This is a genomic window from Hydrogenophaga sp. T66, assembly GCF_057219855.1.
This window is the reverse complement of the sequence record NZ_JBXVVX010000001.1, coordinates 378,764-827,684: the sequence shown is the minus strand read 5'-3', so window position 1 is coordinate 827,684 and position 448,921 is coordinate 378,764. Positions and strand designations below refer to the sequence as shown.

The window sequence follows — 448,921 nt, the reverse complement described above, 5'->3', positions numbered from 1 at the left end:
GTCGCCGCGCAGCCAGGCCGCGGTGCTGCGGTCGATCGCCCCGCGCGCGGTGAGCGCCCAGTCGGCCGGCGGTGGGCCGCTGGCGCAACCGGACAGCGCCATGGACAAAGCCAGGGCCACCCAAGCCGCACCGCCCACCGGGGTCACAGGACAGCGGCTCATGGCAACCTTACCTCGGTGTCGCGCGCGAACGGCCATTTGCGATTGACCTCCTGAATCAGTCCGTCCACCTGCCGCAGGCTGCTCTCCACCTGGGCGCGCAGGGCGGTGAGGTCGTTGCTGGCCTCGCGCGTGTTCGCCGCCACGCCCTCGGCCTGCACCAGCACCGCGTCCACCCGCAGCAGGCTCTGGCGCGCCTGACCCAGCAGGCCGTGGAGTTCGCGCACCGTGCCGCGCACCTCGCTCACCAGCCCATCGCGGCCCTCGGGGCCGTCCGGGCCTTCGCGGGCGCCCAGCAGCTGGCGGTCGGCGCGCGCGATCACGCCGTCGAGCCGGCGCGTCAGGGCGTCGGCGCGCGCCAGCAGCTGCCGGCTGCGCTCCACCGTCTCCAGCAGGCGGGCGGCGTCGGCCTCGTTGCCGGTGATGAGCGCGGCCGCGCCCTGCGGTCCGGCCAGCCGGCCGGTGGCCACCTCCACGTGGGCCAGGCTGCGCGCCAGCGGCGCGTCGGCGCGGGTGAGCGCGTTGAGTTGCTCCAGCAGCTCGCGCACCGCGGCGGTCAGCTTGGGGATCTCGGCGGCCGCGTCACCGCGCAGCACGGTGCGCTCCGCGCCGTCGGGCAGGGGCGGGTCGTCGAGCAGGCCGCTGTAGGCCCGCAGGCGCGTGCCGCCCACGAGGCTGCGCTCCAGGGTGAACACGCTGGACGTGCGCAGCCAGTGCGCGTTGCGGCGCGGCACGTCGATCAGCAGCCGGGCGTTGCCGTCGCGGCCCAGCTCCACGCGCGCCACGCGGCCGATGGCAAAGCCGGCGAAGGTGATGTCCTGCCCCACCGCCACGCCCTCGGCGTCGTCGGCGATCAACACGACCCGCTGCACCGGCTCAAACACGCCCCGCGCGTACAACACATACACCACCGATCCCACGACCAGCACCACCGCCAGCGCCAGCAGCGCCAGCGCCTTGAGCGCCAGGCGCGAGACGGGAACGTCCTCGTCGGCGAGGTGCAGCGGGTCGGTGGGCGTGGGGGTGGGGTCGGTCATGCGCGGATCGGAGGGCGGCGAAGGTTCAGGCGTAGTTGCCCAGCAGCGAGGCGATCTCCACCGCCAGCAACACCGAGAACAGGCGGGCGAAGGCGCCCAGGTCGCCGCGCGGGCCAAGGTGGCCGTCGGCGTCGGGCTGGGCCGCGGCCGCCAGCGGCACCACGGCCACCGCCAGCGCAAACCCGAGGGTCTTGAGGGCGAAGATCAGGCCGGTGCCCGGGCTGAATACCGCGCCCACCGCGTGGGTGTAGGCCGGCCAGCCCCAGGGCGAGAGGCCGTAGACGGTGAGGTAGGTCAGCAGCAGCGCCACCACGCCGCTGAGCGCGGCCAGCAGCACCACCGCGAACTGCGCCGCCAGCGCCGGCGCGAACAGCGCGTGCGCCAGCCGCGGCCGCGAGGGCAGCGGGCCGCCGCGGGCCTGCAGCGCCGACAGCCGCTGCCCCACGCGCTGCGCCTGCGGCAGCGCCAGCCGCAAGGCCACGAACAGCGCCGCAAACAGCGGGATGAGTTCGAGCACCAGGGTGCGCACCAGCACCTCCAGCGCGTACTGCGACAGGCCGTAGCTGGTCGCGGTGGCCACAACGATGCGGATCACCACCAGACTCACCAGCGAGGACAGCACCGTGAACCACGGCAGCAGCGGCGCCGCCCCACGCACCAGCGCCAGCAGCGCGGCGCGGCGCGTGGCGGTGTGGAAAAAGGTGGCCGGCGAGAGGGTGAGCGCCAGGATCTGCGCGCCCAGCTCCACCGTGTGCCACGCGGCGTGGGCGCGCGCACTCAAGGCGCGCGCCCAGCGCGCCAGCAGCGGATGCACGGAGACCACGGAATCCATGTAACCAATCATAGGCGCGGCACCGCACCACCGCGTGACGCCGGCGCCTGCGGCGGTGACCGGATGTGACCGCGCGCGCCCGGCCGGGGCTGGTGAAAACGCCCATGGGAAAAACCGCCCGCGCCCGGTTCAATCGGGCCATCGTGAACCCACCGCCCGGAGCCCCTTTCGCATGAGCCACCCGCTGCCGCCCGCCGTGCGCCGCCAGACCATCGCCGACGCCCTGCACCGCACCGCCCGCCGCCTGCCCGACAAGACCGCCATCGTCTGCGGCGACACCGTCTGGAGCTACGCCGATTTCGACGCGCTGGTCACCCGCCTGGCCGCCGGGCTCGTGCACATCGGCGTGGCCGAAGGCGACAAGGTAGCCGTGCTCGCCCGCAACTCCCACGCCTTCGCCGCGCTGCGCTTTGCCGTCGCCCGGCGTGGCGCGGTGCTGGTGCCGATCAACTTCATGCTCAAGGCCGACGAGGTGGCCTACATCCTGCGCCACGCCGGCGCGCGCACGCTGGCCACCGACAGTGGCCTGGCCGCCCTCGCCCGCGACGCCGCCGCGCGCGAGACCGCGGTCGAGCAATTCATCTGGCTGCCCGGCGAAGACCCGAGCGAGCCCGACGCGGCCATGCACCGCTTCGACCACCTCGCCGCCTGCGCCGACCCGCTGCCGCCGGTGGCGCTGCGCAGCACCGATCTGGCCCAGATCGTCTACACCAGCGGCACCGAGTCGATGCCCAAAGGCGCGATGCTCACGCACGACGCCGTGCTCTGGCAGTACGTGAGCTGCGTGATCAACGCCGAGATCGCCGAGGCCGACGTGGCGCTGCACGCGCTGCCGCTCTACCACTGCGCGCAGCTCGACGTGTTCTTCGGTCCGGCCGTCTACATCGGCAGCAGCAACGTGATCACCGGCAAGCCCGTGCCCGACCACCTGCTCAACCTGCTGGAGCGCCACCGCATCACCAGCTTCTTCGCGCCGCCCACGGTGTGGATCGCGCTGCTGCGCTCGCCGGTCTTTGATCCGGCCCGCCTGGCCACGCTGGCCAAGGGCTACTACGGCGCGTCCATCATGCCGGTGGAGGTGTTGAAGGAGCTGGCGTCGCGGCTGCCGGCGGTGCGGCTGTGGAACCTGTACGGCCAGACCGAGATCGCGCCGCTGGCGACCATGCTGTCGCCCGAGGACCAGCTGCGCAAGCCCGGCTCCTGCGGCAAGGCGGTGCTCAACGTGGAGACCCGCGTGGTGAATGACGCGATGGAGGACGTGGCCGTCGGTGAGGTCGGCGAGATCGTCCACCGCTCGCCGCACCTGATGCTGGGCTACTTCAACGACCCGGAGAAAACCGCCGCCGCCTTCGAGGGCGGCTGGTTTCACAGCGGCGATCTCGCCACGGTGGACGACGAGGGCTACATCACCGTCGTCGACCGCAAGAAAGACATGATCAAGACGGGCGGCGAAAACGTGGCCAGCCGCGAGGTGGAGGAAATGATCTACCGGCTGCCCGCGGTGAGCGAGGTGGCGGTGATCGGGCTGGCCGACCCGAAGTGGGTGGAGGCGGTGACCGCGGTGATCGTGGTCAAGGCCGGCCACGCGCTCACCGAGGCCGAGGTCGTGGCGCACTGCCAGACCCACATGGCCGGCTTCAAGGTGCCCAAGCGCGTGCACTTCACCGACACGCTGCCCAAGAACCCGAGCGGCAAGCTGCTCAAGCGCGAGCTGCGCCTGCGCTACGCCTGACTCAGCCAGCCGAGGGCCGCTGCGCCAGCGCCCAGGCCACGTGCTCGCGCACCAGCGGGCTCGGGTGGCCGGCGCGGGTGCGCAGCGCCTCGGCCAGCGCCGGGTCGCCGCGCTCGCGCCAGGCGTTGCCCAGCGCCACGGCGAGGTTGCGCAGCCAGCGCTCGTGGCCGATGCGGCGGATGGCGCTGCCTTCGGTGCGGCGCAGGAACTCGGCCTCGTCCCAGCCGAACAGCGCCACGAGCGTGGCACCGTCGAGCCCGTGGCGCGGGTCGAAGTCGGGCAGCGCGGAGCGGCGCGCGTACTTGTTCCACGGGCAGACCAGCTGGCAATCGTCGCAGCCGTAGATGCGGTTGCCCAGCGCCGGGCGCAGCGCCTCGGGGATCGGGCCGGCGTGTTCGATGGTGAGGTAGCTGATGCAGCGCCGCGCATCGAGCCGGTGGGGCGCCACGATCGCGCCGGTGGGGCAGGCGTCGAGGCAGGCGCTGCACTGGCCGCAGTGGTCGGTGGTGGGCTCGGTGGGCGGCAGGGCGAGGTCGGTGCAGATCTCGCCCAGGAAAAACATCGAGCCGCCTTCGCGCGAGAGCAGCAGCGTGTGTTTGCCCCGCCAGCCCAGCCCGCTGCGCTGGGCGAGTTCCACCTCCAGCAGCGGCGCCGAGTCGGTGAATACCCGGTGGCCGAACGGGCCCACCGCGGCCGCGAGGCGGTCGGCCAGCGCCTGCAGCCGCTGGCGCGCCACCTTGTGGTAATCCCGCCCGCGGGCATAGACCGACACGACCGCCTCGCCCGGGTCGGCCAGCCGCGCGGTCTCGCGGGCCACCCAGTCGTCGGGCGCGTGCCGCGGCAGGTAATCGAGCCGCGCGGTGATGACACTCACCGTGCCCGGCACCAGCTCGGCCGGGCGCGCGCGGGTGAGGCCATGGCGGGCCATGTAGGCCATCTCGCCGTGAAAGCCGGCGTCGAGCCAGGCCCGCAGGCCCGGCTCGGCGGTGGACAGGTCGACACCGGCCACCCCGATTTGGGAGAATCCCAGCTCCCGGCCCCAGGCCTGCACCTGCGAGACGAGTTGAGCAGCATCAATTCCGGCGTTCATGCGCCGCCGATTGTAGGAACGCCCTCCCCGAGCGAGGCCGCGTGGCGCGGCCGCTGGGACGACGAGGCCGACACCGAGGCCTTCGCGCGGCGCCTGGCCCAGCAGCCCGCGCTGGCCCACGCCACCCTCGCCCTGCACGGCGACCTCGGCGCGGGCAAGACCACCTTCGTGCGCCACCTGCTGCGCGCGCTGGGCGTGCGCGGGCGCATCAAGAGCCCGACCTACGCGGTCGTGGAGCCGCACAGCGCCATCGACTGCCCGCTCATGCCCGCCGGCGAGCCGCTGTCGATCTGGCACTTCGACTTCTACCGCTTCAACGACCCGCGCGAGTGGGAAGACGCGGGCTTTCGGGAACTGTTTGCCAGCCCCGGCCTCAAGCTGGTGGAGTGGCCCGAGCGGGCGGCCGGCTGGCTGCCCGCCATCGACCTGAGTCTGCACATCGAACCCGACGCCATGGACGCCGACTGCGAACACGACCACGCGCGCCGCGTGAGCGCCATCGCCCACACGCCCACCGGCCGGCTGCTGCTGGCCAGCCTGGCCGCATGATCGCCGGGCGCCGTTCGCTGCTGCGCGCGGGCACGCTGGTGCTGCTGCTCGGCCGCGCCCACATCGCGCGCGGCGCGAGCGTGCTGGCGGTGCGCCTGTGGCCCGCGGCCGACTACACGCGCGTGACCATCGAATCGGATGCCGCGCTCGTGGCGCGCCACACCTTCGTGCCCCAGCCGCCGCGGCTGGCGGTGGACATCGAAGGTCTGGACCTGTTGCCCAGCCTGCGCGAGCTGGTGGGCAAGCTCAAGGCCGACGACCCCAACATCGCCGGCATCCGCGTGGCGCAATACAGCGCCAACGTCGTGCGGCTGGTCATCGACCTCAAACAGCCGATCCAGCCGCAGGTGTTCCAGCTCGAACCCGTGGCCGCCTACCAGCACCGCCTCGTCTTCGACCTCTACCCCACCTCGCCGCCCGACCCGCTGGAGCAGCTGATCGCCGCGCGCATGAAGGAGCTCGACGAAGCCAGCGCCCGCGCCGCGCGGCTGCTCGGGCTGGAGACCGGGCCGCTGGCGGGCGTGACGCCCGAGCGCGCGGAGCCGGCCGACCCGCTGGGCGACCTGATCGCCCGGCAGGACAAGCCGCCCCGGCCCGCGTCGCCGTCGGCCCCCCCGGCCCCCGGGCCCCACCCGGGGCCGGACGCGGCCCCGCGCACCGCCCGGGCCCCCTCGCCCAGCGCCCGCGAGCGCGCCCGCACCGAGCGCCTCATCGTGGTCGCCCTCGACCCCGGCCACGGCGGCGAAGACCCCGGCGCCATCGGCCCCAACGGCACCCACGAGAAAGCCGTCGTGCTGCAGATCGCCAAAAAGCTGCGCGACCGCATCAACGGCAGCAGCGTCAACGGCAACCCCATGCGCGCCTTCATGACGCGCGACGCCGACTTCTTCGTGCCCCTGGGCACCCGCGTGGCCAAGGCCCAGCGCGTGCAGGCCGACCTGTTCATCAGCATCCACGCCGACGCCTTCTACTCGCCGCGCCCGCAAGGCGCCAGCATCTACGCCCTCAGCACCCGCGGCGCCAGCAGCGCCGCCGCCCGCTGGATGGCCGACAAGGAAAACAGCGCCGACCTCGTGGGCGGCATCAACGTCCGCACCAAAGACGCCACCCTGCAGCGCGCCCTGCTCGACATGAGCACCACCGCCCAGATCAACGACAGCCTCAAGCTCGGCGCCTCCATGCTCGGCGAGGTCGGCCGCGTCGGCCGCCTGCACAAGCCCCGCGTCGAACAGGCCAACTTCGCCGTGCTGCGCGCGCCCGACATCCCCAGCGTGCTCGTCGAGACCGCCTTCATCAGCAACCCCGACGAAGAACGCCGCCTCAACGACCCCGCCTACCAGGACGCGCTGGCCGACGCCCTGCTGCGCGGCATCAAACGCTACTTCGCGCAAAACCCGCCGCTCGCCCGCAACCGCCAGATCTGAGCGCGCGACGCCCCGCCCTCCCCACCCCCTCACCCGGCCCAACCATCCGGCCCCACCCAACCGGCACCCCCGGCCCCACCCCATGCCCCACCAATACACCGCCCGCCTCGTGTGGGAACGCGGCGACCAGCCCTTCACCGACAACAAATACAGCCGCCGCCACCGCCTCCGCTTCGACGGCGGCCTCGAGGTGCCCGCGTCCTCGTCACCACTGGTCGTGCCCCTGCCCTACTCCGACCCGCAGGCCATGGACCCCGAAGAAGCCTTCGTCGCCTCGCTCGCCAGCTGCCACATGCTATGGTTCCTGTCGATCGCCGTGCGCAGCGGCTTCACCGTCGACCGCTACGAAGACGACGCGGTCGGCGTCATGAGCGCCAACGAACGCCGCAAGTTCTTTGTGTCCCGCGTCACCCTGCGCCCCACCGTCACCTTCGCCGGCAACCGCCAACCCACCCCCGCCGAACTCCGCGAGATGCACCACGAAGCGCACGAAGAATGCTTTATTGCGAACTCGGTGAAGACGGAGGTGGTGGTGGAGGTGGGGTGAGGGTGTGAGAGGCAGTTGGTGCGTAATGCGCCGAAAGCCAGCCGAATAGTGGTGACTGCTATAGGCTGTGACCTGCTCGGCTTATTCGGACCATTCATTCCTGTAAGACGGCCCGGTTCGGAATGGGTGGATCGTGCAGTTGGTGATGCTTGAACTCGTGAGGGGTCATGTAGTCCAGGCTGCTGTGGGGGCGCACGGTGTTGTAGTGCTTGCGCCAGGCCTCGATGACGACGGCAGCCTCGCGGCGTGATCGGAACCACTCCAGTGATAGGCAGCCCCTCCTGTCCTTGCATGCCTAGAGTGCAATTGAGCAGAATGGCGCAGGCAGGCGGCACAGCCTGCGCATTCGTAGGGAGCCTCGTTTGTATTCTGAAGCCAACACACCTCCTCCTTCGCAAGCGCAGAACTTCTATCTGATTGCGGGCTTTCTGCTCATCGTGCTGGGGTTCGTGGTGCCCCAGGCAGTCAACTTCCCCTTGCCGCTGTCGTTGGCGGTCTCTGAGGTTGCCCGGGGGTTTGGGCAGCTGCTGCTTCCCTCAGTGGTGGCTTATCTCATCGTGCGCAACAGAGGACCCTTGGCGAAGGCCAAGGCGGTCTTTGTGGTGGGCGTCATCATGCTTTTGGTGTCGTTGAGCGTGTGGAACACGCAGCGCCAGATTCAGAACGAAGAGAAGGCTGCTGTGCGGGCTTACCTGCAGCAGATGGCGCAGCTCGACGCTCGATTCGAGAAGCAACTCGACGAGTCCATCGTTCGACTGTCAGAGATTGACCTTTCAGGAATCGGCAGGCCTGAGACCTTTGGTGATGAAGACGCCATTGCCCAGACTCTGCAGAACGCCAGGGCGTACAAAGCCGAGCTCAACAAGCGCATGGCTTTAGTTCAGGAGCACGAGAGAGAGCTCACTGCGTTGGTGCAATCGCAGACACATGCGCAAGTCCGGCGTGGCGCGCTAGAGTCCCTGCCCGCAGCTCTGAAGGAGACTCAGGACCTGCTTGGCCCGCTTGACCAGGTTCAGTCGGCTTATGCCGACGGCGCCATCAAGCTGATGGAGAAGGTCTGGGAGAACAGAAAAAGCATCGAATACACGAACGGGATGGTGGTAGCAAGCACACCGAAGCTGCGTCGCGAAGTTTTTGCGCTCGCTCAGGAACTGGACCGCGCGTACGAGGAAATGACAAAGGTGGGTGAGGACACTACCGTTCGGGCAAAAGCAGCAGTGGAAAAACGTAAAAAAGCGCAGCAGGAGCTAGAACAGCTGCTGCGCTGATCCACGCAAAAAATCAAACGACTTTTAGGAGAGGATGTATATGTCTGACGAGGTGCAAAGGCCCACGCCAAGCCCGGCGAAAAAACTGGGGTGGTGGTTGTTGGCGCTCGCGCTGGGCTCGCCGTTTGCTTTAGCCGGGCTTGAAATCATCAGTGTCGCGCAAGCGGGAGAGTTTCTTGTTTACGCAGGATTTGCCTGGCTGGTGGCGGCGGTCGTGATTGACCTGGTGACGAGAAAGAGGGACGCTGAGACAAAGGCAGTTGGTCGCATCGTCGCAGCGTTGTTGTCGCTCAGCGTAGTGCTGTTCTACAGCTTCAACGAATACCGCGACAGTCGAAAAGTCGACGCTGCTCAAAAAGAGTTGTTTGAGCAGTTGCTGGCGTCGTCTGCAGAAGCGGACAAGGCATTGCCGAAAGCCCCCTTGGCGCCTGCGGCACCGGTAGCGCCTTCAGCACCTGCGACCGCAGTGGTGGCCTCGGCAACGACCCCTCCGATGTCCTTGCCTGCGCCGCCAGTGGCGCAGCAACCCGCGAAGAAGCCGATGAGCGAGGCTGACCAGCGCGTCGCTCTGATGAACGCCTTCAAAGAGCGAGCCAAGGCATTTGCAGCGGATTCAGCTGCGCTTGACCGTAAATTCAACAGTGTGGACCTGATTTCGGTCCTGGCCCCTCAAAACGTCACAACGAAGGGAGGAATTGAGGCGTCTCGAAGAAAGCTCAATGCATTCAGAGCACTCATCGACGAACGAGACTTGATGGTTGCGCGGCATTTCGTCGTCTCGGAGGAAATCATCAAAGAAGCGGGCTTGTCTGAGACCGCTTATCTTGAAGTCATGAAAGGCTTCAACGCCGGCAAGGCGGAGGCTTATCGTGCGTATGGAAGTTTGACTAACGGACAAATAACGAGCATCAAAGCGTCTGAAAATATTCTCAGTTTTGCGGAGGCAAACTTGGGAAGCATCAGCGTTGCAAATAACCAGCTCTTGTTTGAGACGCAGGCGCAGCTGGATGAATATCAGCGACTCCTCAGCGTTTTGGAAGCGGCGGCGGATGAGGAAGACAAAGCCCGTGAGCGCGCGGCTGCGCTGATGCAAAAGAATCGGCAATCGTTGGCTCAGCAGATTCGATAGCGGCTGGTGGGGCGTGGTCAGGGGCCTGGCAGGACGAGGTGGCGGGGGGAGTGTTGCTCCTTGCGCTGGGGCTGGGGCTGCTGGTGTCGGGGGTGAAATGAAATCCGACGCCAAGCTCTTCACAGCAGCGTTTGCGCTCTACCTGGTTGGCGGTTTGCCGGGTATGACGGTGGTGGGGCTGGCCAGCACCGGCTTTGCCTTTGCGGTGGGCCGCGCTGCGAGTACTCATGTGTTTTCCTGACTCGGTCCGTCTGCAAGTAGCTCCCAACGGCCAGGCGCCCTGGTGTGTCGAGGAATGACGGCTATGCCCAATCCTGGGGTGGCGGCCGGCTCAGAATCCCCGGGCTCACCGGCGGCCCATGCAGCCCGTCGTCGTTGCAGCTGGGTGCTGATCAGGTGAGTGAGCTTCTCTGCGAGAAAGTGGTTGTCCTGCGGGGCCCGGCAATGCAGGCAGAGGTTGCAATACGGGAAGCGCGAGGGCTTTCCTCGATAGGTGGCCTGCTTCCCCAGGGGATTGAGCCCCTGGGCCATCAGCTCATCGTTGCTGATGCTCTCGTGCACGGCTTCCAACAGGTTGGAGAGCCTGGGTGGGGTGTAGACCGCCCGGTAGGTTCGCCCTTCGTAGAAGTCTTCAGGGGTTAGGGCGGTGCCCTCCGGTGCGGTGTCGCCGTGCTGGTGCTCCAGAACCTGTCGCACGGGTTTCTTGCAGGCCCAGCAGGCGTCCTCCAGGTACTCGACCAAGTGGGGCTTGCTCAGCAGCGGGGTGCTCCAGCGAACGCGCCGTTGCAGGAGCGCTCTCACGAATTGGGAGAGCTCCAGCGGATGGCTGGCCATGCCTGGGGGTTGCCCCACGGTGATGGGCAGGAGTTCAAACAGAGGTGTCTGCTCATCCAACAGGTAGCAGTCGCGCCGTGCCTTGTGGCCCATGAACCAGGCGCCGCGCACGCCCGAGGACTGATAGCGGCGTTGACGACGCGCTGTTTCTGCATCTGTCTGAGGCGACAGCTGCACTTCCAGCGCCAGCTTGGCCGTGCCCTTTTCGCAAAAAACATCGGCCACCCACACCTCTCCGTCTGGGGAGTGTCCTGGTCGCTCGGTGGTGACTTTCCAGCCCGCCTCCTGTGCGGCTTGAGCAATCAGCGTCTTGCAGTAGAGGTGCTCTGCGCTCTCCTGTGCCAGCGCGCACTGGCTGTTGCGCGCGTGGGCGAAAAACTGCGTGCCGCGGGAGCTGGTTTTTGGGATGGCGGGCACTCCACAGCACGCCATGAAGAGTCCGCGCTCGCGGTAACTCTGCTTGAGCTCAGCCCAGGCCTGCTCGTCCATGGAAAAAGCGTGCAGGTCTCCGGTGGGGCTGGCGGCGCGAAGCGGCATGGTCTGAGGCAGGCGTGGCCTGCGTTTTTTCAGGGGGCGAGGATGCCACGCGATTCGGCGTGCTCCTGCTCGAACGCCCTGATGTTGGCCCGCGCGCTTTCCTCCACGTCGTCAAAGCCGGATGGGAAGATGCGGGGTTGGCGCGCCAAACCCTGCAGAAACTCCAGGCGGCGCCGGTTGAAGGCTGAGCGTCGAAAGCCCTCATCAACCTCGATATCTTCTTCGAAGAAGTGTCGGTTTTCAAACCACACGAGCTCGTTGGCGGTCTCGAACTCCGTTCGGGTTGAGGCGAGGCTGCACAGGTCCAGCCCCTGGACCATTTCGCTCTCCGAGCAGCTGCCTTGGTGTGTGGCAGTCTCCTGGATGTATCGAGCCACGGTTGGGATGTGCACATCTGGGTGGATGGCGTAAGCAAAGCTCTTGAGCACAAGAACGGACTGCGCTTCGTTTTGCCCGCTCGGTGCCCCGGGAGCGTAGACCGCGTCGTGAAAAAGCAGCGCCAGGGCCTGCTCGGGGCTCAGGCGCAGGCCTCGGTCTGCGGCGCAGGCGAAGAGCTCGAACAGGTGCTCGCTGTTGTGAAAGTGCCGCCAGGGCTGGTCGTACAGGTTCAGCACCTGGGTGAGCGCTGGTGCGGAGAGCGTGGATGAGGGCAGGTAGTGCAGCAACGCGCCGATTTCCCAGGTGCGTACGGCTTGGAACTCGCGGGAAAACTTCTCCCGTGCCTGGGCACGCAGGGGCTTGGCCTGGCGAGGGTCTGCGCTGCGAAACAGCACAGCGGGCTCCGCGCTGGGCTCAAGCACGCAGTCGCTTTGAACTCGAACGAGCCAGCCGCCGGTGCGGTGCCGAAAGAGCGGGTCGAGGGTTGGGCGGGGCATAGAAGGCCTTCTACCGAAGCATCAAGACAAACAAAGGTACGGGGCCAGACCAAACGGGGACATTGTGACCAGCAAATGGCGCCGGCTCGCTAGGTGGCGGTTTTCGAGCGTCTGGTCAGCGCGGTCCTGTGCGATGTGCTGCCGGGGGAAGGTAGCATTCGGCTGAAGCTGGACTTGCGCGGTGCGGCGACCTGCTTGGACATCTTGCGTCACAAGGACGGTTTTGGCACGGATGTGCTGGATGCTGATGGCGGAGCGCTCACCAATGTTGTCAGCACGGGTCCGCGATGAGTCGCACCTCTCTGATTGTCTGGAGCAGGCGCTGTGAGAAGAGGGGTTCGGTACGGACGAGACGGACCCGCACTGCCCCGTGCTTGAGGTGCTGCAAGAGTCGTTTGCCTGAGGCCCTCTTGCCTCAGTCGGCTGGAACGCGGGACACTCTGACGAGCTGACGAGACAGTCAGCGTCGACGGAGAGAAGATTTGCCGACAAAAACCATTTTGGACTACAGCGGAGTGCTGGTCCGGGTGATGACCACCATCCAGGGCTACTACGAGACCCATGAGGAGTGGCCGGCCGTGCTTGCCGTGTACCCCGAAGCCGCGGCGGCGTTGATGACCAAGCACCTCACCCCGGACGGCTTGTTGCGGCTGCAGCGTCGCCTGCGCATTGAGGTCGGCAATGACGCAGAGATTGCCGTCAGCAGCACCTCGGGCGTGCGTTATCGCTATGGCGACAGCGACCTGCGCGGCGGGGTCGAGCCTGTCGTGGCATGGCTGGGGCTTGAGCTGCCGCCCGACGACTGGACCTAGGCCTCGCCCTCCTCCAGACGCAACTGCGCCACGCGCTCTTTCAGATACGCTGCCTGAGCCGCGGACTCAACGCCGCCGGCTTGGGCGAATACGCGCGCCCACAGGCCCGCTTTGCGCGCACCACCATGCAGCTCCTCCCAGGCGGTCTGCCACAGGCGGTCCTCATCGAGGGGCTTGGCAGCCATCGGGTTTGGCGCGACGCGGGGAGCGGGGACCGGGGGCGCCTCTGTCGGCGCAGGCACGCTTATCGGATGGGCCGCGGAAGCGTTGAGTGGGCCAGGCGCGGGAGCCGTCACGGGGCCGGGCTTGGGGATATCGCGCGGAGCTGGGGCATCGAACGGATTGACGCGCTTGACTTCGTCCTGGGCATCCGAGGCCTTGACACTGTGCTCGAAGGTCACCCGCACCCGCCGGGACATGTTCAGGTAGGCGGTCCAGGCCAGTCCTAGGACGATGGATGGAATCAGCGCCACCCCCAGTGCCTCGCCCGCTCCCGGCGAATCTGTGAGGATGCCAAAGAGGAAGGTGATGGGATAGAGGGTGAGCACCCCGATGGTGGCAGCGGGGCGAAACAGAAAACTTTTGGTGAACTGCAGGTACAGGAGCAGCACGGACAAGCCCAGCTTGTGGCTCAGGGACAGCACCACAAACGCCTTGGTGGCATTGTTTTGTCCCAGCAGCTCACCCAGCGTGAGATTCGCCGCGCTCGCAACGCTGTTGAGTGAACCGAGCTCTTGGATGGGCATCAACAAGACGCCCAGCGCAAACACCGCCAACAAGTTTTTGTTGCCATACAGGCGGTGCTGGCGGGCCTTCTCCGGCCCTAGATAAATCCACTTCGACATAGGGATCCTTCCTAGCTGGACAGTCTATCCAGCCGTGCTGGGAGGTGTCGAGCCTCTCAACTGAAACAAGCCCTGTTCGCGTCGGGCCTGCGGACTCACCATTTTTTTGCGTTGATCTCCTTGAGAACCTCGATGTCCAGATCGCGCTCGGTCAGCAGCTTCTTCAACCGCGCGTTCTCGACCTCCAGTGTCTTCAGGCGTTTGACGTCAGCAACGTCCATCTGTCCAAAGTGCTTGCGCAAGGCGTAGATGCTGGGTTCACTGACCTTGTGCTTCTTGGCGGCCTTGGCCACGCTGGTGCGCTCTGCTTCTCGCAGGATCGCGACCATCTGTTCTTCGCTGAATCGGCTCTTCCTCATGGGCTCCTCGCAGGTTGGGAGCCAACTTCCTAGAAACTATTGGACCGAAGAAACCGGGCAGGTCAGCTGGTAGCGGACTTCCAGCGTCACTGCTTCATCAGCAAGTAGTGGCTTTAAGAGTCCTGCAAATAGCATCAATCTAAGTTGTGTGAGTAGGGCCAGATCCCGAACAGCAGACATTCAACCCCTGCTTCCAAGGGTAGCAAGATACGGTGATCCCATGGACCGCCTCTTGATCGCGTGCGCGGATGTCGGCTCGGTGTCCAACGGAAATTTTGGCTGGGCTGACAGCGACGGTTTCGGAGGTATAAAGCCTTCCGGGCTCGTTAGCCGTGCCACTGCCGCGTTAGCCGCGGGACGGCCCGTTGCCCTAGGCTTTGAGTGCCCCCTCTTTGTTCCACTGCCCGAGGCTGAAGACCAACTTGGGAAGGGCCGTATTGGCGAAGGCAGTCGGGCCTGGTCAGCGGGGGCAGGATGCGGAGCTTTGGCCACCGGGCTTGTCCAAGCTGTTTGGACCCTTGCTGAGATCCGAAAGCAGTGTCCCCCCTCCCGCCGAGCCCACCTCGACTGGGACGGATTTGAAGCCGCTGGTTGCGACTTGCTGGTGTGGGAAGCGTTCGTCTCAGGTGCGAACAAAGGATCGAGCCATGTTGCCGATGCTAGGCTCGCGGTCGAAGCTTTTGCTGCAAGATTGCCTCGGCCAGAAACCGAGATCCAAGCGATAAATCCAATTTCGCTAGCAGGTTTCGCGTTGCTGCGAGCAGGATGGCCAGTTGAGATCGACGTCCTGAACCTTCCATGTCTAGTCATCAAGGCTTGACCAAAAGCGAGGGCCACCGCAACTTGCACACTTGGTTTCCCCTGAGGCTGGTGACTGCTGTGTGGTGATGACCGCGCCTCCCGGTAGCATCGCCCAGCGACCGCAATCGCTGCAAACCAGCCCTCCGCCCCCTCACACCGGATAAATCAACGAGTTCAACACCATCTCGCTGTCGTACACGCAGCGCCGGTGCAGGAGTTTCCAGCCGGCGTCGGTGATGACGAAGGCGTCGAGGTAGCGGCCGACCTGGTAGACCTCGCTGGTGGCGCCGGGTTTGGTGCGGAAGACGGCGTAGTTGGCCTCGGCGCGCACGGGGTCGTCGGGGGTGCCGGCGCCGTCGTGGGTGATGCGGGCGGGGGCGATGACGTGGCGGGTGTAGTAGGGGGCGTGGTAGATGGTCTGGGTGGCGCCGGTGACGCGGTCGCGCAGCATGGCCTGGCTTTCCAGCGCGAGCAGACACAGCGGCAGGCCGCGCTCGTGGTTTTCGCGGGCCTGCACGCGGTACTGCCCGTCCGCCACGAAGCACTCGGGCCACTCGGCGAAGCGGCGCTGGTCGAGCAGGTCGGCGTAGGCGGCGTTGAAGCGGTCGATGGCGTGGTGGCGCAGGGCGCGCTGGAGATCGGCGTCGAGCGCGGGGGCGGTGTCGGTGGCGGGGTGCATGGGCGGCGCGGGGCTCAGAGGTTCATGGTCTTGCGCCAGTAGGCGTACATCGAGCGGATGAGCGTTTCGGTGACCATGTGTTCGGTGGGCGGCTGGCCCACGCTGTCGGCCTTGCCGCCGAGTTCGACGACGGTGTGGCCGTCTTCGCCCCACTGGCGGAAGCCGTCCTGGCTGAACTCGATCACCTCGCCGTCGTCGGCGCTGACGAAGCCGGCCGGGCCGAACAGGTTGGCCTGGCGCAGGCGGCGGGTGGTCATGGCCTCGTCGTCGTCGGCGAAGCCGATGTGGGTCCACACGAAGTCGAACTCGCCGGGACCGCGCGGCACGATCTGGCGCGTGGAGATGGAGTTGACCTGCTGCTGGATGATCACGCCCGGGAAGAGCGTGATCATGGTGACGGTGGGGGTGATGGTCTGACCGGGGTTCTGCGGGTCGGGGATGGTCCACCACGGCTCGGGCACCACGTCGAGCAGGCGCGGGTCGTTGAGCGTCATGTTGGCCTTGAAGCTGGTCACGCCTTCGGTGACGGCGCGGTTTTCGCCGCCGTCGTTGCGGCGGCTGATCATCACGGCGTGGCGGCCGTGGCTGTCCATGACCATGCGGCTTTTCTGGTCGGCGCGCCACAGGCCGAAGGTGACGAACCAGGTGTGCAGCAGGCCCGGGTGGTACGGGTCCTTGATGTTTTCCATCATCAGCTTCCAGTTGCCCGGAATGCGCTGGCGGTTGTAGCCGAGCAGCGTGGGTTCGCGGCCGGCAAACACGCGGTCGATCCAGGGGCGCAGCTGGGGGCCGATGTAGTCGTCAAAGGACTCGGCCTCGTCGCTGAAGGTGGCGAACACGAGGCCGTGAAGCACGGCCACGCGCAGCTTGGTCAGGCCGTTGCGGCTGAGGTCGAAGTCGGGCGGCATGCCGCCGTTGACGCAGTCGCCGTCTTTCACGCCGTCCTTGAACGGCAGCCCGGCGAGGTCGCCGTTGAGCTTGTAGGTCCACTGGTGGTAGGGGCAGACGAAGCTGCGGGCGTTGCCCACCTGCCCGTCCATGGGCGGCTGGCAGAAGCGCACGCCGCGGTGCGCGCAGCGGTTTTCCACCACGCGGATGCCGTGGTCGGTGGCGCGATCCTTGGGCGCCACGCGGTCTCTCACCATGATCACCTGCCGCTCGCCCACCCAGCCGAGCTTGTAGTCGCCGGTGTGGGGGATCTCGGCGGTGAGGCCGACGTAGCTCCAGTGGGGCCCGTAGAAGAGGCGGTCGAGCTCGCGGCGGTAGAGGTCGGCGTCGGTGTAGGCCCAGAAGGGCACGCGGTGGGTGCCGCGGTCGTGCCAGCGAACGAGTTGCTCGGGTGCGTTCATGTCTCCTCGCACGGTGGTGTCGTGCGAAAAATGATACGCCTACTTATCAATTTCAACCAGCGGGGCTGCGCCGGTCTGCGGCCTGCGACCTGAGATCGGCGGCCGGCGCCGGGGCTCAGGCCGCCGCGTCGGCGCGGCGCGCGCGCCAGGCGCCGGCGATGGCGATCAGGCCCGGGATGATGATCAGCGCCCAGATGATCTTGCTCAGGTTGGCCTGCACCCAGGGCAGGTTGCCAAACCAGTAGCCCGCGCTGGTGAGGCCCACCACCCAGATCAGCGCGCCGATCACGTTGTAGGCGGTGAACTTGCCGCGGCTCATGGCCGCCACGCCGGCCACGAAGGGCGCGAAGGTGCGGATGAAGGGCATGAAGCGGGCGATGATGATGGTGATGCCGCCGTGGCGCTCGTAGAAGGCGTGGGCCTGGTCAAAGGCGCGGCGGTTGAAGAAGCGCGAGTTCTCCCACTGAAACACCTTGGGGCCCACGTAGCGGCCCACCGAGTAGTTCACCTGGTCGCCCAGGATGGCCGCGGCCACCAGCAGGCCCATGGCCAGCGGCAGGCTCATCAGCCCGGCGCCGCACAGCGCGCCCACCACGAACAGCAGCGAGTCGCCGGGCAGAAACGGCATGACCACCACGCCGGTTTCGGTGAAGACGATCAGGAACAGCAGCGCGTACACCCAGGCGCCGTAAGCCAGCACGAAGGCTTGCAGGTGCTTGTCCACGTGCAGGATGAAATCGACGAGGAAGGTCAGCAGTTCCATGCGGCCGGATTATCCGCGGGCGCTGCCTACAATTTCGCGATGACCAGCCCTGCCGCCTCAGCGCGCCGCCCGATTCGTGAACTGCCCGACGAACTGATCAGCCAGATCGCCGCCGGCGAGGTGGTGGAGCGGCCGGCCTCGGTGGTGCGCGAGCTGGTGGACAACGCACTGGACGCGGGCGCCACGCAGGTGACGGTGCGGCTGCTGGCCGGCGGGGTGCGGCTGATCAGCGTGGAAGACGACGGCCACGGCATCCCGCGCGCGGAGCTGCCGCAGGCGCTCAAGCGCCACGCCACCAGCAAGATCGCCAGCCTGGCCGACCTGGAGTCGGTGGGCACCATGGGTTTCCGCGGCGAGGCGCTGGCCGCGATTGCGTCGGTGGCGGAGGTGTCGCTGCTGTCGCGGGTGGACACCGACGACGCGGCGCACGGCTGGCTGATGCAGGCGCGCAGCGGCGAACTCGAACCCACCGCCCGCGCCCGCGGCACCACGGTGGAGGTGCGCGAGCTGTTCTTCGCCACGCCGGCGCGGCGCAAGTTCCTCAAGACCGACGCCACCGAGCTGGCCCACTGCCTGGAGGCCGTGCGCCGCCACGCGCTGGCCCGCCCGGACGTGGGCTTTGCCCTGTGGCACGAAGGCCGGCTGGTGGCGCAGTGGCGCGCCGCGGCCGGCGGCGGGCTGGCCGCGCTGCGGCAGCGCGCGGGCGATGTGCTGGGGGCGGATTTCGTGGCGCAGGCGGTGGCGGTGGACTGGCCGGCCGCCGGCGGGCCGAGCGGGGCGCTGCGGGTGTGGGGCCTGGCCGGGCTGCCTGATGTGGCCCGCGCCCGCAACGACCTGCAGTACGCCTACGTGAACGGCCGCTACGTGCGCGACAAGGTGATCAGCCACGCGGTGCGCGCGGCCTATGAAGACGTGCTCCACGGCCAGCGCCAGCCGGTGTTTGCGCTGTTTGTGTCGCTCGACGCGGCGCGGGTGGACGTGAACGTGCACCCCACCAAGATCGAGGTGCGTTTCCGCGACAGCCGCGAGGTGCACCACGGCGTGCAACTGGCGGTGGAGTCGGCGCTGGCAGCGCCGCGCGCCGGGCGGGCGGCCGACGCCCCCGCCCCCGCCGCGCTCGACGACGCCGCGCCGGCCCCGGCGCCCGCAGCGGCCTGGCGACCCGCGCCGCAGCAGACCGGCCTGCCCCTCCTGGCGCGCGACGGCGGCGCGGTGGGCATCCCGGTGGCCGACCTCGGCGCGCTGTGGGCGCCCCGGTCGCCCGGCGACGCCGCGCTGGCACCGGCGCCCGCGTCGCTGGCGGCCCCCGCTCCCGTGAACGCGGGTCCGGCGCCCGCGCTGCCGCCGGGCGACTGGCCGCTGGGCCGCGCCATCGCGCAGCTGCACGGCGTGTACATCCTCGCGGAGAACGCGCACGGCCTGGTGGTGGTGGACATGCACGCGGCGCACGAGCGCATCGTCTACGAGCGGCTCAAGCGCCAGCTCGACGCGCGCGCCGTGCAGAGCCAGCCGCTGCTGATCCCGGCCAGCTTCGCGGCCACGCCGGAAGAGGTGGCCACGGCCGAGGCCGGCGCCGACACGCTGGCCACGCTGGGGCTGGACGTGAGCCCGCTGTCGGCGCAGTCGCTGGCGGTGCGCGCGGTGCCGGTCACGCTGGCGCAGGGCGACCCGGTGGCGCTGGCGCGCGGCGTGCTGGCCGAACTGGCGCAGCACGACGCCACGCGCGTGTTGCAGCGCGCCGAACACGATCTGCTGGCCACCATGGCCTGCCACGGCGCGGTGCGCGCCAACCGGCGCCTCACGCTCGACGAGATGAACGCGCTGCTGCGCCAGATGGAAACCACCGAGCGCAGCGACCAGTGCAACCACGGCCGACCCACCTGGCGCCAGCTCGACATGAAGGCGCTGGACGCGCTGTTCCTGCGCGGACGCTGAAGGCTGGAGCCGCCCCGCGCGCCCTCAGGGCTCGATCCGCAGCCGCGCCGCCAGCGCCCGCAGCGCCTCCAGGCCCGGTTCCTTGCGCGGCCAGACCAGTTCCACCCCGTCGCCGGCGTGGCGCGGCAAGACATGCACGTGCATGTGGGGCACGGTCTGGAAGCCGGCCGGGCGGTTCGCCTGCAGCAGCGTGATGCCCTCGGGCGCGAACGCGGCCTGCACCGCGCGCGCCACGCGGTGCACCACCGCAAACAGGTGCGCCACCTCGGCCTCGCTGAGGTCCAGCAGCGTCTCGGCCACCCGGTGCGGCGCCACCAGCACATGGCCCGGGTTGACCTGCCCGGCGTCCATGAAGGCGATCACCTGACCGTCGTCGTAGACCACGGCGGCGGGGATTTCGCGCCGTGCGATGCGGGCAAACACGCTGTCGGACATCATCGTTTCCTCATGGTGGGGGGCGCCGGTGGCGCCTCTGGAAACATTCTGACCTGAACTTTCGGCCCGCCCCGGGCCTCCATGCGGAGCATGAAACGCCTGATCACGCTCGTGTTGCTCGCGGTCGCCCTGCTGGCGGGCTGCGCCACGCTCGACGAAAAGCAGCGCGCCTGGATCTTCCAGCCCTCCGACCGCACCTGGTCGGGCAGCGCCAGCGCGGCCGAGGACATGCAGGACGTGTGGATCGACTTCCACTCGGCCGAGGCCGACGAAGCCGTAAGGCTGCACGCGCTGTGGCACCCGCACCCCAGCCTGCGCGAGCGCGCGGACGCGCCGGTGCTGCTCTACCTGCACGGCGCGCGCTGGAACGTCACCGGCTCGGCGCTGCGCATCCGCCGCATGCAGGAGCTGGGTTTTTCGGTGCTGGCGGTGGACTACCGCGGCTTCGGCAAAAGCACCGCGCGCCTGCCCAGCGAGAGCCTCGCCCACGAAGACGCGCTGGCCGCGTGGGACTGGCTCGCCCGCGAGCATCCCGGCCGCCCGCGCTACGTGTTCGGCCATTCGCTCGGTGGCGCCATCGCCATCCGGCTGGCCGAGGCGGTGAACGACGAGGCCGGCACGCTGGTGGAAGGCACCTTCACCTCCATCCCCGATGTGGTGAGCACCTTCAAATGGGGCTGGCTGCCGCTGTCGCCACTGATCACCCAGCGTTTCGACTCGGCCCGCCGCGTCGCGCGCATCGGCTCACCGCTGCTGGTGGTCCACGGCAGCCAGGACAGCCTCATCAAGCCCGAGCTGGGCCGGCGGCTGTTTGACGCCGCCACCGGGCGCAAGGCCTTTGTGCTGGTGGAGGGCGGCTCGCACCACAACACCAACGCCGTCGGCCAGCCGCTCTACCGGCAGGCGATCGCCGAGCTGTTCGGGCTGGACGGCGGGCTGTCCACGGCCGCGCGCTGAAGGCACAGGCCCGCCGGCCGGCAGCCCGCCAGCGGGCCTTCTGATACCCTCCCGAGGATGTCTGCACCCCCCCTTGCCGCCACCGCCAGCCCGGCCATGACGCCGGGCTTTGTCGTGCTGGCGCTGTCGCTGCTGCTGGGTCTGCAGCCCGTGGCCACCGACCTCTACCTGCCCGCGCTGCCAGCCCTGACGCTGGGCTTCGGCGCCCCGATGGCGCAAGCCCAGCTCACCCTGACCGCGCTGCTGCTGGCCTTCGGGCTGTCGCAGCTGGTGTGGGGGCCGCTGTCGGACCGCTTCGGCCGGCGGCCGGTGCTGCTGCTGGGGCTGGCGCTGTTTGTCGTGGCCTCGGTGGGCAGCGCGCTGGCCGGTCACATGGCCGCGCTGGTGGCGTGGCGCGCGGTGCAGGGCGCGGCGCTGGGCGCAAGCGTCATGTGCGCGCGGGCGATCGTGCGCGACCTGTACGCCCCGGCCGACGGCGCGCGGGTGATGTCCAAGGCGCTCAGCGGTCTGGGCGTGATCGCCTGCTGCAGCGCGCCGCTGGGCGGGCTGGCGTCGGACCTGTTCGGCTGGCGCGCGGCGCTGCTGCTGATCGGCGTGTTCGGCGCCGCCACGCTGGCGGTGATCGCGTGGCGCTTCGAGGAAACCGTGCGCCAGCGCAACCCGCAGGCGCTGCGCCCCACGGTCATGGCCAGCACCTGGGCGCGCATCGCCCGCCACCCCACTTTCTGGGCCTACGCCCTGCTGGCCACGGCCACCTACGGCGGGCTGTTCACCTTTCTCGCCGCCTCGTCCTTCGTGCTGATCCACGTCATTGGGCTGAGCAAGACGCAGTACGGCCTGGTGATGTTCACCATGTCGCTGAGCTACATCGGCGGCACCTTCGCCTGCCGCCGCCTGCTCACGCGCTTCGGCGTGCGCCGCACGGTGGCCGTGGCCGGGGCGTTCTCGCTGGCCGGCGGCACGCTGATGGGGCTGCTCGCGCTGGCGGGCGTGCAGACGGTGTGGGCGGTGATCCTGCCCTTCTATTTGTTCATGATGGCGCACGGCGTGCACCAGCCCTGCGGCCAAAGCGGCGCGGTCGGGCCGTTCCCGCAAGCCGCGGGCGCGGCTTCGGCGCTGGCCGGGTTCATCATGATGGTCACCGCCTTTGCCATGGGCGGCTGGCTCGGCCACAGCCTGGCCGGCATCGCGCCCGGCACCGGCAGCACGGCGCCGCTGGCCAACGGCGTGTGGTTCTGGGGCGTGGTCTGCGCCGCCATCGCCTGGACGCTGGTGCAGCGCCACGGCGACGGGGCGCCGGCGAAGGCATGAGCGCGCTGCGCTGCCTGGCGCTGGTGGGGCCCACCGCGAGCGGCAAGACGGCCGCCGCGCTGGCCCTGGCGGCCGACCACCCGCTGGAGATCATCAGCGTCGATTCGGCGCTGGTCTACCGCGGCATGGACATCGGCACGGCCAAGCCCAGCGCGGCCGAGCGCGCGGCCGTGCCGCACCACCTGATCGACACGCTCGACCCCACCGAGCCCTACAGCGCGGCCGGCTTCGTGCGCGACACGCACCGCCTGGTGCGCGAGATCCACGCCCGCGGCCGCCACGCGCTGCTCGTGGGCGGCACCCTGCTCTACCTCAAGGCCCTGCTCACCGGGCTGGACGACCTGCCGCCGGCGGACCCGGCCGTGCGCGCCGCGCTGGAAGCCCGCGCCCGCGCCGAAGGCTGGCCCGCGCTGCACGCCGAGCTGGCGCGCGTGGACCCCGCCACGGCCGCGCGGCTGGCGCCGCTGGACGCGCAGCGCATCCAGCGCGCGCTGGAGGTGCACGCGCTGACCGGCCGGCCGCTCTCGGCGGGACACCGCGGCCGCGACCACGACCCCGACAGCCCCCTGACCGAAGCCGACGTGATCGCGCTGGAGCCCATCGACCGCGCCTGGCTGCACGCGCGCATCGCCGAGCGCTTCGACGCCATGCTGGCCGCCGGCCTGCTCGACGAGGTGCGCCGGCTGCGCGCGCGCGGCGACCTGCACGCCGACCTGCCGTCGATGCGCTGCGTCGGCTACCGCCAGGCCTGGGAAGCGCTCGACGCCGCCGACCCGCCTGACGCCGCAGCCCTGGCCGGGCTGCGCGAGCGCGGCATCGCCGCCACGCGGCAGCTCGCCAAGCGCCAGCTCACCTGGCTGCGCAGCATGCCCGGTCGACAGGTCGTCGCCTGCGACGCGCCCGACGCGCTGGCCCGCGTGCGCGCGCTCGTGGCGCAGCGCCTCACCGCCCCCGGAGCCCCCGCATGACCGCGCCCGCCCGCCTGCACACCGAGCACCTCACCAAGCGCTACGGCGACACGCCCGTCTTTCAGGGCGTGGACCTGCGCGTGGCCGCGGGTGAGTTCGTGGCCATCGTCGGCGAATCGGGCGTGGGCAAATCCAGCCTGCTGAACTGCCTCGCCGGGCTGGACACCTGGAGCGAAGGCCGCGTGGTGCACCACACACCGCAGGGTCCGGTGGACATCGGCGCGCTCGACGAAGCGGCCCGGGCCCGCTGGCGCCGCGCCCACCTCGGTTTCGTGTTTCAGGCCTTCCACGTGTTGCCGCACCTCGACGTGGCGCAGAACGTCGCGCTGCCCCTGATGCTGCTGCAGCGGCCCGACCCGCCCCGCGTGGCGGCGATGCTGGCGGCGGTAGGCCTGGACGGGCTGGGCGGGCGGCTGCCGGCCGAGCTGTCGGGCGGGCAGCTGCAGCGCGTGGCGATCGCGCGCGCGCTGGTGCACCGGCCCGGCCTCGTTCTGGCGGACGAACCCACCGGCAACCTCGACCCGCGCACGGCCGCGCAGGTGATGGACGTGCTGCAGGCGCAAACCCGCGAGAGCGGCGCGGCGCTGGTGCTGGTGACCCACGCCGAGGCCGCGGCCGCGCGGGCCGACCGCGTGCTGCACCTCACGGCCGACGGCCTGCGCGGGTGACACCCGACCCGGCCCGGGACTCCCCGCGGCCGCGCCGCGCGGCTACCATGGCGTGAACCGCCGCCTCGGCACCGCCACCCCACGCGCACCACGCCCTGCCCACCATGACCGACACCCCCCTCGACCCCGACCTGGACCTGGTGATCGTGGGCGGCGTCGGCGACCTGTCGGTGCGCAAGCTGCTGCCGGCGCTGTACATGGCCCACCTGCACGGCCTGCTGCCGGCCGCCACGCGCATCCACGCGCTGGGCCGTCAGGCCCTGGACCGCGGCGGCTTCGAGCGCTTCCTGGACGAGCGGGTGCGCGGCTTCGTGGCCGCCGACGCCTGGCGCGCCGACGCCTGGGCCGGCTTCGTGCAGCGGCTGCACCACCACCGCCTGGACGCCGACACCGCCGCCGACTACGCCGCGCTGGCCGGCGCGCTGCCCGCGGGCTCGCCGCGCGTGTTCTACCTGGCCACCGCGCCCACGCTGTTCGCCGGCATCTGCCAGCGCCTGCGCGACGCCAGCCTGCTCAACGAACGCAGCCGCGTGGTGCTGGAGAAGCCGCTTGGCCACGATCTCGCCTCGGCCCGCGCGATCAACGACGCGGTCGGCCGCTGCGTGCCGGAGGCCCAGACCTTCCGGATCGACCACTACCTCGGCAAGGAAACGGTGCAGAACCTGATGGTGCTGCGCTTTGGCAACAGCATCTTCGAGCCGCTGTGGCGCAGCCCGGCGATCCGCAGCGTGCAGATCACGGTGGCCGAAACCGTGGGCGTGGGCAGCCGCGCCGGCTTCTACGACGGCACCGGGGCGCTGCGCGACATGGTGCAGAACCACCTGCTGCAGCTGCTGTGCATCGTGGCGATGGAGCCGCCGGTGTCGCTCGACCCGGACGCCGTGCGCGACGAGAAGCTCAAGGTGCTGCGCTCGCTGCGCCCGCTGGGCCCGGCCGACGTGGCGCGCGACACGGTGCGCGGCCAGTACACGGGCGGCGTGGTGGACGGCGCGCGCGTGCCGGGCTACCGCGAGGAGGCCAACGTGCCCCCGGACAGCAGCACCGAAACCTTCGTGGCGCTGCGCGCGCAGATTGACAGCTGGCGCTGGGGCCGGGTGCCGCTGTTCCTGCGCACCGGCAAACGCCTGGCCGAGCGGCGCTCGGAGATCGTGATCGAGTTTGCGCCGCTGCCGTTCTCGCTGTTTCCCGAAACCGCGCGCGACCCGGTCAACCGGCTGGTGATCCGCCTGCAACCGGAAGAGAGCGTGCAGCTGCAGATGATGGCCAAGGAGCCCGGCAGCGGCCTGCGGCTGCGGCCGGTGAACCTCAACCTCGACCTCGCCGCCGCGCTCGACGGCCGCCGCGCCGAGGCCTACGAGCGGCTGCTGATCGACGTGATCCGCGGCCGCCTGACGCACTTCATGCGGCGCGACGAACTGGAAGCCGCGTGGCGCTGGGTCGATCCCATCGTCTCGGCGTGGCAGGCCGCCGGTGAACCGCCGCGGCCCTACGCCGCGGGCAGCTGGGGACCGGCCGCCGCGGCCGCGCTGACCGCGCGCGACGGCGTGGCCTGGTCGGAAGCGTGGTGAGCGCGGGGCCGCGATGACGCCGGTCGAGCACCGCTTCGCCGACCCGGCCGCGCAGGCCGCCGCACTGGCCGACCACGCCGCAGCCACCCTGCAGGCCGCCATCGCCGCGCGCGGCAGGGCCACCCTCGCCGTGTCTGGCGGGCGCAGCCCGGTGGCGCTGTTCGAGGCCCTGCGCGAGCGGCCGATCGACTGGGCGCGTGTGACCCTCACGCTGGTGGACGAGCGCTGCGTGCCGCCGGGCCACGCCGACCACAACGGCACCCTCGTCTCCCGCCACCTGCGCCAGGGACCCGCCGCGGCCGCGGCGTGGCTGCCCTGGGTGGCCACCGTGGACGACCTGCGCGACGGCCCGGCCGCGCTGGCGCGCGCGCTGGCCGAACGGGTTGCCGCGCTGGGCCCGATCGACCTCGCGGTGCTCGGGCTGGGCGAAGACGGCCACACCGCGTCGCTGTTTGCCGACGCGCCCACGTACGAAGCCGCGTGTGCGCCGGACGCCCCCGCGGTGGTGGCGCTGCAGCCCGGCCTCGCGCCGCACGCCCGACTCAGCCTGTCGCTGCCGGCGCTCACCGGCTGCCGTGCGCTGGCGGTGTCGTTCGCGGGCGCCGCCAAACAGGCGGCCTGGGACCGGGCCCGCCTCGGTGACGCCCAAGCCCGCGTCGAGACCGCCATGGCCCGCATGCTCGCGCGGCTGCGCGCCGACCCAACGCCGCCCACGCCCCCCTTGACCGCCTGGATCGCCTGACGGAGCCGCCCATGTCCACCGCGTCCGACCTCCCCGGATCCCCACCCATGCAGCCCGCGCCTTTGCATCCCGTGATCGACCGCGTGACCCGGCGCATCGCCGAGCGCAGCGCCGGCCCCCGCGCCGACTGGCTCGCCGAGATGGCCGCGCAGCGCCGCGGCAGCACGCAGCGCGCCGGCCTGGGCTGCGCCAACCTGGCCCACGCGGGCGCCGCGATCGCCCCGCCCGACCGCCTGCGCCTGCACGCCGAGCGCGCGCCGCACCTGGGCATCGTCACCGCCTACAACGACATGCTCTCGGCCCACCAGCCCTACGAGGCCTACCCGGCGCTGATCCGCGACCACGCCCGCGCGCTCGGCGCCAGCGCCCAGGTGGCCGGCGGCGTGCCGGCCATGTGCGACGGCATCACGCAGGGCGAGGCTGGCATGGAGCTCTCGCTGTTCTCGCGCGACGTGATCGCCCTGGGTACCGCCGTGGCGCTGAGCCACGCCGTGTTCGACGCCACAGTGCTGCTCGGCGTGTGCGACAAGATCGTGCCGGGCCTGCTGATCGGCGCGCTGCAGTTCGCCCACCTGCCGGCGGTGTTCGTGCCGGCCGGCCCGATGACCTCCGGCCTGTCCAACGAGGCCAAAGCGCAGGTGCGGCAGCGCCACGCCCAGGGCCTGGCCACGCGCGAGGAGCTGCTGGCCAGCGAGGCCGCCGCCTACCACGGCAGCGGCACCTGCACCTTCTACGGCACGGCCAACAGCAACCAGATGCTGCTCGAACTCATGGGCCTGCAGCTGCCCGGCTCGTCTTTCGTCAACCCCGGCACGGCGCTGCGCGACGCGCTCACCCGCGAAGCCGTGGCCCGCGCGCTGGCCAACACCGGCCGCACCGGCGCGCCGGCCATCACCCTGGCCGACGTGTTCACCGACAAGGCGCTGGTCAACGGCATGGTCGGCCTGCTCGCCACCGGCGGCTCCACCAACCACACGCTGCACCTCGTGGCGATCGCCCGCGCGGCCGGGCTGGTGATCGACTGGGACGATTTCGCCGAGCTGTCCGCCGTGGTGCCCCTGCTGGCCCGCATCTACCCCAACGGCTCGGCCGACGTGAACCATTTCCACGCCGCCGGTGGCTTGGGCTTTCTCATGCGCGAGCTGCGGCAGGCCGGGCTGCTGCACGACGACGTGACCACCCTGCTCGGCCGCGGCCTGAGCGCCTACACGCGCGAGCCCTGGCTGGACGAGGGCCGGCTCGCGTGGCGGCCGGCGCCGTCGCGCAGCGGCGATGACAGCGTGCTGCGGCCGGTGGGCCAACCCTTCAGCGCCGACGGCGGCCTGCGCCTGCTGCAGGGCAACCTCGGGCGGGCGGTGATCAAGGTGTCGGCGGTCAAACCCGAGCACCACGCCGTGCGCGCGCCCGCGCGCGTGTTCGACGACCAGCAGTCGCTGCTCGCCGCCTTCGAGGCCGGTGCGCTCACCGGCGACTTCGTGGCCGTGGTGCGCTTTCAGGGTCCGGCCGCCAACGGCATGCCGGAACTGCACAAGCTCACGCCGGCGCTGGCGGTGCTGCAAGACCGCGGCCAGCGCGTGGCCCTCGTCACCGACGGGCGCATGTCGGGCGCCTCCGGCAAGGTGCCCGCGGCCATCCACGTGACGCCCGAGGCCGTGCACGGCGGGCCGCTGGCGCGCGTGCGCGATGGCGACTGGATCACGCTGGACGCGCAGCGCGGCTTGCTGGCGCTGGAGGTGGATGAGGCCACGCTGGCGGCGCGCCCGCCCGCCGTGGCCGACCTCACCACCGCGTCGCGTGGCACCGGACGCGGCCTGTTCCGCCTGTTCCGCGACCACGTCGGCGGCGCCGAGGCCGGCGCCAGCCCGCTGTTTGCGCCCATCCACGGAGGCCGTCCATGACCCACCCCGACCACACCGCCCTGCCCGCCTTCGCCACACGCGTGCTGCCCGTCATTGCGCTCGACGACGCGCGCCAGGCGGTGCCGCTGGCGCGCGCGCTGCTGGCCGGCGGCATCGATGCGATGGAGATCACGCTGCGCACCGCCGCCGCCATCGGGGCCATCGAGGCGGTGGCCCGCGAGGTGCCGGCCATGGTGGTCGGCGCCGGCACCGTGACGCAGCCCAGCGATGTGCCGCGCATCATCGACGCGGGCGCGCGCTTCGCCCTGTCGCCCGGCTGCACCGACGCCCTGGTCGACGCGGTCCGCGCCACCGGCCTGCCCTTCGTGCCCGGCGTGATGACGCCCTCGGAAGCCATGCGCGCGCGCGACGCCGGCTTTGGGCTGCTCAAGCTGTTCCCGGCGCGCGTGGCCGGCGGGCTGGCGTGGTTGCGCGCCGTGCGCGGCCCGTTGCCCGACCTGCGCTTCTGCCCCACCGGCGGGCTGCGGCCGGACGATCTGCAGACCTACCTGGCCGAACCCAACGTGGCGCTGGTGGGCGGCAGCTGGCTCACGCCGGCCGACGCGCTCGCCCAAGGCGACTGGGCGCGCATCACCGCGCTGGCGCGCGAGGCCACCGGCGGGTTCGCGTCCGACGCCGCGGGCACAATCGCCGCATGACCGCCGCACCGATCCCTCTGCCCCCGACTCAGCTCCCGGCGTGGACCGCGCTGACGCGGCTCGCCGCTGCGCCGCTGCCGCACCTGCGTGACCTGCCGCCCGAGACCGCCGCTGCACGGCGCTGGGAAGGCGCGGGCCTGCGGCTTGACGCCAGCCGGCAACGGCTGACGCCCGCGGTGGAAGCGGCGCTGCTGGCCCTGGCCGCAGAGAGCGACGTCGACGGGCAACGCGCCGCCATGTTCCGCGGCGACGCGATCAACCGCAGCGAGAACCGCCCGGTGCTGCACGTGGCGCTGCGCACCGACGCGAGCGGCGGCCCGTGGGACGCGGCCATCACGCGGGCCGTGCTGGCCGAGCGCGAACGCATGCTCGCCTTCGCCGACGCGCTGCGGGCGGGCGCGGTGCGCGGCCACGACGGGCAAGGCATCACCGACGTGGTCAACCTCGGCATCGGCGGCTCCGACCTCGGGCCGCGCATGGTGGTCGAGGCGCTGGCCGCCCGCGCGGGCGTGCAGCCGCGGGTCCACTTTGTCTCCAATCCCGACGCCTGGGCGTTGTGGAGCGTGTTGCGCGACCTCGATCCGGCGCGCACGCTGTTCATCGTCGCGAGCAAAACCTTCACCACGCCTGAGACCCTGGCCAACGCGGCCAGCGCGCGCGCGTGGCTGCGCGCCGGCGGCGTGCCCGAGGCAGGCCTGGCGGCGCACGAAGTCGCCATCACGGCCTCGCCCGCGGCGGCGGCCGCCCACGGCCACCGCGCCGACCGCACCTTCCTGTTCTGGGACTGGGTGGGCGGTCGCTACTCGCTGTGGTCCGCCCTCGGTCTGCCGATCGCCATCGCGCTCGGGTCGGCGGCTTTCGAGGCACTGCTCGCGGGCGCGCGGGCCATGGACCACCACTTCCTGGAAACGCCAGCCGAGCGCAATCTGCCGCTGCGCCTCGCGCTGCACGGCGTGTGGAACCGCAACTTCCTGGGCATGCCCACGCTGATGCTGGCGCCCTACGCGGTCCGGCTCGCGCGCTTCACGCCCTTCGTGCAGCAACTCGACATGGAGAGCAACGGCAAGCACAGCCACGCCGACGGCAGCCCGGTGGGCGTCGACACCGGCCCGGTTGTGTGGGGCGGCGTGGGCATCGACGGACAGCACGCCTACTTCCAGCTGCTGCACCAAGGGCGCCACGCCGTGCCGGTCGAGTTCATCGGCGTGGAGACCGACGACTGCCCGATGCCGGGCGCCGCCGATCACCAGGCGATGGTGACGCTCAACCTGCGTGCCCAGGCCCGGGCACTCGCAGAGGGACGCACGGTGGAAGAGGCTGAAGCCCTGCTGCGCCGGGGCGGCATGGCGCCGGAAGAGGCCAGGGCCTGCGCCTGGCAGCGGCACTTCCCCGGCAACACGCCCAGCCACCAGCTGTGGCTGCCGGCGCTGGACCCGGCATCGCTGGGTGCGCTGATCGCGCTCTACGAACACAAGGTGTTCGTGCAGGCCGCGGTCTGGCGCATCAACGCCTACGACCAATGGGGCGTGGAGCTGGGCAAGGCGATGGCCCGCGAGATGCAGGGCGGCGCCTGAGCGCCGCCGGCTGCGGCACCGCTGGCCTCAGCGCAGACCGCGCCGGTACTTCTCGGCCTTGAGCGCTTCGAGGTAGGCGGTCTCGTCTTCCACCGACAGCCCGGCGCCCGCGGCCGGGCCCGCCACAGGCGGCGTGGCGGGCGGCGCGCTCACTGTGCGGGGGCCACCGAGCAGCCCCTGCAGGTACTGGGCCTGTTCGCGCAAGCGCTCGTTCTGGCTGGTCATCGCCAGCGCGAGCACGGCCTGGGCGTAGGTCGGGTCGTTGAGCATGTGCTCAACGCGCACGCTGCGGCCAAACTCGCGCCGCATCGGCACCACCAGCTTGATCGCCAGCTCGATGAACTGGCTGGGGGTCACGTCCATCGCACACTCCTCAGGTCGCGCTCTCGCCGTGCTGGGCCAGGTCCAGACCGACGATTTCCTGCTTCTCGGTGACGCGCAGTCCGATGGCGAACTGAATCACCTTGAGCAAGGCAAAGCTCACCGCGGCGGCATAGGCCATGACGGCCAGCGCCCCAATCAGGTTGACGGCAAACAAGCCCGACGTCTTCACGATCGAGGGCAGCGCGAAGACGGGGGTCAGCAGCGTGCCGATCAGACCGCCGACGCCGTGCAGCGCAAACACGTCGAGCGAATCGTCCACCCCGGTGATCGCCTTGAAGCCGGTCACGGCAAAGAAGCAACCCACCGCGCCGGCCGTGCCGATCGCCAGGGCGCCACCGACGCCCACAAATCCCGAGGCGGGCGTGATGGCGATCAGCGCGGCGATGGCGCCAGTGGCCATGCCCAAGACACTCATCTGCTGACGGCGCAGCATCTCACACAGGCCCCAGGCGAGGGCGCCGGTGCCGGCCGCCACCTGCGTCGCCAGCAGCGCACCGGCCGCGCGCTGGCCGGCCTCAAAAGCGGACCCGGCGTTGAAGCCGAACCAGCCCGCCCACAACAGACCCGCGCCCATCACGGTGAGCGCGAGGTTGTGCGGCACCATGGGCTCCCGACCGAACCCACGCCGCGGGCCGGCGGCAATCGCCGCCGCCAGGCCTGAGGCGCCAGCGACGATGTGCACCACCGTGCCACCGGCGAAATCCAGGTGGCCCAAACGCGCCAGCCAGCCTTCCGGATGCCAGATCCAGTGCGCCACCGGCGCGTAGACCAACACCAGCCAGAAAGCCGCAAACACGATGGTGGCGCCGATGCGCATGCGCTCGGCCGTCGCACCCAGCACGACCGCGAACGCGATGATGGCGAAGGACATCTGGAAGAGGAAGAAGACCGCCTCCGGAATGTGGGGCGCGATCGGGTGGCCCGCCGTGGCCTGCCCAATCAGGCCGGCGGCCCAGGCCTTGTCCAGCCCGCCAAACCAGGACGTACCGCTGTCGAAAGCCACGGAGTACCCCACGGCGGCCCACAGGAAGGTGATGACGCCGATGGCGGCCATCGTCTGCGCCATGATCGACAGCGCGTTGCGTTTGCGCAGCATGCCGCTGTAGAACAGCATGATCCCCGGCATGGTCATCAGGAAGACCAGCACCGTGGACACCAGCATCCACGCCGTGTCAGCGCCATTGAAGCCGGCGTCGGCCGCAGGGGCGGCCGTGGCCGCCTGGGCAACGCCGGTCGTCAACAGAATCAAAAGGGCGAGCGCGGTCGCCGGGAAACGGGAGGCCCGCGCGCGGGTGGCGGCAGCGGCAGACAAGTCGGTCATGGGTTCACCTTCGGAATCGGGTGGTGGGGCTAGGGCGATGGACCGAGGTCCAACAAGCCGGCCGGATTCTGAAGAAAGCCCGCCGCTATTGATTACTTAAGTTTCCATACGGTGATGGATAACCGATGGAATGAGTTCCTTGGGCATAAATTGACGCTCCCCCAACCCGCCGGACCGTGTGCGCTGCCGCAGCGTCCACGCAGCGCCGACGGCCGCACCACGGATGAAAAAAACCGGCCATCGGGCCGGTTTTTCAGGGAGGGTGGACGACAGGGCGTCAGGCGCCGCAGATCCGGGCGCGGGCCTCGGCGTATTCGCGCTTGAACCGCGCCACCAGATCGGCCGCCGGCACGACCTCGCGGATCGCGCCAATGCCCTGACCACAGCCCCAGATGTCGCGCCACGCCTTGGCGGCGTTGGCGCCTTCTCCCGTGGAGAAGTTCATCTTGCTCGGATCGCTTTGCGGCAGGTTGTCCGGGTCCATGCCCGCGTTGCGGATGGAGCCCTTGAGGTAGTTGCCGTGCACGCCGGTGTAGAAGTTGCTGTAGACGATGTCGTCGGAGTTGCTCTCCGTGATCATCTGCTTGTAACCGTCCACCGCCCGCGCTTCGTGGGTGGCAATGAAGGCGGAGCCGATGTAGGCGAAGTCGGCGCCCATGGCCTGGGCCGCGAGGATGGCACCGCCAGAGGCGATCGAGCCGGACAGAGCCACCGGGCCGTCAAACCACTCGCGGATCTCCTGGATCATGGCGAAGGGACTCTTCACGCTGGCGTGACCGCCTGCGCCCGCCGCCACCGGAATCAGGCCGTCGGCCCCCTTCTCGATCGCTTTGTGGGCGAACACGTTGTTGATCACGTCGTGCAGCACCACACCGCCCCAGCTGTGCACCGCCTGGTTCACGTCTTCCCGGGCGCCAAGGCTGGTGATGATGATCGGCACCTTGTACTTGGCACACAGCTGCATGTCGTGCTCGAGCCGGTCGTTGCTCTTGTGCACGATCTGGTTGATCGCGAACGGTGCCGCAGGGTTGTCCGGGTTCGCCTTGTCGTGGGCAGCGAGCGCCTCGGTGATTTCGGCGAGCCACTCATCGAGCTGCGAGGCCGGACGTGCGTTGAGCGCCGGCATGGAGCCGACCACGCCCGCCGTGCATTGGGCGATCACAAGCTTGGGGTTGCTGATGATGAACAGCGGCGAGCCGATCACCGGAAAGCGGATCTTTTGCAGGACCGGCGGCAGGCGGCGGGCGGTGGTGGTCATGAGGTCTCCGTGGGTGGTCAGAACGCGTCGACCGGCAGGGCGGTGACGGCTTCGGCGCCTTCGACGATCGCATCGCGGGTGGCCGGCGCGCGGCTGAGGATGTGGTCGGCGTAAAAACGCGCGGTCGTGATCTTGGCCTGCATGAAGCCCACGTCCTGTCCCTTGGCCGACAGCGACTCGGCCACGAGCAAGGCGCGGGCGAGCTGCCAGCCGGCCATGAGGTTGCCGGCCAGCATCAGGTAGGGCACGCTGCCGGCGAAAGCGGCGTTGGGGTTGGCGCGGGTGTTGGCGGCGATGAAGTCGACCACCTCCACAAAGGCCTGGCGGGCGGCGGTGAGGCGGCGGCCGACGGCGCGGGCCTGCTCGCTGCCGGCGGCCAGCTCGGCTTCGGTCTTCTCGATCTGCGCGGCGATCGCCTTGGCCGACGCACCACCATCCCGGGCGGTCTTGCGACCGACCAGGTCGTTGGCCTGGATCGCGGTCGTGCCCTCGTAGATGGTGAGGATCTTGGCGTCGCGGTAGTACTGGGCGGCACCGGTCTCCTCGATGAAGCCCATGCCACCGTGCACCTGCACGCCCAGGCTGGTGACCTCCAGGCTCATCTCGGTGCTGTAGCCCTTGACCAAGGGCACGAGGAATTCATAGAAGGTGGCGTTCTGCTTTCGCACTTCGGCGTCCGCATGGTGGTGCGCGGCGTCGTAGGCGGCCGCGGCAACGCTGGCCATCGCGCGGCATCCCTCGGTCACGGCACGCATGGTCATGAGCATGCGCTTGACGTCCGGGTGGTGGATGATCGGCGCCGCGGTCGTGAAGCTGCCGTCCACCGGGCGGCTCTGCACGCGGTCGCGCGCGTATTGCACGGCCTTCTGGTAGGCCCGCTCGCTGATGGCGATGCCTTGCACGCCCACCGCGTAGCGCGCCGCGTTCATCATGATGAACATGTACTCCAGGCCACGGTTTTCCTGGCCCACCAGGAAGCCAACCGCACCGCCGTGGTCGCCGTACTGGAGCACCGCCGTGGGGCTGGCCTTGATGCCCATCTTGTGTTCCACGCTGACGCAGTGCACGTCGTTGCGCGCGCCCAGCGTGCCGTCGTCCTTGACCATGAACTTGGGCACGACAAACAGGCTGATGCCCTTGACGCCTTCCGGCGCCCCCACCACGCGGGCCAGCACGAGGTGGACGATGTTGTCCGCCATGTCGTGTTCGCCGTAGGTGATGTAGATCTTGGTGCCGAAGATCTTGTAGGTGCCATCGGGCTGCGGCTCGGCGCGGGTGCGCACCGCGGCGAGGTCGGAGCCGGCCTGCGGCTCGGTCAGGTTCATCGTGCCAGTCCACTCACCGCTCACGAGGCGGGGCAGGTACTTGGTCTTCATGTCGTCGCTGCCGGCGGTGAGCAGCGCCTCGATGGCGCCGTCGGTGAGCAGCGGGCAGAGCGCGAAGCTCATGTTGGCGCTGTTGAGGATCTCGCCGCAGGACGCGCCGATCGTCTTGGGCAGACCCTGGCCACCGAAATCAACCGGGTGCTGCAAACCCTGCCAGCCGCCCTCGGCGTACTGGCGGTACGCCTCCTTGAAGCCGGGCGTGGTGGTGACCACGCCGTCTTTCACGAAGGAGGGGTTCTTGTCGCCCTCCCAGTTCAGCGGCGCGATCACGCCCTCGTTGAGCTTGGCGCACTCCTCCAGCACCGCCTGCGCGGTCTCCAGACCGGCGTCCTCGAAGCCCGGCAGAGCCGCCACCTGGTCGATGCGGGCCAGATGCTCGATGTTGAACAACATGTCTTTGAGGGGCGCGGTGTAGCTCATGGTCAGGACGGTGGTTGGAGGAACGGGTGGATCGACAAGAAAACGCCGGCGCGGGCCCTCGAGACCCACGCCGGCGCATGCATCGGGTTCAGAGCGACTTGATCAGCGCAGGCACTGCCTCAAAGAGGTCGGCCTCCAGACCGTAATCGGCCACGCTGAAGATTGGGGCTTCCGGGTCCTTGTTGATGGCGACGATGACCTTGGAGTCCTTCATGCCCGCCAAGTGCTGGATGGCGCCGGAGATACCACAGGCCACGTACAGCTGGGGCGCGACGATCTTGCCGGTCTGGCCAACCTGCCAGTCGTTCGGGGCGTAGCCCGCGTCCACGGCGGCGCGGCTGGCGCCGAGGGCGGCACCGAGCTTGTCGGCCAGCGGCGTCATGACTTCGTTGAACTTCTCCGACGAGCCCAGCGCACGGCCGCCCGACACGATGATTTTGGCGGCGGTGAGCTCAGGGCGGTCGCTCTTGGCGATCTCGCTGCCCAGGAAGGCGCTGCGACCGCTGTCGGCCACGGCAGCCACGGTCTCGACCGAGGCGCTGCCGCTGGTGGCCGCGGCGGGGTCGAAGCCGGTGGTGCGCACGGTGATGACCCGGGTGGCGTCGGTGCTCTGCACGGTGGCGATGGCATTGCCGGCGTAGATCGGGCGCTCAAAGGTGTCGGCGCTCACCACCTTGGTGATGTCGGACACCTGGGCCACATCGAGCAGCGCGGCCACGCGCGGTGCGACGTTCTTGCCGCCGGCGGTGGCGGGGAACAGGATGTGGCTGTAGCCCGCGGCCAGCGCCACCACCTGGGCGGCCACGTTTTCGGCGAGGCCGTGGCCGAAGCCGGCGCCGTCGGCGTGGATCACCTTGCTGACGCCGGCGATCTGGGCAGCGGCGGCGGCCGCGGCAGCGGCGTTGTGGCCGGCCACGAGCACGTGGACGTCGCCACCGCAAGCGGCGGCGGCGGTGACGGTGTTGAGGGTCGCGCCCTTGATGGCGGCGTTGTCGTGTTCGGCAATGACGAGTGCGGTCATGGGTAATCTCCTGTGTGCAGCGCGGGGGTCAGACCACTTTGGCTTCGTTCTTGAGTTTGTCGACCAGCGTGGCCACGTCGGCCACTTTGATGCCGGCGCCGCGCTTGGGCGGCTCGCTCACCTTGAGCGTCTTGATGCGCGGCTTCACGTCCACGCCCAAATCCTCTGGCTTGACCGTGTCCAGCGGCTTCTTCTTCGCCTTCATGATGTTGGGCAGCGTCACGTAACGCGGCTCGTTCAGGCGCAGGTCGGTGGTGACCACGGCCGGCAGGGCGAGCTGCAGCGTCTCCAGACCGCCATCGACTTCGCGGGTGACGGTCGCCTTGCCGTCGGCCACCTCAACCTTGCTGGCGAACGTGGCCTGCGGCAGGCCAGCCAGCGCGGCCAGCATCTGGCCGGTCTGGTTGCAGTCGTCGTCGATCGCCTGTTTGCCCAGGATCACGAGCTGGGGTTGTTCCTTGTCGACCAGTGCCTTGAGCAGCTTGGCCACGGCCAGCGGCTGCAGTTCTTCGGCGGTCTCCACGAGGATGCCGCGGTCGGCACCGATGGCCATGGCGGTGCGCAGCGTCTCCTGGCACTGGGCCACGCCGCAGGACACGGCGATGACTTCGGTCACCACGCCCTTCTCCTTCAGGCGCACGGCTTCTTCCACCGCGATCTCGTCGAACGGGTTCATCGACATCTTCACGTTGGCGATGTCGACGCCCGTGCCGTCGCTCTTGACGCGCACCTTGACGTTGTAATCCACCACGCGCTTGACGGGGACGATGACCTTCATGTTGCTGTGCTCCAGGTTGGTGAGGAATCCGTGCAATTGACGTGCACGTCAACTCGGCATTGTAGGGGGCGGTGCGGGGGTGAACCGTCCGACCAGAAAATCGAACGATCGTGCTTTTTCGGCATTATAGCCAGCCACCCACCAGCAGCGGCAATGCCTGAGTGCCGCCCGGCGGTTGCGTGGAACCGCTCGATTCGCCAACCAATCGGTCGGTTAATTCGGGTAAGTCTGGAGCCTCAGCGACAGGCCCTTCGCCTACAGTGCCGGCACCCACCCTTCCGCACCCCCACAGGAGCCTTCATGAAGTCCCGATCCCTTGCCGCCGCCCTGTTCAGCGCCGGCCTGCTGGCCGCCGGCACCGTTGCCGCCCAGACCACCTTCACCGTCTCCACCTGGCTGCCGCCCACCCACGCCGCCAGCACGGCGCAGAAGAACTGGTGCGATCTGCTGGAGAAGGAAAGCGCAGGCCGCATGAAGTGCAACATCCTGCCGCGCGCGGTGGTGGCTGCCCCGGGCACGTTCGACGCCGTGCGCGACGGACTGGCCGACATTTCCTACACCGTGGACGGCTACACCCCGGGCCGCTTCATCTTCACCCAGGTGGCCGAGTTTCCGTTCCTGGGCGACAGCGCGGTCAGCACGTCGGTGGCCTATCAGCGCATCTACAACAAGTATTTCGCACCGCTGGGCGAGCACCGCGGGGTGAAGGCGCTGGCCGTGTTCACCCATGGCCCGGGCGTGATCTTCAACGCCAAGAAGCCGGTGACCTCGGCGGCCGACGCCGCGTCGCTGAAGTTCCGCATCGGTGGCGGCAACATCAACGAACTGTCCAAGGCGATGGGCTGGAACACCACGCTCAAGCCGGCCACGGAATCGTTTGAACTGCTCTCCACCGGCGTGATGGACGGCACCTTCTTCCCGGACGAGTCGGTGACTTCCTTCAAGCTGAGCATGATCAAGCACGCCACCACCTTCCCCGGTGGCCTGTACAACACCAGCTTCGTGTTCATGATGAACCAGGCCAAGTACAACAGCCTGGCGCCGCAGGACAAGGCGGTGGTCGACAAGATCTCCGGTGAGGTCGCGGCCCGCCTGTTCGGCGAAGGCTGGGACCGCATGGACGCGGCCAGTCGCGAGAACCAGAAGAACCAGGGTGTGGCCCGCATCCAGGCCGACAAGGCCTTCGTCAAGGCGGTCATGGACAAACAGGACTACCTGGAAACCACCTGGGCCGCCCGGGCGCAGGTGCGCGGTCTGAAGAACCCGCGTGACGTGCTCAACGAGTTCCGCGCCGAGATCAAAAAGGTCAAGTAACCCCTCACGCTGATCCGCGGCAGGCCGGCGCCGTCGCCCGCGAGGGTGGCCGCCGGCCTTGCTGCATCGGCCGAACGCCATGCACGCTTTCCTTGACCGCGCCCTGCGCTGGACCTGCGGCCTTGTGGCCGCTCTCGCCCTGTTTGCCATCATGTGGCTCACCGTGGTCGATGTCACCGGCCGCAAGTTCTTCAGCCACTCCGTGCCGGGCGGGCTGGAGATCACCGAGATCCTGATGGTGATCGTGATCTTCGGCGCACTGCCACTGGTGTCGTGGCGCCACGAGCACGTGGTGTTCGACTCGCTGGATGGTGCGCTGCCCGCGGCCGTGCGGCGGCTGCAGGCGCGCCTGGTCCACCTGATCAGCGCCGCGACGTTCGGGCTGCTGGGCTGGCTGCTGACGATGCGCGCCGAGCGTCTGGCCGAGTACGGGGACATGACCGTGGCGCTGGCGCTGCCGATCGCGCCGGTGGCGTGGCTGATGGCGGGGTTGCTGTTTGCCACGGCCGCGGTGCACCTGCTGTTCGTGTTTCACGAGGCCCCGGCCGAACGCGAAGGGGTGCAAGCATGATCGAGGCGCTGCTGGGATTCGTGGCGGTGTTCGTGCTGGCATTCCTGCGGATTCCGCTGGCGTTGGCGATGTCGCTGGTGGGACTGGTCGGGCTGGGCCTGATGCGCGGCTGGGTGCCGGCGTTTGCCAGCACCAGCCAGGTGATCTTCGAGACCGGCTTCCAGTACGTGCTGTCGGTGATCCCGCTGTTCGTGCTGATGGGCAACTTCGTGGCCCGCGCCGGGATGGCACGCGAGCTCTACACCGCCGCCAATGCCTTTGTCGGTCACCGGCGCGGCGGGCTGGCGATGGCCAGCATCATCGCCTCGGGGGGCTTTGGCGCCATCTGCGGCTCCTCGATCGCCACCGCCGCCACCATGACGCGAGTCGCCTACCCGGAGATGAAACGCCACGGCTACCGCGACACGCTGGCCGCCGGCGCCATTGCCTCGGGCGGCACGCTGGGCATCCTGATTCCGCCCTCCACCATCCTGGTCATCTACGGCATCATCACCGAGACAGACATCGGCAAGCTGTTCATCGCCGGCATCCTGCCGGGGCTGGTGGCGATCACCTGTCTGTGTCTGGCGGTGATCGTGATCACCTGGCGCGACCCGTCCGCCGGCCCGCCGGGCGAACGCGCGACCTGGGCCCAGCGCTGGGCGGCGGTGCGCGGCATCTGGGGTGTGGTGGTGCTGTTCGCGCTGGTGATCGGCGGCATCTACGGCGGTGTGTTCACCGCCACCGAGGGCGCCGGCGTGGGAGCAGCCGGCGCTTTCCTGTTCGCACTGCTGCGCGGCACGCTGAGCTGGAGGACGCTCGCCCAGATCCTGCTGGAAAGCACGCGCACCACGGCGATGCTGTTCACCATCCTGATCGGCGCGATGATTTTCAGCAGCTTCGTGAACTTCACCAGCATGCCGGGCGACCTGCGGGACTGGCTGCTGCAGTTCAGCCCCCACCCGATCATGGTGGTGGCCGCGATGATGGCGATCTACGTGGCGCTCGGGCTGGTGATGGAAGAGCTGTCGATGGTGCTGCTGACCATCCCGGTGTTCTTCCCGGTCATCGTGGGCCTGGGCTTCGACCCGGTGTGGTTCGGCATCCTGATCGTCACGGTGGTGGAGATCGGCATGATTTCACCGCCGGTGGGCATGAACCTGTTCGTGATGAACTCGCTGTTGCCCGACGTGAAGCTCACCGACATCTTCCGCGGTGTGTGGCCGTTCGTGCTGGCCGACATCGTGCGACTGTGCATCCTGATCGCCTTCCCGGCGATCGCGCTCTGGTTACCCAGCCTGATGTGAACCGGGGGGCCCGTCGCCCCGGGCCACGTGCACCACACGCTGCGGGTAGGGAATCTGCACACCGTGCTCGCGCAGCGAGCGCAGCACCGCCAGGTTGACCGCCGAGCGCAGGTTGAGCTGACCGTTCTCCGGATCGCTGATCCAGTAGCCCAAGGTGAACTCCAGCCCATCGGCGCCAAAGGCCGACAAGGCCGCGGCCGGACCGGGCTCGGTCAGCACGCGAGGCTGAGCGCGCGCTGCCTCTTCCAGCAGCCGCATGACCAAGGCCACGTCGCTCTCGTAGGCCACCGACACCACGGTGGATTGCCACACCTTGGAGTCGGCCAGCGACAGGTTCTCCACGCGATTGATGATCAGCAGTTCGTTGGGCACGATGGACTCGCGCCCCGTCGCCGAGCGGATCACGGTGTAGCGTGCGTTGATGTCGGTGATGCGGCCCTCGAAGTTGTCGACCCGCACGTTGTCGCCGATGCGCATGCTGCGCTCGGCGAGGATGACGAAACCGCTCACGTAGTTCGACGCGAGCTTCTGCAGGCCAAAGCCCAGGCCCACGCCGATCGCCCCGCCCAGCACGGACAGGGCAGTCAGGTCGATGCCCACCGCGGACAGCGCGACCATCAGGCCGACGAACATCAGCAGCGCGCGGGTCAGGTTGCTCACCGCCTTGCGCAGCGACAAATCGCCACCCACGGCCTGCTTGAGCAGCCGCGCCTCGATGGCGGCCGACACCCACAGGCTCAGGATCAGCACCGCCCCGGCGGTCAGGACGCCTTCGATCAGCGTGCGCAAGCTGATGGTCGAAGCGCCCAGCTTCCAGGTGATCTGGTCCAGTTCGTTGAGCACGACCGGCAGCAGGCCGCTGACCCACAGCACCATGCCCAGCCAGGCCACCCAGGAGATCGTGCGCTCCAGCACACGAACCCACGGGGCGCTGGTGAACGCCGCCTGCAACACCTTCACGCCGACCCGGATCACGACCAGCGACACCAGCACCGGGATCACCACCTGGAAAGCCACCAGCGGCATCGCCTGCGCCAGCGCCGCCCGGGCGACATAGCCCAGCAAGAGCAAAAGCAGCGGGAACAGCACACCGTCCACCAGCCGGCGGCCGAACAACACCGAGCCCGAAGCATCCTGCAACTTCAGCGCGCGTCGCACCGCCCACGCGATGCCAAAGGCCACCAGCACCATCCCGGCCAGCACGGCCAGCTCGGTGAGCACCGTGGGCTGCAGGAAGGCCTGGAACCAGGCGTTGAAGTCGTCGATGGGTTGCGGACGGGTGGTCGTCATGGATGGGGAGAGGAAAACCGGCCGCGGAACGCGGCGAATGCTTCGCGGGGCGGGTCAGCCGCGCCAGGACGGCGGGCGCTTGTCGATGAAAGCCTGCACGCCCTCCTGCGCCACCGGGTGGGCGAGGTTGCAGGCCATGGTCTGTCCTGCCAGCTGATAGGCCGACGCGATGCCGGTCTCCAGCTGGCGGTAGAACAACTGCTTGCCGATGGCGAGCGCTTCGCGCGGCCGCGCCAGCAGCTTGGCGATGAGACGCTCAACCTCGGCTTCAAGTTCCTCGGGCGGCACCACGCGGTTGATCAGGCCGCGGCGCTGGGCCTCGGCGGCGTCGATGAAGTCGCCGGTGAACAGCATTTCCAGCGCCGGCTTGACCGCGATGTTGCGCGACAAGGCCACGGCCGGGGTCGAGCAGAACAGCCCGACGTCGATGCCATTGACACCGAAGGTGGCGCCGTCGGCCGCCACGGCCAGGTCACACTGCGCCACCAGTTGGCACCCCGCGGCCGTGGCCAGGCCCTGCACCCGGGCGATCACCGGCACGTCCAGCGCCCGCAGCGACATCATCAAACGCGTGCAGCGCGCAAACAGATCGCGGTAGTAGGCCTCGTCGGGACGGGCGCGCATTTCCTTGAGGTCGTGGCCGGCGCAGAAGGCTTTGCCCTCGGCGCCGATCACCAGCGCCCGCGCCCCCGGGTCGGCGGCGACCGCGTCGATGCCGCGCTGCAGGGCAGCCAGCATGGCCTCGGACAAGACGTTGAACGCGCGCGGGTGGTTCAACTCCAGGGTATGCACACCGCGAGGATCGTGGTGGTGAAGCAGGATGTCTTGATCCATGCCAATGGCTCCATGAACAACAGGGGTTGAACGATGCCCGGCCAGACGGGGCCGCACACCGCAGCGCGGCCGCTCACACGCCTGCCAGCACGCGCAGGTGGGCTTCGACGCTGCGGCCCAGGGCGCTGAGCGCGTAGCCACCCTCCAGGCAGCTCACGATGCGGCCGTGCGCGTGGCGCTCGGCGACGGCCTTGAGCTGTCCGGTGATCCAGGCGTAGTCCTGCTCGACCAGCCCGAGCTGGGCCATGTCGTCCTCGCGGTGGGCGTCAAAGCCCGCGCTGATGAACAGCATCTCCGGACGGAAGGCGTCGAGGCGGGGCAGCCACAAGCTGTCGACCAGCTCGCGGATGTCCATGCCGCGGGTGTAGGCCGGTACCGGCACGTTCAGCAGGTTGGGCGCGCTGCTGTGGTCCCACGCGGGGTAGAAGGGGTGCTGGTAGAAGCTGCACATCAGGATGCGCTCGTCGCCGGCGACGATGTGCTCGGTGCCGTTGCCGTGGTGCACATCGAAATCGACGATGGCCACCCGCTTCAGGCCGTGGCGCTCCAGCGCGTACTTGGCCGCCACCGCGACGTTGTTGACGAAGCAAAAACCCATGGCGCGGTCGCGCGTGGCATGGTGCCCGGGCGGACGCACGGCGCAGAAGGCGTTGCTCAGCTCGCCGGCGATCACCGCGTCGGTGGCGTCGATGGCGGCGCCAGCGGCCACCAGGATGGCGTCCCAGCTGTGGGCGTTGATCGAGGTGTCGGGGTCGACGGCGGCGTGGCGCGGGCCGCCGGCGGCGATGTCGTCGCGCAGGTTGTCGCTCAGGCCGCGCAGCGCCGCGAGGTGCAACCGGTCGTGGGCGAGTTCGAGGTCGGCGAGCGCGGCCGGGGTGGCGTCGCGGCGCTCCAGGGCGATGTCCAGGCCGCTGGCCAGCAGCCGGTCTTCGATGGCGCTCAGGCGCTCGGGGCACTCGGGGTGACCGGCACCCATTTCGTGGCGCCAGCACAGCGCGTGGGTGAAATAGCCGGTGGCCTGTCTCATGGCGGAAATACGGTTAAGGTTCGCGGCATGCAAGCCGACGCAACGATTCGACAGCTGCTCAGCCAGCTTAACACGGTGATTGTGGGAAAAGCCGCGCAGGTCAGCGACTGCGTGGCCTGCCTGTTGGCGGGAGGGCACCTGCTGATCGAGGACGTGCCCGGCGTGGGCAAAACCACGCTGGCCCACGCGCTGGCCCAGTCCTTCGGGCTGCAGTTCGCGCGGGTGCAGTTCACCGCCGACCTGATGCCGACCGACCTGATCGGCTTGTCGATCTACGAACGCGGCCGCGAGGGGTTCGTGTTTCACCCCGGCCCGGTGTTCGCCCAGGTGTTGCTGGCCGACGAGATCAACCGCGCCAGCCCCAAGACGCAGAGCGCGCTGCTCGAGGCGATGGAAGAAAAACAGGTGACGGTGGAGGGCCAGACGCGGCCGCTGCCGGAGCCGTTTTTTGTGATCGCGACGCAAAACCCGCACGACCAGCTCGGCACCTACGCGCTGCCTGAGTCGCAGCTCGACCGCTTCCACATGCGCCTCTCGCTGGGCTACCCGGACCGGGCCGCCGAGCGCGAGCTGCTGCGCGGCGAAGACCGCCGCGCCATGCTGGATGCGTTGCCGGCCGTGCTGGGACCGGCGGATCTGGCGCGGCTGCAGCGCGCGGTGCTGGCGGTCCACACGGCCGAGCCGGTGCTGGACTACCTGCAGGACATCGTTCACGCCACGCGCTCGGGCCGCTGGTTCGTGCAGGGGCTCTCGCCGCGCGCGGCACTGGCGGTGGTGCGCGCGGCCAAGGCACAGGCGTTCCTGAGCGGGCGCGACTATGTGGCGCCCGACGACATCGCAGCGATCCTGCCGCAGACCACCGCGCACCGGCTGGTGCCCGTGCGGGACGCGGGCCGGGGCGCGGCCGAGCAGGTGCGCGCCATGCTGGACGCGGTGCCCCTCCCCTGACCATGGCCAGCCCGCGCAGCGCGTCCGGCGCCCTGCCCTCCGGTCTGTCGGCCGCGGCACGGCGGGGGTTGCCCGGCTGGGTGAATCCGCTGGGTGCGCTGCGCCGGCGCGCCCAGGTCTGGTTCCACGAGCGCCTGCCGGCCAGCGACACGGTCACGCTGACCCAGCGCAACGTGTACATCCTGCCCAGCCGGGCGGGCTGGATGCTGGCGCTGACGCTGCTGATCCTGCTGGTGGCGAGCATCAACTACCAGCTCAACCTGGGCTACCTGCTGACCTTCCTGCTCGCCGGCGCGGCCGTGGTGGGCATGCATGTGTGCCACGGCAACCTGCGCGGCCTGACGCTGCATCTGGCCCCGCCGGCGGCGGTCCATGCCGATGCGGCGGTGCGGCTGGACGTGCGCCTGAGCCACACCCGGCGCCGCGAGCGGCCGGCGATCGGGCTGGCGGTGTGGCCCCGCGACGGACAGCCACCGGCGCTGGCGTGGACCGATGTGCCGCCCCAGGGGGACGCCACGGTGCAAGTGACGTGGCAGGCGCCGGGGCGCGGGCGCCACGCCGTGCCGGCGCTGATGGCGCAAACGCTCTACCCGCTGGGCACCTTCCGGGTGTGGACCGTGTGGCGCGTGGCCAGCGAGGTGCTGGTCTACCCGGCGGCCGAGGCCACGCCCCCGGCGCTGCCGCCCGGCGAACCGCAACCCGGCACGGGCGGCAGCGCGCGCGCCCAGGCCAGCGGCGAATTCGACGGCGTGCGTCCCTACCGCCGCGGCGATCCGCTCAAGGCGGTGGTGTGGAAAAAGGCCGCGCAGGCCTTCGCCGGCGGCCGCGACGACCTGGTCAGCCGCGACGCGCAGAGCAGCCAGCGCCAACAGCTCTGGCTGGACCACCAGCGCTGCGGCGGCGCGGGCCTGGAAGGCCGGCTCTCGCGCCTGACCGCCTGGGTGCTGATGGCGGACCGGCTGGGCGTGGACTACGGCCTGCGGCTGCCGGGTCGCGAGATCGCACCCGACCAGGGCCCCGCCCACAAGGCCCGCTGCCTGGAGGCGCTGGCGCTGTGCTGACCGCTGTCTGGCCCACCCGGGGCGCGGCGCTGCCGCGCGAGACCCGCGACACCTGGTTCCTGCTGGCGGTGATCGGCTGGATCGTGGCGCTGCAAACGCCCCACCTGCCGTGGTGGTGCACAGCGCTGGCCGCGGGGGTGCTGGCCTGGCGCGCGCGGCTCGCCGGCCAGGGCGCGCCGCTGCCGCGCTGGCCGTGGCGGGCGGGCCTGCTGGTGCTGGCGCTGGGTGCGACCCACCTCAGCCACGGCACCCTGGTCGGCCGGGATGCGGGCGTCACGCTGATCGTGGTGCTGCTGGCCCTCAAGACGCTGGAGCTGCGCGCCCGGCGCGACGCCTTCGTCGTGTTCTTCCTCGGCTTCTTCACGCTCCTCACCCACTTCTTCTATTCGCAGGCGCTGCTCACCGCCGCGGCGATCCTGGTGGCGCTGCTGGGCCTGCTGACGGCGCTGGTCAACGCCCACCGCCCGGTGGGCCGCCCGCCGCTGTGGCAGTCGGCCCGAACCGCCGGTGCGCTGGCGCTGATGGGCGCGCCGATCATGCTCGTGCTGTTTCTGCTGTTCCCGCGCCTGGCGCCGCTGTGGGGCATGCCGAACGACCCGAACACCGCCCGCAGCGGCCTCTCCGGGGAAATGCAGGTGGGGCAGGTGGCCCGGCTGGCGCTGGACGACTCGATCGCGCTGCGCGTGAAGTTCGACGGACCGCCGCCGCCGCAAGGGCAGCTGTATTTCCGCGGCCCGGTGCTCAGTGGCTACGACGGCCAGCGCTGGACCCCCCTGGTCTCCGACTTTCCACGCCAGCTGGCGCTGCCGTCCAACGTGCGTGTGCGCGGCGAGCCGGTGCGCTACGAGGTGACCATGGAGCCCCACGACCGGCCGTGGGTGTTCCTGCTGGAAGCGGCGATCAACCCACCCGAGGTGCCGGCCACCGAGGTGCGCATGAGCACCGAGCTGCAGTGGCTCACGCGGCGGCCGATGGGCGCGCTGGTGCGCTACCGGGCCGAGAGCTACCTCGACTTCCGCCACGGACCGACCGACTACGCCCTCGCGCTGCAAGACCACCTGAACCTGCCGCCCAGCTACAACCCGCGCACCCTGGTGCTCGCCCAGGAGCTGCGTCGGCAGTACGGCCCTGGCCCCGACGCCGCGCCGGCGCTCATTCAGGCGGTGCTGGAGCGCCTGCGCACCGGCGGCTACGTGTACACGCTGGAGCCCGGCGCCTACGGCCGCGACACGGCCGACGAGTTCTGGTTTGACCGCAAGGCCGGCTTCTGCGAACACATCGCCAGCAGCTTCGTGATCCTGATGCGCGCCCTGGACATTCCGGCCCGCGTCGTCACGGGTTACCAGGGCGGGGAAGTCAACAACGTCGACGGCTACTGGACCGTGCGCCAGCGTGACGCCCACGCCTGGGCCGAGGTCTGGCTGCAGGGTGAGGGCTGGGTGCGCGTGGACCCCACCGGCGCGGTGGCGCCAGCCCGGCTGGGCAGCCTGCAGCGCGCCGCGGCACCGCAGGGCGCCCTGGCCGGCATGGTCAGCGTGGCGCTGAGTCCCAGCCTGCAGGCCCAGCTGCGCGCCACCTGGGAGGCCATCAACAACCGCTGGAACCAGTGGGTGCTGAACTACACACAGGGGCAGCAGCTCGACCTGCTGCGCCGGCTGGGCTTCAGCGCACCGAGCTGGACCGACCTGGCCTACGTGCTGGCCGGGGTGGTCGGAGCCGTGAGCCTCGCGGGCGCACTCTGGATGTGGTGGGAGCGCCGCCGGCAGGACCCGTGGCTGCGGCTGCTGGAGCGCGCCCGCGCGCGCCTGCAACGGCTCGGGCTCGACACCACCGGCCTGGCCACGCCGCGCGCGCTGGCACTGGCGGTGCGCGCACGCTGGGGGACCGAGCCCGCCGCCGAGGCGGTGGTCGAATGGCTGCTGGCGCTGGAATCGCAGCGCTACGCGCCCCCGGAGCGGCGCGCGCCGCTGGCTGTGTTGCAATCGGGGTATCGCCAGCTCGCCTGGCCCGCTGTCCTGCCCCGATGACCCGTCTGCTTCCCCGGGCGATGGTCGCCCTGGCCCTCCAGGTCGCCCTCACATCCGTTCTCACCGCGCCCTTCGCAGCCCCGGCCCACGCCCGGCCGGAGAAACCCCCGCGGCCCCGCGCCGAACCCGTCTTCACCTACGACCAGTCGCCCGCGGCCATGGCCTTCGCCGCCGATGTGGCCGAGCGCCGGCAGCTCGACCCGGCGTGGGTGCGGGCGCAGATCGGCGCGGCGCGGCGCGTGCCGGCGATCACCCGGGCCGTCCTGCCGCCCCCGCCGGGGCAGCCCAAGAACTGGGCCGCCTACCGGGCGCGCTTCATCGAACCCGTGCGGCTGGCCGCGGGCGAGCGCTTCTGGCGCGACAACGAAGCCGCCCTCGCGCGCGCCGAAGCCACCTACGGTGTGCCGGCCAGCCTCATCGTCGGCGTCATCGGCGTGGAGAGCCTGTACGGCCGCCACCAGGGTACCCACCGCGTGATCGACGCGCTGGCCACGCTCGCCTTCGATTTCCCGGCCGCCCACCCGCGCGCGACCGCCCGCACCGCTTTCTTCCGCGACGAGCTGGAGCAGTTCCTGAGCCTCATGCAGCGCGCCGGCGACGACCCGCTGGCGGTGCGCGGCAGCTACGCCGGCGCCATGGGCTGGCCTCAGTTCATGCCCAGCAGCTGGGTGCGCCACGCGGTGGACTTCGACGGCGACGGCCGCATCGACCTCTTCAACAGCCCCGCCGACGCGATCGGCTCCGTGGCCCACTATTTCCAGAATTTCGGCTGGCAACCCGGCCTGCCCACCCACCACCCGGTGCGTTTCGACGAGACCCGGCTCGACCTGGAGAGCCTGCTCGCACCCGACATCCTGCCCACCTTTGATGTCGCCGGCTTCACCGCCCGCGGCGCCGTGCTGGACGATGCGGGGCTGCGCCACACCGGCAAGCTCGCCCTCGTGAAGGTAGAGAACGGCGACGCCCCGCCCAGCTTTGTGGCCGGCACCGAAAACTTCTACGTCGTCACCCGCTACAACTGGAGCAGCTACTACGCGCTGGCGGTGATCGAACTGGGCGAAGCCGTGCAGGCGCGGCTGCGCGCCGGGCGCTGAGACCCGGCGCGTGCTCCGCGCCTGGCGGGTTTACTGTTTGTTCCCCTCGCCCAGCCGCCGGCCCAGCGACAAGGCGTAGGGTGCGGCGCGGCCGAGCAGCACCGGGTCGGCCGATGGCTCCACGCCCTTGGGCAGGGCCACGGGGTTGAACGTGATGGCGGCGCAATCGCCGCCGGCGTCGGGCTGGACCTGGCGGATGGTCAGCGTGCCGGCGACCACCTTGGGGCGGTCATCGGGCAGCGGCACGACCGCGCTGTTGACGTTGTCACCCGGCTGGGCGAGTTGCAGCACAAAGCGGAATGCCACCGGCGCGGTGGCGACGCGCTGGCGCAGTTCATCGATCAGGAAATCGGCCGGACGGGCCTTGGCTTCCTCGTCGCTGAGGCCCTTGGCACCCTCCACCGGCTCAAACACCCATTTCGCGAAGCGTTTGTTGCCTTGGGCGTTGACGAAGGCAAACGCGTTGACGCCCCAGTAGTTCTGGTTGGCGTAGCTGGCCGGGATGGGCTGGCTGGCGAGGTATTTGCCCTGGAGCAGCACGTCGGGGTTGGCGTCGTTGAAGGCCTTGACCTTGGCCGGATCGGGCTTGCCGGTGGCGGGGTCGGGCTTGCGCGACTCCAGGGCCGCAAACAGCTGTTCGGGGGACGATGCGCCAAACACGGGTGTGTTGATGTTGGCCATCTGCCAGACCTCGCCGCCGGGCAGGTTGAACTGCAACGAGAGGCCGCGCACACCGCGCGCGTTGTCCGGCGCCTTGGGGTTGCCGCCACCCACCGAGAAGCGCGCAATCACCGGCACGGGCTGACCGCTGAAGGCCGAGGCCGTGGACAGCGCACGGCCCTCGGCGGTGCCGACAAAGTCGCCGGCCGCACACACGCCTTTGGCGCCCGAGCGCCGGAAGCCCGGGTGCTTGCCGTTGACCGCCTCGAAGTTGTCGACCATGGCGTTGGGGTTGGCGGCCTGCGCGTGGGCGCTGGCGACGGGCCAGCCGAGGGCGACGGCCGCGGTCAGCGCGGTGACGGCCGACGCCATGGCAGGCCGGGTGGCGGAGGGGATGCGGACAAGGAGGCTCGAACGGGTCATGGGGTTCTCCGGGTGGGTGGCGGGTGTGTGACAACCGGCGCATCCTCGCGCGCCGGGTACCCCCCACTACGCACCACCGGTCTGCCCGGAGGCAGGGAGAAACCCTAGGGAGCAGGCCAGGCCAGGGGGCGGCTCAGACAGCCTGAATGCGGATCTGCACATCCAGCGACTCTTCGCCGCCGCCGCGACGCAGGCCCTTGACCGGCAGGCAGCCGGCGTAGTCGCGGGCGGACGCCAGGCGCACGTGCCGCCGGTCGGTCGGCGCGCGGTGGGTCACGTCCACGCTCATCCAGTGGTGGCGGGACTCGTCCAGGCACACGTCGACCCAGGCGTGGCTGGCGAGTTCGGGCTCGTCCTGCGCGAAGAAGTAGCCGCTCACGTAGCGCACCGCCCAGCCGAGGCCTCGACCGATGGCGGCCATCACGTGGGCCTGGTCCTGGCAGACGCCCAGCTCCCAATCAAAGGCTTCGAGGGCGGTGGTGTCGACCTGCGTGTTGCCCGGGCGGTAACGCACGCGGTCGGCCACCGCGGTGGCGAGGGCCAGGGCGGCGGCTTCGTCGGGCACGGCCGGCAGGTCAGGCAACCGGGCGCGGGCCCACGCGGTCATGCGCGGGTGGGGTTCGGCCAGGGGCGTGGACGCGCCCCGGAAAAAGGCCGGCGGCAGCGGGCCGGTGTCGTCGAAGCGGTGACCGCCCAGCGGCTCGACCTCGCCCCGCGCGGTGATGGACAGCTCGCGCACACCGGCGCTGGCGGGGGCGGTGAAACTCAGGCCGTGGGTGCGGTTGCCCTGGGTGAGCGGGTGTTCGTGCACCGCCACGGGCGCCACGATCTGCCAGTGGCGCACGGCCTGCAGCGGCCCGGACTCGGGCCACAGGTGCAGGGTCTGCACCGAATGCAGGAGCGGCTCGGTGTAGCGGTAGCGGGTGGTGTGAACGATGGACAGCGGCATGCGGCTCCGGGGAAGGACCCGCATTGTGCGCCCGATGGCCCACCGGGCCTGGTGCGTCAGTGGGTCGGCACCAGAAAATCCTGGCTGATGCGCGCGCCCAGCTCGTTGACACGGTCGAGGAACTGGGTGAGGAAGGCGTGCAGCCCGGTCGCGAGGATCTCGTCGATGCGGCCGTACTGCAGGTCGGCCTTGAGCTTGCCGGCGCGGCGCAGGGTTTCGGCGCTGTGGTCGTTGGCCACCACGCTGAGGTTGTTGACCACCTCGTTGAGGCTGGCGGCCAGGCTGCGCGGCATGTCGGCGCGCAGGATCAGGAGTTCGGCGACGCGCTCGGGCGTGATCACGTCGCGGTAGACCTTGCGGTAGACCTCGAAGCCGGACACCGACCGCAGGATCGCGCTCCAGTGGTAGAAGTCGTACTCCTGATCCAGCTCGCTGGCCGCGCCGAAGAAGTCGCTCTGCACGGCGTGGAACTTCACATCGAGCAGCCGCGCGGTGTTGTCGGCCCGCTCGAGGAACGAGCCCATGCGGTAGAAGTGGAAGGCCTCGTCCTGCAGCATGGTGCCCACCGCCACGCCGCGCGAGAGGTGCGAGCGGTGCTTCACCCATTCGAAGAAGGCGCCCGGGTCGCGCTCGAAGTCGCGGGTCTTGAGGTAGCTGGCCAGCTTGAGCCAGGTGGCGTTCTGCGTTTCCCAAAGCTCGGTGGTGAGCGCACCGCGCACGGCGCGGGCGTTTTCGCGGGCCGCGCGCAGGCACGACACGATGCTCGACGGGTTGGACTCGTCGCGCACCATGAAGTCCATGACATTGCGCGGCGTGATGTCCTGACCGTACTTGGCGGTGTAGCTGGGCAAGAGCTCGCTGATCGACAGCAAGCCCTGCCAGCCCACCTGCGCCACGGCGGCGGACTGCGGCAGCAGCGAGGTCTGGTAGTTCACATCGAGCATGCGCGCGGTGTTCTCGGCCCGCTCGGTGTAGCGGGACATCCAGAAAAGGTGGTCGGCGGTACGCGAAAGCATGCTCAGTTCTCCAGAATCCAGGTGTCCTTGGTGCCGCCGCCCTGTGAGGAGTTGACGACCAGGGAGCCTTCTTTCAGGGCCACACGGGTCAGGCCGCCGGGCACCATCTGCACCTCCTTGCCGCTGAGCACGAAAGGCCGCAGGTCGATGTGGCGCGGCGCGATGCCACTGTCCACGTAAGTCGGGCAGGTCGACAGGCTCAGTGTGGGTTGCGCGATATAGCCGTCGGGCTTGGCCTTCACGACAGCGCGGAACTCGTCCACCTCGGCCTTCGTGGCGGCCGGGCCGACCAGCATGCCGTAGCCACCCGCGCCGTGCACCTCCTTCACGACCAGTTCATGCATGTGATCGAGCATGTATTTCAGGTCGTCCGGGTTGCGGCCCATGAAGGTGGGCACGTTGCTCAGGATCGGTTTCTCGCCCAGGTAGAACTCGATCATCTGGGGCACGTAGGGGTAGATCGACTTGTCGTCGGCGATGCCGGTGCCCACGGCGTTGCAGATGGTCACGTTGCCGCTGCGGTACACGCCGAGCAGGCCGGCGCAGCCCAGGGTCGAGGTGGGGCGGAAGACGAGCGGGTCGAGGAAGTCGTCGTCCACGCGACGGTAGATCACGTCCACGCGCTTGGGGCCTTGGGTGGTGCGCATGTAGACAAAGTTGTCCTTCACGAACAGGTCCTGGCCCTCGACCAGTTCCACCCCCATCTGCTGCGCGAGGAAGGCGTGTTCGAAGTAGGCGCTGTTGTACATGCCGGGCGTGAGCACGACGACGGTGGGCTCGGCGGTGGTGGCCGGACTCACGGCGCGCAGCGTCTCCAGCAGCAGGTCGGGGTAATGCGCCACCGGCGCCACGCGGTTGAGGCTAAACAGCTCGGGGAAGAGCCGCATCATCATCTTGCGGTCTTCGAGCATGTAACTCACGCCGCTGGGCACCCGCAGGTTGTCCTCCAGCACGTAGTACTCGCCCTCGCCCTGCGCGTTGGGCGCGCGCACGATGTCGATGCCGGCGATGTGGGAGTAGATCTGGCTGGGCACGGCCACCCCCATCATCTCGGGGCGGAACTGCGCGTTCTGGAAAATCTGGTCGGCGGGGATGTGGCCGGCGCGGATGATTTCCTGGTCGTGGTAGACGTCGTGGATGAAACGGTTGAGCGCGGTCACGCGCTGCACCAGCCCGGCCTGCATGCGCTTCCACTCGTGCGCCGGGATCACCCGGGGAATGAGGTCGAAGGGAATGAGGCGCTCGGTGCCGGCGCCGTCCTCGTCCTTGTCGCCATACACGGCGAAGGTGATGCCGACCCGGCGGAAGATCATTTCCGCCTCCGCGCGGCGGGCCGCCATCACCTCCGGCGGCTGCTGCGCCAGCCAGCGGGCGTAGGCTTCGTAGTGGGCCCGTACCTCGCCGGGCGAGGCGTGCATTTCATCGAACATTGGTCGGCTCATGGGCGTCGTCTCTCCTGCTTCCCAGCATAGCAAGAGACGGGCCAACCTCACCTGACAGGCGCCTCCGACCGGCCTTCGGCCGCGGTCACGGTGGCGGGATCGGCGCGCCAGCGTCGCGGCTGGTCCGCCCGCGCGCAGTCCACCGTCTCGGGCGCGGCGCTGCGCCAGCGCGCCGCGCCGCAGGCCGGCGACGCCACCCAGCGGATGCCGCGCTCGCGCCAGCGCTGCACCACCGCGGCGGCCGGGTGGCCGTAGGGATTGCGAAAGCCGGACTGCGCGATCACCACCGACGGCCGCCACGCGTCCAGGGACTCTGCGCTGCTGGAGGTGGCGCTGCCGTGGTGGGGCGCCAGCAGCAGGTCGAGCCGGCCCACCGCCCCACTGTCGACCAGCTGGCGCTCGCGGGTGGCGTCAAGGTCGCCGGTCAGCAGCGCGGCGCGGCTGCCGTTGTCCACCCGCAGCACGCAGGACATCGCGTTGGTGGACAGGCGACCGCGGCCCTCGCTGTCGAAATCCGCCGGCAGCGGGCGCACCACGGTGAACCGCACGCCGTCCCAGATCCAGCTCTGGCCCGCCAGACACCGCCCGGCGCCGCGGTCTCCCGGCGCGTCGTAGGAGGACCACCAGGCCGCCGCCGGAAAGGCCGCGCGCACCGCCTCGGCGCCGCCGGCGTGGTCGCTGTCGCGGTGACTCACCATCACTGCGGCGGGGGACTCGCCCAGCGCCCGCAGCAGCGGCACCACGATGCGCTCGCCCGCATCGGCTTCGGCGTTCCAGCGCGGCCCGGTGTCAAACAGCAGGCTGTACCGCGCCGTGCGCACCAGCACCGCGCTGCCCTGGCCGACGTCGATCGCCAACACGTCGAACTGTCCGGGCGCCGGGCGCGGCGGCTGCCACAGCAAGGCGGGCGCCATGAGCAGCGGGCCGGCCAGTCGCCAGCGCGGCGGCAGAGGCGCCACCAGCAGCGCCCCACCCGCCAGTGCCGGCAGCGCCAGCGGCCACGGCGGCACCGCCAAAAAGAGGCTGGCGCCGGGCAACGCCGCCAGCGGCTGCAGCACCGCCACCAGGCCCTGCACCGCCCAGCCGCCCGCTGTCCACAGCGGCGCGACCAGCGCGCCCAGCAACGCCAGCGGCGTCACCACCAGCGTGACCCACGGGATCGCCACCAGGTTCGCGACCAGCCCGATCAGCGACACCTGCCCGAACAGCCACAGCGACACCGGCGCCAGCGCCAGCGTGACCACCGCCTGCTCGCGCAACAGGCGGCGCAGGCGCGGCCCGACGCCGGTGGCGACATCGGGCGAGGCGCTGCCAAACAGCACCGCCACCGCCACAAAACTCATCCAGAAGCCGGGAGACAGCAGCGCGGTCGGGTCGAGCAGCGTGAGCGCCGCGAGCACCGCGGTCCAATGCACCGGCCACGGCCAGTGGCGCGCGCCCTGCCGCAAAGCCACGCTCAACGCCAGCATCGCCACGGTGCGCTGCGCCGGCAAGCCCCCGCCCGCCAGCAGCGCGTAGCAAGCGGCCAGCCCGACGCCCGCCCAGGCCGCCAGCGGCGCCAGCGGCCAGCGCCGCAGGAGACCCGGCCAGCGCCGCCCTGCCCGGCGCCCCAGCGCCCCCACCAGCGCCACCGCCAGCCACGCGAAGGCGGTGACATGCAGGCCGGAAATGCTGCACAGGTGGGCAATGCCGGTGGCGCGGAACAGGTCCCAGTCGTCGCGGGCGATCGCCGACTGCTCACCCACCGACAGCGCCGCCAGCACGCCCGCCGCCCGCGGGTCCGGCACCGCGGTGTGAATCCGCTCCACCAGCGTCTGGCGCAGCCAGGCGACCGGATGGCGTCCGGTCTGTGCCTGCCGCTGGGGCATGGGCGTGGCGCGCACCGTGCCGGTGGCACCGATGCCCTGCTCCCAGAGCCAGCGCTCGCGGTCGAAGCCGTGCGGGTTGACCGGGCCCTGCGGCGCGCGCAGCCGCACCGTGATGCGCCAGCGTTCGCCGGCCTGCGCGGGCGCGGCGTCGCCGCCATGGGGCCAGAACAGCAGCAGCCGCGCCGGCACGGCCGTGGCCGCCGGGTCGTCCACGTCGACCCGCAGCCGCCAGCCGCCCACCGCGCGCTGCGGCGGATCGGCCACGACCACGGTGACCGGCAGGTCTCGCCCCTGCAGCGCGGGATCGAGGGTCCCGCCCCGCCGGTCTTCCAGCCGCCAGGCGCCCAGCCCGGCGGCCAGCACCGCCGCCACCAGCGCCCAGGCCAGCGCCGCGCCCGGGCCGGGCGCCCCCCGGACCAGCGCCGCGACACCCACGAGCCCCACCACCCCCACCGCCAGGCTGGCCGGCGCAGGCATGCCGCCGGGCCACGCGAGCATGCAGGCGGTGCCCGCGACCCACCCCAGCGCGGCCGCCACGCCCCGCGTCATCGCCATGTGGCGCGTCTCTTGCTAGTCTTGTGATACCGCCTCACCGCTCCTCCCGAAAGCCCCCATGGCCATCCACGTCGCCCTCAGCCACACCACCCACTACGCCTACGACCGCCGCGTGCGCCTGGGGCCGCAGGTGGTGCGACTGCGGCCAGCGCCGCACAGCCGCACCCGGGTGCTGTCGTACAGCCAGCGCATCGAGCCCGGGCAGCACTTCATCAACTGGCAGCAGGACCCCTTTGCCAATTACCAGGCCCGGCTGGTGTTCCCCGAACCGACCACAGCCCTCACGATCACGGTGGACCTGGTGGTCGAGATGGCGGTGTTCAACCCATTCGACTTTTTCCTGGAGCCCCACGCCGAGCAGGTGCCTTTCGCGTACGCTGACGCACAGCGCCAGGAACTGGCACCCTACCTCGCGACCGACCCGCTTACCCCCCGGCTGGCGGCCTACCTGGCCGGCATCGACCGCGCCCCGCGCCGCACGATCGACTTCCTCGTTGACCTCAACCAGCGGCTGCAACGCGACATCGCCTACACCATCCGGCTGGAGCCCGGCGTGCAGACGCCGGAGCAGACGCTGGCCCTGGGCAGCGGCTCCTGCCGCGACAGCGGCTGGCTGCTGGTGCAGCTGCTGCGCCACCTGGGACTGGCCGCGCGCTTTGTGTCGGGCTACCTGATCCAGCTCGCGCCCGACGTGAAGTCGATCGACGGCCCCAGCGGCCCCGAGGCCGATTTCACCGACCTGCACGCCTGGTGCGAGGTGTTTCTGCCCGGCGCCGGCTGGATCGGCCTGGACCCCACGTCCGGCCTGCTCGCCGGCGAGGGCCACATCCCGCTGGCCTGCACACCGCAGCCGGCGAGTGCCGCGCCGGTGGAAGGGGCGGTGGACGAGTGCGAAGTCGAGTTCCACCACGAGATGCGCGTCACCCGCATCCACGAATCCCCGCGCGTGACCAAGCCCTACACCGAGGGGCAGTGGGCGTCGGTCATGGCGCTGGGCGACGCGGTGGACAGCGATCTGGTGCGCCACGACGTGCGCCTCACCCAGGGCGGCGAGCCGACCTTCGTGGCCACCGGCGACCGCGACGCCGCCGAGTGGAACACCGACGCGCTCGGCCCCACCAAGCGCGGCTACGCCACCGAGCTGCTTGGCCGCCTGCGGGAGCGCTATGGCGCTGGTGGTTTCGTCCACATGGGCCAGGGCAAGTGGTACCCGGGCGAACAGCTGCCGCGCTGGGCGCTGTCGGCCTACTGGCGGGCCGATGGCGAGCCCTGCTGGCACCGGCCCGCGCTGCTGGCCGATGAACGCGACCCCGCCGACCGCAGCGCGGAGGACGCGCGCCGCTTCGCGCAGGCCCTCGCCCGCCGCCTAGGCATTTCCACGCAATACATCACACCCGGCTACGAAGACGCGTGGTACTACCTCTGGCGCGAGCGCAAGCTGCCGGTGAACGTGGACCCCTTTGACAGCAAGCTCGACGACGAGCTGGAGCGCGCCCGGCTGCGGCGCGTGTTTGGCCAGGGCCTGGACGCGGTGACCGGCTACGTGCTGCCGCTGCAGGCCGCTGGCCACCACGGCCGGCTGTCCAGCCACGGCAAGCGCCCGGGCATCGCCACCGGCACGGTGTGGTCCACCGGGCCCTGGTTCGTGCGGGACGAGCGCCTCTACCTCCTGCCCGGCGACTCGCCCATGGGCTACCGGCTGCCGCTGGACTCGCTACCCTGGGTGTCGGCGGGTGACTACCCGTACCACATCGAACCCGATCCGAGCGCTCCGCGCGATCCGCTGCCGCGCGGCACGGCGTGGCGCGCCCAGCTGGCACCCCACCAGGTGGGCGGCGGCTTTGCCGAAGGCGGCACCGTGTCGCTGCAGGGCGTGGCGCTGCAGCCGGGCGACGACGGCAGCGACCCGGCGCAGCGCGGCTCGCTGGCCGGCGCGGCCCCCGCCCAGCCGCTGGACGCGCGCTACCCGCAACGCGGCGAGTCCGCCGCCTGGCTCACGCGGACCGCGCTGTGCGTGGAAGCGCGCGATCCGCAGCGCGCCAATGGCCCGAAGGCGGAGCGGCGCGAGGGCGGCCGCAGTCGTCACCTCTACGTGTTCATGCCGCCGCTGGCCCGGCTGGAGGACTACCTCGATCTGCTCGCGGCGATCGAGGACACGGCCGCGCGGCTGGAGATGCCCATCGTGCTGGAAGGCTACCCGCCGCCGCGCGACCCGCGGCTCAAGCTGCTGCAGGTCACCCCCGATCCCGGCGTCATCGAGGTCAACATCCACCCCGCCCACAGCTGGCGCGAACTGGTCGACCACACCGAGTTTCTGTACGACGCCGCGCACCACACGCGCCTGTGCGCCGAGAAGTTCATGACCGATGGGCGCCACAGCGGCACCGGGGGTGGCAACCACATCGTGCTCGGCGGCGCCACACCGGCGGACTCGCCCTTCCTGCGCCGTCCCGACCTGTTGGCCAGCCTGCTGGCCTACTGGCACAACCACCCGGTGCTGTCCTACCTGTTCAGTGGCCTGTTCATCGGCCCGACCAGCCAGGCGCCCCGCGTCGACGAAGCCCGCAACGACCAGCTCCACGAACTGGAGATCGCCCTGGCGCAGATCGCCGCGGCGATGCCCGGCTCCGGCGCCAGCGGAGCGGCCGGCCAGCCGCCCGCGCCGTGGTTCATCGACCGCACGCTGCGCAACATCCTCATCGACGTCACCGGCAACACCCACCGCAGCGAGTTCTGCATCGACAAGCTCTACTCGCCCGACGGCCCGACCGGCCGGCTCGGCCTGCTGGAGCTGCGGGCCTTCGAGATGCCGCCCCACGCGCGCATGAGCGCGGTGCAGTCGCTGCTGCTGCGCGCACTGATCGCCCGGTTCTGGCGCACGCCCTACCGCGCGCCGCTGGCCCGCTGGGGCACCGCGCTGCACGACCGCTGGATGCTGCCGGCCTTCCTGCGGCTGGATTTGCAGGACGTGCTGGAGGAGTTGCGGCTGTCGGGCTATGCCTTCGACATGGCCTGGTTCGAGCCCCACCTGGAGTTCCGCTTCCCGCTGATCGGACAGGTCGCCGCGCGCGGCATCGAACTCACGCTGCGCGTGGCGCTGGAGCCCTGGCACGTGATGGGCGAAGAAGGCGCGCCGGGCGGCACGGTCCGCTACGTCGACTCCTCGCTGGAGCGGCTGGAGGTGCGTGTGACCGGCTGGACCGACCGGCGCCATGTCATCACCTGCAATGGCCGCGCCCTGCCCCTGCAACCCACCGGCACGGCCGGCGAATTCGTGGCCGGCGTGCGCTACAAGGCCTGGGCCCCGCCCTCGGCGCTGCACCCGGGCATCGGTGTGCACGCGCCGCTGACCTTCGACATCGTCGATGGGTGGATGCAGCGCTCCCTCGGCGGCTGCCAGTACCACGTCGCCCACCCCGGGGGCCGCAACCACGACACCTTCCCCGTGAACGCCTACGAAGCCGAGAGCCGCCGCCTCGCGCGTTTCTTCCGCCACGGCCACACCCCCGGCACGCTGGCCCCGGCCGCGCCGGCGATCGACCCGGAGTTCCCGCACACGCTGGACCTGCGGCGCGGCTGACGGCCCGCGAGGCATACTGGACCGCGTGACCCCCGAGCCCACCGCCCCGCCCCAGCCCGACGACGAGCGCCTGTTCGCGCCGGGCGAGGACGGCTCGCCGGCCGCGTGGGCCCGCGCCATGTCGCTGCCGGCCGACGCGGGCCACCGCGACGAGCTGCGCGGCGACAGCGCCAGCGGGCCCAGCGGTCTCAGCCCGCACTGGGCTGACTTCTGGGGCCATGTCGGCGCCGACGGACTGGCCGACCTCGACCGCCGCCACGACCACCTGCAGCGCCTGCTGCGCGACAACGGCGTCACGTACAACGTGTATGCCGACCGCGGTGGCCTGCAGCGCCCCTGGGCGCTCGACCTGCTGCCGATGATCGTGCCGCCGGCCGACTGGGCCGACATTGAGGCGGGCGTGCGCCAGCGCGCCGGCCTGCTCAATGCCGTCATGGGCGACCTGTACGGTCCGCAAACCCTGCTGCGCCGGGGCCTGCTGCCGCCGGCCCTCGTGCAGGGGCACCCCGGCTACCTGCGCGCCCTGCAGGGCACGACCCCGCCGGGCGGCACCTGGCTGCACATCGCGGCCTTCGACCTCGCCCACGGGCCCGACGGCCGCTGGTGGGTCGTGGGCCAGCGCACGCAGGCGCCCTCGGGCCTGGGCTACCTGCTGGAAAACCGCATCGCCATCGCGCGGCAGTTCCCCAAGGCCTTCGCCGGCCTGTCGGTGCAGCGCCTGGCGGCCAGCTACCGCGCGCTGATGGACGGCATCAAGGCCGCCGCCCCCGAAGGCGCCAACGCCCGCATCGCCCTGCTCACCCCGGGCCCGTACAACGAAACCTATTTCGAGCACGCCTACCTGGCCCGCTACCTGGGCCTGACGCTGGTGGAAGGCAACGACCTGACGGTGCGTGACCAGCGCCTGTACCTCAAGACGCTGGGCGGCCTGGAGCCGGTGCACGCGCTCATCAAGCGGCTCGACGACGAATGGCTCGATCCGCTGGAGCTGCGCGCCGACTCCACGCTGGGCGTGCCCGGGCTGCTGCAGGTGCTGCGCGCGGGCAACCTGCTGCTGGCCAACGCGCCGGGCTCGGCGCCGCTGGAATCGCCGGCGATGCTGGGCTTCCTGCCCGGCATCGCGCAGGCGCTGCTCGGCGAACCCCTCAGCCTCCCGGCCCTGACCACTTGGTGGTGCGGCGAGGCCGCGGCCCTGCGCGACGCGCTGCCGTTGCTGCGCGAAGGCGTCATCAAACCCACCTACCCCGGCGGCCGCGACCCGGTCATCGGCCGCCGGCTGGACGAACGCGCGCTCGACGAATGGGCTGGCCGCATCGTGCGCCAGCCCGAGGAGCACACCGTGCAGGCCTGGCTGCCGCTGTCCCAGACGCCCACCTGGAGCGGCGGCCGGCTGGTGCCGCGCGCCGCGCTGCTGCGCGTGTTTGCACTCGCCGACGGTCGTGGCGGCTGGCAGGTCTTGCCCGGCGGTCTGGTGCGACTGGCGCCGCGCGGCCAGCTGGTGGCCGCGATGCAGCGCGGCGGCAGCAGCGCCGATTGCTGGGTGCTCACCGACGGGCCGGTGGACACCACCAGCCTGCTGCAAAGCGCGCCCAGCACGCTGGCGCTGGCGCGCGACCGGCGGCCGGTGACCAGCCGCGCCGCGGAGAACCTGTTCTGGCTCGGTCGTTATACGGAGCGCAGCGAAAACACCGTGCGCCTGGCGCAACTGGCGCTGCAGCACCTGGCCGGCGAAGCGGTGGCCTCGCCCTCGCTGCTGGGCTGGATCGACGCGGTCTGCCGCGAAAACAGCCTGGTGCTGCCCGACGTGCCGGCGGCCAGTCAGTCGGCGCGGGTGTTTGCGCGCGCCCTCATGGCGGGCCTCGCGCCCCCGCCCGACAGCCCGCTGGCCGGCGCCTCGTTCAGCGTCGGCTTCAACCTCGGCGCGCTACGGGCCGCGGCCGCGCAGGTGCGCGAACGCCTGTCGCCGGAACACTGGGGCCTGATCGAACGCGTGCAGGCCGATTTTGGCCGCGCCGCCGGCGCGCTGTCGGGCGATGCCGAGTACGCCCACGCCGAGGCGCTGAGCGCGCTGCAGGCCGCCAGCGAGGGCCTGGCGGCCATCACCGGGGCCCAGACCGACCGCATGGTCCGCGACGACGGCTGGCGGCTGCTGTCCATCGGCCGCCACATCGAGCGCCTCGTGACGCTGTCGCGCGCACTGGCGCTGGGGCTGGAGCACCGCTGCGTGCTCGACGCCGATGGCTTTGAAGCCGTGGTCGCGCTGTTCGACAGCACCATCACCTTCCACGCGCGCTACCAGCAACGCCGCGACCTCGTCGCGCTGGTCGACCTGCTGGTGATCGACCGCGACAACCCCCGGTCGCTGGCCTGGGTGAGCCACACCCTGCGCGCGCGCCTGGCCAAGCTGGCGCAGAGCGCCACGCCGCAGGACGCCGAACTTGCCCTCGCCCTGCCCGACCCCGCGGGCTGGGACATCGCCGCGCTCAGCCAGGGGTGGGGAGACGGCCCGCGCGCGCGCTGGCCCGAGCTCGCCGCCGTGCTCGACGGCTGCGAAGCCGCCGCCATGGCCCTGTCCAACGAAATCACGCGACTGCACTTCAGCCACGCCGACCGCGTCAGCCGCAGCCTGGGAGCCTGAGCGTGGACCTGCGCGTTCACCACCGCACCACCTACCGCTACGGCAGCCCGGTCGACCTGGCGCAGCACGTGCTCCACCTCTCGCCGCCCGACACGCCGCACCAGCGGGTGCTGTCGCACGCGCTGCGCATCGACCCACCGCCGGCCAGCCAGTTCGACCACCGCGACGCCTTCGGCAACCGGCGCGTGCACGTGGCCCTGCAGTCGCCCCACGACACCCTGACCGTGGACGCCGACTCCCGCGTGCTCACGGAACCACCCGGGCCGCTCCCGGCCACCGGACCCGTCGCCGACGTTCCCTGGGAGCTTGCGCGCGACCGGCTGTGCTACCAGGCCGGCGCGCCCCACCACGAGGCCGCCGGTTTCGTGTTTGCGTCCCCCTATGTGCCGCGGGACGACGCCCTGGCCGCTTTCGCGCGCGGCGCGATCGCCCCGGGCCAGCCGCTGCTCGCCGCCGCGCAAGCGCTGATGCGCGCGATCCACGACGGCATGACCTTCGACCCATCCAGCACCGGCGTGAACACCCCTGTGCTGGAGGCGCTGCGCCAGCGCCGCGGTGTCTGCCAGGACTTCGCCCACCTCATGATCGGCGCGTGGCGCAGCCTGGGCCTGCCGGCGCGCTACGTCAGCGGCTACCTGCTCACCGAACCGCCACCGGGGCAAGCGCGGCTGGTCGGCGCCGACGCCTCACACGCCTGGGTGGCCGTGGCCGTGCCCGACGGTGAGGGCAGCAACGCGTGGTTCGATTTCGACCCCACCAACGACCGGTGCGGCGCCGGCAGCCCCGGCGAGGACTACATCACCCTGGCCACCGGGCGCGACTTCGGCGACGTGTCGCCGCTGCGCGGTGTGATCCAGGGCGGCGCCCAGCACACCCTCAGCGTGGCCGTCACCGTCGCCCCCACCGACGCCTTCCCGGCGGACGCGGCCTAGAATCGCCGCTCTTCTGGAGAACCCCATGAGCGTTTACGACCGACTGAAAGAACACGGCATCACCCTGCCGCCCGTGGCCGTGCCGGCCGCCGCCTACGTGCCCTATGTCCAGACCGGTTCCCTGGTCTTTCTCAGCGGCCACATCGCCAAGCGCGATGGCGCCCCGTGGGTCGGCCAGCTCGGCCTGAACATGACCACCGACGAAGGCAAGGCCGCTGCCCGCGCCATCGCCATCGACCTGATGGGCACGCTGCACGCCGCCTGCCAGGCGCAGGGCAAAACGCTCGACGATGTGAAGCGCATCGTCAAGGTCATGAGCCTGGTCAACAGCACGCCGACCTTCACCGAACAGCACCTCGTCACCAACGGCTGCAGCGAGCTGCTCGGCCAGGTGTTTGGCGCCGCCGGCGCCCACGCCCGCAGCGCCTTTGGCGTGGCCCAGATTCCCCTGGGCGCGTGTGTGGAGATCGAACTGATCGCCGAGCTGGGCTGATCGATCCGGCCACCGCGCCAACAACAAGGGCCGCATCTGCGGCCCTTGTTGTTGGTGGGTCAGCCAACTCACTCCACCCGCGTCACGCGGCTCGGCTTGAAGCCCAGATCGGCCGCCTTGCCCTTGCGGCCGCGACCGGCCTTGGCGTTGTTGAGGCTGCGGATCTCCAGCGTCTCGTCGCGCTCCTTGCCGCCCCGGCCGATGCCATCGATCCTCACGCTGCGCGTGTAGGCCGCGGCGCCGGCCAGGGTGTCCTTGGGCTCGAGGTCGATCAGCATCAGCCCGCGGCCACCCTTGTCCATCTGCTTGAGCTCGGCCATCTCGAACGTGAGGATGCGCCCGCCGGTGGAGGCGCAGCACACGTGGGTCGCCGGCACGAGGGGACGGCTGCCGGAGGTGAAGGCCGCGTGCGACGGCGCGCACGGTGACTCGCCCTCGCCCAGGCTGATAAACGTCTTGCCGCCCTTCTGCCGCGAGGTCATCGCCTCCACCGTGGCGAGGAAACCGTAGCCGCCGCTGCTCGACAGCAGCAGCGCGGCGTTGGCCGGGCCGGCGAAGTAATGCAGCGGCTGGGTCCCGCTTTCCAGGTCGATCAGCGTGGTGATCGGCTGGCCATCGCCCCGCGCGCCAGGCAGGCTGGCCACCGGCACCGAGTACACGCGCCCATTGCTGCCGATCACGATCAGCGTGTCCACCGTCCGGCACTCGAAGGTGCCGTACAGGCCGTCGCCGGCCTTGAATGCGAACGCGGCGGCGTCGTGCCCATGACCGCTGCGCGCGCGCACCCAGCCTTTGCTGGAGACGACCACCGTCACCGGCTCATCGACCACCTTGATTTCCGCCACGGCCTTTTTCTCGGCCTGGATCAGCGTGCGGCGCGCGTCGGCGAAGGTCTTGGCATCGGACTCGATCTCCTTGACCATGAGGCGCTTGAGACTCGCCGGATTGGCCAGGATGTCCTCGAGCTTGGCCTGCTCGTCGCGCAGCTCCTTCAACTCCTGCTCGATCTTGATCGCCTCCAGCCGCGCGAGCTGGCGCAGGCGGATCTCCAGAATGTCCTCGGCCTGGCGGTCGCTCAGGCGGAAGCGCTCGATCAGCGCCGCCTTGGGCTCGTCGCTTTGCCGGATGATGGCGATCACCTCGTCGATGTTGAGCAGCACGAGCTGCCGGCCTTCGAGGATGTGGATGCGGTCCAGCACCTTGGCCAGGCGGTGCTGTGAGCGCCGCGTGATGGTGGTCTGGCGAAACGCGATCCATTCCAGCAGCATCTGCCGCAACGACTTCTGCACCGGCCGACCGTCGAGACCGATGACCGTGAGGTTGATCGGCGCCGAGGTTTCCAGGCTGGTGTGCGCCAGCAGCTGCGTGATGAGCTCCTGTTGCTCGATGCGGCTGCTCTTGGGCTCGAACACCAGGCGCACCGGCGCGTCCTTGCTCGACTCGTCGCGCACGCCGTCGAGCACCGCCAGGATGCTGGCCTTGAGCTGGTTCTGATCCTGCGTGAGCGCCTTCTTGCCGGCCTTCACCTTGGGGTTGGTGAGCTCCTCGATCTCTTCGAGCACCTTCTGCGCGCTGGTGCCCGGCGGGAGCTCGGTCACCACCAGCTGCCACTGGCCGCGCGCGAGGTCTTCGATCTTCCAGCGCGCGCGCACCTTCAGACTGCCGCGGCCGGTGCGGTAGGCGTCGGCGATGTCGCTGGCCGGGCTGATGATCTGGCCGCCGCCCGGGTAGTCGGGGCCGGGAATGAGTTCCAGCAGTTCCTGGTCGCCCAGCTTGGGGTTCTTCACCAGCGCCACGCAGGCGTCGGCCACCTCGCGCAGGTTGTGGCTCGGCACTTCGGTGGCCAGGCCCACCGCGATGCCACTGGCGCCGTTGAGCAGGTTGAACGGCAGGCGCGCAGGCAGTTGCTTGGGCTCGGTGGTGGAGCCGTCGTAGTTGGGCACGAAGTCGACCGTGCCCTGATCGATCTCGTCGAGCAGGAGCGTGCTGATCTTCGCCAGCCGCGCCTCGGTGTAACGCATGGCCGCGGCGCCGTCGCCGTCGCGCGAGCCGAAGTTGCCCTGGCCGTCGATCAGCGGGTAGCGCTGCGCGAAGTCCTGCGCCATGCGCACCAGCGCGTCGTAGGCGGCCTGGTCGCCGTGCGGATGGAAGCGACCAAGCACGTCGCCCACCACGCGCGCGCTCTTCACCGGCCGCGCCGCCGTGTTGTTGTTGGGCCCGCCAAAGCTCAGGCCCATGCGCTCCATGCTGTACAGGATGCGCCGCTGCACCGGCTTCTGGCCGTCGCACACGTCGGGCAGCGCACGGCCCTTCACGACCGAGAGCGCGTATTCGAGGTAGGCGCGCTGCGCGTAGCCGGCCAGCGAATCGTCGGGCTCGGCCGGCGACAGCGGCAGTTCGGGGTTGTTCAGGTCACTCATCAGATATCCACTTCGACGCTGTCGCCGTGCAGTTCCATCAGGTCGCGCCGGGCGGCGGCTTCGCCTTTGCCCATCAGCTGGGTGATGCGCGCTTCGGTGGTGGCGAAGTCGTGCGCCCCGAGCGTGACGGGCAGCAGCCGCCGGGTGTCGGGGTTGAGGGTGGTGTCCCAGAGCTGCTCGGCGCTCATCTCGCCCAGGCCCTTGAAGCGGCTGACCTGGCATTTGTCGGCGGCCACGCCTTCCTTCGACGCCTTGTCGAGGATGGCATGCAGTTCGCCCTCGTCAAGCGCGTAGACCTTGGCCGCAGGCTTCTTGCCGCGCGCGGGAATGTCCACCCGAAACAGCGGCGGGCGCGCCACGTACACGTGGCCAGCCTCGATGAGTTTCGGGAAGTGGCGGAAGAACAGCGTGAGCAGCAGCACCTGGATGTGCGAGCCGTCGACGTCCGCGTCGCTCAGGATGCAGACCTTGCCGTAGCGCAAACCAGACAGATCCGGACTGTCCTGTGGGCCGTGCGGGTCGACGCCGATGGCGACCGCGATGTCGTGGATCTCGTTGTTGGCGAACAGGCGGTCGCGCTCGACCTCCCAGGTGTTGAGCACCTTGCCGCGCAGCGGCAGGATGGCCTGGCATTCCTTGTCGCGGCCCATCTTGGCGCTGCCGCCGGCCGAGTCGCCCTCCACCAGAAAGATCTCGTTGTGGCTCAGGTCGCGGCTCTCGCAATCGGTCAGCTTGCCCGGCAGCACGGCCACGCCGCTGCCCTTGCGCTTCTCCACCTTCTGGCCGGCGCGCTGGCGCGTCTGCGCGGCCTTGATCGCCAGTTCGGCGAGCTTCTTGCCGTGCTCCACATGCTGATTCAGCCAGAGCTCCAGCGCCGGTCGCACATAGCTCGACACCAGGCGCACCGCGTCGCGGGAGTTCAGGCGCTCCTTGATCTGGCCCTGGAACTGCGGGTCGAGCACCTTGGCCGACAGCACATACGAGGCGCGCGCAAACACATCCTCGGGCAGCAGCTTCACGCCCTTGGGCAAGAGCGCGTGCAGGTCGATGAAGCTCTTGACCGCCTGGAACAGGCCGTCGCGCAGGCCGCTGTCGTGCGTGCCGCCGGCGCTGGTGGGGATGAGGTTGACGTAACTCTCGCGCACCGGCGCACCGTCTTCGGTGAAGGCCACGCACCAGCCCGCGCCCTCGCCTTCGGCAAAGCTGTCGTGGCCGGCCTCGGCATAGCCCTCGCCCTCAAACAGCGGAATCACCGGCTCGCCGCTCAAGGTCTGCTGCAGGTAATCGCGCAGGCCGCCCTTGTATTGCCAAGTCTGCGTCTCCTTGGTCTTCTCCACCACCAGCTGCATGGTGACGCCGGGCATCAGCACCGCTTTGCTGCGCAGCAGATGGACCAGCTCATTCATCGGCAGCGCCGCGGTCTCGAAGTAGCCCGCGTCGGGCCAGGCGCGCACGGTGGTGCCTTGCTTGCGGTCGCCCTCGCCGCGCGGCGCCACCACCAGCGGCTCAATCACGTCACCGCCGGAGAACGCCAGCCGCGCCACCTGCCCGTCTCGGTGGCTGATCACCTCCAGCCGCTTGGACAGCGCGTTGGTCACGCTCACGCCCACGCCGTGCAGGCCGCCCGAGAAGCTGTAGGCGCCGCCCTTGCCCTTGTCGAACTTGCCGCCCGCGTGCAGGCGGGTGAACACCAGTTCGACCACCGGCGCCTTTTCTTCGGGGTGCAGGCCGAAGGGAATGCCGCGGCCCTCGTCTTCCACGCTCACCGAGCCGTCGGTGTGCAGCGTGACGCGGATCTTCTTGCCGTGGCCCGCCAGCGCTTCGTCCGCGGCGTTGTCGAGCACTTCCTGAATGATGTGCAGCGGGTTGTCGGTGCGGGTGTACATGCCCGGCCGCTGCTTGACCGGCTCCAGCCCCTTGAGGACGCGGATGGAGCCTTCCGAATAGGTGGAGGGGGTGCTTGCCATGGGCGCGGATTGTAGGCGTGGCCCGGGAAAGACTGGATAAAAACCCAGATACCCGCCACCGATGCGCGGCGCCCATCAATCGACCGCGCCGATGGCATGGCCCCCGCCCGCTGGCGACACGCGCATCCCCGTCCCCTTGGGCACAATCGCTGCATGACCGCCTCTCTCCCCACCGCTGCCCGACTGTCGCCCACCCAGGTGCTGCTGTGTGGCGCCCTGATCGTCACCCTGTCGATGGGCATCCGCCACGGCTTCGGCCTGTGGCTCCAACCGATCACGCAAGCCCAGGGCTGGACGCGCGAGAGCTTCGCCTTCGCGATGGCCGTGCAAAACCTGTCCTGGGGCGTTTTCGGCATCTTTGCCGGCATGGCCGCCGACCGCTTCGGGGCGTTCCGCGTGCTGCTGGTGGGCAGTGTGCTGTACGCGCTGGGCCTGTGTGGCATGGCACTGACCACCACGCCGCTGACCTTTGCCCTGACGACCGGCGTGCTCATCGGCGCGGCCCAGGCCGGCACCACCTACGCCGTGATCTACGGGGTGATCGGCCGGCAGATTCCCGCCGAGCGTCGTTCGTGGGCCATGGGCGTGGCGGCCGCCGCCGGCTCGTTCGGCCAGTTCCTGATGGTGCCGCTGGAGGGCCAGCTGATCGGGCAGTTCGGCTGGCAGACCGCGCTGCTGGTGCTGGGGGCGGCGGTGCTGCTGATTGCGCCGCTGGCCATCGGCCTGCGCGAGCCGGGCTTTGTGGGCGGCCAGCCGCCGCGGCGCGAACAGACCATCGCCCAGGCGCTGCGCGAGGCCTTCGGCTACCGCAGCTTCCAGCTGCTGATGGCCGGCTACTTCGTCTGCGGGTTCCAGGTGGTGTTCATCGGCGTGCACATGCCCAGTTACCTCAAGGACAACGGCCTGTCGCCGCAGGTGGCCAGCTACGCGCTGGCGCTGATCGGGCTGTTCAACGTCGTGGGCACTTACGCGGCCGGGGCGCTCGGCCAGCGGCTGGCCAAGCGGCACATCCTGGCGTTCATTTACCTGGCGCGGGCGGTGGCGATCGCGCTCTTCCTCTGGGCACCGCTCACGCCCCTGAGCGTGTACGTGTTTTCTGCCGTGATGGGTCTGCTCTGGCTGTCCACCATCCCGCCGACCAACGCGGTGGTGGCCCAGATCTTTGGCGTGGCCCACCTGTCGATGCTGGGCGGATTTGTGTTCTTCAGCCACCAGATCGGCAGTTTCCTCGGCGTGTGGCTGGGGGGTTTGCTCTACGACCGCACCGGCAGCTACGACATCGTCTGGTACATCGCCATCGCGCTGGGCGTGTTCGCCGCGCTGGTGAACCTGCCGGTGCGTGAGACCGCCATCGCGCGCGCGCCGCGCCCGGCCGGAGCCGCCGCATGAACACGCTCCCGATGCGGCACCGCGTGCTGGCCTGGGCCCTGGCGGCACTCGCCCTGGGCGCCACCGCCACGCTCTACCTGCAGCCCGAGTTCATGCTGGAGATGGCGACCCGCGTGTGGAGCTGTTTCTGATGCACGGCACCGAAGCCCCTTCCGCGTGGGTTCAGCGCTTCGGGCCGTTGATCACGCCCGGCGGTGCGGTGCTCGACGTGGCCAGCGGCCACGGCCGCCACAGCCGCTGGCTGGCCGCGCGCGGCCACCCGGTCACGGCGATTGACCGGGATCCCGCCGCGGTGGCGTCGGTGGCGGCCCTCGGCGCCGGGGTGCGCGCCATCGAAGCCGACATCGAAAACGGCGCATGGCCACTGCCCGGTGACACCTTCGCCGGGCTGGTCGTGACCAACTACCTGTGGCGGCCGCTGCTGCCCACGCTGCTGGCCAGCGTGGCGTCCGGCGGTCTGCTGATTTACGAGACCTTTGGCACCGACCACGCGGCCATCGGCCGCCCGTCGCGCCCCGATTTTTTGCTGCAGCCCGGGGAGTTGCTCCGGGTGTGCGCGGGGTGGCGCGTGCTGGCCTACGAGGACGGTTTCCTCGACGGTCCGCCGCGGTTTGTGCAACGCATCGCCGCCCGCCGCGAAGACCCCGCCCAACCCAGCCCGGCCGAGGGCCGCCGCCTGTGAGCGCCGCGCAGGGCGCTGGGTAGAATGCAGCGTTCCGGGCGACACTGGCGCCGCCCGCGCCCCTCGAGATTTCCCGCATGAAACCCATCACCGGCAGCATCGTGGCCCTGGCCACGCCCCTGCAAGCAGACGGCAGCGTGGACTACCCCACCCTGCGTCGACTCATCGACTGGCACATCGCCGAAGGCACCGATTGCATCGGTGTGGTCGGCACCACGGGCGAGTCGCCCACGGTCAGCGTCGAGGAGCACTGCGAAATCATCCGCGTGTCGGTGGAGCAGGCGGCCAAGCGCGTGCCCATCATGGCCGGCTGCGGCGCCAATTCGACGGCCGAGGCCATCGCACTGGCCAAATTCGCGCGCGAAGTCGGTGCCGACTGCCAGCTGCAGGTCGTGCCCTACTACAACAAGCCCACGCAGGAAGGCCAGTACCAGCATTTCAAGGCCATCGCCGAAGCCACCGGCGACCTGCCGATCGTGCTGTACAACGTGCCCGGCCGCACCGTGGCGGACATGCAGGTCGATACCGTGCTGCGCCTGGCCGAGGTGCCGGGCATCGTCGGCATCAAGGAAGCGACCGGGAACATCGAGCGGGCGCAATGGATCATCCGCGACAAGCCGGCCGGCTTCTCGGTGTATTCGGGCGACGATCCGACCGCCGTGGCGCTGATGCTGTGTGGCGGCCAGGGCAACGTGAGCGTCACGGCGAACATTGCGCCGCGGGCGATGCACGAGCTCTGCGTGGCCGCCATGGCCGGCGACGTGAAGCGCGCCATGGAAATCCAGTTCCAGCTGATGCCCCTGCACAAGCACCTTTTCATCGAAGCCAACCCGATCCCGTTGAAGTGGGCAATGGCCCGCTTGGGCCTGTGCGGCGAAACCATGCGCCTGCCGCTCACGCCGATGTCGCGCCAGCACGTTCCCACCGTCGAAGCAGCGCTGCGCAGCAGCGGTCTGCTGCGCTGAGGCCCCGCTTTTTCACCCACGCCGCCGCGTGCCCCTGCCCATGTCCATGCGTCTGAAGATGAATGCCTCCGCCCGCCGCGCCGCCCGCCTGGGCCTGCTGGCCGCTGTCGCCCTCGCGGCCACCGGCTGCTCGGTGCTGCAGGAAGACAAGATCGACTACAAGAGCGCGCAGCGCGGCAGCACGCTCGACGTGCCGCCCGACCTGACGCAGCTCAACCGGGACAGCCGCTACGCGGTGCCCGGCGGCCCGGTCACCGCCAGCGGCTTCCAGGCCGCCCAGCCGACGCAGGCCACCGCCGCTGCCGGCAGCACCGCCACCAACGCCATCGGCGATGTCCGCATCGAGCGCGCCGGGGCGCAGCGCTGGCTGGTGGTGGACCGCCCGCCGGCCCAGCTGTGGTCGCCGCTGCGCGACTTCTGGCAGGAAAACGGCTTCCTGCTGGAGATCGACCAGGAGCAGCTCGGCATCATGGAGACCGACTGGGCGGAAAACCGCGCGAAGATCCCGCAGGACTTCATCCGCTCGACCATCGGCCGCGTGTTTGACAGCCTGTACTCCACCGGCGAGCGGGACAAGTTCCGCACCCGCCTCGAGCGCAACGCGGCCGGCGGCACCGAGATCTACCTGAGCCACCGGGGCATGATCGAGGTCTACACCAACAACAACACCAAAGACCAGACGGTCTGGCAGCCGCGGCCGGCCGACCCGGAGCTCGAGGCCGAGTTCCTGCGCCGCCTGATGGTCAAGCTTGGCGTCGCCGAGACGCAGGCCCGCGCCGTGGCCGCCACCGCGCCCACCCCGGCCAGCACCCGCATCACCACGGTCAACAACGCCCAGGTGCTGCAGTTCAGCGACAACTTCGACCGCGCGTGGCGTCGGGTGGGCCTGTCGCTGGACCGCACGGGCTTCACCGTGGAAGACCGCAACCGCAGCGAAGGCACCTACTTCGTGCGCTACGTCGAACTCGCGCAGCCGACCGAGAAGCCGGGCTTCCTCAGCCGCCTGTTCAGCAGCACGCCCAAAGCCGAGGCAGCAACCAACCGCTACCGTGTCGTGGTGAAGACCACCGGCAGCGACACCACCGTGTCGGTGCTCAACGCCCAGGGTCAGCCCGACACCTCGCCGGCGGCCGAGCGCATCCTCAAGCTGTTGGCCGACGACCTGCGTTGACCGCGCGGTCACGCCCCCCGCAAAAAGCCGCCCTCGGGCGGCTTTTTTGCGGGGGTGTGCCACTCACAAGCCCAGCGTCGACGCGGGAAACGCCGGACTGGCCTGGGCCCACCAGCGCTCAATGCGCTCCTGGAGGGCGACGCGGCGTTCGGCCAGCGTGGTGGCCACCGCCGTGCCGTGGGTGCGGTCCAGGCGCTCAAAGGTCCAGCCCGGTGTCCACAGGGCGCTGGGCAACTCGCCGGGCGCCGCGTGGCGGCAGGCTCGGGCCTCCACCAGATGGCCCCAGGTGGTGCGCCACTGCACGAAGCGCGGATGCAGTTCGCGCAGGCGCGTGTAGTCGAGGGCCAGGATGCGCAGGTGCCGCCCCTGGGTGGCCCAGGCGTTGAGCGAATCGATCACCGAACGCTCGCCGAGCGGCCAGTCGGCAAAATCGTCGTCGCACAACACGAGCGGCGAGAGCTGCAGCGGCCCGGCCACGGACAAGGCCAGCCGCACCGTTTCTTCAAACGCGTACCGTCCCGACAGGCGCCCCTCCGGCAAGCCCGGCGGCACGGTGTCTTCGGGCCACTCCTGCGGATCGCTCATGCCAGACCTTCCTGCGAATCGTTGGGCGGCTCACGCCACACGGTGAAGCCAGCCCGCATCATGCCAGTCGCCGAGCAAGGCCTGGGCCGCGGCGCTGGCCCGCCGCACTGCGCTGTCGGCCAGTGTGCGCCGGTCGGCCAGCTCGCGCATGAGCCGCGCGTCGGCGCCGCCGGCGCGAAAGCCTTCACCGTTGATGAAGATGTGGTCGCTGTCGTAAACCATGCGGGTGCGCCGGTCCAGCCGCACGGCCCCGGGCTCCCACGCCCGCGTCGGCTCCTCGAACCACACCGACGGCTTGGGCTCCGTCAGCACCTCGCCCAGCGCCAGCGCCAGCGCGCGCGGGTCGGCGGCGAGTCGCTGCACGGCTTCGGTGGCAAAGGCGGTGAGGCCCGCCGGGACGGCCGCCGGCGACCCGGTGGCGGCTTGGCCCGGATCGCGGTAGAGCGTGTCGTCGTCCCAGCCGTCGGCCATGCGCTGCACCAGTTCGGCGGCCAGACCACCGCGCGCCGGGGCGCGAAAGCCGATGGAGCAGGTCATGCAGTCGCCCCCCACGGCGTCGCCGTCGTGCGCCCAGCGCGGCGGGAGGTACAGCAGGTCACCGGGCTCGAGCACGTGCTCCTCCTCGGGCTCGAAATGGCGCAGGATCTTCAGCGGCACATCCGGCTGCAGGCTGAGGTCCCGCTGGCGGCCGATGCGCCAGCGACGGCGTCCGGCGACCTGGAGCAAAAACACGTCGTAGCTGTCGAAATGCGGCCCCACGCCGCCGCCATCGCTGGCCCAGGAGATCATGAGGTCGTCAAGGCGGGCGTCGGGGACAAAACGGAAGCGCTGCAGCAGGGCGTGCGCCGCCTCGTCGTGCAGGTCCACGCCTTGCACCAGCAAGGTCCAGCCCGGCCGGCTCAGGGGCGGCAGCCGGCGCCGCGGCCACGGGCCGTGTCGCAAGGTCCAGCCTGCGGCGGAGCGCGCCACCAGCCGCGACTCCACGCCCTCGCGCGCGGCCAAGTCAAACAAGGCCGGTCGGGACAACGGCGGCTGCACACCCGGCATCGCCTGGCGCACCAGCAGCGGCTTCTTCTGCCAGTGGCGCTTCATGAACCGGTCGGGAGACAAGCCGCCCAGCAAGGCCAGGGGCGCGTCGATGGCGGGCGGCGAAATCGGGGCATCGGTCATGGGAGAATTGTCGGATGAAAAGCGCTTCCGACGACGCCCCCGTCATCACGCCGCAGTGCGTGGTCGCCCTCACCTGGACCCTGAAGGACACGCTCGGGGAGACGCTCGACGAACTCGACGAGCCGGTGGAGTTTCTGGTCGGCGGGAACGACCTGCTGGCCAAGATCGAGGAGGCCCTGCAGGGCCACCAGGCCGGCGCCACGCTGGACCTGCACCTCGAACCCACCGACGCGTTTGGCGACTACGACGACCGCCTGCTGTTTCTGGAGCCCCGCGACCGCTTTCCCGCCGAGCTGGAAGAAGGCATGGGATTTGAGGGCCTGCCGCCCGGCTGTAACCCGGCCGCACCGCGCGACCGCCTGTTCTTCGTGAGCGACATCTACCCGGACCACGTGGTCATGGACGGCAACCACCCGCTGGCGGGGATCGCCATCCGCATCCGGCTGAAGGTGCACGCGGTGCGTGAAGCGACTGAAGAAGAGGTGGGCGCCGGCACGCTGGGGACCGGCTTCTTCCGCACGCAGCTCGATGGCGGCAGCGCGGGCGACGAACCCGGCCCGCGACCGACCCTGCACTGAGAGGCGAGCGGCGCTCAGCCGCGGCCGGTGGAGCCGTAGCCGCCGCTGCCGCGCTCGCTGGCGGTGGCGAACTCGTTCACCACTTGGAAGCGCGCCTGCACGACCGGCACGATGACCAGCTGCGCGATGCGCTCCATCGGCTGGATGGTGAACGCCACATCGCTGCGGTTCCAGGCGCTGACCATCAGCTGGCCCTGGTAATCGCTGTCGATCAGGCCCACCAGGTTGCCCAGCACGATGCCGTGTTTGTGACCGAGCCCCGAGCGCGGCAGGATCAGCGCCGCGTACCCCGGGTCGGCGAGGTGCACGGCCAGCCCGGTGGGCACGAGCTGCCACGCGTTGGGACCGAGCGTGAGCGGCTCGTCCAGGCAGGCGCGCAGGTCAAGCCCGGCGCTGCCCGGCGTGGCGTAAGCCGGCAGCTGGTCGGCCATCCGGGCATCGATCACCTTGACGTCCACCAGCATCGCCCGCTCCTTCACTTGCCCGCGTCTTTCTTGAGTGCGTCCATCAGCGCCTTGGCGGGATCGTCTTCCTCGGCCGCCGGCGGTGCCGGCATGCCGGGCGTGGCGCCCTCGCCTTCCTTGGCGCCCTCGCCTTCGGCCGGGGCCTCGCCCTCGGCCGGCTCGTCCATCTCCATGCCCGGCAGGTTGTTGAGCATGTCGCGGACCGCCGCGTCGTCCACCACCACCGGCTTGTCGATGTGACCCGTGACCAGCGTGGGGTTGAAGACCACCACCGCCACCATGATGAGCTGCAGGATGATGAAGGCGATCGATCCCTTGTAGATCTGCGCCGTGGTGACCGCCGGGATGCGCTTCTTGGTGACCGCATCCGTGTAGTCCTCGCGCGCGGCGACGCTGCGCAGGTAGAACAGCGCGAAGCCAAACGGCGGGGTCAGGAACGAGGTCTGCAGGTTCATCGCCAGGATCACGCCGAACCAGATCAGGTCGATGTCCAGGCTCTGCGCCACCGGGGCCAGCAGCGGCACGACGATGAAGGCGATCTCGAAGAAGTCGATGAACATGCCCAGGATGAACACCAGCAGGTTCACCACCAGCAGGAAGCCCATCTGGCCACCGGGCAGCTTGTCGAACAGGTGCTCGACCCAGAAGTGGCCGTCCGCGGCGTTGAAGGTGAAGCTGAACACGGTGGAGCCGACCAGGATGAACATCACGAAGATGGACAGCTTGGTGCTGTTCTCCAGGGCCTGCTTGAGCAGGTTGAAGCTCAGGCTGCGGCGGCCGGCGGCCATCAGCAGCGCACCCAGCGCGCCCATCGCGCCGCCTTCGGTGGGCGTGGCGATGCCCAGGAAGATCGTGCCCAGCACCAGGAAGATCAGCACCAGCGGCGGGATCAGCACGAAGGTGACCTGCTCGGCCAGCTTGGACAGCAGGCCGAGCTTGAACAGCCGGTTCACCAGGGCGAGGCCCAGCGCGAGGAACGAGCCGACCGTGATCGACATGATCAGCACTTCATCGCCCGGGGCGGTGCCTTCGCGGCCGGTCAGCGGGTTGATCACCGACTCGTGCACCTGCGACCAGGCGTAGCTGGCCAGGGCACACACGATGAAGAGCACCAGCAACGAACGGTGCCCGCTGGCGCCGTTGGCCTCGTTGTAGATTCGCGCCTCGGGCGGCAGCGCCGGCACCCAGGAGGGCCGGAGGATTGCCACGGCGGCGATGAAGGCCAGGTACAGACCCACGAGCATCAAGCCCGGGATCAGGGCGCCGGCGTACATGTCGCCAACCGAGCGGCCGAGCTGGTCGGCCAGCACGATCAGCACCAGCGAGGGCGGAATGGCCTGGGCCAGCGTTCCGGAGGCGGTGATGGTGCCGGTGGCGATCGTGCGGTTGTAGCCGTAGCGCAGCATGATCGGCAGCGAGATCAGGCCCATGCTGATCACCGCCGCGGCCACCACGCCGGTCGTGGCCGCCAAGAGCGCACCCACCAGCACCACCGCGACCGCCAGACCGCCGCGCACCGGACCAAACACCTGCGCCACGGTGGACAGCAGATCTTCGGCCATGCGGCTGCGCTCCAGGATGATGCCCATGAGCGTGAAGAAGGGGATCGCCAGCAGGGTGTCGTTCTGCATGATGGCGAACACCCGCTGCGGCAGCACCTGGAACAGCGTCGGCTGGAACAGGCCGACCTCCATGCCGATGAAGCCAAAGAACAAGCCGGTGGCGGCGAGCGCGAAGGCGACCGGGAAGCCGGTGAGCAGGAACACCAGCAGGCCCGCGAACATCAGCGGGACGAATTGGGCAGCGATGAATTCAGCCATGTCACTTCACCCCTTGGGCGGCTTGCTGTTCCTGGCGGATCAGCTCGGCCAGGCGTTCTTCTTCGGTCGGGCCGTCCTGCGGCGCCAGGGCGTCGGGGCCCTGGCCGGTGAGGAAAGCGAACCGCTTGATGAGTTCGGAGATGCCCTGCAGCAGCAGGATGGCGAAGCCCAGCGGCACCATCAGGTAGACCGGCCAGCGGATCAGTCCACCGGCGTTGGAGGACATCTCGCCGGTCTCCCACGCGTTCTGGAAGAGCGGCCAGCCCAGCGTGATCATGAGGTAGCACAGCGGTGCCAGGAACACGACGATGCCCACCACGTCCACCCAGTTGCGGGTGCGCGCACTGAACTTCGAAGACACGAAATCGATGCGCACGTGGGCGTTGCACAAGAAGGCGTACCCGGCGCCAAGCGTGAACACCGCGGCGAACACGTACCACTGGATCTCGAGCCAGGCGTTGGAGCTGGTGCCGAACACCTTGCGAACGATGGCGTTGCCAGCGCTGATGAGGGTGACGATCAGGATCAACCACATCGACAACTGGCCAATGCCGCGGTTGAGGGCGTCGATGAGTCGACTGATCCGGAGCAGGAAGGACATGGAGGTCTCCAGGCGACGGGAACAAAACCCGGCAGTCTAGCCGGGCGGGCGGGCGCCAGCCTGTTCAAACGCTGACGGCGCGCCGTGCACAAAAAACCCCGCCGGGGCGGGGTGTGGAAGTCGTCGGACCGTGGCTGGATTACAGCTTGGCCGACTGCATGTAGCGGTCGTAGGTCGCCTCGGCGAAGCGGAACCACAGGTTCTGGTCGCGGCGGAAGTTGGAATAGTCGGTGTAGATCTTCTTCCAGTTGGCGTTGGTGTTGCCGATCTCGCTGTACAGCGCCATGGCCTGCTTGAAGGCCTCGTCCATCACCGGCTTGGGGAAAGCCAGCACCTTGGCGCCACCGGCGACCAGGCGCTTGAGGGCGGCCGGGTTGCGGGCGTCGTACATGGCCTGCATGGTGGTGTGGGCGTGCGATGCCGCCACTTCCACGATGGCCTTGTTCTCGGCCGACAGCGCGTTGAACGCGGCCTTGTTGATGTAGAAGTCGAGCTGGGCGCCGCCTTCCCAGAAACCGGGGTAGTAGTAGTTCTTGGCGACCTTCTGGAAGCCCAGCTTCTCGTCGTCGTACGGTCCGATCCACTCGGTCGCGTCGATGGTGCCCTTCTCCAGCGCCTGGTAGATCTCGCCACCGGGGATGTTTTGCGGCACGACGCCCATGCGGCTGAGCACCTTGCCGGCGAAGCCACCCATGCGGAACTTCAGGCCCTTGAGGTCGGCCGGGGTCTTGATTTCCTTGCGGAACCAGCCGCCCATCTGCGCGCCGGTGTTGCCGCCGGGGAAGTTCACGATGTTGTACTGGTCGTAGAACTCGCGGAACAGCTTCAGGCCGTTGCCTTCGTAGAACCAGGCGGTCAGCTGGCGGCTGTTCAGGCCGAAGGGAATCGCGGTGCCGAGGGCGAAGGCGTCATCCTTGCCGAAGTAGTAGTACGGGGCGGTGTGACCGGCTTCAACGGTACCGGCCTGCACGGCGTCGACCACGCCGAAGGCGGGCACGAGTTCGCCGGGGGCGTGCACGGTGACGCTGAACTTTCCGCCGGTCATCTCATTGACCTTCTTGGCGAACACGTCGGCCGCGCCGTGGATGGTGTCCAGCGCCTTGGGGAAGCTGGAGGTCAGGCGCCAGCGGATGGCGGCCTGGGCGTGCACGGCGGGTGCGGCGCCAGCGGCCAGCACGCCGGCAATGCCCGCGTGCTTGATGAGGGAACGACGATCCATGTGGTGAGCTCCGTGGTTGTTGAACGCCGGCGCGAGCCGGCGCGTGTCGGGTGAGAACCGGAGTCTAGGAAGCGGGGGTATCCCTCGAATCGGGGGTTACCCGGAAAACGCCATCGCGTTCAGGGAATTGCAAGCTTCGCCGGGCACGCCGGCGCCGCCCGCTCAGGCAACGATTTTCAGGCCGGCGGCGTCGATCACGTCGCCGAAACGCGCCCGCACCGCGCGCTCGATGCCGGCCGCGTCGAGCCCGACACCGGCAAGCAGCTTGGCCGGGTCGCCGTGTTCGATGAACTGGTCGGGCAGCCCGAGGGTGAGCACCGGCCGCTCCAGCCGCTCGGCCTGCAGCGCTTCCAGCACCGCGGCGCCAGCGCCACCGGGCAGGCAGCCTTCTTCGACCGTGACCAGCGCGGCGTGGCGCTGGGCGATGTCGCGCAGCAGCTCAACGTCCAGCGGTTTGGCCCAGCGCATGTTCACCACCGTGGCGCCCAGCGCTTCGGCGGCCGCCAGGGCCGGGTAGAGCAAGGTGCCAAAGGCGAGGATGGCCACGCCGCGGCCGTTGCGCCGCACCTCACCGCGGCCGAAGGGCAGCGGTTGCAGATCGGCGGCCGGCACTGTGCCGACGCCGGCGCCGCGCGGGTAGCGCACCGCGACCGGGTGGTTTTCGTGGAAGGCGGTGGTCAGCAGCTGGCGGCACTCGGCTTCGTCGGCCGGACAGGCCACGGAGACGTTGGGAATGCAGCGCAGGTAGGCGATGTCGTAGTTGCCGGCGTGGGTGGCGCCGTCGGCGCCGACCAGTCCCGCGCGGTCGAGCGCGAACACGACCGGCAGGTTCTGCAGGGCCACGTCGTGGATCAGCTGGTCATAGGCGCGCTGCAGGAAGGTGGAATAGATCGCCACCACCGGCTTGAGACCTTCGCAGGCCATGCCCGCGGCGAAGGTGACGGCGTGTTGCTCGGCGATGCCCACGTCGTGGTAGCGATCGGGGAAGCGCTTGTGGAACTCGACCATGCCGGAGCCTTCGCGCATGGCCGGCGTGATGCCGACCAGACGGGGGTCGGCCTCGGCCATGTCGCACAACCATTTGCCGAACACCTGGGTGAACGTGGTCTTGGGCGGCGTGGCGGGCTTGACGATGCCCACCGCGGGGTCGAAGGTGCCCGGGCCGTGGTAGGCGATCGGGTCGGCCTCGGCGAGCTTGTAGCCCTGTCCCTTTTTGGTGACCACGTGCAGGAACTGCGGACCGGCATCGGTGTCCAGCAGGTGGCGGATGTTCTCCAGCGTGGGGATCAGCGAGTCGAGGTCGTGGCCGTCGATGGGGCCGATGTAATTGAAGCCGAACTTCTCGAACAGCGTGGCCGGCACGACCATGCCCTTGGCGTGTTCCTCCAGCCGCTTGGCCAGCTCGAACAGCGGCGGCGCGCCCTTGAGAACCTGCTTGCCCACGCTCTTGGCCGCGGCGTAGAACTGCCCGCTCATGAGCTGGGCCAGGTAACGGTTGAGCGCGCCCACCGGGGGCGAGATCGACATGTCGTTGTCGTTGAGCACCACGAGCAGCCGGCCGTGGGCAACGCCCGCGTTGTTCAGCGCCTCAAAGGCCATGCCGGCGGTCATGGCGCCGTCGCCGATGATGGCCACCGAGCGGCGGTCGGAGCCTTGCTGGCGGGCGGCCAGGGCCATGCCGAGGGCGGCGGAAATGCTGGTGGACGAATGCGCGGTGCCGAAGGTGTCGTACGGGCTTTCGTCGCGGCGCGGGAAGCCGCTGAGCCCGCCCAGCTGGCGCAGCGTGTGCATGCGATCGCGGCGGCCGGTGAGGATCTTGTGCGGGTAGGTCTGGTGGCCCACGTCCCACACCAGCCGGTCATCCGGCGTGTTGAACACGTAGTGCAAGGCCACGGTGAGCTCGACCGTGCCCAGGTTGGAGCTGAGGTGGCCGCCGGTGCGGGCCACGCTTTCCAGCAAAAACTGGCGAAGTTCCTGGGCCAGCGGCAACAGCTGGTGGCGCGGCAGGCGGCGCAGGTCGGCGGGGGAATCGATGGTGGCCAGCAAGGAGCTCATGGGGGTCTCGTCGGGTGCGGTGGACGGGCTCGCTCGGCGGGTCAGGACGCGCGGCGTCCCACCCAGTCGGCCAGGGCATGCAGGGTATCGGGGCGGGGCACGCCACCGGCGCGCAGGGCCTCGTGGGCGCGCTCGAGGGTGGCGTCGGCATACGACTGTGCGGCGGCCAGGCCCATGAGCGACACGAAGGTGGGTTTGTCGGCGGCGGCGTCCTTGCCGGCGGTTTTGCCCAGGGTGGCGGAGTCGGCCGTGACGTCGAGGATGTCGTCCACCACCTGAAACGCCAGGCCAAGACAGGCGCCGTAGGTGCTGAGCGCGTCCATCCGCGGCGGCGGCGCCGAGGCCGTGGCAGCGCCCATGAGCACGCTGGCTTGCAGCAGGGCGCCCGTCTTGCGGCGGTGCATCGCCTCCAGCGCCGGCTGATCCAGCGCCACGCCCACGCTGGCGAGGTCGACCGCCTGCCCGCCAGCCATGCCATCGGCACCGGACGCCAGCGCCAGGCGCCGACACAGCTCGGCCGACAAGGCCGGGCTCACACTGCCATCGCCTGGCACAAGCAGTTCAAACGCCAGGGCCTGCAGCGCGTCGCCCGCGAGCAGGGCCTGCGCTTCGCCATATTTCACATGCACCGTCGGCTTGCCCCGACGCAGCACGTCGTTGTCCATGCACGGCATGTCATCGTGAACCAGCGAGTACGCGTGGATCAGTTCCACCGCGCACGCCGCCCGCATCGCGGCGTGTGGTTCGCCATCCAGCGCTTCCGCGGTGGCCAACACCAGCAGCGGCCGCAGCCGCTTGCCGCCATCGAGCACCGCGTAGCGCATGGCTTCGCCGAGGCCGGCTGGCGCGTCGGCTGGCACCCACCGCGACAAGGCGGCTTCCACGGCCGACTGCTGGCGCGTGCGCCACGCGCCGAAAGCCACAGCGTCGTACCCACCGGCGTCGTGCAGGCGGGCGTTCATGTCGGCTCCCAGGGTTTGAGGGTGCTGCCTTCGAGCACCTGGATCTGCTGCTCCACGGCCTGCAGCCGGTCGCGGCAAAACGCCAGCAGCGCCGCACCCCGCTGGTACTGACCCAGCAACTCGTCCAGCGGCAACTGGCCACCGTCCAGGCGCGCCACCAGCTGTTCGAGTTCAGCCAGCGCGGCTTCGTAGCTGGGCGCCACAGGTGTCGGCTCGGCAGGGGATCGGGAGGAACGGGAGGTCATGGAGGCCCGGGGGACAGGGATACCCCGGAGGGTGCCACAAAACCGGCGATTTTAGCGAGCCCACCCCGTGCGGTTGCACCACGACGGTGCGCCACCGACGCACCAACGAAGTGCCACACCGCCGCGCGGTGCCGCCCGCCCGACGGCCCCCCGGTCCACCCCCCGGGGGGTACAATCCCGCCTCTTTTTTTCTGACTGACGGGCCTCACCCGCCCGGAGGGACGCACCACTTCACCCATCCCGCGCGAATTCGTCTGACGAGCACAGCGCTTCCCTGCCCCTTCATAGGGGGAGTCTTCAGGTCCAGGACGCCATGTCTGATTTGAGTCTTCAACTGCAGCAGGCCACAAGCCAACTCCCGGTGTCGAGCTACTTCGACCGTGCGCTGTTCCAGCGCGAACTGGAGACGATCTTTCAGCGCGGGCCCCGCTATGTGGGGCACGCTCTCTCGGTGCCGAACGTCGGCGACTACCAGACCCTGCCCCAGGAGGGCGAAGGCCGTGCGCTGCTGCGCACGCCCTCGGGCATCGAACTCGTGTCCAACGTGTGCCGCCACCGCCAGGCGGTGATGCTGCGGGGGCGCGGCAACCTCGCGCAGCAGAAAGCCGGTCATGCCGGCGGCAACATCGTCTGCCCGCTGCACCGCTGGACGTACAGCGGCGCCAACACCCCATCGGGTCAGGGTCCGGCCGGCCAGCTGCTGGGCGCGCCCCACTTCTCGCACGACCCCTGCCTGAACCTGCGCAACTTCGCGCTGCGCGAATGGAATGGCCTGCTGTTTGAAGACAACGGCCGCGACATCGCCGCCGACCTCGCCGGGCTCGGCCCGGCGCAGGCACTGAACTTCGACGGCATGGTGCTCGACCACGTGGAACTGCACGAGTGCCACTACAACTGGAAGACCTTCATCGAGGTCTACCTCGAGGACTACCACGTCGGGCCGTTCCACCCGGGGCTGGGCAACTTCGTGACCTGCGACGACCTGCGCTGGGAATTCAAGCCCGAGTACTCGGTGCAGACCGTGGGCGCGCAGAACCTGCAGGACAAGGCCGGCAGCCCCACCTACCAGCGCTGGCACGAGGTGCTGATGGCCTACCGGCAGGGGCAGCTACCCGAACACGGCGCCATCTGGCTGACGTACTACCCGCACATCATGGTGGAGTGGTACCCGCACGTGCTGACCGTGTCCACCCTGCACCCGATCAGCGTGGACCGCACGCTCAACATGGTGGCCTTCTTCTACCCGGAAGAGATCGCCGCCTTTGAGCGCGAATTCGTCGAGGCACAGCGCGCGGCGTACATGGAAACCTGCGTGGAAGACGACGAGATCGCCGAGCGTATGGACGCGGGTCGCAAGGCGCTGCTGGAGCGGGGCGACAACGAGGTCGGCCCGTACCAGAGCCCGATGGAAGACGGCATGCAGCACTTCCACGAGTGGTACCGGCGCCAGATGGGCGACGCCCTCGCCGGCTGACCACGGAGCGCGTCATCGCCCGCCGCCCCGGTCTGCCCGCCCGTCCCTGCCCCCGGCCACGCCGCGCGCGCGGCCGGCTTCTCGGCGCCTGAACGATGCAAGCCGCGTGGATGCTGCTCGCCTCTCTGCTGTTCGCCAGCATGGGGGTGTGCATCAAGTTCGCCTCGGTGTACTTCAACACGTTTGAAATCACCTGCTACCGGGGGCTGGTGGGCGTCGTGTTTCTGCTGGCGATGACCCGGGCGCAGGGCGTGAGCCTGGCCACGCGCGTGCCAGGCATGCACGTGTGGCGCAGCGTGGTCGGCACGATCTCGCTGACCGCGTGGTTCTACGCGATCGCCCTGCTGCCGCTGGCCACCGCCATGACGCTGAATTACATGAGCAGCGTGTGGATCGCCACCTTCCTGCTGGGTGGCGCCCTGCTGTTCCAGGGCAGCACGGCCATGCGCGTGCAAAGCCCGCTGTTCCTGACCATTCTGGCGGGCTTTGGTGGCGTGGTGCTGCTGCTGCGACCCACCTTCGCCGGCGAGCAGGCGCTGGGTTCGCTGATCGGGCTGATGTCCGGTCTGTTCGCGGCGCTGGCCTACCTGCAGGTGGCGGCGCTGTCGCGCGCGGGGGAACCCGAAGGCCGCACGGTGTTTTATTTTTCGCTGGGCGCGGTGGTCGCCGGCGGCGCGGGGATGGCGCTGCTGGGCACGAGCCCCTGGCCGGGCGCGGCCGCCTGGTGGCTCTTGCCCATCGGGGTGCTGGCGGCGCTCGGACAGCTGTGCATGACGCGCGCCTACGCCAGCGGCGCCACGCTGCTGGTCGCCAACCTGCAATACGCCGGCATCGTGTTCGCCGGTCTGTACGGCGTGTTCATCTTTGGCGACCTGCTGCCCCTGACCGGCTGGCTGGGCATGGGCCTGATCGTGGTCAGCGGCATCGCCGCCACCATCCTGCGCAGCCGGGCCGTGCCCCGCGCGCCGGCGGAAGACCACTGAGCGCGCTCCGGGGAAATCCCGGGGAAAACCGGTGGCGCGGTGGGCCCCTTGCCGCACAATCCGCGCATGCTGTCACCCCTGATCTCGGCCGGCGAACTCCGGCAACGCCTTGACCGCGGCGATCGCCTGCGCGTGATCGACTGCAGCTTCGACCTGACCGACCCGGGCGCCGGCCGGCGGCTCTTTGAGTCCGAGCACCTGCCCGGCGCTGTGCACGCCGACCTGGACCTCGACCTGAGCGACAAATCGCGCGGTCCCACCGAGGGCCGTCATCCCCTGCCCGCCCGCGAGGCGTTCGCGGCGCGCGCGGCGGCGTGGGGCATCGGTGATGACACCGAGGTGGTCGTCATGGACCGTGCGGGCATCGCGTTCGCTGGCCGGCTCTGGTGGATGTTGCGCTGGTGTGGTCACGCCGCGGTGACCATCCTCGACGGCGGGCTGGCCGCTTGGAAGGCGGCGGGCGGCCCGGTGGCGACGGGCCCGGCGCACCCGGCCAAACGCGCACCGGAACCGGCGCGATTCACGCTGCGGCCCGCGCTGGAACAGGCCATCGACACCGCGGGCCTGCTGGCGCGGGTCGGGCAACCCGGCCTGGCGCTCATCGACGCGCGGGCGGCGGCGCGCTTTCGGGGCGAGGTCGAACCGCTGGACCCCGTGGCCGGCCACATCCCTGGCGCGCTCAACCGCCCCTTCGGCGACAACCTGTTGCCCGACGGGCGATTCAAGCCGGCCGAGGTCTTGCGCGCCGAGTTCACCGCCCTGCTCGCCGGGCGCGACCCGGCCACGGTGGTCCACCAGTGCGGCAGCGGCGTGAGCGCCATCCCGAACCTGGTGGCCATGGCGATCGCCGGGCTGGACCGCGGCACCCTCTACCCGGGCAGCTGGAGCGCCTGGTGCCACACCCCGGGGACGCCCCGTGCCCGCGGCTGAACCGAGCCGCCGCCCGGTGCGTGTGCCGGGCCAGGAAGAGGCTGCCCAGCGCGCCACGCTGCGCGCGATCGCGCTGTCCATCGGGGTGGTGTCGCTGGTGGTCATGGCCATCGACATGGTGCTCGCTCCCGCCGGGGAAAGCGAGGCGGGCGTGGCGGCGTTCATGGCGGTAGTCGCGTGGGCGGCGTGGTTCCTGCTGCGCCGCGGCCGCTGGCCGGTGATGCCGGTCGCGGCGGTGATCGTGTTCGGCGTGCTGATCACGGCCATCCTGTCGGTGCTGTCGTTCGGCTCGGTGCGCACCGCGGTCAATTTCCTGTTCGTCGGCGCCGTGGCCGGCGCCGGCGTGTTTCTGGGGCGGCGCGCGCTGGTGGTCACGGTGCTGGGCTGCATCGCGATGCTGGGCATGCTCACCTGGGCCGAGATGGGCGGGTGGCTCGGCAAGGCGCCCGACTTCAGCGTCGGGTTGCGGGTGTGGATCACCCAGGCGGCCTCGCTTGCGGTGATCGGCACGATGGTCTATCACAGCCGACAGGCCACCGGCGATGCCCTGGCCCGCGCGCACGAGGAACTGGAGCACCGGCGGGCGGTGGCGGCCGAACGCGACCGCAGCCTCGACCGCTTCGCGCGCATCTTTCGCACCAGCCCCAGCCCGATGCTGGCGCAGTCGGCACACACCGGGATGATCCTGGACACCAACCCCGCGTTCGAACGGGTGTACGGCTACCGACACGATCAGGTGGTGGGCAACGACGACCGGTTCCTGTGGGCCGATCCGGCCGAGCGCGCCCACTACCGGCAGCGCCTGCTCGACGAGCGCAGCGTGGAGAACTTCCGCTGCCGCGGACGACGGGCCAACGGCACGGTGTTCGAGACCGTGATCTCCAGCGTGATGGGCGAAGACAGCGACGACAAGCTGGTGATCACGACCGTTTCTCCCGTGAGCGAAGAAGCCATGGCGCTGGAGCGCTTGCGCCGCTCCGAGGAGCGTTTCGCCAAGGCCTTCAACTTCAGCCCGCTGAACATGACGATCACGCGCCTGAGCGACGGCGCCTTCATCGAGGTCAACCGCTCGGAGGACCGGGTGCAGGGCTATGCGCCGGAGGAGCTGCGAGGCCACACGTCGGTGAGCATCGGCGCCTGGCTCACCCCGGACGACCGCGCGCGCTTCGTCGAGCAGCTCCAGCGAGATGGCCGGATCGACGGCTACGAGACGCAGATGCGCCACCGCGATGGCTCGCTGGTGGACTGTCGGCTGTACGCCGAACTGATCGAGGTCGAAGGCGAGCCTTGCATCCTGTCGGCCACGATGGACGTGCGCGAGGAAAAGCGCCGCCAGCAACAGCTGCTGCAGGTGGCGCGCGGCGTGGCCAGCGCGACGGGCGAGGCCTTCTTCCACGCGCTGGTCAAACACCTCGCCGAGGCGGTGGGCGCCGATCGGGTGGTGGTGGGCGAAACCGAGGGTGCGCATGTGGTGAACACGCTGTCGGTCTGGGGTGGCGGCGGCCTGGTGGCCAACCACCGCTTCGACAAGCGGCCCACGCCCTGTTTCATCACGCTCCAGCGCGACGGCTTGTTCGTCTGCGAGAGCGGCCTGTCGGCGCGCTTTCCGCGCGCCGCCGATGGGTTCGAAGCCTACGCCGGCCAGGCGCTGCGCGACGCCAGCGGCGCGCCGGTGGGCGTGGTGTTTGCGCTGTGGAAATCGGCCACGCGGGTCAACGACGACCGCCGGGCCCTGCTGTCGATCTTCGCCAGCCGCGCCCAGGCCGAGTTGCTGCGGCTGCAGCGCGACCGCGAAATCCGCCGGCTCAACGAAACCCTGGAGCAGCGCGTGCGCGAACGCACGGCCGAGCTGCAGGCCCTCAACGCCGAGCTCGATGCCTTCGCCTATTCGGTCTCCCACGACCTGAAGTCGCCGCTGCGCACCATCGACGGCTTCACCCGCCTCCTGCAAGAACAGCTCGGGGACCGCCTGACACCGGACGACCAGGCCTTGCTCGACCGGGTGCTGTCTTCCACCCAGCGGATGTCGTCGATCATCGCGGACCTGTTGTCGCTGGCGCGGGTGAGCCAGGGCACGCTGGCCTGCGAGTGGGTCGACATCAGCGCCCTGGCCAGCGAGGTTCTGGCGGTCGTCCAGGAGCGTGAGGGCGCAACCGGGCTGCAAGCGCAGGTGTCACCCGGCCTGCGTGCGTGGTGCGACCCCCGGCTGGCCCGGCTGGTGCTGGAAAACCTGCTGTCCAACGCGGTCAAGTACAGCCGCAAGCGACCCGACCCGCGGGTCGAGGTCGTCGGCGAGCAAACGGGCGCGGTCCACTGGCTGGCGGTGCGCGACAACGGCGTGGGCTTCGACATGCAGTTCGCCGACCAGCTGTTCAAGCCGTTCAAGCGGCTGCACCTGGCCAGCGAGTTTGAAGGCACGGGCATTGGTCTGGCCACGGTGCGTCGGATCGTGGAGCGCCACGGCGGCGCCATCGAGGCCCGCGCCCGCCTCGGCGAAGGCGCCGAGTTCCGCCTGCATTTCGGACCCGACCCCGGCGCCTGATCCCGCGCCCGGCCGGCGGAGATTCAGTGCGCCTGGTCCCAGTTGGCGCCCACCCCCACCTCGGCCAGCAGCGGCACTTTCAGGGACGCGACACCGGCCATCAACCGCGGCACTTCGCGGCGGACCCAGTCCACTTCGGCCTCGGGCACCTCAAACACCAGTTCGTCGTGCACCTGCATGATGATCCGGGTTTCTTTGCGCTGCGCATCGATGGCCTGCTGGACCGCCACCATGCTCAGCTTGATCAGGTCGGCGGCGGTGCCCTGCATGGGGGCATTGATGGCCGCACGCTCGGCACCGCTGCGGCGCGGGCCATTCGGGCTGTTGATCTCGGGCAGGTAGAGACGGCGGCCGAACACCGTCTCCACGTAGCCCCTGCTCTTGGCACTCTGGCGCGTGTCGTCCATGTAGCGCTTGACGCCCTCGAACCGCTCGAAATAGCGCTGGATGTAGTTCTTCGCCGCGGTGTTGTCGATGCCCAGCGCCTTGGCCAGGCCAAAAGCGCTCATGCCGTAAATGAGGCCGAAGTTGATGACCTTGGCATAGCGGCGCTGCTCGCTGCTGACCTGCGCCACTTCCACGCCGAACACCTCGGCCGCGGTCGCGCGGTGCACGTCCTGCCCTTCGTGGAAGGCGCGCAGCAAGGCCGCGTCCTCGCTGAGGTGGGCCATGATGCGCAGCTCGATCTGCGAGTAGTCGGCGCTGGCGATCACGTGGCCCGCGGGCGCCACGAAGGCTTCGCGCACGCGCCGCCCCTCCGGTGTGCGGATGGGGATGTTCTGCAGGTTCGGGTCGTTGCTGGACAGGCGCCCGGTCACGGCCACGGCCTGCGCGTAGTGCGTGTGCACGCGGCCGGTGCGCGGGTGCGCCATCTGCGCCAGCTTGTCGGTGTAGGTGCCCTTGAGCTTCGAGAGGCTGCGGTGCTCGAGGATCTTGGCCGGCAGCGGGTAGTCCTCGGCAAGCTTTTCCAGCACCTCCTCGTCGGTGCTGCGCGCGCCGGTGGCGGTCTTCTTGATGACGGGCAGACCGAGCTTGTCGAAAAAGATCTCTCCCAGCTGCTTGGGGCTGCCCAGGTTGAAGGGCTGGCCCGCAATGGCATAGGCCTCCTGCTCCAGCGCCACGATGCGCTGGCCGAGTTCGTGGCTTTGCGCGGCCAGCGTGGGGCCGTCGATCAGCACGCCGTTGCGCTCGATGCGGTAAAGCGTCTCGCTGCTCTGCATCTCGAGTTCGTAGATGAACTTCAATTTCTCGTCGGCCTGCAGCCGTGGCCACAGCACGCGGTGCACATCCAGCGTCTGGTCGCTGTCCTCGCACGAGTACTCGGCGGCCTTGGCCACATCCACCTGGGCAAACGGAATCTGGTGCGCGCCCTTGCCGCACAGGTCTTCGTAGCTGATGCCCTTGCGCCCGGTGTGGCGCTCGGCCAGGCTCTCCAGGCTGTGCGGCTTGTGCACCTCGAGCACGTAGCTTTGCAGCATGGTGTCGTGCGCGTAGCCCTGCACCTCGATGCCGTGGTTGGCGAACACGTGGCGGTCGTACTTGATGTGCTGGCCGAGCTTGTGCCTGGCCGGGTTCTCCAGCCACGGCCTGAGTTTCGCGAGCACCTCGTCGAAGGGCAGCTGCTCGGGAGCGTCCGGACCGGCGTGGCGCAGCGGGATGTAGGCGGCCTCGCCGGGCTCCACGCTGAACGAAATGCCCACGATGTCGGCCACCATCTCGTCCAGCGAGGTGGTCTCGGTGTCCAGCGCCACCAGTTCGGCCGTCTCGATCCGGGCCAGCCAGCGGTCCAAGGCTTCCCAGGTCAGCACCGTCTCGTAGCGCCGCTCGCGCGCCGGCGCGACCACCGGCGCCGGCTCGTCGAACAGGCCCGGCGCGGCGGTCGGCGCCGGCGCCGCCTTGGCCGCGGCGCGGGCGGCCAGGCCCTTGAATCCGTAGCGCTCATAAAAGGCCTGCAGCGCCTCGTGCTGGGGGTCGCCCGCGCGAATCGCCTCGAGCGCCGGCAGACCCGGGACAAAGCCGTTCAGGTCGCAGTCGGTCTTGATGGTCAGCAGCTGGCGGCCGGTGGGCAGCCAGTCCAGCGCCTTGCGCAGGTTCTCGCCGGCCACGCCCTTGATCTCGTGCGCGCGGGCCACGAGCGCATCGAGCGAGCCGAACTCCTGCAGCCACTTGGCGGCGGTCTTGGGCCCCACTTTTTCCACGCCGGGCACGTTGTCCACCGCGTCGCCCACCAGCGTCTGAAAGTCGATCATGCGCTCGGCCGGCACGCCGAACTCGGCCAGCACGCCGGCGCGATCGCGGCGCTTGCCGCTCATCGTGTCGATGATCACGATGCGGTCGTTGACCAGCTGGGCAAGGTCCTTGTCGCCGCTGCTGATCACCACGTTGAGGCCTTGAGCCGCCGCTGTGACGGCCAGCGTGCCGATCACGTCGTCGGCCTCCACGCCGGGCACGTCGAGCACCGCGAAACCCAGCAGCCGGACCACCTCGTGGATCGGCGGGATCTGGGCGCGCAGGTCGTCGGGCATTGGGGCGCGGTGGCCCTTGTAGTCGGGGTACAGCGCGTCGCGGAAGGTCGGTCCGGAGGCGTCGAACACGCAGGCCACATAGGCCGCCGGCACCTCCTTGCGCAGGCTCTCCATCATGTTGACCATGCCACGGATCGCGCCGGTGGCCGGGCTCGCGGGATCGCCGGGCACGGCCCGCAGGTCCGGCATGGCGTGGAACGCCCGGTAGAGGTAGCTGGAGCCGTCGATCAGCAGCAGGGTCGGGGCGTTGGGGTCGGGGGTGGCGGGGGTCGCGGACATGGCCGCATTGTCGGGGAAAGCGTCCGGGCGACCGGACGCCATCCGGCGCGCGCCGCCCCCGCTGCCTACAATGGCGGGATGCGCCGCTCCACCCCCTCCCTGCTGGCCGCCAGCGCCCTGGCCGCGTGGCTGGCCGGCGCCCCGGCCCACGCCCAGACGCCCTCCGGCAGCCCGACCGCCCCCGCTTCGACCGCGCCCACCGACACGCCGCGTGTCGTACCCGGTCCGGGCGACCGCATTGAGCGGATACGCCACGAAGACGCCCTCACCCGCATCGACGAGTTGCGCGTGGGCGGACAGACCCAGAGCATCGAGGTGCAGCCCAAAAACGGTGCGCCCGCCTACCAGGTGGCACCCGCCGGCGGTGCCAATGCCCCCGGCGAAACCGGCGGCCGGGCCACCGGCAATGCCGGCCGAAGCAGCTGGCGCCTGATGAACTTCTGATCGCGACTCGCATGGCCGTCTACACCGAGGTCCGTTTCGACGAGGCCGCCGCCCTGATCGAACGCCTGCAACTGGGCACCCTCACCGAGCTGCGCGGCATTCAGGGCGGCATCGAAAACACCAACTACTTCGTCACCAGCGAGCGCGACGGCCAGACGCTGGAGCATGTGCTCACCGTGTTCGAGCGGCTGGGCTTCGAGCAGCTGCCGTTTTACCTGCACCTGATGAAGCACCTCGCCGGTCGAGGTATCCCGGTCCCCGGGCCGGCGGCGGACGCGCGCGGCGAGATCCTGCACAGCCTGCAGGGCAAGCCGGCGGCGGTGGTGGACAAGCTGCGCGGGCGCAGCGAGCTGGCGCCGGGCGTCGCCCACTGCGAAGCGGTGGGCGCGATGCTGGCGCGCATGCACCTGGCGGGTCGCGACTATGAGCGCGAGCAGCCCAACCTGCGCGGTCTGGCGTGGTGGAACGAGACCGTGCCGGTGGTGCTGCCGCACCTCACGCCCGCGCAGGCCGCCCTCATCCGCAGCGAACTGGCCTTCCAGAACCACACCGCCGCTGGCAGCGCATACGCCGCCCTGCCCCGCGGGCCGATCCACGCCGACCTGTTCCGCGACAACGTCATGTTCGAAGACGGCCGACTCAGCGGCTTCTTCGATTTCTATTTCGCCGGCACCGACACTTGGCTGTTCGACCTTGCCGTGTGCCTGAACGACTGGTGCGTGGCCATTGCGCCCGACGACGACGCGGTCGACGGCCGGCCCGACCGCGCACGGCACGACGCCTTCCTCGCCGCCTACGAATCGGTGCGGCCGCTCACCGCCGCCGAACGCACGCTCCTGCCCGCGATGCTGCGCGCAGGCGCGCTGCGCTTCTGGCTTTCGCGCTTGTGGGACTGGCACCTGCCCCGCGAGGCCGCGCTGCTCAAGCCCCACGACCCGCGTCATTTCGAGCGTGTGCTGCGGGCCCGGCTGCCGGCCCATGCTCACCTCGAGACCACCGACGCTTCTGCCCTCGCATGAAACTCCGCTACAACCCCGCCTCCACCGGCCTGGCCTGGGTGAAGCTCGGCGTGCGTACGTTCTTCCGCCAGCCCCTCGCGCTGGCGGGCCTGTTCTTCATGTTCATGGCCACGCTGTCGGTGCTGTCGATCATTCCGCTGCTGGGCACCGCGATCGGCGTGGCGCTGGTGCCGGCCGCCACGCTGGGCCTGATGGCCGCCACCCGCGAAGCCGAAGCCGGGCGCTTTCCGATGCCCTCGGTGCTGATCAGCGCCTTCCGCCACGGCGCAGAGCGCCGCCGCGACATGCTCATGCTGGGCGCGCTGTACGCCGGTGCCTTGCTGGTGGTGCTGGCCCTCGGCGCCCTGCTGGCCGGCGCACCGCCAACGGCGGGCGAAGGCGGCGAACTCACCCCGGAGATGGTGCGCGAGGCCTTTGACCGGCCCGGCGTGTGGCTGGCAATGCTGCTGTACGTGCCGGTGCTGATGGTGTTCTGGCACGCGCCGGCGCTGGTGTTCTGGCACCGCGTCGCACCGGTCAAAAGCCTGTTTTTCAGCCTCCTGGCCTGCTGGGCCAACAAGGGAGCGCTGCTCTTCTTCACGTTGGGCTGGGTCGGCGTCTTCATGGTGGCTGGCCTGTTCCTGGGTCTGATCGCCTCGCTGCTGGGCGGGACCGAAGGCATCAGCGTGGCGCTCTACCCGGCGGTGCTTCTCATGGCGGCCATGTTCCACACCTCGATCTGGTTCACGGTGCGCGACAGCTTCGACACGGAAGACGCCACCGCGCCGGCGCCCTCCGACAACCAGGCCGGGTGAACCACCCGGCCTGCCGGCCGGATCGGGATCACAACTTGGCGGTGGAGGGGAGCTGGGCCAATTCTGTCTTCGCGGCCGCCAGCAGCTTGTCGACGCCCTCCACCCATGCCTCGACCACCTTGGCGTGGGCATCCAGCTTCATGCGGTGGAAGGGCACGCCGTCGATGTCATCTTTCTGCATCCCGAGTTGTTCGACCAGGCGCTGGACCGGACGGTTGCCCTCCAGATAGGTCAACACCACATCGGTCGCCCCGCGCTTCATCAGTTCACCGACCAGCCAGCCCGACAGGTCCTTGATGAGTCCCCCCCGCGCGGCAGGCAGCGCGCTGATCGACACTTCAAACACCTTCGAAGTCGGCCCGCCTTCCGGGTTGATAACCACAAACACCAGCAAGGTCTTGTTGGCATCGTCCCAGCCGCCAAAGAATGCACCTTCGCGGTTTTTCATGGCGCGGCGCAGCGTGTAGTCGATGTAGCCCGACACCCAGGCTTCCCCGCGGGCGTCTTTGGGCGAGCCAAAGCGCAGATAGAAGTCATTGGGGTCGAGGGCCAGACAATGGGCCTTGATGGCTTCGAGCTGGGTTGCGTTCAGGGGTGTCATCTTCATGGTCATGCTCCGGGTGATTGACGTGGGGATGGCGCGGGCGTGTGGGAATCACGCCTGCGCCGATCTCACGGTAGAGCCCGCCGCGCCCGGGCGGAAGCCACCCGTCCGCCGGGGCGAGGGTGTCTGGCCCAGGGTGTGCGCCGCACCCGCCAATCCCTGAATCACCCGGACCCGGCGCAAAGCCGGGCCTTACAGCTTGGCCGACGCCGCGAGTTCTTGCCTGGCGGCGGCAAGCAGCTGGTCCGTGCCCTGGATCCACGCTTTCAGTATCTCGACAGCCGGCGCGAGCTTCATGCGGTGGAACGTGATGCCCGAGATCTTTTCCTGAGTCATGTTCAGCTGCTCCACGAGGCGCTGGACAGGGCGGTTGCCCTGCATGTAGGTCAATGCCACGTCGGTGGCCTTGCGCCGCTCCAGTTCGCCCGCCAGCCAGCCCGAGAGATTGGCCATCAGCCCGCCCCGGGCGGCCGGCAGCGCGCTGATCGCCACCTCGACCACCGTGGACCCCTTCCCCCCCACGGGCGCCAGCATCACCACCACTTGCAAGTCCTGGTGAGCGTCATCCCAGGCGCCGTAGAAGGTGGCAAAGGTGTCCTTCATGGCATTGCGCACGGTGAGATCAATCGCCCGCATCAGGCGCTGCTCACCCCTCTCGTCTTTCTCCAACCCAAACCGCAGATAAAAGTCCTCGGGGCTCAAAGCGCTGAAATGCCGCTTCACCGCATCGGTGTCGCTGGCGACCAAAGCTGTCATCTTCATGGTGTGTCTCCAAACATCCCGGGGATATGGACAAACCCGGCGCCCGAAACCGGGATCCTTCGTGCGCTGGCACACACAGTAAGTCCCCGCAGCCCGTCAAAGGCCCCCTTGGGCTGTTGGGGTGGCGGTGAAGGGGGTAGGCCAGGCAGCGCAGGCGGTCCGGGGGCGAGGGCCCGAGCACGCGCCCGCCGCTGGACGCCGCAAAAAAGAGGAGCCACCAACGGTGGCTCCTCTGATTCAACGAATGCCCTCCCTGCGGGCAATCGCAGCCCGGGAATCCGAGCGAAGGCTGTCACTTGAACATTCGTGACACGGTGCGGCCGCGCCCGCCCTTCTGCCATCAATCGACCAACCCACCCAGTCGACTGATGTGGTCGGGCGCCGCAGGGCCCCAAAACCTAGCGTGGGTGACGAACCGGCTTGTCAACGCCAGCGCCCATGCCGAATGCGTCACCCAGGAGGTCAAAGCTTGGCGCCGCCGATCAGCCAGCTCCGCAGTTGGTGATCCAACTCAGGCATCTCTTTGTTCAGTGCGGGAGCTGTCAGCCCAACGCCATGAGCGCTTTCAAATGGGAACTGGATCGTGTTGATCTTGGCCCCGAATTTGTAACCAATCAGGCCGGTTTCATTGATCGCATACTCGGTGAAGATATCGTCATTCGGCGCATAAATGATCATGATCTGAAGAGGCTTGTCACGCTGGACTTTAGCCTCATCCTCCACCATGTCGAGCGCTGCAAATGAATCAATGGTCCGCAATTGCCAGAGCAGGGTATTGTAGTCCGTAGCATTAATGAGTCTGCCGAGCTGACCAGCAAATCCCTGAGCAGCCTTACTGGAATCCGCCAATTTTTTGGCCAAGGCATCTGAAATCAAACCGCTATTGTCAATGGTAGTTATGCCCAGCTCCTTGGACATTGCCTCATAGTATTCATCCAACTGATCCCAGACCAGGTGCTTATTCAGAGGAAACTGGCATCGATACCAGAATTCACCAAGCACTTGCTTCAGGGTATCTGGCTGGAAGGGTACCGGCTTATGCGTTTTCGGATCCATGGAATAGTAATTGCCACCGTTCCAATGAGGATCATTCTCCAGCATGGAGACCCATTTCCGGGCGAGTTGACGGGTCTTCCTCGGCAAGGAGGCCCCACCGGGGACCATCAGAACCATCTTGTCGACGAACTTCAGATCGTCTGTCAGCATGTGCCACGCCTGAAGCGAGCCCATGGATGCCCCTGCGACCACATCCACGTGATGGATGCCCATCGCAGCGAGTGCCTTTTTCTGGATCGTGGCGTAGTGAGTAAAGCCGAAATTAGGAAATGCACTGCCATATGGGGCCTTGGTTGCCGGATTCAGAATATGGGGACCAAATGACCTGCCGATTAACGGCCCAAAACTGACGATATAGTGGGTGTCCGTGTTGAAAGCATTACCAGGGCCAATCAGCGGCTCCCAGTAGCCAGTGCCCGTTGTACCCTTGGGATCATAAAATCCAGCGGCGTGCGCACTGCCGAGAAAGAACGGCAGGATCACAATAACAGGCTTATCAACTTTATGGGCATCCTGCCGTGTTCCGTAGGTTTCATATTCGAGAGTGGCGCTTGGCCATGTGCCACCGTGGCCTTGACAAGGAATATCCTTGACCTCAATTTTTTGAAGGGTCACATGAAAGTTGTAGGGCATGACAATCTCCTGAAATGGACAAACCGACCGAAAACTTATCGGGCGGAAAGTCAATCTACTGGGAAAACATGCCGTTGGGATCAACCTGCGTATTCAGGCCCAGTGAATCAACCCTAGGGTGCATCAATGGTTGACAACCTGCGGTGTTACTCACTTGACCTCGATCCGCGGAGTGATTGACGGGATTTGACCCATGGCGTTGGCGCCAATATCACCCCGGCAATAAAAAGGGGATGGAGATGGCCTGTCTCGCCCCAGAAGCGCGATACGGGCGCCCGAGGTCCTGTTGTCGGCAAGCGGTTGGCGTTGAGGTCGATCAGGCGGAACGGATGGGGCGAGGCGCAGCGAGCGCCCGCAGTCACGAGGCGCCTCCAGGCCGCGGGCTACCAACGACCGTCGCCCTGAAATCGCCCGGTGTGCGGCACCGAGGCGCCCCGATGGAGGCAGCGACAGCGCTCAGAGGCGCGCGCCTGGGTTCGACCGAACTGCCTTGAGCAGGACGTCGAGTTTCGTCAGGTAGGTGGCCACCATGTCGTCGTGCAGCTTTTGCAGATCGAACTCGAAGAAGACCACAGCGCCCTGGCGAAGCTTGGCCGCGCCAACGCTCTTCGTCACCGCCGCCACGGCGGCGTTGTCGATCAGGTACATGCCTTCGGCGACCTTGAATTTCTGAGCCAGCATCAGCTTGACCAGTTCGCCGGACACCTCGGCGGTGGCCCCGCCACGGGCGGACGCCAGCGCACTGATGCCCACCTCGCCGCGCTCAGGCTTGGCGGGGTCGTTCGCCCCGAACGACACGATGAGCTCGAGGTGGCGGTGCGGGCTGCCGTTCCACACGCCGTACCACGCGCCGCGCTTCAACATGCCGGCCGTCCTGGTCTTCACGCGGTCCCGGTCGTTGTTTCCAGCCGAGGCGAAGCGCAGGTAGTAGTCGCCGGGGCTGAGGGCCATGAAGTGATCGACCATGGCGTCGATGTCTTTGTCGGTCAGTTGTTCCAGTTTCACGGTGAACTCCAATGGGTGGGTGTCTGCCGGAAAGCCGCTCTCAAGATCCGCTCTTGAGGCGTTCCGGTGTGGACCAGCTTAGCCACGCGGGCGGGCTTTTCTGACCCTCTCCTGCGCCAGCGCTAGTGCCGCCGAACCACCCGCGGATGGCGTGGCGCTGCCCGGAAAGGCCCGGTCGCATCACGAGGCCCCGGGCTTCCAGAAGGCCGGCGCATCGGGCGGCTGCGCGGTACCGCCGCGGACCGCGGCGTTGAGGCACGACGGCTCCTCGCGTCAAGCGAGCCAGTGGCGGGCCCGCGTTCCCGATCCGAGGCCAGGGCAACCGAGCTCAGAGCTTGGCGCCGGCGGACTTCTGCGAGGCCCGCACCGCCGCCAGCAGTTCATCGAGTTTCTTCAGCCACACCTCCGCCACGGGCGCGTGTGACGTGATGTTCAGCGTGCCGAACATGACGCCACCGCCTTGACGCACGTCGAAGCCGTGGCGGGCGGCGATGGCGGCCACCGCGGCGTTCTTGTTCTCGTACATCAGGGTGAGCTTTTGGTAGCCGCGCTTGAGCAACTCCGGAATCAGCCAGGTCATGACCTGGCTGGTCAAGCCACCGCGCGCCGACGGCAAGGCACTCATCGAAAACTCGGCGACGGTGTGGTCTTGCGGCGAGGGGCTGTGGAAGCTGCCCAGGTACACCAGTGTCTTGTGTGACTCGTCCCAACCGCCGAAGTGCTGCAGCGTGGGATCTTCATGAGCCGCTTGCAGGAACCCGGTGGCGAAGTTGACCAACTGATCGTGGGTGATTGGGCCGGTCATGCCAAAACGCATGGCCCGGTCTTCCTCGGCCAGAGCGGCCATGTGCGCAGCCACGGCGTCCCGGTCGGCCATGGTCAGGAAGGTGATGGCGGCCAGTTTGCCGCCGGACTGGGTGTTGGGATGCATGGTGTTTGCTCCTGCTGTGGGTGTTTGGGGTACGTACCGCTCGGAAGCCCTGGCGGCATCTGCACGGTAGTGCCCAAACCAGCCCACGAACACCGCTGCGGCGCCGGGGGCAGTGGCGCGGGCCGAGCCTGTTCGAGCGATGGACAGGCGCGCCAAAAGACGAACCCCAAGGCCCGGCGGGGCCTTGGGGTTCAGGGAGAGGGCCGTTGGGTTCTGCGCCCGATGCGGCCCTGTCTGCCTCCACCGTGCCTTGGCGCGGCAGAGGCGGACGATCAGACGCCGATCACACCGCCGTCCGTGCGGGTGATGGCAATCGTGGCCGAGCGCGGGCGGTTGCCCGGGCCGTAGGCCGCGGCGCCGGCGTTCGACGGCCACTGGCTGGTGTGCGTGAAGTCGGCATTGGCGCCCAGCGCGGCGGTGTTTTCGCCAGGGTGCTGGATGTTCACGAACAGGGTACGCCCATCGGCGGTTTCGGTGATGCCGGTCACCTCGCAGCCCGGCGGGCCGACGAGGAAGCGGCGCAGCCGCGCTTCGCCGAGCACCGCACCGATGAAGGTCTGCTCGGTGCCGGTGTTGCCACCCAGGCTGTTGTTGACGGTGACGGTGCGGCCATCGCCGACCTCGCCCGGGATGGCCGCCAGCAGCATGCAACCGGTCACATCGGTGTACGCGCCGTCGTCGGTCTGGATCCAGCAGATGCCGGTGGCCGGGCTGAACCAGAGGCCGTCGGGGGAGGAGAAGTCGTTGGCGGCCGTCAGACCGGACAGGTTGATCCCAGCGCCCGCGTCTTCTTCGGCACCGAAGAGGAAGATGTCCCAGGTGAAGGTGAGGGACGAGGACTTGATCGCGCCGTTCTCGCGCAGGCGAATGATGTGGCCATTGGGGTTGCCGCTGCGGGTGCGGCCGTCGTTGTCGGCGTAGGCGCGGGGGTTGGCCGCGTCGGTGTTGGCCACGGTGCGCGAACCGTTGTTGGTCATGGTGAAGTACACGTCGCCGTTGCGCGGGTTGATGGCGCCCCACTCCGGGCGGTCCATGCGCGTGGCGCCCACGGCGGTCGCGGCCCAGCGGGCGTTGACCAGCACGTCGGCCTGGTTGGCGAAGGTGTAGGTGGCAAATCCCGAGATGCGCGGGTCGGTGATCGTCAGTTCGATCCACTCGCCGGTGCCGTTGTCGTCGAAGCGTGCCACGTAGAGACGACCCTCGTTGAGGTACTTGTCGCCCGCGGCCATGCCGCCGCCCACGTCGGCCGCGCTCCAGCTGGCGGTGGACACGTACTTGTAGACGTACTCGTTCTGCGAATCGCAGCCCATGTAGAAGGCCAGAGGCTGGCCGGCCACCGGGATGCTGCACACCGCGGCCTCATGGGCAAAGCGACCCATGGCCACGCGCTTGGCCGGCTGAGCGGTCGGGTTCAGCGGGTCGATTTCCACGTTGTAGCCGAAGGTGTTGGGCTCGTTGCGGAAGTCGTCGGCGGCCGTGGCGCCGGTGGTGGCGATGTCCCAGCGGGTGAAGCGGTTGTCGCCGCCGGTCACGCTGTACCAGCCCTGCGAATTGCGGTTGACCGGCGCGGTCGTGCTGAAGGCCGTGGTGGGCACGCCGTAGCGCTGGCGGCTGGCGATCTGGTTGGCCGTCAGGCCCGTCGGCGCCACCGAGTTGTTGAAATAGAACGCCCAGTTCTCTTCGCAGCCCAGGTAGGTGCCCCACGGGGTCTTGCCATGGCCGCAGTTGTTCAGGGTGCCGCGCGAGGTCGCGCCGGTGGTGTCGTAGGCGGTGACCATGAACTGCTGAATCTGGGCCAGATGGGCCGCGGGGCCGGTGATGCGCATCACGGTCTGCGCGGTCACACGGCGGTTGAGCGGCGCATCCACCACGTACTCCCAGCGGCCGGTGGTGCTGTTGCGGCGCACCTCGGCGATCGACACGCCGTGGTGGTTGATCTCCTTGAGGACTTCGAGCTGCGGACGCGCGCCGCCGTTCCAGCCGCTGCTGCCGCCGAACTGGCTGAATTTCAGGCCGTCGGTGCCGCCGGCGGTCTGGCCGCGCGGGTGGAAGAAGTGCGCGTCAGCCGAGCTTTCGTGGTTGACGGCCAGCACGGCGCGGGCGGTCGCCGTCGGGCTGTAGCGGTTGCTGCCGTCCACATAGAACAGGTCCATGCCGTCGTGGTGATCACCCACCCGCAGCGACCAGTCGTCGGTCTCGGCGCCGGTGTTGGAGTAGGCCGCCACGCTGCTGTTGAGGCGGTCGCCGGTGGCGTGGACCACGGTGTAGGTGTAGCCCGGCGGCAGGGTGACGGCATCGAGCGTGTTCTTGGCGACGGCGGGGAAGCCGAGCGTCGTGCTGCGCGGCGTGGCCGGGGCGGGCGCGGCGTCACCGCCGCCACCGCAGGCGGCGAGCATCGGGATGCTGGAGAGGGCCGCCAGGCCCACGCCGCCGCGGATCAGCTGGCGACGCGAGAGTTCGCTGCGGGCGAGTACGTCCTGAAAGTGCTCGGTGTCGGACGGGTTCTGGTTTTCGACGGGATGGTGCGCCATGGAGAAATGCCTCGCGGGTTACGGACGGGGGTATGTGTACGGCGCGAAGTCTGCAAACACCGTATGACGGCGCCGTGACGCCGTTCATCCCCGATCCGAGCCGTCGGACACGTCCGATCGTCACCGCGCTGTCATCTTCCGGCGATAGCTCCGCCGACTCTCGCAGCTATCAATTCCGCAGCATCGTGCCGCACCAGCCAGCCACCATCCTCACTCGATCGGCGTGAGCTTGGCCACGCTCAAGGCCAGCCACTTGGTGCCGTGGCGGCCGAAGCTCACCTGCGCGCGCGCGTCGTCGCCGGCGCCCTCCACCGCCAGCACCTGCCCCTCGCCAAACTTGTTGTGAAACACCGCCATGCCGGCCTTGATGGGCGTGCCGCGGTCGGGCTCCGGCGCGGGCGCCGATGCGGTCCAACCGGGCGACCACGCCGGCTGCGGGGCCGCCACGCCGAGTGCGCGGTGACCCCCCCAGCCCGCGCTGCCTGCGCCCCCCCAGCCGGAGGGCTGCGGCGGTGAGAGCCATTTCAGGCAGGCCTCGGGCAGCTCATCGAAGAAGCGGCTCTTGAGGTTGTAGCGGGTCTGGCCGTGCAACAAGCGGGTCTGCGCGTGTGTGAGGTACAGGCGGCGCCGCGCGCGCGTGATGGCCACGTACATCAGTCGCCGTTCTTCCTCCAGACCCTCGCGGTCGCTCAGGCTGTTCTCGTGGGGAAACAGGCCTTCCTCCAATCCGGTGATGAACACCGCGTCGAACTCCAGGCCCTTGGCGGCATGCACCGTCATCAGCTGCACCGCGTCCTGACCGGCCTGGGCCTGGTTGTCACCCGATTCCAGCGCTGCGTGAGAGAGGAAGGCCGCCAGCGGGCTGAGGGTCTCGCCGGTGGGTTCGTCACCGGCCAGCGGCTCGTCGAGCACCGGCGCGTCGGGGTCGAGGCCCTGGCTGGCCGGGCTCTGCGTGAGGCCGGCCGCCTCGCGGCCGAAGCCTTCCTGCATGACGAAGCTCTCGGCGGCGTTGACGAGTTCTTCCAGGTTCTCCACCCGCTCCTGGCCTTCGCGCTCCTGGCGGTAGTGCTCGACCAGCCCGCTGTGCTCGAGCACGAGCTGCACGATCTCCTTGAGGTTGCGCCCCACCGCCTGCTCGCGGATCACGTCCAGGCGCGCCACGAATCCCCCAATTGCCGCGCCGGCGCGGCCGGTCACGGCGCTCACCGCGTCGTGCAGCGAGCAACCGGCGGCGCGGGCGGTGTCCTGCAGCTGCTCGATGCTGCGCGCGCCAACGCCGCGCGCGGGGAAATTCACCACGCGCAGGAAGCTGGTGTCGTCGTGGGGGTTCTCGATGAGGCGCAGATAGGCCAGCGCGTGCTTGATTTCGGCGCGTTCAAAGAAACGCAGACCGCCGTACACGCGGTACGGCAGGCCCGCGTTGAACAAAGCGGTCTCCACCACCCGGCTTTGTGCGTTGCTGCGGTAGAGGATGGCGATCTCCGAACGGGGCATCTCGTCGCGCACAAGCGCCTTGATCTCGTCGACGATCCACTGCGCCTCGGCGAAGTCGCTCGGCGCCTCGTACACGCGCACCAGTTCGCCCGCGCCGGCTTCGGTGCGCAGGTTTTTCCCCAGACGCCGCTGGTTGTGGCCGATCAGGTGGTTCGCCGCGTCGAGGATGTTGCTGACACTGCGGTAGTTCTGCTCCAGCTTGATCTGGTGCTTCACCCGGTACTCGCGCACAAAGTCGGCCATGTTGCCCACCCGCGCGCCGCGGAAGGCGTAGATGCTCTGGTCATCGTCACCGACGGCAAACAGCGCGTTGGCGGGCGCTGGCAGACCCTCCACCGGCGGCGGCGCGAACAGCTTGAGCCACGCGTACTGCAGGCGGTTGGTGTCCTGGAACTCATCGATCAGCACGTGGCGGAACCGCCGCTGGTAGTGCGCCCGGATGGCGTCGTTGTCGCGCAGCAGTTCATGGCAGCGCAGCATCAGCTCCCCGAAATCGACCACGCCCTCGCGCTGGCACTGTTCGTCGTACAGCGCGTAGATCTCCACCTTGCGGCGGGTGTCGTCGTCGCGCACCGGCACGTCGCGCGCGCGCAGACCGTCTTCCTTGCAGCCGGCGATGAACCATTGCAACTGCTTGGGCGGAAAGCGCTCGTCGTCCACCTGGTGCTGCTTGCACAGGCGCTTGATCGCCGAGAGCTGGTCCTGCGTGTCGAGGATCTGGAACGTGGCGGGCAGGCCAGCGGCCTGGTGGTGAGCGCGCAGCAGCCGGTTGCACAGGCCGTGGAAGGTGCCGATCCACATCCCGCGCACGTTCACCGGCAGCAGCGCGGACAGCCGCGTGGTCATCTCCCGCGCCGCCTTGTTGGTGAAGGTCACCGCCATCACGCCGCCCGGCCCCACCTGCCCGGTCTGCAGCAGCCAGGCGATGCGGGTGGTGAGCACCCGCGTCTTGCCCGAGCCGGCGCCGGCGAGGATCAGGGCGTGTTCGGCCGGCAGGGTGACGGCGGCGGCCTGCTCGGGGTTGAGGCCCTGCACAAGGGGCGATGGCGAGGCAAAGGGGTCGGAAAACATCGCCGGATTGTAGGAAGCGGGGCGATCTCCGGCCGGGCGCCATACGGTTTCCCGTATGGGCACCATACCCGGGCCGGCAGGCGACGCGCCAGCGCCCGCCGCCTAGAATCGCGCACCGGGCCCAAGTTTCTTGCGCCCGGTTTTTTTTGGCCTGCTCCAGCGCCGATCACCCGGTGGCAGGGCCACCGCGGATCGCCGGTGGGCCCCGCCGCGGATGGCGCCCGGGCCGCACGGGCATGTTTGAAAGCCGTTATGGAAATCTTTGACTACGACAACGTCCTGCTGCTGCCGCGCAAGTGCCGGGTGGAGAGCCGCTCGCAATGCGATGCGGGCGTGGAACTGGGCGGGCGGCGGTTTCGCCTGCCGGTGGTGCCGGCGAACATGAAGACGGTGGTCGACGAAGGCATCTGCACCTGGCTGGCGCAACACGGCTACTTCTACGTGATGCACCGTTTCGATCTGGACAACGTGGCCTTCGTGCGCGACATGCACGCGCGTGGCTGCTTCGCGTCGATCTCGCTGGGCGTGAAGGCCGCCGACCGGGCGACGGTGGACGCCCTGGTGGCCGCGGGCCTGTGCCCGGAGTACATCACCATCGACATCGCGCACGGCCACGCCGACAGCGTGCGCGAGATGATCGGCTACCTCAAGGAACGGCTGCCCGCGGCCTTCGTGATCGCGGGCAACGTGGGCACGCCGGAGGCGGTCATTGACCTGGAGAACTGGGGTGCCGACGCCACCAAGGTCGGCATCGGCCCGGGCAAGGTCTGCATCACACGCCTCAAGACCGGCTTTGGCACCGGCGGCTGGCAGCTCAGCGCGCTCAAGTGGTGCGCGCGCGTGGCCACCAAACCGATCATTGCCGACGGCGGCATCCGCTGCCACGGTGACATCGCCAAGAGCGTGCGCTTTGGCGCGAGCATGGTGATGATCGGCTCGCTGTTTGCCGGCCATGAAGAGTCACCCGGACGCACCGTCGAAGTCGATGGCACGCTCTACAAGGAGTACTACGGCTCAGCGAGCGACTTCAACAAGGGCGAATACAAACACGTCGAAGGCAAGCGCATCCTGGAGCCGGTCAAGGGCAAACTGGCCGACACGCTCACCGAGATGGAGCAGGACGTGCAAAGCTCCATCAGCTACGCCGGCGGCACGCGGCTGCTGGACATCCGCAAGGTGAACTACGTGATCCTGGGCGGCGACAACGCGGGCGAGCACCTGTTGATGTAAGCCGCGGCGCTTTCCGCCGGCGCGTGGCTCACACGCCGAGGAGGCGGCGGGCGATGGTGTGCAGCCGATGCCCGGGCTGCGCCAGCGCATCGACCACGGTGAAGTGGTTCAGCCCCGGCAGTTCCTCGCACACCGGCACCACGTCGCGGCCCCAGGCCTGCTGAATGAGGCGGTTGTGGCGGCGGAACTCGCTGCTCTCCAGCGCCCCGGCCGCGGCCGCCAGCGTGCCGCGGCCTTCGCGCACCGGCGGCGCCGGCAGTCGCGCCGGACTCGCTTGGGCCACATGCGCCGGCGTGATGTTCAGCGATGGCTGCACGAAGGGCGTGCGGCGCACTGGCTCCAGGTCATACAGGCCCGAGATGGACAGGGCGTTGCGGATCAGGTCGGCCGGCAGGTCCGGCGCCACGCGCGGCCACTCGCAGGCCAGCAGCTGCGTGGCCAGATGCCCGCCCGCCGAATGGCCTGCCACCGTGATGCGTGAGGGGTCGCCCCCGTGCGCGCCGATGTGGCGCCAGGTCCAGGCCAGCGCGCGGACGGTCTGCATCACGATCTGCGGAATCGTGACCGCCGGACACAGCGCGTAATTGATCGACACGACGCAGACGCCGCGCGCGGTGAAGGCCGGCGCGATGAAGGCGTGGTCGCTCTTGTCCAGACTGCGCCAGTAGCCGCCGTGGATGAAAAAGAGCACCGGCGCAGGCGCGCCGTGGCGGCCCTGGCGCGCCGGAAAGACATCCAGGGTTTCCAGTTCCCCGTGGCCGTAGCGCACATCGATCAGCGCACCGGGCGCCGCCGCCCTCGCCTGCACCGAAGCCTGGGCCCAGCGCTCGAAGATCGCGCCGTGCTCCGGCACCAGCGCGCGGTTGTTGTACTCGGCGTTGAGCCAGTCATCACTGGCATGGGCGGGCAGGTCAAACAAGGTGGTCATGGGTGGCTTTCAAGGTCCTGGGCATTGTGTCATGGCGCCCCCGGCCGCGCCGTTTCACGCAGGGGACAGCGCAACAGCAAGCCATCAGGTATTCTGTATACAAATCGCACCATGCAGACCGACATCACCCAACTCCCCGCCGCGCCCGACCTCGCCGAACGCGTTTACCGCTCGCTGCTCGACGCGATCAGCGCCGGCACGCTGGCGCCGGGCCAGCGGCTGACGCAGGAAGAGCTGGCCGAGCGGCTGGCGGTGTCCCGTCAGCCGGTGATTCAGGCGCTGAAGTTGCTGCGCAAAGACGGCTTCGTCGAAGAAGCGCCGGCCTGCGGCACCGCCGGCCGCACCCGGGGCCTGCAGGTGGCGCCGCTGGAGCCCACGTTCGTGGCCCACCTGTACGAGGTGCGCGGCGCGCTCGATGCACTGGCCGCCCGGCTGGCCGCCCAGCGCCGCACGGCGCTCGACCCCGCCCTGCTGGAGCGCGGCCGCGCCGCCGCCCGCCGCGGCGACGTGCAGGCGCTGCTCGAGGCCGACCTGGCATTTCACTGCGCCATCTACCGCGCCACCGGCAATCCCCTCATCGAACAAAGCGCCGCGCTGCACTGGGCCCACATCCGCCGCGTGATGGCGGCCGCGCTGCAAAACCGCCCGGCGCACCAGACGGTCTGGGACGAACACGAGGCGATGGCCCGCGCGATCGCACGCGGCGACGCCGACCGCGCAAGCACCCTCATGCTGGAGCACGCCGGCCACGCCAGCCAGCGCCTGGCCGCCGGTCTGGGCAACGCCCAGGTCGCCGCCGGCGGTACCCCCGCACGACTCCGTGGAGCCCGGCCGCTTCGGTAGCCGGGCCACTTGACGCGGGTTCCGGGCCACCCCCGGAACCCGCCGTTTTTTCCAGACTCCTCATAGTGTGCTGTCCTGCTGATACGTGCACCAATAAAACCGATGGATTTCGGGTCAGGGCCAGGCGCAAACCGAAGCGATACCCGCCGGTATCGCGAGGATTTGCAACGCCGCCCTGGCTCGAAAGACGCGGTTTTATGTGCAGGTATCAGCGGGGCAGGACACTAGACAGGCGCTGCCTACAATCCGCGCCGACCTCAGACCCCAGTGCCTCCGGCCCCACTTCCCGCCGCCCCACCGTGAACACCCCCACCGACTCCCCCTCTCCCGTCACCCGCGTTGCCGTGCTGGGCATCGGCATGATGGGCTTCCCCATGGGCCGCCGCCTGTGCGAAGCCGGCTTCGAAGTGCACGCGTGGAACCGCTCACGCGCCAAGGCCGATCGCCTGCAAGCCTGCGGCGCCACGGTGCACGACACACCGGGTGGCGCCGCGAGCGCCGCGCAGGTGGTGGTCACGCTGCTGGAAGATGGCCTGGCGGTGGACGACGTGTTGTTCCGTCAGGGCGCGGCCGAAGCGATGACGCCCGGGACCATCGTGCTTGACATGTCCTCCATCCAGCCCCGTCAGGCGCGAGAACACGCCGCCCGCCTGGGTGAGCGCGGCGTACACCACGTGGATGCGCCGGTCTCCGGTGGCACGCTCGGCGCCGAGCAAGGCACGCTGGCCATCATGGCCGGCGGCAAGCCCGCCGACCTGGAGCGCCTCGCGCCGGTGCTCGCGGTATTCGGCCGCACGACCCACGTCGGCCCGCATGGCACCGGGCAGCTCGCCAAACTCGCCAACCAGATGATCGTCGGCATCACCATCGGCGCGGTCGCCGAGGCGCTGCTGTTGTGCGAGCGCGGGGGGGCTGACATGGCCCGCGTCAAGCAGGCCATCACCGGCGGCTTCGCCGACAGCCGCATCCTGCAGGTGCACGGCCAGCGCATGATCGAGCGCGACTTCGCCAAGCGCGGCGCGATGACTGTGCAGCTCAAGGACATGCGCAACGCGCTGGCCACGGCGCAGGAAGTCGGCTTTGACGCACCGATCACCGCGCTGTTTGAACGTCTGTACGCCGAGGGCGTGGAGCACGGGTTGAACGACCTCGACCACTCGGCCCTGTTTGTCGAGCTCGCCAGCCGCAACGGCATGGCCTGATGCGCTAAAATCTCGGCCACTGTGGGGACGTAGCTCAGCTGGGAGAGCGTCGCGTTCGCAATGCGAAGGTCGGGAGTTCGATCCTCCTCGTCTCCACCACCTCTTCCCTATGTTCTTGATTTCCAAGAACTACTAGGAAAAACAACGGCTTATTGAGGCTCAGTGGTGCACAAAGGTGTTGCACATTGGAGTCTCAATCGATGCAGTTGTTCATGGCTTCCCACCTCACGCAGCGCGCGGGAATCTTCTACTTTCGCGCCCGCATTCCCACCCACCTGATTGCGGCCTACGGTCGCGCGATGGTTTCCATCAGCTTGGGCACCCGCGACCCCAAGGAAGCCAAGGTGCGAGCCCGCAAGCGCCGCGAAGAGCTCGACCGCGCCCTTGAATCCTTGGAACACAGCGGGCCCAAGCCCGATGCAGAGTACCGCGGTACCGTACTGCATCTGAGCGACACCGACATCGACAACATCTGCGAGCGCTACCGCGTCATGCGCCTGGCCAACGATGAGCTTCAGCGCATCCAAGGCATGAGCGTTACATCACACGAGCTCGACATCGACGTGCTGGAAACGGTGCTTCCCGACATGAAGCGGGCCTATGCCAGGGGTGACCTGAGTGAGGTGTACGGCCAGGTTTCGTCCTATCTGAAAGAGCTTGGCCTCAACTTGGCACGCTCAAGCCCTTCCTTCGAACGTTTGGCGCGGCGCTTTCAACAAGCGGACATCGAGGTCTGGGACGCCATCCTGCAGCGACGCGGTGGCGCTACCGTTGCGCTTCCACTGGCCGCTACTGACACATTGACTCTGGATGAGGTGTTCAAGGGATGGAAACGTCAGAACGGCAGCAACCCGAAGACGGTACGGTCGTTCGAACAGGCCTTTGAAGAGTTCAAGAAACACACGCTTGCACCGACCGCCACCATGGTCCGCAAGGCAGACGTAGTGGCCTACCGCAACGCCGTGCTCGACCGGGGCGACACCAGCCCGGCCACGCTCAAGAAACGGTTGGGTTTCCTGCGAGCGGCCTTTCAAACGGCAGTGAACGACGACAAACTGCCCAGCAACCCCTTCGCCGGCGTCAAGGTCGTGGTCAACAAGTTGGCCGGCACCGAAAAGCCACGGCTGCCCTTTTCGATGGACGAGCTCACGAAGATATTCTCGGGTCCGGTGTACCAGGAAGGCTTTAAACCACGGGACAGCTTGGGCAAGGCCTGCTACTGGTTACCACTACTAGGCTTGTACAGCGGCGCACGCTTGGAGGAGATGGGTCAGCTTGAAGTCTCGGATATCGAGTTTCACCCCGAACACGGGCCCTACATCTGCATTCGCCGTGCGGTCGACCGTTCCAAGAGAACGAAGAACCTGAACTCGGTGCGGAACTTCCCGGTTCATCCAAAGCTTGTCGAACTGGGTTTTCTCGACTTCGTCGCCTCGGCAAAAAGGGGGCGCCTCTTCCCTGCCCTACGTGCCGACAAGTACGGAGTCTTGACGACGTCCTTCAGCACGTGGTTTGGTCGCTACCTCGACCGCCTCGACATAAAGGATTCGACAAGGGTGTTTCACTCTTTCCGCCATACGTTCATCGAGCGCGGAAAAGAAAAGAGCACGGTTGTTCCAACAGAGGTCCGGGAAGCCATCGTCGGACACCTGTCCGCCGAAAAAATCGAAAAGGTATACGGTAGCAAGCTATTCCCGCTTGAGCCGCAAGTCGATGCAATGAAGCACATCGACTGGCCAGAGCTTGACCTCACAGCGTTGAAGCAACGAAAGGGAAACGGTGCTTGAAGCACGGCGTCCGGAGCACGCATCTACGATTAAGCGGGCACGTATGGTTCGATGCGTGGCACGAACCCGAACCGCTGTTGCAGTCCGCAGGTTCACTTGATTTGCGCTCAAGAACCTGTTCGAAATGCCGATAGCCCCTCGAGATGGGTACATCCATCCAACATTGAGGACGCAAATGAAAGTAAGCAAGGCAGAGAACGCAGCCGTATCGGCTGCAGAAGAGCTGGCAAAGAAGGCGCAGGCGGAACTCAAGCGCCTCGAGGCAAAAATTCGCAAACTCGAGCGCCGTCTTGAGTCCTCTACGGATGTGTGGCATCAAGCCACCAAGATATTGGTTCCGGCATGGTTCGGTCAGAACTCCGTAGAAAAGGGATTCAAGCTTGGCGAGACCTTCTCGGCTGCTGGGGTCTTGGCCCTTGTTGCCATCGGGAAAACATGTCGAGAAAGCGAAGATTCTTCGAACAGAAGGGAGTGTGAAGTTGGGATGCAGATGAGACTGAGGCCTTCAGGTTTCGACCGAGAAGAAGCACGGGACCTGGCGCAACGTGGCTTCAGTGAGCTGAGGCTGCACAAGCTCATCAGGCCGCACAAGAGAACGAGGAACCTCGCGCAAGAGATTGAGGTCATGAGCAAGCCCCAGCTTGAATACTTCGTGTTAAGTGCAAAGGGGCAGAAGTGGTTCGACCTCATCGAACGCTCGGCCGGATGTGCCGATATGGACAAGTAGCCAAGGGCGAAAGCTCGCAACTGCGAAGAGCGAGCAAGTGCCGCTGAAGTCCTTTCTGACTATAGGAGCCCGGCATACCACCCGGGCACTCTTTCTCAGGCTCAATCAGCCAGCGCCTTCAAAAGCGCGTCTCGTCCGTCCTGATAGAACTCGATATCGAGCTTGGTAGCCATCTCGTCTGAGAGGTCGAACAACTGGCGCCGGCAAGACACCGGGAGCAACAAGGCCTTGGCACCCTTCTCGACTGCAATTTCGGCCAACGTCACTGCGTTGTGAACCGGTTCGATGGTGCCGCCGAGCGTCACCTCTCCGACCACCACCAAGCCACCGCGTACTGACTTCTTCAGCAGCGCGCTGGACAACGCGATGAGCGCCCCGACGCCGGTCTTGGCACCGGCCTTGGCGGCGTCGAAGCCGCGAAGCTGCACCGAGAACTCATGGGACCGCGGGTCCCGGTCTCCGACCAACTGCTGAGCACGGGCATAAAGGTTCTGCTCCGCACAGCGGATGGACTCCTTGAAGGCGGCCGGCACCGGGTTGTTTAGCACCCGCACGCCGCTTCCAGGCCCCTCGTTTATCTCGAGCCTGAAGAGGCCCGGGTGCTCCTCGTCACCACCGGGGCTCAGCACCCAGACCTGGCCGCACTCCAGCGGCTCGTCGCCGATGCCACCCTGGCTCTGCAGCTCAGGCGTGCTGACGAACTTTTCGACGCCCTCGGCGCCCAGGGTGTAGCTGAAGTGGGTGTTGCGGAACTCGGCCGCGCCGATGCGCTTCTGCTGCTCCTTGACCCGACGGCGCACTTCGAGCGCCAGGCGCACGGCCCACTCGAGGTCTTCCTCGCTGACCGCCATATCCGAGCCGGGGTACATCAGCTTCAGTAGTCCGCTCACGGTCTTGTTGATGCCGTTGAGGTCTCGGCCCGACAGCGCACCGCCCCAGCGCACACGCCCTTGCAACGTCGAGACCCGGCTCTGGTTGCGCAGTTGGGTGAAGCACTCCGACAGGAAGTCGCTCACCAAGCCGAAGTGGGTGGTGAACAGCGTGGGGTTCAGCTTCGGCACATCCCAGCCAGGAAGGAAGCAGTGGATGCGGTCCATGAACGCCGTGTCATCCCGCATCTCGGGCGGCAGCGGCCCGAAGAGATGACCGATACGCTGCTGGTGCTCCACGTCGACGTCAAAGTTACCCACCAGCACGATGGAGCCGTCCGCCCGGATGCTTTCCTTGCCCCGGGAGAACTCGCCGCTCTCCATGTAGCCCTTCATGATGTTGACGCCATCCTTCTGGTCGAAGGACACGCCAGACACCTCGTCGAAGCACACCACGTCGTACTGGCACACCAAACCGCGTTGGCCGCTGGCGTTGTTAACGAACATGCGGGCTACGGTCGCCTTGCCACCGGAGATGAGGTGGGCGTAGGGTGAAACCTGCTGGAACAGGTGCGACTTGCCTGTTCCCCGGGGGCCGAGCTCAACCAGGTTGTAGTTGCGCTCGACGAAAGGCACCATGCGCAGCAGCAGCGCGTCCTTGGCTCGTTCCGACAGGGTCTCGGGTTCGAAGCCGACGCTGCGCAGCAGCAGGTCGCGCCACTCAGCAGTGGAGAACTGCTCCCGCCCCTTGGCCAGAACGTCCAGCGTCTCGCGCTTTGAGAGCTGGATGGCCCTCAGCGCTTCGACACCGAAGGGCCGCCCGCCCTTCTCTTGTGCGATGGATGCGTCGTAGCCCAGGGTCACCTCGGCGTAGAAGCCGCCGGTGAGCATGCGCTCGTTCTCCTTGACCATCTCGGGCGTGAGCCGCACGTCCGTGAGGCGCAGGCTGGGCAAAGTGGCGATGTATGAATCGGTCTTGGAGTCCAGACGCGCCGTGACGATATCGATAATCTTCACGGAGCCGGCCTCGCGTGCGCGGGCCTTGAAGAGCTCCTCTTCCCCGGCTTTCACCGTCCGCGACACCAGCTGCCGCTGGACGATATCCAGGCCCTCCTGGATTTCTGCCTCGTCGGTGGTGGCGCAGTAGCGGCCCAGCAGGAACTCGACCACATATGTTGGCACGGGGAACTGGCGGCTGAACGTCCGCACCAAGTCCTTGCGTACCACGTAGCCTTCGAAGGCAGCGGTCGCCTTCCTGTCCAAATCGTCGAGTTGCATCATCAATCACCCATCTGCGACCTGTCTGGAGCCGGTCGCCCGCCTTGCTTTTCTCTATCTCTGTGCCAGGTAACGAAGTAACAGCCCCGTCCCTGGCTTGGCTTCATTCAGCCACCCACTGTCGTCGCCTGCTTCTGCAGCACCTGGCCATCAGCTCCCAGGATAACGACCACGGCCGCTGCACCCAGGTTGTCGTCGTCGGCCACCGCCACGCTGGCCTTGTCGACCTCCAGGGGCTTCACGCTGGCCACCAGGCTCGACGTTGCCAGCGCGGGCTTCGTCCGCACGTCCACCTTCAGACCGGCCGATGTGCCGTCCACCTCGACCACGCAGCGCAGGCCCTTCCAGGTCACCGACTTGATGGTGACCTGTGCGGCTGCCGCAGGCGCAGCGAGCACCAGGTCCAGCACCGGCACCAGGCACTCTTGCAGGCTCAGGCCACCGTGCGCGTAGTCGGCTCCAGCGATGAAGGACGACACGCCTGGCGCATACGCCACCTGGACATCTCTACACCAATCCCAGCCGAAGGTGAGCGGTGTGCCGTGCGCTGTGTCCTTGAGGACAGCGCAGCGTCCCCAGCGGGTCTCAGCCTGGTGTTTGGGCAGCTCCGTCTTCGGCAAGCCCCCTGGTACCAGCAGCCAGCCGTGGTCGGTGACGATGCGAACCCGGCGCCACCCCGCATCGCGCAGTTCCTGAACCCGCTCAACCACCGCTGCCAGCTGGGCATCGACGTCACGCGCGAGACGAACGCCGTGTTCGTGGCCGTAGTGGTCCAGGTCACCCGACTCCGTCCAAGCGCGTCCGCTCGGGTCACCTGTCTCATGCTTATCTAGTGGCTGCACGCCGTTGTCGGACAGCAGCTTCCTGAAGTTGTGGCCAGAGAGCGGTTTGCCGTCTGCAGCTACGCGGGGCTCGAACTCCACGTCTTCTGCCGTGCCGGACACCAGCCCCGCTACTGGCGAGCACCAGGCCTTGCCGGATGCCGTGACCGACGGCATGCTGGTCCAACGGGCTGCCAACGTCGTGGTGCCCAGCCCATCCAGCTTGGCACGCAACCGCTGGGCGACGTCGTATCGCAGGCCGTCCACGAACACCGTGCAGGTTTCCGAATCACCTGCTGCGTCCGATGCCGCCTGCAGCGCTGGCATGCCTCCCACCTTCTTCACGGCGTCCTGCAGTCGCTTGGCTGCTTCTTCCAGCCAGGGCAGGTAGATTGCGCGCACAGCGGCGCCCACGGCGTCGGTGTCTGCCTTGGTTTGCACGGCGCCCATGGCCTGCGTGGCCGCCTCGTCCACACGCCACCCGGACTGCTGGTAGCTCGCAGCCAGCTCCGAAGGCGTAGCCCCGATGGGCGCCGCTGCGCTGAGCTCAGCCAAGCGGGCCAGGTGCTCCAGCGCTTGAGCCAAGGGCGACTGCCCCATGCGGGACCACAACCACCCCCGGCGCGCGCCGTGCACCTTCTCAGCGGTGGCAATCGCGATGCGCGCCTGGGCAGCATCCATGGCTGCACAGTCAGACAGCGCGTTGCGCAGACTGGCCTCGCCTTGCTCATTGGCCTGCGGGTAGCCGGCCAAAGGTCCGTGGGGGTTCATGTCCGGGAATAGCCCCAACTGCGGTGGCTGCACGGTGCGGAGCAGCGTTAGCACCTCTGGAAAGCTCGTGTACGAGTCCCCATAGAGTTCAGCCACGGCCGCCCACTTACCCTCGCGCCGAGCCAGCTTCTCAGCAGCCACCAGTGGTCCATCGCTGACTGGGTCGAAGCCAAAGTCAGACTTGGCCCGCTTGCAAAAGACATTCCACCGCACGTCGGCCAACTCCTCCTGCGCACTTTGGGGGGCATTCATCCACACGAGCAGGTCTCGAGTGGGGTTAGGTGCTAACAGGCTGAGTAACCATTCGGCGTTGATTTGGCGATTCGTCAGTTCGTCCAACGGCCGCTCGAGCAACACACCGGAAGACACCACCTGGGCCAGCGCCTCTTGCGTTGCCTTGTCCTGAGAAACATTTAGCCCAAGGCCGCCGTTCTTCGAGGACAGGAAAGCGCTCACGGTCCAGTCCTTGGCGTTGGCCTGACTCCAAAAACTTCCTCGATATTGCAGCTCCGCCAATGGCTGCAGGTCTCTGGGACAAGACTCAATCGCTCTTAGGTCTGCCTTGCTGACCCCTGGCAAGTACACAACGGGTACTACGCCAGGTTTCAACAGCTGAATGCCGCTTCCAATCACGGTCTTCAGCCATATGCTCGGACCTTGACGCAACTCTGGCTGGTATTGCCCTAGCGTCAGGAGACCTGGCAAAACATCGGAAAGAGACGGGACCACATGCTGCCACTGACGCTCCGGGTCCGGCCAGAGCACCGCCGCGGGAGCGGTCATCAGTGAGCGGTTGACCTTCGCAGCAGATAGGAGCGCTTCCGCAAGCTTCGACTTGATGTTCATGATGTCGCTGTCATACGGGGGGCCGCGGCTGGATATCTGAGTACGCGAGGAAGGAGCACGCCTCGAAAAGCGACTGCGGCCGACTCGGTCCCGCCTCCTTGTTGGGTGACCACCGACCACAGTAACGGCTGCCATTGGCTGAGTCCAACATCAACTGGTGGGCCAATCGCAAGTGCTTGGGCTGCGTAGAGACAAACCCAAACGGGATTCGTGCTCCTGGCACAGCTGGCAATGGAGCATGAAACAGAACGGCCGCAAATCGCCCTGGGTAGAGCAGAATCTCCAGAGAGGAGTGCCAGCGAGTGTTCGCCAACTCGGAAGGCCTGAACAAATGCAGTTCAACCAAACCGGTATTCGAATACTTGCCCCTCACAGACGGCTCTTGACGCTCTTCGGCCCTATCAAGCACGTACAAATCGTCTCCCTTGCTCGTGGTCCTTAGCGCCTTCCGGAACGCTTCCACAGCCTGCCTGAAATCCTCTCCTCGTCCCCAGAAAGCGTAGTCGGGCGCGAGCCAGCCCAAGGAACCTTGATGCAACGGCTGCCCCTTGTAACCGGAACGGGCTTCATGAATGAGAGCCAGCAGGCTGTCACGATTACTCTTGAGGTATGTGGAACCAAACAAAGGCAGAACACCTTTGGGACCTTCCAAGCCGTGTTCGACATCCAAGGCTAACTTGTGAGCGTTGAAGTCAGGCCCAACAACGTACGGCCTGAGAAAGTCCAGTTCAAAGAACTCTATGAACTCGTCCGAGTGATTGCCCTCGACCTGCGCATTCGCCTCCAACGAAGCGGCAACACGCTCGCGAAATTCGGTCAACAACTGCATACTGGCACCAGCTTCAAACTCGTTGGGGAGCTTGGCACTGACGACGTTCTTTGCATCAATCTCCAAGCTGACCGTCAACGGAACAAAGCCCGGCTTGCGAGCCTCCACACTTTCAATCGAATGAACGCCGTAGGACCTTTCGCGCTCCTCGCCGCGCGAACGCGCCGTCTCTCGTTCGATGCGGGCGAAGCTCTCTCTGTAAGCACGACGCGCCATCTCCAAGCTGTTTCCCACAAGTTCCGTCGGCGGATTCAGCTTCACCCAATTCGCAGTGGCGAACGCAAATTCGGCCCGCCCCAGCATTGAGAAAGTCAACAAGTCAAACGGCACGACATCTGTGCGTCGCTTGAGCTTTGTCACCCAAGGGTAGTCGTCCGGGGATGACTCGAAACGTTGACGCATCTCTTCGCTGAGGGTCAGCTCGTCCTCCGACAAGCTGACGTAGCCCTGGCGATTCAACGACTCTATAACAGATAGAGCTTCAGCCTCGGAGAATCCGAAGTAATCCCTGAAGCCTCCCAGCGACACACGTCCACAGGTGTGAAGAAGTCGAAGCACGAACTCTGTCACCGCAGGCAATCTCTCCTGGGTTGAAATAAAGGCGGTCACCTTGAAAGGCTGAACCGGCAAAGCAAAGGTGATTCGGTTGAACGGTGCGTGGTCGACACTCATGAACGGAACTCCTGTGCCTTCACAATGGTGGCTCGGTTTGCCTCGCTCAACGACTCGATTTTCTTGAGAACCTGCCCCAGTGGTAAACCGGCGTTCTTGCCGCGCCACATAGGTGCAGCCCCCACCACCACCAAACGTTCCATAGCACGCGACATCGCCACGTTGATACGATTTGGAAGTCTCAGGAACCCTGGATTTTGTTGTGGGTTGTTGCGAACCGTTGACAGAATGACGATGCGGTTTTCCTTGCCCTGATAGCTGTCGACAGTGTCAATTTTGACTAACCGTCGAAGGTCCGAAGGAATCCATCGAGCCTCGCTTTTCAAGCGATTCAGCACTTCGCGTTGTTTGGAGTACATGCAGATGATGCCAATGAGGGGCTCACCATGCTGCAAGCCTTCCTTCAGTGCCCGGACCAAGCCAGGACTCAGAATCAATGACTTGAGAACATTCATCACCACACCGGCTTCTGTGTCGTTCCAGCAGTCGATTCGGTCAGGCGAGTTACTCTCCATTGCGCTCCTGCCGAGACTCGACGTGTCAACCCAACACACTTCATGACGAAGCTGCACAGGTAGCAGGCTAGTGTCCAACCAGGATGGGGCCCTACCCGTCGCAAGATTGCTCCCGTAAAAGACCTCAGACACCAACTCACCAATGGCCGGAGCCATTCGGTACTGCTCTTTGAAGGAAGCCCCGACTGTTCGCCCATAGGGAGAGTCGAAAACCCGCTCAAAGTCGCTGGAAAAGGCCAACGAGTCAACGGCGTAGCCGAGCTTCTTGGAAACGGCATGTCGCACTTCTTGGTCGAAGGTAGGGGGCAGTTGCTTGTGGTCCCCAACCAGTAAAACGCGACGGCCCGTCTGCATTGCAACGGCTAGCTCGCTGGGTGCTGCACGCCCCGCCTCGTCAATGACCACCCAGTCGTACATGTTCTGGATGACGCCAGCTGCTCGTCGACCAATGCCCACCAAAGTCCCAGCGACCACTGTTCGCGACTTGGCCAGGAATTCGACGAAGTTTGCGGCAGGCTCGCCCAGCGTCTTCAGCCAGTCATCAGACATCTTCAGCAGCCGGCGAAGGCGCTCAACAGCCTGTGGCGACTGAACTTCATATTGGGTTACCAGTTGCTCAAAAAGGTCGTCCATCACCTCCCCGAGCTGAACCTCTCCCACGCTGTACTGGTAGTCCCGCTTGCAAACCTCCTCAAGCGCATCCGATAGCTGACGACCTCGTTGGAGGCTCACGTCCTCATCCGGTGACTCCTGCGTATTTGCCCTCTTTCGACCAGAAGACGGTTCTGGCACATCCATAGCCAAAGCCGAAATCTGCTCGACCAAGCGGCCAACATTGACGTGAAGCCTCACCGCCGCCGCAGCAAAGTCCGAAGGGAGCCCCATCTCGGTAGCGAGGCGGACGACACGTTCCTTGTACTCGGCTTTGAATCGCTCCCTGTACGACTGCTCAATCGACGACGAATGCAAGTGCCGAATCGTCTCGGAAACCACCGACTCGTGACCCAGTCGAACCGCATCAAAAGCGATGCCTTTCGAATCAAACAACTCCAGCGCCTTCTCCAAGGCGTTATTGACCGCTTCATGTGCCTGACTGACCACTAGCACCCGACGTGCCCCCTCCTTCGTCACCAGGTAGTGCAGCAGCGCAGCAATGAACCAAGTCTTTCCGGTACCGGGCGGCCCTTGCAGAAGACTCAAGGGCCCAAACTGCAATGCCTTCCGAAATGCCTCTCTTTGACTCTCGTTAAGGCTTTTGTTACCTTGACTGTAGGCGTTGAGCGCCTCCTCGGAGGGACACTGGAACTGCATGGGCGCTGGCTGCGTACCAGCGGACTGGAAGTACCCCATTAAGTCTGGCACCACTGAGCGACCCTGAAGAATGCGCTCCACGGCCGCTGCGCGACGCGTCAACGAGGCGCTCTCCATGTTGCTGCGCAATCTCAGCTTGTCGCCTGGCTTCGGCGGCTTCCCACTCCAGCGCTCAATGGCAAGCTCGGCATTGGTACCCAAAAAGGTGTCCCGAAGCTCCAGGTCGCCACACCGTCGCCATTGCCCTTCTGCGTTTGACTTCTCAACCCAGGTCAAGTCATCAATGTCGGGGTCGAAGCCAGCACCATCGAGTGAACATGGAACCAACATCTGATGCTCACGCTGCGGATTGCGTCGAGGCTCCCCTACCACCGTGGCAATGGGCAAGGAGTCTTCCTCGGCTGCGAGCAGCGCCTGCCAAAGCTCCTCAACATCAATTTCGGGCTGCTGCTCAGCAGCTGACCCTGAACGGTCGGTATCAACCTCCGGGTCCAAGACTGGCAAGGCCGGGGAGGGAACGCCTCCCTCTTGCAGACTATCCTCCGCAGCCTGAGCAGACTGGTCCCCGAACTTTTCGCACCACTCCTCCAACGAAGGCTCCAGGTCAGACACCTCGTGCCTGGAACCATCGGCCAGCGAAAGTCGCGCGCGAAAGCGCCCGAGACACTTGTCCTGCGTCCAAATGAACTGCGTTAGGTCAATCGGGCGAACTATCACCCGCGAAGCTCGCCGCTCCGTCGGGTTCCATTCCACCGTAAGTCTTGCGCCAGCCCCCGTCAATTGGACAATTTTTGAGCCAGGGTTCTTTCGTGAGTCTTCCATCGTGAGATAGAAGTACCCGTTGTCCCCCTGCATTTCACCCGCGGGCACACCCGTTGCTGAAAGGCCGCGAATCGTCACGGAATACGGGACCACATCGGGAAGGTCAGTGGACTGCCCCTTACCGTCTAGCGCACCTTGAAGCGGCTCCAGCGCGGAAACCTGACGCTCAGTGAGCAATCGCTGAACCTCTTCACGCACCTGCTCCAAACCAAACAGGTTGTCTGCTGGCTGCCCCTTGAACAACAGTTCGTCGAGCACAACGGCCAAGGCATAACGGTCCCTGGCCAGCGGCGACAACGTTTTGTAGTCAGGCGGAAGGTAGGCGGTGGAATACACATCGCTGGACGACCGACGGAAATCCAACATGTCAACCAACACGGGACTACCTTCGCCGTTGATGACGATGTTGTCAGGCTTGATGTCGCCATGCGGCCACTCAAAGGCATGCATCTGCGCCACAGTGGCTGTCAGCCTCCGAGCGACGCCCAGTCTGGCCTCACGCGGCTGTGGCTGCTCCATCCACTGCTCCAGCGTTTCGCCTTCCACCCATCGCTGGACAACCAACAAACTGCGCCGGCTCAGGCCGCTGTCAAGCACTGTAGCCACACCCGGCAATGCCGCTGCCCGGAGGTTTCGCGCCCGTTCAAGAAATGAGAGAAGGCGAATGGCTTGGTCGGGTCGCTTCAGGTCTGGCTCTACCCCGTGCCACTCCTTGACCAGAACCGCTTGACCCTCAAAGGTGCTTCGAAACGCCAAGAGGTCGTCGTCATCGGTCAGGGGCTCCCCTTCCTCGGGGTAGTCGCGTACACGGCTCTTTGCACGGTGAACGTCGAACGCGGCAAGGTCGATGACCTGCTCATTCTCATTCTTGGACGCCTCATTCAAGGCCTCCAGCATGTCGCGGGCCGTTTCGTATCGAACCTTGGGCTCTGCGCTCAGCGCCTTGCGGATGACAACATCAAAAGCGCCGCCGTAGGCGTCCGATGCTCTCGGCTCCCATACGAAGTGCCCCCCCACGCGTGGCGGTCGTTCTCCGTGCAGCATCAGGTGCACCAACACACCAAGCATGTACACGTCGCGACGGAACGGGGTAGCGCCTTCTGTCGGTCCTGAGTCCTCAGGCAAGTTGGAACGCTCCACCTGGACGCGCTCACGAAAGGTCCCGATGGTCGCCATAGTGGGGTAATACGCTGCGGGGAAGCCCGACAGAACCACCTTGGCTGGACGCTCAACCCACAGGCAATGCGCCCCAACATCTCGGTGCGCAACGTTGAGGTCGTGCAAGTCTGCGAATCGCTGCAGCATTGCCTTCACCAGCACCACACGCTCAGCGGGTGTCAGCTTTGCAAGCCCAGAATTGACAAACTCGCTCAGACGAGTGACTTTGGGAGAAAGCGCGTAGAGCTCAGCGAAGTCGCGCGTGACGTCAGCCTCGGACATCCGAGCAATGGGTCGCAGAAGGCTGCGCGCAAGCTCCTCGTTTCGTGGCTCAACGTACTCATATACGCGTTGTTCTCGAAGACCAATGAAGCCGCGCTCCCCCTCTCCAATGAGGTCGCTTCCCAGTGCACCAAAATCCCACTGCCGGAGCAACGCAAGCTTGTCTGGGTCTTGCTTCTCCTTGGCGCGAAACTCCGCGTAGAGCTTCTTCGGATGCTCCCACAACGGCTGAGCCTCTGGCCGATACCCATGAATGTTAAAGCCCGCCGGGCGTCCCCTCTGCCCTTCAAAAAAGAGGTCATAAACGTTCAGGAAACCTAGCGGATTCATTCGACTTGGACGACTGACGAACGCCCTGTACTTTGACTCCTCCGTCCACTCCAGTAGTTCGCTCAAAAAGAGTACGGAGTCAGCTTCTCCGGGGTCCGCAGATAGGTCAATCTCCCGGATGCTTCCGGTCAGCACGACAAATGAAAGAACCCATGGGCGCTTAGCTGCGCCCACCCGCGTCTCAAGCGTCGTGCCAAGCCTCTTTGCTTTCAAATTGACCAACGGCACCGGCGACCGCCCACGCGGCTGACCGTCGACATACCAGTTACCTCCCCGGGCGATGAGCTTTTCACCTCTCCAGTTCTTCAACTCAATAACGACGATATGGGTGTGTGTGACCAACACCAGGTCGAAGTCGTCGTCGCCAGCACCAGGGCCTCCGCGCGGGAGCTTGAACGATGCGTATCCACGCCATCCTTTGGTGAACGCAGCCGCGTCGAACGCCTTTTGTATCTGCTGATGTGCGTCGATTTCCGAAGCCGGTACTCCAGCCTTCTCAATGAGTCGAACTTCCATGTACTCCCTACCCCCATTTCACTGCTATTGAATCTTCAGACCTTGAGTCTCCACTGCTTGCTCAAGACATCAATCGAGTCGTTCTTCTGAGACTGAACATCAGCAGATGTCCAGGTCGACTTCTGCAACAGGCGTCCTGCGTAGCTGTCAGCGCAGCCAACTGTCTTTTTCATGGAAAGCCTTCGTCGATTCTTAGAAGTGGTACTTCTCGCTGCGCTGTTTGAAGGCCTGCTCCGAACCCTCCATGATGTCGAGCACAGCCTTGGTCACGTCAGTACGGTCAAGTCCACCTTGGGTCCGCTGCTTGCCTCTTCCATCCCGAGCTTCGAATGCGTAGATGAGCTCCGCATCAGCGTTCACAGGCAAGTTGGCGTTGTGCGTCGCCAGAATGAGTTGACGGGTGTTCTTCGTGAGTCGGAGCAAAGGAACCAGGTCGCTGAACAGGTAGTTCGAGTCAAGCTCGTCTTCCGGCTGGTCGATAACGATAGGGCCCGAGCCTTCCGCCAAGATGAGGCTTAGCAGTGCGGTGTTCCTCTGCCCCTCGGAGAGCACCTTTCCACCTTCGCCGCTCATTCTTCCTGCGCTGGTGCCGTCTGGTCGCTTCAGCTCAACGTCGATGAGGTCGTCAACTCGACTCAATCGAACCTTCTCCCAAACCGCTCGCACGTCGGGCGTGTCAATGTGCTTCGAAAGCTCTGACAGCAGCGGAGCGGCTGGGCTTCCCTCCGGGACAGTCTCAGGTGCCTTTAGCCATCCATGCACCACCTCCCATGGAGAGGCAAATCCTGGGGACTGCGCGAAAGTCGCAAATACAGACTTCCCAATGTCCTCCCAGCTTCTGCCCAGGCGAGTTCTGCTGTCCCTGGGCGCAAGGCGGCCCCAAGAGTCTTCGAAGGCGTTGCCATCAAGCATGAAGCTGGCAGTCACGACAGTCGTTGGGCCTTGAAGGGCCTCGCACGCCGCCTTCCGCGCCTCGTACTGCTCGCGCCAAACGGCATGAAGCTTCGCCAGAGCCCGCTCCAACTCAGCAGACTGCTGGTGCAAAGAAGAAAGTTGCTTCTGTTTGCCGTCGAGCTCGCTTTGCTTAGCGCCTCGAAGACGGTCGACCTCTTGCAACTTGCTGACGTCGCTTGGCTGGACACCCTTTTCTTCACAAGCGGCAAGAAATCGTTGCTCTGCCTCATTCAGACGCGCGCTCACCTCAGCCCACTGAGGATGGTTCTCAAGGCTTTCGCGGGACTCTTCAGCGAACCGGGTAACTGCCGCCTCTACTTCAGCAACCAGCGCGTCGCGGGCCTTCTGCAGCTTGTCACGCAGCTCCTCAAACCAGTCGTGGTGAGGCCACTCTGCTGCGGTTTCAGGGAGCTGGGGGATAGGGTCTAGGGCAGTGAGTGCAGTGCGCAGCCCCTCGGCATAACCATCGGACAACGAGGAAGCGCCGGCAATGAAACGCTTGGCATCTTGGGCCTGTCGATGCACGTTGGCTTCGGCCTGGATGTCCTTCCGTGCTTGCCATTGGCGATTGAGCTCATCAAGCTCCTGCATGGTCCGTTGAACATCCTTATCCAAGGACTCAGCTTGGCGACTCGCAGCGAAGAGCTGCTCCAATTCCCCACGGATGGCTGACTCTCGGCTGGCCAACTCGGCCAATCGTTCACCACAGGATGCGTCAATGAGGCGCAACACCTGGTTCTTCTGGCCTGGGCTGCTGAGGCGGCTCAACTCACCCTGGCTGAAAAACTGGATGCGAAGTTGGTCCAGAACCGTCCGGAGGTCGTGCACCTCGCGCTGGAGAAGTCGGTGCTCCTTCGCACCGGGCTTCAGCAGCACGGTGTCGACGACACCAGGCGCCACCTCAAACGTCACCTGCAGTTCGGCATCGTTGTTGTCCACTGTCCGGAGAATCCCTTTTAGCTTCTCCTGAAGGTCCGAGTGGACGGTTGAGGCGTAATCGGGCTGAAAGCTGAATCGCAGGTACTCGAGAAGGGAAGACTTGCCACTGCCCCGGCCGCCAATGACGCAGTTCAGGTTGGGTGAGAAGTGAACCGTCTGGTCGTCCAGGAAAGCCGCGCCCTTCACGGAAATGCTGACGAGTCGCGGATGCCGCTCCCCGTCGCTGGGACGCTCCTTCTGAAGACGGATGCGAGATTCGTGGTCTAGAAACGCCTGACGCAACGCCTCCACAGAGGGCTCAGACATCTTGACCCACGTGTAACGCATGCCAATGTAGTTATCGGCGTTCTCTTCAGGGGTCAACGCCTTGTTGTCCGAGGACATGATGCAAGCGATGGGCCTCGCACGCTTCCAGGCCGTATCGCAGTCGTCGCCCGCGCCAAAAAGCCGACGCCATCCTGCGCTCATCTCTCCGACAGGCTTTGGTACCTCGACCGCCAAGAGCTCAGGGTTCAAATACTCAGTTTGCTGAAGCCACTCGCTGAGCTTCCCGTTGTCGAACAGGCCATCATCCTTGAGTGCGTGAGGCATCACCACGATGCCCCGTTGCTTGCCGTTCGCTCCTATCTGCTGGATGCACTGCAGAACCTCCGGGAGCCGTCGTGTCGACTTCGCAAGTACCCCGCCTTGAACGCGCGGATAGGGAACACCGCACTCGGTCAGCAAGTGGTCCAACTCGTCAAGCTTTGAGTCTGGCTCGAAGATGCCGAGTACGTGAACGCCCTTTCCGACGTCGGCCTCGAACTCGAAGCCGGGGAACAGCACCATGCGATACCCGAACTCACCAGTCAGCTCATGAATCACCTCCTGCAAGAGGGGGATGAACGACTTGGACAGGAAGTTGTGGTCTGTGATGGCTATCGCCTCAAGCCCAACCTCGTAGCATCGACGGATATAGGCGATGGCAGATGCCTTTTGCTCCTCCTGCGTGGCCCCCAGAGCAGCGCCCCGCCAATGCGACGCATCTGCGGGGGTCTGCATTTGCAGGTCGCACTTGAACCATCGCATCCCTTGGTACTTAGACATTGCGGCTCTCCTTCGCAGCCAACTTCTCAGCTAGCGATAGGTGATGGTCATTGATTCGGTCGCCCTTGAAGACCTTGAACCAAGGTGCGCTCTCGACGTCCTTGCCTCGGTCCTTGTCCCAAGTGATGTTGAGCTTGGGCTTCTTGTTGTGGCGCAGCACCTCGGCGGTCATGAAGGGGCGGATGTTGAGCCGCACGCCGTCGTTGAGGTCGGGGTTCCAGCCGATGGGCTGTTCGGAGAGCTTCTTCCAGCGGACAAATATGTCGTAGGGCGGCTCGCCTTCCAGGATGAGTTCCAGCCGGCGCTTCAGGTCCTGCGCTGCGGCCAAGCGGGTGGGGGCACCATCGACGCCCGAGCGAACGCCGGCCTCCTGCTGGCGAATCCAGTCGCCCAGGTAGGTGTGGATGAGGCGCTCCAGCTTCTTGTGGTCGAGCTGGTGGTAGTTCACCAGCGCAGCGAAGCCATCCTTCAGGCCATCCCACACATGCCAGATGAAGGGGCGATGGTGGAAGCGCTTGGCGTGCTGCTCGAAGAACTTCTCGCGCAGCCAGACGTCCAGACCCTTGCCGGCGCATTCAGCATCGGCCAGAAGTTTGTCGAGCACTGCCGGCTTCCAGCTGCCGGGCTGCACGGTCTCCCAGGCGGCAATCAGCAGCTTCAGCAGCCGGTCATGCGCGGGCGCCTCGCCGCGCACCGAAGGCAGGCAGACGATGCCATCATCGTCAGTATGCTCGGCCAGCTTGTCGCCGTGGGCAATCCAGGTGCGGGCTTCGTCGGCCAGTTCCATCGCCGTGTCGGTCTCGGCCGGCCAGCGGTAGCCGGCCAAGCGGGCGACAGCGACTTGCAGCGGGTCAGTAGCCGGCTGGGGGTGGCCATGGAAAAGCCACTGCGTGAGGTCGTCGGAATGCGGTTTGGGCAAGCCGTTGGGGTAGCGCTCGGCGGCGACTTGTTGCCAGTGGGCTATGTCGAACGGCGTATTCTCGAAGTACCGCACGTCCACACTAAGCTTTTGGTTAACTCCTCGTACCGATGGCGCGAACTCACTTGATGAGCAGAAAGCCCACAACGCCGCGTGGTCCTCCGCTCGCTTGGGAAGCATCACGCAGATTATGTTTTCGTACAGCTCCCCCTTGTACAGGGTAGCAAAGAGGCCTCCCGTATAAGAAAGTGCAGTTCCACTCTTGCCCCAGGCATCCCTGCCCGCAATCGTTGCACCACCCCCACCAGTCAAACCTGCCAGAGCTCCTTTCCCCTGCTCCCAAAACAGAACAAGCTCTCTGCCGCCGTACTCAATCGCCGCACCGGTCGTAGACTGCTGATACGACCAAGCACTTGAAAGAGAAACCTCCCAAAAACACTTGCGGAATCTATGTGAATCACTCGTAGTAATCCCGCCTCTAACGACTGCATAGTCGCCGATTCGTCTTCTACCGGACAGGTCTTCCAAGCCAATTGCGTGAGCGGGATTGGCCAACTGCACCGACTGGGCTACCGCTATAACGTCCAACTTTCGCAGCGAGTCGCTCTTTTCGTTAGCCGATGCGCAGTCTGCGACGTCAATCCCTGTAATTCTGTGTCCATGTGCCGGCTTTGACGAAACCAAAGTCAATAGCTGCACATTAAAGTCCCACATGGGCGTCTGAAAACCCTTGGCGCCGAGCAAGGCCAGCATTCCAAAAGTGCGCTCTTCAAGTAGTGACTTTCTCTGGTGCTTATAGCCAGCCAGAAAGAGCCAGTTCTGCGGCATCACGATTTGCACCACGCCCGAACCCTGGTCACGGCTCAACTCTAAGCAGCGCTCTAGGAAGACATTGGCTAGGTCATTCTTCGCTGCGGGGTAATGGGCTTCGCAGTAGTCCTTCAACGCATCCAGCTGCTTGCCGCGCGCCAAATAGGGCACGTTGGTCACCACCAGGTGGTAACGCCTATCTAGCAGTCGGGCGGCATCCAGCAGGCCCTTGGCCGTGAGCGCTAGGTCCCAACTGTCGTCTTGCAACTCGCTCCCCTGCCCCCACAGCGTCGCCGGGCGCTCAGTGGCCAGCGCACGCCCCAGCAAGTCGCGCAGCGTGTCGAAGCTCGACGTGGCAAGGTCGTTCTTCAGGCTGCGCGCCGGGTCCAGCAAGCTGCCCAGCAGCGGCGCCTGCGCGAAGCTGGCGTGCAGCAGGCGCAGTTCCTGTCGCAGGTAGGCGGCGTTGGCGGCATCGTCCGGCACCAGGGCCATCCAATCCTCGGGCTTAGCCGCCACCTTCAGGCCACAGCAGGCCACCTGCGGTGCGGGCATGTCGGCGCGCACGCCCAGCGGGTCGCCGTTCTCGTCTGGGAAGCGCCAGGCCGCCAGGGCCAGCGCGAAGACGGCGATTTCCACGCAGCGGGCGTCCAGTTCCAGGCCGTGCAAGTTGTCGGCGAGCACGGCGTCCACCGCGTCCATCGCACTCAGGCCCTCGGCCGCCATGCGCATGGGCACCAGCAGCAGGAAGGCCGCCACCAGGAAGTGGCCCGAGCCGCAGCAGGGGTCCAGCAGCTTGAACTCGTCCAGCCGGTTGGGCCAGCCCTCGAAGTTGCCGGCCGCCGGCGTGCCGTCTTCCAGCGTGCGCAGGTAGGCCAGTGGCACGGGGCAAGGCTTGCCCGGGTGGCGCGTCACCCACCACGCGCCCAACGAGTTGTGGAGCAGGAAATCCACCATGTAGGGCTCGGTGAAGAGCTGGGTGACGGCGGGCAGCTCGTCGGCGCCAATCTTCACCTCCGAGGCGTTGACCTCGTCCTTGCGTTTGGCCTGCCAGAACTGGTAGACCCAGCCGAGGCTGTCGCTGGCCTTGAACACCTCAGTCGGCAGCCCCGCCAGCAGCCGCTCCATCTCACGCTGGTGCTCCGGCGCAAAGGCCAGCTCGAACACCGGGCTCTGCGGTTTGAACACCTGGGGCAGCATGCGAGCGGCCAGCTTGCCGGCCAGTTCCCACTGGGTCTTGGAGGCGAGCTTCTCGCCCTCCAACATGGCCTGTTCGTGGTCGACCAGGTTCTGGCAGTCTTCCAGCGACACCGGGGCGCCCAGCTCCCACATCAACAGCCCGTTCTCGGCCAGGAAGCGGGCGAACAGCATGCGGTGCCAGTGCTCGTAGGCCACCTCCCACACTAGGTGCTGCAGTCCCTGGGTGTCGTCCTTGGACTTCACGTCGCCCAGCGCGCGGCCGTGGGCGCGCAGGCGGCGGCGCAGGGCTTTGAGGTCGTCGCTCAGGTAGTCCGGAGCTTTCGCCTCGCTCACGGCCAGCTGCCGAAGCGCGGCCAGCGCAGCCTTCTCGGCCACATCGCGGGCGGACTTGACGGTGTTCTCGAGCTGGCTGCGCAGGGGCTTGGCCAGGGGCTGGTTGCTGATGCTTGCGGTCGGCATGGTGTTCTTTGTCTTCCCTGAATGGGGTAACGCAGGTAACGGCTGTAGTTCCCCGGTCTCCCCTTTGGACGTCTTGGGTCGTTACAGCGCCACGGGCCCCTTCTGGAGCTTGGCGCTGAGCAGGGCCTCCACCTCGGCCAACCAGGCCTTCAGTTCGGCTTCGTCGTTCAGCGTGCGCTTGGGCAACGAGACATGCACTACGTTGGGCTTGAGCAGCTGTACTGCAGCGTGCCGCGCGGCCTCGAACCGGCTCGGCAAGGCCTGGGTCTTGGAGACCCAGTGGTCCAGGTCGCAGTCGTCCAAGGCGTCCTGCAGCTGCTCAGGCGTGCCGGTGGCCACGGCGGGTGGCGGCGTCAGGTGGTGCTTGGCCGTCAGTTCATCGCGCTGGGTGTTGCCGAGCTTGTTCCAGTCGGCGTCTTGCTGCAGCAGGGCCTGCTGCTGGGCAAAACCTTGCTCGAAGGCGTCCAGCTTGGCCTTCAAGGCCTGGCGCAGCAGGTCGACCGTCTCGTCCAACAAGGGGCGAACAGGGTCTGGGTCCGCCAGCAGGCTGCGCTGGGCCTCGATGGCATCGGCCTCGGCCTTCAGCTTGGCGTAGGGGCCGAGGGCCTTCGCGTGGCGGAGCAGGTCACCCAGCTTATGCCAGGCGGGCATGCGCTTCGCAATCTCGACCGCGGTCTTGGTCCAGCCTTGCGACAGGGACAGCACCTCGTCGTGCCGGGTGAACAGTTCCAGCAGCTGTGCGTTGCCGCTCTGCGCCTCGATGGCTTCGATGACGGTGAGCTTCGGCGTCTCGGGCGCAGGGGCCGGGCCGCCGGCCTTGGACGCTTGCTCGCGCAGCTTGGCCAGCAGGGCTGGCATCCGGTTGAGCTCTTCCTTGGGCTGGCAGGGCACGCCAACGGCGTCGAACAGCTTGCGAATCTTGATGAGCTGAATCGGCGTGATGTTGATGCTCTCGCGCCGGAAGCTGGTCTGCGTGAGCTTGGCGCGGTCCAGGCTCTTGGCGTCGACAGGCTTGGACGCTGCATCGGTGGCGTTGACATGACCGGACGCCAGCAGTGCGTAGAGCGCGCCGTCGATGGCGTCACGCGGCCAGCCGTACGGCGGTGCCTCGAAGTTTTCGCGAATCTCCGAGCCCTTCTTGCCTGGGCCAATGAAGCCCAGCAACTTCTGGCAGACCGGGTGCTTGTCGGCTTCCTGCGCGTGGCCAACGGCCTTGAGGGCCTCCAGGTTGCCCTTGCGGGCTTCGTCCAGGACCTTGCCCCACTGTTCGTGGTCGGCCGCATCGAACTGGCTGTAGAGGCGGATGGCCGAAGACTTGGCCGCGCGGTTGATGCGGTCGGCCAGGTCGTTGCCGTCGGTGGCCTCCTGACCGCCGGCCTGAAACACGCGGACGCCAGCCATGAGCTTGTCCACCAGCTCTGCCAGCTCCTTCTCGGCGTTGCGCTGGCGGCTCTCCATCGAGCGCTGCGCGTCGCGGCCCTCTTCGGTGGACGGGTTGCCCTTCTTCTGCAGCGTGGTGCGTGCGGCCTCCAGCGCGACGATGGCGTTCGTCAGCTCCGTCTTGTGCTGGGCCGGCAGGAAGGCGAAGAGCGTGGGGTTGTCAGAGCTCTTGGCCTTGGACTCGGCAATGACTGACTTCTCTTCGGTCTGCCAGCCGTCCTGAATCCACAGGTACAGGCTCTTGTCGTTGTCCTTGGGCAGGGTGTCGTCATAGGTCGGACTGAGCGTGCGCACCTCGTTGCCCTTGCCCTGGGTGACGCGCACTTTCTTCAGCACCTCGGCAAAGCGGGTCTTGAGTAGGTCGGCACGCTTCTGCTCCACGCGCTGTGGCGCGGCCTTGAGCTCGGCCTCCTGGGCACGGAACTCGTCGTACCAGGCGCTGGACTCGCGGGTCTGCAGCCGGTACTCGGTGCCGTTGCCACCGGCCAGGGCCATGACCAAACGGTCTTTGTTCTGCAGCTCTTCCAGCAGGGCCGGCAGCGACTTGCGCAGCTCCGACGAGCCCGCGGACAGGTCGGTGACCAGCAGGTCGGCCAGAGCCTCTTCGGTGGCCTTCAGGCCCAGGTCCATCGCCGCATCGGCCGGCAGCTTGTTGATGAGGTAGATGAGCTTGAGCAGCTTGGCCTTCAGCTGGGCGTTCGCATCCCCAGCAGCGAAGCGCTGGACGTTCTCGAATACCTCTTTGGGCAGCTGCGCGGTGGAGACCAGGTTGGCGGCAATCTGGTCGTAGAGGAAGTCGCCCGAGACCACGTGCCCCAGCGGGGCCTCAGCGGTGGCCAGCACGGCCTCGTGCACCACGCGCAACTGGCTGCGCAGCTGCGAGACCGTGCCGGTGGTGTCGATGGTGCGGAGAACGCGTTCCCAGAAGCGGCGGCGTACCGGCAGCAGCGGGTAGTCGGACGTCATGACGCTCTCGTCGTCGGTGACGTGCTCGAGCTTTGTGCCGCGCAGGTGGCGGGAGATTTCGCCGAGGTTGTTGCGCCAGACCTTCTCGACCTCGGGCTGCACCGAGGGCTTCTTGGCCAGAATGATTTGGCGGGTGACGTTCTCGACGTCCCAGTCACCGAGCATCACTTGGACAGGGAAGCGCCCCATCAGTCGCTGCAGATTGACCATGCTCGACAATGCTGACTGGCCAGTGGCAACGAACAACAATTTTCCATTGAAGTGCTTGCTGAGGGTCTCAGTAACCTCCTGGACTTGAAACGCCTTTTCCACATCGTTGCCGACGAACTGCTGAACCTCGTCCAGCGCCACCAACGTCAACGGGAACTTGCCTTCCACCATCAACGCGTCGCCGATGGCGGTGGTCATTTGCTCGCTGCTGATGTCGGTGACCTGTGGAAACTGCTCCTTGAGCAGCCTTCGGGCGTCTGCTTCGGTGTGCGCCAAGTTAGGGCGCACCTTCAGCAGAGCCTTGGCCAGGTGGCCCGAGACGTACATGTGAGGCAGCTCTTGGGCGAGCGAGCGGCCAACGGCCTTTAGCTCCGCTTCGACGGCGTCTAGGATGCCTTCGCGCTTCATCCACATGACGAGCTGCGCCTGGTTGTACTGCTCGGGCAGGCCCTTGGACTTGAACACGATGCCCACCAGTGCGAGCCGTACTTTGTCGCCGGCGCCGGCACCCAGCTTCCCGGCTGCGGCGTGCAGACCACCGTGACGCTTGCCCTGGGTGGAGAGCTCCTTCAGGTGCTCGAACACCTCCGTGGGAAGCTTGGCGATGCTGCGGGCGGTGGCGCCGTCGGCGAACGGATAGTCGGTCCACAGCGTACGCAACATCTTGGCCAGGTGCGACTTGCCGCTGCCGTAGAAGCCGGAAATCCACACACCCGGCTGCTCGGTCTTGGAGTCGAGGTTGAGCAGGAACTTGTCGAGGATGGTCTCTAGCCCCTTCTCGTACTGACCGTCGCAGACGAAGGTCTCGAGCTCGTAGCGAAGGATGGCCTGCGCAGCTTCGGAGTGGTCTTCGGAGACCTCGGCCACACCGTTGTTGACGAGGCGGTTCTCCTTCGGGGGCTTGTTGTAAATGTCCCTGTTGAGCATGGTGGTCCTTGCTTTGGTTCTTCAGGTGGTGCGATGCGTCATTCCTGGGCGAGCAGTGGCACGGCGAGGTAGTTCCAGCCGTCGCGCGCATCCAGAAGGCGGTAGGTGTGGTTCTCTGGGTGGTGTTCGCCCGGGAAGAAGACCAGGAGCCGGCCTTGGACGCTTTCCTTGATTCCTTCTACGACCGAGGACACGCGCGCGAGACCGAACAACGTGCCTACCCCTAAGAGGGCGACCACCGTGTCAGGTCCGGCCTCCTCGGAGATTCTTGCCCTGAGCTTCGCCGTCAAGTCTGCGACGAACTCAGTGAGTTCTCCAGCCTGGTACCCGGCCATGTCCTCGGGCAACTCGAAGTAGGCATCGCGGTATTCCTGCGCGCCCATCCACTCCGGGAAGGCGCTGGTTATGTCCAGTAGCAGCCACTGCTTGCCGGCTTGCTGGGTGGCGAGTTCGAACTCACCAACGTTGGCTCGCAGACGGAGCTCGTCTGCCTTGTCGTAGACCGCAAAGATGACTCGCTGGATGGCGGCGAGACCAGCTTGCCATGGCACTGACAAGTGCTCTCGGTAAACGGCAACCAGTTTGGCGACCTTAGACGACATGTGCGACCTCCTGACGAATGCGCTCCTCTTCCGGCGAGAGGTACCCTGGAAAGCGGACCTCCTTGACGCCGCCCGCGTTCATGAACACGAGCAGACCCCGATGCGAAGCGGAATCTGCAAGCGCTTCTAGCTCGTCTGGTGAGCAACCCAACAACCTGGTCCACTCTGACGAGAAGAGTCGTTGTCCAGTACGACCTCCGAGGTAGCCAAGAAAGAGCATCAGGGCCACAGATTCGGGGTGTGCCGGTGGAAGGGAGCGGGTCTTATTTCGGTGGCCGGACAGCAGCCCTGCCGCCGTCCAAGTGCCGGCGACGTTCTGCGCAAATGACTTGAGCGACGCAGGGCTGAAACGGTCTGGGTAGGCCTGCACCAGGAATCGCTCGACCGCCTCCCGGGAGACCGCTGCGCCGATGGGCTGGCCGAGAATGAAGTCCTGGGTCGCGCGCAGCAGTGGGTCGCGCGCCAGTGCCGCTGCCAGGGCCAGCATAGGCTGGGCGGCTTCGCTCAGTGGCCAGAGACGGCGCAGTGCCCGAAAAATGGGGTTAGCCGAATCCAGGCTGTAGAGCGCACTCATGTAGCGCAGCGTCAATTCCCGCGCCTTGCGGGTCGGCTTGCCCAGGACGTTGTTATCCACGATGGCCGTCGCGTAGTCAGCACGGCTGCTCTGGGGTTCGGTATGGCCCAGCAGCATGCGCATTTCGTCCAGCATCATCGTACGCGCTGCGTGAGGGCCATTTACGCCGGCTCGAAAGCCCAATTGGGCCAGGAGTGCCTGGGTTTGCTCAGTCACGCGCCGCTTCCCCGTTGAGGGGCGTGTGGAAGAGCTTCATCTGGAACGCCTTCCAAAGGGTATCCCTGAGTACGGCAATAGGCCACCACCATGACCTCCAGCATGTTCGCGAGGCTGCGCATCTCGCGCTCAGCCGCCACCTGCAGCGCCGCCTTTATGTGCGGCTCCACCCGAACGCTGACCACCTCTGACTTGACACTGGCCATTCCTGGCTCCTGTAAGTAAAACGCCACTCAGTCGCTAGCTTAATGCAAGTAGTGGTCGATTTTGTCCGCCCTCCTCTGACATGGCGCCTAAGCCGCACCTCCACTCCTTGAGCTACTCAGCCAGGGAAGAAGCTGTCGCTGGGCAAGTTGGAGAAATGTGTGAGGCCGAACGGACCCAGGAAGTCCTCACCACGAGTCGGCGTCATGCACGTGCCGATGCAGAGGCAGAAAGGGGCCGTGCGCAAGGCCCCGCCCTGCCGTGTAGCGGGGTACCTAGTTAAGAACTTGTACAAGACTCGTCATATCGCAGCGAAAGCTTATCCACTCAGGCGTTCTTCCAAAAGGGCTGCTCGGCATACGACGCGCTCTGAACCTTGAAATGACCTCCCCTCGTCACTTCGCGAGCTGGCTTTACAGGCGAGACTTTTCGCGTGGAAGGCACAGCACGCGTACCGCGTTCAGCCATATGCGCAACCAAAGGCTTGGCGCGGATGCGCACCACATTCGCCACGGAGTTGCCCAGCGAGACGTCCCACTGCGTGAGATTCCCTACCGCGCGCAACGCCGCCTTGACGTCGGCAATGCGCCGACGGTGCGTACTCGCGGGTACGCGAATGCCTTGGCTGGGCCAAAGACGGTCCACGAGCGTCGCGTACCCAATCGACATCGTTTTGCCCTGACCAAGGCAGGTCGAGAGAAACGCATGGACCAGCATCGCGGTCTGCGAGTCGAGTTGCAGGCGCTCGGAGAGCAGAACCTGGGCGTACCCGGGACTCAGCAGTGCCAACGCTAGCCGGTGGTTCAAGGCCACATGAACTTTCTGGTCGTCCCCCACCAACCAGCTAACCAGACGGCCTGAACGGACCGTCCTGGCCGACTCTGACTTCTCCCAAACTGTCACTTCGCACAATCGCGCCAGAGATGCGCGTCGGCTTTCCGTAACAGCGCCCCCAACGCTGGTCGAACCACACCTGCGATGGAGCTCACTCCAACTACAGCTGAGCATGAGGGTCGATGGTGCGTCTGGCGTAGGGGTCGGTGAATCCTCGTGCAACGAAGCCCAAAGCTGCGAACCGATTTCCGTCCTGTCGGTCCGGTCGAGGCGGTGCTCGATGGGCCTTCGCCGATGCTGCTCTTCCGCAAGCTCAAGAAGCACGAGCAGCAGGGTCTGCTCGGGAGCGCCGAGCGCTTCCCGCGCACTGAAGCGAAGGGTGAGGTCCTCACCGTACTGGTACGTCTCGTTGAGAGTCGGGCGTGCTGCACGGCTCTTCGCCAAGGGACGGAAGAGCTGACACAGTCCAACTAGTGGAGAAAGTCGAACCACCCGTGGGTGCGTTGTCTCCGGTGTCACCGCTATTGCCAAGGACTGCCGCTTCATGACCGGCCCTCCGCCAACGTGAGTACGCCGTGCGGACCTCGTCGCGCCAATAGGGTTCCTGGGTTTCCAACGTAGTTCGATTTCGGGACGTCGAGGAGAACGATTTCATGCAGCTCGTCAGCCAGTATTCGGTGCTGCTTCGCTGTTTCGCGGGTAGGGCGGCTCAAGTTCATTTGCCAGCGAACTGCATTTGTGAGCGCAGTGGACCCGCGCCCAGCATCGGCAGAGCCCCCAAATCCGTGCACAGCCGCAGCACGGCTGGAGTGATGCACAAGTAACCATGCGGCTCCGGTCGACACCGCGTAGCTCGCGATATGACGAGCCAGCGCCTTCATAGCGGTCGAGTCGTTTTCGTCCGCGTTGTGAAAGTCGCGTACAGGGTCAAGGATGACGAGCCTGGCCCCCATGCAAGCCTCCCGCAGTTGCTCACCATCTGGCGTCCTATCCAAGTTGTCCCCGAGCAGATTCACCTGGTCTCCACCAGCGAGTGCGTGGATAACGAGGTTGCGCTCGAGAAGCTCCGCGGCGGTATCAGGGTCGATGCCACTAGCTGCGAGCTGAACGCTTGCGATGGCATGCAATCGATGCCAGACGACCTCAGCTGACTCCTCGGCAAGGACCAAAACAACACGCTGCGCCTTTCCACCCTCAGAAACAGACCCACCCACGAGGCCGCCCAGCAGGGGTGTACCGGTGGCCATTGCGATGCCAACTTGTAGGGCGAGCATGGTCTTGCTGACGGCGCCTGGGCCAACCAGCAGCCCGACAGACTTCGCCAACAGGCCTGGAAGAACGTGGTCAAGCGCAGGGGGCGGGTTGCGCAGCATGAATTTAATGTTCAACGGCCTGCTGAAGGGATTCTTCTTCGCTTGCTTAGCCATGTTGAACACCCTCCACGCGTCGTGCCAACCACGCATGTACGTCTTCTGCACGCCACCGGAGAAGGCGGGTGCCGGGAATGACGAGCCGCGGAGGTACAGCAGCTGGGTTGCGATGCAAGTCTTTTCGGATGGTCTCCGGGCTGCGCGCAAGAAGGGTTGCAACGTCCCTGAGCTTGAGCACAGGATTCGTATCGGACATTGAATACTCCACGCCGGTCAACGGAGCACGTGACGACCGGTAGCGCCTGCTCGTGCTCGCTAGCGCCACGAAACGGCACCAGCTGACATGTAAAGCGGACGCTTTTTATCCCTCGCATACGGTCATAATCCCGCTGGTGGTGCTTCGCTGGATGGCGGCACACTCGCACCATGCAGAGAAGCCACCAGCCAAAAAAAGGGCGAGCCGAACGCTCGCCCTTTTCAATCAGGTCTTCTCATCCTCCTCAGACCTCAGTGACTGATATCCCTGTGTCCGATAACAGAGCCCGCCTCCGACTCATTGTGCAGAACTGCAGCGCGCTGCAGCCACCGGACAGCTTCAGGGACCTCTCGCAAAGCGAAGAGGTCTTGGCAGCTGACCTCGGAGTACAGGATGACGAGCGCACGTCGGGCCTCGTAGCTCAGCGAATCCAGGCTCTCGGGGAGAGCCGTCATTACGACCGGGTCCGACCGCAGCCGTTGAAATGCCCTTTCGACAAGTTCTTCTTCTGAAACGTTCGGCCAGGCGAAGTCCGACATGCGAATCAGCCCAGACACCAGCTTCACGACGACGGCGGGAACCATCAGGTAGCTTGCGCACGCTGCTGCAAAATCGTGGCTGATGTGATTCACTTGGCGCAAGCCGTTGCGCAGTTGGTGGAGATATCCCACCGTTACGCCAAGTTGACGGGCCAGTTCCTGTTGATGGTGCCCACGCGCCAACGCCTCATCGAGGAGCCAGCCCATCAGCGGTCCGCCTGGCGCGCTGTAGAGGCGGCGTACTCGCGCTTCACGCGTTTCGACGCTGCCCAAGGTATCGGCAACGGGGTTGATGGCTTTGAGCTGTTTCGAGTTGAGGGTCTGATGCATGGTTGATGTCCTTTGGAACACGAAAGTCGTGCCCTTCGTATAGCAACCACCTTTCCAACACGCCCGGGCTGGTTCAGGCCTTGCGCCTCGACGCGAAACCTGTGTTCTGAAGGGCTCTCAGCAAGCTGTTTTCGCCTCCGTCAACTGCCGCGAGAATGTCAGTCCAGCGCCGGAACACGGGTGTCTTTCGGAATCCGCTCGCCGGAGCGCGGCCGTATCGTCCGCGCTGAACCGCCGCTGTGGCGGCCTGAATCGCTTTCACGGCCTCCTGCAGCGGGTCTGACGCCGAGCCCTGATGAGTCGACGGACCAGGCTCTACGGTTCTGACTTTCTTCAGTGCTGCGAGCACGCGCTCGGTACGTTCAGCAGAAACAGCGGCTGTCTGGCTGTGCACTGCCGCCTCCTCGACGAGACTGAGCGCTTCTGTGAGACGCCACAGGGGGTCTACTTGGTGCTGCATGGCCTGCTGTCTGGCTGCCTCTTTCGACAACGTGGCCGGCACGATGATGCGACGCTCTACCATTGCGCATTCACTCGGCGTCAGCAGCAGGGCGAGCTCATTCGGTAGTGACGTGGCGTCTGCCTCGATGCTGCCGACGAATGTCTGGTGGGTGTAACCGTGCGGGACATCCGGACCCTTGGGGACCCAGTGGCTGCGGTACAGAGAAATGCGGTTGCCGCGGCGTTTGAAATGCATGTGTGCTCCAGAAGAAGTTGATGGAGACACGTATAGGTATCTATTTATCCACAGCGGCGCGACACGGTGGTGCCCGAGCGTAGGCAGCGTGATGCTTGCGCGCTGACCCCTGGAAAACAAGTTCTTGAGGGCACCCTCACCATCGAGGTGAGCGATTTCATGGAGGACCTGCCTGGTGGGCACCAAGCGCCATCCCCTCGATTGGCCAGCGGGCGGACGGGCCGGCGTCCAGCCGTCGCCCTGGATGAGTCATCAGACGCGTGCAAGGGAGGCACCTTTTTCGCGGCGGAACGTTTTTGGGAGACGAGCTGCTCGCGACCGGGACCGGCCAGGCGGTGCGAACCGCCGCCGTCCCAGCGCATGCCGACCTCGGGAGCCCAAGGCGCGAAGCGTCGTCGCCTGCGGCCGGGGTCCCCAGTCACGACCGATGGACATCTGCTTTGTCGTGGCTGGGGCAAGCCGTGGGAGAACGGCAGGCCGAAGAACAGTTGCGCAAGCCGTCCCAGGGTGCACAGCGGCTTCGAGAAAACATTCCGGGACGGCGGCGGTTCGCACCGGCGCAGCCGGTCCGGAAGCACAGCGACCTTGAGGGACGTCGCGACGAAAACGCGACAGACGTGTGCCCCTGGCACACGAGGCCGACAGAGGGGAAAACACAGCTGCCCCATTCCCTCTGGCAGCCGTGCTGGAGAACATCGCCGGTGCCCCGAAAGAGCGCGTTGGCGTGGTGCGCCGGTTACTGACGCTGGGTAGCGCCGCCCTCTAGGAGGTCGCTACACGGGATATGGCGACGCCACCACCTCGAGGGTCGAGGACCGGGTCGAGCGGCCGCTGGTACGTCCCCTGGAGAACTGGTTACATGCCGCAAGAACACAGGATGCCGCGCCGCGCATCACAGCCCCACAAACGCCCGACCACTGCAGTACACGAGCTTGCGCCAAGTAGTGCCGTGAGCCATGCCCCTGTGACGCCTGAGCAGGCATCACCAAGGCACACGAGGGTGCGTCCACCGTCCCGAGGACTTACCTCAGCTGTTCACAGCAGCGCGCTGCAGGAGCACATCCGCGTGGTGGCACTGAGGCTGGCGAATCGCTTCAAGGTCGTTCGAACAATTGATGTTGCTGTGGGGTGCTTTGCCGAGCGCCCGTTCAAGGCCGCGCTGACGGCTGCCCAGCGCGCCATGCGCGGGATGGTCAAGGATGATTTGCTTCGCCGTTACAGGACTGACCGATTTCAGACGGTCTACGGCCTGACCGGTAAGGGCGCGGATTGGCTGGTCAACCGTGGGGTAGACGCCTCGTCATCTGTGCGCCGAGTCTCCGACATGAGCAATCCGGAGCATCGCCTATGGGCCCAGTTCCTGACGCTGTGCTGCGAAGCGCGGGGACTTCGGGCGCATACGGAGCAAGAACTGATGGTCCTGCTTGCGAAGGATGGGGGGGCAAACAATGACACATCGCATGGACTCTTGAACGTTCTCGTCACGATGAATCGAGGTTCAAGACGGACTGAACTGCGCCCCGACGCGGTTGCCATCGAGTCGGACGGTGTGACGTGGCTCGAAGTGGACCGCAGCGCCAGAGGTGCTGACCGCGCAGCCTCGCTCAAAGCTCTTGCGCTCTCGGTGGGCCGAACTACCCGACTCGGCGTGCCGCTGCGCCGAGTCGTGGTGCTAACGCGCACGCCGCGCATCCATAACCGGGTGCGCGCGACGCTTGACGCTCTGGTGCAAGAGTCGGCGGCGTTCTCGCTAACCGAGGGACGGAGGGTTCTTGTTCCAGGCTTCGGCGGCGCTTACACAGTGATTCGAACGCGCGAGGAGGTCATGCCGGATGGCAGGACGCGGCTCGTGGACGAAGCCGCCGGATACGTGCTGGTCCAGGCTCTCCCGGTCTGGCTCCCCAAGGTCAGGCTCGATGGGCGCGATGGGCACGCCTGTGATGGCTGGTTCGACGAGAACTACCTTCCCTACCAGCGCACTCCCCCGATGGAGCCCTGGTGTGCGCCCGAGTCGCCGCTACGGTTACTCGCCGCAAAAAATAGCGGCTAAACAGGGTGTCGCTACACGTTGTGCGCACTGTCGCGCATAAGGACATCCATGAAAGAGAAACACAATGAACAAGAGGTCAGGGACACGAGCGATACGGCGACCAGCTCGGTTGCAGAAGCAGGTTTTCGCTCGCCTCAGGCCCTGACTGAAGCATTCATCCGGCTTGGATTGAGAGTCCCGCCGGAAGTACAGGGACACTGGGTTCTGTGCGGCGAGATGCCTGCGGCGATGTACGACGCGTCCTTCGGTCCCGACGCACCAGCGCCGCTGGTCCATGTCGCGTACTGCAGAACACCGGGCGGTGGAACGTACCTCGTCATCACGCACCAAGCCATGTGTCGGCAGCACCGATTCCTGATTCCTCTCTGGGATGCAGAGGTGCTCAGTGCCGTGAAAGTCATGCGTGAAGGTCGTATGAGGGTCGTGCTGATGAAGTCGCACGGACCTGATGCCGCGGTTTACGCATTGAACTTCGGCCTACAAGCACTGGATGCGGCGGTCGTCAAAACCGCGCCAACCGACCCCGCCGTCCTCGAGAAGCTGCTACTGGAGCTGCCAGAGGTCGTGGCATCGGTCCGCGAACTTGACGCCATTCCCGGCAACGTCGACATGGAGGAAGTCAGCGAGGTTGCGGTGTCCGTTGTCCCACCGATACATGCGACGTTGCGTTTCATCGAATCGGCGCCACAGGGAACGTGGCACTGAATGCCAGGCCGCTGCTATACGAAGTTCCAGGGCATTGTCCCTGCCATCAGTCAAGGAAAGAAGAGATGCAGATTTTTGGAAATGTGGCCACGGAGCCGGAGATGAAAACGTCCAAGACCACGGGGCGCAAGTTCTCTGAATTCAGGGTCGCCGAGAGCATGCGGGGTGTGGACACTCAGCCCACCTGGTACACGGTGCGCCTCATGAAGGAGGAGAAGCCCCACCTCAACAAGGGCGACTTCGTCAAGGTGACAGGCAAGTTGAAGGCGGATTTCTACCTGTCGCGAGACGGTAAGCCGACGGGCACGTTGCTCGTCATCGCCTTCGAGGCAGCAAAGATATCCAAGCCGGTGGCACAACCCGCAGCGGCTGTCGAGTAGCCCGTTCAGCAACGGGATGATGGTTGATTTGCTCCCCCTGTGAACCAGGGGGAGTTTTTCTGCGTGCTCCAGAGTTGGTCACGTGGCGCAGCCGCCGGGCATGTCCCAGCGGTACATCTCCCAAACGAATCCTGAACGGACTCTGCGTTTTCGGCGCCGAAAGTCTCTCCCGTCAGTTGCAGCTTCTTTCTGCCGCTCGCTACGGCACAATCCGGCTCGCGACATACAGGCCACCATGTAGACCACAACTGAACCCCGATTGCAGCCAGACCACACACCACAGGTGCGTCCGTCAATGGCTGAACAATCTGGAGTTCAGCATACATGTTCGTTACCCTCGCGCGGCCGTGACAGCCGAGCCTTCGCCGTCGGTTAGGTCCGTAGCCGACGTCCTCCCCACTCCGAGAGCAAGCACGGCTATACAAAGGCCCCTGGTGCTCTGGGTGTCACCTGCACTGTCTATTCAGGACGGGAGATTGGTCGGCGTCAGACGTGCCGGACCAGTCGTTCAGGTGGCGCTCATCAGGTCCGGTGAGCTAAGGCGCGCGATGCTGTTGTTGTATACAAGCGGCTACACCGTTGCGGGCTGTGCCTGCTCTGTTTGAGGCTCCGACTTTTGCGGTACCGGCTGCACAAGATTCATGCCCAGCCTAACAGCATGCGCAATCCTCACCATGGCTGCGATGTCACCCGAGCCCTTGAGCAACTCTGGCGACATACCCTGCGCCTTGAGGATTCGCTTTTCCTCGCTGAAGCCAGAAAACAAACAGACCAAGTCCCCACTTGGCATCGCGCAAGTTACACAGTACGACCACCCTCGGTCGGTGCGCCGATGATGATTGGATTCGCCTTCGAAGAGCACGTCTCCCGCTTGCAGCCCTTCGTCGCCCCGGTGCAAGTAGCTCCCAGGGATGTCGTTGGCGCCCTCAACATCACAAGGCAACGGGAGCGGGTCGCCCGCTCGAGAAATCTTTGCCCAGTACCTGCAGCGCGAATCATGAGGACGAATTTCAACGGAATGAGATTGCATTTGGTTTCCAGAGGTTCGACTGCAGCACCTCGCTGCGGTCGGCAGGACAGCGCCTGCCTCTGGGTATGCGGACTTGGTTTTATATTTGTCGACACCTTCCCCGAGGATGCAGCATTGAGCCCTTCACATGCAGCCCCTCATCCGGCGACCTGTAGCCGGTGAACTCCGTTACACCAAGTACCTGAACACGATGACTGTTGAGACGCCATGGCAGAAGGCTGCGGCTGCAGGAGGTACTACGAGCTCAGAGCGGCTGCTTGCACTGCTTGCCAAACGAGCGTTTCTTTCCCTGTGGAGCTACCCGAATGTCTACACGGACGAAGGCCGGAAATCAGGAAAGGGGGATGGCAAGGAACTGTGCGACCTTCTTGTGGTGTTCGGGGACTACGTCCTGCTCTTCTCTGACAAGGACTGCCACTTTCAGACTCAGGTCGATGTCAATGTTGCCTGGCCTCGCTGGTATAGAGCGGCGGTCGCAAGGTCAGCAAGACAGCTTTCAGGCGCCGAGAAGTTCCTAAAGGCATACCCTCAGCGGGTATTCACTGACAAACAGTGCGAGCACCCGCTTCCTGTCCCACTTCCACCTCACCAGTCCGCAAAGTACTTCCTCATAGCCGTTACCCGCGGCTCTCACTTTGCCGCTCGCGAGTACTTCGGCAGGCGCAGCTCAGGCACTCTGATGCTCGATACCAGCATTGAAGGTGAATCGCACCTCGACAAGCCGTTTCGTATCGGATTTCCTCTGCCGATGCGCAGGTTCGTGCACGTCATCGACGAGCTCGCCATTGACTTGCTGCTAGACGAGCTCGACACCGTGGCGGACTTTGTCTGTTACCTGGAGCACAAGGAGCGACTTCTTCAACCGCCTGGTGACGTTGTGATGGTGCCTGGGGAAGAGGAGCTGCTAGCTCGATACATGGCCACGCCCCCTGTGGATGGAACACCGTTTCCAAAGCGGCCGAACAATGGCTCATGCATCGCGTTCCCCGAGGGAGACTGGCACACCTACATTGACAGCCCTCAACGGGCTGCCAAGAAGGAGGCTGACCAAGTTAGCTACACATGGGACGCTCTCATCGAACATCAGAGCAACTTCATCCGGTCTGGAGAGGCTATCTCCTATCCGGACACTCAAATGCCCGGCCCTCACCACGAACGCATTGTTCGAGCGCTCGCAGCGCAATCGCGGGTGGAAAGAAGAATGCTTTCGAAGGACCTAATTCACGCGCTGAGAACCAGCGTCCCAGGAGAAGTCTTCGCCCGGGTGAAGGCGACGGGGTCGCCTCCTACCCGAGCGTTTGTTTTCGTGACTGCGGCCAAGCCAGCAGACATCTCGTACGAAGAATACCGAGCAACACGAGCCGAGACACTAGCCGTCTACTGTCACGCGGTCAAAGATGGGCTCCCGACCCTTCAGGAGGCCATCGGGATTGCAAGCGAGCCCTTTAGCGAGGACGCGTCATCACAGGACTTCATCCACGCGGACCTTGCAGGAATGTCGCCCACAGAAATCGCTCACTGGCGCAAGCGCGCAGACGAAATCGGGATTCTCAGGGGCGACTCTCAAGTGAGGCTTAGCAGGAGTTCGGAACGTCAGTTCCCCGCACCGTTCAGCTTCTCAAGTCCAGGACCCATCCATCTCGGCGCCGATGGCATGCCACTCAATCGGGCGGAAAGACGTAAGCAGCAAAGGGCGGCACGACGCGACCTAAAGAAGCGACGTTGAAGCTCGCTTGGCAGGATTGACGAGAGCTTCCTGGACTCTTATTTTTTTGGCCTCCCTCAATTTGATTGAGGCCGACAAGTGAACTCGACGGGACTTCGCTAAGGCAGATTCGCCGGTGGAACAAGCGCACGCCCAGAGCCGGGACCCCGGTCGCTTGTCATAGAAGGCGCGCCTGCTCCCTCACCTGTCAGAGGCCAATAGCAGGTTGTGACCCAGGTACTGCCTTTGGGAGAAATGAAGCCATAGCGCTCTCGGATGTACTTCTGTCCTTCGTGGGACATGGTTCTGTAGGAACGGTAGGCGTGCGCCCCAGTCGTCAGGTAAGCATTCAGGTTGTATAGGTATGCCCTACTGGCATTCTCCGAGTTGTTTTCCGAGTACTCCCGAAAAGCTACGTACGTGGTGTACACGCCCCCTACCATGACCCCCGTCGTTACAGCAAGGCCACCGAATCCCATCACTGCTGGAATAGAGAAAATTGTCCGTGACCCGATGAATCTTTTCACAAGATAGGGAGTGGCCAAATCCTTGGCCATCTGCATAGCAACGTTGTTGTCCGCCCCAACCGCGAGCAGTTGAGCCCCCAAATAGCGATTGTATGCGGCTATCTGCTCATCAGACAGCGGCACCATTTGAACGCCTTCTTTCAACGAGCCATATCCTGCAGAAATGTTATGGCGAGAAACTCTCCAGTATGAGAGCTTCAGGCCTGGAATGCCCTTGAAGAAGTGTTGTGGCATCCAGGTGGATGAACTCAGGTAGTCAATGCAGTTGGGTTGCGTTTTCGTGAAATTAGGGCGAGACGAAAAATTATCCCAATCTGCTTTGGGCAGCATTCCCCACTCGCTAGCCTCAACCTCGAGTAGCGCGGCTCGTTGCGCTTCAGTGATAACCGGCACCACAAGCGCGGCCCATAGCCCCGAGCTACTGAAAGCGGTAATAAGCGTCAACAGGAGCTTGGGCACAGACATATGACCTTGCTTTGCTAAAGCTTCCAGCAATCGAATTTCCCACCCAGTATGTTGCTTCTACATTTTCCCCCTTTTGGTGCAGCAGGCGGGGGGCTGACAATAATCCTTTTGTCAGAGATTTCGATAGTGGAACGGGCAAGAAAGTCTTCTAGAGCGCGGTCAGTAACACATAAGGCGTCGTGCTTGAGGTCTTCGCAGAAGAACCTTTTCCATGGCAGTAAGCGAGTGTTCATCGCAGCATTGATGACTTTTCGTCGGGCCCTCTCTTTTGCAGCAGCAATTACCTCTTTCGTAGCACCATTTGCAACAGTAAAATCGGCTTTGACGAAGTAATCAGATTCAGCCGTTTGGGGCGGTGGGATTTGTGAGAGAAACCAATAAAAGCGTAAAAAGAAGGAAGCCGGCAGCGTATTATGGGTCGAGACGTCGTCAATGGAGTCTCGAACGCGCCGCACGTTCTCCTTAAACGCCTCGAAACTATCTTTTTGTCTCTTCAGCTCTTCCTCCGCCAGTACGAAGACCTCTGCTTGAATAGTCGATAGTGCAGAGGCCTCAGCCTCGAGCCTCTTCTCCGCCTCGGTTAAGTTGGCAGTCGTCGCAGCAGGGCCTTTGGCCTCTCTCGGCCATACCGGAGATTTCTCAATTTGTGCCGCTTTGGCCTTATCCAGCAAAGACTTCGAAAAGTCAATCGAATCAGGCGCATTCGGGACTTGCTCAGTTGCCAGCGCTTTTACTAATGCTTCTCGGAGCGACGTCTTGTCCTTGCCGGCTTTAACAACACTATTGATTTCATCTTCAAATTTCTTAGACGTTTTATCAAGCTCCTCGGGTAGACCAACAAAGGAGTCCATCAGCAAGCAGTCGCTCTTGCGTTGCGCACAACTATCCAGTGCGTGCTCGAGAACTGCCAAGTCGAACTGAATCATGTCCTTGAGTTCGACTAATTTTTCACGTCCACCATATGCCTCCATCATCATGGGGCTGACATAAAATTTTGTCTCGTCGCTGAATACTCGACGGTTATCTTCCACTATGTTGTCAACCAAGCTGTAAATGTCCTTGAGCGCCAAGTAGTAGGTTCCCACTGTCATCAAGCGTAGTGGCGTAGCTAACTTCCCCTTGATAGAGTCGTCTAGGTTTTCGTACGGCATCACCATCACGCGATAGGCAGTCGGATTCGACAGCAAGGTAGTGGCGTCGGGCGCTAGGCTAGCGACGTCCAACGTCTTGTCTGAAATCTTTTTCGGCAAGTGTGGATACCCCCCTTCTTGAAAGGTCCGATAGCCGATACTTGCGTTGCTCACGGCTTTGGTGTTGTTCGTAGTGAGCTTTACGCTTCCACTCGCGCCGTAGCCCGACCCACTAATGGCCGATGCCATAGCCTCCCGCTCTTCGGCCTTTGAGGAGGCCATTGACAGAATGATGTCGATTTTTGAGCCACGATGAATGGACAAAACAAAGCCTTGACCGCACTCGCTTGCAAATTGGCGGTACTTGCGAGCGTTCAATAAACCCTGCGCGTGTGGGGTGAATCGAATCGACTTAGTCAGCTCGACTATTCGGCTAGTGGATTCGGCCGGGAGAGCCGCCGGTGTCCGGGGTTCGGACTCCTTATTCGGCTGAAACTCCTTTGCCACGCGTAACGGCTCCAGCACAACTCTGTCGTACACGCCTGGAGCAACTGCGAATGTGCTCCCATTCTCGGCTTCAAAGGTGAAAGAGTAGTTCAAGGCGTCGACATTCAATGCCCTTGAGGACTGCCGAGAGGTCGACGCCGAGCCACTACCAGCAGCACCGCTGTAAGACGCGCGCACAGCTAGCGAGCGCTCTGCCAACGTGCTCACGCTACTTTGGACGTGCTTGATGTCGGTACGAAATGAGGTGGTCTCCAATGGCACTGCCACGACGTCCACGCAAGTGGCGCTTGTGCCGCCCTCGTTATAGGTGTCCCAACCTTGACCGATGGTGACCCCTGCCTTTGGGTATTGATATGTGGCAGGCGGGAGCAACTGCAAGCCCTCCTTGGCTTTGTCAAGCGCCGCCTGCTGCTCTTTCGTTCGCGTCGTAAGCGAGCGCGTTTCGGTGTTCGGGGTCGCAGTCGTGGGCGGAGCGGTGTCGTTGAGACTCTGACTCTCGTCTCCTTTTCCGCAGGACGCGGTCAAGCAGGACATAACGATGAGAACCAGTGGAAAGCAAACACGATTCATAGCCGCTCCCTTAGCCTCTAAAGCTCGTTCGTAGCCTAAGCAGGCGCAAATCGACAGAACTTAGTAGTTTCCCCAGTACATACCAAAATTAGGTATTCCTTGAGTCGACCCGATGCTGCGGATAAATCAGTCGTTCCTGGCGAGGGGGGTATGCCGCTGCCCAGGCTAAGGACTCGTGGTGCCCGCGCTGGTTTCAGCATGAAGGATGGGGCCGCTGACGAATCTTTGCGTAGTCATACGAGGGCGCGATACACTACTGTGCACCGGCGGTGATGCACACGACTGGTACACAAATCTGCCATTCAGCTTCGTAAGTTGTTGATTTTTAACGTGGTTGATGGAGGCCAAGAGAACCTCCTCGTCTCCACCACCCCTCTCCGAAGCCCCGCCACGCGCGGGGCTTTTTTGTGGCCGGCGCGGCGCCGGTTGACCGCGTTGGCCTGGCGCCCCAACATCGCCGTATGTCCTCAAGCCGCCGCCCTCTTCCCTCTCGACTGGCCGCGATCGCGCTGCTGGCGCTGCTCCTGGCCGGCTGCGCACCGCTGGCATCGGCGCCTCCCGCCCGCGCCGCGGGCGAAGCCACCGGCTTGCGCACCGTGCTTTACCGATGCGACGACGGCGAGCGCATCGAGGTGCGCTTCTTTGCGCTGCAGGGTGTGGCCGTGCTGGTGCGCGACGGGCGCACGCTGGAGCTGCAGCAGGTGCCCGCGGGCAGCGGCTTCGCCTACGAAGGCGCCGCGGTGCGGCTGCAAGGCCAGGGTGAGGCGCTGACGCTCAGCACGCCCGTGATACCGTCACTGGCCTGTCGGGTCCTGCGCTGACAGCGCATGGCTTGCTATCCTGTGGCGTTTCAGTGGCCAATCCGTGGCTGATCAGTGGCTTATCAGTGGCTTATCAGTGGCATTTGCAGGAGCAGTTTCCATGGCATCGAAGAAATCCGCGACCGTGAAGATGGACATCGGCATCAGCGAGAAGGACCGTGCGGCCATCGCGCAGGGCCTCAGCCGGCTGCTGGCCGACACCTACACGCTCTACCTCACGACCCACAACTTCCACTGGAACGTCACCGGGCCGATGTTCAACAGCCTGCACACCATGTTCATGGACCAGTACACCGAGCTGTGGAATGCGGTGGACCCGATCGCCGAACGCATCCGTTCGCTGGGCCACGTGGCTCCGGGCTCGTACGCCGCGTTTGGCAAGCTCAGCTCGCTGCCCGACGCGCCCGCCCAGCCGCCCAAGGCGCTGGAGATGGTGCGCATCCTGGCCCAGGGCCACGAGGCGGTGGCGCGCACGGCGCGCAGTCTCTTGCCGCTGACCGACAAGGCCAGCGATGAGCCGACCACGGATGTGCTGGTGCAGCGCCTGACGGTGCATGAGCAGACCGCGTGGATGCTGCGCTCGCTGCTGGAAGACTGACGCGACCCTGCCAAAGAAAGAGCCCCGCCGCGGCGGGGCTTTTTCATGACACGGCCGCGGGACGGGCCGCTCAGCGGGCCAGCGCAAAGCCGGCGACGGCCTTGTAGTGGTCGGAGATCGCGCGCAGCTCGTCCTGGCTGATGAGATCGTCGATGCGACCGAAGGGCTGACCCCCGCTGAGCTCGTCGGCCTTCATGATGATGAAGTCCGGTGGCAGCGTCCGGTTGGTCTCGACGACGCGCGCGGTGGCCGGTCGGCGTTGGGCGTCGTAGCGCTGCAGGGCGCCCACCGGATCGTGCGGCGTGGCGGCGAGCTCGTCGGCGAGGCAGCGCGCGTCGAGCAGGGCTTGCGCCGAGCCGTTGGAGCCGCGGGGGTACATCGGATGGGCGGCATCGCCCATGAGCGTGACGCGACCGACACTCCAGAAAGGCAGCGGGTCCTTGTCCACCATGGGGTACTCGAAGACTTGTTGCGCACCGCTGATCAGGGCGGGAACATCGAGCCAGTCATAGCGCCAGCCGTCGAACACGGGCAGGAAATCGGCCAGACGGCCCGGGCGGTTCCAGTCGTTCATGCGCGCCTCGGGGTCGCGGATCTCGGCCACCCAGTTGATCAGCTGGTTGCCTTGTCCGTCCACGTTGTCGACGATCGGGTAGATCACCATCTTGCCGGTGTCGATGCTGCCGATGCGCAGGTAGCTGCGTCCGTCCAGGATCGGGCGGTGCACCGTGGTGCCGCGCCAGGTGTTGATGCCGGCGTAGCAGACGCGGTCTTGCGGATGGAAGTGACGCCGCACGGCGGAGTTGACACCATCGCAGGCCACCACGACATCGGCCCGCAGCGGCGCGGGCGCTGTGCCGTTGACCGGCTCGAAGGTGAGGGTGGCACCGTCGTCGTGGGGGTCGATGCGCTGCAGGCGGTGACCGGTGTGCAGGCGCCACGGTCCCAGGCGCTTCTGCGCCGCGCGCCACAACACCCCGTGAAGCTTGCCGCGGTGGATGCCGAGTTCGGGGTGCGGGTAGCCGGCGTGGCGGCCGCGGGTTTCGCGGTACACGAACTGCCCCCAGCGGTTGAAGAACACGCTTTCGCGGTTGGGAATGCCCAGCGCCTCCAGTTCGGGCAGCAGGCCCAGCGCGTCCAGCTCGCGCACCGCGTGGGGCAACAACGTGATGCCCACGCCGAGCTCACGCACCTCGTTCACGCCTTCAAACACCTCACACGCCAGGCCCCGCTGGTGCAGCGCCAGCGCAAACGCGAGTCCGGCGATCCCGCCGCCCACCACCGCAATCCGCATGCTCAGTCCGCCTTGATGTTCTGGGTCTTGATGAGCTGCGCCCAGCGGTCCGCATCCCGCGACACGAGCTGGCCGAACGCCTCGGGCGTGGCGGTGGCCGGGTCCATGCCCTGCCCGCTGAACGCGCGGCGCACGTCCTCGCTGGCGAGGATCTCGTTGATCTCGCGGTTGAGCGCGGCCACCTGCGCGGCCGGCATCGCGCGCGGCGCGAACACGCCGTACCACATGTCCACGTTCACGTTGCCGGCCCGCGCCTCGGCCAGCGTCGGCACCTCGGGCAGCAGCGCGTGGCGCTTGTCCGAGCCGATCGCCAGCGCCACCAGCTTGCCCGCCTTGAGCTGCGGCAGTGCGACGTGGATGGGCAGGAACATGGCGTCCACCTGCCCGCCGAGCAGGTCGGTCACCGCCGGGCCGGTGCCCCGATAGGGAATGTGGGTGAGGAAGACGCCGGCGGTGGTCTTGAACAGCTCCATCGACAGGTGGTGCGGCGTGCCCACCCCGGGCGAGGCGTAGTTGAGCTTGCCGGGGGATTTGCGGGCAGCCGCCACCAGATCGGCCGCGGTGGCCAGGCCGCTGCGCGGGTGGGTCACCAGGATCAGCTGGCCCCAGCTGGTCAGCGCCACCGGCGCCAGATCCTTCACCGGGTCAAACGCCAGCTGCGGATAGAGCGAGCGGTTCATGACCAGGGTGTTCACGCTGACGAGCAGCGTGGTGCCGTCCGGGGCGGCACGCACGACCGCCTCCGTACCGATATTGCCGGACGCGCCCGCGCGGTTTTCCACGATCACCGGCCGCTTGAGCCGTTCGCTCAGTTTCGGGCCCACGGTGCGCGCGATCAGGTCGATGCCGGTGCCCGGTGTGAAGGGCACGATCAGCCGGATTGGCGCCTCCGCCGGGCCCTGCGCCCACGCGCCGGGCAGCCACGCTGCGAGCGGCGCGGCGACCATCAGCCGACGGCGCGTGAGCGCGCCGGTTCCTCGGGTTTGAACGGGTGTCACGGCTTGTCTCCTTTCGTTAGCATGCAAATAATTATCCCGGTCGGTACCCGCGCCGGGCCATCCGTAGAATCCCGGCCCGCCATGCCCATCGACCTGTACCAGCGCCCCGGTTTCCTGCTGCGCCGCGCGCACCAGATTTCGGCCGCCGTGTTCGAGAGCGCCTGCGCCGGGCTGGGGCTGACCCCGGCGCAGTACGGCGTGTTGCGGCTGTTGGCCGAGGAGCCGGGCATCGACCAGACCCGCCTGGCGCGGGCGCTGGCCTTCGACAAGGTCACCGTCATGCGCGTGCTGCGCGGGCTGGAGGACCGGGGCCTCGTCGAACGCCGGGCCTGCGGCCGGCTCAAGACGGTCTGTCTGAGCGACGCCGGCCACGCCACGCTGGCGGCCGCGCGCGCGCCGGCTGAGGCCGCCTACCAGCGCTTGATGTCGCCGCTGTCGGCCGCACAGCGCGAGCAGCTGGTGGTCCTGCTGACCACCCTGACCGACGGCCTGGCCGACGAGGCACGCGCGCCCTTCGTGCCGCTGCCGACCGCCGGCACTACCCCCGCGGCTGACTGAACCGGCGGGCCGGTCCGCGACACACCGCACACCGACGCGCGGGTGGAGCGCCACCGCCGCACGCCGCTGTCACACAGCGGTGGCACCATCGCGGGATGCGAGGCCGTCGCCGTTTTCTGCTCACCGCTGCCCTGGGTCCGGCCGCGCTGGCGAGCGGCTGCGCGGGACTCTCGCTGGACGACGAGGAGCGCGATGACGAGGCGGTCGACCTGACCGCGGTGAACGCCTCCGATTGGGCGATGGCCTGCGACATCGCCCGGGCCATCGATCCCTCGGGCTGGCGCCATCGTCGCTACGGCTCCATGACCCCCACCCGCTACGACGCCGGCCAGCACGATGGCCGCCCCGCGCTGCATGCGCGCGGCGCCGGCGGCAACAGCACCCTGCGACTGCCGTTGGCGCCCGCGCCGGTGGACGCAGACACGCGTCTGGAGTTCGCGTGGTGGGTGGGCGCGCTCAACGAGGCCGCCGACCTGCGCGACCGGGATGCCGACGACGCCGTGGCGCGCGTGGTGCTGAGCTTCGACGGCGAGCGCCGCGACTGGGTGGCACGCGACCATGTGTTGTCGGAGCTGGTGCGCCTCATCACGGGCGAGCCGCTGCCCGACGCAAGCCTGGTCTACGTGTGGGACAACCGCTACCCGGTGGGCACGGTGATCGACAACCCGCACACCCGGCGCGTGCGTCAGCTGGTGGTGCAAAGCGGTCCGGCCGGGCTGGGCCGCTGGGTCGACCACCGGCGGGCCGTCGCCGACGACCTGATGCTGACCTTCGGACCGGCGCGGACCGGCGACGCCGCGCTGCAGCTCAGTGGCCTGGGCGTGATGAGCGACGCCAACAACACCGGCGCCCGGATCGACGCCTGGTTCGGCCCCTTGCGCCTCACGGGCGGGGCGCCTTCGGCCATCCGCTGAGGGCGCACAGGCGCACGCGCGGCGCGTGCGAGGCGTAGCGTCGGGCGTGCGCGGCGAGTTCAGCGCCACACGCCGCCAGGGCCGCACGGGCCTGCGCTCGATCGGTAAACACGGCCACCGTGATCGCCACCGTGATCGCTGACGTCATGGGGTCGGCCACACCCCCGGGCGCGGTTGGCGGCGGGCGCTCCGGGTGCAGGGCCCACAGGGCCAGCAGGCCATGCGGCGCCAGCACACGGCGGGCCAGCGGCAGGTGGTCGGCCACATACGTCGCACGGTCAAAGTGGCCGCCGGCCGGCAGTTCGTAATGAGCGGTGACGGCGACGGGTGCGTCGACCAGATCGGACGGGGCAGGGATGGGTGGATGCATGCGCCCATTCTGGGCGGAGGTCAGCGCCCGATTGAGCGGCGGCGCGTGAACAGTGTCTTCGCACGCCGCGCCTAGCGCGGGCCAGGCGGGGCGCGGAGCATCGCGGCTTCCCTCAACCCCACCGGAGCTGTCCATGCAACGCATTACCCACCGTCCCCTCATCACCGCCCTGCTGGCGGCCGCCCTCAGCGGTGTCACCGCCGTCCACGCGCAGGCACCGGCCGACACCGAGCGCGTCGGCCGCAGCCCCTGGGGGCCGACCGACGAAATCGGCGCCCTCAACAAGATCACGCCGGCCTCGGTGCTCAAGGTGCTCAGCCGCGTGAGCAGCGGCAAGACCTACGACCTCAGTGTGGAGTTCTACGTGGGCATGCCGAGCTACTACTTCCTGGGCCAGCCCCGGTATCAGATCTGGAACGTGCACACGCCGCAGGGCACGATCGTGGACGACCCCAACAGGCTGGGCCGGGAGAAAAACAGCCTCGTGACGTACTCGGGCAGCGCCTTCTCCATGTACGCCCACACCGGCACGCACATCGACGCCCTGTCGCACTTCGGCCTGCAGGGGGAGATCTTCAACGGCTTCAAGACGCAGGATCACCTCGGCGACCGCGGCTGGCGCAAGGCCGGGATCGAGAAATTCCCGCCCATCATCGCGCGCGGCGTGTTGATTGATGTGGCGCGCTACAAGGGCGTGGATGTGCTCCCCGACTCCTACGGCATCACGGTGGCCGATCTGCAAGGCGCGCTGGTGCAGCAGGGCGTGGCGCTGGAGGACGGCGACGTGGTGATGGTGCGCACCGGGCGCATGCGGTGGTTTCAGGACAACGACCGCTACCTGACCAACACCCCCGGGCTGACGCGCGAATCGGCGAATTTCCTCGCCGACCGCGGCGCCATCGTGATCGGTGTGGACAACATCAGCACCGACGTCTGGCCGGCCCAGGAAGATCGCAACTGGATCCCGGTGCACAGCGCCATGCTTTCGCAGCGCGGGGTGCCGATCATGCAGAACGTCAATCTCGAAGGGCTGTCGGCCGACCGGGTGTTCCAGTTCGCCTGGATCGGCGCGCCGCTGAAGTTGCGCGGGGCCGACGGTGCGCCGATGCGGCCGGTGGCCATTCCGATCCGCTGAGACGCCGGGGCCCTACCATCCGCGCAGGAGGCCCCGCATGGACCGATACGCTGCGATGCAATGTTTCTGCCGGATCGTGGAGACCGGCAGTTTCGCGGCCGCCGCGCGCGATCTCGATCTGTCGCGCTCGGTGGTCACCAAGTACGTGCAACAGCTCGAGGAATGGACGGCCAGCCGGCTGTTGTCCCGGACCACCCGGGCCGTGCGCCCTACCCCGGCCGGCCACCGCTTCCACGACTACTGCCGACGGGTGCTGGCCGACACCGAGGCCACGCTGGCCGACTTGCGCGACGACGCCCAGGGCCCCAGCGGCCGCCTCGTCGTGGCGGCGCCGGTCTCACTCACGCTGGCCTACCTCGGGGCGCATTTCTGCCGCTTTCGCAGCGCCTGGCCCGGTATCTCGCTGGACGTGCGGCTGAGCGACCAGCCGGTGGACCTGGTGCGCGAGGGCGTGGACGTGGCGCTGCGCGGGCAAGCCACGCTGCCCGACTCCAGCCACGTCGCCCGACCGTTGATGCGCCTGGAGCGGGTGGTGTGCGCCGCGCCGTCGTACTGGGCGCAGCATGGCCGGCCGGTACACCCGGCCGAGCTGCAGTCTCACGAGCTGCTGCCCTACCTCCTGGGCAGCGACGCCCACGAATGGACGCTCAGCGGAGCCGACGGGCGCCACCGTGTGCCTGTGCGCGGCGGCTGGCGCGCCGACAACAGCCTGCTGCTGGTGCAGGCGCTGGTGGCGGGCCAGGGCGTGGGCCTGCTGCCGCGGGTCATGGTGCGGCACGAGCTGGCCGACGGCCGCCTGCAGGCGGTGCTGCCGGACCACAAGGCCGAGCCCCGCCGCCTGTTCGCCGTGATGCCCACACGCCAGCACCTGCCGGCGCGGGTGCGGGTGTTCATCGATCACCTGCAAGCCGCCATTCGCGCGGACGGCTGGGCCGCAGACGGCCGCTGACGGGGTCCACCGGCGCGGTGTCCACCACCAGCCAGACCGCGACCGAGAGACTGCCCACGCGCAGCGCCGGCGCCTCGTCGAACCACACGACCTCGTCGCCCGCTTCCAGCGCGTGGCTCTGGCCACCGGGACGCTGGGCGTGGCCGCGGCCGCGCACCGCGTGCAGCAGGCGGCCCTGAGCGGCGGGCAGGCTCAGCGGCTGGCCGGGCGCGGACCAGCCCAGGCTCACGCGCACGTCCGCGTCGGGCTCAAACCCCGGACCGGCGGCGTCGTCCAGGGCAGGCCCGTGCAGCGGCTGCCACTGACCCAGGCGCAGCGCCGGCAGCGTGTGCTGCCGCACCACGGGCGCCGCGCCCACCCGCCGCGGCTCAAACCACAACTGCAGGTGGCGGTCCACCGCCGAAGCGCAGGCGTTGGTCTGCGCGTGCGCGATGCCGCTGCCCGCCCGCATCCACTGAATCTGCCCCGGGTGAACCACCGCGTGACCGCCGCGGTCGTCGCGGTGTTCGATGGGCGCGGTCAGCGGAATCATCAGAATGTCCACATCGCGGTGCGGGTGCATGGCAAAGCCCCGGCGGGGCTGCACCCGGTCGTCGTTGAGCACCCTGAGCGGCCCGAATGCCTCGCGACCCGGCGCACGCCAGGCCCCGAAGTTCAGGCTGAAACGCGCTTGCAGCCAGTCGTTGTGGAAGCGGCCACGCTGCCAGCCGGGCCGCTGTTCGGGCGCATCCCGACCAAGCGTGAGGGCGGCTTGCGCGTTCATGCGGCCTCCCGCGCGCGCGGGGCGGTGCGCGTCGCGCCGCGCAGCCCCAGGGCCACCAGCAGCAGCGCGGGCCACACCGTCCAGGGCAGCGGTTCCTGCCAGACCGCCACGCCCAGTGCCAGGCTCATGGCGGTCATCACATAGCCGATGAAACTGAACACCACCGGCTCGGCCGCGCGCTGCAGCCCGAAATAGCACAGGTAGCCCGAGACCAGCGCGGCCACCTGGAGCAGGGCCGCGGTCAGGCCCACGGTCGTGGCGGGCCAAGCGGGCAGCCCATCGCCCAGACCGGACCCCACCAGCAGCCACAGCGCGGAGCCCAGCAGCGTGAGCCCAGCGAGCCACGGCGCGCCGGCGCCCGGCGGCATGCGTTGGCTGCGGTACACGTTGGTGGCCGCAATGAGCACCGGCACCGCCAGCGCCAGCGCCCCGAAGGCCCACGGCAGGCGCTGCGCCAACCCCTGGCCTCCGATCAGCAGCACGCCGCCCGCCAGGCCACTGGCGATCGCCATCGCGCGCCGCCAACCGGCCCGCTCCAGCCCGAGACCGATCAGGATCAGCCAGGTGAACAGCGGCGAGAGGGTGAACGAGAGCGCCGCGAAACCGGCGCCGGCGTGGGCCGCCAGCCAGTACGACAGCCACATCGGCAGCGCGTGCCCGCCCAGTCCCGCCAGGAGGCCAAACGCCAGCCAGCGCGGCGAGAACCCGCACAGGCCCTGCCGGGCCCAGCCCACGCCGGCCAGCACCGCCCCGGCCACCAGCGTGGGCCAGAGGGTGAACGCGACCGCCTCCACCCCGCCTTGCGCGGCCCAGCGCGCCAGCGGAACGCCCGCCCCGAGGAATACCCCGGTTCCTGCCAACAACCACCACACCCGCCACGCCATGACTCGACTCCTGCTGCGAAAACCGCAGCGTAGAAGTCCGTCGATGGTTGAGCTAGGCGGCGATGCGGAATGATGTGTTCACGATCCGTGCGCAATCCACCAGCGCCACAGACCGTCGCACGCGTCATCGAGCCGCGCGAGCAGCGCGTCGAAGCCCACGTCAGCCGGGTCGGGGATCACCGGGTCGTGGTGGCGCCGCTGGAACTCGGCCAGGCCACGCAGGCGCGTGCGGTGCTCCGGCGGGCAGACCGCCTCGGCCAGCGCCAGGCTGTCCCAGTCCATCGCCAACACCAGCCGGGCGCGGGCAAAGTCGTGGGGCTCCAGCGCGCGCGAGCGCAGGTCGGCGATGTCCACACCGCGGCGCGCCGCCTCAAACACCGCCTCGGCCGACGGCGCTTCGCCGCCCGGCCAGGCGTGGGTGCCGGCGGAGTCGGCCAGCGCGTGGGCGCGCGCCGCATCGACACCCGCGCGGCGCAAGCGATGGCGCCACCAGCCCTGCGCCAACGGGCTGCGCACGCGGTTGCCCACGCAGACAAACAACACCGGGCCGGCGGCCCCCGGCTCGCTCATGGCGCGTCGAAATCGAAGCTCGCCTGCCGCGACGCGCTGGCCGCGCGGCGCTGCTGGCGGGGTCCGGCGAGCTGCTCGGCCGCCCGGTGGCGCGAGCCGTGACGGCGGACGATGTCGTCCTGACCGGCCTGCACATCGGCCCGGGCGCGCAGCCCGTGCACCCGCTGCTTGGCCGCCCGCAAGGCGACCTCCAGGTCGACCAGCGGCGCGGGAATATCGTCGCCCACGCGCACGCCGGCGCGCGCCTGCACGTCCGGCGGCATCCGCCACGGCTCAAACAGCCAGGTGTCGGGCACACGCCGCAGCGCCGGCAGCCACTGGCGCACGAAGCGACCCGCCGGGTCGTGGTCGCGGGCTTGCTTGATCGGGTTGTAGACCCGCGTGGTGTTGATGCCGGTGGTGCCGCTCTGCATCTGCAGCTGGCTCCAGTGGATGCCCGGTTCGTAATCGAGGAACTGCCGCGCCAGCCACTCGCCCACCGGCCGCCAGTGCAGCCACAGCGGGTAGGCCGCCACCGACACCAGCATGGCGCGCATGCGGAAGTTCAGCCAGCCGGTCTCGCGCAGCATGGCCACGCAGGCATCCACCATCGGCCAGCCGGTGCGGCCGGCGATCAGCGCATCGAGGTGGGCGGGCTCGACCGACGCTTCGCGCAGGCCGTCGTAGCCGCGGTGCATGTTGTGCCACTCGATGGCGGGCTCGGTTTCGAGCTTCTGGATGAAGTGGCAATGCCAGTGCAGGCGGCTGAGGAACGCCCCGAGGCCGGCGTGCTGTCGCGTGCCAGCCAGCGCGGGATCGTCCATGCGCGCTCGGGTGGCCTGGACCACCTCGCGCAGGCTCAGGGTGCCGAAGGCCAGATGAGCCGACAAGCGCGAGCAGGCGTCGGGCGCGCTCAGCGGCGAAGAAATGCCACCGCGGTAGCGCGCGCTGCGCGTGGTCAGGAAATCGTCGAGCAGCGCCACGCCGAGGGCGCGGCCGCCGCGCTGGCGCATCGGCGGGTCGTGCGGGTCGAGGCCGAGCGCGGCGAGCGTCGGCCAGGCGACCGGCTCCATCGCCACCGCGGCGGGCGTCAGCAACGGGGGGTGCGACTGCGGCGCGGTCACCAGCGCTTCCCACTGACGCAACCACTGCCGTCGCTCGGGCAGGCCGCGCACCACGCCATGTTGACGCGCTTCGTGCCACGCGACGCCGCGCTCGCGGCACCAGCGGGCCACGCGGCGGTCGCGGGCGAAGGTGTGGCCGTTGCCCGTCTCCTGGTGCGACCACAGGCTGTGAAACGGCGCTCGGGCATAGAGTCGGGCGAGCACCTCGTCGGCCTCACCGACGGCCAACGCCAGCCGTCCCCCCAGGGCGCGCAGGTCGGCCGCGAGGTCGCGCAGGCTCTCGGTCAGGAAGCCCAGGTGCTGGGCGGCGGCGTCCGGCTGGCGCCACAGCGAAGGCTCCAGGATGTAGAGACACAACACCGGCCCGGCGCGCGCGGCCTCGGCCAGCGGCGCGTGGTCGCGCGTGCGCAAGTCGCGCTTGAACCAGACCACCGCATACGTCATGCGCGAATTGTGGGCGGGCAAAAAAAAGCCGGACGCGGGGTCCGGCTTGTCCGAGTGCACGGCGGGGTTGGCCCGCCGGCCGGGGTTGGCGGCGATCAGCGGGTGGGTCGGCGGGCACCCGGGCGCGGGGCGCCGCGGTCGTTGCCCCAGCCGCGGTCGGCCGGGCGGTCGCTGAAGCCACGCGGCGCGGGCGCGCCCTTGTCGGCGCGGCCGAAGCCGGCAAAGCCACCGGCGCGCGGGCCGCGGGGGGCCGCCGGGCGGCCGTCGAAGCGCGGGTCGAAACGTTGGTCCTGGCGCTGGTCCTGGCGTTGATCGGGGCGCGGGTCGAAGCGCGCGTCGGGGCGACCGGCGCCGCCGTCGCGACCGGGGGCACGCGACTCAAAGCGTGGCTCAGCGCGGCCTTCAAACCGGTGGTCCGGCCGGGGGCCGCGGCGCTCGGCGCCGCGCGGGTCGAAGCGGGGCTCTGCGCGGGCGTCGGGGCGGGCATCGCCACGGAAATCGCCACGCGGCTCGAAACGGCCTTCCGGCCGCGGGCCACGGCGCTCGTCGTTGAAGCGCGGGGCGCCGCCGAAGCGATCGCCCCCACGCGGGGCACCAAAGCGCTCGCCGCGCGGACCGCCACGACCGCTGCGCTCGGGCATCGGCGGACGCTGACGCGGCTCCAGGCCCGGGATCGTTTCGGCCTGGAAACGCTGCTGCGTGTAGGCCTCGATGTCGCCGATGCGGCGGCGGTCGCGGAACTCGGCGAAGGTCACGGCGACGCCCGTGCGGCCGGCCCGGCCGGTGCGCCCGATGCGGTGGGTGTAGTCCTCGGCCTTCATCGGCAGGCCCACGTTGAACACGTGGGTGATGGTCGGCACGTCGATGCCGCGGGCGGCGACGTCGGTGGCCACCAGGATCTGCACCTCGCCGCGGCGCAGCGCCATCAGGCGGCGGTTGCGCAGGCCCTGGCTGAGGGCGCCGTGCAGCGCCACGGCGGAGAAACCGCCCTGCTGCAGCTCCTCAGCCAGCGCGTCGCACTCGATCTGCGTGCTGACGAACACGATCGCCTGGTCGATGGTCGTGTCGCGCAGCCAGTGGTCGAGCAGCTTGCGCTTGTGTTCGGCGTGGTCGGCCCAGAACAGCACCTGCTTGATGCTGGCGTGCTTTTCCTGCGGCGAATCGATCTGCACCTTCTGCACGTGGGCGCCGTTGTCGTGCATCACGCGCATGGCGAGTTGCTGGATGCGCGGCGCGAAGGTCGCGCTGAACATCATGGTCTGGCGGCGCTGCGCGGTCAGGGCGTTGATCTCGGCGAGGTCATCGGCAAAACCCAGATCCAGCATGCGGTCGGCTTCGTCCACCACCAGAAACTGCACCTGATCGAGCTTGAGCTGCGACGAGCGCTGCAGGTCGAGCAGGCGGCCCGGCGTGGCGACCACGAGGTCGGCGTTCTGCAGACGCGCAATCTGCACGGCGTAGGGCGTGCCGCCGACCACGCTGGCGATGCGCAGGCCGCGGCAGTGGCGCACGAGGTCGATGGCGTCGTGCGCCACCTGCTGGGCCAGTTCACGCGTGGGGCACAGCACCAGCGCACCCGGGGTGGCGGCCTTGAAGTGGCGCGGGTTGGTCGGGTCTTTGCGTTTGGGCGACTTCGGCGGCGCCTCGCCGCGGGCCAGCGCTTCGGCCACCAGGCGTTCGCGCTCGGCGCGTTCGGCGGCGGCGCGGGCGGCCTGCTGGCCCAGCAGCGTGTGCAGCACCGGCAGCAGGAAGGCCGCGGTCTTGCCGCTGCCGGTCTGGCTGCTGACCATCAGGTCGGCGTAGTGCTCGCCCGTCTCGCCCGACAGGGCCAGGGGCATCACGCGGGCCTGCACCGCGGTGGGTTGGGTGAAACCGAGGTCGGCCACCGCAGCCACCAGCTCGGGCGCGAGGCCCAGCGCGGCAAACGCGCTGGCGTCGACCACGGTGGGCTCGGACGCGGTGTCGGGGGTGTCCTGGGTGGACTCGGGGGAAACGTCAGACGGCAGCAGCGTGCCGCGCTCTTCAAAAGCGTCGCTCATGGTTCATTCCGGCGCCGAGGCGCCAATGACCGAATCGCGGGGGTGGGCCGTTGCGGCACCCGCGGGTTCGTTCGTGGTTACAAAACATCAACCACCAACAGAACCGCGGAAGCGGGGGTCGCCGGGATCGCTGGAACAGCGGTCGTGATCGGCGGCCAGTGTGAGAGGCCAATGCACAAAAGCTTCGCCAGTTTCCGGCGAAGCCCGCGATTGTCACACAGCTTTCGGGAAAACCCTAGCGATTTCTCGCGGCGCTCACGACAGCACCGCGCGCACGACGTAGAACAGCAGCGCCGCCAGCACGGCGGTGGCCGGCACGGTCACGATCCACGCCGCCACGATGCGCAAGACGGCCGAGCGCTTGACGATTTCTTTCTTGTAGGCCTTCTTGAAGGCCTTGCGCTCGTTCTTGGCGAACACGGCACCCTCGGCCGCACGCGCCTTCGCCCGGCGCTTCATGTCGGCCAGCATGCGCTTCTTCTCCTGCACCTCGGCCGCCTCGAAGCGCTGCAAGTACGACTCCACCTCCAGCCGGTCGGCGCCCTGGTGCCCGGCGCGCACCACCGCCTCCATCTTGGCGTAGTTCACCTTGAGCAGTTCGCGCAGGAAGCCCACGCCGAACACGGCACCGATCGAGATGTGGGTGGTCGACACCGGCATGCCGAGCTGCGAAGCCACGATCACGGTCAGCGTGGCCGACATCGCGATCGAGTAGGCGCGGATGTTGTCCAGTTCGGTGATCTCCTTGCCCACGGTGCGGATCAGCTTCGCGCCGTACAGGGCCAGCCCCACCGACAGACCCAGCGCACCCAGCACCATGATCCACAGCGGCGTGCCGGCCTTGGTGGCGATGGCGCCGGCCTTGACCGCCTCGTAGATCGCGGCCAGCGGGCCGATCGCGTTGGCCACGTCGTTGGCACCGTGGGCAAAGCTCAGCAGCGCGGCCGAACAGATCAGCGGCCAGGTGAACAGGCGGTTGACACCGTCCTTGCTGTTGTCCTGCGCCAGCGCGCGGCGGGCAATCGGGCCGCGGATCAGCGCCCACACCACCACCGCGATCACCAGCCCGCCCAGCAAAGCCGGCAGGAAACCGACCTTCACCAGCTGACCGAGGCCCTTGAGCATCATGTAGGTCGCGTAGGCCCACACCATCAGCGCGATCAGGATCGGCACCACGCGCGCCGCGGCTTCGGTTTTCTCCAGCTTGTAGGTGACGCTGCGCTTGATCAGGTAGAGAAACAGCGCGGCAACCACCCCGCCCGACAGCGGTGAGACGATCCAGCTGATGACGATGGCGCCGATCGTGCCCCAGTTGACCAGGCCCCAGCCGCCGGCGGCGATCCCCGCGCCCATCACGGCGCCGATGATCGAGTGGGTGGTCGAGACCGGCGCGCCGAGCGCCGTGGCCAGGTTGAGCCACAAGGCGCCGGCCAGCAGCGCGGCGAACATGACCCAGGCAAACAGCGCCGGGTCGGTGATGTCGGCCGGGTCGATGATGCCGCCCTTGATGGTGCCGACCACGTCGCCACCGGCCACGATGGCGCCCACCGCCTCGAACACCGCCGCCACGGCAATCGCCCACCCCATGGTCATGGCGCCCGAGCCCACCGCCGGGCCCATGTTGTTGGCCACGTCGTTGGCGCCGATGTTCATCGCCATGTACGAGCCGACCGCGGCCGCCACGATCAGCAGCCACACGGCCGAGGGGCTCAGACCCGCGCCGGACGCGCCGGTGAGTGCGGCGTACACGCCGGTGAGGAACAGGAACAGGAGCGCGCCGCCGAGCTGAAGCAGCTCCTGGTGGCGCTGGATGAAGCGGTGGTTCTTGGCCATGTGAAATTCTCGTGAACGTCACGATTTTGACATCTCACAGACCGCAGCCCGGCCGCCCGGCCGCCCGGGCGCGACACGCCGACCGCTCAGGCCTTCAGGAAATGCGCGCGGTAGTGCTCCAACTCTTCGATCGACTCGTGCACGTCGGCCAGCGCGGTGTGCAGCTGGCGCTTCTTGAACGCGTCCACCACCGCCGGCTGCCAGCGCTTGGCCAGCTCCTTCAGGGTGCTCACGTCGATGTTGCGGTAGTGGAGGTAGGCCTCCAGCCGCGGCAGGTACTTCACGAGAAAGCGCCGGTCCTGGCCGATGGTGTTGCCGCACAACGGCGAGGCCTGGCGCGGCACATAGCGCCCGATGAAATCCAGCAGCTGCTGCTCCGCCTCGGCTTCGGTCACCGTGCTGGCGCGCACCTTGTCGATCAGGCCGCTTTTGCCGTGGGTGCCTTTGTTCCAGGCGTCCATGGCGTTGAGGACCGCGTCGCTTTGGTGGATCACGATCACCGGCCCTTCCACGCGCGGGGTGAGCTGCGGGCCGGTGATGACCACGGCGATTTCGAGCAGACGCTCTTTTTCAGGGTCCAGACCGCTCATTTCGCAGTCGATCCAGACCAGATTCAGGTCGCTTTTGGCCAGCGTGGCCGGTGGGGTCGGGGTTTCAGCAGACATCGGGGGATTTTCACCGAACGATAGACTCCAGCCCCATGGACCTCGCCGCGCTCGCCTTCACCGCCGTGTTTTGTGCCCTGCTCGTGCTGGGCTTGTTGCTGCGCACCGTGCTGGCCAGCCGCCAGATCCGCCATGTGGCGCGCCACCGGGGCGCCGTGCCGGCGGCCTTTGCCGCCTCGGTCGACCTGGCGGCCCACCAGAAAGCCGCCGACTACACCATCGCCAAGACCCGGCTGAGCCTGTTCAACCTGTCGTTCGAAGCGGCCGTGCTGCTGGGCTGGACGCTGCTGGGCGGCCTGGACCTGCTCAACCAGGCGCTGCTCGGCTGGCTGGGTGGCGGCATGCTGCAGCAGCTCGCGCTGCTGGGTGGCTTCGCGCTCATCGGCGGTCTGATCGGTCTGCCGCTGTCGTGGTACGCGACGTTCCGCCTGGAGGCCCGCTTCGGGTTCAACAAAACGACGCTGGGGCTGTGGATCGCCGACGGCATCAAAGGCGCGCTGGTGGGCGCGCTCGTGGGCCTGCCGATTGCGGCGCTGGTGCTGTGGCTGATGGGCGCGGCCGGGCCCGCGTGGTGGCTCTGGGCCTGGGGCGCCTGGATGGGCTTCAACCTGCTGGCGCTGGTGCTCTATCCCACGCTGATCGCGCCGCTGTTCAACCGGTTCGAGCCGCTCACCGACGAAACCCTCAAAGCCCGTGTGACGGCGCTCATGCAGCGCTGCGGCTTTTCGGCCAGCGGCCTGTTCGTGATGGACGGCAGCCGCCGCAGCGCCCACGCCAACGCTTACTTCACGGGCTTTGGCGCCGCCAAGCGCGTGGTCTTCTTCGACACCCTGCTCGCCCAGCTCAACGCCGACGAGATCGACGCCGTCCTGGCCCACGAACTGGGTCACTACCGACGCCGCCACATCGCCAAGCGCATCGCCGTGATGGCCGCCATCAGCCTCGCCGGCTTTGCGCTGCTGGGCTGGGCCTCGGCGCAGGCCTGGTTTTACGCCGGCCTCGGCGTCCAGCCATCGATGGACACGCCCAACGACGCGCTGGCGCTGATCCTCTTCCTGCTGACCGTGCCGCTGTTGACCGTGTTCCTGTCGCCGCTGCTGGCCCAGCTCTCGCGTGGTCATGAGTTCGAAGCCGACGCTTTCGCCGCCGAACACACCCGCGGCGCCGACCTGGCCAGCGCCTTGCTCAAGCTCTACCGCGACAACGCCAGCACGCTCACGCCCGACCCGGTGTACGCGCGCTTTTACTACTCGCACCCACCGGCCAGCGAGCGGCTCGCCCGCCTGAACGCCCGCCCCGCCGCCGCCTGACCCCTGCCCCGTCATGAACCCGATCCACCGCAACCGCCAGGCCCTCGGCCCCACCGACATCGTCACCCGCCTCACCCAGCTCAACGGCGAACGCGCCGACGGCTGGAAGCTCATCGACGGCGCGCTGGAAAAGACCTTCCGCTTTGGCAACTTCCACGAGACCATGGCCTTCGTGAACGCCCAGGCGTGGATCGCCCACCGCGAAGACCACCACCCCGACGTCAGCTTTGGCTACAACCGCTGCACGTTGCGCTTCAACACGCACGATGTCGACGGTATCTCGGTGAGCGACTTCTTCTGCGCGGCCGCTGTGGACGCGCTGCTGGCTGGCGAATGACGGCCGTCCCGCGCGAGGGACGTGTCGTGGCGGCGCACGGCCGCCACTGCGTGGTGGAAAGCGAGGACGGCGAACGGCGCCTCTGCCACCCGCGCGGCAAGAAAAACAGCGTGGTGGTCGGCGACCGCGTGGCCTGGGCGCCCACGGGCGACGAGGGCAGCGTGGAAGCCGTGCTGCCGCGGCGCAACCTGCTGCACCGGCAAGACGAACTGCGCACCAAGTCGTTCGCCGCCAACATCGACCAGGTGCTGGTGCTGCTGGCAGCCGATCCGGTGTTCAGCGAAAGCCAGCTCGCCCGCGCCCTGATCGCGGCCGACGCCGCCGGGATTGAGGCGCTCATCGTGCTGAACAAGCGCGACCTCACCGCCGCCTTCGAATCCGCCTGGGAACGCCTGACCCCCTACCGCCGCATGGGCACGCCGGTGCTGCCGCTGTGCCTGCAAGCCGGCGCCGACGACGGGCTGGCCACCGTGCAGGCCCGCCTGCAGGGCCGAGCCACGCTGGTGCTGGGGCCGTCCGGCGTCGGCAAAAGCACGCTGGTCAACCGCCTCGTGCCCAGCGCCCAGGCCCAGACCGGCGAAATCTCCCGCGCGCTCAACAGCGGCCGCCACACGACCACGACCACCACCTGGTACTGGATGGACGCGGCGCGCGAATCGGCCCTGATCGATTCACCGGGCTTTCAGGAATTCGGCCTGCACCACCTCGACGCCACTGCACTCGCACAGCACATGCCGGACCTGCGCGCCACGCTGGGCCAGTGCCGCTTCTACAACTGCACCCACCGCCACGAACCGGGATGTGGCGTGCGGGCCCACGTGGGCGCGGACCCGGGCAGCGACCCGCTGGCGATCGCCGACGGACGGCATCGGCTCTACGCCGCGCTGTTCGACGAACTCTCGGCGCCGCCGCGCTACTGAGCGCGCACGGAAACGGACCGGGGAGGTCCGTCAGCCAGTGGGTCAGATGCGAGCGAGCGTGAGCAGCGCCAGCAGCAGCATCCACAACACCACCGAGCGCCAGACCAGCCCGACCACACTGCCCAGGTGGGCCAGCTGCGGATCGGGGCGCGCGCCGGGGTCGGCTTCATCGCCTGCCGCGGCCGGCTCGGTCTGCTCCACCAGCCGCACGTTGAGGGCGCCGGAGGTGGCCGCCAGGACCACGCCGTCGCTGCCCGGGGCAAACCGGGCGGCCTCGCCGCGCCAGCTCGCCACAGCCTCCTCGAAGTTGCCGACGATCGCAAAACCCAGCGCCGTGACGCGGGCCGGCACGTGGTCGAGCCAGCGCCAGGCCGTGGCGGCAGACGCCTGCAGCGCGGCGCTGGGGGTGCCGTCCGGGCGGGCGCGCCAGTGGCGCGACAGGTACTCTGCGAGCCGGTAGATGACCGCACCGGCCGGTCCCAAGCCCACCACCCAACCGGCCACGAAACACACCAGCACCCCGAAGACGTGGCGATGGGCCGCCAGCACCGAATGCTCAATCACCTGGCGCAGCAGTTCGGCGCGCGGCAGGCTGCCCGCGTCCACGCGCAACCACGCCGCCAGCCGCTCGCGCGCGCGCGGCTCGTCGCCCTCGTCCAGCGCGCGGCGGATCTGGCTGAAGTGGTGACTGAACTGGCGAAATCCCAGGGTGACATACAGGATGGCAACCACCCAGGCAAAGGCCAGCACGATGCTGAACGCCCAGAGCGCGTGATAGACCAGCGCCGCCACGACCGAAGGCACGCCCACCGCCAGCAGCCACGCCGCCCAGCCGTGGGCGTGCTGCCCGGCGTCGAGGTTGCGGCGCACCGTGCGGGCCCAGCCGCGCATGGCGCCGTGCACCGGGTTGTCAAAGGCCAGTGGCCGGGCCTGCTCCAGCAGCAAAGCCAGAAGAATCGCGAGGAAACCCATGCACGGATGATAGTGGCGCCGTCGGCCGCCACGACCGGGGGCCCGCCCTCAGGCGCTGAGCAGCCGGTACAGGTTGCGCAACATGCCCGCGGTGGCGCCCCAGATGAACCGCTCGCGGGCCCCGTCGTGCCACGGCATCGAGTACCACTCGCGAACAGTGCCCTCCCAGGTCAGCGCGTGGCGGCGGTGGTGGCGCGGGTCCATGAGAAAGTCCAGCGGGACCTCGAACACATCGGCCACCTCGTCGGGATTGGGTGCCAGCGGGAGGTCCGGCGGCACCAGCGCCACCACCGGCGTCACGTGGAAAGCCGTGCCCGTGACGTACTCCGGCAGCGTGCCAAGCACCTCGACCGCGCTGGGCGGCAGACCGATTTCCTCATGGGCCTCGCGCAGCGCGGCGGCGGTGGCGTCGGCGTCCGCCGCGTCCACCTTGCCGCCCGGCAGGGCGATCTGCCCGGAGTGGGTGGAGAGGTGTTCGGTGCGCTGCGTCAGCACCAGGCTCAGGCGATCGCGGACCACCAGGGGGATGAGCACCGCCGCAGCGGCCGGCGCACGGTCGGCAAACCGCCGCTCGCGCACCAGTTCGGGCGTCCAGACCGGCGGCCGAGCGAACAAGGCGCGCAAGCCGTCGGCGGTGAGCCGTTCGGACGGCGGCAGGGGCAGCGCCGGCACGCCCGGATCCGCGACCACGGGCACGGTGCGTGGATCAAACGGGGGCAATCGCAAGCTCATGGGGCAGGCACACAACCAGAAACAGAACAGGCACAAAAAAGCCGCTCCGGGGAGCGGCTTCTGGGGAAAGGGCCCGGTCAGGCGGCCGACGCCGCGGCGCCCAGCTTTTCCTTGATGCGAGCCGACTTGCCGCTGCGGTCGCGCAGGTAGTACAGCTTGGCGCGGCGAACGTCACCGCGGCGCTTGACCTCGATCTTCGCAATCAGCGGGCTGTACAGCGGGAAGGTGCGCTCCACGCCTTCGCCGTTGGAGATCTTGCGCACGATGAAGCTGGAGTTCAGGCCACGGTTGCGGCGGGCGATCACCACGCCTTCGTAGGCCTGCACGCGCTTGCGGGTGCCTTCAATCACGTTCACGCTGACGATCACGGTGTCGCCGGGGGCGAACGCCGGGATGGTTTTGCCGAGGCGGGCAATTTCTTCCTGCTCGAGGGTCTGAATGAGGTTCATGCTGGTTTCCTGCGATCGTGACCGCGCTGCACTAAAGGCCGCGAATCCGTGGCGGGAGCACTGGGCCCCGCACACCGGTCGCGGCGGCCGGTCAGAGGATCGAAAAGCCGATCATTATAGCCCACCCAGCCGGCGCAGGAAGGCCTCGTCGGCGGCGCTCAGCCGGCCGGCGGCCCGGGCGCGCGCGATCAGGTCCGGGCGCTCGGCCGCCGTCAGGCGCAGGCTCTGCTCGCGGCGGTATCGGGCGATGCGCTCGTGGTGGCCGCCGAGCAACACCGGTGGGACGCCGGCGGCCCCGGCCGGGCCGTCCCAGACCTCAGGGCGCGTGTAGTGCGGGCTGTCCAGCAGCCCGTCAAGGGCCGGGTTGAAGCTGTCCTGCTGGTGGCTGCCCTGGTCCCCCAGCACGCCGGGCTGCAGGCGCGCCACGGCATCGAGCAGGGCCATGGCCGGAATCTCGCCACCGGACAGCACGAAGTCGCCGAGGCTGAGCTGGGCATCCACGCAGGTATCGATGAACCGCTGGTCAATGCCCTCGTAGCGGCCGCACACCAGGATGGCTCCCGCCGGATCATGCGCGCGGGCATCGACGGCGGCGTGGTCCAGGGGCGCACCGATGGGCGAAAACAGCAGCACCGGCGCCGGGGCGTCAGCCGGGTCCGCCCGGTCGCCCCGGATGGCCTGAAGACAGCGCCACAAAGGCTCCGCCATCATGACCATGCCCGGACCACCGCCGAACGGACGGTCGTCCACGCGGCGGTAGTTGCCCTCGGCGTACTCCCGCGGATTCCACAGGCGCACATCGACCTGACGGCTCTCGAACGCGCGTCGGTTGATGCCGTGCGCAAGGAACGGCGCGAACAACTCCGGAAACAGGGTGATGACGTCGAAGCGCATGCGCGGAACGGGCGGCGCCCGGCGGGCCCTCAGTAATCCGGCTGCCAGTCGGCCACGATGCGTCGGGCCGCGCGGTCGACGTCGTCGATGTAGGCGCTGACGAAAGGAATGAGGCGCTCGGCCTCGCGGATTTCTCCGTCCTGCTCGGTCTCAAAGGCCAGCACGAGCACGGAGCTCGGCCCGGTGGGCATCAGGTCGCGCACCACGCCCAGGTTCAAGCCTTCCCGGTTGACGACCGTCAGACCGATCAGGTCCACCCAGTAGTACTCGCCCTCGGGCGTTTCAGGAAACGCGCTGCGCGGCAGGCTGATGCGCACCCCTTTGAGCGACTCGGCCAAAGTCCGGTCGTCCACACCCTCGATGCGGGCCACCACGCCATCGGCGTGGTGCTTGATCTCGGCCACGCCGACCGACACCGCCCCGGCAAACGCCGAAAAGCCGCGCGCGAAGCGGCCTTCGGGCGGCTGGAGAAACCAGTGGGGAGAAGCGAACAGCGCCTCGCTGTCGGCGCTGTAGGGCAGGATGCGGACCCAGCCCTTGATGCCCCAGGCATCCTGGATGCGGCCCAGTTCGACAGCGTCCGCCGGCAAGGCGGCGGCGACCCAGGCCGCGGCGCTCATCGCGCGCTCAGGCTGCCGCTTGCGGGGCCTGCTTGATCAGGCGGGCCACGGTGTCGGACGGGGTGGCGCCCACGCCGATCCAGTGGGTCAGGCGGTCCTGGGCGATGCGCAGGCCTTCTTCGCCGGTCTTGGCCAGCGGGTTGTAGAAGCCGATGCGCTCGATGAAGCGGCCGTCGCGGCGAGCGCGCTTGTCGGCAACGACGATGTTGTAGAACGGGCGCGCCTTGGCGCCGCCGCGGGAGAGTCGAATGACGACCATGATTTATCCTTCGGTGGTGAGTTCGCGTTGAAACTTCGACGCCTCGATTGGGTCTGTGGAACGCTGCCGGCCGACGGACCAGACGATCCCAGACAACCCCAGCGCACAACCCGCTTTCCGGTGGTCTGGGGCGCCAGCGCCCCGAATCCGCTCGACACGTTCCTGCTTCCCGCGTCCTTGCTTCCCCGCTGATCTTCCTGCGTCATCCCAGACACGACTGACCACCCGGCCAGCGAAATGCCGCAAAGCCTGCGATTATAGCCCGTCACCCTTTTTTCGCCACCCCGCCCGGCCTGCTCCTCACGGCTGGGCTGCCACCCTCCTCCGCGACGACATGCCCACCATCCGACCGAGCCTCGACGCCGACCTGCCGGCGATCGCCCGCATCTATGGACACCACGTGCTGCACGGCACCGGCACCTTTGAAACCACCCCGCCCTCCGAGGCCGACATGGCCGCCCGGCGGGCCGACGTGCTGGGCAAGGGCCTGCCATGGCTGGTGGTGGAGGGCGACGACGGCGCGGTGCTGGGGTTTGCCTATGCCAACTGGTTCAAGCCGCGGCCAGCCTACCGGTTTTCGGTGGAAGACTCGATCTACATGGCGCCCGAGTCCGCCGGGCGCGGCCTGGGGCGTCTGCTGATGGCCGAGTTGCTGACGCAGTTGGAGCGTGGCGGCATCCGCAAGGTGATGGCGGTGATCGGCGACTCGGCCAACGCCGGCTCGGTGGGACTGCACACCGCCATGGGTTTTCAACACGCCGGCACCATCGGGGCCTGCGGCTGGAAATTCGGCCGCTGGCTGGACATCGTGCTGATGCAGCGCACGCTGGGCGCAGGCGCCAGCACCCCGCCGGTGGAGGCCTGACATGAGCGCCATCGACGCATCGAAGAAGCTCGCCCCGGCCGTGAACGCCGCGGCCCTGCCGCGGGCGCGCCGGAAAACCGTGGCGGTGGTCCTCGCGTTGCTGCTGGGCAGCCTGGGGGTGCACCGCTTTTACCTGCGCGGTCTGGGTGACTGGGTGGGCTGGCTCTACCCGCTGCCCACGGCGCTGGGCTGGTGGGGCGTGGATCGGGTGCTGACCTACGGGCAGGACGACAAGCTGTCGTGGGTGCTGATCCCCATGCTGGGTTTTGCCATGGCCGCGGCCTGCCTGACCGGCATCGTGTATGCGCTGACCGAGCGCGAGGCCTGGAACCGCCAGTTCAACCCCGAATGGCCCACCGACGCGCGGGCCGGGGCCACGAGCTGGCTGACGATCGGCGCGCTCGTGATGAGTCTGCTGGTGGGCACCGTGTCGTTCATGGGCAGCCTGGCTTTTGGCATCCAGCGCTACTTCGAATACCAGATCGAAGAGGCGCGCAAGATCAGTCAGTGATCGGTCGCGGCGCTCGTCGGGCGGCTCAGCCGCCCACGCCGCCGAACGCCCCGGCCAAACCCATCACCAGGCTGAGCGTGAACAGCGCCAGCGCGGTGGAAATGCCCATGCTGGCGGTGGTGAGTTCCTGGGCCACCTCGTAGCGCTGCGCGAACAGGAACACGTTGGCGCCGATCGGCAGCGCGGCCGCGACCACCAGCACCGTGAACGGCAAGCCGGTGACGCCCCAGGCCCAAGCCGAGAGGGCCACGAGCGCCGGCAGCACCAGATTCTTCGACACCACCAGCCGCAGCGCCGGGCCCCAGTGGCCGCGCAGCGGCGTGCGCGCCAGCGTCACGCCGACCAGCACAAGCGCGATGGGCCCGAAAGCGCTGCCGAGCAACTGCAGCGGCTTGTCGACCACCGCCGGCAGCCCCCAGCCGGTCTGGCCGTAGAGCAGGCCACAGACGATCGGCAGCGGGATCGGGTGGATCAGCGCCCCCTTGATGGCCGATCCCGCGGTCTGCCAGACGTTCGGCGCGCGCTGGCCGCCGTGGCGCGCCTCGCGGGCCACGACCAGCTCCAGGACGATGGAGCCGATGGTCAGCAGGATCAGCGCGTGCACCGACACCAGCGTGAGCAGGGTCACCAACCCCGCCTTGCCGTAAGCGAGTTCGATCAGCGTGATGCCGATCATCACCATGTTGGAGAACGTGCCGGCCAGCGCCATGACCACGCTTTCCCGGGTGAAGCCGCGCCAGGCAATGCTGACCGCCAGCAGGGCCAGCACGGCCGGGAAATACACCAGCACCGGGCGCAGGTCCAGCTGCTCCACGCGCACGGCGCTCATGGTGCGAAACAGCAGCGCCGGGATCAGCAGCAGAAAGACGAGGTTGGAGAGGTCGCGCACCGCCGCTTCGCGGATCCAGTCGCGCCGGCCGGCGAGATAGCCGACGGCAATCAGCAGGAACACGGGCGTGAGGGCGGCAACGACGGGGTGGCTGGCGAGGTTCACGCGGTGATCGTATCGCCGCAGGACCGGGCGCCGGGCTGACCGAAGTCACCCGCGCGGCAACGCGGCCCGGCGCGATCGGCGCGTGCCGGGTGGCGGATCAGGCCGGATCGCCGGCCCCCTCAGCGGCGCCGGGCTCGGCGCCTGGCTCAGCGCAATGGGCGCACGTGCCGTGTACCGCGAGGTCCACCCGGGCCGCCTGGTGGCCGAGTTTTTCCAGGGCGCGCTTGAGGTCGGCAGCCACGGCCCGCGTGGGCTCGCTGGCCTCGGTCAGACGGAACTGGCGGTGGCAGGCGTCGCACTCGAAGCGCGGCACCGGGCCGTCGGCCACGCCGCGCCGGTCGGCGAGGCTGAAGCGCCAGGTCCGGTCGTCGTCGGTGTGGCGCTGCAACACGCCGATGGCGGCGAGCCGGTCCAGCAGGCGGTAGAGCGTCACGCGGTTGACCGCGGCGCCGCGCGCCTGCAAGGCCGCGAGCACCTGCGCGTGGGTCAGGCCCTGCGCCGGGCGGGCAAGGAAAAGACCGATGGCTGCGCGCGTGGCCAGGGTGCGGCGCAGGCCGGCGCGGCTGAGCAGGGCCTGAATGTCCGCGGGGACCTCGGGCGCGGGTCGGACGGCGCGGGACGGGCGTTCGGTGGGGCTGGACACGGGCAGGCTCTTTGACGCAACAGGGTTGCGATATGATCGCACGAAACCGCCCTATCGCAATCGTGTTGCAACATCAGACCCCCGCCGTGAGCGGCCCGCCCCTCCTGTCGCTGCGCGACCTCACGCTCGGTCACGACCGCCACCCGGCGGTGCACCACCTGAGCCTGGACATCGCCGCCGGCCAGCACGTGGCGGTGGTGGGGCCGAACGGCGCGGGCAAATCCACGCTGCTGCTGGCGCTGGCCGGGCGGCTGGCGCCCATGGGTGGCCGCCTGGTGGCGCCGCCGCCCGACACCGTGGGCTGGCTGTCCCAGCACACCGAGGTCGATCCGTCGTTCCCGGTCACGGTGGCCGAATTTGTGATGCTGGGCCGCTGGCACCGGCTCGGTCCGTGGCGCCGCCCGCGCGACACCGACCGCGCGGCCGTGCACGACGCGCTGCACGCCGTGGGTCTCGATGGATTCGCCGCGCGGCCGATCGGCACCCTCTCCGGCGGCCAGTGGCAGCGTGCCCGCTTCGCCCGCCTGATCGCACAAGACGCGCGGCTGATCCTGCTCGACGAGCCCTTCGCAGCGATCGACACCCGCACCACCGACGAGCTGCTGGCCCTGATGCACCGCTGGCACGCCGAGGGCCGCACGGTGATCGCCGTGCTGCACGACCACGAACAGGTGCGTCGCCATTTCGAGACCACGCTGCTGCTGGCGCGGCACCGCGCGGTGTTTGGTCCCACCCGCGAGGTGCTGACCGACGCGCATTGGCGCGACGCGCTGCAGCTGCGCGAAGCCTTCGACGACCACGCCCCCCTGTGCGACGCGGCGCCGGCCGCCTGAGACCCGGGCCTGTGAACAGCATGGACAACTGGCTGGTCGCCCCCTTTGCCGAATTCGCCTTCATGCGCCACGCGCTGCTGGGCTGTGTGGTCCTGTCCCTCGGGGCCGCGCCGGTGGGCGTGTTCCTGCTGCTGCGCCGCCTCAGCCTCACCGGCGACGCCATGGCCCACGCGATCCTGCCCGGCGCGGCGGTCGGCTACCTGATCGGCGGCCTGTCGCTGGGCGCCATGACGATCGGCGGGCTGGCGGCTGGCCTGCTGGTGGCGCTCGGGGCGGGCTGGGTGTCGCGCCACACGGCCTTGCGCGAAGACAGCAGCCTGGCGGCGTTCTATCTGCTGTCGCTGGCCAGCGGCGTGCTGATCGTGTCGGTGCGCGGCGGCCAGGTGGATCTGTTGCACGTGTTGTTTGGCAACGTGCTGGCCCTCGACGGCGCGGCGCTGGCCTTGCTGGGCGGCATCACGGCGGTGTCGCTGCTGGGTCTGCGCCTGCTGTACCGGCCGCTGCTGATCGACAGCCTCGACCCGGAGTTCCTGCGCGGCGTGAGCCGCTGGGGCACCCTGGCCGGCCAGGGCTTTCTGGCGCTGGTGGTGCTCAACCTCGTGGCCGGCTTTCACGCCCTGGGCACGCTGCTGTCGGTGGCGCTGATGGTGCTGCCGGCCGCCGCGGCGCGGCTGTGGGTGCAGCGCGTGGCGCCGCTGATGGTCCTGGCGGTGCTGCTGGCGCTGGGCTGCAGCGTCACCGGCCTGCTGCTGTCGTACCACGCCGAGTGGCCCACCAGCCCGGTGATCGTGCTGTGCCTGGGCGTGGCTTACCTCGTGTCGATGGCGCTGGCGCCCGCTGGGCTGCTGCGCCACCGCCGGCCGGCGCGGCACCACCAGCGGGCCTGACACCATCCCCCGCCCTTTTCCCCCCTTCCCCGCCTTTTCCCGTTTGTTTGTTGTGCCCCGGAGCGTTTCATGATGACTGCCCGCCTCCTTCGCCTCACCCGACCCTCCCGCCGCGCGCTGCTCGCCGCCGCGCTGGCCCTGCCCGGCCTGGCGGTCGCCGCGCCCGCAGCCCCGACCCCGACCCCGACCCCGGTGCGGGCGGTTGCCAGCTTCAGCATCCTGGCCGACTGGGTGCGGGTGGTGGGCGGCGAGCGGGTGGCGGTGGACGTGCTGGTCCCGCCGGGGGCCGACGCCCACGTCTTCCAGCCCACCCCGGCGCACGCTCGGCAGATCGCGCAGGCGCAGGCCGTGTTCTCCATCGGGCTGGGCTTCGAGGGCTGGCTGGGCCGGTTGTTGCAGAGCGCGGCCTACCGCGGCCTGAAGATCGAGGTGAGCCAGGGCATCGAGCCGCTGCGCCTGGCTGGCCACGGCCACGGCCACGGCCACGGCCATGGCCATGGCCACGGCGACGTGGACCCCCACGCGTGGCAGAGCGTGAAACAGGCCATGGTGATGGTCGGTCGCGTGGCCGAAGGGCTGTGCCAGGCCGACCCCGCCGGCTGCGAGACCTACCGCGCCAACGCCGCCGCCTACGCCGGCGAGCTGCGCGGGCTCGATGCCGAGATTCGCACGGCGTGGGCGACAGTCCCGGCGGAACAGCGCCGCGTGATCACCACGCACGACGCCTTCGGCTATTACGCGCGGGACTACGGTGTGCGCTTCCTCGCCGCGCGCGGCGTGAGCACCGAGGCCGAGCCGTCGGCGCAGGGCATCGCGCGGCTGATCCGGCAGGTGCGGCAGGAGAAGGTGCGCGCGTTGTTCGTGGAGAACATCAGCGATCCGCGCCTGATCGAGCAGATCGCCCGCGACACCGGCGCGCGGCCGGCGCCGGAGCCGCTGTTCTCCGACGCCCTGTCGCCCGCCGGCGGGCCGGCGCCGAGCTACGCAGCATTGATGCGCCACAACACGCGCGCCCTGGTGCGCGCGGTGCGCGGCGACTGAATCGCCCCGCCACCGGGCCACGCCGGCGACGGGCTCGCGGTCCGGGGCGGCCTACACTGAGCGCCCCGCCCTCCCCGATCGCGCGCCGTGCCCGTCTCCCACCTGTTGCTCGCCCTGGCCGTCGTCGCGGTCTGGGGCACCAATTTCGTGGTCATCCGCTGGGGGCTCGACGGCCTGCCGCCATTGCTGTTCGCGACGCTGCGCTTTGCGGCCTCGGCCTTGCCCTGGTTGCTGTTCGTGCCGCGCCCGGCCGCGCCGTGGTCGCGGCTGGTGGCCTTCGGCGTGTTGCTGGGCGTGGGCCAGTTCGGGCTGCTGTTCCTGGCGATGGATGGCCACATCTCGCCGGGCCTGGCGTCGCTGGTCGTGCAGACCCAGGTGTTCTTCACCATCGGGCTGTCGCTGTGGTGGCTGCGCGAGCGCGTGCAGCCGCACCAGCTGGCCGGACTGGGCCTGGCCATGGCCGGGCTGGGGGTGATCGCCGGTCACCTGGACGCGACCGTCACGCCGCTGGGGATCGCGCTGGTGCTGGGCGCCGCCCTGAGCTGGGCCGGCGCGAACCTGGTCGTGAAGTCGCTCGGGCCGGTGAACATGCTGCACTTCATGGTGTGGAGCAGCCTGTGCGCGGTGCCGCCGCTGCTGGCGCTGTCGCTGGCGGTGGAGGGGCCGGCGCGCGTGGTGGCGGCGCTGCACTCGACCGGGCCCGGGGTGTGGGCCAGCGTGGCGTGGCAGGCGGTGGGCAACACGCTGTTCGGCTATGGCGCGTGGAACTGGCTGCTCGCGCGGCACCCCGCGGCCACGGTCACGCCAACCGCCCTGCTGGTGCCGGTGTTCGGGCTGGGGGCGTCGGCGCTGGCGCTGGGCGAGGCGCTGCCGGGCTGGAAGCTGGGCGCGGCCGGGCTGGTGATGTCCGGCCTGGCGCTCGGCCTGCTGTGGCCGCGGCTGCGCGCACGGCTCGCGGCGGGGGCCTGAGGCAGCGCCCGTGCGTCAGCGCGCCAGCCGCCGGAAGGTCTGACGGAACTTCGCCACCTTGGGCGCGGCCACGGCCAGGCAATAGCCCTGGTGCGGGTTGCGCTCGAAAAAGTCCTGGTGGTAGTCCTCGGCCGGCCAGTAGTTCGACAGCGGCGCCACCTCGGTCACGATGGGGCGACCGAAGGCGTTGGCCGCGCTGAGTTCGGCGATCAGGGTGCGCGCCTCGGCCTCCTGCTCCGGCGTGGTCACGTAAATCCCGCTGCGGTACTGCGTGCCCACGTCGTTGCCCTGGCGGTTGAGCGTGGTGGGGTCGTGGACGACGAAGAAGATCTCCAGCAGCTCGCGGGTGCTGACCTCGGCCGGGTTGTAGGTCAGGCGCACCACCTCGTTGTGCCCGGTGTCGCCGCCGCAGACCTGCTCGTAGGTCGGCGCCTTCACATGGCCGTTGCTGTAGCCCGACTCCACGTCGGTCACGCCGCGCACGGCCTTGTACACCGCCTCGGTGCACCAGAAACAGCCGCCGCCCAGCACCAGGACAGGGAGGGAATCGGTCGGGTGGGTCATGGCGGCTCCTGGGATGGTGGATGGTGAAGTCGATGGGAGATGCGGTGTGTCGGCGTGGCGGCCGGATTCTTTCAAAGACCCGATGCCCCTGCGGGCGGGGGTGGATGGCCAGGGGCCGCGGGCGGGGGCGCGACCGCACGCACCGCCTGCACAAAGGCCCCCAGCGCCGCCTGCTCGCGCCCGCTCTTCCACAGGCAATGGGTTTCATAAGGCGGCGTGGGCTCGGCCACCGGCCGGAACACCGCCCCGGGCAATCCGGCCTGCGCCAGCGCCGCCGGCACCAGCGCCACGCCCAGGCCCTGCGCGACCACCGACACCACACTCAGCCAATGCCGCAACTCGACGCGCACATCCGGCGCAAAGCCGTGGTCGGCACACAGGGCGAGCAGGCGGTCGTGGTAATCGGGCGACACGGCGCGCGCGATCGCCACGTACGGCTGCCCCGCCAGCCGCGCCACCGGCAGCGTGTCGGCCTCGGCCAGCGGGTGGCCGGCCGGCAGGCAGGCCACGAAGGGCTGGCGCGACACCAACACCTGCGAAAAGCCGGCCGGCACGCGCGTGGTGTGCACAAAGCCGGCGTCCAGACGGCCGTGCTGCAGCTCAATCAGCTGGTCGCTGGAGCTGAGCTCGCGCAGCGTGAGGCGCAGGCGCGGGTGGTCGGCCGCGAAAGCCCGCAGGATCGGGGGCAGCCCGCGGTAGAGCACGGTGCCGGCGAAGCCGACCTGCAGCCGGCCGGCCACGCCCTGCGCCACCTCGCGCGCCTCGCGCGCGGCGGCGGCGGCGCCGTCCAGCAGCGCCCGCGCCGGCGACACCAGCGCCTCACCGGCCGGCGTGAGGCTCACGCCGCGGCTGTTGCGCACGAACAGCGCCACCCCCAGCGAGGCTTCGAGCTGCTGGATGCTCAGCGACAGCGGTGGCTGTGTCATGGAGAGGCGCTGCGCCGCGCGCCCGAAATGCCGCTCCTCGGCCACCGCCAGAAAACAACGCAGGTGTCGCAGCTCCATGAATATCAATCCTGTATTGATGAATACATCATTGATATTAGACAGCTATGCATCGACCGCCGACAATCCGCCCACCGCGCCCGAGCGCCCCCATTCACCGGAGACACCCCATGCTCGCACCGACCAAGGCCAAAGCCAGCTTCCGCTGGGACGATCCCTTTTACCTCGACGGCCAGCTCACCGACGACGAGCGCGCCGTGCGCGACGCGGCCCACGCCTATTGCCAGGAGCGCCTGGCCCCGCGCGTGACCGAGGCCTTCCGCAAGGAAATCACCGACCCGGCCATCTTTCGTGAGATGGGCGAGCTGGGCCTGCTGGGCGTGACGATCCCCGAGGCCTACGGCGGCGCGGGCCTGAACTACGTGAGCTACGGCCTGGTGGCGCGTGAGGTGGAGCGCGTGGACTCGGGCTACCGCTCGATGATGAGCGTGCAGAGCTCGCTGGTGATGGTGCCGATCTTCGAGTTCGGCACCGAGGCCCAGAAGCAGAAGTACCTGCCCAAGCTGGCGCGCGGCGAGTGGATCGGCTGCTTCGGCCTGACCGAACCCAACCACGGCTCCGACCCCGCCAGCATGGTCACGCGCGCCCGGAAGGTGGCCGGCGGCTACAGCCTGAGCGGCAACAAGATGTGGATCAGCAACAGCCCGTTCGCCGACGTGTTCGTCGTGTGGGCCAAGGACGATGAAGGCGCCATCCGCGGCTTCATCCTCGAGAAAGGCATGAAGGGCCTGAGCGCGCCGGCGATCCACAGCAAGGTCGGTCTGCGTGCCTCCATCACCGGCGAAATCGTGATGGACAACGTGTTCTGCCCCGAGGAGAACGCCTTCCCCGAGGTGCGCGGCCTCAAGGGTCCGTTCACCTGCCTCAACAGCGCGCGCTACGGCATCGCCTGGGGTGCGCTGGGCGCGGCCGAGGACTGCTACGCGCGCGCCCGCCAGTACGTGATGGACCGCCAGCAGTTCGGCCGGCCGCTCGCCGCCAACCAGCTGATCCAGAAGAAGCTGGCCGACATGGTCACGGAGATCAGCCTGGGCCTGCAGGGATGCCTGCGCCTGGGCCGACTCAAGGACGAAGGCCTGGCCCCGGTCGAGCTGACGTCCATCCTCAAGCGCAACAGCTGCGGCAAGGCGCTGGACATTGCACGGCTGGCGCGCGACATGATGGGCGGCAACGGCATCAGCGACGAATTCGGCGTCGCCCGCCACCTGGTGAACCTGGAGGTGGTCAACACCTACGAAGGCACCCACGACATCCACGCGCTGATCCTGGGCCGCGCGATCACCGGCATCGCCGCGTTCTCCAACTGACGCGCCACGGCGCGGCTCCAGCCTCCCGCTGAAGCCGCCCCGACCGCCGACCAGGACCGCCGCCCCGGCGGTCTTTTTTTTGGGGCCCGTGCGGCCCGGCCCCACGGCCTCGGGGCTGGCACGCATTCTGTTAGTTTCGGGGTATGTCCCTGTCGCTCGATTTCCTGGCCTTGCCGCTGCTGGGCGCCGCCGCGCTGGTGTTCATCAGCGTGCTCGCCGGCGTGGCTTCGGCGCGCGCCGGCTTCTCGTTCCTGGTGGTGTTTCTGGCGGTCGGCATGCTGGCGGGCGAAGACGGTCCCGGCGGCTTCCGGTTCGACGACTTCCGGCTGAGCTTCTGGGTCGGCAACGTGGCGCTGGCGGTCATCCTGCTCGACGGCGGCCTGCGCACCGCGCTGCCCACCTTCCGCACGGGTCTGAAGCCCGCGCTGGGGCTGGCGACCGTGGGCGTGGTGGTCTGCGCGGCCATCACCGGGGCGGCTGCGCACTGGCTGCTGGACCTGCCGTGGACACTGGCGCTGCTGGTGGGCGCGATCGTGGGCTCCACCGACGCCGCCGCGGTGTTTGCGCTGCTCAAGTCTTCTGGCGTGACGCTCAACGAGCGCGTGGCGGCGACGCTGGAGATCGAGTCGGGCATGAACGACCCGATGGCCATTTACCTCACGCTGACCTGCATCGGCGTGGCGCTGGCCACCGCCGCCGGTCTGGGCACCGGCATCACGCCGATGGGTGTGGTCGGCAGCCTGCTGGAGCAGTTCGGCTGGGGCACGGCGATGGGACTGGCCGGCGGCTGGGGGTTGGCCGAGCTCCTCAAGCGCATGGGGCGCGGGAACGACGGTGGCGGCGGCATCCGCGCGCTGCTGATCGTCTCTGGCGGTCTGGCGGTGTTTGCCGGCACGACCTGGCTGGGCGGCTCCGGCTTTCTGGCGGTCTATGCGATGGGTGTGGTGGCGGGCAACCGCGCGCGACGGCAGGTGCGCACCTCGCTGTCGGCCCTGGACGGCTATGCCTGGCTGGCGCAGGCCGGCATGTTCCTGCTGCTGGGCCTGCTGGTCACGCCCAGCGAACTGCTGCGCACCCTGTTGCCGGCGCTCGGGGTGTCGGCGGTGCTGATGCTGGTGGCACGCCCCTTGTCGGTGTGGCTCTGCCTGGCGCCGATGCGCTTTCCGCGGCACGAAATCGTCTTCATCAGCTGGGTGGGCCTGCGCGGCGCGGTGCCCATCGTGCTGGCGGTGTTTCCGCTGATGGCGGGCGTGCCCGGGGCCACGACCTTCTTCAACGTGGCCTTCGTGGTGGTGCTGAGCTCGCTGCTGCTGCAGGGCTCGACGATCGGCTGGGCCGCCCGGCGCACCGGCGTGGCGCTGCCCGACCTGGACGACACGCAGGAAGCGCGCGAGGTGTTTGGCGACTTCGACCTGGCCGGGACCACGCCGATGGAGGCCTTGTGCGGCTTCTACGGCTTGCCCGTGCCCGCGGCGTCCGACCAGTCGGTGGCCGACTGGCTGCGCACCGAACTCGGGCGCCCGCCCGTTGTGGGCGACAGCGCCACGCTGGGGCACGCCGAGATCAGCGTGCGCACGATGGACGGCGGCGCGATCACCCACGTGGGCATTCGGCTGGGCTAGCCGCGCGGGCGACGCCCCGGCGCCACGAGCGGCCGCAAGCGACCCCGAACGACCGCGGGCGTGACCACGGCGGCCCCAGCCACGTCCGCCGGCCACCCACCGCCGGCCACGTTTACCCGCCGTTCACCCGCGGGACAGGTGGAGGTCAGCCCGGTGGGGTATATTACTAACCGATCGGTCATTAACTGCCATGCCCCGCACACCCACCCCCGACGCCCCGTCCGCCGCCCGGCCCCGCCGCGCGCGGCGCAAGGAAGCGCGCCCGGGCGAGCTGGTGCAGGCGGCGCTGTCGCTGTTTGTGGAGAAAGGCTTCGCGGCCACCCGGGTGGAGGAAGTGGCGGCGCGCGCCGGCGTCTCCAAAGGCACCCTCTTCCTCTACTTCCCCAGCAAGGAAGAACTGTTCAAAGCGGTGGTGCACGAAACCATCGCCGGGCGTTTTGCCGAATGGAACGAGGAGTTCGAGCGCTTCGAAGGCGACAGCGTCGAACTGGTGCGCTATTGCATGCACTCGTGGTGGGAGCGGATCGGCATGACGCAGGCCTCGGGCATCACCAAGCTGGTGATGAGCGAAGCCGGCATGTTTCCCGAGATCGCGGCCTTCTATCAGCAAGCCGTCATCGGACCGGGGCACGATCTGATCCGCCGCATCCTGCAACGCGGGGTGGACCGCGGCGAGTTTCGTCCCCTCAACCTCGATTACGCGGTGTACGGCCTCATCGCTCCCATGATCTTCCTGCTGATGTGGAAACACTCGATGGCGCCTTGTGCCAGCGCCGCGGGCCAGTCCATCGACCCCCTGACCTTCATCGACAACCAGCTCGACCTGCTGCTCGGCGGCATGCTGGTGCGCCGCTGACCACCCCACCCCCTCCCTCCCATGCGTTTGCCCCAGACCCGCGCCGCCCGTGTTCAGCTGGCCCTGTTGTTGTTGCTCGTGGTCGCGGTGGCGTGGGGCGTGGGGCGGGCGCTGCACAAGCGTGAGGCCACCGCCGCCGCGGCCCGCAGCGCGGCCCAGAGCCTCCAGGAGGCGCCGGTGTATCGGCTGGCGCCGGCGGATGTGATCGCGGTGGCCAGCGTCGAGCTGGTGCAGGCGGTGCCGGTGTCGGGCTCACTCAAGGCCCTGCAAACGGCGGCGGTGAAGGCGCGGGCGGCCGGTGAACTGCGGGGTCTGAGCAAGCGAGAAGGCGACCCGGTGCGCGCCGGCGAGGAGCTCGCCCGCATCGACCCGACCGAGGCCCAGGCCCGGGTGCGCCAGGCCGAGCAGCAGGCGGCATCGGCCGAGGCGCAGGTGGCGATCGCCCAGCGCACGCAGCGCAACAACGAAGCGCTGGTCACGCAGGGCTTCATCTCCCCCACCGCGCTGGACACCTCCAGCGCCAACCTCGCGGCCGCGCATGCCAACCACCGCGCCGCGCTGGCCGCGCTGGACATCGCCCGCAAAGGCCTCGCCGACACGGTGCTGCGTTCGCCACTGGACGGCCAGGTGTCGGCCCGGCTTGCGCAAAACGGCGAGCGCGTGGCGCTGGACGCGCGGGTGCTGGAGGTGGTGGACCTCAGCGCGTTCGAGATCGAGGCCGCGGTCTCGCCCGGCGACGCGGCGCCGCTGGCGGTCGGCCAGTCCGCGCGGCTGCGGATCGAAGGGTTGCCCGCGCCGGTGGATGCGGTGATTTCTCGCATCAACCCCAGCGTGCAGGCCGGCAGCCGCAGCGTGCTGGTGTATCTCACGGTCAAGGCCGCGCCGGGCATGCGCCAGGGCCTGTTCGCACAGGGCACGGTGGCCGTGGGCAAGACCACCGCCACCGCCGTGCCGCAATCCGCCGTACGCAACGACCAGCCGCAACCCTACGTGCAGGTGCTGCGCGATGGCGTGGTGGAACACGTCGCCCTGCGCGACGGCCTGAGCGGCCTGCGTGGCGACGAGCCCATGCGGGCGGTGCCACTGCCCGCGGGCACCCCGGTGCTGGCCGCCAGCGCGGGCGCCCTGCGCGCCGGCACGCGGGTGCAGGCGCCCGACGCCCGCTGAGCCTGGGAAGCACGCACCATGTGGTTCACCCAGGTCTCGTTGCGCAACCCGGTGTTCGCCACCATGGTGATGCTCGCCTTCGTGGTGCTGGGGGCGTTTTCGCTGCAGCGCCTGCAGGTGGACCAATTCCCGAACATCGATTTTCCGGTCGTGGTGGTGACCACCGCGTACCCCGGCGCCTCGCCGGAGATCGTGGAGTCGGAGGTCACCAAGAAGGTGGAAGAAGCGGTCAACGCGATCGCCGGGGTGAACACCCTCACCTCGCGCAGCTACGAAGGCAGCTCGGTGGTGATCATCGAGTTCCAGCTCACGGTCGACGGCCGCAAGGCGGCGGAGGACGTGCGCGAGAAGATCGCCATCCTGCGACCGGCCTTCCGCGACGAGGTGGAGGAGCCGCGCGTGTTGCGTTTCGATCCGGCGGCGCGCTCGATCTGGTCGGTGGCGGTGGTGCCCGAGCCGGGCGAAGGCGCGCCCTCGCCGGTGGCCCTGACCACCTGGGCGGACCAGGTGCTGAAGAAGCGGCTGGAAAACGTGCGCGGCGTCGGCTCGGTCACGCTGGTGGGCGCCACCCGCCGCGCCATCAACATCGAACTCGACCCGCGCGCCATGCAGGCGCTGGGCGTGAGCACCGAGCAGGTCAACGCCGCGGTGCGCAGCGAAAACCAGGACCTGCCGGTCGGCACGCTCAAGACCGGCGAGCGCGAGCAGGTGGTGCAGGTGCTGTCGCGGCTGGCCAACCCGCGCGACTTCGAGTCGATCATCGTGGCCCGGCGCAACGGCCAGCCGGTCCGGCTGGGCGATGTCGCCCGCGTCACCGACGGCACGCAGGAAGTCGAGAGCCTGGCGCTCTACAACGGCCAGCGCACACTGCTGCTGCAGGTGCAAAAGGCGCAGGATGAAAACACCATCGCGGTGATCGACGGGCTGAAGGCCGCGCTTGGCAGCCTCGGCGCCGAGGTGCCACCGGGCGTGCGGCTGGAGCCGATCGCCGACGGCTCGCGGCCGATCCGGGTGTCGGTGCAGAACGTGCGCCAGACGCTGATTGAGGGCGCGATCCTCACCGTGCTGATCGTCTTTCTGTTCCTCAACTCCTGGCGCTCGACGGTCATCACCGGCCTGACGCTGCCCATCGCGCTGGTGGGCACCTTCTTCTTCATGAACCTGTTCGGGTTCACGATCAACATGATCACGCTGATGGCGCTCACGCTGTCGGTGGGTCTGCTGATCGACGACGCGATCGTGGTCCGCGAAAACATCGTGCGCCACGTGCAGATGGGCAAGACGCCCTTCAACGCCGCGATGGAAGGCACGCAGGAGATTGGTCTGGCGGTGCTGGCGACCACGCTGTCGATCGTGGCGGTGTTCCTGCCGATCGGCTTCATGGGCGGCATCATCGGCAAGTTCTTCCACGAGTTCGGCATCACCATGGTGGCCGCGGTGCTGATCTCGATGTTCGTGAGCTTCACGCTCGACCCGATGCTTTCGTCGGTGTGGCACGACCCCGCGATCGAGCGCCGCGCCGACGGGCCCCGCTCGTTCTACGACCGCACCATCGGCCGCGTGACCCATGCCTTCGACCGCTTCCAGGACGAGCTGGCCGACACCTACCAGGCCGCGCTGCGCTGGTCGCTGCGCCACAAGCTCGCCACCCTCGCCCTGGCCGCCGCGACCTTTGTGGGCAGCGTGTTCATGGTGCCGCTGCTGGGCACCGAGTTCGTGCCCAAGGCCGACTTCTCGGAAACCTCGCTCAACTTCTACACCCCGGTGGGCTCCTCGTTACAGGCCACCGAAGCCAAGACCCGCGAGGTGGAAGCGATCCTGCGCGAGTTTCCCGAGGTCCGCTACACGCTCTCCACCATCAACACCGGCAACGCACAGGGCCCGATGTACGCGAGCGTCTATGTGCGCCTGGTCGACCGCAAGGACCGCACGCGCAGCGTGGACCAGATGTCGGCGCTGCTGCGCGAGCGGCTGCGCGCGGTGCCGGGCATCACGGTGACCCACGTCGGTCTGCTCGACGCGGTGGGCGGCAACAAGCAGATCGAGTTTTCGCTGCAGGGCGATGACCTCGCCGAGCTGGAGCGGCTCAGCCAGCAGATCCTGGAGCGGGTGCGACCCATCGTGGGCCTGGTCGATCTGGACGCGAGCGTCAAACCGAACAAGCCCACGGTGGACGTGGTGCTCAAGCGCGACGCCGCCTCCGACCTGGGCCTGAACACGCAGGCCGTGGCGTCGAGCCTGCGCACGCTGGTGGCCGGCGTCACCGTGGGCAACTGGCGCGCACAGGACGGCGAGAGCTACGACGTCAACGTGCGCCTGGCACCCGAACAACGACAGCGCGCCGCCGACCTCGCGCAGCTGCCTTTCACCGTCGGCACGGCCAGCGACGGCTCCTCGCGGGTGGTGCCGCTCAACCAGATCGCCGAGGTGCGCGAGGCCACGGGCGCCAACCAGATCAACCGACGCAACCTCAACCGCGAGGTCGCCATCAACGCCAACGTCTATGGCCGCTCGGCCGGCGAGGTCACGGCGGATATCCAGCGCGTGCTCGATGGCATCGCGCTGCCGCCGGGCTACAGGGTGGAGTTTGGCGGCTCCACCAAGAACATGCGCGAGTCCTTCGGCTACGCGCTCTCCGCGCTGGCCCTGGCGATCATCTTCATCTACATGATCCTCGCCAGCCAGTTCAAGAGCTTCCTGCAGCCGCTGGCGCTGATGACCTCGCTGCCGCTGACCCTGATCGGCGTGGTGCTGGCGCTGCTGATGTTTGGCTCGACGCTGAGCATGTTTTCGGTGATCGGCATCGTGCTCCTGATGGGTCTGGTCACGAAGAACGCGATCCTGCTGGTGGACTTCGCCATCCGCGCGCGCGCCGGTGACCACGGCGAGCCGCCGCTGCCGCGCGAGGAAGCGCTGCTGCTGGCGGCCCGCGTCCGGCTGCGCCCGATCCTGATGACCACGCTGGCCATGGTGTTTGGCATGGTGCCGCTGGCCTTCGCCCTGACCGAGGGCTCGGAACAACGGGCGCCGATGGGCCAGGCCGTGATCGGCGGCGTGATCACGTCGTCGGTGCTGACCCTGGTGGTGGTGCCGGTCGTGTACTGCTACCTCGACGACCTCGCGCGCTGGGTGCGCCGGCGCTGGTCGGGCCCCGTGTCGCAGACCCCCGCCTCGTAAAATGCCCGGTTGCCCTGAGCCATCACTCACCCCTCCCCGACACCCCTTTCACACCGCTTCCGAGCCGCTCCCAGGAGTTCCGACATGACCGCCGCACCGTCCCTCGAACAAGCCCGTTTCAACATGATCGAGCAGCAGATCCGCCCCTGGGAGGTGCTGGATGCGCGCGTGCTGGCCCTGATGGGTGAGGTCCCGCGGGAACACTACGTGCCGGCGGCGCACCGGTCGCTCGCCTTCGCCGACCTCGAACTGCCGCTGAACCAGCCCGCGGTCGAGGGCCAGTGCCTGCTGGCGCCCAAGGTCGAAGCCCGGATGCTGCAGGACCTGGCGCTGCAGCCCGGTGACAGCGTGCTGGAGATCGGCACCGGCAGCGGCCACATGGCCGCGCTGCTGGCCCGCCTGGCGCGCCACGTGGTGAGCGTGGAGATCGACCCCGCGCTGGCCGCTCAGGCGCGGGCCAACCTGCAGACCGCGGGCGTGACCAACGCCGAGGTGATCACCGCCGACGCCACCGCGCAGGACTTTGCGGCCTGCCGTGCCGCTGCGCCCTTCAACGCGATCGTGCTCAGCGGCTCGGTCGCCGAAGTGCCGCCGGCGCTGCTCTCGCTGCTGGCACCCGGCGGCCGTCTGGTGGCCGTAGTCGGCGAGGAGCCGGTGATGCGCGCCACCGTGATCACCCGCACCGGCGACGCCGCCTTCCACACCGCCCAGCCGTGGGACACCGTGGCCCCGCGCCTGCGGAACTTCCCGGCACCGTCGCGGTTCCGTTTCTGACCGACCCACCCTGACCCACCGACTCCCGTCATGCAAGCCATCCGCCCCGCCCAACTCGACGACTGGCTGCGCGCCCAACGCGCCGACGATCCCGCCGCGCCCGTGCCGGTGGTGCTGGATGTGCGCGAGCCGTGGGAGCTGCAGACCGCCAGCGTGAAGCCGCAGACCGATTTCGAACTCGTGGCGATGCCCATGCGCACGGTGCCGGCGCGGCTGGACGAACTGGACCGCGACCGCCCGATCGCCTGCCTGTGCCACCACGGCGCGCGCAGCGCCCAGGTCGTTCACTTCCTGATGAACCAGGGCTACACGCAGGTGGTGAACATCCACGGCGGCATCCACGCCTGGTCGCAGGAAAAGGACCCGGCCGTGCCGCTGTACTGAGACCGCTGCGACGTCCCCGCGAAGCCGCTCCTGCCCCACCCGTCGTCACCCGAAGGACCGCCCATGAAACCCACCGCGATGCTCCACGCCCTGCGACCCCTGGCCGCCGCCCTGGCCCTCTCGGCGCTGGGCAGCGCGCAGGCGCAAAGCCTGCTGGAGCTGTACGAGGCCGCGCGCGGTTACGACGCGGCCTACCTCGCCGCCCGCGCGCAATTCGACGCCAGCCAGGCGCAGGCCGATCAGGCGCGCGCCGGCCTGCTGCCGCAGGTGGGTCTGGGCGCCGCGGCCAGCTGGGCTCGCCGCGACAGCAGCAACAACCTGCTCGACGGCACCAGCCGCAGCCAAAGCGCCACGCTCTCGGCGTCGCAACCGCTCTACCGGCCGGCCAACACCATCGCCAACGACCAGGCCGGGCTGTCCCGCGACATTGCGCAGGCCCGGCTGCAGATCGCCGAGCAGGACCTGATCGTGCGCACCGCGCAGGCCTACTTCGACGTGCTCGCCGCCGGCGACACGCTGACCTTTGTGCAGGCGCAGAAAACCGCGGTGGCCGAGCAGCTGGCCGCCGCCAAACGCAACTTCGAGGTCGGCACCGCGACGGTGACCGACGCCCGCGAGGCCCAGGCGCGCTTTGACCTGGTCGTCGCGCAGGAAATCGCTGCCGAGAACGACCTGCGCGTGAAGAAGCTGGCCCTGGACCAGCTGGTTGGCCGTGGCGGCACGGCGCCCAAACCGCTGGCCGCCCCGGTGAACCTGCCCCCGCTGTCGCCGGCCGATCCGAACGTGTGGCTGAGTCGGGTGGGCGAGCAGCACCCCACCGTGCTGAGTGCCCGGCGCGCGCTCGACATCGCCGAGCTTGAAACCCGCAAGGCCGAGGCCGGCCACAAGCCCACGGTTGACCTGGTGGCCTCCTACGGCGTGAGCCGCGCGCCCTCGGGCATCACCACCGTGCCGGGCAACGTGCGCAACAACAACACCAGCGTTGGCGTGCAATTCAACATGCCGCTGTTTGCCGGCTTCGCCACGCAGAACCGCATCAAGGAAACACTGGCGCTCGAGGAAAAGGCCCGCAACGACCTCGATGCCGCCCGCCGCGGCGTGGACCAGGCCACGCGCGCCGCCTTCTTCGGCGTGGTCTCCGGCGAAGGCCAGGTCAAGGCGCTGGAGGCGGCCGAGGCTTCCAGCCAGAGCGCGCTCGACGCCAACCGCCTGGGCTATCAGGTCGGTGTGCGCATCAACATCGACGTGCTCAACGCGCAGAGCCAGCTGTTCCAGACCAAGCGCGACCTGGCGCAGGCACGCTACAACGTGCTGCTCGGCAACCTGCGGCTGCGGCAGGCCAGCGGCGTGCTGGCGCCAGAAGACCTCGCGCCGATCAACGGGCTGCTGGCGAAGTGAGCGAATCCACCGCGAGCCCGCCCGCCCGTGCGGCCTGGCAGTGCGTGCTGATCTGCTGGGGCACCAAATACCCGGTGAGCCTGATCAACCGGCTGGTCCGCGCCATTGCCGACCAGAGCGCGACGGTCGCGCGCTTCACGCTGATCACCGATCGGGACCGCGAGGGACTCGATCCGCGGGTCAACCCGGTGCCCATGCCGGCGTTCTTTGCGCAGCCGGCGCTCATGCGCGCGGGCTGCCAGGCCAAGCTGTGCATGTTCGAACCTGGCGTGCTGCCCACCGACCTGCCGGCCATCTACATTGACCTCGACTCGCTGGTGTTCGGCGACCTGGGTCGCGCGCTGGCACTCATGACCTCGCCGCAGACGGTGGCCATGCTGCCCAGCGCCATCATCCCGTTCGGGCCCCTCGGACGCTTCATCCACCGCCGCACGAACGGCCGCAAGTACGCCCGTGGCAATTCGTCGGTGGTGGTCTTCCACCCGGCGCACAACCATTTCATCGCCGCCCGGTTCCGCGCGTTGCTGGAGGCCCACCCCGACCTCGGCTACCGGCCCATGGCCGCCGACGAACGCTTCATCAGCTGGGCCGCGCAGCCCCACATGCGGGCCATCAGCGACCGTTTCGCCGTCAAGCTGACGCTGGAGTACATGTCGCGGCTGCGCTGGTGGTTGTGGCTCAAGCCCTGGATGCCCTGGATCCGCGCGCGGCGTCGCCATCAGGTGGTCGTCACGCTCAACGGCATCGACATCAAGCCGGAAAACCTGCTGCGCCTGCAGGACGGCGACGTGGTCACCGACAACAAGGGCCGTGCGCTGATCTGGTCGCGCGGCACGCTCGGCCCCATGCAGGAGCGCATCCGCGAGTTCTACCGCGGCGTGGTGTGAGCCGCGTCAGTCCGGCGTGCGAGCCCGGATCTCGGCCAGCAGCGCGTCGCCCGGCGAGGGCAGATCGCCCGCGGCCACCGCGCGCAGGTACTGACGGCGCATCCGCACCTGCAGTTCGCCCGCGTTCTTCTTGAGGAAGGGCACGCCCGCCCAGCGCACGCTGGCGTACACGAAGGTCGACAAGGGATTGCGCCGCGCGGCCGCGGCCTGCAGGTGAGCCCAGGCGCGGTCGCGCCAGGCGGGGGCATCCGGCGGTTCGGCCAGCAGCGCGTCGCGCTCGCGCGCCAGCGGCTCATCGGTGTAGGCAGCGTAATCCAGCACGCGGCGCCACTCGGCGTCCGGCAGCGGCTGCAGCGCCTCCAGCAGGCGGTCGCGCGACCACACGCCCTCGCTGGGCACGCCGGCGGCAAACAGCGCGCGCGAGAAGCCGCGTTCACCGCGCTTGACAGTCAGCACCTTGTTGCTCGAACACACGTAGTCGCGCCAGAAGGCCACGAAGGCGTCGTGGCGCCACAGCGGCGCGCGGAAATGGAAGCAGTAGGACAGAAAAATGCCGGCGTGCTCCGCGTCGTGCCCCGGGGGGTCGACAAAGCGAAAGGCGCCGCCGAACCAGGCGGGCGACGCCTCGAACGCGCCGATCAGGCCCTCAGCCGGGTCGAGCGGAAACCACACGCTGTCGTTGAGCAGCAGCGTGTGCGCGGGCTCGACGCGCCAGCGCTGGAGCAGGCGGATGGCATCCCGGTAACCGCCGAAGTCGTAACCGAAGTTGGGCCGCTCCACACAGCGCCACACCCGCGGCAGCAGGCGCTCGGCATCGGCGGGGCTGACCGGGTGATTGACCACCGCCAGCACGGCGTAACCGCGACCGGTCAGGTGCTCGACCGTGGCCAGCGCGGAAGCGGCCATGCCGCGGGGCTGGTACAGCAACAGGATGGCGACCTTCTCACCCAGAGGCACTGCGCCGTCACGCACCCGGCAATCGGCCGGAAAGCGCGCGTCCAACCGGCGTTGCCGCGCGGGGCCGATCCACCGCTCCGGCAGCGCCTGGAGCTGCTGCTTCAGGCTCTCCCATTCGCGGCGCAGCTTCCAGGCCGGGATCACGGTCGGGCCCCCGCGCGGTGGGCCGCCCAGCCGGCCATCAGCAGCGGCAGCACCGACGCGAACAGGTGCCGCTCGGTCGTCACCCAGAACGGGCCATTGATGAATCCGTCGACCACCAGCACCGCCAGGAAGCCCGCGGCCAGCACCCGCTCGGGCACGGCCCGGCCGCGCCACGCCCAGGCCGCCGCCCACAACAGCCACACGTACAGCGCCAGCCCGACCACGCCGTGGTCCACGAGAAAGAAGAGGTATTGGTTGTGGGGGTGGATGCAGGAAATCGCGCACTGCACCGGGTCGGTGTAGACCTGCGACGCCAGCGCGCGGTAACCGCCGGTGCCGTGGCCCCACACCGGGCTCTGCGCGGCCATGTCCATCGCGTGGCGCCACATGTCCAGCCGCGCGCCGGTGGAGGTGGAGACGACGCCGGCCTGCTCGTACTGCCGCGCCTGATCCAGAACCTCGCCGGTCCGCTCCCGGATCAGGGGCGAGCTGACCACGCTCACCGCCACCACAGCCACCAGCCCCAGCAGCGGCCGCCACCAGCGGCGCACGGGCACCGCCACCGCAATCACCGCCAGCGCCAGCGCGATCAGCACCACCTGCCCCGTGCGACCGGCCAGCAGGTGGGTCACGCTGAACACCGCGAGCGCGGCCACCGCGATCAGGCCGGCGCGCCAGCGGGCGTTCTCCGTGGCCCACGCCTGCGCCGCCAGCCACGCCACAAACACCGCGGTGGCCAGGCCCTGCGCGATGTAGTCGTTGAACACATGGTGGGACTCGCCAAAACCCTGGTTGTGCGAATCGGACCAGGGCACCTGAACCCACACGTTGGCGTAGGTCGACACCAGCGTGATCAGACAGCCCGCCGCAAAGGCCCACCAGGCCCGGGCGCGCCAGCGGGGCTCGTCGAACAACGTGAGCAACACGAGCATCAGCGGCAGCTTGCTGTACACGTAGAAGTGGGCCTTGACCACCGCCGGATCGGCGGGGGTGTAGAGCGCGCCCACCCCGATCCACACCGTCAGCAGGGCCGCGGGCAGGCTGATCGGGTTGGTGCGCACAGCGTCCCACTTTGCGCCCCAGCGTCCGCCCGCCAGCCAACCCAGCAACAGCAACAGCAGCGCGATGTTCACCAGCGCGATCGACGTCGGCACCCCGAGCAGGAGCGCCACCGCGGCGCCGCGGGCCAAGGTGTCGGCGCCACGGGTGACGCGCGGCAGCAGGCCACCGTCGGAGGTCCGGCTCGCCGCCCCGTTACTCACCCGCAAACGCCTTCTGCAAGGGCCGCTGCCAGAACGCCTCGTCGCGCAGCACCGCCACGAACCGCGCCGCGGCATCGCCCGCGCCGAACGTGGTGTCGCCCGGGAAACGCCGGCCCCAGGTCTCGCGCAGGAAGCGGTCGATGGTGTCGGTGTCGAAAGCGCTGGTGGCGGTGATCGAGGGACCGCTGGCCCGCTTGTGCTGGCGGCTGCCCACGTCCAGGCTCGGCAGGCCCAGGAAGGGCGCCTCGCGCACGCCGGCGCTGCTGTTGCCCACCATCGCGCTGGCGTGTTTCATGAGCTCGCTGAAGTAATGGAAGCGCATCGACGGAATCACGCGGAAGCGCTGCGGCGGCAGCTGCTCGATCACCGCGAAGATGCCCTCGGTGCCCGGGTCGTTGTTGGGAGCAATCACCACGAAGTGCCGGCCGCTGGCCTCGAGGCGGCCAAACAGCGACTGGGCCTGCCGCCCCATCGATGCCGCCTCCGACGTGACCGGGTGGAACACCGCGATGCCGAAATCGGCGAAGGGGATGGCATAGCGCTGGCGCACCTCGTCGAGCGAAACGCCGGAGGGACGGGCGTGGGTGTCGAGTTCGGGCGAGCCGATGGTGTAGATGCTGTCGGCGGCTTCGCCCAGGGCGAGGACGCGCTGGCGGGCCGGCTCGGAGCTGACGAAGTGGGTGCTGCAGAGCTTGGTGTTGCAGTGGCGGATGCTCTCGTCGATGGTGCCCGACACCTCGCCGCCCTCGATGTGGGCGGAGGGGATGTAGCGCATCGCGCAGACGATGGAAGCCGCCATCGCTTCCACGCGGTCGCCGTGGATGACCACGAGGTCGGGGCGGTGCTCGTGCACGAAGTCGGAGAACCCCAGGATCGTCTTGGCGAGGATGAAGTCCTGCGCGTCGCCCTCGCGCTGGTTGACGTATTCGAAGCACTCAGCCCCGGCGAAGCGCCGCACCTCCAGGCGCGTCTCGCCGTAGCGGCGCATCATGTGCATGCCGGTGACGAAAAAACTGATCGCAAAACCGGCGTCGCGCGCGGCGATGGCCAGCGGTTCGAGCTTGCCGTAGTCGGCGCGCGTGCCGGTGACGAAGAGCAGGCGGCGGGTCATGTCAGCTGTTGGCCTGCGGGGCCACGCCGTCGAGATCGGACCACACGAGCTGCTGGTTGCGGCGCAGGGCCCGGGTGGTGCGGGCGCCCACCAGGCGATCGAAGTGCTGCACCGAGATCTCGCCCGAGCCCGGGCGTCGGGCCCAGATGTCGGCCGGGGTGATCACATGGCCGGCCGGCAAATCGCGGTCGGCCACGATGGAGCCGCGCGCAAAGCGGTAGACATCCTCCTCCGGGGCGGTGCGCACCTTGGGGTTCATCAGCGCGGTGTGAATCTCGCGCGAGCGGTCGATCAGGAACTTCAGCTCGGCCGGGTCCATCGAGCAGGGAATGTCGGGGCCCTTGCGGTAACGGGTGTCGGTGAAGTGACGCTCCAGGATGCAGGCGCCGAGTGCCACCGACGACAGCGCCATCTCCGGGCCGATGCTGTGGTCGGAAAAACCGATCACCGCGCGCGGGAAGGCCTGGCGCAACTCGCCGATGCCCTGCAGGCTCACGATCTCCGGCGGCGAGGGATACAGGTTGGTGCACTCCAGCAGCGCGTACGGCACGCCGGCCTCGTCCAGCGCCTGCACCGAGCCGCGCAGGCCATCGATGGTCTGCATGCCCGTGCTCATGATGACGGGCTTGCCGAAGCTGGCGATGTGGCGCACCAGCGGCACGTGGTTGCACTCCCCCGAGCCGATCTTGAAGGCCGCGATACCGATCTCGGCCAGGAAATCAGCGGCCGCGCGGGAGAACGGCGTGGAGATGTAGATCATGCCCAGCGACTCGGCGTAGCGCTTGAGAGCGATCTCCTCGTCCTTGGACAGCGCGCACTCGGCCATCACGTCCCAGATTGACTTGTCGGCGTTGGGCGGAAAGATCGCCTTGGCCTCGTCGGTCATCTCGTCCTCGACGAAATGGGTCTGGTGCTTGACCATTTCGCAGCCGGCGCGGTGCGCCGCCAGCACCATGCCCTTGGCCACGTCGAGGCTGCCGCCGTGGTTGATGCCGATCTCGGCCACCACCAGCGGCGGCTGGTCGGCGCCGATCACGCGGTGGGCAATCGTCATGCGGGGGGTGTTCATGCGGAATTCCTTGTCAGCAACGCGCTTGCGCGCTCGAAGTCGTGAAGGGTGTCGATGTCGTGGCTGCGCTCGGGGGGCATCAGCACCATGCCGATGCGTTCACAGGCCAGCGTGCCGCGGGCCAGGAACGCCGCGGCGTCAAACACGTAGACCGCCCCGTTGGGCCGGACCACGGGCGGCAGGCTCTGGCGGTTGGCGAAGCAGTGCGCCGGGTCGGACAGCGGGACGAACCGGTCGCCGTCCACCCGCCCCCACTTGAGCACGCCGCGGTCGGCGTCGGTAACGCTCATCACCAGCTCGTGATCGCCGCGGGCGAACACGGCGAGCGCGGCGCGGATGTCGGCCGGTGCCCGCAGCGGCGACGTCGCCTGCAACAGCACCACCGGCCCGGCCACCGCTCCGGCTTGCAAGGCGTGGACGAGGACCGGGTCCATCGGAACGGCATGGCCGGCCAGCGCGGGCGGTCGTTCCAGACACGCCACGCCGGCGGGCAGCGCAGCCCGCAGCACCTCCGGAATGTCGGTGGTGATGAGCACGCGGGTGGCGCCGGCGGCCAGCGCCTGGTCCACGCTGTGGCGGTAGAGCGGGCGCCCGGCGAGCTCGCGCACGTTTTTGCCCGGCAGCCCCTGGGAGCCGGCGCGCAGCGGAATGACGGCGGTCCAGGCGGAGGTGGGGGCGTGCATGGGAAACGGGGGGAAGGACGGCGCAGCGGCGGCAGACCGGATGGGGCGTGCCGGGGCGCGTCGCAGGGCGTCACTATACTGAAAAGCCTTGGGCGCACGGCCCGCGCCGGTGGGCGCGCGGCGCCCAGGTCACCGCCAGAACCATCAGCCGATCCACCCCACCCCGTACCGCATGCCTGCTGCCGCCGAGCCGTCACGCCCCGCCCCCGCCGCCCGGCCCTTTCCGCCGGACGCCGGCCTGACGCTGTTGATCGCGCTTTACGAACTGGTGTGGCACCTGTTGCTGCCGGCGGTGCTGGTGTTTTTCTGGCGGCGCGGGGCGCGCGAGCCGCTGTACCGGCAGTTCTGGAGCGAACGGTTCGGCGCCGCGCCGCGCGATCTGGAGCAACCACTGTGGGTGCATTCGGCGTCGATGGGCGAGCTGCGTGGCGCCGCCCCCTTGATCCGCGCGCTGCTGGCCCGGGGACTGCCGGTCTTGGTCACCACGCTCACGCCCGCGGGTCGCGGCGCGGCCCACACCTTGTTCGCCGATGACATCGCTGCGGGCCGGCTGCGGGTGGCCTGGGTGCCGCTGGAGCTGTCGTGGGCGGTGCGGCGCTTCATCCGGCGGGCGAAGCCGCGGGCGGCGGTGATGACGGAGATCGACACCTGGCCGGTGCTGCTGGCCACGATCCGTCGCGCCGGTGTGCCGCTGGCGATGGCCAACGCCCAATACCCGAAGAAGAGCATTGAGCGCGACCGCCAGCGCTGGTGGGGCTTTCGGGCGCGCTTGTTCCAGGCCTACGAACTTGTGCTGTGCAAGAGCGAGACCCACGCGGTGCGCTTCCGCGACGTGGGCGTACCGCGCGTGGTGGTGGCGGGCGAGACGCGGTTTGACCTGCCGGTGTCCGCCGCGCAACTCGCGGCGGCCGCCGCGCTGCTGGCGCCGTGGCGCCTGGCCACCGGCGTGCCGGGCGGCCGGCCGGTGGTCTGCTTTGCCAGCGCCATCGTCGGCGAGGACGACACCTTCATCGACACCATCCGCCGGGTGCAGGCGGGTGTGGCCGCGGCCGGACTGCCGCCGCTGCTGGTGGTCTACGTGCCGCGCAGCCCGCAGCGTTTTGACGCGGTGGCTCAACTGCTCGGGGCCGCCGGCCTGCGCGTGGCCCGGCGCAGCACCGCGCTGGATGCGAAACTGGCCCCCCGCCCCGATGCGCCGGTCATGGCCGCGGTGGACGTGCTGCTCGGCGATTCGCTGGGCGAGATGTACGCCTACCTCGCGCTGTCGCAGGTGGTGGTGGTGGGAGCGTCGTTCGTGCCGATGGGCGCCCACAATGTGATCGAACCGCTGGCGCTGAAGAAGCCGGTCATGGTCGGGCCGAGCATCTGGGGCATCGAATACCCGGGCGTGGAAGCGCTGGCAGCGGGCGTGTTGCAGCAACACGCCGATGCGGCATCGCTGGCCGCCGCGCTGATCAGCCTGCTGACCTCGCCCTCGGCCTACGCCCAGGCGATCGCTGGCGCCGAGGCCTTTTTTGCCGAACACGGCGGTGCGGCCGACAAGCACCTCGCCGCCCTGCTCCCCTGGCTGGAGTCGCGATGACGCTGGCGCTGCGCAGCTACCTGGTCGCCACGCGCCTGCTCGCGCCCCTGTGGCGCTGGGGCTTGCAACGGCGTCTGCGCCGGGGTAAGGAAACGCCGCGCAGCGTGCGTCAGAAGCTCGGCAGCGAGTACGCGCAGCGACCCGCCGGACCCCTGGTGTGGGGCCACGCCGTCGGCGTGGGCGAAGCGATGGCGTTGGCGGGACTGTTCGCCCGGCTGGGCGAGCGGCGGCCCGACCTGCATTTCCTGATCACGACCACGGCGCGGACCTCGGGCGACGCGCTGAAACGCACCGGACTGCCCCCGCGCTGCCAGCACCAGTTCGCGCCGGTGGACACGCCGGGTGCGGTCAACCGCTTTCTCGACCACTGGCGGCCGTCGCTGGCGGTGTGGTGCGAGATGGACCTGTGGCCGGCGCTGATCGACGCCACCGACCGGCGCGGCATCGGCCGTGTGCTGGTGAACGCCCGCCTCTCGGCCGAGTCGCTGGCGCGTCGGCGCTGGGGACGCGGCCTGTACCAGGGCCTGTTGCCCGGCTTCGCCGCGCTGTACGCGCAGAACGACACCACGCGCGACGGTCTCGTGACGCTGGGCGCGCCGGCCGAGCGGGTGGTCGTGTGCGGCACGATCAAGTCGCTGGTGCCGCCGCTGGCCTGCGACGCGGAAGACCTCGCCACCTGGCAGGCGGCACTCGGCACGCGCCCGGTCTGGCTGCTGGCGTCCAGCCACCCCGGCGAAGAATCGCTGGCGCTGCAGGCCCACGCGCGCCTGCGCCAGGCCCAGCCCGACGCGCTGTTGATCATCGCGCCCAGGGCGCCCGCGCGCGGTGCCGAGGTGGCCGCGCTCGCCGGGGGCGCCCCGCTGCGCAGCGCCGGCGCCAACACGCCGGGGGACAACACCGCGGTGTACGTGGCCGACACCATTGGCGAGATGGGGCTGTGGTACCGGCTGGCGCCGGTCGCGTTGGTCGGCGGGTCGATCGCCCCGGTCGGCGGGCACAACCCGCACGAGCCGCTGGCTCTGCGCTGCGCCGTGCTCCATGGGCCGCACGTCTCGAACTTCGCCGAGAGCTACAGCCGGCTTGACGCGCTCGGGCTGAGCACGCCGGTGCGCGACGCCAGCGGCGTGGTCACCGCGGTGCAGGCCGTCTGGCGCCATCCCGCGCCGGGTGGCCAGGCCTGGAGCGATCCCCAGGCCGAGGGCGTGATCGACGACCTGGTGCAGCGACTGCCGGCTCAGCCCTAGCGTTCGCCTTCACGTCCGGCCTGGAGTCGGGCCCGCGCGGCGGCTCAGTGCGCCGCGGCGCCCAGCACGGCGTCGGGCTTGGCCTGGCGCAGCAATCCCGTCATCGCGGTTTCGATGCGGTGCAGCGCCTCGGGCGTCTGGCCTTCAAACCGAAGCACCAGCACCGGCGTCGTGTTGGACGCCCGGATCAGGCCGAACCCGTCGGGCCAATCCACCCGCACGCCGTCGATGGTGGACACGCGCGCCGGCGCGTCGAACCGGGCGAGTTCCACCAGACGCTTGACCAGCGCGTGCGGCTCGCCCTCGGCACAGGCCACGTTGATCTCCGGCGTGCTGTGGCTGGTCGGCAGCGCGTTGAGGACCGCGCTGGCGTCGGAGGCGCGGCTGACGATCTCCAGCAGCCGCGCGCCGGCGTAGGTGCCGTCGTCGAAGCCGTACCAGCGCTCCTTGAAAAAGATGTGGCCGCTCATTTCGCCACCCAGCGGGCTGTCGAGCTCGCGCATGCGGGCCTTGATCAGCGAATGGCCGGTCTTGTAGAGGTGCGGCACGCCACCCGCGGCTTCGATGGCGGGCGCCAGTCGCTGCGAGCACTTCACGTCAAACACAATGGCCCCGCCCGGCACGCGCGACAGCACATCGCGCGAAAACAGGATCATCTGCCGGTCGGGAAAGATGTTCTGCCCATCCTTGGTGACGATGCCCAGGCGGTCGCCGTCGCCGTCAAAGGCCAGGCCGAGTTCGGCGTCGGTCGCCTGCAGCGTGCGGATCACGTCGCGCAGGTTTTCGGGCTTGCTGGGATCGGGGTGGTGGTTGGGAAACTCGCCGTCCACCTCGCTGAACAGCTCGATGACCTCGCAGCCCAGCGCGCGGAACAAGGCGGGGGCGGAGGCCCCGGCCACGCCGTTGCCGCAATCGACCACGATCTTCATCGGCCGCGCCAGCCGCACGTCACCGACGATGCGGTCGCGGTACGCCGCGTCCACCGACAGGTGGCGCACCCGGCCGCCGTCCGCGCGCGGCGCGCCGTCGGACTCGATCAGCGCGCGCAGCGCCTGGATGTCGTCGCCATAAATCGCGCGACCGGCCAGCACCATCTTGAACCCGTTGTAGTCCTTCGGGTTGTGGCTGCCGGTGACCTGAATGCCGCTGCGGCAGACCGTGCTCGCCGCGAAATACAGCATCGGGGTGGTCACCATGCCCACGTCGACCACGTCGATCCCGGCCTGCACGAGGCCACGGATCAGGGCCGCCGACAGCGCCGGCCCGGAAAGGCGGCCGTCGCGGCCGACCGCCACGGTGGTTTCGCCGGCTTGCCTGGCCGTGGCGCCAAAGGCCCGTCCGAGCGCCTCGGCGACCTCCTCGTTCAAGGTGGTCGGCACCACACCCCGGATGTCATACGCCTTGAAAATCGACGCGGCCACCTGCATGCCAAGTTCTCCCGTGGGACAAAAGCATTCATTGTAGGAGCCGCCCCCGGACGAACCGGCGTGCAGGCAGACGTCCGGAAATGGCCAGCACCCGAGCGGCAAGCCGCCTACCATCGCCGCATGACAAGCCCGCTTGCCGCCCCCGCCACGCCGAACGCGTCCGACGCCACGGACCGCGACACCGTGCGCTACCGGGCGCTGTGCGCGCGCGATCCCCGCTTCGATGGCCGCTTCTTCACTGGCGTCACCAGCACCGGCATCTATTGCCGGCCGGTGTGCAGCGTGCGCACGCCGCTGCGCCGCCACTGCCGGTTTTTCGACGATGCCGCCCAGGCGGAACAGGCGGGCTTTCGGCCCTGCCTGCGCTGCCGCCCCGAACTCGCCCCGCGCGAGCGACGCTGGACCACGCACGACGCGGGCGATCTGCTGCTGCGTCACGCCACCGATTGGCTCGACGACCCGCAGCGCTGGCCCACCGGCGACCGCCCCGCGGGCGTGGCGGCGCTGGCCCGGCACCTCGGCGTGAGCGACCGGCACCTGCGCCGCGTGTTCGACGAGCGCCTGGGCGTGACCCCGCTGCGCTATTGGCAGACACGCCGCCTGCTGGCCGCCAAACAGCTCCTGACCGACACCGACCTGCCGGTGGCCGAGGTGGCGCGTTCGGCGGGCTTTGGCAGTGTGCGCCGCTTCAACGACGCCTTCCTCGGCCAGTACGGCCTCCATCCCACCGGCCTGCGGCGGCGCGGCGCAGGCGCAGGCGCAGGCGCAGGCGATGCGACCCTGCTGCTGGCCTGGCGCCCGCCGCTGAACGCGCCGGCCCTGTGGCGCTTTTTCGCCGAGCGCGCGCTGCCCGGGGTGGAGCAGGTCGATCCCGTGGCCGGCGAGCTGCGTCGCGTGGTGCGGCTGCAGGCCGGCGGCCGCTCGCACATCGGCTGGGTACACGCCCGGCTGGATGCCGAGCGTCACCGGCTCATCCTGAGCGCCAGCGACGGTTTGCACGGCGGCCTGCCCGCGTTGGCCTGGCAGGCCCGCGCCTGGTTCGATCTCGACGCCGACCCTGCCGCCATCCACGCCTCGCTCGGCACCGAGTTTCCGCAGGCCGAAGGCCTGCGCGTGCCCGGCGGCCCGTGCGGGTTCGAACTCGCGGCGCGCGCTGTGCTGGGTCAGCAGATCTCGGTGGCGGCCGCCCGCACCATCGCCCAGCGTCTGGTCGCCCTGGCCGGCGAGCCCGTGTCCACGCCCTGGCCCGGGCTCACCCACGCGTTTCCCGACGCTGCGGCCGTGGCCCGGCTGCAGGGCGACGCCCTCGGGGGCATGGGCATCGTGCGGCAGCGTCAGGCGGCGCTGCTGGCGCTGGCGCGGGCGGTGGACGACGGCGCGCTCGATCTCAGCCCCCATGCGGACCCGGAGCGCACGCTCGCCACCCTCACGGGGCTGCCCGGCGTGGGCCCTTGGACCGCCCACTACATTGCCCTGCGCGCGCTGCGCTGGCCCGACGCGTGGCCACCGGGCGACGTCGCGCTGCACCGGGCGCTGTCGCTCGATGGATCGCCGCTGGGCCGTGAGCGTCAAGCCGCGGCGATGGCCGAGCGCTGGCGCCCGTGGCGCGGTTACGCCACCCTGGCCCTGTGGGCCGGCCTCTGGAGATCCCCGACATGACACTGCCGCTGTACGCCCGCAAGCGCCGCATCGATTCCCCGCTCGGACCCATGTGGCTCGCCGCCACCGACGCCGGGTTGGCCGGCGCCTGGTTTCACGACCAGCGCGACCCACCCCCGGCCGCCGCGCTCGCCCGGTGGCCCGATGCGCCGGCAGACCCGGTGCTGCGCGACGCCGCCGCGTGGTTCGAGGCGTTCTACCGCGACCCACGCACGCCCTGGGACGGGCCGCTGGACCTGAGCCATGGCACCGCCTTCCAGACCGCCGTGTGGGCAGCGCTGTGCGACATCGGCAGCGGCCAGACCACCAGCTATGGCGACATCGCCCGGCGCATCGATCGCCCCCGCGCCGTCCGGGCGGTCGGCGCGGCGGTGGGCGCAAACCCACTGAGCGTGGTCGTGCCCTGTCACCGGGTGGTCGGGGCCTCGGGCGCGCTCACCGGATACTCGGGCGGCCTTGAACGCAAGATCGCGTTGCTTGAGATGGAATCCGGCGCTCATCGCCTGCTCTGACCCCTCCTCCCGCCCATGACACCCATCCTCGCGCTGGAATTTCTGGTGCTCGCCGCCCTCTGGGGTTCGTCGTTCCTGTTCATGCGGCTCGGTGCGGCCGAGTTCGGTCCGGTGGCCACCGCCGGGCTGCGGGTGGGGCTGGCCGCGCTGTTCCTCCTGCCGGTGTTTGCCTGGCCGGGCGTCTGGGCGAGCTTCAGGGCGCGCTGGCGCGCGATTCTCTTCGTGGGGCTGTTCAATTCCGGCATCCCGTTCCTGCTGTTCGCCTTCGCGGTGCTGCACATCCCGACCGGGCTGACCGCCATCCTCAACGCCACCGTGCCACTCACCGGGGCGGTGGTGGCCTGGCTGTGGCTGCACGAACGACCGGGACCATCGCGCGTGCTCGGTCTGGCGATCGGCTTTGTCGGCGTGGCGCTGCTGGTGATCGGCAAGTCGGGCTGGAGCGGCCTGAGCGCAGGCGGCGCCCTGGGCATTGTGGCCATGCTGGCTTGCCTGCTGGCGACCCTGTGCTACGGGCTTTCGGCCAGCTTCACCAAGCGCCACCTCACCGGCGTCCACCCGCTGGCCACCGCCACCGGCAGCCAGATCGGCGCGGCGATGGGTCTGGGGTTGCCCATGTGGTGGTGGTGGCCCGCGGCGCCGGCCAGTGCGGGCGCGTGGTGGGCCGTCGCGGCGGTGGCCCTGCTGTGCACCTCGGTCGCCTACATCCTGTTCTTCCGCATCATCGCGAAAGCCGGGCCGAGCAAAGCGCTCACCGTCACCTTTCTGGTGCCGGTGTTCGCACTCGCTTACGGCTCGTGGTTTCTGGGGGAATCGATCACGGGGTGGATGGTGGCTTGCGGAATCGTCATCGTCAGCGGCACCGCGCTGTCCACCGGCCTCCTTCGCGTGGGGTGGCTGGAGCGCCGCGCGGCGTAATCCGGCCGCCGCCTGGGGCGCCGATCCCGCCGCTCGGCGTTCGGGATAGCCCGCATCGACACCCGGGCGCACCCGGCGCAAGCTGCGGCCCACGCGCTGGGCGGGGCGGCCGCCCGGCGACGATCGTGGAGCCCGGCATGATCAAGATGGACCCCGACGCCTTTTGTCTGGAGATGCGCTGCCCCGATTGCGGCAACGACATGAGCCGGCCGATGGGCAGCCTGCGCCGCGATCCGCGGCTCGTGTGCACCGCCTGCGGGCATGTGGAACACGTATCGCGCGAGGAAATGGGCTGGCGCCAACAAGACATCGAGCGCAGCCTCGCGCAGATCGACCGCGCGATGAGTCCGCACTGAATCGTTCGAGGTCACCACGTCGGCGGCCTCAGAGATCAGCCACCGACCCGGCCCGACCAGAGCCGAGCGGTGATGGAGAGGCCGGAGGCACCAAGAAAAATGGCTTGTCTGATCGCTCAGACAAGCCATTTCATGTGTTGGCGGAGTGGACGGGGCTCGAACCCGCGACCCCCGGCGTGACAGGCCGGTATTCTAACCAACTGAACTACCACTCCTGGCAGACAGCCACAGGCATTCGTTCTTGCGAACCAAGCGCCTCGCTTGTGCCTACGTGCCTCGCGGCATGTTTGGCGACCCTACGGGGATTCGAACCCCGGTACTCACCGTGAAAGGGTGATGTCCTAGGCCTCTAGACGATAGGGTCATGTCCTTGGACGGAAGCCTCGCATTGTAGCACGCCTTGAAGCCTTTGCTTCGAAGCGGCCGCATTGCGCGACCTCAAATGTGGTGGAGGTAAGCGGGATCGAACCGCTGACCTCTTGCATGCCATGCAAGCGCTCTCCCAGCTGAGCTATACCCCCACAGGGTTTGCTGGTCTGCTCCGGTTGCTTCGCGACGCGCTTGTTTTCAAACCGCTTCGTTCAGCGCCGTTGCTTCCCGGCAAGCCTCAGATTATAGACCAGTTTTCAGGCGTTTCGCAAACGCTCAACCGCGACTTTTTTGTGGTGCAGCGCCAGCACCGCGTCCAGCGACGGTGTCTGGGCCGTGCCCATGACCAACACGCGCACCGGCATCGCCAGCTGCGGCATCTTCAGGCCGTGGTCAGCCAGCACGCCCTTCAGCGCAGCCGCGATGGCGGTCTTGTCCCAGGCCTCAAGCGCTTCGAGCCGCTCGGCCAAGGCGCTGAGGGCGGGCCGGACTGCCTCGGTGATGTGCTGCTGGGCTTCAACGGCGTCGGGCTTCACGTCGGCGTAAAAGGCTCGAGCCCACCCGGCCAGCGCGACGGTGGTGTCGCAACGGTCTTTGAACAATCCGCAAATCGCGGGCAGCCGGTCGTCGTCGGCGAGCCCTTCGCGTCGCAGGTGTACCGCCACCAGCGGCGCCAGGGCGTCATCGGCCAGCGCCTTCAGGTGTTGTGCGTTCACCCAACGGAGCTTGGCCTCGTCGAACTGCGCGGCACTGCGGCCCAGGTGGTCGAGGTCGAACCATTCGAGGAACTGGGCGCGGCTGAAGATTTCGTCGTCGCCATGGCTCCATCCCAGGCGCGCCAGGTAGTTCACCATGGCGTCCGGCAGGTAGCCTTCGTCGCGGTACTGCGTCACGGGTTTGGCGCCGTTGCGCTTGCTCATCTTTTCGCCCTGCTCGTTGAGCACGGTTGGCAGGTGGGCATAGACCGGCGGCTCTTTGCCGAGGGCGCGGAAGATGTTGATCTGGCGCGGCGTGTTGTTCACGTGATCGTCGCCGCGAATCACGTGGGTGATGGCCATGTCGATGTCGTCGACCACCACGCAGAAGTTGTAAGTGGGCGTGCCGTCGGGACGGGCGATCACCAGGTCGTCGAGCTCGTCGTTGGCGATCTCGATGCGGCCCTTGACCTTGTCGTCCCAGGCCACCACGCCGCCTTGCGGATTCTTGAAGCGCAGCACCGGTTTGACGCCATCGGGCACCGGCGGCAGGACCTTGCCGGGCTCAGGACGCCAGGTGCCGTCATAGCGCGGCTTGAGCTTGGCCGCCATCTGGCGTTCGCGCAGCGCGTCCAGTTCGGCCACGCTCATGTAGCACGGGTAGACGAGACCCTGCGCCTGCATGTCGGCCAGCACGGCCTTGTAGCGGTCCATGCGCTGCATTTGGTAGAACGGGCCTTCGTCGTGCTCGAGGCCGAGCCAGGCCATGCCCTCCAGGATCACGTCGACCGCGGCCTGGGACGAACGCTCCAGGTCGGTGTCTTCAATGCGCAGGATGAAGTCACCGCCCTGCGAGCGGGCAAAGGCCCACGGGTACAGGGCGGAGCGGATGTTGCCCAGGTGAATGAAGCCGGTGGGCGACGGCGCAAAACGGGTGCGGACTTTCACGGGGTTCACAGGAGGTCAAGGCCGCGAGACAGGTCGGCCTTCAGGTCGTCGAGGTGTTCCAGGCCCACCGCGACGCGGATGAGGTTCTGGCGAATGCCAGCGGCCAGGCGCTGCGCTTCGGTGAGCCGGCCGTGCGACGTGGTCGGTGGGTGGGTGATGATGGTCTTGACGTCACCGAGGTTGGCGGTGACGGACATCAGCTGCGTGGCGTCGATGACGCGAAAGGCCCGGGCTCGGGCGTCATCCGCATCACCCGCCTTCACGTCAAAAGACAGCACGGCACCGCCCAGACCCGACTGCTGCGCCATGGCCAGTTCGTGCTGGGGATGGCTGCGCAGCCCGGGGTAGTAAACCCGCTCGACCTTCGGGTGCGCTTCCAGCCACTGCGCGAGTTCCAGCGCACGGCGCGACTGCGCTTCCATGCGGATGCCCAGCGTCTCCATGCCCTTGAGCACGACCCACGCGTTGAAGGGCGACAGGCTGATGCCCGCGCTGCGCATCACCGGGATGAAGGTCTGACGCACCAGGGCTTCGCTGGCGCACAGCGCGCCGGCCACCACGCGGCCCTGGCCGTCCAGGTACTTCGTGCCCGAATGGATCACGATGTCGGCACCCAGGCGGGCGGGCTGCTGCAGCGCGGGCGAGCAAAAGCAGTTGTCCACGGCCAGCAGGGCGCCGGCGTTGTGGGCCACGTCCGCCAGGGCGCGGATGTCACACACATCGGTCAGCGGGTTCGTGGGTGTCTCGGCGAAGAGCAGCTTCGTCGAGGGGCGGATGGCGTCGCGCCACTCCGCCACATCGGTCTGCGACACAAAGCTGGTCTGCACGCCGAACTTCGCCATTTCGGTGCCCAGCAGCTTGATCGTGGAGCCGAACACGGACCGCGAGCACACCACGTGGTCGCCGGTCTTCAGCAGGCCCAGGCACAGCAGCAGGATGGCACCCATGCCGCTGGCCGTGCCCACGCAGGCCTCCATGCCTTCCAGCGCGGCCAGGCGTTGTTCCATGCTGGCCACGGTGGGGTTGGAGAAGCGCGAGTAGATGTAGCCATCCTCTTCCCCGGCGAAGCGCCGCGCGGCGGTCTCGCTGTCGGGTTGGGTGAAGCTGCTGGTGAGGAACAAGGCCTCGGCGTTCTCGCCGTACTGGCTCTTGTCCACCGCGGCGCGCACCGCCAGCGTGTCGCGGTGCAGCCCGGGCGGCAGCGACCGGTCCTGGCTCATGCCGCCTCCTGGGCGTTGGGCAGCGCCAGCCGGGAGGTGTCGGTGTCGGCCTCCTCGCGTTGCGGGCGGCCGGCGTTCAGGCGCACGATGTCGTCGGCCGTGATGTCGCCCGTGACGTACACCCCGTCAAAACAAGAGGCATCGAACCCGTCGAGCGCGGGATTGAGCGAGCCAACCGCCTGCTTCATCGCGTCCACATCCTGGTAGATGAGCGCGTCGGCGCCGATCAGGGCACGCACCTCGTCGATCGTGCGCCCGTGGGCCACCAGTTCGCCGGGCGTGGGCATGTCGATGCCGTACACATTGGGGAAACGCACCGGCGGCGCGGCGCTGGCCATGTAGACCTTGCGCGCACCGGCATCGCGCGCCATCTGCACGATTTCGCGGCTGGTGGTGCCCCGCACGATGGAGTCGTCCACCAGCAGCACGTTGCGACCCTTGAACTCGCTGGCAATCACGTTGAGCTTCTGGCGCACGCTCTTCTTGCGCACGGCCTGGCCGGGCATGATGAAGGTGCGGCCGACGTAGCGGTTTTTGACGAAGCCCTCGCGGTACGGCAGGCCCAGCAGACGCGCCAGTTCCATGGCGCTGGGTCGCGACGACTCGGGAATCGGGATCACCACGTCGATCTCATTGGGCGGCACGGTGGAAATCACGCGCTTGGCCAGCGTGGCACCCAGGTTCAGGCGCGCCTGGTACACGGAGATACCGTTGATGAACGAGTCGGGCCGCGCGAGGTAGACGTACTCGAAGATGCAGGGCTTGAGGGCAGCATGATCCGCGCACACAGCGCGCTCGGTGCGGCCGTCCAGCGCCACATAGACCGCCTCCCCGGGCGCGATGTCGCGCTCAAACTCGAAGCCGGTGCCTTCGAGCGTGACCGACTCGCTGGCCACCATGATCTGGTCGCCCGAACGGCCCAGACACAGCGGGCGGATGCCATAGGGATCGCGGAAAGCGAGCAGCCCGTGCCCGGCAATCAGCGCGATCACGGCATACGAACCCTTGACCCGGCGGTGCACACCGCGCACCGCGGTAAACACATCCGCCGGCTTCAGCGGCTCGCCCCGCGTGACCTTCTCCAGCTCGTGCGCCAGCACGTTGAGCAGCACCTCGGAGTCGCTCTCGGTGTTGATGTGGCGGTGGTCGGTGAGAAACAGCTCTTGCTTGAGCGCCTGCGCGTTGGTGAGGTTGCCGTTGTGCACCAGCACCAAGCCGAAGGGCGCGTTGACGTAGAAGGGCTGCGCCTCTTCTTCGCTGTAGGCGTTGCCGGCGGTGGGATAGCGCACCTGACCGAGCCCGCAGTGGCCGGGCAGCGCGCGCATGTTGCGGGTGCGGAAGACGTCGCGCACCATGCCTTTGGCCTTGTGCATGAAGAACTTGCGGCCCTGCTGCGTGACGATGCCGGCGGCGTCCTGGCCGCGGTGCTGCAGCAGCAACAGCGCGTCGTAGATCAGCTGATTGACCGGTGCCTGGCTGACGACACCCACGATTCCACACATGTTGAAGTCCTTCGCAAAATCTCTCAGGGCACGTGCCGCGCCACCGACTCCGGCAGCAGCGGCCGCAGCTCGTGCAGCGTGGCGGTGAGCATCACGCCGCCGGTGGACTCTTGCCACCACGGCCGGGTGTGCCACTGCATCACACCGACCAGCAAGGCGCCGGCCAACAGCAGCACCAGGCCGCGCAACACTCCAAAGGCCCCGCCCAGCACCCGGTCCACCGGCCGCAGGCCGACGGAGGCCACCAATTTCTGCACCAGCCACGCCAGCAGCGCGCCGGCAAACACGACCGCCACAAACACCAGCGCCATGCCGGCAACCAGTCGCACGCCCGCGGCCCAACCCTCCAGCGGCAGCCACCCGCCGACGTCGGCGCCCCACACCTGGGCCGCCACAAACGCCGCCACCCAGCCCGCCACCGAAATCACCTCGTAGGTCAGGCCGCGCCAGACGCCAATCAGCGCCGACAGCAGCAGCACCGCGAGCAAGACCGCGTCGGTGGGTGTGATGGCCATGGCCCTCAGAGCGTGAGCACCGCCGCCGGCAGGCCGAGGCCCTTGACCTTGGCCGCGGCCTTGTCGGCCTCGGCGCGGGAGTCGAAGGGACCGACACGCACCCGGATGCGCTTGCCCTCGGGGGTTTGGGCTTCGTGGACGTAGGTTTTCAGGCCAGCGCGCTCCAGCTTCTGACGCGTTTCGCGGGCGCGGGTGGCGTCGGCGAAAGCACCCACCTGCACCACCAGACGCTGCTGCGCGGCGCCGGCGGGCGCAGCGGGCGCCGGGGTGGGCGCGGGCTTGCCGTTGAGCAGCGCTTCGGCGCGGGCGCCGTCGGTCGGAGGCTTGGGCGGGGACGCGGGTGACGGCGCGGGCGACGGCGCGGCGGCCGACGCGGGTGCTGGTGCTGGTGCTGGTGCTGGTGCTGGTGCTGGTGCNGCCGTTGAGCAGCGCTTCGGCGCGGGCGCCGTCGGTCGGAGGCTTGGGCGGGGACGCGGGTGACGGCGCGGGCGACGGCGCGGCGGCCGACGCGGGTGCTGGTGCTGGTGCTGGTGCTGGTGCTGGTGCTGGTGCTGGTGCGGGAGGCGGTGCCGGCGTCGGCGCCGGGGCGGGCGATGCCGACACCGGCGCGGCGGGCGCCGGGGCCGCGGGTTTGGGCGGCGGTTCGGTCTCGTCGATGACGGGCGGCTTGGGTGCGGCTGCCACCGGCGCCGGGGCGGGGGCCGCCTTGGCAGCGGGACCCGCGGCGCTGCCCGGCGCGGGCCGCGAGGGGATGTCGATGGGCACATCCACCGCGATCGGGCGCGGCTGGGTGTCAAACAGGAGGGGGAAGCCGACCACGCCCACGCCGACCAGCACGGTCGCGCCGATCAGGCGGTGGCGCGCCCGACGGCGCAGGGTCTCGATGCTGGGGGGCGGCGTCGACGCGGTGCCCTGGGAGCCGGAACGGGAACTGGACATGGGCGGTGGGAGGTCGGCGGGGGCCTCGACGGGTTCACGCGGCCAGGTGTTTGGCCGCGAGGCGCGGCACGCCGTGCTGCAGCACGCCGCCCACGGTGTAGAACGATCCGAAGACCACGATTCTATCAGCGGGGTCCGCGGCGGCGACCGCCGCGGCCAGGGCCTCGGCGGGGCTGGCGTGGCACCCCGACACCCGGGCCGCGCCGCCGTCGCGGGCGGTCAACAGCGCGCTCAGGGCCCGCGCGCTGCTGGCCCGTGGCAAAGGCAGGTCGGTGAGGTGCCAGTGATCGATCAGCGGCCAGACGCGGGCGAGCATGGCGTCCAGGTCCTTGTCCGCCATCGCCCCGAACACGGCGTGCGTGCGTGGGTAGTACCCCATGGCGTCCAGGTTGGCGGCCAATGCGGCCACCGAGTGCGGGTTGTGGGCGACGTCGAGCACCAGCGTCGGTGTCCCGGGCACGATCTGGAAACGCCCGGGCAGCTCGACCATCGCCAACCCGGTGCGCACGGCCTGCGCGGTCACCGGCAAGCGGGACCGCAGCGCCTCCACCGCGGCCAGCACGCCCGAGGCGTTGACCAGCTGATTCGCGCCACGCAGGGCCGGGTAAGCCAGGCCGCTATAGCGCCGGCCGCCGCGGTTGGGGTGCGTGGCCCAGCCCCACTGCTGCTTGTCGCCGCCGAAGTGGAAATCCAGCCCGGCGCGCCACAAATCCGCACCGAGCGCGCCAGCCTGATCCAGCACGCTCTGCGGCGGCGCCGGATCGCTCACCACGACCGGCCGGCCAGCGCGCATGACGCCGGCCTTCTCACGGCCGATGCTCTCGCGGTCGGGCCCGAGCAGCGCCATGTGGTCCAGATCGATGCTGGTGATCACGGCGCAGTCGGCGTCGACGATGTTGACCGCGTCCAGCCGCCCACCGAGGCCGATTTCCAGAATCGCCACATCGATGCCGGCCTGCGCCAGCGTGAGCAGGATGGCGAGCGTGGTGAACTCAAAATAGGTCAGCGACACGGCCTCGCCGGGGTGGCTGCCCAGCCGGGCGCGCTCGACCGCGGCCATGGCCGGCACCAGCGCCTCGGCGCTGACGGACTCCCCATGCACCCGGCAGCGCTCCTCAAAGTGGACCAGGTGCGGCGAGGTGTATACGCCGGTGCGGTAACCGGCCTGCAGGTACACGGCCTCCAGCATGGCGCAGGTGCTGCCCTTGCCGTTGGTGCCGGCCACGGTGATCACCGGGCAGGGCATCGTCAGCGCGAGTCGCTGCGCGACTGTGCGCACGCGGTCGAGGCCCATGTCGATGGTGTGGGGGTGCAGGCGTTCGGCGTGGGCCAGCCAGTCGGCCAGCGTGGTGGGCGTGGTGCCGTGGGGAGAAGCGGTCTCGGACATGCCGGAATTGTCCCACCGGGCCCGCATCCGCAGGAGCGTCGCGGACAATCCGGCCATGATCACTGTGCACGGCATCCCCAACTGCGACACCGTCAAAAAGGCGCGCGCCTGGCTGCAGGCCCAGGGCCTGGACCACCACTTCCACGATTTCCGGAAGCAGGGCGTGCCCGACGCGCTGGACCTGTGGCTGGCGGACATCGGCTGGGACGCGCTGCTCAACCGCAAGGGCACCACCTGGCGGGGTCTGGACGACGCCACCCGCGCCGGCGTGACCGATGAGGCCAGCGCCGCGGCCCTGATGCGCGCGCAGCCCAGCGTGATCAAGCGCCCGGTCGTGCGCTGGAGCGACGGCTCGGTGACCGTCGGTTTCTCCCCCGCCGACTGGGCAGGGCGCGGCTGACGGCGGTCGGCCCCGCCGAGGCCCCGGCGATCCCCCAGACGATACCCAGGCGACGGCCCCTGCCCCGCCTAAAATCGCGGTTTCGCCGATTGGCGCCGCCCCTTCCGTCCCACACTCTCCAGCCATGAGCACCACCCACATCAGCGGCGTGACCGTCGCCACCCAGGCCAATGTTTATTTCGAGGGCAAATGCGTCAGCCACAGCATCACGCTGGCCGACGGCACCAAGAAATCGGTGGGCGTGATCCTGCCCGCCACCCTCACCTTCAACACCGGCGCACCGGAGATCATGGAATGCGTGGCCGGGGGCTGCGAGTACCTGCTGGCCGGTGCCAGCGAGTGGGTCAAGAGCGGCCCGGGCGACCGGTTCAGCGTGCCCGGCCACAGCAGCTTCCAGATCCGCGTGAGCGAGGCCTACCACTACATCTGCCACTTCGGCTGAGCCGAAAGCCCAGGACCCCTGACATGGCCACCATCCTGCAACACCTCCCCACGCAACAAAAGGTCGGCATCGCCTTCTCCGGCGGCCTGGACACCAGCGCTGCCCTGCTGTGGATGAAGAAAAAGGGCGCTGTGCCCTACGCCTACACCGCCAACCTCGGCCAGCCCGACGAGAGCGACTACGACGCGATCCCGCGCAAGGCCATGGCCTACGGCGCGGAGAAGGCCCGCCTGATCGACTGCCGCACCCAGCTGGCCCACGAAGGCATTGCCGCCCTGCAGTGCGGTGCCTTTCACATCAGCACCGCCGGCATCACCTACTTCAACACCACGCCGCTGGGCCGCGCGGTGACCGGCACCATGCTGGTGGCCGCCATGAAGGAGGACGACGTCCACATCTGGGGCGACGGCTCTACCTTCAAGGGCAACGACATCGAGCGCTTCTACCGCTACGGCCTGCTGACCAACCCGAGCCTGAAGATCTACAAGCCCTGGCTGGACCAGACCTTCATCGACGAACTCGGCGGCCGCACCGAGATGAGCGAGTTCCTCATCGCCAACGGATTCGACTACAAGATGTCGGTCGAAAAGGCCTACAGCACCGACAGCAACATGCTCGGTGCCACCCACGAGGCCAAAGACCTGGAACACCTCAACAGCGGCATCCGCATCGTCAACCCCATCATGGGTGTGCCTTTCTGGCGCGAGGACTGCGTGGTGAAGGCTGAAGAAGTCACCGTGCGCTTCGAGGAGGGCCAACCGGTCGCTCTCAACGGCCAGACCTTCGCCAGCCCGGTGGACCTCATCATGAAGGCCAACGAGATCGGCGGTCGCCACGGCCTGGGCATGAGCGACCAGATCGAGAACCGCATCATCGAAGCCAAGAGCCGCGGCATCTACGAAGCCCCCGGCCTGGCGCTGCTGTTCATCGCCTACGAGCGCCTGGTCACGGGCATCCACAACGAAGACACCATCGAGCAATACCGCATCAACGGCCTGAAGCTCGGCCGCCTGCTGTACCAGGGCCGCTGGTTCGACCCGCAGGCCATCATGCTGCGCGAGTCGGCCCAGCGCTGGGTGGCGCGCGCCGTGACGGGTGAGGTGACAATCGAACTGCGCCGCGGCAACGACTACTCGATCCTCAACACCGAGAGCCCCAACCTGACCTACGCGCCCGAGCGCCTGAGCATGGAAAAGGTTGAGGACGCGCCGTTCACACCGCTGGACCGCATCGGCCAGCTCACCATGCGCAACCTCGACATCACCGACACCCGCGGCAAGCTCGGCATCTACGCCAAGACCGGTCTCGTGTCGCTCGGCGACGGCGCCGACATGCTCAAGCTCGAAGGCGGGAAGTAAGCCCTCCAAACCGCGCGGATCCCGGCAGGGCACCCACGGATCCGGTTCCGCCGGTCCGCCGGCCCGTCGGGTGCGTCCCCCTCAGGGAGAAGCCGCGCAGCGGCGCAGGGGGTTCAAATGACCACCGGCTCCGGCTCCAGCCGGATGCCGAAACGCTCGTACACGCTGGTCTGGATCGCCCGGGCCAGCGTGACCACCTCGCCGCCGGTGGCGCCGCCGCGGTTCACCAGCACCAGGGCCTGCTTTTCATACACACCGGCGTTGCCCACGCCGCGCCCCTTCCAACCACAGGCGTCGATCAGCCAACCCGCCGCCAGCTTGATCGTGCCGTCGGGCATGGGGTAGTGCACCACGCGCGGCTCGCGGGCAATGATGTCGGCACACTGGTCGGCGGTGACCGTGGGGTTCTTGAAAAAACTGCCCGCGTTCCCGATCACCGCGGGGTCGGGCAGCTTGGCGCGGCGGATGGCGCAGACCCAGTCGAAGATCGTGCGCGCGTCCGGCGCCACGATGCCGGTGTCGGCCATCTTGCGTTCCAGATCGGCGTAGCCCAGCACCGGCTTCCAGGGAGACGGCAGCCACAGGCGGACACGGGTGATGAGTGCGCGGCCGGCCAGGCCAAGGCCGCGCGCGTCGCCCGGCGCGTGCTTGAACACCGAATCGCGGTAGCCGAAGCCGCACTGCGCCGCGTTGAGCGTGAAGGACTCGCCCGTGCGCAGGTCGATGGCATCCAGCGAGTGAAACCGGTCCTGCAGCTCCACGCCGTAAGCACCGATGTTCTGCACCGGGGAGGCGCCGACCGTGCCCGGGATGAGCGCCATGTTCTCCAGCCCCGGCCAGCCCTGGTCCAGGGTCCAGCGCACGGCGTCGTGCCAGTTCTCGCCCGCGCCCAGCTCGACGACCCGGCCCCGGGGCGTCTCCTCCACCAGCCGCCGGCCGGCGATCTCGACCTTGATCACCAGCGGCTTCACATCGCCGGTGATGACGATGTTGCTGCCGCCACCCAGCACAAAAGGCGCCTGCTCTCGGGTGAGCTCGTCCCACGCCGGCAGCGCGCGCAGCGCGGCCACGTCGGCCTCGCTGCGCACGCGCGCCAGGTGGTGGGCGCGGGCCACGATGCCGAAGGTGTTGTGGGGCAGCAAGGCCACCTGCTTCTCGACTATCATCCGCCGATTTTCGCACCCACCCGACACCGCCATGCCTTCGTTTGACACCGTCCTGGAAGCCGACTTCGTGGAAGTCAAGAATGCCGTCGATCAGGTGGCTCGCGAGATCGGCACGCGCTTCGACTTCAAGGGCACGAGCGCCGCCATCGAGCTCAAGGACAAGGAGATCACCCTCTTGGGCGACGCCGAGTTCCAGCTGCAGCAGATCGAGGACGTGCTGCGCAACAAGCTGACCAAGCGCAACGTCGATGTGCGGTTCCTTGATGTCGGCAAGGTCGAGAAGATGGGCGGCGACAAGGTCAAGCAGGTGGTCAAGGTGCGCAACGGCATCGCCACCGAAGACGGCAAAAAGATCCAACAGGCGATCAAGGCCAGCAAGCTGAAGGTGCAGGCGGCGATCCAGGGCGACGCCGTGCGCGTGACCGGCGCCAAGCGCGATGACCTGCAGGCCACCATGGCCCTGATCCGCAGCGAGCTGAAAGACCTGCCGCTGTCCTTCAACAATTTCCGCGACTGACGTCCGCCATGCGCCGCCCTGCCGTCGCGCTCGCGCTTGTGATGTTGGCGGCGCCGGTGTGGAGCCAGCAGGTGGCGCTCGGCGGCCTGTCGGGCAACAAGGCCCTGCTCATCATCGACGGCGCGCCGCCGCGCTTCGTCGCGCCCGGGCAGAGCGTGCAGGGGGTGAAGCTGCTCAGCGCGTCGGCCGATGAAGCGGTGGTGGAGGTCGATGGCCGACGCCAGGTGCTGCGTCTGGGCGCGGCGCCAGCAGCCGGCGCTGCGCCGGCCGGCCCGGCCGAAGGCGGGCGCCGGCTGGTGCTCACCGCCGACAGCCGGGGCCACTTCATGCCGGCCGGCCAGATCAACGGACGCGCGGTGCAGTTCATCGTCGACACCGGCGCCACGCAGGTGTCGTTGGGCGAAAGCGAGGCGCAGCGCCTGGGCATCAGCACCCAGGGGGCGCCCCGGGTCAACCTCGGCACGGCCAACGGTGTCGTGGTCGGGCACCGGGTGAAGCTGGACTCGGTGCGCGTGGGCGAGTTGCTGGTGTACGGGGTGGACGCGGTGGTGCTGCCCCAGCCGCTGCCCTATGTGCTGCTGGGCAACAGTTTCCTCAACCGTTTCCAGATGCAGCGCACCAACGACCAGCTGGTGCTGGAGCGGCGCTTCTGACGGAGCCGCCGCGCGCGGCGGGGAAGGCTCAGGCCGACGGCGCGACGGCCGCGGTGGCCACCACCTCGATGCGCCATTCCGGACGGGCCAGCGCGGCCTGCACCGTGGCGCGGGGAGGCGCCGTGCCGGGCACGACCCACGCATCCCAGACCGCGTTCATGGCGTCGATCTCGCGGATGTCGGTGAGGTAGATCTGCACGCGCAACAGGCGCGATTTGTCCGAGCCGCATTCGGCCAGGCGGTCTTCGATCTGCTGCAGCACGTCGCGCGTCTGGCCGGCGATGTCGGTATCTCCCCGCTCGGGCACCATGCCGGCCAGGTAGACCACGCCCTGGAAGACCGCGGCTTCGCTGTAGCGCGCGGCCACGCCCACGCGGGTGATGTCGGTTTTCATGGCTTCTTGGCTCCGAGCTTGCTTTCGGTGCCCGCGAGCAGGCGATTGATGTTCTCGGCGTGGCGCCACACCAGCAGCACCGCCATCACCCCCAGCGACAACACCACCACGCCCGGCGCCTCCCAGGCAATGCCGCCACCGAACAGGAAATACGCCGGCGCAAACACCGCGGTGACGATGGCCGCGAGCGACGAGTACCGGAAGAAGAACGCGATGATGAGCCAGGTGGCCAGCGAGGCCAGGCCCAACCAGGGGTTGAACGCCAGGATCACGCCAGCGGCGGTGGCCACGCCTTTGCCGCCCTGAAACCGGAAAAACACCGGGTACAGATGGCCGAGAAACGCGGCCAGACCGACCAGCGCCACGCTGCCGTCGCCCAAACCATACGGCGCTCCGTACGCCTTCACCAGCACCACCGGCAGCCAGCCCTTCACCGCATCCAGGAGCAGCGTGAGCACGGCCGCGGCCTTGTTGCCCGAGCGCAGTACGTTGGTCGCTCCGGGGTTTTTGCTGCCGTAGGTGCGGGGGTCGTTCAGGCCCATCACACGGCTCACCAGCACGGCAAACGACAACGAGCCGATGAGGTAGGCGGCCAGCGTGGCCAGGGCGGGGTTCAGCAGGTCTTGCACACCGTCTCCGGGGGGTGTTGGGCGAGGGCGCCTATTCTGCCAGCGCGCATTGCACGGGCCGGGCGCCCAACGGCCCGGTGAGGACGGCCGGCTCGATGCCCACCAGAAAGCCCCGCCGCCCGCCGTTGATCCACAGGCGCGGCAGCGCCAGCACCGTCGATTCCACGTACACCGGCATGGCCCGCTTCAGCCCGAACGGCGACGTGCCGCCGACGAGATAGCCACTGTGGCGGTTGGCCACCTCGGGCTTGCAGGGTTCCACCGATTTGGCGCCGATCTGGCGGGCGAGGTTCTTGGTCGACACGGTGCGGTTGCCGTGCATGAGCACCGCCAGCGGCCGGGCAGCCTCGTCCTGCATGATCAGCGTCTTGACCACCGCGAACGGATCGAGACCGAGCACCTGCGCGCTGTGTTGCGCGCCGCCGTGCTCGAGGTACTCATAGGGATGCTCGGTGAACACCACGCCATGCGCCTTGAGCCAGGCCGTGGCGGGCGTCTCGGAAACATGTCGAGGTTTGGGCATAGCAAAACCTTGTCCAGAGATGCCGCGGAAACGGCTCTGCCGGGCCGCTGGAATCGCCCCCTGGAGGGGGTCGCGCGCTGCGCGGCGGGGGTGACCTCCATCACTGCGCCGGGTCGCGGTTCTCCCAGCGGATCTTGTCCACCTCGGCGAGCAGCTCCGGCGACAGCGTCACGCCCCACGCGTCCAGACACTCATCGAGCTGCGCCAGGCTGGTCACCCCGATGATCGTGCTGGCCACGCGCCAGCTGCGGTAGCAGAAGGCCAGGGCCAGCTGGCTGGGCGTGAGACCGTGGTCGCGGGCCAGGGCGTTGTAGCGCCGGGCGGCGGCCAGCGCCTCGGGCCGCGCCCAGCGCTGCTTGCGCATGCTCTCAAACAGCGCGATGCGGCCATGGTCGCCGACGAAACCAGTCTCGTCGTACTTGCCGGTCAGCAGGCCAAAGGCCAGCGGCGAATAGGCCAGCAGACCCACGCCCAGCCGGTGGCAGGTCTCATCCAGGCCGTTTTCCCAGGACCGGTTCACCAGGCAATAGGGGTTCTGCACCGACACCACCCGCGGCAGACCATGCTGCTCGGCCAGGCGCACGAACTCGTGCACGCCATAGGGGGACTCGTTGCTCAGCCCGATGGCCCGCACCTTGCCGGCGCGCACCAGTTCGCCGAGCGCGTCCAGCTGCTCGTGGATGGACGCGCAGGGCCGGTCCTTGGAGGGGTCGAAGGCCAGTGCGCCGAAAGCGGGCACGTTGCGCGCCGGCCAGTGGATCTGATACAGGTCGATCACGTCGGTCTGCAGGCGGCGCAGGCTGCCGTCGCAGGCCTGCAGGATCTCGGCCCGGGTCAGGCCGGAGACTTCGCCGCGGATCCACGGCATGCCGCGCGACGGGCCGGCGACCTTGGTGGCCAGCACCACCCGCTCGCGCAGGCCGGGGGTCCGGGCGAACCACTGGCCGATGATGGTTTCGGTGGCGCCGCAGGTCTCGGCGCGCGCCGGCACGGCGTACATCTCGGCCGTGTCGAGGAAGTTCACGCCGCGCTCGAGCGCGCGGTCCAGGATGCGGTGGGCGGTGGCGGTGTCGACCTGCTCGCCGAAGGTCATGGTGCCGAGGCAGATGGGCGTGACCGCGGGGCCTGCGGTGCCGAGGGGGTGTGTCTGCATGAAAGCGGTTGTAAAGTGTTTGATGGCCTGTCAGCCCGCGGCTGGCGGGGCCTTATAAGTGTAGGGAAGGCCGGCCCGGGCCCGCGTCGCCCAGGCTACGTCAGTCACCCCTCTGTCACCCCATCAGGAGTCCACCATGAACGCTTCCATCCCCCGTTCCGCCCTGCCCCGCCGCGCCACGCTGTGTGCCGTGGCGCTGGCGTTTGCCGTCACCGGCTGCGCCAACATGTCCGAAACCCAGCAGGACACCGCCAAGGGGGCGGGCATCGGCGCTGCCGCCGGGGCGGTGCTCGGCGCCCTGACCGGCGGCTCCAAAGGCGCGGCCCGCGGTGCCGTCATCGGCGCGGGCGCCGGCGCGCTGGGGGGCTACGTGTGGTCCACCCGCATGCAGGAGCAGAAGAAGGCCATGGAGCAGGCCACGCAGGGCACCGGCATCGGCGTGAGCCAGACCGCCGACAACCGCCTGAAGCTCGATGTGCCGGCCGACGCCGGCTTCGCCGTGGGGCGCTCGGCGGTGAGCCCGCAGCTCGCCGGCGTGCTCAACCAGTTTGCCACCACGCTGCAGCAGAACACGGTGACGCAGGTGACCATCGTCGGCCACACCGACAACACCGGCAGCGACGCGATCAACAACCCGCTGTCGGTGGACCGCGCCAACGCCACCCGCGACTACCTCGTGGGCCGCGGCGTGTCGGCCGCCCGCTTCACGACCGACGGCCGCGGCTCGCGCGAACCGGTGGCCGACAACGCCACGCCGGCCGGCCGCGCCGCCAACCGCCGCGTGGAAATCTACGTGGCCGAACCGGCCCGGGCCAGCTGACGCCCCTCGCGCGCCTCACCAGCCCGCCTCACCCGCCCGGCCGCCGCCGGGCTTTTTTTCGCCCGGGCGCCGGCATCAGCGCGTTCCGTGGAAGCGGTCCGCGCGCCGCGCGGCGGGGGCGGCCCGGCGTCTGGCTCAGAGCTTGGCCATCACGTGGCGGGCGACGGTGTAGTCCTCCAGCGAGTACATCGACATGTCCTTGCCGTAGCCGCTGGACTTCAGGCCGCCGTGCGGCATTTCGTTGACGAGCATGAAGTGGGTGTTGATCCAGGTGCAGCCGTACTGGAGCTTGCGCGAGACCTTCAGGGCCCGGCCGATGTCCTGCGTCCAGACGGAGGACGCGAGGCCGTAGTCGGAGTCGTTGGCCCAGGTGATGGCCTCGTCGGGGTCGGTGAAGCGGGTGACGGAGACGACCGGACCAAACACCTCGCGGCGCACGATCTCGTCGTCCTGCCGCGCGCCGGCGATCACGGTGGGTTCGTAGAAGAAGCCGCTGCCCGCGCGCATCTTGCCGCCGGCGGTGACCTCCATGTGGCCGAGCATTTGCGCCCGCTCGACGAAGCTGGCCACGCGATCGCGCTGGCGGTCGCTGATCAGCGGTCCGAGCTCCACGCCGGCTTCGTCCTGCGTGCCCATCTTGATGGTCTTGACGGCGCTGCTCAGGTCGGCGACCAGCCGGTCGTACACCTTGGCGCCGGCGTACAGGCGGCAGGCGGCGGTGCAGTCCTGGCCGGCGTTGTAGTAGCCGAAGGTGCGGATGCCTTCGACCACCGCGTCGATGTCGGCGTCGTCGAACACGATCACCGGCGCCTTGCCACCGAGTTCCAGGTGGGTGCGCTTGAGCGTGCCCGTGGCGGCCTGCAGGATCTTGCGGCCGGTGGACACGTCGCCGGTGAGCGAGACCATGCGCACCAGCGGATGCTCGACCAACGGCTGCCCGACGCTGCCGCCGCGCCCGCAGACCACGTTGAACACGCCCTTGGGCAGGATGTCGGCCACCACGCGGGCGAACAGCAGCGTGGTCAGCGGCGTCTGCTCGCTGGGCTTGAGCACCACCGTGTTGCCGGCGGCCAGCGCCGGCGCGGCCTTCCAGGCGGCCATCATGAGCGGGTAATTCCATGGCGCGATGGAGCCGACCACGCCGATCGGGTCGCGGCGGATGAGGCTGGTGTGGCCGGCCAGGTACTCGCCGGCCACCGGGCCGTGCATGTTGCGCGCCGCGCCGGCGAAGAAGCGGAAGCAGTCGGCGATGGCGGGAATTTCGTCCTCCAGCGCGCGGGCGAAGGGCTTGCCGCAGTTGAGCGACTCCAGGCGGGCGAAGGCCTCGGCGTTGGCTTCAATCGCGTCGGCGATGCGCAGCAGCAGGCGGGAGCGCTCCTGCGGCGTCGTGTCGCTCCAGGTGTCGAAGGCGCGGTTGGCGCCGAGCACGGCGCGGTGGATCTGCTCGAACGAGGCCTCGCGCACCTCGGCGATCACACCGCCGGTGGCCGGGTTGAGCACCTTCTCGGCCTCGCCCTCGCCGGCGACGAACTGCCCGTCGATGAACAGGTCGGTGAAGATGGTCTGCGGAAGGTCGGGGGTCTTGCCCATGGTGGTCTCCGGTGAGGGGTGAGGGGGCGTCAGCGGCCGGCGGGGGTTTCGTCGGCGCGGGTCAGGTAATAGGCCGCGAGGATGGGCAGGAAGGTCAGCGCGATGATGACCACGGCCACCACGTTGGTCACCGGCCGCTGCCGCGGGCGGATGAGCTCCTGCAGCATCCAGATCGGCAGCGTGGTCTGCTGGCCGGCGGTGAAGGTGGTGACGATCACCTCGTCGAAACTCAGCGCGAAGGCCAGCAGCCCACCGGCGAGCAGGGCCGAGCCGAGCTGGGGCAGGATCACGTAACGGATCGTCTGGAAGGTGTCGGCGCCGAGGTCCATCGACGCCTCGATCAGCGACGGGCTGGTGCGGCGCAGCCGGGCCACCGCGTTGTTGTAGACCACCACCACGCAGAACGTGGCGTGGCCGATGACGATGGTCCAGTAGCTGAAAGGGATCTCCAGCGCGCCGTAGGCGCTGCGCAGCGCGATGCCGGTGATGACGCCGGGCAGCGCGATCGGCAGGATCAGCAAGAGCGAGATTGCGTCGCGCCCGAAAAAGCGCGTGCGGGCCAGACCGGCGGCCGCCAGCGTGCCCAGCACCATGGCCACGGCCGTGGCCACCAGTGCCACGCGGAAGGACAGACCGATGGCGGCCCACACGTCCTCGCGCTCCCAGGCGGCGGCAAACCATTGCGTGGTCAGCGCCGGGGGCGGGAAGACGTAGCTCTTGTCTTCGGCGCTGAAGGCGTAGAGGATGATCAGCGCCAGCGGGATGTGCAGGAACAGCACGGCGCCCCAGGTCGCGGCCTTGAGGCCCCAGCCGGCTTTGGACGGGTCAGAGCGCATCGAAGGCTCCCAGTCGTTTGGCGAACCACAGATACACGCCGATCACCACGATGGGCACCAGCGAAAACGCCGCGGCGAACGGGATGTTGCCGGCCACGCCCTGCTGCCGGTACACGACCTGCCCGATGAACAGCGTGGAGTCGCCGATCACCTGCGGAATGATGTAGTCGCCCAGCGTGAGCGAGAAGGTGAAGATGGAACCGGCGGCGATCCCCGGCATGGCCAGCGGGAAGATGACTTTCCAGAAGGTGGTGCGGCCGCTGGCGCCGAGGTCGCTCGAGGCTTCCAGCAGCGAGCCGGGGATGCGCTCGATGGCCGCCTGGATCGGCAGGATCATGAACGGCAGCCACATGTAGACGAACACGAGGAAGGTGCCCAGGCGCGAGAAGGACAGCGAGTTGCCGCCGATCACCGGCGTGGCCAGCAGCGCGTCCAGCAGCCAAGTCAGGTGCATTTCGGCGAACACCCAGCTGATGGCGCCCTCCTTGGCCAGCAGCAGCTTCCACGCGTACAGCCGCACGAGGTAGCTCGACCACAGCGGCAGCATCACCGCGATGTAGAGCAGGGCCTTTTGCGACCCGCGGGCGTGGCGCGCCATGTAGTAGGCGATCGGGAAGCCGATGGCGGTGCAGGCGACCGTGACGGCCACCGCCATCAGCACGGTGCGCAGCATCACGTCCAGGTTGGCCGGCTGCAGCAGGTCGCGGAAGTTCTGCAGCGTGAAGGTGGAGCGGTCGACCAGGCCGGAGAACTCGTCGAGCGCGAAGAAGCTGTGGGCCAGCAGCGTGAACAGCGAGCCGAGGTAGATCACGCCGAACCACAGCAGCGGCGGAACCAGCAGCGCCGCCAGCGCCAGACCGCGGTGGCGGTACAGCAGGTCGGACAGCGCCCGCAAGGGACCGCCCGGAGCGGGTCGGGCCGCGGACACCGGCAGGCTCGCGCTCACGCCGCGTCCTCCGCGGCCAGCGGGTGGATCGCGTCGGCCGCCCAGCGCAGGCCCACACGCGCGCCGGGTTCGGGCAGGCTGGGGTGCTGCTGCGGGTTGAGGTCCACGGCGAGCGCGGTGCCGGCGAGGTCCACCCGCAGGCGGTGGAACGCGCCGAAATACTGGCTGTCGATGACGGTGGCGCTGACGTGGCCGGCACCATCGCCGACGAGTTCGATCCGCTCGGGGCGCAGCATCACGCTGGCCAACCCGCTGAGTTGCCGCGCGAGTTCGCCGTCGAGCACGTTGGCCGCGCCCACAAACTCCGCCACGAAGCGGGTGGCCGGGCGGTTGTACAGCGCCGCGGGTGTCGCGACCTGCTCCAGCCGACCCTGGTTGAACACGCCGATGCGGTCGCTCATGGAGAGCGCCTCGTGCTGGTCGTGGGTGATGAAGAGGAAGGTGATGCCGAGCTGGCGCTGCAAGGCCTTGAGTTCGGTCTGCATCTGCTCGCGCAGCTTGAGATCCAGGGCGCCCAGCGGTTCGTCGAGCAGCAGCACCTGCGGCCGGTTGATCAGGGCGCGCGCCAGCGCCACGCGCTGGCGCTGGCCGCCGGAGAGCTGCATCGGCCGGCGGTCGCCGACACCGGGCAGCCGCACCAGCGCCAGCATCTCGTCGGCCCGGCGGTGGCGCTCGGCCTTGGGCACCTTCTGCACCATCAGGCCGTAGGCGACGTTGTCGCGGATGCTCATGTGCGGGAACAGCGCGTAGTCCTGGAACACGGTGTTCACCGGGCGGGCGTAGGGCGGGCGGTGCGTCACGTCCTCGCCGCCGATGCGGATGCTGCCGCTGGTGGGCAGCGTGAAGCCGCCGATCATGCGCAGGCAGGTCGTCTTGCCCGAGCCCGACGGGCCGAGCAGTGTGAAGAACTCCCCGCCTTCGATCGTGAGGTCCACGCGATCGACCGCGCGCACGGTCTGTGCGCCCGAGCCAAACACGCAAGACACCCCATCAAGAACAACGGCAACGGTCATGAGACAACACAACGAGTGAAGAGGTACTGAATCCAGAGTTGCCGCGGGTCCGGGTCTCCCGGCCCGCTGGCAACGCCCTCTGGAAGGGGGTGACGCGAAGCGCCGCGGGGGTGAGCCGAGTCAACGGCCCCCGAGGACGGCGATGTAGTCCGTGACCCAGCGGTGGTACGGCACGCACTGGTTGTTCTGCGTGGCGCAGCGGGTGGTCGGCGTCTTCCAGAAAGAGATGCGCTCGAAGCTGTTGAAGCCCTGCCGCGCGCAGCCCTCGTCACCCAGCAGCTTGTTGCCTTTGCAGGCCGCCGGCACCGCCGGCACCGAGCCGAACCAGGCCGCCAGATCGCCCTGCAGCTTGGGGTTGAGCGAGTGCTCCATCCACAGGTAGGCGCAGTTCGGGTTCTTGGCCTCCGAATGCATCATGGTCGTGTCGGCCCAGCCCGTGGCGCCTTCCACCGGGACCACCGTGGCCACCGGGCGGTTCTTGCTCTTGAGGATGTTGGCCATGAACTGCCAGCTGCTCGACGCCACCACGCCTTCGTTGGTGAAGTCGTCGATCTGCACGAAGGCGTCGTGCCAGTACTTGCCCACCAGCTTGCGCTGGCCGCGCAGCAGGTCAAGCGCGGCCTTGTATTGGGTTTCGTTGAGCTCGTACGGGTCTTTGATGCCCAGCGCCGGGTTCTTCTTCATCAGGTAGAGCGCGGCGTCGGCGATGTAGATCGGGCCGTCAAAGGCCTGGATGCGGCCTTTGTTGCTCTTGCCGTCGGGCAGGGTGGTTTCCTCGAACACGACGCTCCAGCTGGTGGGCGGCTTGTCCTTGAACACGGTCGTGTTGTACATGAGCACGTTCCAGCCCCACTGGTACGGCGTGCCGTAGTGGGTGTTGTTCACGTAATGCCACGGCGCCTTCTGCAGGCGGCTGTCCACGTTCTTGAAGCTGGGGATCAGGTCCACGTTGATCGGCTGCACGCGCTTGCCGGCGATCAGGCGCATGGACGCGTCGCCCGAGGCGGTCACGAGGTCGAAGCCACCCTCGTTCATCAGCGCGACCATTTCGTCGGACGTGCCGGCGGTCTTGACGTTGACCTTGCAGCCGGTTTTCTTCTCGAAATCGGTCACCCAGTCGAAGTTCTTGTCGGTCTGGCCGCGCTCGATGTAGCCGGGCCAGGCCACGATGTCGACCTGGCCTTCGGGCTTGCCGATCTTCTTCAGGGCGGTCTGCGCGTGGGCCAGGGGAGCCAGCGTGCCCATCGTGAAGGCACTCAGGACGACACCCGCCACCAGGCGGGTCAAGGGACGTTGCGCGATGTTCATGGGACGGTCACCTCGGGGTTGGGCGGTTGCAGAAACACCCGGCTGGCGCCGCGCGGCGTCCGGGCTGCTGCGCATGCTAGGCAGCCGTGTGCGGCTTTCAAAATGCAATATTCCTGCGGTACGCTATCGAAAATTTCGATAGTAGGTATTAACCCTTTCCCTTTTTGCACCGCAACAGGGCGCACCACCCCCGTGCGCACGCCCCATGAACCGGCACCTCACGCTCAAGCAGTTCCGCTATTTCCTCGCCGTGGCGGAGACCGACTCGGTGGCCGCGGCCTCGCGGATGCTCAACATCGCCCAGTCGGCGATCACCAAAAGCGTGCTGGAGCTTGAAGACGCGCTGGGCCTGACGCTGTTTGAGCGCAGCCCCAAGGGCATGCGCCTCACGCCCGACGGGCACCGCTTTCTGGTGAAAGCGCGGCGGGTGATCGGCGCCGTGGCCGACGCCGCCCGGGGCGTGACGCCCGGCGCCGCGCCGCTGGGCGGCTCGCTGTCGATCGGCGTGACCAGCCTGGTGGCGGGCTACTACCTGTCGGAGGTGTTCGCCCGCTTCCGGCGCACCTGCCCGGGCGTGGACGTGACGGTGGTGGAAGACGCGCCACCGTTTCTGGAACACCTGCTGATCAACGGCGAACTCGACATCGCGATCATGGTGAGCAACGCGCTGAGCGAGCCGCAGGCGCTGGTGGCAGAAACGCTCACCCGCTCGCCCAACCGGGTGTGGATGGCGGCCGACCACCCGCTGGCGGCGCAGGAAGAGGTGGCGCTGGCGGATTGCGCGGCGCACGACCTGGTGGTGCTGCAGGCCGACCGCATCGAGGTGCTGATGCGCAGCGTCTGGGCCCGCCACCAGCTCAAGCCGCGCACCGTGTTGCGCACCTCGTCGCTGGAGGCGGTGCGCTCGCTGGTGGGCGTGGGCGCCGGGCTGGCTGTGCTGCCCGACTTTCTCTACCGCCCGTGGACGCTCGACGCCGAACACGTGGAGGTGCGCACCCTGCGCGACGCCGTGCCCACGGTGGACGTGGGCCTCGTCTGGCGGCGCGGCTCCCAGCCCCGGCCCGAGGTCAGCGAGTTCATCGAGGTGGCGCGCGACCAGTCGCGATCGCGGCGGCTGGTGGGCTGAACGACCGCCGCGTCGGCGCAGCGGCGGCAGCGACCGCCGTGGCGGCCTGATCGCGCTTCAACCGGGCTTCAACCACGCCTCACCCGCGCGTCATCCGCCCGTACAGCGCCCCCGCCATCACCGCGCCCACCGCCATCGACAGCAGCCCCGGCAGGTGGCGCGTGGCGTCGATGAAGCTCGGCATGGGCGCCACCGCGTCCACCGCCCAGACCGCCGCCACCACGCCCACGCCCGCCGCCACGGCCAGCAGCGCCTCCCGCCAGCGCGGCGCGCGCCGCCCCAGCCAGGCCGCCAGCGCCAGCGCCGGCAGCCAGCCCGCGGCCACGATGCCCGCGTACACCGGCGCAAACGCGATCAGGTCCTGCACGGTCGTCTGCGCCCGCAGCCCCGGCGGCACCACCGCACCCACCGCCGCCAGCGCCTGCAGGTTCCACTGCGTCTGGACGACCGAGCCCCACGCCGCCGCTAGCAGCCAAGCCAGCAGCAAGGGAAAGAGATGCGCCGTCCAGCGGCGCTGGGCAGAATCGCCCGCATGCACAAGGTTCATCGACATGGTTCAAGCCCGGCGGGTTCGTCGGCAGGTGGTTCAGCGGCTGGGGTTGCCTGGTTTCGCGGCGCGGTCCGACGCTGGAGCCGGTGGTTGTCGCGCGCGGTGGCGCCCATTGTGGCGGCGCTGCTGGTCGGGGCGCCGGCGCAGGCCGCGGATTACCGCGTGCAGGCCGTGGCCACCGGGCTGGATCACCCCTGGGCGCTCGGGTTCCTGCCCGACGGCCGGCTGCTCGTCACCGAGCGGCCCGGGCGGCTGCGCGTCATCGAGCCCGGGCCCGACGGCCGCCCCACCCTGCGGCCCGAGCCGGTCGCCGGCGTGCCGCCCGTGCTGGCCCGCGGGCAGGCCGGGCTGTTCGACCTGTGGATCGACCCCGACTTCGCCCGCACCGGCCGCGTGCTGCTCTCCTTCGCCCACGGCACCCCGGCCGCCAACCACCTGCGCGTGGTGAGCGCCCGCTTCGACGGCCGCCAGCTGCTCGACGTGACGCCCATCTTCACCTCGCAGCCCGCCAAGACCGACACCCAGCACTTCGGTGGCCGCCTCGCCAGCCTGCCCGACGGCACCCTGCTCATCGCCATGGGCGACGGCAACCTCGACCGCACCGACGCCCAGCGCCTCCACACCCACCTCGGCAAGGTGCTGCGCATCCACCTCGACGGCCGCGTGCCCGCCGACAACCCCTTCGCCCAGCGCCCCGACGCCCGCCCCGAGATCTACACCCTCGGCCACCGCAACCCCCAGGGCCTGCTCGTCATCCAGGGCACACCCTACGCCCACGAACACGGCGCCCGCGGCGGCGACGAACTCAACCGCCTCACCCCCGGCGCCAACTACGGCTGGCCCCTCACCACCGGCGGCATCGACTACACCCACGCCCGCATCACCCCCTTCCAGCGCCTGCCCGGCATCACCGACCCGCTCGTGGAATGGACCCCCTCCATCGCCCCCGCCGGCGCCGCCTGGTACGACGCCCCCGCCTTCCCCGCCTGGCGCGGCAGCCTGCTCGTGGCCGCGCTGAAAGAACGCAGCGTCCGCCGCGTCCCCCTCGCCGGCGGCACCCCCGGCCCGCAAGAACGCCTCTTCACCGAACTCGGCGAACGGCTGCGCGACGTGCGCGTCGGCCCCGACGGCGCGGTCTGGCTGCTGACAGACAGCGCGCAGGGGCGGGTGTTGCGGGTGGTGCCGGGGGGCGGGTGACGGAGGATGAGTCGTTGTTGATGAAGACGCCTTGTTTGGCGGATATGCAGCGTTCTCGGACAGTTGCTGTCTAGGCTTCAACTGCTGCTCTAGCCCAAGAAGCGGTCCATCAAGTCCGGACGCTCCCAAGCTCGCTTATGCCAAATCGCAAAATCGACTGCTTAGGTCGGTGTGAACGAGACTGGCGGCAGCCCACTTGGTACCACCTTTGGCAGAAGCTTGATCTGCCCACTCGACGGCCGACTAACTTATCCGGCTGTGCTTCAGCCCCAAGGTCGTAGCTATGCGGCCAAGACAGTGTTCGTCAATCGACACCACCTGATTGAATATAGCCAAGTAAACATCATCGCGCGACAAGTCCAGCTTGAAGAGTGCTGGGCGTGTTGCGCCCTCTCTTGGCTTTATACCCAGGCGCTCGATGAGCTTGGCCTCTCGCGCCTCGCCGCCATTAGGTCTGTACAGGAGGTAGTCGCGGGCCAGGGAGTAGTGGGCGTGCCCGATGATGTTTCGGAAGTCCACGAGCTGTTGCAGCGACACGATTTCCTTCTCGTGCAACTGGTCCGCAAAGGTCGCCAGGAACTCGTCCACAACGGTTTGAAAGTACTTCTGCCAGCCGGCGACTCGGAGGTCGACAAACTGGGCGGGCATCACTTCTGGATTGTTGAGGAATGGCTCAACTAGAGCGGGATGCCGCCGGAAGATCAACAAATCATTGATCTGGCCCTGTATCCATGACAGAAGAGTGAACAGCTCACCGGCCCGGGCCATTGAAAGAGATGGTCGTTCCATCGAACCTCCGAAACTTCTACAGATGAAATCATTCTGCTCGGCATTCGACGGTTGACATGCAGTTCACGTGCGCTGCCTCAACTCACTCAAGCGGCGAGAGGTGCCGAAGCTCGTTGGGTGTAACTACTGAGTGTTGCGGCAATGACCTGCTTCAGCTCAGGAAGCTGACTTTCGACGCCAATGCTTGAGCGACTGCACCCAGCCATAAGCTGTCACCGGCCTCCTTTCCCGCATAGATCCTGCCAACAGGTCACCGCCCAGAACGGGCAGTCTCACGCCCCACCCACCGCCACACCACCCCAACCACCCCCGCCCACACCCCCGCCGCCATCACCACGACCATCCCATCGGCCCCCGCCGCACCCAGCCCGCCGCCAAAGAGCAGTGAGCCGTTGAGGGCGGTGAACAGCGCGAGGCCGGGGTAGAGCGGCAGGGCCGCGAGGGGGCGCCAGTCGGGGGGCGCGGCGGTGGCGAGCGCGTGGCTGAGGGCGCAGACGGCGAGGCTGGTGGCGAAGGCGATGAGGAAGGGTTTCATCGCGGACGCCGGGCGCTGGTCTGGGCCGGTCTGGTCTGGGCCGGGTGGCGAGAGGCGATGGCGGGCCCGGCCGCGCTCAGGCGCTGCGGGCCCGGGCGCGCTCTTCTTCCTGCAGCCGCAGCACGCGGCGCTGCACCTTGCCGGTGGTGGTCATGGGCAGGGCGTCGATGAATTCGATCTCTTTGGGGTATTCGTAGGGGGCGAGCTGGCCTTTGACGTGGGCTTGCAGCGAGGCGATGAGGGCGTCGTTGCCGGTGTGGCCGGGGGCGAGCACGACGTAGGCCTTGACCACGGCGCCGCGCTCGGGGTCGGGCTTGGGCACGACGGCGGCGTTGGCCACGGCGGGGTGCTTGACGAGGCAGTTTTCGATCTCGCTGGGGCCGATGCGGTAGCCGGCGGCTTTGAACACGTCGTCGGCGCGGCCCTGGTACCAGAGGTAGCCGTCGGCGTCGGCGAGGGCGAGGTCGCCGGTGCGGCACCAGCTGCTGGCGGGCTCGCCGGTGAACTTGGCGCGGGTGGCGCGCTCGTTTTTCCAGTAGCCGAGGAAGAACACGGGGTCGGGCTGGCCGTGGATGTCGAGGCGGTGGACGGCGACTTCGCCGGGCGTGCCGGGCGGGCACTCGCGGCCGTCGTCGTCGATCACGGCCACGCGGTGGCCGGGGTAGGCCTTGCCCATGCTGCCGGGGCGGGCCCCGTACAGGCGCGCACAGTTGCCGACGATGTAGTTGATCTCGGTCTGGCCAAACATCTCATTGACCGTCACGCCGAGCTGCGTGTGGCAGTAGGCGAACACGGCGTCGCCCACGGCCTCGCCGGCGCTCATGATGGCTTGCAGGTCGAAGCGGAAGCGCTCGCGCGGCGCGGGGAAGGCCTTCATCATGGCCTTGAGCGCGGTGGGAAAGAGGAAGGTGTGGGTCACGCCGTGGCGCTCGATCAGCTCGAAGGCGGTCTGCGGCGAGAAGCGGCCGTTGTGGGCGACGATCGGGCGGCCGAAGTACAGGGTGGGCAGCAGGGCGTCCATGAGGCCGCCGGTCCAGGCCCAGTCGGCGGGCGACCAGAACACGGCTTCGCTGGGGCGGGCGGCATCCCAGGGGTCGAAGCCAAACCAGTTCTGGCTGCAGACGAAGCCGGTGAGGTTGCCGATGAGGGCGCGGTGGGGGATGAGTGCGCCCTTGGGGTTGCCGGTGGTGCCGCTGGTGTAGATGAGCACGGCGGGGTCGTCGGCGGCGGTGTCGGCGGCGTCGAAACCGGCGGGGTGGCTGGCGAGGGCGGCGGCCCAGTCGAGGGCGCCGCTGCCGGCCGGGGCGTCGATGGCGATGATCTGGCGCAGCCGCGGGCACTGCGGCGCCACGCCCTGCAGCGCGGCCAGCGTGCTGGCGTCGCCGATGGCGACCACGGCCTCGCTGTCCTGCAGGCGGTATTCGAGCGCTTCGGGCCCAAACAGCTGCGACAGCGGCATGCCGACCGCGCCGAGCTGCAGCACGCCCATGTAGGCCACGGCGGTTTCAAACCGCTGCGGCAGCACGATGGCCACGCGGTCGCCGGCGCGCACGCCCAGCGCCACCAGCGCGCGCGAGAGGCGGTCGGCCTGGGCCTGGAGCTCGGCGTAGGTGTGGGTGCGGTCGGGCTGGCCGGGGGCGGTGTCGATGATGGCGGGGCGGCGCGCGTGGGCCGGGTCGGCGGCCCAGCGGCGGCTGCACACGTCGGCCATGTTGAAGCGCGGCGGCACGTGCCAGCCGAAGCCGCCGTGGAGGGCGTCGTAATGATCGACCGCGGGGCCGGCGGCGGGGCGCGCGGCGGCGCGGGGGGTCGGGGGGGTGTTGTCTCGTGCTTGACGGCGCGTCATCGCGGCTCTCCGGGCTCGTCCCTATGATCGGCCGAATGTACCAAGCCACGCGCCCTTCCCGCAGCCGTTTTGTGCCGCTTCGCGGCTGGAACCACCACGTGCGCGAGTGGGGCTCGCCCGCGGCCGGCCGGCCACCGCTGGTGCTGGTGCACGGCTGGATGGACGTGAGCGCGTCGTGGCAGTTCATGGTGGACGCGCTGCGCGAGGAGCGCCACATCATCGCGCCCGACTGGCGCGGCTTCGGCCTGACCACGCCGCTGGGTCCGGCCCCCGATGCCTACTTTTTCCCGGACTACCTGGGCGACCTCGACGCGCTGCTCGACGCGCTGGTGGGTGAGCAGCCGATCGACCTCGTGGGCCACAGCATGGGCGGCAACGTGGCGGCGATGTACGCCGGCGTGCGGCCGGCGCGCATCCGCCGCGTGGTCAACCTCGAAGGCTTCGGCCTGCCGGCCAGCCGCCCGGCGCAGGCGCCCGGCCGCTACGCGCAGTGGCTCGACGAACTGGCCGCGCAGCGCCGCGGCGACAACGGCCTGAAAACCTACGACGACGCCGACGGCGTGGCGCAGCGGCTGATGAAGACCAACCCGCGCCTGCCCGCCGGCCACGCCGCGTGGCTGGCGCGCGAGTGGGCCGCGCCAGGGCCGGACGGCCGCTGGGCGATCCGCGGCGAGGCCGCCCACAAGGTGACCAGCGCGCACATTTACCGCGTGGAGGAAGCGCTGGCGATCTACGAGCGGATCGAGGCGCCGATGTTGTCGGTCACGGCCAGCGACGACAGCCTGGGCCTGTGGTGGAAGGGCCGCTACACGCTGGCCGAGTACCACGAGCGCATCGCCCACGTGCCGCGGCTGACCGAGCGGGTGATCGACGATGCCGGCCACATGATGCACCACGACCAGCCCGCCGCGCTGGCGGCCATGATCGAAGCGTTCCTGGCCGGCGACTGAACGCGCGCGGCGCCCGCGGCAGCGTCTGGTTGCCCCCAGCGACCGGCGGGACACACAGGCCAGCGATACTTCGCGGATGACCCACCGCCACCCCCGCGCCCTGCTGGCCGCCGCCCTGCTCGCCCTGCCCGTGGCCGCCACGGCCACCAACCTCTGCCCCGGCTGGAACGACCCGCTGCCCGAGGGCGAGGCGCGGTATGAGGTGTTTTTCTCCCCCTACACGCACCACTGGACCTACAGCGAGGAGCACGAGCAGGTCTACGCCATCAGCCTGAGCCGGCGCCTGGCGGGCAACCGCTCGTGCGGCTTCTCGGTGTTCAACAACTCCTTCGGCCAGCCGTCGGCCTACGCCTTTGTCGGCTGGCAGTGGCCCGGGGTGGTGCCGGGCTGGCCCCGGGTGTACGCCGCCGCGACGGCGGGCGTGATCTACGGCTACGTGGGCCGCTACAAGGACAAGGTGCCGCTCAACCTGGGTGGCTTCGCGCCGGTGGTGATCCCGGCCGTGGGCTACCGGCTGAGCGACCGCACGGCGCTGGAGATGCAGCTGCTGGGCACGGCGGCGATCATGTTTGGCGTGACCTCGCGCTTCTGAGCGGGCGGGCGCGGCGCGGCGCGCGCCGACGGGCGGCCGTGGCGCACGCTGCCATGAGAAAATCCCGCCTTTGCCCGAGATTGCAGGACAGACCCCATGGAAGCCGAACGCAGCAACGCCATTCGCAGCCAGCTCGAAGACCTGACCACCCGCGTGGTCGAACTCCGGAGGTATCTTTGACTACGATGCCAAGGCATCGAAGCTGAAGGAAGTCGAGTCCGCGCTGGAAGACCCGACCGTCTGGGACAACCCCAAACGCGCCCAGGAGCTGGGCAAGGAAAAGAAGTCGCTGGAAGACGTGGTGCGCGTGATTGAGCGACTGACCAGCGAGCTCGCCGACAACACCGAACTGTTCGAGATGTCCGCCGCCGACGACGACGAGTCTGGCCTGCTGACGATCGAGGCCGAGGCCGCCGCGCTGCAGGCCGACGTGGAAAAGCTCGAATTCCGCCGGATGTTCAACAACCCGGCCGACCCGCTGAACTGCTTCCTCGACATCCAGGCTGGCGCCGGCGGTACTGAGGCCTGCGACTGGGCCAGCATGCTGCTGCGCCAGTACCTGAAGTACGCCGAACGCAAGGGCTTCAAGGCGACGGTGGAGGACGAAACCGCCGGCGACACGGCCGGCATCAAGAGCGCCACCATCAAGATCGAGGGCGAGTACGCCTTTGGCCTGCTGCGCACCGAAACCGGCGTGCACCGGCTGGTGCGCAAGAGCCCGTTCGACAGCGCCGGCGGCCGCCACACCTCGTTCGCCTCGGTGTTCGTCTACCCCGAGATCGACGACTCGATCGAGATCAACATCAACCCGGCCGACGTGCGCGTGGACACCTTCCGCGCCAGCGGCGCCGGCGGCCAGCACATCAACAAGACCGATTCGGCCGTGCGCCTGACGCACATCCCCACCGGCATCGTGGTGCAGTGCCAGGACGGCCGCAGCCAGCACAGCAACCGCGACGTGGCCTGGCAGCGGCTGCGCTCGCGGCTCTACGACTTCGAAATGCGCAAGCGCATGGAAGAGCAGCAGAAGCTAGAAGAAACCAAGACCGACGTCGGCTGGGGGCACCAGATCCGCAGCTACGTGCTGGACCAGAGCCGCATCAAGGACCTGCGCACCAACGTGGAGATTTCCGCCACGCAAAAGGTGCTCGACGGCGACCTCGATCCGTTCATCGAAGCCTCCCTCAAACAAGGGGTTTGATCCATGAGTTCCCTGCGCGAAGGCCCCACCACCGTGGTGCGCCGTGAAGACTATGCCCCGCCCGCGTTCTGGATCGACACCGTCGACCTGACCTTCGATCTCGATCCGGCCAAGACCCGCGTGCTCAACCGCATGCGGCTGCGCCGCAACCCGGCGGTGCCGGCGCAGCCGCTGCGCCTGGACGGCGAGGAGCTGAACCTCGCGCGCGTGCTGGTCAACGGGGCGGGCTGCTCCTTCCGCATGGACAACGGGCAGCTGGTGCTGGACAACCTGCCCGAGGGCGAGCAGCCCTTCGATCTGGAAATCTTCACCACCTGCGTGCCCGAGAAGAACACCCAGCTCATGGGCCTGTACGTGAGCCAGGGCACCTTCTTCACGCAGTGCGAGGCCGAGGGCTTCCGCCGCATCACCTACTTCCTCGACCGGCCCGACGTGATGGCCAGCTACACCGTCACGCTGCGCGCCGACCCGACGCGCTACCCGGTGCTGCTGTCCAACGGCAACCTGGTGGCGTCGGGCGCGCTGGAGGACGGGCGCCACTTCGCGCGCTGGGTCGATCCGCACAAGAAGCCTTGCTACCTGTTCGCGCTGGTGGCGGGCCAGCTGGTCGCACGGGAGCAGCGCATCGTCTCGCGCGGCGGCAAGGAACACCTGCTGCAGGTCTATGTGCGTCCGGGCGACATGGACAAGACCGAGCACGCCATGAACTCGCTGATCGCCAGCGTCCTGTGGGACGAAGCGCGCTTCGGCCTGCCGCTCGACCTGGAGCGCTTCATGATTGTCGCCACCAGCGACTTCAACATGGGCGCGATGGAGAACAAGGGCCTCAACATCTTCAACACGAAGTACGTGCTGGCCAACAGCGCCACCGCCACCGACACCGATTTCGCGAACATCGAATCCGTGGTGGGCCACGAGTACTTCCACAACTGGTCGGGCAACCGCGTGACCTGCCGCGACTGGTTCCAGCTCTCGCTCAAGGAGGGCCTCACCGTCTTCCGCGACCAGGAGTTCAGCATGGACCTGTGCGCCGAAGCCTCGGCGCGCGCGGTCAAGCGCATCGAAGACGTGCGTGTGCTGCGCACCGCGCAGTTCCCGGAAGACGCCGGCCCGATGGCCCACCCGGTGCGGCCGGACAGCTACGCCGAGATCAACAATTTCTACACCGTCACCGTGTACGAAAAGGGCGCCGAGGTCGTGCGGATGATGCAGACCCTGGTGGCCGATGGCGCCCGCGATCCGCAGGGCCGCGACGGCTTCGCCCGCGGCCTGAAGCTCTACTTTGAGCGCCACGACGGCCAGGCCGTGACCTGCGACGACTTCGCCCAGGCCATCGCCGACGCCAACCCGGGCAGCGCGCTCGCCACCCGCCTGGAAGCCTTCAAGCGCTGGTACAGCCAGGCCGGTACGCCGCGCGTACACGCCAGCCTCAGCCACGACGCCACCACCGGCACCGCCACGCTCACCCTGCGCCAGAGCTGCCCGCCCACGCCCGGCCAGCCGGTGAAGGCGCCCTTTGTGATTCCGGTGGCCCTGGGCCTGCTCGACGCCGAAGGGCGCGAGATCCCGCTGTCGCCGGCGCAGCGCCTGTGCGTGCTGGACGACACCGAAACCACCCTGCGCTTCGACGGCCTGCCCGGCGCGCCCGTGCCCTCGCTGCTGCGCGGGTTTTCGGCGCCGGTGGTGCTGGCGTTTGACTACACCGACGCGCAGCTGCTCACGCTGCTGGCCCACGACACCGACCCGTTCAACCGCTGGGAAGCCGGGCAACGCCTCGTGCTGCGCCGCGCGCTGGCCGCCATCGAACAGGACGGGCCGGTGCCCGAGCGCCCGCTGGACGCCGCGGTCGTGCAGGCGCTGCGCGACGTGCTGCGCCACCCCGCGCTGGACGCCGCCTTCAAGGAACTGGTGCTCACGCTGCCGAGCGAAACCTACATGGCCGAGCAACTGGCCGTGGTCGATCCGCAGCGCATTCATGCCGTGCGCGAGGCCATGCGGGCCCAGCTCGCCACCGACCTGCACGCCGACTGGGCCTGGGCCCATGAAGCGCACCACGACAACGGCGCCTACCGCCCCGATCCGCGCAGCACCGGCCGCCGCGCGCTCGCCGGCATGGCGCTGGCCATGCTGTGCGTGGCCGCGCGCGCCAGCGGCGACGCGGTGTGGCCCGGTAAGACCTACCAGCGGTTCAAGGACGCCGGCAACATGACCGACCGCTTCCACGCGCTGTCGGCCCTGGTGGTCAGTGACCACCCGCTGGCGCGGGAGGCGCTGTCGCGCTTTCACACCCTCTTCCGCCACGAAGCGCTCGTGCTGGACAAATGGTTCGCCCTGCAGGCCGGAGCGCCCGACCGCCAGGGCAACATCCTGCCGGCCGTGCGGCAGCTGATGAACCACCCCGACTTCGCGCTGAAGAACCCGAACCGGGCGCGCAGCGTGATCTTCAGCTACTGCAACGCCAACCCCGGCGCCTTCCACCGCACCGACGCCGCGGGCTATGTGTTCTGGAGCGAGCGCGTCATCGAGATTGACCGCTTCAACCCCCAGGTGGCCGCCCGCCTCGCGCGCGCGCTGGACCGCTGGAAGAAGCTCGCCGAGCCCTACCGCAGCGCCGCACGCGAAGCGATCGCCCGCGTGGCCGCACAAACCGACCTGAGCAACGACGTGCGCGAGGTGGTCTCCCGCGCCCTCGCCGACGACTGATCCCCAGCCCTGGACTCTCCTGGAGCCTTCATGACCCAACGCATCTCCCTCACCCGCTACCTCGTGGAGCAACAGCGGCTCGATGGCCGCATCCCGGCCCAGCTGCGGCTGCTGCTGGAAGTCGTGGCCCGCGCGTGCAAGAGCATCAGCCAGGCCGTCAACAAGGGCGACCTCGGCGGCGTGCTCGGCACGGCGCAGACCGAAAACGTGCAGGGCGAGGTGCAGAAGCAGCTCGACATCATCGCCAACGAGGTGCTGATCGAAGCCAACGAGTGGGGCGGCCACCTCGCCGCGATGGCCAGCGAAGAAATGGACGGCATCTACGTCGTGCCCAACCGCTACCCGCAGGGCGAATACCTGCTGCTGTTCGATCCGCTCGACGGCTCGTCCAACATCGACGTCAACGTCAGCATCGGCACCATCTTCAGCGTGCTGAAGAAACCCGAGGGCAGCGCCGGCGTGAGCGAGCAGGACTTCCTGCAGCCCGGGGCGCAACAGGTGGCCGCGGGCTACTGCGTGTACGGTCCCCAGACGACGCTGGTGCTGACCGTGGGTGACGGTGTCGCCATGTTCACGCTCGACCGCGAGCAGGGCTCCTTCGTGCTGACGCGCGAAAACGTCCAGATTCCCGCCGACACCAAGGAATTCGCCATCAACATGAGCAACATGCGCCACTGGGATGCCCCGGTGAAGCGCTATGTGGATGAATGCCTGGCCGGCAAGGAAGGCCCGCGCGGCAAGGACTTCAACATGCGCTGGATCGCCAGCATGGTGGCCGACGTCCATCGCATCCTCACCCGCGGCGGCATCTTCATGTACCCGTGGGACAAGCGCGAGCCCAACAAGCCGGGCAAGCTGCGCCTGATGTACGAGGCCAACCCGATGGGCTGGCTGGTCGAGCAGGCCGGCGGCGCGGCCACCAACGGCCGCCAGCGCATCCTCGACATCCGCCCGACGCAGCTCCATGAGCGCGTCAGCGTGATTCTCGGCAGCAAGAACGAAGTCGAGCGCGTGACCGCCTACCACCTCGAGAACTGAGCACGACGCCCGGGCGCGCCTCGCTATAATGTGGGGCTTCGCCGGAATAGCTCAGTCGGTAGAGCAGCTCATTCGTAATGAGAAGGTCGGGGGTTCGATTCCTCTTTCCGGCACCAGACACGACCCCACCGCGGCCTGCGCCCCGGTGGGGTTTTTGTTGGGGCGAGCGGCCGTCCACCAGAGGCGCATGCCGATGTCCCCGGGCACCGCGGGGCCTCGCTGGCGCCGCTACGCTGCGCGGTTTGTTCCACCCTGGAGAACCGCCATGGACGATCCCCGCTGCTGCGGCACCGGCACCTGCATCATCAACGCGGAAGGTTATTGCTGGTGCGGCCAGCGCTGGGATGGCACGCGCATGTGCTTCCCCGACCCTGCGCCCGCCTCCGACGCTGAACCGGCGAACACCGCCGCCCCCGACCGGGACGCTCCCGCGGCGAACGGCTGACGCCCGTCTGCGGCCGCAATGCGCTCCGATTTCCGGAGCAAGCATTCATGACAGGCATATGAAAAGAACCACGCAGCATGTGCCTGTTGCAAATTGGGGAAGGCTTGCCCTTTTTCGGTGACTGTCACAAAGAACGCCGCTTGCTTTGCCCACAATGCGGCCCGTCACCTTGCATACCGCAGGGGGCAGGGGTTACCGCCCCGACCTCACTTCCTGGAGAAAACTCAATGAAAAAGAGCCTCATTGCTCTGGCCGTCCTGGCCGCTTCCGGCGCCGCGCTGGCGCAGTCCTCTGTCACCATCTACGGCCGTCTGGATGCCTCCCTGGGTTCCTCCAAGGTGGGCAACGTGGCCGCAGGTGTTGGCCCGGCCAGCGTGACCCAGCTGTTCAACAGCAACCTGACCAGCAGCCGCCTGGGCTTCCGCGGTACCGAAGACCTCGGTGGTGGCCTGAAGGCCATCTTCGCGATCGAGTCCGGCCTGCAGGTGGATGCCCCCGGCGCCACCACGCTGGGCGACCGCGCCTCGTTCATCGGCCTGCAGGGCGGCTTCGGTACCGTCAAGCTCGGCCGTCACGACACGTCGTTCGACGACATCCGTGACCTGAGCGTCGTGAACAACCTGTGGGACTCGACCCACCTGGCGCCCACCGAGACCATCTTCGGTGCCAGCGCCAACGGCGCCGTGCCGGCCTTCGCGGGCGTGGGCGGTGTGGCCGACTATGGCGACCGCGCCAGCAACCAGATCCGCTACGAGTCGCCGAACTTCAGCGGCTTCACCTTCGGCGCGAGCTACGCGTTCGACGAACTGGCGGCCCCGGTCAAGCAGGACATCACCGCCTTCAACCTGCGCTACCGCAGCGGCCCGCTGGACGTGGGCTACGGCTACCAGGAGAACAAGAACAACGGTGCCCTGGCCGCTGACGCCCTGGCCGACCGCGAGTTCAACACCCTGGCTGCCTCCTACAACTTCGGCGTGGCGCGCGTCTCCGGCGGCGTGCAGAACCTGAAGACCCGTTCGGGCATCAAGCAGAACGCCTACTCGCTGGGCGTGGTGGTGCCGGTCGGCACCGCGGTGGAACTGTCCGCCGGCTACGCGTCCGCCAAGGCCAAGCAGGCCGGCGTGACCACCGCCAAGGGCGCCGCCTTCTCGCTGGGCGCCACCTACGCGCTGTCCAAGCGCACCCGCGCCTATGTGGCCATGACCGACGGCGACGTCGAGAACGGCGTGGGCGTGACCCAGCGCGAGCGCAAGATCTACGCCGTGGGCGTGCGTCACGACTTCTGATCCCCGCGGATCAGCAGACCAGTCCTGAACTCTCCAAGGCTGGATTACAAAGCCACCGCCCCCGGGCGGTGGCTTTTTTTTGGCCCGCCGCTGCAGGCCTCGCGCTGATACAGTTCGGCCGTCTGAGACACACACCCGATGGAGAACCGGATGAAACGAACCCGATCCTGGCTGGCAGCGGCGGTGCTGCTGGCGGCGGCGGCCGGCGCACAGGCGCAGGTCAACCAGGTGCGCGTGTGGGCGGCAGCCTGCGCCAACTGCCACGGCACCGACGGCCGCGCCGAGCCAGGCATGGCGTCGCTGGCTGGCCAGAGCAAGGACGACCTGCTGCAGAAGATGCTGGACTTCAAGTCGGGCAAGCGCCCGGCCACGCTGATGCACCAGATTGCCAAGGGCTACACCGACGAGCAGTTGGCCGAGATTGCCGCGTACTTCGCGGCCCAGAAGAAGTGAGGACCGCCATGATGCAACGTCGAGGATTTCTGCAAACCGCGGGCGCCGGGACGGCGCTGGCGGGTCTGGGCCTGCTGACCGGCTGCGCCAGCATCGGCGGCACCGCGCCGAAGGTGGTGGTGGTGGGCGGCGGCTACGGCGGCGCCACCGCGGCCAAGTACCTGCGTCTGTTCTCCGAGGGCCGCGTGGACGTGACCTTGGTCGAGCCGAACGCATCCTTCGTGTCGTGCCCGATCTCCAACCTGGTGGTCGGCGGTCACAAGACCATGGCGGACATCACCGTGCCGTACGACAACCTGCAGCGCCGCCACGGCGTGAAGGTTGTGCGCGACCGGGTGGAACGCGTGGACGCCGAGAAGCGCACCGTCACGCTGGCCAGCGGCGCCACCCTGCCCTACGACCGCCTGATCGTGTCGCCGGGCGTGGACTTCATGTACGAGCGCATCCCGGGCCTGAACACCGCGGCCGCGCAGGAGAAGGTGCTGCACGCCTGGAAGGCGGGTCCGCAGACGATGGCGCTGCGTCGCCAGCTCGAAGCCATGCCCGACGGCGGCACCTACGCCCTGACCATTCCGCAGGCGCCGTACCGCTGCCCGCCCGGGCCGTACGAGCGGGCCTGCATGGTGGCGAGCTACTTCAAGGTGCACAAGCCGCGCAGCAAGGTCGTGATCTTTGATGCGAACGACGACCTGGTGTCCAAGAAGGGCCTGTTCACCAAGGCGTGGGACGAGCACTACAAGGGCATCATCGAGTACCGCCCCAAGCACAAGGTGATCGATGTCGACGCAGCGACCAACACGCTGAAGTTCGAGTTCAACGACGACTTCAAGGCCACGGTGGCCAACGTGCTGCCCGACATGCGCGCTGGCGAGATCGCGGTCAAGACCGGTCTGGCCACGGCGAACAACCGCTGGTGCGAGGTTGATTTCCTGACCTTCGAGTCGAAGGCGGTGAAGAACGTGCACGTGCTGGGTGACGCGATCCAGATCGCGCCGTTGATGCCCAAGTCCGGCCACATGGCCAACCAGCACGCCAAGACCTGCGCGGCCGCCGTGGTGGCGCTGCTCGCCGGCCAGGCGCCGCTGCCGCTGCCGCTGTACGCCAACACCTGCTACAGCTTTGTCACCGCCAAGGACGTCGTCCACGTGGCCAGCGTGCACCGCTACGACGCGGCGCAGAAGACGATGCTGGTGGTGCCGGGCTCCGGCGGTGTGTCGAGCGCGGCCAGCGAGCTCGAGGGCTTCTACGCGATGGGTTGGGCGCGCAACATCTGGGCCGACAGCCTGGGTTGAGCGAATCCCGGACCCACGTCTGCCCCGCAAGCCCCGCCCCGGCGGGGCTTTTTCATGCCGGCGCGAGGGCGCGGCGGCGGCGCTCCATCATCCGCCAGATGAAGGGCGTGAAGATCAGCTGCATGGCGAGTTCCATCTTACCGCCGGGCACGACCACGGTATTGGCGCGGCTCATCCAGGCGCCCTGGATCATGTTGAGCAGGTAGGGGAAATCGATGCCCTTGGGTTGCGCAAAGCGGATCACCACCATGCTCTCGTCGGCGGTCGGCACGTCGCGCGCAATGAAGGGGTTGCTCGTGTCCACCACCGGCACGCGCTGGAAGTTCACGTGGGTGTGCTGGAACTGCGGGCAGATGTAGTTCACGTAGTCCGGCATGCGGCGCAGGATGGTGTCGGTCACCGCCTCGGCGCTGTAGCCGCGCAGGTGTTTGTCGCGCCAGAGCTTCTGGATCCACTCCAGGTTGATGACCGGCACCACACCGATGAGCAGGTCGGGGTAGCGCGCGACGTTGACCGTGGGCGTGACCACCGCGCCGTGCAGGCCTTCGTAGAACAGCATGTCGGTGTCGGCCGGCAGCGGCTCCCAGGCGGTGAAGGTGCCCGGCGGCTGGCCGAACGGTGCGGCCTCGGCCTCGTTGTGCAGGTAGCGCCGTCGCTGGCCGGTGCCACCCTCGGCGTAGCTGCGGAAGAGCGCCTCGATGTCTTCGAAGCGGTTGGCGGCCGGCCCGAAGTGGCTGAAGTGCAGGTCGCCGGCGGCCTCGGCCTCGGCCATGCGCTGCTTCATCTCGGCCCGGTCGAAGCGGTGGAAGCTGTCGCCTTCGACCATCGCGGCCTGCACGCCTTCGCGGCGAAAGATGTTTTCGAAGGTGCGGGTGACGGTGGACGTGCCGGCGCCGCTGGAGCCGGTGATGGCGATGATCGGGTGGCGTTCGGACATGGCGGCAACACGGGGGTGGCGTTCAGGCCGCGTCGCGGAACAGGCTGCGTTCAGCGAACAGCGGCGCGCGGTCGGTCACCAGCGCGGGCTCGCGATGGTAGCGCTCGATGCGCTCGACCTCGTGGCGCGAACCGAACACCAGGCCGGTGCGCTGGTGCAGGTCGCCGGGCGACACCTGCAGCAGCGGGCCGTGGCCCGTGCTGGCGCGGCCGCCGGCCTGCTCCATGATGAAGCCGATCGGGTTGGCCTCGAACAGCAGACGCAGGCGACCGGCGTGGGCCGGGTCGCGGGCGTCGCGGGGATCGAGGAAGACGCCGCCGCGCAGCAGGATGCGGTGCGCCTCGGCCACCAGGCTGTCGATCCAGCGCAGGGTGAAGTCTTTGCCGCGCACACCGGGACGACCCGCCAGGCATTCGTCCACATAGCGCTTGATCGGCGCCTCCCAGCCGCGCGCGTGGGAGGCGTTGATGGCGAATTCGCCGGTGTCGGACGGCACGGTCATCCGCGGGTGGGTGAGCGTGAACTCGCCCAGCGTGGGGTCGAGGGTGAAGCCGTGGACGCCGCTGCCGACCGTGAGCACCAGCATGGTCGACGGGCCGTAGATCGCGTAACCGGCCGCCACCTGCTGCGCGCCGGCCTGCAGGAAGTCGGCCGCCTGCGCAGGCCGCCCGCCCGCACCCACCACCGCGGCCGGGGCCCGCAGCACGCTGAACACGCTGCCCACCGGGAGGTTGACGTCGCTGTTGCCCGACCCGTCGAGCGCGTCGAACACCAGCAGGTACTTGCCCCGGGCGTATTCGGCCGGGATGGCGCAGGGCTCGGCGCGTTCGCGCGAGGCCATGGCCGCGAGGTGGCCGCCCCACTCGTTGGCGCGCAAAAAGGCGTCCTGGGCGGTTTCGTCGAGCGCGGCCGGGGCGCGGTCGCCCTCATGCAGGCCGCCGAGCGCGCCGTGGGCCACGCGGCGCGCCACCGCCTTGCAGGCCAGCGCCACGTCGAGCAGCAGCGCGTTGAACTCGCCGCTGGCCTCGGGGTAGCGGCGGCGTTCCTCGATCAGGTATTGGGTCAGCGTGGAGCGACGGGACAGGGGCATGGCGGTCTCGGAAGGGGCGGGCGGCGGGCGTTTGTTGCAGCGCAAGATCGCCATGGTGGCGGCGGACTGCTATAAGCGCCAGTCAGACTTTCTTGACTTTCGATTCAGGGAAAACTGAACCATGAACCTGAGCTTCCGGCAATTGCGGGTGTTTCTGGAGGTGGCCCAGCGCGGCGGCGTGACCGCGGCCGCCCAGGCGCTGCACCTCACGCCGCCGGCGGTGTCGATGCAGATCAAGGAACTGGAAAGCCAGGTCGGCCTGCAGCTCTTCGACCGCCAGGGCCGCACGATGACGCTGTCCACCGCGGGCGAGTACTTCGCGGTGCATGCCAAGCGCATGCTGGCCGCGCTGCGCGACGCCGACCACGCGATGGCCCGCTTCAAGCGGCTGGAGCACGGGTTGCTCACGGTGGGCATGGTCAGCACGGCGAAGTACTTCGTGCCGCGGCTGCTGGCGGAGTTTCGGCGCGATCACCCCGGCATCGATGTCCGGTTGACCGAAGCCACCAACCGCGAGGCGCTGGTGCGACAGATGGAGGCCGGCGAAGTGGATCTGTCGATCATGGGCCGCGCACCGCCCGAGCTGTCGGCGCGCAGCGAGCCGTTTGCCGCGCACCCGCAGGTGTTTTTCTGCCCGCCCGAGCACCCGCTCACCGCCATCGGCCACCCGCCGCTCAAGGCGCTGGCCCGCTATCCGCTGATCGCACGCGAGACCGGCTCGGGCACGCGGGCGTCGATGAACCGCTTCTACGCCGACCACGGCCAGACGCCCGAGGTGGCGATGGAGTTCACCAGCAACGAGGCGGTGCGGGAGTCGGTGAGGGCCGGGCTGGGGATCGGCTTCCTGTCGCTGCACACGCTGGGCCTGGAGCTGCGGCTGGGCCTGCTGCTGCGGGTGGACGTGGAAGGCACGCCGGTGATGCGCACCTGGCACATCGTGCACCTGCAAAGCAAGGTGCTGTCGCCGGCGGCGGAGGCGTTCCGCTACTTCGTGCTGGAGCGTGGCGAGCCCCTGCTGGTGGAGCACGACACGCCGCTGCTGCGGCCGGCGGGCTGAAGGTCCCCGCCGTCGCGCCCCCCCCCGGCGCGGCGGCCTCAGGCGGCCACGCGCTGCGGCAGCCGCCAGTGGCGCAGGTCGTCCACCGTCACGCCATCCAGGTCGGGCAAGACGCGCAGGGCGCCGTCGAAGCGGTGGTGGGCGGTGAAGGCGGTGGGCGTGATGACCGTGGCCAGACCGGCGGCGCGTGCGGCGAGCAGGCCGTTGCGCGAATCCTCGAAGGCCACGCAGGCGCTGGCCGGCAGCGCCAGGTCGCCCAGCACCTGCTGGTACACCTGCGGATGCGGCTTCTTCACCGGCGAGGACGAGCCGTCGCCGATGGCGTCGAAGCGCAGGCGCCAGTCCGGGCCCATCACCGGGCGCAGCAGCGCAGCGATGTTGACCGGCGAGGTGGTGGTGGCGATGGCCAGGCGCAGGCCTTCGCTGGCGGCCTGTTCGATCAGTTCCAGCACGCCCGGGCGCAGGCTCACCCGACCGTCGAGCACCGCGCTTTCGTAGTAGGCGGTCTTGATGTCGTGCAGGCGGTCGAGCGTCTGCTGCACGGCGCCGGCGTCGAGCTCGCGGGTGTCGGGGCGCTGCTGCATCCACCAGCGCCGCAGCCGCTCCTTGCCGCCCGAGACCTCCAGCAGCCGGATGTAGGTCGGCTCGTCCCAGTGCCAGTCGAGGCCCTCCTCGGCAAACGCGTGGTTGAACGCCTCCCGGTGCACGCGTTCGGTGTCGGCCAGGGTGCCGTCGACGTCGAAGATCAGGGCTTGCAGCATGGAAGGCTCCTCAGTGGTGACATGACCGCCCCACTCTAGGCGCCGCACCGAGCCGCGTGAATTCACGATCCCTGCATGAACCCTTCAGCCCCGGCTGAAGGATGACCCCGCCCACCGGGCGTCATCGGGTGTCCAATCGGGGCATGGAACCCGACCGCGCCCCCTCGCCCGCCCCCGCCCACCCGACCGACGGCGACCGCCTGACCGAGCTGGAGATCAAGCTCAGCTACGCCGAAGACCTGCTCGACGCGCTCAACGCGCTGGTGGCGCGCCAGCAAGACCAGATCGACCGCCTGGCGCGCGAGGTGGGCGAGCTGCAGCGCCGCCGCAGCGACGAGGGCGCACCCGTGTTCCGCAGCCTGCGCGACGAACTGCCGCCGCACTACTGAGTTGAGGCTTCAGACCGGAGGCTTGAGACCTGAGCCCGGGGGCGGCGGTGGTCAGCCGTCCGCCGGCCGCAGCGGCGTTTGCGCGGGCTCATCGGGCGCTCGCACCGGCGTGGCGGCGGCCAGCGCCATCCACAGCGCGAACGGCAGCGCCGGCACCGCGCGGCGTGGCGCCTCGCGCAGCACCTGCGGCGCCCCGCTCTCCCCGACCAGCAACACGCCGCAGGCCGGCGGCACGTCGTCGGCGCCCCCGATCGGCCGGCCGCGCGCGTCGGTGCCCAACACGTACCAGCAGGCGCTGGCCAGCGCGAGGTAGGCCGCGTGCTTGGCCGGCCGGCGCACGTCGGCCAGCAAATCGGCCCGCCGGACCTTGATCTCGTGCACCTGCGGCTCCAACCAGTCGGGGCGGGAGCTGCGGCGGATCGAAAACACGTCCGGACACGCCACCACCCAGTCGGTGGCGCCGTCGCCGTGCGCTTCGGGGTGGCCTTCGGCGGCTGCCTCGCCGGCGCGCGGCAGCGGCGCGCGCAGCGCCAGCCCCGTCCAGGCCAGCCGCCCGTCGAGCACCAGCCGCTCGGCCACGCGCGCCACCAGCGCCTCGTGGGGCGTGCGCGCGGCGCGGTGGCCGCGGTGGGTGGCGGCAAGCGCGGCAATGCCGGCGTCGGTCAGGCGCAGCGTTTCGCGGCCGGCCTCGTCGAAACAGCGCTGCAGCAGCCCGCCGGCCAGCAGGTCCAGCTCCACCGGGTCGTGGCTGGGCCAGCCCGCGCTGCGGTGGATGGCGCGCAGGCGCTGCGCGTGGCGCCGTTCCAGCGGCGCGACAATCGGAGCACTGTTCATTTGTCCAGCATGATGCCGTCCGCGTCCCCGCCCGTCGAGACCCCACCCGCCCCGCGCGTGGCGGTGCGCACGCTGTGCGACTTCGCCGCCCGCCACGGCGACCTGGACCTGCGCCACACGCCGGGCCCCACGGCGGCGCAGGGCGTGGCGGGCCACGCACTCGTCACCGGCCGCCGCGGCCCGGGCTACGCGCGCGAGGTGACGCTGCACGGCGTCTGCGAGGGCCTGTGGCTGCACGGCCGGGCCGACGGCGTGGACACGGCGGCGCGCCGCGTGGAGGAAATCAAGACGCACCGGGGCGATCCGGCGCGCCTGAGCGACCACGCCCGCCAGCGCCACTGGGCGCAGGCGCGGGTGTACGGCTGGCTGCTCGCCGCACAACACGGCTGGGACGCGGTGGTCGTGGCGCTGGTCTACCTGAACATCGACACCGGCACCGAGACCGTGCTGGAAGAAACCCGCCCGGCCGCCGAGCTCGCCGAGACGGCCGCGGTGCTGTGCCGCCGCTACCGCGACTGGGCGGCGCAGGAGACCGCGCACCGCGCCGCGCGCGACGCCGCGTTGCGCACGCTGGCCTTTCCGTTTCCGGCCTTTCGCGACGGCCAGCGCGCGCTCGCCGAGGCGGTGTTTCGCACCCAGCGCGCCGGCCGCCACCTGCTGGCCCAGGCCCCGACCGGCATCGGCAAGACCGCCGCCACCCTGTTCGCCGCGCTGCGCGCGCTGCCCGAAGCTGGCGGTGACCAGCTGCTCTACCTGACCGCGCGCACCACCGGGCGCGCCCCGGCGCTGGCTGCCCTGCGCCGGCTGGACGCGCGGCCGCTGCGGGTGGTGGAGCGCGTGGCGCGCGACAAGGCCTGCGAGCACCCCGACGCCGCCTGCCACGGCGAGTCCTGCCCGCTGGCGCGCGGCTTCTACGACCGCCTCCACGAGGCGCGCGCGGCGGCGGCGCAACGCGGCTGGCTCGACGCCGACTCGCTGCGCGCGGTCGCGCGCGAGCACCGCGTCTGCCCCTACTTTCTGGGTCAGGAGATGCACGCCTGGGCCGACGTGGTGGTGGCCGACGTGAACCACTACTTCGACGCCCACGCGCAGGCGTGGGCGCTGTCCCAGGCGCGCGAATGGCGGTTGCACCTGCTGATCGACGAGGCCCACAACCTGGTGGAGCGCGCCCGGCGCATGCACAGCGCCACGCTGGAGCCCGCGCGCTTTCTGGCGCTGCGCCGCACCGCGCCGGCCGGTCTGCGCCGCGGCATGGACCGGCTGCACCGCGCCTGGGGCGCGCTCGCGCGCGACCTGCGCGCCCCGTGGCAGCCGCTGGACGCACCGCCGCCGGCCCTGCTGCAGGCGCTGCGCGCCCACGTGGGCGAGCTCAGCGATGCGCTCGGTGGCGCGGCGGGTGACACGGTGGGCCACACGGCGGATCAAGCCGCCGGCGCGGCCGGCCCCGGGAGCGCCGCCACGGCCGCGTGGCAGGACTGGCTGTTCGAGGCCCTGGCCTTCCTGCGGGTGGCCGACGACTTCGGTCCGCACGCCGCGGCCGACCTGGAGGCCCGCCCCGGCCGCGGCGGCCGCCCGGCGATCGCGCTGCGCAACCTGCTGCCCGCGCCGCTGCTGGCGCCGCGCTGGACCGGCGCGCACAGCGCCACGCTCTTCTCCGCCACGCTCGCGCCCATGGACCACGCGGCCACCCTGCTCGGCCTGCCGCCCGACGCCGCGCGGACCGACATCGGCTCCCCCTTCTCGGCCGACCAGCTGCGCGTGCGCATCGCGCCGCTGTCCACGCGCTGGGCCGACCGGGCCCGCACCCGGGACGCGCTGGTCGACCTCATCGCCACCGAACTGCGCCGATCCCCCGGTAACTACCTCGCTTTTTTCAGCAGTTTTGACTATCTCCAGCAAGTCGCCGACGCGCTGCAGCGCGCGCACCCGGACATCCCGCTGTGGCAGCAGTCGCGCCACGACGACGAAGCGGCGCGCGCGGCTTTCCTGGCGCGTTTCACCCCCGACGGACACGGCGTGGGGTTCGCGGTGCTGGGTGGCGCCTTCGGCGAGGGCATCGACCTGCCGGGCCGCCGTCTGGTGGGCGCCTTCGTCGCCACGCTGGGGCTGCCGGCGGTGAACCCGATCAACGAACGCTTGCGCGAACGGCTGCACGCGCTGTGCGGCCACGGCTTCGAGCACACCTACCTCTACCCCGGTCTGCACAAAGCCGTGCAGGCCGCCGGCCGCGTGATCCGTACGCCCGAGGACCGCGGCACCGTGTGGCTGATCGACGACCGCTACGCCCGCCCGGCGGTGCGCGCCCTGCTGCCGGCGTGGTGGCGGGTGGAAGGGCCGGGGGAGCATCTGGCCGACGAACCGCCCGCCACACCGCCAGTCAAGCCGCCAGGCCCGGGCGGATAGGGCGAACGCGCGCGGCACGCGAACGTGGCCCAGGAAGGTGACGCGCGGGGGTGACGCGCCGGGATTGGCCGGCGGGTCAGCCCTTGCCGCCGCGCCCCCGGCCGCGTCCCTGGCCGGAACTGCCGCTGCCGCTGTCGCCGCCCGAGGTGCCGGAGCCGCTGCCGGAGCTGTCGCCGCCGGAGCCGCTGCCGCTGCTGCCGCCGTCGTCACCGCCGCTCTCGCCGTCGCCGCCGCGGTTGCGGCCGCGGCGACCACCGCCATCGTCGCCGGCCTCGCCGCTGCTGCGCGCGCCGCGGCCGCCCTCACGGCCCAGCGACAGCTCGGACGCCACCCAGCGCGCCTGCGGGTCGCGGCGGGCGCTCACCTGCACCGGCTGGCCTACGCGCAGGGCCTGCAGCGTGCCGCCGAGTACGCGCACATCGTCCGCCAGGCGCACGGTCTCATAGCCCAGGCGCAGGCTCTGGCCGTCCAGCCCCACCACGTAGCCCTGCAGCACCACCCGCTCCGGGTCGCCCAGCGCGCGGCGCGTCGGCTGCGCCACCACAACCGCCGCGAGCAGGCGGTGGCCGTCCCAGGCGCCGCGCACCAGCGCTTCCTCCCCCGCCGCAGGCAAGGTCTGGCCCGGCGCAAGGCGCAGCGGCGTGCCACCCACGCGCCAGTCCCCGGCCTCGTCGCGCACCACCGGGCCCAGGCTTTGGGCCGGCGGCAGGCCCTCGGGCGCCAAGCGCTGCACGCGGGACGCCCGGACCTCGCCGGCGGCCCCGCGGTGGCCGCTGGCGCGCACCCAGTCGCCCGGTCGCAGGTCCTTCAGATCGGCCCGCGCCAGCACCAGCACGCGCTGCCCCAGCACACGCAACTCGCCGCGCGGCGCATCGATCGCGTCCACCGGGCCGACCACCGCGTCCAGCACCGCGATGCGCCGCGCGCGCACCTCGGCGCCGCCGCCGCTGGCCTGCACCGCCACCAGCTGGCCGACCGCCAGCTCGCGCAGGCTGCTGGCGCCCGCGCCGTCGCGCTGCACCGGCGTGTCGGGCTCGACCTCCACCTCCACGCCATTGACGCAGACGCTGGCAAAACCGGTCACCACCCCGACGATGCCGGTGCCGCCCAGACCGGGCGGTCCGCCCTGGGCCACGCCGGCCGGACGGCCGGTGCCGCCGATCCCGCCGGGGCTGGCCTGCGCGGTTGCGCCGGTGCCGCCCAGGCCGGTGGGGGCGAGCGGAGGCGTCAGGGCCGGGTTGATCGGCGAGGCCACCGCGCAGGCCGGTGCCGGCCGCGCCGCGGGCACGCGCGCGTCGCCGGCGCCGGGCCAGCCCGGCAGGGATGGCCACGACACCGCGCAACCCGCGAGGCTCACCGACAGGCTCCACAACGCCAGCAGCCGGACGCTCCGGCGATGGGCCAGTCTCATGGGTGCTCCTTGGGAGGCGGCTGTTCGGCCGGCTCGCTGTACCAGTAAATGCCCAGCGTGAAGCGCTGGCGTGGGGAGCCGTCCGCACCGACCGCCGACGCGGCGGCGTCGGCCGTCTGCGCGGCCTCATTCACCGCCAGCAGCGTCTGCATGGCGCGCTCGCGGGCCAGCGCCTGCAAGGCCGCCAGGTCGTCGGGACTCAGGCCGTCGGCGTGCACGCTGCGGTCGAAGAACGGCGCGCCGCCGAGCAGGTTGTGGCTGGCCGCGGCGGCGTGGTCGTGGAGTTGGCGCACGAAGTAGGCGAGCTTGTCGTCGTCGCCGCGGGCGGGGGCCAGCGCGCCGGTGTTCAGGCAGACGCGACCCGCCTCGTCGAGCGTGGCCAGGCCGCGGTCGAGCCAGTCGTCGAGCAGCACCCGCGGGCGGATGTCGGTGCTGATGCCGGCGACCAGCGCGTCGAACGAACGCCCGTCGGCCGCGCTGCGGGGCAGCGCCCGCGGCGCCCCGTCGTCAGTGCGCCACGCCGGATCGCCGAGCCAGCGCGCCACCACCTGGGAGGTCAGCGTCACGACGGGCGGCACCGGCGGCACCGCGTCGTCCGGCGCCGCCGCCTGCGCGCGCAGGCGGCTCACGTCCTTGCGGTGCACACCGCTGAGCAGGCTCACGCGGCTGTCGGTGGGCGCCGCGCCGTCGAGGCGGAAATCGCGGTCCGCGACCTCCACGAACAAACCCTTGAGCAAATCGGCCAGATAGGGGTAGGTGATGCCGCGCGCCACCATCAGCCGCACCAGCGGCCGCAGCACACGGCGCAGCCCCGCCACCAGCGCGGGCGGCGGTTCGGGGGACGGCAGGGGCGACGGCATGGTGATACGGATGGTAACGCGAAGTTGTGGGAAAAATGCCCACAACCCATAGACGTGGGATTTTTTCCCACACATAATCGGATCGTGGGATTTTTTCCCACATCCTCAACACCACCGGAGAACACCATGCGCCCCACCCCGTCCCGCCGCCCTGTGCTGGCCACTTTGCTCACCGTGCTCGTCCTGTCGCTGGGAACGGGCATGGCCTTCGCCAAAAACGGCGGTTCCGGCGGCGGTTCCGGCGGCGGTGGGGGTGGCTCCGGCGGGAGCGGCTCCAGCGGTGGTGGTGGCGGCAAAGGCGGCTCGTCCGCCGGCAGTTCGTCGTCGTCGGGCGGCGCGTCCGGCAGCGCCTCCTCGTCGGGCCAGGGCCGTGGCCGGGGCGGCGACAGCGCCGGCGACAGCGGCAGCGATGGCGGTCAAGGCCGCGGGCGCGGCCGGGGCCGCGGCGGTGACGACGGCGGCGTGGCCACCGCCGGCGACGACAGCGGGGCGGGCCGCCCCCGCGGCGCCGATGACAGCGGGGCCAGTCGGACCCGCGGCGCCGATGACAGCCCCGGCGACGCACGCCGCAGCCGTGGCGCTGACGACGGCCCGGGCCACACCCGCCGCAGCCGCGGCGCGGACGATGGCCCGAACCACCAGTGATGGAACCGACGGCGGCGCCACCGGGTCCGGCGGCGAGCCCGGCGGCGGGATGGCTCAGCCGTCGGCAGGCACGGGCTCGTCGGGCAACCGGGTGATCACCACCCGGTCGATGCGCCGGCCCTCCAGCGCCTCCACCTCAAAGCGCCAGCCGGCGCCGTCCACGTGGTCGCCGGCGGCCAACAGGCGGCCGGCGAGCGTTTGCATCAGGCCGGCCACCGTGTTGTAGCGGCCCCGGTCTTCGTCGGGGAGCGCGTCGATGTCGAGCCGGGCCTTGAGCTCGGCCACCGGCATCGCGCCATCGACCAGCCAGGCACCGTCGCCGCGGCGCGTGGCCCATTCGTCCACCGGCGTCTGCGGCTTGAGCTCGCCGGTGATGGCCTCGAGCATGTCCAGCGGCGTGAGCAGCCCCTGCACCACGCCGTACTCGTCCACCACAAACACCATGCGCGTGGCGCGCGCGCGGAACTGCTCCAGCAGCTCCATGCCGCTCAGGGTTTCGGGCACAAACACCGCCGGCTGCGCGTGCAGCGCCACGGCGCCGGTCACGCCGTCGGCCTGCAGCGCCAGCAGCCGCGGCAGGTGCACCACGCCGACCACATCGTCCAAGCCACCGCGACACACCGGGTACCACGAATGGCCCGTAACCGAGGCCTTGCGCACGGCGGTGTGAATCTCATCCTGCGCGTCCAGCCACTCAATGTCGGCGGCCGGGATCATGATGGAGGTGAGCTGCCGGTCGTCCAGCCCGAACACGTTGCGCACCATCTGGTGCTCGTGCGCCTCGATGATGCCGGCGTCCACGCCCTCTTCCAGGCTGGCGTTGATCTCTTCCTCGGTCACGTGCTGCACCGCGTTGGCGTTGATGCGCAGCACCTTGAGCATCGCCTGCGTGGTGTGGGTGAGCAGCCAGACAAAGGGCTTGGCCGCGCGGGCCACCCAGGCCATGGGCCGCGACACCACCCGCGACACGGCCTCGGGATACAGCTGACCGATGCGCTTGGGCACCAGCTCGCCAAACACGATCGTGATGAACGTGATCGTCACCACCACGATGGCGGTGGCCATGACATTGGCCGTGGTTTCGGTCAGGCCAAAGCCTTCCAGCCAGAACCCCAGGTCATCGCTGAACGCGGCCTCGCCGACGATGCCGTTGAGCATGCCGATGGAGGTGATGCCCACCTGAACCGACGACAGGAATTGCGTCGGGTGTTCCATCAGCTCGAGGGCGGTGCGCGCGCCCTTGTCGCCGGCCTCCGACATCGCGGCCAGCCGGGCCTTGCGGCTCGACGCGAGCGCCAGCTCCGACATGGCAAACGCGCCGTTGAGCAACGTCAGCAGGGCAATCAGCAGGATGTCCATAATTTCCGCATGTCAATGTATCTGATCGGTGATGTGCAGGGCTGCCATGAGGCCTTGGACCGGCTGCTCGCCGAGGCGGGCTTCTCGCCCAGCCGCGACCGCGCCTGGCTGCTCGGCGACCTGGTCAACCGCGGCCCCGATTCGCTGGCCACGCTGCGCCGCGTGCGCGACAGCGATGGCGCGCTCGACGGCCTGCTCGGCAACCACGACCTGCACCTGCTCGCGGTGGCGGCGGGCATCCGCCGCCCGCACCGGCTCGACACGCTCGACGCGCTGCTGGACGCGCCCGACCGCGAAAGCCTGCTGGCCTGGCTGCGCGAGCGTCCGCTTGCCCGGCGCGAACGCGGCTGGCTGCTGGTGCACGCGGGCGTGCTGCCGGCGTGGGACGGCGCGACCGCTCTGTCGCTGGCCGGTGAGGTGGAGGCGGTGCTGGCGGGCCCGGACTGGGCCGGTTTCCTTGCCCACATGTACGGCAACGAGCCCGCGCGCTGGGACGACGCCCTGCGCGGTGCCGACCGGCTGCGCGTGATCGTGAACGCACTGACGCGGCTGCGCTTCTGCACGCCCGACGGCACCATGGAATTCGCCACCAAGGACGGCTCGGGAGAGGCGCCGCCGGGCCATGTGGCCTGGTTCGACGCGCCCGGGCGGCGCAGCGCCGGCGAACGCATCGCCTTCGGTCATTGGTCGACGCTGGGCGCGGTCACACGCGACGACCTGCTCGCGCTGGACACGGGTTGCGTGTGGGGCGGCTGCCTCACGGCGGTCGCGCTCGACGAGGACGGCGCGGTGCGTGAGCGGGTGTCGGTGCGCTGCCCGATGGCGCAGCGCCCGGGATAAGCTGGGGTCCACGGCCGCTCAGGCGGCCGGGGTTTCCGGCGTGGGCCGCTTGAACAGCGCCGGGACCTTCTTGCGCGTCTTGATGTTGGGCGACAGGCGCGCCACCGGCTTCTGGCCGGCTTCCCAGGCCGGGGGCGGCGCGTCGTCGGGGCGGCTGGCTTCGTACGGACGGTCAAACAGGGGATCGGCCGGCGCGCGCGGGGGACGGGCCGGCCGCGACGACCAGCGGGTGTCGTCGCGCTCGGCGGGCCGGTCGGGAGCGCGTTCGGCGCCACGGTCGGCGGGCCGATCACCGTCGCGGCTCCAGGCGCGCTGACCGTCGTTGAAGCGGCCCGCCGGACGCCGGTCGGCCTCCAGCTCGAGCGCTTCGATTTCAAGCTTCTTGCCGAGCAGCTTCTCGATGTCGCCCACCAGGCGCGCGTCCTTGCCGCTGACGAAGGACACCGCCAAGCCCGAGGCGCCGGCGCGCCCGGTGCGACCGATCCGGTGCACGTAGTCCTCGGCGTTGAACGGGATGTCGAAGTTGAACACCGCCGGCACATCCTTAATGTCCAGACCGCGGGCGGCCACGTCGGTGCAGACCAGCAGGTCCACGTGGCCCTGCTTGAAGGCGTCCAGCGCCTTGAGCCGCTCGTCCTGGCTCTTGTCGCCATGCAGCGCGGCGGTGTTCAGGCCATCGCGCTCCAGCGAGCGGGCCAGCCGCGCGCAACCGAGCTTGCTGTTGACGAACACGAAGGCCTGCTTGATGCCGCGCTCGCGCAGGATCTGGCGCAGGGTGGCGCGCTTGTCGTCGTCGTCGACGCGGTAGAAATGCTGCTCGACGGTGGATGCCGTGGCGTTGGAGCGCGCCACTTCCACGGTGATCGGGTCTTGCAGGTAGCTTCCCGCCAGGCGCTTGATCTCGGGCGAGAAGGTGGCCGAAAACAGCAGCGTGGTGCGCTGCTTGGGCAGGTAGCTCAGGATGCGCTGCAGGTCCGGCAGAAAGCCGATGTCCAGCATCCGGTCGGCCTCGTCGAGCACGACGTATTCGACCTGGTTGAGCACGCAGTTCTTGGCCTCGATGTGGTCCAGCAGGCGGCCCGGCGTGGCCACCAGCACCTCCACGCCCTTCTTCAGTTCGGCGGTCTGCGGCTTCATGTCCATGCCGCCGAAGACGACCGTGCTGCGCAGCTGGGTGTACTTGGCGTAAAGCTTGATCTGCTCGGCGACCTGGTCGGCGAGTTCGCGCGTAGGCAGCAGCACCAGCGCCCGCACCGGGTGGCGCGCGGGCGAGGTGGAGGCGTTTTCGTGCTTGAGCAGGCGCTGCAGCAGCGGCAGGCTGAACGCGGCGGTTTTGCCGGTACCGGTCTGGGCGGCGCCCATGACGTCACGGCCGGTGAGCACCTGCGGGATCGCCTGGGCCTGGATCGGCGTCATCGTCTGGTAGCCCATTTCGGCCACCGCGCGCGCCAGGGCCGGCGCCAGGTTCAGTTCGGAAAAGGATTGGGTCATTGCGGTCACGGTTAGCCCCGTATTGTCGCACCCGGGCCACCGACGGGGCGCACCGCCGGGCGACCACGGTCGGCGGCGCTGCACCAGCGCTCGAGCGGCCCCGCGGCAGGGCGCACACGCACCGCAGCGCGCGCCCTCACCCTGACGCGGGCACGGCGGCGTGGCCCGGGGCGGTGGCGCGGCCCTGGAAATCGGTCCAGCAGCGGCGGCTGAAGTCATAGAGCTTGCAGCGCCGGGCGGTGTCGAAATACCAGCGCCAGCTGAATCGCTGCACCGTGATGCGGCCCGGCAGCGCGTCTTCCAGCAGCCGCTGCGCGGGCGCGAGCCGGTACAGCGGGATGCTCATGTCCACATGGTGCGCCGTGTGTTCCATGATGTGGTGCAGCCAGGCGCCCCAGCGGCCGGGGAAGGTGAGGTGCACGGTGGTGGACACGAACGGCGCGGCGCGCGACCAGGCGGCCTTGTCGTCGTGCCAGGCCACGGCGGTGTGGGTGTGGTGGACGTAGACCACGAAGCCGATCATGGCGTTCCAGAACACGAAGGGCAGCACGAAGCCGACGCCCACGAGCAGCCATGGCGACTGCCCGGTCACGTCGGCGAGCGCCGCGAGGGCCGCGATCCACAGCACGCCCGTGGCCAGCGCGACCGCGCTGTCGCGCGTGAATTCAGCGCGGCGCGTCGGCATGGCGCTGGCGCGCGGGAAGAACATGCGGCGCCACCATATCTCCAGAAAGTAATACAGCGCCGGCCCCCAGCCGCTGCGGTAGAGGCGCTCCAGCGCGCGCCGGTGCGGCGGCAGCGCCCGGTACTCGTCCAGCGTGAGCGGCGCCCAGACGAAGTCAACGCCCTTGAGGTTGGTGTAACCGTGGTGCACGACGTTGTGACCGACCTCCCACAGGCTGTAAGGCGTGAGCGAGGGCAGGAAGGCCAGGCGACCCAGCCAGCGGTTCAGGCCGCGGTGCGGGGTGTAGCTCTGGTGGCAGGCGTCGTGGCCGATGATGAACAGCCGCCCGATCCAGAAGCCGGCGGCCAGGCCACACAGCAGCTTGGCCGCCAGCGCCTCGAACAGGACGGTGCCGGCGATCAGCGTGAGGAACACGGCGAAGTCGGCCACCAGCAGGGCCACGGCGCGCGCAGTGGCCCGTTCGGCCAGGGGCGTGAGCCAGCCGCGGATGACCTTGCGGTGGGGCAACGGTTCGCCGGCGGGCACCGGCGTGGGCAGGGAGGGCGGGTTGCGTGACATGGGCGCGCATCCTACGGACGCGCGGTCCGGGGCGGCTTGACGTGGGTCAAGCCCGGCGCCGGCAGGTCGGCCCGCCGGGCGGATCAGGCCTTGGGCAGCGTGACCCCGACCTGTCCCTGGTACTTGCCGCCACGGTCCTTGTAGGACACGTCGCAGACCTCGTCGCTCTCGAAAAACAGCACTTGCGCGCATCCCTCGCCGGCGTAGATCTTGGCCGGCAGCGGCGTGGTGTTGCTGAACTCCAGCGTCACGTAGCCTTCCCATTCGGGCTCAAAGGGCGTCACGTTGACGATGATCCCGCAGCGCGCGTAGGTGCTCTTGCCCAGGCAGATCGTCAACACGTTGCGCGGGATGCGGAAGTACTCGACCGTGCGCGCCAGCGCGAAGCTGTTGGGCGGGATGATGCAGACATCACTGTGGATGTCCACAAAGCTCTTCTCGTCGAAGTTCTTCGGGTCCACCACCGTGCTGTGGATGTTGGTGAACACCTTGAATTCCGGGGCGCAGCGGATGTCGTAGCCGTAGCTGCTGGTGCCGAAGCTGATCACGCGGCGGCCATCGACCTCCCGGACCTGTTTCGGCTCGAACGGCTCGATCAGGCCGTGCTGCTCGGCCATGCGGCGGATCCAGTGGTCGCTTTTGATGCTCATGGGCCGGGATTGTAGGCACGGGCTGCCCCGGGCAGCCACGCAGGGTTGTCACTTCGAAGATGCCACGCCAGCGGGTTCCGTGCCGAGCGCTGGCGTGCCCTCTTTCTCCGCGGAGCGGTCGAACACCAGGGTTTTGCCAAACACCAGCTGCATCCAGGTGGGGTAGGTGTAGGCCGTGCCTTTGTTGTGGTCGATGATGGCCCCGATCCCACCGCCCAGGATGATGTTGCCGAACATCCCGCCGTTGGCTCGCGAGATAGCGCGCGCGGACGCGTCGGGGTTGTCGGGGTGGCGGCAGACGATGTCGAGGTCCTTGCTGGACCGCCGAACCAGCGAGGTGTCACCCGATTTCAGCGTGATCGAGCCGTAATCGTTGGTGAGCTTGCACTCCGCACCCGACACGAGCTGGCCGTCGGCCGTCTGGGTGTCGACCTTGACCGGATGGCTGGTGTCGTTCACGACGGAGGCACAGCCCACCGTCCCCAACGTCAGCGCCACGACGGCCGCGGCAGAAAAAACGCGCATAAGAATTCCCTATTAACAATCGGACCGGCAATGTAGCTGGACGTTTCACGGCAACACCCAAGACCCGGGTCGGGCTGGACCGGTGGCCGATTCCGACGCGCGGACGGCGACCGGGACCACGCCCACGGCATGCTCGGGAAAACCCCAGGCCAAGCCTGAATTTTCAGTAATTTCTGAAAATTCAGGCTTTCCGGTACAGTGCGCGCCATGCCGCTGCAAGACCATCTTCCTGCGCTCAACCGCGAATTCGTGGCCCATTTCGGCGAAATGGGCAGCCGGTGGGGCATCAACCGCACGGTGGGGCAGATCTATGCCCTGCTTTATCTGTCCCCCGAGCCGCTGTGCGCGGACCAGATCGCTGAAACGCTGGAGTTTTCGCGCTCCAACGTCAGCATGGGTCTGAAAGAACTGCAGGCCTGGCGGCTGGTGCGGCTGCGCCATTTCGCCGGCGACCGGCGCGAGTTCTTCGAGGCACCGAGCGACGTGTGGGAGATTTTTCGCGTGCTGGCCGAGGAGCGGCGGCGCCGCGAAATCGAGCCCACGCTGTCGATGCTGCGCATCGCGCTGCTGGAAACCCCCAAGACCGACGCCGAGCGTCACGCGCAACAGCGCATGCAGGAAATGCACGACCTGATTGACCGGCTCATGACCTGGTTTGACGATGTGCAGAAGCTCGCGCCGGAGACCGCGATGCAACTCATGGGCATGGGCGCCACGGTGACGCGGGTGCTCGAACTCAAAGACCGCCTGACCGGCCGCAGCAGCGCCAGCCGGAGCGACAAAGCCGCCTGATTCCCTTTCGACGACCGACGCCATGGACCTCGACACCCTGCTGCTCTCGCGCATCCAGTTTGCGGCCAACGTGAGCTTTCACATCCTGTTCCCCACCATCACGATTGCGTTGTGCTGGTTTTTGCTGTTCTTCCGCATCCGCTTTGTGCAGACGCGCGATCCGGCCTGGGAAGAGGCCTACTACTTCTGGACCAAGGTGTTCGCGCTGACCTTCGCGCTGGGCGTGGTCTCGGGCATCGTGATGAGCTTCCAGTTCGGCACCAACTGGCCGGGCTTCATGGAAAAGACCGGCAACATCTCCGGCCCGCTGCTGGGCTACGAGGTGCTCACGGCCTTTTTCCTGGAGGCGAGCTTTCTGGGCATCATGCTGTTTGGCCGCGGCCGGGTGAGCGAGCGGGTGCACCTGATCGCGACCTCGCTGGTGGCGTTCGGCACGACCATGTCGGCCTTCTGGATCCTGAGCCTGAACTCCTGGATGCAGACGCCCGCGGGCTATGAAATCGTCAACGGCGAGTTCATGCCGACCGACTGGCTGGCGATCGTCTTCAACCCCTCCTTCCCCTACCGGCTGTCGCACAAGCTGCTGGCCTCGGCGCTGACCGCCTCGTTCCTGATCGCGGGCCTGTGCGCCTGGCAGCTGATCAAGGGCAGCGCCACGCGGGGCACACACAAGGCGCTGCGCGCCGCTGTGTTCACCGCGGTGGTGGTGATGCCGATGCAGTTTCTGGCCGGCGACCTGCATGGCCTGAACACGCTGGAACACCAGCCCGCCAAGGTGGCCGCCATGGAAGGCATCTGGGAAACCGAGCGCGGCGCGCCGCTGACCCTGTTCGGCATCCCGGACGAGGAAGAAGGCACCACCCACTTCGCGGTCAAGATCCCGAAACTGGCCAGCCTCATCCTGACCCACGAGTGGGACGGCGAGATCAAGGGCATCAACGAGTTCAAGGGCGAGCACCCGCCGGTGGCGCCGGTGTTCTACGCGTTCCGTGTGATGGTCGGCGTGGGCACGATCATGATGCTGGTGGCCGCGTGGGCCGCCTGGCGGCTGTGGCCGCAGCGCCGCGCCAGCGAAACGCGCCTGAGCCGGCCGCTGCTCTGGACGCTCTCGGGCATGGCCTTCTCCGGCTGGGTGGCCACGCTGGCCGGCTGGTACGTCACCGAGATCGGCCGCCAGCCCTTCGTGGTGTACGGCGCACTGCGCACGGCCGACGTGGCCACGCAGATTCCGCCGCCCTATGTGGCCATCACGCTGACCGCCTACCTGATCGTCTATGGCCTGCTGCTGGTGACCTACATCGGTGTGCTGAAGTACATGGCCGAGAACCCGGTGAAGCACGCGCCGGTGCCGGTCAGCGGCGCCGAGCTGGGCAAGGCCGGCGTCTGAGGAGCATGCGATGACCTGGGCTGAATTCCTGCCGCTGCTGTTCCTCGCGGTGATGGGGCTGGCGCTGCTGGCCTATGTGGTGCTCGACGGCTACGACCTCGGCGTGGGCATGCTGCTGCCGCTGGGCACCGACGCGCAGAAAGACACCATGATCAGCAGCATCGGCCCGTTCTGGGACGCCAACGAGACCTGGCTCGTGCTGGGCGTGGGTGTGCTGCTGGTGGCCTTCCCCAAGGCGCATGGGATGGTGCTGCAGGCGCTGTACCTGCCGGTGGCGGTGATGCTGATCGGCTTGATCCTGCGCGGCGTGGCCTTCGACTTTCGGGTGAAGGCGCCACTGGCCTACAAGCCCTTCTGGAACGGCGCGTTCTTCGCCGGCTCGCTGGTGGCCACCATGGCCCAGGGCTGGATGCTGGGCAGCTACATCACCGGCTTTGAGCGCAGCGCGCTGGGCTGGGCCTTCAGCCTGGGCATCGCGCTGACCCTGCCGGCGGCCTACATGCTGCTGGGCGCTGGCTGGTTGATCATGAAAACCGAGGGCGAGCTGCAGCAGCGAGCCGTGTTCTGGGCCCGCCGCGCGCTGTGGCCGATGGCGGTGGCGCTGGTGGGCATCTCGGCCGCCACGCCGCTGGTGAACGAAGCGGTGGTGGCCAAGTGGTTCGGTGTGCCGCAGATCTTTGCGCTGCTGCCGGTGCCGCTGATGTGCGCGGCGGCCTTCGTCGCGGTGCGCTGGGTGGTCACGCGCCCGGCCGTGGTGGCCGCCGGTTACGGCTGGCTGGTGTTTGTCAACACGGTGCTGATCTTTGTGCTGGCGTTTTTCGGGCTGGCGTACAGCATCTTCCCGGACATCGTGATCGGCCAGCTGACCGTGTGGGAAGCCGCGGCCGCCACCGGCTCGCTCACCGTGATCTTCATCGGCACCGCGATCACGCTGCCGGTGATCGTGGCCTACACGATCTTCATGTACCGCGTGTTCTGGGGGAAGGCGCGGGCGTTGACGTATTCGTAGCACCCCCCTGCGCCGCTGGCGCGGCTTCCCCCCTCTCTGGCGCGGCTGCGCCGCTGGGAGGGGGGACGCACCCGGTGGACCGGCGGAGCCGGATCCACGGGTGCCCTGGTGGGAGGACCCTGCGCGCCGGAACCCGGTCCGGCTCTTGTTGCGCGTCCTCGCGGGAGCCACCCGGGCAGACGGGTCGGGAGCGCGGGCGCAGGGACGATTCGCGGTGGCGACGGGGCCTGCATACCAGCCACGCTGTTGACGAAGCGACGCGGGCAGCCCCGGGCAGCCACCGGCGAGCGGGACCGGAGCACGCGCTCCCGACCCGCCTGCGCGGCCAGCAACGCTGGCCCGGAAACGCTCAGTGCCCCGCGATCACCGTCCGCACCACCGCGCGGTCGTCGCCGAGCACGATCAGCGCGAACAGCAGCTCTTCCAGGCTGTTCGCCTGCGACGTGCGTCGTGCCAGCAGCGGCGTGGCGTGCGGGTCGAGCACGACAAAGTCGGCCTCGTGGCCGGGGGTGAGATTACCGACCGTGCCGCCCAGCCCCAGGGCCTGCGCGGCGCCTGCGGTGTGCAGCCACCACAGCCGCGACGGGGCCAGGCTCAGGCCGGGCTTGGTCTGGCCCTCGCGGCCCACGGTGTAGGCCGCCAGCATGGTGGCGAAGGGCGAAAAACTGGTGCCACCGCCGACGTCGCTCGCCAGGCCGTGGGGCACGCCCGTCCGCGCTGCGGCCACGAAGTCGAAGAAGCCGCTGCCCAGAAACAGGTTGCTGGTGGGGCTGACGGCCGCCGCCGTGCCGGTGGCGGCCAGGCGGGCGCGGTCCTCGTCGTCGAGATGGATGCAATGGGCGTAGACCGCGCGCGGGCGCAGCAGGCCAAAGGCCTCGTACACCGCGAGGTAGCTCCGGTGGCCCGGAAACAGCTCGGCCACCCAGCGCACCTCATCGCGGTTTTCGGCCACGTGGGACTGGACCCACACGCCGGGGTGACGCGCCGCGATCTCGCCCGCCCCGCGCAGCTGCGCCTCGGTGCTGGTGGGCGCAAAGCGCGGCGTGATGGCGTAGCCGAGACGGTCCACGCCGTGCCAGCGCGCGATCAGCGCTTCGGTGTCGGCCAGGCTTTGCTCGGTCTGGTCGCGCACGCCGTCGGGACTGTGGCGGTCCTGCAGCACCTTGCCGGTGATGAATCGCAGGCCGCGCGCGTGGGCTTCCTCGAAGGCCGCGTCCACCGAGGCGGGGTGCGAGGTGGCGAAGGCCAGCGCGGTGGTCACGCCGTGGCGCTCGAGCTCGTCAAAGAAAAAGGCCGCGACCGCGCGGGCGTGCGCCGGGTCGGCGAAGCGCGCCTCGTGGGGGAAGGTGTAGGTCTCCAGCCAGGGCAGCAGCCCGTCGGCCGGCGCGCCGATGATGTCGGTCTGCGGGTAGTGCACGTGCAGGTCGACAAAGCCCGGTGCGATCAGGTGACCGCGCCAGTCCTGCACGGCCACGCCCGGGAACCGGTCGATGAGCGCATCGTGCGCTCCGGCTGCCCGCACCAGCGGGCGGCCGTCGTGGCCGGGTCCGGTCACCAGCAGACCATCCGCGTCATACAGCGGACGGCCGTCGTCGTCGAAGCGCAGCAGCGCGGCGCGGTAGGCGTTCATGCCCTCACTGTAGCGGCGCGAGCGCCGCGCGGCATACCGCGCCCGGGATAGCTCCCATGCGTGCCGCCGCTTCAGCGCTCCACCGACCCCTGCACGCCCTCGACCAGCCAGTTCATGGTCTGCAGCGCGGGCTCGGCCAGCGTCTGGCCGGCGGCCAGCACGGTGCGGCCGCGGTTGTCGCGCAGACCGCCGGCCGGCGCCACGAACACCGGCAGACGACCCGCGGCCATGTCGGCCTGGCGGGCCATCACCTCGTCGCGCACGGCCTCCGGCACGCGGCGACCGAAGCCTTCGACGCGGATCATGCCCTCGGCCACGCCACCCCAGGTGCTGCCGCTGCGCCAGGTGCCGTCGAGCACGGCGCGCGTGCGGGCGGTGTAGTAGTCGCCCCAGCGGTGGGTGACGGCGGCCACCTGCGCGTCGGGTGCCACGTTGCGCATGTCGGAGTGGTAGGCCACGGCCAGGCGCCCGCGCTCTTGCGCCGCCACCATCACCGCGGTGCTGCCGGTGTGGAAAGCCAGCACCTCGGCGCCCTGGTTCATCAGCGCCATCGCCGCGTCGCGCTCGCGCGGCGGGTTGAACCACTCGCCCAGCCACACCGCGCGCACCTGCGCGCGCGGGTTGACCGAGCGCATGCCGAGGGTGAAGGCGTTGATGCCCTGGATCACCTCGGGGATGGGGAAGCCGGCGACGTAACCGGCCACCGAGGCCATCCGCCCCGCCGCCACGCCGGCCAGATAGCGGCCCTCGTGGTAGCGCGCGTTGGCCGTGGCCACGTTGGGCGCGGTCTTGTAGCCGGTGATGCTTTCGAAGCGCACATCGGGAAACTCGGCCGCGACCTTCAGCGTGGGCTCCATGTAGCCAAAGCTCGGCGTGAAGATCAGGCGGTGGCCCTGGCGCGCGAGGTCGCGGATCACACGCTCGGCGTCCGGCCCTTCGGCCACGTTCTCCACGTAACGGGTCTCCACCCGCGGGCCCAGCGCGGCCTGCACCGCCTGCCGGCCCAGCTCGTGCTGCCGCACCCAGCCAGCGTCGGTGAGCGGCGCCACGTACACGAAACCCACCTTCAGGGGTTCGCTGGCATGCGCCGTCGGGATCAGGGGCGACAAGCCCAGGGCTCCCGCGGCGCGCAGCCAGGCGCGCCGGGGCATGAGGTTTTTGTCCATGGTTGTCCTCGACATGGCTTCCGGTGAATGAAAAGCGCGCGCCGGGGAAGCACCGGCGCGCGCAGGCCCGATTCTACGCAGCCGCGATCACCGCATCGATCTGCGCGTGGAGTGCCGCGCGGCGGGCGGGGTCAATGAAACTGGCGTCCACGCTGTGGCGGGCCAGCGCGATCACGTGCTCGCGCGAGAGGTCCAGCGCCTGCACCGTCTGCACGAAGTTGGCGTTGAGGTAGCCGCCAAAGTAGGCCGGGTCGTCGCTGTTGACCGTGGCGCACAGGCCGGCGTCGAGCAGGCGCTTGAGCGGGTGCTCACGCAGGTCGTTCACCACGCACAGCTTCAGGTTGGAGAGCGGGCAGACGGTCAGGGGCGTGCGGCGGCGGGCCAGTTCAGCCACCAGCACCGGGTCTTCCAGCGCCCGGACACCGTGGTCGATGCGCTCGGCGCCGAGGTCGTTGAGCGCCTCCCACACGTAGGCCGGCGGCCCCTCCTCGCCCGCGTGGGCGACCACGCGCAGGCCCAGCGCGCGGCACCGCGCAAAGACGCGCGAGAACTTGGACGGCGGGTGCCCGACCTCGCTGGAGTCGAGCCCCACCCCGATGAAATGCGCCCGGTACGGCAGCGCCGCTTCCAGCGTGGCGAAGGCGTCGGCCTCGCTGAGGTGGCGCAAGAAACACAGGATCAGCGCGCTGCTCAGGCCCAGCTCCGTCTGCGCGCGGTCGGCCGCGCGCCGCAGGCCGCGAATCACCACGCCGATGTCCACGCCGCGCGCCGTGTGGGTCTGCGGGTCGAAGAACAGCTCGGCGTGCATCACCCGGTCGGCGTGGGCGCGCTGGAAGTAGGCCCAGGCCATGTCCGCGAAGTCGTCCTCATGGAGGAGCACGCTCGCCCCGGCGTAGTAGATGTCGAGAAAACTCTGCAGGTTGGTGAATGCGTAGGCGGAGCGCAAGGCCTCCACGCTGGCATACGGGAGTGCGACCCCGTTGCGCTCGGCGAGCGCGAAGATGAGTTCGGGCTCCAGCGAGCCTTCGATGTGGATGTGCAACTCCGCCTTGGGCAGGGCGGCGGCGAGGGCGGCGGGGGTCATGGCGGGGCTCCGGGCGGCGATGGGTCGGGCAGGTGCGGGGTTGTGGGGGTGCGGGGGTATTGGGATCGGCGGTCAGCAGGTGCCCAGGGCTATCCCCAAGCGCTGCAGGTAGCGGCGGTAGGCGGCGCTGACGCGGTCCGCCGGCCCGTGCAGCTCGCGCACCGGACCGAGGCGGCCGATGGGCAAGGCGCGCGGCCGCTGCGATTCGACGATGGGCCGGTCCTGCGCGAACACGGCGTCCTGGAAGTCACGCAGCGCCTGATCGCTGGCGGGGTCGTTGTGGGTGGCCATCGCGAACCACGCGGTGCAGGCCTCCTCGCCATCGGGCCGGATGAACAAGGCGATGGCGTTGCTCACCGGATCGTCGGCACCGGCGCGCTTGGTGAGCACCGCGGCGAAGGGATGCGGCACCGCGTAGTCGTAATCGACCGGCACGCCGGTGGAGGCACTGGCGTGGGCCCGCGGCTGCCACGCCTGCGCGCCGGCCACCGTCACCCCGTGCGGCCCTTCGTCCACCCGGCCACCCTGCACCTGCGCGTGGCCGCGGTGACCGAGCCAGCCGTCGTGCACGAACCCGAAGTGGCTGAGGTCGAGGAAGTTTTCGACCAGCCGCGGCGCGCTGGTCGCCACCGCGTAGGGGCCGCACAGCACCGAGCGCCACGCCGGATCGGCCGCGGCATCGAAGGCCGGCGGCTCGTGCAGCAGGGCCGGCACCGCATCGCCCGGTGCAGCCAGCCGCACCCAGACCAGCCCGTGGCGCTCCTGTGCCTCGAACCGGGTCGCCGCGTGGCCGGCCGGGGGCACGAAGTCCGGCGCAGCCGGCACGTGCAGACACCGCCCGGGGGCGCCCTGCCCGCCGAACTGCCAGCCGTGGTACGGGCACTCCAGCCGCGCGCCGTGCACCCCCGTGAGCACCCGGCCCAGCGAGAGCTGGGCCCCACGGTGCGGGCAGCGGTCCGCCCAGGCATGGACCACCGTGTGATCGCGCCACAGCACCAGCGCCCGGTCCAGCAGCGACACGGCCAGCGGCCCGTCGCGCAGCGCGCGCGACGCGACCACGGGGTGCCAGAGTTGTTGCTCGATCATGTCCGCCCAAAAGAAAAGCTGCCCGGAGGCAGCTTGGATGAACGCCAACGGTCGGAGGCGTCGCGAGCGGGTGCCAGGCTAGGCGGACGGCGCGCAGGAACCGGAACGTACTCCCTGTACGTGAGGATTCCGAGCACCGCCCAACGACGCATGGCGCCCGCGCAGCAGCCGATCACTGCGGGACTTTGCCTTCGACGCCCTTGACATAGAACTTCACGCCGCCCAGGAACTTGTCGTCGGCGACCTGGCCTTTGGCCAGCACTTCCTTGCCGCTCTGGTCGACGATCGGGCCGGTCCAGGGGTGGAAGCTGCCGTCCTTCAGGCCAGCCTTGATCTTCTCGACCTTGGCCTTGATGTCGGCCGGCACGTCGTCGGCGATGGAGACCAGGTCGATGGCGCCGTCTTTGTGGCCCCACCACACGCCGCTGTTGCCGGTCCAGGTGCCTTCCAGGGCGTCCTTGGTGGCCTTGATGTAGTACGGCGCCCAGTTGATGATGGCCGAACCGAGGTGGGCCTTCGGGCCGTAGGCGGTCATGTCGGAGTCCCAGCCGAAGGCGCGCTTGCCGGCCTTCTCGGCGGTCTGCAGCACGGCCGACGAGTCGGTGTTCTGGAACAGCACGTCAGCGCCGCCGTTGAGCAGCGAGGTGGCGGCTTCGGTTTCCTTCGGCGGGTCGAACCAGCTGTTGATCCAGACCACCTTGGTCTTGATCTTCGGGTTCACCGACTGCGCGCCCATGGTGAAGCTGTTGATGTTGCGGATCACTTCGGGGATGGGGATCGAGGCCACCACACCCAGCGTGTTGGTCTTCGTCATCGCGCCGGCGATCACGCCCGCCATGTACGCGCCTTCGTAGGTGCGGCTGTCGTAGGTGCGCATGTTCTCGGCGCCCTTGTAGCCGGTGGCGTGCTCGAACTTCACGTCCTTGAAGTCGGCCGCGACCTTGAGCATCGGCTCCATGTAGCCGAAGGTGGTGCCGAAGATCAGCTTGTTGCCCTGGCTGGCCATGTCGCGGATCACACGCTCGGCGTCGGCGCTCTCCGGCACGCTCTCCACGAAGGAGGTGACCACCCGGTCGCCGAACTCCTTCTCGATGGCCTTGCGGCCGTTGTCGTGGGCGAAGGTCCAGCCGCCGTCGCCGACCGGGCCGACGTAGGCAAACGCGATCTTCAGCGGCTCGGGCTTGGCCGGGGCGGGGGCGGCGGCCGGCGCTGGCGCCGGGGCGGGCGCGGCTTCCTCTTTTTTGCCGCAGCCGATCAGGGTGGCGCTGGCCAGCGCGGTCAGCGCGGCCACCTTGATCAGCGAACGTTTGCTCAGATCGGTCATGGGTTCCTCGTATGAATGGGATGGGTGATGGAGAAAGGCGCTCCGCCGACGGTTTTCACCCTGCGGAGCAGGGTACCTGAACCAGCATGCAAATTATGCGCCCGGGTAAAACGGCTTTCCCAGTGAGCCGGGCATGTTGACGCGGATCCAGGTCGGGTTGCGGGAGATCAGCACCAGCACCACGATGGTCGCCAGGTAGGGCAGCATGGTCAGGAACTGGCTGGGCACGTTGACACCGATCCCCTGCAGGTGGAACTGGACCATGGTGACGCCGCCGAACAAATAGGCGCCCAACAGCACGCGGGCCGGCCGCCAGGTGGCGAAGGTGGTGAGCGCCAGGGCGATCCAGCCCTTGCCGGCGATCATGCCTTCGACCCACAGCGGCGTGTAGATGGTGGAGACATACGCGCCCGCCAGACCGCACAGCGCCCCGCCGGCCACCACCGCCAGCCAGCGGATGCGGCGCACGCCGTAGCCCAGCGCGTGGGCCGACTCTGGGCTCTCGCCCACGCTGCGCAGCACCAGCCCCGCGCGGGTGCGGTAGAGGAACCAGATCAGCCCGAGCGCCAGCGCCACGCAGGCGTAGACCATCGGGTGGTGGCGGAACAGGGCGGCGCCCAGAAACGGGACATCGGCCAGCACCGGAATGGAGAACACGGTGTTCTCCGGGAGCTTTTCCTGCACATAACCGGTGCCGGCGAAAGCCGAGAAACCGGCGCCGAAGAGGCTCAGCGCCAGGCCGGTGGCGTACTGGTTGGTGTTGAGCCAGATCACCAGCAGACCGAAGACCCCGGCCATGGTGGCGCCGGCCAGCATGCCGGCGGCAAAGCCGAGGGTGTGACTGCCGGTGTGCACCACGGCGGCGAAACCCGCCAGCGCGGCGCACAGCATCATGCCCTCGGCGCCGAGGTTGACGATGCCGGCCTTTTCGTTGATCAGCAGCCCCAGCGAGGCGATGGCCAGCACGGTGCCCGCGTTCAGCGTGGCAGCGATGAGCAGCGCGTAGGACTCCATCACTTCTTGCTCCGCGTCAGGCGATAGGCGATGAGGGTGTCACAGGCCAGCAGGCAGAACAGCAGCAGCCCCTGGAACACCCCGGTGATTGACTTGGGCAGGCCCAGACGCGATTGCGCGAGCTCGCCGCCGATGTAGAACATGCTCATCAGGATGGCCGAGAACACGATGCCCACGGGGTGCAGACGCCCGACGAAGGCCACGATGATCGCGGCAAAGCCGTAACCCGCCGGCACGTAGGGCGTGAGCTGGCCGATCGGCCCGGCCACTTCCAGCGCGCCGGCCAGCCCGGCCGCCGCGCCCGACACCAGCAAGGCCGTCCACAGCGCGCGGCGCGACGAAAAGCCGGCGTAGCGCGCCGCCGCCGGCGCCAGGCCCCCGACGATCTGGGCGTAGCCGGCGCGGGTGCGGAAGAGGAACAGCCACACGCCCACCACGCCGATCAGCGCCAGCACCAGCCCGATGTTCACCCGCGAGCCGTCGAGCAGGCGGGGCATCTGCGTCACCCGCTCGAAGGTCTTGGTCTGGGGGAAGTTGTAGCCCATCGGGTCTTTCCACGGCCCGTAGACCAGGAAGTTGAGCACCTGCACCGCCACGTAGACCAGCATCAGGCTGACGAGGATCTCGTTCGCGTTGAACCGGTCGCGCAGCAGCGCCGTGATGCCGGCCCACAGCAGCCCGCCGAGCATGCCCGCGGCCAGCACGGCGACCACGATGCCGCGCGAGGTGTCGGGCCCGGCCTGCAGCGCCACCGCGGTGGCGAACACCGCGCCGATGACGTACTGCCCCTCGGCGCCGATGTTCCACACGTTGGAGCGGAAGCACACCGACAGGCCCAGGGCGATGATCAGCAGCGGCGTGGCCTTGACCATCAGCTCAGACAGCGCGTACGGACTCTTGATCGGCTCCCAGAAGAAGACCTGCAAGCCGCGCACCGGGTCCTTGTCGAGTGCGATGAACAGACACACGCCGATCACGACCGTCAGCGCCAGCGCCAGCAGCGGCGAGGCCAGGCTCCAGGCCCGGGAGGGCTGGGCGCGCACTTCAAGCCGCCACATGACCCACCTCCTGCGCGGCCTGCGGCCACAGGCCCGACATCCACTCGCCGATCCGCTCCACCGTGGCCTCGGCCCGGGGCAGCGCCGGCGACAGCCGGCCTTTGGCGATCACGTGCAGCCGGTCGCTCAGGTCGAACAGTTCTTCGAGCTCTTCACTCACCACCAGCACCGCGCAGCCCGCGTCGCGCAGCGCCAGGATCTGGCCGCGGATCTGGGCGGCGGCGCCGACGTCCACGCCCCAGGTCGGCTGGCTGACGATCAGCAAGGCCGGCGCGCGCGTGGACTCGCTGTGGGCGCGCAGGCCCTCGATCTCGCGGCCGACGATGAATTTCTGCAGGTTGCCGCCCGACAGGGATCGCGCCGGGGCCTCCGGCCCGTTGGCCTTGACCTGGTAGCGCGCGATGATCTCGGCCGCCTGCGTGCGCAGCCGGCCCAGGTGGAGCCAGCCCAGCGGCCCGACCGCGTCGCGGCGCGACAGCAGCAGGTTGTGGGCGAGCGACAGCGTGGGCACCGCGCCGCGGCCCAGCCGCTCCTCCGGCACGAAATGCAGCCCGCGCGCGCGCCGCGCGCCAGGGCCCAGGCGCGCCACGTCCTGCCCGCCCAGGCGCACGCTGCCCACCGGCGCCCGCGTGTCCTCGCCGGACAACGCCATCAGCAGCTCGGCCTGACCGTTGCCCGAGACGCCGGCGATCCCGACCACCTCGCCGGCGCGCACCTGCAGCGCCACGTGGGCCAGGTCGGTGCCGAAGGGATCGGCGCTGCGCAGGCTCAGGCCCTGCACCTCCAGCACCGCGGCGCCCGGCTCGCCATGGCGTTCGCCCAGCGCGGGCGGCTCCGCGCCGATCATCAGGCGCGACAGCGACGCGTTGCTCTCCTCGCGCGGGTCGCACACGCCGGTGACGCGGCCGCCGCGCAACACCGTGCAGGCGCTGCACAGCGCGCGGATTTCGTGCAGCTTGTGGCTGATGTAGAGGATGCTGCAGCCCTCGGCCGCGAGCTGGCGCAACACCACGAACAGGCGCTCCACCGCCTGCGGCGTGAGCACCGAGGTCGGCTCGTCCAGGATCAGCAGCTGCGGCTGGGCCAGCAGCGCACGGATGATCTCCACCCGCTGCATCTCGCCGACCGACAGGGTGTGCACCGGGCGCTGCGGGTCGATGTCCAGACCGTACGCGCGGGCCTTCTCGGCGATGCGGGCGGTCACCTCCGGCAGGCTGAGCGCGCGGTCCAGGCCGAGCCACACGTTCTCGGCCACGCTGAGCGTGTCGAACAAGCTGAAATGCTGGAACACCATGCTGATGCCCAGCGCGCGGGCGGCCTGCGGGTTGCGCACCTGCACCGGCTGGCCGTTGAAGACCACGCGGCCCTCGTCGGGGGCCACCGCGCCATAGATGATCTTCATCAGCGTGGACTTGCCGGCGCCGTTTTCGCCGAGCACGGCGTGGATCTCGCCGGGCAGCACGCGCAGGTCAATGCGGTCGTTTGCTACCACGCCGGGGTAGCGTTTGGTGATGCCGGCCAGCTCCAGGCGGGGCGGCGGTGGGGGTGCGGTCATGCGGCCTCTCGGGGGGCTTCGTCGGGTCGGCGCAGCGCGGCGGCCACGTGCTTGATCTGGTCGCGCAGCCAGCGCGCGGCGCTCGCGGCGTGGGTGCGTTCGTGCCAGAGTTGGTAGTACATCATGCGCGGAAAGTTCACCGGGCAGGGCAACACCGCCACCGGCAGGCTGGTGGTGAAGCGCTCGGCGTACTGGCGCCCGGTGGTGAGCACCAGCAGGCTGCCGGCCACCATGGCCGGGATCAGCCCGAAATGCGGGCAACGGGCGACGATCTGGCGGGTCAGCCCCTGGCGGGCGAGGTGCTCGTCGATGAACCCGCGGGCGCCGGGGTGGGTGGGCATGGGTGCGATGTGTTCGGCGCCGAGCCAGGCGGCCACGTCCCAGCCGCGGCGCACCGCCGGGTGCTGCTGCGACACGAGGCAGACCACCTCGTCGCCGAACAGACGCGCCAGGTGCAGCTCGCCGGGCGGCTCGGCCCAGTTGCCGATCACCACGTCCACCGTGCCGTCGGCCAGCAGCTGGCGGTAGTCGGCGTCGCGGGAGAGCGGGTGGATGTCAATGCTGGCCAGCGGAGCCGCGGCCTTGAGGTGGATGACCAGCTGCGGCAGGAACAGCGGGTCCAGGTAGTCGCTGGCGGCCAGGCTGAAGCTGTGGCGGGCGGTGGCCGGGTCGAAGCTGCGGGCGTTGGAAAACAGCACCTCGGCGCTGCGCAGGATTTCCGCCGCCGGCTCGATCATGCGCAGGGCCGCCACGGTGGGCACCATGCCGGCCCCGGAGCGCACCAACAGCGGGTCTCCGGCGAGCTCGCGCAGCCGCTTGAGCGCCGCGCTCACCGCCGGCTGGTGCATGCCCAGGCGCAGCGCCGCGCGCGACACGCTGCGCTCGGTGAGCACCGTGTGCAGCACGCGGATCAGGTGCAGATCGATCTTGTCGAACATGGACATGTATTCAACCCCGGTCACGGTCGGCGGGCATGGGCGCCCGACCATGGGCGGCATACGGGTGGCTGTATGACGGGCTGGGGCACCGGGGGTATTCTGGCGCGCATGAACGCCCCTTGCGACGCCCAACCCCTGACGTTCTGGCACCGCGGCCAGGCCGTGACGGCCGGCAATGTACCACCCGACCGCCCGCTGCTGGCCGTGCTGCGCGAAGACCTCGGCCTGACCGCGGCCAAGGAGGGCTGCGGCGAAGGCGACTGCGGCGCCTGCACGGTGGTGCTGGCCGAGCGCGCGCCGGCGGCCGACGCCGCCGGCGGTCCGCCCCGCCTGAGCCTGCGCGCGGTGAACGCCTGCATCACCCTGGCCCACGCCGCCCACGGCCGGGCCGTGTTCACCGCCGCCGACATCGCCGCCCCGGACGGCCAGGCCCACCCGGTGCAGGCCGCCCTGGTCGACTGCCACGCCAGCCAGTGCGGTTTCTGCACCCCCGGCTTCGCGATGAGCCTGTGGGCCCAGTACGAGGCCGGCGGCGGCGCCGGACTCGACCGGGCGGCCGCGCAGACCGTCCTGTCGGGCAACCTGTGCCGCTGCACCGGCTACCGCCCGCTCATCGACGCCGCGCAGCGCATGGGCGACCTGCCCTGCCCGCCCGGCGCGCGCCTGAACGCCCCGGCGCTGCTGGCCGCGCTGGACGCGCTGCCCCCGCCGGCCGACGGGCCTTACCGCCGGCCGCCCACGCTCGAAGCCCTGCTGCGGGCGCGCGCCGCCGACCCGACGGCGCAGCTGGTGGCCGGCACCACCGACGTGGGCCTGTGGATCACCAAGCAGCACCGGCGCCTGGACCGGGTGATCGACGTGACTGGCGCGGCCGAGATCGGCCGCATCGAAACCTACCCGCACCACCTGGCCATCGGCGCGGCGGTGCGGCTGGAGGCGGCGTTTGCCGCGCTGGTGGGCGAGCGCCCGGCGCTGGCGGCCTGGGCGCGCCGCTTCGCCGGCCTGCCGGTGCGCAACGCCGGCACCCTGGGCGGCAACGTGGCCAACGGCTCGCCGATCGGCGACAGCATGCCGCTGCTGATCGCGCTGGGCGCCAGCGTCGTGCTCATGCGCTGGGACGCCCGGCGCCGCGCCATCGCGCACCGGGAGCTGGCGCTGGAGGACTTCTACCTCGGCTACCGGCGCACCGCGCTGGCGGCCGACGAGGTGCTGGCCTGGATCAAGGTGCCCCGGCCGGTGGACGGCGAATGGGTGCGGGTGGAGAAAGTGAGCAAGCGCTTCGACGACGACATCTCCGCCGTGTGCCTGGCGGTGCGGCTGCGGCTGGCGGACGGCCGCGTGGCCGAGGCGCGGGTGGGCGCGGGCGGCGTGGCCGCGGTGCCGGCGCGGGCGCGGCAGACCGAGGCCGTGTTGCGGGGCCAGCCGTGGTCGGCCGAAGCCGCCGAGGCCGCCGGACGCGCCCTGCGCGCGGAGTTTGACCCGCTGAGTGACCTGCGCGCCAGCGCCAATTACCGGCGCGCGCTGCTGGCCAACCTGTGGCGCCGCTGGTGGCTGGATTCGCAGGGCAGCACCGGCCTGCGTCTGGAGGAAGCCGCATGAAGGCGCACCCGCCGCAGCATCCGCCAGCGCACACGCCCGGGCACCCGGCCCAGGCCACGGACGCCGGCCTCTCCCCGGAGGCCGGCGCGAGCGGCCGCAGCGTGCCGCACGACAGCGCCGCCGCCCAGGTGGCGGGCCTGGCCCCTTATCTCGACGACCTGCCCGAGTGGCGCGGCACGCGCCACGCCGCGCCCGTGTGCTCGCCGGTGGCCCACGGCCGGCTGCGCGGCATCGACCCGTCGGCCGCGCTCGCGCTGCCCGGCGTGCGCGCCTTCATCGGGCCGGACGACATCCCGGGCGACCCCGTGCTGGCCGCCTTCGCCCACGACGAGCCGGTGTTCGCGCAGGGCACGGTGCAGTTCCTTGGCCAGGTCGGCGGGCTGATCGTGGCCGACGACGCCATGACCGCGCGCCGCGCGGCGCGGCTGGTGCGCTGGGACATCGAGCCGCTGCCGGCGGTGCTGGACGTGCACACCGCGCACGCGCAGCGCTCGTACGTGCTGCCGCCGGTGCGGGTGGCGCGCGGGGATGCCGAGGCGGCGCTGGCGCGCGCGCCGCACGTGCTGGAGGACCGCTTTGAGGTCGGTGGCCAGGAGCACTTCTACCTCGAAGGCCAGATCGCCTGCGCCCGGCCGCTGGAGCAGGGCCGCTGGTCGGTGCTCAGCAGCACCCAGCACCCCGGCGAGGTGCAGCACTGGGTGGCCCACGCGCTGGGCATCGCCAGCCACGCGGTCACGGTCGAATGCCGGCGCCTGGGCGGCGGTTTCGGCGGCAAGGAAACGCAGGCCGGTCATCTGGCGGTGTGGGCCGCGGTGGCCGCCCACCGGCTGGGCTGCCCGGTCAAGCTGCGGCTCGACCGTGACGACGACTTCCTGATCACCGGCAAACGCCACCCGTTCGCCTACCACTACCGGGTGGGCTTCGACGACACCGGCCGGCTGTGCGGCCTGTGGCTGCAGATGCTGGTGAACTGCGGCTTCAGCGCCGACCTTTCGGGCCCGGTGGCCGACCGGGCGGTGTTCCACGCCGACAACGCCTATTTCCTGGAAGACGTGGCGATCGAGTCGCTGCGCTGCAAGACCCACCTGCAAAGCCACACCGCCTTTCGCGGTTTCGGCGGGCCGCAGGGCGTGATCGTGATTGAGCGCATCCTGGGCGACGTGGCGCGCCAGCTCGGGCTGGACCCGCTGGCCGTGCGCCGGCGCAACCTGTACGGCGTGGGCGAACGCGACGAGACGCACTACCGCATGCGGGTGGAGGACAACATCCTCGATCCGCTGCTCACCACGCTGGCGCGCACCAGCCGCTACGCCGAGCGGCGCGCCGCGCTGGACGCGATCAACGCCGCCCATCCGGTGATCCGCCGCGGGCTGGCGCTCACGCCGGTCAAGTTCGGCATCAGTTTCACCGCCACGCTGTTCAACCAGGCCGGCGCGCTGGTGCACGTGTACACCGACGGCAGCGTGATGGTGAACCACGGCGGCACCGAAATGGGCCAGGGGCTCAACACCAAGGTGGCGCAGATCGTGGCCGACGAGCTGGGCGTGCCGCTGGCGCGCGTGGCCTGCACCGCGGCCGACACCAGCAAGGTCCCCAACGCCAGCGCCACCGCCGCCTCCAGCGGCACCGACCTCAACGGCCGCGCGGCGCAGTTCGCCGCCCGCCGGGTGCGCGACAACCTCGCCGCCTTCGTCGCCGGGCTGGACGGCTGCGGTGCCGGCGCGGTGGTGTTCCGCGCCGGCCAGGTGATCTCCCCCACCGCCACCCGGCGCTTCGACGACGTGGTGCGCGAGGCCTACGCCAACCGCATCCAGCTCTGGAGCGACGGCTTCTACCGCACGCCCAAGATCCACTACGACAAAACCACCCTCACCGGCCGGCCGTTCTACTACTTCGCCTACGGCGCCGCCTGCACGGAAGTGGCCATCGACACCCTCACCGGCGAGAGCCGCGTGCTGGCGGTGGACATCCTGCACGACGTGGGCCGCAGCCTGAACCCGGCGCTGGACATCGGCCAGATCGAGGGCGGCTTCGTGCAGGGCATGGGCTGGCTCACGACGGAGGAGCTGGTGTGGAACGACCAGGGCCGCCTGCTTACCCACGCGCCGAGCACCTACAAGATCCCCGCCACCGGCGACCTGCCCCCGCGGCTGCGGGTCGACCTCTGGCCCGAGCCGAACCGGGAAGACAACGTGGGCGGCAGCAAGGCCGTGGGTGAGCCGCCGTTCATGCTGGCGATCAGCGTCTACGAGGCCCTGCGCGACGCCGTGGCCCGCGCCGGCGGGAACCCGCGCGCGCTGAACGCCCCGGCCACGCCCGAAGCGGTGCTGCGGGCGCTGGGCGGCGTCTGAGGCCGGGCGGCGCGCAGGCGACAGCGGCGCGCCGCGCCGCGCGGCACGATGTGCGCTCCGCCCTGCGCTCCGAGCCCCACGTCCCATGACCACGCAGCAGTTCCAGGTCCGCCGCGACCACCTCGCCACCACCCGCACCGTCACCCTGCCCGACGAACCGCTCCCGCCCGGGGCGGTGCGCGTGCGGATCGAGCGCGTGGCGTTCACCGCCAACAACATCACCTACGCCGCTTTCGGCGAAGCCATGGGCTACTGGCGCTTCTACCCGGCCGGCGGCGAGGACGCGGGCGCCTGGGGGGTGATCCCGCTGTGGGGCTTCGCCACGGTGGTGCAAAGCGACCACCCGGGCGTGGCCGTGGGCGAGCGCCTGTACGGCTTCTGGCCGGCCGCCACCCACGCGGTGCTGCAGCCCACGCGGCTGTCCGCCACCGGCTTCACCGACGGCGCGCCCCACCGGGCCGAGCTGCACGCGCTCTACAACCAGGTCCTGCGCTGCGCGGCCGACCCGCTACACGACCCAGCCCAGGAAGACATGCTGGCGCTGCTGCGCCCGCTGTTCCTCACCGCCTGGCTGATCGACGATTTCCTGGCCGACAACGCCTTTTTCGGCGCAACGACGGTGTTGCTGTCCTCGGCCAGCAGCAAGACCGCGCTGGCCACGGCCGCCCTGCTCGCCGCGCGGCCGGGCGTCACGGTGGTCGGCCTCACCGCCGCGGAACGGGTCGGCGCCTGCGAGGCGCTGGGCGTCTACCACCGCGTGCTGCCCTACGGCGAGCTCGACGCGCTGCCCGCCGACACACCGCTGGTCTACGTGGACTTCGCCGGCAACGCCGGGCTGCGCCGGGCGCTGCACGAGCGCTTCAGCGCCCTGGCCTACAGCTGTTCAGTGGGCGGCACCCACGTGGAGGACCTGGGTGGCGCGCGCGACCTGCCGGGGCCGCGGCCGGTGCTGTTCTTCGCGCCGGCCCAGGCCAAGAAGCGGGTCGCCGACTGGGGGGCCGAGGGCTTCCTGGACCGCCAGCGCGCGGCCTGGCGCGCGCACGTGGACCGCGTGACCGGCGCCACGCCGCCGTGGCTCGAAGCGCGCCATCACCGCGGCGCCGAGGCCCTGGCCGAGGTCTACGCCGCCGTGCTCGCCGGCCGCGACGACCCGCGCACCGGGCGGATCGTCCTGCCCTGAGCCCCCGCGCGAAGGCGATCGGCGCGCGGCCCTACACTGCGGCGCCATGACCGACGCCGACCTGCCGCCGCTGAACCCCACCCCGCCCGGCCTGTACCGCCATTACAAGGGCGGCTGGTACGAGGTGATCGACACGGTGCGCTGCAGCGAGACCCTGCTCGGCATGACGCTGTACCGCGCGCTGTACGGCGGCTTCGGGCTGTGGGTGCGGCCGGCGGCCATGTTCGGCGAGACGGCCGAGTTCGCCGGCCGGGTGCAGCGCCGCTTCACCCCGCAGCCGGTGGCCACGCTGCCGCTGGCCGATCTCGACACCGCGCGCGCCCTCGTGGCCCACCTGCGCGGCCGCGGCCAGCGCGAGCGCGGCGCCAGCCCCGACACCGCCGTGCGCCCGCCGCCGCCCGAGCCCACCACCTGCTGCGGGCGCGGCTGCAACGGCTGCGTCTGGGAGGGCTACTACGCCGCGCTCGGCTTCTGGCGCGATGACGTGCTGGCGTGGCTCACCGAGCCCCCCGGGGCAGCGCACTAAAACAGGCTGGCCTGCGGCCCCAGCCGGTCGGGCCGGAACGGCTCGGTGGCCAGCGGCTGGCGGCCGCGCGTGTAGCCCAGCCGCGCTGTGGCCCGGTCGAAGCGCTGCCGCAGCAGGTCGGCCCACACGCCCTGCCCCTTCATGCGCAGCCCGAAGCGGCTGTGGTAATCCCGTCCGCCGTGCAGGTCCTGCAGGCGCGCCATCACCCGCGCCGCGCGGTCGGGGCAGTGCACATCGAGCCACCGCCGGAACATGGGCGCCAGCTCCCAGGGCAGGCGCAGCACCTGGTAGAAGGCCCGCGTGGCCCCGGCCTCGCGCGCCGCGGCCAGCACCTGCTCAAGGTCGTCGTTCACAAAAGGTATCTGCGGCGACACGCTCACGCCGACCGGGATGCCGGCCTCGGCCAGCGCGCGCAATGTGCGCAGGCGGCGGTGCGGCGCCGCCGCGCGCGGCTCCAGCGCGCGGGCCAGCGCCGGGTCGAGCGTGGTGAGGGTGACGTAGACGGCGGCTTGCCCGCGCGCGGCCATCGGCGCGAGCAGGTCGATGTCGCGCTCCACGCCGCTGCCTTTGGTGACGATGGCCACCGGGTGCTGCGCCCGCGCCAGCACCTCCAGCACCGCGCGGGTCAGGCGCAGGCCACGCTCCACCGGCTGGTACGCGTCGGTCACGGTGCCCAGGGCCAGCGCGTCGGGCTGGTGCCCCGGCCGCTGCAGTTCGCGGGCCAGCACCGCCGCCAGGCCGCGCCGCGCGATCAGCCGGGTCTCGAAATCCAGCCCCGGCGAGAGGTTGAGGTAGCTGTGGCTGGGCCGGGCGTAGCAATACACGCAGCCGTGCTCGCAACCGCGGTAGGGGTTGAGGCCGTAGCGAAAGCCGATGTCCGGCGAGTCGTTGTCGGTCAGGGCGCTGCGCGCGTCTTCCCAGGTCACCGTCGTGGGCGGGGGCGCGGCGGCACCCTCCTCCGCGTCCGCGGGCCAGCCGTCGTCCACGGCCTCGCGGGTGTCGCGCTCAAAGCGGTGCGGCTGGTGAAACGCCAGCCCGCGGCCCTTGAGGGCGGCGAGGGGTGAGCGGGGGTTGGGGGCGGTGGTCATGACGGTCTTGAATACTGTGTTTACATACAGCATTGGACCGCTGGCCGCCCGCCGGGTCAAGCGGGTCAGGCCCGGAGCCGGCGGCGGCCAGGCCCCGGGGGCCGGTCGTCAGGCCAGGGCGCGCGCCGCGTCGTGGATGGCGGCGCGGATGCGCTGGTAGGTGCCGCAGCGGCAGATGTTGCCGGCCATGGCCGCGTCGATCTGCGCCTCGGTCGGCTGGGGGTGCTGCGTCAGCAGCGCGACCGCGCTCATGACCTGCCCGCTCTGGCAGTAGCCGCACTGGGCCACGTCGTGCTTCACCCAGGCGTCGGTCACGGCCTGGCCCACGCGGGTGGCGGCCTGCGATTCGATGGTGGCGATCTTCTGGGCGCCGACGGCGGCGACCGGGGTGACGCACGAGCGCACGGCCTGGCCATCGAGGTGCACGGTGCAGGCGCCGCACAGCGCCATGCCGCAGCCGAACTTGGTGCCGGTGAGGTTGAGCTCGTCGCGCAGCACCCAGAGCAGCGGGGTGTCGGGCTCGGCCTCGACGCGCGTGGGCTGGCCGTTGATGGTGAGGGACAGGGTCATGGCGGGGGTCGGGCGCGGTGGGGTGGACGGACCACGGGGGCGGTGCGTTCGGCCGCCACCTTACACCGGATCAGAGAACCAGCAAGGCCCGGAAGTCGTTCACGTTGGTGTGGGTGGGCCCGGTGATCACCAGATCGCCCAGCGCGCTGAAAAAACCGTGGGCGTCGTGGCGGGCGAGGTGGTCGTCGAGCCGGCGGCCGGCGGCGCTGGCGCGGGCCAGCGTGTCGGGCGCCACCACGGCCCCCGCGTTGTCTTCCACGCCGTCGATGCCGTCGGTGTCGGCCGCCAGCGCCCACACCCGCGGGTGGCCGGCCAGCGCGCCGGCCAGCCCGAGGCAGAACTCGCCAGCGCGCCCGCCCCGCCCGCGCGGCGCCCCGCCGGGGTGGGGCCGCACGGTGACGGTGGTTTCTCCGCCGCTGAGCAGCACGCAGGGGCCGGTGAGCGTGCTGCGGCCTTCGGCGATCGCGCGGGCCAGCGCGGCGTGCACCTTGCCGACCTCGCGCGATTCGCCCTCGAGGTCGTCGCCCAGGATGTGGGGGGTCAGGCCCAGCGCCCGCGCCGCGTCGGCCGCCGCCCGCAGGCTCTGCAGGGGCGTGGCGATCAGGTGGGTTTCGTGACCGGCCAGGCGCGGGTCGCCGGGCTTGGGGGTTTCCAGCGCGCCGCGGGCCAGCGCGTCGCGCACCGCCGGCGGCACCGCGATGGCGTAACGGTCGAGGATGGCCAGCGCGTCGGCGCAGGTGGTGGCGTCGGCGACGGTCGGGCCGCTGGCGATCACGCTCACGTCGTCACCGGGCACGTCGCTGATCGTCAGCGTGACCACGCGCGCCGGCGCGCAGGCCGCCGCCAGCCGTCCGCCCTTGATGCGCGAGAGGTGCTTGCGCACCGTGTTCATCTCGCCAATGTGGGCGCCGCTGTCAAGCAGCGCGCGGTTGATGGCCTGCTTGTCGGCCAGCGTGAGGCCATCGGCGGGCAGGGTGAGCAGCGCCGAGCCCCCCCCGGAAATCAGGCACAGGACCAGGTCGTCGGCGGTCAAGCCCTGCACCCGTTGCAGGATGCGCTCGGCGGCGGCCAGGCCCGCGGCATCGGGCACCGGGTGGGCGGCTTCGACCACCTCAATGCGCGCCGGCACGCCCGGCGGGCGCGGCGGCGTGTGGCCGTAGCGCGTGACCACCAGGCCGCTGAGTGGCGCGTCGGCCGGCCAGAGGGCTTCGACCGCCTGCGCCATGGCGCCACCGGCCTTGCCGGCACCGATCACCACCGTGCGCCCGCGCGGTGGCGGCGGCAGGTGGGCGGCGGTGTTGTGCCGCGGCAGCGCCCGGCGGACCGCGACGTCGAACAGGTGGCGCAGCACCGCCCGCGGGTCGTCGAGGGAGGGTGGGGAGATGGAAAAAGCGTCGGCGGCGGGCATGCCCCGAGTCTAGGGGCTGCCCGCCGACGACGCCGTCACGGGGTCGGGCGCGTCAGCGGTGTCGACCCGCTCAGCGGTGCTCGTGGCCGAGCTTGAACACCGAGACCGCCTGCACCAGCAGGGCTGCCTGCTGCTTGAGGCTGTCGGCGGCGGCCGCGCTCTGCTCCACCAGCGCCGCGTTCTGCTGCGTGCCCTGGTCCATGCGGGTGATCGCCGCGCCGACCTGCGCCACGCCGTCGCTCTGCTCGGCGCTGGCGGCGCTGATCTCGCCCACGATGTCGCTCACGCGGCGGATCGACGCCACCACCTCTTCCATGGTGGTCCCGGCCTGGTCGACCAGCACCGTGCCCTGCTCCACGCGCTCGACGCTCGCGCCGATCAGGCGCTTGATCTCCTTGGCGGCTTCGGCGCTGCGCTGGGCCAGGTTGCGCACCTCGCCAGCCACCACCGCAAAGCCGCGGCCCTGCTCGCCCGCGCGCGCGGCTTCCACCGCAGCGTTGAGCGCCAGGATGTTGGTCTGGAAGGCAATCCCGTCGATCACGCCGATGATGTCGTTGATCTTGCGGCTGCTGTCGTTGATGCCCTTCATCGTTTCCACGACGCGCCCCACCACCTCGCCACCCTGCACCGCCACCGCCGAGGCGCCCTGCGCCAGCTGGCTGGCCTGACGCGCGTTGTCGGCGTTGTGGCGCACGGTCGTGCCGAGCTGCTCCATCGTTGCGGCGGTTTCCTGAAGCTCGCTGGCCTGTTGCTCGGTGCGACCCGACAGGTCCTGGTTGCCCGCGGCAATCTCCTGGCTGGCGTGCGACACGTGATCGGACGTGCGCCGCACCTCGGTCACGGCCTTGGCCAGGCTTTGCTGCATGGTCTGCAGCCAGGCCATCAGGCTGGTCGTATCGCCCGGGCGCACGGCGATCGGCGTGCCGAGGTCGCCCTCAGCCACCGCCCGCGCCACGCTGACCGCCACCTGCGGCTCGCCGCCGAGTTGACGCTGCAGGTTGCGCGTGATCAGGACCGCCAGCAGCAGACCGCCGAACAGCGCCACGCCCAGCAACGCCAGCACGCCGATGCGCGCGGTGGCGTACACGTCTTTGACGATGGTCGCCGCCGCCTCGCCGCCCGCGTAGTTCAACGCGATCAGCTTGTTGACCGCGGTGACCATCTCATCAAACGCCATGCTCGACAGGCCATCGGCCACGTCGGCCGCGTCCTGCTGCTGCTTGTCGCGGCCGAGCTTGACGACCTTGCCGGTCGCATCGCGGTAGGCCGTCCAGGCCTTGTCGACTTCGGCCTTGAGCGCGGCTTCCTCGTCACCGGCCACCCGCGCCTGATACCCGTCGAGCAGGGCCTGCAGGCTTTTCGCCGCAGCGCCCATCTTGTCCTCGTACTCGGCGTGGTAGCTGGTGTCGTCGGTGCGGCTGTGCTTGACCTCCAGGTCGCGGTGCTCCACCAGGAGCGCGCGCGCGTCCGACAGATCGCCCACGCCCTTGAGCCATTTCTGCGACAGGGCCAGGGCCTCGTGGTCGACGGAGCGCAACCCGACCAGCGCCGAGGCCCCGAGGGCCGCGGTGAATGCCAGCAGGCAGGCAAACGCGCCGAACAGTTGCTGGCGCACGCTGAGGCGGCCCAGCCATCGGCTCAGGGGAGCGAAGGCTTTCATGGCGGGCCTGCCTTACTTCTTGTGGCCAACGTAGCTGGCGCCGATCACCTTGCCGCTGCCATCCTTGATGGGGTTGTAGCAGGCGTCGAAGGCGGTGCCGAGCACGTCGATGGGGCCGCAGAATTGCTGGCCTTTGGACAGGGCTTCGTACGCGGCGTTGCGCGCCAGCGCAGTGCCCACGCCGCGCTTGCCCTCGGGCGTCAGCACGTTGGTGCTCACGCGCACGAATTCGTCACCGGCCTTCACGAACACGGTGGCGGTGGCCTGGTGCGACTTGCGGATGCTGTCGACGACGTCGAAGTTGTTGTTGATCTTGCGCGCGCCGAAGAAGATGGCGGGCACGTCCTTGTCGGCGACCTTGTCGGTGCCTTCCAGCCGCGGCGCACCGATCTTGGTGAGACGGCTGTCAAGCTCGGCAATCGTGGCCTTGGGGTCGGCGGCCTGCGCCAGCGCGGCGGGCGCGGCGAAGGCGGTGGCCAGGGCCAGGCTGATCGAGAGGAATGCGCGGGTGGTGTCCATGTCTGCTCCGGGGTGGTGGTTGGCTGGGCGTGTCGCATCCTCGAGGGATGTGGTGCCTGTATCGGTCGGCCCGGGAGCATCTTGAATCGGGCCCGCCGCCGGCAATCGCGCGAAATGCGCCATGCGGCGGGCCCATTTGTGGCGCGCGGTGCGCGCGCCGGGGGTCAGAACGCGTAGCTCAGACGCAGGTCGAGGCCTTGCACGCGCAGCCCATCGCCAAGCCGGTACACGGTGTAGTACGCGCCCACGCCCAGCCGGTCCGACAGGTCATAGCGCGCGCCCAGCGCGTGGTAAAGGCCGCCGCCCGAGTCTTCGAATCGACCCACCAGGGTGCTGCCGGCACCCACCACGTTGCCGCGCAGGCGCCACGCGTGGGCGCCGATGCGGGCGCCCAGCGTGACCGGGCCGACCGGCAGGTCGTAGGTCAAGCCAACCTGATAGCTGGTGGCGTCGGGCCGCACGGTGTTGATCCCGTCGCTGAACACCCATTCCCCATGCCCCCGCACACCGACCTCCCAGCCCAGCCCGCTGGGATAAGTCGTGCGGCCCATGAGGCCCACGGCGGTGGCTCGGTCGGAGAGGGTGCTGAACTCGTCGGACAGCTTGCTGGAGCCGACGGCGGCCTCCAGGCGGAAGGTGGATTGGGCGTGGGCCAAGGGGGCGGCCAGCACGGCGGCGGCCAGGGCGGCCGCGGACAAGGCAAAACGCATGAAAACTCCCGGTGGAATGGTTACTTTGGAACTACTTGATGTCGTTCCAACCGGGATTATGATGACTTAATGATTCTTTAATACTACTTTTCGACACCGGGAAGGCGCAGGGGCCGTTCCTCGAACTCGGTGTTCAGCACCACGGTGCTGGTGGTGCGCGCCACGCCGGGAATGGCCTTGATCTGGTACAGCACATCCTCCAGCGCGCGGGCGTGGGTCGTGCGCACCTTGGCCAGAAAGTCGTACTCGCCAGCCACGCTGTGCAGCTCCAGCACCTCGGGCAGCTCGCGCAGGCGCGGCGCGATGTCGCGGCAGTGCGCGCCGCCGTCGTTGCGGATGGCCACGAAGGCGGTGAAGCGCAGACCCACGTGCTCGGGATTGACGCGCAGCGCAAAGCGCTCGATCACGCCGCGCTCGATCATCTTCTTCACGCGCTCGTGCACCGCGGCCGTGGACAACCCCACCTCACCGGCCACGTCGGCGTACGAACGTCGGCTGTCAGCGCTCAGCGCCGTCAAAATTCCGGCGTCAATCTCGTCGAGCTGAATATTTGCTTGCATGGCGGCTCAATTCTGATCAAAATACGGCGATCCAGCCAAGCGCCGAACATTTTTCGATCACGAGGATCGTATGCCGACCATTTTCAACGCAAACCCCGCCGCCCGCCAAGGCACCCGGCTCGCGCTGGCCTTGCTGACGGTGTACATCGTCTGGGGCACCACCTACTACGCCCTGGGCGTGGCGATGCAGACACTGCCGCCGGTGTTGATGAACGGTGCGCGTTTCGTGCTGGCGGGCGTGGTGATGCTGGCCATCGCCCGCTGGCAGGGCACGGCCTGGCCCACGCGGGCGCAGTGGGCGGCCAGCGCGCTCATCGGCGGGCTGATGGCCTTCGCCGCGATGGCGCTGGTGGTGCTGGCGCAGCGGCTGGGGATCGGTTCGGGCCTGATGGCGACGGTGGTGACCACGATGCCGATGTGGCTGGCGCTGTGGACGCGCTGGGGCGGTGAACGCGTGCCGGTCACCAGCTGGCTCGGGCTGGTGCTGGGCGCGACCGGCGCGGGCCTGCTGGCGCTGGAGGGCGACTTCTCGACGACGCTGGCCGGCACGCTGTGCGCCTTTGGCGCGCCGCTGGCCTGGAGCCTGGGCTCGTACGCGTCGCGCCGCCTGAGCCTGCCGGCGCCGGCGATGGCGTCGGCCGCGCAGTGGCTGCTGGGCGGGGCGCTGGGCGTGGTGGTGGCGCTGGTGTTTGAGCCGGGCGCGCGTTCGGTGACGCTGGCGCAGGTGTCGGTGGCGTCGGCACTGGCCTGGGTGTATCTCGTGGTGATGGGCACGCTGGTGACCCTCAACGCCTACCTCTGGCTGCTGCAGAACACCAGCGCCGCGCTGGCGGGCAGCTACTCCTTCGTCAACCCGGTGGTGGCGCTGGCGGTGGGCGTGTGGCTGGGTGGCGAACGGCTGACCGGCTGGGTGTTCGCGGCTCTGCCCCTGATTGGCCTGGCGCTGGCCCTGATTCTGTATGGCCGCGACCTGAGTGCGTGGCTGCAGCGCGCGCGGCCGCGGCGCGGCCTGGCGCTGTGAGCGCCCGCGCCACCGTGTCGCTGGGCCGCGGCCTGGCCTGGGGCGCGGCGGGCTTTGTCGTCGCGGCGCTGGGACTCAAGCCGCTGGCGATCGCGGCGTTCGGGCTGCCGGCCGGCGGCTGGGCGTTCGTCGCGGCCGCGGCACTGAGCGTGGCTGTGATCGAAGAAGGCACCCGCGCCGCGGTGCTGGGCCGCAGCGCGGCGGCGGGGCGCGGTCTGGCGGGCGTGGCGCTGGGTTGGGCGCTGGCCGAAGGGCTGATCGTGGGCCTGGGCGGCCTGGTGCAACTGACCGTGTTGGCCGGCGACCCGGCGGCGCTGGCCGCGGCGCGCGCTGGCCTGCCGCCGGGAGCGGGCGAGGCCCTGCAGCGGCAGGTCGATGGGCTGTCACCGCTGACGCTGCTGGCCTGGCCGCTGGAACGCGGGGCCGCCATCGCGCTGCAGATCGGGTTCACCGCCGCGCTGGCCGCCGGGCTGGCCCGCGGCACGGTGGCCGGGCGCGCCGGCGCCGTGACGGCCGTGGCGCTGGCGCATGCCGCCGTGGACGTGCCGGCCGCGGGTTTCCAGGCCGGGCTGTGGCCGCTGGGGCCGGTGCAGGCGCTTTACGCGGTCATTGCGCTGGCGCTGGCGCCGTGGGCACTGCGCTGGTGCCGCGCGCAACTCACGCCGTCAGCACCCGCCGCAACCAGCGGTTGAGGTTGGCCACTTCCTCCGCGCACACGGTGTGGGCCATTGGGTAGCTCTGCCACTCGACGGGGTACCCCAGCGCCAGCAAGGCATCCCGCGTGGCCAGGCCCCGGGCAGGGATCACGATGTCGTCGTCATCGCCATGGGCCAGCCACACCGGCACGTTGCGGTTGGCCCCGCTGGCTTCGGCCGCCAGCGTGGCGGCCAGCGGCAGGTAGCCCGACAGGCCGGCCAGCCCGGCCAGGCGCTGAGGCGCGCGCAGGCCCGCCATCAGCGTGAGCGCACACCCCTGCGAAAAGCCCGCGAGCACGATGCGCGCGGGCGGGATGCCCCGCGCGACTTCCCGATCGATCAGCGCCTGCACCCAGCCCGCCGCCTCGCGCAGACCGGCCTCGTCTTCCCGGCGGGGCTGCGCGGGATCGGCCGGGGGCGCAAACAGGTCGTACCAGGCCCGCATGGCGTAGCCGCTATTGAGCGAGACCGGCCGCACCGGCGCGCTCGGAAATACATAGCGCACCGGCCCGACCTCGGTCAGGTCGAGCTCGCGCGCCAGCGGCACGAAGTCCTGGCCGTCGGCGCCCAGACCGTGCAACACGATCACGCTGGCCACCGGCACGTCACCGGTCTGGCCTTCCATCAAGTCCAAAGGGGTCGGATTCATGGGCCGAGCATAGCGGCCCCGCCAACCCGCCCCTTTTCTGGAGGCCTGCCTCTAAAGCGACGCGACCACGGGGAAAACCCAGTGAGGGAACGCGCTGCCACTGGCTAGATTCGATAGACCTGTATCCCCACCACGGAGTATTTTTTTCATGGCTTCCGTCGCACCCGAGTTGCTCGCCCTTGAACGCCTCTATCACTGGGAGAAAACCGCGCCTCAGCGCGTGGCGATGACCCAGCCCATGGGCGGGGGCCAGGTCAAGGATTTCACCTGGGGCGAAGTGGCCGACCAGGTGCGCCGGATGGCCGCGCACCTCCGGTCCCAGGGCTGGGAGCCCGGCAGCAAGGTCGCCATCCTGTCCAAAAACTGCGCGTGGTGGATGATGAGCGACCTGGCCATCTGGATGGCGGGCTACGTGTCGGTGCCGCTGTACCCCACGCTGGCGCCGGAGACCATCCGCCAGATCCTGCAGCACAGCGAATCCAAGGCCCTGTTCGTCGGCAAGCTCGACGGCTGGGAGGGCATGAAGCCCGGCGTGCCCGCCGACCTGCCCTGCATCAGCTACGCGCTGTCCCCGGCCGATGCCATCCAGTCCTACCCCGGCTGGGACACCCTGTGCCAGCGCACCCAGCCCCTGCAGGGCACGCCGACCCGCGGCGCCGACGAACTGGCCACCCTCATCTACACCTCGGGCACCACCGGCATGCCCAAGGGCGTCATGCACACCTTCGGCAACTTCGCCTGGGCGCTCGACAAAGGCCTGGCGCGCATCCCGATGTCGCAGAACGACCGCATGCTGAGCTACCTGCCGCTGGCCCACGTGGTCGAGCGCATGCTCGTTGAGCACGGCTGGCTGCGCACCGGCATGCACGTGTTCTTTGCCGAGTCGCTCGACACCTTCACCGCCGACCTGCAGCGCGCGCGCCCCACGATCTTCTTCTCCGTGCCGCGCCTGTGGGTCAAGTTCCAGCAGGGCATCCACGCCAAGATGCCGCCGGCCAAGCTCGAGCGCCTGCTCGGCATCCCGCTGATCGGCGGCCTCGTGCGCAAAAAGATCCAGAAAGCGCTCGGGCTGGACGCCTGCCGCTTTGCCGCGGGCGGCGCCGCGCCGATGCCGCCGGCCCTGCTGCAGTGGTACGCCCGGCTCGGCATCCCCATCAACGAGGGTTACGGCATGACCGAAAACCTCGCCCTGTCCCACATCACCGAGTCCGGCAAAAACCAGCAGGGCACCGTCGGCCCGGCCTACCCGGGCGTGGAGCACCGCATCGACCCGCAGACCGGCGAAGTGCAGATGCGCAGCCAGGCCCTGATGCTGGGCTACTACAAGGAGCCCGAGAAGAGCCGCGAAACCATGACCGACGACGGCTGGCTCAAGACCGGCGACAAGGGTGTGATCGACGCCGGCGGCCTGCTGCGCATCACCGGGCGCGTGAAAGACCTGTTCAAGACCGGCAAGGGCAAGTACGTGGCGCCCGCGCCGATCGAGGACAAACTCGTCATGCACAACGGCGTGGAAGCCTGTGTGGTCACCGGCGCCAACCTCGGTCAGCCGCTGGGCATCGTGATGCTGGCACCCGACGCGGCGACCAAGGTGAAGAACCCCGACGAACGCGCCGCCTTTGAACGCTCGCTGGCCGACCACCGCAAGGCCATCAACGCCACGCTCGACCCGCACGAGCAGTTGCAGTGCATCGTGGTCGTCTCCACGCCCTGGACCGTGGACAACGACATGATCACGCCAACCTTCAAGGTCAAGCGCAACCGCATCGAAGACGTGTACGCCAAGAGCTACGAAACCTGGGAAAACACCGGCAAGCCCGTGATCTGGGCCGACTGACCGCCCGCGCCAAGCACGCCGCCCTCGCGGGCGGCGCCCGCGCTCAGGGACGTCGACCGATGCCGGGGCGCCGCCGCCCCGGCGCGTGGGCAGCGAGGCGGTCCAGTACGCCCTCGGCCCCCTGCTCGCACAAACCCAGCACCGCCTCAAACGCCGACGCAGGCTCGTGGTAAGGGTCTGGCACGTCGCCGCCGTCACCGGCGGTGGGGCGTCCCGCGAAATCGAGGAAGCGGGCCAGCTTGTGCTGATGCTCGGGCGGGCAGCGGTTCATCAGCCGGGCCAGATTGAACCAGTCCATCGCCAGGATCAGGTCAAAGGCCGCAAAGTCGGCGTCGGTCACGCCGCGGGCGCGTTCGGTCAGGATGTCGGCATAGCCCCGGGCCGTGGCCAGCGACACCGCGCGCCGGTCGGCCGGCTCTCCCGCGTGCCCGTCGTAAGTGCCGGCCGAATCCACCTGCAACCAGGTCGACCATCCGCGCTGGGCCGCCCGCTGGCGCAGCACGGCACTGGCCATCGGCGATCGGCAGATGTTCCCCAGACAGACAAGCAGCACCCGGACCATGGGCCGCGAGCATAGCGGCCCGACCCCGGCGATCTTTGCGCTGACCAACAAAAAACCCGCCGACGGCGGGTTTCGGGGCGGGGCGCAGCGACGCTCAGATCCGGTAGGCGTCCAGGCTTTCACCCTTGGCCAACACGGCACGCACCCATTCCGGCTTGCGGCCGGGGCCGCCAGCCCACAACTCGCCGTTCGGGCCGCGGAACTTGGCGGGCGCACCCGACTTCGATTTGCCCGCCTTCTTCACCGGCGCGGCACCGCCCAGATCGGCCACCGTGATGCCGTATTGCTTCATGCGGGCCTTGATGTCGGCAATCACCGACGCCAGTTCCGTTTTGCGGGCCTGCTCGGCCTGCGCCATCAGGGATTGGGCCTGGGCCATCAGCTCAGAATACGTTGCCATGCTTGTAACCTTTTCGTTTGATTGACGGAGATCGCTCGGGCGGGCCAACCACATTGTCATCGCTGGCCATTCAACGACGCCGCCGTCATTGTATTGGTTTTTCCAAAGCCGCCAATGCCGATTGCAACTCAGCCGGTAATTCGGCTTCCAATTGCAACGTCTCCGCGGTGACCGGATGCTGCAATCGCAGGCGCCAGGCGTGGAGAAACATGCGGCGCAGCCCGGCGACCTGCAGTCCCCGGTTGAGTTCGAAATCGCCGTATTTGTCGTCGCCGGCGATGGGATGGCCAGCGTGGGCCAGATGCACGCGGATCTGGTGCGTGCGGCCGGTGCGGATGGTGACCTCCAGCAACGTGAATCCGCTCGGCAAGGCGGGCGACGGAGGCACGCGCCGGGCGACCTTGACGAGGGTCAGCGCGTACTGGCCATCGGGGTCATCGGCCGTCGTCACCCTCACCCGCCGTTCACCGTCGGGCAGCAGGTATTTGTGCAGCGGCCATTCAATGCGCCGCCGGGTGACCGGCCAATCGCCCCGCACCAGCGCAAGATAGGTTTTGCCGGTTTCGCGCTCGCGAAACTGGTCCTGCAAAACCTTCAGCGCGCTCTTCTTCTTGGCCACCAGCAGCAATCCGCTGGTTTCCCGGTCGAGCCGGTGCACCAATTCCAGCAGCCGGGCCTGCGGACGCGCCTGCCGGAGCTGCTCGATCACGCCGAAACTCACGCCGCTGCCGCCGTGGACGGCCACGCCCGCGGGTTTGGCGATGGCCAGAAAAGCGTCGTCCTCATGAATCACCGGAAATTCACGGGCGGGCGCGGGATTCGCGGCCTTGTCGTCGGCGCGGGCAGAGAGGCGAATCGGCGGAATCCGCAACACATCGCCTGCCTGCAATCGGTCATCGGCCTGCACGCGGCCCTTGTTGCGGCGCACTTCGCCGGAACGGATGATCCGGTAAAGGTGGGTTTTGGGTACGCCTTTGAGCTCGCGAATCAGAAAATTGTCGAGCCGCTGGCCGCTCGATTCATCGTCCACCACGAGGTGTCGCACGGCGGGCGCGGGGGGGTCGGAAGCCACGGTGAATGCTTTCCCACAAGCGGATACGCCATGTCTATAATGCGCGACGCTCGTTGTGTGCGGTAAGTGTTTGATTTGCCAGCAGTTTACGGCAGGTCTCCCGGATTGTTCCGGCCACGGCGAGCAATGGTGGCCAACCTCGGCACCCGACCCGGGCCCGCGCGCCCACCGGTTCCTGCGAACGAACCGGCCGCGCTCGCCCCCGCCGGCCGACGCCGCGGTGGAATCCGCAAACCTTCGCGAACCGACAACGGAATACCCCCATCGGGCAGGCACCGCCTGCCCGAGGACGACGTGAACACAGAGACTGCCCCGGCCTGATCCCATGTCATTGACAGCCATCAAGCCCCCTTCTTTGTCCAGCCGACTCCGCGCGCCTACGCCCTGACTGGGTGGCCGACGCGGGCGCTGCCGCCCGCCTCACCGGCTCCTGCCCCGCCTGTCAACGGCTCTCCGGCAATTCCTCCCCCCGTTCGTGTGGCCCAGCGGCTTCCCGGCCTGTGTGCCGGTGTCGTGCGTTCCGCGCGGCCCTGGCGTGTGACGCCGCGGTGAAGATCGCCGCAAGGGAAACGCCAAATGAAACGCATGTTGATCAACGCCACGCAGGCCGAAGAGCGCCGCCTGGCGATCGTGGACGGGCAGAAACTGCTCGACTACGAAATCGAAATCGAGGGGCGCGAGCAGCGCAAAGGCAATATTTACAAAGCGGTGGTGACGCGGGTGGAGCCGTCGCTGGAAGCCTGCTTTGTCGATTACGGTGAAGACCGCCACGGCTTCCTGCCGTTCAAGGAAATCTCGCGCCAGTACTTCCAGGGCAACACACCGCCGTCACAGGCTCGCATCCAGGACGTGATCCGCGAGGGCAATGAGCTGCTCGTGCAGGTCGAAAAGGAAGAGCGCGGCAACAAAGGCGCGGCGCTGACCACCTTCATCAGCCTGGCCGGTCGCTACGTGGTGCTGATGCCCAACAACCCGCGCGGCGGCGGTGTGTCCCGGCGCATCGAGGGCGACGAGCGCGCCGAGCTCAAGGCCGCGCTGGACCAGCTGGAGTACCCCAACGGCATGAGCATCATCGCCCGCACCGCTGGCATCGGCCGCGAGGCGGCCGAGCTGCAGTGGGACCTGAACTACCTGCTCAAGCTGTGGCACGCCATCGACGGCGCGGCCCAGGCCGGCAAGGGCGCCTTCCTGATCTACCAGGAATCGAGCCTGGTGATCCGCGCCATCCGCGACTACTTCAACAGCGACATCGGCGAGATCCTCATCGACACCGATGACATCCACGAGCAGGCGCACCAGTTCATGAGCCACGTGATGCCCGAGCACGGGCACCGCGTGAAGCGTTACCGGGACGACGCTCCGCTGTTCAGCCGCTTTCAGATCGAGCACCAGATCGAAACCGCGTACAGCCGCACGGTGCAGCTGCCCAGCGGCGGCGCCATCGTGATCGACCAGACGGAAGCGCTGGTGGCGGTGGATGTGAACTCGGCGCGCGCCATCAAGGGCGGCGACATCGAGGAAACCGCGACCCGCACCAACCTGGAAGCCGCCGACGAGGTGGCCCGCCAGGCGCGCCTGCGCGACCTCGGCGGACTGATCGTGATCGACTTCATCGACATGGAGGAGTCGAAGAACCGCCGCGAGGTGGAAAACCGCCTGCGCGACGCGCTGCGCCAGGACCGCGCCCGCGTGCAGTTCGGCTCGATCAGCAAGTTTGGCCTGCTGGAAATGAGCCGCCAGCGCCTCAAGCCCACGCTCAGCGAAGGTTCGTCCATCCCCTGCCCGCGCTGCGGCGGCTCCGGCCACATCCGCGACACCGAAAGCTCGGCGCTCCAGATCCTGCGCATCATCCAGGAGGAGTCGCTGAAGGACAGCACCGCCGCGGTGCTGGTGCAGGTGCCGGTGGAGGTGGCGAGCTTCCTGCTCAACGAGAAGCGCACCGAGATCACCAAGATCGAACTCAAGCAGCGCATCAGCGTGATGCTGGTGCCCAACAAGTCGCTGGACACGCCGCACTACAAACTCGAGCGCATCAAGCACGACGACCCGCGACTCGACAGCCTCGCGGCGAGTTACAAGCTGGCTGAAGAGGTCGAAGACGTCACCGCCGTCACGCGCCGCAGCCAGGAGCGCACCAACAAACAGGAACCGGTGATCAAGGGTGTGCTGCCCGACGGTCCCGCCCCGGTGGCTGCGCCGAAGGCCGAAGCCACCCCGGCGCCCGCGGTGGCTCCCGCGGCTGCGCCCGTGGCTGCGACGCCCGCCCCCGCGGCCGCACCGGCTGAAAAAGGCTTCTTCGGCTGGCTCAAGGGTCTGTTCGGTGGTGGCGGTCAGCCCGCGCCGGCGCCGGCGCCGGTGGTCCCCGCCCCCGCGGCGCCCGCACCCGCTGCCAAGGATGAGCGCGACGGCGCCGGTCGGCGCGGCGGTCGCGGCGGCCGGGGCGGCCGGGGTGAACGCGGCGGCGAACGCGGCGGTGAGCGCGACAACGCCGCTGGCCGCGACGCCCAGGCGCGTGGCGAAGGCCGCCCGAACGGGCAGCGCGCCCCGCAGCCGGGCGGCGAAGGGTCCCAGCGCCGTGGCGAAGGCCGGGGTGAGGGCCGCGGTGACGGTCGCGGAGAGGGCCGAAGCGAGAACCGGGGTGAAGGTCGCGCCGAAGGTCGCGGGGATGGGCGTCAGGATGGGCGGCCGGAAGGCCGCGGTGGTCGTCGCGGCGAGCAGGGCCGTCGCGATGCCGACGCCGGCAGCCCGGCCAGCGTCGACGAAGTGACCACGACCAGTGCGCTGGCTCCGGACACGCCCGAGACCGGCGAAGGCCAACGTCGTGAGCGGCGCGGCCGCGGCGACCGTCGCCGCGAGCGCGGCGAGCGGCCCGAAGGCATGCCCGAGGCACCCGCCGCGGAAGTGGCGCCGGGCCAGGGCGGCGAGACCGGCGGGCAACCCACCGACGACGCCGGGCAGACGCCGGCTGGCACCGAGGTCGCTGCGGAGGGTCAGGGCAATGACCGCGCGCCGCGCGAGCGACGCAGCCGTGACCGTTATGGCCGCGACCGCCGCGAGCGTGGCCCGCGCGACGCCGCGCCTGCCGCCGACGAGACCGCCTCGGCCGTGGCGAGCGCGGAGGCCGGTGGCGATGACGCACCGGTGCGCAGCAGCTACTTCACGATGCCGGTGCCCGATGCCCCGGCGCCCGTCGGTGACGCTGCCCCCGCCGCCCCGGCGCGCGCGCCGCAGCCCCCGGCCGAACCGGCCGCAGCCCCGGTGACCGCTCGCGCCGCGACCGCTCCGGCCACGGCTTCGCGCGGCATGCCCCGCGTCACGCCGTACCAGGTGTCGGTCGACGAACTCAACGCCGTGGCGCAGGCCAGCGGGCTGGAGTGGGTGAACTCCGATCCGGCCAAGGTGGCGGCGGTGCAGGCGGCCATCGCGGCCGAACCGGCGCCGATCCGCGTGCCACGCGAGCCGCGGCCGGTGGTGGTCATCGACGAAGGTCCGCTCGTGCTGGTGGAAACGCGCAAGGACCTGCGCGACATGACCCTGCCGTTCGAGAATCGCTGAACGGGGCCTCACCCGCCATGAAAAACGCCAGCCCTTGGGCTGGCGTTTTTCATGGGCGGTCCGCTGTCGGCACGTCGCACATCGCTCAGTCGAGTTGTGCCGCGGTCTTCCACGCGGCCCGCGCCGCCGCCTCGTCGCCACGCTCTTCGGCCAATTGCGCCAGGGAACGCCACGTGCGCCGCAACAGCGCCGGGTCGCTCAGGCCGTGGCGGGCCTGTCCCAGCAACTGAGCGGCCTTGCCCCACAGCTGCCGCTGGAAGCAGGCCTGCCCGGTGAGGTATTGCAGGTGGGGATTGCCGGGCCAGCGGCGCTGGCGTTGTTCCAGTTCGGCGAGGCCGGCGGCGTCCAGCCACGGCAGCGCGGGCTCCATGGCCAGCACGAGCGCGCGCTGCTGGCTGTCGTCCAGCGTGTCAAACCGCTCCCAGACCGGCGCGAGCCAGTCGCGCACGCCATCCATCGGCGCCGGATCGCCGGCCTGCGCCGCAGCAGCCAGCAGGCCATGGGCCTGGCGGGCCGCGGCCAAGGCGATTTCCGGTTCACGCCGCTCCGTGGCGTCGAGAGCGCTCCAGAGCCGCTGCAACTGGCCCAGGTCGCGGGCGCTGCGCAGCGTGTCGAGCGCGAGCCCGCGCACGAGGCTGCGGGCGGCGGCGGGCGGGAAGGCGCGGTGTTTGGCCAGCAAGCGGGCGGTGTCGAGGGCTTCGGTCGGCTCGTGGGCGAGCTGGGCCACGCGCAGCTTCAGGCGCAGCGCCTGAATGCGCCGCTGTGTGCCCTGCGGCAGCGCGGCCAGCCGTTCCCGGGCGGCGCCGACTTCGTGGTCCTCGATCGCCCAGCGCACCGCGCGCAGCTGCGCGCCCTCGGCCGCCTCGGGCGCGTGGCGCACCAGCTTGGGGTTCAGGGCGGCCTGCAGGTGTTCGTCCCGCCGCTCGCGGTTTTGCAGCGATTGGGCGCTTTCGGCGAGCAGGAGATGCGCCAGCAGACGCAACTGCGGGCGGCGCGGCCACTCGGCCGCCACGCTGGAGCCAAGCTGGTCCAGGGCCTGCTGCGCGGCGGACTGGGCCCGCACAAACCGCCCCGCGAGCTGGTGCGACAACGCGTCGAGCACCGATCCGACGACCGCACGCTCCAGCTGCTGACTGCGCCAGCGCCGCGCCTGCCGCGGCAGCTCGCGCAGCAGTCCGAGCGCACGCAACGCGGCGTACAGCACGACGAAGGCGGCGATGGACACCGCGACAAAGAAGTTGAACGAAACGTCGTACCGGTAAGGCGGCCAGAACAGGGTGACGGTGGAGTCGTTGTTACCCATCAAGAGGGCCAGCGCCACCGCCGCCGCCGCCAGCGCCAGCAGCCAGAACACGCTGCGCATGGCGCCCCGCTGGACGCGACGGCCCACCATCAACGCCCCCCGGCGGCGGCCGTGAGGGCCTGCAGCGTGTCGTCGGGCCGCGGCAAGGGCGTGTCCACCAGCTCGCGCTGCAGGCGCCCCAGCGCGGTGAGCGCCCCACGCACCGGCGCGGCGCTGGTGTCGAAATAGCGGTTGAGCGCTGCCTGCACCGCCACCACATCGGCCTGCGCCGCGCTCATGTGGCGCGCCAGCAGCGCCAGCCGGGCGTTGAGCAGCTTGAGCTTGAGGTTTTCGCGCAGGAAAAATGCCTGCTCCGGCGCCACCAGACTGGCTTCGGGCCGGTCGATGCGGCTGACGCGAACCAGCTCGCGGCCGCTGGCGGTGACCTCACTGACGAGAGCGGCCCAGCGCTGCGACCACCACGCGCCCGCGCGCGCCCACCAGCCATCACCGGCGGGGAGCACGGCAACCGCGCTGTCGTCGGGCGGCAAGGGCGCCGTGGGCGGCGCCACCGGGCGGGCGCCGGCGCGAGGCCCGACCTGGTTGAGCAGCGGGAAGTTGTCCACCTGACGGGCCAGTTCATCGAGCTGCAGGGCCAGCGCGGGGATGTCGGCCAAGGCGGCGCTCTGCAGCCGCTCGATGTCGCGCGCGATGGCACGCTGCACCGGGTTGAGCCGGGGCTGGGCGGCGCGGGCGATGCGCTGGTCGGCCGCCTTGAGCGCCGAGACGAGCGGCTGTGCGCTGCCGGTGAGCTGGGCCTGTTGCTGGGCCAGTCGCAGGGCCGACTCCAGGTCTTGCACCAGGTTGTCGTCGCGGGACCGGGACAGCGACAGCATCAGTTCTTCGAGCTGGGTGCGCTGCAGGCTCACCTCCGACAAGCGCACCTCGGCCACGCTCAGGCGGGCCTGCAATTCCTCGCTGGTGGCCTCGGCCTGGGCGGCCAGCGTGCGGGCCTCGGTCACGGCCTCGGCCGTGTCCTGCGCGCGACGGGCGAGCTGCTCCTGCGCGTCACCGAGACGCTGCCACAGCACACCGGCCATCACCAAGGCCACCACCGCCACGACCAGCGCGGCCGTGGCCACGCCGCCGCGGGCCGGTGCCGCGGCCGGCGGCGTGGGGGCCGCCGGCGCGGACGCGGGCGGGAGCACCGGGGGAGAGGGCGGGGTCGCGTCGTTCATGGGCGGTATCCGGCCGATTCTAGGGCGCGCACCACCTCGGTCACCGCCGGTCGGCACCCGATCACCTCGCCAAAACCAAGCGCACGCGCGCCCTCGGCGATGCGGGGGTGGGTGGCCAGCGCCGCGGTGCGCGACCAGTCGGCGCCCAGGCCCTCCAGGGGCTTGAAGGCCTCCGAGCTGCTGAACAGCCACACCTGATCGGGTCCGGTGCCGCCCGCGAGCCGGGCGCGGTCAGCGGCGTCGAGCGCGGGCGGGCGGCGCTGGTACGCCGCGCAGGTGTGCACCGCGGCGCCTGCAGCACGGCAACGCTCGATCAGCCAGTCGCGGCCGTTGCCGGCGGCGTCGGCGGGGCTGCTGTCCACGGAGTGGCCGCGCACCACCAGGACACGCGTGCCGTGGTCCACCTGCGGCGCCACGACCGGCCAGAGGTGTTCGGAATCGAACTGGGGCGAGTCCGGCGGCGGGCTGTCAATGCGGTCGGGGCCAAGACCAAGGCCGTCGAGCGCCCGCGCCAGCGATCGGGCGGTGGCCGGCCCGGGCGCCCAGAAGCGCGTGGGCACGGGCTCGCGAGGGCGCTCCACGCGACCGGGCGCGAAGAAGTGCTGCACCGCCGCACCGCTCACGAACAACAGCGCATCGCAGCGCACCCAGTCTCGGCGCCAGCGGGCCAGGGCCGTGGCCTGCACGCCGGCCGCCGGTTCGCCGATCTCAATCAGCGGCCAGGCGTGGGCCGGCCAGCCGAGGCCCCGCAAGGCGTCGGCCCAGGCGCTGGCTTCGGGCTCGGGTCGGGTGACGATGAGGCGGGCGATGGGCCGGAACGGCACCGCTCACCCCGCGACGGTCACGGGGCGGGCGCCACCGGCGCGCAGGGCGTCGGCCACGCGCTGGCCCAGCGCCTCGGCCTCGGCCAGCGAGCGGACGGCCGCGCGCTCGGCCACGCGCACCAGCGTGGGGGCGCCCTCCGGGTCGCCCCAAGCGGCGTCCAGCGCGAGGCGGCCGTCGTCGGCAAACACCGCGTGGGCGGCCAGAGGCATCGAGCAGCTGCCGCCGAGGGCGCGCGAGACGGTGCGCTCCGCCGCCACGCGAAGCCACGTCGGCTCGTCAGCCAGCGGCCGCAGCGCCTCGACGAGGTCGTCGCGGCCGGCGCGGACTTCGATGCCCAGCGCGCCCTGACCGGCCGCCGGCAGCGACAGGTCGGTGTCGAAGATGGCGCGGATGCGCTGTGCCAGCCCCAGCCGCTTCAGCCCGGCAGCGGCCAGCACGATGGCGTGGTACTGGCCGTCGTCCAGCTTGCGCAAACGGGTGTCGAGGTTGCCTCGCAGCGGTTCGATGCGCACATCGTCGCGGCCCAGCGCATGCAGCGCCGCGCGCAGCAGCACGACACGGCGCAAGCTCGATGTGCCCACCACCGCACCGCGCGGCAGGTCGGCCAGACCGGCGCAGTGGGGCGAGACCCAGGCATCGCGCGGGTCTTCGCGGGCCATCACGCAGGCCAGCGCGAACCCGGGCGGCAGGTCCATCGGCACATCCTTGAGCGAATGGACCGCGATGTCCGCGCGACCGTCTTCAAGGGCGAGTTCGAGTTCCTTGACAAACAGGCCCTTGCCGCCGACCTTGGACAGGCTGCGGTCGAGGATCTGGTCGCCCAGCGTCGTCATGCCAAGCAGCGTGACGCGGTGGCCCAGGGCTTCGAGGCGGGCCTTGACGTGTTCGGCCTGCCACAGCGCCAGCCGGCTCTCGCGGGTGGCGATGGTGATGGCCAGGGACTGGGTCATGGGTGGGAGGGGCTGACGCCCGGCTGACGCGGTGGCAAGGGAGGCCCGGCGCAAGGCGGGCCGCGGGGTTCGGCGATGCTAGCATGGGCCGCACCCCCGACCTGAGCCCGCCGCTGCCATGAAACGAGACGACAAGGACCAGCCCCTCATCGACGACATCCGGCTGCTGGGCCGCATCCTCGGCGACGTGATCCGCGAACAGGAAGGCGACGCCCTGTTCGGGCTGATCGAACGCATCCGCCAGCTCTCGGTGGCCTTCCGGCGCCACGACGACCGCGCCGCCGACAAGGCGCTGAAATCGCTGCTCAAAGGGCTGAGCGCCGACGACACGGTCAGCGTCATCCGCGCCTTCACCTACTTCAGCCACCTCGCCAACCTCGCCGAAGACCAGCACCACATCCGACGCCGCGCGGTGCACGAGCGCGCCGGCACGCAGCAGCGCGGCAGCCTCGCGCTCACGCTGGAGCGACTGCGCCACGCGGGCGTGGACGCGGCCGCGGTGGCGGCGGCACTGGCCCAGGCCCACGTCTCGCCGGTGCTGACCGCCCACCCCACCGAGGTGCAGCGCCAGAGCATCCTGGATGCCGAACGCGACATCGCAGCCCTGCTCGCCGAGCGCGAAACGGCCCTGCCCCGAGAGCAGGCGGCGCTCGACGCGCGCATCCGCGCCCGCGTGACGCAGCTCTGGCAGACGCGGCTGCTGCGCTTCACCAAGCTCACCGTGGCCGACGAAATCGAGAACGCGCTGCGCTATTACGAGGGCACCTTCCTGCCGCAGATTCCGCGGCTGTACGCGGAGCTGGAGGCTGGGCTGGGTGCGCCGGTGGCGCCATTCCTGCGCATGGGCCAGTGGATCGGCGGCGACCGGGACGGCAACCCCAACGTCACCGCCGCCACCCTCGAACTCGCGCTGGCGCGGCAAGCCGAACTCGCCCTGCGCCACCACCTCACGGAGGTGCACCGTCTGGGCGGTGAGCTGTCGGTGTCGGCGATGCTCACCGACATCAGCCCCGCCATGCAGGCGCTGGCCGAGCGCTCCCCCGACACCAACGCCCACCGGCAGGACGAGCCCTACCGCCGTGCGCTGACCGGCATCTACGCCCGCCTTGCCGCCACGCTGCAGCAGCTCACCGGCACCGAAGCGGCGCGCCACGCCGTGGCGCCTCAAGACCCCTACCCCGACGCTGCGGCCTTTCTCGCCGACCTGCGCACGATCGATGCCTCGCTGCGCGCCCACCACGGCCAGGCGCTGGCCGAGTCGCGGCTGAAGTCGCTGATCCGCGCGGTCGAGGTATTCGGCTTCCACCTCGCCACGATAGACCTGCGCCAAAGCTCCGATCGGCACGAAGCGGTGGTGGCCGAGCTGCTCGCCGTGGCGCGCCTGGAGCCGTCTTATGCCGCCCTCGATGAGGCGGCCAAGCGCGCGCTGCTGCTGCGGGCGCTCAACGACGCGCGCCCGCTGCGCGTGCCCGATGCGGACTACAGCCCTCTGACGCGCGGCGAGCTGGCGATCTTCGAGGCCGCCCGGCGCGGCCGCGAGCGCTATGGCCGCGCCGCCATTCGCCACGCCATCATCAGCCACACCGAAACGGTCAGCGACCTGCTGGAAGTGCTGCTGCTGCAAAAGGAGTGCGGCCTGCTGCGGGGCGTGCTGGGGGACGGGGACACCCCTGCCGCGCTCGAAGCCGGCGGCCGGCCGGCGGTGGCCGACCTGATCGTCGTGCCGCTGTTCGAAACCATCGGTGACCTGCAGCAAGCCGCGCCGATCATGCGCGAGTACCTCGCACTGCCGGGCGTGGCCGCGCTGATCCGCCGCGGCGCCGCCGACAGCTACGGCGAACAGGACGTGATGCTTGGTTACTCCGACAGCAACAAGGACGGGGGCATCTTCACGAGCAACTGGGAGCTGTACCGCGCCGAAACCGCGTTGGCTGCGGTGTTCGACGAACTCAACACCGCCCAGCCCAGCGCCCCGATCCGCCTGCGCCTGTTCCACGGCCGCGGCGGCACGGTGGGTCGCGGTGGCGGCCCGAGCTTCGACGCCATCCTGGCCCAGCCGCCGGGCACGGTGCGTGGCCAGATCCGCCTGACCGAGCAGGGTGAGGTGATCGGCTCCAAGTACGCCAACCCCGAGATCGGCCGGCGCAACCTGGAAACGCTGATCGCCGCCACGCTGGAGGCGACGCTGCTGCCGCCGCCCGCGGCTGTGCCCCCGGCCTTCCTGCGCGCAGCCGACGCGCTGTCCGCCGCGAGCATGGGCGCCTACCGCAGCCTCGTGTACGACACGCCGCGCTTTGCCGAGTACTTCTTCGCCGCCACACCGATCCGCGAAATCGCCGAGCTCAACATCGGCTCGCGACCGGCGGCCCGTCCAGCGGTGGGCGCCAGCGGCGCGCCGCTGGCCGGGCGCATCGAGGACCTGCGTGCCATTCCGTGGGGATTCAGCTGGGGCCAGTGCCGGCTGACGCTGCCGGGCTGGTACGGCTTTGGCAGCGCGGTGCAGGCCTTCCTGGCCGAGCAGCCGCGCCACGCCGCGCTGCTGCGGCGCATGCACCGCGAGTGGCCGTTCTTCCGCACGCTGCTCTCCAACATGGACATGGTGATCGCCAAGAGCGACCTGGCGCTGGCCTCGCTCTATGCCGAGCTGGTGGACGACCGGGCGCTGCGCCGGCGCGTGTTCCGCCGCATTGAGGACGAGTGGCAGGCCACGCGCGACGCGCTGGCCCTCATCACCGGCCAGCCCGAACGCCTGGCCGCCAACCCGGCGCTGGCGCGGTCCATCCGCCACCGCTTCCCCTACATCGACCCGCTGCACCACCTGCAGGTCGAGCTGATCCGCCGCTGGCGCGCACACCGCAGCCCGGCCGACCGCGACGACAAGGTCAAGCGCGGCATCCACATCGCCATCAACGGCATCGCCGCCGGCCTGCGCAACACCGGCTGACCCCGCGCCGCGCGGGACACGGGGACATACCCCCCCGACCTACAATGGCCGGGTGGACATCCTGACCAACGCCGACCTGCACTGCCACTCTGTGGTGAGCGACGGCACGCTCACGCCGGAGGCCCTCGCCGAGCGGGCCAAGGCCAACGGCGTGGCCCTGTGGGCCCTGACCGACCACGACGAGCTCGGCGGCCAGGCGCGGGCGATGGCCGCGGCGCGCGCGGTGGGGCTGCCCTACCTCACCGGCGCCGAGATTTCGGTGAGCTTCCTCCACGTCACGGTCCACATCGTCGGCCTGGGCATGGACCCGGCCGATCCCGCGCTGGTCAACGGCCTGAAGGCCACGCGCGGCGGTCGCGAGGAGCGCGCCCGCGAGATGGCCGTCGACCTGGCCCGCGTCGGCATCACCGGCGCCTTTGAAGGCGCCCTGCGCTATGTGGGCAACCCCGACCTGATTTCCCGCTCCCATTTCGCGCGGCACCTGGTGGACACCGGCGTGTGCAAGGACATTCCTGAGGTCTTCCGCAAGTACCTCACCGAGGGCAAGCCGGGCTTCGTGCCGCACCGCTGGGCCTCGCTGGGCGATGCCGTGCGCTGGATCACGGGCGCCGGCGGCGTGGCGGTGATCGCGCACCCGGGTCGCTACGACCTCACGCCGACCCAGGAGTACGCGCTGTTCACCGAATTCATCGGCCACGGCGGCCAGGCGGTCGAGGTGGTGACGGGGGCACACGGTGCCGCCGACGTGCAGAAGTACGCCGGTTTCTGCGGCGAGTTCGGCCTGGCGGCCTCGCGCGGCAGCGATTTCCACAGTCCCGACGAGAGCCACACCGACCTCGGGCGCCTGCCGGATCTGCCGGGGCAGCTCACGCCCGTGTGGACGTTGCTGGAATCGCGGATCCACGCCGCATGAGCGCCTCGGTGGCGGCCGCGCCGGCCCGCGCGCTGGCCGGCATTGCCTGTCTCATCACCGCCACCGCCTGCTTCGCGGTGCTCGACACCACGGTCAAGGTGGTCGGCGCGGTGCTGCCGGTCCTGATGGCCGTGTGGTTCCGCTACGCCTTCCACGCGGTGGTCGTCAGCGCCGTGATGCTGCCCTTGCGGGGGCGCAGCCTGTGGCGCACCGCCCACCCGCGCTTTCAGCTGCTGCGCGGCGCCCTGCTGCTGATGGTCAGCGGGCTGTCGTTCCTCAGCGTGCAGTTCATGCCGGTGGGTGAGTTCACCGCCATCGTGATGGTCACGCCGCTGGTGGTGACGATGCTGGCGGCGTTGTTTCTGGGTGAGCGGGTGACGGCGGTGCGCTGGCTGCTCGTGGTCGGCGGCTTTGCCGGCGCCCTGCTGGTGGTGCAGCCGGGCGGGGCGACGATCGGCTGGGCGAGCCTGCTGCCGCTGCTGATGGTGCTGACCTACGCGTTGTTCCAGATCCTCACCAGCCGCCTGGCGCGCACCGAGGACCCGATGACCATGCACTTCTACACGGGCTGGGTGGGTGCGCTGCTGTCCAGCGCGGCACTGCCGCTGGCGTGGCAGGCCATCCCGGATCTCACCACGCTGTGGCAGCTGTGCCTGATCGGGCTGATGGGCACGGTCGGCCACTTTCTGCTGATCCTGGCCTTCGCGCGCGCACCGGCGGCCACGCTGACCCCCTTTCTGTACGCCCAGATCGGCTTCGCCATGCTGTGCGGCTGGTGGGTGTTCGGCCACGTGCCGGGTGCGCTGGAGCTGGCGGGGATTGCGATGATCGTGGTGTGCGGCGCCACGGCCAGCGTGATCGCCGCGCGCGCCTCCCGGGTGCCCCACGACGCGCCCGAACCCTGAGGTCCCCCACGCCATGTCCCAGTTCTTCAGCGTCCATCCCGACAACCCCCAGCCCCGCCTGCTCAAACAGGCCGTGCAGCTGCTCGCCGGCGGCGGCGTGCTCGCGGTGCCGAGCGACTCCAGCTACGCCCTGGTTTGCCACCTCGACGACAAGGCCGCGGCCGACCGGCTGCGCCGCGTGCGCGGCGTGGACGACCGGCACCATCTCACCCTGCTCTGCCGCGACCTCAGCGAACTGGCCAGCTACGCCAAGGTAGACAACCGCCAGTACCGCCTGCTCAAGGCGGCCACGCCCGGCGCCTACACCTTCATCCTGGAAGCCAGCAAGGAAGTGCCCCGGCGCGTGAGCCACCCCTCGCGCAAGACCATCGGCCTGCGCGTGCCCGACCACACCGCGCTGCACGCCCTGCTCGACGCCCACAACGCCCCGCTGCTGGCCACCACCCTCATCCTGCCCGGCGACACCGAGCCCCTCAACGAGCCGCAGGAGATCCGCGAACGCCTCGAACACGACATCGCCGGCGTGATCGACGCTGGCGCCTGCCCGCAGCAACCCACCACGGTGATCGACCTCACGCCCATGGGCACCGGCGGCGAGGCCGCGGTGCTGCGCGAAGGGCGCGGGCCGCTGGCCCCGCTGGGACTCTGAGCCGGTCAGCCGCCCGTCTGGGACAATCCGCCCATGGACCTCGCCCTGATCATCCAGACCGTCACGCTCTACGCGATCCCGGTCCTGTTCGCCATCACGCTGCATGAGGCAGCCCACGGCTATGTCGCGCGGCACTTCGGGGATCCCACCGCCTACCTGCTGGGCCGCATCACGGCCAACCCCCTCAAACACATCGACCCGGTCGGCACGATCGCCATGCCGCTGTTGCTGTACTTCGCCACCGCGGGCAACTTCCTGTTTGGCTACGCCAAGCCCGTGCCGGTGAACTTCAACCGACTGCGCCACCCCAAGCGCGACATGATCTGGGTGGCCCTGGCCGGTCCCGGCGCCAACCTGATCCAGGCCGTGCTGTGGCTGCTCGCGCTGTACCTCCTGCACGCCCTCGGCACCCAGGAACGCTTCTGGCTCGACATGTGCCGCGCCGGCGTGACCGTCAACCTCGTGATGTACGCCTTCAACCTGTTTCCGCTGCCGCCGCTGGACGGCGGACGCATCCTCGTGGGCCTGCTGCCTCACGGGCCGGCGAGCGCCCTCGCCCGCGTCGAGCCCTTCGGCTTCTTCATCGTGCTCGCGCTGGTGATCACCGGTCTGGTCGGCGCTTACTGGCTGCGCCCGCTCATGGACGTGACCTTGAGCGTGCTCGAAACCCTGCTGTCACCCATCCGCCTGCTGCTTCTCTGACCCGCCGTCCGCCCATGACTTCCGCCCCCGTGTCTCCCGTGCGCGTTCTCACCGGCATCACCACCTCCGGCACGCCCCACCTCGGCAACTACGTCGGCGCCATCCGGCCCACCGTGCGCGCCAGCCGCCTGCCGGGCGTGCAAAGCTTCTATTTCCTGGCCGACTACCACGCGCTCATCAAGACCGGCGATCCGGCGCGCGTGCAGCGCTCCACCCGCGAAATCGCCGCCACCTGGCTGGCCTGCGGCCTGGACCCGGAGGCGGTGACCTTCTACCGGCAGTCCGACATCCCTGAAATTCCCGAGCTCACCTGGCTGCTGACCTGCGTGACCGGCAAAGGCTTGCTCAACCGCGCCCACGCCTACAAGGCGGCCGTCGACAAGAACACCGCCGCGGGCACCGAGCCCGACGACGGCGTGACCGCCGGCCTGTTCATGTACCCGGTGCTCATGGCCGCCGACATCCTCATGTTCAACGCCCACCAGGTGCCGGTCGGTCGCGACCAGATCCAGCACATCGAGATGGCGCGCGACATCGCGTCGAGCTTCAACCACCTGTACGGCGAGCACTTCACCCTGCCCGCGGCGGTGATCGAGGAACACGTGGCCACCCTGCCCGGCCTGGACGGCCGCAAGATGAGCAAGAGCTACGACAACACCATCCCGCTGTTCGCGCCCCGGGACCAGCTGCGCAAGCTCATCCTCGGCATCGTGACCGACTCGCGCGCGCCCGGCGAGCCCAAGGACACGGCGGGATCGGCGCTGTTCCAGCTGTTTCAGGCTTTCGCCACCGCCGATGAAACGGCCGAACTGGCCCAGGCCTACGCCGACGGCATCGCCTGGGGCGAGGCCAAGGAGCGCCTGTTTGAGCGGCTCGACCGGGAGATTGCGCCCCTGCGCGCGGTATACGACGAGCTGATCCAGGACCCGGCCCGGCTCGAACGCGTGCTGCGCACCGGCGCCGACAAAGCCCGCTCCATCGCCACCCCGTTCACCGCCCGCCTGCGCCACGCCGTGGGCCTGCGCGCGCTGGATGCGGCCGACGCGGCGCCCGCCGCCCGTGACAAGGCCCGCGCCGCTGCGCCCCAGTTCAAGCAGTACCGCGAAGCCGACGGACGTTTTCGCATCAAGCTGGTCGACGCCCGCGGCGACACCCTGTTGGTCAGCCACGGTTTTGACAACCCGCGCGAAGCAGCCCAGCTCATGGCCCGGCTGCAACGGGAAGGCGCCGCAGCGCTGCCGGCCGTGGCGGCGCACCTGGCCGAATCCGGCGATCCCGGACTCGTGGCCGAGGCCTTGGCGCACTGGTCAACGACCCATCCCTGAATTGAGGGACAATTCGGTTGTGCGCCATTCAATCGACTGCGTCCAACGCGAAACAACGCACGAAAACGGCTGCTTCTGAACGCGATGCGCTATCGCCAAAGACTGACAATGCCGATATGCTCCCCAATCACACCCACCGATGAGTCGCTCACGCCATGAGTATTTTTGTCATTGACGATCACCCGCTGATGCGTGAGGCGGTGGTGATGTTGTTGCGCCGGCTGCGCGCCTCCACCCAGGTGATCGAACTCGAACGTCTGGCCACCGTCAGCAAGGCCATCGCCGAACATGGCGAACCCGAGCTCGTGTGCCTGGACCTCAAGCTGCCCGACACCAACGGCGTGTCCGGGGTGCGCGAGGTGCGGCAAATGCTGCCGGACACCTCCCTGATCGTGCTGTCCGCGTCGCCGGCGTCGGACTACGAAGACCTCGCCCGCGAGGCCGGTGCCGACGCCTACGTGGAGAAGTCCGCCGGCGCGGCGCAGATCGCGAAGGTGCTGCGCGAGTTTCTGGCGGACGAAGGTGAAGACGAAAACGCGCCGACGATCCCGGAAAAGCTGTCCAAGCGCCAAAAGCAGCTGCTGGTCATGCTCGACCGCGGCCTGTCCAACCGCGACATCGCCGAGCAGCTGCAGATCAGCGAACACACGGTGAAGGTTCACCTGTGGCGTCTGTTCCGCCGGCTCAACGTCAAGAGCCGTTCGCAGGCCAGCCACCTGGCCCGCACCGCCGGCCTGCTCGACTACTGAGCCAAACCTGCGCCCGCCGGCCCCTCGCTCACGAGGGTCGGCCGCGGAGGCTCGTGCTGCGCCTGCTGCGTGAACGCCGGCAGCAACACCCGGAACACACTGCCCCGATTGGCTTCGGAATTGAGCGACAGCTGATAGCCCATCAGCGACGTCAGCTTGGAGACGATGGTCAGGCCCAGGCCCAGGCTGTCTTCGGTGCCCTGGTGCTGGGACACGCGGAAGAACTCCTGAAAGATGGCCTGCTGGTGCTCGCGGGCGATGCCCACGCCGGTGTCCCACACTTCAAACACCAGCATGTCATCCCGCCGGCGCAGACCGAGCAACACACCACCATGGTGCGTGTGGCGCAGGGCGTTGGACAACAGATTGCCCAGAATGCGCCGCAAGACCACCGGGTCCGACCACAGCACCGTGGGCCGCGTGTGGGTGCGCAGGCGCAAGGATTTGCCGTGTGCCACCGGCTCGAACTGCAGCCGCAAATCGGCAAACAGCTTCTCCACATCCACATGCTGGAGCTTGACCTTGTAATTGCCGGCATCGATGCGGGTCAGGTCAAACAGGGAATCAAACAATTCATTGATCGCCCGCGTGGATTGCAGAATCCGCGGCGAAATGTCACGCGCCATTTCCGGCTCGCTCGCCAGCCAGTCGGCATAAAGGCTGAGGGCATGGACCGGCTGCCGCAGGTCGTGGGCCGCCGAGGCCAGGAAGCGGTTCTTCGTGGCCACCGCGCGCAGCGACGCGCGCGTCTGCAGCGTGAGCGAATCGATGAGCTCCTGGTTGGAGAACTGCAATTCGAAGCTGGCGCGGTGCACCTGATGCAGGCGCGAACCGGCCACCAGCAGCAACAACCAGAACGCGCCGAGCAAGACGGCAAACACGACGCTGGCCTGCACCACCTGCGGTTCATCCACGTGGCCCGCGGTGGCGGCCACCAGCCCCAGCAACACCGACAGGGTCAGCGCGTGGGCATAGGTTCGATAGACCGGCAGACTGGCGCTGAAGGCGGTCAGGTTGAGCAGGCCCTGACCCAGCACCACCAGCGCGCAAACCACTTGCGTGGTGAGTGAAGCCTGCAGGTAACTCAGCGCCACCGCGCCACCCCACAGAAACCCAGCCGCCGCCCAGGTCCAGAGATAGCGGCGCAGGAAGATCGGCCGCTGCGGTCCATCCACGTTGTCGTATCGCAGCCGGTACACGCCGATCAGGCGGTATCGGAAGACCAGCAAGCCCAGCATGGCCAGCGTCCAGACCACCAGCCCGGCGGTGTGGACCTCGCCGGCCATGAAGAACACGATCAGCGGCAGCGACAGGGCGCCGGCCAGCACCGACGGCCCCAGGTTGTCCATCAGCACCCCGATCAGTTGAGATTCGACCCAGTGGTCGCGCACCTCGGGTGAGGCAGGCACGTGCTGGTAGGTGGCGGGCTGGGTATCGACGAGCATGGCGGCGGCGGCGCGGGCGCCCATTCTCGCACCGCCCACGCCGCCCCGCGCGGTCGGCAAACCCACACCGTCGGCCTGCTAGAATCGCGGGCTTCGACACGGAGAGATGGCAGAGTGGTCGAATGCACCGGATTCGAAATCCGGCATACAGGATCTCCTGTATCGAGGGTTCGAATCCCTCTCTCTCCGCCAGCGAGTCTGAAGCCCCTGCCCTGCAGGGGCTTTTTTGTTGGCTGGGCGAACAGAGGGACGCGGTTCAGAACGGCAAGGGGCTCTCGCCCGCCCCCGATACCCGCTGCGACGCGCGAGCCACCGGGCCGTTGCGACACCACCGGCGCCCATCCATCCCGTCCTTGCGATCCACGCTCCGCGAGGGCGGTCCGCCGGGTTGGGCAAGACCCGTCACGGTCGCGCGGCGGTCCCGGCCGCGGCAATGGCCTCGTGGGCGGCACGGGCGGCAGGTCGGTCGGTCTCTGCAGGCGGGGCTGGGCGAGGTGGCAACGCGGCGCGGAGCGCCAGGCGGTATGCACCGAGGGCCGTGCAGGGCGCCAACACCCACCGGCCGGCAACCCTGACTTTGGTCACAGAAAATCCATACCGAACGCAGACATCTGGTTACAAATAAGCGGGGTCACGGATACTCCCCCCTAAGACCGCTCGCCCATGAAGCGGCCCGCCTCTGACCATGCCCTCGACGAATCCCAGCTCACCGCCCCACCAGGCCGCCGACGCCGAGGTGGCATCGAAACTCCGGCTGTTGGCCACCGCCGTCGAACGGCTAAACGACATCGTGCTCATCACGGAGGCGGAGCCCGTGGGGGCGCCGGGGCCGCGCATTGTGTTCGTGAACGACGCTTTCGAACGCCGAACCGGCTACACCCGTGACGAACCCATTGGCCAGACGCCGCGCATCCTTCAGGGTCCCAACACGCAGCGCGATCAACTCGACCGGATTCGTGCCGCGCTTGAAAAATGGGAGCCTGTCCGGGCCGAGCTGATCAACTACACCAAGGCTGGCGAGGAGTTCTGGCTGGAGCTGGACATCGTCCCGGTGGCCGACGAAAAGGGTTGGTACACCCACTGGATTGCGATCGAACGCGACGTGACCGAGCGCAAGCTCGCCGAGGCCGCGCGCGAGGCGATGGAGCTTCAGCTGCGCGAGCTGCAGAAGATGGAAGCCATCGGAACGCTGGCAGGCGGAATCGCCCACGACTTCAACAACATCATCGCCACGATGCTGGGCAACGCCGAGCTGGCGCGGCGCGATCTCCACAGCCACGAAGCCGCCATGCTGTGCGTGGATGAAATCGTCAAAGCGGGGCGCCGGGCGAGGGACCTCGTGCGTCAGATCCTGACTTTCAGTCGTCGGCAAGCGGTGGAAATGCGTCCCACGCCGGTCGTCCCGATCGTGCGGGATGTGGAGGGCATGCTGCGCGCAAACCTCCCGGCCAAAATTGCGTTGGACGTGCACGTGTCGGGAGCGGACCCGGTGATTCGCGCGGATGCCACGCAGATGATGCAGGTCCTGATGAATCTCGGGACCAACGCCATCCAGGCCATGCGCCCCCACGGCGGCACACTGCACTTCGGGGTCGAGACGGTCCTGTCCAGCGCCCTGGGCGCCGTCGACCCGGTGGGCGGCGCCAGCCAGCCCTGCCCGGCGGCCCGCCTGATCGTTCGAGACACCGGCCCCGGCATGGAGCAGGCGGTTCTGGACCGCATGTTTGAACCCTTCTTCACCACCAAGCCCCCGGGAGAGGGCACGGGCCTGGGCCTGTCGGTGGTGCATGGCATCGTCCAGTCGCACGGTGGCCTGATCAGCGTGTGGAGCAAACCCGGCCGCGGCACGTGCTTCACGGTGGACTTGCCGCTGGCCGACAAGCTGCCGGTCGCGGGAGCCACTGCCCCACCCACGGACATCGCCAGGCCTGCGCCCCGCTCGGCGCTGGGGGCTGGCAAGCGCATCCTCTACCTGGACGACGACGACTCGTTGGTGTTTCTGGTGCGGCGCTTGCTGCAGCGGGACGGGTTCTCGGTCGCGACGTTCAGCATCCAAGCGGAGGCGATCGCTGCCGTGAAGGCCGACCCGACGGCCTACGACCTGATCGTCACGGACTTCAACATGCCGGGCATGAATGGCCTGGAGGTGGTGCAGGAGTTGCTGTCGTTCAATCCCCAGCTCAAGACCGTGATCGCCTCGGGTTATGTCGACGACGATCTCGCGCTGGCCGCAGCGCAGGCGGGCGTCACGCAGCTGATCTACAAAGAGAGCGACATCGAGGAGTTCTGTGCGGTCATCTCCAAACTCCTGGCGATCCCCTCCGGCGGCGCTTGAACGGGCCAGGCACCCCGGTGTCATGGCGCTGACCGCCACACCCCACCGGCGTTAGCTGCGCCGCGCGCTGACGCGGCCGGGCATGGCCGCCGGTCCTTGCCGGCGGCGCTGACAGAGGGCCCCAGCGGCGGCCGGGCCTCGGGCTACGACCGCCTTGGCCACGCCCGCTCCATCAAGCGATCCGATGGAGATCATCGACCGGTCGTGGCTGTCCATCGTGGGGCTGGCGCCGAACAATCCTGGCATCCGATCTGGCCTCGCCAGCGCCCACGGAACTCGCAGCGGGTCCGTCCAGGATCTCCACGGGGCTGGGCTTGCCACGGCGGACAGATCGGTCTTCAAGCCCTGTTCCTCCTTTGTTGAAAGACCTTCATGAAACGCATCGCACACATGGCCTTCACCGTCGCCATCACCACCCTCGCCGTCACCGCAGCCGCCGCTGGCCGCGGACAGCTGGACCCGATCCGGGCCCCCGAAGAGCCGTCAACCCGCACCCGCGCCGAGGTGCAGGCGGAAGCGGCGGAGGCGCTGAAGAACGGCCGCTATGTCCGGGGCCAATACGTCCCCCACGAGGCACCGGCCGGCGCCCCCATGACCCGCGCCCAGGTGATCGCCGAAATGCTCGAACACCGCCGCCTGGGGCTGACCCCGCGCGGCAACCATTACCCCCTGCCGACACCCGCCCAGGCCGAGCAGATCCGCCAGGCCGGCCTGCGGGCACTCCAGAATGACGGCACGGCCCAGTCGGCTCCGGCGCCGGTACACCAACACTGATCCCTGGCCGGCCGGCGCGGCACCGGCCCCTGAAAACCCTCCAAGGAAGGAGCGCGCATGACGCAACTGGTGTTCATCCATTCCACCGGCCTCGGGCCATTCATGTGGAAACCCTTTCTTGGGCGGATCGAGGGCGCGGTGGAATGGACGCCCGCCAACCGCGGCTACGCCCCGGGCGAGCGGATCGAGCGGCCCCAGCCCTCGCGGCTGCAGGACGACGTTGATCACCTGCTTCAGCAGATTCCGTCGGAGGAGCCGGTGCATCTGGTCGCTCACTCGTGGGGCGCCACCCTGGCGCTTGACCTTGCCGTCACCGGTCGCCTGCCGGTGGCCTCGCTGTGGCTGTATGAGCCGGTGCTGTTTGGCTCGCTGGCGCGCGACGCCGACCGCCTGGACGACGCCACCCGATCCGAGCTGGATGATGTGCTGCGCGGGTTTCGAGGGGTCTCCGAGGCCGACGGTGGGCATGAGGCCTGGCTCGAATCCTTCGTGGACTACTGGAATGGCCGCGGTGCGTGGCAGGCGATGGGCGAGCGTGCCCGTGACAGCATGCGCGCGGTCGGCTGGAAAATGTTTCAGGAAGTCCGCGGCGTTTTCGAAGACGTCCGGCCTTTCGCAGACTACCGCACGGCGGTGCCGGTCACGCTGGTGGTCGGCGGGCAATCGCCGCGACCGGCACGCGCCATGGTCCAGCGTCTCGCCGAAGAGATGCCCCATGCCGTGCGCGTCGACGTCGGGCCTCTGGGTCACATGGGCGTGCTGCACGCTGCGCCACTGGTGGTCCCCACGCTGATCGACCACATGGACCGGCTCAGGTCACACCCGGTTCGCGAACCAGCCGCTCCCTGATCCACTGGGCAGCCGGGCCGAGCGCATGGTCTGGCCGGTGGGCCAGGTACATCGGCAGGCGGTCCCCCCCGACGGGGTGGGCTGCCAGCACCAGCGCCTTGAGCGTGCCGTTGCGGATATCGTCCGCGACCAGGTGGGCGGGCATGTTGCCAAACCCCAGCCCCTGACGGATCAGCGCGTGCTTGGCGCCGAGGTCCGCCACGCGCCACGTCAACGGGCTGTACACCGCAAAGTCGCGTCCGCGCGAGATCGCGCTGCGGTCGGTGAGCACGATCTGGCGATGATCGCGCAAGGCGGTGTCGTCGATGCGCCCCGGGATGCGCGCCAGGGGATGATCCGCCGCTGCCACCGGCACGAGAGACACCTGCCCAATCGCCAGGATCGTCACATCGTCGGGGGGCACGGGCAGGCTGCACAAAATGGCCAGGTCGGCGACGCCTTCGTACAGATGCGACGCCACCGCGCCCAGCGCTTCAATCTGGAGCTGCACCTGCACGCCGGGGAAGCGCGCGTCGAATTCCTCGAGCACCTGGGCCAGCCAGTCGACGGGGACCATCACGTCGACCGTGATGGACAGACTGCTTTCCAGTCCCGCGGCGATGGCCCCCGCCTTCGCCAGCAACCCGTCGGCGCGGGTCAACACCGCGCGCGCATCTTCAATCAGCGACGCGCCCGCGGCTGTCAGCACGGGGCGGTAGCCCGTCCGGTCAAACAACTCGATGCCCAACTGCAGCTCCAGCTGCTGCACCGTGTACGTGACCGCCGATTGCACGCGACCGAGCTTGCGGGCCGCGGCCGAAAAGCTGCCCTCGTTGACCGTGGCCACGAGCACGCGCAACTGGTCCAGGGAAATTCGCTCGATGTTCACAACCGATCCTCCGCGCATCCGTGCGGCTGCGCATCTTAGAACCGTGTCCCGGACGGGCTGACTCAAGGCGGGGCATTCCCACACCCGCACACCCGGCTCCTGCGTCCCGCGTGGGCAGCGCCTTCATCGGCGCCAGCCACGCAGCAGCAACGCGTTGCTCACCACGCTCACGCTGCTCAACGCCATGGCCGCGCCGGCCACCACGGGGTTGAGCAGGCCGGCCGCGGCCAGCGGAATGCCGACGACGTTGTAGGCGAAGGCCCAGAACAGGTTCTGGCGGATCTTGCGGTAGGTGCGGCGCGAGATGTCGATGGCATCGGCCACCAGCGCCGGGTCACCGCGCATGAGCGTGATGCCCGCGGCCTGCATGGCCACGTCGGTGCCGGTAGACATGGCGATACCCACGTCGGCCGAGGCCAGGGCCGGGGCGTCGTTGATGCCATCGCCCACCATGGCCACGGTGCGTCCGCCCTCCTTGAGGCGGTTGACGATGGCGGCCTTGTCGGCCGGCAGCACCTCCGCCTCGACATGATCCACGCCCAGCGGGCCGGCCACCGCCAGCGCGCTGCCCAGGTTGTCGCCAGTCACCATCACCGTGCGCACGCCCAGCGTCTGCAAGCGCTCGACCGCGAAGGCCGCGCTCGGCTTGGACCGATCCCCGAAGGCCAGCATGCCCACCAGCACCGGCTGATCCGTCACGTCGGCCAGCCAGGAAACGGTGCGCCCGTCGTCCTGCAAGGCGTTGGCCTGTGCCTGCAGCGCCGCGGTGTCGACACCCAGCTCCTGCATGTAGCGCGGGCTGCCCAGGCGCAGCGCGCGGCCCTGCACCTCGGCCGCCATGCCGCGACCCGCGACAGCGCTGACCTTGGCGGCTGAGAGGATGGCCACGCCAGCCTCCTGCGCTGCCCCCATGACCGCGCGCGCCAGCGGGTGTTCGCTGCCCGCCTGGATGGCCGCGCTCCACGGCAGCAGCCGCGCGTCGAAGCCGGGAGCAGCCACGGCCGCCACCAGCTGCGGCTTGCCTTCGGTGAGTGTGCCGGTCTTGTCGAAGGCGACGGTGTCGATGCGATGCGCGAGTTCCAGCGCCTCGGCGTCCTTGATCAGGATGCCCTGTCGCGCGGCCACTCCGGTGCCGGCCATGATGGCGGTGGGCGTGGCCAGACCGAGCGCGCACGGGCAGGCAATCACCAGCACCGCCACCGCGTTGAGGATGGCCCGCTCCCAGTCGCCCGTGGCCACGCCCCAACCCAGCAGGGTGAGCGCAGCCAGCACCAGCACCACCGGCACGAACACCGCGCTCACGCGGTCCACGATGCGCTGGATGGGCGCCTTGCGCGCCTGCGCCGACTCGACCATGCGCACGATGCGCGAGAGCGTCGATTCGGCGCCCACCGCGGTGGTGCGCACCACCAGCAGCCCCTCGGCGTTGATCGACCCCCCCGTGACCGGGTCGCCCGTGTGGCGGGCCACCGGCAGGCTTTCGCCGGTGATGAGCGACTCGTCGACCTGGCTCGCGCCTTCGATCACCAGGCCGTCCACCGGCACCCGCTCGCCAGGACGAATCACGACCAGATCGCCCACCTTCACACGGGCCAGCGGCAGGTCGAGGTCGCCGTTGGCGGTGCGCACGCGCGCCACCTCGGGCTTGAGCGCGTTGAGCGCGGCGATCGCAGCCGTGGTCTGGCGCTTGGCGCGCGCCTCAAGCCACTTGCCCAGCAGCACCAGCGTGACGATGACCGCGGAGGCCTCGAAGTACAGGTGCGGTGTGCCGTGCTCGGCGTGCTCGAACAGCAGGTACAGGCTCAGGCCATAGCCCGCGCTGGTGCCCAGGGCGACCAGCAGGTCCATGTTGCCGGCGCCCGCGCGCACCGCGCGCCAGCCGGCGCGGTAGAAGCGCGCGCCCAGCCAGAACTGCACCGGCGTGGCCAGCGCAAGCTGCAGCCAGCCATCGAGCATCCAGTCGCTGCCGAACAGCATGCCCACCATCGGCAGCACCAGCGGCAACGACAGCGCCGCCGCCAGCAGCACCGGCCACAGCGGCTCGCCGTGGCGGGCGGTGGCGGCGCGGGCCGCGCCGTCGTCGAACGGGGTGGCGCGGTAGCCGGCCTTCTCCACCGCGGCGATCAGCGCGCCGGGCAGCACGCCCACCGCCTCGACGCGGGCGCGTTCGGTCGCCAGGTTGACCACCGCGTCCTGCACGCCGGGCACGGCCTGCAGGGCCTTCTCGACCCGGCCCACGCAGGAGGCACAGGTCATGCCCTCGATGGCGAATTCGAGCGTCTCGGCGGGCACGCGGTAGCCGGCCTGGTCGACGGCAGCGATCAGCGCGCTGCCTGGGACGGTGCCGCGGGTGCTTACGCTGGCGCGCTCGGTGGCCAGGTTCACGTCGACCCGGGTCACACCGGGCACGGCCTGGAGGGCCTTTTCGACCCGGCTGACGCAGGAGGCGCAGGTCATGCCCTCGATGGGGAACTCGTGCGCCACGGCGGTGGTGGAAGCGTTCATGGATGGTCTCCGGAAGGTGAAGCGTGGGATGCTTGGCCTTGACACGGGGTCCAGGTCAAGCGGAGGGGGTCAGGCCGTGGCGTCAAGGCGCCGGCGCGCCCAGCCGCTCGCCCAGAGCAGCCAGTGGCGCCAGCCCGGCGCGTCGCGCCAGGGCTCGGCCTGCACCGCACGGCGGCTGAGCAGCTTCAGGCGCGGCGCGTCGAAACCGCTCAGGCACAGCGTGGCGGCGCGCGCCACGGTGTGCAGCTCGCCGCGCGCGAGCAGCAGGTCGCGCGGATCGCCGTCGACGGTGATCCAGACCGTGCCCTGCAAGGCCTGCAGCAAGTCGCCCGGCTGCACCGGCAGCAGCAGGCTGTGGTCGGGGGACAAGTCCCATTCGCTGGCCAGAAAGGGGCCGGGGTCGGCATGGGACAGGAGGCAGACGGTGGACATGGCGTGGCTCCGTGGGGTGGGGGAGCCCCGGATGCTGGTCTCTGACACGGTGTCAGGGTCAACCGCCCGCACGCCACGCCCGGGCTTGCGCTTGCCACCGTGACAAGGCCCAGCCTGCGAGGCCTCTCAACTGCCACGGAGCCTTCCATGCACGAATTCCAACTGCCCGCCATGACCTGCGGTCACTGCGCCTCGACCGTGAGCCGGACGCTCAAGCTCGTCGATCCCGCCTGCGAGGTGCAGGTCGACGTGGCCCGCCGCCAGGTGCGCGTCACCAGCAGCGAGGACCGCCCGGCGCTGGCCGAGGCGCTGACCGAGGCGGGCTACCCGCCCGCGGACTGACCGTCCATCGCGGCGCATCGACGCGGGCTTGACCTTCCCACCGGGTCAAGCCTGAGGCTTGGCCCGGTTGTGTTGTTCCGGAGATTTCCATGCCCACCTTCATGAACATCGGCCAGGCAGCGAGCGCCGCCGGCGTCTCGCCAAAGATGATTCGCCACTACGAGAAGATCGGCCTGCTGCCGCAGGCCGAACGCAACGGGGCGGGCTACCGCCTCTACAGCGAGCGCGACGTGTCGGTGCTGCGCTTCATCAGCCGCTCGCGCCACCTCGGTTTCTCGATCGCACAGATCGCCGAACTGATCGGTCTGTGGAGCGACAACGCGCGCTCCAGCCGCGAGGTCAAGCGGGTGGCCGAGCGCCACCTGAGCGACCTGGAGAGCAAGCGCCGGGAGATTGAACAGATGATGCAGGGCCTGGATGAACTGGTGCAGACCTGCCGCGGCGACGAGCATCCCCATTGCGCCATCCTGGAGACCCTGTCGCAGCAGCCGCTGGACCGTGAGCCGCCGCCGCCCAAACCGCAGTGGCGCCCAAGCGCCCGGGACAGCAGCCCCACCGCACCCGGGAGCAGCCACCTGGACCTGATGGCCTGGATGCGCGCGGTGCGCGTGCACCACGGCGCGCACTGAAGGACGGGCCTGAACCGGCGACCTTTCGGGGGAGGCGCCGGTCCGGTTCGCCCGACGCCACCCCGCGCGACCGGCGGGCCTAGCGGGCGGATCACCCGGTCAACGACCTCCGGGTCAGCACACCGTCACGCGGTCGCGCCGACCTTGGCCGCATCGCGGGCGAGCGCTTCGCGCGTGGCATTCCGGCGATACCACACCGTGATGGCGGAACTCGTCAGCACGATGAACAGGCTGTAGAGCACCGGAATCAGCAGCACCTGCTGCTGCATCTCGCCCTTGAAGGTCAGCGTCACGATCAGCACCGCCAAGGGCCCGTTCTGGATGCCGGTCTCCAGACTGACGGTCCGGGCGCGGTTGCTGTCCTGCTTGAGCAAGCGCGCGAGCCAGTAGCCCAGGAACATGCCGAACAAACCGAGGCCAATCGCGGCGAAGAACACGTACCACGGCGTGGAGAGCAGCAACTGGTAGTTGCGCGGCACCCAGGAACCGATCAGGAAGAGGATCACGAACACCCCCAGCAGCGAGCCGATCAGTTCGATCGTGGCACCCACGTTCGGGTTGGTCTTGCGCAGGATCATCCCCAGGATGGTGGGCACGAGCAGCACGATCAGGACCTGAGCCACATTCGAGGCCGGAATCGCGAAGTCGCCCGTGACGCCGGCCAACCGGCTGTAGAAGGCGATCAGCGCGGGCACCGCGGCCACCGCGACCAGGGTCGACACGCTGGTCATCATGATCGACAGCGCGAGCGCGCCCTTGCTGAAGTAGGCAAAGATGTTGGAAGTGGTGCCGCCGGGCATGCAGGCAATGAGGATCAGGCCCACGGCGAGCGCCGGCGGCAGGCCCAGCAGGGTCGCCAGCAGGTAACCCAGGAAAGGCATGATCCCGTACTGGCACAGCATGCCCACCAGGACGCCCTTGGGCTTCTTGAAGGCGATCAGAAAGTCGCGGAAGGTCAGCGACGCGCCCATGCCGAGCATGATCACCATCATCATCGCGCCCAGGAGCTGGGTTTCGAGTTCGGTCAACACCGTGGGTCTCCTTATTTGTTCTGGAACTCGGCCTTGACTTCGGCCTTGAGGTCTTTGCGCAGGATCTTGCCCACCGGCGACTTGGGCAGCTCATCGCGGAAGACGATGGACTTCGGGATCTTGTAGTCGGTGAGGAGCGTGCGGCAGTGCGCCAGGACGTCGTCCTTGCTCAACGGGCCCGCAAAGTCGGGGTTCTTGACCACATAGGCCCGCACGGCCTCGCCCGACTTGGCATCGGGCACGCCGACCACCGCGGCCTCCAGAATCGCGTCCATCTTGGCCAGCGCGTCCTCGATTTCGTTGGGATAGACGTTGAAGCCGGACACCAGCACCAGGTCCTTCTTGCGATCGACTATCTTGAAGTAGCCCTGCTGGTCCATCACCGCGACGTCACCGGTGTACAGCCAACCGTCCTTCAGGATCGCCGCGGTCTCCTCGGGCCGTTGCCAGTAGCCCTTCATGGTCTGGGGGCCGCGCACGATCAGTTCGCCCGGTTCGCCCTGCGGCACGGCCTGGCCTGCCTCGTCCACGATCCGCACCTCGGTGCCCGGCACCGGCACGCCGATGCTGTCCGGCTTGGCCACCCCGCTCAAGGGGTTGAAGCTGACCACGGGCGAGCATTCGGTGAGGCCAAAGCCCTCGGCGATGCGCGTGCCGGTGATCGCCTGCCAGCGCGCCGCCACCGCCTGATGCAGCGCGGTGCCGCCGGCGATGGCCGCGCGCAGGTGCTTGGGCGGAAACGCGGTGAACCATTCTTCGTTCATCAGACCATTGAAGAGTGTGTTCACCCCGGTGATCCAGGTGATCGGGTAGTTCTCGATCGCGCGCTGCAGGTTTTGCACCGGGCGCGGGCTGGGAATCAGGATGTTGTGCCCACCGATGTCCACGAAGCACAGCAGGTTCGCGGTGAAGGCGAAGATGTGATAGAGCGGCAGCGCGGTGAGCACCACCTCGTGATCGCCCATGTGCGACCGGCCCATCGCCAGCACCTGATCGGCATTGACGAGCAGGTTGGCGTGCGTGAGCATGGCCCCCTTGCTGACGCCGGTGGTGCCACCGGTGTACTGGAGCGCGGCGACCTCCGTCGGGGCGATGCCCTGCCAGTAGGACGCGACTTTCTCCCGCCCCCCGGCCGCGCGCCCGGCCGCCAAGGCCGCGCTCATGCGCTCGATCGGTTGAGGCAGCGTCGGGACCGGGGGCAAGACCTTGCTCCACACCTTCTGCACGCCCCTCACCACCAGATTGGGGATGCTGGGGAACATCTCGGACACGCCCGCCAGCACCACCCGCTCGACCTTGACCTTCGGGATCACCTCGGCCAGCTTGTCCGCAAACATGTCCACGATCACCAACACGCGCGCCCCGGCGTCGTTGAACTGGTGAACCATCTCGCTGGGCGTGTAGAGCGGGTTGGTGTTGACCAGCACGCAGCCGGCCTTGAAGGTGCCAAACGCCACCACCGGGTAGGCCAGACCGTTGGGCAACTGGACCGCCACCCGATCGCCCGGCTGCAGGCCGCAGACCTCGCGCAGGTACAGGGCAAAGGCGTCGGAGCGCTCGTCCAGTTCGCTGTAGCTCAGGGTGCCATTCATGCCGTTGGGCACGACCGCGGTGAACGCCGTCTTCTTGGCGTGGCGCTCGCAGGCGCTGTGCACGAGGTGCGCGAGGTTCCGGTATCTCGGGTTGGGCAGCTGGGGGGCGATGGCGGTGCCGTAGGCGGCCAGCCAGGGTTTTTGGTCGTAAATCGATGCGTCGGCCATGTCGAGGTGTCTCCGCCCGGTCGTCGGGGCGCCCGATTGTTAAGGAACGCCAGCCCCAACCCGGTGGGCGGCCGCAGAAGTCGTGTGGCTATTGCCCCGTATCGCTGAGTTCCTTGCCCGTTTGCGCCGGGGGCGCCCTGCCGCAGGTGTAACAGGGCGACAGGTCCAGACCACCTGCCCTTTCGGGCAATGCCGCAGGCACCCGGCCACATCCGGTATTCCCGACAATCGGGTCAGCACCCACCGCCGAGGGAGTCGCCACGGATGAATTTGCTGCTGATCGATGATCACCCGATGTTTGGTGTCGGGCTGGTCCATGCGCTGACCCACGCGCGACCCGGCATCCAGGCCCGCGCGGTGACAACCCTGGACGCCGCGCTGGAGGTGGCTTGGCGCTGGCCGGAACTGGACGTGGTGCTGATCGACTATCGACTGGCGGGAGACGACGGCCTGGAGGGACTGCGCCGGTTCGGCTCCCGCCACCCGCTGGTCGCCCGGGTGTTGATCTCCGGGCTCGACGACGACGGCTTGCCCGCGAAGGCCAAGGCGGCCGGCGCCGCGGGTTTCCTGGGGAAGTCCCTGCGGGTCGAGGAGGTGCTCAGGGCGCTGGATGAGGTGATGCGCGGCGGGGAGTGGTTTGCGCCAGGTGCGACACCGCCCCGCGCTGACTCGGTTCGCGGGCCCACCACGCGCCAGATGGAGGTGCTCAGTCGCATCGCACGGGGACAGCAGAACAAGCAGATCGCCCACGATCTGGGCATCGCCGAACGGACCGTGAAGCTGCATGTCACCGCGCTGCTCGACAGCCTTGGCGCCCGTAACCGCACACACCTGCTGGTGCGGGCGCGCGAGGCCGGCCTTATCTGACCGCGCATGAAGCCCAACAACGACAGACCTTTGTCGCTTCTGGAACAGGAGCAGCTCGAACATCTCGTGCGGACCACCCCGGTGGCCTGGGCGCTGAGCACGATGGGGGCGCTGGTCTGCTATCTGCAGTTCCGCTCGGAGCCCGGCTCAGGCGCGCTGGACCTGTGGTTCTTCACCTTCTGCACGGTCAGCGCCGCGCGGCTCGCTGCGGCACTGTGGTGGCGGTCGGCGGGTCGGGCGCAGCCACCCTCGGCGGCCCACGCGCGGGCCTGGCTGGCCAGCACGGTGATTCATGCGGTGCAGTGGGGCTGGCTGCCGCTGGTGCTGATGCAGCCCGGGTCTGCGCAGGCCGAGTCGATCCTGCACATCACCCTGGTGGCGGTCGCGATGGGGGGTGCGGTGCGGTTGCCCGGGTTCCCACGGGTGCTGATCGCCCATGTGGTGTTGGTCTTGGGGCCGCTGCTGCTGCGCGACCTCGTGCTGGCCGACGGGTACCTGGCATTGATGGTCGTGATGGTTTTCCTGATCGGCGTCTACACCCTGGTCAGCGGACGCAACCAGGCCCGCTCACTGCGGGAGATCGAAGCCCAGCGACGACGCAACGGCGAGCTCATCGCGGCTTTGCAGCGTGAGAACGCGCGCAGTGAAGCGGCGCTGCGGGTGGTGGAGCAAGCCAGCGCAGCGCGCACCCGATTCTTCGCCGCCGCCAACCACGACCTGCGCCAGCCGCTGCACGCCCTGAGCCTCCTGTCGCAAACCCTGCTGGAGCGCCGCCCCGGGCAAGACATCGAGCCGATCGCCCGGCACATCGGCTCCTGCGTGGACGGCATGACGCAGGTGATCGACGACCTGCTGGAGATCACCCGGCTGGATATCGGGGGATCGCGCCCTCAGTGGTCGGTCTTTGCGCTTGACGAACTGGTCGAGGCGTGCTGCCGCCCGCACTCACCGCTCGCCCGCGCCAAGGGGCTGGCGCTGCACATCCAGGTGCCGGGCACCGCGGTGCAGAGCGACCGCAGCCTGGTGGCCCGCGTGATCGGCAACCTGGTCTCCAACGCCATCCGCTACACGCCCTCGGGCGCGGTGACGGTGCGGGCCGAGGTGCACGAAGACGGGGTGCGGCTGGCGGTGGAAGACACCGGGGTGGGCATCGCTGCGGCCCACCTGCCGCGCATCTTTGACGAGTTCTTTCAGGTCGGCAACGCTGAACGGGACCGCCGCCAGGGTCTCGGCCTCGGGTTGTCCACCGTGAAGCGCCTGAGCGACCTGCTGGGCCTGCGGGTGACTGTGCGCTCGACCCCTGGCCAGGGCAGTTGCTTCACCATCACGCTGCCGCTCGCGCCCGCCACCATGGTCCCGGGTACCGCCCCTGGCAGCTCGCCGATCGCGGAGGTGCCGATCCCGAGGCGGCGTGTGCTGGTCGTGGAAGACGACGCGGACGCCCGCACCGCCCTGGCGGGCCTGCTGCGGTCGTGGGACTGCGAAACCGAGACCGCCGCCGACACGGACGGCGGCCTGCGCTGCGTGAACGAGGGCTTCCGACCGGACGTGTTGGTGGTGGATCTGCGTCTGCCCGGCGGCGCCAGTGGCATCGACGCGGTGCGACAGCTGCGCAGCGCGGTGGGCGAGGCTCTGCCGGCCCTGATCGTGACCGGGGACGCCGGCAGCGAGCATGTCGACCGCGCCCGGGAGGCCGGTCTGCCGACCCTCGTCAAGCCGGTGCGCCCGCTGCGATTGCGGGCCTTTCTTACCCAGGCCTTCGCGCAAACGGCCGACGCTCCGGCGCCGCCCTGAAGCGGCTCGGCCGCAGGCTCAACGACCGGTGAGCGGGTTGCGCGCAGGCTGCCCCTTGCGGGTGCACACCGCCTCCGACACGGAGCGCCCCATCACGCTGATCGAGCCGCCGACAAAGCAGTGGTACTCCTGGCCGGCGCGGGTCTTCACGGCATAGCGGGTCGTCGTGCCCTCATCGACGCGGTTGCTCACCGTGAAGGCGTCTTTGTCCAGCCCCAGCGCAAAGGCGGTGCGATCGACGATCGCCTGATCGGACACGGCGATCGACGCACAGCCGCTCAGGGCGAGGAGGCCGACGAGGGCGGCCAGAGACAACGGATACGCGGGGCGGAAGGCAGCGGTCATCGGGGGTCCTTGCAGAGAAAAAAGAAGCCGGCCGCGATGCTAGGCAGGCGCCCGGCACCGCGACACCGCACCTTCGGGCAGGTGCAGGGGCCGGCCTGCCCACGGGGCCTGACTGCCCCAAGGTGCGGTGGGCGGTCAGAGGGCCCCGACCTAGCATGCGCCGCCATCGCCGCTTCCGGCATGACGCATCAGGAGGACCCGCATGCAAGACACCCCCCATCGCACCGCCCTGCGACTCGCCACCGCCGTGGTCGTCGCCACCCTCCTCGCCGCCTGCGGCGGCGGGGGCGGAAGCAGCGGATCACCGCAGGCTCCACCGCCCGATGCCCTCGGCCTGACGGTCGGTGTGAACGGCGCGGGCCGTGTCACTTCGCAACCCGGTGGCGTGGACTGCGGCAGCGACTGCAGCGAGTCGTTCCCGCGCGGCGCGGTCGTGACGCTCACTGCCACGCCCGACGCGCGGCAGCAACTGGCCGGCTGGTCCGGTGCGTGCACCGGCACCGCACTCACCTGCACCGTGTCGATGACCGTGGCGCAGCGCGTCGAGGCCCGCTTCACGCCCAGCCCCTCGACGCGCTACTCGCTGGGCGTGACCACCACGGGCGATGGCCGCGTCACTTCGGCGCCGGCCGGTATCGACTGCGGCGCCACCTGCACCGCCGTCTTTGACGCCGACACCGCCGTCACCCTCACCGCAGCCGCCGGGCCCGGCCACACCTTTGAGGGCTGGGGCGGCGCCTGCGGCGGCACCGCCGCCACCTGCCGCGTGACCCTGGCCGCGGCGCGCACCGCATCCGCCGCGTTTCGCGCCACCGCGCCCCTGGCGGGCTGGGGCGATCTGGTGCGGCTGGCCGGTGGTGGCGCCACCGCACCCGTGGTGGCGATCGACGACGCTGACCGGGCCACGGCGGTCTGGCTGCGCCCGGAGCCGGGCACCGGGGAAAACCACGTCTGGGCGAGCCGCTCCAGCGGCGGCACCGCCTGGAGCACCCCGGTGCGCCTGGAAACCAACGTCGGCAACGTGACGCAGTTGCGCCTCGCGATCGACCGGCGCAGCGGTTTCGGCATGCTCCTGTGGACCCAGACGGGCGCCACGCAGGACCTGCACGCCCGCGCGCTCGACCCCGTCAACGGCTGGGGTCCCGAAGCGCGGGTGGAAAACAGCGCCGGGGTGGTCGGCGGCAGCGGCGTTGGGGTCGACGCCGCCGGCAACGCCATCGCGGTCTGGGCCCAGATCGGCCCCACCACCCGGTTCAGCGTGTATGCCAGCCGCTACACCGCGGCGGGCGGCTGGTCAACGCCGGTGCTCCTGGAGGACAACGAAGCCATCGGCAGCCAGGACGGCGAGCCACGGATCGGCGTGACGCCCGGCGGCGACGCGTGGGTGGTGTGGCGCCGCTCTGGCGCTGGTGCGGAAGACGGTTTCTGGGGCGTGCGCCAGTCCGGTGGCGCCAGCTGGAGCCGCCCGGCGCAACTGGTCGCCGACGCCGGCCCGCTGCAGAGCTTCGGAGGTCATGCGCTGACCGTCGCCGACGACGGCCAGGCGCTGCTGGTGTGGGGGCAGCTCGACATCGTTGGGGGCGTCGGCAACCACGCCATGTGGTTCAAACGCGGGGCGTCCGGTGGCTGGTCATCGGCCTCGGCGCGGGTCGCACCTGCCACCACCAATTCGCAGGGCTTCATCAGCCAGCCCGTGCTGCAAGCCAACGCGGCCGGCGACGCGGTGGTCGGCTGGGTCGAACGCGACAACGCGCTGCGCGTCGCCATGGCGCTGGCCGGCGCGGACTTTGGCGTGGCCACCACCGTGCGGGCGGCCAACCCGGGTACCTGGGTCGGCCTGCCCGCCCTCGCGATTGATGACGCGCGGGCGGCGATGGCGGTCTGGGCCGACCCAGTGGGCCGCGACGCCATGTTCTCGCGCACCACCGACGCCAACGCCTGGAGCGCTCCCACGGCCAACGAGGTGTTCCCCGACCCGTCCTTCCCGCCAGCCGTGGCCATGAACGGGCGGGGCGCGGCCGTGAAAGCGTGGCCGCAGGCGTTCAGCGGTTCGGCGGATGAATTGATCCTGCGGCGGTTCAGCGCGGGCCGTTAGCCACGCCCGGCCGGTCTGTCGACCGACCTCAGGCCGTCACGCGGAACACCGCCACCAGCTCGGTCAAGCGGGTGGCCTGGTGCCGCAGGCTGTCGGCCGCGGCCGCGCTTTCTTCAACCAGGGCCGCGTTTTGCTGGGTGGTCTGGTCGAGCTGCGTGACCGCGTGGTTGATCTGCTCGATGCCGGAAGACTGCTGGACCGTGGCCCCCGACATGTCGGCGATGAGCTGACTCACCCGGCGCACCTGATCCACGATGCCTTGCATGGCCTCGCCGGTGGCAGCGACCTGCTGGCTGCCGCGCTCCACGGTGGCCATGTTGCTGCCGATCAGCCCCTTGATCTCTTTGGCCGCCTGCGCGCTGCGCTGCGCCAGGTTGCGCACCTCGCCAGCCACCACCGCAAAGCCGCGGCCCTGTTCGCCCGCGCGCGCGGCTTCCACCGCGGCGTTGAGCGCCAGGATGTTGGTCTGGAAGGCGATGCCGTCGATGGTGCCGATGATGTCGGCCATCTGGCGCGAGGCCGACGCGATGTCCTCCATCGTGGCCACGACCCCCGCGACGCGCTGCCCCCCGTCGGCCGCGGCGCTGGCGGCGGTGGTGGCGAGTTGTGTGGCCTCGGCCGCGGTGTCGGCGGTCTGTTTCACGGTGACGGTGAGTTCCTCCATCGACGCCGCGGTCTGCTGCAGGTTGCTGGCCTGCTCCTCGGTGCGCTGGCTCAGGTCCGCGTTGCCGGTGGCGATCTGGGACGAGCCGGTGGCGATGTTCTCGCTGCCGGCCCGCACCTTGGCCACGATGTCGCGCAGCGACGCCTGCATTTGCGCCACGGCCGCCACCACGCTGTCCGGGGCGCTGCCCCGTGTGTCGATCGGCTGGGTGAGATCGCCACTGGCGATGGCCGCCACGGCCGCCCTGACCTGCGCCGGCTCGCCGCCCAGCGGCCGGGTGACGCTGCGGGTGACGACCCAAGCCAGGCTGATGCCCACCACCAGCGCCAGCGCCACCGCGCCCATGAGCACCAGTTTGGCCTGTGCCGCCGTCGCATCGGCAGAGCGATCGGCGTCGTGCATCAGTTCCTTCTGAAAATCGATGAACGCATCCAGGGCGGCTTCATAGGCGGCCTGACGCGGCTTGAGCTGGGTCGTCAGCGCCGCCACGGCCTCGGCCCGCGCGCCCTCGGCGGCGAAACGCATCACCGCGTCCACCGACTGGTTGTAGCTGGCCCGCTCCTGCGCCGCGCGCTCCATCAGCGCGCGGCCCCGCGTGGATTGGACGGTCTCGTCCAAGCGCTTTAGAAGTTCGGTGTTCGCCTGCCGGGCCTGGGCGATGCGGGTCTGCGATGCCGCCCGGGCGGCCGGATCGTCGAGCAGCAGCAGGCTGCGCACCTCCTGGCCGACCACGCCGAGGTTGTCGCGGATGTCGCGGGCCTGGACAACCTTCACCACGCGGTCGTCGGTCAGCAGGTGGATGTCATGCGCCACGGCCAGCAGCGCGGCGTAGGCGTAGCCGGCGAGCGCGAGCAGCATGAGCACCATGGCCGCAAAACCGGCCGCGACGCGCTGTCCCAGGCGCATGTGCGTGAACAAGTTCATGAGAAACCCCTTGGCGAGTGCGGTTGTTGAGTGATTCAGTGGGTCTTTGGGTTCTCGGAGTGTGAGCGGATAACTTGAGTGTTTTGCTCGGAAAAGTAGGGGCATTCGCCCGCAGATGCCGCGATCTGTGGGGCGCGAGGGCGTCTCAGACCGGCGAAGCCTGGCCCGCCGGCAGCGTGAGCCAGACCGTGGTGCCGGCGCCCGGGGCGGAATCGATCGCGACCTGACCGCGCAGCTTGTCGACGATGCGAGAGACCACTGTGAGACCGATGCCCGCGCCGGTGACGCCCTGGGCGTTCTTCATGCGCCGGAACGGCTGGAAGGGGTCGCCTTCGGCACCGCGGTCGAAGCCGCTGCCGTTGTCCCGGACGAAGAAACGGCCGGACGGCGCGTCGTAGCCCAGGCACACCTCCAGCTCCACGCCCGGGCGGCGGTACTTGATCGCGTTGTCGAAGAGGTTGAGAAACAACTGGCGCAACAGGCGGGGATCGCCCGTCACCGGCGGCACGGCCGCGATCCGGATGTGCAGCGCGGCGTTGTCGGCGGTGAGGCTGTCGGCCAGGCCGGCCAGCGCGGCCGGCAGATCCACGCACTCAAACCGCGGCTCTTCGTTCACCACCCGGATCAGGTCCAGCAGGTCGCTGATCATCTGCCCCATCAGCCGCGACGATTCCCCGATCTTCTGGGCGAACAGCGATCGCTCGTCGTGCGTGTTGACCAGCTCTTCGCACAACAGCGCGGCAAAGCCGTTGATCGAGCGCAGCGGTCCGCGCAGGTCGTGCGCCATGGAGTAGGACAGGCCTTCGAGCTCGCGCATCGCCGCCGACAGCTTGGCGGTGCGCTCGGCCACCTTGCTCTCCAGCGTGCGCTTGGCCTCCACCAGCTGCTGCTCGCGCTCCACCGCGTCGGTCACATCGCGCAGCACGCAGGTCACCAGGGCCGGCACGTTGGCCGACGCCGGGATCAGGGTGAATGAGCAGTCGACCCAGATCGGTCGCCCGGCCGCGTCCACCAGCTCGACGCGGTCGGTGGCCACCGACGTCGGACGGCGCCCGCCGGGCTGCGCCTGCGCCGCTTCGCGCTGCATCGCGGCCGGAACCCACTCGCTGTAGCGGGTGTCTTCGGGCGACAGGTTGAGCTTGCGCCGGAACGAGTCGTTGACAAACACCGCCGCCTCCGAGGCCATGCGCGGTGCCGGCCGCCAGGCGACGATCATGTCGTCCATCAGCGGCAGGAGCGACGCAACGAAGTCGTACTCGCCCTGCACGGCGCGCAGCCGGTTGTCGGCCATCACCTTCGCCACCAAGGCGCCGGCACGCTCCAGAAACTCCAGTTCTTCCGGCAACCAGGCCTCACAGCGCTGGTGGTTTTCCTCGATCCACAAGGCGAAGGAGCGGCGCGGACCGAGCACCGGCGTTCCGTCGGCCAGCGTGGCGTTGGTGAACGCGGAGGGATCGCCGCCCCAGCGCACGCGCTCGGTGCGGCGGTGTCGCCAGCAGGCAAGCAGCAAGCCGGGCGTGCCGCGGTGCAGGCAGACCGCCATCCCGGCCCACGGCCCCAGATCGGGCGCCGCCGCGCCAAACCGCGGTGAGCGTTGAATGTCCCGTTCGGCCACGAGCACGCGCTCGCGCCCGGGCTCGGCGCCTTCGAGGGCCGTCAGCAGGCTTCGTGTGGCGGTATCGAGGGCGCTGGATTCAGGCTCAAGAACCAGCAGCGCCTCGTCCGAGCGCGTAGCGCGCTTGAGCAGGTCGCAGAGGTGGATGCGCTGCGCGTCGGCCGGCAGGTTGAGCTTGAGCACCGCCTCCAGCTCCTCGAGCAAGGCCGCTTCCTCCACCCGCCGCTGCAGCGCCGCCTGGGACTCGATCCAGCGCAGCTTGGACGAGACGATGGACGACACCACCTCGCAAAACCCCAGCGCGATGGCGCGCGTGTTGTGCGGCGGCACACGCGGCACCTCGTTCTGGCAGACGATCATCCCCCACAGGCGGCCATCGACCATGAGCGAGGTCACGACCGACGCGGCCACGCCCATGTTGCGCATGTATTGCAGGTGCATGTCGGACGGGCGACGCAGCAGCGAGAGGGTCAAGTCCACCGCAGCGCCCGCCGAGGGCGTCGCGCGCTCCAGGGTCCATCCCGGGTCGGCGGCGTCGGCAATGATCCGGACCAGGTTCTTTTCATAGAGGCGGCGCGCCTGCGGCGGGATGTCCGAGGCCGGAAAGCGCAGCCCCAGGTACAGCGCTTCCTGCGTCGACGCGTTGGGGCCCCACGACTCGGCAATCACCTCGCCGTGCATGTCTTCGTCAAATCGGTACACCAGCACCCGCGCGTACCCCAGCAAGGAAAGCAGCTTGTCCGAGGCGTAGTTCATCGCCTCCGACAGCGACTGGATCGGCAGGATCTGCTCCGAGAAGCGGGCCAGCGCGGCCAGCACCTCCTCGCCGTTGAGCGTGTCGTCGGCGTCCGTCTCGGCCACCACCTCCAGCACGTCCTGCGGCGGCGACGCCGGGCTGCGATGCCAGAAGAAGTGCAACCAGGCCCCCTCCACCCGCGACGCCCAGTCCACCGGCACCGCCTGGGCCCGCCAGCGGGCCTGCGCGCGCGCCGACATGGAGGCCGTGGCCACGCGCAGCACGGCCTCCAGCGTCAGGCCCGCCCGGTCAGCGCCGGGTTGGGCGTAGGCCCCCAGTCCCAGCAGACCCGCGAAGTTGGGCGTGTTCGCCAGCAAGCGGCCAGAGGCGCTGTCGAAGACCGCCATCGCGCCGTAGGACTGCACGCGCTCAAGCAGATGGATCGGCTCGCTGGCGCAGGGATCGACGGGACCGGGGTTCTTCATGGGCAGGCGCCTCAGGCGGGCTGGGTCAACCGCGCGGGCGGCGGGTCGGTGGCTGCGTTCAAGACCGGGTCGAACGCCCCGAGGAACCACGCGTAGGCCTCCTCGGCGCCCGCGCAGGCCGCCGACACCGACGACGGGGTGCGCAGCGACGATTCCAGGTGCGCGCACACCGCGCGCCAGCGGGCGGTCGTCTGTGGCCCGGCGCCGCCAAAGAACCGGACATAGGCCTCGGCGGAGGGCCCCAGACTGGTGATCAGCCGGCGGCGGATCACCAGACCGCCGAGACGCGAGCCCTCCACGACATACCAGAAGCCCGCGCGAAACGCGGGATCGCGGGCCACGGACCGCCCGTCCGCAGAAGGCCCCGCCGCCCGCGCGGCGCCCGGTCCGCCGAGGGCGGTGAGGTCCGCGCGCAGCAAGCCGGCGCGCGACGCCTCGGGGTCGGGACCCAGGGCCTCGGTGGGCCAGAGACCCAGCCGTTCCACGGCCTCGTGCAGAGCCAGCAAACGCTGCAGCAGGTCCCGCAGCTCCGGGATCTGCAGGTCGGGCGCGGTCAGGCGGGTGAGGCGGGAGGCGTGGTCGAGGCGGTGGTGGGCACCGGCGGTGGCCGCCCGCAGCACCGCCACCACGCTGGGGGGTGCGGGGGCTGCTGGCGCCTCGTGCGGTGGGCTCACGCCGGTCCTTGGTGGTCCGTCCGCGGTCGCGGATGACCGCGCCACGGGGCCGGTGGTCCGGCCCCGCCACGCGGTGGATGTCTTGCAGGCTTTATACCCCCAGGGGTTCACAAGCAACCAGATGTTTCCTCGCGCCTTGATCTGGCGCAAACCGCGGCCGGCTCCCCTCCCCGGGATGGGCGGCCCCAATCACCGCCAGGACCAAGCGTGACCGATCTCTCGCGGCAGCGAACCGGCGCACCCGCGGGGTCTTGAAGAAGCGCGCCGCGCCTGCCACGCTGGCGCTGTCACTGTGTCCCCCTTCGCCACAACCATGCCCTCCGCCATCCACCGTTTTGTGCTCGCCGCTGTCGTGCTCGCGGGCGGCAGCGCCGCCGCCTACTGGCATTTCTCCCCCCACCTCGCGCTGCAGGGCCTCGCGTCGGCCGCCGAGGCCCGCGACGCGGAGCGCTTCAACGCCCGCGTGGACTACCCCGCCCTGCGCGAAAGCCTCAAAGGGCAGCTGGCCGCCCGGGTCACGGGATCGATCGACACCGCCGGTCGCGACAACCCTTTCGAGGCCTTGGGCAGCCTGCTGGGGCTGGCGCTGGTCAACCAGGCCGTGGACGCCTTCGTGCGGCCCGAGGTGGTCATGACACTGATGGCGGAAGGCACGATGGAGCCGCGCCCGACCCCCGCCACGGCCGGCGCCGGCGTGCCGCCGCCGGCATCACCCACGCCACCGCCGCGCTGGACCCTGGAGCGGATCGGCGCCAACCGCGTGATCGCCTGGCGTCAGGAAGGGCCGGCGGCCGACCCATCCGCCGGACTGGTGCTCGTGCGCCACGGCTTCGCCGACTGGAAACTCACCGACATCCGCCTGCCCGAGCCGCCCCGATGAAGCCGCGCCGGGGCCTGCTTGCCTGAAGATGACGGCCATCATATGATGGCCGTCATGCGTTATCCCGCTGACCACAAGACACAGACCCGCCAGAAAGTGCTGGACGCCGCCGCCCGTGGCTTCCGACGGCAGGGCATTGACCGGCTGAGCGTGGCGGGGCTCATGCAGGACGCCGGCCTGACCCACGGCGGCTTCTACGCCCACTTTCCCTCCAAGGACGCGTTGGTGGCGGACGCGGTGGCCCATGCGTTCACCGAAGCCCAGGCGCACCTCTGGCATGCCCTCGAACGCGCACCGGCCGGTCAGAAGACCCGCGCCGTCGTCGAGCACTACCTGTCCCGCGCCCACCTGCGCACGCCCGAGCTGGGCTGCCCGATGGCCGCCCTGGGAACCGAACTGGCCCGCCAGCCCGAGACGGTGCGCCGCGCCACGGCAGACGGTGTGCACGGACTGCGCGAGGTGCTGGCCCAAGCCATCGCCGCCGACGGCTTGCCCGTGCCGGCGGAGCTGCTGGTGTCCGCCCTCGTGGGCGGACTGGCGGTGGCGCGCGCCGCGACCTCGGCCAGTCAGAGCGAGCGCTGGCGCACCCAGGTCCTTGCCGGCCTCGCGCCCTGGCTGAGCCCCACCCCCTGAGCCGCGATCCGCGCGCCCGGCGCGCGGTACCCCGAAGGCCGATGGCCTTTTTCTTTCCATCGATGACATTATCATCATCATTCCAAGGAGTCCTCATCATGATCCCTCCGCACGACGCGATCGACCCTCGCCTTCCCCAGCCCGTGAGGCACGCGGTGCAGGCCTTCCTGAAGCCCGAGCGGGTCGTGGCCACCGAAGCGGAACAGCAACTGCTGAACCGGGCGGAAGCCCAGCGGCTGTCCGGCGAAGGCCAGGACCTGGCGGTGTGGCGCTGGCGCCCACCCGCGCCGGCGGCGGACGCGCCGGCCGTGCTTCTGGTGCACGGCTGGAACAGCCGCGGCAGCCACCTCGGCGCGTTTGTGCCACCGCTGTTGGCCGCCGGCTTCACCGTGTGGACTTTCGACGCCCATGCCCACGGCGACAGCGGCGGGGCGGTCTCCTCGGTGGTCCACCACGCCCGGTCGGTGTGGCGGGTCGCGCAGGCGGCCGGCGACATCGCCGCGGTCATCGCCCATTCCGTGGGATCACCGGCCACGCTGCTCGCCGCGGGCTGGGGCCTGTCGCTGCAGGCCAGCGTGCACCTCGCCGGCCCGGCCGCGCTGCGCCGGGTGGCGCTCGCCGCGGCCGACGCCGGCGGACTGGACCCGGCCCACACCCCCGCTTACCTCGCCGCCATTGAGCAAATGGCCGGCCTGCCCCTGGACGCGGTGCAACCCCCGGCGCTGACCGCCCCCCTGCGCCACCGCGGGCTGCTCTGGCACGACCCGGCCGACCGCGAGATTCCCATCGCCGAAAGCGAAGCACTCGCGGCCCACTGGCCAGACGCGGCGCTTCGGCGTGTGACGGGATTGGGCCATCGGCGCCTCTTGCGCGATCCCGCCGTGATCGCCTCGTCAATCGATTTCCTCGACGCGCACCTCACCGCGCGCTTCGCAACCGCCGCAGACACGCCGCCAGCCGGGTGAGCGCGGCCAGTGGCGGCTGGCCCGCCAAGGGCGGCCCGACCCAGCGCGCCAGGGCGTCCCCGGACGGGCGTCCAGGGAATCGGGGTTCTAGTGCCAACGCGTTATTGCCCCGCGGGGCGGGCCCATGCACAAACAGCAAGGCCACGGCACACCGCAGCCCCTGCGGTGCGTACCGGCGGCGCCCTTGCCCCCCCGCCCCAGGAGATTCGCATGCACCACCCCGGTCTGGCATCCACGGTCGGCCAGTTGCTCCACGTGGGCGCGCTGCGCCACCCGAGCAAGACAGCCCTGGTCTTCGAAGGCCAGCGGTGGACCTACGGGTCGCTGGAGGACGCCGTCTTGAACGTGGCCGGACACCTGCAGTCCCTGGGACTGGGCGCGGGCGACACCATCTCGCTGATCGGTCCCAACACCCCCGAGTGGGTCATCGCCTACCACGCGGTGCTGCGCATCGGCGCCGTGGTGAACCCGCTCAACCTGATGCTGACCCCGCCCGAGGCGGCCTACGCCATCGCCGACTGCGGCGCCACGGCCGTCATTGGCGCCGACGACCGGCTCGCGCCCCTGACCGACGCGCTGGATGGCACCTCGGTCCGCCTGCGTCTGGCCTTCGGCGGGCAGCCTCCTCCCCACACGAACGACTTCCACCGGCTGCTCCAGGACGGTGCAGCCCTGTTCAAGCCGGTGGAGATCAGCCCCGACCAGGTGTGCACCGTGGGCTACACCTCCGGCACCACCGGTCACCCGAAAGGCGCCACCCTGACCCACCGGGCGATCACCCTGAACACCGCCATGACCGCCACGATGCACGTGCGCACGCCGGCGGACACGGTGGTCAGCGCCCTGCCCTGCTCCCACGTCTATGGCAACGTGGTGATGAACGCCGCGCTGGCCTGCGGCATGACCCTCGTGCTGCACCGCTCCTTCGACGTCGAGCGCGTGCTGGCCAGCATCGAAACCGAGCGGGCCACCCTGTTTGAGGGGGTGCCGACGATGTACCACTACATCCTCAACCACCCGCAGCGCCACCGCTACGACCTGTCATCGCTGACGCGCTGCACCGTCGGCGGCCAGACCATGCCGGTGGCGAAGATGCGGGAGGTGGAGGCGGTGTTTGGCTGCCCGCTGATCGAGCTGTGGGGCATGACCGAACTCGGCGGCCTCGGCACCACCCACAGCCTCTACGGCCCCCGCCGCCTCGGGTCGATTGGTGTGCCCCTGCCCCACCTCGAGGCGCGGGTGGTGGCCACGGACGGCAGCCGGCGCGTGCTGCCGCCGGGCGACGTGGGCGAGTTGCAGATCCGCGGGCCGGTGACCATGAAGGGCTATCTCGGACAACCGGCTGCCACGGCCGACACGCTGGAGCCCGACGGCTGGCTGCGCACCGGCGACCTCGTGCGCCAGGACAAGGATGGCTATCTGTTTGTGGTCGACCGCCTCAAAGACCTGATCATCACCGGCGGGTTCAACATCTACCCGGCCGAGCTGGAGCGGGCGATTGCCGAACACCCGGACGTGGCGATGGTGGCGGTGGGCAGCGTGCCGGACGACCACAAAGGCGAACTCGCGAAGGCCTACGTCGTGCCCCGGCCGGGCGCCCGGCTCGACATTGACGCGCTCGACCGCCACTGTCGCCAGCGGCTGGCCGCGTACAAGGTGCCGCGGCTGTACCAGGTGGTGGAGGATCTGCCGAAAACCAGCACGGGCAAGGTGCTGCGCCGCCGCCTTCGCGAGCTTGACCCCGTGTCGTAACGGCCTACCCGCGCGGGCCACGCGCGGGCGAGACGCAGACGATCAGTGCTGTTCGCGGGTGAGGCGCTCGGCGTAGGAGATACCGATGGCCGAGAGCACGAAGGTGAAATGGATCACCGCCACCACGGCCACCACCTGGATGTTCTCCAGACTCAGGTCACCACTGAGGTAGGTCTTGAGCGCGTGCACGCCCGAGATCGAGATGATCGCGAAGGCCAGCTTGAGCTTGAGGTTGTAGGTGTTGACGTGATCGAGCCAGTCGGGCTTCTTCATGTCCTTGCTGTCGAAGTGCCCGGTGGTCACAAACAGCGACACACCGGCCAATGCGACCACCCACACCAGCTGGGCCACCATGGTCATGTCCACCAGCTCCAGCACCTTGATGATGAGATCGATCTTCTCCAGCTGGCCGAACAGCAGCGTGTTCATCAGCTTGAACGTCTCGAACAGGAACTTGCCCAGGATGCCGAAGATGATGGCCACCAGCCCCACGTAGAAGAACAGCATGGTGAAGCGCATGCCGTAGAGCAGGGAGCCGACGCTGGCGAGCAGTTTTTCCATGGAGTGTCCGGGGTTGGTGAAGGGATCGGCCGCGTTCAGGCGGCCGCCAGGCGGTCGAGCCCGCCGAGGTAGGGCCGCAGCGCCTCAGGCACGGTCACGCTGCCGTCGGCGTTCTGGTAGTTCTCCAGCACGGCCACCAGCGTGCGGCCCACCGCCAGGCCCGAGCCGTTGAGCGTGTGCACCAGCTCGTTCTTGCCCTGCGCGTTCTTGAAACGGGCCTGCAGGCGTCGCGCCTGGAAGGCCTCGCAGTTGGACACCGAGCTGATCTCGCGGTAGGTGTTCTGTGCCGGCACCCAGACTTCCAGGTCGTGGGTGCGCGCCGCGCCAAAACCCATGTCGCCGGTGCACAGGCAGATCACGCGGTAGGGCAGTCCCAGCTTCTGCAGCACGGCCTCGGCGTGGCGGGTCATGTCCTCCAGCGCCTCCTGGCTTTTTTCGGGATGCACGATCTGCACCATCTCGACCTTGTCGAACTGGTGCTGGCGGATCATGCCGCGCGTGTCCCGCCCGGCGCTGCCGGCCTCGGAGCGGAAGCACGGTGTGTGGGCCGTGAGCTTGATCGGCAGGTCGCTTTCGGCGAGCACGGTGTCGCGCACGACGTTGGTCAGCGTGACTTCGCTGGTGGGGATGAGATAGAGGGCCTGCTGGTCGGCCTCACCGCCGTCCTGCCCCCCCTTTTTCGCGGCGAACAGGTCACCCTCAAACTTCGGCAGCTGGCCGGTGCCGCGCAGCGTGTCGGCGTTGACGATGTAGGGCGTGTAGCACTCGGTGTAGCCGTGTTCCTGCGTCTGCACGTCGAGCATGAACTGGGCGAGCGCGCGGTGCAGGCGGGCGATCGGGCCGCGCATGAAGGTGAAGCGCGAGCCGGCGAGCTTGGCACCGGTTTCGAAGTCGAGGCCGAGCTTCTCGCCGATGTCCACGTGGTCGCGCACCGGAAAGTCGAAGGCGCGCGGGCCCTTGCCGTCAGGACTCCAGCGGCGCAACTCCACGTTGCCGGATTCGTCCGCGCCGAGTGGCACGCCGTCTTGCGGCAGGTTGGGCACCGCCAGCAGCAGGGCCTGCAACTCGGCCTGGATCACGTCCAGGCGCGCGGCACCGGCCTCCAGCTCGGCCTTGATCGCACCGACCTGCGCCATGGCCGCGTCGGCCTGTGCGTGCTGGCCCTTGCCCTTGAGCGCGCCAATCTGCTTGGACACGCTGTTGCGCTGGGCCTGCAGCTCCTCGGTGCGGGTCTGCAGCGCCTTGCGCTCGGTCTCCAGCGCGCGGTAAGCGGCCACATCGAGGTAGGGCTGGGGGGACTTGCGGGTGGACAGGCGCTGGACGACGGCGTCGAGGTCTTTGCGCAGGAGAACGATGTCAAGCATGGGGCAAGGGGGATGGGGTTCAGTCGAGCTTGAGCCCTTTGGGCAGCGGGAATTTGACGGTTTCGGTGAGGCCGTCCATGGAGCGCACCGCGATCACGCCGAGCGTCTTGAGCCGGTCGATCACTTGCCGCACCAGCACCTCCGGCGCCGATGCGCCCGCGGTGAGGCCGACGCGGGCTCGGCCCTCAAACCACTCGGGTCGCAGCTCGTCGGCGCTGTCCACCATGTGGGCTGGCGTGCCGAGCTTGAGGGCGACCTCGCGCAGGCGGTTGCTGTTGGAGCTGGTCGGGCTGCCGACCACGATCACCACGTCGACCTGCGGACTGAGCAGCTTGACCGCGTCCTGCCGGTTCTGCGTGGCGTAGCAGATGTCCTGCTGCTTGGGCTCCCGCACGGTGGGAAAGCGCGCCTTTACCGCCGCGAGGATTTCGGCGGCATCGTCCACCGACAGGGTGGTCTGCGTGACCACCGCGAGCTTGTCGGTCTGGGCCGGCGCCACGCGGGCCACGTCGGCGACGTCCTCCACCAGGTGAATGCCGCTGTCGAGCTGGCCCATGGTGCCCTCCACCTCGGGGTGGCCCTTGTGGCCGATCATGATGAACTCGAAGCCTTCGCGGTGCAGCTTGGCCACCTCCACATGCACCTTGGTCACCAGCGGGCAGGTGGCGTCGAAGATGCGGAAGCCGCGGCGCTCGGCCTCGTGCTGCACGGCCTTGCTCACGCCGTGCGCCGAGAACACCAGCGTGGCGCCGGGCGGCACATCGTCGAGTTCCTCGATGAAGATGGCGCCCTTGGCCTTCAGGTCGTTGACCACGTAGGTGTTGTGCACGATCTCGTGGCGCACATAGATCGGCGCGCCGAACTTGGCCAGCGCGTGCTCGACGATGTCGATCGCGCGGTCCACGCCGGCGCAGAAGCCGCGCGGCTCGGCCAGGATCACTTCCTGGGGTTGTGTCATGGGACGAACCTTTGCAAACAGGCCATGGGCTGCGCCGCGGGGGTGGCGCTCACAGCACGCCAATGAGTTGCACCTCGAAACGCACGGGCTGGCCGGCGAGCGGGTGGTTGAAGTCGAACAGCACGGCGCCATCGGCACGCACCTCGCGCACCGCCCCGGCGTAGCTGCCCAGCCCGTCGGGCGTGGGGAACTGCACCACGTCGCCCACCGCGTACTGCTCGTGGGGATCGCCCAGCTCGTTGAGCAGCTTGCGCGCGACCCACTGCACCATCTCGGGCTGGCGGGGACCGAAGGCCTCGCCCGGAGCGAGTTCGATCACGGTGTGGGTGCCTTCGCTCAGGCCAATGAGGCGCTGCTCGATGGCCGGGGAGAGCTCGCCGGTGCCCAGGCTGAGCGTGGCCGGCGCACCGGCAAACGTGTCGATGATGGCCTGACCCTGGGGGTCGGACATGCGGTAGTGCAGGGTGAGGAAAGAACCGGCTTGGACGGTGGTCATGGCGGGGGCCGCGTGGGGGGGTGTACCGGCAAAACCCGTATTGTAAAAACCCGCCACCCTGCGACGAGGAGACGCCATGGATGGCCTGGATTCCGGCGGCCTGAAGGCGCTGCCCCCCGACGCGCGACCGCGCGAAAAGCTGCTCGCCCGCGGGCCCGGCGCGCTGAGCGATGCCGAGCTGCTCGCCCTGCTGCTGCGCACCGGCCTGAAGGGCAAGAACGTCGTCCAGCTGGCGCAGGAGCTGATCGACACCTTTGGCGGCCTCGCCGGCCTGCTGCACACCGACGCGCAGAACCTGCGCCGCGTGAAAGGCCTGGGGCCGGCCAAACGGGCCGAGGTGGTCGCGGTGCTGGAGCTGGCGCGGCGGGCGCTGGCCCAGCAACTGCGGCGCGCGGCGCTGCTGGACAACCCCGATGCGGTGCGCGACTACCTGCAGCTTCAGCTCGGCGCCCTGCCCCACGAGGTGTTTGCCGTGCTGTACCTCGACAGCGCCCACCGCTTCGTCGCGTTTGAAGAGCTGTTTCGCGGCACGCTGGCCCAGACCAGCGTCTACCCGCGCGAGGTGGTGGTCCGGGCGCTGCACCACGGGGCCGCGGCGGTGATCCTGGCCCACAACCACCCCAGCGGCGAATCCCGCCCCTCGCGGGCGGACGAATCGCTCACGAGGGCGCTGCAGACCGCGCTGGCGCTGGTCGACGTGCGGGTGCTGGACCATTGCATCGTCGCGCGTGACAAGGTGACCTCCATGGCGGAGCTCGGTCTGGTCTGAGGGTTGCTGCGTCCGGGTGCCGCGCCACCGCCTGAGGCGCGCCACAATGCCCGCATGAAGGTGCATTCGCTGGCCGACCTCACCGCCGTGCGTCGCGCGCTCGCCGAGCGGGCGGCGCGCGACGCGGCCGCGCGCGAGGCGGAGCGGGTCGAACGCGAACGGCGCGACCGAGAGCGCCGCCTGTTTGAGCTGGCGGTGGGCCCGGTGCAACCGCTGCGCCGACACGGCCGGGTGGAGCCGGCGCGCGGTCAGGTGGAGCCGCTGCCCAAGCAGCGCCAGCGCGATGAGGCGGCGGTGATGCGCGAGGCCTTGTCGGACGAATTCGACGTCGAAACCCTGCTGCACACGGACGAACTGCTCAGCTACCGCCGCCCCGGCCTGGGCCCTGACGTCGTGCGCCGACTGCGCGAAGGCCGCTGGAGCATCCAGCGCCAGATCGACCTGCACGGCCTGCGCACCGACGAAGCACGCGAGGCGCTGGGCCGCTTCATCCGCGACAGCCACCACCTCGGCCTGCGCTGCGTGCGCGTGGTCCACGGCAAGGGCCTGGGCTCGCCGGGGCGCACGCCGGTGCTCAAGGGCCGGGTGCTGCGCTGGCTGGTGCAGAAGAAAGAGGTGATGGCCTTCGTGCAGGCCCGCCCGGCCGACGGCGGCGCCGGCGCGCTGGTGGTGCTGCTGCGGCCCGCCTGATCGGACAGGTCGGGCCGGCTCAGACCGGCATGGCACCGACGAAAGGCCGGCTCACGCCGACATGACCCGGGAGCAACGCCGGCTCACGCCGGCGTGTTGCGCATCCAGTCGGCGGTCTGGAAGAAGCTGTTCGCCAGGCGCTGGCGCAGCGCCTCGGGCACACCGGTCTCACCCATCGCCTGGTCCATGCAGGCCAGCCACTGGTCGCGCTCGAGGATGCCGATGGTGAACGGCATGTGGCGCATGCGCAGTCGGGGGTGGCCGAAACGCTCGGTGTAGTGCGACGGACCGCCCAACCAGCCACACAGGAACCAGAACAGCTTGTCGCGCGCGTCGTCCAGCGTGGTGCCGTGGGCCGCGCGCAGGGCGCGGTACGCAGGCTCGAGGTCCATCAGGTCGTAGAAGCGGTCGACCAGGGCGCGCACGCGGGCCTCGCCACCGATCCACTCAAAGGGCGTCTCAAAGGGAGGCTTTTCTTCGATGGGCCTAGGGGATTCGTTCATGTCAGTGACGGTGGTCTCAAGGGGCAAGGTGGAACTGGCGTGGTCAGGCCGTTGGTGCCGCCCCGTGAGGGACGCGCGCAGCGCGGCGGGGGGGTGTCATTGCACGGCGGCCTTGCGCAGCGTTTCCACCACCGGCGTGCGCAGCACGCTGCGCAGGCCCCACCAGCCCGCGGCCAGCGCGAGCACGGCGCCCGCCAGGCCGCCGGCCAGTGGTACCCAGGGCGAGGCCGTCCAGTCGAACTCAAACGCATAGCGCGCCAGCGCCCAACCGACGGCCACCGCCACCAGCGAGGCGAGCACGCCCGCCAGCAACCCGACGCCCAGCAGCTCGATGCGCTGCACCTGCTTGAGCAGGCTGGCGCGCGCGCCCACCGCGCGCAGGATGGCGAACTCACGCTCGCGCTCGGTGCGCGTGGCGGTCACCGCTGCCAGCAACACCACCAGACCCGCCGCGAGCGTGAAGACAAACAGGAACTCGATGGCGCCGATGACCTGCCCCAGCACGCGCTGCACCTGGGCGATGGTTTGCGTCATGTCCACGTTGGTGATGTTGGGGTACGCGCGCACCAGCGCGTTGTCGAAGCCAGCCGTGTCGGGCGCGCGGAAGGAGCTGATGTAGGTCACCGGAGCGTCGGGCACGGTGGTCACCGGGAACAGCACGAAGAAATTCACCCGCAGCGAGCCCCAGTCGACCTTGCGCAGGCTGGTGATGCGGCGCTCCACCGGCACACCGGCGATGTCGAAGGCCAGCCGGTCCCCCAGCTGGAGGCCCAGCTCCTCGGCCAGGCCCTGCTCCACGCTCAGGCCATCGACCTCCTCGGCCGTCCAGCGACCGGCCACGACCGGGTTGTGATCGGGCAGGACCGGGCTGTTGGAGAGGTTGAATTCGCGGTCCACGAGCCGCTGCGCCCGCTCGCTCGCAAAGTCGTCGGGCACCACGGTCCGGCCGTTGATGGCCACCAGCCGTCCGCGGATCATCGGGTACCAGTCGAAGTCGCGCACGCCAGCGTCCCGCAGCGTCTGCTGAAACGGCTCGGCCTGATCAGGCTGCACGTTGATGACGAAGCGGTTGGGCGCGTCGGGCGGGGTGGCGTTGCGCCAGCTGCTGATCAGGTCGGTGCGCAACAGCACCAGCAGGACGAGCGCCAGCAGGCCAACCGACAGCGCGCTGATCTGCACGACCGCAAACACCGGACGCGCGCTCAGCTGGCGCGTGGCCATCACCAGCGCGCGCGGCGCGGTGGCCTCGTTCACGCTCGCGCGCAACAGGCGCACGGCCAGCAGGCTGACCGCGGCAAACAGCAGCACAGCGGCCGCGAATCCTCCCACCGCGATCGCGCCCAGCAGCAGATCGCGGCTGGCGGCCAGCAGCAGCGCGGCAAAGCCCAGCACCCCCAGCCCCAGCACGCCCAGCGTGGCGGGCTTGAGCTGACCGACATCGCGGCGGATCACACGCAGCGGCGGCACCCGCGCCAGCTGCAGCACCGGCGGCAGGCCAAAGGCCATCATCAGCGTCAGGCCCATGCCCAGACCCAGCAGCACCGGCGTGGGGCCGGGCGCGGGCAGGCTGGCGTCCACCAGCCCAGCCAGCAGCAGCACGAACGCGTGATGCACGGCATAGCCCAGCGCCACGCCCAAGGCGCTGGCGAACAGGCCCACCAGCGCAAACTCCACCGTGTAGGCCCGCGCCATCGTGCCCTGCGAAAGGCCAAGCACACGCAGCATGGCGCAGTCGTCAAGGTGGCGCTGGGCGAAGCCACGGGCGGCGATCGCCACCGCGACGGCGCACAACAGCGCCGCCAGCAGGGCGACCAGGTTGAGGAACTTCTCGGCGCGGGCCAGCGTGCGCTCCATCTCGGGCCGGCCCGATTCGAGCGACTCCAGCCGCACGCCGCGCACCGCCGGGTCGGCGATGCGCCGGTCGGCCCAGGCGGTGAAGTCGCGCACCGCGCGCTCCGGCCCGGCCACCGCGAGACGGTAGTTCAGGCGACTGGCCGGCTGGACGAGGCCGGTGGCGGGCAGGTCGTCGCGGTGGATCATCACGCGCGGCGCGAAACTCATGAAGCCGGCGCCGCGGTCGGGCTCGACCACCAGCACGCGCGCGATCGTGAAGGACGTGTCGCCCAGCAGCAGCGGTTGCCCCACCCGGAGGTCCAGCGCCACCAGCAGCGCCGCGTCGACCCAGGCGGTGCCGGGTGACGGGATGTCGCGGGTGGCGGTGTCGGCGGTCTGGGCGTCGGGCGCCGTGCGCAGCACGCCGCGCAGCGGGTACCCCGGCCCGACCGCCTTCAGCGCCACCAGCCGCGCCGCACCGCCCTGCTCGTCCGGCGCACGGCCCATGGTCGGAAAGTCCAGCGTCTGGCTGGTCTGCAGGCCCAGGGCCCGGGCCTGCGCTTCGAAGTCCGGGGCCGGCGGGTTGTCGCTGCGCACCACCGCGTCGCCGCCGATCAGCGCCCGAGCGTCCCGCGCCAAGCCACCCTGCAACCGGTCGGCGAAAAAGCCGACCGCTGTCAGCGCCGCCACCGCCAGCGTGACCGCCAGCACCAGCAGCCGCAACTCCCCCGCGCGCCAGTCGCGCCGCAGCGAAGTCCAACCCAAAGACCAGAAGGAAGGCACTCGGTGTTCCATCCCGCCACCTTACCGGAGACCAGAAAACCGTGGGAGAGACCGGGCACGGCCAAGCCGCCGCATCACACCCACCCAACCGGCGCGAGGTGTCCCAAACCAGAAACACCGCGGATCCGGCTCCGCCGGTCCGCTGGTGTTGCCCCCCCTTTCAGGGGGGTGACGCGCCGCCCGGCGCGGCGCGGGGGGCGCTTTATTTCGTGCCGAAGATCCGGTCGCCGGCGTCGCCCAGCCCCGGCACGATGTAGCCGTGGTCGTTCAGGCCGCGGTCGATGGCCGGGGTGTAGACCGGCACATCGGGGTGCGCGTCGTGAAAGGTCTTGAGGCCTTCGGGGCAGGTCACCAGACAGACGAAGCGGATCGAGCGCGGTTGGGTCTTTTTCAGGCGGTCCACGGCCGCCACGGCCGAGTTGCCGGTGGCCAGCATCGGGTCGAGCACGATGACGTCGCGCTCGTGCATGTCCTGCGGCATCTTGAAGTAGTACTCGACCGCCTTCAGCGTGGCCGGGTCGCGGTACAGGCCGATGTGGCCGACGCGGGCCCCGGGGATGACCTGCAGCATGCCGTCGAGAAAACCGTTGCCGGCGCGCAGGATGGAGGCCAGCACGATCTTCTTGCCATCGATCACGCGCGACTTCATCGGCTCCAGCGGCGTCTCGATGTCGATTTCCTGCATCGGCATGTCGCGCGTGAGTTCGTAAGCCAGCAGGGCGCTGAGTTCGTGCACCAGCTCGCGGAAGCTCTTCGTGCTGGTGTCCTTGCGGCGCATCAGCGTGAGCTTGTGCTGGACGAGGGGATGGGCGATGACGTGGACGTCGCGGGGCATGGCGTGAAACGGTGAAGGGCGCGGCGCGCCCGGTACGCCGAGTTTAGGGTCTGTTAACGCTAGGGAAGAGCTCGCGCCGTACCGTCTCAGGGCACAGGGCGAGGCGCGAGTGAGGCCGCGTGCTCTCAGCACGCAACGAGCGGGCAACGACGCCCTGTGCCCTGAGACGGTACGGCGCGAGTCCTTCCCTGGCGTTAGCAGCCCCTAGGCGTGATCCGCCGCAGCCGGCGGCGCGGGCGGCACGGCATCCCACACCAGCCGCTCGGGGTGGGCGTAGCAGAGAAAGTGCTTGTGGGTGGCCCGCCCGATCGCGCACAGACCCACCCGCTGCGCCACCTCCAGCCCCATCTGCGTGATGCCGCTGCGCGACACCACCGCGGCCACGCCCATCTGGGCGCTCTTGATCACCATCTCGCTGGTGAGCCGGCCGGTGGTGTAGAACACCTTGTCGAGATCGCCCTCATCCGCCGGCGCTGCGGCGGCGTCATTCAGGGCCAGCCAGCCCGCGATGGTGTCCACCGCGTTGTGGCGGCCCACATCTTCGACGAACAGCTGCAACGCGCCCCCCCGGAACAGCGCGCACGCGTGCACCGATCCGGCGGACTTGTAGGTGCTTTCCTTCAGGCGGATGGCATTGACCATGGCATAGAGCCGCGACTGGCGCAGCACGCCAGGGGGCAACGACAGCCGGTCCAGCTCGTCCATCAGGTCGCCAAACACGCTGCCCTGCCCGCAGCCGGTGGTCACCACCTTCTTGGCCGTGCGCTCCTCGATGCGGTCGATCCCGGCGCGGGTGGTCACGCTCGCGGCCCCCACCTCCCAATCCACCTGGATCGCAGCAATCTCGTCCACCGAACCCACCAGCCGCTGGTTGAGCAGATAGCCGAGCACCAGCCACTCCGGGTGGGCGCCCAGCGTCATCAGCGTGACGAGTTCGCGCTTATCCACGTACACGGTGAGGTCGCGCTCCGCGGGCACCGACACCACCGACGCCACGCCAAACTCATTGACCACGGTCGTTTCCCGCGTGAGCGGGGCCTGCGCGGCGGAGAGCGTGGGCAAACGGCGCTGCAGGGAGGCTTGGGCGTCGGCGAGTTCGGTGGTCATGGTGGGAGTATGCGAGGGATGCCCAGCAAAAAGGCCCCGAAGGGCCTCTTTGCGTCGGGGGTACGACCCGGTCAGCTCTTCTTGGCTGGCGCGGCGGCCGGTGCCGCGGGCGCCGCCGGGGCGGCGGCAGCAGCCGGTGCTGCCGGGGCGGCGGGCGTGTAGACGAACGGGCCCGGGTCCACGCAGGCCGGTGCGCTCGGCGACGGGGACTTGCCCTTGGCCGAGGCCTGCTTGAAGTGGTTCGCGGCCGCGCGGTCCATCGACTTGCACAGCTGGTAGTTGGCGACCTTGTTGCCGTGGGCCGTCTTGGCGGCGGCCTCGGCGGCCTTGGCCTTGGCTTCCTCGGTCAGCACCGGGGCCGGCAGTTTGGCCAGGGCGGCACCGGCCAGCAGGCAGCCGGTGGCGAACAGGGCAAAGCGTTTCATCGTGTTTCTCCTCGGGATGGTCGGCCGTCGCTCAGGCCTTGGCGGGCTGGGCGTCGCCCGTGGCCTGCGGGGTGCGCTGCGCGGGGATCTTGCCGGCCTTGATGTCGTTGTACCAAAGCTCGTGGTGTTCCTTGGCCCAGGTCTCATCGACGTAGCCGGTCTTCATCGCGCTGTAGGCACCGCGCATGCCGACCGTGCCCATGTAGATGTGACCCATGAACATGGCCATCATCAGCACGGCGGCGCTGGCGTGGATCATGTGGGCGACCTGCATGTTGGCGCGGGTGTACTCCACGGCCGGGACGATCTTGTCCAGGAACACGCCGGAGCCGGCCACCAGCGCGCCCAGCAGGAACACGCCGCCCCAGAACAGCACCTTTTCACCGGCGTTGAAGCGGTGCGAGGGAACCTCGGTACCACTAAGCAGACCACCGCCCTTGAGCAGCCAGGTGATGTCTTCCTTGGACGGCAGGTTGTCGCGCACGAACACCAGGAACACCACGATCAGCGACACGACGAAGGCCGGGCCGACGAAGTTGTGGATGTTCTTCAGCGCGTAGGTGAGCCAGCCGAACAGCGTGCTGCCGATGATGGGCAACAGGAAGAACTTGCCGAACGCCATCACGATGCCGGAGATCGCCAGCGTCACGAACGCGATCGCGTTGACCCAGTGGGCCGCGCGCTCGAAGTAGGTGAAACGTTCGATCTTGCGGCCGGTCTCGGCGCCGTGCAGCTCGATGGTGCCTTTGGCGAAGTAGAACAGCGCCAGGGCCACACCCGCGATCAGCAGGATCGCCCCGCCGTAGGGAATGATCCAGTTGTTGCGCACCTGCCGCCAGGCTTCGCCCGCGGTGGTCATGCGCGAACCGGGGTACTGCACCATCGGCTGGATCAGGTTGCCCGACTCCAGGTACGGCAGGCTGCTGTAGCCGGTCACGCCCTGGCCCACGTCGCGCCACATGGGCGCGTTGTTGCCGGGCTGGACCTTGCCGCGCTCGGCATTGGTCTGGTTGGCGTAGTTCGGGTCCTTGGACGCGTCCGGCGCGATCTCGAAGATGTTCGCGCTCTTGATGCCGCCCTGCTGCTGCGGAGCGGCCTGCTGGGGCGCCGGCTCGACCGGGTCGACCTTCAGGGACTGGGCCTGGGCGATGCCCAGACCCAGCGCCATCAGGCCGCCGACCAGCCAGGCGCGCCAGACGGTGCGGTGGGTGGATTGCATGGCGCGGATCCCTTTACTGCTTCGGGGCCGTGGTGCGGCTGTACTCGTTCTGGCCGTACTGGGCGCGGGCCTTGAGCTGCGACTCCCAGCTGGTGCGGTCGCCCGCCTTCCAGCCGGCTTCCGCGTACTGGCTCTTGCCCACGCCGGTGTACGGCGCGGCGTCCATCTTCACGCCCGAGCCGGAGATTTCCTGCGGCTGGTCGCCGCAGGCAGCCAGGGTGACGGCCGCGAGGGCGGCCACGACGGTGAGGGTCAGTCGTTGCTTGTTCACGATTTCTGTCCTTGTGCAGAGCCGTAGGCGGTGCCCCAACCCCAGACCTCGGCGCCCTTGCCGCGCGTGAGCACCCGGTTGCGGAAGATGTCGGCCACCACGTCACCATCGCCCGCCAGCAGCGCCTTGGTCGAGCACATCTCGGCGCACGACGGCAGCTTGCCTTCGGCAAGGCGGTTGCGACCGTACTTCTCGAATTCGGTCTGGCTGCCGTGGGCCTCGGGGCCGCCGGCGCAGAACGTGCACTTGTCCATCTTCCCGCGCACACCGAAGGTGCCCTGGGACGGGAACTGGGGGGCGCCGAAGGGGCAGGCGTAAGAGCAGTAGCCGCAGCCGATGCACACGTCCTTGTCGTGCAGCACCACACCTTCGTCGGTGCGGTAGAAGCAGTTCACCGGGCAGACGGCCATGCAGGGCGCGTCGCTGCAGTGCATGCAGGCCACCGAGATCGACTTCTCGCCCGGGACGCCGTCGTTGAGGGTAATCACCCGGCGGCGGTTCACGCCCCAGGGAACTTCGTGCTCGTTCTTGCAAGCGGTGACGCAGCCATTGCACTCGATGCAGCGCTCGGCGTCACAGATGAATTTCATGCGTGCCATGTTGGGTTCTCCTTGCCTTACGCCTTCTCGACGTTGCAGATCGTGGTCTTGGTCTCTTGCATCATCGTGATGATGTCGTAGCCGTAGGTCGTGGCGGTGTTGACCGCCTCACCACGCACCACCGGCATCGCGCCATCGGGGTAGTAAGGCTTCATGTCCACGCCCTGCCAGTGGCCGGAGAAGTGGAACGGCAGGAACACGGTGTCCTTGTCCACCCGCTCGGTGACCAGCGCCTGCACATTGATGCGCGCGCCGGTGGGAGAGCTCACCCACACGCGCTCGCCGTTGCGGATGCCGCGGGCGGCCGCCGTCGTCGGGTTGATCTCGACGAACATTTCCTGTTGCAGCTCGGCCAGCCAGGGGTTGGAGCGGGTCTCCTCGCCACCACCCTCGTACTCGACCAGACGGCCCGAGGTCATCACCAGCGGGAATTTCTCGTGCAGCTTCTGCTCGACGTTCTTCGACTGGAGCGACTTGTACAGGATGGGCAGACGCCAGCGGGTCTTCTGGTCGTCGTGGCTGGGGTACTTGGCGATGAGGTCCGGGCGGGTGCCATAGACCGGCTCGCGGTGCTGCGGGATGGCGTCCGGGAAGTTCCACACCACGGCGCGGGCCTTGGCGTTGCCAAACGGGTGGCAGCCGTGCTTCATCGCCACGCGGATGATCGCGCCGGTGGGGTCGGTCTTCCAGTTCTTGCCCTCGGCCTTGGCCTTCTCGGCCTCGGTGAGCTCTTCCCACCAGCCCAGCTTCTTCAGCAGCACGTGGTCGAACTCGGGGTAGCCGGTGGTGATCTCGGCGCCCACCGAGTGCGAGCCGTCTTCGGCCAGCAGGGTCTCACCGTTGCGCTCGACGCCGAAGTTCGCGCGGAAGTTGCCACCGCCGTCCATGACGTGCTTGGAGGTGTCGTACAGGTTCGGCGAGCCAGGGTGCTTGAGCTCCGGCGTGCCGTAGCACGGCCAGGGCAGACCGAAGTAGTCGCCGCTCATGTCGTAGCCGGTCTCCTTGTCGACGACCTTGCCCTTGCACTTGAGGGTCTTCACGTCGAAGGCGGCCATGTTGCGCATGTGGGCCTTCAGGCGCTCCGGGCTCTGGCCGGTGTAGCCGATGGTCCAGACCGCCTTGTTGATCTCGCGCAGGATGGACTCGACCTCGGGCTCTTCCATGCCGCCCTTGCCCTTGACCATCTTGTAGTTCTTGACCAGCTCCTTGTCGAAGCCCAGCTTTTGCGCCAGCTGGTACATGATCATGTGATCGGTGCGGCTGTCCCACAGCGGCTGGATCACCTGCTCGCGCCACTGGATCGAGCGGTTCGACGCGGTGCACGAACCGCTGGTTTCGAACTGCGTGGCCGCCGGCAGCAGGTACACCGCGCGGTTCGGGTTGACGTTCTCACCCGGCATGGCCGCCATCGAGGCGGTGGCCGACGGGTACGGGTCCACCACGACCAGCAGGTCGAGCTTGTCCATCGCCTTCTTCATCTCCAGACCGCGGGTCTGCGAGTTCGGCGCGTGGCCCCAGAAGAACACACCGCGCAGGTTCGGACCCTGGTCGATGAGCTCGTTGTTCTCCAGCACACCGTCGATCCAGCGGGAGACGGTGATGCCGGGCTTCTCCATCATGCCGTCGGCGTACTTCGACTTGATCCAGTCGTAGTCCACGCCCCAGGTGGCGGCGTAGTGCTTCCACGAACCGGCGGCCAGGCCGTAGTAGCCCGGCAGCGAGTCGGGGTTCGGGCCCACGTCGGTGGCGCCCTGCACGTTGTCGTGGCCGCGGAAGATGTTGGTGCCACCGCCAGTGACGCCCACGTTGCCCAGCGCCAGCTGCAGGATGCAGGAGGCGCGCACCATCGCGTTGCCGATGGTGTGCTGCGTCTGGCCCATGCACCACACGATCGTGCCGGGGCGGCTCTCGTGCAGCATCTTGGCGACCTTGGCCACCTGCTCTTCCTTCACGCCGCAGGCTTCTTCCACCTTGTCCGGCGTCCACTTGGCCATGACGTCTTTCTTGACGTCTTCCATGCCGTACACGCGGTCAGCGATGTACTTCTTGTCTTCCCAGCCGTTCTTGAAGATGTGATAGAGCACACCAAACAGGAAGGGGATGTCCGAGCCCGAGCGGATGCGCACGTACTCATCGGCTTTGGCCGCGGTGCGGGTGAAGCGCGGGTCAACCACGATCATCTTGCAGCCGGTTTCCTTGGCATGCAGCATGTGCAGCATGGAGACCGGGTGCGCCTCGGCGGCGTTCGAGCCGATGTACAGAGCGACCTTGCTGTTTTGCATGTCGTTGTACGAGTTGGTCATGGCGCCGTAGCCCCAGGTGTTCGCCACGCCGGCCACCGTGGTGGAGTGGCAGATGCGCGCCTGGTGGTCGCAGTTGTTCGTGCCCCAGAAGCTCACGAACTTGCGCAGCAGGTAAGCCTGCTCGTTGTTGTGCTTGGACGAGCCGATGAAATAGACCGAGTCCGGGCCACTGGCGTCGCGCAGCTCCTTCATCTTGGCCACGATCTCGTCGTAGGCCTGGTCCCAGCTGATGCGCTGGTACTTGCCGTTGACCAGCTTCATCGGGTAGCGCAGACGGTACTCGCCGTGGCCGTGCTCGCGCAGCGACGCGCCCTTGGCGCAGTGGGCGCCGAGGTTGATGGGGGAGTCGAACACCGCCTCCTGGCGAACCCACACGCCGTTCTCGACGATGGCGTCCGTGGCGCAACCCACGGAGCAGTGGGTGCAGATGGTGCGCTTGACTTCAATCTTGCCGGTGCCATCAATGGACTTGCCGGCCGCGGCGTGCGACTTCTTCACCAGCGCGAGCTGGGAGGCCGCCAGACCGACGCCCACGCCCAGGCCCGAGCGGCGCAGGAAGGCGCGGCGGTCCATGGTCGGCAGCGCGGCGGCAAGGCCGCGCTGCAGGGAATTGATCAGCGTGGAATGGACGCGCGAGGCGTGTCCACCGGGGGAAGGGTTCTTTTTGGTCAGCAGCATGGGATGTCTCCTGGTCGGACAGTGCTGTGGTCGTGGGGCGTCGGGAAAGGGGTGACCGCTCAGATGCGGGTGGTGGCGTAGTACTGCTTGACGTGGGCCGTCAGCGAGTAGCCGCCGCCTTTCTTCGGGGCGGGCTTGGCCTCGGCGGCGGGGGCGGTGTCCTCGGTCACGCGCGGCAGCACAGCGGCGGCGGCGGCCAGGGCGCCCACGGTGGACGCGCCCGCGAACAGCGTGCGGCGGTTCATGCCGGTACGGGCCTCAGCGGGGGTGCGGGTGGACTGGGTCATGCATGTCTCCAGGGGTTGACGCATGCGCGCGCACACCACGTGCGGGCGCGTTGCATAAGTGGGAATCTAGTCCCGCCACCGTGGTGGTGCAAGCTGGATTGCCCGCCCGGCGATGGCTGTCTCACCGACTTGACAGCCGCCCCAAAAGACAAACGGGCCTCACGGCCCGTTGCTGCAGTTTTGCTAGCCAATTCCGTGCCAACTGCCACGGACACCCGTCGCGGAATCCGGGGACGGCCGCCGGGTTCCGAATTCAGGGATTACCCCTAAATCTTCAGTGTGCTTACGAATGGACACCCCAGGGTGACCGGTCAGCTTGTCGCAACCCGTTACGACAATTTGTCGTTTGCTCGCGAACCCTCAACGCCCTGTGCCGGCGTCGGATTTGCGCCAATATCCGAGTGATTTTGTGGGCCTCATCCGTAGAATCCGCGCCGGTGGAAGCCCCCCAGATGCCCCTGACCCCGCCCGCCGCCGATCGTTCCATCGAGGGCTGGCCCGACTGGTCGATCCTGATCGTGGACGACGAACAGGGCATGCTGAACTTTCTGGTCAAGACACTCGCCCCGCGGTGCCACTTCGTGATGAACGCGGGCAGCGCCGAAGAAGGCGCGCAGTGGCTGCGCAGCCACCACGTCGATCTGATCATCCTGGACATCTCGCTGCCGGGCAAAAGCGGCGTGGCCTGGTTGAAGGAACTGCGCGAACAGGGCTTCACGGGCGAGGTGATCCTGATCACCGCGTTCGCCGATCTCGACACCGCGATCGAGGCGCTGCGCGCCGGCGCCTCGGACTTCATCCTCAAGCCGTTCCGCGTGCCACAAATCCTGAACGCGGTGAAGCAGTGCCACGAGCGCGCGCGGCTGCGGCGCGAAAACTTCGTGCTGCGCCGGGCCATGGCGCGCACGCCGGTGCACCGCGCCGCGCTGGTCGGTGGCTCGCCGGCGCTGCACGCCTTGCGGGCCTCGGTCGAGCGCATCGCCTCGGTGGACAGCACGGTGCTGCTGCAGGGCGAATCGGGCACCGGCAAGGAACTCGTGGCCCGCGAACTTCACGCGCGCAGCGCCCGGGCCAGCGGGCCGTTCGTGCCGGTGAACTGCGCCGCGGTATCGCCCGAACTCATCGAGAGTGAACTCTTTGGCCACGCCAAAGGCGCGTTCACGGGCGCCACGCGGGCGCGCGACGGCCTGTTCCACTACGCGCAGGGCGGCACGCTCTTCCTCGACGAGATCGCCGAACTGCCGCTGCCCATCCAGGCCACCCTGCTGCGCGCGATCGAGGACCTCACCATCCGTCCGGTTGGCAGCGAACAGCAAGTGCCGCTGAACCTGCGCATCATCGCGGCGACCAACCGGCAGCTCAGCGAGGAAGTGGCCGCGGGCCGGTTCCGCAAAGACCTCTATTTCCGCCTGCAGGTGGTCGAGCTGACGCTGCCGCCGCTGCGCCAGCACAAGGAAGACATCCCGGCGCTGGTCGCCCACTTCATGGGGCAGCTCGCGCCCACGCTGGGCAAGGAAAGGCTCGTGATCAGCGAGCAGGAGATCGCCTTCCTGCAGCAGTACGACTGGCCGGGCAACGTGCGCGAGCTGCGCAACCTGATCGAACGGTCGCTGATCCTGGGGTCGCTCAACGTGTCGGCCCTGTATCCGACGCAGCCGGTGCGCAGCGTGCCCGAGGTCACCGATCTGCAGACGCTGGAGAAGATGCACATCCTCTCGGTGCTGGAGGCCGTGCAGGGCGACAAGACGCGCGCCGCTCAGCTGCTGGGCGTGTCGCGGCGCACGCTGGAGCGGCGCGTGGCCGAGTGGGGCGGTGCGTGACGCGGGCGGGGCGCGCGTGACGGTCTGGCGCACACCGCGCTGGCTGGCCACCTCGGTGCGGCGCAAGCTGCTGGCCATGGCCCTGCTGCCCTTGCTGGTGGCGCTGCCCCTGCTCTCGCTGGCGCTGTGGGTGTGGAGCGGTGAAACCTACGACCGGCTGCTGATCACCAAGGTGCGCAGCGACCTCGCGGTGGCCAACGGGTATTTCGAACAGGTGCTGGGCGAGGTCGGCACCGGCACGCTTGGCGTGGCCAATTCCCAGGCGCTGTACGCCGCCCTCAAAGGCCCGCGCGGCACCGATCGCGCTGCGCTGGGTGAGCGCCTGGCGCGCGAACGCGAACGGCTGGAGCTCGACTTCCTCGTCCTCTACGACGCCCAGGGCCGTCCGTTGCAGCGCGCGCTGCCCGATGGCCTGAGCGGCGCGGGTTCGCTGCCCTCCCCCGCCGCGATGCCGGAGCCGGTGGTGAAAAGCGTGCAGCCCGGCCGCAGCCGCTTCCAGAAGGCGCGGCTGATGGTGCTCGACGCGCAAGACCTGGCCCCGATGGCACCACACCTGTTGCCGCGCCTGCGCATCGGGCTCGTGCCCACCCGCAACGCCACGCCCAGCGAACGCGCCATCGAAGACCGCGCGCTGGTGATGCTGGCCAAGCTGCCGGTGCTGGACGAGCAGGGCGAGGTGCTGGCCTTGCTCGTGGGCGGCCTGCTGCTCAACCAGAACCTGGACTTCATCGACCACATCAACCGCATCGTCTACCCCGACGACGCCCTGCCGTTCGGCAGTCGCGGCACGGCCACCCTGTTCCTCGACGATGTCCGCATCACGACCAACGTGCGCCTGTTCCAGGACCAGCGGGCCATCGGCACGCGCGTCTCCCAGCAGGTGCGCGAGGCCGTGCTCGAGGACGGGCGCACCTGGCTGGACCGCGCCTTCGTGGTCAACGACTGGTACGTCTCCGCCTACGACCCGCTGCGCGACAGCCAGGGCGAGCGCATCGGCATGCTGTATGTGGGCTTCACCGAAGCGCCCTTTCGCCTGGTCCGCCACGCGTTGCTGGCCGTCATCGGCCTGATCTTCCTGGCGGTGATGGCGCTGTCCGCCTGGTTCTCGCTGCGCTGGGCGCGCAGCATCTTCCAGCCGGTGGAGCGCATGAACAGCACCATGCAGCTCGTCGAAGAGGGTCAGGGCACCGCCCGGGTCGGCGAGCTGGGCGCACGCGACGAGCTGGGCGCGCTGGCTGGCCACCTCGACCAGCTGCTCGACGTCATCGACGACAAGACTGCCACGCTGGAAGGCTGGGCGCGCGAACTCGATGCCAAGGTGGCGGAGCGCACCCGCGAACTGCAGGCCAGCAACGCCTCGCTGCAGCTCGCGCAGGCGCAACTCGTCAAGAGCGAGAAGCTCGCGGCCATCGGCCAGCTCACCGCCAGCATCGCCCACGAGATCAACAACCCGATCGCGGTCATGCAGGGCAACCTCGACCTGATCCGCGACACGCTCGGCAGCGCCGCTGCACCGGTGCGCGACGAACTGCAACTCCTGGACCAGCAGGTCGAGCGAATGCGCATCATCGTGACCCAGTTGCTGCAGTACGCGCGGCCCACCGAGTACGCCGGTTATGTCGTCTCGCTCGACATCAACCGCACCGTCACCGACTGCCTCGTGCTGGTGGGCCACCTGCTGGCCCAGACGCAGATCCTGGTGGAACGCGACCTGCGGGCACGGCACCCGGTGGCGATGAACCGCCAGGAGTTGCAGCAGGTCACCATCAACCTGCTGATCAACGCCATCCAGGCCATGCCGGCCGGCGGCACGCTGCGCCTGGAAACCGCCGACACGGCGGCCGGCGCGGAACTGCGCGTGATCGACAGCGGCGGCGGCCTGAGCCCCGATGCCCTGAGCCGGCTGTTCCGGCCCTTCTTCACGACGAAAAACGACGGCAACGGACTCGGCCTGTGGATCAGCCAGGGGCTGGTGGAGCGCTACGGCGGCAGCATCGAGGCCGCCAACCGCCGCGACGGCACCCCGGGTGCGGTGTTCACCGTGCGGCTGCTGACCGAGCCGCAAGCGCCGCCAGCGCCACCCACGGCCGACGGACGCCCGGCCGCGCTCGACGCCTGAGCGGCCGCCGCCGCGGGGGCGTCAGTCGAGCATGTCGAAGCCCTGGGCTTCGACGCCGATAAAGGCCTGGGTGAAGCCCGCCAGCGCGGCGTAGAAACGCGCGGCCGGGTGGGCCGCCAGCGTCTCGCACAGGCGGGGCAGCCAAGGCAACACGTGGGCGGCGAAGAACTTTTGCTGCTGCGTCAGGTTGGACACGCTGACGTCGTCCCCGGCGATCAGGAAGCGCATCACCTCGAACACGTAGCTGACGTGGTCCTCGGTTTCGGGCATGGTCTCATCGCGGGCCAGGCCGAGTTCGGCGAGGTCGCTGCGCAGCTGCGCGAGCGGCTTTTCGTTCAGGAAGCCCGCCAGATAGTGCGAACCGAACAGGTAGATCTCGGGCTTGCCCAAGCCACCGAACAGGGCCTCGAACTCTTCACGCACCGCCTCGTCGCTGTGTTCGCGCGCGGCGCCCACCACCAGACGCCACGGCTCTTCCAGAAAGGCGCCGGCGGCCGGTGCCTCGGTCACGGCCACGCGCAGCTGCGCCATCAGCTCGGGGGTGGGCGGCGCGTAGTACAGCATCGCCAGCAGGCCGTAGACCTCGGCGCGGGCGGTTTCTTCGTCCAGCGCGGACGACACGGGAATGCGGTCGGTCATGGTCGGGCTCAGAGGTCGGTGATGCGGGTTTCGTTCGGGTTGCTGTAGAGGTCGATGACGCGGCAATCGCCGCACATCTTCAGCCGTTCGGCCGCCTCGCCCTGGAACATGGCGTGGGTGGACAGGCGCTCCAGCATGTTCTCGATCGCCTTGAGCGTGCCGAAGGGCTTGCTGCAGCGGATGCAGCGCCACGGCTCGGCCTCGTTGACCACGCGCAGCTGCTTGCGCTGCTCGGTCAGCAACAGGCGCGGTTGCAGCGTGATCGCGTCTTCCGGGCAGGTGGTGGCGCACAGGCCGCACTGCACGCAGTTTTTCTCGATGAAGCGCAATTGCGGGCGCTCGGGGTTGTCCTGCAGCGCGCTGGCCGGGCAGGCACTCACGCAGCTCAGGCACAGGGTGCAGCGGTCCTTGTCGACCGACACGCTGCCAAACGGCGAGGCCGCCGGCAGCGCCACGGCCTCGGCGCGGGCGCCGTGGGTCGCGCTGTCCTGCAGCAGGTGGTCGAGGGCGAGTTCAAGCGTCGCCCGCTTTTCGGCCTGCACCGCGTAGCTGGCGCGGCGCTTGACGCCTTGCGCCGTCGGGAAGGCCAGCTGGCTGTCGAGCGAGGCCACATCGCGGGCCTCGATCAGCCGGAAGTGCGTGCCGGTGTAGCCCAGGCCAGTGACGATGGCCTGGGCCACCGCCATCTGCTCGCGCAGGGCGTCGCGGTACTGCGGCGCTTCTTCGTCGGTCATCAGCACCCACACCTGCGAGGCGCCGTAGGCGAAGGCGGTCAGCCACAGGTCGGCGCCGACGGAGGCGGTGTGCCACAGCGGCAGCGGAATCACGCGGGCCGGCACGCCGCGCACCCGGCGGTCGAGCGCGGCCGCGCGGCCCAGATCCTCCACGAGACGACCGCCGGCCTCCTGGCTGTGCAGCAGCAGGGCGGCGTCGGTGCCGCCGGCACGGGCGTAGGTCTGCAGCACGGTGCGCCACTTCACGCCCTGTTCGCTCGCGCGGGGGTAGGCGTAGGTGAGCGCGCCGGTGGGGCAGACGGTGGTGCAGGCGCCGCAACCCACGCACAGGTTGGGATTGACCACGATCTGCTGGCGCTCCACATCGCTGCGGATCGCGGCGGCCGAACACACCTGCACGCAGGCGTCGCAACCCACGGTCTCGTTGCGGCCGTGGGCGCAGACCTTTTGCTTGTACACAAAGAACTTCGGCTTTTCGAACTCGCCCACCAGCTCGCGCAGGCGGATGACGGTTTGCAGGCCGGTCTCGCCCTGCAGCCCACCCGGGCGGTGAAAGTAGCCTTGCGGCGGCGCGTGCTGGGCGAACGCGGGCTCTGCGCGCAGGTCCAGCACGATGTCGAAGGTTTCGGTGCGGGCCTGCGCGTCGCGCTGGAAATCGATGGCGCCGACCGCCTCGCAGGCCTTCACGCAGGCGCGGTGGCTGGCGCACTTGGCCAGGTCGATCTGGTAGTCCAGACCGATCGCGCCTTCCGGGCAGGCCGCGACGCAGGCGTTGCAGCGCGTGCACAGGTCCAGGTCGATCGGGTTGCCACTGGACCAGCTGACTTCAAAAGCGCCGAGCCAGCCGGTCACGCCCGTGACCTGCCCGCCCAGCACCGGCCAGGTGCGCGGCTGGCCGCCCGCGCCGCCCTGGGCCAGGATGGTCACGTCCAGCGCATCACCGACCAGACCCGCCACGCGCTCGGCCTCGTCGAGCGATCCGATGATCAGCAGGCGGCCCGCGCTGCGGTAGGTGACGGTGGGCACCGGCTCCGGGTCCGGCACGCGGGCGGCGGCCAGCAGGGCCGCCATCTTGGGCGTGGCCGCGGCGGCCTCGCGGCCCCAGCCGCCGGTTTCACGGATATTGACGAAGCGGATCGGTCGGACGTCCAGCGGCACCGCGCCCTCAGTCTGCGTGGCCAACTCGTTGAACAGCCGGGCCTCCTGCGTGCAGGCGACCACCAGCTCGTCGGGCCGTCGACTGGCGCGCTGGAACGCGGGCGCATCGCGCCGGCACAGCGTGGTGTGGACGGTCAGGTCTTCATCCAGCGCCTCGCCCAACGCCGTCGCGTTCAGGGGCATGGTCTGGTTGCAGTTGCAGATCAGCGTGGTCATCGTGGGGCGGGGGCAGATCGGCGGCCGGGGAGCCGTCGGGGGCGGCAGCGGTGGGTCCGCTGTCCGGGATCGGCGCCGCCACGGGAGCGGCCACCGTCGGGGGTGTGGGGGCGGCGGCGGTCGCGCCGTCGGCGGCGGGGGGATCGTCGTCCACCAGCTTGAGGAACTTCGCGCCGACCATGCGGGCCAGGTCGGCCTCGGCCAGCGGGCTGCCCTGGGTGTAGTCGTCGATGTAGATGTCCAACCCGTCCATCACATTGAAGTGCGGATCGGCGAACAGTTTCTTGACGGCAGCGTTGCGCACGCTGCTTGGCACGTCGCGGGCCACGAAGCGCGAGAAATCGGACTCGGGCGTGAGCTGGGCCACATCGTCGAGCGTGGGCGGGGGCTCGGCGGGGGCTGCCGCGGGCGCGGTGCCCGGGGCTGCTGCCGCCACGCCCGCGGCCGGGGGCACCGGGGCTGCCGGCGCCAGCACCGGGTCGCGCGCGGGCAGCGGCGCCGGCGGCTCAGGCGGCAGCGCTTCGCCGGTGCGGGCGGCCTGCTTGCGGCGCGACCAGCGCGAGAAGAAGCTGTCGTCCGAGGTCATGGCCGGGCGGGCTGAGGGCGCCAGAAATTCATCGCTTGCCGGTGGAGACGCGCGCCGGTTGGCCGAAACGGTCGGTCAGCGGGCGGAAGCTGTCGGGACGTTTGCGCTTTTTGGGCTCGGGCACGTAGCGCTCGTCCACAAACGCGCGCAGCCAGTCGATCACCTCGGGCGCGGCGGGCACCTGGTCGACCCGCTCCTGCGCGTCCAGCCAACGGCCAGCGTCGTGGTAGCTGAGGGTGACGATCTGTGGCACGGCCATCGGCTCGCCATCGAGCAGCCGCTCTTCGTCCGCCCGCCAGAACACCCAGAAGCAGGGCTGCGGGCTGTTGAGGTTGAGGTACAGGCCTTCGGCGTCGTCGCGAAACAGGGTCACGCGGTGGCGCGGAAACAGCCAGTGGGTGGCACCCGCCACCTCGCGCGCCTCGTCCACCGGCGCCACCGGCTGCGGCTCGTGGGTTTCGTCGGGCGTGAGCAGGGCGGTTTCCTCGGGCCCGGCGTGCAGCATCACGTCGGCCAGCACCCAGCGCCACGGCTGCCAGCGCGCCATCGCGCCCGGCACCGGCTCGCGGCGCATGACGACATCCACCTCGATGGCGGGCCGGGACGCGTGGGATGGAAGGGTGGCATGCATACGGAGGCGAGACTGTACGGCATCCCGCCCCGCGCACGCCAGCCGCCGCGGGTATGTCCCGACAGGGCGTCGGGGCGCCGCGCGGGCGCCCCACGGGCGGCCGATCAGTAGGTCTCGAGGTGCAGCCGTCCTTCGCGCTGCATCGCGCTGCCCAGCGTATCCCAGTCCAGACCGGCGGCCTGGGCGATGTCGCGCAAGGCCATCACGACACCCTCTTCCATGCTCTTGAGACCGCAGACGTAGAAATAAGCGTTCGGGTCCTTGAGCAGGGGCAGCAGGTCGGCGGCGCGCTCGCGCATCGCGTCCTGCACGTACTTCTTGGGCTGACCGGGCGTGCGGCTGAAGGCGAAATTGGTGTCGATGAAGTCTTTGGGCAGGTTCTGCAGCGGGCCAAAGTACGGCAATTCCTGCTGCGTGCGGGCGCCAAAAAACAGCATCAGCTTGCCGCCCTCGAATGCGGGCCCCCACGCTCCGCCGCTTCGCGGGTCGCTGCCGCGACCGGCGCTGCTCTCCGACTTCGCGCGCAGCCGGCGGCGCCACTCGGTCATCGCCCGCATCGGCGCGCTGCCGGTGCCGGTGCAGATCATCACGATGTGGCTCTTGGGGTGGTTGGGCATGAGGAAGCTCGCGCCGAACGGCCCGATGACTTCCACGGTGTCGCCCACCTGCAGGTCGCACATGAAATTGCTCGCCACGCCCCGCACCGGCTGACCCTGGTGGTCTTCAAGCACGCGCTTGATGGTGAGCGACACGTTGTTGTGCCCCGGCCGCTCGCCGTTGCGCGGGCTGGCGATGCTGTACTGGCGGGCGTGGTGCGGGCGGCCGCGGGCGTCCACACCCGGCGGCACGATGCCAATGCTCTGACCCTCCAGCACCGGGAACGGCATCGCGCCGAAGTCCAGCACGATGTGGTGGGTGTCGTACTCCGTGCCCACGTCGGTGACGCGCAGGTTGCCGGTCACGGTGGCGGTGATGGTTTTCTGGGCGGCCTTGGGGCCGTACAGGTTGGTGTAGGCGTGCGCGGCGCTCCAGGGCGGCAGCGTGGCGCCATAGCGCGACGCCACAAAACGGTCGTCGGCCGGCGCGGCCGCGGCCGGCGCCGGCGCCTCGTCCAGCGCGGCTTCGGTGGCTTCACCCGCTTCAGCCAGTGCGTCTGGCGCCAGCTCCGGCGGCAGCTCGTCCCACGTCAACTGCTCCTCCACCGAATAGGCGCGCACGCGCGGCATCGTGCGCCAGTTGTCGATGGAGCCGGTCGGACACGGCGGGACGCAGGCCATGCACAGGTTGCACTTGGTCGCATCGACCACGTAATTGCGCGAATCGTGCGTGATCGCACCCACCGGGCAGGTCGCCTCGCAGGTATTGCAGCGAATGCAGATCTCCGGGTCGATCAGGTGCTGCTTGATGACAGCCAGTTCGGCGGGTGCGTTCATGAAAACTCCTCAAACAACGAGGGCCCGTTTGCGCACACGAGCCCAGTCAAGGGATGCCGCGGATCCGGTGTACCCGGTCCGCCGGCATCGCCCCCCGTCCGGGGGGTGGCGCGCCGCGGGCGCGGCGCGGGGTGGATCAGGCGAACCGGACGTACTCGAAGTTCACCGGCTGGCGGTTGATGCCCATGACCGGCGGCGCGATCCAGTTGGCAAACTTGCCCGGCTCGACCACGCGACCCATCAGCGAGGCGACGAAGGCGCGGTCCTCGGCGGTGGGCAGCCACTCGCCGACCTTGGCCTGCCACTCGGACTCGCTCACCACGCGGCCTTCCGGCGACACCTTCACGCCCGCGAGCGAGCCGATGTTGCGGTGGAACGCCTTGTGCGGCACGGTCAGGCGGTGCGGCAGACCGGCCTTCTCGATCAGCTTGTTCCAGCGCTCCACGCCGCCCACGCTGTCCTTGATGTAGTCGTCGCGCAGCACTTCGTTGAGCGCGTTGAGCATCGGCACCTCGCGCTCGACCAGCTGGCCGCCCTGCACTTCCAGGATCTTGTAGGTCTGGCCCTTGAGCACGTGGTCGTCGTTGCGCTTGCCCTCTTCATAGCGGCCCTTCAGACCCGAGCTGTAGAAGGTGGCGGCGTTGCTCGACTGGTCGGCGCCGAACAGGTCGATGGTCACGCTGAAGTGGAAGTTCAGGTAACGCTGGATGGTCGGCAGGTCGATCACGCCGGCGGCGCGCAGCTTGGCCGGGTCATCGGTCTTGAGCTCGTTCATCACCTGGCAGGTGCGGGTGATCACGCGGCCCACGCCCGACTCGCCCACGAACATGTGGTGGGCCTCTTCGGTCAGCATGAACTTGGTGGTGCGAGCCAGCGGGTCGAACGCCGACTCGGCCAGCGCGCACAGCTGGAACTTGCCGTCGCGGTCGGTGAAGTAGGTGAACATGAAGAAGGACAGCCAGTCGGGCGTCTCTTCGTTGAAGGCTTCCAGGATGCGGGGGTTGTCCTGGCTGCCGCTGTTGCGCTGCAGCAGCGCATCGGCTTCCTCGCGGCCATCGCGGCCGAAGTACTTGTGCAGCAGGTACACCATGGCCCACAGGTGGCGGCCCTCTTCCACGTTGATCTGGAACAGGTTGCGCAGGTCGTACTGGCTCGGTGCGGTCAGGCCGAGGTGACGCTGCTGCTCCACCGAGGCGGGCTCGGTGTCGCCTTGCGTGACGATGATGCGGCGCAGGTTGGCGCGGTGTTCGCCAGGCACGTCCTGCCAGGCGTCTTCACCGATGTGGTCGCCGAAATGGATCTTGCGACCCTGCTCAGCCGGATTCATGAAGATGCCCCAGCGGTACTCCGGCATCTTCACGTGGTCGAACTGCGCCCAGCCCTGCGGGTCGACGCTGACGGCGGTGCGCAGGTACACGTCGAAGCTCTGGGCGCCTTCCGGACCCATGTCCTTCCACCACTCCAGGTAGTTCGGCTGCCAGTGCTCCAGGGCGCGCTGCAGCGTGCGGTCTTCGGACAGGTTGACGTTGTTGGGGATCTTGTCGCTGTAGTTGATGGCGGACATGGGGTCTCCTGCGGGAATGCTCGTCGGTGGACTGACCTGCGGTTGCGGCTGGCTCCACCGGGAAACCCACCGCACAACGATGAAAAGACTTTAGACGCGGTTGAAATCAAAGGCGGCTTTGTCGCCTTTGCCGTAGACCTTCAGCGCGCCCTTCTCGCCCACGGCGTTCGGGCGGATGAAGATCCAGTTCTGCCAGGCGGTGAGCCGGCCGAAGATGCGCGTGAACATGTTTTCCTTCTGCGCGAAACGCAGGTTGGCTTCGAGGCCCGTCAGCGCGTCGGGGGACATGGCCGCGCGCTCTTCGATGGCGATGCGCACCTCGTCGGCCCAGTCGATGTCGTCGGGCGAGGACGTGACCAGCCCCAGGGCGAGCGCGGCGTCGGCATCCAGCGGCTGGCCGACCGCGGCGCGCACGGCGTCCATCGCGGCGGCCTCTTCATAGAAGCGGCGCTGCAGGCGGGACTGCCCATTGACCATCGGCAGGTGACCCAGGTTGGCCTCGCCCAGCGTGATGCGGGGCGCGCGCTCCGGCTCGTCCGGCAGGGCCAGCATGTACGCGCGGTCGGCGCAGAAGGCGAGTTCGGCCAGCGAGCCGGCGAAACACGAACCCGGCTCGATCAGCGCAAACAGGCTGCGCGAGGACACGTCCAGCCGCGCGAAGGTGCGGCGCAGCAGGCCCAGGGTCTCGCGCACGAACCAGTGGCCCTGATGGGCCAGCAGCACCGCGTCGGCAGCCAGCACGGCGGCGGCGTCGCCTTCGGTCTTGAGCAGCCAGGTGCCGATGTCGAGCTCGTTGGTGCGCAGGTTCAGGATCGCGTCGTCGAGCTCGCGCGCCATCTGCAGCGGCCACCACGCGGCGCCCGCGGCTTCGATGCCGGCGATGTCGGTCGGCTGGGCGGTGGTCGGTGCCTTGACGGTGAGGGTCGCGGTGCGCTTGGCGCGGTCGATGACCACGCTCACATTCGTGTAGTCGATGCCGTCGGCGCGGTCGGTGCGCTCCACGCGCGGCAGCGCCACGCCCCGGGCGTCGGCCGGGCGGTCGCTCTGCGCAGCCAGGGCCTCGGCGCGGGCCTTCACATGGGCGGCGAACTGCTGCGGCTTGGCGATGGAGTCCACCAGACGCCAGTCCACGGCCTTCTTGCCACGCACGCCTTCGCTGGTGGTGCAGAAGATGTCGGCCAGGTCGTGGCGCACGTGGCGCTTGTCGGTCACGCGGGTCAGGCCGCCGGTGCCGGGCAACACGCCGAGCAGCGGCACTTCCGGCAGGCTCACCGCGCTGCTGCGGTCGTCGACCAGGATGATCTCGTCGCAGGCCAGGGCCAGCTCGTAGCCGCCGCCGGCGCAGGCGCCGTTGAGCGCAGCCACAAACTTCAGGCCGCTGTGCTTGGACGAGTCTTCGATGCCGTTGCGGGTCTCGTTGGTGAACTTGCAGAAGTTCACCTTCCAGGCGTGGCTGGACAGGCCCAGCATGAAGATGTTGGCGCCCGAACAAAACACGCGGTCCTTCAGGCTGGTGACCACCACGGTGCGGACCTGCGGGTGCTCGAAGCGGATGCGGTTGAGCGCGTCGTGCAGTTCGATGTCCACGCCCAGGTCGTAGCTGTTGAGCTTGAGCTTGTAGCCCGGGCGGATGCCGCCGTCCTCGGCGAAGTCGGCCGCCAGGGTGGCGATGGCGCCGTCGACGCTGAGTTTCCAGTGGCGGTATTGGCTGGGGTCGGTGCGGTAATCCACCGCGGCGGGTTGCTGGCTCATGGGTTGTCTCCTCGGGTTGGGAGGTCAGCCACCGGCAGGGATTCACCGGTCGCGACGTCATGACCGGAATAATAGTGCATCACCCGAAATCAAGTCAATGCACTTTTATGCATGTTTTGGGGTCATTCGATGACCGCTGGTCGGCCGATCAGGTCGCGCACCGCCACCGCCAGCGCCCGCGCCGCCTCGGCTTCGCTGTGGGCGCTGGTGTTGAAGTGCAGCTCGGCCTTGGAATAGAACGCCGACCGGCCGGCGAGGATGCGCTTGAGGTCCTCCATGGCTTCGCGGCTGGCGGCCATCGGGCGCAGGTCGCCTTGCGCCGCCACCCGCGCCATGTGGTCCGCCGGATCGGCCTGCAGCCACACGGTGGTGCAGTGCGCCAGCAGCAGATTGAAGTTCGCCGGGTCGGACACGAGCCCGCCGGGCGTGGCGATCACCACCTCGGGGTAGATCTGGATGGCTTCTTCGAGCGCGCGGCGTTCGTAGCGCCGGTAAGCCGGGGTGCCGTAGAGGGAGTGGATTTCCTGGATGCTGCAGCCCGCGAATTTTTCGATCTCGCGGCTGAGTTCGATGAAGGCAAAACCGAGGTCATCCGCCAGGCGCTGGCCCAGCGCCGACTTGCCCGCGCCACGCAGACCGATCAGGGCCACGCGCTGGCGGCGCTGGGCGTCGGCCGAGGCCGCGCCGCCGCCCAGCGCGGCACCGATCGCCTGCCGCACCCGGCGCAGCTCGGCCTCGTTGCGGCCGCTGAGCAGCTCGCGGATCAGCAGCCATTCGGGTGAGCTGGTACTCACGTCACCGATGAGTTCGGCGAGCGGGCATTGCAGCGCGTCGGCCACCTGCAGCAGCACCAGGATCGAGGCGTTGCCGGTGCCGTACTCCAGGTTGGCGAGGTGTCGCTCAGACACGTCCGCCGCCAGGGCGACGGCTTTGCGCGTCATGCCGCGGCGCGAGCGCAGCGTGCGCACGCGCTCGCCCAGCGCCACGAGAAAGGGGTGGCGGCTGGGATCGTCGGCGGGCGGGGCCGGGTCGGCCGTGCCGGTCAGCGGAGGGTGGTCCGTCGCATTCATAAAAAATCCTGTGCGGCCCGGGGCGCCGCGGTCACCGGCGGCGCCTGCCGGACCGGGTGGGCCTTGTCAAACTTTCACACATGCACTTTAATGCAGGTTTTGCAGGACGCAAGATAGTGCATTTATAGCGCCAATCGACGCCCGCCTCCACCCACCTCCAGGACCCCGCATGACTTCCCCCTTGCTGCCCAACCACCTCGGCGGCCGTTGGCACACCGGCACCGGCGCTGGCACACCGCTTTTCGATCCCGTGCTCGGCACCGAGCTGGTGCGCGTGGACCGCACCGGGCTGGACCTCGCCGAGGGCTTCCGCGCCGCCCGGGAGACCGGCGGTGTGGCGCTGCGCGCGCTGAGCTACCGCGAGCGCGCCGGCCTGCTGGCCGCGATCGGTCAGGTGCTGCAGGCCCGCCGCGACGACTACTACGCCATCGCCACCGCCAACTGCGGCACCACCGCGAACGACTCCGCCATCGACATTGACGGCGGCCTGTTCACGCTGGGCCAGTACGCACGCTGGGGCGACAAGCTCGGCGACGCCCGCGCGCTGCTCGATGGCGGCCGCGCGCGCCTGGGCAAGGATGAGGCCTTCCAAAGCCAGCACCTGCTCACCCCCACCCGCGGCCTCGCGTTGTTCATCAACGCCTTCAACTTCCCGAGCTGGGGCCTGTGGGAGAAGGCCGCGCCGGCGCTGCTCTCCGGCGTGCCGGTGGTGGTCAAGCCCGCCACCGCCACCGCGTGGCTCACGCAGCGCATGGTGCAGGACGTGATCGATGCGGGCGTGTTGCCGCCGGGTGCGCTGTCGGTCGTTTGTGGCGCCTCGGCCGGGCTGCTGGACGCGCTGGAACCGTTCGACGTGTTGTCCTTCACCGGCTCGGCGGACACCGCCGCCACGCTGCGCCAGCACCCCGCGATCGCCGCGCGTTCGGTGCGCTGCAACATCGAAGCCGACAGCGTCAACAGCGCCCTGCTCGCGCCCGACGCCACCGCCGACAGCGAGAGCTTTGCGCTGTTCGTGAAGGAGGTGGCGCGCGAAATGACCATCAAGAGCGGCCAGAAATGCACCGCCATCCGGCGGGCCTTGGTGCCGCGCGCGCTGTACGACGCCGCCGCGCAGGCGATCGGCGCCCAGCTGGCCAAGACCACCGTGGGCAACCCGCGATCGGCGGGGGTGCGCATGGGCGCGCTCGTGAGCCGCGCCCAGTACGACAGCGTGCGCGAGGGACTGGCGCACCTGCAGACCGAGGCCGAGGTGCTGTTCGACGGCCGCGACCGGCCCCTGATCGACGCCGATCCCGCGATCGCCGCCTGCGCCCAGCCGGTGCTGCTGGGTCGCCGCGATCCGGTCAGCGCGCGCGTGCTGCACGCGGTGGAGGTGTTTGGTCCGGTCGCCACGCTGATGCCCTACGACAGCCCCGAGCAGGCCTTCGAACTCATCCGCCGCGGCGAGGGCTCGCTGGTGTGCTCCGTGGTCGGCGCCGACCCGGCTTTCGCCGCCACGGCCGCGCTCGAACTGGCCAGCGCCCACGGCCGCGTGCACGCCATCTCACCCGAGGTGGCCAGCCTGCACACCGGCCACGGCAACGTGATGCCCCAATCCCTGCACGGTGGCCCGGGCCGCGCCGGCGGCGGCGAGGAACTGGGCGGCCTGCGTGCGCTCGGCTTCTACCACCGCCGCAGCGCCGTGCAAGCCCACACCGCCACGCTCGACGCCATCGCGGCCCATGCGGTCCCGCTGGCACCCTGAGCCCCGGCCCGCCACCCGAGACAGACACCACAACGAGGAGACAAGCATGAGCACCACCGTCGCCGCGCCCCCGGCCCGTTTCAACTTCGCCCGGCACCTGATGGAGCGCAACGCCAACCGCGCCAGCCGCACCGCACTGATCGACGACCAGGGCACGCTCACCTACGGCGAGCTCACCCAGCGCGTGCGTCGCTTCGCGGGGGCGCTGGCGGCCCTGGGCCTGCGCCGCGAGGAGCGGGTGTTGTTGCTCGCCCACGACAGCAGCGACTGGGTGGTGGCCTTTCTCGGCTGCCTGCACGCCGGTGTCGTGCCGGTGGCGGTGAACACGCTGCTCACACCGACCGACTACGCCTACATGCTGGCCGACAGCCGGGCGCGCGCCGCCATCGTCTCGGGCGCGCTGCTGCCGACCCTGCACAGCGCGCTGGCCGGCGGCGGCCACGCGGTGGAGCACGTCATCGTCTCGCGCGGCAGCGACCGCCCTGCGGGCACCCACGACCTCGATGCCCTGATCGCCGCCGCGCCCGAGGCCGACGCGGTCGACACCCACGGTGAAGAGCCGGCCTTCTGGCTCTACTCCAGCGGCTCGACCGGCGCCCCCAAAGGCACGGTGCATACCCAGGCCAACCTGTACTGGACCGCCGAACTCTACGGCCGCGGCGTGCTCAACCTGCGCGAGAGCGACGTGTGCTTCTCGGCGGCCAAGCTGTTTTTCGCCTACGGGCTGGGCAACGCGCTGAGCTTTCCGCTGAGCGTGGGCGCCACCGTTGTCTTGATGGCCGAGCGCCCGACGCCGGCGGCGGTGTTCCGGCGCCTCACCTCGCAGGGGGTCACCGTGTTTTATGGCGCGCCGACCGGCTACGGCGGCATGCTCGCCAGCCCCGACCTCCCGGCGCGCAGCGACGTGGCGCTGCGCCTGTGCTCCTCGGCCGGCGAGGCCCTGCCCCAAGACCTCGGCGAGCGCTGGACGCGCCACTTCGGCGTGGAAATCATCGACGGCATCGGCTCCACCGAAATGCTGCACATCTTCCTGTCCAACACACCGGGCGACGTGCGCTACGGCACCACCGGCCGGCCGGTGCCCGGCTACGCGGTTGAACTCCGCGGCGAAGACGGCCAGCCCGTGCCCGAGGGCGAGATCGGCGACCTCTACATCCAGGGCCCCAGCGCCGCGCTGATGTACTGGAACAACCGCGCCAAGAGCCGCGACACCTTCCAGGGCGGATGGACCAAGAGCGGCGACAAATACACCCGCAACCCCGACGGCACCTACACCTACGCCGGTCGCAACGACGACATGCTCAAGGTCAGCGGCATCTACGTCAGCCCGTTCGAGGTCGAGGCCACGCTGGTGCAGCACCCCGCGGTGCTGGAAGCCGCGGTGATCGGCAAGGTGGATGCCGACGGCCTGACCAAAACCAAGGCCTTCGTGGTGCTCAAAGCGGGTCAAACCGCCACCGAGTCCGAGCTGCAGGCCTTCGTCAAGGAGCGGCTGGCGCCCTACAAATACCCGCGCTTCATCGAGTTCATGAGCGAACTGCCCAAGACCGCCACCGGCAAGATCCAGCGCTTCCGCCTGCGCGAGCGCGAGAGCGCCTGAACGCTGCCGCCCGCCCAGGCAAAAGAAAGCCGGCCCGAGGGCCGGCTTTTTCGTGGCGCGGCGTTGCCGCTCAGGTGTCCTTGGAAATCTTGATGCTGGGGAACTTGGACGAGAAGTCCTTCGCCTTGGCGGCGATCTTGATCGCCACCTGCCGGGCCACGCCCTTGTACAGCCCGGCGATCTCGCCCTCGGGATCGGCCACCACGGTGGGCATGCCGCTGTCGGCCTGCACGCGGATGCTCATGTTCAGCGGCAGCGCGCCCAGGTAATCCATGCCGTACTCGGCGGCCATGTTCTTGCCGCCATCGGCGCCAAAGATGTGCTCCACGTGGCCGCACTTCTCGCACACGTGCACCGCCATGTTCTCCACGATGCCCAGAATCGGCACGCCGACCTTCTCGAACATCTTGATGCCCTTGCGGGCGTCCAGCAGGGCGATGTCCTGCGGGGTGGTGACGATCACCGCGCCGGTCAGCGGCACGCGCTGCGACAGCGTGAGCTGGATGTCGCCGGTGCCCGGAGGCATGTCGACGATCAGGTAGTCGAGGTCTTTCCAGTTGGTCTGGCGCAGCAGCTGTTCCAGCGCCTGGGTGGCCATCGGACCGCGCCAGATCATGGCCTCGTCGCGGTCGATGAGGAAGCCGATGGAGATGACCTGAATGCCGTAGTTCTCCAGCGGCTCCATCGTCTTGCCATCGGCGCTCTCCGGCCGGCCCTCCACGCCCAGCATCATCGGTTGGCTGGGACCGTAAATGTCGGCGTCGAGGATGCCGACCTTCGCGCCCTCGGCCGCCAGGGCGAGGGCGAGGTTGACCGCGGTCGTGCTCTTGCCCACGCCGCCCTTGCCCGAGGCCACGGCCACGATGTTCTTCACGTTGGGCATGAGCTGCACACCGCGCTGCACCGCGTGGGCGAGGATTTTCGTGACCAGGTTCACGGACACGTTGTCCACGCCGGCCACCGACTTCGCCGCCGCGATCAGCGCACGGCGCAGCGCCGGCAGCTGGCTCTTGGCGGGATAACCCAATTCCACGTCAAACGACACGTCGCCGTCCTGCACCTGCAGGTTTTTCAGCGCCTTGGTGGAGACGAAATCGCGCCCGGTGTTCGGGTCTTGCACAGCTTGCAGCGCCTTGAGCAGCGCCTGTTGATCAACGGACATGGGAAGAAGGCTCCAGGGACGTGGGAATGACCTCCCGATACCCGGGAGGGTGCTCTGCGGCGGCCGCAAGTCTACCCGCCGGGCCCGGGGGACGGGATTCACACAGGGGACGTACGGGCTTGTCCTTGGGCCTGAGGCGGTCGGCAGTGATCTCGCGGCGAAAGCGAAGGAGGGCCTGGGCGAGCGGGGTGTCCGATGCAGCGAAGTGAAGGAGGAGGATCGGGCGCCAGCCCGATCCGGGGGACATGAGCGGAATCGGACACCCCGATCGCCCAGGCCCGGAGCGGCCGGAGAGCGCCGAGAGCAACGCCGAGTCCCTAAAATCACGGGTTCTCCCGAAGAAAGCCCGCCATGAGCCCGCGCCGCCTGTTCGTCACCACCGCCCTGCCCTACGCCAACGGCCACTTTCACATCGGCCACATCATGGAATACATCCAGGCCGACATCTGGGTGCGATTCCAGCGCATGCAGGGGCACGAGGTGCACTTCGTCTGCGCCGACGACGCCCACGGCGCGCCGATCATGATCGCGGCCGACAAGGCCGGCAAGACGCCGCAGCAGTTCGTGGCCGACATCGCCGCCGGCCGCAAGCCCTACCTCGACGGCTTCCACATCGCCTTCGACCACTGGCACAGCACCGACGCGCCCGAGAACCACGAACTCGCCCAACAGATCTACAAGGACCTCAAGGCCCATGGCCTGATCGAAACCCGCACCATCGAACAGTTCTTCGACCCCGAGAAGAACATGTTCCTGCCCGACCGCTTCATCAAGGGCGAGTGCCCGAACTGCCACGCCAAGGACCAGTACGGCGACAACTGCGAGGTCTGCGGCAAGGTCTACAGCCCCACCGATCTCATCAACCCCTACTCGGCGCTGTCGGGCGCCAAGCCGGTGCTCAAACAGTCGGATCACTTCTTCTTCAAGCTGTCCGACCCGCGCTGCCTCGATTTCCTCAAGCAATGGACCACCAGCGGCGCTGTGCAGCCCGAAGTCCTCAACAAGATCAGCGAATGGATCGCCCCCGACGAGCATGGCCAGACCAAGCTCGGCGACTGGGACATCTCGCGCGATGCGCCCTACTTCGGCATTGAAATCCCCGACGCACCGGGCAAGTACTTCTACGTGTGGCTCGACGCCCCGGTGGGTTACCTGGCGTCCCTCAAACACTGGCTGGGCCGCCAGGGCGTGGACTTCGACGCCTTCATGGCCGACCCGCGCACCGAGCAGTTCCACTTCATCGGCAAGGACATCATCACCTTCCACACCCTGTTCTGGCCGGCCATGCTGCATTTCAGCGGCCGCAAGACGCCGAACGCGGTGTTCGTGCACGGCTTCCTCACCGTGAACAACGGCGAGAAGATGAGCAAGAGCCGCGGCACGGGCCTCGACCCGCTGAAATACCTCAAGCTGGGCATGAACCCCGAGTGGCTGCGCTACTACCTCGCCGCCAAGCTCTCCGCCCGCAACGAGGACGTGGACTTCAACCGCGAGGACTTCATGCTGCGGGTCAACAGCGACCTGATCGGCAAGTTCGTGAACATCGCCAGCCGCGCCGCGGGTTTCATCGCCAAGCGCTTCGGCGGCCGCCTGGGCACGGTGTCCGCCGACGGCGCCGCCCTGCTGCAGGCCCTGCAAGCCCGCGCGGCAGCCATCGCCGGGCTGTACGACACCCGCGAGTACGGCAAGGCGCTGCGCGAGGTCATGGCGCTGGCCGATCAGGTCAATGCCTATGTGGACCAGAACAAACCGTGGGAACTCGCCAAACAGGAAGGCCAGGACACGCGCCTGCACGACGTGTGCAGTGCCTGCATCGAGGCCTTCCGCCTGCTGGCGCTCTACCTCAAGCCCGTGTTGCCCGCGCTCGCCGCGCAGGTCGAAGCCTTCCTGCAGATCCAGCCGCTGCAATGGGCCGACGCCGGCCGGCTGCTGGGCGCGGGCCACACCATCAACACCTACCAGCACCTGATGCAACGCGTCGACCCCCAACAGCTCGACGCCCTGTTCGAGCCGCCGCCGGCCCCGGTGGAAGCCGCGCCGCTGCCGGGTGGCGAGGCGATCGCCGACACCATCGGCATCGACGACTTCGCGAAGATCGATCTGCGCATCGCGCGCATCGTCGAGTGCGAGCGCGTGGAAGGCTCCACCAAACTGCTGCGGCTCACGCTCGATGTGGGCGAGGGCAAGACCCGTAACGTGTTCAGTGGCATCGCCAGCGCCTATCAGCCCGAGCAGCTCAAAGGCAAGCTCACCGTGCTGGTGGCCAACCTCGCGCCGCGCAAGATGAAATTCGGCGTGAGCGAAGGCATGGTGCTGGCCGCGAGCCACGCCGACGACAAGACCGCGCCGGGCATCTATGTGCTGGAGCCGGGCGCGGGCGCCCAGCCGGGCATGCGGGTGCGCTGAGCGCCGCGCGGGACGAACCGGCCGCGCTCAGGGGCGCTTGTGGGGGCGCTTGTGGGGGCGTTCAGCGGCGCTCGAGGTCCGGGTCACGCCCGGTCATCGTGCGCACGACCCGCAGATCGCTGTTGAACACCGCCGTGAACAGCAGCATCTCCGTCGAATTCGCCGGCTGGAAGCGCCAGTCGTAATGCGTCTCGCCCTTCAGGGCGTAGGTCGTGGTCGCGCGGGGCTTGCCGAGCAGGCGGCGCACCTGCTCCATCGACATGCCGGGCTGCACCCGCGCGAAGTTCTCCTCGGTGAGCACCTGGCTGATCTTCAGCAGCCGACCGTCTGGCCCGATGGTGATCATGTAATTCACCACACCCTCGGGCTGGCGGTTGTATTCATACACCTGCGCGCCGTCCTCGCCGTCCCACACCGCCTCCGGCTGGCCGAACTTCTCCCGCACGTCGGCCTCGGTGGACACGCCCGGCTCGAGCTCGGCGATGTTCTGCAGGTCGCAGGCCACCAGGCCCAGTGACAGGGCGATCGCGGCGAACACGAGGGGCAGGCGCATGGACACACTCCGGGAAAGGCGGAACCCGCAGTGTAGGCGCGGGCCCGTGAACGTCAGGTTCGCATCACGTTGCCAGCGGTAACATGCGCCGATGCCCTGGGGATTGCCGCCGCTCGCCCCGTTTCGCCCGCGCCTGTGGGACGACGCGCGCGCGATCACGCGGGAGACCGTGCTGCGCGACATCGGCGCGGGCCTCACCGTCGGGGTGGTGGCCCTGCCGCTGGCCATGGCGTTCGCGATCGCCAGCGGCCTGCCACCGCAAGCGGGCCTCTGGACAGCCATCATCGGTGGCTTCCTGATCGCCGCGCTCGGCGGGACCTCGGTGCAGATCGGCGGACCGGCCGGCGCCTTCATCGTGATCGTCTACGGCATCGTTGAACGCTACGGCGTGGCCAACCTGCTGATCGCCACCGCCAGCGCGGGCGTGCTGCTGTTCCTGCTGGGGCTGCTGCGCCTGGGCACGCTGGTGCGCTTCGTGCCGGTGAGTGTGGTGATTGGGTTCACCAACGGCATCGCCGTGCTGGTCGCGGTGTCGCAGCTGCGCGACCTGCTGGGTGTCAGCGTGCCCAGCATGCCGGCCCACGCCTTCGGCCAGATCCGGACCGTGGCGCAGCACCTCGACACGATCAACCCCCATGCCCTGGCTCTGGGCGCGCTGTGCGTGGCGGGCCTGTTCCTGTGGCCGCGGCTGTGGGCGGCGGACTCGGCCTTCCGGCGTCAGCTCGCCGGCCTGGAACGGGCCAGCGCGCTGCGCGCCACCTCGCGCCTGCCGGGCCCGGTGGTGGCGCTGGTCAGCCTGTCGCTGCTGGCCTGGGCGCTGGACTGGCCGGTAGAGACCATCGGCAGCCGCTTTGGCGGCATTCCGGCGGGGCTGCCCGCGTTCGAGCTGCCGGCCTTCTCGTGGGACACGGTGCGGCTGCTGGTCACGCCCACGCTGACGATCGCCCTGCTGGGGGCGATCGAAAGCCTGCTGTGCGCGCGGGTGGCCGACCAGCTCGGTCGCGGTCGGCCGCACGACCCGAACCAGGAGCTGATGGCGCAGGGCGTGGCCAACTTGGTGCTGCCGTTTTTCGGCGGTATGCCCGCCACCGGCACGATCGCCCGCACCGTGACCAACATCCGGGCCGGCGCCCGCACGCCCGTGGCCGGCATGGTGCACGCCCTCACGCTCGCCGCGATCGTGCTGCTGGCCGCGCCCCTGGCCTTCCACATCCCGCTGGCCGTGCTCGCCGGTGTGCTGCTCTTCGTGGCCTGGAACATGGGCGAGTGGCACGAGTTCGTGCGCATGCGCCGTTTCAGTCTCCACTACCGGCTGATGCTGGTGTCGACCTTCGCGCTGACGGTGGTGTTCGATCTCACGGTGGCGGTCGAGCTTGGGCTGGTGCTGGCCGTGGTGCTGTTCGTGCGCCGCCAGGCCGAGATTTTCCGCGCCGACGTGACCCGCCCGGACAGCGCCTCGATGGGCGTCACGCTCTATGGATCGCTCTTTTTCGGGGCGGTGACCAAACTCGACCCGGTGATCGAGGCAGCCCGCCAGCCCGACGGACCGACGGTGATCACGCTCGATGGCGACCGCCTGCTGGCGCTGGACACCTCGGGCCTGGATGCGATCGAGCAACTGTCCCAGGCGCTGGCAGCGCGCGGAGGTCGGCTGCGACTGGTGCGGCTGCAGCCGCAGCCTCGCTCGCTGGTCGAGCGCGCGGGTCTGGCCGACCTGATCGCGCCGGATTCCTCGCCGCCGGACAGCCCCGGTCCGTAAAATGGCGGGTTTTCCCACCCACCGAGCCGCGCGCCATGCCGTTCTTCCGCCGCCCCGACTACCAGTCCGACGCCACGCAGTTCATCGAGCAGCTCAAGAGCAACAAGCCTGGGCTGGAAGCCGCCCAGCGCCAGGGCCGCTCGCTGCTGTGGGACAAGGACATCGACCGCGACTTCCAGGCCGAGGCGCAGGCCGCCCGTGTGGCACAGAAGCCCTACGTCTACCAGACCGAACCGGCCCTGAAGTGAGCCAGGAGCCGGCGCCGTCGCTCGACGCCGCCCCGCCGGGGCTGGACGAGGTGCTGCCGCAGGTGGTCGACGGCGTGGCACTGGCGCGTCTGTACGGCGAGCCGCTCTTCAAGCTGCCCCAGGACCTGTACATCCCGCCGGACGCGCTGCAGGTCTTCCTCGAAGCGTTCGAGGGCCCGCTGGACCTGCTGCTCTACCTGATCCGCAAACAGAACTTCAACATCCTCGACATCCCGATGGCCGCTGTGACGCGGCAGTACCTGGAGTACGTCGAGGAAATCCGCGCCCAGAACCTCGAACTCGCGGCCGAGTACCTGCTCATGGCGGCGATGCTCATCGAGATCAAGTCGCGCATGCTGCTGCCGCCCAAGAAGACCGCTGAAGGCGAAGAGGCCGAGGACCCGCGCGCCGAGCTGGTGCGCCGCCTGCTCGAGTACGAGCAGATGAAGCTGGCCGCGCAGCGCCTGGCGGAAGTGCCGCAATACGGGCGCGACTTCATCCGCGCGCAGGTGTATGTCGAGCAGGCGCTGGTGCCGCGATTTCCCGACGTCAATGCGGTGGATCTGCAGAGCGCGTGGCGCGACATCCTGCGCCGGGCGAAACTCGTGCAACACCACCGCATCAGCCGCGAAGAACTGTCCGTGCGCGAGCACATGAGTCTGGTGCTGCGGCGCCTGCAGGGCCGCCAGTTCGTCGAGTTCGGCGAGCTGTTCGACCTCACGCGCGGCGCCCCGGTGCTGGTGGTCACCTTCATCGCCATGCTTGAGCTGGCCAAGGAAACCCTGATCGAACTGACGCAGGCCGAGGCCTTCGCCCCCATTTACGTCCGGCTGGCCTACACACCCAGCCCGGCCTGATGTCCACCATGACCGCCACCGCGCACCGCTTCGACGTTCTCATCATCGGCAGCGGGCTCGCCGGGCTCACCGCCGCCCTGCACCTCGCCCCGACCCACCGTGTCGCGCTGGTCACCAAGCGCGCCTTGCTCGACGGCTCCAGCAACTGGGCGCAGGGCGGTATCGCCGCCGTGCTCGCCGAAGGCGACAGCTACGCGTCGCACGTGGACGACACGCTGGTGGCCGGCGCCGGGCTGAGCGACCGCGAAGCGACCGAGTTCACCGTGCAGAACGCTCCGGCTGCGATCGCCTGGCTGCGTGACCTGGGTGTGCCGTTCACCACCGAGGCCGGCGAGCTGCACCTCACGCGCGAAGGCGGGCACAGCCACCGCCGCATCGTGCACGCCGCCGACGCGACCGGCGCGGCCGTGCAGGCGACGCTGATCGAGCGCGCCAAAGCCACGCCGGGCATCACGGTCTTCGAGCACCACATGCTGGTGGACCTGATCACCGACCGCCAGACCGGCGGCGAAGCCGCGGCGCGGCGGTGCCTCGGTGCCTATGTGCTCGACACGGTGCGCGACGAGGTGGTCACCTTCGCCGCGAAGCACACGGTGCTGGCCACCGGCGGCGCCGGCAAGGTGTATCTCTACACCACCAACCCCGACACCGCCACCGGCGACGGCATCGCCGCGGCCTGGCGGGCGGGCTGCCAGGTGGCCAACATGGAATTCATCCAGTTCCACCCCACCTGCCTGTATCACCCGCACGCCAAGAGCTTCCTGATCACCGAGGCGGTACGCGGCGAGGGCGGTGTGCTCAAGCTGCCACCCCACCTCGGCGGTCACCGGTTCATGCCCGACCATGACCCGCGCGCCGAACTTGCGCCGCGCGACGTGGTGGCGCGCGCCATCGACTTCGAGATGAAGAAGCATGGCCTGGACTGCGTGCACCTCGACATCTCCCACCAGAGCCCGGCGTTCCTGCGCGAGCATTTCCCCAACATCCTGGCGCGCTGCGCCGAGCTGGGCATCGACATCACGCGCGAACCGATCCCGGTCGTGCCCGCGGCGCACTACACCTGTGGTGGCGTGGTCACCGACCTCAACGGCCGCACCGAACTGACCGGGCTGTACGCCGTGGGAGAAACCACCTGCACCGGCCTGCATGGCGCCAACCGCCTGGCCAGCAACTCGCTGGTGGAATGCATGGTGTTCGCCCAGGCTGCGGTCAGTGCGATCCGCGAAGCCCCGCTGCCCGCGCCGCCCGCGCTGCCCGCCTGGGACGACAGCCGCGTGACCGACGCCGACGAGATGGTGGTGATCTCGCACAACTGGGACGAGCTGCGCCGCTTCATGTGGGACTACGTCGGCATCGTGCGCACCAACAAGCGACTCGAGCGTGCCGCCCACCGGATCACGCTGCTGCAGCGTGAAATCCAGGAGTTCTACGCCCAGTTCCACGTCACCCGCGACCTGCTGGAACTGCGCAACCTCGTGCAGGTGGCCGACCTCATCGTCATGTCCGCCCTGCTGCGCCACGAAAGCCGCGGCCTGCACTACAGCCTCGACTACCCTGGCCAGCTCGCCGAGGCCAAGCCGACGATTCTGGGCAACACCCCCCTGCGCCGCTGACGCGGCTTCCCCCCTCCGTGGCGCGCCTGCGGCGCTTCGAGGGGGGACGGCATCTCGGGCCGGCGAAGCCGGACCCTTGCTGCCCCCAGGGAAGCAACCCTTGGTTGGCCTGTGGCGTCGTGGCACGCTGACCCCCTCGCGGCTTGCGCCCCGAGGTCGGGGGGCACGGCGCCCAGGCACCCGTGGATCCGGCTTCGCCGGTCCCTTGCTGCCCCTAAGGAAGCAACCCTTGGTTGGCCTGTGGCGTCGTGGCATGCTGACCCCCTCGCGGCTTGCGCCCCGAGGTCGGGGGGCACGGCGCCCAGGCACCCGTGGATCCGGCTTCGCCGGTCCACTGGGTGCGTCCCCCCTCGAAGCGCCGCAGGCGCGCCACGGAGGGGGGAAGCCGCGTCAGCGGCGCAGGGGGGTGTCCGAATCACACCGCGCCGAGGTGGGGCACCAGCGCGCCCGCGTCGTGACCGGCCTTGTGGGCGGCGGTGAAGGCCAGCATGCGATCGATGGGCTGGCGCGCGCGCGGGATGAGCGCGGGATCGACGTGGATGGCGTTGGCGCCGGTCTCCAGCACCCGGGCCACACCAGCCAAGCCGTTCATCGCCATCCAGGGGCAGTGCGCGCAGCTCTTGCAGGTGGCGCTGTTGCCGGCGGTGGGCGCCTCGATGAACACCTTGCCGGGGTTCTGCTGCCGCAGCATGTGCAGCATGCCCTTGTCGGTGGCGACGATGTAAGCCGGCGCGTCGAGCTCACGCGCGGCTTTCAGGATGGCCGAGGTGGACCCCACCGCGTCGGCCAGGGCCACCACCTCGGCCGGGCTTTCGGGATGCACCAGGACCTTCGCCTCGGGGTGTTCCCGCTTGAGCAGTTCCAGTTCCACCGCCTTGAACTCGTCATGCACGATGCATGAGCCGTTCCACATCAGCATGTCGGCGCCGGTTTCGCGCTGGATGTAGCTGCCCAGGTGCTTGTCGGGCGCCCACAGGATCTTGTGGCCCTTCTCCTTGAGCGCGCGCACGATGTCCAGCGCGCAACTGCTGGTGACCAGCCAGTCGCTGCGGGCCTTCACGGCGGCGCTGGTGTTGGCGTAGACGACCACGGTGCGGTCCGGGTGCTGGTCGCAGAACGCGCTGAAGGCGTTGATCGGGCAGCCCAGGTCGAGCGAGCAGTTCGCGTCGAGATCGGGCATCAGCACCGTCTTCTCGGGGCTGAGAATCTTGGCGGTTTCACCCATGAAGCGCACGCCGGAAACCACCAGGGTGGTCGCCGGGTGGTCCCGGCCGAAACGCGCCATCTCCAGCGAGTCGCTCACGATGCCGCCGGTCTCCAGAGCCAGGTCCTGCAGGTCGGGGTGGACGTAATAGTGGGACACCATGACCGCGTTGCGCTCTTTCAGCAGGCGCTTGATGGTCGCCTTGAGCTCGGCGCGCTGTTGGGGTCCGGGCTCCACGGGCACGCGCGCCCAGGCGTGCTGCGTCGGGCAGGCGGGCTGTTCGTATTCGACGTCGATGAGGGATTCGGAGCTCATGGTTCAGGCCATCCGCATGGAGAAATCGATCGCCTTGACGTCTTTCGTCAGGGCGCCGATGGAAATGCGGTCGACGCCGGTTTCGGCCAGCGCCCGCACGGTGGACAAGTTGACGCCGCCGGAAATCTCCAGCACCGCGCGGCCGGCGTTGCGGCGCACCGCCTCGCGCAACGTGGGCAGGTCCATGTTGTCCAGCAGCACCATCGTGGCCCCGCAGGCCAGTGCTTCGTCGAGCTGGGCCAGCGTCTCGACCTCGATTTCGACGAAGCGCGCGGCCGGCGCGGTCTCCCGCACCCGCCGCAACACGGCCGCCACGCCGCCGGCGGCCGCGATGTGGTTCTCCTTGATCAGCACCGCGTCGAACAGGCCGATGCGGTGGTTCACGCCCCCCCCGGTGGTCACCGCGTACTTCTGGGCCATGCGCAAGCCGGGCAAGGTCTTGCGGGTGTCGACGATGGCCGCGCGCGTGCCGGCCACGGCCTCGACATAGCGCGCCGTCTGCGTGGCCACCGCGGAGAGCAATTGCAGGAAGTTGAGCGCGGTCCGTTCGGCGCTGAGCAGGGCCTGGGCGCGGCCCTCGATGGTCAGCACGGTCTGGTCGGGCGCACAGCGCTGGCCCTCGGCCACCGCCCAGGTCAGGCGCGCGGCCGGGTCGAGCGCGCGCACCGCGGCCTCGACCCAGGGCGTGCCGCAGATCACGGCGTTTTCACGGGCCATCACGCGGGCCTGCGCGGGGCGCGCGGGATCGATCAGGGCGGCGGTCAGGTCGCCGCCGCCAACGTCTTCGGCCAGGGCGCGCGCGACATCCGCCGCGGCCAGGGCGCGCAGGTCGTCGGCGGTGTAATCAGCAAGGTGTTTCATGGGTGAAATGGCCATACGGGATGGACTATAGTCCCGCATTCTCTGCCACCCCCCGCCCCCGGGCGGGCCACTGACATGAGCAACCCCACCGCCGCCACCACCGCCACGCCCTACGGCACGCTGCCCACCGCCTCGCCGCTGCCACCGCGCAAGCCGGTCAGCCTGCCGCGCCTGGCGGAACTCCGCGCGCGGGGCGAGAAGATCTCGATGATCACCGCCTACGACGCGACGTTTGCCGCGGTGGCCGACGCGGCGGGCGTGGAATGCATCCTCGTGGGCGACTCGCTGGGCATGGTCTGCCAGGGCCTGGCCAGCACCGCCGGGGTCACGCTCGACGACATGGCGTATCACGTGGAGAGCGTCGCGCGCGGGCTGCGCCGCGTCCAGGGCACGGCGTGGCTGCTGGGCGACCTGCCCTTTGGCAGCTACCACGAGGGTCGGGAACAGGCGATGCGCAGCGCCGCGCGCCTGGTGCACGCCGGCGCTCACATGGTCAAGATCGAGGGCGGCGGCTGGACGGCCGACACCGTGCGCTTCCTGGTGGAGCGCGGCATCCCGGTCTGCGCCCACCTCGGCCTCACGCCGCAGACCGTCCACGCCCTGGGCGGCTACCGTGTGCAAGGCCGCGACGAAGCCGCCGCGCTCACGCTCAAGCGCCACGCCCTCGAACTGCAGGACGCCGGTGCCACGATGATGGTGCTGGAAATGGTGCCTGCCGCGCTGGCCGCCGAGCTCACGCCGCAACTGCCCCAGTGCCACACCATCGGCATCGGCGCCGGCAAAGGCACCGCCGGGCAGGTCCTGGTCATGCACGACATGCTCGGTGTGAACCTGGGCAAGAACCCCAAGTTCGTCCGCAACTTCATGGAGGGTGCGGGCTCCGTGCGCGAAGCCATCGCGGCCTACGTGCGCGCCGTCAAGGACGGCAGCTTCCCCGACGACAGCCTGCACGCCTGGTGACCCGGGCCCGTCCCGCGATGCCCGCGTTCGGCGGCCCGCTCTCAGTCGCGCAGCGCCTCCCGGCACTTCCCGCCGCCCCCACGCCACTTTTGTTCGCATGAAGCTTGTCCACACCATCGCCGACCTGCGAGACGCGCTGCGTCCGTACGACGCCCCGGCCCTCGTGCCCACCATGGGCAACCTGCATGCCGGTCACCTCGGTCTGGTGAAACTGGCCAAACCGCGGGGCGACGTCACGGTGGCCAGCATCTTTGTGAACCGCCTGCAGTTCGCGCCGCACGAAGACTTCGACACCTACCCGCGCACGCTTCAGGCCGATTGCGATCAGCTCGCCGCCGCCGGCTGCGATGTGGTGTTCGCGCCCAGCGAGCGGGAGATGTACCCGCAGCCCCAGGGTTACAAAGTGCAGCCGCCGGCTGAGCTGGCCGACATCCTGGAGGGCCACTTCCGGCCCGGCTTTTTCACCGGCGTGTGCACGGTGGTGATGAAACTGTTCCAGATCGTTTTTGCACAAGCCAAAGGGCCCCGCACGGCCGTGTTTGGCCAGAAGGACTACCAGCAACTCATGGTCATCCGGCGCATGGTGGAGCAGTTCGCGCTGCCCATCGAGATCGTGTCCGGCGCCACCGAACGCGCGCCCGACGGGCTCGCCCTGAGCTCGCGCAACGGCTACCTGAACGAAAAGGAACGGGCGGAAGCGGTGCAGCTGTCGCTGGCCTTGCGCGCGCTGGGGCGCGATGCGCTGGCCGCAGCCGACGGGCTGGCGCGGCAGTTGCCCGGCCTGGAGGCGCGGGCGCTGGCCGGTCTGGCCGCCCGCGGCTGGAAGCCCGACTACCTGACGGTGCGCCGCCGCCACGACCTGCAGCCGCCGCAGGCCGGCGAGCCCTTGGTGGTGCTGGGAGCCGCCCGCCTGGGCACGACGCGTCTCATCGACAACCTCGAAATCTGAGGCTCGCGGCGCTGGCACGGGCCGGCACCCACGCCAGCGTCAGGCCAGCCGACCCTCGGCCTTGGGATCGCGCCCCATGAGCGCCGCAATCGCCTCAGGCGGCTGACACACACCGTCGAGCAGCGCCAGCACCGCCTCGCTGATCGGCATGTCCACGCCCACGGCGCGCGCCCGCTGGACCACGGTGCGCGCGCTGTACACCCCCTCGGCCACGTGGCCGAGTGAATCCACGGCGGCCTGCAACGTGAGCCCGCGGGCGAGCAGCTGGCCGACGGTGCGGTTGCGGGACAGGTCCCCGGTGGCGGTGAGCACCAGGTCGCCGAGGCCAGACAGCCCCATGAAGGTATCGACCCGCGCGCCCAGGGCCACGCCCAGGCGCGTCATTTCCGCCAGGCCGCGGGTGATCAGCGCGGCCCGTGCGTTGAGGCCGAGGTTGAGCCCATCGCACAGGCCGGTGGCGATCGCCAGAACGTTTTTCACGGCCCCGCCGACTTCCACGCCCACGATGTCGTCGTTGGCATAGACGCGCAGCGCCGGGCTGTGGAAGGCCGAGACGAGTTGCTGGCGAACGGTCTCATGCTCGCTGGCGGCGACGAGGGCGGTGGGCTGACCGCGGGCCACCTCCTGCGCAAAGCTCGGCCCACTCAGAATGCCCACCGGCAACCCGGGCGCCACCGCGGCCGCCACCTCGTGCCCCAGCAGACCCGGGGTGCCGTCGGGCTCGCGCGGGCGCTCAAAGCCCTTGCAAAGCCAGGCCACGGGCGCGCCACGGCCGGCCAGAGCGGTCAGGGTGTCGCGCAAGGCGGCCATGGGCGTGGCCACGACGAATAGATCGGCCTGCGGCAGACCGCCGGAGGCCACCTGCAACCCGTCGGGCAGGGCCACGCCGGGGAGGTAGCGCGCGTTCTGACGCGCGGCGTCCATCGCCGCCGCCTGCGCGGCGTCGCGCGCCCACAGGGTGATGGCGGCGTGGCCATGCCGTGCGGCGCTGACGGCCAGCGCCGTTCCCCACGCGCCCGCGCCCAGCACCGCGATGCGCATGGCGCTCAGTTGGTGATGATGCGCGGCGCGTCCTCGGCAGCCTGCGCCTGCTGCTGCTCGTACATGGCCTGGAAATTGATCTCGGCCAGATGCACCGGCGGGAAGCCGGCGCGCTGCACCACGTCGGCCACGTTGCTGCGCAGGTAGGGGTAGACGATTTGCGGGCAGGCGATGCTCAGGATCGGGCTCATCTGGTCCTGGGGCAGGTTGCGGATCTCAAAGATGCCGGACTGCTTGCACTCGACCAGGAACACGGTCTTGTCCTTGATCTTGGTCGTCACCGTGGCGGTCACGGACACCTCGTACACGCCATCGGCGGCGTTCGCCGCTTCCACACCGAGCTGGATGTCCACCGACGGCTGCTCCTGCTCGAGCAGGATCGCCGGCGAGTTGGGTTGCTCCAGCGACGCCTCCTTGAGGTAGATGCGCTGGATCTGGAAGACGGGCTGTTGGTCGGACATGGTCGCGGTCTCGGTTCGGAACAAAAGAAAACCCGCCGGGGAAACGTTCCCGCAGCGGGCCCGGGCGGAATTATCGCAGCCGCCGGTCGCTCAGGACTGTTGCAGCAGCGGCAGCAGGCCGCCGCGGGCGTCGAGCGCATGCAGATCGTCGCAGCCCCCGACATGGGTCTCGCCGATGTAGATCTGCGGCACGCTGGTGCGGCCGGTGCGCGCCGTCATCGCGGCGCGCACGTCGGGCTTCCCGTCCACCACGATCTCGTCGTAATCAGCCACCCCACGGGCCTGGAGCAGCGCCTTGGCGCGCTGGCAATAGGGGCAGTAGTCGCTGGAATAGATGGTGACCTTGGCCATGGCGGACCTCAGGCTTTCTCGGCTTTTTCCACCGGCAGGCTGGCCGACCGCCAGGCGCCCATGCCGCCGGACAGCGAGTGGGCCTTTTCGAAGCCCAGCTTGCGCGCCAGCGCCACCGCCTTGTTCGCTTTCGCGCCCGTCGGACACACCAGAATCACCGGCGTGGCCTTGTTCTTCACCACAGCCGGCAGCTTGGCCTCCAGCTCGGCCAGCGGCACATGGCGGGCCCCGTTGACGTGGCCGGCGGCGAACTCCGCCTCCTCGCTCACGTCGATGACGACCGCCTTCTCGCGGTTCATCAGGTTCACCGCCTCAACGGTGTTGAGCGTGCCGGCGCGTCCCCCGGCCTGCACCGCGGGCCACAGCAGCAATGCCCCGGAGGTGAAGGCAACAACGATCAAAACCCAGTTTTCAATGAAGAAGCTCACGGCATCACCTTGGTGTGGAAGCCCGGGATTCTAAAATGTCGGGCTGTGCCTCCGGGCAGTCCAGCCCGCGAAGGCCCACCGCCGGCGCGCCTTTGGCGCGTCAGGCTTCCGTTGCGAACCACCCCTCCCGACCACCCCCAGCCCTCCCTCCGCGATGTACAAGCTCGTCCTCATCCGCCACGGCGAATCCACCTGGAACCTCGAAAACCGCTTCACCGGCTGGACCGATGTGGACCTCACGCCCACCGGCGTGTCGCAGGCCATGTCGGCCGGCCAGCTGCTCAAGGCCGAGGGCTGGGATTTCGACATCGCCTACACCAGCGTGCTCAAGCGGGCGATCCACACGCTGTGGTACGTGCTCGACGCCATGGACCGGACCTGGCTCCCGGTCGTCAAACACTGGCGTCTCAATGAGCGGCACTACGGCGCCCTGCAGGGCCTGAACAAGGCCGACATGGCACGGCAGTACGGCGAAGAGCAGGTGCTGGTCTGGCGTCGCAGCTATGACACCCCGCCGCCGGCCCTGGAGGCCACCGACCCGCGCTGCGAGCGTGGCGACCGCCGCTACGCCCTGCTGGCGCCGGAGCAGGTGCCGCTGACCGAGTGCCTTAAGGACACCGTGGCGCGCGTGATCCCGTTCTGGACCGAGTCGCTGGCCCCCGCCATCAAGGCCGGCAAGCGGGTGGTGGTCGCCGCCCACGGCAACAGCATCCGGGCGCTCATCAAGTATCTGGACAACGTGTCCGATACCGACATCGTGGGGCTGAACATTCCCAACGGCATCCCGCTGGTCTACGAGCTGGACGAGAACCTGCGTCCGATCCGCCACTACTACCTCGGCGACGCCGAGGCAGCGGCCCGGGCGGCCGCGGCCGTGGCGACCCAGGGCAAGGCCTGAGGGCGGATGTCCGAGCGGGGGCATGGGGGAACCCGGGCACCCGCCGCGGGTCACAGGTGTATATTGGCCCGGACCGGGTGGCCTGAGGGCCGCCCGGGCGTTTTGCGAAGGTGAGAGACATGTCCAAACCCGTGAGCCAGAAGCTCAAGACCGCCGGCTGGATCGCCGTGGGCGCGGTCGCCGGTGCCCTGACGACCGTGCAGCTGCAGGCGGTGGCCCGCAGTTCGCTGGCTCCGCTGCCGCTGGAGGAGCTGCAGCAGCTCGCGGCGGTGTTCGGCATGATCAAGAGCGATTACGTCGAGCCGGTGGACGAGAAGAAGCTGATCTCGGAAGCCATCTCCGGCATGGTGTCCAGCCTGGACCCGCACTCGCAGTATTTCGACAAGAAGTCCTTCAAGGAATTTCGCGAAGGCACCAGCGGCCGCTTTGTCGGCGTGGGCATCGAAATCACCATGGAAGACGGCTTGGTGAAGGTCGTCTCGCCCATCGAAGACTCGCCCGCCTTCCGCGCCGGCCTCAAGAGCGGTGACCTGATCACCAAGATCGACGACACCAACGTCAAGGGCCTGAGCATCAACGAGGCGGTCAAGCTCATGCGGGGTGAGCCGCGGACCAAGGTGCTGCTCACCGTGTTCCGCAAGGACGAGGACCGTACCTTCCCGGTGACGATCACGCGCGAGGAGATCAAGACCCAGAGCGTCAAGGCGCGCCCGGTCGAGCCCGGCTATGCCTGGATCCGCGTGTCCCAGTTCCAGGAGCGGACCACCGAAGACTTCACCCGCAAGCTGGAGGAGTTGTACAAGGCCGACCCGGGCATGAAGGGTCTGGTGCTTGACCTGCGCAACGACCCGGGCGGCCTGCTCGACGCGGCGGTGGCGATGTCGGCGGTTTTCCTGCCGGAGAACGTGACGGTGGTCTCCACCAACGGGCAGCTCGACGACAGCAAATTCACCTACAAGTCGATCCCGCAGCATTACCTGCGCCGCGGCGGCAACGACCCGGTCAAGCGCCTGACCGACGCCACCGGCGGCCTGTACAAGCGCATTCCGCTGGTGGTGCTGGTCAATGAAGGGTCGGCGTCGGCGAGCGAGATCGTCGCCGGCGCGCTGCAGGACCACAAGCGCGCCACCATCATGGGCAGCCAGACCTTCGGCAAGGGTTCGGTGCAGACCGTGCGCCCGCTCGGGCCCGACACCGGCCTGAAACTGACCACCGCGCGGTACTACACGCCGTCGGGTAATTCCATCCAGGCCAAAGGCATCGTGCCCGACGTGATGGTCGATGAGACGGCCGAGGGCAACGTGTTCGCGGCGCTGCGCACCCGCGAGGCCGACCTGCAGAAGCACCTCAACAGCCCCGGCGAAGCCCGCAGCGCCCCGCTCACCGACGCCCAGCGCGCGGCCGAACAGCAGCGCGACCAGGAACGCGAAGCCGCCCGCAAGAAACTCGAAGAAGAGGCCAGGAAGAACCCCAGCCAGCGCCTTGTGCCGGAGTTCGGCAGCGAGAAGGACTTCCAGCTGCAGCAGGCCCTCAACCAACTCAAGGGCAAGCCCGTGCAGGCGAGCAAGACGCTGGCCGTGCGGCCGACCGACGACGCCAAGAAGCAGAACTGAGCCCGGCGTGAACGACGCCCAGCTGCTGCGCTACTCGCGCCACATCCTGCTCGATGACCTCGGCGTCGAGGGGCAGGAGCGGTTGTTGGCCGGCCACGCGCTGATCATCGGCGCCGGCGGGCTCGGCTCGCCCGCGGCGCTGTATCTGGGCAGCGCCGGCGTGGGCCGCATCACCGTGGTCGACCACGACGCGGTGGACGAAACGAACCTGCAGCGCCAGATCGCGCACAACCTCGCGCGCGTGGGCCGGCCCAAGGCCGAGTCGGTGCGTGAAGCGATCGCGGCCATCAACCCCGATCCGGTGGTGGAAGCCATCACCCAGCGCGCCGACGACGCGCTGCTGGACCGTCTCGTGGCCGAGGCCGACGTGGTGCTGGACTGCACCGACAACTTCGCCACCCGCCACGCGGTGAACCGCGCCTGCGTGCGACACGCGCGGCCGCTGGTCTCCGGGGCGGCCATCCGCATGGACGGCCAGCTCAGCGTTTACGACACCCGGCAGCCCAACGCCCCGTGCTACGCCTGCGTGTTTCCCGAGGACAGCGGCGTCGAAGAAACCCGCTGCGCCACGATGGGTGTGTTTGCGCCGCTGGTGGGCATCGTCGGCACGATGCAGGCGGCCGAGGCGCTGAAGCTGCTGGCCGGGCTGGGCTCGCGCCTCACGGGCCAGCTGCTCATGATCGACGGACGCGACCTGGCGTTCAACGCCATCGGCCTGCCCGCCCACCCGGCCTGCCCGGTCTGCGGCCACCGGCACGGCTGAGCCGTCCCCGAGTCAGCGGCTGCGCGCGGTTTCGCACGGCCCGTGGCGGCGCCGGAACGCGCGGGGCTCCTCGGCCAGCGGATCCGCGAATACCCCGCGCCCGGCGCGCCGCGCCAGCTGTTCGTCCCGCGCATACGGGCCCTCACCGGAGCGCCAGCGATAGGCCCAGGCCCAGCCCTCGCGCACCAGCCACCGGTTGATGTCTTCGCCGCGCCAGACGATCACCGCGAGCTGGCGGCCGTAGTCGTCCTCGGCCTGCGGCCGCACGGTGACGGTGGCGCGCTCCAGCCGCGCGGCCAGCGCATCGCGCGCGGCGCGGCCGCCAGGCTGGCAGATTTCGGGCGCGTCAATGCCCTGGAGCCGCACGCGGCGCGGTGCCCCGCCGTCCAGGGGACGCACCCACAGCGAGTCGCCGTCGGACACGCGGGTCACCCGCGCCTCGAACGAGGCCCCCTGCGCCGACGCTCCGCCGGGCACCGCCAGGACCCACGCCAGCACCCACACAGGCCCCCACCTCACCGCCCCGCCTCCGCCTCGCGCAGCAAGCGCTCCAGACGCGCGGCCAGCTGCTCGGTCGTGAGCCGTTCGCGCAGGCGCTCCACCATCAACGGCAGGCTCAACGGGCTGGGTGCGCTCAGGGCCACCGCCTCGCGGCGCCAGCCGCGCAGGCGACCCAGCACCGCCCGCAACCGCGCCAGGTCGAGCTCGTGCGACAACACCTCGCGCCGGGCCTGATCGAGCAGCAGGTTGCCCGGGTCGTACTGCCGGAACACGTCGTAGAAGAGGCTGCTGCTGGCCTGCAGCTGCTTGAGGCTTTTCGGCGCGCCCGGGTAGCCGCCAAACACCAGCCCGGCGATGCGCGCGATCTCGCGAAAGCGACGCTGGGCCAGCTCGCCGGCGTTGAGCGAAGCGAGCACATGGTCCAGCAGGTCGTCCTCGACGAACGCGCTGCCGTCCAGCAGCGGCTCCAGCGGCACCGGCTCCGCACCCAGCAGCTCCAGGCCGTAATCGTTGACCGACAGGCTGAAGGTGTTGGCTTGCGCCCTCGACAGCCGCCACGCCAGCAGACTGGCCAACCCCAGATGCACCTGCCGGCCGGCGAAGGGGTACAGACACAAGTGATGGCCTTCCCGGGAACGCTGGTGCTCGATCAGCAGCACGCCCGGGCGCGGCAGCGCGGAGCGCTCGGCCTGGGTGCGCAGCATCGGGCCGGCGGCGGTCAGCTCGGGGCTGTGGAAGCGCCCGTCCGCGGCCTCGGCCATCTGTGCCAACACGGCATCGGCCAGTTCGGTGGACAGCGGCATCTGCCCGCCCTGCCAGGTGGGCACGGCGCCCTTGGCCTTGGTGGCCTTCTTGACCCAGGCGGTCATGTCCTGCACACGCACGAACTCCAGCAGACGCCCGGCGAACACAAAGCAGTCGCCGCGGCGCAGGCGGCCGATGAAGCCTTCCTCGATGGTGCCGATGCGCGCGCCGTTGAGGTACTGCACCTGCAAGGCCGCGTCGCTGACGATGGTGCCCACGCCCAGGCGGTGGCGACGGGCCGTGGCCCGACCCTGCGGTGTGTCGGGCACGGTCCAGCGGCCATCTTCGGCGCGGGCGATGCGGTGGTAGTCGGGGTAGGCGGTAAGGCTGTCACCGCCGCGCTCGCAAAACGCCAGCGCCCAATCGAAAGCGGCCCGTGAAAGATGGCGGTACGCCCACGCGCCGCGGACCTCGTCGTACAGCGCCTCGGCATCAAATCCGCCGCCCAGCGCCACGGTAACCAAGTGCTGCACCAGCACATCCAGCGGCTGCTCCGGGCTGTGGCGCGACTCCACGCGCCCGGCCAGCGCGGCCGCGCGCACCGCGGCGGCTTCGACCAGCTCCAGCGTGTTGGTCGGCACCAGCGTGAGCCGGCTGGGCCGCCCGGGCGCGTGACCACTGCGCCCGGCGCGCTGCAGCAGGCGGGCCACGCCCTTGGCCGAGCCGATCTGCAGCACCCGCTGCACCGGCAGGAAGTCGACACCGAGGTCCAGCGACGACGTGGCGACCACCGCCTTGAGCTGCCCACCCTTGAGGCCCTGCTCCACCCACTCACGCACCGATTTGTCCAGGCTGCCGTGGTGCAGCGCCACCTGACCGGCCCAGTCGGGCCGCGCGTCGAGCAGCATCTGGTACCACAGCTCGGCCTGGCTGCGCGTGTTGGTGAACACCAGCGCGGTGTCGCTGCGCGCCAGCTCCTCCACCACCGGCGCTTGCATCCGGGCGCCCAGGTGGCCAGCCCATGAGTAGCGACCCGGCTCCTCGGGAATGAGCGTGTCGATCACCAGCGTCTTGTCGACCCGGCCTTGCACCCCCACCGACGGCCCGCCGCCGCACAACACGGCCCGCGCCTCGTCGAGATTGCCCAGCGTGGCGCTCATGCCCCAGACCTGGAGGTCCGGACGCCAGCGCCGCAGCCGGGCCAGCGCAAGCTGCACCTGCACACCGCGCTTCGTGCCGAGCAGCTCGTGCCACTCGTCCACCACGACCGCGCGCACACCGCCCAGCGCGGTGGCGGCTTCGGGCCGGCTGAGCAGCAGGCTCAGGGACTCGGGCGTGGTGACCAGGGCGGAGGGCAGCCGGCGGTCCTGGCGGGCACGCTCGGCGCTCGCGGTGTCGCCCGTGCGCAGGCCCAGCGTCCAGCCGGGAGCGAGGTCGGGCAAGGGCGCGGCCAGCGCGGCCGCACTGTCGGCCGCGAGCGCACGCATCGGCGTGATCCACAGCGCCGTGAGCGCCGGTGCACGCGGTGGCGGCGTGGCACCGGCCAGCCGCTCCAGCAGGCCGAGCCAGACAGCGTAGGTTTTGCCGGCACCGGTGGTGGCGTGCAGCAAACCACTCTGGCCGGCCGCCTGGGCGGCCCAGACCTCGCGCTGGAAGTCAAACGGCGTCCATCCGCGCGCGGCCATCCAGGCGCGGGCGCGCGGGGCCGGATCGCGCGGGACGCGGGGCATGCGCCGGTCAGCGCGAGCGGCCGCCCACCACCACCAGCACCACGCCGGCCGCGATGGCTGCGAGACCCGCCCACACCGGCAGGTTGACCGTTTCCTCCTGCTTCACGGTGAGTTCCACCGGGCCCAGCTTCACCGCCTCGGTCTCCTTCGTGTACTTGAACTGGCCCAGGGCGAGCGCGGCGGCGCCCGCGGCGATGAGCACGATGCCGGCGAGGGTGGCGATTTTCATGGCGGCTCCAGCGAAAGAGGAAAGCCCGGGATGATGCCTCAGAGCCCCGGCGGATGCCGTCCCTCGGCCGGGACGGCGGGAAGCGACGGGCAGCCTGGCCACAGGCCGCCGCCGCCTCACCGGTAAGCCGCGGCGGTGATGAACTCGCCGAAGGTTTCGCACCACACGACCACCGCGCGGTAGCGATCGACATCCACGTCGGGCGGCAGCTCGACCAGGAAGTTGTCGAAGGTCTTGACGTCACCCACGCGGCGCATCGAAGCCTTCAGCCGCAGGAAATCCGCCTCGGTCTCCACAAACTCGGGCGACAGGTAGAGCTTGTAGTCCGGGCCGGGCGACAGCCGCCCCTGCAGCGCGACGTGGCGCGGGCCGACACTGACCGTGCCTTCGCCCCAGTGAAGCGGGTCGCTGTCGCGCAGGTCGCGGCGGAAGGTGCCGGTGTGGCGCGCCTGACCGGCGACCTGGGCCACATCGCTGGCCGCCGGCGCGTCGGGCGCGATCAGGATCGGCAGCAGGTAGATGCCCAGCCCCACACCAATCAGCAGCGCGGTGACGTGGGTGGCGATGGTGAGAAGGAAGCGGCGGGTCATGGCGGGGGTGGGCGATGGCGGTTGGCGGAGGACGGATGCGCGTCGGTCGGGCCAGCCGCCCAACCCTTACACGCCGGGCGGCAGCGCGCGCAGGCTGGCCACGGTGAGCAGGCAGGCCTGGGCGGCTTCCGTGCCCTTGGCGGCGAAATGCTGCTGCAGGAACTTGCGGTGTTCGACGTGTTCGTGGAAGTGGTGCGGCGTCTGCACCGCGCTGATCACCGGCACCCCGGTGGCGAGCTGCACATCCATCAGCGCCTGCACCACGGTGGCGGCCACGAAGTCGTGGCGGTACACACCGCCATCGACCACCAGCGCGCTGCCGACGACGGCGGCATAACGGCCGGAGCGGGCCAGGCGCTGGGCGTGCAGCGGGATCTCGAACGCGCCCGGCACGTCGAACACGTCGATGGACGCGCGGTCGAAGCCGGCGCGCGCCATCTCGGCGAAGAAGGCGTCGCGCGAGCGCTGCACGATGTCGGGATGCCAGGAGGCTTCGACGAAGGCGAAGCGCAGGTCGCGCGGCAGCGCGGGCAGGTGGGTGGCTTGGGGAGCTTCGGGCATGGGCGCGAGTCTAGTCCACGGCGTCAGAGAGGACACACCCCGCCGAGTCGCCAGGGCGCGCCAGCGGAGGTGCGTCTTCTCTGAGGCCGTGGACGGGGGCGCGGTGGGTGCGGCACGCGCGCGGCAGGACAGCGGCGTGCGGCGTTCAGGCGGTCACGATCCAGCCCTCGAGCGGATCGGCGTCGGGCAGTCCCCAGCGCGGGTGACCGCGCTCGTGCTGCACCTGCGCCCAGGCGGCCTGCAGCAGGCACAGCACGGCGTCGAGCCGGTCGCCGCTGGGGTCGTCGGCGAGCGCATCGCGCTGCGCATGACTCAAACGCAGACGCAGCCCAGCTTCGCGCAGGCGCGGCGCGTCGCCGCTCTCCAGCGCGTGGATCAGGGTCTTGCGCGCGATCAGGCGGTCGGGGGTCTGCCGGGTGCGGTCGTCGCTTTTGTAGGAGGTGTTGCCCAGCACGCTGCGCGCCAGCAGGCCGGGGTAGGCCTCCAAAGCCACGCGATCCGGATTGCCCGGCACGGGCGAACCCACGCCGGCCAGCGTGACGCCAGCGGCGCGCAAGCGCGGCACGCCCGCGTGCAGCATGAAGGCCACCGGCGGGTTGACCCACTTCATGCTCGGGCTGGAACCGGCGGGGCCGTCGGTGGCCCGATGGGCGAACTTGCCGCCCACCGGGCGCGCTGCGCAGAACGCGGCGAAGGCGTCGCGGATGGCCGCGCGTGGCAGGGAGGCGTAGTGATCCAGGCAGGCCGCCCAGTCGGTGGGCCATCCCAGCGACACCACCAGCTCACGCGGCAGGCCGAAGGGCAGGTCGAAGCCGCCCAGCCAGGGACCGGGCGCGCGCAGCCGCCCGGTCCAGGCGTCCAGCGAGTCGTGGGCTTCCAGCCCGGCCAGCGTGACGCGGCCGCGGTCAAGACGGCCCACGGCCAGCGTGATGGGTTTGCGCCGCGTGGGCGCGCTGGTGAAGTCGCAGCCCAGCAGGGTGAGGCCGGCGGCGGAAGGGGCAGGCGCTTGGCTCATGGGGCGATCATCCCAGCCCCAGCGCGATCACGCCGCCGGCAATCAGGATGGCCCCGCCCAGCCGCGCCAGGCGGTCGCCTTCGCCCAGCAGGTGACCACCCAGCAGCGCGGCGAACAGCATGGACACCTCGCGCGCCGGCGCCACGTGGGAGATGGGGGCCTCGCGCATGGCGAACAGCACCAGCACATAGGCCACCGGGCTGATGAAAGCCACCACCAGCGCCGCGCGCCACTGGCGCGCCCACAGCAGCCGCGCGGTCGGGCGGTCGCGCCACGCCACGGGCGCGAGCAGGGCCACGCGGAAGAAATTGCCCATGTAGTCCACCAGGATCGGCGACAGCAACGCGACCTTCACCGCGTAACCGTCCACCACGGTGTAGGCCGCGATGAACACCCCGGTCAGCAGACCGTAGGCCACCCCCGCGTGGACCCGCGCGCGGGCGGCCGGGTCGTGCGCGGCGCGCAGCAGGGCGGGCCCGCCCGCGATCAGGAACACACCGCCCACCACCGCCGCGATACCGACCGCGCCCAGCGCCGACAGCCGCTCGCCCAGCAGCGTGACCGCCACCAGCGACGACAGCAGCGGACCGCTGCCGCGCGCCAGCGGATAGACCACGGTGAGGTCGGCGTGTCGGTAGCCGCGCAGCAGGCTCACGTAGTACGCCACGTGCAGCACGCCGCTGGTGGCCACCAGCCCCCAGGCCAGCGCGTCCCACTGGGGCACGGCCTCGCGCCCGAGCCACCAGCCCAGCGGCGCCCAGACGACCATCATGAGCACCGCGGTGAAGAAGGCGAAACGGGCATCGCCCCCCGCCTGCTTGGCCACGATGTTCCAGCCCGCGTGCAGCAGGCCGGCGAGCACGATGAGAGAGAAGGCGGTCAGCGACATGGCGCGCGCCAGGTCGACACCGGCGACCCGGCGGCCGCGGGTCGTGGCGGTCGGGCGCTCAGGCCCGGCCGATGATGCTGGCGGTGGCCATCAGCTCTTCGAGCAGGGCCAGCGAGACACGGCCGGACACGGCGTAGGGATCGAACTCCGGGCGCTCGGAGTACTTCAGCACGATGCTGGTGTTGAGCTTGGCCAGGTTGACCGTGCCCATGGTCCAGCCGCCAAAGCGCCGCTCGGTGATTTCCTCGTAGTGCAGCAGCACGACGTCGGTGTGGCGCGGGTCGGTGATGATGTGGTTGTACAGCCGGTTGACGGCGGTGCGTCCGCCCTCGATGGCCTGCAGGAACACGCCGCCGCCGTAGCACAGGACGCCGGTGATTCCGTTGCCCAGGTTGTGCGAGCGGGACGATTCGAGGATGGATTCGATGGCCTTGACGCTGTCTTGTTCGACGGCGCGGCTGACGTAGAGCAGGCGGACCAGCATGGCAGTTTCCGGAGTGGCGGATCGGCGGGACGTGGGCGGGGGATCAGCGGGGGATCAGGGAGAGGAATTCGCGGCGCAGGTTCGGGTCCTTGAGGAACACGCCGCGCATGACCGAGTTGATCATCTTGCTGTCCATGTCCTTCACACCGCGCCAGGCCATGCAGTAGTGGCTGGCCTCCATCACGATGGCCAGGCCATCGGGCTGGGTCTTTTCCTGGATCAGGTCGGCGAGCTGGATCACCGCCTCTTCCTGGATCTGCGGGCGACCCATGATCCATTCGGCCAGGCGCGCGTACTTCGACAGGCCGATGACGTTGGTGTGCTCATTGGGCATCACGCCGATCCAGATGCGGCCGATCACCGGGCAGAAATGGTGGCTGCAGGCGCTGCGCACCGTGATCGGGCCGACGATCATCAGCTCGTTGAGGTGCTCGGCATTGGGAAACTCGGTGACAGCGGGGCCCTTCACATAGCGGCCGGCGAACACCTCCTTGAGATACATCTTCGCCACGCGGCGCGCGGTGTCGGCGGTGTTGTGATCGTTCTCGGTGTCGATCACCATGGACTCCAGCACACCCTGCATCTTGGACGAGACCTCGTCGAGCAGCTGCTCCAGCTCACCGGGCTGGATGTAGGCGGCGATGTTGTCGTTGCTGTGGAAGCGCTGGCGGGCGGCCTTCAGGCGCTCGCGGATCTTGACCGACACGGGCACGCCGGCGTCGTCGTCATCGGGGGCGGCGTTGTTCATGGCTTGATCGGTTTTCATGAGCATGGGTCATGCTAACACCCACCCCCCGCCCCGGGTGTGACGAGGTCTTTGGACCTACGCCGGTGCGGCGCGGCTGGCCGGCAGCAGCGCCAGCAGCGCGGGCAAGGTGTCGGCCTCGTGCAGCGGCTTGTCGGGACGCGGTCGCAGCATGCGCGGAAATCGCAGCGCCACGCCGCTCTTGTGACGCGGGCTGCGGGCAATCCCCTCGAAGGCCAGTTCGAACACCATCGTCGGCCGCACGCTGCGCACCGGGCCGAACTTCTCCAGCGTGGTCTTGCGAATCACCGCGTCGACCGCGCGGAACGCTTCGTCGGTGAGGCCGGAGTAGGCCTTGGTGAAAGCCACCAGCTGCAGGCCGTCGGGGTCGGGCGGGCGCCGCGCGGCGATGGCCTCGACCACCGCCTGCGCTTCGTCCGCATCCGCCGGCGCGCGGTTCCACACCGCAAAGGTGTAGTCGGTGTAGACCGAGGCGCGCCGGCCGTGGCCCGCCTGCGCGTAGATCAACACGCCGTCCACCGTGAACGGCTCCACCTTCCATTTCCACCACGCCAGCGGCGCGTCATCGCCTGATCGGCGCACGCGGCCGGTGCCGTAGCGGCTGTCCCGGTGCTTGAGCATCAAGCCTTCCACCCCGAGCGACCGCGATTGCGCGCGCCACGCCGCCAGCGACGGCCAGTCCGCGCCGGCCAGCAGCGGCGAGACCACGAGCCGCGGCGACACCGCGGCGGCCAGCGCCTGCAGGGCGGCGCGGCGCTCGTGCTGCGGGCGCACGCGCTGGTCCACGCCGCCGAGCTCCAGCACGTCGTAGGCCACGAACCCCACCGGTGCGTCGGCCAGCACCTTCGCGTTGAGCGCCTGGCGCCCGATGCGCTGCTGCAGCCGCGCGAACGGCGCCGGCCGTCCCGGCGTGTCGGCGCCGGGCAGCGGCGGTGCCTCGCGGTCCCAGACCACGATCTCGCCGTCCACCACCGTGCCATCGGGCCAGCCCGCGGCCAGCGCCTGCAGCTCGGGAAAGCGCTCGGTCATCAGTTCTTCGCCGCGCGACCACACCCACACCCCACCCGCACGGCGCACGACCTGGCCACGGATGCCGTCGAACTTCCACTCCGCGAGCCAGTCACTGGCTGGCCCGAGGCCCTCGGCCGGGTCCTCCAGCAGCGGCTGGGCGAGAAAAAAGGGCCAGGGCTGGCTGGGTTCGCGGGGCATCGCCGCCGCGGGGCCATCGGTTCCGGCTGGCGCGATCGCTGCCGGCGCGATCACGGCGCGCCACGCCTCGGCGGTGGGCAGGCGTTTGCCGTCGGTGTAGCCCATCATGCGGGCGGCCACGAGCGTCGCGTCCAGCCCCGCGTGGCGGGCGACGGCGCGCTGCACCAGCAGCTTGCTCACACCCACGCGGAAGCCGCCCCCGACCAGCTTGACGAGCAGAAAGCGGCCCAGCGTGTCGAGTTCGCGCCAGGCGGCGCGCAGGGCGTGGGCCACGGTGGCGTCATCGGCGCCGCGCAGCGGCAGAAGCCGCTCATGCATCCACACCGCCAGCCCGGGCGGCTCGGCCGCGGGCACGGGCGGGGGCAGGACCAGCGCGATGGTTTCGGCGAGGTCACCCACCGCCTGGTAGCTCGCCTCGAAGAGCCAGTCGGGCAGCCCGGCGGCCTCGGTGGCCACCGCGCGCAACAAGGCGGTGCGCACGGTCTGGCGCGGTTTTCCCCCGGCCAGGAAATACACGGCCCAGGCGGCGTCCTCATCCGGTGCAGCGGCCAGGTAGGCCACCAGCGCATCGACCTTCGCGGCGGTGCTGGTGGTGGCGTCGAGCGCCGCGTACAACTCGGCGAAACGCTTCACGCGCCCTCCCCGGCCGACGCGCCGGCGGGTGCCTCGGCCGCGGCCTCCTGGTCGTCGCCATACTCGGTCTCGAAGGCCTCGGCCTGCAGACCCTGCTCTTGCAGGTAGCGCACCAGCACCGGCACGCTGCCGTGCGTGACGATCACGCGCGGCGCGCCGGTCGCGCCGATCGCCGTCAGCAGACCGGGCCAGTCGGCATGGTCGCTGAGCACGAAGCCGCGGTCGTGGCCGCCGCGGCGGCGCTGGCCACGGACCTGCATCCAGCCGCTGGCGAAGGCGTCGCTGAATTCCCCGAAGCGCCGGACCCACGGTGTCCCCAGCGCGCTGCCGGGACACAGCACCAGCGCGCGGCGCAGCGCGCCACGGTCGGCCACCTCGCTGACCAGCCGGGTCTCGGGCAGTGCGACGCCGACGGCGCGGTAGGCGCGGTTCAGCGGCTCCACCGCGCCGTGGCACACGATCGGCCCGATGGACGCATCCACGCCCGCCAGCAGACGCTGCGCCTTGCCCAGGCTGTAACACACCAGCACGCTGGCGCGCCCGGCCTCGGCGTTGGCCGCCCACCAGGCGTTGATCTCGCCAAACAGGCGCGCGTCGGGCTGCCAGCGGTAGATGGGCAAGCCGAAGGTCGATTCGGTGATGAACACGTCACAGCGCACTGGCTCGAAGGGCGTGCAGGTGCGGTCGGGCGTGGCGCCCGCCGGGGTGGGCCGGTAGTCACCGCTGGCCACCCACACGCGCCCACCGTGTTCCACGCGCACCTGCGCCGAGCCCAGCACGTGTCCGGCCGGGTGCAGGCTGATGCGAACGCCGCGGTGTTCGACCGCCTCGCCATAGGCCAGCCCCTGAAACGTGATGTCGGCGCCGAGGCGCGCGCGCAGCAGTCCCTCGGACACGGCGGTGGCCAGGTAGTGGCCGTGGCCGGGCCGGGCGTGGTCGGCGTGGGCGTGGGTGATCACGGCGCGGTCCACCCGGCGCCAGGGGTCGATGTAGAAGTCGCCCGGCGGGCAGTACAGGCCCTCGGGCCGCTGCACGATCAGGTCGCTCATCGCGGGGCGCGCGCCTCAGTATTCATGGCCAGTGAGGAACAACACGGTGCGCATCACGCCGAACGCCACCCGGTCGAGCACACGCTGCGTCCAGGGCCGCTGGCCCAGCGTCTGCGCATCCAGCCGCTGCCCGGCGGTGTTCATCAGGCGGTCCAGGCCGTCGCGCAGCCGCTGGCTGAACACGCGGTCGGTGGTCAGCACGTTGGCCTCCCGCGCCAGCAACAGCGACAGCGGGTCCAGGTTGGTCGAACCCACTGTGGACCAGCGGCCATCGACCACCGCCACCTTGGCGTGCAGAGCGCTGGGGGCGTATTCGTGGATCTCGATACCGGCGTCAACCAGCCGCTGATACACCGGCCGCGCGGCGCGGTACTGCAGGAAATGCTCGTACTTGCCCTGCAACAGCAGGCGCACGCGCACGCCCCGGGCCGCCGCCATCAGCAGCGCACGGCGCAGCTTGCGGCCGGGGATGAAGTAGGCGTTGGCGATGACGATTTCCCGGCGCGCTTCGCCAATGGCCTTGAGGTAGGCGCGCTCGATGTCGTGGCGATGGCCGACGTTGTCGCGCAGCAGCAGGCCGGCGCGCGCGCCCTGCACCGCCACCACCGCGCTGTCGTCGAAGGCCGGCTCACGGCCGGGTCGGGCGTAGCGTTCGATCTTGTCCAAGAGACGCGAAAAATCGCCCACCGGCCGCGACTCGCGCAAGGCCTCCCACGCGGCCTTGAACTCGCGCTGGCGGGCGCGTCGTGCCGCCTGCAACCGCCACCACAACGACTCCATCGTCTCCACCATGTCGGCCACCAGCGGACCGGCCACGCGCAGCGAATAGTCCAGGCGCGGTGCCGTGAGCCGCCCCAGCGCCACATCGTCCTGGTCATCGATGATGTTGATGCCGCCGCAAAAGCCGATCGTCCCGTCGACCACGCACAGCTTGCGGTGCAGCCGACGCCAGCGGCTGGGCAGCAGCAGCCCGAAACGCCCCAGCGGCGCATAGACGCGCAGCGCCACGCCCGCATCGGTCAGGCGGCGTTGCCACACCGCCGGGATGCGGGGCGTGCCCGCCCCGTCGATCACCAGCCGCACCGCCACGCCCCGCCGTGCCGCACGCTCCAGCGCCTCGGCCACCGCCAGCGCCGACCCGGCGAATTCAAAGATGTAGGTCTCCAGGTGGATCACCTGGTGGGCGGCGTCCATCGCCTCCACCAGCGCCGGGAAAAATTCCGCCCCGCCCTGCAGCAGCCAGAGCTGGTGTCCGGGGAGGAGGCTGGTGGCGCGCGGGATCACGGTCGGAGGCGGTGTGCGGGGACAGCCGGTGGCTCAGAAAGCCAGGTCGGCGATCAGCGGCAGGTGGTCCGACATGCGCGCCCAGGTGCGGCCATGCGGCACATGGGCCGACACCGGCGTGAGCCCGCGCACGTAGATGCGGTCCAGGTGGAGCAGGGGCAGGCGGGCGGGAAAGGTCGGCAGGCGGATGCCGTCGAAAGTGACCAGGCCCAGCTCGGCCATTGGCCGCAGCAGCTGCGCGCCCCAGTCGTTGAAATCGCCCGCCACCACCAGCGGCGCCGACGCCGGCACCACGCGCGCCAGGTACTGGCCCAGGCGCCGGACCTGGCGCTCCCGGCTGGCGTGGATCAGCCCGAAATGGACTACCACCACATGCACCTCGCGCTCCTGCACCAGCAACACCGTGTGCAGCAGCCCGCGCTGCTCGAAGCGGTGGTCCGACACATCGGTGTGGAACACGTCGAGCACCGGCCAGCGCGACAGCAGGGCGTTGCCATGCTCGCCATGGCGGGTGACCGCGTTGGTGCGGTACACGGCCTCATAACCCTCGGGAGACAGGAAATCGGCCTGCTCGATCTCCGGCCAGCGGGTGAAGAGCTTCTCCATCTTGCGGTGGTGGCGCCGCACCTCCTGCAGGCAGACGATGTCGGCATCGAACTGCTCCACCGCGTGCTGCAGGTTGTGAATCTCCAGCCGGCGCGCCGGCCCCAGGCCCTGCACGCCCTTGTGGATGTTGTAGGTGGCCACCCGCAGCGTGCTCATGGCGCCATGATGACATGGCCGCCCAGCCGCGGCAGCCAGGCAATGGCTTCCGCGTTCGACGGCGAAAAGCAGCGCTCGGCGGCCTCGCGCCACGGCAGCCAGACCTGGTCGCGGTGCTCGCGCGGGCTCAGGCGCACCGGCCGCGCGGCGGGCACACACAGACCAAACAGGCGCTCGGTGTTGTGCGTGATCCCGGGCGCGTAGCGGTGGCGCCAGCGGGGGTAGATTTCGTACACGTTCTCCAGCGCCCAGTCGCGCAGCGCATGGCCGGGGGCCCGGGCGTCGATGCCGGTTTCCTCGGCCACCTCGCGCACGGCCGTGGCCTCAAACGGCTCATCCGGCGTGTCTTTCGCCCCCGTCACCGACTGCCAGAACCCGGGCGCGTCGGCCCGTTCGATCAGCAGCACCTCCAGCGCCGGGGTGTGAATCACCACCAGCACCGACTGCGGAATCTTGAAGGGGCGTGGCTCGCTCATGGCAGGCAGAAACAATCAGGGCGCCCGCAGGCGCCCTGTGATTCTGGCCGAAGCCGCGCCCTCAGGCCGGCTGTGGGTTGCGCAGCTTGATGTGCAGCTCGCGCAGCTGCTTTTCATCCACCACGCTTGGCGCCTGGGTAAGCAGGCATTGCGCGCGCTGGGTCTTGGGGAAAGCAATCACGTCGCGGATCGACTCGGCGCCGGTCATCAGCGTGACGATGCGATCCAGGCCAAAGGCCAGCCCACCGTGGGGCGGTGCGCCGTACTGCAGCGCGTCAAGCAGGAACCCGAACTTGAGCTGGGCTTCCTCGGGCGTGATCTTCAGTGCGTCGAACACCTTCTGCTGCACGGCCGCGGTGTGAATCCGCACCGAGCCCCCGCCGATCTCCCAGCCGTTGAGCACCATGTCATAGCCCTTGGCGATGCAACGGCCGGGGTCGCTGACCATGAAGTCCTCGTGCCCGTCTTTCGGCGCGGTGAAGGGGTGGTGCACCGCCGTCCAGCGATCCGCCTCTTCGTCGTACTCGAACATCGGGAAATCGACCACCCACATCGGTGCCCAGCGGGCCTCGAACAGGCCGTTCTTTTTGCCGAGTTCGCTGTGGCCGATCTTCAGACGCAGCGCGCCGATGGCGTCGTTGACGATCTTGGCCTTGTCGGCGCCGAAGAACAGGATGTCGCCGTTCTGCGCGCCGCTGCGCTGCAGGATGGCGGCAATGGCCGCGTCGTGCAGGTTCTTGACGATCGGGCTTTGCAGGCCGTCACGGCCCTTGGCCACGTCGTTGACCTTGATCCACGCCAGGCCCTTGGCGCCGTAGATCTTCACGAACTCGGTGTACGCGTCGATCTCGCTGCGGCTCATCTCGCCACCGCCGGGCACGCGCAAAGCCACCACCCGCCCGTTTTTCATGAGGGCCGGCGCACTGAACACCTTGAAGTCGACATCGCCCATCACGTCGGTGAGTTCGGTGAACTCCATCTTGACGCGCAGGTCGGGCTTGTCGGAGCCGAAGCGATGCATCGCCTCGGCGTAGGGCATCACCGGGAACGCGCCCAGGTCCACGCCCAGCACCTTCTGGAAGACGCTGGTGATCATGCCCTGGAACATGTCGCGGATGTCCTGCTCGGTGAGGAAGGACGTTTCGATATCAATCTGCGTGAACTCGGGCTGGCGGTCGGCGCGCAGGTCCTCGTCGCGGAAGCACTTGGTGATCTGGTAGTAGCGGTCGTAGCCGGCCACCATCAGCAGCTGCTTGAAGAGCTGCGGCGACTGCGGCAGCGCGAAAAACTGACCGTCGTGCACACGGCTGGGGACGAGGTAGTCGCGGGCGCCTTCGGGCGTGCTCTTGGTGAGCATCGGGGTTTCGATGTCGACAAAGCCGTTCTCATCGAGGAACTTGCGCACCTCCATCGCCACGCGGTAGCGCAGCATGAGATTGCGCTGCATGGCCGGGCGACGCAGGTCGAGCACGCGGTGCGTCAGGCGGGTGGTCTCCGACAGGTTGTCGTCATCGAGCTGGAACGGCGGCGTGACGGACGGGTTGAGGACCTTCAGTTCGTGGCACAGCACCTCGACCTTGCCGCTCTTGATGGCGTCGTTGGTGGTGCCTTCCGGACGGGCGCGCACCACCCCGATGACCTGCACGCAGAACTCGTTGCGCACGTCTTCGGCGGTCTTGAACATGTCCGGGCGGTCAGGGTCGCACACCACCTGCACCGTGCCTTCGCGGTCACGCAGGTCGATGAAGATGACACCGCCGTGGTCGCGGCGGCGGTTGACCCAGCCGGCGAGCGTGACGGTCTGACCCAGTTGGGCTTCGGTCACCAGACCGCAATAGAGGGAGCGCATGGGCATGTCGGTTCTTCTTTCCGTTCAGGGCAAGGGCGGCCGGGCCGCGGAGTCGGCAACGGGCGGCAGGGCCCCGGCTGCGCGCTGGCTGCCGGGCACGATGACGCCCATGGAAACGATGTAGGTGAGGGCTTCGTCAACGGACATCGCCAGCTCGACACAGTCGCGCTGGCGGACCATCACAAAGTAGCCGCCGGTGGGGTTGGGCGTGGTCGGGACGTACACGCTGATGAACGGCTCATCGGCCGCCGACCCGGGCTTGGCACGCAGGGCAGACAGCACCTGTCCGCCGGGCTGGCCCGTCAGGAAGCCGATGGTCCACATGCCGTCGTGCGGCCATTGCACGAGCACCGCCTTGCGGAACGCATTGCCCTTTTCGGAGAACAGCGTGTCGGACACCTGCTTTACGCCCGAATAGATCGAGCGGACCACCGGGATGCGGTGCAGCAGCGCGTGCCACCAGGTGACGAGGCGGTGGCCGATGATGTTCGACGCGAGCGCCCCGATCGACAGCACCACGCCCAAGGCAAACAGCACCCCGAGGCCGGGAATGTGCACACCCAGCCAGTTGTCGGGCTGCCAGGCCACCGGCAACACCCGCAGCGTCTGGTCGAGCGTGGTGACCACCCAGTCGAGCACCCAAAGGGTGATGATCAGGGGCACCAGGACCAGCAGTCCGGAGAGCAGCCATTTGCGCAAAGCAGCCATGGGTCGAGGCCGGTGGCCGTCAGGCGCCCGCGGCGGGCGCGGGAGCCGGCGCTGGGGCGGGGGCCGCCGCGGGCGCGGACGCCGGCGCAGCGGCCGGCGCATCGCTGGCGGCAGGCGCCGGCGCGGCGGTCTTGCCGCTGGCCGGTTGGCCGCCGCGGAAGTCGGTCACGTACCAGCCGGAGCCCTTGAGCTGGAAACCGGCGGCGGTGACTTGCTTGCGGAAGGTCGCCTGTCCGCAGGACGGGCAGGTGGTCAGGGGCGCGTCGGAAATTTTCTGCAGCACGTCCTTGGCATGGCCGCAGGACTCGCACTGGTAGGCGTAGATGGGCATGGCGTGAACCGGGTCGGGACGGTGAAATGGGTGGGTTCGGGGCCGGCCGGCCGGCAGGGCCGTGCGGCGGGCCCGGCCCCTGCCGTTCGGCCGCACCGAACGACAAAACCGCACATTATAAATTCGCGCCCCGTTTTCCGGGCGCCGCTTCACCAGAGCCGCACGCGCAGCAACACCTGCATCGCCAGCAGGCCGAGCACGAAGCCGACCCCACCGTAGATGATGGCCTGCAGCAGCCGGTTGGTGCGGCGCTGCTCGGCCAGCAGGCTGTCGAGCTCGCGCCGCAGTTCGGTGGGACGGTGCTGTAGGTAGTCGTGCATCAGCCGGGGCAGGGCCGGCAGCAGCTTGGCGTACTGGGGGGCTTCGGCCTTGAGCTGGGCGAGCAGCTTCTGCGGGCCGACCTGTTCCAGCATCCACCGCTCCAGAAAGGGCTTGGCGGTGCTCCAGAGATCGAGTTCGGGGTCCAGATCCCGACCCAGCCCTTCGATGTTGAGCAGCGTTTTCTGCAGCAGGACCAGCTGGGGCTGGATTTCCACCTGGAAGCGGCGCGAGGTCTGGAACAGGCGCATCAGGACCAGCCCGAGCGAGATTTCCTTCAGTGGTCGGTCGAAGTAGGGCTCGCAGACGGCGCGAATGGCCGATTCCAGCTCGTCGACGCGGGTCTGGGGGGGCACCCAGCCGCTTTCGATGTGCAGTTCGGCCACGCGCTTGTAGTCACGCCGGAAGAAGGCGGTGAAGTTCTGCGCGAGGTACTCCTTGTCGAACTCGGTGAGCGTGCCGACGATGCCGAAGTCGAGCGAGATGTAGCGGCCGAAGGTTTCGGGCGCCAGGCTGACCTGGATGTTGCCCGGGTGCATGTCGGCGTGAAAGAAGCCGTCGCGGAAGACCTGCGTAAAAAAGATGGTCACGCCGTCGCGGGCGAGCTTGGCGATGTCCACGCCCTGGCGGCGCAGTTCATCCACGCGGTTGATGGGCACGCCGTGCATGCGCTCCATCACCATCACCTCGGTGTGGCAATAGTCCCAGAACATCTCGGGGATCAGCACCAGGTCCAGCCCGGTCATGTTGCGGCGCAGCTGGGCGGCGTTGGAAGCCTCGCGCAGCAGATCGAGCTCGTCGTGCAGGTACTTGTCGAACTCGGCGACCACCTCGCGGGGTTTGAGCCGCTTGCCATCGGCCGACAGGGCCTCCAGCCAGCCCGCCATCAGGCGCATGAGGCTGAGGTCTTTGTCGATCACCGGCAGCATGTTGGGCCGCAGCACTTTGACGGCCACCTCCCGGCCGGCGTGGCGGCCGTCGCGCAGCGTCGCGAAATGCACCTGGGCGATCGACGCGCTGGCCACGGGGACGCGGTCGAAACTGGCGAACACCTGATCGAGCCGGCGCCCGAACGCGCGCTCGATGGTGGCCACGGCCACCGCGCTGTCAAACGGTGGCACGCGGTCCTGCAACCTGGCCAGTTCGTCGGCGATGTCGGGCGGCAGCAGATCGCGGCGGGTCGAGAGCACCTGACCGAACTTCACGAAGATGGGGCCCAGCCGTTCCAGCGCCTCGCGCAGGCGCTGACCACGCGGCGTGTCGAGCCGACGACCGACCGAGACGATGCGCCCCACCAGCCGCAGGCCAGGGTGGCGGAAGCTGGACAGCACCAGCTCGTCCAGCCCGTGGCGGAACACGACCCAGACGATGAAGGCACCGCGCAGGAAGCGCCTCATGCGGACGGCCCCGCCGGCGGGCGTGGCATCTTCGACACCAGGGCCCGCAGCGCCGACGACAGGGCGCGGCCGCCCTGCGCCAGGGTGTGTGCCGGCGCGTCGCCGAAGACACGCGCGAGATCCTCCTCGGCGTCCCAGCGCACGTTGTCCACCAGCCAGGCCACCTCGGCGGCCAGCAGCACGTCACCCTGGATGTCCACCGCCGGCTTCTGGCCGGCCAGCGCGGTCTGCACGAGCGCCAGCGGCGACGGGTCGGTGAGCGTGACGGTGAGGTCGGGCGCGGCCTGCGGGTCGGCGCGCTCCAGCAGGCCGGCGGGCGTGGCGGCCAGCATCAGGTGGATCTCGCCCCAACGCAGCCGCACCAGCTTGCCGCGCTGCCGGCGCAGCCGATCCATCGCGGCGGGTTCTTGCTGCAACACGTGGTTGAGCGCCAGCACCAGTCGGTTCTGCAGCTCATCGACGACCCAGGCTGGCGGCTTGAGTGCGCCCAGCAGGGTTTGCAAGGGATGGGGGGGCGGGGACGGAGGAACGTCGGTGCTCATGGTCGCCCGATTCTCGGCGATATCGCCGCGATTCCCGCGCACCGGGCGCAGGGCGGGGTCACCGGGCGGGGTTACTCGGAGCGCGCGCGCCTGACGACAGGGCCACCGGCCATGTCACTGCAGGGCTTGCACGCCCGCCACCAGCCAGCCGCCGGGGCCCGTGCGATCCCGGGTGACGTTCCAGACCTCGCGGAACGGGCTCGGGCCTGCCGAAGGTTCTTCACGGATCAAGCCGGAAAACTCCACGCTCGCCATGTACGCATCGGGCAGTTCCTCGATGCCCAGCAGGGAGGCCTCCAGCATGACCACCTCGGTGCGGTTGGCCGTGCTGCCGGTGTGACGTTCGCGCTCGGCCAGCTGGGTCTGAATCTGAGCCACCATGTCGTCGGTCATCATGGCGCGCAGCGCCGGGATGTCGGCGCGGTCCCACGCGTCCTGCAGGTGGACGAAATTGGCGCGGGAGGCGGCGAGGAACCCCTCGACATCGAAGCCGGCGGGGACGCCCCAGGCCGGCGTGCGACCGATCGACGAACCAATCATCGAGCCCGAAGAAGCCCCCGGGTGCGGCTCCAGCGGCACCGGCGCGCTGCGCTCCCAGGGACGGGCCGAGGCGTCGTTGCCCACGTTCAGCGGGCTGTAGCCGCGCGGCGTGGCCGGTTCGGCCGCCGCCGCGGTGGCAGGCACCATCACCCCGGTTGACGACGCCGGGCGCCGACGCACGAACCAGGTCGCGGCGGCCAGCAACAGACCGGCCAGCAACACCATCAGCAGCACCTGCGCAAAGGCCTCGCCCAAGCCCAGGCTGGAGGCCAGCCAGGCGAGGCCCAGGCCGGCCGCCAGACCGCCGAGCATGCCGCCCCAGGCCGGACGGGTGGCCGCAGCGGCCCCTGCAGCACCGGCCGCGCCGGGCGCGGCGCCCGCGGTGGTGGCAGCACCCGGGTTCGCGGGGCTCGCTGCGGCCGGCGCGGCGCCATCGCGCTGGCTCAGGTGGGGCGACTGCTTGCCCATCGACGTGCCGCCGCCCAGCCGTTTCGCCCACGCATCACCCGAACCCAACGAGAGCCCCACGGCCATGATGAAGGCCACCCCGGCCGACCACACCCTGCGCATGCTTGTCCCCTTTGCTGGCTGTTTGTTTTCTTGCCTTATTGTCATTCGCTTGTCACGTTTGTCGTCACCGTGATCGTCTAACCCGGTCTGCTCGCCTCAGCATCGAATGCCCACGTGCAGCGCCACCACGCCCGCGCTGAGGTTGTGCACATCGACGTGCCCGAAGCCGGCGGCCTTCATCATCTGGCGCAGCGTTTCCTGGTCCGGGTGCATGCGGATCGACTCGGCGAGGTAGCGGTAGCTGGCATCGTCGTTGGCCACCAGCTGGCCCAGCTTCGGCAGCACGTTGAACGAGTACCAGTCATACGCCTTTTCCAGCGGCTTGGCCACGCGGGAAAACTCCAGCACCAGCAGCTTGCCACCCGGGCACAACACCCGCCGCATCTCGGCCAGCGCCCGGTCCTTGTGGGTCATGTTGCGCAGGCCGAAGGCGACGCTGACCAGGTCGAACGATTCATCGGCGAACGGCAGCTTCTCGGCGTCGCAGACCATCGTCGGCAAGGCCAGGCCTTCGTCGAGCAGCCGGGTGCGACCCTCGCGCAGCATGGCCTCGTTGATGTCGGTGTGCACCACACGCCCGGTCGGTCCGACGCGGCGCGCGAAGGCCCGCGACAAATCGCCGGTGCCGCCCGCGATGTCCAGCACCTGCTGACCCGGCCGCGGGTTCGCCACCGTCACCGTGTAGCGCTTCCACAGGCGGTGCAGGCCGGCCGACATCAGGTCGTTCATCACGTCGTACTTCGGCGCGACGGAATCGAACACGCTGCGGACGTGGCGGGCTTTCTCCGTCTCGTCGACGGTGCGGAAGCCGAAATGGGTTTGGGCCATGGGCGCTCCGCTCAGTGGCTGCCGCAGGCGTGGCCGGCCTTGGGTGCCATCGGGGCGTCGCGGTCGACGCCAGCGGCCTTCAACCGGGCCTCGTAATCCGCCCACAGCTCGGCCTGCCGCGAACCCAGGAAGTACAGGTAGTCCCACGAGAAGATGCCGGAATCGTGGCCGTCGTCGAAGGTGGGCTGGACCGCGTAGTTGCCCACCGGCTCCAGCGCCAGCAGACCGACCTCGCGCTTGCCGGTCTGCAGCGTCTCCTGGCCCGGGCCATGGCCCTGGACCTCGGCGGAAGGCGAGTAAACGCGCATCAGCTCGAAGGGGATGCGGAACGATTGCCCGTCGGAGAAAGCGATTTCCAGCGCGCGCGATGCGCCGTGCACCGTGATGTCGACGGGGGTGGGGGTGTTGCGGTCGAGGCCAGCCATGGTTCGTCTCCGAAGATCAATTGCTTTCGAGCGCCCCGGTCGAAACCGGACGCGCCAAGGAACCGGCGTTGCCGGGCCGTTGGCGCAGACCCCCTTTGAGAGGGCAAGACGCGAAGCGACGCAGGGGGGTCATACCAACACCCGCTCGATGCCGCCCTGGTTCGCGGCGGCCACGTAGGTGGGCAGCCAGTGCTCGCCGAGGATCTGGCGCGCCATCTCCACCACAATGTAGTCGGCCTCCAGCAGGCCGTTCTGCATGTCGTCCTGATAGCGCGACAGGCCCTGCAGGCAGCTCGGGCAGGACGTGAGGATCTTCACGTTCTGGTCCGGCGCCACAGCGCCGGTCGCCCGCAGCGCGGCCTCGCCTTTGCGCAGTTCTTCTTCCTTGCGGAAACGCACCTGGGTCGAGATGTCCGGCCGGGTCACGCCGAGCGTGCCCGATTCGCCACAGCAGCGTTTGCTCTCGATGACGTCCGGGCCGACGAGCGCCTTGACCGTCTTCATCGGCTCCTGCTGCTTCATTGGGCTGTGGCAGGGGTCGTGGTACAGATACGCGCCCTGGCCGCCGTCGAGGGTGACGCCCTTCTCCAGCAGGAATTCGTGGATGTCGACGATGCGGCAGCCGGGGAAGATCTTGTCGAATTCGTAGCCCTGCAGCTGGTCATAGCAGGTGCCGCAACTCACCACCACCGTCTTGATGTCCAAATAGTTCAGCGTGTTGGCCACGCGGTGGAACAGGACACGGTTGTCGGTGATGATCTTCTCGGCCTTGTCGAACTGGCCCGAGCCGCGCTGCGGATAACCGCAACACAGATAACCCGGCGGCAAGACCGTCTGCACGCCGGCGTGCCACAGCATGGCCTGCGTGGCCAGCCCCACCTGGCTGAACAGCCGCTCCGACCCGCAACCCGGGAAATAGAACACCGCCTCGGTGTCGGCCGTGGTGCGGGCGGGGTCGCGGATGATGGGAACGTAGTTCTTGTCCTCGATGTCCAGCAGCGCGCGCGCGGTCTTCTTTGGCAGGCCGCCGGGCATCTTCTTGTTGATGAAGTGGACCACCTGCTCCTTCACCGGCGCGGCGCGCAGCGTGGCTGGCGGCGCGGCGGTCTGCTTGCGCACGACCGTCTGCAGCAGGTTGTTCGCCGCCCGCTGGACCTTGAAGCCGACGTCGACCATCGCGGTGCGCATCAGCTTGATGGTCTCGGGGTTGGTGGCGTTGAGGAACAGCATGGCCGCCGCGTTGCCGGGGCGGAAGCTCTTCTGGCCCATCTTGCGCAACAGATTGCGCATGTTCATCGACACGTCGCCGAAGTCGATCTTCACCGGGCACGGCGTGTAGCACTTGTGGCACACCGTGCAGTGGTCGGCCACGTCCTCAAACTCTTCCCAGTGCTGGATGCTGACGCCACGGCGCGTCTGCTCTTCGTACAGGAAGGCTTCGATCAGCAGCGAGGTGGCCAGGATCTTGTTGCGCGGGCTGTACAGCAGGTTGGCGCGCGGCACGTGGGTGGCACACACCGGTTTGCACTTGCCGCAGCGCAGGCAGTCCTTGACCGAATCGGCGATGGCGCCGATGTCGCTCTGCTGCATGATCAGCGACTCGTGCCCCATGAGGCCAAAGCTCGGCGTGTAGGCGTGCGTCAGGTCGGCGCGCCGCACGGTCGAGTCGCCGGTGTCGGCGCGCAGCAGCTTGCCCTTGTTGAACCGCCCCTGCGGGTCAACCTTGGCCTTGTAGTCGGCAAAGGGCTTGAGCTCGTCGTCGCTGAGGAACTCGAGCTTGGTGATGCCGATGCCGTGTTCGCCCGAGATCACGCCGTCGAGCCGTCGCGCCAGCGCCATGATCCGTGCCACCGCTTCGTGGGCGGTCTGGAGCATGGCGTAGTCGTCGCTGTTGACCGGGATGTTGGTGTGCACGTTGCCGTCGCCGGCGTGCATGTGCAAGGCCACCCACACACGACCCTTGAGCACGCGCTGGTGGATGGCGTTGCATTCGGCGAGCAAGGGGCCGAACGCCGCACCGCTGAAAATCTGCTGCAGCGGCGCGCGGATCTGGGCCTTCCAGCTCGCGCGCAGCGTGTGGTCCTGCAGCTGCGGGAACAGGCGATCAACGTCGTCGAGCCAGCCCTGCCACAGCGCGCGCACCTCGCGCACCAGCGCCAGCGCCTGCTGCACACGATCCTCCAGCAGCTCGGCGCTGGGGATGTCGCTGGCGTCGTCGGTCTTGCCCAGCGGCAGTTGGCCCTTGGCAAAGAAGGCCTCCAGGGCGTCGGCCAGCGCGATCTTGTTGCGCAGCGACAGCTCGATGTTGATGCGTTCGATGCCCTCGGTGTACTCGCCCATGCGCGGCAGCGGGATCACCACGTCTTCGTTGATCTTGAAGGCGTTGGTGTGCTTGCTGATGGCCGCGGTGCGCTTGCGGTCGAGCCAGAACTTCTTGCGCGCTTCGGGGCTGATGGCGGTGAAGCCTTCGCCGCTGCGCGAGTTGGCGATGCGGATGACCTCGCTGGTGGCGCGGGCCACGGCGTCGGGGTCATCGCCCACGATGTCGCCGATCAGCACCATCTTGGGCAATCCGCCGTTGCCCTTTTTGCTCTTGGTGGTGTAGCCCACCGCCTTGAGGTACCGGTCGTCCAGATGTTCCAGTCCGGCCAGCAACACGCCCGAGCGCTTCTGCTCGGCGAACATGAAGTCCTTGATCTCCACGATGCTGGGCACCGCGTCCTTCGGGTTGCCGAAAAACTCCAGGCAGACGGTGCGCGTGTGGCCCGGCATGCGGTGCACGATCCAGCGCGCGCTGGTGATCAGGCCATCGCAGCCTTCCTTCTGGATGCCAGGCAGACCCGAGAGGAACTTGTCGGTGACGTCTTTGCCGAGGCCTTCCTTGCGGAAGGTGCGTCCCGGGATCACCAGGGTTTCGCTGCGGCGCGGCGTCTTGCCGTCCGGGCCGAAGTAGCGCAGCTCGAAGGTCGCCACCTCGGCGTCGTGGATCTTGCCGCGGTTGTGGTCCAGACGCGTGACTTCCAGCCACTCGGCCTGCGGCGTGACCATGCGCCAGCTCACCAGGTTGTCGAGCGCGGTGCCCCAGAGCACGGCCTTCTTGCCACCCGCGTTCATCGCAATGTTGCCGCCGATGCACGAGGCCTCGGCGCTGGTCGGATCGACCGCGAACACATGGCCGGCGCGCTCGGCGGCATCGGCCACACGCTGCGTCACCACACCCGCTTCGGTCCACACCGTCGGCAATGGCTCGTCGTGGCCCGGCACCTTCACCCACTCGACCTCGGTCATCGCTTCGAGCTTCTCGGTGTTGATCACCGCGCTCTTCCAGGTCAGGGGAATCGCCCCGCCGGTGTAGCCGGTGCCGCCCCCCCGCGGGATGATGGTCAGTCCCAGGTCGATGCAACCCTGCACCAGGCCCGCCATCTCGGCCTCGGTGTCGGGCGTCAGCACCACGAAAGGGTACTCGACCCGCCAGTCGGTGGCGTCCGTCACGTGCGACACGCGCGACAGACCGTCGAACTTGATGTTGTCTTTCGCGGTGCAGCGGCCCAGCACCCGGCGGGCGCGCTGGCGCAGGTCCGCCATGTCGTCGAACGATCGCGCGAAGCTTTCCACGGCGGCGCGCGCGGCGGTCAGGAGTTCGCCCACCAGCGCGTCGCGCGACGGATCGTCCTGCGGGGTGCGGCGCTTCTGCACCTCACCCAGGCGGTGGTTCAGGGCGTCCACCAGCTGCCCACGGCGCTGGCGGCTCGACAGCAGGTCGTCCTGCAGGTAGGGGTTGCGCTGCACGACCCAGATGTCGCCCAGCACCTCATAGAGCATTCGCGCCGATCGGCCCGTGCGGCGTTCGCCCCGCAGCTCGTCCAGCAGGGACCACGCCCGCTCGCCCAGCAGCCGGATCACGATTTCGCGATCGGAGAACGAGGTGTAGTTGTAGGGGATTTCGCGCAGGCGGGGCGCGTCGTCCTGGGCGGTGGTCAGCAGCGGAAGGGGCGTGGGTGCGTTCATGGGGCGTGGGGCGCGCCCACAGAGCGCACCGGAGCCCGCCATGGTATCGCAGCGCACCATTCCACACGGGCTTCACGGTGACGCCGGTGCGGTTATCGCCCGGGCGGCGGCGCCCCCGCACAATGGCCGCATGCTCCCCTCCCCTGCCCCCTGGCCCTACCCCCGCTGGATCGCCCACCGCGGCGGCGGCGATCAGGCACCCGAAAACACGCTCGCCGCCTTCCGCACCGCGGCCGCCCGCGGCTGGCGCATGTACGAATGCGACGCCAAGCTCAGCGCCGACGGCGTGGTCTACCTCCTGCACGACGACACCCTCGATCGCACCACCAGCGGCCAGGGGCCGGCCGACGCCCTGCCCTGGACGGCGCTGACGGCACTCGATGCCGGCGCGTGGCACAGCCCGGCCTTCACCGGCGAGCCACCGGCTCCGCTCGCAGCCGTGGCGGCGCATTGCCTCGCCCTTGGTCACGCCCTCAACATCGAAATCAAGCCCATGCCCGGCCAGGCGGCGGCCACCGGCGCGGCCGTGGCCCGGGCCGCGCAAGCGCTCTGGGCCCCGCACCCGGATGCCCTCCCTCCGCTGCTGACCTCGTTTCAGCCCGATGCCCTCGCCGCCGCGCAAGCCGCGGCGCCGGCCTTGCCGCGCGGCCTGCTGCTGCACACGCTCTGGTCGGGTTGGGAGGTGGCGGCCCGCTCGCTGGGCTGCGTGGCCATCGTCGCCCACCACCCGCTGTGGGATGAGGCCTTGGTGAAGGCCACCGCCGGCTGGCGCCGGCTGGCCTACACCGTCAACGACGAGGCCGAGGCGGCGCGTCTCTGGGCGCTGGGCCTGGACGGTCTCATCACCGACAGGATCGCCCGCCTGGGCCCGGCCGCGCGCTGACCGGGCGTCACGCCCGCCCGCGCAGCCACCAGGCGGCGCTGCCCTGCGCGAGCACCAGCGCGGCGTAGGTCAGCATCTTGCCGTCGCGGCCGTACACGACCAGCCCCGCCAGCAGCACCGCCACACCCACCGCCGCCAGCACGCCGAACTGGGCGAGGCGGCCGGCGCGCGTGCCCCGCCGGGTGCCCAGGGCCAGCCACAGGACCAGGGCGACACCGACCGCCGGCGCTGTCAACCCAAAAAGGTGTTCCCAGAAAAGCCCAAGTGTCATATAAAGTTGACAGTCACGCGTCAACCCCCAATTTTATAATTCGCACCATGTCGGTCTGGACGCTCGGGCTCAACCATCAGACGGCGCCGCTGGACCTGCGCGGCCGGTTTGCGTTCGCCCTCGACCAGGTGCAGCCCACGCTGCACGCGCTGCGGCAATCCCTCCCACGCGCGCCCGAAGCCACCCTCCTGTCCACCTGCAACCGCACCGAACTGTACGGCGCGGGGGATCCCGGCGTGCTGGAGCCGGCGCTGGACTGGCTGGCCACCACCGGCGGCGTGAGCGCCCATGTGCTGCGCGACCACACCTACGTGCTGCGCGACGATCAGGCGGCCCGCCACGCTTTCCGGGTCGCCAGCGGTCTCGACAGCATGGTCCTCGGCGAAGCGCAAATCCTCGGGCAGATGAAGGACGCCGTGCGCGCCGCCGACGAAGCCGGCGCGCTCGGCACCACCCTGCACCAGCTGTTCCAGCGCTCGTTTGCGGTGGCCAAGCAGGTCCGCAGCTCGACCGAGATCGGCGCCCACTCGATCAGCATGACGGCCGCGGCCGTGCGGCTCGCGTCCCAGCTGTTCGAAGACCTCAAAGACATCCGCGTCCTGTTCGTCGGCGCGGGGGAAATGATCGAACTGGCCGCCACGCATTTCGCCGCCAAGACGCCGAAGTCCATGTCGATCGCCAACCGCACGCTGGAGCGCGGTGAGGCCCTGGCCGGCCGGTTCGGCGCGCAGGTCATGCGCCTGGCCGACGTGCCCGACCAGCTTCACGCCTTCGATGCCGTGATCAGCTGCACCGCCAGCACCCTGCCCATCATCGGCCTGGGTGCCGTCGAACGGGCACTCAAGAAGCGCCGCCACCGCCCCATGTTCATGGTTGATCTGGCCGTGCCGCGGGACATTGAGGCCGAGGTCAAAGACCTCGACGACGTCTATCTCTACACCGTCGACGACCTGGCCCACGTGGTGCAGACCGGCAAAGACAACCGCCAGGCCGCGGTCGCACAGGCCGAAGCCATCATCGACGCTGGCGTGCTGAGCTTCATGCACTGGATGGAACAGCGCGACCCGTCGCGCGGCGTGGTGCCGCTGATCCAGCAGCTGCAGGCCCAGACCGACGCCTGGCGCAGCCTGGAAATCGCCCGCGCCAAACGCCTGCTGGCCAAAGGCGAGCCGGTCGAAGCGGTGCTGGACGCCCTGTCGCGCGGCCTGACCCAGAAAATGCTCCACGGCACCCTCGCCGAGCTCCACGCCGGCGACGCCGATACCCGGGCCGCCACCGCCCAGACCGTCTCGCGCCTCTTCCTGCGCGACGGCACCCCGCCGCGCGGCTAGCGCCGCCCTCGCGCGCCCCGAGGCCGCCCCGCGCGGCCCGCCCGCCATGAAACCCTTTGTCCGCGACACCTTGCTGCGCCAGCGCCAGCGCCTCCACGAGCTCGACGCCCTGCTGTCATCGCCCGACGCGACCGACAGCCTGGAACGCTTTCGTGCGCTCAGCCGTGAACACGCCGACCTGAGCGCGCTGATGGCCGTGTTCGAGCGCCACGAACAGCGCCGCCACGACCGCGACACCGCCGAGGCCTGGCTGGCCGAACCCGAGATGGCCGCCCTGGCGCGCGACGAAATCGCCGCCGCCGACGCCGACCTCGCTGCGCTCGACGCCGAACTCCAGCAACGCCTGCTGCCGCGTGACCCGGACGACGCGCGCCCCGCCTATGTGGAGGTGCGCGCCGGCACCGGTGGTGACGAAGGCGCCCTCTTCGCCGGCGACCTCGCGCGCCTGTACACCCGATACGCCGAGCGCCGCGGCTGGCGGGTCACCGTGGAGAGCGAGTCGCCCGCGGAACTGGGCGGCTACAAAGAGGTGGTGCTGCGCGTCGATGGGGACGGCGACGGGGTGTATGGCGCGCTGCGCTTCGAGTCCGGCGGCCACCGGGTGCAGCGCGTGCCGGCCACCGAAACACAGGGCCGCATCCACACCAGCGCGGCCACCGTCGCGGTCATGCCGGTGCCCGATGAGGCCGAGGCGGTGCGCCTGAACCCGGCCGAACTGCGCATCGACACCTTCCGCGCCAGTGGCGCCGGCGGGCAGCACATCAACAAGACCGACTCGGCCGTGCGCGTGACGCACCTGCCCACCGGCATCACCGCCGAATGCCAGGACGGCCGCAGCCAGCACAGCAACAAGGCCCGCGCGCTGCAGGTGCTCGCCGCGCGGCTCCAGGAAAAAGACCGCGCCGAGCGCGCCGCACGGGAAGCCGCCACGCGCAAGGGGCTGGTGGGCAGCGGCGACCGCAGCGACCGCATCCGCACCTACAACTTTCCCCAGGGCCGGGTCACCGACCACCGCATCAACCTCACGCTCTACCAGCTCGGCGCGGTGATGGACGGCGACATCGATGAGCTCGTGCGCGCACTCCAGCTGGCGCGCGGTGCCGAACTGCTCGCCGAGCTGGAGCAGGCGGCCCGATGACTCCGGCCCCGACCCTGGCCGACGCCCTGCGCCGCCTGCAGGCCGATGGCGTGCCGCGACTGGAGGCCCAGCAGCTGGTGCTGCTCGCCGCTGGCCACGACCCGCACGACCGGGCCTGGCTGGCGACCCACGACGACCACCCCCTCGATGACAAGGCCCAGGCCCGGCTGGACGCGCTCGCCACGCGCTGGCACAGCGCCGAGCCGATGGCCTACCTGCGCGGCGAGCAGGCGTTTCGCGGGCTGGCGCTGCGCGTGGATGCGCGCGTGCTCGTGCCGCGCCCGGACACCGAAACCCTGGTCGACTGGGCGCTTGAGCGGATCGCCGACCTGCCGGCGGCCGGCCGGGTGATCGACCTCGGCACCGGCAGCGGCGCGATCGCGCTCGCCCTCAAGCAGGCGGCGCCACGGCTCGACATCTGGGCCACCGACCGCAGCGCCGACGCCCTGAGCGTGGCGCGGGCCAACGCCGAACGCCTGGACCTGCCGCTGCAGTGGGCGCAGGGCGCCTGGTTCGAGGCCGTGGCGGGGGAACGCTTTCACCTGGCCGTGAGCAACCCGCCCTACATCGCCGCCGATGACCCGCACCTGCCCGCCCTGCGGCACGAACCGCGCGGCGCCCTGGTGGCCGGTGCCGACGGTCTCGACGATCTGCGCACCCTGATCCAGCAGGCGCCGGAGCACCTCCACCCCGACGGCTGGTTGCTGCTGGAACACGGCCACGACCAGGCGCCAGCGGTCCGCGCGCTGCTTCGCGACGCCGGCTATGCCGACGTGGGCAGCCGCAACGACCTTGCGGGCATTGCGCGCTGCACCGGAGGGCGCTGGCCTGGCGCGCGATAATCCCGAGCGCACCGCCGGGTCAAGCGCCCGGCCCCACCGGAGACACCCCATGAGCGACACCCAATCCCGCATCGACCAGCTGGTCAAGTCCCACGACATCGTGCTCTTCATGAAAGGCACGGCGAGCTTTCCCATGTGCGGCTTCTCGGGCCGCGCGATCCAGATCCTCAAGGCCAGCGGCGTCGACCCGAAGACCGTGACCACCGTCAACGTGCTGGAAGACGAAGCCATCCGCCAGGGCATCAAGGACTACAGCAACTGGCCCACCATCCCGCAGCTCTACGTGAAAGGCGAGTTCATCGGCGGCTCGGACATCATGATGGAGATGTACCAGTCGGGCGAGCTCGCGCAGGTGCTCGGCACCCAGGCCTGAGGCCCCGCCCGCGAACGCACGCAAGCCGCCCCGGGGCGGCTTTTTTGCGCGCGGTCCCGATCCGCGGAGCAGGCCGTCGAAAGCCCCGCTTGTCCGGGCTTCCCCCGCATTGAGCCCTGGCGCGGCTTGTGCTTGAATGAACCCGTGTCCTTAGACAGGAGGTTCCCATGAGCCGCTCACGCAGCCTGGTGGCTTCACCCGCGATGGGTTTGCCGATCGCCCACATGCGCAGCGTCTTCCGCGCCGAAGACGTCGAACGCAAGCTGGCCAAGCTCCAGGCCAGCGGCGCCGAGCGCGAACACGAAACGCTCAAGGCCACCTGGCAACGCATGCTGGAACGCGGACCGCAGCGTTTCGCCGTCAAGCCCTCGGGGGTGCCCGACATGGTGCCCCTGTACGACCGGATGCCCAATTTTGGGGAGGCGCTGGACGACGTGAAGCGCCACGTGGCCCTCAGCCAGGACAGCCGCGACAGCCTCGAACTCACGCCCATGCTGCTGCTGGGTCCGCCGGGCGTGGGCAAAACCCACTTCGCCCGTCAGGTGGCCGATCTGCTGGGCACCGGCATGAGCCTCGTGCCCATGAGCAGCATGACCGCCGGGTGGCTGCTGTCGGGGTCCTCATCGCAATGGAAGGGCGCCCGGCCGGGCAAGGTCTTCGAGGCGCTGGTGGATGGGCAATACGCCAACCCGGTCATCGTGGTCGACGAGATCGACAAGGCCAGCCCCGACGCGCAGTACGACCCCCTGGGTGCGCTGTACAGCCTGCTCGAACACGACACCGCCCAGTCCTTCATCGACGAATTCGCCGAGGTGCCGATCGACGCCAGTCAGGTGATCTGGATCACCACGGCCAACGACGAGCGCAGCATCCCCGAGCCGATCCTCAACCGGATGAACGTGTTTGAAATCCAGCCGCCCTCGCTGGAAGCGGCCCGCCGCATCGCCGCGCACCTGTACCAAGGCATCCGCGACGAGCACGACTGGGGTCAACGCTTCGACCCGGAGCCGCCCCAGGACGTGCTTGACCAGCTCGCCGGCATGCCACCGCGCGAAATGCGCCGCGCCCTCGTCACCGCCTTCGGCAACGCGCGCCTGGACGATCGCTACACCCTGGAGGCCGACGACCTGCCGCGCGGCGGCCCCGGCAAGGGCCGCATCGGTTTTCTGCAGTAACCGGCCAGCCCCGCGCGCTCAGGCGTCGGGGTGCAGCCACTGCCGCTGGGCCGCGAACACCGCGTTGGGGTATTCCGCGCGGCCGCGGCTGCCGTTGTAGCGTCCCAGCGCCATGAACAGGTCGCCCCGCTCGCGGTCGAGATAGTGGCGCAAGATCACGCAGCCAAACCGCAGGTTGGTCTGCATGTGAAACAGCTTGCCAGCGTCACCATCGCCGATCACGCGAACCCAGAATGGCATGATCTGCATGTAGCCCCGGGCGCCCACGCGCGAAATCGCGAACTTGCGAAATCCGCTCTCCACCTGGATCAGCCCCAGGACGAGCGGCACCTCCAGGCCGGCGCGCCGGCTCTCGTACCACACCGTCTGCAGAAACTCGATACGCGTCTGGAAGTCGGGCTTGCGGCGGTGCAGGCGATCGCTCATCGCCGCCAGCCAGCGCAGGTAGGCCAGCCGCTTGCCCGTGTCGGTGAACTCGGGCACCGGTGGCGCGCCGCTGGCCACGGCCGCGCTGAGGGCGGTGCGCACCGAATCGGCCAGTGGCTCTTCCAGCTGCCCGCCGGCGCGGCCGGTCACAGGCCAGGCCGCCGACGCCAACGCCACCAGCCCGGCGCGGCGCGTGACCCCGGCGGGTCCCGCGGGCCCGGCCCGCCCAGGCTGTCCGGAGCGCCCGGTCCAGCGGATCATGCCGTGATGCGGCTCCGCAGCAGCGCCACCGCCTCGCCCAGCGGCACCACCGTGGGCGCCGCATCGCGGCGGTGCTGGTACTCCACCGTGCCGGCCTTCACGCCCCGGTCGCCGATGGTCACGCGGTGCGGCACACCGATGAGCTCCCAATCGGCAAACATGGCGCCCGGGCGCTCGCCGCGGTCGTCGAGGATCACATCGACACCGGCCGCCAGCAACTCGCCGTACAGGCGCTCCGCCTCGACCTTCACCGCCTCGCTGCGGTCCATGCCGATCGGGCACAGCACCACGGTGAAGGGCGCGATGGCGTCCGGCCAGATGATGCCGCGCTCATCGTGGTTCTGCTCGATCGCCGCTGCCGGCAGCCGGGTCACGCCGATACCGTAGCAACCCATTTCGAAATGCTTGGGCTTGCCGTCTTCGTCGAGGAAGGTCGCGTTCATGGCGCGGCTGTACTTGGTGCCGAGGTAGAACACGTGCCCGACCTCGATGCCACGCTCAATCGCCAGCCGGCCGCGGCCGTCGGGCGAGAGATCACCTTCGACCACGTTGCGAATGTCGGCCACCACCGACGGCTCTGGCAGGTCGCGGCCCCAGTTCACGCCAGTGAGGTGCACATCCACCTCGTTGCCGCCACAGATCCAGTCGGCCATGACCGCGACCTCACGGTCCACCACCAGCCGCACCGGCTGCTTCAGTCCGATCGGGCCCAGGTAACCCGGGCGGCAGCCGAAGTGAGCCTCGATTTCCGGCACGCTGGCGAAGCGGAAGCCTTTGTCCAGGCCGGGCACCTTGCTGACCTTCACCTCGTTCATGTCGTGATCGCCGCGCAACAGCAGCAGCCAGACCTGGGAAGCCGCCACTTCGCCGGCCTCGTCGAGCGTGTCGGTGGCCAGCACGATGGACTTCACCGTGCTCGCCAAGGGCACACCCAGCAGCGCGGCCACGTCGGCGCAGGTGCTCTTGCCCGGGGTGGGTGTGCGCACCAGCGGGTTGGCCGCTGGCGGGCGTGGGCCGGCGGGCGCCAACGCCTCGGCCTTCTCGATGTTCGCGGCGTAGTCGCTTTGCGGGCAGTACACGATCGCGTCTTCGCCGGTGGCGGCGATCACCTGAAACTCTTCGCTCAGGTCGCCACCGATGGCGCCGCTGTCGGCCGCCACGGCGCGGTAGGTCAGCCCAAAACGGTCGAAGATCCGCCGATAGGCCGCGGCCATCACCTCGTAACTGCGCTTGGCGCCGGCTTCGTCGCGGTCGAAGCTGTAGGCGTCCTTCATGATGAATTCGCGGCCGCGCATGAGGCCGAAGCGCGGACGACGCTCGTCGCGGAACTTGGTCTGGATCTGATAGAAGTTGCGCGGCAGCTGCTTGTAGCTGCGCAACTCCTGACGTGCGATGTCGGTGACGACCTCTTCGCTCGTGGGCTGGATCACAAAATCGCGTTCGTGGCGGTCCTGAATGCGCAGCAATTCCGGCCCCATCTTGCCAAACCGACCCGTCTCCTGCCACAGCTCCGCCGGCTGCACGACCGGCATGGTCAGCTCCACCGCGCCCGCCCGGTTCATCTCTTCGCGCACGATGCGCTCCACCTTTTGGATCACCCGCAGGCCCATGGGCATGTAGTTGTAGATGCCGGCACCGAGCTTGCGGATCATCCCGGCGCGCGTCATGAGTTTGTGGCTCACGACCTCGGCGTCGGCGGGCGCTTCTTTGAGGGTGCTGATGAAGAACTGGGAGGCTTTCATGGGCGGGCGGGATGAGCGACGGCGCCGTCGAAACCGGGGCATCCCGGGGCCGATCGGCGCCGTTCGGAGGGTATGTGCCGGGTGCGCACCGCAGGGTCGCGATGCATAATGGACACAGTTCAAAAATCTGGGGTTGATTATGCTTGACAGAGAAGGCTTCAGGCCCAATGTCGGCATCATTCTGCTCAACCAGCGAAACCAGGTGTTCTGGGGAAAGCGCATCCGCTCCCACTCCTGGCAGTTCCCGCAAGGGGGCATCGACCGGGGCGAAACGCCCGAGCAGGCGATGTACCGCGAACTGCACGAGGAAATCGGGTTGCGCCCGGAACACGTGACGATCGTGGCCCGCACGCGGGACTGGTTGCGCTACGAAGTGCCAGATCGCTTCATCCGCCGGGATGCACGCGGTCACTACAAAGGCCAGAAACAGATCTGGTTCCTGCTGCGGCTGGTCGCGCAGGACTGGAACCTGAACCTGCGCGCCACCGACCACCCGGAGTTTGATGCCTGGCGCTGGAACGACTACTGGGTGCCGCTGGACGTGGTGGTCGAATTCAAGCGCGGCGTGTACGAAATGGCCCTGACCGAGCTGGCCCGCTACCTGCCCAAGTCCGACAACCGCCCCAACCGCTACCTCCGCCATGCGCAGCGCCCGCGCGGCACGGCCGAACCGCGGCGCGGTGCGGCCGCTCCGGTGGCCATGGAGCTCCCGCCGGGCGCCAGTTTTGACCCTCACCCCCAGGCGTCGCCCACCGGTGACGCCCTGTCCTGATGACGCATTCTTCGCTGCTGTCGGCCCTGTTGACGGCCTGCCTCGCCCTGGTCGGCCACGTTGCCTTCGCGGCCAACAGCCCCATCACCACCGGCTCGACGGCCGACGACGACGCCCCGGCGTGGCAAGAGGGACCTGTGCCCGCGCCCGCCGCGCCTGCGCTGGACAAACTCGCCCCCTTCAAGCTGGAGATGGCCACCAACCTGCGATGGGCGCTGGACCCGAACAGCGTGAGCCTTGGGCGCGACGGCGTGATCCGCTACGTGCTGGTGGCCACCAGCGACAGCGGTGCAGCCAACGTGTTGTACGAGGGCATCCGTTGCGGCACCGCCGAGGTTCGTACCTACGCACGCTGGACGGCCGAGGCTGGCTGGAAAGACAACGAATCAGCCACCTGGCAGCCGCTGGCGTTCCGGGGTGCCACCCGCCGCGCGATGCTGATGGCCCGGGGCGGTCTGTGCGACGGCAAAACGCTGCCGTCTGACGCGCGGCGTGCCATTCGCGAGTTGCAGCAAGGCCGCAACTTCATGAACTGACGGCGCCGTGACGGCGCCTACTCAGCCCCGCGAGAGCACCAGGTTGTCGCGGTGGATCATCTCCGGCTCGGCGGCGTAGCCGAGCAACCGCTCAAAGTCGGCGGACGATTTCCGGCACAGCAACCGCGCCTCCGAGCTGGCGTAGTTGGCCAGGCCACGGGCGATCTCCTGCCCTTGGGGATCGCGGACGGCGATCACATCGCCGCGCGAAAACTCCCCCTCCACCGCGGTCATGCCGATCGGCAGCAGGCTTTTGCCCTCTCCCACGATCTTGGTCACCGCGCCGTCGTCGACCACCACCGCGCCACGGAGCTGCAAGTGGTCCGACATCCAGCGCTTGCGCGCCTGGTGCTTGGCCGTCTGGGCAATCAGGCACGTGCCGATCGCCTCACCCGCGCACAAGCGCATGAGCACCCGGGGTTCGCGTCCCCAGGCGATGACGGTGGTCGCGCCCGACGCTGCGGCGCGCTTGGCCGCCAGGATCTTGGTGATCATGCCGCCCTTGCCGATGCCGCTGCCGGCACCGCCCGCCATGGCCTCCAGCGCCGGGTCGCCGGCCTGCGCCACATGCACAAAGGTGGCCGCCGGATCGCGGCGGGGATCGGCGGAATACAGGCCGCGCTGATCGGTGAGGATGATCAGGGCATCGGCCTCGATCAGGTTGGCGACCAGGGAGCCCAACGTGTCGTTGTCGCCGAACTTGATCTCGTCGTTGACCACCGTGTCGTTTTCGTTGATCACCGGCACCACGCCCAGCTGCAACAAGGTCAACAGCGTCGAGCGGGCGTTCAGGTACCGCTCGCGGTCGGCCAGATCGGCGTGCGTGAGCAACACCTGGGCACTGCCAACGCCACAAGCCCGCAGCTGGGTCTCGTACATCTGCACCAGACCCATTTGACCCACAGCGGCCGCGGCCTGCAGCTCATTGATCTCCTTCGGGCGCGTGGCCCAGCCCAGCCGCTTCATGCCCTCCGCCACGGCGCCGCTGCTCACCATCACCAGCTCGCGCCCCTGCTGCACCAGTGCCGCCAGCTGTTCGCTCCACTGGCGAATGGCGTTCTCATCCAGACCACGACCCTCGTTGGTCACCAGGCTGGAGCCGACCTTCACGACGATGCGGCGGGCATTGTTCAGGATGGCGGTGCCCGCGTGGTCGGGCGCTTGAGCGACAGTCATGGGTCCGGCAGATCAGAGTTGGGTCAGGCAGCGTCCGGTGCGGCGCCTTCGAAACGGGGATCGACAGCCACAGGCTGGCTGGCGCGGTGCTGGGCCGCGAGATGCTCATACACCTTCTGCACCAGCTGTTCGCAGCCCTCCCGGGTCAGCGCAGAAATCTCGAACACCGGGCCTTTGACCCTCAGGCGCTTGACGATGTCCTTGACACGGGCCTCGCGCTCATCCGCCGGCACCATGTCCAGCTTGTTGAGCACGAGCCAGCGCGGCTTCGCGTGCAAGGCGGGGTCGAACTTCTTGAGCTCGGCGACGATCGCCTTGGCCTGCGCCACCGGATCGACCGAATCGTCAAACGGCGCCACATCGATGAGATGCAGCAACAGGCGGGTGCGCTGCAAGTGTCGGAGGAACTGATGACCCAGGCCGGCTCCCTCGGACGCGCCCTCAATCAAGCCGGGCACGTCGGCGACCACAAAGCTTTTCTCCGGGCCGACCCGCACCACGCCCAGATTGGGATGCAGCGTGGTGAACGGGTAGTCGGCGATCTTGGGGCGCGCATTGGAGATGGCGGCGATCAGCGTGGATTTGCCCGCATTCGGCATGCCCAAAAGGCCCACGTCGGCCAACACCTTGAGCTCGAGCTTCAGCGTCCGGCGCTCGCCGGGCCAGCCCGGCGTCTTTTGGCGCGGCGCCCGGTTGGTCGAACTCTTGTAATGCATGTTGCCGAAGCCGCCATCACCGCCCTTGGCCAAGGTGACTTGCTGGCCAGGCTGCAGCAGCTCATGCAGCACCTCACCGGTGTCGGCGTCGGTGACGATGGTCCCCACCGGCATCTTCAGCACGATGTCATCCCCCTTGACGCCGAACATGTCCGAGCCCTTGCCATGCTCGCCCCGCTGGGCCTCGAACCGCCGGGTGTATCGAAAATCAACCAGCGTGTTCAGGCTGGCGTCTGCCACCGCATAGACGTGTCCGCCGCGTCCGCCGTCGCCGCCGTCCGGCCCGCCAAATTCCTTGTACTTTTCATGGCGAAACGATGCGCAGCCGTTGCCGCCGTCACCGGCGGCCACATCGATCGTGGCTTCATCGACGAACTTCATGGCAGGGGTCTCCGGTAGCGGGGCGCTGGAACAAAAAAGCCCGCACACGCGGGCTTTTTTCCGTCTGGCGTGACGTGCTCAGGCGGCAGGAACGATGCTCACGGTGTGGCGGTTCAGCGCGCCCTTGACGGCGAACTGGACATGGCCGTCCACGGTGGCAAACAGGGTGTGGTCCTTGCCCACACCGACGTTGGTGCCGGGGTGGAACTTGGTGCCGCGCTGGCGCACGATGATGGAGCCGGCCGACACCAGCTCGCCACCGAACGCCTTCACGCCCAGCATCTTGGGCTTGGAGTCGCGGCCGTTTCGCGTGGAGCCGCCGCCTTTTTTCTGTGCCATGCTGCTTTCTCCTTAGGCCGAGATCGAAGCGATTTCGATTTCGGTGAAATTCTGCCGGTGGCCCTGGCGCTTCTGGTAGTGCTTACGACGACGCATCTTGAAGATACGGACCTTGTCGTGACGCCCGTGGGCGACCACCTTCACCGTGACCGTTGCGCCGGAAACCAAGGGCGTGCCGACCTTGAGTTCGCTGCCGTTACCGACCGCCAGAACCTGATCAAACACGATCTCTTGGCCCACGTCCGCAGCAATCTGTTCTACTTTAATTTTCTCGCCGGCAGCCACGCGATATTGCTTGCCACCGGTTTTTATGACCGCGTACATATGAACCTCGTTGAATCAATCCACCCGGGCTGTCCCGGGGAATGCTCGGCAGACCCAATTCCGCCGAACCGCGAAGTCTAGCACGCGCCAAGGATTCCCGGCAAGACCAGCGGTCGAGACGTTCGGGCTTCCTATAATTTGGGACTTTTCGCCATACCCCCTCGGGTGCCACCCTTGACCGCTTCAAGTCCCTCGTCTTCCCCGCTGGCACTCATCCAGCCCGACATGCAGCGCGTGGACGAGGTGATCGCCACCCGATTGACCACCGATGTCCCGCTGGTGCGCGAGGTGGCCCAGTACATCATCTCGGCCGGGGGGAAACGCCTGCGTCCTGCCCTGCTCCTGCTGGTCAGCGGCGCCCTTGATTGCCGTCACCCGGACCGGCACACGCTCGCGGCGGTGGTGGAATTCATCCACACCGCCACGCTGCTGCACGACGACGTCGTGGACGAGTCAACCCTGCGCCGGGGCCGAGCGACCGCGAACCAGCATTTCGGCAACGCGGCAAGCGTCCTGGTGGGTGATTTTTTGTACTCGCGCGCCTTCCAGATGATGGTGGACGTGAACCAGATGCGCGTGATGCAAGTGCTGGCCGACGCGACCAACGTCATCGCCGAGGGCGAGGTCCTGCAGCTTATGAACATGCGTGACGCCAGCATCGACGAGGCCACCTACCTGCGGGTCATCCGGTCGAAAACGGCCAAGCTGTTCGAGGCAAGCGCGCGACTGGCGCCCATCCTTGCCGGTTCCGATACGCACACCGAAGCCCACTGCGCCGCGTACGGTCAGGCGCTGGGCACGGCGTTTCAGGTCATTGATGACGTGCTCGACTACGAAGGCAGCGCCGACGAACTGGGCAAAAACCTCGGCGACGACCTGCGCGAAGGCAAAGTCACGCTGCCGATCATCTGCGCACTGCGCGCCGGCAGCTCCTCCCAGCGCGCGGTGCTGACGCAGGCGATTGAAGCCGGCGCGGCCGACCGGCTCGACGACATCCTGTCCATCATTCACGAAACTGGGGCGCTGCATGCCGCCCGCACAGCGGCCAATGGTGAAGCCCAGCGCGCCATCGACGCAGCAAGGGCTCTGCCGGCCAATGACCACTCGGCGGCAATGCTACAATTGGCGGCTGGACTGTTGGAGCGACGCTCCTGACGGTCCCCGGGCCCCACAAGGCCCATCGGGGTGTAGCTTAGCCTGGTAGAGCGCTACGTTCGGGACGTAGAGGCCGGAGGTTCGAATCCTCTCACCCCGACCAAATACCAGCCCGCGCATGGATGTCATGCGCGGGCTTTTTTCTTGGCCGGGTCACCACTGGGCACCCTGGCGGCCGCGCTGGTCGCATCGAGCGGCGTTTTGACGACAACGCGCGTCAATGATGCGCTGCAAGTCGTTGATTTCCGCTAGATTACGACCTTATGGCTTCGGTAGACACCCCCACCCACGATACCCCCTCCATGGCCCTGCCCGGGCTGGGTCGTGCCCTGGTGTCGGCCGGCAAGCTCGGACAGAAAGCGGCCGAGGACCTTTACCGCAAGGCGCAGAGCAGTCGCACCAGTTTCATCGCCGAGCTGACCGGATCGGGTGCGGTATCGCCGGTGGATCTTGCGCACACCATGTCAGTGGCGTTCGCCGCGCCGCTGGTGGACCTCGACGCGGTCGATCTTCAGCGACTCCCCACGGGTCTGCTGGACAGCAAGATTTGCGCGGACTTCCGGATCGTGGTGCTGAGCAAGCGGAACAACCGCCTGATCGTCGCGACCGCCGACCCATCCGACCAGCAAGCCGCCGAAAAGATCAAGTTCGCCACCCAAATGGGGGTCGACTGGGTCATTGCTGAATTCGACAAGCTGAGCAAGCTGTGCGAGTCGCAGAACACATCGGCCAATGAGGCGATGGAGAACATCGTCGGCGACGTCGAGTTCGACGACCTTGCCGCAGAAACGGCCGTCGCCGACACGCAGGAGAAGGCCACCGAGGTCGACGACGCGCCGGTGGTGAAGTTCCTGCACAAGATGCTGATCGACGCGTTCAACATGCGCGCGTCGGACCTCCACTTTGAGCCGTACGAACACCAGTACCGCGTTCGCTTTCGGATCGACGGCGAGTTGCGCGAGATCGCATCGCCGCCGGTCGCCATCAAGGACAAACTGGCTTCGCGGATCAAGGTCATCTCGCGGATGGACATTTCTGAGAAGCGTGTGCCCCAGGACGGGCGCATGAAGCTCAAGATCGGACCGGACCGGGTGATTGATTTCCGGGTCAGCACGCTGCCCACCCTGTTCGGCGAAAAGGTGGTCATCCGTATCCTCGACCCCAGCAGTGCGAAACTGGGCATTGATGCCCTCGGTTATGAGCCGGAGGAGAAGGAGCGCCTGTTGCACGCCATCGGCCGGCCTTACGGCATGGTGCTGGTGACCGGTCCGACCGGCTCGGGCAAAACCGTCTCGCTCTACACCTGCCTGAACCTGCTCAACAAGCCGGGGGTGAACATTTCGACGGCGGAAGACCCGTCCGAAATCAACCTGCCCGGCGTCAACCAGGTCAACGTGAACGAGAAGGCCGGGCTGACTTTCGCGTCGGCTCTCAAGGCATTCCTTCGCCAGGATCCCGACGTGATCATGGTGGGTGAAATTCGCGATTTGGAGACCGCCGACATCTCGATCAAGGCGGCCCAGACGGGCCACCTCGTGTTGTCCACGCTGCACACCAACGACGCGCCAACCACGCTCACGCGGATGATGAACATGGGGATTCCCACGTTCAACATTGCCTCGAGCGTGATCCTCATCACCGCGCAGCGCCTGGCACGCCGCCTCTGTGGCAATTGCAAGGCACCGCTGGATGTGCCCCGCAAGGCACTCCTCGAGGCAGGGTACAAGCCGGAGGAGTTGGATGGCACCTGGACGCCCTACCGCCCGGTGGGCTGCTCGGCCTGCAACAACGGATACAAAGGCCGGGTGGGTATCTACCAGGTGATGCCGATCAGCGAGGAGATCCAGCGGATCATCCTGCGCGGCGGCAGTGCGCTGGACATTGCACAGCAGGCCAGCAAGGAAGGCGTGCGCACCCTGCGCGAATCGGGCCTGCTCAAGGTCAAGCAGGGCATGACCTCGCTGGACGAGGTGCTCAGCGTGACCAACGAATGACGGTGCCCGGGCGGCATCACCACTGAGGGACAGCCATGGCGACGGCGGCGACGACCAAACCCACCAAAGATTTCGTCTTCGAATGGGAAGGCAAGGACCGCAACGGCAAGCCGGTGCGGGGCGAGACGCGCGCGGGCGGAGAGAACCAGGTGCTGGCCATGCTTCGGCGCCAGGGGGTGATCCCTTCGAAAATCAAAAAACGGAAGATGTCGTCGGCCAAACGCATCAAGCCGAAGGACATTGCGCTGTTCACCCGTCAGATGGCGACCATGATGAAGGCGGGTGTGCCGCTGCTGCAGTCCTTCGACATCGTGGGCCGCGGCAACGCCAATCCCAGCGTCACCAAGCTGCTCAACGACATCCGCTCCGACGTCGAAACCGGCACGTCGCTTAGCGCTGCCTTCCGCAAGCACCCCCTGTATTTCGACAACCTGTACTGCAACCTCGTGGAAGCCGGTGAAGCCGCCGGTATTCTGGAAGACCTGCTCGACCGGCTCGCGGTCTACATGGAGAAGACCGAGGCGATCAAGTCGAAGATCAAGTCGGCGCTCATGTACCCGACGTCGGTGATCATCGTTGCGTTCGTGGTGGTGGCGGTGATCATGATCTTCGTGATTCCGGCGTTCAAGGAAGTGTTCACCTCCTTCGGCGCCGATCTGCCCGCGCCGACGCTGTTCGTCATCGGCATGAGCGAGTTCTTCGTGAAATGGTGGTGGCTGATCTTCGGCGGACTGGGTGGTGGTTTCTACTTCTTCTTCCAGGCCTGGCGACGCAGTGAGAAGGTCCAGCAGTTCATGGACCGCATGATGCTGAAGATGCCCGTCTTTGGGCCCCTGGTGGAGAAATCGGTGATCGCGCGCTGGACCCGGACGCTGGCCACCATGTTCGGTGCTGGCGTGCCCCTCGTGGAAGCGCTGGATTCCGTGGGTGGCGCGTCGGGCAATTCGGTCTACGCCCTGGCGACCGAGAAGATCCAGGCTGAGGTGTCCACCGGCACCAGCCTGACCATGGCCATGACGAACGCGAACATCTTTCCGTCGATGGTGCTTCAGATGTGCGCGATTGGCGAAGAGTCCGGGTCCATCGACCACATGCTCGGCAAGGCGGCCGACTTTTACGAGGCCGAGGTTGATGACATGGTCGCCGGCCTTTCCAGCCTGATGGAGCCGATCATCATCGTCGTGTTGGGCACCATCATCGGTGGCATCGTGGTGTCGATGTACCTGCCGATCTTCAAGCTCGGTCAGGTGGTTTGATGGTCGCGGAACTCGCTGGGGCGCCGGCGGTGGCGCTGCTGGGGGTGCTCGGCCTTTTGGTGGGCAGCTTTCTCAACGTCGTCATTCACCGGCTGCCGCGCATGATGGAGCGGCAATGGGCCGCCGAGTGCGCCGAGATGCAGGGCGCTGAAGCGCCAGCGGCCGAGCGCTTCAACCTGGTGGTGCCTCGCTCGCGGTGTCCCCACTGCGGGCACCGCATCCGCTGGTTCGAAAACATCCCGGTGCTGAGCTTCCTCGCGCTGCGGGGCCGGTGCAGCGCCTGCGGCGCGGCCATTGGCGTGCGCTACCCGGTGGTTGAGTTGGTCACCGGCGCTTTCTTTGCGTGGTGCGGCTGGCGGTGGGGCCTGAGCCTGGTAGCGCTGTCGTGGTGCGGGTTCGCCGCGGTGGTACTCGCTCTGGCCGCGATCGATTGGGACACCACGCTGCTGCCCGACGATCTCACCTTGCCTTTGCTGTGGGCCGGATTGCTGGGCGGTGCGCTGGGGATCACTGGTGTGCGTCTGGACGACGCTGTGTGGGGTGCGGCTGCCGGCTATCTGTCGTTGTGGAGCGTGTACTGGGCCTTCAAGCTGATCACCGGCAAAGAGGGCATGGGTTACGGCGATTTCAAGCTGTTCGCCGCCTTCGGCGCCTGGTTCGGCTGGCAGGCGCTGGTGCCGATCATCCTGATGGCTTCAGTGATTGGTGCCGTGGTTGGTATCGCCATCAAGTTCCGTGGTGAACTGCGCGAAGGGGGTTATGTGCCGTTCGGCCCGTTCCTCGCCCTCGGCGGCCTCACCGCCATGGTGTTTGGCCCGGGCGCGATCCTCGCCGCGGTGGGTCTGTGACGCGCTGGCGTATTGGGCTCACTGGGGGTATCGGCAGCGGCAAGAGCACGCTGGCGCGCCTGCTCCAGGGCGCGGGTGCCGACGTCATCGACGCGGATGCGTTGGCACGGGCCTGCACCGCGCCCGGGGGAGCGGCCATGCCGGCGATCGAGGCGCGCTTTGGTGCAGATGTCTTGACGCCGGAGGGCGCGCTCGACCGCGACCGCATGCGCGCGCTGGCATTCGCCCAGCCCGATGCGCGACGGGCGCTCGAAGCGATCGTGCATCCGCTGGTGGGTCGAGCCATCGATGACGCCGTCCGCGCGGCCCGCAGCCGATGCGTGGTGTTGGACATCCCGCTGCTCGCGGAGTCGGCGGGCCGTTGGTCCGCCCGGCTTGATCGCGTGGTGGTGGTGGACTGCGAAGAGGCCACGCAACGCCGTCGCGTGATGGCGCGCAACGGATGGTCGGCGCCCGCGGTCGACGCCGTGATGGCCCAGCAAGCCAGCCGGGCGCAGCGGCGGGCCATCGCCGACGTTGTGGTGGTCAATGAAGGGGAGTCGATCGATCCCCTCCGGGCCCAGGCGCAGCGGCTGGCCCAACGCTTCGGGCTATGATGGGCGCCCCTGTGGATCGAAGCCCCGCGCCGCGCCCGTGATCCTCTACGAATACCCTTTCAACGAACGCATCCGCACCTACCTCCGGCTGGAACACCTGTTTCGCCGACTGGCCGAGCTGATGCCGCGCGATCACGCGCTGGACCACCATTTCGCCATCCAGACGATCTTCGAGATCATGGACGTCGCCTCCCGCGCCGACATGAAGTCAGACGTCCTGAAGGACCTGGATCGCCACAAGCAGGTGCTCAATGGCTACCGGGGCAATCCGGCGATCTCCGAAAAGGCGCTGGACGAGGTGATTGCGCAGATCGACGATGATTTCGCCCGCCTGACCGGCCTCGCCGGCAAGACGGGGCAATCGCTGACCGACAACGACTGGCTGATGGCGATCCGCAGCCGCATCGGCATTCCGGGCGGCACCTGCGAGTTCGATCTGCCAGCCTACTACCACTGGCAACACCGGAGTGCCGACCTGCGCCGGGTCGATCTGGTGGGCTGGGCGCAGGCGCTGGCACCGCTGGCCGACAGCATCGGACTCCTGCTGCGGCTCATGCGCGACGGCGGCGCACCGCAAAAGGTGGTGGCACCGGGCGGTCAGTACCAGCAGAACCTGCCGCAAGGTCGCACGTTCCAGCTGCTGCGCGTGCGGGTGGACGCTTCAGCCGGCCTGATCCCGGAGATCAGCGGCAACCGCCTGATGTTCTCGGTCCGCCTGATGCGCCAAGGCGACGACGGGCGCCTGCAACCCAGCCACGACGACGCCAGCTTTGAGCTGGCCCTGTGCGCATGACGCCGTCGCCACACCCCCACCGTGTGGTGCGCTGCCCGCGCTGTGGTGGCGACAGCCTGTACGCGCCCGACAATCCGCACCGCCCGTTCTGCAGCGAGCGCTGCCGCCAGATCGACTTTGGCGCCTGGGCGAGCGAGCAGTTTGCCCTGCCCCAGCGTGACGCGCCCGACCCGGGCCACTACGGGCCAATCGGCTGACTGCCTCAGCGGGCGGCCGCTTCCTCGGCCAACCACGCCAGCACGGGCACCGTGCCCGGCAACACCGGCTCGCAGCCCACCGGCAAGCGCTCCCAGCGGGCCTGTTGGCCTTCGTGCATCTGCAAGCCGCCGGTCCAGTCAAACACCTTGCAGAAATGAAGGCGCACCAGGGCGTGCGGGTAGTCAACCAGTTGTTCACGCCACGCGTGGGCCGCGCCGATGGTCACGCCAATCTCTTCCTGCAGCTCCCGGCGCAGGGCCTGCTCCACCGATTCCCCCGCCTCCAGTTTGCCGCCGGGAAACTCCCAGAAACCGGCATACACCTTGCCCGTCGGGCGCGAGGTCAGCAGGAAACGCCCGTCGGGGTCGATGAGGATACCCACCGCCACGTCAGTCACCGGACGCTCGGCCCTCGGCTCGCCGCCCGGCGCATCCACCACCAGCAAGCTGCCGGTGCTCATGCGGCGTGGGCGCCAGCGAAGTCGCGGGCAAACTGATACGCCACCCGGCCACTGCGCGAACCGCGCTCCAGCGCCCAGACCAGCGCTTTTGGACGCGCCGCCTCGACCGCCGCTGGCGGCACGCCGAACGCGCGCAGCCATTGCGCCACGATGGCGAGGTATTCGTCCTGGCTGAACGGATAGAAGCTGATCCACAACCCGAAGCGCTCGGACAGCGAGATCTTCTCCTCCACGCCCTCGCCCGGGTGCACCTCGCCATCGGCCGTGTGGGTGTACGTGAGGTTTTCCTTCATGTACTCCGGCAGCAGGTGGCGGCGGTTGCTCGTGGCGTAGATGAGCACGTTGGCGCTGGCGGCGGACACCGAGCCATCGAGGATCGACTTGAGCGCCTTGTACCCGGGCTCGCCATCTTCAAAGCTGAGATCGTCGCAATAAACGATGAATTTCTCCGGACGGGCCGCCACCACGTCCACGATGTCGGGCAAGTCCACCAGGTCGGCCTTGTCCACCTCGATCAGCCGCAGGCCTTGAGACGCATAGGCGTTCAGGCAGGCCTTCACCAGCGAACTCTTGCCGGTGCCACGCGCGCCGGTGAGCAGCACGTTGTTGGCGGGCAACCCTCGCACGAACTGCTCGGTGTTGCGCTGGATGCGCTCCTTCTGGCCGTCGATTTCCTGCAGGTCGGCCAGGGCCACGGCCGCCACATGACGCACCGGCTCAAGCGCACCATGGCCGCTGCTGCGCTTGCGGTAGCGGAAGGCCACAGAGGCGCCCCAGTCGGGTTCGCCCAGCGGGCTTGGCAGCACCGCCTCGATACGGTCGATGAGGGCCTCGGCGCGCGCCAGCAGGCGCTCGAACGACGGGTTCATGAACGGTAATCGGCGTTGATGGTCACGTAATCGTGGCTGAAGTCGCACGTCCACACCGTCTCGGCCGCGCTGCCGCGGCCCAGCCCGATGCGCACGTCGATCTCTGCCGGCTTCATGGCCGCAGCGCCGTCGGCCTCGCGGTAGTCGGGGTGACGACCGCCGCGCGTCACCACGTGCACATCGCCGAGCCAGAGATCGATACCCCCCACGTCCAGGTCGTCGATGCCCGCATAGCCGACCGCGGCCAGGATGCGCCCGAGGTTGGGATCGCTGGCGAAGAAAGCGGTCTTGACAAGCGGCGAGTGGGCCACGGCATACGCGGCCTTGAGGCACTCGGCGCTGTCGCGGCCGCCCTCGACCCGGATGCTGATGAACTTGGTGGCGCCTTCGCCATCGCGCACGATCGCGTGGGCCAGTTCGCGGGCCAACGGGGCCAGACCGGCGATGAGCGCGTGGCCGGCCGGGCTGTCGAGGTCGGTGATCGGCGCGTGGCCGGCGCGGCCGGTGGCGATCACGACGAAGGAGTCGTTGGTGCTGGTGTCGCCATCGACGGTGATCCGGTTGAACGACACGTCCGCCAGGCGACGGGCCAGCGCGTCCATCAGATCCGGGGCCACCGCAGCGTCGGTGGCGAGGAAGCCCAGCATGGTGGCCATGTTCGGCCGGATCATGCCGGCGCCCTTGGCGATGCCGGTGGCGGCGATCGCCTGCCCGTCGACCACAAAACGCCGGCTGGCCGCCTTGGGCAGCGTGTCGGTGGTCATGATGCCCTGGGCGGCGGTCAGCCAGGCCGCGCCGCTGTCGCTGCCGGCGCCGGCGGCGTGGGCCAGCGCAGCGGGCAGGCCAGCCAGCAAACGGTCCATGGGCAGCGGCTCCATGATCACGCCGGTGGAAAACGGCAGGATTTGTTCGTGGTTGACGCCCAGGCTGCGGCCCAGCGCGGCACAGGTCTGGCGTGCGTGGGTCAGGCCGCTTTCGCCAGTGCCGGCATTGGCATTGCCCGTGTTGATCACCAGCGCCCGTACACCCTGCCCGCTCGCCAGATGCTCGCGGCACACCTGCACCGGAGCGGCCGCATAACGGTTGCGCGTGAACACAGCGCCCACGGCGCAACCCTCGTCGAGGAGAAACACCGTGAGGTCTTTGCGGGCGGCCTTGCGAATGCCAGCCTCGGCAACGCCGATGCGCACGCCGCGCACCGCAGCAAGCGACGCCGCATCGGGAATGGACAGGTGAACGGGCATGGGGACTCCGGAAAAGCGCCGCCACGCCGCGTGGCGGCCGGTCAGGGACGGGGGCTCAGTCGAGCTTGCCGTGGCAGTGCTTGTACTTCTTGCCGCTGCCACACGGGCACGGTTCGTTGCGCCCCACCCGGGGCACGTCCGCCCGCGCCGTGGCGGGATCGGCGGTGACTTCCGGCTCGCCGGTTTCGGTGGGCGCGGTGTAGGTCACGTTGCTGATCGACTCCGCCTTCTCTTCGAGCTGCTCGGCCGCCTGCTCGATCTGCTCGGCCGACTGCACGCGCACGTTCATCAGGAGACGCGTCACGTCGTTCTTCACGGTGTCGAGCAACTGCGCAAACAAGGTGAACGCCTCGCGCTTGTATTCCTGCTTCGGTTGCTTCTGGGCGTAGCCACGCAGGTGAATGCCTTGGCGCAGGTAATCCAGCGCGGCGATGTGCTCGCGCCATTGGGCGTCGATGGTTTGCAACAGCACCACCCGCTCAAACGAGGTGAAGCTCTGCTCACCCACGAGCGCGACCTTGGCATCAAACGCGGCCTTGGCCGCCGCTTGCACGCGGGCGACGATCTCCTCGGGGTCCATCTCGTCGGCCTCGCTCACCCACTGGGTGACCGGCACGTCAACGCCCCACTCTTCGCGCAAGGACTTCTCCAGCGCCGGCAAGTCCCACTGCTCCTCCACGCTGCCCGGCGGCACATGGGCGTGCACCAGATCGGCGAAGCAGCCGTCGCGCAGCGCGTCGATCTGCTCGCGCAGCGTCGTGGCGTCCAGGATCTCGTTGCGCTGCTGGTAGATCACCTTGCGCTGGTCGTTGGCCACATCGTCGTACTCGAGCAGCTGCTTGCGCACGTCGAAGTTGCGGGCCTCGACCTTGCGCTGGGCACTCTCGATGCTGCGGGTCACGATGCCGGCCTCGATGGCCTCGCCTTCCGGCATCTTCAGCCGGTCCATGATGGCGCGCACGCGGTCGCCCGCGAAGATGCGCATCAGCGGATCGTCCAGCGACAGGTAGAAGCGCGACGAACCGGGGTCGCCCTGGCGGCCCGAACGGCCGCGCAGCTGGTTGTCGATGCGGCGCGACTCGTGGCGCTCGGTGGCGATGATGCGCAGCCCGCCCAGGCTCTTCACCTTGTCGTGGTCGGCCTGCCACTGCGCGCGCAGCTGCTCCACCCGCGCAGCGCGGGCCGCCTCCGGCAGGCTGTCGTCGGCCTCGATCGCAGCCGTCATCTTTTCCAGGTTGCCGCCCAGCACGATGTCGGTACCGCGGCCAGCCATGTTGGTGGCGATCGTGATCGCGCCCGGCCGTCCCGCCTGCACGATGATGTCGGCTTCCCGCGCATGCTGTTTGGCGTTGAGCACCTCGTGCGGCAGCTTGGCCTCGCGCAGCAGCTGGGAAATGATCTCCGAGTTTTCGATCGACGACGTGCCCACGAGCACCGGCTGGCCTCGCTCGTGGCACTCCCGGATGTCGGCGATGGCGGCCTGGTATTTTTCGGCGGTCGTCTTGTAGACCCGGTCGAGCTGGTCGTCTCGCTTGCTCGGGCGGTTCGGCGGAATGACCACCGTTTCCAGGCCATAAATTTCCTGGAATTCGTAGGCCTCGGTGTCTGCGGTGCCCGTCATACCGGCGAGCTTGCCGTACAGGCGGAAGTAGTTCTGGAAGGTGATCGACGCCAGCGTCTGGTTCTCCGGCTGGATGGCCACACCCTCTTTCGCCTCCACGGCCTGGTGCAGGCCGTCGCTCCAGCGGCGACCCGCCATCAAGCGGCCGGTGAACTCGTCGACGATGATGATCTCGCCGCCCTGGTTCACGTAATGCTGGTCGCGGTGGTAGAGATGATGGGCCTTGAGCGACGTGACCAGGTGGTGCAGCAGCGAGATGTTGGCCGGGTCATACAGCGAAGCGCCCTCGGGAAGCAGACCCGCCTGGCTCAACAGACGCTCGGCGTTTTCATGGCCCTGTTCGGTCAGGTGGATGCTGTGCGCCTTTTCATCGACGGTGAAGTCGCCGGGCTTGATCACGCCTTCGCCGGTGCGCGGGTCGGCCTCGCCCTCCTGTCGGGTGAGGTGCGGCACCAAGCGGTTGATCGCCACATACATCGGCGTCTGGTCCTCGGCCTGACCGCTGATGATCAGGGGCGTGCGCGCCTCGTCGATCAGGATCGAGTCCACCTCGTCCACGATGGCGTAGTTCAACCCGCGCTGCACGCGATCGGCCGACTCGTAGACCATGTTGTCGCGCAAGTAGTCGAAGCCGTACTCGTTGTTCGTGCCGTAGGTGATGTCGGCGGCGTAGGCGGCCTGCTTGTCCTCGCGCGGCATCTGCGGCAGGTTGATGCCCACGGTCAGGCCGAGAAAGCCGTACAGGCGACCCATCCACTGCGCGTCGCGGGAAGCCAGGTAGTCGTTCACCGTGACGACGTGAACGCCCTTGCCGGTCAGGGCGTTGAGGTACACGGGCAGCGTGGCGGTGAGCGTCTTGCCCTCGCCGGTGCGCATCTCGGCCACCTTGCCTTGGTGAAGGGCCAGGCCACCGATCATCTGCACGTCGAAGTGACGCATCTTCATCACCCGCTTGCTGGCCTCGCGGACCACCGCGAAGGCTTCGGGCAGCAACGCGTCAAGGGCTTCGCCGTCGGCGATCCGTTGCTTGAACACCGCGGTCTTGCCGCGGAGCTCGTCGTCCGACAGTTTCTCGAACTGGGGCTCCAGCGCGTTGATGCGCTCCACCGTCTTGCGGTACTGCTTCAGCAGGCGATCGTTGCGGCTGCCAAACAGCTTGGTGAGGAAATTCGTGGCCATGGATTCGGGGCCCGCGGCACCCGCGACGGGCGGGGCGCTAAGCGCTGGGGGAGGGATCGGATCCCGGCGGGTTGACGGCCTGATCACAGGCTGTCGGCCACACCGGGCGAAGCGGCGATTTTAGCGGCCGAGGGCCACTGCTCAGGGGCGCTTGGGCGGTGCCTGTGCCTGGGCTTGCCGCACGGTGTCGCCGGCCGCCAGAAACTTCTGGGGGTCCTGCGGGATACCCGCCACCAGAACCTCGAAATGCAGGTGCGGGCCGGTGGAACGGCCGGTGGAGCCGATCTCGGCGATCAGCTGGCCGCGCTTGACCAGATCACCTGCCTTCACGTGGACCTTCGACGCGTGCGCATAGCGGGTGACCAGCTGGTTGCCGTGGTCGATATCGATCAGGTTGCCGTAGGCCGCGTGGTACTCCTGCGCGATCACCACGCCACCCGCGGCGGCATAGATCGGCGTGCCGACCTCGCCCGGAAAGTCCAGTCCGGTGTGCATGGCCGACTGGCCGGTGATCGGATCGATGCGCCACCCGAAGGGCGAGCCCTTGTCCACGCTGGGCACCGGATTGGCCGTCGGCACCATGGATTGCTGGATGCGAAGGTCGAACAGGCGGGACTCGGCCGCCATCAACCAGTCGACCTGGCTGCCCGCGGTGTGGTCGAACCGATCCAGCGCACCACTGAGCTCTTCCAGACCGATGTTCCGCGGAGCGATCAAGGTGCCGCCGGCACCCGGGGGCGCCTTCACCTCGGCCGGGTTGAGGCCGGCGAGTCCGGCGACACGCTGGCCGAGGGCGTCCAGCTGCACCATGCGGGCCTGCAATTCGCCGAGCTTGCGGGCCATGGCGTCGAGGTTGGCGCGGAGGTAGGCATCCCGCTCGCCTGCGGTGTTCTGGTGGATCAGTCGCGCCACCGACGCAAAACCGGGCCAGCCTTGGCGAACGCCCTCCAAAAACACCCAGTGGTAGATCGTGATCGAACCCAGCATCAGCAACACGGACGCCATCACGCCCGCGCCCAGCAGCTTCCAGCCGCTGAGGTGCAGCGCTTGGCGCTTCGCCATCCAGGCGTCCGTGATAATGATGTGCACCCGTCGATCCTTTGAACTGCGGCCGCTCTCGCGGTCTGTCACATGGCTCTGCCTTCCTCACCGCGCCGCGTTTTCAGCCTCGAGCAAGCGGTCGATGCCGCTGCGCCGCTGGCCGCGCTGCAGGAGCGCCTGCGCGCCTCGCAGTGGTGCCTGGAACAGATCCAGCCCCTCATGCCCGCGCCACTGCGCACGCAGGTGACCGCCGGGCCGCTGGACGGCAACGAGTGGTGCCTGCTGGTGCGCAGCGCCGCTGCCTCGGCGAAGCTGAGACAACTGCTGCCCACATTCGTTCAGGCACTCGCTCAGCGGGGTGCGCAGGTTAGCGCAATCCGCCTCAAAGTCCAAACGCCCACCCACGGGCGATAAAGGGTGGTGCCGCTTGTCTGGATCGAACAGACGACCTATCGCTTACAAGGCGATTGCTCTACCAGCTGAGCTAAAGCGGCGCCGGAACCTGAGATTCTAGGACGTCACTTGACCCGCTTGAGTTGCGGTCGGCCACCCGGCCGCCCCGTGCCGTTGGGCGGCTCGGGGGGTGGTTCGTCTCCGGCGTCGGAGGGCACGGCCTGCAGCGGCGGCCGCGACGGCTCTGGCGGCGTCCGCGGCGCAGACACCGGGACAGCGGCGACCGGCGCCGGCGCCGGGAAGGCCATTCCCTGGCCGTTCTCGCGCGCGTAGATGGCGATCACGTGGGTGACTGGCACGATGATGTCGCGCGCCACGCCCCCAAAGCGCGCCTTGAACTCGATGAACTCGTTGCCCAGTCGCAGGCCGCTGGTGGCGTCCATGCTGACGTTGAGCACGATCTCACCGTTCTTCACAAACTCCGCCGGCACCTGTACCGACGCATCCACGTGCACCGCGATGTAGGGCGAAAAGCCGTTGTCGGCGCACCATTCGTGCAGCGCGCGGATGAGATACGGGCGGGTGGACGGGATGGGCGCGTCAGCGGCGTTCATGCGAGGGTGCGGTGGGTTCGGCGGCTCGCGTCAGCGCGGCGTCACTTGCGCATCACCTTTTCAGACGGCGTCAGCGCTTCGATGTAGGCCGGGCGCGAGAAGATCCGCTCGGCGTACTTGAGCAGCGGCGCGGCGTTCTTGCTGAGCTCGATGCCGTAGAAATCGAGGCGCCACAGCAGCGGCGCGATCGCCACATCCAGCATAGAGAAGTTGTCGCCCAGCATGAACTTGTTCTTCATGAACACGGGCGCCAGTTGCGTGAGCCGATCGCGGATGTGCGTGCGGGCCTTTTCCATCGCCTTCTCGTTGCCCTTGGTCGCGCGGGATTCGAGGGTCGACACGTGCGTGAAGAGCTCTTTCTCGAAGTTCAGCAGGAACAGGCGCACGCGGGCGCGATCAACCGGATCGCCCGGCATCAGTTGCGGGTGCGGGAAGCGCTCGTCGATGTACTCGTTGATGATGTTCGACTCGTAGAGGATGAGATCACGCTCCACCAGGATCGGCACCTGCCCGTACGGGTTCATCACGCTGATGTCTTCGGGCTTGTTGTACAGATCCACATCGCGGATCTCGAAGTCCATGCCCTTTTCGAACAGGACAAAGCGGCAGCGGTGGGAAAAGGGGCAGGTCGTGCCCGAGTACAGGACCATCATGGCGCAGTCTCCTTAAAGCAAAAAACAGTGGTTTGCAGGAGTGCCCAGCGGGCACGGCAAACCACTGCGTTCGGGCGCGGCGCCCGACGGGCGCCACGGGACCGGATTACTTGATGTCTTTCCAGAAAGCGGCGTTGAGACGCCAGGCCACCACGGTGAACGCGGCCAGGAAGATCATCACCCACACCCCGATACGGATGCGGCTGTTTTGGGCCGGCTCGGCCATCCACTGCAGGTAGGCGACGAGGTCACCGACGTTCTGGTCGTACTCGGCCGGGGTCATGGTGCCGGGCTTGACTTGCTCCCAGCCCTTGAGGACCTCGACTTCCTTGCCGTGGCTCATCACCTTTTCGTACACCGGACGGCGCTCACCCTGCAGCTCCCACAGCGGGTGCGGCATGCCGATGTTGGGGTAAGCCTTGTTGTTCCAGCCCGTGGGCTTCGTGTCGTCACGGTAGTAGGTGCGCAGCAGGGTGTAGAGGTAGTCCACGCCCGGGCCTTCGCGGCTCGACTTGGAACGCGCCACCAGGGTGAGGTCCGGCGGGTTCTTGCCGAACCAGGCCTTGGCTTCGTTCGGGTTGATCGACGCCTTCATGGTGTCGCCGATCTTGTCGGTGGTGAAGGTCAGGTTCTCGGCGATCTGCTTGTCGTTTAGGCCGATGTCACGCAGGCGGTTGTAGCGCATGAAGGCGGCCGAGTGGCAGCCAAGGCAGTAGTTGACAAACAGCTTGGCACCGTTTTGCAGGGCGGCCATGTCGTTCGTGCGCTTGGGCGCCTTGTCAAGCGGGATGCCGCCACCAGCGGCCAAAGCGGCGCTTGCCAGTCCCAGCGACAGCGCGAGGCCCAGAAGGATTTTTTTCATGTCAGGGTTCTCCGAATCTCGCGGGCGTTCAGTGCGGCTGGAAGGTCACGCGGCTGGGCACGGGCTTGAACTCGCCCAGGCGGCTCCACCACGGCATCAGCAGGAAGAAGCCGAAGTAGAACAGGGTACCCACCTGAGACACACGCTCGCCGATCGGCGACGGCGGCAGGACGCCGAGGTAGCCGAGCACGAGGAAGTTGACCACGAACACGCCGTAGAGCCACTTGTTCCACGTCGGGCGGTAGCGGATCGACTTGACCGGGCTGTTGTCCAGCCACGGCAGGAAGAACAGGATGATCACGGCAGCGCCCATCACCACGACGCCCCAGAACTTGGCGTCGATGGAGAGCATGGCGGCGCTCAGGGCCACCGCACCGATCACGATCGCGCCCTTCAGGGCAGCGGCGATCTGCGCCTTGAGCACACCCAGCAGCGCACCCAGCACCACGCACGCCACGAGCACGTACATCATCTCGGCGGTGATCGCACGCAGCATCGAATAGAAGGGCGTGAAGTACCACACCGGCGCAATGTGCAGCGGCGTCGTCAGCGGGTCGGCCGGGATGAAGTTGTTGTATTCCAGGAAGTAGCCACCGAACTCGGGTGCGAAGAACACCACGGCCGAGAAGATCATCAGGAAGACCGACACGCCCAGGATGTCGTGCACGGTGTAGTACGGGTGGAAGGGGATGCCGTCCACGGGCTTGCCGCTGGCGTCCTTGTTGGCCTTGATCTCCACGCCATCGGGGTTGTTCGAGCCCACTTCGTGCAGCGCAATGATGTGGGCCACCACCAGACCGAGCAGCACCAGCGGCACGGCGATCACGTGGAAGCTGAAGAAGCGGTTCAGGGTGGCATCGCCGACCACGAAGTCACCGCGGATCAGCAGGGCGAGGTCAGGGCCAACGAACGGGATCGCAGAGAACAGGTTCACGATCACCTGGGCGCCCCAGTAGGACATCTGGCCCCAGGGCAGCAGATAGCCCATGAAAGCCTCGGCCATCAGGCACAGGAAGATGGCGCAACCGAACACCCACACCAACTCACGCGGCTTGCGGTAGCTGCCGTAGATCAGGCCGCGGAACATGTGAAGGTAGACCACCACGAAGAACGCCGAGGCGCCGGTGGAGTGCATGTAGCGGATGAGCCAGCCCCACGGCACGTCACGCATGATGTACTCGACCGAGGCGAAGGCGAGGTTCGCGTCGGGCTTGTAGTGCATCACCAGAAAGATGCCGGTGACGATCTGGATCACGAGCACGAGCAGCGCGAGCGAGCCGAAGAAGTACCAGAAGTTGAAGTTCTTGGGCGCGTAGTACTCGGCCAGGTGCTCGTTGTAGAGCTTGGACAGCGGGAACCGGTTGTCGATCCAGTTCAGCGCCTTCGCGCTCATCGGCGCGTCGGGGGAGATCTCTTTGAATTCAGCCATGGGGTGCCTCTATGTCCGAAAGCGTGAATCGGGGCGGGCGGGCGCTCAGGCCGCCTTGTCTTCGCCGACGAGCAGGATGTTGTCGGAGAGGAACTGGTGGGGCGGCACCTCGAGGTTGTCGGGTGCAGGCTTGTTCTTGAAGACGCGGCCGGCGACGTCGAAGGTCGAACCGTGGCAGGCGCACAGGAAACCGCCCTGCCAGTCATCCGGCAGCGAGGGCTGCGGGCCGGGGGTGAGTTTGTCGGCCGGGGAGCAGCCCAGATGCGTGCAGATGCCCACCGTGACCAGGAACTCGGGCTTGATGGAGCGATGGCGGTTCTTGGCGTACTCCGGCGTCGGCACGGCGGTGCGGTCGGAGTTGGGATCGGCCAGCTGACCCTCCACCTTTTCCAGGGAAGCCAGCTGCTCGGGGGTGCGGCGCATGATCCACACCGGCTTGCCGCGCCATTCGACGACCTTCTTCTCGCCCGGGGCGATGGTCGACACGTCCACCTCGACCGCCGCGCCGGCCGCCTTGGCCTTCTCGGAGGGCTGGAAGGTGCTCACGAAAGGAACGGCCACGGCCGCCGCGCCCACGCCACCCATGGCGCAGGACGTGATCAGCCAGGTGCGGCGGCTGCTGTCCACAGCGCCATTGCCAGGTTTGGCGGTAGCTTCACTCATGGGTTTCTTTCCAGATACGAGACGGGTATTGGGGACAACCCGACATTCTAGCGGACGCTCCCGGTGGTCCCCGCTTGTCCGGGTGACCCACTGCGGCATCGGGGCGTCTGTCAGGGGCTTTGGCGCGCTGTCGTGTGTGAGAATCGTCACACCCAACCACGCGAGGAGGCGATTTCCATGGGGATGATGCAGGAGTTCAAGGAGTTTGCCGTCAAGGGCAACGTGATCGATCTCGCCGTGGGCGTGATCATCGGCGGCGCCTTCGGCAAGATCGTGACGTCCATGGTCGAGGACATCATCATGCCGGTGGTGGGCATGGTGTTCGGCAAACTGGACTTCAGCAACCTGTTTGTGCCACTGGCCACGGTACCCGAAGGCACGGCCCGCACGCTGGCGGCCATGAAAGCGGCGGGCGTGCCGGTGTTTGCTTACGGCAATTTCCTCACCGTGGCCCTGAACTTCGCCATTCTCGCTTTCATTATTTTCCTGATGATCAAGCAGATCAACCGCCTCAAGCGCGAGGCCCCGCCGCCGCCGCCGGCGGCACCAGCGCCGGAACCCGAGGACATTGCCCTGCTGCGCGAAATCCGCGACAGCCTCAAGAAGTAACCCGCCCGCGGGGCAGGCCCGCGCCAGGGTCAAGGGCGGGATGTCGCCAGGGCCGCGTCGATGGCGGCCAGCAAGCTGTCCGCGCTGGCCAGACCGCGACCCGCGATGTCGAACGCGGTCCCGTGATCGGGGCTGGTGCGCACGAAGGGTAAGCCGAGCGTGGTGTTCACGCCGTGCTCCACGCCCAACAGCTTGATCGGGATCAGCCCCTGGTCGTGATACATCGCGATCACCGCGTCAAACGCCCCTTGGCGGGCCCGCATGAACACGGTGTCGGGCGGATGCGGGCCGGACGCGTCGATGCCGGCCGCCCGCGCCGCCGCCACCGCCGGCGCAATCTGCTCGATCTCTTCCCGCCCGAACAGCCCGCCCTCGCCCGCGTGTGGGTTAAGCCCAGCCACCGCGAGCCGGGGCGCGACCACGCCGGCGCGGCGGAAATGGGCGTGGGCGATTTCCAGCGTCTGAAGCACGTTGTCCGGGGTCACGGCGTCGATCGCCGCCCGAAGGGACACGTGGATGCTGACCAGGACCGTGGCCAGTCCGGGGGCGCTGAGCATCATGCGCACCGGCACGTGCGTCACCGGGACGCCCGCGTGCTCCGCCGCCAGCGCTTGCAGCAATTCGGTGTGGCCCGGATGAGACACGCCGGCGGCCGCGAGCGCCTCTTTGTGCAGCGGCGCGGTGACAACCGCCCGTACCGCGCCTTGGAGCGCGGCGGTCGCGGCGGTCACCACAGCGTCGGCGGCGAGTCGCCCGGCCAGGGCAGACACCTGCCCCAACGCCGGCGGCGCCACCCCGGCGCCGACATCCCACAGGGCCACCCGCCCGGGCTGGCCGGAGGCCCGGGGGGCCTCTACGCGTTCGATCGCCGGCATACCGGGCAGGTCGCGGCAGGCGCGGACCAGCGAGGCCGCGTGTCCGACCAACAGGACCGACGGCACCAAGTCCGGCCGCAACACCAGCGCGCGGGCGACGATCTCCGGGCCGATGCCGGCCGGATCGCCCAGGGTGATGGCCAGTGGCCGGGAGACGGCCGCCGGGTCAGGCCGGGTTGGGGACATCGATGAAGCGGTGCGTGAGGCCAAAGCGGTCGGCCAGTGCCTGCGCGAGCGCGGGCGCGCCGTAGCGTTCGGACGCGTGGTGGCCGCAAGCGATGAAAGCCACGCCGCTTTCGCGGGCGTAGTGGGCCTGGGGCTCGGAGATTTCACCGGTGATGAACACGTCCACCCCGACGGCGATGGCGGCTTCGAAGTACCCCTGGGCCCCGCCCGTGCACAGGCCGATCCGGCGCACGGGTCGGTCGGTGGGCTCGGCCACGACGGTGACCGCGCGTCCCAGGCGGGCGGCGACGTCGTCGGCCAGCGCGTGCGCCGACGGCATGGCGCGTTCGCCGACAAAGCCGAGCCGCTGATCGCCAAAGCGCTCGCCGTCCGCCAGCGCGATGCCGAGCACACGGGCGAGCTGGACGTTGTTGCCCAGCGTGGGGTGGGCATCCAAGGGCAGGTGGTAGGCGATGAGGTTGATGTCGTGGGCGAGCAGGCGCTGCAAGCGCTGCTTCATCCAGCCGGTGACCCGACCGTCCTGACCGCGCCAGAAAAGACCGTGGTGGACGACCACCGCATCGGCGCCGTCGGCGATGGCCGCGTCGATCAGCGCGCGGCTGGCCGTCACGCCGCTGACCACATGGCGTACCCGCTCCCGGCCCTCCACCTGCAGACCGTTGGGGCCGTAGTCTTTGAAGAGCTGGGGCTGCAGCCACTCATCGGCCGCCTGCACCAGCGCATTGCGTGAAGCCTCGCTCATGCGGCGATTCTGACAGGCGGCAAGACCGCGCAGGGATGCGGGACAATCGCCGCATGAAACGCATCTGGCTCCTGTTTGCCCAAACCGTCACCGTGCTGGTGGCCGCCCTGTTCGTCGTCGCCACGCTGCAGCCGCAGTGGCTGGGCCGCGCGCGCACCGGCGTGTCGGTGGTGCCGGTGTTTGAGGCCGCACCGGGCACGGGCGGCGAGGTGCCAGCCGGCACCCACAGCTTCCGCACCGCCGCCAAGGCGGCCGCACCGGCGGTGGTGAGCATCAACACCAGCAAGGCGCCGCTGAGCAACCCGCACAGCGCCGACCCGTGGTTCCGCTTCTTCTTCGGCGATCAGGCACAAAACCAGCCGCAGACCGGCCTGGGTTCGGGCGTGATCGTGAGCCCGGCGGGCTACGTGATCACCAACAACCACGTGGTCGAAGAGGCCGACGAAATCGTGGTGTCGCTCAACGACGGCCGCCAGACGGTGGGCAAGGTCATCGGCACCGACCCCGAGACCGACCTGGCGATCCTGAAGATCGAACTGACCGACCTGCCGGTGATCACGCTGGGCAATTCCGACGAATTGCAGATCGGCGACCCGGTACTGGCCATCGGCAACCCTTTCGGCGTGGGCCAGACCGTCACGGGCGGGATCGTCAGTGCCCTGGGGCGCACGCAACTCGGCATCAACACCTTCGAGAACTTCATCCAGACCGACGCGGCCATCAACCCGGGCAACTCGGGCGGTGCCTTGGTCGACGCGGGCGGACGGCTCATGGGCATCAACACCGCCATTTACTCCCGCTCGGGTGGGTCGATGGGCATCGGCTTTGCCATCCCCACGTCCACCGCCCGCAGCGTGATGGAGTCGATCGTCAAGGACGGACAGGTCACGCGGGGCTGGATCGGGGTGGAGCCGCAAGACCTGAGTCCCGAGCTGGCCGAGAGTTTCGGCGTGAAGGCGGGTCAAGGCGTGATCATCACGGGCGTGTTGCAAAACGGTCCCGCGGCCCGCGCCGGGCTGCGTCCGGGCGACGTGATCACCGCGGTGCGGGGTCAGCCAGTGACCACGGTGCCTGAACTGCTGTCGGCCGTGGCGGCGCTCACGCCCGGCGAAGCCGCATCGCTCGATGTCGTTCGCCGCGACGGGACGACCCAGATCAACGTCGTGCCCGCCCGACGCCAGCCGATCGTTCGCCGCGAACGCTGAATCAGCGCCGCGCCGCGCGGGCGATCAGGCCGTTTCTTCGTCGGCCGCGCCGTCGGTGCGCGGCTTCACAAACCACTGCGCGCCCCAGATGCCCATTTCGTAGAGCAGGCACATCGGGATGGCCAGCGCCAGCTGCGAAATCACGTCCGGGGGCGTGACCACCGCCGCGATGATGAAGGCAATGACGATGAAGTAGCCGCGGAAGTCCTTGAGCTTCTGCACCGTCACCATGCCCATCTTCACCAGAAGAATCACCACCACCGGCACCTGGAAGGCCAGGCCGAAGGCGAGGTAGAGCGACAGGATCGCCTCCACATAGGACGCGATGTCGGGCGTGGCGGCGACGCTGGCGGGCGTGAATTTCTGGATGAAGCCGAACATCTTGTCCAGCACGAAGAACTGCACGAAGGCAATGCCGACATAGGCCAGCAAGCTGCCCAACACAATCAAGGGAATGGCAAAGCGTTTCTCGTGGCTGTACAGGCCGGGCGCCACAAAGGCCCAGATCTGGTACATCCACCACGGCAGCGACAGCAGCAGCGCCGCCATGGCCAGCACCTTCAGCGGCACGAAGAAAGGCGAGAACACGCCCACCGCGATCAACTTGGCGTCGGGCGGCATGTGGGCCTTGATCGGGATGGCAATCAGGTCAATCAGACCGCTGGGGCCGGGCCACAGGGCCAGGGCCGCCATGCACACGGCCAGTCCGATCACGCCCGCCAGCAGGCGATCGCGCAGCTCCATGAGGTGCTGCACGAAGGGCTGTTCGGTGCCCGCGAGTTCGTCGTCGGTGGATTTGGGGTCGGACATCAGCGGGGCGCGGAGGGAGAGCGGGGGCGGAATCGCGCCACCCGGGCGGCGCCAGACTGGGTGCGGGTGCGCACGCCGGCGCGGGCCTTGTACCACTGCGGCACGGCCCCACGCTTGAGGCGCCAGTTTTTCTTGGGTCGCTGGTAAGCGGGATACACCGGCGTGTCGGCGACCGGCTCGCTCAGGGGCGCGTCCAGGTCGAGCCCCCCCGTGGCGTCGGACCACGACTTCTCGAAGTCCTGCGTGGTGTCGCGCACCGACGACTCGACGTCGCGAGCGGCGTTTTCCACCGAATCCTTCATTTTGCGAAGCTCTTCCAGATCCATCGACCGGTTGACTTCGGCCTTGACGTCGGCGACGTAGCGCTGGGCTTTGCCCAGCAGCGCGCCGATGGTGCGCGCCACGCGCGGCAGCTTCTCCGGGCCGATGACGATGAGCGCCACGGCGCCGATGAGCGCGAGCTTGGAAATGCCCAGATCAATCATGAATCGGCCCGTGTCGGCCCGCGGCGCCTGGCGCGGCGGGCGTCAGGCGAAGCCGTGCCAGCGCACGGCATGGCGGATCAGCTTTTTTGCTTGGCTTCGACGTCGATCGTGGTTTTCTCGGCGGTGGCCTGCGCCACTTGCGCCGGTGCAGCGGCCGACGCGTCGGCAGCCGTGCTGTTGCCGTTGGCGTCCTTCATGCCGTCCTTGAAGCCCTTGACGGCACCGCCGAGATCGGAGCCGATGTTCTTGAGCTTCTTGGTGCCGAACACCATCACCACGATGAGGAGCACGATCAGCCAGTGCCAGATGGAAAAGGTACCCATGGAGATCTCCGGAATGTGAGGGCGGCGCTGTGCGCGTGGGGTGGGATTCTACGATGCGCCCCGGGTTCAATCGGGGCCAGCGCCGGGATTGCCCATGCCGACCGGCGGCGTAATGCTTTTGTCGCGCGGCTCACTTAATGGGCCGCGCTGCGTTCAGCCTCGGGCCCAGGGGCGCGGGCCCCCCATCACGTGCACGTGAAGGTGGTGAACCTCCTGACCGCCTTCGGTGCCGGTGTTGCACACCAGCCGAAAGCCACCGTCGGGATAAGGATTGCAGCCCTGCTCGGCGGCCAGGCGGGGGGCCAGCACCATCAGCCGGCCCATCAGGGCTTCGTCGGCCGGCGTGAGCTGGGCCATCGACGCGATGTGGCGCTTGGGAACGAGCAGGAAATGCACCGGCGCCCACGGATGGATGTCGTGAAAGCCGAGGATGTCGTCGTCCTCATAGACCTTGCGGCTGGGAATCTGGCCAGCGATGATTTTGCAGAAGATGCAGTTCGGATCGTGGGCGCTCATGCGGGCTCCGGAGGGGCAGTCGACGGGTCAGCGCGGCAGCGGCTGGCTGGCGTTCATGGCCACCATGCCTTTGACGATGCGGTAGAGGAACCAGATGGAAATGAGCAGCCACGCCACCCATCCCGGCAGGACAAACAGGAACCACAGCGGCAGGGTCACCAGGTACAGGATCGCCGCCCAGATCACCGAGCGCAGCCGCCAGGAGAAGTGACTGGCCTGCCACGTCCCCACCGCGTCGTCGCGCTTCACCAGGTCGATCACCAGCGCCACGATCAGCAAGGCCACGCCGGGCTGGGCGGCGGGCAGCACCGCGCCGACGGCGACGATCAGGTGCAGGATGTAGCTGACCCAGCCGACGCTCTTGAGCGATTGGGCCTTCTCGTTGTCGGTGGTTTCGACGTCGATCACGTCCGGCATGGCAACTCCCGGTGGTGGTGGCAGGTCGGTGTGGTCAGGCGTCGCCCTCGCCCGCTTCACGCGCCTGCGCCTTGCGCAGCGCCTTCTCTTCGAGCCCGCTGAGGCCCTCGCGGCGCACCAGTTCGGCCACCACGTCGGCCGGGCCAAGGTTGTGGTGGGCCAGCGCGATGAGGCTGTGGAACCAGAGGTCCGCGACCTCGTTGACCAGCTTCTGCGGGTCACCGCCGTGTTCGAGGTCCTTGGCGGCCATCACGGCCTCGGTCGCTTCTTCACCGATTTTCTTGAGGAAAGCATCCGGCCCTTTGTGCAGCAGGCGGGCGACATAGCTCTTATCCGGATCGCCGCCGCGCGCGGGTTTGCGGCTTTCGATCACGGCGGCCAGCCGTTGCAGGTCGTCGGTGAGGGACATCGGATTCAGCGGTAAATGGATTCGGGGTCCTTAAGGACCGGTTCGACGGTCTGCCACGCGCCGTGGTCCAGGCGCTGGAAGAAGCAGCTGTGGCGGCCGGTGTGGCAGGCGATGCCGGGTTCGTGGCCGAGTTGGGTCACCTTGAGCAGGACCACGTCGTTGTCGCAGTCAAGGCGGATGTCGTGCACGGTTTGCACATGACCGGACTCTTCGCCCTTGAACCAGAGCTTGCCGCGCGAGCGGCTGAAATACACCGCGCGACCGAGTTCGGCGGTCTTGGCCAGCGCCTCGCGGTTCATCCAGGCGAACATCAGCACGTCGCCCGTGGCGGCCTCTTGCGCGATCACGGGCACCAGGCCCTGCGCGTCCCACTTCACCTGATCAAGCCAGTTCATCCGGGAAATCTACCACGCACCCCCACCACGCCCACCGCCACTCAGAGGCGGACCGGAATGCCCCGTTCGGCCATGCGGGCCTTGGCCTGGGCCACGGTGAACTCGCCATAGTGAAAGATGCTCGCGGCCAACACCGCGTCCGCCCCGCCCTGCTGCACACCGTCGGCGAGGTGGTCCAGGTTGCCCACGCCGCCCGAGGCGATCACGGGCACGTCCACCGCGTCGGCCACAGCGCGGGTGAGCGCGAGGTCGAAGCCCGCCTTGGTGCCGTCGCGGTCCATGCTGGTGAGCAGGATTTCGCCCGCGCCCAGTTCGGCCATGCGCCGCGCCCACGCCACGGCATCGAGCCCGGTGTTTTTCCGACCGCCGTGGCTGTAGACGTCCCAGCCTTCGCCGCGCTGCGCGAGATCGTCGCCCTGCCGGCGCTTGGCGTCGATGGCGACGACGATGCACTGGGAGCCGTACTTGTCGGACGCTTCGCGAATCACCGTGGGGTTGGCGATGGCCGCGGAATTGAAGCTGGTCTTGTCGGCACCCGCGTTGAGCAGCCGGCGCACGTCCTCGACCGTGCGCACGCCGCCGCCCACCGTGAGCGGGATGAAGACCTGCGAAGCCACGGCTTCAATGATCGGCAGGATCAGGTCGCGTCCGTCGCTGGTGGCGGTGATGTCGAGGAACGTGAGTTCATCGGCACCTTGTTCGTTGTAACGCGCCGCGATCTCCACCGGGTCGCCGGCGTCGCGCAGTTCGACGAAGTTGACGCCTTTGACGACGCGGCCGCCGGTGACGTCGAGGCAGGGAATGATGCGTTTGGCCAGCATGGCGGGGCGGGGTTCAAAGAAGGGTGAGGGTCTGGGTGCCGGTCCAGGCGGTACCGGGCGCCACGGCGATGGGGCTGAACACCTGCGCGGCTTCCACGCAGAGCATGCGCGCGAAATCGGCGTCGGGCAAGTCATCGAGCGCACGGGCGCCCACGGCACCGGGATTCCAGACCACCGTGTGCGCCCAACCTGCGGACTGCTCGATGTGCAAGCGCTGGACACCATCGTGCAGGATCAGCCCGGCCGGCGCGCGGGCGTACACGCGATCGAGCCCCGCCGGACCCGCGAGGGGTTCGTGCAGGCCGTCCAGGCGCACAGCGGCGACGTCATCGACCGCGAGATAGGTGTGCAAGGCGCCGGTGAACGACAGCGGTTCAGCCCCCCGGTTGTGCACGCTCAGCGACATGTCCAGCGCGCCAGGGCGCAGGGTCACCCGGAGACGGGCATCGAAGGCGCCGGGTCCGTGGCGGCGGGTCTCGGGTTCGTCCCGGAGCGTCAGCGCGAGGCGGTCGGCGGCGCAGGCGCTGTCGTCCCAGGCCCAAACGCGCTGGCGGGCGAACCCGTGACGCGGGCCGGGGCCGCGGGTGTGGAACTGCGGGAAACACACCGGCACCCCTCCGCGCACCGCGCCCGGGCCACCCAGGCGGGCGAGGGGGCTGAGGTAAAGCCGCTCGCGCCCCGCGGCGCGCCACGACAGCACCTGGCCTCCGAAGGCCGCCACGGTGAGGGAATCGCCGCCGGGCAGCGCCAGCGACCGGGTGTCCGCGGCCGCCCCGGGGCCGCGGGCGGCATCAACCATTGAGCTCGTCGGCCAGCGCCTGAGCCGCCTGGAAGTCGAGGTCGCCGCTGTAGATGGACCGACCACAAATCACGCCCTCCACGCCCTCGTCTTCCACCGCGCACAGGCGACGGATGTCGTCGAGGTTGGACAGACCGCCGGAGGCGATCACGGGGATCGTGAGGGCCTGGGCCAGCTTCACCGTGGCCTCGATGTTGATGCCGGTGAGCATGCCGTCGCGGCCGATATCGGTGTAGATGATTGACTCGACGCCGTAATCCTCGAACTTCTTGGCCAGATCCACCACCTCATGGCCCGTGAGCTTGCTCCAGCCATCGGTGGCCACCTTGCCGTCCTTGGCGTCGAGGCCGACGATGATGTGACCGCCAAACGCGGTGCAGGCGTCCTGCAGGAAGCCCGGGTTCTTCACCGCGGCGGTGCCGATGATCACGTAGCGCAGGCCGGCGTCGAGGTAGCGTTCGATGGTGTCGAGGTCGCGGATGCCCCCGCCGAGCTGGACGTCGACCTCGCTGCCAATGTCCTTGAGGATGGCCCGGATGGCCTGCTCATTTTTCGGCTTGCCCGCGAAGGCGCCGTTGAGATCGACGAGGTGGACCCGGCGCGCGCCCAGGTCGACCCAGCGGCGCGCCATGGCGGCGGGGTCTTCACTGAACACCGTGGATTGGTCCATGTCGCCCTGCTTCAGGCGAACGCACTGGCCGTCTTTGAGGTCGATGGCGGGGATCAGCAGCATGGTGGCGGCGAAGCGGAGGAAGTCAGGGGTTCCAGTGGAGGAAATTGCGGTACAGGGTCAGACCCTGGTCGGCGCTCTTCTCGGGGTGAAACTGGGTGGCAAAAATGTTATCCCGGGCGATCGCGGCGGCAAAGCGCCCACCGTAGTCGGCCTCGCCCGCGATGTGGGCGGCCTGGGCCGGCGCGGCGTAGTAGCTGTGCACGAAGTAAAAGTACGCGCCATCGTCCACGCCCGCCCAGAGCGGGTGCGAGGGGCCGCGGCCGAGCGCGTGGAACACGCGGTTCCAGCCCATCTGGGGCACCTTGAATCGGCTGCCATCGGGCTGAAGGCGGCCATCCAGCCGGAACCGGCGCACCGCGCCAGGAATCAGGCCGAGACCGTCGGTCGGCCCTTCCTCGCTGCGGTCGAGCAGCATCTGCATGCCCACGCACACACCAAACAGCGGTTTGTGGGCGCAAGCGTGCAGCACCGCGGCCTGAAGACCGGACGCGGCCAGTTCGCGCATGCAGTCGCCCATGTGGCCCTGGCCGGGGAGCACCACGCGGTCGGCCGCCATCACCTCGTCGGCCGATGCGGTGACCCGCACCTCCACGTCACTGCCCCGGGCAGCGTGTTGCACCGCCTGCGACACGCTGCGCAGGTTGCCGCTGCCGTAGTCCACCACGGCCACCGTTCTCGCGTTCATCGGGACGGGACCTTCAGAGCGAGCCTTTGGTGGACGGGATCACGTCGCCCAGGCGCACGTCGCGCTCAAGCGCCATGCGCACCGCGCGGGCGAAGGCCTTGAACACCGTCTCGGCCTGGTGATGGGCGTTTTCGCCGTGCAGGTTGTCGATGTGCAGGGTCACGCCGGCGTGGTTGACGAAGCCCTGGAAAAACTCGTAGGTCAGCTGCGTGTCGAAGGCACCGATCATGCCGGCCTTGAAGGGCACGCGCATGTGCAGGCCCGGCCGGCCCGAAAAATCGATCACCACCCGGGACAGCGCCTCGTCGAGCGGCACATAGGCGTGACCGTAGCGGCGGATGCCCTTCTTGTCGCCCACCGCCTGGGCGAAGGCCTGCCCGAGGGTGATGCCCACGTCCTCGACCGTGTGGTGGCCATCGATGTGGAGGTCGCCGTCGGCCTGGATTTCCAGATCGATCAGACCGTGACGGGCGATCTGGTCGAGCATGTGGTCGAAGAAGCCGATGCCGGTGGACAGGCGGGACACGCCCGTGCCATCGAGGTTCAGGCGCACGCGGATGCGGGTTTCGCTGGTGTCGCGCTGCACGAGGGCGGCGCGGTCGCCGGGCTGAGGATCGGGAAGGGAAGCGGGCGCGGTGGTCATAGGGCGGACGGCAAGGCGCGCAGGAGCTGCGCGTTCTCCGACGGGGTTCCCACCGTCAGGCGCAGACACCCAGCCAGCAGCGGATGCATTGTAGAAACATTCTTCACCAGCACGCCCTGGGCCTTCAAGCCGGCGAAGGCGCGCGCCGCGTCGGGCACCCGCACCAACACCATGTTGGCTTCGCTGGGAAAGGGCGTCACGCCCGGCATGGTGGCCAGCGCGGCGATCAGCCGCTCGCGCTCGGCACGGATGGTGGCGGCCTGCTCGGCGAACACAGGGGCGTGCTCCAGCGCAAACAGCGCGCACTCCGCGTTCAGCACGCTCACGTTGTACGGCGGACGCAGCTTGTCGATCTCGGCCACCAGCGCCTGCGGACCGACCATGTACCCCAGGCGCACACCGGCCAACCCGAACTTGGACAGCGTGCGCATGAGCAGCACGTGGCCATTGGCAACCGGGTCGCGGCGCATCTCGTCGAGCCAGGTGGCGCTGGAGAAGGGCTGATAGGCCTCATCCATCACCACCAGCCCGTCGAACGCAGCGACCTCGGCGATCAAGCGGCGAATGACGGCCGCGTCCCACAGGTTGGCGGTGGGGTTGTTGGGGTAGGCGAGGTAGGTGATGGCCGGGCGGTGGGTGCGCAGCGCCTGCACCATGGCGGCCTCGTCGAGCGCGAAATCGGCTGTCAGCGGCACGCCGTGGAAGGCCAGGCCCTGCAGGTGCGCGCTCATGGCGTACATCACGAAGCCCGGCAGGGGCGCCAGCACCGAAGCGCCGGGCTGGTCGCAGGCCATGGCCAGCAGGGAGATCAACTCATCCGACCCGTTGCCCAGCATGAGCTGGCAACCGGGCGGCAGGTCGATGTGGCGCTCGATGGCGCGCTTGAGGTCGTCCACCCGCGGGCCAGGGTAGCGGTTGATGGCCACGCGCCCGAGCCGCTCGCCCAGCGCGGCTTGCAGGGCCGGCGGCAGCGGAAAGGGGTTTTCCATCGCATCGAGCTTGATCAGGCCGGCGGCGTCCTGCACGGCGTAGGCGTGCATGGACTGGACATCGGCGCGGATGCGCCGCAGCGGCTGCCCGGCAGGGCGGGAATCGGGCGCGGTCATGCGGCACCCCGCATCGGCGGCACCTCTCGCAGCCGCATCTCGGCGGCGCGCGCGTGGGCCTGCAGACCTTCGCCGTAGGCGAGTTCGGCCGCCACCGTGCCCAGCGACTGGGCGCCGGCCGCGCTGACCTCGATCAGGCTGCTGCGCTTCTGGAAGTCGTAGACGCCCAGCGGCGAGCTGAAACGCGCGGTGCCGCTGGTGGGCAGCACGTGGTTGGGGCCGGCGCAGTAATCGCCCAGGCTTTCGCTGGTGTACGCACCCAGGAAGATCGCGCCGGCGTGGCGCAGCAGCGGCTCCCAGCGGTGCGGGTCCGCGCTGGACACCTCGAGGTGTTCGGGCGCGATGCGGTTGCTGATGGCGCAGGCCTCGTCCATGGAGCGGGTGTGGATCAGCGCGCCGCGGTCGTTCAGGCTCTTGGCGATGATGGCCGCGCGCGGCATGGTGGGCAGCAACCGGTCGATGGCGGCCTGCACCGCGTCGATGTAGGCGGCGTCAGGGCACAGCAGGATGCTCTGGGCCAGCTCGTCGTGTTCGGCCTGGCTGAACAGGTCCATCGCCACCCAGTCGGCCGGCGTCGTGCCGTCGGCCAGCACGAGGATTTCGCTCGGGCCCGCGATCATGTCGATGCCCACCAGACCGAACACCCGCTTCTTGGCGCTGGCCACGTAGGCATTGCCGGGGCCGGTGATTTTGTCGACCTTGGGGATCGTGTCCGTGCCGTAGGCCAGCGCGGCCACAGCCTGCGCGCCACCGACGGTGAAGGCGCGCGACACGCCGGCGACATAGGCCGCCGCCAGCACCAGCGCGTTCTTTTCGCCGCGCGGCGTGGGCACCACCATGACGATCTCGCCGACGCCGGCCACGTGGGCCGGGATGGCATTCATCAACACGCTGGAGGGGTAGGCCGCCTTCCCCCCGGGCACATAGATGCCCACACGGTCCAGCGGCGTGACCTTCTGGCCCAGCAGCGTGCCGTCCTCATCGCGGTAGGTCCAGCTCTCGCCGCTGGCCTTCTTCTGGGCCTCGTGATAACGGCGAACGCGGGCGGCCGCGGCCTGCAGGGCTTCGCGCTGCGCGGCGGGCAGGCCATCAAAAGCCGCTTTCAGCTCGGTCGCGCTGAGCTCCAGGTCCGCCACGCGCGCGGCGTTCAGCCCGTCAAAACGCGCGGTGCATTCGAGCACCGCCGCGTCGCCGCGGGCGCGCACGTCGGCCAGGATGTCGGCCACGCGCTGCTCGATCGCGTGGTCGGTCTCGCTGGACCAGTGCAGGCGCGCGGCGAAGCGCGCCTCGAAATCGGCATCGGCGGTGGACAGGCGCAGGGGCGTGGCGGCGGCGTTCATGCGGGCACGGCGGGTTGGCAGGCGCGGGCAAAGGCGTCGATCACCGGACGCAGGGCCGCCTGCTTGAGCTTGAGCGAAGC

406 protein-coding genes, 8 tRNA genes and 3 pseudogenes (2 of these 417 cut by a window edge) are annotated in these 448,921 nt (G+C 69.0%); 172 read left to right on the top strand and 245 right to left on the bottom strand.

The annotated features are described in order from the left end of the window. The 3 genes in view from AC2D80_RS03835 to AC2D80_RS03825 are tightly spaced (at most 25 nt apart) and all read right to left on the bottom strand, a layout consistent with a single transcriptional unit that may run on beyond the window. Window positions 1-162 carry the 5' end (the start) of a hypothetical protein gene (locus AC2D80_RS03835; RefSeq protein WP_484631652.1) on the bottom strand. The gene continues 489 nt to the left of window position 1, outside the view, so only the first 162 of its 651 coding nucleotides appear in the window; its start codon is at window positions 160-162; its stop codon lies off the left edge, out of view. Further along, window positions 159-1,196: an MlaD family protein gene (locus AC2D80_RS03830; protein WP_484631651.1), complete on the bottom strand. Its 1,038-nt coding sequence runs from the start codon at window positions 1,194-1,196 to the stop codon at window positions 159-161. The genes AC2D80_RS03835 and AC2D80_RS03830 overlap by 4 nt, the downstream gene beginning before the upstream one ends. A gap of 25 nt (window positions 1,197-1,221) precedes the next feature. Further along, entirely contained in the window at window positions 1,222-2,028 is an 807-nt protein-coding gene (locus tag AC2D80_RS03825) for an ABC transporter permease (protein WP_484631650.1), read from the bottom strand. Between the two features lie 172 nt (window positions 2,029-2,200). Between AC2D80_RS03825 and AC2D80_RS03820 the strand changes: the two genes are divergently transcribed. Next, complete coding sequence (locus AC2D80_RS03820; protein ID WP_484631649.1) at window positions 2,201-3,760, top strand: acyl-CoA synthetase; 1,560 nt, start codon at window positions 2,201-2,203, stop codon at window positions 3,758-3,760. Between the two features lies 1 nt (window position 3,761). Here the strand turns inward: AC2D80_RS03820 and queG are convergent, their stop codons facing one another. Then, complete coding sequence (queG, locus tag AC2D80_RS03815; RefSeq protein WP_484631648.1) at window positions 3,762-4,850, bottom strand: tRNA epoxyqueuosine(34) reductase QueG; 1,089 nt, start codon at window positions 4,848-4,850, stop codon at window positions 3,762-3,764. Between queG and tsaE the strand changes: the two genes are divergently transcribed. The 3 genes from tsaE to AC2D80_RS03800 all read left to right on the top strand — a co-directional run bounded on the left by tsaE (window position 4,833) and on the right by AC2D80_RS03800 (window position 7,370). Then, the gene (tsaE, locus tag AC2D80_RS03810; protein ID WP_484632638.1) at window positions 4,833-5,399 is read left to right on the top strand and encodes a tRNA (adenosine(37)-N6)-threonylcarbamoyltransferase complex ATPase subunit type 1 TsaE; all 567 of its coding nucleotides are present in this window, start codon (window positions 4,833-4,835) and stop codon (window positions 5,397-5,399) included. The genes queG and tsaE overlap by 18 nt on opposite strands. After that, entirely contained in the window at window positions 5,396-6,823 is a 1,428-nt protein-coding gene (locus AC2D80_RS03805) for an N-acetylmuramoyl-L-alanine amidase (protein WP_484631647.1), read from the top strand. Before tsaE ends, AC2D80_RS03805 begins: the two co-directional genes overlap by 4 nt. Window positions 6,824-6,905: 82 nt before the next feature. Then, on the top strand, window positions 6,906-7,370 hold the full coding sequence (locus AC2D80_RS03800) for an OsmC family protein (protein WP_484631646.1): 465 nt from the start codon (window positions 6,906-6,908) through the stop codon (window positions 7,368-7,370). Between the two features lie 94 nt (window positions 7,371-7,464). Here the strand turns inward: AC2D80_RS03800 and AC2D80_RS03795 are convergent. Next, window positions 7,465-7,659: pseudogene (locus tag AC2D80_RS03795) on the bottom strand (integrase core domain-containing protein); the annotation flags it as partial. A 73-nt stretch (window positions 7,660-7,732) separates the two neighbouring features. Between AC2D80_RS03795 and AC2D80_RS03790 the strand changes: the two are divergent. The 3 genes from AC2D80_RS03790 to AC2D80_RS03780 all read left to right on the top strand — a co-directional run bounded on the left by AC2D80_RS03790 (window position 7,733) and on the right by AC2D80_RS03780 (window position 10,008). Further along, window positions 7,733-8,638: a hypothetical protein gene (locus AC2D80_RS03790; protein WP_484631645.1), complete on the top strand. Its 906-nt coding sequence runs from the start codon at window positions 7,733-7,735 to the stop codon at window positions 8,636-8,638. A 40-nt stretch (window positions 8,639-8,678) separates the two neighbouring features. Continuing rightward, window positions 8,679-9,767, top strand: a complete 1,089-nt coding sequence (locus tag AC2D80_RS03785) for a hypothetical protein (RefSeq protein ID WP_484631644.1) — start codon at window positions 8,679-8,681, stop codon at window positions 9,765-9,767. Window positions 9,768-9,864: 97 nt separating this feature from the next. Then, window positions 9,865-10,008 (top strand): hypothetical protein, encoded by a 144-nt coding sequence (locus tag AC2D80_RS03780; RefSeq protein ID WP_484631643.1) that lies wholly within the window; start codon window positions 9,865-9,867, stop codon window positions 10,006-10,008. Here AC2D80_RS03780 and AC2D80_RS03775 read toward each other — a convergent pair. Both AC2D80_RS03775 and AC2D80_RS03770 read right to left on the bottom strand, forming a co-directional pair. Next, window positions 9,993-11,138 carry a competence protein CoiA gene (locus AC2D80_RS03775; RefSeq protein ID WP_484631641.1) on the bottom strand — a complete coding sequence of 382 codons (1,146 nt, stop codon included), beginning with the start codon at window positions 11,136-11,138 and terminating at the stop codon, window positions 9,993-9,995. The genes AC2D80_RS03780 and AC2D80_RS03775 overlap by 16 nt on opposite strands. A gap of 29 nt (window positions 11,139-11,167) precedes the next feature. After that, window positions 11,168-12,013: a hypothetical protein gene (locus AC2D80_RS03770; protein WP_484631640.1), complete on the bottom strand. Its 846-nt coding sequence runs from the start codon at window positions 12,011-12,013 to the stop codon at window positions 11,168-11,170. A 500-nt stretch (window positions 12,014-12,513) separates the two neighbouring features. On the opposite strand from AC2D80_RS03770, the gene AC2D80_RS03765 reads away from it, so the two are divergent. Further along, window positions 12,514-12,825: a hypothetical protein gene (locus AC2D80_RS03765; RefSeq protein ID WP_484631639.1), complete on the top strand. Its 312-nt coding sequence runs from the start codon at window positions 12,514-12,516 to the stop codon at window positions 12,823-12,825. Here the strand turns inward: AC2D80_RS03765 and AC2D80_RS03760 are convergent. The 5 genes and pseudogenes from AC2D80_RS03760 to AC2D80_RS03740 form a co-directional block, all read right to left on the bottom strand. Then, window positions 12,822-13,670, bottom strand: a complete 849-nt coding sequence (locus AC2D80_RS03760; protein WP_484631638.1) for a DUF2569 family protein — start codon at window positions 13,668-13,670, stop codon at window positions 12,822-12,824. The genes AC2D80_RS03765 and AC2D80_RS03760 overlap by 4 nt on opposite strands. A 78-nt stretch (window positions 13,671-13,748) precedes the next feature. Next, a pseudogene (locus AC2D80_RS03755) lies at window positions 13,749-14,029 on the bottom strand (transposase); the annotation flags it as partial. A 952-nt stretch (window positions 14,030-14,981) separates the two neighbouring features. Continuing rightward, window positions 14,982-15,509, bottom strand: a complete 528-nt coding sequence (locus AC2D80_RS03750; RefSeq protein WP_484631637.1) for an aromatic-ring-hydroxylating dioxygenase subunit beta — start codon at window positions 15,507-15,509, stop codon at window positions 14,982-14,984. Window positions 15,510-15,523: 14 nt separating this feature from the next. Then, window positions 15,524-16,858 carry an SRPBCC family protein gene (locus AC2D80_RS03745; RefSeq protein ID WP_484631636.1) on the bottom strand — a complete coding sequence of 445 codons (1,335 nt, stop codon included), beginning with the start codon at window positions 16,856-16,858 and terminating at the stop codon, window positions 15,524-15,526. A gap of 115 nt (window positions 16,859-16,973) precedes the next feature. Further along, on the bottom strand, window positions 16,974-17,621 hold the full coding sequence (locus AC2D80_RS03740; protein WP_484631635.1) for a DedA family protein: 648 nt from the start codon (window positions 17,619-17,621) through the stop codon (window positions 16,974-16,976). 39 nt (window positions 17,622-17,660) lie between these two features. On the opposite strand from AC2D80_RS03740, the gene mutL reads away from it, so the two are divergent. Further along, window positions 17,661-19,556 carry a DNA mismatch repair endonuclease MutL gene (mutL, locus tag AC2D80_RS03735; RefSeq protein ID WP_484631634.1) on the top strand — a complete coding sequence of 632 codons (1,896 nt, stop codon included), beginning with the start codon at window positions 17,661-17,663 and terminating at the stop codon, window positions 19,554-19,556. 24 nt (window positions 19,557-19,580) lie between these two features. Here mutL and AC2D80_RS03730 read toward each other — a convergent pair whose 3' ends face one another. Then, window positions 19,581-19,991 carry an HIT family protein gene (locus tag AC2D80_RS03730; RefSeq protein ID WP_484631633.1) on the bottom strand — a complete coding sequence of 137 codons (411 nt, stop codon included), beginning with the start codon at window positions 19,989-19,991 and terminating at the stop codon, window positions 19,581-19,583. 90 nt (window positions 19,992-20,081) lie between these two features. Here AC2D80_RS03730 and AC2D80_RS03725 point away from each other — a divergent pair, with 90 nt between their 5' ends. From AC2D80_RS03725 to pgi, 9 genes are all read left to right on the top strand, one after another. Then, on the top strand, window positions 20,082-20,948 hold the full coding sequence (locus AC2D80_RS03725) for an alpha/beta hydrolase (RefSeq protein ID WP_484631632.1): 867 nt from the start codon (window positions 20,082-20,084) through the stop codon (window positions 20,946-20,948). A 57-nt stretch (window positions 20,949-21,005) separates the two neighbouring features. Then, a complete protein-coding gene (locus AC2D80_RS03720; RefSeq protein ID WP_484631631.1) occupies window positions 21,006-22,259 on the top strand; it encodes a Bcr/CflA family efflux MFS transporter in 1,254 nt (417 codons plus the stop codon). Next, entirely contained in the window at window positions 22,256-23,227 is a 972-nt protein-coding gene (gene miaA, locus AC2D80_RS03715) for a tRNA (adenosine(37)-N6)-dimethylallyltransferase MiaA (protein WP_484631630.1), read from the top strand. Before AC2D80_RS03720 ends, miaA begins: the two co-directional genes overlap by 4 nt. Continuing rightward, window positions 23,224-23,895: an ABC transporter ATP-binding protein gene (locus tag AC2D80_RS03710; protein WP_484631629.1), complete on the top strand. Its 672-nt coding sequence runs from the start codon at window positions 23,224-23,226 to the stop codon at window positions 23,893-23,895. Before miaA ends, AC2D80_RS03710 begins: the two co-directional genes overlap by 4 nt. A 104-nt stretch (window positions 23,896-23,999) precedes the next feature. Next, on the top strand, window positions 24,000-25,463 hold the full coding sequence (gene zwf, locus AC2D80_RS03705; protein ID WP_484631628.1) for a glucose-6-phosphate dehydrogenase: 1,464 nt from the start codon (window positions 24,000-24,002) through the stop codon (window positions 25,461-25,463). 13 nt (window positions 25,464-25,476) lie between these two features. Then, on the top strand, window positions 25,477-26,205 hold the full coding sequence (gene pgl / locus AC2D80_RS03700; protein ID WP_484631627.1) for a 6-phosphogluconolactonase: 729 nt from the start codon (window positions 25,477-25,479) through the stop codon (window positions 26,203-26,205). A gap of 11 nt (window positions 26,206-26,216) precedes the next feature. Beyond that, a complete protein-coding gene (gene edd / locus AC2D80_RS03695; protein ID WP_484631626.1) occupies window positions 26,217-28,103 on the top strand; it encodes a phosphogluconate dehydratase in 1,887 nt (628 codons plus the stop codon). Further along, complete coding sequence (gene eda, locus AC2D80_RS03690) at window positions 28,100-28,762, top strand: bifunctional 4-hydroxy-2-oxoglutarate aldolase/2-dehydro-3-deoxy-phosphogluconate aldolase (protein ID WP_484631625.1); 663 nt, start codon at window positions 28,100-28,102, stop codon at window positions 28,760-28,762. The genes edd and eda overlap by 4 nt, the downstream gene beginning before the upstream one ends. Continuing rightward, window positions 28,759-30,336: a glucose-6-phosphate isomerase gene (pgi, locus tag AC2D80_RS03685; protein ID WP_484631624.1), complete on the top strand. Its 1,578-nt coding sequence runs from the start codon at window positions 28,759-28,761 to the stop codon at window positions 30,334-30,336. The genes eda and pgi overlap by 4 nt, the downstream gene beginning before the upstream one ends. A gap of 27 nt (window positions 30,337-30,363) precedes the next feature. On the opposite strand, the gene AC2D80_RS03680 is transcribed toward pgi, so the two are convergent. From AC2D80_RS03680 to AC2D80_RS03655, 6 genes are all read right to left on the bottom strand, one after another. After that, entirely contained in the window at window positions 30,364-30,699 is a 336-nt protein-coding gene (locus AC2D80_RS03680; protein WP_484631623.1) for a hypothetical protein, read from the bottom strand. Between the two features lie 10 nt (window positions 30,700-30,709). Further along, window positions 30,710-32,041 (bottom strand): ammonium transporter, encoded by a 1,332-nt coding sequence (locus tag AC2D80_RS03675; RefSeq protein ID WP_484631622.1) that lies wholly within the window; start codon window positions 32,039-32,041, stop codon window positions 30,710-30,712. A 277-nt stretch (window positions 32,042-32,318) separates the two neighbouring features. Next, a complete protein-coding gene (locus tag AC2D80_RS03670) occupies window positions 32,319-33,299 on the bottom strand; it encodes an NAD(P)H-dependent flavin oxidoreductase (RefSeq protein ID WP_484631621.1) in 981 nt (326 codons plus the stop codon). 17 nt (window positions 33,300-33,316) lie between these two features. Then, window positions 33,317-35,104 (bottom strand): acyl-CoA dehydrogenase, encoded by a 1,788-nt coding sequence (locus AC2D80_RS03665; RefSeq protein WP_484631620.1) that lies wholly within the window; start codon window positions 35,102-35,104, stop codon window positions 33,317-33,319. Window positions 35,105-35,192: 88 nt separating this feature from the next. Beyond that, a complete protein-coding gene (locus tag AC2D80_RS03660; RefSeq protein ID WP_484631619.1) occupies window positions 35,193-36,125 on the bottom strand; it encodes an electron transfer flavoprotein subunit alpha/FixB family protein in 933 nt (310 codons plus the stop codon). 28 nt (window positions 36,126-36,153) lie between these two features. Continuing rightward, window positions 36,154-36,903 carry an electron transfer flavoprotein subunit beta/FixA family protein gene (locus AC2D80_RS03655; protein WP_484631618.1) on the bottom strand — a complete coding sequence of 250 codons (750 nt, stop codon included), beginning with the start codon at window positions 36,901-36,903 and terminating at the stop codon, window positions 36,154-36,156. A 300-nt stretch (window positions 36,904-37,203) separates the two neighbouring features. Between AC2D80_RS03655 and AC2D80_RS03650 the strand changes: the two genes are divergently transcribed. From AC2D80_RS03650 to AC2D80_RS03640, 3 genes are all read left to right on the top strand, one after another. Continuing rightward, entirely contained in the window at window positions 37,204-38,217 is a 1,014-nt protein-coding gene (locus AC2D80_RS03650; RefSeq protein ID WP_484631617.1) for a TRAP transporter substrate-binding protein, read from the top strand. A 79-nt stretch (window positions 38,218-38,296) separates the two neighbouring features. After that, the gene (locus AC2D80_RS03645) at window positions 38,297-38,788 is read left to right on the top strand and encodes a TRAP transporter small permease (RefSeq protein WP_484631616.1); all 492 of its coding nucleotides are present in this window, start codon (window positions 38,297-38,299) and stop codon (window positions 38,786-38,788) included. Then, window positions 38,785-40,074: a TRAP transporter large permease gene (locus tag AC2D80_RS03640; protein ID WP_484631615.1), complete on the top strand. Its 1,290-nt coding sequence runs from the start codon at window positions 38,785-38,787 to the stop codon at window positions 40,072-40,074. The genes AC2D80_RS03645 and AC2D80_RS03640 overlap by 4 nt, the downstream gene beginning before the upstream one ends. Here the strand turns inward: AC2D80_RS03640 and AC2D80_RS03635 are convergent. The 3 genes from AC2D80_RS03635 to AC2D80_RS03625 form a co-directional block, all read right to left on the bottom strand. Beyond that, entirely contained in the window at window positions 40,057-41,364 is a 1,308-nt protein-coding gene (locus AC2D80_RS03635) for a mechanosensitive ion channel family protein (protein WP_484631614.1), read from the bottom strand. The two genes, AC2D80_RS03640 and AC2D80_RS03635, sit on opposite strands and share 18 nt — an antisense overlap. Before the next feature lie 54 nt (window positions 41,365-41,418). Next, on the bottom strand, window positions 41,419-42,198 hold the full coding sequence (locus AC2D80_RS03630; protein WP_484631613.1) for an enoyl-CoA hydratase: 780 nt from the start codon (window positions 42,196-42,198) through the stop codon (window positions 41,419-41,421). Window positions 42,199-42,271: 73 nt separating this feature from the next. Beyond that, a complete protein-coding gene (locus tag AC2D80_RS03625) occupies window positions 42,272-43,225 on the bottom strand; it encodes a histone deacetylase family protein (protein WP_484631612.1) in 954 nt (317 codons plus the stop codon). A 27-nt stretch (window positions 43,226-43,252) separates the two neighbouring features. On the opposite strand from AC2D80_RS03625, the gene AC2D80_RS03620 reads away from it, so the two are divergent. Genes AC2D80_RS03620 through mltB form a run of 4 tightly spaced genes read left to right on the top strand, consistent with a single transcriptional unit; the run spans window position 43,253 to window position 48,355 of the window. Next, complete coding sequence (locus AC2D80_RS03620; RefSeq protein ID WP_484631611.1) at window positions 43,253-44,173, top strand: AAA family ATPase; 921 nt, start codon at window positions 43,253-43,255, stop codon at window positions 44,171-44,173. A gap of 2 nt (window positions 44,174-44,175) precedes the next feature. Next, window positions 44,176-45,234: a DUF58 domain-containing protein gene (locus tag AC2D80_RS03615; protein WP_484631610.1), complete on the top strand. Its 1,059-nt coding sequence runs from the start codon at window positions 44,176-44,178 to the stop codon at window positions 45,232-45,234. Next, the gene (locus AC2D80_RS03610) at window positions 45,228-47,261 is read left to right on the top strand and encodes a transglutaminase TgpA family protein (protein WP_484631609.1); all 2,034 of its coding nucleotides are present in this window, start codon (window positions 45,228-45,230) and stop codon (window positions 47,259-47,261) included. The genes AC2D80_RS03615 and AC2D80_RS03610 overlap by 7 nt, the downstream gene beginning before the upstream one ends. Continuing rightward, window positions 47,258-48,355 (top strand): lytic murein transglycosylase B, encoded by a 1,098-nt coding sequence (mltB, locus tag AC2D80_RS03605; RefSeq protein ID WP_484631608.1) that lies wholly within the window; start codon window positions 47,258-47,260, stop codon window positions 48,353-48,355. Before AC2D80_RS03610 ends, mltB begins: the two co-directional genes overlap by 4 nt. A 30-nt stretch (window positions 48,356-48,385) precedes the next feature. Here mltB and AC2D80_RS03600 read toward each other — a convergent pair whose 3' ends face one another. The 5 genes from AC2D80_RS03600 to AC2D80_RS03580 all read right to left on the bottom strand — a co-directional run bounded on the left by AC2D80_RS03600 (window position 48,386) and on the right by AC2D80_RS03580 (window position 55,268). Continuing rightward, window positions 48,386-49,438, bottom strand: a complete 1,053-nt coding sequence (locus tag AC2D80_RS03600) for a catalase family peroxidase (RefSeq protein ID WP_484631607.1) — start codon at window positions 49,436-49,438, stop codon at window positions 48,386-48,388. Window positions 49,439-49,571: 133 nt separating this feature from the next. Further along, on the bottom strand, window positions 49,572-50,387 hold the full coding sequence (locus tag AC2D80_RS03595; protein WP_484631606.1) for a transglutaminase family protein: 816 nt from the start codon (window positions 50,385-50,387) through the stop codon (window positions 49,572-49,574). A 56-nt stretch (window positions 50,388-50,443) separates the two neighbouring features. Beyond that, window positions 50,444-51,403 carry an alpha-E domain-containing protein gene (locus AC2D80_RS03590; protein WP_484631605.1) on the bottom strand — a complete coding sequence of 320 codons (960 nt, stop codon included), beginning with the start codon at window positions 51,401-51,403 and terminating at the stop codon, window positions 50,444-50,446. A gap of 2 nt (window positions 51,404-51,405) precedes the next feature. Continuing rightward, complete coding sequence (locus tag AC2D80_RS03585) at window positions 51,406-52,845, bottom strand: circularly permuted type 2 ATP-grasp protein (protein ID WP_484631604.1); 1,440 nt, start codon at window positions 52,843-52,845, stop codon at window positions 51,406-51,408. Between the two features lie 47 nt (window positions 52,846-52,892). Further along, entirely contained in the window at window positions 52,893-55,268 is a 2,376-nt protein-coding gene (locus tag AC2D80_RS03580) for a DNA internalization-related competence protein ComEC/Rec2 (RefSeq protein WP_484631603.1), read from the bottom strand. Window positions 55,269-55,326: 58 nt separating this feature from the next. Here AC2D80_RS03580 and AC2D80_RS03575 point away from each other — a divergent pair, with 58 nt between their 5' ends. Genes AC2D80_RS03575 through AC2D80_RS03560 form a run of 4 tightly spaced genes read left to right on the top strand, consistent with a single transcriptional unit; the run spans window position 55,327 to window position 62,911 of the window. Further along, the gene (locus tag AC2D80_RS03575; RefSeq protein ID WP_484631602.1) at window positions 55,327-58,848 is read left to right on the top strand and encodes a transglutaminase family protein; all 3,522 of its coding nucleotides are present in this window, start codon (window positions 55,327-55,329) and stop codon (window positions 58,846-58,848) included. 25 nt (window positions 58,849-58,873) lie between these two features. Next, window positions 58,874-61,486, top strand: coding sequence for a circularly permuted type 2 ATP-grasp protein (locus AC2D80_RS03570; protein WP_484631601.1), 2,613 nt, complete (start codon window positions 58,874-58,876; stop codon window positions 61,484-61,486). 2 nt (window positions 61,487-61,488) lie between these two features. Next, window positions 61,489-62,418 carry a transglutaminase family protein gene (locus tag AC2D80_RS03565; protein WP_484631600.1) on the top strand — a complete coding sequence of 310 codons (930 nt, stop codon included), beginning with the start codon at window positions 61,489-61,491 and terminating at the stop codon, window positions 62,416-62,418. A gap of 25 nt (window positions 62,419-62,443) precedes the next feature. Continuing rightward, window positions 62,444-62,911: a RidA family protein gene (locus tag AC2D80_RS03560; protein ID WP_484631599.1), complete on the top strand. Its 468-nt coding sequence runs from the start codon at window positions 62,444-62,446 to the stop codon at window positions 62,909-62,911. Between the two features lie 68 nt (window positions 62,912-62,979). Here the strand turns inward: AC2D80_RS03560 and parC are convergent, their stop codons facing one another. After that, a complete protein-coding gene (parC, locus tag AC2D80_RS03555) occupies window positions 62,980-65,331 on the bottom strand; it encodes a DNA topoisomerase IV subunit A (RefSeq protein WP_484631598.1) in 2,352 nt (783 codons plus the stop codon). Beyond that, on the bottom strand, window positions 65,331-67,298 hold the full coding sequence (locus AC2D80_RS03550) for a DNA topoisomerase IV subunit B (protein WP_484631597.1): 1,968 nt from the start codon (window positions 67,296-67,298) through the stop codon (window positions 65,331-65,333). Before AC2D80_RS03550 ends, parC begins: the two co-directional genes overlap by 1 nt. A 153-nt stretch (window positions 67,299-67,451) precedes the next feature. Between AC2D80_RS03550 and AC2D80_RS03545 the strand changes: the two genes are divergently transcribed. The 5 genes from AC2D80_RS03545 (at window position 67,452) to bamC (ending at window position 71,505) form a co-directional block, all read left to right on the top strand. Then, window positions 67,452-68,687, top strand: a complete 1,236-nt coding sequence (locus AC2D80_RS03545; protein ID WP_484631596.1) for an MFS transporter — start codon at window positions 67,452-67,454, stop codon at window positions 68,685-68,687. Continuing rightward, window positions 68,684-68,818 carry a hypothetical protein gene (locus AC2D80_RS03540; RefSeq protein ID WP_484631595.1) on the top strand — a complete coding sequence of 45 codons (135 nt, stop codon included), beginning with the start codon at window positions 68,684-68,686 and terminating at the stop codon, window positions 68,816-68,818. The genes AC2D80_RS03545 and AC2D80_RS03540 overlap by 4 nt, the downstream gene beginning before the upstream one ends. Next, entirely contained in the window at window positions 68,818-69,369 is a 552-nt protein-coding gene (locus AC2D80_RS03535; RefSeq protein WP_484631594.1) for a class I SAM-dependent methyltransferase, read from the top strand. Before AC2D80_RS03540 ends, AC2D80_RS03535 begins: the two co-directional genes overlap by 1 nt. Window positions 69,370-69,446: 77 nt before the next feature. Further along, window positions 69,447-70,334 (top strand): 4-hydroxy-tetrahydrodipicolinate synthase, encoded by an 888-nt coding sequence (gene dapA, locus AC2D80_RS03530; protein WP_484631593.1) that lies wholly within the window; start codon window positions 69,447-69,449, stop codon window positions 70,332-70,334. A gap of 58 nt (window positions 70,335-70,392) precedes the next feature. Next, window positions 70,393-71,505, top strand: coding sequence for an outer membrane protein assembly factor BamC (gene bamC, locus AC2D80_RS03525; protein WP_484632637.1), 1,113 nt, complete (start codon window positions 70,393-70,395; stop codon window positions 71,503-71,505). A gap of 63 nt (window positions 71,506-71,568) precedes the next feature. Here the strand turns inward: bamC and AC2D80_RS03520 are convergent, their stop codons facing one another. Both AC2D80_RS03520 and AC2D80_RS03515 read right to left on the bottom strand, forming a co-directional pair. Beyond that, window positions 71,569-72,090 (bottom strand): hypothetical protein, encoded by a 522-nt coding sequence (locus AC2D80_RS03520; RefSeq protein WP_484631592.1) that lies wholly within the window; start codon window positions 72,088-72,090, stop codon window positions 71,569-71,571. A gap of 30 nt (window positions 72,091-72,120) precedes the next feature. Continuing rightward, a complete protein-coding gene (locus AC2D80_RS03515) occupies window positions 72,121-73,260 on the bottom strand; it encodes a JmjC domain-containing protein (RefSeq protein WP_484631591.1) in 1,140 nt (379 codons plus the stop codon). A 14-nt stretch (window positions 73,261-73,274) separates the two neighbouring features. Here AC2D80_RS03515 and AC2D80_RS03510 point away from each other — a divergent pair, with 14 nt between their 5' ends. Beyond that, on the top strand, window positions 73,275-73,838 hold the full coding sequence (locus AC2D80_RS03510; RefSeq protein ID WP_484631590.1) for an FKBP-type peptidyl-prolyl cis-trans isomerase: 564 nt from the start codon (window positions 73,275-73,277) through the stop codon (window positions 73,836-73,838). 14 nt (window positions 73,839-73,852) lie between these two features. Here AC2D80_RS03510 and dut read toward each other — a convergent pair whose 3' ends face one another. The 7 genes from dut to xseB all read right to left on the bottom strand — a co-directional run bounded on the left by dut (window position 73,853) and on the right by xseB (window position 81,204). Then, entirely contained in the window at window positions 73,853-74,302 is a 450-nt protein-coding gene (gene dut, locus AC2D80_RS03505) for a dUTP diphosphatase (protein ID WP_484631589.1), read from the bottom strand. A gap of 11 nt (window positions 74,303-74,313) precedes the next feature. Continuing rightward, on the bottom strand, window positions 74,314-76,122 hold the full coding sequence (locus AC2D80_RS03500; protein WP_484631588.1) for a TRAP transporter large permease: 1,809 nt from the start codon (window positions 76,120-76,122) through the stop codon (window positions 74,314-74,316). Between the two features lies 1 nt (window position 76,123). Further along, on the bottom strand, window positions 76,124-76,723 hold the full coding sequence (locus AC2D80_RS03495; RefSeq protein WP_484631587.1) for a TRAP transporter small permease subunit: 600 nt from the start codon (window positions 76,721-76,723) through the stop codon (window positions 76,124-76,126). 139 nt (window positions 76,724-76,862) lie between these two features. Continuing rightward, on the bottom strand, window positions 76,863-77,942 hold the full coding sequence (locus tag AC2D80_RS03490) for a TRAP transporter substrate-binding protein (protein WP_484631586.1): 1,080 nt from the start codon (window positions 77,940-77,942) through the stop codon (window positions 76,863-76,865). Between the two features lie 162 nt (window positions 77,943-78,104). Next, a complete protein-coding gene (gene dxs / locus AC2D80_RS03485) occupies window positions 78,105-79,997 on the bottom strand; it encodes a 1-deoxy-D-xylulose-5-phosphate synthase (protein ID WP_484631585.1) in 1,893 nt (630 codons plus the stop codon). Between the two features lie 41 nt (window positions 79,998-80,038). After that, a complete protein-coding gene (locus AC2D80_RS03480) occupies window positions 80,039-80,959 on the bottom strand; it encodes a polyprenyl synthetase family protein (RefSeq protein ID WP_484631584.1) in 921 nt (306 codons plus the stop codon). After that, the gene (xseB, locus tag AC2D80_RS03475) at window positions 80,956-81,204 is read right to left on the bottom strand and encodes an exodeoxyribonuclease VII small subunit (RefSeq protein WP_484631583.1); all 249 of its coding nucleotides are present in this window, start codon (window positions 81,202-81,204) and stop codon (window positions 80,956-80,958) included. Before xseB ends, AC2D80_RS03480 begins: the two co-directional genes overlap by 4 nt. Before the next feature lie 313 nt (window positions 81,205-81,517). On the opposite strand from xseB, the gene AC2D80_RS03470 reads away from it, so the two are divergent. From AC2D80_RS03470 to AC2D80_RS03455, 4 genes are all read left to right on the top strand, one after another. After that, window positions 81,518-82,678 carry an aromatic ring-hydroxylating oxygenase subunit alpha gene (locus tag AC2D80_RS03470; protein ID WP_484631582.1) on the top strand — a complete coding sequence of 387 codons (1,161 nt, stop codon included), beginning with the start codon at window positions 81,518-81,520 and terminating at the stop codon, window positions 82,676-82,678. Between the two features lie 95 nt (window positions 82,679-82,773). Then, on the top strand, window positions 82,774-83,661 hold the full coding sequence (locus tag AC2D80_RS03465; protein WP_484631581.1) for a DMT family transporter: 888 nt from the start codon (window positions 82,774-82,776) through the stop codon (window positions 83,659-83,661). Window positions 83,662-83,727: 66 nt separating this feature from the next. After that, the gene (locus AC2D80_RS03460; protein WP_484631580.1) at window positions 83,728-84,591 is read left to right on the top strand and encodes a sulfurtransferase; all 864 of its coding nucleotides are present in this window, start codon (window positions 83,728-83,730) and stop codon (window positions 84,589-84,591) included. Continuing rightward, window positions 84,578-87,133 (top strand): PAS domain-containing sensor histidine kinase, encoded by a 2,556-nt coding sequence (locus AC2D80_RS03455; RefSeq protein WP_484631579.1) that lies wholly within the window; start codon window positions 84,578-84,580, stop codon window positions 87,131-87,133. The genes AC2D80_RS03460 and AC2D80_RS03455 overlap by 14 nt, the downstream gene beginning before the upstream one ends. Before the next feature lie 23 nt (window positions 87,134-87,156). On the opposite strand, the gene polA is transcribed toward AC2D80_RS03455, so the two are convergent. Continuing rightward, complete coding sequence (gene polA / locus AC2D80_RS03450) at window positions 87,157-89,937, bottom strand: DNA polymerase I (protein WP_484631578.1); 2,781 nt, start codon at window positions 89,935-89,937, stop codon at window positions 87,157-87,159. A gap of 78 nt (window positions 89,938-90,015) precedes the next feature. Here polA and AC2D80_RS03445 point away from each other — a divergent pair, with 78 nt between their 5' ends. The 3 genes from AC2D80_RS03445 to AC2D80_RS03435 are packed head-to-tail and all read left to right on the top strand — an operon-like array spanning window position 90,016 to window position 92,194. After that, the gene (locus tag AC2D80_RS03445; protein WP_484631577.1) at window positions 90,016-90,381 is read left to right on the top strand and encodes a hypothetical protein; all 366 of its coding nucleotides are present in this window, start codon (window positions 90,016-90,018) and stop codon (window positions 90,379-90,381) included. An 11-nt stretch (window positions 90,382-90,392) separates the two neighbouring features. Next, entirely contained in the window at window positions 90,393-91,400 is a 1,008-nt protein-coding gene (locus AC2D80_RS03440; protein ID WP_484631576.1) for a homoserine kinase, read from the top strand. Then, complete coding sequence (locus AC2D80_RS03435) at window positions 91,397-92,194, top strand: BPSS1780 family membrane protein (RefSeq protein ID WP_484631575.1); 798 nt, start codon at window positions 91,397-91,399, stop codon at window positions 92,192-92,194. Before AC2D80_RS03440 ends, AC2D80_RS03435 begins: the two co-directional genes overlap by 4 nt. 28 nt (window positions 92,195-92,222) lie before the next feature. Here the strand turns inward: AC2D80_RS03435 and AC2D80_RS03430 are convergent, their stop codons facing one another. From AC2D80_RS03430 to AC2D80_RS03400, 7 genes are all read right to left on the bottom strand, one after another. Further along, window positions 92,223-92,801: a hypothetical protein gene (locus AC2D80_RS03430; protein WP_484631574.1), complete on the bottom strand. Its 579-nt coding sequence runs from the start codon at window positions 92,799-92,801 to the stop codon at window positions 92,223-92,225. A 189-nt stretch (window positions 92,802-92,990) separates the two neighbouring features. Then, window positions 92,991-93,560 carry a hypothetical protein gene (locus tag AC2D80_RS03425; protein ID WP_484631573.1) on the bottom strand — a complete coding sequence of 190 codons (570 nt, stop codon included), beginning with the start codon at window positions 93,558-93,560 and terminating at the stop codon, window positions 92,991-92,993. A 462-nt stretch (window positions 93,561-94,022) separates the two neighbouring features. After that, window positions 94,023-95,249 (bottom strand): alpha/beta fold hydrolase, encoded by a 1,227-nt coding sequence (locus tag AC2D80_RS03420; RefSeq protein ID WP_484631572.1) that lies wholly within the window; start codon window positions 95,247-95,249, stop codon window positions 94,023-94,025. Window positions 95,250-95,705: 456 nt separating this feature from the next. Then, on the bottom strand, window positions 95,706-96,254 hold the full coding sequence (locus tag AC2D80_RS03415) for a hypothetical protein (RefSeq protein ID WP_484631571.1): 549 nt from the start codon (window positions 96,252-96,254) through the stop codon (window positions 95,706-95,708). A 328-nt stretch (window positions 96,255-96,582) separates the two neighbouring features. Next, window positions 96,583-97,185: a hypothetical protein gene (locus AC2D80_RS03410; RefSeq protein ID WP_484631570.1), complete on the bottom strand. Its 603-nt coding sequence runs from the start codon at window positions 97,183-97,185 to the stop codon at window positions 96,583-96,585. 272 nt (window positions 97,186-97,457) lie between these two features. Further along, the gene (locus tag AC2D80_RS03405; protein WP_484631569.1) at window positions 97,458-99,716 is read right to left on the bottom strand and encodes a PhoX family protein; all 2,259 of its coding nucleotides are present in this window, start codon (window positions 99,714-99,716) and stop codon (window positions 97,458-97,460) included. A 210-nt stretch (window positions 99,717-99,926) separates the two neighbouring features. Beyond that, window positions 99,927-102,281, bottom strand: a complete 2,355-nt coding sequence (locus AC2D80_RS03400) for a UvrD-helicase domain-containing protein (protein ID WP_484631568.1) — start codon at window positions 102,279-102,281, stop codon at window positions 99,927-99,929. A 252-nt stretch (window positions 102,282-102,533) separates the two neighbouring features. Here AC2D80_RS03400 and AC2D80_RS03395 point away from each other — a divergent pair, with 252 nt between their 5' ends. Further along, window positions 102,534-103,511 (top strand): GMP reductase, encoded by a 978-nt coding sequence (locus AC2D80_RS03395; protein WP_484631567.1) that lies wholly within the window; start codon window positions 102,534-102,536, stop codon window positions 103,509-103,511. A gap of 28 nt (window positions 103,512-103,539) precedes the next feature. Here AC2D80_RS03395 and AC2D80_RS03390 read toward each other — a convergent pair whose 3' ends face one another. Beyond that, entirely contained in the window at window positions 103,540-104,439 is a 900-nt protein-coding gene (locus AC2D80_RS03390) for an alpha/beta hydrolase (RefSeq protein WP_484631566.1), read from the bottom strand. Window positions 104,440-104,550: 111 nt separating this feature from the next. Here AC2D80_RS03390 and AC2D80_RS03385 point away from each other — a divergent pair, with 111 nt between their 5' ends. From AC2D80_RS03385 to AC2D80_RS03365, 5 genes are all read left to right on the top strand, one after another. Then, on the top strand, window positions 104,551-105,282 hold the full coding sequence (locus AC2D80_RS03385) for a GntR family transcriptional regulator (protein ID WP_484631565.1): 732 nt from the start codon (window positions 104,551-104,553) through the stop codon (window positions 105,280-105,282). A gap of 299 nt (window positions 105,283-105,581) precedes the next feature. Beyond that, window positions 105,582-106,484 (top strand): NAD(P)-dependent oxidoreductase, encoded by a 903-nt coding sequence (locus AC2D80_RS03380; protein WP_484631564.1) that lies wholly within the window; start codon window positions 105,582-105,584, stop codon window positions 106,482-106,484. A 23-nt stretch (window positions 106,485-106,507) separates the two neighbouring features. Next, window positions 106,508-106,583 (top strand) — tRNA-Ala (locus AC2D80_RS03375). Between the two features lie 113 nt (window positions 106,584-106,696). Beyond that, a complete protein-coding gene (locus AC2D80_RS03370) occupies window positions 106,697-108,271 on the top strand; it encodes a DUF6538 domain-containing protein (protein WP_484631563.1) in 1,575 nt (524 codons plus the stop codon). Window positions 108,272-108,446: 175 nt separating this feature from the next. Further along, on the top strand, window positions 108,447-108,998 hold the full coding sequence (locus tag AC2D80_RS03365; RefSeq protein WP_484631562.1) for a hypothetical protein: 552 nt from the start codon (window positions 108,447-108,449) through the stop codon (window positions 108,996-108,998). Window positions 108,999-109,099: 101 nt separating this feature from the next. Here the strand turns inward: AC2D80_RS03365 and brxL are convergent, their stop codons facing one another. From brxL to AC2D80_RS03295, 14 genes are all read right to left on the bottom strand, one after another. Beyond that, window positions 109,100-111,145 carry a protease Lon-related BREX system protein BrxL gene (brxL, locus tag AC2D80_RS03360; protein ID WP_484631561.1) on the bottom strand — a complete coding sequence of 682 codons (2,046 nt, stop codon included), beginning with the start codon at window positions 111,143-111,145 and terminating at the stop codon, window positions 109,100-109,102. Between the two features lie 107 nt (window positions 111,146-111,252). Continuing rightward, complete coding sequence (gene pglZ, locus AC2D80_RS03355; RefSeq protein WP_484631560.1) at window positions 111,253-113,583, bottom strand: BREX-1 system phosphatase PglZ type B; 2,331 nt, start codon at window positions 113,581-113,583, stop codon at window positions 111,253-111,255. A gap of 10 nt (window positions 113,584-113,593) precedes the next feature. Beyond that, window positions 113,594-115,084, bottom strand: coding sequence for a hypothetical protein (locus tag AC2D80_RS03350; RefSeq protein WP_484631559.1), 1,491 nt, complete (start codon window positions 115,082-115,084; stop codon window positions 113,594-113,596). Beyond that, window positions 115,081-120,018, bottom strand: a complete 4,938-nt coding sequence (locus tag AC2D80_RS03345) for an AAA domain-containing protein (RefSeq protein ID WP_484631558.1) — start codon at window positions 120,016-120,018, stop codon at window positions 115,081-115,083. The genes AC2D80_RS03350 and AC2D80_RS03345 overlap by 4 nt, the downstream gene beginning before the upstream one ends. A gap of 192 nt (window positions 120,019-120,210) precedes the next feature. After that, on the bottom strand, window positions 120,211-122,997 hold the full coding sequence (locus tag AC2D80_RS03340) for a TrlF family AAA-like ATPase (protein WP_484631557.1): 2,787 nt from the start codon (window positions 122,995-122,997) through the stop codon (window positions 120,211-120,213). Next, on the bottom strand, window positions 122,990-126,382 hold the full coding sequence (locus AC2D80_RS03335) for an Eco57I restriction-modification methylase domain-containing protein (RefSeq protein ID WP_484631556.1): 3,393 nt from the start codon (window positions 126,380-126,382) through the stop codon (window positions 122,990-122,992). The genes AC2D80_RS03340 and AC2D80_RS03335 overlap by 8 nt, the downstream gene beginning before the upstream one ends. Window positions 126,383-126,463: 81 nt before the next feature. Further along, window positions 126,464-129,925, bottom strand: a complete 3,462-nt coding sequence (brxC, locus tag AC2D80_RS03330) for a BREX system P-loop protein BrxC (RefSeq protein ID WP_484631555.1) — start codon at window positions 129,923-129,925, stop codon at window positions 126,464-126,466. 38 nt (window positions 129,926-129,963) lie between these two features. Continuing rightward, on the bottom strand, window positions 129,964-130,527 hold the full coding sequence (locus tag AC2D80_RS03325) for a BREX protein BrxB domain-containing protein (RefSeq protein ID WP_484631554.1): 564 nt from the start codon (window positions 130,525-130,527) through the stop codon (window positions 129,964-129,966). Next, a complete protein-coding gene (locus AC2D80_RS03320; RefSeq protein WP_484631553.1) occupies window positions 130,517-131,239 on the bottom strand; it encodes a hypothetical protein in 723 nt (240 codons plus the stop codon). Before AC2D80_RS03320 ends, AC2D80_RS03325 begins: the two co-directional genes overlap by 11 nt. A gap of 74 nt (window positions 131,240-131,313) precedes the next feature. Beyond that, on the bottom strand, window positions 131,314-131,523 hold the full coding sequence (locus AC2D80_RS03315) for a hypothetical protein (RefSeq protein WP_484631552.1): 210 nt from the start codon (window positions 131,521-131,523) through the stop codon (window positions 131,314-131,316). Between the two features lie 325 nt (window positions 131,524-131,848). Further along, the gene (gene repC, locus AC2D80_RS03310) at window positions 131,849-132,901 is read right to left on the bottom strand and encodes a replication protein C, IncQ-type (RefSeq protein ID WP_484631551.1); all 1,053 of its coding nucleotides are present in this window, start codon (window positions 132,899-132,901) and stop codon (window positions 131,849-131,851) included. Beyond that, a complete protein-coding gene (locus tag AC2D80_RS03305) occupies window positions 132,898-133,818 on the bottom strand; it encodes an AAA family ATPase (protein ID WP_484631550.1) in 921 nt (306 codons plus the stop codon). Before AC2D80_RS03305 ends, repC begins: the two co-directional genes overlap by 4 nt. Window positions 133,819-134,232: 414 nt before the next feature. Continuing rightward, the gene (locus tag AC2D80_RS03300; protein ID WP_484631549.1) at window positions 134,233-134,850 is read right to left on the bottom strand and encodes a hypothetical protein; all 618 of its coding nucleotides are present in this window, start codon (window positions 134,848-134,850) and stop codon (window positions 134,233-134,235) included. 73 nt (window positions 134,851-134,923) lie between these two features. After that, window positions 134,924-135,547 (bottom strand): hypothetical protein, encoded by a 624-nt coding sequence (locus tag AC2D80_RS03295; RefSeq protein WP_484631548.1) that lies wholly within the window; start codon window positions 135,545-135,547, stop codon window positions 134,924-134,926. Between the two features lie 1,069 nt (window positions 135,548-136,616). On the opposite strand from AC2D80_RS03295, the gene AC2D80_RS03290 reads away from it, so the two are divergent. From AC2D80_RS03290 to AC2D80_RS03275, 4 genes are all read left to right on the top strand, one after another. Beyond that, complete coding sequence (locus tag AC2D80_RS03290; RefSeq protein ID WP_484631547.1) at window positions 136,617-137,597, top strand: hypothetical protein; 981 nt, start codon at window positions 136,617-136,619, stop codon at window positions 137,595-137,597. Window positions 137,598-137,645: 48 nt separating this feature from the next. Next, window positions 137,646-138,302: a hypothetical protein gene (locus AC2D80_RS03285; RefSeq protein WP_484631546.1), complete on the top strand. Its 657-nt coding sequence runs from the start codon at window positions 137,646-137,648 to the stop codon at window positions 138,300-138,302. Between the two features lie 65 nt (window positions 138,303-138,367). Beyond that, the gene (locus AC2D80_RS03280; RefSeq protein ID WP_484631545.1) at window positions 138,368-138,682 is read left to right on the top strand and encodes a single-stranded DNA-binding protein; all 315 of its coding nucleotides are present in this window, start codon (window positions 138,368-138,370) and stop codon (window positions 138,680-138,682) included. A gap of 1,157 nt (window positions 138,683-139,839) precedes the next feature. Then, window positions 139,840-141,438 (top strand): hypothetical protein, encoded by a 1,599-nt coding sequence (locus tag AC2D80_RS03275; RefSeq protein ID WP_484631544.1) that lies wholly within the window; start codon window positions 139,840-139,842, stop codon window positions 141,436-141,438. A 98-nt stretch (window positions 141,439-141,536) separates the two neighbouring features. On the opposite strand, the gene AC2D80_RS03270 is transcribed toward AC2D80_RS03275, so the two are convergent. Then, window positions 141,537-142,409: a hypothetical protein gene (locus AC2D80_RS03270; RefSeq protein WP_484631543.1), complete on the bottom strand. Its 873-nt coding sequence runs from the start codon at window positions 142,407-142,409 to the stop codon at window positions 141,537-141,539. A 14-nt stretch (window positions 142,410-142,423) separates the two neighbouring features. Further along, a complete protein-coding gene (locus AC2D80_RS03265) occupies window positions 142,424-144,580 on the bottom strand; it encodes a hypothetical protein (protein WP_484631542.1) in 2,157 nt (718 codons plus the stop codon). A 497-nt stretch (window positions 144,581-145,077) separates the two neighbouring features. Here AC2D80_RS03265 and AC2D80_RS03260 point away from each other — a divergent pair, with 497 nt between their 5' ends. Both AC2D80_RS03260 and AC2D80_RS03255 read left to right on the top strand, forming a co-directional pair. Next, window positions 145,078-145,437, top strand: a complete 360-nt coding sequence (locus AC2D80_RS03260) for an MliC family protein (RefSeq protein ID WP_484631541.1) — start codon at window positions 145,078-145,080, stop codon at window positions 145,435-145,437. 100 nt (window positions 145,438-145,537) lie between these two features. Continuing rightward, window positions 145,538-146,035: a Dps family protein gene (locus AC2D80_RS03255; RefSeq protein ID WP_484631540.1), complete on the top strand. Its 498-nt coding sequence runs from the start codon at window positions 145,538-145,540 to the stop codon at window positions 146,033-146,035. Window positions 146,036-146,105: 70 nt separating this feature from the next. Here the strand turns inward: AC2D80_RS03255 and AC2D80_RS03250 are convergent, their stop codons facing one another. After that, window positions 146,106-147,329, bottom strand: a complete 1,224-nt coding sequence (locus tag AC2D80_RS03250; protein ID WP_484631539.1) for a flavin-dependent oxidoreductase — start codon at window positions 147,327-147,329, stop codon at window positions 146,106-146,108. A gap of 2 nt (window positions 147,330-147,331) precedes the next feature. Continuing rightward, window positions 147,332-148,276: a tripartite tricarboxylate transporter substrate binding protein gene (locus tag AC2D80_RS03245; protein ID WP_484632636.1), complete on the bottom strand. Its 945-nt coding sequence runs from the start codon at window positions 148,274-148,276 to the stop codon at window positions 147,332-147,334. Window positions 148,277-148,408: 132 nt separating this feature from the next. On the opposite strand from AC2D80_RS03245, the gene AC2D80_RS03240 reads away from it, so the two are divergent. Beyond that, window positions 148,409-148,885, top strand: coding sequence for a MarR family winged helix-turn-helix transcriptional regulator (locus AC2D80_RS03240; RefSeq protein WP_484631538.1), 477 nt, complete (start codon window positions 148,409-148,411; stop codon window positions 148,883-148,885). A gap of 95 nt (window positions 148,886-148,980) precedes the next feature. Beyond that, window positions 148,981-149,799 carry a DUF3047 domain-containing protein gene (locus tag AC2D80_RS03235; protein WP_484631537.1) on the top strand — a complete coding sequence of 273 codons (819 nt, stop codon included), beginning with the start codon at window positions 148,981-148,983 and terminating at the stop codon, window positions 149,797-149,799. On the opposite strand, the gene AC2D80_RS03230 is transcribed toward AC2D80_RS03235, so the two are convergent. Beyond that, window positions 149,768-150,169: a hypothetical protein gene (locus tag AC2D80_RS03230; RefSeq protein ID WP_484631536.1), complete on the bottom strand. Its 402-nt coding sequence runs from the start codon at window positions 150,167-150,169 to the stop codon at window positions 149,768-149,770. The two genes, AC2D80_RS03235 and AC2D80_RS03230, sit on opposite strands and share 32 nt — an antisense overlap. 133 nt (window positions 150,170-150,302) lie before the next feature. Between AC2D80_RS03230 and AC2D80_RS03225 the strand changes: the two genes are divergently transcribed. Beyond that, window positions 150,303-151,304, top strand: a complete 1,002-nt coding sequence (locus AC2D80_RS03225) for a cyclase family protein (protein ID WP_484631535.1) — start codon at window positions 150,303-150,305, stop codon at window positions 151,302-151,304. A 37-nt stretch (window positions 151,305-151,341) separates the two neighbouring features. Next, the gene (locus tag AC2D80_RS03220) at window positions 151,342-152,253 is read left to right on the top strand and encodes a LysR family transcriptional regulator (RefSeq protein WP_484631534.1); all 912 of its coding nucleotides are present in this window, start codon (window positions 151,342-151,344) and stop codon (window positions 152,251-152,253) included. On the opposite strand, the gene AC2D80_RS03215 is transcribed toward AC2D80_RS03220, so the two are convergent. From AC2D80_RS03215 to orn, 7 genes are all read right to left on the bottom strand, one after another. Beyond that, window positions 152,195-153,016, bottom strand: a complete 822-nt coding sequence (locus AC2D80_RS03215) for a pirin family protein (protein ID WP_484631533.1) — start codon at window positions 153,014-153,016, stop codon at window positions 152,195-152,197. The two genes, AC2D80_RS03220 and AC2D80_RS03215, sit on opposite strands and share 59 nt — an antisense overlap. After that, window positions 153,013-153,900: a DMT family transporter gene (locus AC2D80_RS03210; RefSeq protein ID WP_484631532.1), complete on the bottom strand. Its 888-nt coding sequence runs from the start codon at window positions 153,898-153,900 to the stop codon at window positions 153,013-153,015. Before AC2D80_RS03210 ends, AC2D80_RS03215 begins: the two co-directional genes overlap by 4 nt. Window positions 153,901-153,978: 78 nt before the next feature. Continuing rightward, entirely contained in the window at window positions 153,979-154,470 is a 492-nt protein-coding gene (locus tag AC2D80_RS03205; RefSeq protein ID WP_484631531.1) for an arsenate reductase/protein-tyrosine-phosphatase family protein, read from the bottom strand. Further along, window positions 154,467-156,017, bottom strand: a complete 1,551-nt coding sequence (locus AC2D80_RS03200) for an FAD-binding domain-containing protein (protein ID WP_484631530.1) — start codon at window positions 156,015-156,017, stop codon at window positions 154,467-154,469. Before AC2D80_RS03200 ends, AC2D80_RS03205 begins: the two co-directional genes overlap by 4 nt. 95 nt (window positions 156,018-156,112) lie before the next feature. Further along, on the bottom strand, window positions 156,113-158,056 hold the full coding sequence (locus AC2D80_RS03195; RefSeq protein WP_484631529.1) for a DEAD/DEAH box helicase: 1,944 nt from the start codon (window positions 158,054-158,056) through the stop codon (window positions 156,113-156,115). Between the two features lie 255 nt (window positions 158,057-158,311). Continuing rightward, the gene (locus tag AC2D80_RS03190) at window positions 158,312-159,889 is read right to left on the bottom strand and encodes an inorganic phosphate transporter (protein WP_484631528.1); all 1,578 of its coding nucleotides are present in this window, start codon (window positions 159,887-159,889) and stop codon (window positions 158,312-158,314) included. 86 nt (window positions 159,890-159,975) lie between these two features. Continuing rightward, the gene (gene orn, locus AC2D80_RS03185) at window positions 159,976-160,554 is read right to left on the bottom strand and encodes an oligoribonuclease (RefSeq protein WP_484631527.1); all 579 of its coding nucleotides are present in this window, start codon (window positions 160,552-160,554) and stop codon (window positions 159,976-159,978) included. Window positions 160,555-160,589: 35 nt separating this feature from the next. On the opposite strand from orn, the gene AC2D80_RS03180 reads away from it, so the two are divergent. The 3 genes from AC2D80_RS03180 to rsgA are packed head-to-tail and all read left to right on the top strand — an operon-like array spanning window position 160,590 to window position 163,121. After that, window positions 160,590-161,864: a M48 family metallopeptidase gene (locus tag AC2D80_RS03180; RefSeq protein WP_484631526.1), complete on the top strand. Its 1,275-nt coding sequence runs from the start codon at window positions 160,590-160,592 to the stop codon at window positions 161,862-161,864. 13 nt (window positions 161,865-161,877) lie between these two features. Next, window positions 161,878-162,201, top strand: coding sequence for a 4a-hydroxytetrahydrobiopterin dehydratase (locus tag AC2D80_RS03175; RefSeq protein ID WP_484631525.1), 324 nt, complete (start codon window positions 161,878-161,880; stop codon window positions 162,199-162,201). Continuing rightward, complete coding sequence (gene rsgA / locus AC2D80_RS03170) at window positions 162,198-163,121, top strand: ribosome small subunit-dependent GTPase A (protein WP_484631524.1); 924 nt, start codon at window positions 162,198-162,200, stop codon at window positions 163,119-163,121. The genes AC2D80_RS03175 and rsgA overlap by 4 nt, the downstream gene beginning before the upstream one ends. Before the next feature lie 42 nt (window positions 163,122-163,163). Here rsgA and AC2D80_RS03165 read toward each other — a convergent pair whose 3' ends face one another. The 6 genes from AC2D80_RS03165 to rpsP form a co-directional block, all read right to left on the bottom strand. After that, a complete protein-coding gene (locus AC2D80_RS03165) occupies window positions 163,164-164,093 on the bottom strand; it encodes a CobD/CbiB family protein (protein WP_484631523.1) in 930 nt (309 codons plus the stop codon). 48 nt (window positions 164,094-164,141) lie between these two features. Then, complete coding sequence (locus AC2D80_RS03160; protein WP_484631522.1) at window positions 164,142-164,825, bottom strand: CoA pyrophosphatase; 684 nt, start codon at window positions 164,823-164,825, stop codon at window positions 164,142-164,144. A 77-nt stretch (window positions 164,826-164,902) separates the two neighbouring features. Continuing rightward, complete coding sequence (gene rplS / locus AC2D80_RS03155; RefSeq protein WP_484631521.1) at window positions 164,903-165,274, bottom strand: 50S ribosomal protein L19; 372 nt, start codon at window positions 165,272-165,274, stop codon at window positions 164,903-164,905. A gap of 114 nt (window positions 165,275-165,388) precedes the next feature. Continuing rightward, entirely contained in the window at window positions 165,389-166,168 is a 780-nt protein-coding gene (trmD, locus tag AC2D80_RS03150) for a tRNA (guanosine(37)-N1)-methyltransferase TrmD (protein ID WP_484631520.1), read from the bottom strand. A 29-nt stretch (window positions 166,169-166,197) separates the two neighbouring features. Beyond that, window positions 166,198-166,788 (bottom strand): ribosome maturation factor RimM, encoded by a 591-nt coding sequence (gene rimM, locus AC2D80_RS03145; RefSeq protein WP_484631519.1) that lies wholly within the window; start codon window positions 166,786-166,788, stop codon window positions 166,198-166,200. A gap of 7 nt (window positions 166,789-166,795) precedes the next feature. After that, window positions 166,796-167,047: a 30S ribosomal protein S16 gene (gene rpsP, locus AC2D80_RS03140; protein ID WP_484631518.1), complete on the bottom strand. Its 252-nt coding sequence runs from the start codon at window positions 167,045-167,047 to the stop codon at window positions 166,796-166,798. A gap of 334 nt (window positions 167,048-167,381) precedes the next feature. On the opposite strand from rpsP, the gene AC2D80_RS03135 reads away from it, so the two are divergent. Together AC2D80_RS03135 and AC2D80_RS03130 are read left to right on the top strand one after the other, a co-directional pair. Next, complete coding sequence (locus AC2D80_RS03135; protein ID WP_484631517.1) at window positions 167,382-167,912, top strand: GNAT family N-acetyltransferase; 531 nt, start codon at window positions 167,382-167,384, stop codon at window positions 167,910-167,912. 1 nt (window position 167,913) lies between these two features. After that, window positions 167,914-168,423 (top strand): NINE protein, encoded by a 510-nt coding sequence (locus tag AC2D80_RS03130; RefSeq protein WP_484631516.1) that lies wholly within the window; start codon window positions 167,914-167,916, stop codon window positions 168,421-168,423. 25 nt (window positions 168,424-168,448) lie between these two features. Here the strand turns inward: AC2D80_RS03130 and AC2D80_RS03125 are convergent, their stop codons facing one another. After that, window positions 168,449-169,417, bottom strand: coding sequence for an AEC family transporter (locus AC2D80_RS03125; protein ID WP_484631515.1), 969 nt, complete (start codon window positions 169,415-169,417; stop codon window positions 168,449-168,451). A gap of 97 nt (window positions 169,418-169,514) precedes the next feature. Continuing rightward, window positions 169,515-170,060, bottom strand: a complete 546-nt coding sequence (locus AC2D80_RS03120) for a Fur family transcriptional regulator (protein ID WP_484631514.1) — start codon at window positions 170,058-170,060, stop codon at window positions 169,515-169,517. A gap of 86 nt (window positions 170,061-170,146) precedes the next feature. Between AC2D80_RS03120 and aztA the strand changes: the two genes are divergently transcribed. From aztA to AC2D80_RS03100, 4 genes are all read left to right on the top strand, one after another. Next, on the top strand, window positions 170,147-170,893 hold the full coding sequence (aztA, locus tag AC2D80_RS03115; RefSeq protein ID WP_484631513.1) for a zinc ABC transporter ATP-binding protein AztA: 747 nt from the start codon (window positions 170,147-170,149) through the stop codon (window positions 170,891-170,893). 20 nt (window positions 170,894-170,913) lie between these two features. Continuing rightward, window positions 170,914-171,780, top strand: coding sequence for a metal ABC transporter permease (locus AC2D80_RS03110; protein ID WP_484632635.1), 867 nt, complete (start codon window positions 170,914-170,916; stop codon window positions 171,778-171,780). 69 nt (window positions 171,781-171,849) lie between these two features. Continuing rightward, complete coding sequence (locus tag AC2D80_RS03105; protein ID WP_484631512.1) at window positions 171,850-172,821, top strand: metal ABC transporter solute-binding protein, Zn/Mn family; 972 nt, start codon at window positions 171,850-171,852, stop codon at window positions 172,819-172,821. An 87-nt stretch (window positions 172,822-172,908) separates the two neighbouring features. After that, entirely contained in the window at window positions 172,909-173,790 is an 882-nt protein-coding gene (locus AC2D80_RS03100; RefSeq protein ID WP_484631511.1) for an EamA family transporter, read from the top strand. 15 nt (window positions 173,791-173,805) lie between these two features. Here the strand turns inward: AC2D80_RS03100 and msrA are convergent, their stop codons facing one another. Beyond that, window positions 173,806-174,354, bottom strand: a complete 549-nt coding sequence (gene msrA / locus AC2D80_RS03095) for a peptide-methionine (S)-S-oxide reductase MsrA (protein WP_484631510.1) — start codon at window positions 174,352-174,354, stop codon at window positions 173,806-173,808. A 71-nt stretch (window positions 174,355-174,425) separates the two neighbouring features. After that, window positions 174,426-175,358: a LysR family transcriptional regulator gene (locus AC2D80_RS03090; protein WP_484631509.1), complete on the bottom strand. Its 933-nt coding sequence runs from the start codon at window positions 175,356-175,358 to the stop codon at window positions 174,426-174,428. A 110-nt stretch (window positions 175,359-175,468) separates the two neighbouring features. Between AC2D80_RS03090 and AC2D80_RS03085 the strand changes: the two genes are divergently transcribed. The 9 genes from AC2D80_RS03085 to AC2D80_RS03045 all read left to right on the top strand — a co-directional run bounded on the left by AC2D80_RS03085 (window position 175,469) and on the right by AC2D80_RS03045 (window position 186,930). Continuing rightward, entirely contained in the window at window positions 175,469-176,665 is a 1,197-nt protein-coding gene (locus AC2D80_RS03085; RefSeq protein ID WP_484631508.1) for an acyl-CoA dehydrogenase, read from the top strand. Between the two features lie 143 nt (window positions 176,666-176,808). Further along, window positions 176,809-178,287, top strand: a complete 1,479-nt coding sequence (locus tag AC2D80_RS03080; RefSeq protein WP_484631507.1) for a potassium/proton antiporter — start codon at window positions 176,809-176,811, stop codon at window positions 178,285-178,287. 190 nt (window positions 178,288-178,477) lie between these two features. Then, window positions 178,478-179,143, top strand: a complete 666-nt coding sequence (locus AC2D80_RS03075; RefSeq protein ID WP_484631506.1) for a TetR/AcrR family transcriptional regulator — start codon at window positions 178,478-178,480, stop codon at window positions 179,141-179,143. A 21-nt stretch (window positions 179,144-179,164) separates the two neighbouring features. Further along, the gene (locus AC2D80_RS03070) at window positions 179,165-180,310 is read left to right on the top strand and encodes an efflux RND transporter periplasmic adaptor subunit (protein WP_484631505.1); all 1,146 of its coding nucleotides are present in this window, start codon (window positions 179,165-179,167) and stop codon (window positions 180,308-180,310) included. Between the two features lie 18 nt (window positions 180,311-180,328). Then, entirely contained in the window at window positions 180,329-183,487 is a 3,159-nt protein-coding gene (locus AC2D80_RS03065) for an efflux RND transporter permease subunit (RefSeq protein WP_484631504.1), read from the top strand. A gap of 84 nt (window positions 183,488-183,571) precedes the next feature. Further along, the gene (locus tag AC2D80_RS03060) at window positions 183,572-184,261 is read left to right on the top strand and encodes a protein-L-isoaspartate O-methyltransferase family protein (RefSeq protein ID WP_484631503.1); all 690 of its coding nucleotides are present in this window, start codon (window positions 183,572-183,574) and stop codon (window positions 184,259-184,261) included. A 30-nt stretch (window positions 184,262-184,291) separates the two neighbouring features. Then, a complete protein-coding gene (locus tag AC2D80_RS03055; protein ID WP_484631502.1) occupies window positions 184,292-184,645 on the top strand; it encodes a rhodanese-like domain-containing protein in 354 nt (117 codons plus the stop codon). Between the two features lie 63 nt (window positions 184,646-184,708). Beyond that, window positions 184,709-186,043 (top strand): TolC family outer membrane protein, encoded by a 1,335-nt coding sequence (locus tag AC2D80_RS03050; protein ID WP_484631501.1) that lies wholly within the window; start codon window positions 184,709-184,711, stop codon window positions 186,041-186,043. Continuing rightward, the gene (locus tag AC2D80_RS03045) at window positions 186,040-186,930 is read left to right on the top strand and encodes a hypothetical protein (RefSeq protein WP_484631500.1); all 891 of its coding nucleotides are present in this window, start codon (window positions 186,040-186,042) and stop codon (window positions 186,928-186,930) included. The genes AC2D80_RS03050 and AC2D80_RS03045 overlap by 4 nt, the downstream gene beginning before the upstream one ends. 6 nt (window positions 186,931-186,936) lie before the next feature. Here the strand turns inward: AC2D80_RS03045 and AC2D80_RS03040 are convergent, their stop codons facing one another. From AC2D80_RS03040 to AC2D80_RS03020, 5 genes are all read right to left on the bottom strand, one after another. Next, window positions 186,937-188,031, bottom strand: coding sequence for a hypothetical protein (locus tag AC2D80_RS03040; protein ID WP_484631499.1), 1,095 nt, complete (start codon window positions 188,029-188,031; stop codon window positions 186,937-186,939). Further along, window positions 188,028-189,221, bottom strand: a complete 1,194-nt coding sequence (locus AC2D80_RS03035; RefSeq protein WP_484631498.1) for an O-antigen ligase family protein — start codon at window positions 189,219-189,221, stop codon at window positions 188,028-188,030. Before AC2D80_RS03035 ends, AC2D80_RS03040 begins: the two co-directional genes overlap by 4 nt. Before the next feature lie 64 nt (window positions 189,222-189,285). Then, window positions 189,286-190,404, bottom strand: a complete 1,119-nt coding sequence (gene neuC / locus AC2D80_RS03030; protein ID WP_484631497.1) for a UDP-N-acetylglucosamine 2-epimerase — start codon at window positions 190,402-190,404, stop codon at window positions 189,286-189,288. A gap of 1 nt (window position 190,405) precedes the next feature. Further along, window positions 190,406-191,473: an N-acetylneuraminate synthase family protein gene (locus tag AC2D80_RS03025; protein WP_484631496.1), complete on the bottom strand. Its 1,068-nt coding sequence runs from the start codon at window positions 191,471-191,473 to the stop codon at window positions 190,406-190,408. Then, window positions 191,470-192,156 (bottom strand): acylneuraminate cytidylyltransferase family protein, encoded by a 687-nt coding sequence (locus AC2D80_RS03020; RefSeq protein WP_484631495.1) that lies wholly within the window; start codon window positions 192,154-192,156, stop codon window positions 191,470-191,472. Before AC2D80_RS03020 ends, AC2D80_RS03025 begins: the two co-directional genes overlap by 4 nt. Window positions 192,157-192,328: 172 nt before the next feature. Here AC2D80_RS03020 and AC2D80_RS03015 point away from each other — a divergent pair, with 172 nt between their 5' ends. Together AC2D80_RS03015 and AC2D80_RS03010 are read left to right on the top strand one after the other, a co-directional pair. Then, on the top strand, window positions 192,329-193,738 hold the full coding sequence (locus AC2D80_RS03015; RefSeq protein WP_484631494.1) for a 3-deoxy-D-manno-octulosonic acid transferase: 1,410 nt from the start codon (window positions 192,329-192,331) through the stop codon (window positions 193,736-193,738). Next, window positions 193,735-194,982 (top strand): 3-deoxy-D-manno-octulosonic acid transferase, encoded by a 1,248-nt coding sequence (locus AC2D80_RS03010; protein WP_484631493.1) that lies wholly within the window; start codon window positions 193,735-193,737, stop codon window positions 194,980-194,982. The genes AC2D80_RS03015 and AC2D80_RS03010 overlap by 4 nt, the downstream gene beginning before the upstream one ends. Window positions 194,983-195,026: 44 nt before the next feature. Here the strand turns inward: AC2D80_RS03010 and AC2D80_RS03005 are convergent, their stop codons facing one another. Then, entirely contained in the window at window positions 195,027-196,409 is a 1,383-nt protein-coding gene (locus AC2D80_RS03005) for a phosphomannomutase/phosphoglucomutase (protein ID WP_484631492.1), read from the bottom strand. 120 nt (window positions 196,410-196,529) lie between these two features. Between AC2D80_RS03005 and AC2D80_RS03000 the strand changes: the two genes are divergently transcribed. The 4 genes from AC2D80_RS03000 to AC2D80_RS02985 all read left to right on the top strand — a co-directional run bounded on the left by AC2D80_RS03000 (window position 196,530) and on the right by AC2D80_RS02985 (window position 199,854). Further along, window positions 196,530-198,068: a DNA-3-methyladenine glycosylase 2 family protein gene (locus AC2D80_RS03000; RefSeq protein WP_484631491.1), complete on the top strand. Its 1,539-nt coding sequence runs from the start codon at window positions 196,530-196,532 to the stop codon at window positions 198,066-198,068. Then, entirely contained in the window at window positions 198,065-198,580 is a 516-nt protein-coding gene (locus AC2D80_RS02995) for a methylated-DNA--[protein]-cysteine S-methyltransferase (protein ID WP_484631490.1), read from the top strand. Before AC2D80_RS03000 ends, AC2D80_RS02995 begins: the two co-directional genes overlap by 4 nt. Before the next feature lie 15 nt (window positions 198,581-198,595). Continuing rightward, on the top strand, window positions 198,596-199,498 hold the full coding sequence (locus tag AC2D80_RS02990) for a DMT family transporter (RefSeq protein WP_484631489.1): 903 nt from the start codon (window positions 198,596-198,598) through the stop codon (window positions 199,496-199,498). A 137-nt stretch (window positions 199,499-199,635) separates the two neighbouring features. After that, window positions 199,636-199,854 carry a hypothetical protein gene (locus tag AC2D80_RS02985; protein WP_484631488.1) on the top strand — a complete coding sequence of 73 codons (219 nt, stop codon included), beginning with the start codon at window positions 199,636-199,638 and terminating at the stop codon, window positions 199,852-199,854. A 138-nt stretch (window positions 199,855-199,992) separates the two neighbouring features. Here the strand turns inward: AC2D80_RS02985 and AC2D80_RS02980 are convergent. The 9 genes from AC2D80_RS02980 to folC all read right to left on the bottom strand — a co-directional run bounded on the left by AC2D80_RS02980 (window position 199,993) and on the right by folC (window position 207,429). Further along, window positions 199,993-200,069 (bottom strand) — tRNA-Asp (locus AC2D80_RS02980). Between the two features lie 73 nt (window positions 200,070-200,142). Continuing rightward, a tRNA-Glu gene (locus AC2D80_RS02975) sits at window positions 200,143-200,218 on the bottom strand. 81 nt (window positions 200,219-200,299) lie between these two features. After that, window positions 200,300-200,375: transfer RNA gene (locus AC2D80_RS02970), tRNA-Ala, on the bottom strand. A 105-nt stretch (window positions 200,376-200,480) separates the two neighbouring features. After that, window positions 200,481-201,866: a glutamate--tRNA ligase gene (gene gltX, locus AC2D80_RS02965; protein ID WP_484631487.1), complete on the bottom strand. Its 1,386-nt coding sequence runs from the start codon at window positions 201,864-201,866 to the stop codon at window positions 200,481-200,483. A 5-nt stretch (window positions 201,867-201,871) separates the two neighbouring features. Continuing rightward, a complete protein-coding gene (locus AC2D80_RS02960; RefSeq protein WP_484631486.1) occupies window positions 201,872-203,086 on the bottom strand; it encodes an O-succinylhomoserine sulfhydrylase in 1,215 nt (404 codons plus the stop codon). Beyond that, a complete protein-coding gene (purF, locus tag AC2D80_RS02955; protein WP_484631485.1) occupies window positions 203,083-204,588 on the bottom strand; it encodes an amidophosphoribosyltransferase in 1,506 nt (501 codons plus the stop codon). Before purF ends, AC2D80_RS02960 begins: the two co-directional genes overlap by 4 nt. A 23-nt stretch (window positions 204,589-204,611) precedes the next feature. After that, a complete protein-coding gene (locus AC2D80_RS02950; RefSeq protein WP_484632634.1) occupies window positions 204,612-205,097 on the bottom strand; it encodes a CvpA family protein in 486 nt (161 codons plus the stop codon). Window positions 205,098-205,108: 11 nt separating this feature from the next. Then, window positions 205,109-205,318 (bottom strand): SPOR domain-containing protein, encoded by a 210-nt coding sequence (locus tag AC2D80_RS02945; RefSeq protein ID WP_484631484.1) that lies wholly within the window; start codon window positions 205,316-205,318, stop codon window positions 205,109-205,111. A gap of 758 nt (window positions 205,319-206,076) precedes the next feature. Continuing rightward, the gene (gene folC / locus AC2D80_RS02940) at window positions 206,077-207,429 is read right to left on the bottom strand and encodes a bifunctional tetrahydrofolate synthase/dihydrofolate synthase (protein ID WP_484631483.1); all 1,353 of its coding nucleotides are present in this window, start codon (window positions 207,427-207,429) and stop codon (window positions 206,077-206,079) included. A gap of 55 nt (window positions 207,430-207,484) precedes the next feature. Here folC and AC2D80_RS02935 point away from each other — a divergent pair, with 55 nt between their 5' ends. The 3 genes from AC2D80_RS02935 to argG all read left to right on the top strand — a co-directional run bounded on the left by AC2D80_RS02935 (window position 207,485) and on the right by argG (window position 209,629). Beyond that, window positions 207,485-207,829, top strand: coding sequence for an ArsC family reductase (locus AC2D80_RS02935; protein WP_484631482.1), 345 nt, complete (start codon window positions 207,485-207,487; stop codon window positions 207,827-207,829). A 124-nt stretch (window positions 207,830-207,953) separates the two neighbouring features. Beyond that, window positions 207,954-208,271 (top strand): pyrimidine/purine nucleoside phosphorylase, encoded by a 318-nt coding sequence (gene ppnP, locus AC2D80_RS02930; RefSeq protein ID WP_484631481.1) that lies wholly within the window; start codon window positions 207,954-207,956, stop codon window positions 208,269-208,271. Between the two features lie 23 nt (window positions 208,272-208,294). Next, window positions 208,295-209,629 (top strand): argininosuccinate synthase, encoded by a 1,335-nt coding sequence (gene argG / locus AC2D80_RS02925; RefSeq protein WP_484631480.1) that lies wholly within the window; start codon window positions 208,295-208,297, stop codon window positions 209,627-209,629. A 113-nt stretch (window positions 209,630-209,742) separates the two neighbouring features. Here the strand turns inward: argG and murB are convergent, their stop codons facing one another. After that, window positions 209,743-210,795 carry a UDP-N-acetylmuramate dehydrogenase gene (murB, locus tag AC2D80_RS02920; RefSeq protein WP_484631479.1) on the bottom strand — a complete coding sequence of 351 codons (1,053 nt, stop codon included), beginning with the start codon at window positions 210,793-210,795 and terminating at the stop codon, window positions 209,743-209,745. Between the two features lie 31 nt (window positions 210,796-210,826). On the opposite strand from murB, the gene AC2D80_RS02915 reads away from it, so the two are divergent. After that, entirely contained in the window at window positions 210,827-211,312 is a 486-nt protein-coding gene (locus AC2D80_RS02915) for a YajQ family cyclic di-GMP-binding protein (protein ID WP_484631478.1), read from the top strand. 8 nt (window positions 211,313-211,320) lie between these two features. Next, window positions 211,321-211,965: a retropepsin-like aspartic protease family protein gene (locus tag AC2D80_RS02910; protein WP_484631477.1), complete on the top strand. Its 645-nt coding sequence runs from the start codon at window positions 211,321-211,323 to the stop codon at window positions 211,963-211,965. A gap of 28 nt (window positions 211,966-211,993) precedes the next feature. Here AC2D80_RS02910 and AC2D80_RS02905 read toward each other — a convergent pair whose 3' ends face one another. From AC2D80_RS02905 to AC2D80_RS02890, 4 genes are all read right to left on the bottom strand, one after another. Beyond that, entirely contained in the window at window positions 211,994-212,359 is a 366-nt protein-coding gene (locus tag AC2D80_RS02905; RefSeq protein WP_484631476.1) for a RidA family protein, read from the bottom strand. Next, window positions 212,356-212,988 carry a glycerol-3-phosphate 1-O-acyltransferase PlsY gene (plsY, locus tag AC2D80_RS02900; protein ID WP_484631475.1) on the bottom strand — a complete coding sequence of 211 codons (633 nt, stop codon included), beginning with the start codon at window positions 212,986-212,988 and terminating at the stop codon, window positions 212,356-212,358. The genes AC2D80_RS02905 and plsY overlap by 4 nt, the downstream gene beginning before the upstream one ends. 31 nt (window positions 212,989-213,019) lie before the next feature. After that, entirely contained in the window at window positions 213,020-213,511 is a 492-nt protein-coding gene (locus AC2D80_RS02895; RefSeq protein ID WP_484631474.1) for an aminoacyl-tRNA deacylase, read from the bottom strand. Between the two features lie 100 nt (window positions 213,512-213,611). Further along, complete coding sequence (locus AC2D80_RS02890; RefSeq protein WP_484631473.1) at window positions 213,612-214,664, bottom strand: aldo/keto reductase; 1,053 nt, start codon at window positions 214,662-214,664, stop codon at window positions 213,612-213,614. A 136-nt stretch (window positions 214,665-214,800) separates the two neighbouring features. On the opposite strand from AC2D80_RS02890, the gene AC2D80_RS02885 reads away from it, so the two are divergent. Further along, the gene (locus tag AC2D80_RS02885) at window positions 214,801-215,484 is read left to right on the top strand and encodes a YiaD family glycine zipper/OmpA-like lipoprotein (RefSeq protein ID WP_484631472.1); all 684 of its coding nucleotides are present in this window, start codon (window positions 214,801-214,803) and stop codon (window positions 215,482-215,484) included. 135 nt (window positions 215,485-215,619) lie between these two features. On the opposite strand, the gene AC2D80_RS02880 is transcribed toward AC2D80_RS02885, so the two are convergent. From AC2D80_RS02880 to AC2D80_RS02860, 5 genes are all read right to left on the bottom strand, one after another. Beyond that, window positions 215,620-217,074, bottom strand: a complete 1,455-nt coding sequence (locus AC2D80_RS02880) for a gamma-aminobutyraldehyde dehydrogenase (RefSeq protein ID WP_484631471.1) — start codon at window positions 217,072-217,074, stop codon at window positions 215,620-215,622. 29 nt (window positions 217,075-217,103) lie between these two features. Next, the gene (locus AC2D80_RS02875) at window positions 217,104-217,910 is read right to left on the bottom strand and encodes an ABC transporter permease (RefSeq protein WP_484631470.1); all 807 of its coding nucleotides are present in this window, start codon (window positions 217,908-217,910) and stop codon (window positions 217,104-217,106) included. Continuing rightward, entirely contained in the window at window positions 217,900-218,856 is a 957-nt protein-coding gene (locus tag AC2D80_RS02870; RefSeq protein WP_484631469.1) for an ABC transporter permease, read from the bottom strand. Before AC2D80_RS02870 ends, AC2D80_RS02875 begins: the two co-directional genes overlap by 11 nt. Then, entirely contained in the window at window positions 218,853-219,869 is a 1,017-nt protein-coding gene (locus tag AC2D80_RS02865) for an ABC transporter ATP-binding protein (protein WP_484631468.1), read from the bottom strand. Before AC2D80_RS02865 ends, AC2D80_RS02870 begins: the two co-directional genes overlap by 4 nt. A 120-nt stretch (window positions 219,870-219,989) precedes the next feature. Then, window positions 219,990-221,177 carry an ABC transporter substrate-binding protein gene (locus AC2D80_RS02860; protein ID WP_484631467.1) on the bottom strand — a complete coding sequence of 396 codons (1,188 nt, stop codon included), beginning with the start codon at window positions 221,175-221,177 and terminating at the stop codon, window positions 219,990-219,992. 205 nt (window positions 221,178-221,382) lie between these two features. On the opposite strand from AC2D80_RS02860, the gene AC2D80_RS02855 reads away from it, so the two are divergent. Then, on the top strand, window positions 221,383-222,303 hold the full coding sequence (locus AC2D80_RS02855; RefSeq protein ID WP_484631466.1) for a LysR family transcriptional regulator: 921 nt from the start codon (window positions 221,383-221,385) through the stop codon (window positions 222,301-222,303). Between the two features lie 79 nt (window positions 222,304-222,382). On the opposite strand, the gene AC2D80_RS02850 is transcribed toward AC2D80_RS02855, so the two are convergent. After that, window positions 222,383-222,856 carry a hypothetical protein gene (locus AC2D80_RS02850; RefSeq protein WP_484631465.1) on the bottom strand — a complete coding sequence of 158 codons (474 nt, stop codon included), beginning with the start codon at window positions 222,854-222,856 and terminating at the stop codon, window positions 222,383-222,385. 99 nt (window positions 222,857-222,955) lie between these two features. Between AC2D80_RS02850 and AC2D80_RS02845 the strand changes: the two genes are divergently transcribed. Beyond that, a complete protein-coding gene (locus AC2D80_RS02845; RefSeq protein ID WP_484631464.1) occupies window positions 222,956-224,050 on the top strand; it encodes a PQQ-dependent sugar dehydrogenase in 1,095 nt (364 codons plus the stop codon). A 243-nt stretch (window positions 224,051-224,293) separates the two neighbouring features. Here AC2D80_RS02845 and AC2D80_RS02840 read toward each other — a convergent pair whose 3' ends face one another. The 3 genes from AC2D80_RS02840 to AC2D80_RS02830 form a co-directional block, all read right to left on the bottom strand. Further along, window positions 224,294-224,839, bottom strand: coding sequence for a hypothetical protein (locus tag AC2D80_RS02840; RefSeq protein WP_484631463.1), 546 nt, complete (start codon window positions 224,837-224,839; stop codon window positions 224,294-224,296). 250 nt (window positions 224,840-225,089) lie between these two features. After that, a complete protein-coding gene (locus tag AC2D80_RS02835) occupies window positions 225,090-225,374 on the bottom strand; it encodes a hypothetical protein (protein ID WP_484631462.1) in 285 nt (94 codons plus the stop codon). Between the two features lie 76 nt (window positions 225,375-225,450). Then, window positions 225,451-227,220 (bottom strand): acetate--CoA ligase, encoded by a 1,770-nt coding sequence (locus AC2D80_RS02830; protein WP_484631461.1) that lies wholly within the window; start codon window positions 227,218-227,220, stop codon window positions 225,451-225,453. A 35-nt stretch (window positions 227,221-227,255) separates the two neighbouring features. Between AC2D80_RS02830 and AC2D80_RS02825 the strand changes: the two genes are divergently transcribed. The 10 genes from AC2D80_RS02825 to AC2D80_RS02780 all read left to right on the top strand — a co-directional run bounded on the left by AC2D80_RS02825 (window position 227,256) and on the right by AC2D80_RS02780 (window position 237,180). Further along, window positions 227,256-228,170 (top strand): alpha/beta fold hydrolase, encoded by a 915-nt coding sequence (locus AC2D80_RS02825; protein ID WP_484631460.1) that lies wholly within the window; start codon window positions 227,256-227,258, stop codon window positions 228,168-228,170. A 76-nt stretch (window positions 228,171-228,246) separates the two neighbouring features. After that, a complete protein-coding gene (locus AC2D80_RS02820; protein WP_484631459.1) occupies window positions 228,247-228,762 on the top strand; it encodes a hypothetical protein in 516 nt (171 codons plus the stop codon). Between the two features lie 96 nt (window positions 228,763-228,858). Continuing rightward, a protein-coding gene (gene prfB, locus AC2D80_RS02815) for a peptide chain release factor 2 (RefSeq protein WP_484631458.1) occupies window positions 228,859-229,963 on the top strand; the annotation gives its coding sequence in 2 pieces (ribosomal slippage) (window positions 228,859-228,939 and window positions 228,941-229,963; 1,104 coding nt in all). Between the two features lie 3 nt (window positions 229,964-229,966). After that, complete coding sequence (gene pepN / locus AC2D80_RS02810) at window positions 229,967-232,666, top strand: aminopeptidase N (RefSeq protein ID WP_484631457.1); 2,700 nt, start codon at window positions 229,967-229,969, stop codon at window positions 232,664-232,666. 30 nt (window positions 232,667-232,696) lie between these two features. Further along, entirely contained in the window at window positions 232,697-233,704 is a 1,008-nt protein-coding gene (locus tag AC2D80_RS02805; RefSeq protein WP_484631456.1) for a class 1 fructose-bisphosphatase, read from the top strand. A gap of 40 nt (window positions 233,705-233,744) precedes the next feature. Continuing rightward, window positions 233,745-233,820: transfer RNA gene (locus AC2D80_RS02800), tRNA-Thr, on the top strand. 149 nt (window positions 233,821-233,969) lie between these two features. After that, entirely contained in the window at window positions 233,970-234,149 is a 180-nt protein-coding gene (locus tag AC2D80_RS02795) for a hypothetical protein (RefSeq protein WP_484631455.1), read from the top strand. Window positions 234,150-234,376: 227 nt separating this feature from the next. Continuing rightward, window positions 234,377-235,435 (top strand): porin, encoded by a 1,059-nt coding sequence (locus tag AC2D80_RS02790; protein WP_484631454.1) that lies wholly within the window; start codon window positions 234,377-234,379, stop codon window positions 235,433-235,435. Between the two features lie 150 nt (window positions 235,436-235,585). Next, window positions 235,586-235,888: a c-type cytochrome gene (locus AC2D80_RS02785; RefSeq protein ID WP_484631453.1), complete on the top strand. Its 303-nt coding sequence runs from the start codon at window positions 235,586-235,588 to the stop codon at window positions 235,886-235,888. Window positions 235,889-235,899: 11 nt separating this feature from the next. After that, the gene (locus AC2D80_RS02780) at window positions 235,900-237,180 is read left to right on the top strand and encodes an FCSD flavin-binding domain-containing protein (protein WP_484631452.1); all 1,281 of its coding nucleotides are present in this window, start codon (window positions 235,900-235,902) and stop codon (window positions 237,178-237,180) included. Between the two features lie 52 nt (window positions 237,181-237,232). Here the strand turns inward: AC2D80_RS02780 and AC2D80_RS02775 are convergent, their stop codons facing one another. Next, window positions 237,233-238,117, bottom strand: coding sequence for a phosphoribulokinase (locus AC2D80_RS02775; protein ID WP_484631451.1), 885 nt, complete (start codon window positions 238,115-238,117; stop codon window positions 237,233-237,235). A gap of 22 nt (window positions 238,118-238,139) precedes the next feature. Continuing rightward, window positions 238,140-239,207 (bottom strand): class 1 fructose-bisphosphatase, encoded by a 1,068-nt coding sequence (locus tag AC2D80_RS02770; RefSeq protein WP_484631450.1) that lies wholly within the window; start codon window positions 239,205-239,207, stop codon window positions 238,140-238,142. 121 nt (window positions 239,208-239,328) lie between these two features. Between AC2D80_RS02770 and AC2D80_RS02765 the strand changes: the two genes are divergently transcribed. Further along, on the top strand, window positions 239,329-240,264 hold the full coding sequence (locus tag AC2D80_RS02765; protein WP_484631449.1) for a LysR family transcriptional regulator: 936 nt from the start codon (window positions 239,329-239,331) through the stop codon (window positions 240,262-240,264). A gap of 38 nt (window positions 240,265-240,302) precedes the next feature. Here the strand turns inward: AC2D80_RS02765 and AC2D80_RS02760 are convergent, their stop codons facing one another. Next, window positions 240,303-241,025: an HAD-IA family hydrolase gene (locus AC2D80_RS02760; protein WP_484631448.1), complete on the bottom strand. Its 723-nt coding sequence runs from the start codon at window positions 241,023-241,025 to the stop codon at window positions 240,303-240,305. A 143-nt stretch (window positions 241,026-241,168) separates the two neighbouring features. Between AC2D80_RS02760 and AC2D80_RS02755 the strand changes: the two genes are divergently transcribed. Continuing rightward, window positions 241,169-241,414, top strand: coding sequence for a SlyX family protein (locus AC2D80_RS02755; protein ID WP_484631447.1), 246 nt, complete (start codon window positions 241,169-241,171; stop codon window positions 241,412-241,414). Between the two features lie 51 nt (window positions 241,415-241,465). On the opposite strand, the gene AC2D80_RS02750 is transcribed toward AC2D80_RS02755, so the two are convergent. Then, a complete protein-coding gene (locus AC2D80_RS02750; RefSeq protein ID WP_484631446.1) occupies window positions 241,466-242,248 on the bottom strand; it encodes a hypothetical protein in 783 nt (260 codons plus the stop codon). Window positions 242,249-242,260: 12 nt separating this feature from the next. Here AC2D80_RS02750 and AC2D80_RS02745 point away from each other — a divergent pair, with 12 nt between their 5' ends. After that, window positions 242,261-244,651 carry an ATP-dependent DNA helicase gene (locus AC2D80_RS02745; RefSeq protein ID WP_484631445.1) on the top strand — a complete coding sequence of 797 codons (2,391 nt, stop codon included), beginning with the start codon at window positions 242,261-242,263 and terminating at the stop codon, window positions 244,649-244,651. A gap of 76 nt (window positions 244,652-244,727) precedes the next feature. Here the strand turns inward: AC2D80_RS02745 and AC2D80_RS02740 are convergent, their stop codons facing one another. Further along, window positions 244,728-246,062, bottom strand: coding sequence for a DUF5666 domain-containing protein (locus tag AC2D80_RS02740; RefSeq protein WP_484631444.1), 1,335 nt, complete (start codon window positions 246,060-246,062; stop codon window positions 244,728-244,730). Beyond that, window positions 246,059-246,922: a DUF6502 family protein gene (locus AC2D80_RS02735; RefSeq protein WP_484631443.1), complete on the bottom strand. Its 864-nt coding sequence runs from the start codon at window positions 246,920-246,922 to the stop codon at window positions 246,059-246,061. Before AC2D80_RS02735 ends, AC2D80_RS02740 begins: the two co-directional genes overlap by 4 nt. 126 nt (window positions 246,923-247,048) lie before the next feature. Here AC2D80_RS02735 and AC2D80_RS02730 point away from each other — a divergent pair, with 126 nt between their 5' ends. Next, on the top strand, window positions 247,049-247,567 hold the full coding sequence (locus tag AC2D80_RS02730) for a hypothetical protein (protein ID WP_484631442.1): 519 nt from the start codon (window positions 247,049-247,051) through the stop codon (window positions 247,565-247,567). A gap of 54 nt (window positions 247,568-247,621) precedes the next feature. Here AC2D80_RS02730 and AC2D80_RS02725 read toward each other — a convergent pair whose 3' ends face one another. Further along, entirely contained in the window at window positions 247,622-248,926 is a 1,305-nt protein-coding gene (locus AC2D80_RS02725) for a hemolysin family protein (RefSeq protein WP_484631441.1), read from the bottom strand. A 9-nt stretch (window positions 248,927-248,935) separates the two neighbouring features. Between AC2D80_RS02725 and AC2D80_RS02720 the strand changes: the two genes are divergently transcribed. Beyond that, window positions 248,936-249,766, top strand: coding sequence for a symmetrical bis(5'-nucleosyl)-tetraphosphatase (locus tag AC2D80_RS02720; protein WP_484631440.1), 831 nt, complete (start codon window positions 248,936-248,938; stop codon window positions 249,764-249,766). Window positions 249,767-249,784: 18 nt separating this feature from the next. Here the strand turns inward: AC2D80_RS02720 and AC2D80_RS02715 are convergent, their stop codons facing one another. The 4 genes from AC2D80_RS02715 to AC2D80_RS02700 all read right to left on the bottom strand — a co-directional run bounded on the left by AC2D80_RS02715 (window position 249,785) and on the right by AC2D80_RS02700 (window position 253,675). Continuing rightward, on the bottom strand, window positions 249,785-251,257 hold the full coding sequence (locus AC2D80_RS02715) for a DEAD/DEAH box helicase (RefSeq protein WP_484631439.1): 1,473 nt from the start codon (window positions 251,255-251,257) through the stop codon (window positions 249,785-249,787). Window positions 251,258-251,393: 136 nt separating this feature from the next. Beyond that, window positions 251,394-252,500, bottom strand: coding sequence for a fatty acid desaturase (locus AC2D80_RS02710; RefSeq protein WP_484631438.1), 1,107 nt, complete (start codon window positions 252,498-252,500; stop codon window positions 251,394-251,396). 83 nt (window positions 252,501-252,583) lie between these two features. Next, on the bottom strand, window positions 252,584-253,150 hold the full coding sequence (dcd, locus tag AC2D80_RS02705; RefSeq protein WP_484631437.1) for a dCTP deaminase: 567 nt from the start codon (window positions 253,148-253,150) through the stop codon (window positions 252,584-252,586). 48 nt (window positions 253,151-253,198) lie between these two features. Next, a complete protein-coding gene (locus AC2D80_RS02700; protein WP_484631436.1) occupies window positions 253,199-253,675 on the bottom strand; it encodes a hypothetical protein in 477 nt (158 codons plus the stop codon). Window positions 253,676-253,882: 207 nt separating this feature from the next. Between AC2D80_RS02700 and AC2D80_RS02695 the strand changes: the two genes are divergently transcribed. From AC2D80_RS02695 to AC2D80_RS02685, 3 genes are read left to right on the top strand one after another with little or no spacing between them, the layout of a single operon-like run. After that, window positions 253,883-254,467, top strand: coding sequence for a GbsR/MarR family transcriptional regulator (locus AC2D80_RS02695; RefSeq protein WP_484631435.1), 585 nt, complete (start codon window positions 253,883-253,885; stop codon window positions 254,465-254,467). Window positions 254,468-254,489: 22 nt separating this feature from the next. Continuing rightward, window positions 254,490-255,854: a cytochrome ubiquinol oxidase subunit I gene (locus tag AC2D80_RS02690; RefSeq protein WP_484631434.1), complete on the top strand. Its 1,365-nt coding sequence runs from the start codon at window positions 254,490-254,492 to the stop codon at window positions 255,852-255,854. A gap of 10 nt (window positions 255,855-255,864) precedes the next feature. Further along, window positions 255,865-256,863, top strand: coding sequence for a cytochrome d ubiquinol oxidase subunit II (locus tag AC2D80_RS02685; protein ID WP_484631433.1), 999 nt, complete (start codon window positions 255,865-255,867; stop codon window positions 256,861-256,863). A gap of 349 nt (window positions 256,864-257,212) precedes the next feature. On the opposite strand, the gene guaD is transcribed toward AC2D80_RS02685, so the two are convergent. From guaD to AC2D80_RS02640, 9 genes are all read right to left on the bottom strand, one after another. After that, entirely contained in the window at window positions 257,213-258,493 is a 1,281-nt protein-coding gene (guaD, locus tag AC2D80_RS02680; RefSeq protein ID WP_484631432.1) for a guanine deaminase, read from the bottom strand. Window positions 258,494-258,564: 71 nt separating this feature from the next. Beyond that, a complete protein-coding gene (locus AC2D80_RS02675; protein WP_484631431.1) occupies window positions 258,565-259,659 on the bottom strand; it encodes a BMP family ABC transporter substrate-binding protein in 1,095 nt (364 codons plus the stop codon). A gap of 73 nt (window positions 259,660-259,732) precedes the next feature. Next, the gene (locus AC2D80_RS02670) at window positions 259,733-260,743 is read right to left on the bottom strand and encodes an adenosine deaminase (RefSeq protein ID WP_484631430.1); all 1,011 of its coding nucleotides are present in this window, start codon (window positions 260,741-260,743) and stop codon (window positions 259,733-259,735) included. A gap of 72 nt (window positions 260,744-260,815) precedes the next feature. Then, window positions 260,816-261,829 carry a Rieske 2Fe-2S domain-containing protein gene (locus tag AC2D80_RS02665; protein ID WP_484631429.1) on the bottom strand — a complete coding sequence of 338 codons (1,014 nt, stop codon included), beginning with the start codon at window positions 261,827-261,829 and terminating at the stop codon, window positions 260,816-260,818. Window positions 261,830-262,001: 172 nt separating this feature from the next. Continuing rightward, window positions 262,002-263,153 (bottom strand): BMP family ABC transporter substrate-binding protein, encoded by a 1,152-nt coding sequence (locus AC2D80_RS02660; RefSeq protein ID WP_484631428.1) that lies wholly within the window; start codon window positions 263,151-263,153, stop codon window positions 262,002-262,004. 93 nt (window positions 263,154-263,246) lie between these two features. Further along, window positions 263,247-264,167, bottom strand: a complete 921-nt coding sequence (locus tag AC2D80_RS02655; protein ID WP_484632633.1) for an ABC transporter permease — start codon at window positions 264,165-264,167, stop codon at window positions 263,247-263,249. Beyond that, complete coding sequence (locus tag AC2D80_RS02650) at window positions 264,167-265,225, bottom strand: ABC transporter permease (RefSeq protein ID WP_484631427.1); 1,059 nt, start codon at window positions 265,223-265,225, stop codon at window positions 264,167-264,169. Before AC2D80_RS02650 ends, AC2D80_RS02655 begins: the two co-directional genes overlap by 1 nt. Then, entirely contained in the window at window positions 265,212-266,780 is a 1,569-nt protein-coding gene (locus tag AC2D80_RS02645) for an ABC transporter ATP-binding protein (protein ID WP_484631426.1), read from the bottom strand. The genes AC2D80_RS02650 and AC2D80_RS02645 overlap by 14 nt, the downstream gene beginning before the upstream one ends. After that, complete coding sequence (locus AC2D80_RS02640; RefSeq protein ID WP_484631425.1) at window positions 266,777-267,724, bottom strand: LysR family transcriptional regulator; 948 nt, start codon at window positions 267,722-267,724, stop codon at window positions 266,777-266,779. Before AC2D80_RS02640 ends, AC2D80_RS02645 begins: the two co-directional genes overlap by 4 nt. Window positions 267,725-267,826: 102 nt before the next feature. Between AC2D80_RS02640 and xdhA the strand changes: the two genes are divergently transcribed. The 5 genes and pseudogenes from xdhA to AC2D80_RS02615 all read left to right on the top strand — a co-directional run bounded on the left by xdhA (window position 267,827) and on the right by AC2D80_RS02615 (window position 273,374). Then, window positions 267,827-269,317, top strand: coding sequence for a xanthine dehydrogenase small subunit (xdhA, locus tag AC2D80_RS02635; protein WP_484631424.1), 1,491 nt, complete (start codon window positions 267,827-267,829; stop codon window positions 269,315-269,317). Further along, window positions 269,314-271,668 carry a xanthine dehydrogenase molybdopterin binding subunit gene (xdhB, locus tag AC2D80_RS02630; RefSeq protein WP_484631423.1) on the top strand — a complete coding sequence of 785 codons (2,355 nt, stop codon included), beginning with the start codon at window positions 269,314-269,316 and terminating at the stop codon, window positions 271,666-271,668. Before xdhA ends, xdhB begins: the two co-directional genes overlap by 4 nt. An 85-nt stretch (window positions 271,669-271,753) precedes the next feature. Beyond that, window positions 271,754-272,848: a DUF2855 family protein gene (locus AC2D80_RS02625; protein ID WP_484631422.1), complete on the top strand. Its 1,095-nt coding sequence runs from the start codon at window positions 271,754-271,756 to the stop codon at window positions 272,846-272,848. A 46-nt stretch (window positions 272,849-272,894) separates the two neighbouring features. Continuing rightward, a pseudogene (locus AC2D80_RS02620) lies at window positions 272,895-273,122 on the top strand (DUF1653 domain-containing protein); the annotation flags it as partial. After that, window positions 273,102-273,374, top strand: coding sequence for an oxidoreductase-like domain-containing protein (locus AC2D80_RS02615; protein WP_484632632.1), 273 nt, complete (start codon window positions 273,102-273,104; stop codon window positions 273,372-273,374). The pseudogene AC2D80_RS02620 and the gene AC2D80_RS02615, both read left to right, overlap by 21 nt. On the opposite strand, the gene AC2D80_RS02610 is transcribed toward AC2D80_RS02615, so the two are convergent. The 7 genes from AC2D80_RS02610 to AC2D80_RS02580 all read right to left on the bottom strand — a co-directional run bounded on the left by AC2D80_RS02610 (window position 273,371) and on the right by AC2D80_RS02580 (window position 279,889). Continuing rightward, window positions 273,371-274,462 carry a PA0069 family radical SAM protein gene (locus AC2D80_RS02610; RefSeq protein WP_484631421.1) on the bottom strand — a complete coding sequence of 364 codons (1,092 nt, stop codon included), beginning with the start codon at window positions 274,460-274,462 and terminating at the stop codon, window positions 273,371-273,373. The two genes, AC2D80_RS02615 and AC2D80_RS02610, sit on opposite strands and share 4 nt — an antisense overlap. 108 nt (window positions 274,463-274,570) lie before the next feature. After that, window positions 274,571-275,032 (bottom strand): (2Fe-2S)-binding protein, encoded by a 462-nt coding sequence (locus tag AC2D80_RS02605; protein WP_484631420.1) that lies wholly within the window; start codon window positions 275,030-275,032, stop codon window positions 274,571-274,573. Between the two features lie 70 nt (window positions 275,033-275,102). Beyond that, complete coding sequence (locus AC2D80_RS02600; protein ID WP_484631419.1) at window positions 275,103-276,440, bottom strand: glycerate kinase type-2 family protein; 1,338 nt, start codon at window positions 276,438-276,440, stop codon at window positions 275,103-275,105. 70 nt (window positions 276,441-276,510) lie between these two features. Then, on the bottom strand, window positions 276,511-278,100 hold the full coding sequence (locus tag AC2D80_RS02595; RefSeq protein ID WP_484631418.1) for a methyl-accepting chemotaxis protein: 1,590 nt from the start codon (window positions 278,098-278,100) through the stop codon (window positions 276,511-276,513). 12 nt (window positions 278,101-278,112) lie between these two features. Next, entirely contained in the window at window positions 278,113-278,619 is a 507-nt protein-coding gene (locus AC2D80_RS02590; RefSeq protein ID WP_484631417.1) for a Cache 3/Cache 2 fusion domain-containing protein, read from the bottom strand. Window positions 278,620-278,783: 164 nt separating this feature from the next. Then, window positions 278,784-279,329: an outer membrane beta-barrel protein gene (locus AC2D80_RS02585; protein ID WP_484631416.1), complete on the bottom strand. Its 546-nt coding sequence runs from the start codon at window positions 279,327-279,329 to the stop codon at window positions 278,784-278,786. A gap of 83 nt (window positions 279,330-279,412) precedes the next feature. After that, entirely contained in the window at window positions 279,413-279,889 is a 477-nt protein-coding gene (locus AC2D80_RS02580; RefSeq protein WP_484631415.1) for an Lrp/AsnC family transcriptional regulator, read from the bottom strand. 70 nt (window positions 279,890-279,959) lie between these two features. Here AC2D80_RS02580 and AC2D80_RS02575 point away from each other — a divergent pair, with 70 nt between their 5' ends. Continuing rightward, on the top strand, window positions 279,960-280,910 hold the full coding sequence (locus tag AC2D80_RS02575; protein WP_484631414.1) for an EamA family transporter: 951 nt from the start codon (window positions 279,960-279,962) through the stop codon (window positions 280,908-280,910). Continuing rightward, a complete protein-coding gene (locus AC2D80_RS02570) occupies window positions 280,907-281,602 on the top strand; it encodes a YhfC family glutamic-type intramembrane protease (RefSeq protein ID WP_484631413.1) in 696 nt (231 codons plus the stop codon). Before AC2D80_RS02575 ends, AC2D80_RS02570 begins: the two co-directional genes overlap by 4 nt. Here AC2D80_RS02570 and AC2D80_RS02565 read toward each other — a convergent pair. Next, window positions 281,568-282,254 (bottom strand): alpha/beta hydrolase, encoded by a 687-nt coding sequence (locus AC2D80_RS02565; RefSeq protein ID WP_484631412.1) that lies wholly within the window; start codon window positions 282,252-282,254, stop codon window positions 281,568-281,570. The genes AC2D80_RS02570 and AC2D80_RS02565 overlap by 35 nt on opposite strands. A gap of 148 nt (window positions 282,255-282,402) precedes the next feature. Between AC2D80_RS02565 and AC2D80_RS02560 the strand changes: the two genes are divergently transcribed. After that, entirely contained in the window at window positions 282,403-284,091 is a 1,689-nt protein-coding gene (locus AC2D80_RS02560) for an AMP-binding protein (RefSeq protein WP_484631411.1), read from the top strand. 43 nt (window positions 284,092-284,134) lie between these two features. Here AC2D80_RS02560 and AC2D80_RS02555 read toward each other — a convergent pair whose 3' ends face one another. From AC2D80_RS02555 to AC2D80_RS02545, 3 genes are all read right to left on the bottom strand, one after another. Continuing rightward, complete coding sequence (locus AC2D80_RS02555) at window positions 284,135-284,653, bottom strand: low molecular weight protein-tyrosine-phosphatase (RefSeq protein WP_484631410.1); 519 nt, start codon at window positions 284,651-284,653, stop codon at window positions 284,135-284,137. A 94-nt stretch (window positions 284,654-284,747) separates the two neighbouring features. Next, window positions 284,748-285,053 (bottom strand): H-NS histone family protein, encoded by a 306-nt coding sequence (locus tag AC2D80_RS02550; RefSeq protein ID WP_484631409.1) that lies wholly within the window; start codon window positions 285,051-285,053, stop codon window positions 284,748-284,750. A gap of 85 nt (window positions 285,054-285,138) precedes the next feature. Beyond that, a complete protein-coding gene (locus AC2D80_RS02545) occupies window positions 285,139-286,125 on the bottom strand; it encodes an RluA family pseudouridine synthase (protein WP_484631408.1) in 987 nt (328 codons plus the stop codon). Between the two features lie 576 nt (window positions 286,126-286,701). On the opposite strand from AC2D80_RS02545, the gene AC2D80_RS02540 reads away from it, so the two are divergent. After that, window positions 286,702-289,680, top strand: a complete 2,979-nt coding sequence (locus AC2D80_RS02540) for an Rne/Rng family ribonuclease (RefSeq protein ID WP_484631407.1) — start codon at window positions 286,702-286,704, stop codon at window positions 289,678-289,680. An 85-nt stretch (window positions 289,681-289,765) separates the two neighbouring features. On the opposite strand, the gene AC2D80_RS02535 is transcribed toward AC2D80_RS02540, so the two are convergent. The 4 genes from AC2D80_RS02535 to hemC are packed head-to-tail and all read right to left on the bottom strand — an operon-like array spanning window position 289,766 to window position 293,975. Continuing rightward, window positions 289,766-291,043, bottom strand: a complete 1,278-nt coding sequence (locus AC2D80_RS02535; RefSeq protein WP_484631406.1) for a heme biosynthesis HemY N-terminal domain-containing protein — start codon at window positions 291,041-291,043, stop codon at window positions 289,766-289,768. Between the two features lie 29 nt (window positions 291,044-291,072). Continuing rightward, complete coding sequence (locus AC2D80_RS02530) at window positions 291,073-292,200, bottom strand: uroporphyrinogen-III C-methyltransferase (protein ID WP_484631405.1); 1,128 nt, start codon at window positions 292,198-292,200, stop codon at window positions 291,073-291,075. Continuing rightward, on the bottom strand, window positions 292,197-293,024 hold the full coding sequence (locus AC2D80_RS02525; RefSeq protein ID WP_484631404.1) for a uroporphyrinogen-III synthase: 828 nt from the start codon (window positions 293,022-293,024) through the stop codon (window positions 292,197-292,199). Before AC2D80_RS02525 ends, AC2D80_RS02530 begins: the two co-directional genes overlap by 4 nt. Window positions 293,025-293,027: 3 nt before the next feature. After that, entirely contained in the window at window positions 293,028-293,975 is a 948-nt protein-coding gene (hemC, locus tag AC2D80_RS02520; protein ID WP_484631403.1) for a hydroxymethylbilane synthase, read from the bottom strand. 118 nt (window positions 293,976-294,093) lie between these two features. Between hemC and ppc the strand changes: the two genes are divergently transcribed. The 7 genes from ppc to AC2D80_RS02485 all read left to right on the top strand — a co-directional run bounded on the left by ppc (window position 294,094) and on the right by AC2D80_RS02485 (window position 302,162). Continuing rightward, window positions 294,094-296,919, top strand: coding sequence for a phosphoenolpyruvate carboxylase (gene ppc, locus AC2D80_RS02515; RefSeq protein WP_484631402.1), 2,826 nt, complete (start codon window positions 294,094-294,096; stop codon window positions 296,917-296,919). Window positions 296,920-296,971: 52 nt separating this feature from the next. Next, window positions 296,972-297,832 (top strand): 3',5'-nucleoside bisphosphate phosphatase, encoded by an 861-nt coding sequence (locus AC2D80_RS02510; RefSeq protein ID WP_484631401.1) that lies wholly within the window; start codon window positions 296,972-296,974, stop codon window positions 297,830-297,832. Next, window positions 297,829-298,737, top strand: a complete 909-nt coding sequence (locus AC2D80_RS02505; protein ID WP_484631400.1) for a DMT family transporter — start codon at window positions 297,829-297,831, stop codon at window positions 298,735-298,737. The genes AC2D80_RS02510 and AC2D80_RS02505 overlap by 4 nt, the downstream gene beginning before the upstream one ends. A gap of 13 nt (window positions 298,738-298,750) precedes the next feature. After that, window positions 298,751-299,386 (top strand): L-threonylcarbamoyladenylate synthase, encoded by a 636-nt coding sequence (locus AC2D80_RS02500; RefSeq protein WP_484631399.1) that lies wholly within the window; start codon window positions 298,751-298,753, stop codon window positions 299,384-299,386. 33 nt (window positions 299,387-299,419) lie between these two features. After that, on the top strand, window positions 299,420-300,088 hold the full coding sequence (locus tag AC2D80_RS02495; protein WP_484631398.1) for a site-2 protease family protein: 669 nt from the start codon (window positions 299,420-299,422) through the stop codon (window positions 300,086-300,088). 14 nt (window positions 300,089-300,102) lie between these two features. Next, a complete protein-coding gene (locus AC2D80_RS02490; protein ID WP_484631397.1) occupies window positions 300,103-301,413 on the top strand; it encodes a tryptophan--tRNA ligase in 1,311 nt (436 codons plus the stop codon). A 155-nt stretch (window positions 301,414-301,568) separates the two neighbouring features. Next, entirely contained in the window at window positions 301,569-302,162 is a 594-nt protein-coding gene (locus AC2D80_RS02485; RefSeq protein WP_484631396.1) for a LuxR C-terminal-related transcriptional regulator, read from the top strand. Here AC2D80_RS02485 and AC2D80_RS02480 read toward each other — a convergent pair. Further along, window positions 302,156-303,607: a sensor histidine kinase gene (locus AC2D80_RS02480; RefSeq protein ID WP_484631395.1), complete on the bottom strand. Its 1,452-nt coding sequence runs from the start codon at window positions 303,605-303,607 to the stop codon at window positions 302,156-302,158. The genes AC2D80_RS02485 and AC2D80_RS02480 overlap by 7 nt on opposite strands. Window positions 303,608-303,707: 100 nt before the next feature. On the opposite strand from AC2D80_RS02480, the gene AC2D80_RS02475 reads away from it, so the two are divergent. The 4 genes from AC2D80_RS02475 to AC2D80_RS02460 all read left to right on the top strand — a co-directional run bounded on the left by AC2D80_RS02475 (window position 303,708) and on the right by AC2D80_RS02460 (window position 307,565). Continuing rightward, a tRNA-Ser gene (locus AC2D80_RS02475) sits at window positions 303,708-303,799 on the top strand. Window positions 303,800-304,292: 493 nt separating this feature from the next. Further along, entirely contained in the window at window positions 304,293-305,942 is a 1,650-nt protein-coding gene (locus tag AC2D80_RS02470; protein WP_484631394.1) for a hybrid sensor histidine kinase/response regulator, read from the top strand. Between the two features lie 372 nt (window positions 305,943-306,314). Beyond that, on the top strand, window positions 306,315-306,716 hold the full coding sequence (locus tag AC2D80_RS02465; RefSeq protein WP_484631393.1) for a DUF4148 domain-containing protein: 402 nt from the start codon (window positions 306,315-306,317) through the stop codon (window positions 306,714-306,716). Window positions 306,717-306,773: 57 nt separating this feature from the next. Then, complete coding sequence (locus AC2D80_RS02460; RefSeq protein WP_484631392.1) at window positions 306,774-307,565, top strand: alpha/beta fold hydrolase; 792 nt, start codon at window positions 306,774-306,776, stop codon at window positions 307,563-307,565. Here the strand turns inward: AC2D80_RS02460 and AC2D80_RS02455 are convergent. The 3 genes from AC2D80_RS02455 to AC2D80_RS02445 all read right to left on the bottom strand — a co-directional run bounded on the left by AC2D80_RS02455 (window position 307,528) and on the right by AC2D80_RS02445 (window position 311,370). Then, the gene (locus AC2D80_RS02455; RefSeq protein WP_484631391.1) at window positions 307,528-308,499 is read right to left on the bottom strand and encodes a LysR family transcriptional regulator; all 972 of its coding nucleotides are present in this window, start codon (window positions 308,497-308,499) and stop codon (window positions 307,528-307,530) included. The genes AC2D80_RS02460 and AC2D80_RS02455 overlap by 38 nt on opposite strands. A 57-nt stretch (window positions 308,500-308,556) precedes the next feature. After that, window positions 308,557-310,938, bottom strand: a complete 2,382-nt coding sequence (locus AC2D80_RS02450) for a heavy metal translocating P-type ATPase (RefSeq protein ID WP_484631390.1) — start codon at window positions 310,936-310,938, stop codon at window positions 308,557-308,559. Between the two features lie 69 nt (window positions 310,939-311,007). Continuing rightward, a complete protein-coding gene (locus AC2D80_RS02445) occupies window positions 311,008-311,370 on the bottom strand; it encodes a DUF2917 domain-containing protein (RefSeq protein WP_484631389.1) in 363 nt (120 codons plus the stop codon). Between the two features lie 147 nt (window positions 311,371-311,517). On the opposite strand from AC2D80_RS02445, the gene AC2D80_RS02440 reads away from it, so the two are divergent. Both AC2D80_RS02440 and AC2D80_RS02435 read left to right on the top strand, forming a co-directional pair. After that, window positions 311,518-311,712: a heavy-metal-associated domain-containing protein gene (locus AC2D80_RS02440; RefSeq protein ID WP_484631388.1), complete on the top strand. Its 195-nt coding sequence runs from the start codon at window positions 311,518-311,520 to the stop codon at window positions 311,710-311,712. An 89-nt stretch (window positions 311,713-311,801) separates the two neighbouring features. Further along, the gene (locus tag AC2D80_RS02435; protein ID WP_484631387.1) at window positions 311,802-312,341 is read left to right on the top strand and encodes a MerR family transcriptional regulator; all 540 of its coding nucleotides are present in this window, start codon (window positions 311,802-311,804) and stop codon (window positions 312,339-312,341) included. Between the two features lie 125 nt (window positions 312,342-312,466). On the opposite strand, the gene AC2D80_RS02430 is transcribed toward AC2D80_RS02435, so the two are convergent. Together AC2D80_RS02430 and AC2D80_RS02425 are read right to left on the bottom strand one after the other, a co-directional pair. Beyond that, entirely contained in the window at window positions 312,467-313,372 is a 906-nt protein-coding gene (locus tag AC2D80_RS02430; RefSeq protein ID WP_484631386.1) for a bile acid:sodium symporter family protein, read from the bottom strand. 11 nt (window positions 313,373-313,383) lie between these two features. Continuing rightward, window positions 313,384-315,132, bottom strand: a complete 1,749-nt coding sequence (locus AC2D80_RS02425) for an AMP-binding protein (protein ID WP_484631385.1) — start codon at window positions 315,130-315,132, stop codon at window positions 313,384-313,386. 264 nt (window positions 315,133-315,396) lie between these two features. Here AC2D80_RS02425 and AC2D80_RS02420 point away from each other — a divergent pair, with 264 nt between their 5' ends. Both AC2D80_RS02420 and AC2D80_RS02415 read left to right on the top strand, forming a co-directional pair. Beyond that, a complete protein-coding gene (locus AC2D80_RS02420; protein WP_484631384.1) occupies window positions 315,397-315,999 on the top strand; it encodes a LuxR C-terminal-related transcriptional regulator in 603 nt (200 codons plus the stop codon). 6 nt (window positions 316,000-316,005) lie between these two features. After that, window positions 316,006-317,793 carry a sensor histidine kinase gene (locus tag AC2D80_RS02415; RefSeq protein ID WP_484631383.1) on the top strand — a complete coding sequence of 596 codons (1,788 nt, stop codon included), beginning with the start codon at window positions 316,006-316,008 and terminating at the stop codon, window positions 317,791-317,793. Window positions 317,794-317,811: 18 nt separating this feature from the next. Here the strand turns inward: AC2D80_RS02415 and AC2D80_RS02410 are convergent, their stop codons facing one another. Then, window positions 317,812-318,138, bottom strand: coding sequence for a hypothetical protein (locus AC2D80_RS02410; protein WP_484631382.1), 327 nt, complete (start codon window positions 318,136-318,138; stop codon window positions 317,812-317,814). 202 nt (window positions 318,139-318,340) lie between these two features. On the opposite strand from AC2D80_RS02410, the gene AC2D80_RS02405 reads away from it, so the two are divergent. Next, entirely contained in the window at window positions 318,341-320,233 is a 1,893-nt protein-coding gene (locus tag AC2D80_RS02405; RefSeq protein ID WP_484631381.1) for an InlB B-repeat-containing protein, read from the top strand. Between the two features lie 28 nt (window positions 320,234-320,261). Here the strand turns inward: AC2D80_RS02405 and AC2D80_RS02400 are convergent, their stop codons facing one another. The 3 genes from AC2D80_RS02400 to AC2D80_RS02390 all read right to left on the bottom strand — a co-directional run bounded on the left by AC2D80_RS02400 (window position 320,262) and on the right by AC2D80_RS02390 (window position 325,331). Continuing rightward, window positions 320,262-321,821 (bottom strand): methyl-accepting chemotaxis protein, encoded by a 1,560-nt coding sequence (locus AC2D80_RS02400; protein WP_484631380.1) that lies wholly within the window; start codon window positions 321,819-321,821, stop codon window positions 320,262-320,264. Window positions 321,822-321,966: 145 nt separating this feature from the next. Further along, the gene (locus tag AC2D80_RS02395; RefSeq protein ID WP_484631379.1) at window positions 321,967-324,657 is read right to left on the bottom strand and encodes an ATP-binding protein; all 2,691 of its coding nucleotides are present in this window, start codon (window positions 324,655-324,657) and stop codon (window positions 321,967-321,969) included. Window positions 324,658-324,668: 11 nt separating this feature from the next. Further along, window positions 324,669-325,331: a biliverdin-producing heme oxygenase gene (locus AC2D80_RS02390; RefSeq protein WP_484631378.1), complete on the bottom strand. Its 663-nt coding sequence runs from the start codon at window positions 325,329-325,331 to the stop codon at window positions 324,669-324,671. Between the two features lie 313 nt (window positions 325,332-325,644). Here AC2D80_RS02390 and AC2D80_RS02385 point away from each other — a divergent pair, with 313 nt between their 5' ends. The 4 genes from AC2D80_RS02385 to AC2D80_RS02370 all read left to right on the top strand — a co-directional run bounded on the left by AC2D80_RS02385 (window position 325,645) and on the right by AC2D80_RS02370 (window position 329,561). After that, window positions 325,645-326,211 (top strand): DUF2939 domain-containing protein, encoded by a 567-nt coding sequence (locus AC2D80_RS02385; protein ID WP_484631377.1) that lies wholly within the window; start codon window positions 325,645-325,647, stop codon window positions 326,209-326,211. Between the two features lie 54 nt (window positions 326,212-326,265). Next, the gene (locus AC2D80_RS02380) at window positions 326,266-326,844 is read left to right on the top strand and encodes a TetR/AcrR family transcriptional regulator (RefSeq protein WP_484631376.1); all 579 of its coding nucleotides are present in this window, start codon (window positions 326,266-326,268) and stop codon (window positions 326,842-326,844) included. A gap of 98 nt (window positions 326,845-326,942) precedes the next feature. Further along, on the top strand, window positions 326,943-327,809 hold the full coding sequence (locus AC2D80_RS02375; protein WP_484631375.1) for an alpha/beta hydrolase: 867 nt from the start codon (window positions 326,943-326,945) through the stop codon (window positions 327,807-327,809). Window positions 327,810-328,019: 210 nt separating this feature from the next. Continuing rightward, window positions 328,020-329,561, top strand: coding sequence for a class I adenylate-forming enzyme family protein (locus AC2D80_RS02370; protein ID WP_484631374.1), 1,542 nt, complete (start codon window positions 328,020-328,022; stop codon window positions 329,559-329,561). Window positions 329,562-329,603: 42 nt separating this feature from the next. On the opposite strand, the gene AC2D80_RS02365 is transcribed toward AC2D80_RS02370, so the two are convergent. From AC2D80_RS02365 to AC2D80_RS02350, 4 genes are read right to left on the bottom strand one after another with little or no spacing between them, the layout of a single operon-like run. Continuing rightward, window positions 329,604-330,122 (bottom strand): YqhA family protein, encoded by a 519-nt coding sequence (locus AC2D80_RS02365; RefSeq protein WP_484631373.1) that lies wholly within the window; start codon window positions 330,120-330,122, stop codon window positions 329,604-329,606. A 35-nt stretch (window positions 330,123-330,157) separates the two neighbouring features. Then, complete coding sequence (serS, locus tag AC2D80_RS02360) at window positions 330,158-331,486, bottom strand: serine--tRNA ligase (RefSeq protein ID WP_484631372.1); 1,329 nt, start codon at window positions 331,484-331,486, stop codon at window positions 330,158-330,160. Window positions 331,487-331,505: 19 nt separating this feature from the next. Beyond that, a complete protein-coding gene (ispH, locus tag AC2D80_RS02355) occupies window positions 331,506-332,444 on the bottom strand; it encodes a 4-hydroxy-3-methylbut-2-enyl diphosphate reductase (protein ID WP_484631371.1) in 939 nt (312 codons plus the stop codon). 49 nt (window positions 332,445-332,493) lie between these two features. Further along, complete coding sequence (locus AC2D80_RS02350; protein WP_484631370.1) at window positions 332,494-332,940, bottom strand: FKBP-type peptidyl-prolyl cis-trans isomerase; 447 nt, start codon at window positions 332,938-332,940, stop codon at window positions 332,494-332,496. A gap of 76 nt (window positions 332,941-333,016) precedes the next feature. Between AC2D80_RS02350 and radC the strand changes: the two genes are divergently transcribed. After that, window positions 333,017-333,709: a RadC family protein gene (radC, locus tag AC2D80_RS02345; protein ID WP_484631369.1), complete on the top strand. Its 693-nt coding sequence runs from the start codon at window positions 333,017-333,019 to the stop codon at window positions 333,707-333,709. Window positions 333,710-333,763: 54 nt separating this feature from the next. Then, window positions 333,764-334,399 (top strand): Smr/MutS family protein, encoded by a 636-nt coding sequence (locus AC2D80_RS02340; RefSeq protein ID WP_484631368.1) that lies wholly within the window; start codon window positions 333,764-333,766, stop codon window positions 334,397-334,399. Between the two features lie 83 nt (window positions 334,400-334,482). Here the strand turns inward: AC2D80_RS02340 and AC2D80_RS02335 are convergent, their stop codons facing one another. The 10 genes from AC2D80_RS02335 to AC2D80_RS02290 all read right to left on the bottom strand — a co-directional run bounded on the left by AC2D80_RS02335 (window position 334,483) and on the right by AC2D80_RS02290 (window position 345,242). Continuing rightward, the gene (locus AC2D80_RS02335; protein ID WP_484631367.1) at window positions 334,483-334,902 is read right to left on the bottom strand and encodes a group II truncated hemoglobin; all 420 of its coding nucleotides are present in this window, start codon (window positions 334,900-334,902) and stop codon (window positions 334,483-334,485) included. Between the two features lie 96 nt (window positions 334,903-334,998). Beyond that, window positions 334,999-337,530, bottom strand: coding sequence for an ABC transporter permease (locus tag AC2D80_RS02330; protein WP_484631366.1), 2,532 nt, complete (start codon window positions 337,528-337,530; stop codon window positions 334,999-335,001). A 190-nt stretch (window positions 337,531-337,720) separates the two neighbouring features. Beyond that, window positions 337,721-338,353, bottom strand: a complete 633-nt coding sequence (gene upp, locus AC2D80_RS02325; RefSeq protein ID WP_484631365.1) for a uracil phosphoribosyltransferase — start codon at window positions 338,351-338,353, stop codon at window positions 337,721-337,723. 204 nt (window positions 338,354-338,557) lie between these two features. After that, window positions 338,558-339,460, bottom strand: coding sequence for a formate dehydrogenase accessory sulfurtransferase FdhD (locus AC2D80_RS02320; RefSeq protein WP_484631364.1), 903 nt, complete (start codon window positions 339,458-339,460; stop codon window positions 338,558-338,560). 71 nt (window positions 339,461-339,531) lie between these two features. Continuing rightward, window positions 339,532-339,885: a hypothetical protein gene (locus tag AC2D80_RS02315; protein ID WP_484631363.1), complete on the bottom strand. Its 354-nt coding sequence runs from the start codon at window positions 339,883-339,885 to the stop codon at window positions 339,532-339,534. 31 nt (window positions 339,886-339,916) lie between these two features. Further along, window positions 339,917-341,053 carry a formate dehydrogenase subunit gamma gene (locus AC2D80_RS02310; protein WP_484632631.1) on the bottom strand — a complete coding sequence of 379 codons (1,137 nt, stop codon included), beginning with the start codon at window positions 341,051-341,053 and terminating at the stop codon, window positions 339,917-339,919. A 64-nt stretch (window positions 341,054-341,117) separates the two neighbouring features. After that, on the bottom strand, window positions 341,118-341,375 hold the full coding sequence (locus tag AC2D80_RS02305) for a hypothetical protein (protein ID WP_484631362.1): 258 nt from the start codon (window positions 341,373-341,375) through the stop codon (window positions 341,118-341,120). Next, window positions 341,372-341,974, bottom strand: coding sequence for a formate dehydrogenase FDH3 subunit beta (fdh3B, locus tag AC2D80_RS02300; protein ID WP_484631361.1), 603 nt, complete (start codon window positions 341,972-341,974; stop codon window positions 341,372-341,374). Before fdh3B ends, AC2D80_RS02305 begins: the two co-directional genes overlap by 4 nt. A gap of 17 nt (window positions 341,975-341,991) precedes the next feature. Continuing rightward, entirely contained in the window at window positions 341,992-344,955 is a 2,964-nt protein-coding gene (locus AC2D80_RS02295) for a formate dehydrogenase subunit alpha (RefSeq protein ID WP_484631360.1), read from the bottom strand. Window positions 344,956-345,014: 59 nt separating this feature from the next. After that, the gene (locus tag AC2D80_RS02290; protein WP_484631359.1) at window positions 345,015-345,242 is read right to left on the bottom strand and encodes a formate dehydrogenase; all 228 of its coding nucleotides are present in this window, start codon (window positions 345,240-345,242) and stop codon (window positions 345,015-345,017) included. Between the two features lie 452 nt (window positions 345,243-345,694). On the opposite strand from AC2D80_RS02290, the gene AC2D80_RS02285 reads away from it, so the two are divergent. Then, complete coding sequence (locus tag AC2D80_RS02285; RefSeq protein WP_484631358.1) at window positions 345,695-347,062, top strand: sigma-54-dependent transcriptional regulator; 1,368 nt, start codon at window positions 345,695-345,697, stop codon at window positions 347,060-347,062. Beyond that, the gene (locus AC2D80_RS02280; protein ID WP_484631357.1) at window positions 347,055-349,181 is read left to right on the top strand and encodes a sensor histidine kinase; all 2,127 of its coding nucleotides are present in this window, start codon (window positions 347,055-347,057) and stop codon (window positions 349,179-349,181) included. Before AC2D80_RS02285 ends, AC2D80_RS02280 begins: the two co-directional genes overlap by 8 nt. A gap of 21 nt (window positions 349,182-349,202) precedes the next feature. Here the strand turns inward: AC2D80_RS02280 and AC2D80_RS02275 are convergent, their stop codons facing one another. The 8 genes from AC2D80_RS02275 to AC2D80_RS02240 all read right to left on the bottom strand — a co-directional run bounded on the left by AC2D80_RS02275 (window position 349,203) and on the right by AC2D80_RS02240 (window position 358,964). Continuing rightward, a complete protein-coding gene (locus AC2D80_RS02275) occupies window positions 349,203-349,820 on the bottom strand; it encodes a TorD/DmsD family molecular chaperone (protein ID WP_484631356.1) in 618 nt (205 codons plus the stop codon). An 8-nt stretch (window positions 349,821-349,828) separates the two neighbouring features. Beyond that, window positions 349,829-351,895 (bottom strand): 4Fe-4S binding protein, encoded by a 2,067-nt coding sequence (locus AC2D80_RS02270; RefSeq protein WP_484632630.1) that lies wholly within the window; start codon window positions 351,893-351,895, stop codon window positions 349,829-349,831. Then, window positions 351,855-352,514: a DUF3306 domain-containing protein gene (locus AC2D80_RS02265; protein ID WP_484631355.1), complete on the bottom strand. Its 660-nt coding sequence runs from the start codon at window positions 352,512-352,514 to the stop codon at window positions 351,855-351,857. The genes AC2D80_RS02270 and AC2D80_RS02265 overlap by 41 nt, the downstream gene beginning before the upstream one ends. Before the next feature lie 28 nt (window positions 352,515-352,542). Beyond that, window positions 352,543-353,145: a DUF3305 domain-containing protein gene (locus AC2D80_RS02260; RefSeq protein WP_484631354.1), complete on the bottom strand. Its 603-nt coding sequence runs from the start codon at window positions 353,143-353,145 to the stop codon at window positions 352,543-352,545. A 104-nt stretch (window positions 353,146-353,249) separates the two neighbouring features. After that, on the bottom strand, window positions 353,250-354,578 hold the full coding sequence (gene boxA / locus AC2D80_RS02255) for a benzoyl-CoA 2,3-epoxidase subunit BoxA (protein WP_484631353.1): 1,329 nt from the start codon (window positions 354,576-354,578) through the stop codon (window positions 353,250-353,252). A gap of 136 nt (window positions 354,579-354,714) precedes the next feature. Continuing rightward, window positions 354,715-356,142 (bottom strand): benzoyl-CoA 2,3-epoxidase subunit BoxB, encoded by a 1,428-nt coding sequence (gene boxB / locus AC2D80_RS02250; RefSeq protein WP_484631352.1) that lies wholly within the window; start codon window positions 356,140-356,142, stop codon window positions 354,715-354,717. A 90-nt stretch (window positions 356,143-356,232) separates the two neighbouring features. Further along, on the bottom strand, window positions 356,233-357,894 hold the full coding sequence (gene boxC, locus AC2D80_RS02245) for a 2,3-epoxybenzoyl-CoA dihydrolase (protein WP_484631351.1): 1,662 nt from the start codon (window positions 357,892-357,894) through the stop codon (window positions 356,233-356,235). A gap of 122 nt (window positions 357,895-358,016) precedes the next feature. Further along, a complete protein-coding gene (locus AC2D80_RS02240) occupies window positions 358,017-358,964 on the bottom strand; it encodes a helix-turn-helix transcriptional regulator (RefSeq protein ID WP_484631350.1) in 948 nt (315 codons plus the stop codon). A 169-nt stretch (window positions 358,965-359,133) separates the two neighbouring features. Here AC2D80_RS02240 and AC2D80_RS02235 point away from each other — a divergent pair, with 169 nt between their 5' ends. Both AC2D80_RS02235 and AC2D80_RS02230 read left to right on the top strand, forming a co-directional pair. Further along, entirely contained in the window at window positions 359,134-360,708 is a 1,575-nt protein-coding gene (locus AC2D80_RS02235) for a 3,4-dehydroadipyl-CoA semialdehyde dehydrogenase (RefSeq protein WP_484631349.1), read from the top strand. Between the two features lie 46 nt (window positions 360,709-360,754). Beyond that, complete coding sequence (locus AC2D80_RS02230) at window positions 360,755-362,308, top strand: benzoate-CoA ligase family protein (RefSeq protein ID WP_484631348.1); 1,554 nt, start codon at window positions 360,755-360,757, stop codon at window positions 362,306-362,308. Window positions 362,309-362,378: 70 nt separating this feature from the next. On the opposite strand, the gene apbC is transcribed toward AC2D80_RS02230, so the two are convergent. Then, a complete protein-coding gene (gene apbC, locus AC2D80_RS02225; protein ID WP_484631347.1) occupies window positions 362,379-363,470 on the bottom strand; it encodes an iron-sulfur cluster carrier protein ApbC in 1,092 nt (363 codons plus the stop codon). 351 nt (window positions 363,471-363,821) lie between these two features. Between apbC and metG the strand changes: the two genes are divergently transcribed. After that, entirely contained in the window at window positions 363,822-365,876 is a 2,055-nt protein-coding gene (metG, locus tag AC2D80_RS02220) for a methionine--tRNA ligase (protein ID WP_484631346.1), read from the top strand. Window positions 365,877-365,937: 61 nt separating this feature from the next. Here metG and bamE read toward each other — a convergent pair whose 3' ends face one another. Further along, window positions 365,938-366,429: an outer membrane protein assembly factor BamE domain-containing protein gene (bamE, locus tag AC2D80_RS02215; RefSeq protein ID WP_484631345.1), complete on the bottom strand. Its 492-nt coding sequence runs from the start codon at window positions 366,427-366,429 to the stop codon at window positions 365,938-365,940. A 91-nt stretch (window positions 366,430-366,520) separates the two neighbouring features. Between bamE and AC2D80_RS02210 the strand changes: the two genes are divergently transcribed. From AC2D80_RS02210 to nadB, 4 genes are read left to right on the top strand one after another with little or no spacing between them, the layout of a single operon-like run. Continuing rightward, the gene (locus tag AC2D80_RS02210) at window positions 366,521-368,188 is read left to right on the top strand and encodes a SulP family inorganic anion transporter (protein ID WP_484631344.1); all 1,668 of its coding nucleotides are present in this window, start codon (window positions 366,521-366,523) and stop codon (window positions 368,186-368,188) included. 35 nt (window positions 368,189-368,223) lie between these two features. Next, window positions 368,224-368,436 (top strand): DUF3460 family protein, encoded by a 213-nt coding sequence (locus tag AC2D80_RS02205; RefSeq protein ID WP_484631343.1) that lies wholly within the window; start codon window positions 368,224-368,226, stop codon window positions 368,434-368,436. After that, a complete protein-coding gene (locus AC2D80_RS02200; protein ID WP_484631342.1) occupies window positions 368,433-369,293 on the top strand; it encodes a segregation and condensation protein A in 861 nt (286 codons plus the stop codon). The genes AC2D80_RS02205 and AC2D80_RS02200 overlap by 4 nt, the downstream gene beginning before the upstream one ends. Beyond that, window positions 369,293-370,906, top strand: a complete 1,614-nt coding sequence (nadB, locus tag AC2D80_RS02195; protein ID WP_484631341.1) for an L-aspartate oxidase — start codon at window positions 369,293-369,295, stop codon at window positions 370,904-370,906. Before AC2D80_RS02200 ends, nadB begins: the two co-directional genes overlap by 1 nt. Before the next feature lie 415 nt (window positions 370,907-371,321). Here nadB and nadA read toward each other — a convergent pair whose 3' ends face one another. Together nadA and nadC are read right to left on the bottom strand one after the other, a co-directional pair. Further along, window positions 371,322-372,425 carry a quinolinate synthase NadA gene (gene nadA / locus AC2D80_RS02190; protein ID WP_484631340.1) on the bottom strand — a complete coding sequence of 368 codons (1,104 nt, stop codon included), beginning with the start codon at window positions 372,423-372,425 and terminating at the stop codon, window positions 371,322-371,324. Window positions 372,426-372,428: 3 nt separating this feature from the next. Beyond that, window positions 372,429-373,286, bottom strand: a complete 858-nt coding sequence (gene nadC / locus AC2D80_RS02185) for a carboxylating nicotinate-nucleotide diphosphorylase (protein WP_484631339.1) — start codon at window positions 373,284-373,286, stop codon at window positions 372,429-372,431. A gap of 75 nt (window positions 373,287-373,361) precedes the next feature. On the opposite strand from nadC, the gene panB reads away from it, so the two are divergent. Both panB and panC read left to right on the top strand, forming a co-directional pair. Beyond that, the gene (panB, locus tag AC2D80_RS02180; protein WP_484631338.1) at window positions 373,362-374,246 is read left to right on the top strand and encodes a 3-methyl-2-oxobutanoate hydroxymethyltransferase; all 885 of its coding nucleotides are present in this window, start codon (window positions 373,362-373,364) and stop codon (window positions 374,244-374,246) included. Between the two features lie 97 nt (window positions 374,247-374,343). Continuing rightward, window positions 374,344-375,195, top strand: a complete 852-nt coding sequence (gene panC / locus AC2D80_RS02175) for a pantoate--beta-alanine ligase (protein WP_484631337.1) — start codon at window positions 374,344-374,346, stop codon at window positions 375,193-375,195. 39 nt (window positions 375,196-375,234) lie between these two features. On the opposite strand, the gene AC2D80_RS02170 is transcribed toward panC, so the two are convergent. The 4 genes from AC2D80_RS02170 to AC2D80_RS02155 all read right to left on the bottom strand — a co-directional run bounded on the left by AC2D80_RS02170 (window position 375,235) and on the right by AC2D80_RS02155 (window position 377,476). After that, on the bottom strand, window positions 375,235-376,236 hold the full coding sequence (locus tag AC2D80_RS02170) for an NAD(P)H-dependent glycerol-3-phosphate dehydrogenase (RefSeq protein ID WP_484631336.1): 1,002 nt from the start codon (window positions 376,234-376,236) through the stop codon (window positions 375,235-375,237). A 5-nt stretch (window positions 376,237-376,241) separates the two neighbouring features. Beyond that, window positions 376,242-376,697 carry a protein-export chaperone SecB gene (gene secB, locus AC2D80_RS02165; protein WP_484631335.1) on the bottom strand — a complete coding sequence of 152 codons (456 nt, stop codon included), beginning with the start codon at window positions 376,695-376,697 and terminating at the stop codon, window positions 376,242-376,244. A 90-nt stretch (window positions 376,698-376,787) separates the two neighbouring features. Continuing rightward, on the bottom strand, window positions 376,788-377,048 hold the full coding sequence (grxC, locus tag AC2D80_RS02160; protein WP_484631334.1) for a glutaredoxin 3: 261 nt from the start codon (window positions 377,046-377,048) through the stop codon (window positions 376,788-376,790). Between the two features lie 8 nt (window positions 377,049-377,056). Next, complete coding sequence (locus tag AC2D80_RS02155) at window positions 377,057-377,476, bottom strand: rhodanese-like domain-containing protein (RefSeq protein WP_484631333.1); 420 nt, start codon at window positions 377,474-377,476, stop codon at window positions 377,057-377,059. 154 nt (window positions 377,477-377,630) lie between these two features. Between AC2D80_RS02155 and gpmA the strand changes: the two genes are divergently transcribed. From gpmA to AC2D80_RS02140, 3 genes are all read left to right on the top strand, one after another. Continuing rightward, complete coding sequence (gpmA, locus tag AC2D80_RS02150; RefSeq protein WP_484631332.1) at window positions 377,631-378,374, top strand: 2,3-diphosphoglycerate-dependent phosphoglycerate mutase; 744 nt, start codon at window positions 377,631-377,633, stop codon at window positions 378,372-378,374. Window positions 378,375-378,505: 131 nt separating this feature from the next. Further along, a complete protein-coding gene (locus tag AC2D80_RS02145) occupies window positions 378,506-379,987 on the top strand; it encodes a S41 family peptidase (RefSeq protein ID WP_484632629.1) in 1,482 nt (493 codons plus the stop codon). Between the two features lie 7 nt (window positions 379,988-379,994). After that, window positions 379,995-380,750 (top strand): HesA/MoeB/ThiF family protein, encoded by a 756-nt coding sequence (locus AC2D80_RS02140; protein WP_484631331.1) that lies wholly within the window; start codon window positions 379,995-379,997, stop codon window positions 380,748-380,750. A 12-nt stretch (window positions 380,751-380,762) separates the two neighbouring features. Here the strand turns inward: AC2D80_RS02140 and AC2D80_RS02135 are convergent, their stop codons facing one another. The 23 genes from AC2D80_RS02135 to AC2D80_RS02025 all read right to left on the bottom strand — a co-directional run bounded on the left by AC2D80_RS02135 (window position 380,763) and on the right by AC2D80_RS02025 (window position 405,188). After that, complete coding sequence (locus tag AC2D80_RS02135) at window positions 380,763-381,269, bottom strand: thermonuclease family protein (protein WP_484631330.1); 507 nt, start codon at window positions 381,267-381,269, stop codon at window positions 380,763-380,765. Beyond that, window positions 381,266-383,725: a ligase-associated DNA damage response DEXH box helicase gene (locus tag AC2D80_RS02130; RefSeq protein WP_484631329.1), complete on the bottom strand. Its 2,460-nt coding sequence runs from the start codon at window positions 383,723-383,725 to the stop codon at window positions 381,266-381,268. The genes AC2D80_RS02135 and AC2D80_RS02130 overlap by 4 nt, the downstream gene beginning before the upstream one ends. 7 nt (window positions 383,726-383,732) lie before the next feature. Continuing rightward, window positions 383,733-383,954 carry a hypothetical protein gene (locus AC2D80_RS02125; RefSeq protein ID WP_484631328.1) on the bottom strand — a complete coding sequence of 74 codons (222 nt, stop codon included), beginning with the start codon at window positions 383,952-383,954 and terminating at the stop codon, window positions 383,733-383,735. Between the two features lie 116 nt (window positions 383,955-384,070). Continuing rightward, a complete protein-coding gene (locus AC2D80_RS02120; protein WP_484631327.1) occupies window positions 384,071-384,544 on the bottom strand; it encodes a DM13 domain-containing protein in 474 nt (157 codons plus the stop codon). Between the two features lie 66 nt (window positions 384,545-384,610). Next, window positions 384,611-385,105 carry a 6,7-dimethyl-8-ribityllumazine synthase gene (locus tag AC2D80_RS02115; protein ID WP_484631326.1) on the bottom strand — a complete coding sequence of 165 codons (495 nt, stop codon included), beginning with the start codon at window positions 385,103-385,105 and terminating at the stop codon, window positions 384,611-384,613. A 145-nt stretch (window positions 385,106-385,250) separates the two neighbouring features. Continuing rightward, complete coding sequence (locus AC2D80_RS02110; protein WP_484631325.1) at window positions 385,251-386,120, bottom strand: DUF429 domain-containing protein; 870 nt, start codon at window positions 386,118-386,120, stop codon at window positions 385,251-385,253. A gap of 7 nt (window positions 386,121-386,127) precedes the next feature. Beyond that, the gene (locus AC2D80_RS02105) at window positions 386,128-387,009 is read right to left on the bottom strand and encodes an EamA family transporter (RefSeq protein WP_484631324.1); all 882 of its coding nucleotides are present in this window, start codon (window positions 387,007-387,009) and stop codon (window positions 386,128-386,130) included. Window positions 387,010-387,067: 58 nt separating this feature from the next. Continuing rightward, window positions 387,068-387,493 (bottom strand): BLUF domain-containing protein, encoded by a 426-nt coding sequence (locus AC2D80_RS02100; protein ID WP_484631323.1) that lies wholly within the window; start codon window positions 387,491-387,493, stop codon window positions 387,068-387,070. A 43-nt stretch (window positions 387,494-387,536) separates the two neighbouring features. Further along, entirely contained in the window at window positions 387,537-388,265 is a 729-nt protein-coding gene (gene folE, locus AC2D80_RS02095) for a GTP cyclohydrolase I (RefSeq protein WP_484631322.1), read from the bottom strand. Window positions 388,266-388,316: 51 nt separating this feature from the next. Further along, on the bottom strand, window positions 388,317-390,101 hold the full coding sequence (locus AC2D80_RS02090; protein ID WP_484631321.1) for an ATP-dependent DNA ligase: 1,785 nt from the start codon (window positions 390,099-390,101) through the stop codon (window positions 388,317-388,319). Continuing rightward, window positions 390,098-391,150 carry a ligase-associated DNA damage response exonuclease gene (locus tag AC2D80_RS02085; RefSeq protein WP_484631320.1) on the bottom strand — a complete coding sequence of 351 codons (1,053 nt, stop codon included), beginning with the start codon at window positions 391,148-391,150 and terminating at the stop codon, window positions 390,098-390,100. Before AC2D80_RS02085 ends, AC2D80_RS02090 begins: the two co-directional genes overlap by 4 nt. Before the next feature lie 15 nt (window positions 391,151-391,165). Next, window positions 391,166-392,431 (bottom strand): cardiolipin synthase ClsB, encoded by a 1,266-nt coding sequence (gene clsB / locus AC2D80_RS02080; protein WP_484632628.1) that lies wholly within the window; start codon window positions 392,429-392,431, stop codon window positions 391,166-391,168. A 36-nt stretch (window positions 392,432-392,467) separates the two neighbouring features. Beyond that, window positions 392,468-393,196 (bottom strand): endonuclease/exonuclease/phosphatase family protein, encoded by a 729-nt coding sequence (locus tag AC2D80_RS02075; protein ID WP_484631319.1) that lies wholly within the window; start codon window positions 393,194-393,196, stop codon window positions 392,468-392,470. Further along, window positions 393,193-393,672: a dihydroneopterin triphosphate diphosphatase gene (gene nudB / locus AC2D80_RS02070; RefSeq protein ID WP_484631318.1), complete on the bottom strand. Its 480-nt coding sequence runs from the start codon at window positions 393,670-393,672 to the stop codon at window positions 393,193-393,195. Before nudB ends, AC2D80_RS02075 begins: the two co-directional genes overlap by 4 nt. Before the next feature lie 61 nt (window positions 393,673-393,733). Then, window positions 393,734-395,527, bottom strand: a complete 1,794-nt coding sequence (aspS, locus tag AC2D80_RS02065) for an aspartate--tRNA ligase (RefSeq protein WP_484631317.1) — start codon at window positions 395,525-395,527, stop codon at window positions 393,734-393,736. An 18-nt stretch (window positions 395,528-395,545) separates the two neighbouring features. Further along, window positions 395,546-396,229 (bottom strand): DUF502 domain-containing protein, encoded by a 684-nt coding sequence (locus AC2D80_RS02060; RefSeq protein WP_484631316.1) that lies wholly within the window; start codon window positions 396,227-396,229, stop codon window positions 395,546-395,548. A 19-nt stretch (window positions 396,230-396,248) separates the two neighbouring features. Further along, a complete protein-coding gene (locus AC2D80_RS02055) occupies window positions 396,249-396,560 on the bottom strand; it encodes an FmdB family zinc ribbon protein (RefSeq protein WP_484631315.1) in 312 nt (103 codons plus the stop codon). 149 nt (window positions 396,561-396,709) lie between these two features. Then, window positions 396,710-398,275 (bottom strand): ubiquinone biosynthesis regulatory protein kinase UbiB, encoded by a 1,566-nt coding sequence (ubiB, locus tag AC2D80_RS02050; RefSeq protein ID WP_484631314.1) that lies wholly within the window; start codon window positions 398,273-398,275, stop codon window positions 396,710-396,712. Further along, window positions 398,272-398,817 carry a ubiquinone biosynthesis accessory factor UbiJ gene (locus tag AC2D80_RS02045; protein ID WP_484631313.1) on the bottom strand — a complete coding sequence of 182 codons (546 nt, stop codon included), beginning with the start codon at window positions 398,815-398,817 and terminating at the stop codon, window positions 398,272-398,274. Before AC2D80_RS02045 ends, ubiB begins: the two co-directional genes overlap by 4 nt. A gap of 114 nt (window positions 398,818-398,931) precedes the next feature. Beyond that, window positions 398,932-399,927 carry a Tim44 domain-containing protein gene (locus tag AC2D80_RS02040; protein WP_484631312.1) on the bottom strand — a complete coding sequence of 332 codons (996 nt, stop codon included), beginning with the start codon at window positions 399,925-399,927 and terminating at the stop codon, window positions 398,932-398,934. A 96-nt stretch (window positions 399,928-400,023) separates the two neighbouring features. Next, window positions 400,024-400,755, bottom strand: a complete 732-nt coding sequence (gene ubiE, locus AC2D80_RS02035) for a bifunctional demethylmenaquinone methyltransferase/2-methoxy-6-polyprenyl-1,4-benzoquinol methylase UbiE (protein ID WP_484631311.1) — start codon at window positions 400,753-400,755, stop codon at window positions 400,024-400,026. Between the two features lie 11 nt (window positions 400,756-400,766). After that, complete coding sequence (locus AC2D80_RS02030) at window positions 400,767-401,180, bottom strand: gamma-butyrobetaine hydroxylase family protein (protein WP_484631310.1); 414 nt, start codon at window positions 401,178-401,180, stop codon at window positions 400,767-400,769. A 129-nt stretch (window positions 401,181-401,309) separates the two neighbouring features. After that, window positions 401,310-405,188: a DUF3683 domain-containing protein gene (locus AC2D80_RS02025; protein WP_484631309.1), complete on the bottom strand. Its 3,879-nt coding sequence runs from the start codon at window positions 405,186-405,188 to the stop codon at window positions 401,310-401,312. Between the two features lie 130 nt (window positions 405,189-405,318). Here AC2D80_RS02025 and ugpQ point away from each other — a divergent pair, with 130 nt between their 5' ends. Beyond that, entirely contained in the window at window positions 405,319-406,071 is a 753-nt protein-coding gene (ugpQ, locus tag AC2D80_RS02020; protein ID WP_484631308.1) for a glycerophosphodiester phosphodiesterase, read from the top strand. A gap of 7 nt (window positions 406,072-406,078) precedes the next feature. Here the strand turns inward: ugpQ and AC2D80_RS02015 are convergent, their stop codons facing one another. Continuing rightward, on the bottom strand, window positions 406,079-406,342 hold the full coding sequence (locus tag AC2D80_RS02015; RefSeq protein ID WP_484631307.1) for a hypothetical protein: 264 nt from the start codon (window positions 406,340-406,342) through the stop codon (window positions 406,079-406,081). Window positions 406,343-406,389: 47 nt separating this feature from the next. Here AC2D80_RS02015 and hemA point away from each other — a divergent pair, with 47 nt between their 5' ends. The 5 genes from hemA to AC2D80_RS01990 all read left to right on the top strand — a co-directional run bounded on the left by hemA (window position 406,390) and on the right by AC2D80_RS01990 (window position 411,201). Further along, window positions 406,390-407,673, top strand: coding sequence for a glutamyl-tRNA reductase (gene hemA / locus AC2D80_RS02010; RefSeq protein WP_484631306.1), 1,284 nt, complete (start codon window positions 406,390-406,392; stop codon window positions 407,671-407,673). 46 nt (window positions 407,674-407,719) lie between these two features. Continuing rightward, window positions 407,720-408,811, top strand: coding sequence for a peptide chain release factor 1 (prfA, locus tag AC2D80_RS02005; RefSeq protein WP_484631305.1), 1,092 nt, complete (start codon window positions 407,720-407,722; stop codon window positions 408,809-408,811). Next, window positions 408,808-409,653 carry a peptide chain release factor N(5)-glutamine methyltransferase gene (gene prmC / locus AC2D80_RS02000; RefSeq protein WP_484631304.1) on the top strand — a complete coding sequence of 282 codons (846 nt, stop codon included), beginning with the start codon at window positions 408,808-408,810 and terminating at the stop codon, window positions 409,651-409,653. Before prfA ends, prmC begins: the two co-directional genes overlap by 4 nt. A gap of 49 nt (window positions 409,654-409,702) precedes the next feature. Beyond that, window positions 409,703-410,026 carry a Grx4 family monothiol glutaredoxin gene (gene grxD / locus AC2D80_RS01995; RefSeq protein ID WP_484631303.1) on the top strand — a complete coding sequence of 108 codons (324 nt, stop codon included), beginning with the start codon at window positions 409,703-409,705 and terminating at the stop codon, window positions 410,024-410,026. Between the two features lie 167 nt (window positions 410,027-410,193). Beyond that, window positions 410,194-411,201 (top strand): AAA family ATPase, encoded by a 1,008-nt coding sequence (locus tag AC2D80_RS01990; protein WP_484631302.1) that lies wholly within the window; start codon window positions 410,194-410,196, stop codon window positions 411,199-411,201. A gap of 18 nt (window positions 411,202-411,219) precedes the next feature. Here the strand turns inward: AC2D80_RS01990 and AC2D80_RS01985 are convergent, their stop codons facing one another. Further along, window positions 411,220-411,888 (bottom strand): lytic transglycosylase domain-containing protein, encoded by a 669-nt coding sequence (locus tag AC2D80_RS01985; protein ID WP_484631301.1) that lies wholly within the window; start codon window positions 411,886-411,888, stop codon window positions 411,220-411,222. After that, window positions 411,885-413,630 carry a proline--tRNA ligase gene (locus AC2D80_RS01980; protein ID WP_484631300.1) on the bottom strand — a complete coding sequence of 582 codons (1,746 nt, stop codon included), beginning with the start codon at window positions 413,628-413,630 and terminating at the stop codon, window positions 411,885-411,887. Before AC2D80_RS01980 ends, AC2D80_RS01985 begins: the two co-directional genes overlap by 4 nt. Before the next feature lie 139 nt (window positions 413,631-413,769). Between AC2D80_RS01980 and AC2D80_RS01975 the strand changes: the two genes are divergently transcribed. Together AC2D80_RS01975 and AC2D80_RS01970 are read left to right on the top strand one after the other, a co-directional pair. Next, window positions 413,770-414,402, top strand: coding sequence for an RNA pyrophosphohydrolase (locus AC2D80_RS01975; protein WP_484631299.1), 633 nt, complete (start codon window positions 413,770-413,772; stop codon window positions 414,400-414,402). Next, on the top strand, window positions 414,402-414,938 hold the full coding sequence (locus AC2D80_RS01970) for a CNP1-like family protein (RefSeq protein ID WP_484631298.1): 537 nt from the start codon (window positions 414,402-414,404) through the stop codon (window positions 414,936-414,938). The genes AC2D80_RS01975 and AC2D80_RS01970 overlap by 1 nt, the downstream gene beginning before the upstream one ends. Window positions 414,939-414,959: 21 nt before the next feature. On the opposite strand, the gene proB is transcribed toward AC2D80_RS01970, so the two are convergent. The 4 genes from proB to rplU form a co-directional block, all read right to left on the bottom strand. Next, the gene (gene proB / locus AC2D80_RS01965; protein WP_484631297.1) at window positions 414,960-416,114 is read right to left on the bottom strand and encodes a glutamate 5-kinase; all 1,155 of its coding nucleotides are present in this window, start codon (window positions 416,112-416,114) and stop codon (window positions 414,960-414,962) included. A gap of 23 nt (window positions 416,115-416,137) precedes the next feature. Continuing rightward, entirely contained in the window at window positions 416,138-417,211 is a 1,074-nt protein-coding gene (gene cgtA, locus AC2D80_RS01960) for an Obg family GTPase CgtA (protein WP_484632627.1), read from the bottom strand. Between the two features lie 78 nt (window positions 417,212-417,289). Next, window positions 417,290-417,550 (bottom strand): 50S ribosomal protein L27, encoded by a 261-nt coding sequence (rpmA, locus tag AC2D80_RS01955; protein WP_484631296.1) that lies wholly within the window; start codon window positions 417,548-417,550, stop codon window positions 417,290-417,292. 12 nt (window positions 417,551-417,562) lie between these two features. After that, window positions 417,563-417,874, bottom strand: a complete 312-nt coding sequence (gene rplU / locus AC2D80_RS01950) for a 50S ribosomal protein L21 (protein WP_484631295.1) — start codon at window positions 417,872-417,874, stop codon at window positions 417,563-417,565. A 225-nt stretch (window positions 417,875-418,099) separates the two neighbouring features. Between rplU and AC2D80_RS01945 the strand changes: the two genes are divergently transcribed. The 8 genes from AC2D80_RS01945 to AC2D80_RS01910 all read left to right on the top strand — a co-directional run bounded on the left by AC2D80_RS01945 (window position 418,100) and on the right by AC2D80_RS01910 (window position 424,713). Continuing rightward, window positions 418,100-419,029, top strand: a complete 930-nt coding sequence (locus tag AC2D80_RS01945; RefSeq protein WP_484631294.1) for a polyprenyl synthetase family protein — start codon at window positions 418,100-418,102, stop codon at window positions 419,027-419,029. A 26-nt stretch (window positions 419,030-419,055) separates the two neighbouring features. Further along, a tRNA-Pro gene (locus AC2D80_RS01940) sits at window positions 419,056-419,132 on the top strand. Between the two features lie 160 nt (window positions 419,133-419,292). Continuing rightward, window positions 419,293-421,023 (top strand): type IV-A pilus assembly ATPase PilB, encoded by a 1,731-nt coding sequence (gene pilB / locus AC2D80_RS01935; RefSeq protein WP_484631293.1) that lies wholly within the window; start codon window positions 419,293-419,295, stop codon window positions 421,021-421,023. Window positions 421,024-421,058: 35 nt separating this feature from the next. Further along, window positions 421,059-422,279: a type II secretion system F family protein gene (locus AC2D80_RS01930; protein WP_484631292.1), complete on the top strand. Its 1,221-nt coding sequence runs from the start codon at window positions 421,059-421,061 to the stop codon at window positions 422,277-422,279. Beyond that, window positions 422,279-423,127, top strand: a complete 849-nt coding sequence (locus tag AC2D80_RS01925) for a prepilin peptidase (RefSeq protein WP_484631291.1) — start codon at window positions 422,279-422,281, stop codon at window positions 423,125-423,127. The genes AC2D80_RS01930 and AC2D80_RS01925 overlap by 1 nt, the downstream gene beginning before the upstream one ends. Further along, entirely contained in the window at window positions 423,124-423,723 is a 600-nt protein-coding gene (gene coaE, locus AC2D80_RS01920) for a dephospho-CoA kinase (RefSeq protein WP_484631290.1), read from the top strand. The genes AC2D80_RS01925 and coaE overlap by 4 nt, the downstream gene beginning before the upstream one ends. Window positions 423,724-423,760: 37 nt before the next feature. Next, window positions 423,761-424,516: a cell division protein ZapD gene (gene zapD / locus AC2D80_RS01915; RefSeq protein WP_484631289.1), complete on the top strand. Its 756-nt coding sequence runs from the start codon at window positions 423,761-423,763 to the stop codon at window positions 424,514-424,516. Beyond that, complete coding sequence (locus AC2D80_RS01910) at window positions 424,513-424,713, top strand: DNA gyrase inhibitor YacG (RefSeq protein WP_484631288.1); 201 nt, start codon at window positions 424,513-424,515, stop codon at window positions 424,711-424,713. The genes zapD and AC2D80_RS01910 overlap by 4 nt, the downstream gene beginning before the upstream one ends. A gap of 5 nt (window positions 424,714-424,718) precedes the next feature. Here AC2D80_RS01910 and AC2D80_RS01905 read toward each other — a convergent pair whose 3' ends face one another. The 5 genes from AC2D80_RS01905 to AC2D80_RS01885 form a co-directional block, all read right to left on the bottom strand. Then, window positions 424,719-425,174, bottom strand: coding sequence for an NUDIX domain-containing protein (locus tag AC2D80_RS01905; RefSeq protein ID WP_484631287.1), 456 nt, complete (start codon window positions 425,172-425,174; stop codon window positions 424,719-424,721). Further along, window positions 425,171-426,043, bottom strand: coding sequence for an ATP-binding protein (locus tag AC2D80_RS01900; RefSeq protein WP_484631286.1), 873 nt, complete (start codon window positions 426,041-426,043; stop codon window positions 425,171-425,173). Before AC2D80_RS01900 ends, AC2D80_RS01905 begins: the two co-directional genes overlap by 4 nt. Then, on the bottom strand, window positions 426,040-427,287 hold the full coding sequence (argJ, locus tag AC2D80_RS01895) for a bifunctional glutamate N-acetyltransferase/amino-acid acetyltransferase ArgJ (protein ID WP_484631285.1): 1,248 nt from the start codon (window positions 427,285-427,287) through the stop codon (window positions 426,040-426,042). Before argJ ends, AC2D80_RS01900 begins: the two co-directional genes overlap by 4 nt. A gap of 55 nt (window positions 427,288-427,342) precedes the next feature. After that, a complete protein-coding gene (gene secA, locus AC2D80_RS01890) occupies window positions 427,343-430,087 on the bottom strand; it encodes a preprotein translocase subunit SecA (RefSeq protein ID WP_484631284.1) in 2,745 nt (914 codons plus the stop codon). 141 nt (window positions 430,088-430,228) lie between these two features. After that, window positions 430,229-431,149, bottom strand: coding sequence for a M23 family metallopeptidase (locus AC2D80_RS01885; protein ID WP_484631283.1), 921 nt, complete (start codon window positions 431,147-431,149; stop codon window positions 430,229-430,231). Window positions 431,150-431,218: 69 nt separating this feature from the next. On the opposite strand from AC2D80_RS01885, the gene AC2D80_RS01880 reads away from it, so the two are divergent. Next, window positions 431,219-431,542: a hypothetical protein gene (locus AC2D80_RS01880; RefSeq protein WP_484631282.1), complete on the top strand. Its 324-nt coding sequence runs from the start codon at window positions 431,219-431,221 to the stop codon at window positions 431,540-431,542. Between the two features lie 4 nt (window positions 431,543-431,546). Here AC2D80_RS01880 and AC2D80_RS01875 read toward each other — a convergent pair. From AC2D80_RS01875 to petA, 6 genes are all read right to left on the bottom strand, one after another. Beyond that, window positions 431,547-431,622, bottom strand: a tRNA-Thr gene (locus AC2D80_RS01875). Window positions 431,623-431,646: 24 nt separating this feature from the next. Beyond that, window positions 431,647-432,135, bottom strand: a complete 489-nt coding sequence (locus tag AC2D80_RS01870; protein ID WP_484631281.1) for a ClpXP protease specificity-enhancing factor — start codon at window positions 432,133-432,135, stop codon at window positions 431,647-431,649. Between the two features lie 41 nt (window positions 432,136-432,176). Next, window positions 432,177-432,788, bottom strand: coding sequence for a glutathione S-transferase N-terminal domain-containing protein (locus AC2D80_RS01865; RefSeq protein WP_484631280.1), 612 nt, complete (start codon window positions 432,786-432,788; stop codon window positions 432,177-432,179). 106 nt (window positions 432,789-432,894) lie between these two features. Further along, the gene (locus AC2D80_RS01860; RefSeq protein WP_484631279.1) at window positions 432,895-433,650 is read right to left on the bottom strand and encodes a cytochrome c1; all 756 of its coding nucleotides are present in this window, start codon (window positions 433,648-433,650) and stop codon (window positions 432,895-432,897) included. Between the two features lie 28 nt (window positions 433,651-433,678). Further along, complete coding sequence (locus AC2D80_RS01855; protein ID WP_484631278.1) at window positions 433,679-435,079, bottom strand: cytochrome b; 1,401 nt, start codon at window positions 435,077-435,079, stop codon at window positions 433,679-433,681. A gap of 45 nt (window positions 435,080-435,124) precedes the next feature. Then, on the bottom strand, window positions 435,125-435,742 hold the full coding sequence (petA, locus tag AC2D80_RS01850) for a ubiquinol-cytochrome c reductase iron-sulfur subunit (protein ID WP_484631277.1): 618 nt from the start codon (window positions 435,740-435,742) through the stop codon (window positions 435,125-435,127). A 177-nt stretch (window positions 435,743-435,919) separates the two neighbouring features. Between petA and mscL the strand changes: the two genes are divergently transcribed. After that, entirely contained in the window at window positions 435,920-436,351 is a 432-nt protein-coding gene (gene mscL, locus AC2D80_RS01845) for a large conductance mechanosensitive channel protein MscL (RefSeq protein WP_484631276.1), read from the top strand. A 29-nt stretch (window positions 436,352-436,380) separates the two neighbouring features. Here the strand turns inward: mscL and pdxA are convergent, their stop codons facing one another. Together pdxA and AC2D80_RS01835 are read right to left on the bottom strand one after the other, a co-directional pair. Continuing rightward, the gene (pdxA, locus tag AC2D80_RS01840; protein WP_484631275.1) at window positions 436,381-437,412 is read right to left on the bottom strand and encodes a 4-hydroxythreonine-4-phosphate dehydrogenase PdxA; all 1,032 of its coding nucleotides are present in this window, start codon (window positions 437,410-437,412) and stop codon (window positions 436,381-436,383) included. Next, window positions 437,393-438,154 (bottom strand): Nif3-like dinuclear metal center hexameric protein, encoded by a 762-nt coding sequence (locus AC2D80_RS01835; protein WP_484631274.1) that lies wholly within the window; start codon window positions 438,152-438,154, stop codon window positions 437,393-437,395. The genes pdxA and AC2D80_RS01835 overlap by 20 nt, the downstream gene beginning before the upstream one ends. Window positions 438,155-438,207: 53 nt before the next feature. On the opposite strand from AC2D80_RS01835, the gene AC2D80_RS01830 reads away from it, so the two are divergent. Next, a complete protein-coding gene (locus AC2D80_RS01830; protein WP_484631273.1) occupies window positions 438,208-439,359 on the top strand; it encodes a S1C family serine protease in 1,152 nt (383 codons plus the stop codon). Window positions 439,360-439,383: 24 nt separating this feature from the next. Here the strand turns inward: AC2D80_RS01830 and tatC are convergent, their stop codons facing one another. The 15 genes from tatC to hisG all read right to left on the bottom strand — a co-directional run. Continuing rightward, window positions 439,384-440,169: a twin-arginine translocase subunit TatC gene (gene tatC, locus AC2D80_RS01825; RefSeq protein ID WP_484631272.1), complete on the bottom strand. Its 786-nt coding sequence runs from the start codon at window positions 440,167-440,169 to the stop codon at window positions 439,384-439,386. Next, entirely contained in the window at window positions 440,169-440,654 is a 486-nt protein-coding gene (locus tag AC2D80_RS01820) for a Sec-independent protein translocase subunit TatA/TatB (RefSeq protein WP_484631271.1), read from the bottom strand. Before AC2D80_RS01820 ends, tatC begins: the two co-directional genes overlap by 1 nt. Before the next feature lie 77 nt (window positions 440,655-440,731). Beyond that, window positions 440,732-440,977 (bottom strand): Sec-independent protein translocase subunit TatA, encoded by a 246-nt coding sequence (gene tatA, locus AC2D80_RS01815; RefSeq protein ID WP_484631270.1) that lies wholly within the window; start codon window positions 440,975-440,977, stop codon window positions 440,732-440,734. A gap of 153 nt (window positions 440,978-441,130) precedes the next feature. Beyond that, window positions 441,131-441,493 carry a histidine triad nucleotide-binding protein gene (locus AC2D80_RS01810; RefSeq protein ID WP_484631269.1) on the bottom strand — a complete coding sequence of 121 codons (363 nt, stop codon included), beginning with the start codon at window positions 441,491-441,493 and terminating at the stop codon, window positions 441,131-441,133. 27 nt (window positions 441,494-441,520) lie between these two features. Then, complete coding sequence (locus AC2D80_RS01805; RefSeq protein WP_484631268.1) at window positions 441,521-441,910, bottom strand: DUF4870 family protein; 390 nt, start codon at window positions 441,908-441,910, stop codon at window positions 441,521-441,523. Between the two features lie 34 nt (window positions 441,911-441,944). Further along, a complete protein-coding gene (locus AC2D80_RS01800; RefSeq protein ID WP_484631267.1) occupies window positions 441,945-442,319 on the bottom strand; it encodes a phosphoribosyl-ATP diphosphatase in 375 nt (124 codons plus the stop codon). 5 nt (window positions 442,320-442,324) lie between these two features. After that, the gene (hisI, locus tag AC2D80_RS01795; RefSeq protein ID WP_484632626.1) at window positions 442,325-442,723 is read right to left on the bottom strand and encodes a phosphoribosyl-AMP cyclohydrolase; all 399 of its coding nucleotides are present in this window, start codon (window positions 442,721-442,723) and stop codon (window positions 442,325-442,327) included. A gap of 32 nt (window positions 442,724-442,755) precedes the next feature. Beyond that, a complete protein-coding gene (hisF, locus tag AC2D80_RS01790; RefSeq protein ID WP_484631266.1) occupies window positions 442,756-443,535 on the bottom strand; it encodes an imidazole glycerol phosphate synthase subunit HisF in 780 nt (259 codons plus the stop codon). A 13-nt stretch (window positions 443,536-443,548) separates the two neighbouring features. Beyond that, window positions 443,549-444,334 (bottom strand): D-hexose-6-phosphate mutarotase, encoded by a 786-nt coding sequence (locus AC2D80_RS01785; protein ID WP_484631265.1) that lies wholly within the window; start codon window positions 444,332-444,334, stop codon window positions 443,549-443,551. After that, complete coding sequence (gene hisA, locus AC2D80_RS01780) at window positions 444,327-445,067, bottom strand: 1-(5-phosphoribosyl)-5-[(5-phosphoribosylamino)methylideneamino]imidazole-4-carboxamide isomerase (protein WP_484631264.1); 741 nt, start codon at window positions 445,065-445,067, stop codon at window positions 444,327-444,329. The genes AC2D80_RS01785 and hisA overlap by 8 nt, the downstream gene beginning before the upstream one ends. 22 nt (window positions 445,068-445,089) lie before the next feature. Continuing rightward, window positions 445,090-445,752, bottom strand: a complete 663-nt coding sequence (hisH, locus tag AC2D80_RS01775; RefSeq protein WP_484631263.1) for an imidazole glycerol phosphate synthase subunit HisH — start codon at window positions 445,750-445,752, stop codon at window positions 445,090-445,092. 13 nt (window positions 445,753-445,765) lie between these two features. Next, window positions 445,766-446,395, bottom strand: coding sequence for an imidazoleglycerol-phosphate dehydratase HisB (gene hisB / locus AC2D80_RS01770; RefSeq protein WP_484631262.1), 630 nt, complete (start codon window positions 446,393-446,395; stop codon window positions 445,766-445,768). Beyond that, on the bottom strand, window positions 446,392-447,501 hold the full coding sequence (hisC, locus tag AC2D80_RS01765) for a histidinol-phosphate transaminase (protein WP_484631261.1): 1,110 nt from the start codon (window positions 447,499-447,501) through the stop codon (window positions 446,392-446,394). Before hisC ends, hisB begins: the two co-directional genes overlap by 4 nt. Then, the gene (hisD, locus tag AC2D80_RS01760) at window positions 447,498-448,841 is read right to left on the bottom strand and encodes a histidinol dehydrogenase (protein WP_484631260.1); all 1,344 of its coding nucleotides are present in this window, start codon (window positions 448,839-448,841) and stop codon (window positions 447,498-447,500) included. Before hisD ends, hisC begins: the two co-directional genes overlap by 4 nt. Further along, on the bottom strand, window positions 448,838-448,921 hold the end of the coding sequence (hisG, locus tag AC2D80_RS01755) for an ATP phosphoribosyltransferase (RefSeq protein WP_484631259.1). The gene runs 579 nt beyond the window's last position; only the last 84 of its 663 coding nucleotides appear in the window; its start codon lies beyond the right edge, outside the window; it ends in the stop codon at window positions 448,838-448,840. The genes hisD and hisG overlap by 4 nt, the downstream gene beginning before the upstream one ends.

What these genes read in the sequence shown, in the direction of transcription:
- AC2D80_RS03210 (WP_484631532.1), bottom strand. Translation starts at nt 153,900, where the DNA reads ATGGCGTGGCGGGTGTGGTGGTTGTTGGCAGGAACCGGGGTATTCCTC.
- AC2D80_RS03630 (WP_484631613.1), bottom strand. Translation starts at nt 42,198, where the DNA reads ATGGATCAAGACATCCTGCTTCACCACCACGATCCTCGCGGTGTGCAT.
- AC2D80_RS03515 (WP_484631591.1), bottom strand. Translation starts at nt 73,260, where the DNA reads ATGACCGATGCCCCGATTTCGCCGCCCGCCATCGACGCGCCCCTGGCC.
- AC2D80_RS02935 (WP_484631482.1), top strand. Translation starts at nt 207,485, where the DNA reads ATGATCACTGTGCACGGCATCCCCAACTGCGACACCGTCAAAAAGGCG.
- AC2D80_RS02060 (WP_484631316.1), bottom strand. Translation starts at nt 396,229, where the DNA reads ATGGCTGCTTTGCGCAAATGGCTGCTCTCCGGACTGCTGGTCCTGGTG.
- AC2D80_RS02770 (WP_484631450.1), bottom strand. Translation starts at nt 239,207, where the DNA reads ATGCCCCTGTCCCGTCGCTCCACGCTGACCCAATACCTGATCGAGGAA.
- cgtA (WP_484632627.1), bottom strand. Translation starts at nt 417,211, where the DNA reads ATGAAGTTCGTCGATGAAGCCACGATCGATGTGGCCGCCGGTGACGGC.
- AC2D80_RS03595 (WP_484631606.1), bottom strand. Translation starts at nt 50,387, where the DNA reads ATGCCGCTGTCCATCGTTCACACCACCCGCTACCGCTACACCGAGCCG.
- AC2D80_RS03025 (WP_484631496.1), bottom strand. Translation starts at nt 191,473, where the DNA reads ATGAACACCCCCCGCATGACGATTGCCCACCGCGTGATCGGCGCCGAC.
- AC2D80_RS02375 (WP_484631375.1), top strand. Translation starts at nt 326,943, where the DNA reads ATGATCCCTCCGCACGACGCGATCGACCCTCGCCTTCCCCAGCCCGTG.
- AC2D80_RS01980 (WP_484631300.1), bottom strand. Translation starts at nt 413,630, where the DNA reads ATGAAAGCCTCCCAGTTCTTCATCAGCACCCTCAAAGAAGCGCCCGCC.
- AC2D80_RS02170 (WP_484631336.1), bottom strand. Translation starts at nt 376,236, where the DNA reads ATGCGCATCGCGGTGCTGGGCGCGGGCGCGTGGGGAACGGCGCTGGCC.
- brxL (WP_484631561.1), bottom strand. Translation starts at nt 111,145, where the DNA reads ATGCAACTCGACGATTTGGACAGGAAGGCGACCGCTGCCTTCGAAGGC.
- AC2D80_RS03085 (WP_484631508.1), top strand. Translation starts at nt 175,469, where the DNA reads ATGCTCGCACCGACCAAGGCCAAAGCCAGCTTCCGCTGGGACGATCCC.
- AC2D80_RS02640 (WP_484631425.1), bottom strand. Translation starts at nt 267,724, where the DNA reads ATGTCCATGTTCGACAAGATCGATCTGCACCTGATCCGCGTGCTGCAC.
- AC2D80_RS02735 (WP_484631443.1), bottom strand. Translation starts at nt 246,922, where the DNA reads ATGCCGTCGCCCCTGCCGTCCCCCGAACCGCCGCCCGCGCTGGTGGCG.
- AC2D80_RS02130 (WP_484631329.1), bottom strand. Translation starts at nt 383,725, where the DNA reads ATGCCCCGCGTCCCGCGCGATCCGGCCCCGCGCGCCCGCGCCTGGATG.
- guaD (WP_484631432.1), bottom strand. Translation starts at nt 258,493, where the DNA reads ATGAACGCCTACCGCGCCGCGCTGCTGCGCTTCGACGACGACGGCCGT.
- AC2D80_RS02505 (WP_484631400.1), top strand. Translation starts at nt 297,829, where the DNA reads ATGAGCGCCTCGGTGGCGGCCGCGCCGGCCCGCGCGCTGGCCGGCATT.
- AC2D80_RS02785 (WP_484631453.1), top strand. Translation starts at nt 235,586, where the DNA reads ATGAAACGAACCCGATCCTGGCTGGCAGCGGCGGTGCTGCTGGCGGCG.
- dxs (WP_484631585.1), bottom strand. Translation starts at nt 79,997, where the DNA reads ATGAGCTCCTTGCTGGCCACCATCGATTCCCCCGCCGACCTGCGCCGC.
- AC2D80_RS03130 (WP_484631516.1), top strand. Translation starts at nt 167,914, where the DNA reads ATGAGCGCCATCGACGCATCGAAGAAGCTCGCCCCGGCCGTGAACGCC.
- AC2D80_RS02265 (WP_484631355.1), bottom strand. Translation starts at nt 352,514, where the DNA reads ATGACCTCGGACGACAGCTTCTTCTCGCGCTGGTCGCGCCGCAAGCAG.
- AC2D80_RS02495 (WP_484631398.1), top strand. Translation starts at nt 299,420, where the DNA reads ATGGACCTCGCCCTGATCATCCAGACCGTCACGCTCTACGCGATCCCG.
- AC2D80_RS02310 (WP_484632631.1), bottom strand. Translation starts at nt 341,053, where the DNA reads ATGGCGCTGGGTCTGGGCATCGCCCAGGCCCAGTCCCTGAAGGTCGAC.
- AC2D80_RS02790 (WP_484631454.1), top strand. Translation starts at nt 234,377, where the DNA reads ATGAAAAAGAGCCTCATTGCTCTGGCCGTCCTGGCCGCTTCCGGCGCC.
- AC2D80_RS03250 (WP_484631539.1), bottom strand. Translation starts at nt 147,329, where the DNA reads ATGCGGATTGCGGTGGTGGGCGGCGGGATCGCCGGACTCGCGTTTGCG.
- pgi (WP_484631624.1), top strand. Translation starts at nt 28,759, where the DNA reads ATGACCGCCGCACCGATCCCTCTGCCCCCGACTCAGCTCCCGGCGTGG.
- AC2D80_RS03465 (WP_484631581.1), top strand. Translation starts at nt 82,774, where the DNA reads ATGCAAGCCGCGTGGATGCTGCTCGCCTCTCTGCTGTTCGCCAGCATG.
- AC2D80_RS03220 (WP_484631534.1), top strand. Translation starts at nt 151,342, where the DNA reads ATGGACCGATACGCTGCGATGCAATGTTTCTGCCGGATCGTGGAGACC.
- msrA (WP_484631510.1), bottom strand. Translation starts at nt 174,354, where the DNA reads ATGACCCACCCGACCGATTCCCTCCCTGTCCTGGTGCTGGGCGGCGGC.
- AC2D80_RS01865 (WP_484631280.1), bottom strand. Translation starts at nt 432,788, where the DNA reads ATGATGGTCCTGTACTCGGGCACGACCTGCCCCTTTTCCCACCGCTGC.
- AC2D80_RS02740 (WP_484631444.1), bottom strand. Translation starts at nt 246,062, where the DNA reads ATGAGACTGGCCCATCGCCGGAGCGTCCGGCTGCTGGCGTTGTGGAGC.
- AC2D80_RS03785 (WP_484631644.1), top strand. Translation starts at nt 8,679, where the DNA reads ATGTCTGACGAGGTGCAAAGGCCCACGCCAAGCCCGGCGAAAAAACTG.
- argJ (WP_484631285.1), bottom strand. Translation starts at nt 427,287, where the DNA reads ATGCCCGTTCACCTGTCCATTCCCGATGCGGCGTCGCTTGCTGCGGTG.
- nudB (WP_484631318.1), bottom strand. Translation starts at nt 393,672, where the DNA reads ATGAGCGAGCCACGCCCCTTCAAGATTCCGCAGTCGGTGCTGGTGGTG.
- rpsP (WP_484631518.1), bottom strand. Translation starts at nt 167,047, where the DNA reads ATGGTCGTCATTCGACTCTCCCGCGGCGGCGCCAAGGCGCGCCCGTTC.
- AC2D80_RS03670 (WP_484631621.1), bottom strand. Translation starts at nt 33,299, where the DNA reads ATGACCACCACCGCCCGCCGCCTGCCGCCGGTCCTGCAAAAGATCCGC.
- xdhA (WP_484631424.1), top strand. Translation starts at nt 267,827, where the DNA reads ATGAACGCCCCTTGCGACGCCCAACCCCTGACGTTCTGGCACCGCGGC.
- AC2D80_RS03105 (WP_484631512.1), top strand. Translation starts at nt 171,850, where the DNA reads ATGATGACTGCCCGCCTCCTTCGCCTCACCCGACCCTCCCGCCGCGCG.
- AC2D80_RS02670 (WP_484631430.1), bottom strand. Translation starts at nt 260,743, where the DNA reads ATGACCCCCGCCGCCCTCGCCGCCGCCCTGCCCAAGGCGGAGTTGCAC.
- AC2D80_RS02075 (WP_484631319.1), bottom strand. Translation starts at nt 393,196, where the DNA reads ATGAGCACGCTGCGGGTGGCCACCTACAACATCCACAAGGGCGTGCAG.
- AC2D80_RS03665 (WP_484631620.1), bottom strand. Translation starts at nt 35,104, where the DNA reads ATGAGCTACACCGCGCCCCTCAAAGACATGTTGTTCAACATCGAGCAT.
- AC2D80_RS03590 (WP_484631605.1), bottom strand. Translation starts at nt 51,403, where the DNA reads ATGCTTTCGCGTACCGCCGACCACCTTTTCTGGATGTCCCGCTACACC.
- AC2D80_RS03710 (WP_484631629.1), top strand. Translation starts at nt 23,224, where the DNA reads ATGACCGCGCCCGCCCGCCTGCACACCGAGCACCTCACCAAGCGCTAC.
- AC2D80_RS03340 (WP_484631557.1), bottom strand. Translation starts at nt 122,997, where the DNA reads ATGTCTAAGTACCAAGGGATGCGATGGTTCAAGTGCGACCTGCAAATG.
- polA (WP_484631578.1), bottom strand. Translation starts at nt 89,937, where the DNA reads ATGTCCGCGACCCCCGCCACCCCCGACCCCAACGCCCCGACCCTGCTG.
- nadC (WP_484631339.1), bottom strand. Translation starts at nt 373,286, where the DNA reads ATGAAACACCTTGCTGATTACACCGCCGACGACCTGCGCGCCCTGGCC.
- AC2D80_RS01880 (WP_484631282.1), top strand. Translation starts at nt 431,219, where the DNA reads ATGGCTCTGCCTTCCTCACCGCGCCGCGTTTTCAGCCTCGAGCAAGCG.
- AC2D80_RS03015 (WP_484631494.1), top strand. Translation starts at nt 192,329, where the DNA reads ATGCCTGCTGCCGCCGAGCCGTCACGCCCCGCCCCCGCCGCCCGGCCC.
- aspS (WP_484631317.1), bottom strand. Translation starts at nt 395,527, where the DNA reads ATGCCCATGCGCTCCCTCTATTGCGGTCTGGTGACCGAAGCCCAACTG.
- AC2D80_RS03405 (WP_484631569.1), bottom strand. Translation starts at nt 99,716, where the DNA reads ATGGCGCACCATCCCGTCGAAAACCAGAACCCGTCCGACACCGAGCAC.
- AC2D80_RS03225 (WP_484631535.1), top strand. Translation starts at nt 150,303, where the DNA reads ATGCAACGCATTACCCACCGTCCCCTCATCACCGCCCTGCTGGCGGCC.
- AC2D80_RS03240 (WP_484631538.1), top strand. Translation starts at nt 148,409, where the DNA reads ATGCCCATCGACCTGTACCAGCGCCCCGGTTTCCTGCTGCGCCGCGCG.
- AC2D80_RS03500 (WP_484631588.1), bottom strand. Translation starts at nt 76,122, where the DNA reads ATGGCTGAATTCATCGCTGCCCAATTCGTCCCGCTGATGTTCGCGGGC.
- AC2D80_RS03000 (WP_484631491.1), top strand. Translation starts at nt 196,530, where the DNA reads ATGACAAGCCCGCTTGCCGCCCCCGCCACGCCGAACGCGTCCGACGCC.
- AC2D80_RS02365 (WP_484631373.1), bottom strand. Translation starts at nt 330,122, where the DNA reads ATGGAAAAACTGCTCGCCAGCGTCGGCTCCCTGCTCTACGGCATGCGC.
- AC2D80_RS02750 (WP_484631446.1), bottom strand. Translation starts at nt 242,248, where the DNA reads ATGAACAGTGCTCCGATTGTCGCGCCGCTGGAACGGCGCCACGCGCAG.
- AC2D80_RS02125 (WP_484631328.1), bottom strand. Translation starts at nt 383,954, where the DNA reads ATGAAAATCGCCACCCTCGCCGGCATCGTGCTCATCGCCGCGGGCGCC.
- AC2D80_RS02915 (WP_484631478.1), top strand. Translation starts at nt 210,827, where the DNA reads ATGCCTTCGTTTGACACCGTCCTGGAAGCCGACTTCGTGGAAGTCAAG.
- AC2D80_RS02725 (WP_484631441.1), bottom strand. Translation starts at nt 248,926, where the DNA reads ATGGACATCCTGCTGATTGCCCTGCTGACGTTGCTCAACGGCGCGTTT.
- AC2D80_RS02205 (WP_484631343.1), top strand. Translation starts at nt 368,224, where the DNA reads ATGCCGTTCTTCCGCCGCCCCGACTACCAGTCCGACGCCACGCAGTTC.
- rpmA (WP_484631296.1), bottom strand. Translation starts at nt 417,550, where the DNA reads ATGGCACAGAAAAAAGGCGGCGGCTCCACGCGAAACGGCCGCGACTCC.
- AC2D80_RS02695 (WP_484631435.1), top strand. Translation starts at nt 253,883, where the DNA reads ATGCCGCTGCAAGACCATCTTCCTGCGCTCAACCGCGAATTCGTGGCC.
- AC2D80_RS02665 (WP_484631429.1), bottom strand. Translation starts at nt 261,829, where the DNA reads ATGATCGAGCAACAACTCTGGCACCCCGTGGTCGCGTCGCGCGCGCTG.
- AC2D80_RS02335 (WP_484631367.1), bottom strand. Translation starts at nt 334,902, where the DNA reads ATGAACGAATCCCCTAGGCCCATCGAAGAAAAGCCTCCCTTTGAGACG.
- AC2D80_RS03580 (WP_484631603.1), bottom strand. Translation starts at nt 55,268, where the DNA reads ATGGCGATGACGCGGGGCGTGGCGGCCGCGCTGGGGTGGGTCGCGGGC.
- eda (WP_484631625.1), top strand. Translation starts at nt 28,100, where the DNA reads ATGACCCACCCCGACCACACCGCCCTGCCCGCCTTCGCCACACGCGTG.
- AC2D80_RS02795 (WP_484631455.1), top strand. Translation starts at nt 233,970, where the DNA reads ATGGACGATCCCCGCTGCTGCGGCACCGGCACCTGCATCATCAACGCG.
- trmD (WP_484631520.1), bottom strand. Translation starts at nt 166,168, where the DNA reads ATGCGCTTCGACGTCATCACCCTGTTTCCGGAGTTGTTCGCGCCGTTC.
- AC2D80_RS01805 (WP_484631268.1), bottom strand. Translation starts at nt 441,910, where the DNA reads ATGCCGGACGTGATCGACGTCGAAACCACCGACAACGAGAAGGCCCAA.
- grxC (WP_484631334.1), bottom strand. Translation starts at nt 377,048, where the DNA reads ATGGCCAAGGTCACCATCTATTCCAGCGACTACTGCCCCTATTGCCAG.
- AC2D80_RS02825 (WP_484631460.1), top strand. Translation starts at nt 227,256, where the DNA reads ATGTACCAAGCCACGCGCCCTTCCCGCAGCCGTTTTGTGCCGCTTCGC.
- AC2D80_RS01945 (WP_484631294.1), top strand. Translation starts at nt 418,100, where the DNA reads ATGCAGCGCGTGGACGAGGTGATCGCCACCCGATTGACCACCGATGTC.
- AC2D80_RS02230 (WP_484631348.1), top strand. Translation starts at nt 360,755, where the DNA reads ATGAGCACCACCGTCGCCGCGCCCCCGGCCCGTTTCAACTTCGCCCGG.
- rimM (WP_484631519.1), bottom strand. Translation starts at nt 166,788, where the DNA reads ATGAGCGCCGCGGCCTGGGTCGCCGCCGCCTTGCCGGCGGACGCTGTC.
- AC2D80_RS02760 (WP_484631448.1), bottom strand. Translation starts at nt 241,025, where the DNA reads ATGCTGCAAGCCCTGATCTTCGACGTCGACGGCACCCTGGCCGACACC.
- AC2D80_RS02435 (WP_484631387.1), top strand. Translation starts at nt 311,802, where the DNA reads ATGCCCACCTTCATGAACATCGGCCAGGCAGCGAGCGCCGCCGGCGTC.
- bamC (WP_484632637.1), top strand. Translation starts at nt 70,393, where the DNA reads ATGAATGCCTCCGCCCGCCGCGCCGCCCGCCTGGGCCTGCTGGCCGCT.
- AC2D80_RS03660 (WP_484631619.1), bottom strand. Translation starts at nt 36,125, where the DNA reads ATGACCGCACTCGTCATTGCCGAACACGACAACGCCGCCATCAAGGGC.
- AC2D80_RS02055 (WP_484631315.1), bottom strand. Translation starts at nt 396,560, where the DNA reads ATGCCCATCTACGCCTACCAGTGCGAGTCCTGCGGCCATGCCAAGGAC.
- xdhB (WP_484631423.1), top strand. Translation starts at nt 269,314, where the DNA reads ATGAAGGCGCACCCGCCGCAGCATCCGCCAGCGCACACGCCCGGGCAC.
- AC2D80_RS03065 (WP_484631504.1), top strand. Translation starts at nt 180,329, where the DNA reads ATGTGGTTCACCCAGGTCTCGTTGCGCAACCCGGTGTTCGCCACCATG.
- AC2D80_RS02115 (WP_484631326.1), bottom strand. Translation starts at nt 385,105, where the DNA reads ATGCCCGAAGCTCCCCAAGCCACCCACCTGCCCGCGCTGCCGCGCGAC.
- AC2D80_RS03460 (WP_484631580.1), top strand. Translation starts at nt 83,728, where the DNA reads ATGCTGTCACCCCTGATCTCGGCCGGCGAACTCCGGCAACGCCTTGAC.
- AC2D80_RS02555 (WP_484631410.1), bottom strand. Translation starts at nt 284,653, where the DNA reads ATGGTCCGGGTGCTGCTTGTCTGTCTGGGGAACATCTGCCGATCGCCG.
- AC2D80_RS02890 (WP_484631473.1), bottom strand. Translation starts at nt 214,664, where the DNA reads ATGCAGACACACCCCCTCGGCACCGCAGGCCCCGCGGTCACGCCCATC.
- AC2D80_RS01900 (WP_484631286.1), bottom strand. Translation starts at nt 426,043, where the DNA reads ATGAACCCGTCGTTCGAGCGCCTGCTGGCGCGCGCCGAGGCCCTCATC.
- AC2D80_RS03230 (WP_484631536.1), bottom strand. Translation starts at nt 150,169, where the DNA reads ATGCATCCACCCATCCCTGCCCCGTCCGATCTGGTCGACGCACCCGTC.
- AC2D80_RS03680 (WP_484631623.1), bottom strand. Translation starts at nt 30,699, where the DNA reads ATGGACGTGACCCCCAGCCAGTTCATCGAGCTGGCGATCAAGCTGGTG.
- AC2D80_RS01925 (WP_484631291.1), top strand. Translation starts at nt 422,279, where the DNA reads ATGGTCGCGGAACTCGCTGGGGCGCCGGCGGTGGCGCTGCTGGGGGTG.
- AC2D80_RS02535 (WP_484631406.1), bottom strand. Translation starts at nt 291,043, where the DNA reads ATGCGCAGCGTGTTCTGGCTGCTGGCGCTGGCGGCGGCGGCGGTGGCG.
- AC2D80_RS02460 (WP_484631392.1), top strand. Translation starts at nt 306,774, where the DNA reads ATGACGCAACTGGTGTTCATCCATTCCACCGGCCTCGGGCCATTCATG.
- AC2D80_RS02650 (WP_484631427.1), bottom strand. Translation starts at nt 265,225, where the DNA reads ATGTGGCGGCTTGAAGTGCGCGCCCAGCCCTCCCGGGCCTGGAGCCTG.
- AC2D80_RS03425 (WP_484631573.1), bottom strand. Translation starts at nt 93,560, where the DNA reads ATGAAGATGACAGCTTTGGTCGCCAGCGACACCGATGCGGTGAAGCGG.
- boxC (WP_484631351.1), bottom strand. Translation starts at nt 357,894, where the DNA reads ATGAGCCAGCAACCCGCCGCGGTGGATTACCGCACCGACCCCAGCCAA.
- AC2D80_RS02885 (WP_484631472.1), top strand. Translation starts at nt 214,801, where the DNA reads ATGAACGCTTCCATCCCCCGTTCCGCCCTGCCCCGCCGCGCCACGCTG.
- AC2D80_RS03830 (WP_484631651.1), bottom strand. Translation starts at nt 1,196, where the DNA reads ATGACCGACCCCACCCCCACGCCCACCGACCCGCTGCACCTCGCCGAC.
- AC2D80_RS03575 (WP_484631602.1), top strand. Translation starts at nt 55,327, where the DNA reads ATGGCCATCCACGTCGCCCTCAGCCACACCACCCACTACGCCTACGAC.
- AC2D80_RS02295 (WP_484631360.1), bottom strand. Translation starts at nt 344,955, where the DNA reads ATGCTGCTGACCAAAAAGAACCCTTCCCCCGGTGGACACGCCTCGCGC.
- AC2D80_RS03655 (WP_484631618.1), bottom strand. Translation starts at nt 36,903, where the DNA reads ATGAAGGTCATCGTCCCCGTCAAGCGCGTGGTGGATTACAACGTCAAG.
- AC2D80_RS01905 (WP_484631287.1), bottom strand. Translation starts at nt 425,174, where the DNA reads ATGAGCACCGGCAGCTTGCTGGTGGTGGATGCGCCGGGCGGCGAGCCG.
- pilB (WP_484631293.1), top strand. Translation starts at nt 419,293, where the DNA reads ATGGCTTCGGTAGACACCCCCACCCACGATACCCCCTCCATGGCCCTG.
- AC2D80_RS02755 (WP_484631447.1), top strand. Translation starts at nt 241,169, where the DNA reads ATGGAACCCGACCGCGCCCCCTCGCCCGCCCCCGCCCACCCGACCGAC.
- ubiB (WP_484631314.1), bottom strand. Translation starts at nt 398,275, where the DNA reads ATGAGGCGCTTCCTGCGCGGTGCCTTCATCGTCTGGGTCGTGTTCCGC.
- AC2D80_RS01835 (WP_484631274.1), bottom strand. Translation starts at nt 438,154, where the DNA reads ATGAGCGAGGCTTCACGCAATGCGCTGGTGCAGGCGGCCGATGAGTGG.
- AC2D80_RS03365 (WP_484631562.1), top strand. Translation starts at nt 108,447, where the DNA reads ATGAAAGTAAGCAAGGCAGAGAACGCAGCCGTATCGGCTGCAGAAGAG.
- AC2D80_RS01975 (WP_484631299.1), top strand. Translation starts at nt 413,770, where the DNA reads ATGCTTGACAGAGAAGGCTTCAGGCCCAATGTCGGCATCATTCTGCTC.
- murB (WP_484631479.1), bottom strand. Translation starts at nt 210,795, where the DNA reads ATGATAGTCGAGAAGCAGGTGGCCTTGCTGCCCCACAACACCTTCGGC.
- hisD (WP_484631260.1), bottom strand. Translation starts at nt 448,841, where the DNA reads ATGAACGCCGCCGCCACGCCCCTGCGCCTGTCCACCGCCGATGCCGAT.
- AC2D80_RS03445 (WP_484631577.1), top strand. Translation starts at nt 90,016, where the DNA reads ATGCGCCGCTCCACCCCCTCCCTGCTGGCCGCCAGCGCCCTGGCCGCG.
- dut (WP_484631589.1), bottom strand. Translation starts at nt 74,302, where the DNA reads ATGCTGGTGGACGTCAAGGTGATCGATGCCCGGATGGCCGACCAGCTG.
- pdxA (WP_484631275.1), bottom strand. Translation starts at nt 437,412, where the DNA reads ATGTCCCCAACCCGGCCTGACCCGGCGGCCGTCTCCCGGCCACTGGCC.
- AC2D80_RS03385 (WP_484631565.1), top strand. Translation starts at nt 104,551, where the DNA reads ATGCAGACCGACATCACCCAACTCCCCGCCGCGCCCGACCTCGCCGAA.
- AC2D80_RS03600 (WP_484631607.1), bottom strand. Translation starts at nt 49,438, where the DNA reads ATGACCCGTTCGAGCCTCCTTGTCCGCATCCCCTCCGCCACCCGGCCT.
- AC2D80_RS03625 (WP_484631612.1), bottom strand. Translation starts at nt 43,225, where the DNA reads ATGAGACAGGCCACCGGCTATTTCACCCACGCGCTGTGCTGGCGCCAC.
- ppc (WP_484631402.1), top strand. Translation starts at nt 294,094, where the DNA reads ATGAAACGAGACGACAAGGACCAGCCCCTCATCGACGACATCCGGCTG.
- tatA (WP_484631270.1), bottom strand. Translation starts at nt 440,977, where the DNA reads ATGGGTACCTTTTCCATCTGGCACTGGCTGATCGTGCTCCTCATCGTG.
- AC2D80_RS02270 (WP_484632630.1), bottom strand. Translation starts at nt 351,895, where the DNA reads ATGCCCCTGAACGCGACGGCGTTGGGCGAGGCGCTGGATGAAGACCTG.
- ppnP (WP_484631481.1), top strand. Translation starts at nt 207,954, where the DNA reads ATGAGCACCACCCACATCAGCGGCGTGACCGTCGCCACCCAGGCCAAT.
- pglZ (WP_484631560.1), bottom strand. Translation starts at nt 113,583, where the DNA reads ATGAACATCAAGTCGAAGCTTGCGGAAGCGCTCCTATCTGCTGCGAAG.
- AC2D80_RS03430 (WP_484631574.1), bottom strand. Translation starts at nt 92,801, where the DNA reads ATGAAGATGACACCCCTGAACGCAACCCAGCTCGAAGCCATCAAGGCC.
- AC2D80_RS03650 (WP_484631617.1), top strand. Translation starts at nt 37,204, where the DNA reads ATGAAGTCCCGATCCCTTGCCGCCGCCCTGTTCAGCGCCGGCCTGCTG.
- AC2D80_RS02400 (WP_484631380.1), bottom strand. Translation starts at nt 321,821, where the DNA reads ATGAACTTGTTCACGCACATGCGCCTGGGACAGCGCGTCGCGGCCGGT.
- AC2D80_RS02100 (WP_484631323.1), bottom strand. Translation starts at nt 387,493, where the DNA reads ATGCTGGTCCGCCTGCTCTACGTCAGCCGCGCCGTCGAACAAGACAGC.
- AC2D80_RS03205 (WP_484631531.1), bottom strand. Translation starts at nt 154,470, where the DNA reads ATGAGCGAGCCGGGGGCCGCCGGCCCGGTGTTGTTTGTCTGCGTGGGC.
- AC2D80_RS03495 (WP_484631587.1), bottom strand. Translation starts at nt 76,723, where the DNA reads ATGTCCTTCCTGCTCCGGATCAGTCGACTCATCGACGCCCTCAACCGC.
- AC2D80_RS02015 (WP_484631307.1), bottom strand. Translation starts at nt 406,342, where the DNA reads ATGACACTTGGGCTTTTCTGGGAACACCTTTTTGGGTTGACAGCGCCG.
- AC2D80_RS02855 (WP_484631466.1), top strand. Translation starts at nt 221,383, where the DNA reads ATGAACCGGCACCTCACGCTCAAGCAGTTCCGCTATTTCCTCGCCGTG.
- AC2D80_RS02530 (WP_484631405.1), bottom strand. Translation starts at nt 292,200, where the DNA reads ATGAACGACGCGACCCCGCCCTCTCCCCCGGTGCTCCCGCCCGCGTCC.
- AC2D80_RS03725 (WP_484631632.1), top strand. Translation starts at nt 20,082, where the DNA reads ATGAAACGCCTGATCACGCTCGTGTTGCTCGCGGTCGCCCTGCTGGCG.
- AC2D80_RS03080 (WP_484631507.1), top strand. Translation starts at nt 176,809, where the DNA reads ATGTCCCTGTCGCTCGATTTCCTGGCCTTGCCGCTGCTGGGCGCCGCC.
- AC2D80_RS02385 (WP_484631377.1), top strand. Translation starts at nt 325,645, where the DNA reads ATGCCCTCCGCCATCCACCGTTTTGTGCTCGCCGCTGTCGTGCTCGCG.
- ubiE (WP_484631311.1), bottom strand. Translation starts at nt 400,755, where the DNA reads ATGGCCCAAACCCATTTCGGCTTCCGCACCGTCGACGAGACGGAGAAA.
- bamE (WP_484631345.1), bottom strand. Translation starts at nt 366,429, where the DNA reads ATGCGCCTGCCCCTCGTGTTCGCCGCGATCGCCCTGTCACTGGGCCTG.
- AC2D80_RS02835 (WP_484631462.1), bottom strand. Translation starts at nt 225,374, where the DNA reads ATGAAACCCTTCCTCATCGCCTTCGCCACCAGCCTCGCCGTCTGCGCC.
- AC2D80_RS03510 (WP_484631590.1), top strand. Translation starts at nt 73,275, where the DNA reads ATGAAAAGCGCTTCCGACGACGCCCCCGTCATCACGCCGCAGTGCGTG.
- hisC (WP_484631261.1), bottom strand. Translation starts at nt 447,501, where the DNA reads ATGACCGCGCCCGATTCCCGCCCTGCCGGGCAGCCGCTGCGGCGCATC.
- AC2D80_RS01985 (WP_484631301.1), bottom strand. Translation starts at nt 411,888, where the DNA reads ATGATCCGCTGGACCGGGCGCTCCGGACAGCCTGGGCGGGCCGGGCCC.
- AC2D80_RS02210 (WP_484631344.1), top strand. Translation starts at nt 366,521, where the DNA reads ATGCCCTGGGGATTGCCGCCGCTCGCCCCGTTTCGCCCGCGCCTGTGG.
- AC2D80_RS02580 (WP_484631415.1), bottom strand. Translation starts at nt 279,889, where the DNA reads ATGCAAGCAAATATTCAGCTCGACGAGATTGACGCCGGAATTTTGACG.
- upp (WP_484631365.1), bottom strand. Translation starts at nt 338,353, where the DNA reads ATGCCCCGCGACGTCCACGTCATCGCCCATCCCCTCGTCCAGCACAAG.
- purF (WP_484631485.1), bottom strand. Translation starts at nt 204,588, where the DNA reads ATGTGTGGAATCGTGGGTGTCGTCAGCCAGGCACCGGTCAATCAGCTG.
- panC (WP_484631337.1), top strand. Translation starts at nt 374,344, where the DNA reads ATGAAGCTTGTCCACACCATCGCCGACCTGCGAGACGCGCTGCGTCCG.
- AC2D80_RS03175 (WP_484631525.1), top strand. Translation starts at nt 161,878, where the DNA reads ATGAACCCGATCCACCGCAACCGCCAGGCCCTCGGCCCCACCGACATC.
- AC2D80_RS03160 (WP_484631522.1), bottom strand. Translation starts at nt 164,825, where the DNA reads ATGAGCTTGCGATTGCCCCCGTTTGATCCACGCACCGTGCCCGTGGTC.
- AC2D80_RS03520 (WP_484631592.1), bottom strand. Translation starts at nt 72,090, where the DNA reads ATGAGCGATCCGCAGGAGTGGCCCGAAGACACCGTGCCGCCGGGCTTG.
- secB (WP_484631335.1), bottom strand. Translation starts at nt 376,697, where the DNA reads ATGTCCGACCAACAGCCCGTCTTCCAGATCCAGCGCATCTACCTCAAG.
- AC2D80_RS02765 (WP_484631449.1), top strand. Translation starts at nt 239,329, where the DNA reads ATGAACCTGAGCTTCCGGCAATTGCGGGTGTTTCTGGAGGTGGCCCAG.
- AC2D80_RS03055 (WP_484631502.1), top strand. Translation starts at nt 184,292, where the DNA reads ATGCAAGCCATCCGCCCCGCCCAACTCGACGACTGGCTGCGCGCCCAA.
- AC2D80_RS02330 (WP_484631366.1), bottom strand. Translation starts at nt 337,530, where the DNA reads ATGGAACACCGAGTGCCTTCCTTCTGGTCTTTGGGTTGGACTTCGCTG.
- AC2D80_RS03645 (WP_484631616.1), top strand. Translation starts at nt 38,297, where the DNA reads ATGCACGCTTTCCTTGACCGCGCCCTGCGCTGGACCTGCGGCCTTGTG.
- AC2D80_RS03265 (WP_484631542.1), bottom strand. Translation starts at nt 144,580, where the DNA reads ATGTCCTGCTTGACCGCGTCCTGCGGAAAAGGAGACGAGAGTCAGAGT.
- serS (WP_484631372.1), bottom strand. Translation starts at nt 331,486, where the DNA reads ATGCTTGACATCGTTCTCCTGCGCAAAGACCTCGACGCCGTCGTCCAG.
- AC2D80_RS02260 (WP_484631354.1), bottom strand. Translation starts at nt 353,145, where the DNA reads ATGCATGCCACCCTTCCATCCCACGCGTCCCGGCCCGCCATCGAGGTG.
- AC2D80_RS02720 (WP_484631440.1), top strand. Translation starts at nt 248,936, where the DNA reads ATGTCAATGTATCTGATCGGTGATGTGCAGGGCTGCCATGAGGCCTTG.
- AC2D80_RS03305 (WP_484631550.1), bottom strand. Translation starts at nt 133,818, where the DNA reads ATGCGTGGTTGGCACGACGCGTGGAGGGTGTTCAACATGGCTAAGCAA.
- AC2D80_RS03420 (WP_484631572.1), bottom strand. Translation starts at nt 95,249, where the DNA reads ATGCCCTACAACTTTCATGTGACCCTTCAAAAAATTGAGGTCAAGGAT.
- AC2D80_RS03215 (WP_484631533.1), bottom strand. Translation starts at nt 153,016, where the DNA reads ATGAACGCGCAAGCCGCCCTCACGCTTGGTCGGGATGCGCCCGAACAG.
- repC (WP_484631551.1), bottom strand. Translation starts at nt 132,901, where the DNA reads ATGAAGCGGCAGTCCTTGGCAATAGCGGTGACACCGGAGACAACGCAC.
- AC2D80_RS02840 (WP_484631463.1), bottom strand. Translation starts at nt 224,839, where the DNA reads ATGGAACGACCATCTCTTTCAATGGCCCGGGCCGGTGAGCTGTTCACT.
- AC2D80_RS02410 (WP_484631382.1), bottom strand. Translation starts at nt 318,138, where the DNA reads ATGACCGCTGCCTTCCGCCCCGCGTATCCGTTGTCTCTGGCCGCCCTC.
- AC2D80_RS02030 (WP_484631310.1), bottom strand. Translation starts at nt 401,180, where the DNA reads ATGGCTGGCCTCGACCGCAACACCCCCACCCCCGTCGACATCACGGTG.
- AC2D80_RS03635 (WP_484631614.1), bottom strand. Translation starts at nt 41,364, where the DNA reads ATGACGACCACCCGTCCGCAACCCATCGACGACTTCAACGCCTGGTTC.
- AC2D80_RS03010 (WP_484631493.1), top strand. Translation starts at nt 193,735, where the DNA reads ATGACGCTGGCGCTGCGCAGCTACCTGGTCGCCACGCGCCTGCTCGCG.
- AC2D80_RS02600 (WP_484631419.1), bottom strand. Translation starts at nt 276,440, where the DNA reads ATGCCCGCCGCCGACGCTTTTTCCATCTCCCCACCCTCCCTCGACGAC.
- queG (WP_484631648.1), bottom strand. Translation starts at nt 4,850, where the DNA reads ATGAACGCCGGAATTGATGCTGCTCAACTCGTCTCGCAGGTGCAGGCC.
- AC2D80_RS03200 (WP_484631530.1), bottom strand. Translation starts at nt 156,017, where the DNA reads ATGACGTATGCGGTGGTCTGGTTCAAGCGCGACTTGCGCACGCGCGAC.
- AC2D80_RS02985 (WP_484631488.1), top strand. Translation starts at nt 199,636, where the DNA reads ATGATCAAGATGGACCCCGACGCCTTTTGTCTGGAGATGCGCTGCCCC.
- AC2D80_RS02440 (WP_484631388.1), top strand. Translation starts at nt 311,518, where the DNA reads ATGCACGAATTCCAACTGCCCGCCATGACCTGCGGTCACTGCGCCTCG.
- AC2D80_RS02690 (WP_484631434.1), top strand. Translation starts at nt 254,490, where the DNA reads ATGGACCTCGACACCCTGCTGCTCTCGCGCATCCAGTTTGCGGCCAAC.
- AC2D80_RS02710 (WP_484631438.1), bottom strand. Translation starts at nt 252,500, where the DNA reads ATGTCACGCAACCCGCCCTCCCTGCCCACGCCGGTGCCCGCCGGCGAA.
- hisB (WP_484631262.1), bottom strand. Translation starts at nt 446,395, where the DNA reads ATGACCACCGCGCCCGCTTCCCTTCCCGATCCTCAGCCCGGCGACCGC.
- AC2D80_RS02590 (WP_484631417.1), bottom strand. Translation starts at nt 278,619, where the DNA reads ATGGACACCACCCGCGCATTCCTCTCGATCAGCCTGGCCCTGGCCACC.
- edd (WP_484631626.1), top strand. Translation starts at nt 26,217, where the DNA reads ATGTCCACCGCGTCCGACCTCCCCGGATCCCCACCCATGCAGCCCGCG.
- AC2D80_RS02700 (WP_484631436.1), bottom strand. Translation starts at nt 253,675, where the DNA reads ATGCGCGTTTTTTCTGCCGCGGCCGTCGTGGCGCTGACGTTGGGGACG.
- AC2D80_RS02875 (WP_484631470.1), bottom strand. Translation starts at nt 217,910, where the DNA reads ATGCGCTCTGACCCGTCCAAAGCCGGCTGGGGCCTCAAGGCCGCGACC.
- hisF (WP_484631266.1), bottom strand. Translation starts at nt 443,535, where the DNA reads ATGCTGGCCAAACGCATCATTCCCTGCCTCGACGTCACCGGCGGCCGC.
- AC2D80_RS03550 (WP_484631597.1), bottom strand. Translation starts at nt 67,298, where the DNA reads ATGGCAAGCACCCCCTCCACCTATTCGGAAGGCTCCATCCGCGTCCTC.
- AC2D80_RS03075 (WP_484631506.1), top strand. Translation starts at nt 178,478, where the DNA reads ATGCCCCGCACACCCACCCCCGACGCCCCGTCCGCCGCCCGGCCCCGC.
- AC2D80_RS02120 (WP_484631327.1), bottom strand. Translation starts at nt 384,544, where the DNA reads ATGACCCGCCGCTTCCTTCTCACCATCGCCACCCACGTCACCGCGCTG.
- AC2D80_RS03060 (WP_484631503.1), top strand. Translation starts at nt 183,572, where the DNA reads ATGACCGCCGCACCGTCCCTCGAACAAGCCCGTTTCAACATGATCGAG.
- AC2D80_RS02685 (WP_484631433.1), top strand. Translation starts at nt 255,865, where the DNA reads ATGACCTGGGCTGAATTCCTGCCGCTGCTGTTCCTCGCGGTGATGGGG.
- AC2D80_RS03800 (WP_484631646.1), top strand. Translation starts at nt 6,906, where the DNA reads ATGCCCCACCAATACACCGCCCGCCTCGTGTGGGAACGCGGCGACCAG.
- fdh3B (WP_484631361.1), bottom strand. Translation starts at nt 341,974, where the DNA reads ATGGCACGCATGAAATTCATCTGTGACGCCGAGCGCTGCATCGAGTGC.
- AC2D80_RS03780 (WP_484631643.1), top strand. Translation starts at nt 9,865, where the DNA reads ATGAAATCCGACGCCAAGCTCTTCACAGCAGCGTTTGCGCTCTACCTG.
- AC2D80_RS03490 (WP_484631586.1), bottom strand. Translation starts at nt 77,942, where the DNA reads ATGGATCGTCGTTCCCTCATCAAGCACGCGGGCATTGCCGGCGTGCTG.
- brxC (WP_484631555.1), bottom strand. Translation starts at nt 129,925, where the DNA reads ATGCTCAACAGGGACATTTACAACAAGCCCCCGAAGGAGAACCGCCTC.
- AC2D80_RS02905 (WP_484631476.1), bottom strand. Translation starts at nt 212,359, where the DNA reads ATGAAAACCGACATCACCCGCGTGGGCGTGGCCGCGCGCTACAGCGAA.
- AC2D80_RS01820 (WP_484631271.1), bottom strand. Translation starts at nt 440,654, where the DNA reads ATGATTGATCTGGGCATTTCCAAGCTCGCGCTCATCGGCGCCGTGGCG.
- AC2D80_RS03315 (WP_484631552.1), bottom strand. Translation starts at nt 131,523, where the DNA reads ATGGCCAGTGTCAAGTCAGAGGTGGTCAGCGTTCGGGTGGAGCCGCAC.
- AC2D80_RS02240 (WP_484631350.1), bottom strand. Translation starts at nt 358,964, where the DNA reads ATGAATGCGACGGACCACCCTCCGCTGACCGGCACGGCCGACCCGGCC.
- AC2D80_RS03435 (WP_484631575.1), top strand. Translation starts at nt 91,397, where the DNA reads ATGAAACTCCGCTACAACCCCGCCTCCACCGGCCTGGCCTGGGTGAAG.
- AC2D80_RS03255 (WP_484631540.1), top strand. Translation starts at nt 145,538, where the DNA reads ATGGCATCGAAGAAATCCGCGACCGTGAAGATGGACATCGGCATCAGC.
- AC2D80_RS02660 (WP_484631428.1), bottom strand. Translation starts at nt 263,153, where the DNA reads ATGACCGATCTGAGCAAACGTTCGCTGATCAAGGTGGCCGCGCTGACC.
- AC2D80_RS03745 (WP_484631636.1), bottom strand. Translation starts at nt 16,858, where the DNA reads ATGAACGCACCCGAGCAACTCGTTCGCTGGCACGACCGCGGCACCCAC.
- AC2D80_RS02395 (WP_484631379.1), bottom strand. Translation starts at nt 324,657, where the DNA reads ATGAAGAACCCCGGTCCCGTCGATCCCTGCGCCAGCGAGCCGATCCAT.
- AC2D80_RS01855 (WP_484631278.1), bottom strand. Translation starts at nt 435,079, where the DNA reads ATGGCTGAATTCAAAGAGATCTCCCCCGACGCGCCGATGAGCGCGAAG.
- AC2D80_RS02425 (WP_484631385.1), bottom strand. Translation starts at nt 315,132, where the DNA reads ATGGCCGACGCATCGATTTACGACCAAAAACCCTGGCTGGCCGCCTAC.
- AC2D80_RS02480 (WP_484631395.1), bottom strand. Translation starts at nt 303,607, where the DNA reads ATGCTCGTCGATACCCAGCCCGCCACCTACCAGCACGTGCCTGCCTCA.
- AC2D80_RS03295 (WP_484631548.1), bottom strand. Translation starts at nt 135,547, where the DNA reads ATGCATTTCAAACGCCGCGGCAACCGCATTTCTCTGTACCGCAGCCAC.
- AC2D80_RS02085 (WP_484631320.1), bottom strand. Translation starts at nt 391,150, where the DNA reads ATGAGCGACCTGATCGTGCAGCGGCCCGAGGGCCTGTACTGCCCGCCG.
- AC2D80_RS02550 (WP_484631409.1), bottom strand. Translation starts at nt 285,053, where the DNA reads ATGGCAACGTATTCTGAGCTGATGGCCCAGGCCCAATCCCTGATGGCG.
- AC2D80_RS03165 (WP_484631523.1), bottom strand. Translation starts at nt 164,093, where the DNA reads ATGGGTTTCCTCGCGATTCTTCTGGCTTTGCTGCTGGAGCAGGCCCGG.
- AC2D80_RS02585 (WP_484631416.1), bottom strand. Translation starts at nt 279,329, where the DNA reads ATGCGTTTTGCCTTGTCCGCGGCCGCCCTGGCCGCCGCCGTGCTGGCC.
- AC2D80_RS03805 (WP_484631647.1), top strand. Translation starts at nt 5,396, where the DNA reads ATGATCGCCGGGCGCCGTTCGCTGCTGCGCGCGGGCACGCTGGTGCTG.
- AC2D80_RS02565 (WP_484631412.1), bottom strand. Translation starts at nt 282,254, where the DNA reads ATGAATCCGACCCCTTTGGACTTGATGGAAGGCCAGACCGGTGACGTG.
- AC2D80_RS03270 (WP_484631543.1), bottom strand. Translation starts at nt 142,409, where the DNA reads ATGTCTGTGCCCAAGCTCCTGTTGACGCTTATTACCGCTTTCAGTAGC.
- AC2D80_RS02445 (WP_484631389.1), bottom strand. Translation starts at nt 311,370, where the DNA reads ATGTCCACCGTCTGCCTCCTGTCCCATGCCGACCCCGGCCCCTTTCTG.
- AC2D80_RS03470 (WP_484631582.1), top strand. Translation starts at nt 81,518, where the DNA reads ATGTCTGATTTGAGTCTTCAACTGCAGCAGGCCACAAGCCAACTCCCG.
- AC2D80_RS03675 (WP_484631622.1), bottom strand. Translation starts at nt 32,041, where the DNA reads ATGACCGACTTGTCTGCCGCTGCCGCCACCCGCGCGCGGGCCTCCCGT.
- rplU (WP_484631295.1), bottom strand. Translation starts at nt 417,874, where the DNA reads ATGTACGCGGTCATAAAAACCGGTGGCAAGCAATATCGCGTGGCTGCC.
- miaA (WP_484631630.1), top strand. Translation starts at nt 22,256, where the DNA reads ATGAGCGCGCTGCGCTGCCTGGCGCTGGTGGGGCCCACCGCGAGCGGC.
- petA (WP_484631277.1), bottom strand. Translation starts at nt 435,742, where the DNA reads ATGAGTGAAGCTACCGCCAAACCTGGCAATGGCGCTGTGGACAGCAGC.
- AC2D80_RS02025 (WP_484631309.1), bottom strand. Translation starts at nt 405,188, where the DNA reads ATGAACGCACCCACGCCCCTTCCGCTGCTGACCACCGCCCAGGACGAC.
- AC2D80_RS03390 (WP_484631566.1), bottom strand. Translation starts at nt 104,439, where the DNA reads ATGACCACCTTGTTTGACCTGCCCGCCCATGCCAGTGATGACTGGCTC.
- AC2D80_RS02045 (WP_484631313.1), bottom strand. Translation starts at nt 398,817, where the DNA reads ATGAGCACCGACGTTCCTCCGTCCCCGCCCCCCCATCCCTTGCAAACC.
- AC2D80_RS02730 (WP_484631442.1), top strand. Translation starts at nt 247,049, where the DNA reads ATGCGCCCCACCCCGTCCCGCCGCCCTGTGCTGGCCACTTTGCTCACC.
- apbC (WP_484631347.1), bottom strand. Translation starts at nt 363,470, where the DNA reads ATGTCCGTTGATCAACAGGCGCTGCTCAAGGCGCTGCAAGCTGTGCAA.
- radC (WP_484631369.1), top strand. Translation starts at nt 333,017, where the DNA reads ATGGATGGCCTGGATTCCGGCGGCCTGAAGGCGCTGCCCCCCGACGCG.
- xseB (WP_484631583.1), bottom strand. Translation starts at nt 81,204, where the DNA reads ATGACCTCCCGTTCCTCCCGATCCCCTGCCGAGCCGACACCTGTGGCG.
- AC2D80_RS02880 (WP_484631471.1), bottom strand. Translation starts at nt 217,074, where the DNA reads ATGGGCAAGACCCCCGACCTTCCGCAGACCATCTTCACCGACCTGTTC.
- AC2D80_RS03615 (WP_484631610.1), top strand. Translation starts at nt 44,176, where the DNA reads ATGGCCAGCCCGCGCAGCGCGTCCGGCGCCCTGCCCTCCGGTCTGTCG.
- gpmA (WP_484631332.1), top strand. Translation starts at nt 377,631, where the DNA reads ATGTACAAGCTCGTCCTCATCCGCCACGGCGAATCCACCTGGAACCTC.
- AC2D80_RS01970 (WP_484631298.1), top strand. Translation starts at nt 414,402, where the DNA reads ATGACGCATTCTTCGCTGCTGTCGGCCCTGTTGACGGCCTGCCTCGCC.
- AC2D80_RS02820 (WP_484631459.1), top strand. Translation starts at nt 228,247, where the DNA reads ATGACCCACCGCCACCCCCGCGCCCTGCTGGCCGCCGCCCTGCTCGCC.
- AC2D80_RS02575 (WP_484631414.1), top strand. Translation starts at nt 279,960, where the DNA reads ATGCCGACCATTTTCAACGCAAACCCCGCCGCCCGCCAAGGCACCCGG.
- pgl (WP_484631627.1), top strand. Translation starts at nt 25,477, where the DNA reads ATGACGCCGGTCGAGCACCGCTTCGCCGACCCGGCCGCGCAGGCCGCC.
- AC2D80_RS02465 (WP_484631393.1), top strand. Translation starts at nt 306,315, where the DNA reads ATGAAACGCATCGCACACATGGCCTTCACCGTCGCCATCACCACCCTC.
- AC2D80_RS03545 (WP_484631596.1), top strand. Translation starts at nt 67,452, where the DNA reads ATGACCGCCTCTCTCCCCACCGCTGCCCGACTGTCGCCCACCCAGGTG.
- AC2D80_RS02960 (WP_484631486.1), bottom strand. Translation starts at nt 203,086, where the DNA reads ATGAGCCAGGACCGGTCGCTGCCGCCCGGGCTGCACCGCGACACGCTG.
- orn (WP_484631527.1), bottom strand. Translation starts at nt 160,554, where the DNA reads ATGTCTGCTGAAACCCCGACCCCACCGGCCACGCTGGCCAAAAGCGAC.
- AC2D80_RS02595 (WP_484631418.1), bottom strand. Translation starts at nt 278,100, where the DNA reads ATGAAAGCCTTCGCTCCCCTGAGCCGATGGCTGGGCCGCCTCAGCGTG.
- AC2D80_RS02235 (WP_484631349.1), top strand. Translation starts at nt 359,134, where the DNA reads ATGACTTCCCCCTTGCTGCCCAACCACCTCGGCGGCCGTTGGCACACC.
- AC2D80_RS03740 (WP_484631635.1), bottom strand. Translation starts at nt 17,621, where the DNA reads ATGGAACTGCTGACCTTCCTCGTCGATTTCATCCTGCACGTGGACAAG.
- AC2D80_RS02405 (WP_484631381.1), top strand. Translation starts at nt 318,341, where the DNA reads ATGCAAGACACCCCCCATCGCACCGCCCTGCGACTCGCCACCGCCGTG.
- AC2D80_RS01800 (WP_484631267.1), bottom strand. Translation starts at nt 442,319, where the DNA reads ATGTCCCTCACCGACGACCTGCAACGGCTGGCCGCCGTGATCGAAAGC.
- AC2D80_RS02040 (WP_484631312.1), bottom strand. Translation starts at nt 399,927, where the DNA reads ATGCGCAGGGTGTGGTCGGCCGGGGTGGCCTTCATCATGGCCGTGGGG.
- AC2D80_RS02865 (WP_484631468.1), bottom strand. Translation starts at nt 219,869, where the DNA reads ATGACCGTTGCCGTTGTTCTTGATGGGGTGTCTTGCGTGTTTGGCTCG.
- zwf (WP_484631628.1), top strand. Translation starts at nt 24,000, where the DNA reads ATGACCGACACCCCCCTCGACCCCGACCTGGACCTGGTGATCGTGGGC.
- AC2D80_RS03820 (WP_484631649.1), top strand. Translation starts at nt 2,201, where the DNA reads ATGAGCCACCCGCTGCCGCCCGCCGTGCGCCGCCAGACCATCGCCGAC.
- parC (WP_484631598.1), bottom strand. Translation starts at nt 65,331, where the DNA reads ATGAGTGACCTGAACAACCCCGAACTGCCGCTGTCGCCGGCCGAGCCC.
- AC2D80_RS03260 (WP_484631541.1), top strand. Translation starts at nt 145,078, where the DNA reads ATGTCCTCAAGCCGCCGCCCTCTTCCCTCTCGACTGGCCGCGATCGCG.
- AC2D80_RS02780 (WP_484631452.1), top strand. Translation starts at nt 235,900, where the DNA reads ATGCAACGTCGAGGATTTCTGCAAACCGCGGGCGCCGGGACGGCGCTG.
- AC2D80_RS01785 (WP_484631265.1), bottom strand. Translation starts at nt 444,334, where the DNA reads ATGGTTGATGCCGCCCGCGGCCCCGGGGCGGCCGCGGACACCCGGTCG.
- AC2D80_RS02290 (WP_484631359.1), bottom strand. Translation starts at nt 345,242, where the DNA reads ATGACCCAGTCCACCCGCACCCCCGCTGAGGCCCGTACCGGCATGAAC.
- prmC (WP_484631304.1), top strand. Translation starts at nt 408,808, where the DNA reads ATGACTCCGGCCCCGACCCTGGCCGACGCCCTGCGCCGCCTGCAGGCC.
- AC2D80_RS02850 (WP_484631465.1), bottom strand. Translation starts at nt 222,856, where the DNA reads ATGTCGATGAACCTTGTGCATGCGGGCGATTCTGCCCAGCGCCGCTGG.
- AC2D80_RS03020 (WP_484631495.1), bottom strand. Translation starts at nt 192,156, where the DNA reads ATGCACGCCCCCACCTCCGCCTGGACCGCCGTCATTCCGCTGCGCGCC.
- AC2D80_RS02490 (WP_484631397.1), top strand. Translation starts at nt 300,103, where the DNA reads ATGACTTCCGCCCCCGTGTCTCCCGTGCGCGTTCTCACCGGCATCACC.
- AC2D80_RS03720 (WP_484631631.1), top strand. Translation starts at nt 21,006, where the DNA reads ATGTCTGCACCCCCCCTTGCCGCCACCGCCAGCCCGGCCATGACGCCG.
- AC2D80_RS02830 (WP_484631461.1), bottom strand. Translation starts at nt 227,220, where the DNA reads ATGACGCGCCGTCAAGCACGAGACAACACCCCCCCGACCCCCCGCGCC.
- AC2D80_RS02560 (WP_484631411.1), top strand. Translation starts at nt 282,403, where the DNA reads ATGGCTTCCGTCGCACCCGAGTTGCTCGCCCTTGAACGCCTCTATCAC.
- grxD (WP_484631303.1), top strand. Translation starts at nt 409,703, where the DNA reads ATGAGCGACACCCAATCCCGCATCGACCAGCTGGTCAAGTCCCACGAC.
- AC2D80_RS01930 (WP_484631292.1), top strand. Translation starts at nt 421,059, where the DNA reads ATGGCGACGGCGGCGACGACCAAACCCACCAAAGATTTCGTCTTCGAA.
- AC2D80_RS02625 (WP_484631422.1), top strand. Translation starts at nt 271,754, where the DNA reads ATGACCACGCAGCAGTTCCAGGTCCGCCGCGACCACCTCGCCACCACC.
- AC2D80_RS02775 (WP_484631451.1), bottom strand. Translation starts at nt 238,117, where the DNA reads ATGTCCGAACGCCACCCGATCATCGCCATCACCGGCTCCAGCGGCGCC.
- AC2D80_RS02470 (WP_484631394.1), top strand. Translation starts at nt 304,293, where the DNA reads ATGCCCTCGACGAATCCCAGCTCACCGCCCCACCAGGCCGCCGACGCC.
- AC2D80_RS01830 (WP_484631273.1), top strand. Translation starts at nt 438,208, where the DNA reads ATGAAACGCATCTGGCTCCTGTTTGCCCAAACCGTCACCGTGCTGGTG.
- AC2D80_RS03195 (WP_484631529.1), bottom strand. Translation starts at nt 158,056, where the DNA reads ATGAGCGACGCTTTTGAAGAGCGCGGCACGCTGCTGCCGTCTGACGTT.
- AC2D80_RS02110 (WP_484631325.1), bottom strand. Translation starts at nt 386,120, where the DNA reads ATGAGCCAAGCGCCTGCCCCTTCCGCCGCCGGCCTCACCCTGCTGGGC.
- AC2D80_RS03285 (WP_484631546.1), top strand. Translation starts at nt 137,646, where the DNA reads ATGAAAGAGAAACACAATGAACAAGAGGTCAGGGACACGAGCGATACG.
- AC2D80_RS02610 (WP_484631421.1), bottom strand. Translation starts at nt 274,462, where the DNA reads ATGACCACCGCCCCCAACCCCCGCTCACCCCTCGCCGCCCTCAAGGGC.
- AC2D80_RS02380 (WP_484631376.1), top strand. Translation starts at nt 326,266, where the DNA reads ATGCGTTATCCCGCTGACCACAAGACACAGACCCGCCAGAAAGTGCTG.
- tatC (WP_484631272.1), bottom strand. Translation starts at nt 440,169, where the DNA reads ATGTCCGACCCCAAATCCACCGACGACGAACTCGCGGGCACCGAACAG.
- AC2D80_RS02540 (WP_484631407.1), top strand. Translation starts at nt 286,702, where the DNA reads ATGAAACGCATGTTGATCAACGCCACGCAGGCCGAAGAGCGCCGCCTG.
- AC2D80_RS03280 (WP_484631545.1), top strand. Translation starts at nt 138,368, where the DNA reads ATGCAGATTTTTGGAAATGTGGCCACGGAGCCGGAGATGAAAACGTCC.
- hisH (WP_484631263.1), bottom strand. Translation starts at nt 445,752, where the DNA reads ATGAACGCGAGAACGGTGGCCGTGGTGGACTACGGCAGCGGCAACCTG.
- AC2D80_RS03345 (WP_484631558.1), bottom strand. Translation starts at nt 120,018, where the DNA reads ATGGAAGTTCGACTCATTGAGAAGGCTGGAGTACCGGCTTCGGAAATC.
- AC2D80_RS03395 (WP_484631567.1), top strand. Translation starts at nt 102,534, where the DNA reads ATGGAAATCTTTGACTACGACAACGTCCTGCTGCTGCCGCGCAAGTGC.
- metG (WP_484631346.1), top strand. Translation starts at nt 363,822, where the DNA reads ATGAGCCCGCGCCGCCTGTTCGTCACCACCGCCCTGCCCTACGCCAAC.
- AC2D80_RS03760 (WP_484631638.1), bottom strand. Translation starts at nt 13,670, where the DNA reads ATGTCGAAGTGGATTTATCTAGGGCCGGAGAAGGCCCGCCAGCACCGC.
- AC2D80_RS03110 (WP_484632635.1), top strand. Translation starts at nt 170,914, where the DNA reads ATGGACAACTGGCTGGTCGCCCCCTTTGCCGAATTCGCCTTCATGCGC.
- AC2D80_RS03005 (WP_484631492.1), bottom strand. Translation starts at nt 196,409, where the DNA reads ATGCAGGTGGCCGCGTCGATTTTCAAGGCGTATGACATCCGGGGTGTG.
- prfA (WP_484631305.1), top strand. Translation starts at nt 407,720, where the DNA reads ATGAAACCCTTTGTCCGCGACACCTTGCTGCGCCAGCGCCAGCGCCTC.
- folC (WP_484631483.1), bottom strand. Translation starts at nt 207,429, where the DNA reads ATGTCCGAGACCGCTTCTCCCCACGGCACCACGCCCACCACGCTGGCC.
- AC2D80_RS01860 (WP_484631279.1), bottom strand. Translation starts at nt 433,650, where the DNA reads ATGAAAAAAATCCTTCTGGGCCTCGCGCTGTCGCTGGGACTGGCAAGC.
- boxA (WP_484631353.1), bottom strand. Translation starts at nt 354,578, where the DNA reads ATGAACGCACCCGCCGAACTGGCTGTCATCAAGCAGCACCTGATCGAC.
- AC2D80_RS02715 (WP_484631439.1), bottom strand. Translation starts at nt 251,257, where the DNA reads ATGACCCAATCCTTTTCCGAACTGAACCTGGCGCCGGCCCTGGCGCGC.
- neuC (WP_484631497.1), bottom strand. Translation starts at nt 190,404, where the DNA reads ATGACCCGCCGCCTGCTCTTCGTCACCGGCACGCGCGCCGACTACGGC.
- AC2D80_RS03245 (WP_484632636.1), bottom strand. Translation starts at nt 148,276, where the DNA reads ATGGTCGCCGCGCCGCTCGCAGCGTGGCTGCCCGGCGCGTGGGCGCAG.
- AC2D80_RS03750 (WP_484631637.1), bottom strand. Translation starts at nt 15,509, where the DNA reads ATGCACCCCGCCACCGACACCGCCCCCGCGCTCGACGCCGATCTCCAG.
- AC2D80_RS03410 (WP_484631570.1), bottom strand. Translation starts at nt 97,185, where the DNA reads ATGCATCCCAACACCCAGTCCGGCGGCAAACTGGCCGCCATCACCTTC.
- AC2D80_RS01810 (WP_484631269.1), bottom strand. Translation starts at nt 441,493, where the DNA reads ATGAGCGCCCACGATCCGAACTGCATCTTCTGCAAAATCATCGCTGGC.
- AC2D80_RS03770 (WP_484631640.1), bottom strand. Translation starts at nt 12,013, where the DNA reads ATGCCCCGCCCAACCCTCGACCCGCTCTTTCGGCACCGCACCGGCGGC.
- secA (WP_484631284.1), bottom strand. Translation starts at nt 430,087, where the DNA reads ATGGCCACGAATTTCCTCACCAAGCTGTTTGGCAGCCGCAACGATCGC.
- hemC (WP_484631403.1), bottom strand. Translation starts at nt 293,975, where the DNA reads ATGACCCAGTCCCTGGCCATCACCATCGCCACCCGCGAGAGCCGGCTG.
- AC2D80_RS03320 (WP_484631553.1), bottom strand. Translation starts at nt 131,239, where the DNA reads ATGATGCTGGACGAAATGCGCATGCTGCTGGGCCATACCGAACCCCAG.
- nadB (WP_484631341.1), top strand. Translation starts at nt 369,293, where the DNA reads ATGTCCACCATGACCGCCACCGCGCACCGCTTCGACGTTCTCATCATC.
- folE (WP_484631322.1), bottom strand. Translation starts at nt 388,265, where the DNA reads ATGCTCATGAAAACCGATCAAGCCATGAACAACGCCGCCCCCGATGAC.
- AC2D80_RS03370 (WP_484631563.1), top strand. Translation starts at nt 106,697, where the DNA reads ATGGCTTCCCACCTCACGCAGCGCGCGGGAATCTTCTACTTTCGCGCC.
- AC2D80_RS02990 (WP_484631489.1), top strand. Translation starts at nt 198,596, where the DNA reads ATGACACCCATCCTCGCGCTGGAATTTCTGGTGCTCGCCGCCCTCTGG.
- AC2D80_RS01870 (WP_484631281.1), bottom strand. Translation starts at nt 432,135, where the DNA reads ATGAACGCCGCTGACGCGCCCATCCCGTCCACCCGCCCGTATCTCATC.
- AC2D80_RS03640 (WP_484631615.1), top strand. Translation starts at nt 38,785, where the DNA reads ATGATCGAGGCGCTGCTGGGATTCGTGGCGGTGTTCGTGCTGGCATTC.
- AC2D80_RS02370 (WP_484631374.1), top strand. Translation starts at nt 328,020, where the DNA reads ATGCACCACCCCGGTCTGGCATCCACGGTCGGCCAGTTGCTCCACGTG.
- AC2D80_RS03180 (WP_484631526.1), top strand. Translation starts at nt 160,590, where the DNA reads ATGGACCTCGCCGCGCTCGCCTTCACCGCCGTGTTTTGTGCCCTGCTC.
- AC2D80_RS02675 (WP_484631431.1), bottom strand. Translation starts at nt 259,659, where the DNA reads ATGGACAAAAACCTCATGCCCCGGCGCGCCTGGCTGCGCGCCGCGGGA.
- AC2D80_RS02910 (WP_484631477.1), top strand. Translation starts at nt 211,321, where the DNA reads ATGCGCCGCCCTGCCGTCGCGCTCGCGCTTGTGATGTTGGCGGCGCCG.
- AC2D80_RS02105 (WP_484631324.1), bottom strand. Translation starts at nt 387,009, where the DNA reads ATGTCGCTGACCGCCTTCTCTCTCATCGTGCTCGCCGGCCTGCTGCAC.
- AC2D80_RS03300 (WP_484631549.1), bottom strand. Translation starts at nt 134,850, where the DNA reads ATGCATCAGACCCTCAACTCGAAACAGCTCAAAGCCATCAACCCCGTT.
- AC2D80_RS02420 (WP_484631384.1), top strand. Translation starts at nt 315,397, where the DNA reads ATGAATTTGCTGCTGATCGATGATCACCCGATGTTTGGTGTCGGGCTG.
- rsgA (WP_484631524.1), top strand. Translation starts at nt 162,198, where the DNA reads ATGACGGCCGTCCCGCGCGAGGGACGTGTCGTGGCGGCGCACGGCCGC.
- mltB (WP_484631608.1), top strand. Translation starts at nt 47,258, where the DNA reads ATGACCCGTCTGCTTCCCCGGGCGATGGTCGCCCTGGCCCTCCAGGTC.
- AC2D80_RS03730 (WP_484631633.1), bottom strand. Translation starts at nt 19,991, where the DNA reads ATGTCCGACAGCGTGTTTGCCCGCATCGCACGGCGCGAAATCCCCGCC.
- AC2D80_RS02485 (WP_484631396.1), top strand. Translation starts at nt 301,569, where the DNA reads ATGAGTATTTTTGTCATTGACGATCACCCGCTGATGCGTGAGGCGGTG.
- AC2D80_RS02450 (WP_484631390.1), bottom strand. Translation starts at nt 310,938, where the DNA reads ATGAACGCTTCCACCACCGCCGTGGCGCACGAGTTCCCCATCGAGGGC.
- AC2D80_RS03535 (WP_484631594.1), top strand. Translation starts at nt 68,818, where the DNA reads ATGCACGGCACCGAAGCCCCTTCCGCGTGGGTTCAGCGCTTCGGGCCG.
- AC2D80_RS03275 (WP_484631544.1), top strand. Translation starts at nt 139,840, where the DNA reads ATGCAGCCCCTCATCCGGCGACCTGTAGCCGGTGAACTCCGTTACACC.
- AC2D80_RS03135 (WP_484631517.1), top strand. Translation starts at nt 167,382, where the DNA reads ATGCCCACCATCCGACCGAGCCTCGACGCCGACCTGCCGGCGATCGCC.
- proB (WP_484631297.1), bottom strand. Translation starts at nt 416,114, where the DNA reads ATGACTGTCGCTCAAGCGCCCGACCACGCGGGCACCGCCATCCTGAAC.
- hemA (WP_484631306.1), top strand. Translation starts at nt 406,390, where the DNA reads ATGTCGGTCTGGACGCTCGGGCTCAACCATCAGACGGCGCCGCTGGAC.
- nadA (WP_484631340.1), bottom strand. Translation starts at nt 372,425, where the DNA reads ATGAGCTCCGAATCCCTCATCGACGTCGAATACGAACAGCCCGCCTGC.
- argG (WP_484631480.1), top strand. Translation starts at nt 208,295, where the DNA reads ATGGCCACCATCCTGCAACACCTCCCCACGCAACAAAAGGTCGGCATC.
- AC2D80_RS02860 (WP_484631467.1), bottom strand. Translation starts at nt 221,177, where the DNA reads ATGAACATCGCGCAACGTCCCTTGACCCGCCTGGTGGCGGGTGTCGTC.
- AC2D80_RS03090 (WP_484631509.1), bottom strand. Translation starts at nt 175,358, where the DNA reads ATGGAGCTGCGACACCTGCGTTGTTTTCTGGCGGTGGCCGAGGAGCGG.
- AC2D80_RS03400 (WP_484631568.1), bottom strand. Translation starts at nt 102,281, where the DNA reads ATGTTTTCCGACCCCTTTGCCTCGCCATCGCCCCTTGTGCAGGGCCTC.
- AC2D80_RS02745 (WP_484631445.1), top strand. Translation starts at nt 242,261, where the DNA reads ATGCCGTCCGCGTCCCCGCCCGTCGAGACCCCACCCGCCCCGCGCGTG.
- AC2D80_RS02320 (WP_484631364.1), bottom strand. Translation starts at nt 339,460, where the DNA reads ATGACCACCGAACTCGCCGACGCCCAAGCCTCCCTGCAGCGCCGTTTG.
- dapA (WP_484631593.1), top strand. Translation starts at nt 69,447, where the DNA reads ATGAAACCCATCACCGGCAGCATCGTGGCCCTGGCCACGCCCCTGCAA.
- rplS (WP_484631521.1), bottom strand. Translation starts at nt 165,274, where the DNA reads ATGAACCTCATTCAGACCCTCGAGCAGGAAGAAATTGCCCGCCTCGGC.
- AC2D80_RS03775 (WP_484631641.1), bottom strand. Translation starts at nt 11,138, where the DNA reads ATGCCGCTTCGCGCCGCCAGCCCCACCGGAGACCTGCACGCTTTTTCC.
- AC2D80_RS03190 (WP_484631528.1), bottom strand. Translation starts at nt 159,889, where the DNA reads ATGGCCAAGAACCACCGCTTCATCCAGCGCCACCAGGAGCTGCTTCAG.
- AC2D80_RS02995 (WP_484631490.1), top strand. Translation starts at nt 198,065, where the DNA reads ATGACACTGCCGCTGTACGCCCGCAAGCGCCGCATCGATTCCCCGCTC.
- AC2D80_RS01910 (WP_484631288.1), top strand. Translation starts at nt 424,513, where the DNA reads ATGACGCCGTCGCCACACCCCCACCGTGTGGTGCGCTGCCCGCGCTGT.
- AC2D80_RS03585 (WP_484631604.1), bottom strand. Translation starts at nt 52,845, where the DNA reads ATGAGCCGACCAATGTTCGATGAAATGCACGCCTCGCCCGGCGAGGTA.
- AC2D80_RS02315 (WP_484631363.1), bottom strand. Translation starts at nt 339,885, where the DNA reads ATGAAACGCTTTGCCCTGTTCGCCACCGGCTGCCTGCTGGCCGGTGCC.
- hisA (WP_484631264.1), bottom strand. Translation starts at nt 445,067, where the DNA reads ATGCTGCTGATCCCCGCCATCGACCTCAAAGACGGCCAGTGCGTTCGC.
- AC2D80_RS03440 (WP_484631576.1), top strand. Translation starts at nt 90,393, where the DNA reads ATGGCCGTCTACACCGAGGTCCGTTTCGACGAGGCCGCCGCCCTGATC.
- AC2D80_RS02655 (WP_484632633.1), bottom strand. Translation starts at nt 264,167, where the DNA reads ATGGAGTCCTACGCGCTGCTCATCGCTGCCACGCTGAACGCGGGCACC.
- AC2D80_RS03560 (WP_484631599.1), top strand. Translation starts at nt 62,444, where the DNA reads ATGAGCGTTTACGACCGACTGAAAGAACACGGCATCACCCTGCCGCCC.
- AC2D80_RS01990 (WP_484631302.1), top strand. Translation starts at nt 410,194, where the DNA reads ATGAGCCGCTCACGCAGCCTGGTGGCTTCACCCGCGATGGGTTTGCCG.
- pepN (WP_484631457.1), top strand. Translation starts at nt 229,967, where the DNA reads ATGAGTTCCCTGCGCGAAGGCCCCACCACCGTGGTGCGCCGTGAAGAC.
- AC2D80_RS03480 (WP_484631584.1), bottom strand. Translation starts at nt 80,959, where the DNA reads ATGAACGCCCGCCTGCACGACGCCGGTGGGTACGACGCTGTGGCTTTC.
- ispH (WP_484631371.1), bottom strand. Translation starts at nt 332,444, where the DNA reads ATGACACAACCCCAGGAAGTGATCCTGGCCGAGCCGCGCGGCTTCTGC.
- AC2D80_RS03235 (WP_484631537.1), top strand. Translation starts at nt 148,981, where the DNA reads ATGCGAGGCCGTCGCCGTTTTCTGCTCACCGCTGCCCTGGGTCCGGCC.
- AC2D80_RS03070 (WP_484631505.1), top strand. Translation starts at nt 179,165, where the DNA reads ATGCGTTTGCCCCAGACCCGCGCCGCCCGTGTTCAGCTGGCCCTGTTG.
- AC2D80_RS03335 (WP_484631556.1), bottom strand. Translation starts at nt 126,382, where the DNA reads ATGCCGACCGCAAGCATCAGCAACCAGCCCCTGGCCAAGCCCCTGCGC.
- AC2D80_RS03620 (WP_484631611.1), top strand. Translation starts at nt 43,253, where the DNA reads ATGCAAGCCGACGCAACGATTCGACAGCTGCTCAGCCAGCTTAACACG.
- AC2D80_RS03325 (WP_484631554.1), bottom strand. Translation starts at nt 130,527, where the DNA reads ATGTCGTCTAAGGTCGCCAAACTGGTTGCCGTTTACCGAGAGCACTTG.
- AC2D80_RS02605 (WP_484631420.1), bottom strand. Translation starts at nt 275,032, where the DNA reads ATGACCCTGTCCCTCACCATCAACGGCCAGCCCACGCGCGTCGAGGCC.
- mutL (WP_484631634.1), top strand. Translation starts at nt 17,661, where the DNA reads ATGACCAGCCCTGCCGCCTCAGCGCGCCGCCCGATTCGTGAACTGCCC.
- AC2D80_RS02805 (WP_484631456.1), top strand. Translation starts at nt 232,697, where the DNA reads ATGACCCAACGCATCTCCCTCACCCGCTACCTCGTGGAGCAACAGCGG.
- boxB (WP_484631352.1), bottom strand. Translation starts at nt 356,142, where the DNA reads ATGTCCGCCATCAACTACAGCGACAAGATCCCCAACAACGTCAACCTG.
- mscL (WP_484631276.1), top strand. Translation starts at nt 435,920, where the DNA reads ATGGGGATGATGCAGGAGTTCAAGGAGTTTGCCGTCAAGGGCAACGTG.
- AC2D80_RS02350 (WP_484631370.1), bottom strand. Translation starts at nt 332,940, where the DNA reads ATGACCACCGTCCAAGCCGGTTCTTTCCTCACCCTGCACTACCGCATG.
- AC2D80_RS02500 (WP_484631399.1), top strand. Translation starts at nt 298,751, where the DNA reads ATGTCCCAGTTCTTCAGCGTCCATCCCGACAACCCCCAGCCCCGCCTG.
- AC2D80_RS02415 (WP_484631383.1), top strand. Translation starts at nt 316,006, where the DNA reads ATGAAGCCCAACAACGACAGACCTTTGTCGCTTCTGGAACAGGAGCAG.
- dcd (WP_484631437.1), bottom strand. Translation starts at nt 253,150, where the DNA reads ATGAGCATCAAAAGCGACCACTGGATCCGCCGCATGGCCGAGCAGCAC.
- AC2D80_RS03540 (WP_484631595.1), top strand. Translation starts at nt 68,684, where the DNA reads ATGAACACGCTCCCGATGCGGCACCGCGTGCTGGCCTGGGCCCTGGCG.
- ugpQ (WP_484631308.1), top strand. Translation starts at nt 405,319, where the DNA reads ATGCTCCCCTCCCCTGCCCCCTGGCCCTACCCCCGCTGGATCGCCCAC.
- AC2D80_RS02285 (WP_484631358.1), top strand. Translation starts at nt 345,695, where the DNA reads ATGCCCCTGACCCCGCCCGCCGCCGATCGTTCCATCGAGGGCTGGCCC.
- panB (WP_484631338.1), top strand. Translation starts at nt 373,362, where the DNA reads ATGAGCAACCCCACCGCCGCCACCACCGCCACGCCCTACGGCACGCTG.
- AC2D80_RS03050 (WP_484631501.1), top strand. Translation starts at nt 184,709, where the DNA reads ATGAAACCCACCGCGATGCTCCACGCCCTGCGACCCCTGGCCGCCGCC.
- AC2D80_RS03825 (WP_484631650.1), bottom strand. Translation starts at nt 2,028, where the DNA reads ATGGATTCCGTGGTCTCCGTGCATCCGCTGCTGGCGCGCTGGGCGCGC.
- AC2D80_RS02895 (WP_484631474.1), bottom strand. Translation starts at nt 213,511, where the DNA reads ATGCCCAAACCTCGACATGTTTCCGAGACGCCCGCCACGGCCTGGCTC.
- AC2D80_RS02340 (WP_484631368.1), top strand. Translation starts at nt 333,764, where the DNA reads ATGAAGGTGCATTCGCTGGCCGACCTCACCGCCGTGCGTCGCGCGCTC.
- AC2D80_RS01885 (WP_484631283.1), bottom strand. Translation starts at nt 431,149, where the DNA reads ATGGCGAAGCGCCAAGCGCTGCACCTCAGCGGCTGGAAGCTGCTGGGC.
- AC2D80_RS02275 (WP_484631356.1), bottom strand. Translation starts at nt 349,820, where the DNA reads ATGACCGACCGCATTCCCGTGTCGTCCGCGCTGGACGAAGAAACCGCC.
- AC2D80_RS03350 (WP_484631559.1), bottom strand. Translation starts at nt 115,084, where the DNA reads ATGAGTGTCGACCACGCACCGTTCAACCGAATCACCTTTGCTTTGCCG.
- AC2D80_RS02645 (WP_484631426.1), bottom strand. Translation starts at nt 266,780, where the DNA reads ATGACCGCACCCCCACCGCCGCCCCGCCTGGAGCTGGCCGGCATCACC.